A 448,739-nucleotide genomic window follows, 5' to 3' on the forward strand; every position below is an offset into this window, starting at 1 on the left:
GTGATGGTTTTGATGACGAAGAAACGCCAGCAGGCCGGCCGCGGTTGCGGGCGATTTTCATTTCAGACTTGCACATTGGTACGCCAGGTTTTCAGGCCGAGGCTTTGCTCGATTTTTTGAAACACCACCCGAGCGACATGCTGTATCTGGTGGGCGATATTGTGGATGGTTGGCAGTTGCGCAGACGTTGGTTTTGGCCGCAAAGCCACAACGATGTGGTGCAAAAACTGTTGCGCCGAGCGCGCAAAGGTTGCCGCGTGATCTACGTGCCGGGCAACCACGATGAATTTGCCCGGCATTTTGTGGGGCACGCGTTTGGCGGTGTCGAGGTGGTACACGACACCGCACACACCACGGCCACGGGACGCAAGCTCTGGGTGGTGCATGGCGACCATTTTGATGGTGTGATCCAGTGCGCCAAGTGGCTGGCGCATGTGGGGGACTGGTTGTACGAGTTGACCCTCAAGATCAACCGGCACCTGAACAGCTTCAGGGCCCGCATCGGGCTGGAGTACTGGTCTTTGTCGGCCTATCTCAAGCTCAAGGTCAAAAAGGCGGTCAACTTCATCAGCGACTTTGAAGTGGCCGTCGCGCACGAGGCAAAGCGCCGTGGTTTTGATGGCGTGGTGTGCGGGCACATTCACCACGCCGAAATCCGCGATGTGAACGGCATTTTGTATTGCAACGACGGCGATTGGGTGGAAAGCCGAACGGCCTTGGTCGAGCATGCGGACGGACGGCTGGAGATCATTCACTGGGGTGCCCAGGCGCTGGTCGTGAACCGTGCGCCAGAGACTGAGGCGGTGGTTGCATGAAACTGGCACTGATCACCGATGCTTGGCATCCGCAAATCAATGGCGTGGTCACGACCTTGCACGAATTGGTGCAAGCGCTGGGGCCTTTGGGGGTGGATGTTTCGGTGCTGCACCCTGGCTTGTTCAAAAGCCGCAGTTGTCCAGGTTATGCCGGCATCGACTTGGCGGTGCGTCCCTACAAGGCCTTGGCTGCGATGCTCGATGACCTGCAACCCGACGCGGTCCACATTGCCACCGAAGGCCCTTTGGGTTGGGCCGCGCGCAAACATTGCCTGAAAAAGGGGTGGAAATTCACCACCGCGTTTCATACCAAGTTTCCTGAAATTCTCAAGGCCGCGCTGCGTGTGCCCTTGTTTTTGGGTTACGGCTTGTTTCGCCACTTTCACCGGCCGTCATCGGGTGTGATGGTGCCCACGCAAGGCGTTCTGAATATGTTGCAAAGCCGTGGCTTCAAGTCGCTCAAGCCCTGGACGCACGGTGTCGATCTGGGTTTGTTTGAGCACCGTGCTGTGCCTCTGGAAATCCCAAGTTTGCAAGGCCGGAATCGCCCTTATGCGCTGTTCGTTGGCCGTGTTTCGTACGAAAAAAACATCGATGCCTTTCTGGACTTGCCACTGCAGGGCACCCGCATCGTGTGTGGCGTGGGCCCGCTGGAGGCGCAACTCAAGGCGCGATATCCGGATGTGGTTTGGATGGGCGTGCTGCCACGCCAGCAGTTGGCCGATGTGTATGCCGCTGCCGATGTGTTTGTGTTCCCTTCGCGCAACGAAACATTCGGTTTGGTCATGCTCGAAGCCATGGCCTGCGGCACACCTGTGGCGGCCTTTCCGGTGGACGGGCCCTTGCAGGTTTTAGGCGATGGCAATGGCAAGGCCACGGGTGGCGTGTTGTCTGAAGATCTGAGTGCCGCGTTTCAACAGTGTCTGCAAGTGCCGCGCAGCGAAGCGCGACAACGCGCCGAGGCTTTTGGCTGGCCGAGGACGGTAGAGATGTTCAAGTCGAATCTGGTTTCTGTTGGCAGTGACGCCAACCCTTATCCCTGATTCACTGACTTGTCATCAAATTGACACGGCAAATTCCTAGAATAAATTTTTGATTCCTTCAAGCAACGCCATGGCCCATTCAAAAGTCGAGACTTCAGCAGCAGACGATCGGCAAGCCCTGTTGGACCGAGATCTGAGCATTTTGGCCTTCAACGAGCGTGTGCTCGATTGGGCGCATCGCCCAGAAGTGCCGGTGTTGGAGCGCCTGCGCTACCTGTGCATCGTGTCGTCGAATCTAGATGAGTTTTTTGAGGTGCGCGCCGAGCCGCATGTGATGGGCAGTTTGCAGGGTTTGAAAACGGGGCCCTACACACAAAAAAGTCTGGCCGTCATTGCCGAAAGAACCGGTGCCATGGTGGCGCGCCAATACGCGCTGTACAACGAGGATTTGTTGCCCACCTTGCAGCGCAAGGGCTATCGCATCTTGTCGCATGGTGAGCGCAATGCCGCCCAGCGCCAGTGGGTGCGCAGCTACTTTCAGCGCGAAGTCCAGCCTTTGCTGGTGCCTGTGAGCTTGGACCCTGCGCACCCCTTTCCCCAAGTGGCCAACAAGTCGTTGAATTTCATTGTTCAGTTGTCCGGCAAAGACGCGTTTGGTCGGTCCAATGAAATTGCGATTGTCAAAGTCCCACGCGTGCTGCCGCGCTTGATTTCTTTGCCGGCCAGGGTGTGTGATGGCACCACCGCTTATGTCATGTTGTCCAGCGTGATCCGGGCGCACTTGGCCGAATTGTTTCCGGGTCGCGAGGTCGGGCAGTTCTCGCAGTTTCGGGTCACCCGCAACTCCGAATTGGCGGTGGACGAAGACGAAATCGCCAATTTGCGCATGGCCTTGCGCCAAGGTCTGCAGCACCGGCACTACGGTCAGGCGGTGCGTTTGGAGGTTTCTGCCAACTGCGCACCGCGGTTGGCGGAATTTTTGCGCAAAGAATTCCAGTTGCCAGAGGAGGCCGTTTTCCGGGTCAATGGACCGGTGAATTTGGTCCGCTTGATGCAGTTGATTGATCTGGTCAATGCGCCGGAATTGCTCTTTCCGCCTTACGCCGCCAGTTTTCCTGCGCAGGTGCCGCAACACGGTTCGGTATTTGCACGTCTCAAAGCGGGCGATGTGATGATTCACCAGCCGTTTGAGAGTTTCGACGGCGTGCTCGCGTTTTTGCGCGAAGCCGTCATGGACCCGAATGTGCTGGCGATCAAGCAGACGATTTACCGGGCGGGTAGCGACCCGACCATGATGGATTTGCTGCGCGAGGCCGTTCGCCGTGGCAAGGAAGTCACGGCCGTGGTGGAGTTGAAAGCGCGTTTTGACGAAGAGGCCAACATCAACTGGGCCGAACAGCTTGAATCGATTGGTGTGCAGGTGGTGTACGGCATTGTCGGGCTCAAGACGCACGCCAAAATGCTGTTGGTCACACGTCGTGAAGGGCGATTTTTGCGGCGATATGGGCACTTGTCGACAGGCAATTACAACCGCCGCACGGCCGCGCTCTATACAGACATCAGCTACCTGACGGCCGATGCCGAGATCACGTCGGACATGGATCAGCTGTTTGGCCACTTGGCCAGCCAGAGCCGGTTGCCGAAAATGAAGCGTCTTTTGGTGGCCCCTTTTCAGCTGCATGCCGACATGCAGGCGCGCATTGCCGCCGTGGGTGAAGCGGCTGCGCGGGGCGCTAAAGGGCGCATTGTCATCAAAATGAATGCGCTGACCGACATGCCCTTGATCGAGGCTTTGCTAGAGGCGGGCCAAAAAGGGGCCCACATTGATTTGATCGTTCGGGGCGCTTGCATGCTGCCTGCCCGCGTTGCAGGTTTGAGTGAAAACATCCGGGTGCGCTCGGTCATCGGCCGTTTTTTAGAGCATTCCCGTGTGTTTTATTTTTGCGCCGACCAGGACGAGTCGCTGTATTTGTCGAGCGCCGACTGGATGAGCCGCAACATGACGCGCAGGATCGAATTGGCCTGGCCCGTGACAGACCCGTTTTTGCGTCAACGCATCATCGACGAATGCCTGATGGCCTATCTGCACGACGGTCTTGATGCCTGGGACTTGGCACCCGACGGTCACTACCACCGGGTGGGATTGACCGCGCCGGGCCATGGTGCTCAAAACGCCTTGATGCAGCGCTACAGCGCCGCGGCCCGCGAGGAGTGAGTGCGATGGATTTGATTGTTTGGCGTCATGCCGAAGCCCATGATGCAGAGCCCGGTGACGACGACATGCAAAGGGCCTTGACACCCCGTGGGCGCAAACAAGCCGAACGCATGGCGGCTTGGCTTGAAAGCCAATTGCCGCAAGGCACGCGCATCCTGAGCAGCCCCGCCGTCAGGGCCGAGCAAACAGTGCGTGCCTTGGCGCGTAAATACAAAGTGCGCGATGCCTTGTCACCCGGTGCGTCGGTGCAGGATGTGCTCGAAACCTCAGGTTGGCCCGATGCCAAGTACCCGGTGCTGCTCGTGGGGCATCAGCCCGCATTGGGCGGCGTGATTGCTCAGTTGCTGCGCATGCCGGATGACGCTTGCACCATCCGCAAAGGGGCTGTTTGGTGGTTGCGTCGACGCAGCCGAGAAGGCCTAGACCAAACAGTGCTTTTGGCCGTGACCTCTCCGGAAAAACTCTAGCCTGCGTCAGTCTTTGGCGGGGCGACCGGTCTTGATGGTCGGAACGCTGGCCAGGGCCTTTTTGAAGGCGACGTCGGTCATGCCGCTGAGTGCGCTCAAGCCCGCACGAATCAACTCGCTTTTCTTGACACCAACGCCCAGCGTCAAAGCACGCTTTTTCATCTCGCCGATTTGCAGCAGCTCGGTTTTGGGGATGGTGAAGCTGTCACGCACCACTTTGACTTTTTTGTCTTTCAAGGGCTTGGCGGGGCTTGTTGCTGGTTTGTTCACCGTGGGCTTGGTGTTTGGCTTGGGCGGCACTGTTTTGGCCGATTTTGCAGGCGATTTTGTGGGCGCTGTTGCTGCCGATTGGGCGACAGGCTTGGCCTTTTTGACGGCCTTTGGCTTGACGGCAGGTTTCACATTGGACTTGACCTTGGGCTTGACTGCTGGCTTCACGGACGCGGACTGCATGCGCCCGGTTTTGGGGGCTGCCTTGGTGGGCGCAGCGCTCGCCGGGACGGCGGTTTTCTTGCTTGCTGGCGCCGTGGCTTTGCTGGTCACGGGGGTGTTGGCGGCGTTGGCCGAAGTTGTGGCCTGGGCGGATGTGGCGGAAGGTGTGTTCATGGTCAATGAGGTTTTGAAATTAACGGTGTATACAGTTTATACCGTTGATTAAAAAATCACAAGCCAGCCGTTCAATCTGTATGAACCTGAAACGCCCAGTCTGTTTTTTGCCAAGCGGTTTTTTCTTCGCGCAAAAGGTGGGCTGATTGAGGCCACAGTTCGGCCCAGCTTTGGCTGATGCGCAGACGGGCGCTGCGGCGCAGGGGGTCGCAGTCGAGGGTCAGACCCGACAAGTCCGGGTCCCTTCGTGCATGGCACAAGATGACCGCCAGTCGCAGGGCCATGAGCTGTTGCACAAAGCTGGCGTCCACCATATTGACTTCGAGTTTGCGCAATTTTCCCCGGTGGCCCAGCACCAATTGGCTCAGTCGGTGCAGCTCGTCCAGGGTGAAGCCGGGCAGGTCGGTGTTGTCCAGAATGTAAGCACCATGCTTGTGGTAGTCGCTGTGCGAGATGCGCAGCCCGGTTTCGTGCAGCTGGCAAGCCCAGTGCAGTTTTTGCAAATAGCGCTGACGCTCGCCGGCGGGTGTGTCCGCTGTGTCTGGAATCAGGGCGGCCAGCACATGTTGGGCGGTTCGGGACACCCGTTCTGCTTGCAGTTTGTCGGTGCCAAAGCGCTGTGCCAGCCAATCGACCATCGAAGAGCGCACGTCTTGTGTGCTTTCTCGGTCGATCAGGTCGTACAGCGCACCATGCCTGAGCGCGCCTTGGGCGGCTTGCATTTCATCGATTTGCAGCAAGTCAAATACCGCTTGCAAGACGGCCAGCCCACCGCCAATGACGGGCTTGCGGTCTTCTTTGACGCCTTCGAGCCGAAGGTTGTCTGGCTTGTGGGCTTTGATCAAACGGTCTTTTAGCCAGGCCAGACCTTCGCGGGTGATTTTGCCCTCAGGCCAGCCTGAAGCGGTCAAAACATCAGACACCGCCCCCACCGTGCCCGACGAGCCGTAGCACTTGTCCCAGTGGCTGCGGTTGAAAAAGGTGAAGGCTTCGTCCAGCACCGCTTTGGCTGCGATTTCGGCAGCCTTGAAGGCCGATGCGGTCCACACACTCTCTGGAAAAAACTTCATCGACCACGCCACACTGCCTACGCGGTAAGACTCCAGGGTGTTGGCGCTTTCGTTTTGGCCCAAAATCATTTCGGTGGATCGACCCCCAATGTCCACCACCAAGCGCCGTTCAGGCGACTGTGGCAGCAAATGTGAGACGCCCAGATAGATCAGACGTGCTTCTTCTTTGCCTGCAATCACCTCAATTGGAAAGCCCAGTATGCGTTTGGCCTTGGCCAAAAATACATCGCGGTTACGCGCTTCGCGCAGGGTTTGGGTGGCCACTGCACGCACCTGGCTGGGCCTGAAACCCGCAATGCGTTCGCCGAAACGGGCCAGGCAGTCCCAGCCCCTTTCCATGGCTTCATCGGTCAGGTTGCGATCGGCATCCAGACCGTTGCCTTGCCGAACGGTCTCTTTGATGTACTCCACGCGCCGCAACTGACCCGCATCCATTTGGCCGATTTCGAGCCGAAAACTGTTGGAGCCCAGATCAATGGCAGCAAAGAGAGACTTGGTTTGCATGGAAAGCGACGTGGGCAAAAGAAGCTTCAGATTATGTGACGAACGTGTGTCGACTTGATGACAAGGCGGCCGGAGCCGAAGCCGAATCCCAAGTCGATAAGGGCCGCAGGCACCAAGGAGGTTTGCTGCGCTTCGTCCAATTTTTAGCCCTTGCGCTGTCCACAAGCCGCCAGCGGCATCTCGGCACAGGGCACACCTTGGCAGCAGTGGTCGGTCAAAAAACCGACCAAGCTTTGCATGGCAGGCATGTTGGCGCAATAACGCAAAAATCGCCCTTCGCGTTGCACGCTGGCCAAGCCAGCGTGGTGCAGTTCTTTGAGGTGAAAGGACAAGGTGTTGGCCGGTATGTCCAGCGTTTGCGACAACTGGCCTGGCTGCATGCCTTCAAGGCCCGCCCCCACGATGGCCCGGAACACGCGCAGGCGCGATGTTTGTGCCAAAGCCGCCAGCGCCTTGACGGCCAGTTCTTCGTCCATGGTGCTCCATGCCGGGTTGGCGTTCATGGCGCACCCGATGGCTCAGAAGAGGCACTGTGCACCAGCAAGCCCACAGGCAAGCGCAAGGTGGCAAGCCAGCACACCAGCAGCATGAGTGCCGAGCCCAACAAGGCATACAGCAGGCCACCCCATTGGTACAGCAGGCCCGACAGCAAGGTGCCCATAAAGCGTCCGAGCGCATTGGCGGCGTAATAAAAGCCCACATCTTCGGCGGCTTTTTCTGAGCCCGCATAGGCCAAGATCAGGTAACTGTGGACAGACGAGTTGATGGCAAAAGCAAAACCGAACAGGCTCAGACCCCCCACCACCCACCACTGCAAATAGGGGGCCTGCCACCACAAGGCGGCGGCAATGCCGAGTGGAATGAGCGTGATCACCGCCGACCACCAACGCGCTGCGGGCACCTCACGGCTCAGACCATCGGCGCTGCGCCTCACCAGTTGTGGCGCCAGCGCCTGCACCAGGCCGTAGCCAATGGTCCAGGCCGCCAAAAAGCCACCCACCATGGTGAAGGTCCAGCCCATCGAGTACAAAAACACGGGCACACCCACCACAAACCACACATCGCGTGCGCCAAACAAGACCACCCGCGCAGCGGCCAGCGCGTTGATGCCGTCATTTTTGGCAAACAGTTCACGCGCCGAACTGGACGGCTTGCTCTTGCCCATCATGGGTGGCAAGCTGCTCACCACGCCGATCAGCACCAGCCCGAGCAAGGCCGACATGGCCCAGAGCGAGCCTTGAAAACCCAGCGTTTCCAGCAGCAGGCCGCCCAGAAAAAAGCCCAAACCTTTCATGGCATTTTTGCTGCCGGTGAACCAGGCCACCCATTTGAACAACTGGCCGTTGCCAGTGTCTTTGGCTTGCGCTTGCGTGATCTTGATGGCCGATTTGCTGGCGGTCTTGGTCAGGTCTTTGGCCACACCGCACACCCCTTGCGACAACACGACCCATGCCACCGACATGCTGGCTGTCCAGTCGGGTTGCAGTGCCGACAGCAAGCCAAAGCCGATGATTTGTGTGACCAAGCCCACCGTGAGCATGCGGGCAATGCCATAGCGTGTGGCCAACCAGCCGCCGATCAGGTTGGCCAACACGCCCGCTGCTTCGTACAGCAAGAACAAAAAAGCCAGCGTGAAAGGCGAGTAGCCCAGCTTGTAAAAGTGCAGCAGCACCAGCATGCGCAAAGCGCCATCGGTCAGGGTGAAGCCCCAATAGGCTGCGGTGACGATGCCGTAGTTTCGTTCAGCGGTGTTCATCTCAGATGCCGACTTCGTTCATGTGGCAAGCCAAGTCCACCATGCGGCAGGCGTAGCCCATTTCGTTGTCGTACCAAGCGTAAATTTTCAGCAGCGTGCCGTCGGTCACCAGGGTGGACAGCGCGTCCACGATGGCGCTGCGTGTGTCGCGGGCGTAATCTGCGCTGACCAAGGGGCGGGTTTCGTAACCGAGGATGCCAGCCAGCGGGCCTTGGGCTGCGGCGGCAAAGAAGGCGTTGACTTCTTCGGCGCTGGTCTCGCGCTTCATCTCGAAAACGCAATCGGTCAGTGAAGCGTTGAGCACTGGGGCACGCACCGCATGGCCGTTGAGCTTGCCCTTGAGTTCGGGGTAGATCAGGGCAATGGCCGTGGCGCTGCCGGTGGTGGTGGGGGCCAGACTGGTCATGGCGCTGCGGGCGCGACGCAGGTCTTTGTGCGGCGCATCGACCACCAAGTTGGTGTTGGTGGGGTCGTGGATGGTGGTGATCTGCCCGTGCCGAATGCCAATGGCTTCGTGCACCACTTTGACCACTGGAGCCAGGCAGTTGGTGGTGCAAGAGGCGGCCGTGACGATGCGGTCTTTGGCGGGGTTGTATTGGGTGTGGTTGATGCCCACCACGATGTTCAACACATCGCCCACCTTCACGGGGGCGGCCACGATGACACGTTTGGCACCCCGGTCCAGGTGGCCTTGAATGGTTTCCGGGCTGAGGAACTTGCCTGTGCATTCGAGCACCAGGTCCACACCCATATCGCCCCAGGGAATGTCGGCCGGGTTCGCGTGTGATGAAAAGCCCAGGGTGCGCTCGCCGATGCGGATTTGGTTGTCGCCCTCAGCTTCGATGCGCTCGCGCCACTTGCCCTGCACGCTGTCAAAGGCCAGCAAATGCGCTGTGGCCGCTGCGCCGCCTTTGAGTTCGTTCAGATGCACCACCTCCAGGCGATTGCCTGCGCGGGGGTCCTCTGGCTGGCGCTCGGCGGCGCCCATGGCCGCACGCAATGCCAAACGGCCAATGCGGCCCATGCCGTTGATACCGACTCTCATGTTTTATCTTTCGATGATTCTGGAAATGTAGTCTTTGAATTTTGTCATGAATTTATGACGACGCCATGACACACCCGTTCGCTACTTGTTCGGCGCCATTTCAGCGCCTTTGCGCTTTGGGTGTCTTCAAGTTGTCAAAAAAAAGCCATGAAGCCGTCACAGTAAAACCATGAAATCAAGCTTTTCTAACTGGAGCTTTTCATGTCCAACCACGACTTTGACCCTGTTTGCAACACCTCTGACAACCCTCACTTTCAGGACGTATTGGCCCAGTCCTTGCAAAACCCCCAGCGCCGTGGCCTGTTGCGCGGCGGTTTGGGCTTGGCCGGCCTGGCCATGTTGCCCGGCTGCGCAACCCTGACTTCTGGCATGGCCGCTGCGCCCAGCGCCTTGGGTTTTGCAGCGGTCGAAAAAAGCCTGCTCGACAACGTGATGCTGCCTCCGGGCTACCAGTACAGCGTGTTGCACGCCACAGGTGATGCACTGGATTCGGCGTTGGCCGCTTACTCCAACCGAGGCCTCGAATCGGACGACTGGTCACGCCGTGTTGGCGATCACCATGACGGCATGGACATTTATTACATCGATTCGAATGGCCGATATTCCGACAAAGAAACGGGCCGCGCCGTGTTGTGTGTCAACCACGAAAGCTCGGCCGACGCGCATTTTCTGCACCCCAATGGCCAGACGTCCAACAACGTCAGTGGTAAAAAATTCGACCAGTTTGGCGAATGGGATTTGGGCACTCGCCCTGAGTTGGAAGTGCTCAAAGAAATTAACCTGCATGGCGTTTCGCTGTTCGAAATAGTCAAGACCCCGCAAGGCTGGCGCGTCAAGCAAGACTCGGCGCTGAACCGCCGCATCACAGCGCAAACTCCCGTGCGCGTCAGCGGTCCCCGTGCGCACATCGAAGACGTTCGCAACTTCATGGTCAGCCGCTGGGACACAGCAGGGGCCATGGCCCGTGGCACGCTCAATAACTGCGGTCACGGCAAGACCCCATGGGGCACTTATTTGACTTGCGAGGAAAACTGGGCGTTTTACTTCCAGACCACTGGCGCAGGCGCGGCATTGTCTGCCAAGGAAGTCGCCTCGCGCAAACGCTACGGCGTGGCTGCAGCGGCACCGGTTGCGGGTGCCAAAAAAGCCGCCAGCCAAGGCTGGTACACCGTGTCGGCCACAGACGACCGCTTTGCCCGTTGGAACTTGGCTGCCTCGGGAGCCAGTGCCGAGAAAGATTTCCGCAACGAAGCCAATACCTTTGGGTTCATCGTCGAGATCGACCCGCTGGCACCCAATTCCACGCCTGCCAAGCGCACGGCCATGGGCCGCTTTGCCCACGAGGCCGCTGTGTGTGGCGTGCCCAAGGCAGGTGAGCCGCTGGCGTTTTACATGGGCTGTGACTCGCGCAACGAATACATCTACAAGTTTGTGACCGCTGCCGTGTGGGACCCGCGTGATGTGGGCGGCGGCATGCTGGCCGGTGACAAATACCTGAGTGAAGGCAAGTTGTACGTCGCTCGCTTTGACGCGAGCGGGCAGGGTGAATGGCTGGAGCTGAACATCGCTGACCCGCGTGTTGCTCAGCATGCGCCTTATCAATTTTCCAATCAGGCCGATGTGTTGGTCAACGCCCGGCATGCCGCAGACGCGGTCGGGGCCACCAAGATGGACCGTCCAGAGTGGGGCGCAGTCAACCACCGCAATGGTGAGATCTATTTTTCACTGACCAACAACAGTGCCGCCAACCGGACGCCCACCAAAGTGGACTCGGCCAACCCCCGCGCTTACATGGACTTGGACGGCAAAAAAATGGCCGGAAACCCCAATGGTCACATCATCCGTTTCAAAGAGGCTGGCCACAGCAGCACCGCCAAGGCCTTTGCTTGGGACATCTTTTTGTTTGGCGCTGAAGAAGACATGGGCGATGCCAATTTGTCGGGCCTGACCGCCAAGAATTCGTTTTCGTCGCCTGATGGCTTGTGGTTCAGCAAAGCCACCGGCATTTGCTGGATTCAAACGGACGACGGCGCGTACACCGACGAAACCAACTGCATGCTGCTGGCCGCCATTCCTGGTCAGGTGGGCGACGGTGGCAAGGTCACTGTCAAAAACAAGATGGTGGTGGGTGGCGTTGAGCAAACCGGCACCCAAGAAACTTTTTTAGGCGCTGCTTTGGGTGAGGCCAAATTGCGCCGCTTCCTGGTCTCACCCAGCGGCGCAGAAGTCACGGGCATCACCGAAACCGCAGATGGCCGCACCTTGTTTGTGAACATTCAGCACCCAGGCGAGTTGTCCAAGCCCTTGTCGTCCGGTGAAGCGCCCCAGAGCACTTGGCCTGGCAATCAGGGTGTCGGTCCCCAGGGTCGTCCCCGCTCAGCCACCCTTGTCATCACCCGCCAAGATGGTGGTTTGATCGGCCTGTAAATAGGCTCATGTGCGCGTTGCCCCTTGTGGGTGCGCGCACACGAAATGCCCCCTTTCCATCGGATTGTCTGGGCTGTCGGCTGTTCTATTTCGAGATCTGTGCGCCTGGCCAGCTGGGGTAAGCCGACCAGGCGCTGGCATGTTGACCAGGCCTTTGACGTGGGCCAGAAAAAATCTGCATTTGACCTGCTGCCAACGAGGCGTTCCTGTCCGTCAATGTGATTTTTGACACGGTATTGTCACAATACACCGCTAAAGTTCAATCAGTCCTCACAAAAGCCTTGTGGGTGATGTCTAGAATTTTTCACCCCTGAACAGGAGTTGACATGATGAAATTGAAATCTTTTGTGGCCGCCATTGGCTTGAGCGCTGTTGCCGCTGCCAGTTTTGCCGCCGACATCACTGGCGCAGGTGCCACATTTCCATTCCCCATCTACGCCAAGTGGGCCGAAAGCTACAAAGCTGCCACCGGCACTGGCATGAACTACCAATCTATCGGCTCGTCCGGTGGCATCAAGCAAATCCGTGCCAAGACCGTGACTTTCGGTGCGACCGACGCGCCCGTCAAAGGCGAAGAACTCGACAAAGACGGCATGGTCCAGTTTCCGGCTGTCATTGGCGGCACTGTTCCTGTGATCAACTTGGACGGTTTTAAGCCAGGTGAACTGCGCGTGACCGGACCTGTGATGGCCGAGATGTTCATGGGCAAGATCAGCAAGTGGAACGACCCCAAGTTTGCAGCGCTGAACCCTGGCAAAAACCTGCCCAACGAAATCATCACCATCGTGCACCGCGCCGACGGTTCGGGCACCACCTTCAACTGGACCGATTACCTGAGTGCCGTCAGCAAAGACTGGGCTGACTCGGTGGGCAAGGGCGCTGCGGTCAAGTGGCCAGCCTCGACATCGGTCGGCGGCAAGGGCAACGAAGGTGTGGCTGCCAACGTGAACCGCGTCAAAGGCTCTTTGGGTTACGTGGAATACGCTTATGTCAAAAAGAACAAGATGACATTTATGCAAATTCAGAACGCCGATGGCAAATACGTCAGTCCAGACGATTTGACATTCGCCGCAGCGGCTGCCAGCGCCGACTGGTTCAGCGTGCCGGGCATGGGCGTGTCCATGGTCAATGCCAAAGGTGCTACCAGCTGGCCTGTCAGTACGGCTTCATTCATCTTGATGTACAAGAACCCCGCAGACAAAGCGGCCTCTGCCGAAGCCCTGAAATTCTTTGACTACGCCTTCAAAAATGGCAAGAAAATGGCCGCTGATCTGGACTATGTGGCATTGCCTGACAGCTTGACCGATCAGATCCGTTCCAAAGTCTGGTCGCAAATTCAGAAGTAATCCAGGCCCATGCCTGCCATCCGTCGGTTGTTATCCAGCGACCGGCGGATCATTTTTTTTAGTTGGATGAGATTTGTTTGATGGGCCAAGACATGCAAACCCCCCTTTCCGGTGCAGACAGCGCAAGCAATATGCAGGCCGTGGTCAAGCGGCAGCGGCTGCAAGACATGGTGTTTCACCGCCTGACGCAGTTGTTTTCCCTGTTGGTTCTGGTGGCTTTGGCGGGGATCATCGTGTCCTTGTTCATCAATGCGTGGCCCACATTTGCCAAGTTCGGTACCCACTTCATTTGGTACGTTGAATGGGACATCATCAACGCAGAATTTGGTGCGGCGATTGCCATCGTGGGCACACTGGCCAGTGCCGGCATTGCCATGCTGGTGGCGGTGCCCTTGGCCTTTGGCATTGCGGTTTTTCTGACCGAAACCTGCCCTGTTTGGTTGCGTCGCCCCTTAGGCACTGCCATCGAGTTGCTGGCGGCCGTGCCGTCCATCATTTATGGCATGTTCGGCCTATTCGTTTTCGCCCCCTTGTTTGCCGATTACGTTCAGGTGCCTCTGCGTGATTTGCTGGGGGGCATGCCCCTGATCGGTTTCTTGTTTGGCGGCGCCACCAACGGCATGGGCATCATGGCTGCCGGCATTGTGCTGGCCTTCATGGTCTTGCCATTTGTGGCCGCTGTGATGCGCGATGTGTTCGAAATCACACCGCCCATCCTGCGTGAGTCGGCCTACGGGCTGGGGTGCACCACTTGGGAGGTTGTGCGCAAAATCGTCCTGCCGTACACCCAAAAAGGCGTGATCGGCGGCATCATGCTGGGCTTGGGCCGTGCATTGGGTGAAACCATGGCGGTGACCTTTGTGATCGGCAACGCCAACCGCATGCCCACGTCCTTGTTCTCGCCAGGCACCTCCATCGCTTCCACACTCGCCAACGAGTTTGGTGAAGCCGATGACCTCCATATTTCTTCTCTTTTCGCGCTCGGCTTCTTGCTGTTTGTAATCACTTTCGTGGTTTTGGCGGCTGCCAAAATCATGATCAATCGGGCTGAAAAAGCCAAGGGGTTCTGACATGGCGATGAACATGAATGAAGGTTTGTACCGCCGTCGCCGTCTGGCCAATGCCTGGGGCATGGTGACTTCCATGGTCGCCATGGGCTTGGGCCTGACGGTCTTGTTGTGGATTTTGGTGGTGTTGTTCTCCAACGGTTTTGCCGCCCTGGATTTGAACTTGCTGACCCAGGACACACCAGCCCCCGGCACCGAAGGCGGTGGCTTGCGCAACGCCATTGTGGGCAGCTTGATGATGGTCGGACTCACCGTGTTGGTGGCGACACCCGTTGGCATTTTGGCGGGCATTTACCTGACCGAATACGGCGACCAGAGCAAAACAGCCGAGCTGACCCGTTTTGTCACAGACATCATGTTGTCAGCGCCCTCCATCGTGATCGGCTTGTTTGTCTACGCGATTGCGGTGGCCACTTTGGGGACTTTTTCTGGCTACGCCGGCAGCTTGGCTTTGACCCTGATTGCCGTGCCGGTGATCATGCGGACCACAGAAAATATGCTGCGTCTCGTGCCTGGTAATTTGCGCGAGGCCGCTTTTGCACTGGGTGCACCGCGCTGGAAAGTATCACTCTCTGTGACCTTGCGTGCGGCCAAGAGCGGCGTGATCACTGGCTTGTTATTGGCCGTTGCGCGCATCAGTGGCGAAACCGCACCTTTGCTGTTCACGGCGCTGAACAACCAGTTCTTCAATGCCGACATGAGCAAGCCCATGGCCAACCTGCCTGTGGTGATTTTCCAATTTGCCATGAGCCCCTACGACAACTGGATTCGTCTGGCTTGGGCGGGTGCTTTGCTGGTGACTTTGACCGTTTTGATCTTGAACATTTTGGCTCGCGCATTCTTCCGCGACAAAGCCCAAGCCTAATTTTTGAATGATGGGACCCACATGCCTGTAACTCAAGCGCTGCCTTTGAAAAGTGCGATTCAAATTCGCAATTTGAATTTTTTCTACGGAACCTTCAAAGGCCTGAAAAACGTCAACCTCGACATTGCCGAGAACAAGGTCACGGCCTTCATCGGTCCTTCGGGCTGTGGCAAATCCACTTTGCTGCGCACACTCAACCGCATGTACAGCCTGTATCCCGGTCAGCGTGCCGAAGGCGAGATCAATTTTGATGGGCAAAACATCTTGGATGCGAAGCAAGACCTGAACTTGCTGCGTGCCCGTGTTGGCATGGTGTTTCAAAAGCCGACACCCTTTCCGATGTCCATCTACGACAACATTGCCTTTGGCATTCGCTTGTATGAGAAGTTGGGCCGAGCCGACATGGATGAGCGTGTGGAATGGGCTTTGACCAAGGCGGCCATCTGGAACGAAGTCAAAGACAAGCTGGGCCAAAGCGGTTTGTCGCTGTCGGGTGGTCAGCAGCAACGCCTGTGCATTGCCCGCAGCGTGGCCGTTAAGCCTGCTGTGATTTTGCTGGACGAGCCCACTTCTGCACTTGACCCCATCTCGACGGCCAAGGTCGAAGAACTGGTCAGTGAGTTGAAGAAAGACCATACCGTGGCCATCGTCACGCACAACATGCAACAAGCGGCCCGTGTGTCTGATTTCACGGCGTACATGTATTTGGGCGAGTTGGTCGAGTTCGGTCAAACCGAACAGATTTTCATGAAGCCCGCCCGTCAAGAGACCGAAGACTACATCACTGGCCGTTTTGGCTGATCAGGAGAAGCACCATGGAAAAACACATTTCTAGCCAATTCGATGCCGATTTGACCAACGTGTCATCGCGCGTTCTGGAGCTCGGTGGTTTGGTGGAGTCGCAAACGCGCCATGCCGTCTACTCCCTGGCCCAGTTCAACATGGAAGTCGCCAACCAAGTCATTGCCACTGAAAAGCAAGTCAACACCCTCGAGGTCGAAATTGACGCCGAGTTGGCTTCCATCATTGCCCGTCGCCAGCCCACCGCACGCGATTTGCGCTTGTTGATGGCGATCTCCAAGATCACAGGTAACCTCGAACGCGCGGGTGACGAAGCCGAGCGCATTGCCCGCATGGTCAAACAAATTCTTGAACAAGGCAGCCCACGCAACCTGCCTTCATCCGAGTTGCGCATCGCTTCGGATTTGGCTTCGGGCTTGCTGCGCAAAGCGCTGGACGCCTTTGCGCGTCTGGATGTCAACACCGCGCTGGTCATTTTGAAAGAAGACGATCTGATCGACGCCGAATTCAACGGCTTTGTGCGCAAGTTGATCACTTACATGATGGAAGATCCACGCACCATTTCGGCCAGTCTGGATTTGCTGTTCGTGGCCAAGGCGATCGAGCGCATTGGCGATCACGCCAAGAACATTGCCGAGTTTGTGATTTACGTGGTCAAGGGTGCCGATGTGCGCCACACCGCATTGACGGAAATTGAAAAAGCGGTCCAATGAGAAGCCTGCCCAAAATTCTGATCGTGGAGGATGAGTCCGCGATCGCCGAGTTGATTTCTGTGAACTTGCGCCACAACGGTTTTCAACCTGTGTGGGCCATGGACTCTGAATCTGCGCAGCGCGAACTGGACGACATCTTGCCCGATGTGATTTTGCTGGACTGGATGCTGCCCGGTGAAAGCGGTTTGGCATTGGCCCGACGCTGGCGCTCATCCGCGCGGACCAAGGCCGTCCCGATTCTCATGCTCACAGCGCGAGGCGACGAAGCCGATCGTGTGGCGGGCCTGGACGCTGGCGCCGACGATTACATCGTCAAGCCGTTTTCGCCGAGCGAACTGCTGGCCCGAATTCGCGCTGTGTTGCGCCGTCGGGTGCCTGAATCTGTGGGCGGTGCCGTCATGCTCGGTGATTTGCAATTGGATGCGGACACTTACCGCGTGAGCTGGCAAGACAAGCCCATCAAGGTCGGCCCCACCGAATTCAAGCTCTTGCAATACCTGATGCGGCACCCGGAGCGTGTGCACACGCGCGGTATGTTGCTGGACAAAATCTGGGGTGATCACGTTTACATCGAAGAGCGCACGGTGGATGTGCACGTCAAGCGCTTGCGCGAATCTTTGGGCGAGGCGGGCAGTATGATCGAAACCGTTCGCGGTGCCGGTTACCGCATGACCGGTTCACCTTCGACATAACTTTGTATTTGAATGCTCGTCTCATTGCTTGAGCTTTTTTTGGGGACCGCCGTCGTCGCTTTGCCGGTTTGGTGGTGGACTGGCTTGACCGAGGCCGCTATGGCGGCTTTGCTGGCTGTGTTTGTTTTTGCGGTTTTTTTGATCTGGAAAACCTACCGCATAGAACGTTGGTTGTCCCAAGCTGACCTGCATACGCCGCTCCCTTGGACAGGTGTTTGGTCTGAGATCGCCCACCGCATTCAGCGCTTGTTGAGGCAACGCGAAAAGCAGGCCGCAGCCGCAGAGCAGCGTTTGCAGTATTTCTTGCAAGCCATTCAAGCCTCACCCAACGGGGTGACTTTGCTCGACGCCCAGGGCCGCATTGAGTGGTGCAATTCCACCGCATCGAGCCACTTGGGGCTGGATGCCCGACGGGATTTGAACCAGCACATCGTTCACTTGGTGCGCGACCCGGTTTTTTCCAAGTATTTCGCCCTGGATGTGCACGACTCGGACGTGGTCATGGATGGTCGAGCCAGTTCCTTGGCACAAACCCCCAAGTTGTCGGTGCAGTTGCATGCCTATGGCGAGGGGCAGCTGTTGTTGCTGACCCGCGACATCACCTCCGTGACGCTGGCCGATGCCATGCGCCGTGATTTTGTGGCGAATGTGTCGCACGAGATTCGAACACCCTTGACGGTACTGAGCGGTTTTGTTGAAACCCTGCAATCCATTCCCTTGGCAGAAGCAGAAAAACAGCGCTATTTGCAACTGATGGCAGTGCAAGCAGAACGCATGCAAAGCCTGGTGGCCGATTTGTTGACCTTGTCCCAGCTCGAAGGCAGTTTGCCACCGGGTTTGTACGAAAAGGTGGACTTGCCTGGATTGATGAGCCGCTTGGCCGCGGATGCGGTGGCGCTGTCCAGCGTGTTGTCCGGCCACGATGGGGAGGAACGCGGGCCAGTTCACGATTTGGTGTTTGAGCCCGCACCGCGTTGGGCCTTGTTGGGTGTGCAGTCTGAATTGCTCAGTGCCATGTCTAATTTGGTGAGCAATGCCATCCGCTACACCCCGGCCGGTGGGGCGATTCATGTGGCTTGGTCCCGCACGTCGGACGGTGCCACTTTTTCGGTGAGCGACACTGGGCCAGGGATTTCACCTGAGCACTTGCCGCGCTTGTCAGAGCGGTTTTATCGCGTGGACCGCAGCCGATCACGCGAAACAGGTGGCACAGGTTTGGGGCTGGCCATTGCCAAGCATGTGGTCCAACGCCATGGCGGTGAGTTTCGCATCCAGAGCGAAGTGGGCAAAGGCTCGACGTTCATGTTGGTTTTGCCCGCGAGCCGCATCGAAGCGTTGACCGACTGAGTCGCTTGGTTTCGTATTTCAGTGCGTTCTGAAATTCGGTGGATGATTATCCGGTTCACCTTGCCTTTTGTCTGCAACGCCCACCAAACTACCTTTGCACTACACCATCTTTGGTGATGTTGGCCGCTTGTGGCCGGTGCCTTCCTTTTAAGAGCCACTTCATGTCAGGCCTTTAATCTTCAAGCTGAGATGAAAGGCTGATTTCATGTTGAATTTCAGAAGATTCCGGCGCATGGCCGTGGAAACGGGTATCGGGCTTGCTTTGATCGGGGGCGTCCCGGCCATGGCGGCCACACCTCAAACAGAATTGTTGCGTTGGCAACAAGCTGCCGGACAAGCCGGTGATGCGGTCAAGGGCCAAGTGTTTTTTGGTCAGCGGCAGGGTGGTGAATGGTCATGCGCGTCGTGCCACGGTCAGCCCCCGACCCGCGACAGTCAGCACGCGTCCACGGGCAAGAAGATCGCGGCCTTGGCACCGGCCTTCAATGCCGAGCGCTTGACCGACAGTGCCAAGGTGGACAAATGGTTCAAACGCAATTGCAAAGATGTGTTGTCGCGCGAGTGCACGGCCATTGAAAAGGCGGATGTGCTGGCTTACCTGATTGGCTTGAAATGAAGCGCCATTTTTTTGTGAAATCAGCGTCTTTGCATGGCTTGTTCTGTGCCTTGGTCTGGGCCGTGTCTGTCCCTGCTGTGGCCGATGGACGCCTCATGCCCGCGCAGGTGCTCAGCGTTTACAAGCAGGAATGTGCGGCCTGTCACATGGCCTACCCGCCGGGCATGTTGCCCGCGCCATCGTGGCGACGCATCATGACAAGGCTTGACCGTCATTACGGCACCGATGCATCGCTGGAGCCTGCGCAAGTGCAGCAAGTGTCTGCCTGGCTAGTGGCCAACGCAGGAACCTACCAGCGTGTGCGCGTAGAGCCGCCAGAAGACCGCATCACCCGTTCGGCCTGGTTTGCCCGCAAGCACCGCGAGCTGGATGCCGCTGTTTGGAAGCGCGTCAGCATCAAGAGTGCCGCCCAATGCGGCACTTGCCACACCCAAGCCGAGCAGGGGAATTTTGATGAACATCAAGTGCGTATTCCACGCTGATGTGGGGCAACGTTCACGAACACCACGAGGTTGAAATGATGTCGAATACTTCTTCGTTAGGGCATGTGCAGACCGATGCAACGACTCCCACCCGGCGGACGGTGGATGTTTTCACCCGCGTCTTGCATGCCTTGCTGGCTTTGAGTTTTGTGGGTGCTTACCTCACTGCCGAGAGTGAAATATTCAGGCTGGTGCATGTGAGTCTGGGCTACACGCTGGGCGGTTTGCTGCTTGTTCGTGTGGTGTGGGGTTTGATGGGGCCTCGCCATGCACGCCTGTCTGCGATGTGGGGCAAGTTGCGAGGTCTGGGCGCTTGGTGGAATGGCGTGCGCACAGGCCAGGCATCTTGGCGGCAGACGCAAAACCTGTACATGGCGCTGTCGGTAGTTCTTGTTTTGTCGGCCATCGCACCCGTGGTTTTGTCGGGTTATGTCACCTACCAGGAGTTCACCGGGGAATGGATGGAAGAGGTGCACGAGCTCTTTGGCAACGTCATGTTGCTGGCGGTGCTGGCGCACGTTTCGGGTGTGATCGGCCTCAGCTTGCTGCGACGTCGTAATCTGGCGACCCCCATGCTCACCGGGCGTGTGGAGGGCACAGGGCCTGACTTGATCAAGTCGAACCACTCGGTTTTGGCGCTTTTACTGCTGGCTGCTGTGCTTTTTTTCTGGGTCTGGCAGTGGCAGATTTCGCCGCACACCTCGCCTGAGCCTGGCGTCAGTGCACTGGTCGCTGCACCCGGCAAGGCACAATCTGAAGACCATGACGATTGATTTTTCATTCACCCATTCAGGATTTTCAGATGCGCGTTTTACTGGCTGAAGATGATGAATTGCTGGGCTCTGGCCTCAAGGCGGGGCTGCAACAGCAGGGTTTCCAGATCGATTGGGTGCGCGACGGCGTGGCGGCAGAGCGCGAGTTGTTGACCGGTGTCTATCAGGCCTCAGTACTGGATTTGGGCTTGCCTCGCCAGGATGGGATGCAATGCCTGTCGGCGGTGCGACGGCAAAAAATCAACACGCCGGTATTGATCTTGACCGCTCGCGATGGCGTGCCCGATCGCATTGCGGGGTTGGATGCCGGTGCCGACGATTATTTGGTCAAGCCTGTCGATCTGTTGGAGCTGGCGGCTCGTTTGCGCGCCTTGGTACGCAGGGCCCATGGGGTCGCAGAACCCAGCTTGAAGGCGGGGGCTTTGCGCCTTGACCCGGTGTCCCGTCAGGTTTGGCTCGATGAGCGACTTGTGGAGTTGTCGCTGCGCGAATACGAGTTGCTGCAAATTTTCATGTTGCATGCAGGCCGTGTTTTGACGCGTGGGCAAATTGAGCAGCACTTGTACCAGTGGGGCACCGAGGTGAGCAGTAACACGGTGGAGGTGCACATCTACAACCTGCGCAAAAAACTCCGTGCCGATGTCATCGAGACCTTGCGGGGTGTGGGCTATATGTTGCCCCAGCAGATCAAGCCGCTTGCCCTGACTGACCCTCCTTTGGGTTCCGCATGACAGCGTGGCGTACAACTTCTTTGCAGTGGCGTTTGTCGCTGAGTTTGTTGTTCGTCACCACGCTGATCTGGACGCTGGTGTTGGTGATGACCTGGCTCAAGACCGAGCACGAGCTCAGTGAGTTGCTGGACGCCCATTTGGCGCAAACGGCCGCTGTGCTGGCGGTGCAAACCAGCGATGAACACGATGACGATTTCACCACGGCAGCTGTGCTGCACAAATACCAACCGCGCGTGGCTTTTCAAATTTGGCACGAGAAGGACTTGATCTTTCGTTCAAACGAAGCCCCTTTGGTGCCCTTGGCGCCCTTGGGGCAAAGCGGTATTTCCAATCAATGGCAAGCACAGCAAGCTTGGCGCGTTTTTGCCACGCCTGGACGTGAAAGCGATGTTTGGGTGCTGGTGGCTGAATTGCAAACGGCGCGCAAAGACATTTTGAACGCAGGATTGCAGTCGGCCATCGTGCCCATGTTGTTGGCTTTACCGGTGTTGGCTTTGTTGATCTGGGGCACCATTTTTCAGTCTTTGGGTACTTTGCGCCAACTGAGCCAAACCGTCGCGCAGCGTCACCCCGATGCCCGTCAGCCTTTGAGCGAGGGGGTTTCTGCCGAGGTGCAACCGCTGGTGAGGGCGCTGAACCGTTTGTTCGAACAAATGGCGCAACAAATGGACGGCGAACGCCGCTTCACAGCCGATGCCGCGCATGAATTGCGAACGCCTATTGCCGCCATTCGCATGCAGGCACAAGTGGCCCGTGGCACCGACACGGGCAGTGAGCGCCAAACCGCGCTGGACGCTGTGCTGCAAGGCTGCGACCGCGCCACTCGGCTGGTCGCCCAGTTGTTGCAATTGGCCCGGCTGGATGCCGATGGCGTGGCACCGGGGGCTGTGGCGTGTGACGCCGTGGCTGAAACCCGCGCGACCTTGGCCGACCTGGGGCCGCAGGCTGTTGCCAAGCAACAAATCCTGAGTCTGGACGCCCCGCAAACATTGCCCTTGCCAATGCCGCCCGGTTTGGTGGGGGTGCTGGTGGGCAATTTGGTGGACAACGCCCAGCGCTATAGCCCAGCAGGTGCCCGCATTCAGGTGGCATGGGATGCATTGCCCTTGCCGCGTCTGGTGGTGCAAGACAGTGGTCCGGGATTGAGCGATGCAGATCTGTCACGTCTGGGGGACCGGTTTTTCCGGGTGCCCGGCAATGGTGCCGACGGCAGTGGCTTGGGCTGGTCGATCGTGCGTCGCTTGGCGCAGCGTTATCACCTGCACGTCCTGGTGGAGCGCAGCGCCGAACTGGGCGGCTTGAGGGTGGTGTTGACTTGGCCTGCGCGCTAGCAACGTCCTGTTCGTGCCAGAGCAGGCCCTGCAGCGGCCACCCATTGCAGCAGCGACACGCTGACCCCACTGAGCAAGCCGGATCCTGTCGCGATGAGCGTCGGCCAGAGGGGCAAAGGCTCAAACTTCAACGGCTCAGCCAGCCAAGGCCAATGGATGGCTAGGGCCAGAAAAACCCAAGCGAGTCCGATCACCCCATAAGCCACGGAATTGGGCTTGCGCAAGTGGTGCCAGAAATGGCCGCCGCCCGCACGGTTGGACAAGATCAGGGCGGCATTGCCCGCGATCAAGGTGATGAAGACCATGGCGCGTATTTGTGCTTCACTCAGCAAGCTCAGGTGCAGTTGGGCCGGCCAGTTGTTCCTCAAGGCGGTGGGCCAGGCCCCCGAGTCCACTTGTGCCAAAGCGAAGGTCAGTGCCACACTGGCCAGCACGCACAGGCCTTGGCCTAAGGCCAAGAGGATGGCTTGGGCGCCGAACAGCGGTGCATGGGTGTCGCGCGGTGGGCGCTGCATCACATCGGCTTCTTCGGGCTCGCTTTCAAAGGCCAAAGAGCAGGCCGGGTCAATCACCAGTTCCAGCAAGGCGACATGCAGCGGCAGCATCAGGGCAGGCCAGCCCATGACCATGGGGATCAGCGCGATACCGGCAATCGGGATGTGGATGGCAAAGATGTAGTGCATCGACTTTTGCAGATTGCCGAAGATGCGTCGGCCCAAGCGAATGCCACGCACGATGGATGCAAAGTTGTCGTCCACCAGCACCAGGTCGGCAGCTTCCCGTGCCACATCGGTACCGCGTGCGCCCATGGCGATGCCCACATGTGCGGCTTGCAGGGCCGGAGCGTCGTTCACGCCGTCGCCTGTCATGGCCACCACTTCGCCGTTGGCTTGCAGCGCTTGAACAATGCGCAGCTTTTGGTGCGGCGAGATGCGTGCACACACCGTGACGTGGCTCAGGCGCTCACGCAAGGCCGCATCGCTCAGGCGGTCGAGTTCTTCGCCGCTCAGCGTGGTGCCTTCTGGCAGCCCAGCTTGACGTGCGATTTCGCGGGCGGTGACCGGGAAGTCGCCCGTGATCACGATGACCTGGATGCCCGCCGATTGGCAGTCGGCCACGGCTTGCGGAATTTCGGGGCGCAAGGGGTCGGTCAGGCCGATCAGACCCAGCCATTCAAAGTCAAAAGCGTGCGGGCTATCTGGGTAGTCATCGCCTTCAAAGCGACTGTGCGCCACCGCCAGCACACGCAAGCCCTGCGCGGCCATCTGTGCGACGCAGGTCAGCCAACGTTGGCGCTCGCCATCACTCAGGTGGCACAGGTCCATGATGGCCTCGGGTGCGCCCTTGGCCGAGACAACGCGGTCCTCCACTTGCTCAAATTGCCAGACATGCGACATGGCTTTGAGGCTGGGGCTGAGGGCGTAGCTTTGCACCAGTTGGCCCGCGCCGAACGCCCGGTTGGTGTCATTCAGCTGGCGTTGGCCCATGGCATGGAAGGCGGTTTCCATTGGGTCAAAGGGCGTGGGGGCGCTGGCCAAAATAGCGTGTTCGATCAAGGGGTGAAAGGCCGAAGACAGAGGTGCCTCGGCAGGGGTTGTTGGGTAGGGCGTGCCCGAAGGATCGGTCCAGTGCACGATGTCGCCAGGTTCTGCCATGCCTGTCTGACTTGGCACCGCAAGCGCGGTCACGGTCATGCGGTTTTGTGTCAGGGTGCCGGTTTTGTCGGTACACAACACACTGGTTGCCCCCAGGGTTTCGATGGCATTGATGTGACGGGTGAGCACGCCTTCGCGTGTCAGTCGGCGTGCCCCCATGGCCGGAAACAGCGTGAGTACCACCGAATATTCTTCCGGCAGGATGGCCATGGCCAAGGCGATGCCTGCCAGCAAAGAAGGCAGCCATTGCCCGGTGCGCCAACCCAGGGTCAGCACCATCACAACACAGAGCACTCCCACCAGGCTGGCCAGCACTTTGACCAGCCGTGCGGTTTGTCGTTGCAAGGGGGTGTCGGCCTGCTGCACTTGGGTCAGCGCTTGGCCGATCTGGCCAATCTGGCTGTGCATGCCGGTGGCGGTGACTTGTGCACGCCCACTGCCACGAACCACAAAAGTGCCGCCATGAACGCACGAGGCTGGAAGTGGAATCTGGTCAGCCAGCCGGTCTGTGGCTGGCATTTCGGGCAGAACCTTGTCAACGGCCATGGATTCACCCGTCAGCAGGGATTCGTCAATTTGCAGGTTGTTGGCCGTCAGCAGCCTGCCATCGGCGGCCACCCTGTCGCCTTCTGACAGCAACAGCCAGTCTCCGACAACGACGTTGCTGGCAGGAATCAGCTGCGTCTGCCCGTCTCGCAGCACCCTTGCCTGGGGTTGTGTGAGTTGCCGCAGGGCCTCGATGGCCGCTTCGGATTGCCCTTCCTGATAAAAACTGAGCACCAGCACCGCCAGCACAAACACAGACAGTGTCATGCCCTCGGTCAGGTCCCCCAGCAGCATGTACAGCACTGCTGCCGTGACCAGCAAGGCAAGCATGGGTTGGCGCAACATGTCGGCCAGGCGACGCCACACGGAGCGTCGGTTGGCTTGCCCGATTTCATTGGTGCCGTCTTGTGCCAGTCGTGTGGCCGCCTGGGCTGTTGTCAGGCCCTGTGTGGTGTTATGGTGATCCGCTGCCATGGTTCAGTGTGTGAGGCCCGACGATTGCAGGCTTTGATGAAAGTCAAGCAGGCCAAGGATGTGGCCCACTTTGAACTGTTGTGTGAACCGGGTGTGTCTGCCCATGCCCGTGCTAGGAGCCCTCATGAACCCCAAAATTCAGGAATTTCTGGACCGCATTCAGCAACTGGAAGCGGCCATAGAGCAAGAGGCCAAAAGCCGACGCCAGCAGTGGCAGGCCGATTTTGAGGTGCACAAAGTGCGCTTTGAAAAAGAAGTGCTGGCCCAGCAAAAGCGTTTCAAAGCCGGTTTGTGGGGCTATGTGCTGACGGCCGAGTGGCGGCATGTGCTGTGTGTGCCCTTCATTTACCCAGTGCTTTTTCCGATGCTGTTGCTCGATGCTTTTGTCACGCTGTACCAGTGGGTTTGTTTCCCCTTGTGCGGCATTCCTCGGGTCAAGCGGGCCGACTATTTTGTGTTCGATCGCACTCACTTGGCCTATTTGAACTGGCTTGAAAAAATCAACTGTGCGTATTGTTCTTACGGCAACGGCTTGATGGCGTATGGCCGCGAGGTGGTGGGCCTGACCGAGCAATACTGGTGCCCCATCAAGCACGCGCGCCGCACAATGCAGGCCCATGCGCACTACCACGGCTTTGCCGATTACGGCGATGCCGAAAATTACCGTGTCGAGCTGGCCCGCTTGCGTGCTGATTTGCTCAAAATGCGCACGGACGCAGCCGATTCAGGGCGCTGACGGGGCACCGCCGGGCGGAGCCGAAAAACGACAGCGGCGGCAACCGGACTTGTCAGGTTCAGCAGCGTCAGTGCCGTTGGCGTGTGGTGGCAAACAGCGTAAGAGTGCGGGCGAATTCTGGCCATGCCATTGGCCAGTGTCCCAACATCGACAGCCCGGTTTTGACAAGGTGAATACAGTGGGCGCATGAAAACATTTGCAACCTTGGCCGATTTGGCCGCCTGTGTCGGCCAGGATGTGGCCGCGACCGAATGGGTGGAGATCACCCAACAGCAAGTCAACCAGTTTGCCGAGGCGACGGGCGATCACCAATGGATCCATGTCGACGTGGAGAGGGCCAAGCAAGGCCCGTTTGGTGCGCCGATCGCGCACGGCTTTTTGACCTTGTCCTTGTTGTCGCAATTTTTTGACAAAACCATCGTCGTCACTTCGGCGCGTATGGGGGTCAATTACGGCCTGAACAAGGTGCGATTCATGGCCCCAGTGCCGGTGGGCAGCCGATTGCGAGCGCATTTGCATTTGCATTCGGCCACGCCCATTGAGGGCAATGGTTTGCAATTGCAGTGGAATGTGACCTTGGAACGTGAAGGCAGCGACAAACCGGTGTGTGCAGCCGAGTCGCTGGTGCGTCTTTACGGCTGAACAGCCCCGCTCGGGTCAGCGCTGGCCCCGCCAAAGCCGTTTTGCCGCCAGGCTTCGAACACACTGACCGCCACGGCGTTGGACAGATTCAGGCTGCGCTGGCCTTCGCGCATGGGCAGGCGGATGCGCTGTGCAGCCGCAAACTGCTCGCGCAGTTCAGGGGCCAGACCCCGGGTTTCAGAGCCAAACACCAACCAGTCGCCGGGCGCAAAGGCCACACCGTGGGCAGCGCGACTGCCTCGGGTGGTCAAAGCAAACATGCGTTGGGGATCTGGCTTTTCGCTGTTCAAAAAAGAGGCCCAATCGGCATGACGGCGCAAATCCGCGTACTCGTGGTAATCCAGGCCCGCGCGTCGCATGTGTTTGTCGTCCATTGAAAAGCCCAGGGGCTCAATCAGGTGCAGCGTGCAGCCGGTGTTGGCGGCCAGCCGGATGATGTTGCCGGTGTTCGGCGGGATTTCGGGCTCAACCAAGACGATATGAAACATGGCCCGTATTGTGCCTTGGCTGTTGCGGTCACCCATGGGGGATTCAGGCATCGTGGTGTGTTTCGGTCCGTGCCAGCACCAGGGTACTGATATGGATCACGCCAGCTTGGCGCAACACGCGGGCGGCGGTGTGCAGCGAGGCGCCGCTGGTCATCACGTCGTCCACCAGGACCACCTTTTTGCCGCGCAGTTGTGCGGCACGCAAGGGCTCTACCGCAAAAGCGCCCACCAGATTGGCCAGCCGATCAGCCCGGGGCAGGCTGCGCTGTGAGGGCGTGTCGCGGGTGCGCAGCAACAAATGGGCATCCGCTTTGTGCGGACTGAGCTGACGTGCCAGCAGCCAGGCCTGGTTGTAGCCTCGCTCGGCCAGACGCTGCTTTGACAGCGGGATGGGCAGCACCCAGTCGGCCGCGTCCAGGGTGTCTTCTGCCCAATGGGCGCTCAGCATCAGGGTGGCCAAAGGCCCGACCCATCCTGGCTTTTGGTGAAATTTGAAGTCGGCAATCAGGTCGACCCAGGGCCAGGCGTAGGCCGTGGCGGTTAGGCACAAATCCAGTGGTGGCGGGGATTTCAGGCAAGTGCCGCATCGTTCGGCCAGATGGGCCAAAGGCAGGGCGCAGGTGAGGCAGCGGTGCTGCGGTTGCGCAAAGCGACTGATGCAGGCATCACACAAGGTGGCTTGCGGCCAGCTTTGGCAGACTGCGCAGCGGCTGGGCAGCCAGCCCCAAGCACGGTCCGGTCGGTGCATCGTGGGCTTTGAGCCTATTGCCTTGAACCAGTTGGGCCACATGAAATCAATATACTGCCGCCACCCCCTGATCACAAGGACCGAACCTGTTGTTCGCCTGGAACAGGCTTCCTTTTTTTATTGCCTTGGCCATGTCTGCACCCGAACGCCCCCCGTCGCTGGACCCTGTTGCTGCTGCCCGTTGGGCGGCGTACCCCGTTGGGATGAGATCGCCCTGGCTGCACGAAGAGGTGGCCTCTCGCATGCAGGACAGGCTGGACTTCATCAAACTGCAGCCGACCACTTGGGCGCATTGGGAGCCTGCGCGTGGCGGCCTGTTGGCGCACAAGGCTTTGCAAAAACGCTACCCCAAGGCCCAGGTGTGGCTGAACAGCGCGTACGCTGACCAGGCGTTGGCGGCACGATCGGCGGTGCAGGGACACTGGTGGCAAGCTGCTCGCTGGTTGGGGCCACGCATTCAGGTGGGGCTGCCACCCGAGGGCCAAGTCCATATGCTGTGGGCCAATATGCTGTTGCACACCGCTGCCCAACCTCAAAAATTGCTGAGAACCTGGCACAGTGCGTTGGCGGTGGATGGGTTTTTGATGTTTTCCTGTTTGGGTCCCGATACTTTGCGGGAATTGCGCAACGCCTATGCCCAGCAAGGCTGGCCTGAGCCCGCCCATGAATTTACCGACATGCACGATTGGGGCGACATGTTGGTCGAGGCGGGTTTTGCAGAGCCTGTGATGGACATGGAGCGCATCACCCTCACTTACGAAACACCTGAGCGCATGCTGGCCGAATTGCGTGAGTTGGGGCGAAACCTCCATGTTCAGCGTTTTGCTGGTTTGCGTGGACGCCGTTGGCGCGATCAACTGAACCAGCTTTTATTGACCCTGGCCCGCCCAGAAGAGGGCGGGCGGTTGACGCTGAGTTTCGAAATTGTGTATGGTCATGCCCTCAAACCCCGGCCGCGCGTCAGAGTGAGTGCGCAAACAGAGATTGGTCTTGAGCAGATGCGGCAAATGTTGCACAGCACAACGGGTAAAGCCGACAAAGTTTGAGTTGAATCAAAACCCTTTCGTAACTCGGGTAAAATCCGGCCGGTTTTAGCCACAATGCATGCTTGTTAGCGTGTTAGGTTATTGAAAGTTGACGCGTGTCAAATCCCACATACCAGTTCGCACAAGAGTCTGGCCCTGCCATTCATTGGCGGCTCAGGCGCAATTGCTCGGTAACACCCGCCCAGTTGGGCTGGCTTTACCTGTCTTTGTGTTTGGTGTCATTGGGAATTGGGCTGTTTTTCTGGCTGCAAGGTGCTACTTTGGTGTTGGCATTTGCAGGCTTGGAAATCACGTTGGTTGGTTTGGCTTTTTTGGCCTATGCACGGCACGCGACTGATGGTGAGTGGATTTCATTGCAAGGCACCAGCCTGGTGGTGGAATGTGAATCTGCCGGGCGCCTTGAGCGGGCAGAGTTTGCGCGTCAATGGGTCAGAGTGGAGCCAAAGTCTGGCGACCACAGCCTGATTGAATTGTCGGGTGAGGGTCGTTCGATCGAGGTGGGGCGTTTTGTGCGCCCCGAGTTGCGCCAAGTGTTGGCGCGAGAAATCAGAAGGGCGTTGCGTTCTGCGTGATGTCTGGCGGCAAACGGGGCCTAGCCTAGTTTGCCAAGGGTGTGAGTTCAACAGAGTCTTGGAAGTTAGTGAGAACCATGAAGAATATTTCCAACCAATTGGCTTCGCTGCTATCCCGCGCGGGCATTTTTGCGGGTGCATGGCTGGCCACGGCTGCTCATGCGGTCAATGACTTGCCGGGCGGCCCAGCGGTCAATCAGCTCAACTTCGCACCTGCAGCGACCAAAATCGCTGAAGAGCAACACTGGCTGCACTGGTTCATGTTGATCCTTTGCACGGTGATTTTCATTGCCGTCTTTGCGGTCATGTTCTATTCCATTTGGAAGCACCGCAAATCTGTAGGCCACAAACCCGCGACTTTCACCGAGTCCATCACCGTCGAGGTGATTTGGACCGCAGTGCCTTTCCTGATTGTGATCCTGATGGCTTTGCCCGCCACCAAAGTGTTGGTGGCTCAAAAAGACACCACCAACGCCGATCTGACCGTCAAGGCCACTGGTTACCAGTGGAAATGGGGTTATGACTACATCAAAGGCGAAGGCGAAGGTCTGAGCTACATCTCTACCTTGGACTCTGCACAGCGTGCGATGTCCGATGCGGGCAAGCCCGAGGGCGATAACTACTTGCTGAAAGTTGATAATCCGCTGGTGGTGCCCGTGGGTCAGAAAGTGCGTGTGATTACCACTGCCAACGACGTGATTCATGCCTTTGCTGTGCCTGCTTTCGGTATCAAGCAAGACGCAATTCCTGGTTTCGTGCGTGACACCTGGTTCCGCGCCGAGAAAACGGGTGATTTTTACGGTCAGTGTCAAGAGCTGTGCGGTAAAGAGCACGCTTACATGCCCATCCATGTGAAGGTGTTGTCTGCTGAAGACTACGCGGCTTGGGTTGTGGCAGAGAAGAAAAAACAAGCAGCCAAAGCCGATGATCCAGCCAAAGTCTGGGCCTTGGACGATCTGGCCAAGCGTGGTGAGAAGGTCTACGCGGCCAACTGTGCTGCTTGCCACCAAGCCAACGGCAAAGGCGCTGGCGCTATCAAGCCTTTGGATGGTTCGGCTGTCGTGTTGGATGCCGAAAAGTCCAAACAGGTGGCGGTTTTGCTGAATGGTCAAAACAACGGTGCCATGCCCGCATGGAAACAGTTGTCCGACACCGAGATCGCTGCTGTGATCACTTACACCAAGAACAACTGGTCCAATAAGACCGGGCAAATCGTGCAACCGGCTGAAGTTCTGGCCGCTCGCAAATAAGCCGTACCGTATTCAAATCAAAGGAAATCAAGATGAGTGCCGTTTTAGACCATCACGATCACGCCCATGACGATCACGGTCACGCGCCTGCGGGCTGGCGTCGTTGGGTGTATGCCACCAACCACAAAGACATCGGTACTTTGTACCTGCTGTTCAGCTTCACCATGCTCATGATCGGTGGCATCTTGGCACTGGGTATCCGTGCTGAGTTGTTCCAGCCAGGCCTGCAAGTGGTCAACCCTGAACTGTTCAATCAGTTCACTACCATGCACGGCATCATCATGGTGTTCGGCGCGATCATGCCCGCCTTCGTGGGTTTTGCAAACTGGATGCTGCCTTTGCAAATCGGCGCTTCAGACATGGCTTTTGCCCGCATGAACAACTTCAGCTTTTGGCTGATGATTCCTGCAGCTGGCATGCTGGTCGGTTCATTCTTCATGCCTGGCGGCGCACCCGCTGCTGGCTGGACCCTCTACGCGCCCCTGACTCTGCAAATGGGCCCCTCGATGGACGCTGGTATTTTTGCCATGCACATCCTGGGTGCTTCGTCCATCATGGGTTCGATCAACATCATCGTGACCATCTTGAACATGCGCGCACCTGGCATGACCTTGATGAAGATGCCCATGTTCGCATGGACCTGGCTCATCACCGCTTACCTGTTGATCGCTGTGATGCCTGTTTTGGCTGGCGCGATCACCATGACACTGACAGACCGTCATTTCGGCACCAGTTTCTTCAACCCCGCTGGTGGCGGTGACCCGGTCATGTACCAGCACATTTTCTGGTTCTTCGGTCACCCTGAGGTGTACATCATGATCTTGCCGGCTTTCGGCATCATCAGCCAGATCGTGCCCGCTTTTGCACGCAAGAAGCTGTTTGGTTACGCTTCCATGGTGTATGCCACATCGTCAATTGCCATTCTGTCGTTCATCGTGTGGGCTCACCACATGTTCACCACCGGCATGCCCGTGACTGGCCAGCTGTTCTTCATGTACGCCACGATGCTGATTGCCGTGCCAACCGCTGTGAAGATCTTCAACTGGATCGCCACCATGTGGCGTGGTTCCATGACTTTTGAAACCCCCATGCTGTTCGCTGTGGGCTTCATCTTCGTGTTCACCATGGGTGGCTTCACCGGTCTGATCCTGGCCATGGCCCCGATCGACATTCAGTTGCAAGACACTTATTACGTGGTGGCCCACTTCCACTATGTGTTGGTGGCGGGTTCATTGTTTGCGCTGTTCGCTGGTTACTACTATTGGTCGCCCAAGTGGACCGGTGTGATGTACAACGAAACACGCGGCAAGATTCACTTTTGGTGGTCGTTGATTTCCTTCAACGTCACGTTCTTCCCGATGCATTTCTTGGGTTTGGCGGGCATGCCACGTCGCTATGCCGACTACCCTATGCAGTTCACCGACTTCAACATGATCGCTTCGGTTGGCGCTTTCTTCTTCGGTTTTGCACAGGTTTACTTCTTCTTGTTCGTGGTGCTGCCAACCATGCGCGGTCAAGGCGAAAAAGCACCTCAAAAACCTTGGGAAGCTGCCGAAGGCCTTGAGTGGGAAGTGCCATCACCAGCACCTTTCCACACCTTTGAAAACCCACCTAAGCTGGACGCCACCGCGACCCGCGTGATTGGTTGATCGACATGGCCGTGACACCTGAGCAAAGAAAAAGCAATGTGCGCCTTGGCCTGATTTTGGCCACGGTAGCACTCGCCGTGTTGGTTGGGTTCGTGGCCAAGCTGCTGTTGCTGAACCGCTGAAAGACCCGAGATGAATCTGCGCGGTGAAAATCTGAAGATGGTAGGCAAGCTGGCGGTTGTGACCGCTGGCATGTTCTGCTTCGGCTACGCGCTGGTTCCTATCTACAAGGCCATCTGCGAGATGACGGGCATCAACATCCTGTCGATTTCAGAGACCCAGATTCCTGGCAATGCCAAGGCGGGTAAAGCGGCCGAAGTGCTGCGCAACAGCCAGGTCGACACCACTCGCACCATCACCGTCGAGTTCGACGCGAATGTGCGTGGCCCTTGGGAGTTCAAACCCGAAAAGCGCTCCATGCAGGTTCACCCGGGTGAACTGAGCACTGTGATGTATGAGTTCCAGAATGTGCAAAACCGCCGCATGGCGGCTCAAGCCATTCCCAGCTATGCACCGCGCGAAGCGGCCAACCACTTCAACAAGCTCGAATGTTTCTGTTTTAACCAGTACACGTTGGAGCCAGGTGAAAAGAAGTCCTGGCCAGTCGCCTTTGTGATCGACCCCAAGTTGTCCAAAGACGTCACCACCATCACGCTGTCATACACCTTCTTTGAAGTGGGCGGCAAGACACCTGCCGCACCCACAGCGCCTTTGGCTGCTGTTGTGCAGCCCGTGGCCGTCAAGTCGGGTCTGGGTTCATGAGCAACCCCAACCTGTCGCCTGAGCGCAAAACATCCTGGGTCCGTACCATTCAGGCTGTTCTGTGGTCATTTGTTGGCCTTCGCAAGAATGCCGACTGCCAGCAAGATATTGAAAAGCTCAACCCGTTCCACATCATTGGTGTGGGTATCGGGTTGGCATTTTTATTTGTCCTGGGGCTGATCGCCCTGGTCAATTGGGTTGTGCTTCAGCCAACGGGTCTGTAAGCAGCAAGATTAGAGTTCGAAAGAAGAGAGCAGGAGTCCCCATGAGTTCAGTCGCACACGGCACCACGCCTTATTACTATGTTCCGCACGAGTCGCGCCATCCCGTCATGGCGGCTATCGGCTTGTTCTTTCTGATCCTGGGTGCAGGTCAATGGATCAATGGTGCCGATTGGGGCATGTATTGCCTGTTTTTTGGCATGGCTTGGTGGTTGATCGTTTTGTACCAATGGTTCTCTGAGGCCGTTCAAGAGAGCGAAGGCGGCATGTACGGTCGCAAGATCGATTTGTCTTACCGCTGGAGCATGACCTGGTTCATCTTCTCTGAAGTCATGTTCTTCGGCGCTTTTTTCACCGCATTGTGGTGGGCCCGTTCGCATTCGGTGCCCGCACTGGGCAGCCTCGACAATGCATTGCTTTGGCCTGACTTCAAAGCGGCTTGGCCTAGCATGATGGCTGGTGCCACGACATCGCCAGCAGGCATCATTGAGCCCTTCCAGACCGTGGGTCCATTTTGGTTGCCCACCATCAACACGGCTTTGTTGTTGACTTCGGGTGTGACTTTGACTATTGCACACCATGCATTGCAGGTAGGTAACCGCAGCAAAACCATCAAGTTCATGTGGATGACGGTGTTGTTGGGTGTGATTTTCTTGGTCGTGCAGGGTTACGAATACGCCCATGCTTGGGGCGATCTGAACTTGAAGTTGTCCTCCGGCGTTTATGGCTCGACTTTTTACATGTTGACCGGCTTTCACGGCTTCCACGTTTTTGTCGGCATGTTGATGTTGTTGTTCATCACTTTGCGTTTGCAAAAAGGCCACTTCACCCAAGACCGTCACTTCGGTTTTGAGGGCGCTGCCTGGTATTGGCATTTTGTGGACGTGGTTTGGTTGGGCTTGTACATCCTGGTGTATTGGATGTAAGTCCGGTATGGCCTGTGCAAAAAAGCGCCCTTGGGCGCTTTTTTGTTGCTGGAAAGGTGGGCTTGGTTTGAGTGGGCGAAATTTGTGCCGTCCGAAGGCGGAACCAATTTAGCAATCCCCGATAAAACCCATCAAGCGCCTGGCGGAATGCCCGTGGGCTGTATCCAGCCCATCTTCCATGAAATCAGCACGCAGATGAAGAGGACAATCGAGAACCCAACGCGAAAGGCCAGCGCTGTGGCCATGTTGTTTTTTTTGGGCAGCTGCTCTTCAGGCGATGCAGGTCGGCCCCGCATCATGTGGACCAAAGCCCAGACCAGACTCGCCAAGATGGCAACAAATGCAATGGCAACCAGAATTTTCATGAGCACATTATCCAATGACTGAGAAATCCCCGATCTGGCAAAGATGGTTGGTGCTTGGCATGGCCCTATTGGGCATGAGCGTCACCTTTTCCTTGGGTCTGTGGCAACTGGGTCGCGCAGCCGAAAAAACAGCCTTCCAAGACGCCAAAACACAGCAAGCAGACAAAGTGACCTTGGATGGCCGCACCTTGGGGTCTGCGCTGGATGATCAAGCGCAACGCGCAGGGTTGATACATCGGCGCATGGTGCTGATGGGCCGCTGGTTGCCGCAGCATTCTGTGTTTCTGGAAAACCGCCAGATGAATGCCAAGCCGGGGTTTTTCGTGCTGACGCCCTTGCAAATTGAGGGCACGAATGGGGTGATTTTGGTGCAGCGCGGTTGGGCGCAGCGGTCGTTTAACGATCGGGCAGCGTTGCCAGCTATCCAGACCCCCGAGGGACAAGTCAAAGTTGAGGGGCATTTGGCCCCATGGCCATCAAGGCTCTACGATTTTGGCGGAGTTGAACAAGGCCCGATACGGCAAAATCTCGACCTGCAAGCATTTCGCCAAGAAACCGGTCTGGGTTTGCTGGAAGTTTCTTTGTTGCAGTCAGGCCCGGCTTCTGAAGGGCTGCTGCGTGAATGGCCTGTGGTGGCCAGTGGTGTCGAAAAGCACTACGGATACGCATTTCAATGGTTTGGCCTGAGTGGTCTGATCGCTTTACTTTATGTCTGGTTTCAAATTGTCCAACCCCGCCGCCAAAAAAGAACTGCCTGACAGCCCCTTGTCTATGACGGTGCATGACATGCCCTTGCCGGGCGATGTGGTGCAGGCCGATGCGCAACGCACGCGCATGGGCCGCTGGAAGATGATTGCCATGATGCTGATCTGCGCCTCGCCTGTCATGGCCTCGTATTTCACTTATTACGTGTTGCGCCCAGAGGGGCGTCGTGTTTATGGCGAACTGATTCAGCCGCAAAAAGACATGCCCCAAGCCACCGCTAAAAACCTGCAAGGTGAGCCTGTGACCTTGGACAGCCTGCGCGGTCAGTGGTTGCTGGTCACGGTGTCCTCGGGTGCTTGCGACGAGCGGTGCCAGCAAAACCTTTATTTCCAGCGCCAGTTGCGCGAAATTTTGGGTCGTGACAAAGACCGTGTGGACCGGCTCTGGCTGGTCAGCGATGACGCACCTGTGGCGCAAACGCTGTTGCCCGCACTGAGCACGGCCCATGTGCTTCGGCTGGACAAGGCCAGTGTGCAAAGCTGGATCAGCCCCGCTGCAGGGCAGCAGCTGCAAGACCATTTGTATGTGGTCGACCCGATGGGCAATTTCATGATGCGTTTCCCAGCTCACATGGACGTGCCCAGTGCTTCCAAAGCCAAGCGCGATCTGGAGCGTTTGCTCAAGGCGTCAGCTTCTTGGGACAAGGCCGGGCGATAAAACATGACCGAAGTTGACCTGTACAACCTCGCGCCGACTTTGCAGCTCATGGCTGTGGGATTGGCTGTGGCGGCATTGCCCTTGGGCTGGTGGCTCTGGCGGCAACGCAACGCCACGCCGTCTGGGCGTTTGAAGGCCCTGACCCTCATCACCTTGTTCCTGACGTTTGACCTCGTGTTGTTCGGTGCCTTTACTCGCCTGACTGATTCGGGACTGGGTTGCCCGGACTGGCCCGGTTGCTATGGCAGCGCCAGCCCGATGGGCGCCAGCACCCACATCACTGCAGCCCAAACCGCCATGCCCACTGGCCCTGTGACGCAAAGCAAAGCCTGGATCGAGATGGTGCACCGCTATGTGGCAAGTGGTGTGGGGGTGTTGATCCTGAGCTTGGCCCTCATGACTTGGTGGCAGCGCCGCCAAAGGAACAGCATCAACCCCTGGTGGCCCACCTTCACCCTGGTGTGGGTGTGTTTGCAAGGCGCCTTTGGGGCACTGACCGTCACCATGAAGTTGTTTCCGGCCATCGTCACCTTGCACCTCATGTTTGGCATTGGCTTGTTGGCCTTGCTGATGGCGCAGGCCGTGCGCTATGGCGAAGCAGGCGCAAGGCCCGTACCGGCGGGTTTGCGCGCGGGCATATGGGCTGGCTTTGTCTTGTTGTGGCTGCAAATTGCTTTGGGTGGATGGGTCAGCACCAATTACGCGGTCTTGGCTTGCCCCGATTTCCCGACCTGCAATGGGCAATGGCTCCCTGCGATGGACTGGCAGGGATTTAGCCTTTGGCGCGAGTTGGGTCACACTCCCGACGGCCAGATCCTGCCCTTCGTGTCCCTGTCGTCCATTCACTTTGTGCACCGCTCGGCCGCCTGGGTGGTGCTGGCGGTGTTGGTGTGGTTGGGTTGGCGTTTACGACAGCAACCAGGCCTCGTACCTGCTGGCCGCTGGTTGTTGCGCTTGTCGGCCCTCCAGTTCATTACTGGTCTGAGCAATGTCGTGCTGGGCTGGCCTTTGCTGGCCGCGGTGCTGCACACCGGTGGTGCAGCTGCCATGGTTGTCACCTTGACCTGGGCGCTGTGCGTCAGCCGCACCGAATTTTCTTCTCGTTCACTTACCCCATCAAGGCCCGTCGCATGACTGCAGCCACTGCCCCATTGCCAACATCTGCTTGGCGCCAGTATTACGCACTGACCAAGCCGCGCGTGGTTCAACTGATCGTTTTTTGTGCCTTGATCGGGATGGTCCTTGCCGTGCCGGGTGCACCCAGCATGGCCGAGTTGAGGTTGGGGCTGTGGGCTTGCGTCGGCATCTGGCTGGTGGCGGGTGCGGCGGCGGCTTTCAATTGCCTGGTCGAAAAAACCATCGATGCCAAGATGAAACGCACCGCCTGGCGTCCGACCGCCAAGGGCGAGTTGAGTGACCGCCAAGCCTTGTTGTTTTCAGCTGTTCTGTGCGCGTTGGGCTCGGCTGTGTTGTATTTGATGGTCAACCCACTCACCATGTGGCTGACTTTTGCTACGTTCGTGGGATATGCCATTGTCTACACCGTGATTTTGAAACCGCTCACGCCACAAAATATCGTGATCGGTGGGGCCAGCGGAGCCATGCCTCCGGTGCTGGGTTGGGCGGCCATGACGGGCCAGGTGGGGCCAGAAGCGCTGATCTTGTTCTTGATTATTTTCTTGTGGACACCGCCGCACTTCTGGGCACTGGCCTTGTATCGGGTGGAGGATTACCGCAAGTCCGGCCTGCCCATGTTGCCCGTGACGCACGGCAATGAATTCACGCGTCTGCAAATTCTGCTTTACACCGTCGTTCTGATGGCGTCTTGCCTCATGCCTTTTGTTTATGGCATGAGCTCATGGTTGTATCTGGTTGTCGCCGTGGTGCTGAGCATCGGCTTCATAGGCTATGCGGTGGCGCTGTACCGTGAATATTCGGACGAATTGGCGCGCAAAACTTTCCGTTTTTCACTGATTCATCTGAGCGCCTTGTTTGCCGCCTTGCTGTTCGATCACTATATTTTTTAAGGCTCACCATGGCGCAATTCAGAATTTTCTCCAAGTGGGCCTTGGCACTGGGCATGGTCGGCAGTGTGTCGACTTTTGTGGGTTGTGGCCAGGAAAAGCCCGCATTTCGCGGTGTGGACATCACCGGCGCTGACTATGCACAAGGCTGGGAACTGAGTGACCAGAATGGCCAGGTCCGTACCTTGAAAGACTATGCCGGCAAGGCGGTTGTGGTGTTTTTTGGCTATACCCAATGCCCTGATGTTTGCCCTACTGCTTTGCAAGAGATGGCCGAGGCCAAGCAATTATTGGGGGCCGATGGGGCGCGTTTGCAAAGCATTTTCATCACGGTCGACCCCGAGCGTGACACCCCCGAGCTTTTGCAGGCCTATATGGCCAATTTCGGGGCCGACTTTGTGGCCTTGCGTCCCACAGCCGAGCAACTGCCCAAAGTCACCAAAGACTTCAAGATCTATTACAAAAAGGTCGAAGGCAAAACCCCTACCAGCTACACCATGGACCACTCTGCAGGCAGCTTCACCTTTGATCCGCAGGGCCGCATTCGTCTGTACAACCGCCACGCCAGTGGTGCGGCAGCGCTGGCAGCCGATGTCAAAATTTTGCTCAGCGGCAAGTGATGCAGGCGGGCACCGACGGCGCTTGATTCCCCTGAGTGCCACTGCTAGAGGGACGGCACCGGCACTCGCAGGTGATCAATTCAGTTCGATTTTTTGACTGTGAATGATCTCGCCCAAAGCCTGGGTGTCTGCATCGATGCGGTTGCGCAAACCTTCGGGCGAAGAGCCCACCACTTGCCAGCCCTGCTGAAACAAGCGTGCCCGCATGTCAGAGCTGCGCACGATGTCGCTGACCACCGCCGACAATTTGCTGGCCACGGCCGCTGGCATCGAAACGGGAGCGGCTACGGCATTCCAGATCTCGAGCTGGTAGTTTTTCACGCCGATCTCGGCCAGACTGGGCACCTCGGGTGCGACTGGGCTGCGCCCAGTGCTGGTGGTGCCGATGGCTCTTAATTTGCCAGCTTTCACCTGAGCAGCCGCCATGGCCGGCGGCAGCAAGGCCAATTGCACTTGGCCGCCCAGCATGGCTGTGATGATTTGCGGGTTGCCAGGGTAGGGCACATGCACGGGGGCGATGCCTGCCTTGCTTTTCAGCAGCTCCATGCCCAAATGCGCGACTGTGCCCACCCCGGGCGAGGCATAGCTGAGCGTGTTGCCCGCTTTTTGGGCTTGGGTCAGCCACTCGGCTGCAGTCTGGCCGGGCGCATTGGCAGGCACGGTGAGGACCAAGGGGGCTTTGCCGATCAGGCTGATCGGTGCCAGATCTTTCAAGGGGTCGTACGGTACTTTGGGGTTCAGGATGCGGGCAATCGTCATGTTGCCGTTGATCATCAAACCCAAGGTGTGGCCATCGGTGGACTTGGCCACAAAATCGGCCGCGATGTTGCCACCGGCACCGACCTTGTTTTCCACCACGACGTTTTGGCCCAGTGCTTTGGCCAAAGGCTCTGCCAAAGCCCGAGCGCTCAGGTCGGGGCTGGAGCCTGCTGGAAAGCCCACCACCAAGCGCACGGTTTGGGTGGGCCAATCGGCGGCCCAAGCCGGGGCCATGACCAGTGCCAGAAATGCGCAGGTGGCACGCCGCGCCCAGCGGGGTGCAAATGGTAACCGCTTGGCGATGTTCATGGGGAATTCCTCAAGACGCAAAACAGCCGTCACTTTAGCGCACCGCGGCCACTTGTTTGGGGATCGGCCTCGGCTCTGACAGCCCAAAAAATACCCGGTCAAGACCGGGTACATGGCAAAAGGGGAGGCAAAACGTGAAGGCAAAAGCCTGCGGGTGCTCAGGCAAATTCGACCAGCGCCTTTTTCATTTTTTTCATGGCCGCCACTTCGATCTGGCGGATGCGCTCAGCGCTCACGCCGTATTCGTCGGCCAGGTCGTGCAAAGTCATGCCACCGGAACCGTTGTCGTTCACCTTGAGCCAACGCTCTTCCACGATGCGACGGCTGCGTTCGTCCAGCGCATTGAGCGCCGTGGCCAAGCCATCGCTGGCCATCACGTCACGCTGGTGCGCTTCGATCATGGCCGTGGGTTCGTGGTTGACATCGGCCAAATAGGCGATCGGGCCAAAAGCCTGTTCACCATCATCGGATGGCGCGGGGTCCAAAAGCACATCGCCGCCAGACATGCGCATTTCCATCTCGCGCACTTCTTCGCGCTTGACGTTCAGGCTGTGGGCCATCGAGTCAACCTGATCTGGTGTCAGCGTGTCGCGGTGCGTGCCTTCATCGGCGTCAGCTTTGTAGCTTTGCTTCATCGAGCGCAGATTGAAAAACAGTTTGCGCTGGGCTTTGGTCGTGGCGACTTTGACCATGCGCCAGTTTTTCAGGATGTATTCGTGAATCTCGGCCTTGATCCAGTGCAGCGCGTAGCTCACCAGTCGCACGCCTTGGTCGGGGTCAAAGCGTTTGACGGCCTTCATCAAGCCCACATTGCCCTCTTGGATCAGGTCGCCATGGGGCAGGCCATAGCCCAAGTATTGGCGCGACACCGACACCACCAAACGCAGGTGCGAGAGCACCAGCTTGCGGGCGGCTTCGATGTCGTCGTTGGCCTTGAGCTGGCGGGCGGCCTCTTGCTCTTCCTCAAGGGTGAGCATGGGCATGCGGTTGACCGCAGAAATGTAAGCGTCCAGATGGCCGAGCGAGGGCACCACAGCCCATGGATTGCTCAGCGTCATCGCAGTGGTGGGCGAACCAGTTTGAATGTTCATACCAGAACTCCTTTCAGAATACTGAGATATTAGCACTCCGCAGGGGAGAGTGCTAAGTGGTGTGGGCTGATGCCGCGAGGGCATCAGGGTTTTCCATGATTTTGCAGGGCCTTACAGTCGGCGGTCTGTGGGCTGGCTGACATTCCAGACCCTTATTTCGGCGTGATCTGTGGCTTGAATTTGGCTGGGCAATCAGCTCAAAAGGGCCTGTGCAAACTCCCGGGCATCGAAGGTTTCGAGGTCTTCCAGCTTTTCGCCCACCCCGATGAAATACACCGGAACCGGTTTTTCGCGGGCAATGGCACACAACACGCCGCCTTTGGCTGTGCCATCGAGCTTGGTCACGATCAGGCCGGTCAGGCCCAAAGTGTCGTCAAAAGCACGCACTTGGGCCAAAGCGTTTTGGCCGGTGTTGCCGTCGATCACCAACAGCACCTCGTGCGGGGCCGTGCTGTCGGCTTTTTGCACCACGCGCTTGATCTTTTTGAGCTCTTCCATCAGGTGCGTTTGTGTCGGCAAGCGGCCGGCGGTGTCCACCAGCACCACATCGCGGCCCCGGGCGCGGCCTGCGGTGACGGCATCAAAGCTGACGGCAGCCGGGTCGCCGCCTTGCTGGCTGACAATCTCGACGGTGTTGCGGTCGGCCCAAACGGCCAGTTGCTCCTTGGCCGCCGCACGGAAGGTGTCGGCCGCCGCCAGCAGCACGCTCAGGCCTTCGTCGGCCAGGTGCTTGGTCAATTTGCCAATGGAGGTGGTTTTTCCTGCGCCATTGACGCCCGCCACCATGATCACGGTGGGTTGGTGGTCGCCGATCGACAAGGGTTTTTGCAGGGGCAAAAGCAGGTCGGTGATGGCATCGGCCAGCAGGGTCTTGACCTGTGAGGCTTCGGTGGTTTTGCTCTCTTTCACGCGGCGTTTGAGGTCTTGCAGCAAATGCTCGGTGGCTTTGACGCCTGTATCGGCCATCAGCAACGCTGTTTCCAGCTCTTCATAGAGTTCGTCGTCAATCCGGGTGCCGGTGAAGACGGTGGCGATGCTAGAGCCCGTCTTGCGCAAGCCCGCCTTCAAGCGGTCCAGCCAAGCTTGGCGGGCCACAGGAGGGGCTGTCGGCGGTGCTGTCGGGGGCGATGGCGGGGTTGTCGTGTCTGAGGCCGCAGCAGATGGCTGCGACACAGGCTCAGCGTGGGCCTTTGCAGGTGCAGCGACCAAGCCGGAGACCGGGGCTGGAACGGATTGAGCCTCGGGTGAGAGGGATTTTTTTTTGAAGAAACTGAACATGGTGTGGATTTCAAGGATCATGCATTCTATGAAACCGAACTTTCTCTTGGGTATCGCTGTCGCCACCGCCTTGCTGGCCGCCGTTGGGGGCGTATCGGCCCAGGCCCCTCAGGCCAAGCAGGCAGCCACCGGACAAACCAGCGGCCCAGCCTCGGCCCAGGTGCACAGCTTCACTTTGGCCAATGGCATGGCGCTGTGGGTCAAACCCGACCGCCGAGCCCCCACTGCCGTGCACATGGTCTGGGTACGGGTGGGTTCGATGGATGAGGTCGATGGCACCAGTGGCGTGGCCCATGTGCTCGAGCACATGCTGTTCAAGGGCACGCCGAATTTGGCTGCGGGTGAATTTTCGCGCCGGGTGGCCGCTTTGGGCGGGCGCGAAAACGCCTTCACCTCCAAAGACTACACAGGCTATTACCAGCAAATTCCGTCCAGTCAGCTTGAAGCTGTGATGCGCCTGGAGGCTGACCGCTTTGCCAATAACCAGTGGCCCGATGCCGAATTTGCCAAAGAGCTGGAGGTGGTCAAAGAGGAGCGTCGCCTGCGCACCGACGACAACCCCCGTGCCCAGTTGCACGAAATGCTGGCAGCCACTGCTTTGTCGGCATCGCCGTATCGCCGCCCCATCGTGGGCTGGATGAGCGATCTGGAAGCCATGACGGCGCAAGACGCCCGAGATTTTTACCGCAAGTGGTACACACCGGCCAACGCGGTCGTGGTCGTCGCGGGCGATGTCGATCCTTTGCAGGTGAAAGCACTGGCCGAAAAATACTACGGCGTGATGCCTGCCCGGCCCTTGGCCGAGCGTAAGCCTCAACAAGAGCCCGCGCAGCAAGGCTTGCGCCGGTTCGAGTTCAAAGCGCCTGCCGAACAGTCGTATGTCGCGCTGGCCTTCAAAGTGCCGCGCCTGGCCAGTCTGGAGGTCACACCCGAGCACGACGATGCCTTGGCCTTGACGGTGCTGGCGGCGGTGCTGGATGGCTACAGCGGTGCCCGCTTGGAACGGACCTTGACGCAGGGTGAGCCGCGTTTGGCCGATAGCGTGGGCGCACACAATGGTTTGATGGGCCGTGGCCCTCAGTTCTTTTATCTGGAAGGCGTGCCTGCTCCGGGCCAAACGCCCGAAGCGCTAGAAGCAGCCTTGCGTGGCCAGATCCAGCGCGTGGCCACCGCAGGGGTGACCGATGCCGAGTTGCAGCGTGTCAAGACCCAATGGGTGGCCAGTGAAATCTACAAGCTCGACTCGGTCTTCAACCAAGCCCGCGAATTGGGCGTGGCCTGGACGCTGGGCTTGCCAGCCGATCACGGTGCCCAATTGATCCAGCGCTTGCGCCAAGTGACCCCATCCCAAGTGCAGGCAGTGGCCCAAAAATACTTTGGCGACGACAGCCTCACGGTCGCCACTTTGCGGCCGCAAGCGGTGTCGGGGCAGCCCCGTGCCAAGCGCGTTATTCCCGGTGCGCGTCATTGAGTTGGGCATCGCCATTGGCCACTGACATGAATGCACTTGCTTTGTTCTTTGCGGCTGGGTTCGGCGTCGGTTTTGACCGGTGTCTCGACATGGACCTCGATGGCTGCCCACTGCGAAACCCCGTGTGAAAGTAAACCCTCTATGTTGTTGATGTCTTCTGGTTCGCCTCGCCCGCTTCGTTCATGGGGGCGAGTGTCCCGTGTGGCCTGGCTGGGCAGTTGTTTGCTGGCCAGCACTTGGGCGCATGCCGCTTTGCCCATTCAACACTGGACACAAGCCAGTGGGGCCCGCGTGTACCTGGTCGAAAGCCACGCGATTCCTATGGTGGACGTGCAAATTGACCTGGATGCAGGCAGCCGCCGTGACCCCGCTGCGCAAGCGGGTCTGGCTTCGGTGATGGCCGGACAAATGTCCAGTGGTTTGCGTCCGGCACCTGCCAGATCGGGGGTTTATGCGCAAGCACTGGATGAGAATCAAATCGGTGAAGCCTGGGCCGATCTGGGCGCCAGTTTTGGGGCCAGTGCGGGTGCGGACCGCATGGGTTTTTCGCTGCGCAGCCTGAGTTACCCCGACCTGCTGGACAAAGCCGTCGCGCTGGCCGCCCGGCAAATGGCTCACCCGTCGTTTCCCGAGGCCGTGTGGCTGCGTGACCGCGAACGCATCAGTGCTGCCATCCGGGAATCTCTGACGAAACCCGCTACCTTGGTGCAGCAAAAATTTGCCACGGCGGTGTATGGTGTGCACCCTTACGGCTACAACACCACAGCCGAGTCCTTGTCACGCATCGGCGTGCAGGACCTGCACACTTTGCATGCCCAATCCTTGCAAACTTGCCGCGCATCGGTGAGCGTGGTGGGCGCACTCACCCGGGCGCAGACCGATGCGCTGGTCACGCGTTTGCTGGCGCTGTGGCCCAACACCTCATCGTGCAAGCCCTTGCCTACGGTGCCCGAAGTGGCCCCTTTGGCTGAAGCGCAAAACCTGAGTGTGCCTTTTGATTCGGCCCAGGCCCATGTGTTGATCGGCCAGCCAGGCTATAAGCGCGATGACCCGGATTTCTTTGCCTTGCTGGTAGGCAACCACATTTTGGGTGGCGGGGGATTCGTGTCGCGTCTGACCGAGCAGGTGCGCGAAAAGCGCGGCCTGAGCTACAGCGTGTACAGCTATTTTTCACCCGGCTTGCATGCCGGGGCGTTCACGGTGGGTTTGCAAACTCGCCCTGACCAAGCCACCCAAGCCGTGGCCGTGGCCAAAGAAGTGGTGCAAGGCTTTGTGAGCGCAGGCCCAACCGAGGCCGAATTGCTGGCCGCCAAATCCAATCTGGTGGGCGGTTTCGCGCTGCGCATCGACAGCAACCGCAAGCTACTGGACAACGTGGCCAACATCGCCTGGAACCGCTTGCCACTCAATTACCTGGACACCTGGACCCAGCAAGTCGAGCGCGTGAGCCTGGACGATGTGCGCCGCGCCATGGCCCGGGTGTTGCAGCCTCAGCGCATGGTCACCGTGGTGCTGGGCGCGCAGCCCTGAGCCGCGAATGTGGGGTCATGGCCTTTACACTTGCAGCCTATGCCCTCATCCAAATCTTCACGTCAGGCGACCAGCGGCGCAGCCCGAAAGCCCGCTGCTAAAAAGCCCCAGCACCGGGTCCCCAAAGGCCCGCCTTCGCACGAAATTCGCATCATTGGCGGGCAATGGCGACGCACTCGGCTGAAAGTCATCGACAAACCGGGTCTGCGCCCCACCCCCGACCGCGTGCGTGAAACCCTGTTCAACTGGCTGGGCCAAGACCTGAGTGGCTGGCGCTGTGTGGATGCGTTTGCGGGCACGGGTGTGTTGGGGCTGGAGGCTGCATCGCGCGGTGCGGCCCATGTGCTGATGGTCGAGCAAGACGCCGTGTTGGTGCGTGACTTGCAAGACAATGCCATGCGCCTCAAAGCCAGCATGGTCAGTGTGCAGCGCGGGGATGCTGTGACCACGTTGGCCCGTTTGCCTGCGGGCAGCGTGGATTTGGTGTTCATCGACCCTCCCTTTGACGGCCCTTTGTTTGAACCCGCCCTGAAAGCCGCAGCCAAAGCGGTGCCTGCAGGCGGTTGGATCTACCTCGAAGCGCCCGTGCAGTGGCCGGCCGAGGCCTTGGCTGCTTTGGGCTTGCAATGCGAGCGCCACCTCAAAGCGGGTGCGGTCCACGCCCACCTGTTGCAGCGCACCGCATAAATTCCCGATGTCACTTCATCTGCCCGCAAGGAGCCTGCCATGAGCCAATCCGCCCCTGTCACCGCTGTGTATTCCGGCACGTTTGACCCGCTGACCCTGGGCCACGAAGACGCGATCCGGCGTGCCGCGCAAATGTTTGACCAAGTCATCATTGCTGTGGCCCGTGCGCACCATAAAAACACCCTGTTTTCGCTGGATGAGCGCCTGGCGCTGGCGCAGGCCGCACTGGTCGATTGCCCCAACGTGAAGGCGATGCCGTTTGACGGCCTGATCGTGGAGTTTGTGCGTGCGCAAAACGCCCAGCTCATCGTGCGCGGTTTGCGCTCTGTGACCGATTACGACTACGAAACTCAAATGGCGGGCATGAACCGCCATCTGGCCCCTGAGGTGGACACCGTGTTTTTGCACACCAGTGCGGGCGTGCAACACATCAGCAGCACCTTGGTGCGCGAGATCTCCAAACTGGGTGGTGATGTGTCGGGCTTGGTCTCAGCGCCGGTGCTCAATGCTTTGCAAGCCAAGGTGGCGACCAAGCACTGAGGCTCAAAGCTCCGAGCCTTCCACCAAAAATCGCACCCGCTTTTGGCCCTGCCACTCGTCGGCGTCCAGCCGATAAGCCAGTTTCACCCGCGCTGGCAAAGGCTCGGTGCGGCCAAACCAGATGCCGTCGACCGGTTGACCCTGGTGTTTCATCTTGAGTGACAGGTGCTTTTCGCCCACCAGCCGCTGCGACACCACTTCGATCTCTTCGCAAAACACGGGCGGCGCAAAACCTTGGCCCCAGACTTCGTGGTGCAGCATCTCCACCAAGTCCACCCGGCGGTATTCGGCGGGCAAGGGGCCGTCGGTTTCCAAGCGGCGCTGCAGTGTGGCGGCGTCCAGCCATTCCAGCGCGACTTGGTTCAGCGTTTCCTCGAACAAGTCCAAGTGTTCTTCGGCAATGGTGCAACCCGCTGCCATGGCATGGCCGCCAAAGCGCAACAGCACGCCGGGGGCGCGTTTGGCCACCAGGTCGAGCGCATCGCGCAAATGGAAGCCTGCAATCGAGCGGCCCGAGCCCTTGAGTTCGTGTTCTTTGCCTGGCGCGCTGCTGGCGGCAAAGACAAAGGTGGGGCGGTGCAGCTTGTCCTTGATGCGCGAGGCCACGATGCCCACCACGCCTTCGTGAAAATCCGGATCGAACACGCAAATGGCCGGTGGCGGCTCGTCGCCTTCGTCAAACAGCGACTCGGCCATCTCCATCGCCATCTCGCGCATGTCGCCTTCGATCACGCGGCGCTCGCGGTTGATCGCGTCCAGCTGTTTGGCCAGCTCATCGGCGCGGCCTGCGTCGTCGGTCAGCAGGCACTCGATGCCCAGCGTCATGTCAGCCAGACGGCCTGCGGCGTTGATGCGCGGCCCCAAAGCGAAGCCAAAGTCAAAGGTGGTGGCCTTGGCGGTTTCGCGGCTGGCCGTGCGCATCAGCGCCGCCATGCCGGGCGGCAAAGCCCCTGCACGCACGCGGCGCAGGCCTTGCGCCACCAAGCGGCGGTTGTTGGGGTCGAGCTTGACCACGTCGGCCACGGTGCCCAAAGCCACCAGCGGCAGCAGGGCGTCTAGCCGGGGCTGGTTGCTGGCATCAAACACCCCGCGCTGGCGCAGCTCGGCCCGCAGGGCCAGCAGCACATAAAACATCACGCCCACGCCCGCGATGGATTTGCTGGTGAAACTGCAGCCGGGCTGGTTGGGGTTGACGATGACTTCGGCGCTGGGCAATTCGCTGCCCGGCAGATGGTGGTCGGTCACCAGCACCTGCAGGCCCAGCGCTTGCGCCGCTTGCACGCCAGCCACGCTGGCGATGCCGTTGTCCACTGTGATCAACACATCCGCACCTTGCGCGTGCACACGCTCGGCGATCGGCGGGGTCAGGCCGTAGCCGTCCACCACGCGGTCGGGCACCAGATAACTCACGTTTTGCGCACCCAGCATGCGCAAGCCGCGCACCGCCACGGCGCAGGCCGTGGCCCCGTCGCAGTCGTAATCGGCCACGATGCACAGGCGCTTGTTCTGGGCCATGGCGTCAGCCAGCAGTTTGGCCGCTTCGTTGGTGCCCAACATGCCGGACGGAGGCAGTAGCAAGTTCAGCGCATCGTCGAGTTCGTCTTTGGACTGCACGCCACGGGCCGCATACAGGCGGGCCAGCAGCGGGTGGATGCCCGCTTGTTCCAGCGCCCAGGCACTGCGGGGGGGCACATCTCGGGTGAGCAAATTCATGGGGTGATCAAGGCGGTCAATGCCGCCGCAGGTGAGGTTTTGTTGAAGACACGCGCGATGCGTTGGTGCCAGGCGGCAGGGGCGGGCGTGTAGGTGTGGGCGGTGTGCTCGCTGCACAGGCTGAGCGTGCCCTGACCGGTGGCTTTCAGGTGCTTCAGCAAGTCGGCCAGCGCGGTGCCGTCCAGCATTTGCCAGGCTTGTCGCCAAGCTTGCACATCGCCGTGCAAGGCGCTTGTGCGCAAGGCCGCTGTCACGGTAACGGACTGCGCCGTTGCATGGCTGCCCGCCGGCAAGCTGCCTGCGCCGTGCAGCCAAAAGGCATTGACGGTGTGTTGCCTGCGGGCCTCACGCGCGTCATTCACGGGGTGGTTGTACAGCAGCATCTGCATCTCGCTTTGCAAGCGTTGCAAAGGCCGCAAGGCGGGGTGATCGGGCATCCAGTGCTTCACGTTTTGGCCAATCACACGGTCCAGCGAGGCGGTGGGCACATCGGCCAGCAGTTGGCCCTGAGCATGCCAGCGCAAAGCGCTGTGCCAGGTGACTTGCAGACCATCCTCTTGCAAAAACGGTTGCATGGCCTGCAGAAGTTGTTGCGACTCTGTGTCAGACAGGTGCAAATGCGAAGGGTCGGCCATGACCACTTGGTCCATGCCAATTTGCCAGTGGCAGGGCGTCATCCAGGCTTGTGGGGGGGCACTGATTGCGCCTTGCTGTGATTGGTGCCAGGCGGCCCAGGGCAGGCTGTCGGCCTCGTGGGGCCAGCCCAGGGCTTGGGCTTGCAGGCGCTCGTGCGGCAGGTGCAGCGGTGTGCGTTCGGCGTCTTGCAGCACCTGCTGGCGCTGCAAAAGGGCCAGCAGCGTTTGCAAATGCGGCAAGGGCAAGCCCGCCAAAGCCTCTTGACCGTTAAAGCTGTGGCTGGCCGCGTAGGGAATGATCAAGTGCATGGGCTCAGATTGTCGCAGTAGCGCATGCCGCATTGCACAATACGGGCCTATGTCATTTTTCAAAAACATTCCCTACGAGCTGGTGCTGGGTTGGCGCTATACGCGTGCAGGCCGCGCCACCCGGCGCAATGGCTTCATTTCCTTTATCTCAGGTGTGTCCATGATGGGCATTGGCCTGGGCGTGGCGGCGCTGATCATCGTGCTGAGCGTGATGAACGGGTTTCAAAAAGAAGTGCGCGACCGCATGCTGGGCGTGGTCTCGCACATCGAGGTTTATGCCGCCGACGGCGCTGCCGTAGCCGATTTGCCTGCTTTGCTGGCCCGCCTGAAGGCCCACCCGCAGGTAGTGGGGGCGGCGCCCTTCATCACGGCGCAGGCTTTGCTGGCGCGGGGCGAGGACATGAAGGGCGTGCTGGTGCGCGGCATTGACCCAGCCCTGGAGCCTGAAGTCAGTGATTTGTCATCGGACACGCAGGCCGGGGTGTTGTCGCGTTTGCAATCGGGCGGTTTTGGTTTGGTGTTGGGGCGCGACTTGGCCAACAACCTGGGGGTGCAGTCGGGCGACCCGGTGACATTGGTTTCTCCTTCGGGCCAGATCACACCTGCGGGCGTGGTGCCGCGCATGAAACAGATGGGTGTGGTGGGCACGTTTTCTTCAGGTCACTACGAATACGACTCGGCCCTGGCGCTCATGCACGTTGATGATGCTGCCCGCATGTTCCGCCTGGAAGGCCCGAGCGGCGTGCGCCTGAAGTTGCGTGATTTGCATTTGGCGCGTGAAGTGGCGCGTGACTTGCAATTGGCTTTGGGCCCGCAGTTTTTTGTGCGCGACTGGACCCAGCAAAACAAGACCTGGTTTGCTGCCGTGCAGGTCGAAAAACGCATGATGTTCATCATCCTCACCCTCATCGTGGCGGTGGCGGCTTTCAACCTGGTCAGCACGCTGGTGATGACAGTGACCGACAAGCGCGCCGACATCGCCATCTTGCGCACGCTGGGTGCCAGCCCACGCAGCATCATGGGCATCTTTGTGGTGCAAGGTGCCACCGTGGGCGTGATCGGCACCATGAGTGGCTTGTTGTTCGGCCTGTTGGTGGCCTTCAACATTGACGTGATCGTGCCCGCGCTGGAAACGCTGTTCAATGCCAGCTTTTTGCCACGCGACATTTACCTGATCAGCCGCATGCCCAGCGAACCGCTGGCCAGCGACATTTTTCCGGTGGCGATCATTTCCTTGGTGCTGGCTTTTGTGGCCACGCTCTACCCCAGCTGGCGTGCCAGCCAGGTCAATCCGGCAGAGGCGCTGCGTTATGAATGAGATGAAAAACGAAGTGGTGCTGAAGGCCCAGGGCCTGACCAAGCGCTTCACCGAAGGGCGTTTGGACGTGACTGTGCTGCAAGGCGTCGATCTGGAGGTCCACGCTGGACAGACCTTGGCCATCGTGGGCGCTTCGGGTTCGGGCAAAAGCACCTTGCTGCATTTGCTGGGTGGGCTCGATGCCCCCACTCAGGGCACGGTGCAGCTCAAGGGGCAGTTGTTGTCGGCCTTGAGTGCCGCCGAGCAAGGCCAGTGGCGCAACCGCTACCTGGGTTTTGTCTACCAATTCCACCATTTGCTGCCCGAATTCAGCGCGCTGGACAACGTGGCCATGCCCTTGTGGATTCGCAGGCAAGACCGCGCCGAAGCCGCCGCTGTGGCCACCCAGTGGTTGCAACGTGTGGGCTTGGGCGAACGTGTCCACCACCGTCCTTCGGAGCTGTCGGGTGGCGAGCGCCAGCGCGTGGCCCTGGCCCGCGCCTTGGTGAATGACCCAGCCTGTGTGCTGGCCGACGAGCCCACCGGCAACCTGGACCGCGAAACAGCCGATGGCGTGTTTACGCTGATGCTGCAACTGGCCCGCGAGCGTGGCACCGCTTTTGTGGTGGTCACGCACGACCAGGCCTTGGCCGCGCGCTGCGACCGGCAGTTGCACCTGGTCAAGGGCGTGCTGCAAGCGCCTGTTGGCGTCCGCTAAAAAACGCTGACGCGGGATGTGGATCGACACCCATTGCCATCTGGATGCGGCCGAGTTTGACGCCGACCGTGATGCGGTTCGCCAGGCGGCCCGCCAGGCAGGCGTTGCGCGCTGTGTGATCCCGGCGGTGCACGCGAAGCACTGGGACGAAGTGGTGCAATTGGCTGAGCAGCATGGCGATGCCTATGCTTTGGGCATCCACCCTTTGTATGTGCCGCAGGCCCAAGAGGCCGATTTGCAAGCGCTTGATCGGGCTTTGCGTGAGCGCTGTGGTGACCCGCGCTTGGTGGCGGTGGGCGAGATCGGTCTGGATTTTTTTGTACCTGCGCTGTGCACAGCCGACATGCGCGCACGCCAATGGTTTTTTTATACCGCGCAACTGAAACTGGCGCAGCAGCACGGCCTGCCCGTGATCTTGCATGTGCGCCGCTCAGCCGATCTTTTGCTCAAAGGCTTGCGCCAGTGGCCGGTCACTTCGGGCATCGCGCACGCCTTCAATGGCAGCAGCCAACAAGCGCAAGCTTTTGTCGACCGGGGCTTTGCTTTGGGTTTTGGCGGCACGCTGACGTACGAAAGGTCTTTGCAGCTGCGCCGCCTGGCGTGTGATTTGCCTTTGAGCGCTATCGTGCTGGAAACCGATGCGCCCGACATGCCGCCGCAATGGCTTTACCAAACCGCAGAGCAGCGGGCGCAGGGCGCAACACAAGGGCGCAACAGTCCCGCCGAGTTGCCCCGCATCGCGCAGGTGCTGGCCGAATTGCGGGGCGCATCGCTCGCCGATGTGGCTGCAGCCACCTGTTGCAATGCGCAGCGGGTCTTGCCCAAACTGGCGGCTTTATGACGGCGTGTGTACCCGGGGTGCCCCCGGTTGCGGGCACGCCCACCCGTTTGCAAGCTCTGCCGCCCAAGGCGGGCCCTTGTACCCAGACACGGGTGCTGGCCGGTTTGGCCGAAAGAGTTGAGCTGCATCGCCTACCATCGACCCGTCCGGCGTATGCGTCGTGTCCCTTTGAACAAAAACTCACTGCCTGGCGGGCAGTGCTGACCCCATGAGCCGAAAAAAATCCTCCACTCCCAGCCTTGAGCTGCCCGAAGTCAATTTCTCCGAAGACGGCGAGATCCGTTACCTGCACCTGGGCACCGAATGGATTCAGGGCTCAATGTTCCTGGACAGGCCCTTCGACATCGAGCTGGAATATGTACAGCGCATGTTCGGCTGGTTGCTCTTTTTTCCGCACGCGGAAGTCAAGGGCGCGCATGCCATGCAGCTGGGTTTGGGCGCGGGCACCATCACCAAGTTTTGCTATAAAAAACTCAAGATGACCTGCACTGCGGTCGAGCTCAACCCCGGTGTGCTGCACGCCTGCCGGGGCTGGTTCCGCCTGCCGCCGGACGACGAACGTTTGCGTGTCGTGCTGGCCGATGCGGCCCTGGAAATTCAAAAGGACGAATGGCGTGGCACGGTCGATGCCCTGCAGGTCGATCTGTATGACGAAGAAGCGGCTGCGCCTGTGCTGGACACCCCCGACTTTTACCGTCACTGCCGTGAACTGCTGACCCAGCAAGGCTGTATGACTGTGAATCTGTTTGGCCGTTCGTCCAGTTATGGCGAAAGCGTTGAGAAGATTTGCGCGGCATTTGGCGAAGACGCGGTGTGGATCTTTAAACCCACCCGTGAAGGCAACGCCATTGTGCTGGCCCAGCGCACCGCCACTCGCCCGTCGCGCGATGCCTTGTTGTCGGCCGCCGCCGCCATGGAGACCCAATGGGGCCTGCCCGCACCGAAATGGCTCAAGGTCTTCAAACCCTTGACCAAATAAGTGCACGCCAAGCCACGCCGCAGCGTGTGCATGCATGAAGATCACCTAGGGTAAACCATGGGTTCTTTGCCCCTGGTGCATAGGTGTAAGCCACATCGCTGCAGCGGCAATGTTCACGCAGAATCTCATCAACTCAAATTAGAGGAGATATCTCGTGAACATCAAGAGTCAAAAAGACTTTTTTTCCGGACTGTTCTACACAGTCACTGGTGCAGCCTTCGCCTACGGTGCCACCAACTACACGGTTGGCAGTGGCGCCCGCATGGGGCCTGGCTACTTTCCGTTGCTGTTGGGCATTTTGCTGGCGCTGATTGGTGCCTTCGTCATGTTCAAGTCCTTGACGGTCGAGACCCAGGACGGTGACAAGATCGGTTCATGGGCCTGGAAGCCCTTGTTCTTCATCATCGCCGGCAACGTGTTGTTTGGCATCTTGCTGGGTGGCCTGCCCAGCGTGGGTCTGCCTGCCATGGGCTTGATCGCGGCGATTTTTGGCACCACCTTGGTGGTCAGCCTGGCCGGTGAGACGTTTGATCTCAAAGAAGTTCTGGTTCTGGCCACGGTCCTGTCCATCTGCAGTTACGGCGCTTTCGTGCTGTTGCTCAAACTGCAGTTCCCAGTTTGGCCCACATTCATCACCGGTTGAGGAGAAAAATTCATGGAATTGTTTGACAACCTTGCACTCGGTTTTGGGGTCGCGTTCACCTTTCAAAACCTGCTTTACGCGCTGATCGGTTGCCTGTTGGGCACCCTGATCGGTGTGCTGCCTGGCATAGGCCCAGTCGCCACCATCGCCATGTTGTTGCCAGCCACCTACGCACTGCCTCCAGTTGCGGCATTGATCATGCTGGCCGGTATTTATTACGGTGCCCAATACGGCGGCTCTACCACCGCCATCCTGGTGAACCTGCCCGGTGAAGCCTCATCGGTTGTGACCATGATCGATGGTTACCAAATGGCCCGCAAAGGCCGAGCTGGCCCTGCTTTGGCAGCGGCTGGTCTGGGTTCTTTCTTTGCCGGTTGCGTGGGTACTCTGGTTTTGGCGGCCTTTGCCGGTCCCTTGACCGAAGTGGCTTTCAAATTTGGTCCTGCCGAGTATTTCTCGCTGATGATTTTGGGCCTGATCGGTGCTGTGGTGCTGGCTTCTGGCTCTTTGGTTAAAGCGGTGGGCATGATCGTGCTGGGTTTGTTGATGGGCCTGATCGGTACCGACGTCAACTCCGGCGTGGCCCGTTTCAGCTTCGATATTCCTGAGCTGACCGACGGTGTGGGTTTCATCACCATCGCCATGGGTGTTTTTGGTTACGGCGAGATCATCTCCAACCTGTCCCAAAAAGAAGAAGACCGCGAGGTGTTCACAGCCAAAGTGACCGGTTTGATGCCCACGATGGAAGACTTCAAAAACATGGTTCCTGCTGTGTTGCGCGGTACTTTCCTGGGCGCAGCTTTGGGCATCTTGCCCGGTGGCGGTGCTTTGCTGGCCTCGTTTGCGGCTTACACCATCGAAAAGAAAACCAAGCTCAAGCCAGGCGAAGTGCCTTTCGGGCAAGGCAACATCCGCGGTGTTGCTTCGCCAGAGTCGGCCAACAACTCGGCTTCACAGACCTCTTTCATTCCTTTGCTGACTTTGGGCATCCCACCCAACGCGGTGATGGCTTTGATGGTGGGTGCCATGACCATTCACAATATTCAGCCTGGCCCTCAGGTCATGACCAGCAACCCCGAGTTGTTCTGGGGCTTGATTGCCTCGATGTGGATTGGCAACGCGATGTTGGTGATCTTGAACCTGCCTTTGATCGGCATCTGGATCAAGTTGCTGTCGGTGCCTTACCGCTGGTTGTTCCCTGCCATTGTGCTGTTCTGTGCGATCGGTGTTTACTCGACCAACAACAACACCTTCGACATTTGGCTGGTGGCTTTGTTTGGTGTGGTGGGCTACGGCTTCATCAAGTTGGGCATGGAGCCTGCACCTTTGTTGCTGGGTTTCATTCTCGGACCGATGATGGAAGAAAACCTGCGCCGCGCCATGCTGCTGTCACGTGGTGAATGGAGCGTGTTTGTCACGCGTCCTTTGTCTGCCAGCTTGTTGGCCGCTTCATTGGTTCTCTTGGTGATCGTGACCTTGCCATCGATCAAGTCCAAGCGCGAAGAGGCTTTCGTGGAAGAGTGATTTTTTCCACTTGACTCTGTACAACGGCCTCTTCGGAGGCCGTTTTCATTGGTGCTGCACGTATCGTGTGTGGTCATGTCACTTGGGTGCAGCGTGTACGCACTGGGTCTGAGAAAATCATTTTTTTTGTTGCTTGGCAAGTGCGTCTTGCAGAGGATGCTTTCATGAAAAAAAGACATTTCCTGAGTGGTTTGTGTGTCGCGGCCCTTGCCTTTGGCAGTGGCGGAATGGTGCAAGCCCAGTCACATTCCTACCCCGTCAAACCCGTGCGTTTGATCGTGCCGTTCCCGGCCGGTGGCGCCACCGATTTGTTTGCCCGAACGCTGTCTCAAAAGCTCGGCGAAAAAATGGGCACGACTCTGGTGGTCGAGAACCGCCCAGGCGCTGGCGGCACCTTGGGCTCAGACTTGGCAGCCAAGGCCAGCCCCGATGGCTACACCTTGTTGCTGTCCACCTCCAGCACGCACTCGATTGGCCCGAACCTGAACCCGCGCATGCCCTATGACGCGGTCAAAGACTTCACCCCTATCAGCCAAGTGGGCAACGCGCCCAGCATCATGCTGGTGCCCAACATCTCCCCAGCCAGGACGGTGAAGGAATGGATCGAGTACGCCCAAAAAAATCCGGGTCGCTTGAACTACGCCTCTAGCGGCAACGGCACCATCGTGCAGTTGACGGCCGAGTTGTTCAAAGCTCAGGCCAATGTGTTTGTGGTGCACATCCCCTACAAAGGCACGGCTTTGGCCATTCCCGATCTGGTCAGTGGCAAAGTGGATGTGCTGTTTGACAGCTTGCCCACCGGCTTACCGCATGTGCGCGATGGCCGTTTGCGTGCGCTGGGTGTGACATCGCTCAAAGCCACGCCGCTGGCCCCAGGTGTGCCGCCCATCGCCGATGTTTTGCCTGGCTACGAATCCACCACCTGGTTTGGCTTGTTTGGCCCCAAGGGTTTGCCGCCCGAGGTGGTTGCCCGCGTCAACACCGCTGCCAATCAAGTGCTGCAAGACCCAGAAGTCATCGACAAGTTGCAACGCTTTGGCATCGAGCCCGTGGGCGGCACGCCAGCGCAATTCACCAGCATGCTGGCCAAAGAGTCGGCCAAATGGAAAAAGACCATTACCGAACGCAAGATCACTCTGGACTGACATGCATTTTCAAAACCAATACCCCTACACCAGCACCCGCTTGCCCCTGTTTGCCCGCAACGTGGTGTCCACCTCGCACCCGTTGGCCGCGCAAGCGGGCTTGCGCATGATGCTCAAGGGCGGCAACGCGGTCGATGCCGCCATCGCCGCTGCGGCTGTCATCACCTTGACCGAGCCCGTGAGCTGCGGCCTGGGCTCGGATGCGTTTGCCATTTTGTGGGACGGCAAAGCGCTGCACGGCCTGAACTCGTCAGGCCCGGCCCCCGCCACCTGGACGCCCGATTACTTTCACCGCAAATACGGCACCGATGCACTCACGCCACCCAAACGGGGCTTTGACTCGGTCACCGTGCCCGGTGCGGTGGCCGGTTGGGTCGCTTTGAGTGAGCGCTTTGGTAAGTTGCCTTTTGCTGACCTGCTGGAGCCCGCCATCGAAGTGGCCGAGCGCGGTTATTTGATTCCCGTGGTGGTGCAGCAAAAGTGGGCAGCGGCCACGCCCGAGCTGCAGTCGCAACCCGGTTTTGCGCAGAGCTTTTTGCCTTGGGGTCGTGCGCCCGAGGTGGGTGAGCTGTTTCAGTTCAAAAACGCGGCGCGAGGCCTCAAAGCCATTGCCGCAACCAAGGGCCAGGCTTTGTACGGTGGCGAGATTGCCGAGGCCATTGAACGCTTTGCCAAAGAAAATGGCGGCAGCATCACCGCCAAAGACCTGGCCGACTTCAAGCCCGAATGGGTCAAACCCATTGCGCAAGACTACCGGGGCTACACCCTGCACGAGATTCCGCCCAACGGGCAGGGCATCGCCGCGCTGATCGCCCTCGGAATTCTGTCCCACTTTGACTTGGCCAGCCACGCTGTGGATGGTGTCGATTCGCAGCACCTGCAAATCGAAGCCATGAAGTTGGCCTTTGCCGACGTGTACCGCTACGTGGCCGATCCACGTCACATGGAAGTCACGCCCGAGCAGATGCTGGACCCGGCCTATCTGGCCAGTCGTGCCAAGCTCATCGACATGAAGAAGGCGCAAAACTTCCAGGCCGGCAACCCGGTCAAGGGCGGCACGATCTACCTGACGGCTGCCGATGAAAACGGCATGATGGTCAGCTTCATCCAGAGCAATTTCATGGGGTTTGGTTCGGGTGTGGTGGAGCCGACTTACGGCATCAGCCTGCAAAACCGGGGGCACGGTTTCAGCACCAACCCCCATGGCCCGAACATGGCCAATCTGGTCATGCCCGGTAAACGACCTTTCCAGACCATCATCCCGGCATTCCTCACCCAAGACGGCCAACCCGTCATGAGCTACGGCGTGATGGGCGGCAACATGCAGCCGCAGGGTCACATGCAAACCCTGGTGCGCATGCTCGACTACAAGCAAAACCCGCAAGCCGCTTGCGACGCACCGCGCTGGCGCTACAACACCGGCATGAACATCAACGTCGAAGCCGCGATGAATGGCCAGACCGTGCAAGGCCTGATCGCCCGTGGCCATCAGCTGGACATCATCAACGACTCGTACCAAGACTTTGGTGCAGGCCAGTTCATCTGGCGCATGGGCGATCCAGCGATAGAGGGCTACATGGCCGCCAGCGACCCACGCCGTGACGGGCAGGCTGTGGGCTTTTGATGCGCCCCTGCGCAACGCTACTGGCGCTCGTCCTTGCAGGCCCCTTGTCCGGCAGTCCGGCCTGGGCCGAGCCGGTTTCTTGCGGCGTGGTGTTGATGCATGGCAAATGGGGAATGCCCCAATCGCCCTACCTCAAGCCCGTGCTGCAAAAGCTCGAGCCCGCTTGCCAGGTCAAGTTGCTGGAGATGCCCTGGTCTCGTCTGCGTTTGTATGACAAACCCTATGCCGAAGCTGTGGCGCAAATCCGCCAGGCGGTCAGCGAGTTCAGACAAGCGGGTGTGCAATGGGTCGCCGTGGGCGGGCAAAGTTTTGGTGCCAACGCCGCGTTGGCGTACATGGCCCAAGTGGGTGATGTCGACGCGGTGCTGCCCATGGCACCGGGCCATGTGCCTGAAAACTTTTATCCGATTCCGGAAGTTCGTCGCGGCATTGATGCCGCACGTCAAGCGGTGGCATCCGGTCAAGGCGATGCTTTGGTCGAGATGACCGACATCAACCAAGGCCAGCGCCGGGAGGTCAAGGCCCCTGCGGCTGCGCTTTGGAGTTATTTTGATCCGCAGGGCTGGGCCAATATGGCACTCAGCGCCCAGAACTTTCGCAAAGCTGTACCGGTGTTCTGGGCCATTGGCACCCACGACTCGCTGTACCCTTCCATCTCTGCCGCGATCTACCAAAAATTGCCTGCGCACGCTGACAGCCAATACCTGGTGGTGCAAGCGAACCATGCCACCACACCCGAGGTCGCGTCTGAAGCGTTGTTGAACTGGGTCAAGGCCCGCACGGGCCGTTGAACCATGCCTTCTTTCAAGTCTTCCAATATGACGGCCGGTTTGCTGATGGCCATGGCCGGCTCTATCGCCTTCAGTGGCAAGGCCATCATCGTCAAGCTGGCTTACCGCCATGGCGTGGACGCGGTCACGCTGGTCATGTACCGCATGCTGTTTGCTTTGCCCCTTTTTTTGCTCATGGCCTGGTGGGCCGGGCGCGGCAAGCCCCGCATCGCCGGGCGTGACTGGCTGGGCATTTTGGGCTTGGGTTTCAGTGGTTATTACCTGGCGTCGTTTCTAGACTTTTGGGGGCTCGAATACATCAGCGCTTCGCTGGAGCGCTTGATCCTTTACCTCAACCCCACGCTGGTCTTGGTGCTGGGTTGGTTGCTTTATGGCCGCAAGATCAGTTATCGCCAAGGCGTGGGCATGCTGATCAGCTACGCCGGTGTGATGCTGGTGTTCGGACACGAAGCGGCTTTGGATGGCAAGAACGCCGTTTTGGGCGCAGCGCTGGTGCTGGGCAGCGCCATCAGTTACGCGCTTTACCTGAGCTACAGCGGCCAGATGGTGCAGCGCCTGGGTTCTTTGCGGTTGGCGGGCTGGGCCACCTCAGTGGCTTGCGTGTTTTGCATCGGCCAGTTTGTGCTGCTTCGCCCTTTGGGTGCGGCGCAGGTGGCCGAGCCCGTGCTTTGGTTGTCGTTGCTCAATGCCACAGCCTGCACGGCCGTGCCCGTGGTGCTGGTCATGATGGCCATCGAACGCATCGGCTCGGGCCTCACGGCACAGACGGGCATGATTGGCCCGATGTCCACGCTGCTCATGGGCGTGCTCATTTTGGACGAGCCCTTCAACATGTGGATTGTGGGCGGTACTGTGCTGGTACTGTCCGGCGTTTTCTGGGTGACACGCTCACCCAAAGTTTGAAATCAACAGGAGAGCAAGATGGATTTAGGCATTGCAGGCAAATGGGCTTTGGTGGGTGGCGCGAGCAAAGGCTTGGGCTGGGGTTGCGCACGGGCCTTGGCGCTGGAAGGCGTGAACGTGGTCATGGTGGCGCGAGGTGCCGAGGTGCTGAACAAGGCGGTTGAAGACTTGCGTGCCGAAACAGGCGGCCAAGTGCAATTGATTGCCGTGGCGCAAGACATCACCACCGAAGCCGGGCGCGAAGCCATCTGGAACGTGGCGGGTGGCCCTGGCAAAGACTACGACATCGTGGTGACCAATGCGGGCGGTCCACCTCCGGGCGACTTCCGTGACTGGGACCGTGAGGCCTGGCTCAAGGCCATCGACGGCAACATGCTCACGCCGATTGAGCTGATCAAAGCCACGGTCGACCGCATGGCGGCACGCGGCTTTGGCCGCATCATCAACATCACTTCCAGCGCCGTGAAAGCGCCCATTGATGTGCTGGGCTTGTCCAACGGCGCGCGCAGTGGCCTGACGGGTTTTGTGGCGGGCGCATCGCGCAGCAAGATCGCCACCCAAGGCGTGACCATCAACAACCTGCTGCCCGGCAAGTTCGACACCGACCGCATCCGCGCCACGCTGCCTGCGATGGCACAAAAACAGGGCAAGACGGTGGAAGAGATGCGTGCCATCCAGCAAGCGCAAATTCCGGCTGGGCGCTACGGCAATCCGCAAGAGTTTGGTGCGATCTGTGCCTTCTTGTGCAGCCAGCAAGCGGCGTACATGACGGGTCAAAACGTGCTGGCCGATGGCGGGGCTTACGCGGGGACGTTTTGACAGTGGCTTGGTGACTTGGCAGAAGTTTTGCAATGGCTATTGGGCCATTGCAGTGGCCCTGGTTTGTTTGTTAGCTTGAGCTCAGTGGTCTTCTTTAGGCTGGAAGCGGATATTGCAACTTGCAATTTGGTGTTCCCTGAGCTGACATTCAAATCTAGCGCCGCAAGAGCGCAGCATTGGCTGCCGAAAACACTTCGCGTGTCAACCCATCCAACAGGGATGAAGCAGCCCGGGCCTGCTGCCAGTACAAAGGCACGTCCAATGATGTGTTGGGTACCAATTCCTGCAGGGTGCCGCTCTTGAGATGCTGGCTGATTAAGGCCTCTGGATGCAGACCCCAGCCCATTCCGGCAAGCGATGCGGCGACAAAGGCTTGCGGCGAGGGTAATGTGTGGCGTGGCAACTCTACATGGCGGCGACAAAGGCGCCGCACCCAGCGAGACTGCAGTTCATCCTTGGGATTGAATACCAGGCTGGGCGCCAGGGCCAGGCTGCCTGCGCCAACTCCCCTGGCAAAGAATCGCTGCACAAAGGCAGGGCTGGCCGCCGCCAGATAGCGCATGGCGCCCAGGGGGCGGCTATTGCAACCGGTGGCCGCACGCGCAGTGCCGGTCACGGCTGCCAGCACCTTGCCGGAGCGCAACCATTCGGATGTGTAGTCTTGGTCATCCACCGCAACCTCCATCAGAACCGGCGCAGCTGCTGCGAAGGCCGTAAGCGCAGGTGCAAACCACGTGGCCAGGCTGTCGGCATTAACTGCGATGGGCAATGGCACACGGGTGTCTGCATCCTGTTCCAGGGTCGGCACTTCGCCATTGAGCTCATGCTCCAGCAATCGCACCCGGTCCACATGCTGGCAGAGTCGCCTCCCTGTCTCGGTGGCATGGCAGGGCTGTCCGCGCACTACCAAGGCACAGCCAATGCGCTCTTCCAGCAAGCGAATGCGTTGGGAGACGGCCGAAGGCGTCACGTGCAGTGCGCGCGCAGCCCTCTCGAAACTGCCCTCGCGCACCACGGCGGCCAGAGCTGAAAGCGATGCGTAGTCCAGCATGAATTTAGTTTTCCTTAATCTACTGAAGCAATGATAGTTTGTCTTCATCTGCGAAGGCTGGCAATCTCGGGGGATGTCAAACCTGCTGGACACCTTTTCCATCATCGCCCCGGCCTTTGTGCAGGGCCTGGCCTTGAGCCTGGGGCTCATCGTCGCCATTGGCGCACAAAATGCCTTTGTGCTGCGCCAGGGTTTGCGCCGCGAGCACGTGGGCAGCGTGGTACTGTTCTGCGCCTTGGCGGACGCCGTGCTGATTGCAGCCGGTGTCCTGGGAATGGCGCAGGCCCTAGGCGAGCACCAGGAATTCGCACACGCACTGGCCTTGGCTGGCGCTGTGTTTCTTGCGGTCTATGGTTGGAAGGCACTGCGCCGTGCCCGGCAATCCAACCAACTTCGTGCAGAGGAATCTGGCACGGGTTTACGCCTTGCCGGTGTCATGGCCCAGGCCGCTGCCTTTACCTTGCTCAATCCCCATGTGTACCTGGATACCGTGCTGCTGGTCGGCAGCATTGGTGCACAGCAACCTTTTGCATTGCGGCCGTGGTTTGTGGCGGGAGCGAGCTTTGCCAGCCTGCTCTGGTTTGGCATGTTGGGATTTGGTGCGCGCTGGTTGGCACCATGGTTTGCCAAGCCCAAAGCATGGCAAGTGCTTGATGGCCTGATAGGCTTGACCATGTGGGTTTTGGCACTCCTGTTGGTCAGGCATGCGCTGGCAAGTTGATAAGGAGAATTCGTGTACATCAAAAAGCATCACCAACTCAATGACCGCGACGCAGTCCTCGCCCTCATGGAAGCCCATCCACTGGGTGCTTGGGTCTGCCATGCAAAGGAAGGACTGATTGCAAACCACGTGCCGTTCTTTCTGGACAGAACGCGTGGCCCCTATGGAACGCTGCTGGGCCACGTTGCACGTGCCAACAGTGTCTGGCGAGTGCTGCCGCCTGACACGCCTTCTGTCGTGATGTTTCAAGGCGCCCAGTCTTACATCACACCCGGTTGGTATCCCGGAAAAGCTGAACATGGGAAGGTCGTACCCACCTGGAATTACGTGGTCGCTCATGCGCACGGGACGGCACGCGTGATTGAGGACCCGACCTGGATGCTGAACATGCTCAATCGGCTGACGGATTCCCAGGAGTCCGGGCAAACACTGCCTTGGCGCGTGGAAGATGCCCCGCCAGACTACATTCGCAAACTGATGCGTGGAATCGTTGGAATCGAAATTCCGATTGCCCGGGTGGATGGAAAACTGAAGGCGAGTCAGGACGAGGATATGCAGGACAGGCACGGTACGGTCAAGGGCTTGCAGTCGTACCATAGCCAGCAATCCCAAAATATGGCGGAGCTAGTGTTGGGCGCTTTGACAAGTGAGGCACCGCAAAGCTGACACCCCCGACCGGCAGCAACCGCTGCAAAAGAGTCTTTTGCTAAATTACCACCTGCAATCGCAGCATGAATCCTCTTCAGAAATTCCTGATGCCGCTGAGCAAAAACCTTGCAGCTTATTGCCTGGCCGACACCACAATCCCGCCAATGATCAGCGCAAACGCCAACGCGTGATACAGGTGCGGCAACTCACCCAAAAATGCAGCAGAAAAGATGGCCGCAAACAAGGGTGTGAGGTTGGCAAAGAATCCGGCCACAGCAGGTCCGGCTTGCTGCACGCCGATGCCCCAGCAGTGGTAGGCCAGCACCGCAGGCCCCACGGCCACAAAGGCCAGTGCGCTGATCAGTGGCCAACCCCAAGTGATGTGGGCGTCGGTCAAGGTCCATTCCAGCCCGGCAAACAGGCCTGACCAGACCAGACCAAACACCACTTGCGCCAGCAAGAAGGCGGCCCAGTCGTTGCGAATGGCATCGGGCTCGTCGCGGCGGCTGAGCAACCAGCTGTACCAGGACCAGCAAGCCACGGCCAGCAAAACGAACAGGTCGCCTGCCACCAGGCGGACCGCCATAAGCTGTGTCCAATCGCCCCGCGACATCACCACCAACACGCCGAGTATGGAGAGCGTCGCGCCATAGACTTGTGCGCGGCGCACCGGCGCCTGAAAAAACAGCGCCCCGATGGCCAGCATCCACACGGGGCCACTGGCCGCCACCAAGGTCACGTTGAGTGGGGTGGATGTTTGCAAGGCCAGGTATTGCAGCGCGTTGTAGCAACCCACGCCCAGCAAGCTGAGCAGTGCAAAGCGTCGCCAGTGTGACCACAGCCCACTGCTGCGCCGTAACACCCAAGAGGCCAGTGGCAGCAAGATGAGCAAGGCGACAGCCCAGCGTAAAAAGTTGAGTGTGATGGGCGGCACCAAGGTGCTGACCAGTCGGCCTACCACCGCATTGCCTGCCCAAAGCAAAGGAGGGACCGTCAGGAGCAGGGCGGTCATGGGCGAGAGTTTTTGAGACATGCGGCACTGTATCGGCATTCGGGTTTTCCCGCTGTCGCGAAGCTGTCCCCGCCCCGCACGCAGGCATGTGATTCGTGGCAAAGTCACGCATCGTTTGATTCCATCCATTCAGGAGAATTTCCCCATGAGCCTTGCAGTCCAGATCGACCAAAACGGCGGTCCCGAAGTCATGAAACTGGTCGATGTGACCGTGGGTGAGCCCGGCCCCGGCGAGATCCGCATCCGCCACAAGGCCATCGGCTTGAACTTCATTGACGTGTACCAGCGCGGTGGTTTGTACCCGCTGCCCATGCCGCTCAAGCTGGGTATGGAAGCTTCGGGCGTGGTCGAGGCGGTGGGCGAGGGCGTTACGCATTTGAAAGTGGGTGATCGCGCAGCCTATGCCAGCCAGCCGCCCGGCAGCTATTGCGAGGTGCGCGTGATGCCTGCCAAGTGTGTGTGCAAATTGCCCGATGCGATCTCGTTTGAGACGGGTGCGGCCATGATGCTCAAGGGCCTGACGGCGCAATATTTGCTCAAACGCACGCTGCCCCAGGGTGGCCTGAAGGCAGGAGACTTTGTGCTGTTCCATGCTGCCGCCGGTGGTGTGGGCCTGATCGCTTGCCAGTGGGCCAAGGCTTTGGGCTTGCGCTTGATTGGCACGGCGGGCAGCGATGCCAAGTGCGCATTGGCCAAAGCCAACGGCGCTGAGTTTTGCATCAATTATTCGACCGACGACTTCCAGGCTCGGGTGAAAGAAATCACGGGCGGCAAAGGTGTGAAGGTGGTTTACGACTCGGTGGGCAAAGACACTTGGGACAAATCACTCGACTGCCTGGCACCGTTTGGTCTGATGGCCAGCTTTGGCAATGCTTCTGGCGCGGTAGCCCCGTTCTCGCCGGGCATTTTGGGCCCCAAGGGTTCGGTTTATGTGACGCGCCAGACTTTGTTCAGCCACATCACCACACGTGAAAGCACGCAAGAGATGGCCGATGATTTGTTCGAGGCGGTGACCAGTGGCAAGGTCAAGATCCACATCGACCAGACCTTTCCCTTGGCCAATATCCAAGATGCGCACATCGCCCTGGAAGCCCGCAAGACAACGGGTTGCACCATCATCACGCTGTAAAACGAGTCTGAATTGAAAAGCCCGCTTCGGCGGGCTTTTTTGTGGGCGGATGCGAATCAGCGACCGCGTCTCACCCGCAAGATTTCATCCAGGATCAGCAAGGCTGCGCCCACGCTGATGCCGGCATCGGCCACGTTGAAAGCCGGGAAGTGCCAAGCACCCCAATAAAAGTCCAGAAAGTCGACCACGTAGCCGTGCAGCAAGCGGTCCACCACGTTGCCGATGGCCCCGCCCAAAATCAGCGCGATGGCCAGGCTGAACAGTTTTTGGCCCGCATGTGAGCGCAGCATCCAGACCATGAACAGTGCAGCGACGACGCCGATGCCCGTGAAGAACCAGCGCTGCCAGCCGCCTGCACCTGCCAGAAACGAGAAGGCCGCACCGTGGTTGTGTGCCCGTACCAGGTTGAAAAACGAGGTGATCGGCGTGCTGTCACCCAGCTGAAAAGCGCCTAGTACCAGCACCTTGGTGAACTGATCTAGCAAAAGCACCAAAAGGGCAATGCCTAGCCAGAGCGCCATGCCCTGGCTTTTGCTGGAGCCACCATGGCCGAATTTTTTGGAGCTGGCCATGGGCTTGCCTTGTCTTTTAGGGGGTGAAATTCAGGCGATCAAGCGGGTTTCGCCCGCGCCGTGCAGGTTGCTGACGCAGCGGCCACAAATCGTGGGGTGAGCGGCGTCGTGGCCCACGTCGTCGGCGTAGTGCCAGCAGCGTTCGCATTTGGTGGCTTGGCTGGCGGTCACTTGCACCGCCAGAGTTTCCCCTGCCTGCAAAGTCACTTTGGAGGTGATGAACACGAACTTGATGTCTTCGCCCAGGCTGGCCAGCAAGGCATGGTCAGCTGCAGGCGCTTGCAAGGTGATATCGGCTTGCAGCGACGCGCCCACTTGGCCTGCGGTGCGCAAGGTTTCGATGTCCTTGTTGACCAGATCGCGGATTTCGCGGATGCGGGCCCACTTGGCCAGCAGTTGTGTATCGACCGCACCGAAGTCGCTGAAGGTTTCCAGGAAGATGGATTCGGATGTGCCGAAAGTACCCCAGGCCTCTTCGGCCGTGAAGGACAGGAAAGGTGCCATCCAGCGCAGCATGCCGTGGGTGATGCGGTAGAGCGCTGTTTGCGCACTGCGGCGGGCCAACGATTTGGGGGCCGTGGTGTACAGGCGGTCTTTCAACACGTCAAGATAAAACGCGCCCAGGTCTTCCGAGCAATAGATTTGCAACTTGGAGACCACGGGGTGGAACTCATACGCGTCGAAGTGGGCGCGAATATCGGCTTGCAACTCGGCCGCACGGGCCAGCGCAAAACGGTCGATTTCCAACAATTGGTCATCGGGCACGGTGTCGTTGGCCGGGTCGAAGTCACTCACGTTGGCCATCAAAAAGCGCAGCGTGTTGCGGATGCGGCGGTACGCATCGACCACGCGGGCCAGGATTTTGTCGTCGATGTTGAGGTCACCCGAATAGTCGGTGCTGGCCACCCAAAGGCGCACGATTTCAGCGCCCATTTTGGAGTTGATGGTTTGCGGCTCGACGGTGTTGCCCAGCGACTTGCTCATTTTGCGGCCTTGGCCGTCGGTGGCAAAGCCGTGGGTCAACAGGCCTTTGTAGGGCGCACGGTCATACAAGGCGCAGCCCAGCAGCAGCGAGCTGTGGAACCAGCCCCGGTGCTGGTCGTGGCCTTCCAGGTACAGATCGGCCTCGGGGCTGGAATTGTCCGATGAGCTGTGGAAGGGCGGCACGCCGTACGCGTCTTTGTGGCTGCCGCGCAGCACATGCTGGAAGGTGCTGCCCGAGTCAAACCAGACCTCCAAGATGTCGGTGCTCTTGGTGTAGTGCGGTGCATCGGCTGCGCCCAGAATCTCTTCCACCGTGACGCGGCTCCAAGCTTCGATGCCGCCTTTTTCGACAATGTCAGCGGCCTGGTCCAGGATGGCCATGGTGCGCGGGTGCAGCTCGCCACTGTCTTTGTGCAAGAAGAAAGGCACGGGCACGCCCCACGAGCGCTGGCGCGAGATGCACCAGTCGGGGCGGTTGGCGATCATGTCGCGCAGGCGGGTTTTGCCGTTTTCGGGGTAGAACTGGGTGTGCTCGATCGCATCGAGCGCCAACTGGCGCAAAGTCTTGGGCGCTTTGTCTTTCGTGAAAACACCCTCGCCCTCGTCCATGCGCACAAACCACTGGGCGGCAGCGCGGTAGATAACGGGGGTTTTGTGACGCCAGCAGTGCGGGTAGCTGTGGGTGATTTCTACCGTGGCCATCAAGCGGTCGCTTTGGCTCAGCACCTCGATCACGCGGGCGCAGGCTTTCCAGATGTGCTGGCCACCGAAGAAGGGCAGCTCTTCGGCATACACGCCGTTGCCTTGAACCGGGTTGAGGATGTCGTCGTATTTCAGGCCGTGGGCCACGCAAGAGTTGAAGTCGTCCACGCCATAGGCGGGGGCCGAGTGCACGATGCCGGTGCCGTCGGTGGCGGTCACGTAGTCGGCCAGGTAGAGCGGCGATTGGCGGCGGTAGCTGTATTGGCCGCCTTCTTCGGCGGTCACGGTGTCGTGCAGTGGGTGACGAAACACCAGGCCGCGCAGCTTTTCGCCCACAGCGGTGGCGATCACGGTGCCTTGCAGCTTGTAGCGCTCCAGGCACTTCTCGACCAGGCTGGCGGCCAGCAGCAGCACGCCACGGGGCGTGTCCACCAGCGCGTATTCCAGCTCGGGGTGGGCGTTGAGCGCCTGGTTAGCTGGGATGGTCCAAGCGGTGGTGGTCCAGATCACGGCAAAGGCTTTTTTGCTGCCCTCGCCAGGCAGCTTGGGCAGGCCAAAGGCGGCAGCCAATGCAGCGGCGTCATCGGCTTCAAAGGCCACGTCCAGCGTGTCGCTCTTTTTGTCGGCGTATTCGATCTCGAATTCGGCGAGAGAAGAGCCGCAGTCAAAGCACCAGTAAACGGGCTTGAGGCCGCGGTAGACAAAGCCGCGCTCGATCACGCGTTTGAAGGCACGGATTTCACCGGCTTCGTTGGCGAAGTCCATGGTGCGGTAGGGGCGCTCCCAATCGCCCAGCACGCCCAGGCGCTTGAAGTCTTCACGCTGCTGGTTGATCTGCTCGGTGGCAAAGGCGCGGCTTTTGGCCTGCATGTCGTCGCGGCTGAGGTTGCGGCCATGCAGTTTTTCAATCGCGTTTTCGATCGGCAGGCCGTGGCAGTCCCAGCCGGGGATGTATTGCGCGTCAAAACCAGCGAGTTGCTTGGATTTGACGATCATGTCTTTCAGCACTTTGTTGAGGGCGTGGCCAATGTGCAGTTTGCCGTTGGCGTAGGGTGGACCGTCGTGCAGCACAAACAGCGGGGCGCCTTGGCGTGCTGCGCGCAGTTTTTTGTACAGACCGCCTTCGTTCCAGTCGTTCACCCAGCCTGGCTCACGTTTGGGCAGGTCACCGCGCATGGGAAAGGGCGTGTCGGCCAGATTGAGTGTGGCGCGGTAGTCGGTGCTGGCTGGGGTTGTGGCTTCGGTCATGGTGCTTCAAGTCGGGAGGGCTTCGACAAGCTCAGCCCGAGCGGCGGGCCGTTCGGAGAGATCAAAAGGAGGTGGGCCGTTGAGGTCGTTCGCCCTGAGCCTGTCGAAGGGCAGCAAACGAGGGCCGGATCGTCAAATTCGGTCGCGGGTGGTCTGGCGGCTCAAAGACTGGGCATTGTCGCCACGGCGTGTCGCAAACCACGCTTGTGCGTCTTCGCAGTCTTTGGCAATGCCCTTTGTCAGGGCGTCCAGACCGTCGTATTTGAGTTCGTCGTGTAGTTTGTGCAGCAGATCCACGCGGATGATTTTACCGTAGCCCCCCTCGGGGCCCAGATCGGCGGGCCAGTCGAAGGCGTGGGTCTCCAGCAGCACCCGGCCACCGTTCACATCGGTGGGGTCCAAAGAGGGCCTGATGCCCAGATTGGCGACGCCTTTCAATGGGCAGTGAGTCAAGCCATGCACTTGCACCACGAAGATGCCGCTGGCAGCAGGCTTCCAATGCGAAAACCGCAAATTCAGGGTCCGAAAACCATCCCCCGCGCCTTCTGCGGTGGCAGCCAGTTCGCGCCCGAGCTTGCGCCCATGCACCACGTGGCCGCTGATGCTGTAGGGGCGGCCCAGCAGGGCTTGCACATCATGCAGGCGACCCTGACCCAGGGCATCGCGCACGGCCGAGCTGGATACACGCAGGCCGTGCACTTCGTAGCTGTTCATGCGAGCCACATCAAAGCCCAGACGCTGGCCCGCAGCGTCGAGCATGGCGTAATCGCCCGCCCGCTTGGCCCCAAAGCGGAAATCGTCGCCGACTTGCACATAGCGCACGCCCAGGCCCTCGATCAGCACTTGCTGGATAAAGTTATCGGGCGATTGGCTGGCCAGTTCGGCATCGAAGGGCAAGACCACCACTTGGTCTACGCCGCAGCGCTCCAGCTCTTGCAGCTTGTCGCGCAGGGTGGCGATGCGGGCAGGGGCCAGTTCTGGCTTGTTCAGCGCCTTGGCAAAGTAATCGCGCGGGTGCGGCTCGAAGGTCATCACGCAGCTGGGCACGCCCCGATGGGCGGCTTCGCTGCGCAACAGCGCCAGCATGGCCTGATGCCCGCGGTGCACGCCATCGAAATTGCCGATGGTCAGGGCGCAGGCATGGGCCAGGTCAGGGTGATGTAAGCCGCGGAAAACCTTCATGTCGCTTGGGTGTTACCCGCCTGGCCAGCAAAGCGCCAGCATTCACGGGATTGTCAAAGTAAGAGGGTATATTGTGACTGAGCCCGATCCACCAGCCCGTGGCCTTTTGCAGCTTTGAAGTGAGACCTTTTTTCAAGCCATGCTGGACAGGATCGCGACGGAACTTTTCGTGTCAGTGGTTTTTGAACTGTTGAATGGAGGCGTCTGTGAAGGTTTTGAAACTCTCGGCCCAAGGGCTGCCGCAATCTTGGATTTCACTCGAGCAGGCGGTCACCCACTACGCCGCCGACGAGGTGCGCTGGGAAGCAGGGCAGCAAGTCGCCGTTTTTCGTGGCGGGCACAACGCGCTCACGGGGCAGCAATCCATCATCACCGTCAACAGCATCATCGGCACCCAGGGCGTGCCCCGCATCAACCCGTTTGACATGCGTTCGGGGCTGACCAATCCCAAACTGTTTGTGCGTGACCGCAATGTGTGCGCTTATTGTGGTGGGCATTTTCACGGATCGGTGCTGACGCGCGAGCACATTGTTCCCTTGTGCCAAAACGGCCCTGACCACTGGATGAACGTGGTCACGGCCTGCCGCTCTTGTAACCACCGCAAAAGCAGTCGCACCCCCGAACAGGCCCGCATGCCGCTGCTGTACGCACCTTATGTGCCCAGCCTTTGGGAAGACTTCATTTTGCGCAATCGCCGTATCTTGTCTGACCAGATGGCGTTCCTGATGGCGCATGTGCCCAAGAATTCGCGTTTGATGGTTTGAGTCTGCCGGCCCTCTGCGACCGCTTGCACAGTGCGGGTGCTTGCACTGTCAGGCCAACAGCCGCATGATGTCTTTCTGAAAACAAAAGGCCAAAAAATTAAGGCCTTCCACCCTCAGGGAGACACACCATGCAGACACCGACATTTGTACAGTCCTTCGGCACTGAACCGTTTCACTCACAAGACAATCCCCGGCATCCGGACCATGACCCAGCACATGGCCCGGGCTTGAACCGGCGGCAGACTTTGTTCGCGCTGTGGATCGGTGCATGGCTGGCCCCTGACGCTGAGGCCAAAGATGACAGTGCGTCAGAAGCCCCGGCGCAAGTTCAAGTTCAAGTGCAATTGGCCACGTCCTGGCCCCTTGGTCGATCACCGCAAGGCTTTTTGGTCAGTGAAAAATTCGACGGTGTGCGTGCCGTCTGGGACGGTCGGGTTTTGCGCTTTCGCAGCGGACGTTTACTGGCTGCCCCAAATTGGTTTGTGTCGGCCTTGCCGGCCACCCCGTTGGACGGCGAACTCTGGATGGGGCGAGGGCAGTTTGACCGCTTGTCGGGCGTGGTGCGCCAAGCTGTGCCGGATGACGATGCCTGGCGTGCAGTGAAATACCTGGTGTTTGACACCCCTCAAAATACCGCGCCGTTCAAAGACAGGGTGCGCCTTGTTCAATCTGCCGTGGGGGCTGCACGAGTGCCTTGGTTGGTGCCGGTGGGGCAAGAGCTTGTCAACGATGCTCCGGCTTTGAAGGCGCTGTTGCAAGAGACCGTGCGTAACGGTGGTGAAGGCTTGGTGTTGCACCGGACCGACGCCCTTTGGCGAGCCGGGCGATCCGATGCGCTTTACAAATTCAAGCCAGAAGCTGACGAAGAGGCTCGGCTGGTGGGATACCAAATGGGCAAGGGGCGCTTGCAGGGGCAAACCGGGGCATTGCTCTTACAAATGCCCTCAGGGCAGCGGTTTGCCTTGGGCGCAGGCTTGAGCGATGCGCTGCGGCGTGATCCGCCGCAGGTTGGCGCTTGGGTGACTTACCGCTACCGTGACCGCACCCCGTCGGGTTTGCCGCGTTTTGCCAGCTTTTTGCGAGTGCGAGATCCTGAATGAACAAGGGCTCCTTGAGGAGCCCTTGTTGAAGGTTTCAAGCCGGATCAGGCAAACACGCCTGCGGTCTCTTGCATGCGTGCCGACACCTCGCCCAGTTGGTGCAATGTGTCGCCAAAGCTCATGTCCAGTTGCGTCAGTTTCTTGAAGTAGTGGCTCACGATGTATTCGTCTGTGACCGCAATGCCGCCGTGCAATTGCACCGCTTGCTGCCCAATGAAGCGCATGGACACACCCAGCTGGTATTTGGCACGGGCCATGGCGCGACGGCGTTCTTCAGCAGGGGCATGCAATTTCAGGCTGGCGTAGTAGCTCATGGAGCGGCCCAGTTCCAGTTGCATCTTCATGTCGGCCACGCGGTGGCGCAAGGCCTGAAAACTGGCGATGTTCACACCAAATTGCTTGCGCGTGTTCATGTAGTCCACGGTGATGGCCAAGGTCTTGTCCATCACGCCCACGGCTTCGGCACAAACGCAGGCCATGCCAATGTCCACCGCTTCTTCAAGGGCCGTCAAGCCATTCAAGGTTATTAGCTGTGCCGGGGCTTGGTTCAGCAGCACTTCAGCGGCGCGTGAACCGTCTTGTGTGATATAGCCTTGGGTGCTCACACCACTGGCGCTGCGTTCGACCAAAAACAGGGCGATCTGACCGTTCACAGTGGCAGGCACCACAAAGGCATCGGCTTGGTCGCCCACGGCCACCACGCTCTTGGTGCCGCTGACCGACCATGTGCCGTTGGATTCGCTGCCTTGTGCAGCGCAGCGGCTCAGTAGGTAACGTGCGCCACGCTCTTGGTGCGCCAAGACCACGACTGCTTCGCCTGCCGCCATGCGCGGCAGCCACGCCGCTTGCAGTGCGGCAGGTGCATGGGTTTGCAGTGTGGCGCTGGTGATCAGGGTCTGGGTCAGGGGTTCGAGCACAATGCCGCGGCCGAGCTCTTCCATCGTCACCATGGCTTCGGTGGGGCCCATGCCCATACCGCCGTGTTCTTCGCTCACGTACAGGCCGGTCAGCCCCAGCTCGGCCAACTCGCCATAGGCAGCGCGGTCAAAACCGCCTGCCGCCACGATGGCGCGGCGACGGTCAAAGTCGTAACCCTTGTCCACCCATTTGCGCACCGCGTCGCGCAGTTGTTCTTGGTCGTCAGAAAAATCGAAATCCATTTTGAAATCCTTTCGGGTCAGCCGAGCACGGTTTGCGCGACGATGTTGCGTTGCACTTCATTGCTGCCGCCATAAATGGTGGTCTTGCGCATGTTGAAGTAATTGGCAGCCAATGGCGCATTAGCGACCACACCGCCGGGGAAGTCGCCTTGCCAGCCAGCGTCCATGGCTTCAAAGATGAAAGGCAGGGCAAAGGGCCCTGCGGCTTGCATCATCAGCTCGGTGTAGCGCTGCTGGATTTCACTGCCCTTGATCTTCAAGAGACCTGCGATGTCGAGTGAGTTCTTGCCCGATTTTTCGGCTGACAAGACGCGCAGCACCAGCATTTCGAGGGCGACGATGTCGACTTCGAGTTTGGCAATTTCGTCGCGAAAGCGCAGGTCGTCATACACACCCTCGGCTTTGGCAATGCGCTTGAGACGCTCCAACTCGCGCTTGGCGCGGTTGACATCGGCGATGTTGGTGCGCTCATGGGCCAGCAAGTGCTTGGCGTAGTTCCAGCCCTTGTTTTCTTCACCGACCAGGTTTTCGGCGGGCACTTCGACGTTGTCAAACCAGACTTCGTTGACCTCGCATTCACCGTCGAGCAGTTTGATGGGGCGCACGGTGATGCCGGGCGATTTCATGTCGATCAGCAAGAAAGAAATGCCGGTTTGGGGTTTGCCATCGGTGCTGGTGCGCACCAGGCAAAAAATCCATTCGCCGTACTGGCCCAGCGTGGTCCAGGTTTTCTGGCCATTCACGATGTATTTGTCGCCGACGCGTTCGGCTCGGGTTTTCAGTGACGCCAAGTCTGAGCCGGAGCCCGGCTCGCTGTAACCTTGACTCCACCAGACCTCGCCGCTGGCGATGCCCGGCAAAAAGCGTTTGTGCTGCTCGGCATTGCCAAAAGCCATGATCACGGGCGCGACCATCACGGGGCCAAAAGGCACCACGCGAGGCGCTCCGGCCAAGGCGCATTCTTCTTCGAACAGATGTTTCTGAATGGCATTCCAGCCCGGCCCACCAAATTGTGTGGGCCAGCCCCAGCCCAACCACCCCTTTTTGCCCAGAATCTTGGCCCAGCGCTGCATGTCGTCGCGCGTCAGACGCATGGCGTTGTGCACTTTGTGTGAAATGTCAGCGGGCAAGTTGTCCTTGACCCAAGTGCGAATTTCATCGCGGAAAGCGAGTTCTTCGGGTGTGAATGCCAAATCCATGGGGGACTTTCTCCGGTGGTGGGGGGGCTGCTCGGATGCGCAGCGCAAGCAAAATCAAACGGTCGTGCTTTTTATCATGCGCCTTCGTGGCCGGCCTGTCTTGGGTGCGACAAAACAGGCCGGCGCCGGCGTCTGGCTTGGGCATGGGGCTGGCGCAGGTGTGCAGGGATAATCGGGCCCAAACCATGAAAAACATTGTCATTTTGATTTCCGGCTCGGGCTCCAACATGGCCGCCATCGTGCGTGCAGCAGAGCAAGGCCGCTGGGGTGAGCGCTTGCACGCGCATGTGGCTGCGGTGGTGAGCAACCGGGCCGATGCGCAAGGGCTGGCCTTTGCCAAAGACCACGGCATCCCCACGGCGGTGTTGGACCACAAGGCGTTTGCCAGCCGTGAAGATTTCGACGCCGCGTTGATGGCGCAAATCGATCGGTTTTCCCCAGATTTGGTGGTGTTGGCAGGTTTCATGCGCATCCTCACGCCCGCTTTTGTGGCGCACTACGCGGGGCGCTTGCTCAACATTCACCCATCGCTGTTGCCCGCTTTTGCCGGACTGAACACGCACCAGCGTGCCATCGATGCCGGATGCCGTTTTGCCGGTGCCACCGTGCACCAGGTCACGGCCGAGCTGGACCATGGCCAAATTTTGGCTCAGGCGGTGGTGCCTGTGCTGCCCAATGACACCGCTCAGGCCTTGGCTGCGCGCGTGCTCACGCAAGAGCACCTGATTTACCCGCGCGCGGTGGCTGATTTTTTCAGTCGCCGATTCGGGTGAAGCGGGGCTGGACTTTTCCGTTGAACTCAGCCACATCCGCGAACATGGCCGCAGGCCTGACCCACAGGCCTTGCTCACCATAAAGGGCTTGGTACAGCGTCATGGCTTGCAGGTCTTCGCTGTGGCGCACGGTGCCCAGCACGCGGTACTGTCCGCCTTTGTAGTGCTGGTACAGGCCCTTTGGGGTTTCGATCAAGGGGGGCAGTGGCTCGGACATGGGGACTTTCTTGGGAAGAGGTCAATTGGTAAGGGTTCGGGATGGGACAATACGCCCCATGCATCCAAAAGCCCTTTTAGACGCCTGTGCCGATCTGGTCAGGCTGGTTCTCCAATTTGAACATCCCGCCGACGCTGTGGTGTCGCGTTATTTCCGTGAGCACCGCTCGCTTGGTCCCCGTGAGCGGGCCACTTTGGCTGAAACGGCCTTTGCCGTTTTGCGCAAAAAACTGCTGTTTGAGCAATTAGCCCGATCAGGCTCTGGCGGCAAAGAGCGCAAGTTGGCGATTCTGGGGTTTTTTGGCCCACGCGACTTTTTGGCCGCAGCCCTGAACGACACCGAAAAGCAGTGGTTGGCCACTTGCGATGCCATCCCGGCTGATGCCTTGATGGCCCCACACCGCCACAACCTGCCTGAGTGGATGGCGCAGGCCTTGCAAGCCCAATTGGGTGAAGATTTCTGGGCCTTGGCCGAAAATTTGCAGCAAGCGGGCACGCTCGACTTGCGGGTCAATATGTTTCAGGCCAAACGCAGCGATATCCAGAAAGAACTGGCGCAAGTGGGCATTTCGTCCACGGTCACACCCTATTCGCCTTGGGGCTTGCGCCTTGAGGGCAAACCTGCTTTGCAAAAGACCGATGCCTTCACCCGAGGTGCCATCGAGGTGCAAGACGAAGGATCCCAGTTGCTGGCCTTGCTGGTGGACGCGCACCGCGGCGAAATGGTGGTGGATTTTTGTGCCGGTGCGGGCGGTAAAACGCTGGCGCTGGGCGCGGCCATGCGCAGCACGGGCCGTTTGTATGCCTTTGACGTGTCGGGTCATCGCCTGGACGCCCTCAAACCGCGCATGGCCCGCAGCGGTTTGTCTAACGTGCATCCTGCCGCTATTGCGCATGAGCGCGACGACCGCGTTAAACGTTTGGCGGGCAAGATCGACCGTGTGCTGGTCGATGCCCCTTGCTCAGGCCTTGGCACCTTGCGCCGTAACCCTGACTTGAAATGGCGTCAGAAGCCCCAAGCTGTTCAGGAGTTGACTGAAAAGCAGCAAGCCATCTTGCAAAGCGCTTCGCGCATGGTCAAATCGGGTGGTCGGCTGGTTTATGCCACTTGCAGTGTCTTGCCAGAAGAGAATGAGCTGATCGCACAAGCTTTCAGTGCCGCCAATCCTGACTTTGTGCCCTTGAACGTCGCCCAAGAGTTGGAGCGGCTCAAGGTGCCAGACGCGGCCAGCTTGTGTTCTCCGGCACCATCGGGCGATGCCAATCCCGATGCCCTGCCAGGTGGCACGTTTTTGCGCTTGTGGCCACATCGCCATGCCACCGATGGATTTTTTGCCGCAGCTTGGGTCCGAAAGTAAATTTTAAGACTCATTATTGGCGGATTCGGTCGAAAAAGCTGTCCTTTTGAGGACGGAAAACTTAAAATCGACAAATTGCCTGAAATCAGGCGTCAGTAGAAAGACAAACTCATGTTGTTGCCTGATTGGGCCTTTTTGGATTCAGTGATTCAGTGGATGGGCCACGGCTTGTTCGACTTTTCGTGGTGGCAGATGGTGTTGATCACCTTGGGGCTGACCCACATCACCATTGCCAGTGTCACGATTTTCCTGCACCGTCACCAGGCGCACCGCGCTTTGGACTTGCATGCCATTCCTTCGCATTTCTTCCGTTTCTGGCTGTGGTTGACCACCGGCCAGGTCACCAAAGAGTGGGCGGCCATTCACCGCAAGCACCACGCCAAGTGTGAGCAAGCCGAAGACCCGCACAGCCCGCACGTGCACGGCATTAAAACCGTGCTGTTCACGGGTGCCGAGTTGTACCGCAAGGAATCCAAGAACCTGGAAACCATGAAGCGCTTTGGCCACGGCACGCCAGACGATTGGATCGAACGCAACTTGTACACCCGTTTTTCATGGCAGGGCGTGGCCTTGATGTTGATCATTGACGTGGCTTTGTTCGGTTTTCTGGGTTTGACCGTGTGGGCAGTCCAAATGGCCTGGATCCCGATCACGGCGGCCGGCATCATCAACGGTGCGGCGCACTATTGGGGTTACCGCAACTTTGAGGCGCATGACGCCAGCACCAACATTTCGCCTTGGGGCATCCTGATCGGTGGCGAAGAGTTGCACAACAACCACCATACTTACCCCACATCAGCCAAGCTGTCGGTCAAGCCCTACGAGTTCGACATTGGCTGGTTGTACATCCGCATCCTTGAAACTCTGGGCATGGCCACCGTCAAAAAGACGCCACCGCGTCTGGCTTATGGTGATATCCGCCCTGTGGCCGACGAGAAGACACTGGAAGCCCTGATTGCCAACCGTTACGAGGTCATGGCCAACTACGCTCGCAATCTGCACAGCGTGTTGCAACAAGAGGCCAGCAAACTCAAGGTGGATGCCAGCGTGATGCAAGCGGCCAATCGCTGGTTGCACCGAGACGCGGCCAAGGTGCCTGCTGATGCCCAAGCGCAGCTCAAACAAGCCCGTGCAGCCAGCCCAGTCCTCGACAAAATGGTGCAAATGCGTGAAGAACTCAGCCAGATTTGGCTCAACACCTCACATTCGCGTGAGCAACTGGCTGCCGATTTGCAAGCCTGGTGCCGCCGTGCCGAAGAAAGTGGCATTGCAGCTTTGCGTGATTTCTCAGTGAAGTTGCGAGCTGTTCGCCAAATGGCCTGATGGCTCCCGGCGTTCAATGCAAAAGGGCCTTCGGGCCCTTTTTCTATGGGGTTGATCAGGTTTAAACCCTGCCTTGGATGGTGGCGTGGGCATTTAATGCCATTCCAGCAAACTTGATGCCACCCCGGCTTGAAACAGGTCCATCTTTGGGCTTACTCAAAGTGCTGGCTCGGGCGCATGGTTCCCGGTTATTGGTCACAGGTCAGGTTTGGGATGGCCGTTGTGGGGAGGTCGCTCTCAACAGCCACCGACCGGTCAATTCGACTTTGAATCAGACAACAAAAAACCCGCCAGAGGCGGGTTTTTTGTGAGAAGGCACAAGCTGAATTACTTCAGCTTGATTTCCTTGTATTCAACGTGCTTGCGAGCTTTTGGGTCGAACTTCATGATCGACATTTTCTCGGGCATTGTTTTCTTGTTTTTGCTGGTCGTGTAGAAGTGACCAGTACCAGCTGTGGATTCCAGCTTGATTTTTTCGCGTCCGCCTTTGGTTGCCATGGTGTATGACTCCTAATGTTCTGGGTTTAGGCTTGACCGCGTTCGCGCAGGTCTGCGAGAACGGCATCAATGCCATTTTTGTCGATCAGGCGCAGAGCAGCGCTGGAAACGCGCAGACGCACCCAACGGTTTTCTGTTTCAACCCAGAAACGACGGTATTGCAGGTTCGGCAGGAACCGGCGCTTGGTTTTATTGTTGGCGTGGGAAACGTTGTTTCCCGTCATTGGGCCTTTGCCCGTTACGTCGCAAACGCGTGCCATGTGGACACTCCGATACTTTTAAAACAGCTGGTGCCGATGGGTCTCATGCAGAACTGCATGAAGCCTGGCGTTCCAGCCTCACCTCGCCAAGATGGGTGGCGGTATCCCAGATTGCTGTTTCCGTAATCCCGATCGAAGAGTCCGAGCAGAAGCAGCAAAGCCTTGGATTATAGCCAGAAAGCTGGGGCTTGAGCTCTTGGGTTGGGGTTTGTGACAAATGGACGCTTGTTTTGCCCACGGTGCTGAGGCGTTGCGGGTGCCTGCCGGGGTTCAGAGGCGCTTCGCTTTGCCACATCACCCTAGCTGGCACCCGCAACGCCTTTGCTCAGGTGCGCAGGCGGCACCCAAGCGCCTTTTCAGCCTGCTGTGCTGACCAGGGTGCAGTCGTCAACCGTTGTTTTGTTCCAGAAAGCGCTGAGCATCCAGCGCCGCCATGCAGCCCGTGCCGGCACTGGTGATGGCCTGGCGGTAAACGTGGTCTTGCACATCGCCCGCAGCGAAAACACCGGGCACCGAGGTTTGGGTGGCAAAACCTTTGAGGCCGCTTTGGGTCACGATGTAGCCGTTTTCCAGATCGAGTTGGCCCTGGAAAATTTCGGTGTTAGGGGCGTGGCCGATGGCAATGAAGCAGCCTTTGAGTTCGATGTCTTGCAAGCTGCCGTCCACCGTGCTTTTCAGGCGCACGCCCGTCACGCCCGATGCGTCACCCAGCACTTCTTCCAGGGTCTGGAAGGTTTTGAGCACGATCTTGCCTGCAGCGACCTTTTCCATCAGCTTGTCGACCAAGATCGGTTCGGCCTTGAACTTGTCGCGGCGGTGAATCAAATAGACCGTGCTGGCGATGTTGGACAGGTAGAGCGCTTCTTCGACGGCGGTGTTGCCACCCCCGACCACGCAGCACAGCTGTTCGCGGTAAAAAAAGCCGTCGCAGGTGGCGCAACCGCTTACCCCTCGTCCCATGAAGGCGGTTTCGGAAGGCAGCCCCAAGTATTTGGCCGAAGCGCCCGTGGCGATGATCAGTGAATCGCACGTGTAGGTCCCGCTGTCACCGATGAGGGTGAATGGGCGCTGGTCGAGTTTGACGGTGTGGATGTGGTCGAACACGATTTCAGTGTTGAAGCGCTCGGCGTGCTCCTGGAAGCGCTGCATCAGCTCGGGGCCCTGCACGCCATTCACGTCAGCAGGCCAGTTGTCGACTTCGGTCGTGGTCATGAGCTGGCCCCCTTGGGCCATGCCGGTGATCAACAAAGGCTTCAGGTTGGCGCGAGCGGCGTAAACGGCGGCGGTGTAACCAGCAGGGCCGGAGCCGAGGATCAGGACTTGTGCGTGTTTGGATGTGGCAGACATGGTGTGCAATCGGGTTAGGCGGGCGGTTAAAAGACAAAGTCAATGCAATGCATCGAATGGTCTTATTGTAAGAAACCACCAAAGTCAGCAGGCCGAGAGGGTTTCATGCAGGCGCGTGCGCGGTCTGAACGGGGGGCTTGATCGGGTAAGCTTGAGGCCTAATTTATGACCTATTCACTGCACACATTGATCAACCCCACGGCCCGAGCCAAGGAGGTTGAGGAACCTCAAACGTTTTGGGCGCGCTTTGCCCAAGAAATCGCTTTGTTGATGGGCGGCGCATTGCTTTTGCTGTGCATTTTGGCTTTGCTGAGTTACCAAGCCTCCGATCCGGCTTGGTCCACCTCTGGCAGCGGACAAACGGTACGCAACTGGATCGGTCGGGGAGGGGCCTTGTTGGCTGACTTGGCTTATTTTGGACTTGGCTATTCCGCTTGGTGGTGTCTGGCGGCAGCTGGGCGCGCTTGGTTGGTGGGTCTGGCTCGCTGGATGAGGGGTTCAGCGGGGGAGGATTCGGCCCCTGCGGCCCACGAGCGCCGCAGTCGTTGGACTTTCTGGATCGGCTTGCTGGTTTTGCTGTCGGCAAGCGCCAGCATCGAGTGGGCTCGTTTGTACCGCTTAGAGGCCAATTTACCCGGCCACAGTGGCGGCGCATTGGGTTATTTGGTGGGCACAGTCAGCGTGCGCTGGTTTGGCTTTACGGGTGCGGCATTGGTGGGGATCGCGCTGGTGGTCACCGGCGTTGCAATGGTGTTCCGCTTTTCTTGGGGCCAGCTGGCCGAGGTGGTGGGCGGGCGCATTGATGGCTTGATCCAGTCCCGCCACGAAAAGCGAGAAATTCAGGAAGACTTGGCATTGGGCCAGCAGGCTTTGCGCGAACGTCAACAAGCCATGCCCATGCAAGCCATTGAGCCGCAGTGGGACATGGACCCTTTGGCCCCGGCGCCTGGGGGGCAGCTGGATCTGGAGCCTTTGCCAATCCCTGTAGCGCAGCCCCCAGCGATGGTGATTGAGCCTGCCGTCATGGATGTGCCGCGCAGCGACCGGGTGGTCAAAGAGCGTCAAAAACCACTGTTCACAGAATTGCCCGACAGCAAGCTGCCGCAAGTGGATTTGCTCGACAGTCTGTCGATCCGGCAAGAAACAGTGTCGCCCGAGACGCTGGAGATGACCAGCCGCCTGATTGAGAAAAAGCTCAAGGATTTTGGTGTCGAGGTGCGCGTGGTGGCTGCGGCCCCCGGCCCGGTGATCACGCGTTACGAGATCGAGCCTGCCACGGGCGTCAAAGGCTCTCAGGTGGTGAACCTGGCCAAAGACTTGGCGCGTTCGCTCAGCCTGGTGTCGATTCGAGTGATCGAAACCATTCCTGGTAAAAATTTCATGGCTTTGGAATTGCCCAATGCCAAGCGCCAGTCGATCAAGCTCAGTGAAATTTTGGGCTCTCAGGTATACAACGAAGCCAAATCGATGCTGACCATGGGCTTGGGCAAGGACATCATTGGCAATCCGGTGGTGGCCGATCTGGCCAAGATGCCCCACGTGTTGGTGGCGGGTACCACCGGCTCGGGCAAGTCGGTCGGAATCAACGCCATGATTTTGTCGCTGCTCTACAAGGCCGAAGCCCGCGATGTGCGCTTGCTGATGATCGACCCCAAGATGCTGGAAATGTCGGTTTACGAAGGTATTCCGCACCTGCTGGCCCCGGTGGTCACCGACATGCGCCAAGCCGCACACGGCCTCAACTGGTGTGTGGCCGAGATGGAAAAGCGCTACAAGCTGATGAGCAAGATGGGCGTGCGCAATTTGGCCGGTTACAACGTCAAGATTGACGAAGCCACGGCCCGCGAAGAGTTCATCTATAACCCGTTCAGCCTGACCCCGGACGATCCCGAGCCGCTCAAGCGCTTGCCTCACATCGTGGTGGTGATCGATGAGTTGGCCGACTTGATGATGGTGGTGGGCAAGAAAATTGAAGAGCTCATTGCCCGTCTGGCCCAAAAGGCCCGCGCGGCCGGTATCCACTTGATCTTGGCCACACAGCGCCCCAGCGTGGACGTGATCACCGGCCTGATCAAGGCCAATATTCCAACCCGCATCGCGTTTCAAGTGTCGAGCAAGATTGACAGCCGCACCATCCTCGACCAAATGGGGGCTGAAGCCTTGTTGGGCATGGGCGACATGCTTTACATGCCTTCGGGCACTGGTTTTCCGATCCGCGTACACGGTGCGTTTGTCAGTGATGAAGAAGTGCACCGCGTGGTGAACTACCTCAAGAGCCAGGGTGCGCCCGATTACATCGAAGGCGTGCTCGAAGGCGGCACGGTGGACGACGATGGCGGCATGCTGGGCGAGGGCGATAACGCAGAAAAAGACCCGATGTACGACCAAGCGGTCGAGGTGGTCCTGAAGAACCGCAAAGCCAGCATCTCCTTGGTCCAGCGTCACCTCAAGATTGGCTACAACCGTGCAGCCCGCTTGGTGGAAGACATGGAAAAAGCCGGCTTGGTCAGCAGCATGAGCGGCAGCGGACAACGAGAGATTTTGGTGCCCGCCAGGGCCGAGTGACCATGATGCAAAACAAATTGGGGTCGCGCCGCACGGTGCTGGCATTCATGGGCAAGGGCTTGTTGGCCGTGTCGACAATGGCTTGGGGCGTTCATGCCCAAGCCGATGGCGTTGATCTGTTGGCCCAGTTCATGAAACAAGCCCGCAGCGGGCGTGCTCAGTTCACGCAGGTGGTCACTTCGCCCAGCAGGGCCGGGCAGGTGCCTCGCAGCAAAACATCCAGTGGCAGTTTTGAATTCCAGCGCCCAGGCAAGTTTCGCTTTGATTACCGCAAGCCTTTTGTGCAAACCTTGGTGGCCGATGGCCAAACACTTTGGCTGCACGATGTCGAGTTGAACCAGGTCACTGCGCGCAAGCAGTCGCAGGTGCTGGGCTCGACCCCGGCCGCCTTGTTGACGGCTGCATCGGACTTGCAAGCCTTGAAAGCCGATTTTCAATTCGCACCCGAGCCCGAACGGGACGGGTTGCAATGGGTGCGTGCCACGCCTCAATCGCCAGACGGGCAAATTCGCGCTGTGATGATGGGTTTGCGTTCTGCTGCTGCAGGGCCTGAATTGGCCGTGCTGGATGTGCAGGACAACCTGGGTCAGCGTTCGGTGCTGACGTTCTCGGGTTTTGAGATCAACCCGATCTTGCCTGCCCATACATTTGCATTCAAAGTCCCTGCCGGTGTTGATGTGATCAAGCCTTGATGTGTGAGCAGGTTGGATGAAAGCTGTCAATTTGTCGCCCCATGCACCGTTGGCCGAGCGCCTGCGTCCAAAGCACCTGGGTGAGGTGATTGGCCAGCAGCATTTGCTGGGCGAGGGCATGGCCTTGCGTTTGGCGTTCGAGTCTGGCCAGCCGCACAGCTGTATTTTGTGGGGCCCGCCAGGCGTGGGTAAAACCACGATTGCCCGCTTGATGGCCGATGCCTTTGACGCACAATTCCTCAGCATCAGCGCTGTTTTAGGCGGCGTCAAAGACATCCGTGAAGCGGTTGAAAAAGCCGAGGCTGCCCGCACTGGCCTGCACCCGCAGCGCACCATCATGTTTGTGGACGAGGTGCACCGCTTCAACAAAAGCCAGCAAGACGCGTTTTTGCCGCACGTTGAAAGTGGCTTGTTTACTTTCATTGGCGCCACCACCGAAAACCCTTCTTTCGAGGTGAATTCGGCCTTGCTCTCGCGAGCTGCCGTGTACGTGCTTCAGCCCTTGTCTGAAGACGATCTGCAAAAAATCGTGGTTCGGGCGCAAGGCATCAACGCGATTCCCTCAATTGAGTCCGAGGCTTTGACCCGTTTGCTGGCCTATGCCGATGGCGATGCCAGGCGCTTGCTGAACACGCTTGAAACCTTGTCCATGGCGGCCAAGCAAGAGGCCATCGACCCAGTCACGGACACCTGGTTGATGCGGGTCTTGGGTGAACGCATGCGCCGCTACGACAAAGGCGGCGAGCAGTTCTACGACACCATCAGTGCCTTGCACAAGTCCGTGCGTGGCTCAGACCCCGATGCCGCACTGTATTGGTTCGTCCGCATGCTTGATGGGGGTGCAGACCCGCGCTACATGGCCAGGCGATTGATCCGCATGGCCAGCGAGGACATTGGCTTGGCCGATCCGCGCGCGCTGCGCATGGCCTTGGATGCTGCCGATGTGTATGAACGCTTGGGCAGTCCCGAGGGTGAGTTGACGCTGGCGCAGTGCGTGATTTATTTGGCCATGGCCCCCAAATCAAATGCCGCTTACAAAGCCTTCAACGAGGCCAAGGCATTCGTCAAAAAAGACGGCACCCGCCCGGTGCCCATGCACTTGCGCAATGCCCCGACCCAGCTGATGAAAAACCTCGATTACGGCAAGGGCTATCGCTACGCGCACGACGAAGAAGGCGGCTTTGCGGCGGGCGAGCGCTATTTGCCCGACGGCATGGCCGAACCTGGCTTTTACAGGCCTGTGCGCAGGGGGTTGGAGATCAAAATTGCGGACAAACTGGAAGAACTGCGAAAGAGAAATTCAGGCACAGGGTAATTCCCGAGCAAATTGAATACTGACGCGATACTTTCTTTCACTACAATCCCGCCACCCCGCCCGATGTTGCGCAGATCTGGCGGGTTTTTTGCTAGTGGTCAGGGCTTGCCCAAAAGGTGTGCCTGACTTGATAACAACAACCGAAGCGAAGACCCACTAAGCGCGGGTCAAAACACGGAGAAATATATGGACGTCTTCTTCCAGCAGGTCATCAACGGCCTGGTCATGGGCAGCATGTACGCCTTGGTGGCCTTGGGCTACACCATGGTCTACGGCATCATCAACTTGATCAATTTTGCACACGGTGAAGTGCTGATGGTGGGGGCTTTGACGAGCTGGACAGCCATCGGCATGATGCGCGACGCCATGCCGGGCGCTCCAGGATGGGTCATCCTGATTTTGGCCACGCTGATCGCTTGTGTGGTGGCCGTGGCCTTGAATTTTTCCATTGAAAAGATCGCTTACCGACCTTTGCGCAACAGCCCCAAGTTGGCCCCCCTGATCACCGCCATCGGCATGAGTATCTTGCTGCAGACGCTGGCCATGATCATCTGGAAACCCAATTACAAGGCGTACCCCACATTGCTGTCGAGCACCCCGATCAACATGGGCGGCGTTGTTATCACACCCACGCAAATCATGATTTTGGGTGTGACCGCCGTCTCATTGGCTGTGCTGATGTGGTTGGTCAACTACACCCGCCTGGGCCGCGCCATGCGCGCCACCGCCGAGAACCCCCGCGTGGCGGGCTTGATGGGCGTGAAGCCTGACATGGTGATTTCGGCCACCTTTGTGATCGGTGCCATTTTGGCGGCCATTGCAGGCGTCATGTACGCCTCGAACTACGGCACTGCGCAACACGCCATGGGCTTTTTGCCCGGCCTGAAGGCCTTCACCGCAGCGGTGTTTGGCGGCATTGGCAACTTGTCGGGTGCGGTGATTGGCGGTATTTTGCTGGGGCTGATCGAGGCCATTGGCTCGGGTTACATCGGACACCTGACAGGCGGCGTTTTGGGTAGCCATTACACCGACATTTTTGCGTTCATTGTGTTGATCATCGTTTTGACCCTGCGCCCTTCGGGCTTGATGGGTGAACGCGTGGCCGATCGCGCTTGATGGAGGTCGACATGAAAAACAACAAAACACTTCAATTTCTGCTGATCGGTGCGGCGCTCATTGCACTGCCGCTGGTTCTGCAAATTTTTGGCAACGCCTGGGTGCGCATTGCCGACATGGCTTTGCTCTACATCTTGTTGGCCATCGGCCTGAACATCGTGGTGGGCTATGCCGGTTTGCTCGACTTGGGTTATGTGGCCTTTTTTGCGGTGGGCGCCTACATGTACGGCTTGCTGTCGTCGCCTCACCTGACCAACACGTTCGCGTGGATCGCTGCCGCGTTTCCTGCGGGCATGCACATGCCGATTTGGCTCATCGTGCCCGTCGGGGCCGCGTTGGCGGGCCTGTTTGGCATGTTGCTGGGCGCGCCCACACTCAAACTGCGCGGTGACTATTTGGCCATCGTGACCTTGGGTTTTGGCGAGATCATCCGCGTGTTCATGAACAACCTGGACCATCCCGTCAACATCACCAACGGCCCCAAAGGTCTGGACCAGATCGATCCGATCTCGATCTTTGGCTTGAACCTGGGCAAGAAGCTGGTGATTGGCGATTTTGAAATCGCTTCGGTGTCGTTGTATTACTACCTGTTCTTGAGCTTGGTGCTGTTCACCATCTTGATCTCGCACCGCTTGGAAATCTCTCGCATTGGGCGCGCTTGGATGGCCATTCGTGAAGACGAAATCGCTGCCAAGGCCATGGGTTTGAACACACGTAACCTGAAGTTGCTGGCTTTTGGCATGGGCGCCACTTTTGGCGGCGTGTCGGGTGCCATGTTTGCCGGTTTCCAGGGCTTTATTTCGCCCGAGTCCTTCAGCCTGATGGAGTCGGTGATGATTGTGGCGATGGTCGTCTTGGGCGGCTTGGGCTACTTGCCGGGGGTGATTTTGGGCGCGATTTTGTTGTCGGCATTGCCCGAAGTGCTGCGCTATGTGGCGGGCCCTTTGCAAGAAATCACAGGCGGTCGTTTGGACGCCTCGATCATGCGGCAGTTGTTGGTGGCGTTGGCCATGATCGTGATCATGTTGATGCGTCCTCGGGGGCTGTGGCCTTCGCCTGAGCATGGCAAATCGCTCAAGACGAAATGAAGGAGCAGAACATGAATCCAACAGCCAACAAAGACACCGTGCTCAACGTTTCGGGTATTTCCAAGCGATTTGGCGGTTTGCAGGCCCTCACCGATGTGGGCATGACCATTCAGCGCGGTCAGGTCTATGGCCTGATCGGCCCCAACGGCGCAGGCAAGACCACATTTTTCAATGTGATCACCGGCCTGTACACGCCCGACAGTGGCAGCTTCGAGCTGGCAGGCAAGCCTTACCAACCCACGGCGGTGCACGAAGTGGCCAAAGCCGGCATTGCCCGCACTTTCCAGAACATCCGTCTGTTCGCCGAAATGACGGCGCTGGAAAACGTGATGGTGGGCCGCCATGTGCGGACCCACTCGGGTTTGCTGGGCGCGATTTTCCGCACACCTGGCTTCAAAGCCGAAGAGGCGGCCATTGCCCAACGCTCGCAAGAGTTGCTCGACTACGTGGGCATTGGCAAATACGCCGACTACAAGGCCCGCACGCTGTCTTATGGCGATCAACGCCGCTTGGAGATCGCTCGCGCCTTGGCCACCGATCCCCAACTGATCGCCCTGGACGAACCTGCCGCTGGCATGAATGCGACCGAAAAAGTGCAGCTGCGCGAGTTGATCGACCAGATCCGCAAAGACAACCGCACCATCTTGCTGATTGAGCACGATGTGAAGCTGGTCATGGGCTTGTGTGACCGCGTCACCGTGCTCGACTACGGCAAGCAAATTGCCGAAGGCACGCCTGCCGAGGTGCAGAAAAATGAAAAAGTGATTGAAGCCTATTTGGGCACGGGAGGACACTGAGATGGCCGACATCCTTTTGAAAGTCAAAGACCTGCAAGTCGGCTACGGCGGCATTCAGGCGGTCAAAGGCGTGAGCCTCGAAGTGCGCGAAGGCGAATTGGTGTCGCTGATCGGCTCCAACGGGGCGGGCAAAACCACCACCATGAAAGCCATCACCGGCACCTTGCCCTTGCAAGCCGGTGACATCGAATATTTGGGCAAGAGCATCAAAGGCCAAGGCCCTTGGGACTTGGTCAAGCAAGGCTTGGCCATGGTGCCGGAAGGCCGCGGCGTGTTCACCCGCATGACCATCATCGAAAACCTGCAAATGGGCGCGTACATCCGCTCAGATGCCGCAGGCATCGCCGATGACATCGAGAAGATGTTCACCATCTTCCCGCGTCTGCGCGAACGCAAGGACCAGTTGGCGGGCACCATGTCCGGGGGCGAGCAGCAGATGCTGGCGATGGGCCGTGCCTTGATGAGTCGCCCCAAAGTCTTGCTGCTGGACGAGCCTTCTATGGGCTTGTCGCCCATCATGGTCGACAAGATCTTCGAGGTGGTGCGTGATGTTTATGCCCAGGGCGTCACCGTCTTGCTGGTGGAGCAAAACGCCAGCCGTGCATTGGCCATTGCCGATCGGGGTTATGTGATGGACTCCGGCCTCATCACCATGACCGGTGTGGGCAAAGACATGCTGGAAGACCCCAAAGTTCGGGCGGCTTATTTGGGCGAGTGAACTGCATTTGCCCGACGATGGGCCGTTGCCGCCTCAGGCTGTCACCCCGGACTTGATCCGGGGTCCACTTGCTTGTTTCGTTTGCAGTTTGCTCAATCCACCCGTGCGCCACTGGCCTTGACCACGTTTTCATAGCGCGCCAGCTCTTTTTTCATGAAAGCGCCAAATTGCTCGGGTGTGTTGCCCACGGGTTCGGCCAGCAGTTGTGCGAAGCGGGTTTTGGTTTCGGGCGCTTGCAGCGCGGCAACAAAAGCCCTGTTCAGCTTGTCCACCACATCGCGCGGCGTGGCCGCAGGTGCGACCAAACCCCACCAAGTGTCGATAGAAAAGTCTTTCAAGGTTTCGCTCATGGCCGGAATGTCGGGCAGTGCGCCGCTGCGTTGCGCCGTGGTCACCGCCAGGGCTTTGAGCCTGCCCGCTTTGATGTTGGCCGCTGCAGTGGCCAGGTTGTCGAAGTTGAAGTCGACCTGCCCCGACAGCAAGGCCAGTTGGGCCGGGTTGCCCCCGCTGTAGGGGATGTGCACCGCAAAAATGCCTGCGGCACGTTTGAACATTTCACCCGCCAGGTGGCCCGCACTGCCGTTGCCACCAGAGCCAAAGTTCAGCTTGGCTGGGTTGGCTTTGGCGTAGGCCACCAAATCGGCCAAGGTGTTGATGTGCAGGCGCTGCGCTGTTTCTGCGTTCATCACCAGCACGTTGGGCACGCGCAGCATTTGTGTGATGGGCGCAAAGTCGCGGCTGGCGTCATACGGCATCTTGGCGAACAGCCAGGGGTTGATGGCGTGCGTGGCGGTGGCGGCGATGCCGATGGTCAAGCCGTCGGGTGCGGCTTTGGCCACCAAGTCGGCGCCCAGATTGCCACCCGCACCGGGGCGGTTCTCGATGATCACGGTGCCCAAACTGTCTTTGACCCGCTCTGCCAGCGCCCGCGCCGAGACATCAATCGGACCACCCGGTGCATAGGGCACGATGATGCGGATCGGCTTGCCTTGCGCCCAAGCCGGGGCAGTCAAACTGGCAGTCAATGCGCTCAGGCAAAAATCACGGCGATGCATGGTGCGTCCTATTCATGTGGTTCGGTGCGTGGGCTGCGAGGCGGGCCTGAACCGTTGCCATCGTATGGTCGCAAAAACTTCGACCGACACGAAATGACAACGCCACATTCCCTTCAGCTTTTCGCCTTGTCGGCCTCAGACGTGAACGAGTCAGCGTAAAACTCTTCTTCGGGCAAACCGCCTTGCGCCACATAGTCGCGCTTGGCCGAGTCCACCACGATGGGCGCACCACAGGCATACACCTGGTGGCCCGACAGGTCTGGAAAGTCTTGCAACACGGCCTGGTGCACAAAGCCCGTGCGGCCCGTCCATGCGTCTTGTGCCTCGGCATTCGAGATCACCGGCACATAGCGCAGGTGGGGCATCTCGGCCAAGCGGGCTTCAACCCAGTCAGCCATGTACAGGTCTGACGGACGGCGACCGCCCCAATACAGCGTGGCCGGGCGGGTGATGCCGCGGTGCTGCATGTGCTCAATCAAGGCCTTGATGGGCGCAAAGCCCGTGCCCGAGGCCAGCAGCACCATGGGTTTGTCGCTGTCTTCACGCAGGAAAAAACTGCCGTACGGGCCTTCGGCACGCAAGATGTCTTTTTCCTTCATGGTGGTGAAAACCGGGTCGGTGAACTTGCCGCCGGGCATGTGGCGGATGTGCAGCTCCACCGTGGGCGGTGCCACTTCCAGCGTGTGCGGGGCGTTGGCCATGCTGTAGCTGCGGCGCGAACCGTCGCGCAGCAAAAACTCGATGTACTGGCCAGCGTGGAACTTCATCACGTCATTGGCTGGCAACTGCAGTTTCAGCACGATCACATCGTGTGATTTTTTCTCCAGGCTGACCACGCGCACCGGCATCTTCTTGACGGGCAGGCCACCCTCGGCAGTGACTTGCTTGGATTCGAGCACCACATCGCTTTGTGCTGTGGCGCAGCAAGTCAGCACCAAGCCTTGTGCTTCTTCTTCGTCGCTCAAGGCTTTGGCCTGGTGTGCGCCGTGCACCACGGTGCCCGAGATTTTTTTGCATTTGCACGAGCCACAGGCGCCGTCTTTGCAGCCGTAAGGCAGGCCGATGCCTTGGCGGATGCCAGCGGCCAACAGGGTTTCGTTGTCATCGGCAGTGAAGCTGCGGCCACTGGGCTGTACGGAAATTTGAAAGCTCATCTTTTGGGTATCCTTGAGGGGTTGCATTCGACCCGGAACCCCTGATTTTGCCTTCAAACCAAACCCCCTTGGGCGCTTTGCCTGCCCGCTTCCGCCGCCAGCGCATCTTGATCGTGGGCTGTGGCGATGTGGGCTTGCGCACAGCAGGCCAATTGGGTGCGCCTCAAAGCCAGCGTGTGCGCTTGATGGCGCTGACCTCTTCGCCCGAGCGTGTGCGTTTGCTGCGGGCCTGCGGCATCACCCCTTTGCAGGGCAATCTGGACGATGCGCGCAGTTTGAAACGCTTGGCCGGCCTTGCCCACCGAGTGATTCACTTGGCCCCTCCACCCACCGATCGCCGTGGCGAGTCTGAACGAGACCCGCGCAGCCTGGCCTTGGTGCGTGCTTTGCGTTTGCGCACGCCGCCACTGGCCCTCGTATACGGCTCCACCACGGGCGTGTATGGCGATTGCGCTGGTCAACGCGTTGGCGAAACGCGCCCTGTTAAACCGCACACACCCCGCGCTCAGCGCCGGGTCGATGCCGAGAGTTTGATGCGATTTTTAGGCCGCAGCGGCGTGCGCGTGTGCGTGCTGCGAATTCCCGGCATCTATGCGCCTGACCGCGAGGGCGGCACGCCCCGTGAGCGCTTGCTCAAGGGCACGCCCGTGCTGGTGGCCAAAGAAGATGTGTACACCAACCACATCCATGCCAACGATCTGGCGCGGGCTTGTGCCGCAGCTTTGTGGCGTGGCAAACCCCAGCGCGTGGTCAATGTGACCGACGACACCGATCTGAAAATGGGCGACTACTTTGACTTGGCCGCCAACTTGTATGGCTTGCCCAAGCCCCCTCGCATTTCACGCACCGATGCCAACGCAGCGTTGCCATTGATGTTGTTGAGCTTCATGAACGAGTCAAGGCGTCTGGACAACACCCGCATGAAGAAGGAACTGAAGATCCAGCTTCGCTATCCGCATGTGCGTGATGGCTTGAGCCCGCAAGGCGCCTTGTTTGCGAGGGCGCGATGAGCTCGTTGCGCATCGACAAATGGCTGTGGGCTGCACGTTTTTACAAAACCCGCAGCATCGCCAGCGATGAGGTGGGCAAAAATCGTGTGCAGGTCAATGGACAAGATGCCAAGCCTTCTAAAGAAATCAAGCCGGGCGATACTGTGCGCCTGCGACAAGGGGCTGTTGAGCGCACGGTCGTGGTGCAAGGCGTGAGCGCTTTGCGCGGTCCGGCCCCGGTGGCGCAGTTGTTGTACACAGAAACCCCAGAAAGCATCGAGGCCCGCCAAAAAGCCGCCGAACAAAACCACCTAGCCCGCGAGCCCGCCCACAGCATCGAGCAAGGCCGCCCCACCAAACGCGATCGGCGGCAAATCGAAAAGACGTGGGACAACCGTTGGAGTGCGGGGATCGATTGATTTGAAACGCCCAAGAAAAAAGCCGCAAATTGCGAGAACTTGCGGCTTTGGTCTGGTGCCCGGGGCCGGACTCGAACCGGCACGCCTTGCGGCGGGGGATTTTGAGTCCCCTGAGTCTACCAATTTCACCACCCGGGCGGTATTCGTGAAGACGCAAATTATGTCATATTTTTGCGCCATTCCGGAAGATGTGATGCAAAAATCAAAACTTCCTGTTCGCACCCATCGCCGTGTCAAATCGCCAAGAGCCCAAGAGCCCAAGAGCCCAAGAGCCCAAGAGCCCAAGAGCCCAAGAGCCCAAGAGCCCGCGACTCTGCCAGTCTTTTTGCTGCAACGTCGCGACCCGCACGGGTTTTGGGCTTGGCCTTTAAACCACGGCAATCTTGCCTGCGGCATCCCGTGCCCGTTGAAGTGCGTTGCTGCCTTTAGCCAAGGCCACGGCCATGCGGCGGTAGGGGCGGGTGGTGGGCTTGCCGAAAATGCGCACGTCCACGCCGGGCTCACTTAGAGCGGACTCGACACCGGTAAAGCGCGGGTCTTTGCCTTCTTTGTCGGCCAGCACCACGGCGCTGGCACCTTCCACACATTCGATCTGCGGGATAGGCAGGCCAAGAATGGCGCGCGCGTGCAGGTCGAATTCGCTCAGGTTCTGGCTGATGAGGGTGACCATGCCCGTGTCGTGCGGGCGGGGGCTTAGTTCGCTGAAGATGACTTCGTCTTTCGTTACGAAAAATTCCACGCCAAACAGGCCTGCGCCGCCCAGGTCGGTGGTGACTTTTTCGGCCATGTCTTGTGCGGCTTTCAAATAGTCGAGCTTCATGGGCTGGGGCTGCCAGCTGTATTGGTAGTCACCGCGCTCTTGAACGTGGCCGATGGGCTCGCAAAACAAGGTCTGACCGTTGCGCTGACGGACGGTGAGCAGGGTAATTTCAAATTCGAAGTTGATGAATTCCTCGACGATGACTTTTTGGCGATCACCACGCATGCCTGCGCAGGCGTAGTCCCAGCTGGCCTGCACGTCGGCGGTGGTTTTGGCGACGCTTTGGCCTTTGCCCGATGAGCTCATGACGGGTTTGATGACCACCGGGAAACCGATTTCGGTGGCGCGGGCCAGCAGCTCGGCGGCCGAATCGGCGTAGCTGAACTTGGCGGTGCGCACGCCCAGGCCCACGGCCACGTCGCGGATGCGGTCGCGGTTCATGGTCAGGTTGGCAGCGCGGGCGCTGGGGATGACTTCAAAGCCTTCTTTTTCGACATCGAGCAGCACTTCGGTGCGTATGGCTTCGATCTCGGGGACGATCATGTCGGGCTGGTATTTGGCGATGGCGGCACGCAGTGGGGCTTCGTCGAGCATGCTGAAGACACAAAATTCGTCGGCCACTTGCATGGCGGGCGCACCCGCGTAGCTGTCGCACGCAATGACGTGGCAGCCCAGACGCTTGGCGCTGATGACAAATTCTTTGCCGAGTTCACCGGAGCCAAGGAGAAGAATTTTTTTCATGTTCAGACCTTTTGGAAATCGGTGTGAATCGCTTGCATTTGCGTCGCCGTCAGGCGGTTGCCGTGTTGGCTGACCACGGCTGCTGCGGTGCGGTTGGCCAGCGCCGCAGCTTGTGCGGGCGTGTGGCCGTGGGTGATGCCGTACAAAAAGGTGCCGGCAAACATGTCGCCTGCGCCGTTGGTGTCCACCGCTTGGGTGGGCACGGCGGGCACTTCGGTCCGCTTGCCGCCTTGCACCACGATGCAGCCTTTGGGGCCACGCGTCAGGCACACGGTTTTGGCCAAGGGTGACAGCTGGCCGATGATGGCGTCGAGGTCGGTGGTGTCGCACCAGGTTTGCGCCTCTTCTTCGTTGGCAAACAAATAGTCCAGACCGTCGCCGATCATGGCCTCAAGGCCCGCTTTGCAGAAGTTGATCATGCTCACGTCACTGAGCGTGAGGGCCGTCGCGACACGGTTTTCAATCGCGATCTGGCGGCCTTTGACGGCGGCTTCCAGGCCCGTGGGCGATGCGGCCAGGTAGCCTTCCATGTAATAAATCTGGGACTTTTCAATGTCGTGCGGGTGCAGAGCGCTGGCGTCAAGCTGCGCAGTAGCACCCAAAAAGGTGCACATGCTGCGCTCGGCATCGGGGGTGACCAACACCATGCAGCTGCCGGTTTGGCCTTCGGACGGGCGCGTGTGTGTCAGGTTGGTGGCCACGCCGTTGGCTTGCAGGTCTTGTGTGTAAAAAGTGCCCAGCTCGTCGTCGGCCACGCGGCACGAATAAAACGCCTGGCCGCCCAATTGCGCCAGCGCCACCACGGTGTTTCCCGCCGAGCCACCGCCTGTGCGACGCGCGTGCAAGCCCTGTACATGGGTCAGTAATTCGGCGCGTTGGGGGGTGTCGATCAGCGTCATGTGCCGCTTGCTCACGCCCATGGCGCTCAGCAGTTCGTCAGAAACTTCGTATTCGGTATCGACCAAGGCGTTGCCAATGGCGTAGAGGTGGTAATGGGACATGGCGGCAGCGGTGAAGAAAAACAACGAGTTTAGCGGCTGCACTTGCCGGTTCTGCGGCCATGCCCGGCTTGACCGGGTGTCCACGACAGCCAGGGCGTCACATCAAGCCTTGTTCCGCCATCGAAAATGCCTGTCCTTGCCCCACGATGATGTGGTCAAGCACGCGCACGTCGACCAGAGCCAAAGATGCTTTCAATGTCTGGGTGAGGTGTTCGTCGGCCTTGCTGGGCTGCACCGAGCCGCTGGGGTGGTTGTGACTCAAGACCACGGCGGCGGCCTGGTGGTGCAGGGCACGCAGGACGACTTCACGCGGATAAACGCTGGTTTGGCTGAGGGTGCCGCGAAAAAGTTCTTCTAGGGCCAGCAGGCGGTTTTGGTTGTCCAGAAACAGCACGGCAAACACCTCGTGGTTTTTGTGGGCCAGCTGCAGCTGCAGGTAGTGTTTGACGGCATCGGGCGTATGGAAGGCTTCGCGCTCTTTCAGCCGCTGGCTCAAAGCACGGCGGGCCAGCTCGAACACGGCCAACAGTTCAGCCTGTTTGGCGGGACCCAGCCCTTTGACCAATTTGAGCGACTGTGCTGTGGCCTGCAGCAGGCCCGCGATGCCGTCAGGCCCCAGCAGTTCTTCTGACAGTTGGAACACGTTTTTACCCGCCATGCCGGTGCGCAGCAAGATGGCCAGCAGCTCCACATCGCTCAGGGCCTGGGGGCCTCGGGCAAGCAACTTCTCACGCGGCCGCGCTTCGGCGGGCAAGTCCTTGATGCTCATTCGAAGCCCCTCCCCGGAGCTGCCGTCGGTCCTTCTTGTCCCTTTTGCGGGGTGGGTCAGCCGGGCTTTTTACAATAGTGCCTTCTTTATGCCTGTTGGGCCGCGTTTGCGGCATTCCAGAAAACCCTTATGTCCATTGTCGAATCCGGTTCTTTTTTGACGCTTCACTACCGCCTGGCTGGGCCGCAGGGGGACATCATCAACACGTTCAACGAAAAACCCGCGACCTTGTCGCTGGGTTCGGGTACTTTGTCACCCGCTGTCGAGCAGCGTTTGTTGGGGCTTTCCGAAGGCACCCGGGTGGTGATGGAGATCCCGGCGGGTGAGGCTTTTGGTGAGCACATTGCCGATATGCAGCAATGGGTTGCCCGCAAGTTGCTGAATGAACTGGGTGACCCGACCGAAAAATACGCAGCGGGCGATGTGGTGCAGTTTCCGACGCCCGATGGCCTGGGGTCTTATGCTGGCACGGTGCTGGAGGTGGGCGAGGCGGGTGCGGTGTTATTTGACTTCAACCATCCGCTGGCCGGACAGCCTGTGACCTTTGAGGTTGAACTGATCGGAGTGCTGTAATGACCGAGATTTTTTTAGCCGAACCCCGCGGCTTTTGCGCCGGGGTCGACCGGGCGATCGACATCGTGGAGCACGCACTGGCCAAGTTTGGGCGACCCATTTATGTGCGCCATGAGATCGTGCACAACACCTATGTGGTCAACGACTTGAAGGCCAAGGGCGCGATTTTCATTGAAGAATTGTCAGATGTGCCGCCGGGCGCGACGTTGATTTTCAGTGCGCATGGGGTGAGCCGTGCAATTCAAGACGAGGCCCAGGCGCGGGGCTTTCGCATTTTTGATGCGACCTGCCCTCTGGTGACCAAGGTGCATGTGGAGTTGGCCAAGCTGGACAAAGAGGGTTACGAGTTCATCATGATCGGCCACAAGGGCCACCCTGAGGTGGAAGGCACCATGGGCCAGCTCGACAGCGGTATCCACTTGGTGGAAGACGTGGCCGATGTGGCCAAGGTGCAGCCGACCCAGACCGACTTGCTGGCTGTGGTGACGCAAACCACCTTGAGTGTGGACGACGCCGCCGAGATCGTGGCGGCCGTCAAGGCGCGTTTTCCGCAGGTGCGCGAGCCCAAACAACAAGACATTTGCTACGCCACCCAAAACCGCCAGGACGCCGTCAAGCTGATGAGCCCGCAGGTGGATTTGGTGATTGTGGTGGGCAGTCCCACCAGTTCCAACAGCAACCGCCTGCGCGAGTTGGCCGACCGTTTGGGCACCCCGGCCTATATGGTGGACAGCGCCGCAGACCTTGATGGCGCTTGGTTTGTGGGTGCGCAAAAAGTAGGCCTGACGGCAGGGGCCTCGGCCCCGGATGTGTTGGTGCAAGAGGTGATTGCGCGCCTGAGGGCCTTGGGTGCCGTGTCGGTGCGCACGCTGGACGGCATTCAGGAAACCATCAAGTTTCCGCTGCCCAAGGGCTTGAAGCTTTGATGTTGGAAGACCGCTGGTCTGCCTTGTCCCTTTGCCATACCCTCGAACGCGGGTCACTACAATCTCACCCATGCTTGATATTGTTCTTCTCCGCAAAGATCTCGACGCTGCCGTGGCGCGTTTGCAGACCCGTAAAAATCCCCAGGCTTTCCTGAACGTGGATGCGTTTCGCACTCTGGAGGGCGAGCGCAAAACGCTGCAAACCCGCACAGAAGAGTTGCAAAGCCAGCGCAACAACCTGTCCAAGCAAATTGGCATGCTCAAAGGCAAAGGCCAGCACGCTGAAGCCGATGCCGTGATGGCTCAGGTGGGCGCCATCAAGGAAGAGCTGGACGCTTCGGCCCAGCGCCTGGAGCTTATTCAGTCCGAATTGCAAACCCTGTTGCTGGCGGTACCCAATTTGCCGCACGAGTCCGTGCCTGTGGGGGCCGATGAGCATGGCAACGTCGAGGTGCGTCGTTGGGGCACGGTGCCGAGCTTTGACTTCGAGGTCAAGGACCATGTGGACATTGGTGAAAAGCTGGGTCTCGACTTTGCTACCGGCACCAAGCTGACGGGTTCGCGTTTCACCTTCATGCGCGGCCCTATGGCCCGCCTGCATCGCGCGTTGGCTCAGTTCATGCTGGATGTGCAGACCAACGAGCACGGTTACACCGAGTGCTATACGCCTTACATCGTGAACGGCGACACGCTGCGCGGCACAGGCCAGTTGCCCAAGTTTGAAGCCGATTTGTTTGCTGCCAATAAGGGCGGTCAAGATGGCAGCGAAGAAAACCAGGCGCTGTACCTGATCCCCACATCCGAAGTCACGCTGACCAACGTCGTGCGTGACGAGGTGCTGTCAGAGGTTGATTTGCCGATCAAGTTGACCGCGCACACGCCGTGCTTCAGGTCTGAAGCGGGCAGTGCGGGGCGCGATACCCGTGGCCTGATCCGCCAGCACCAGTTTGACAAAGTCGAGATGGTGCAGATCGTGCACCCCGAGAAAAGCTACGAAGCCCTCGAAGCCATGACCGGCCACGCCGAGGCTGTTTTGCAAAAGCTGGGCTTGCCTTACCGCGTGATGAGCTTGTGCACGGGCGACATGGGTTTTGGCGCCAGCAAGACCTATGACCTCGAGGTGTGGGTGCCTGCACAAAACACCTATCGTGAGATCAGTTCAGTGTCCAACTGCGAAGCTTTTCAGGCGCGGCGCTTGCAGGCACGTTTTAAAAACGCGCAAGGCAAGAACGAACTGGTGCACACCTTGAATGGTTCGGGCTTGGCGGTGGGTCGTGCACTGGTGGCCGTGCTCGAAAATTACCAGAACGCCGATGGCTCGGTCACCGTGCCCGAGGCGCTGCGCCCATACATGGGTGGCGTGGCCTTGCTCAGTGCTTGACCCCTTTATTTTCACCTGGAGTGTTTGAATGAAGACCTTTCATCGTTGGTTGGCGACATTCTTGGTGGCGGTTTTGGCGGGCGCAGGCTTGATCGGCTGTGCCAGTACGAACAACACGCCTGCTGTAGGTGTTGGCGCTGACGGCAAAGTTCAAAATCCCTTGCAGTTGCTGGGGCAGTTGCCTTTGCCGCCTGGCGCCGTGATTCGTGCCGATCAATCCTTGATCATTGGCGCCGGAGACAACTGGGTGGGCCGTGTGGTGTTCGATGTGGGTCGCGATTTTGACGGGGCCTACCGGTTCTTCCTTGAGACCTATCCAGCACAAGGCTGGACGGTGGTGTCGGCGGTGCGAGGCAAAAATAGCTTCATGGTCATGACGCGGCAAGAGCGAACAGCCACGTTCGAGATGGTCGATGGTGGTATGTTGGCCGGCAGTGTGGTGTCGATGACCATGGCCCCACGCAACGCAGCGGTGATGGTGCCCAAAAAGCCTTGAAACGCTCTGCTAGAATCACGGCTTCGACAAATACTCAGGAGGGGTGGCAGAGTGGTCGAATGTACCTGACTCGAAATCAGGCGTAGTGGCAACACTACCGAGGGTTCGAATCCCTCCTCCTCCGCCAGTTAAAACCCCGCATTGGTTTGCCGATGCGGGGTTTTTTTATGGCCTGCATGGCCTTTCATGTGGGCAACTGCTTTTTAAAAATTTGACCCTTTCGCCATGAAATATCTGTTTGTATTTTTGTCTTGCACCGTTCTGGTCGTGGGCCTTTCGGGCTGCACGGTATTGGCCATTGCCGATGCAGCGGGCTCTGCGGTGGTCTATGGCGTGAAGACGACTGTGAATGTGCTGGACGCAGTGACGCCCGACATCATCAACAAGAAAAAGAACTGAGCTGTGCAAGCCTGACGGTCACAAGTCTGGCGCTCGATTCGGGCCATCGCAGTCTCAATGCAAAACCGGCACAGATGTGCCGGTTGTCACGAAGAAACAGGCACAAAAAAGTGCCTGTTTTGATTTAAATGCCCAACCAGCCGTTGGTGCGTGCAAAGTGCAGCGCTTGTGTACGGCTGTTGACACCCAAGCGGCGAAACAGGCGCCAGAAGTGCACCTTGACTGTGTGCTCGCTGATGTCGAGTTTTTCGGCAATTTCGCGGTTAGACAGACCTTGGTCCAACATCAGAATCAATTGCTTTTGGCGCTTGGACAGTTTGGTCGGGCCTGCAGGCGCGGCGTCTTCACTGACCTCTTCCTCTTCCGTGATCAGCAAACTGCGCAATGCGGCAATGATTTGCGTTGGGCTGTTGGATTTTTCAATGAAAGCGTTGGCACCCGCCTCAAGGCAGCGTGCTTCGAACTCACTGGCGCTTGCGCTGGTAACCACGGCCAACGGCACATTTGGAAATTTGGCCTTCAGAACCTGAACACCTGACATGCCCAATGTGTCTGGCAGTTGCAAGTCCAGGCAGAAGAGTTCGGGGACACCATTCTTTTCGACCGTGGATTCAACCACGTTCAATTTATGGATCGGGATGATTTTCAATCCTGGCTTGACACGGTGCACGAGCATGGTCAGCGCATCGCGCATCAAGGGGTGGTCATCGATGACGTATACAGTCATGTTTTAGATCTCTGCATTAGGCTTAAAGTTTAAGGATACACCTGATTGTGATTTTTCGCAATATAAATCGTCAAATGTGTAAAAATTATTTAACTGTTTTTTGTCGAATTTGACAAATATTCCAGCGCTCGATCCAGCGTCAGGATTTGATCTGGCGTCAATGAGACCAGGACCTTGTTCAAGTCCGACAAGCTGGCAATGCCGTCTGTTTGCAATCGCGCAATGGTCTGGCCCGCTTCCTTGGGCGATGCAAAGCCCTTGCTTTGCAAAATCAGTAAGCCTTGAGCATCGACCAGTTTGAAGTAGAACTGCCCGTCTTTTTCGCGGTATTGCTTGAAACTGGGGCCCGCGATTTTGGCTTCTTTGGCCGCTGGTGTTGCGGTGCCCGATGACAGGGCGCGCAAGCCGACCGCATGACGCACTTCGCGCATGAAGGGTGTGGCGAGTTGCCGCGCTTTGTCGGCGCCGGCCAACAAAATTTTGTCCATTTGGGCCGGGTTGTTGATCAGTGCCTGGTACTGCTCGCGCATGGGCGCGATTTCGCGGTCGATGCGCTCAAACAGCATTTGCTTGGCGTCGCCCCAAGCAATACCGTCGGCATAGGCTTGGGCCATGGCGGCGGTTTCTTCGACATTGGCAAAGGCCTGGTAAATCTGGAACAGCGCAGAACCTTCTGTGGTTTTGGGTTCGCCCGGGGCTTTGGAGTCGGTCACGATGCCTGCAATTTGCTTGCGCATTTGCGCGGCAGGGGCAAACAGTGGGATGGTGTTGTCGTAGCTCTTGCTCATTTTGCGGCCATCCAGGCCGGGCAAAAGGGCCACGGATTCTTCAACCACGGCTTCGGGCAGCACAAAGTGTTCTCCATACAAGTGGTTGAAGCTGGAGGCCATGTCGCGTGCCATCTCGATGTGCTGGATCTGGTCGCGGCCAACCGGTACTTTGTGGGCCTTGAACATCAAAATGTCAGCACCCATGAGCACGGGGTACATGAAAAGGCCAGCACTCACGTCACTGTCTGGGTCATGTCCAGCGGCGTTGTTTTTGTCGACCGCCGCTTTGTAGGCGTGCGCGCGGTTGAGCACGCCTTTGCCGGTCACGCAGGTCAAAAACCACGTGAGTTCGGGAATCTCGGGGATGTCGGATTGGCGATAAAAGGTGACTTTTTCAGGGTCCAGGCCTGAGGCGATCCAGCTGGCGGCGATCTCGAGTGTCGAGCGCTGAATGCGCGCGGGTTCATCGCACTTGATGAGCGCATGGTAGTCGGCCAGAAAGTAAAAACCGTCGGTTTGGCTGTCCCGGCTGGCTTGCACGGTGGGTCGGATGGCGCCCACATAGTTGCCCAAATGGGGCGTGCCAGTGGTGGTGATGCCGGTGAGGACGCGGATACGGGGCTTGGAGGTCATGGGAAAAAGAATTCTAAGAAAAATCAGCGCAGCAGGGCGGCGAGCGGGCTGAGCGTCAGCTTGAGCAAGTCAAAGGTGACGCCCATCAAAGGTTGCATCCACCAAGCGCTGATGACGCCCGTGATGACCAGCGCCATGACGATGAAAAAGCCCCAAGGCTCGACCCGGGAGAAGAGCACAGCCTGCCGCCATGGCAGCAAGCCCACCACAATGCGTCCGCCGTCGAGCGGGGGCAGTGGGAACAGGTTGAAGGCGAACATGACCACGTTGGTCAGCATGCCGGCTTTGCACATTTCAAGAAAGAAGCGTTCGGTCATGCCGCTGCCCGCCAACACGTAGAGCAACACGCCCCAAAGCAGTGCTTGTAGCAAATTAGAAGCAGGCCCCGCCAGTGCCACCCAGACCATGTCGCGTTTGGGGTGGCGCAGCTGGTCAAAGCGCACGGGAACGGGTTTGGCGTAACCAAACAAAAATGCCCCCCCCGTGCTGAAATAAAGCAATAAGGGCAGCAAGATGGTGCCCATCGGGTCGATGTGGGGCAATGGGTTGAGCGTCACGCGCCCCATCATGGCGGCGGTGTTGTCGCCCAAACGCTGAGCGGCATAACCGTGAGCGGCCTCGTGCAGGGTGATCGCAAAGATCACCGGCAAGGCATAGATGAGGACGGTTTGGATGAGTTCAGACATGTTCACCCCTTGATTGTCTCAGACCTGGCTTTAAAGACCCAAGAGCGCTGGTTCACCTTGGCCGCGACGCAGCACTTGGGGTTCGTTGCCACTCATGTCGATCACGGTGGTGGGCTCCAGCGAGCAGGCGCCAGCATCGATGACGGCACCCACTTGATGCTCGAGGCGTTCGCGAATCTCTTCGGGGTCGTTCAGTGGCAGGTCTTCGCCGGGCATGATGAGTGTGGCCGCCAGCAGCGGCGCACCGTGCAGGGCCAGCAATTCTTGCAGCACTGTGTGATCGGGCACACGCAGGCCGATGGTCTTGCGTTGGGGGTGGCTGACCCGGCGTGGCACTTCTTTGGTGGCTTCCAGAATGAAGGTGAAAGGCCCGGGGGTGACTTGTTTGATGGCGCGAAACTGCTGGTTGTCCACCCGGGCGTAGTTGGCCAGCTCGCTCAGGTCGCGGCAGAGCAGGGTCAGGTGGTGTTTGTCGTCCACGCCTCGAATGCGGCGCAATTGGTCTGCGGCATTTTTGTCGTCCAGGTGGCAGACCAGCGCATAGCTGGAATCGGTGGGCACCGCTAAAACCTTGCCTTGGTTGAGCAGTTGCACGGCTTGCTTGAGCAGCCGGGCTTGCGGGTTTTCGGGGTGAACAGTAAAAAACTGGGCCATGGGGTCTTGCGGTCAGGTTTGGGTAATGTGCGGGTAATGTGCTCGAACCACAGATCAGGATTCTGGCGGCTGGATGGCGATGCGGGTTTCGCGCACCGTGAGCCAAGCACCCAAGGCTCCGCACAGCGCCACCATGCCCATGCCGGCAAATGTCCATTGGTCAGGCAAGTGGTCAAAGACGAGCCAACCCCCCATCACGGCAAAACCAATTTGCGCATACATATAAGGTGTGAGCGTGGCCGCAGGTGCGCGGCCATAGGCCAGGATCAGCAAGAAATGCCCGATTGAGGCCAGCACACCCATCAACAGCAGTTGCAGCCAAACCGTCCAGTCATGGGGCATTTGCCAGACAAACGGCAGGATCAATGAGGACAAGATGGTGCCGATCCAGCCGGTGTAAAAGTGCATGGTGATCGGGTCTTCGGTTTGCGCCATCTTGCTGGTCAGGATCTGGAAGCCCGCATTGGTGGCCACCAGCATCAGCGGCAAGATCACGGTCCAGTCAAAGTGTTGGCTGCCGGGCCGGATGATGACCAGCGTGCCTGCAAAGCCTCCGGCCACGAGCATCCAGCGCAGGGGGCGGATTTTTTCTTTGAGCATCCAGGCGGCCAGCAGCGTGATGACCAGTGGGGCCAAAAGCGCGATGGATGTGAATTCGCCGACCGGCATGTACTTGAGGCTGTAAAAAGCCAGGATGCTGCAGGCAAACAGCAACAGACCACGCGCCAGCTGAAAACGGGGGTGTTGGGTCAGTAGCACACTGCGGCCACGGCCTGGCCAGACCACGGCGGTGGTGATGAGTGCCTGGATGGCATACCGAAACCACAGGGCCACCAAAACAGACAAACCTGCACTGATGTGCCGAGTGGTGGTGTCCAGCGTGGCAAAGCACGCAGTGGCCAGGACAGCAAAGCCGATGCCGTGAAGCGTACGGCGGGCGTGCGCTTGGCTCACTGGATGCGGTCGGCCAGCAATTGCCAGACCGGGGTCAGTTGGCCGGGCAAGAGGGGCAGGGTGCCCAGGTCGATTCGACTTTCAGTGGGGCTGTGAAAGTCACTGCCGCGAGAGGCGGCCAGGTCAAATTCGAGGGCGGTTTCCGCGTAACGCACGGCTTCTTGCGACGAGTGGCTGCCGGTGATGACTTCCACACCACGTCCGCCGTGGGCCTTGAATTCGCTGAACAGCGCGTATTCTTCGTTGGGTGTGAAACCGTAGCGTGCCGGGTGGGCAATGACGGCAATACCGCCGGCATCGGTGATCCATTGCACCGCTTCTTGCAGACGCGCCCAGCGGTGGGGCACGTAACCGGGTTTGCCTTCGGTCAGGTATTTGCGAAACACCTCGGAAGTGTCGCTGCACACGCCTGTCTCGACCAGGTGGCGTGCAAAGTGGGTGCGTGAAATCAGTTCGGGGTTGCCTACATAGGTCAAAGCGCCTTCGTAGGCATTCAGGATGCCGACTTTGGCCAGGCCGTCTGACATTTCTTGGGCGCGTTCGCTGCGGCCACCTCGGGTGCGGTGCAAACCTTCGACCAGGGCCGTGTTGTGAGCGTCAAAGCCCAAGCCCACGATGTGCACGGTCTGGTTGGCAAATGTGACCGAAATTTCTGTACCTGTCAGGTAAGGCAGACCTTGTGAGCGCGCTGCGGCCAGTGCGCGGTCCTGCCCGCCCACTTCGTCGTGGTCGGTCAGTGCCCAGAGTTCAACGCCATTGGTTTTGGCGCGTTCGGCCAAGGCTTCGGGGGTGAGTGTGCCGTCAGAGACAACGGAGTGGCAGTGCAGGTCAGCGTTCATGATGGATTCCTGCGTCTTATTTTAGGCGTTTGAAGCCGGATGAATCTTGCCCCTAAGCAAAGCCCTGCCGACCTGAGCAGCCCTGCCGGTCCTCGGGGTGTTGTGGGTGGCCGATAATCTGGCCATGAATTTGACGCTTACTTGTGTGGAGCTTGTTGCATGGCACTGATGATCACCGATGAATGCATCAACTGCGATGTGTGTGAGCCCGAGTGCCCGAACCAGGCCATTTATCTGGGCGAAGAGATTTATGAAATCGACCCGTCCAAGTGCACTGAATGCGTTGGCCATTTCGATGAGCCCCAATGCGTGCAGGTCTGTCCAGTGGCTTGCATCCCAGTCAACCCGCAGCATGTTGAAAACCAGGAATCTCTGTGGGCCAAATACCGGCGCTTGCAGGGGCAGTGAACTGCAGGCTTTGTGTTCGATGACGTCGAGCGTTTTGGTGACCCATGCCGCCCGAATCACTCGGGTGTGCTGTCCTCTGCGGCAGGTGCTTTGACGGGTCTTGGCGGTTTGGGTCGAGGGGGCTTGCTGGTGTGAATTTGAACCATGGCCTTTTCCATGTCGCCGGCCAGCAACAGCGGCAAAGACTTGACTGAGCGGTGAATGCTTTCTTCGATGGCTTTTCGGTGCTCCAGTATCGGCTTTTTGAGTACCCAACTGATCACTTCGGCCTTGTCGCCCGGATGGCCCACGCCAATGCGCAAACGCCAATAGTCTGCGGTGCCCAGTTGGGCATGGATGTCGCGCAGGCCGTTGTGCCCCGCGTGGCTGCCGCCCAGTTTGAGTTTGGCTTCACCCGGAACAATGTCCAGTTCGTCGTGGGCCACCAGTATTTCTTGCGGCTGAATCTTGAAGAACCGGGCCAAGGCACTGACCGATTTACCCGACAGGTTCATGAAGGTCTGGGGTTCGAGCAACCACACCGTTTGGCCGTTAACGGTGGTGCGTGCCATTAGGCCATGGTAACTGCGCTCGGGCACCAGTGACACCTTGAGTTCGCGGGCGACCGCATCAATCCACCAAAAACCGGCGTTGTGGCGGGTGTCTTCGTATTCGTTGCCCGGGTTGCCCAGGCCGACTAAGAGTTTGATCATGGTGCGTGATTATCCTTGGCACTCGGTGAGCCGGCATCAGTGCCTGTGCACCAAAGCAAAAGGCCCGCAGTGCGGGCCTTTTGCAGGAAGGCGTTTCAGCCAAAGACGAGAAGATTACTTCTTGCCTTTGCCCTTGCCTTTAGCGTCTGCAGGTGCAGCGGCCACAGGAGCTGCCACAACTTCTTCCACAGGAGCCACCGCAGTCACCAAGACTGGGTTTTTCTTGCCGTGGGTCACGGGCTTGCAGCCGGCGGGCAAAGTGATGTCGTTCAGGTGCAGCGACACGCCTTTGGTCAGGCCAGCCAAGTTCACAGCAATGAACTCGGGCAGGTTGGCGGGCAAGCAAGCGACTTCGATTTCGGTCACGACGTGGTTGATCGTGCACTTGTCGGTCTTGAAGGCTTCAGACTCTTCTTCGCCGCTGAAGTGCAATGGCACTTTCATGTGCAAAGTGGTGTTGGCATCAACGCGCTGGAAGTCGATGTGTTGCACCAATTGCTTGTAGGGATGCATCTGGTAGTCACGCAGCAAAACCTGGGTGGACTTGCCGTCGAATTCCATATCCAGAATCGAAGCGTGGAAAGCTTCTTTTTTCAGGGCATGCCACAAAGCGTTGTGGTCCAGCTCGATGAGTTGAGGGGCCGATGTGGAACCGTAAACGATGCCAGGTGTGCGACCGGAATTGCGGAGACGGCGGCTCGCACCCGTGCCCTGCTTAGCGCGCTCAAAAGCGACAAATTTCATACATTTCTCCTTCTAGGGTCCACCGCGACCAGTGCGACCCTGACTCAAAAAAGCCAGCCAGTCCACAAGGACGGCTGGCCGCGGTTGGCCTTTTTCCGATCAGCTTGGATCGGAGAACAGGCTCATCACCGACTCACCGTGCGCAATCCGGTTGATCGTTTCGGCGATCAGCGGAGCCACGGAGAGTTGGCGAATCTTGGCACACGCTGCGGCTTCTGCCGACAACGGGATGGTGTTGGTGACCACGACTTCGTCGAGGGCTTCACCCTTAGCGATGCGGTCGATGGCCGGACCCGAGAAAATCGGGTGCGTGCAATAGGCGTAGACCTTTTTGGCGCCACGCTCTTTGAGCACTTCGGCCGCTTTGACCAAGGTGCCTGCCGTGTCGATCATGTCGTCCATGATGACGCAATTGCGGCCGTCGATCTCGCCAATCACGTGCATGACTTCGCTCACGTTAGCCTTGGGGCGGCGCTTGTCGATGATGGCCAAGTCGCAGCCAAGCTGCTTGGCCAAGGCGCGTGCACGCACCACACCGCCAACGTCTGGTGATACAACGATCAGGTCGTCGTAGTTTTGTTGGCGCAGGTCACCCAACAAAACAGGTGACGCATAAATATTGTCGACCGGAATGTCAAAGAAGCCCTGAATCTGGTCGGCGTGCAAGTCCATGGTCAAGACGCGGTCAACGCCAACGGCTTGCAGCATGTTCGCGACCACTTTGGCCGAAATCGGCACGCGGGTAGAGCGTGGGCGACGGTCTTGACGGGCGTAACCAAAGTAAGGAATGACGGCACTGATGCGACCTGCCGAAGCGCGTTTGAGCGCGTCGACCATGATCAGCAGTTCCATCAGGTTTTCGTTGGTCGGCGCGCAGGTGGACTGGACCACAAACACTTCGCGCGCGCGGACGTTTTGTTTGAGCTCGACAGTGACTTCACCGTCAGAGAAACGACCCACATCGACGGCACCGAGCTGTGTGCCCAAGCAACGGGCAATTTCGGCAGCCAAGACGGGATTGGCATTGCCGGTAAACAGCATGAATTCGGGGGGGAGTGAAGCAGGCTGCATGTGCATTCCAGCGATCAGAAAAAAGGGCCTGTACGAATGAACGTATTTGGCAGGGGAAGAAGGACTCGAACCTTCGCATGCTGGAATCAAAATCCAGTGCCTTAACCAACTTGGCGACTCCCCTACACGGGTTGACCGCTAAAACAGCGATCTACCGATCAACTATCGCTGGACGCCCAGCCCAATAAAGGGTGAACTTCCATATTGCTGCATTTGCGCATTTGCCAGTGGTCTGGGACCGGACTCGGCGTCATGCCTGTTGTGCAATGTGCGAACACTGCACTGCCAGAACCCGTCATCTTGCTATTCATGCCTGCTTTAGAAAGCACTTGAAGTGCTTTAGAAACATCAGGACAAATTGCTTGAGCAACAGGTTGCAGATCATTGTGACCGAAGTCATATGGCGCTGCAGCGAAGACCGAAATTATAGCAGGCTTTGTGGCGCGTTGAAGCGCTGGGTGCGTAAAAATTTGAGAAGTCTCAACACCTGAGTCGGGTTTGAGCACCCAAAACTGCGCCGGCGGCAAGGAAATCGGGGTGATTTGCTCGCCCACGCCCTCTACCCAGGCGTTGTGTCCACGCAAGAAAAAAGGCACGTCTGCACCCAGTTGCAGCCCCAGTTTTTCGAGTGCGGGAAGGCCCAGCTTCAATTCCCACAGCTGGTTGAGTGCCAGCAGGCATGTGGCTGCGTCAGAAGACCCGCCGCCCATGCCAGCTTGGGCCGGAATCTGTTTTTCGACGGCGATGTGAGCGCCCTGTGTGCAGCCCGTGTGCCGTTGCAGCAGTCTGGCGGCGCGGGTGATCAGGTCGTCGGCAGGCAGAGCGATGGTCAGGTCTTCGCGACTGATGGTGCCGTCTGAGCGTTTTTCGAAGTGAAGGGTGTCGCACCAATCAATGAGCATGAACACCGATTGAAGCAGGTGATAGCCATCAGGGCGTTGGCCTGTGATGTGCAAAAACAAATTGAGTTTGGCCGGTGCAGGCACGTCGTTCAGCTGTTTCATGGGCAAGATTGTCGTCAGCGTTTGGGCGAGACTGTTCAGCGGTCGAGCAGGACGCGCAAAACAGCTTCGGGGGCGGGCGTGCTTCTGCGCGCGGTCAAACGGCCTTCAGGGCGTGCGGAAAAGTCCACTTGCCAGCCGGGCACATCGGCGGCTTTTCCCTCCAGCCATTGAAACAGAGCGGCAATGGGCAAGTCTGTGCCCGTCAGACGTTGGCTCAGGCTTTGCAGGTTGCTGCTTTCGGTCTTGTCTTGACCTTGTTCTAACCAGGCGGCTTGGGGCGTCCAGCTGAGGCGTGCCAAGGTGGTTCCGATGGGGCTGAGCAAAGTCATTTGGCCTTGTTCGGCTGAGCCTTGCAGCTCAAAACTGGCGCTCCAACTCTGCGGTGGCGTGCTGAGCAGTTGCAGCGCCAGACGCCCGGACCAGAACGTCGTGGTGTCAGTGGCTTGGGGAGGCGGGGTGGCGCAGCCTGCCAAAGCGAGCATGCCAAAACCACACACGCACAACCATGCTCGACGCTGCAGTGCGTTTCGCTTCATGGTTTGAAGTTAAAGCGTTTGAGGGTTTCAACCAGGGTTTCGTTGTCGGCTTTGAGCAGCAGGCCTTCGCGCCAGATGGTGCCAGCTTCACGGGTTTGGCCAGTGGTCCAGAGAACTTCGCCCAGGTGGGCTGCAATCTCGGCATCGGGCCTGGATTTGTAGGCAGCTTGCAAAATAGCCAAAGCCTCTTTGTGCTTGCCCTGACGGAACGTGACCCAACCCAGGCTGTCTTGAATGTAGGCGTCCTGAGGAGATAACTGCACGGCTTTTTCGATCAACTGTTGTGCTTCGTCGAGGCGAATATTCCGGTCCGCCAGTGAGTAACCCAGTGCATTGAATGCGTGCGCGTCCTGAGGGGCTTTGGCCATGAGTTGGCGCAGCAGGGCTTCCATCTCGTCAACGCGTTTGAGTTTTTCGCAAATCAGGGCCAACTCGGAGATCATCTCGGTGTCATCGGGTGTGTTGTCCAGCGCCGCTTTGACCAGTGCGTAAGCGGCTTGGGCTTCGCGGTGTTCACGCAGCCAGAACGATTGGGTCAAAACCTTGCGTCGGGCTTGTTCCGCGTTGGCAGGTTTGATCTGTGCCAGCACGTGCCGTGCTTCGTCCAGGCGACCTTGTTGGGCCAGAAGGGCGGCTTGTCGGCTGGCCAATTTGATGGGGTCTGCGCCAGCAGGCACTCGAGCCAGCCATTGGTTGGCACGTTCCAGTTGTCCATTCTTTTGAGCGATTTGTGCCAAAGCCATCAATGCTTCGGCCAGTCCGGCTTGGTGTTCTGGTGTTTTGCTGTTGGCGACGAGGTCCACATACTTTTCCAGGCGTTTTTCTGCCTCGGGCAGTTGGCCGTTTTCCAGCAACACCAAGCCATGAATCAGCCAGCCTTCTGCGAAATCGGGGTGTTTGGCGTTGAGTTGCATCAGTTGCCCAACGGCCTCTGCAGAAAGCTGCAGGCTGAGCAAGGTCCGGGCATAGCCCAAGCGCAATTCAGGCACAACATCGGTTTTCATGGCCGCGTCGACCATCGGTTTGAGGCTGCTGTTGGCGCTGACCATCAAACTCAGGGCCAGTACCAATGGGCCTGTGGCCTTGGGATCTGCTGCGTGTCCTTTGGTGGCAGCATCGACCGCGCGGCTAATTTGACCTGCGTCACGCCGCATGCGGCCCACGGTTGTCCACGCAGAAGCAGACGTTTGGGGATGGTTGAGCGCTTGGGTCAAAGCTTTTTCGACCACATCAGAGGCTAACTGCTTGTCTTGCACCACACCAAACAAACGCGGCACTGAGGCAATGGCGCCTTGCTGCTCGTCGAGAGGTAGTTCATGAATGGATACCGCAAGGGCTTTGCCGGCTTCTTCGATGCGGTTCAAGGCAAGCAAAATTTGAAGCACATAGCGGTTAGCTTCAATCGCAGTAGGGATTTCTCTTTTCCAGCTCTGTGCCGCCTGCAACGCGGCATCGCCGGAGCGGGCTTGCAGTGCCATGTCGACGGCGCGTTGAAACAAGGCCGGGTCGCGGGTTTTACGGGCGGCGTCGAGCAGGATGGAAAAACCACTGCCTGGTGAGCCTTGGCGGACATTCAACTCACCCAGCAAGATTTGGTAAAACAAGACGGCGTCAAGGGCCGACTGTGGGGGTGGGGCCTGTGTTTGGGGTGCTGCAGGCTGCGCCCAAGCACCGACGACACACGAGGACAAGACAGCAAGTCGAAACCAGAATTTCATGTCGGCCATCATAATCCAGCCACCTTTTAATCAAGTGCGTCCAGGGCAGATTGCCCTCTTGGGCGTCTACCCTTCGCATGCCTGAACTCCCCGAAGTTGAAGTGACCCGTCGCAGTTTTGCGAACCGGATAGCCTCCGCCAAAATTTTGGCTTTGCACATGGGCAAACCCCTGCGCTGGCCTTTGGGGCTGTCACCTCAAAGCCTGGTGGGCCAGCAGGTGCTGGGTGTTCGCCGACGGGGCAAATACCTTTTGCTCGATCTGGATCAGGGGCTGTTGTTGGTGCACCTGGGCATGTCGGGCAGCTTGAATTTTGCGCCCACTCAGCCCGAAGCCGGGCCTCATGACCACATGGATCTGGTCACCGACAAAGGGGTGTTGCGCTTGCATGACCCGCGCCGTTTTGGTGCGGTGGTCTGGGCTCCCTCAGAGGCCTCCCCCGAAGCACAAAAGTTGCTGGGGCGGTTGGGTGTGGAGCCGTTGAATGGCCAGTTTGATGTTGCCGCTTTTGCCGACGCCCTGAAAAAGCGCCAGTCCGCCATCAAGCAGGTGCTGTTGGCGGGCGATGTGGTGGTGGGGGTGGGCAATATTTATGCGTCCGAAGCTTTGTTCATGGCCGGTATCCGGCCGACCACCAAGGCGGCGCGTTTGTCCAGGCCGCGTGTGGCCAAGTTGCATGCCGCCATTGTTCAGGTGCTGAACCGCGCAGTAGAGCAAGGCGGCAGTTCACTCAAAGATTTTGTCAGCGCCGAGGGCCGTACCGGCTACTTTCAGCTCGAGGCTGCCGTGTACGGCCGTGCGGGTGAGCCTTGCCGTGTCTGTGGCACCCCGATCCGGTCCATGCTGCAAGGCCAACGCACCACTTTTTATTGCCCCGTATGCCAGAAACCCTGATGCGTCCACTCCAAGATTTGCCCGAAGGTTTTGCCCGTCGCATGGTGGATTGGCAGCGCCAGCACGGCCGCCAAGGCTTGCCGTGGCAAAACACCCAAGACCCTTACCGCGTCTGGTTGTCCGAGATCATGTTGCAGCAGACCCAAGTGACGACCGTGCTCGACTATTTCCCCCGGTTCTTGACGCGTTTTCCTGATGTGTCTGCTTTGGCGGCCGCACCACAAGATGATGTGTTGGCGCTGTGGAGTGGCTTGGGCTATTACAGCCGCGCGCGCAATTTGCACAAGTGTGCGCAAGAGGTGATGGGGCGCTTTGGCGGGGCGTTTCCCCGCCTTGCCGAAGACCTGCAAACCCTGCCGGGCATTGGCCGCTCCACCGCTGCAGCGATTGCGGCGTTTTGCTTTCAGGAGCGTGCAGCGATTTTGGACGGCAATGTCAAACGCGTGCTGACCCGCGTGCTGGGCTATGGCGATGACTTGGCAGTGCTCAAAAATGAAAGGGCTTTGTGGGCTCTGGCGCAAGCATTGTTGCCAGAAAAACCAGTCGACATGCCGCGCTATACCCAGGCCCTGATGGATTTGGGTGCCACCGTTTGTTTGCCTCGCAAGGCGCAGTGCGAAGCGTGTCCGGTCAGCGGTTTGTGCCAGGCCAAAGCGCAGGGTGAGCCTCTGGCTTATCCCGTCAAGACCCGCAAACTCAAGCGTTCCAGCGCCACTTTGTGGTTGCTGTGGGCGGTCAATGCACAGGGTCAGGTTTGGCTGCAAAAACGGCCCGACAAAGGCATCTGGGCGGGCTTGTTCAGTTTGCCGGTATTTGATTCAGAAGATGAATTGCTGGCGGCCTGGGCGCAAGGGCAAAGTGCGCATTACATGGCGTCGTGGAAGCATGTGTTGACCCACCGCGATCTTTATTTGCACCCCGTGCGGATGACGGGCAGTGCCACGCATGCGCCAGTGTGCGAAGGGCAGTGGGTGGATGCCGATACTTGGCCCAATATGGGCTTGCCTGCCCCGATCAGGACTTTGTTGATGGCCTGACGCACTTGTTAACTTGGCCCTGAATGATGCTGCGGATGTGCTTTTTGGCGCGGTCGTTGAGGTGCAAGCGCCAGTCACCGGATGACACTCGACCGGTTTCAGATGGCGTCAAGTTCGCGGTGCCGTTTGAGTGTGAGCCAGCGGGCTCCAAAGTTGTATGCCAATTGCTCGACCATGAAGACCGAGCGGTGTTGGCCCCCGGTGCAACCGATGGCCACCGTGACATAGCTGCGGTGATCGCGTTCAATGGCAGGAATCCATTGCTTGAGGAAGCCTTCAATCTGCAGCTGCATTTGAACGAATTCTTCTGACTGGCGCAGGTAAGCCTGCACAGGCTCATCACGTCCGGTCAAGGGTTTCAATGCGCTTTCGTAATGCGGATTGGGCAGCATGCGCACATCAAATACATAGTCTGCATCGGTGGGAATGCCGCGTTTGAAAGCAAAGGATTCAAACACCAGCGTCAGCTGGGCCAAGGGGGCGCTGACCAGGGTTTTGATGTAGGTTTGCAGTTGAGCAGAGCGCAGCAAACTGGTGTCAATGACGTGCGCGCGCTCGCGCAAGTCGGCCAGCAATTCGCGTTCGAACTCGATGGTTTCAAAAAGCGCTTTGTCACTTTGGGGCTTGCTGCCGCCCGACAAGGGGTGTTTGCGGCGCGTTTCTGAATAGCGGCGCTGCAAGGTGTCAGAGGTCGCATCCAAAAACACAGATTTAACCGTCATGCCCATGTCGCGCAGCAGGGCCATTTGCTCGGGCATCAGGTGCAATGAGTTGGCACTGCGCACATCGATGGCAATCGCCAAGCGTTGCTCTTTTTGTTGCTCTTCGAGTTTGACAAAGGGGATCAGTAACTCGGGGGGCAGGTTGTCGACGCAGTAGTAACCAGCGTCTTCAAGCGCGTGCAAGGCGACCGATTTGCCGGAGCCGGACATGCCGGTGATCAAGATGATGTCCATGCTCAGTGGTGTGTGGCTTTTCGGCCCGTGGGTTTCAAAGTGGCATCGCCCAGCATTTCTTTGGCGTGGGCCAAGGTGGTGTCCGACAGCTTTTCGCCACCCAGCATTCGTGCGATTTCGCTCACACGCGCTTCGCTTTCGACCGCCCGCACCTGGCTGCTGACTTGTCCATGGGCAGCCGCTTTGCTGACCAGTAAATGGTGGTCAGCACAGGCGGCTACCTGGGGCAGGTGAGTGACGGCCAACACTTGGCGGTGCACACCCAGCTGTTTCATCAGTCGGCCCACAGTTTCTGCCACAGCGCCGCCCACACCCGAGTCCACTTCGTCAAAAATCAGGGTGCCGGCCTCGCCCAGCTCGCTGGTGGTCACCGCGATGGCCAGCGCGATGCGAGACAGCTCACCGCCAGAGGCCACTTTGCCCACCGGGCGCGGTGTGCTGCCCTCGTGACCGGCGACCAAAAAGCTGACTTCTTCAAGGCCATGTTGCGCAGGCGCGTCCAGCGCCTGCAGTTGCACTTCAAGGCGGCCGCCTTGCATGCCCAGTTGTTGCATGGCGCTGCTGACGGCTTGGGCCAGTGGCTTGGCCGCTTGTTGACGTTGGCGAGAGACCGCTTTGGCTTCTTTCATGCATGCGGCTTGTGCGGTTTGCTCGGCTTTTTGCAGGTTGTCCAGATCGGCTGCCGCATCGAGTTGCACCAATTCTTGGCGCCAGGCCGAGAGTGTCTGCGGCAATTCGTCGGGTGTTTTTTTGTAGCGGCGGGCCAGCGACAACCACTGGCCCATGCGTTCGTCGAGCTGGGCCAGGTGTGCTGGGTCCAGGTCGGTTTTGCGCAAATAAGCGTGCAGGCTGTGGGCCACGTCTTCGGCCTGGGCTTGGGCGGACGTCAGCACGTCGGCCAGTGCATGGAACTCAGGCTCAAATGGCCCCAGCGACTGCAGGGTTTGAATGGCGCGGGACAACTGGCGCAACGCACCGCCCTCGTCATCGCCTTCAAGCAAGAGGGTGGCTTGATTGGCCCCGTCGATCAAGGCCTGCGCGTTAGCCAAGCGGCTGTGCTGCGTGCTCAGGTCTTGCCATTCACCAATTTGGGGGTTGAGCTTTTCAAGTTCGCCGATTTGCCAGGCCAGCCGTTCGCGTTCGTTGGCCAATGTGCTTTGCGCTTGCTGGGCTTCGGCCAGGGCTTGTTGGGCTTGTCGCCAAACTTGCCACGCGGCTTTGAGTGGTCGGATATCTGTGCCCGCATAGGCGTCAAGCAGGCCACGCACCGCGTCGGGTCGGGTCAGGCTTTGCCAGGCGTGTTGGCCATGGATGTCCAGCAGTTGTTCCCCCAGTTCGCGCAATTGCGTGGCGGTGGCTGGGCTGCCATTGATCCATGCGCGGCTTTTGCCCGAGGTGTCCACCGTGCGGCGCAGCAGCAATTGAGCGTTGGCATCGAAACCGGCGGCTTCGAGCCAGGTCTGGATGGCGTGCGTGGGCTCGAATTCGGCGCAGACTTCGCAGCGGGTGGCGCCTTCGCGCACTACGCCCGATTCGGCACGCGCACCCAAGGCCAGTTGCAGGGCATCGATCAAGATGGATTTGCCCGCGCCAGTTTCGCCGGTCAGCACACTGAAGCCGCTGTCCAGATCGAGTTCGAGTTCGTGCACGATCACAAAATCGCGCAGGGTGATGTGCGTCAGTGCCACGGCTTAAACACCCTCATTCCAGTGCATTTTTTTGCGCAAGGTGTCGAAGTAGTTCCAGCCAGCGGGGTGCAAAAACCGCACTTTGTGCTCAGATCTTTGCACTGTGATGCGGTCGCCCAGCATCAGTTCGGCCAGCGATTGCATGTCAAAGTTGGCGCTGACGTAGCGCCCAGCCACGATTTCAATGCTGATCTCTGAAGATTCGGGCAGCACGATCGGGCGGTTGGACAAGGTGTGTGGCGCGATGGGCGCCATGACCCAGCCGCCAATAGACGGGTGCATCAAGGGGCCGCCGACCGACAGTGAATAAGCGGTGGAGCCCGTGGGCGTGGCGATGATCAAGCCGTCAGCACGCTGGGTGGCCACAAAGCGGCCATCGACTTCGACGCGCAGCTCCACCATGCCGGAGGTGCCGCCTCGGTTGACGACCACGTCGTTCATGGCCAAAGCGCTGAACACGCTGCGCTGGTCACGCATGACGTGAGCTTGCAGCAAGCTGCGGTCTTCGGTCTGGTAATTGCCTTGCAGCATGGGCTGCAACACATCTTGGTAGCTTTGAATCGGGATGTCTGTGATGAAGCCGAGACGCCCCTGGTTGATGCCGATCAGGGGCAGGGCGTAGCGGGCCATCTGGCGACCAATGCCCAGCATGGTGCCGTCGCCGCCAATCACCAAACCCAGATCGCACTGCGTGCCGATCTCGGCCATCTCCAACATGGGGTATTGGTTCAGCCCAGTGTGCAAGGCGGTCTCTTTGTCCAGCACCACATCGCAACCTTGCCGTGTCAGGAACTGGGCCACATCGTCCAGAACACGCCGTGAACTCTCAAGCCCCCCACCGTGGGCGGTGGTGTGGTACTTGCCAAAGAGCGCAACATGACGGAATTTGGATCTCATCCGCAAATTACATCATTAAAATGACCGGATGCTAGATGATCGTGCCAAGTTATTGCTCAAAGCGCTGGTTGAACGCTATATCGCGGACGGCCAACCTGTGGGTTCGCGCACGCTCTCCAAAGCCTCGGGCCTGGACTTGTCGCCCGCCACCATCCGAAACGTCATGTCGGACCTGGAGGAGCTGGGTCTGATTGCCAGCCCGCACACCTCTGCCGGGCGCATTCCAACGAGCCGGGGTTACCGCTTGTTTGTCGACACCATGCTCACCGTTCAGCGCGATGGTCTGGAGACACCGGCGCTGACGCCAGACCAACCGCAAAGGGTGATTGCCAGCGCAGCCAATTTGCTGTCGAACTTGTCCCACTTTGTGGGCGTGGTCATGACGCCGCGCAGACCGTCTGTGTTTCGTCACATCGAGTTTTTGCGATTGTCCGAGCGCCGTTTGTTGGTGATCATTGTTTCCCCTGAGGGCGATGTTCAAAACAGGATCTTGTTGACGGAGACGGACTACTCCCAAAGCCAGCTGCTGGAAACCTCGAATTTCCTTAATTCGCACTACGCCGGCATGGCCATTGAGCAAGTGCGCAGCCGTGTGCAGCAAGAATTGGTCAGTTTGCAAAGCGAAATCGCCACGCTCATGCAGGCGGCCGTCAAGGTCAGTACTGAGGCTCTGGCCGAAGACCAAAACGAAGTGGTCATCGCGGGCGAGCGCAACTTGCTGTCGGTGAGCGACTTTTCCAGTGACATGGGGCATTTGCGCAGGGCGTTTGATCTTTTTGAGCAAAAAACCCAGCTCATGCGCTTGTTGGATGTATCCAGCCAAGCCGAGGGTGTGCGCATCTATATAGGCGGCGAGAGCCAGATCGTGCCCATGCAGGAACTGTCGGTCGTCAGTTCCCCTTATGAGGTGGATGGCCAGATTGTGGGCACGCTGGGCGTGATTGGCCCGACCCGCATGCCCTATGACCGAATGATCCAGATCGTCAACATCACCTCGCGCTTGGTCAGCAACGCATTGAGCCAGTCTAAATAAATGGCCGAGTGGCCCGACTACAATCAGCAGCTGTAGTGGGGCGTTAGCTCAGTTGGTTAGAGCAGAGGACTCATAAAAATTGTGCACCGAGGCAGGAAACTCCTCGCGTGAATGGCGTCAAATTCGGTGAAAGCTAAGTGCAGCGATGCATACGCCAATGCCGAGCCAAGCGCAGTGAGAAATCACTGTGAAGGTGTAGAGACTAGACGGCGCCCGTCTAAGGCGAAAGCTACGATGAAGGCATAGTCCAGGGAGTGGCGAAAGTCACACAAACCAGAATCCTTTGGTCCACGGTTCAAGTCCGTGACGCCCTACCACTTCTCTCTTTGACTGTTCATAAACAGTGTCCACGCCAATCCCTCAGCCCGTATTTCTCAAGCCTGCCGCAATCCCGTTGATCGAGATGTGGATGCCGCGCTGCACCCGTTCGTCGGCCAAGCCCGCGCGGTAGCGGCGGATCAGCTCGACTTGGAGGTGGTGCAGAGGGTCAATGTACGGAAAACGGTGGCGAATCGAGCGGTCCAGTGCCGGGTTGCTGGCCAAGCGGTTCTTTTCACCGGTGATCTGGGCCAGGGCGTCCGCGGTGCGGTGCCATTCGGCTTCGATCGCGGTGAAGATTTTTTTCCGCAAACGGCTGTCGCTGACCAGCTCGGCGTAACGCGAGGCCAGTGCCAAATCGCTCTTGGCCAAGACCATGTCCATGTTGGACAGCAGGGTGCGAAAGAACGGCCATTGCCGGTACATCTTTTGCAGCAGGGCCAGCGCGGCTTTGCGTTCGGCCACTGTGGGCTTGTCCAGGTAGGCGGCCACCGCCGAACCAAAGCCCAGCCAGCCGGGCAAGGTCAGGCGGCATTGGCCCCAGCTGAAACCCCAAGGAATCGCCCGCAGGTCTTCGATTTTTTCGAGGGCTTTGCGCGAGGCGGGGCGTGAGCCGATGTTCAGCTGCGCCAGTTCTTTGAGTGGGGTTGCGCCAAAGAAGTACTCTGTGAAGCCGGGTGTTTCATAGACCAGGGCACGGTAGGCGTCCATGCTGGCTTCGGACAGTTCGGCTGCGGCGTCCAAAAAGGCCCGGGTGGCGGGCTTGGTCGGTTGCAGCAGTGTGGCTTCGAGCGTGGCGGCGACCAAGGTTTCGAGGTTGCGGCGGCCAATTTCGGGGTTGGCGTATTTGGAGCCGATGACTTCGCCTTGCTCGGTCAGGCGAATCTGGCCGCGCACGGTGCCCGGTGGCTGCGCCAAGATCGCTTGGTAGCTGGGGCCACCACCTCGGCCCACCGTGCCGCCACGGCCATGGAACATGCGCAAAGTAATGCCATGGCTGCTTTTGAGTTTGTCGAACAGTTCCACCAAAGCGATCTCGGCGCGGTAAAGCTCCCAGTTGCTGGTGAAGATGCCGCCATCTTTGTTGCTGTCTGAGTAGCCCAGCATGATGTCTTGCTCACCACCGGAGCGTTGCAGCAGCGCGGCCACACCCGGCAGGGCGTAAAAGTCGCGCATGATGGGGGCGGCATTGCGCAGGTCTTCAATCGTCTCAAACAGCGGCACCACGATCAGGTCGTTGCGAGCTTCCGCGTCGAGCGTGCCACGCAACAGCCCCGCTTCTTTTTGCAGCAACAACACTTCCAGCAAGTCGCTCACGGTTTCGGTGTGGCTGATGATGTAGTGGCGAATGGCTTGTTTGCCAAAGCTGGCCAGCATTTGCCGGGCCATTTCAAAAATCGCCAGTTCGGATGTGGCATGGGCGCTGTAGTCGGCGCCCGGCACGCGCAGCGGGCGGGCGTCGTTCAGCAGGCCCAGCAGCAGGGCTTGTTTGGCGTGTTCGTCGAGTTGGCTGTAGTTTTTTTCTACCCGCGCGGTGGTCAGCAGTTCGGCCACCACTTCTTCGTGTTTGTCCGAGCTTTGGCGCAGGTCCACGGTGGCCAGGTGAAAGCCGAACACCTCAACCGCGCGGATCAGCGGGTGCAGGCGTTGGGCCGCAACGGCTTCGGCGTGGTGGCTGCACAGTGATGCCTCGATCACGCGCAGGTCTGCCAAAAATGCTTCGGCGTTGGCATAGGGGTTTTGCGGTGCCACGGCGTGGCGTGCTGCTTCGCCCCCAGTCAAGTGGGTTAGCGTGGCGGCCAAGCGGGCATACATGCCGGTCAGTGCCCGCCGATACGGCTCGTCCTGGCGGTGTTCGTTGGTATCAGGCGACTGCGCGGCCAAGGCCTGCATGTCGGGGCCAAAGGGCACCAGCATGGCCGACAGCGACAACTCGCTGCCCAAGAAATGCACTTCGGTCAGGTAGTGGCGCAGGGCCACATCGCTTTGGCGGGTTAGGGCGTGTGCCAATGTTTGCGCGGTCACATTGGGGTTGCCATCGCGGTCACCACCAATCCATTGGCCCATCCGCAAAAAGCTGGCAATGGGCTGCCCAGGCAGGGCTTCTTCAAGCTCGGCATACAGCTTGGGGATTTCGCGCAGGAAAGTGGCTTCGTAATAGCTCAGCGCGTTTTCAATTTCGTCGGCCACCGTGAGCTTGGTAAAGCGCAGCAAGCGGGTTTGCCACAGCTGCATCACGCGGGCGCGCATTTGCAACTCATTGGCCGCCAGCTCTTTGGGGCTCAGTGCGTCTTTGGCCGCATTGACGGCTGCAGCGCGTGCCTTGATGGCGTCGCGCTCGGTCAGCAGGTGGGCGATGTCGCGCTCGGCATCCAAAATACTTTTGCGCTGGACTTCGGTGGGGTGCGCGGTCAGCACCGGGGCCACGTAGCTGGTGGCCAGCATGTCTGAGATGCTTTTGGGCGTGATGCCCGCCCAGCGCAGGCGCTGAAGTGCCACATCGATGCTGCCTTCTTGGGTGTGACCCGCGCGTTCGTGGATGGCGCGGCGGCGAATGTGGTGGCGGTCTTCGGCCAGGTTGGCCAAGTGGCTGAAATACGTGAATGCGCGGATCACGCTCACGGCTCGGTCGCCGGGCAGGCTTTTGAGCAGTTTTTTCAAGGCCTTGTCGGCCTCATGGTCGGCATCACGCCGAAATGCTACCGACAGCTTGCGTATCTGCTCGACCAGCTCATAGGCTTCAGGGCCTTCCTGCGTCCGGATCACGTCACCCAAGATGCGACCCAGTAGTCGGATGTCTTCAACCAAGGGCCGTTCGCTGTCGCGTTTTTCCGTGCGTTGGCTGGTGCGGGTTGTTTGGGTAGCGCCGAGAGTGTCTGGGGAGGCCTGTTTCATTGGAATTGTTTCAGTGAAAGTGGGTTTGGCTGAGGCGTGCCGAGGCTTGTGGTCTCGTTACCTCATGCTAGCATCGCCCGTGCTCCATTAATTACCAATTGGTTTCATCGTGATGAGGCCTATTCAACGAGAAATTCAACGTGTCTTCGACTTCTGCCCCCTCCATCGTGATTGCTACCCGTGAAAGCCGTTTGGCGCTTTGGCAAGCAGAGCATGTCAAAGCCCTGCTTGAGGGTTTGGGTTGTCGTGTCAGCCTGCTGGGCATGACCACGCAAGGTGACCAGATCCTGGACCGCAGTCTGAGCAAGGTCGGCGGCAAGGGCTTGTTTGTCAAGGAACTCGAAGTGGCCCTGCAGGAGGGGCGTGCCGACATTGCCGTGCATTCCCTGAAGGACGTGCCCATGGACATGCCCGAAGGATTTGATCTGGCCTGTGTGATGGAGCGCGAAGACCCCCGCGATGCTTGGGTGTCTGCCGCTTATGCCCGTCTGGAAGACCTGCCACAAGGCGCGGTGGTGGGCACATCGAGTTTGCGTCGCACGGTGTTACTGCGCGCTTTGCGCCCCGATTTGAAGATCGAACCCTTGCGCGGCAATCTGGACACCCGTTTGCGCAAACTCGACGAAGGCCAATACGCAGGCATTGTGTTGGCCGCTGCGGGCCTCAAGCGGCTGGGTTTGACCCAGCGCATTCGGCATATTTTTGAAACTGACCAGATGCTGCCAGCAGCCGGCCAAGGTGCTTTGGGCATTGAAATTCGCAGTGAACGTGCAGATTTGCGCGCTTTGCTGGGCCCGTTGGCCGACACGCCATCGTGGCGGCGGGTGGCAGCCGAGCGTGCCGTGAGCCGAGCCATGGGCGGCAGTTGCTCCATGCCTTTGGCGGCCCACGCCACCATCGAAGGCGGCGTGCTCAAGCTGCGTGCCGCTTGGGGCGACCCGGAGGGCGCGACCGTGTTGGTCACTGCCAATGACGAGGCGCCGGTGGCTGACCTGCCCGATGCAGAGGCTCTGGGCCTGCGCGTGGCCCAAGCTTTGCGCCAGGCTGGCGCGCATTGACCCTTCAAAAATCGCATGGCTGAAACCTCTGTGGTGATCGTCACCCGGCCAGAGCGTGAGGCCGAGTCTTGGGCAGCGGCCTTGCTCGCTTGTGGTGTTCGCACCGACATCCTTTCCCTGATTCAGATCGCCCCTTTGCCCGATGCATCGGCTTTGCGTGCCGCTTGGTCCAACGTGCCCCGGCATTTGGCAGTGATGTTTGTGAGCGCCAATGCGGTGCGGTTTTTCATGGCTGAGCGACCTGCGGGGCTCGGCCTGCAAGCTTGCCGTGCCTGGTCTACCGGGCCTGGCACCCATGCCGCCTTGTTGGCCTGCGGTTGGCCAGCAGATCAAATCGATTCGCCCGATGCCGACGCAACTCAGTTTGATTCGGAGGCCTTGTGGACGCTGGTTGCAGGGCGCGTGCAATCAACAGAGCGGGCTTCGGTGCTGATTGTTCGCGGGGCCGATTCCCAGGGTCAGTTGGCCGGGCGTGACTGGTTGGCACAAAAACTGGCAGACGCTGGCGTTCAGGTGACGCAAGCCGTGGCTTATGTGCGCCAGACCCCCGTGCTGTCGCCCAGCCAAAAGCAAAGGGCTGCGCAAGCGATGACCGATGGCAGCTGGTGGTTGTTCAGCAGCTCTGAGGCGGCGCATCACCTGTTGCAGCTTTGCCCTGATCTGCCATTGGGGCAGGCCAGAGCGTTGGCCACGCACCCCCGCATTGCCCAAAGACTGTGTGCCATGGGCTGGGGGCGGGTGGATACGGTGCCCGCAGGTCTGGAAGCACAAGCCGAGTCTATAAAATCGCTCACATGACCTCCAAGCCCGAATCCGCATCTTCCATTGTCGAGCCTGTGGCTACGACCTCCCGGCTCGTGCTTCGGGGCTGGTGGTTGGCTTTGGGCGTGGCCTGCTTGGCTTTGCTGGTGTCTGTTTTGCTGTGGCAAAAGCTGTCGCGGATTCAGGAGCAGTTGGCGCGGCAAAGCGCCGATGCCGGGCAGCAATCCATGGAAGCCAAAGCCTGGGCCAAGCAAGCACAAGAAACCGTGAAAGACAGCGCGGCTCGGCTGACGCTGTTGGAAACCCGCTTGGGCGAGGTGGCATTGCAACGCGGGCAGCTGGAGGAGTTGATCCAAAGTCTGTCGCGGTCGCGCGATGAAAATTTGGTCGTGGACATTGAAGCGGCGTTGCGCATGGCCCAGCAGCAGGCGCAGTTGACGGGCAGCATGGAGCCCCTGCTGGCTGCGCTCAAGTCGGCGCAGTTGCGTGTGCAGCGGGCCGCACAGCCCCGATTGGCGCCGGTGCTCCGCGCCCTTGAAAAAGATCAGGAACGATTGAACACCACGGCAGTGTTTGATTTGCCCGGTTTGCTCATCAAATTGGATGAAGGCGTGGCCTTGGTGGATGGCTTGGTGCTGGCCAATCAGGAATTGCCCACCGTGGCGATGAACCGGTCTGTGGCCCAAGAGGGTGCTGGCGGGCCTGCGCCCTCTTGGTGGCTGGCCGGCTTGATGCAGTTTGCCGATCAGATCAAGGGTTTGGTGCGGGTGAGTCGCATCGAGCTGCCTGAAGCCGCGCTGATGTCCCCTGAGCAAGGGTTTTTCTTGCGCGAAAACCTCAAGCTCAAATTGCTCAATGCCCGACTGGGCTTGCTGGCACGCCAAAAAGATGCGGCCCGCGCCGACCTGGCTTCTGCCGCCGTGACCGTTCGTCGCTATGCCGATGCTTCGTCGCGCAAAACCACCCAGTTGCTTCAGTTGCTGGAGCAATCCGGAACCCAATTAAAAGCCGGCGAGATGCCGCGCCTGGAAGGGTCGTTGACGGCATTGTCCACTGCGGCCGCGGGAAGGTAAGACCGCATGCGCGCAGCTCTTTGGCTCATCAGTTTGTTTTCTTTGGCTGCGGCTGCAGCGTGGCTGGCTTGGCACAACAACGGCACAGTGGCCTTGTTCTTGATGTCTTACAGGGTCGACTTTTCACTCAATTTGGTTTTGTTGGTGCTGGGCCTTGTGGTGATGGTGGTGGTGTTGGCTCAGCAGGCGTTGTCGGCCTTGCTGTCTTTGCCCAAGCACGCACACCGCTGGCGCTTGCAGCAAAAAGAAAGGGCTGCTCACGCCGCGCTGCTCGAGTCGATCAGCAGCTTCATGGCTGGGCGGTTTTTGCGAGCCCGCAAAGCAGCTCAAACGGCGCTAGAAAAGGAGGCGCATTTGAACGATGCTGGCCTTCACCTAGACCATGCGGTTTCCTTGCGCACCTTGTCGCACATCATGGCGGCCGAGTCGGCACACGCGTTGCAAGACCGCGTGTTGCGTCAATCGCATTTGCAGGCAGCCCTAGAAACGGCCAAACAAGGCGCTGTTTATGAGCGCCAGACTTTGACCGATGGGGCTCAATTGCGTGCAGCCCGTTGGTTGCTTGATGACCGAGATGCCTCCGGCAGTTTGGACCTTTTGAAGGCGTTGCCCAATGCGACCGGGCGTCGCGTGGTGGCCATGCGCATGCAGCTGAAGGCTGCTCGATTGGCAGGGCAACCCGCGCTGGCTTTGGACACCGCTGTTTTGCTCGCCAAACACCGTGCGTTCACGCCGTCAACTGCTGACAGTATGGTGCGCGGCCTGATCTTGGCATGGTTGTCGAACATGCACGATACCGACGCTCTTGAGCGTTGGTGGCTCAATTTGAGCCCCGTACAACGCGCTAGGCCGGATATTGCTGCGGAAGCCGCTTTGCGTTTTGTGGCTTTGGGTGGTTCGGGTGCGGTGGCCAGGCCATGGCTCCAGCCTTTGTGGGCACCTTTGCAGTCGCAGCAGTCCAGTTGGACGCCCGATCAGTTGGCTCGCATGGTCCAAGCCATGGAGGCCAGTTTGTCAGATGCCCAGGCGCCTGATTCCCGGCAATGGCTGGCCCGCATCGAAGCGACTCAGCAAGCCCAGCCTCAAGATGCGCGATTGCAGTATCTGGCTGGCATGGTGTGCCTGCGCCACCAGCTGTGGGGCAAGGCACAAAGTCTTTTGAGCCAAGCGGTCAAGGGTTTGCAAACCCCCGCCTTGAAGCGTCGGGCTTGGTGTGCTCTGGCTGAATTGGCCGAACAACGCCAAGAGCCTATTGCGGCAGCGCAGGCTTGGAAACAGGCTGCCTTGGTGGCCCATCCCTGAGGTTTTGTTGGGTACTTCAAGGAGGGGCATTCTCGTCCTCGGTTGCTGGCACTCCAGCAGACGGTGCTTTCATGCCTTCGATGCACATGGATACCCGGTCAAGCCGGGCATGACAAAGTTCTTAAAGCCGGCTAGCCACAGTTCAAGACGGTTAAGCCAAAGCGATTGATACGGTTTTGAGTGAACGAAAAAAAACCGGGCCATGAGCCCGGTTCTTTGTCAAGCGCTCAAGCACTTGATGGGTTGGATCAGAACGGCAAGTTCATGTCCTTCAGGTCTTTGCGTGTTTCCACCAAAACCAAGGGGCCTTCATTCAAGACAACAGCGGGTGGGCGTTCACGCGGTACGCGAACCGGCTTTGGTTCTGCTGAAATGGCGGCCTGAACGGCTGCCACTTTGCCTGCGTCAGAGTTCACCCAAACCAAACCGGAGCCTTGCGCCACTTGGTGCAGGCTGTCGATTTGCAGGGTGTAGCTGGCCACAGAAGGCAAGCCAGGGCGCGTTGCCTCTGATGCGGTTACCACTGCTGCGGGTGCAGCAGTGGGTGCAGCAGGTGGCGCGATGGCAACAGGTGCGGCCACAGGTGCGGCCACAGGTGCGGCAACAGCGGCAGGCGCTTCAACCACAGGCGCAGACACTAGCGGGGCAATGACCACGGGTGCGGCAGACACTTCGGTGTTGGCAACAGAGGTTTCGGCAACGGGTGCTGCAACTGTTGCGGCCATTGGTATGGTTGCGGCTTGCTGTGCACGCTCAAAGTAAGAGCGTGATGCAGGACGGTCTTCGCCAGTGGCTTGCGTGGCATGTGCGGCTGGCGCCGTGGCTGTGGTGTCCGTATTCAAGTTGCCTTGAGTTTCCTCGCCAGTGCTGTCCTGGCGTGGCTCGCCTGCGCGTTCGCGGCGGTCACGGCCGTAGCGGTCACGCGAGCGGCGCTCACGGCGTTCGCCGTTGTTTTCAGACCCTGCACCACCTTCTTGAGGTGCGTTGGCTTCTTGCCCTTGGGCGGCGATCACTCCGGATTCGGGGGCACTGGCATCGCTGGACGCGGTGTCTGCTTGGCGGCGTTCACCACCACGCTCGCCACGTTCACGACGGCCTTCGCCACCGCGCTCACCACGTTCACGGCGGCCTTCGCCACGGGGTGCGCGTTCATTGCGCACTTCGGTGCCATCGACGCTCAGCTCGGGCTGCGCATCGCTGCGGTCTTCGTTTCGGCTTTCATTGCGGTTGTCGCTGCGACCATCACGACGGGCTTCACGGGGCGCACGCTCGCCAGCAGGCCGCTCTGCGCGTTCACCACGCTCAGAACGTTCGCCGCGTGCGGGACGGGCTTCGCCTTCGCGCAATTCATTGCGACCCTCTGATCGGCCTTCGCTGCGTTCACCGCGGCCTTCGCCACGGCGACCGCCTTCGCGGGGTGCGCGAATCTCGCCTGCGGTGCCTTCGCTGCGCTCGCCACGGCGGCCATCGCGGCCACCACGGCGGCCATCGCGACCGCCTTCACGGCGTTCGCCATCGCGACCACCTTCGCGGCTTTCATTGCGGCGTTCACCGTTGCGGCCTTCGCGTGACTTGTCGTCTTTTTTGCCCACGGTGGCTGGCGCTGCTTCAGTGGCGCTGCCACCGAACAGGTTTTTCAGCCAGCCAAAGAAACCGCCTGTGGCTGCCGGAGCGGCCACGGGTGCTGCTGCTGCCTTACGGGCAGGTTTGGCTGCGGCCACCGGGGCTTCTGGCTTGACTGGCGCGATCGGCGCTGGCGCATCGGGCAAAACACCCTTGATGACTGGCGTTTGCTTGTTGGTCGGCTCTTGCGAACGGCGCGTCACAGTGGTGGCGTCTTCGATCTCGTCGGCCATCTTGTAGCTGGCTTCGATGCGGTCCAAGCGTGGATCGTCGTGCTTCAAACGCTCGAGTTTGTAATGCGGCGTTTCCAGCGACTTGTTGGGCACCAGCAGCACGTTGATGCGTTGCTGCAGTTCGATCTTGGCGATCTCGGAGCGCTTTTCGTTCAGCAAGAAAGACGCCACTTCGACAGGCACTTGGGCGTGCACAGCGGCGCTGTTGTCCTTCATGGACTCTTCCTGGATGATGCGCAGAATTTGCAGCGCCGAGCTTTCGGTGTCGCGGATGTGGCCAGCGCCGCCGCAACGTGGGCAGGGGATGGACGCACCTTCGGACAAGGCGGGCTTCAAGCGCTGGCGGCTCATTTCCATGAGGCCGAACTTGCTGATGGTGCCAAACTGCACGCGGGCACGGTCTTGGCGCAGGGCGTCGCGCAAGCGGTTTTCCACTTCGCGGCGGTTTTTGCTCTCTTCCATATCGATGAAGTCGATCACGATCAGGCCGCCCAAATCGCGCAGGCGCATCTGGCGGGCCACTTCATCAGCAGCTTCGAGGTTGGTGCGGGTGGCGGTTTCTTCAATGTCGCCGCCCTTGATGGCGCGGGCCGAGTTCACGTCCACCGACACCAAAGCTTCGGTGTGGTCGATCACGATGGCGCCGCCCGAAGGCAGTTGCACGGTGCGGGCATAGGCCGATTCGATCTGGTGTTCGATCTGGAAGCGGCTGAACAGCGGTGCGTCGTCGCGGTAGCGCTTCACGCGGTTCGCAAACTCAGGCATGACGTGGCTCATGAACTGCTGAGCCTGGTCATAGATGTCATCGGTGTCGATCAGGATGTCGCCGATGTCGTTGTTGAAATAGTCGCGAATCGCGCGGATGACCAGCGACGATTCTTGGTAAATCAGGAATGCACCTTTGCCGCCTTTGGAGGCGCCATCGATGGCGGTCCAGAGCTTGAGCAGGTAGTTCAGGTCCCACTGCAATTCGGGCGCGGAACGGCCAATGCCTGCGGTGCGCGCGATGATGGACATGCCTTTGGGATATTCCAGCTGGTCCATGGCTTCTTTGAGCTCGGCCCGGTCGTCACCTTCGATGCGGCGGCTGACGCCACCGCCACGCGGGTTGTTGGGCATGAGCACCACATAACGTCCAGCCAGGCTGACGAAAGTAGTGAGGGCTGCACCCTTGTTGCCGCGCTCTTCTTTTTCGACCTGCACCAAGAGGGACTGGCCTTCTTTGATGACGTCCTGGATGCGGGCTTGGCTGACGGATACGCCTTCGGCAAAGTATTGGCGGGAGATTTCCTTGAAGGGCAAAAAGCCGTGGCGGTCTTCGCCGTAGTCCACAAAGCAGGCTTCGAGCGAGGGCTCGACACGGGTCACCACCGCTTGGTAGATGTTGCCCTTGCGCTGTTCGCGGCCTTCGATTTCGATTTCGTAGTCGAGGAGTTTTTGTCCATCGACGATGGCCAGGCGGCGCTCTTCAGCTTGCGTGGCGTTGATCAGCATCCGTTTCATGATGCGTTCCTTCTCTTGTCAGCGTGGTCCAGTTGCAGAGAAATGTCTGCGGTCTGGAGCCTATTTACACAACTGGCTTTGGATTCCTAGGAACCTCAAAGCCTCCGTTGCCGGAGCTGACGCCTGAAACGAAGGGAATTGCCGAAGGTGATCGCCATTCAGCCGTGCGTGAGCACAGGAATGGGGATCGTGGCGCGTGGATGGGGCGAGGCAAAAGGCGTGTCAAGATTTGTCCACTGCCGAGGGCTTCCCCCGGTGTCCAAGACAAACTGTCGGGCACAAGGCGTGACTGTGGAGCCTGGCTTCGTGAGCCACTCCAAACACATCAGCAAAGTTCCGAACAACACAACCATCTCGCTTTGATCCGTCCAACAGCCTGAAGGGCTGTTGAACTTGGGGTATTCCGTATCTGGGTTTCTGGGCGTCGGCCCAACCTCCGGGGCGATTGGCCACTGTTGGCGTTGGCCTTCAGTCTGCAAATCGTGCCGAGGGTGGCATCGACCATCTGGTTTGGCGCGGTGGTGGTGGACTAAACTCCTGCCTTCAGGAATTCATTTCCATTTGAATCAACCACTTACAGCCATTAGCCAGTGAATCACATTATAGGGGCCCAAACCACTGCCACGGTGCCTGCCGTCAAATGGTTGTTGGTAGACGAAGAGTCTGCCGGTCAGCGATTGGACAACTTTTTGCTACGGCATCTCAAGGGCGTACCCAAAACCCATGTTTATCGAATCATTCGCAGCGGCGAGGTTCGCGTCAACAAAGGCCGAGCTTCCGCTGAAACTCGGGTTGAGACCGGGGACCAAGTGCGTTTGCCACCCGTGCGCATTTCTGAAAAAGTAGCCGAAAAGGCCGCGCATCCTGCACCTGGGCGTGAATTTCCGATGTTGCTGGAAGATGACAGCTTGATGGCGATCAACAAACCGGCGGGTGTGGCGGTGCACGGTGGCTCGGGGGTGAGCTTTGGTGTGATTGAGCAATTGCGGCAGGCGCGACCTCAGGCGAAGTTGCTGGAATTGGTGCATCGCTTGGACCGCGACACCAGCGGCATTTTGCTGGTGGCCAAAAAGCGCAGTGCCTTGAAGCAGCTGCAAGATCAGTTTCGCGAGCGCGAAACAGGCAAGACTTATCTGGCGCTCGTCAAAGGCGAGTGGCCCGCTAAATTGAAGGTGATCGACCAGCCGCTGCACAAATTTTTGCTGCCCAACGGTGAGCGCCGCGTCAAAGTCACCACACCAGAAGACCCGGAGGGCATGCGGTCGATTACCTTGGTCAAAGTATCTAAGCGTTTGCCGGGGGCATCCTTGCTGGAGGTGACCATCAAAACCGGACGCACCCACCAGATTCGGGTGCATTTGTCTTCGCAAGGTCACCCAATAGCCGGTGATGACAAATACGGCGACTTTGACTGGAATCGCCAGCTTCAAAAGCCAGGCGCCAGTCCTGGTCTTAAACGCATGTTTTTGCACGCTTGGCGCTTGCAGTTCAATCATCCCGTGACGGCCGAGCGCGTGGCCTTGCAAGCCGATTTGCCTCCTGAATTGAAAGCGTATGTTGACCATGTCAGCCCATCTGAATGAATTTCGGCCCCGTCAGTTTGACCTGATCGCATTTGATTGGGACGGCACGTTGTTCGATTCCACGGCCATCATCACCCGTTGCATCCAGCGGGCGGTGGTGGATGTGGGCGGGCAGGAGCCGACCCGTGAAGCCGCTTCTTATGTGATTGGCATGGCCCTGATGCCCGCTTTGGCCCATGCTGCGCCGGATGTGCCAAAAGACAAGTACCCGGCTTTGGGTGAGCGTTACCGCCATCATTACCTCCAGCACCAAAATGACATCAGCCTGTTTGATGGGGTGCTCGAATTGCTCGATGACTTGAAGGCGCGACAGCATTGGGTGACGGTGGCCACCGGTAAAAGCCGACAGGGTTTGAATGAAGCTTTTCAGGCGGTCGAGCTGCGTCACCGATTTGACGGTTCACGCACCGCCGACGAGACAGCAGGCAAGCCCCATCCGCTCATGTTGCACGAACTGATGCGCGAATTTGGCGTGGACCCCGAGCGCACTTTGATGATCGGGGACACCACCCATGACCTGCAAATGGCTGTGAACGCCGGTTGTGCCAGTGTGGCCGTGAGTTACGGTGCACACGAGCCCAAGGCTTTTGACGCCCTCAAGCCACGCCATGTAGCGCACAGCGTGCGTGATTTGCACGACTGGTTGCTGCAAAACGCCTGAATAAGGAGTCCTTCATGGAGCCAATAGTCCCTTTGTGCAACAGTGCAGATTTGGTCAATGGCGGCCGTGCTGTGCCGTTTGACATCGTTTATGCCGGGCAGACCTGCCGCGCATTCGCCATCCGTTACCAAGGACAGGTGCATGCCTACTTGAACCGCTGCACCCATGTGGCGATGGAAATGGATTACCAGCCCGACCGATTTTTTGACGACACCGGTCGCTGGTTGATGTGTGCCACACACGGCGCCACGTACCAGCCCGATACCGGCGCTTGCTCGGGTGGTCCTTGCCGTGGAGGCCTTGTGCAAATAGACCTTTCAGAGCGGGACGGCGTGGTTCACTGGCATACTGCCTACAACTTGAAACCCCTTGAATTTTGACCATGCAAGACCCTCTGGACAACACGTCCGCCCCGGCCTCCAATGAATCCGTGAAAGCTGCTGCCGCCGCCCTCGATGAAGGATGGGCGCGTGACACGCTGGCGCAGTTGGCCTTTGCCAATCTGAACGAGCAAAAAACCGCCCGCCGCTGGAAGGTGGGCTTGCGCATGGCGTGGTTGTTGTTGCTGGCGTTGGTGTTTTGGCAGGCGTTCAGCTTCAACTCGCCGACCAGCAACCCCAGCTTGCCGCATACGGCGATGGTGTCCATCGTCGGTGAGATCGGCTCTGAAACCCAAGCCAGTGCAGAAAATGTGATGACCTCCATGCGATTGGCACTGGAAGACTCTGGCTCGCAGGCCTTGGTCTTGTTGATCAATTCACCCGGTGGTAGCCCTGTACAAGCGGGCCTCATCAACGACGAAATCGTTCGCTTACGGGCTTTGCACAACAAGCCGATTTATGCGGTGGTCGAAGAGTCTTGTGCGTCTGCTGCGTATTACATTGCTGCCGCGGCCGACCAAATTTATGTGGACAAGGCCAGCATCGTGGGCAGCATTGGCGTGCTCATGGATGGTTTTGGCTTCACTGGCTTGATGGACAAACTGGGTGTGGAGCGCCGCCTCATGACCGCGGGTGCCAACAAGGGTTTTCTGGACCCATTCAGCCCACAAACCGAGGCGCAGCGCAAGCATGCTCAGGCCATGCTTGACCAAATCCACACCCAGTTCATTGACGTGGTCAAAAAAGGCCGAGGTGACCGCCTGAAGGAAACGCCAGAGATGTTCAGTGGCTTGTTCTGGAGCGGCCAACAGGCCGTGGACCTGGGTCTGGCCGACAGTTTGGGCAGCCTCGATGGCGTGGCGCGCGAAGTGGTCAAGGCGCCTGATGTCATTGATTACACCCAGCGAGAGAACGTGGCCGAACGCTTGGTCAAGCGCTTTGGTGCGGCAGTGGGCGAAGGTTCTGTACGCGCCGTGCGCGCGAGCACCGGACTGCGCTGAGCCGCCTGCGCTGCTCAGCGCTTTAAGGCCCGATGGCGTAGACCGCGGGCGTGTGACCGTCAGGGCCTTTCAGGCCCTTTTTCCATTGCGCCATAGTGTGGCTTTGAATGTGGGCCGAAGCCAGTGTCAGCCCGCTGGCTATCGCCAGGCGTGTGTTGGCCTGCAGGCTTTGCAGCAGGCCGCTGAGCATGGCGGCGTTGCGGTAGGGTGTTTCGATCCACAGCTGGGTTTGGCCGGTTTTCAGTGCCAGTGATTCCAGCTGTTTCAGGCGTGCCCCGCGTTCAGCGGCATCCTGCGGCAAGTAGCCCACAAATGCAAAATTTTGACCATTGAGGCCGCTGGCTGCCAAGGCCAGTAGCAAGGACACAGGCCCGACCAATGGCACCACGGTAATGCCCAGGTCGTGCGCCGCACGCACCACGGAGCTGCCAGGATCGGCTACGGCCGGCATGCCTGCTTCGCTGATCAGGCCCACATCGTGACCCTGCAAGGCGGCAGCCAGCAGCGGTTTGCCGTCAAAGCCGGATTGGTGGTCGCCTTTTTTGTGCACATGGCGCGGCAACTCGGTGATGGTTTGCTCAGGCAGGGGCGCGATCAGCGGGTGGGTTTCGCCCACGCGTTTCAAAAAGGCGCGTGTGGTTTTGGCGTTTTCGCAGACCCAATGCCGAATGCCTGCGGCCGAGGCCAAGCTGGCTTCTGGCAGCACATGGGTGATCGGAGCTTGTTCGGTGCAGCCAAAGTCCAGTGGTGTGGGCACCAGAAACAGACGGCCTTGAGGTCGGGGTGCGTTCACAGCAGTTTCACTCCAGCTTGGCGCAGCAGGCGGGCTGTGCGGATGAGGGGCAAGCCGACCAAGGCGGTCGGGTCGTCGTTGTCGATGGATTCCAGCAAGACAATGCCCAAGCCCTCGCTTTTGGCGCTGCCTGCGCAGTCGTAAGGTTTTTCGGCTTGCAAATAAGCCTCGATCTCGTCGTTGCTGAGATCGCGAAACACCACCCGAACTTCGGCCAAATCGACCTGCTCAAAGCCGGTTGCCAAGCAAACCACGGCCAGAGCGGTTTGGAAAATCACGGTTTGGCCGCGCATTTGGCGCAGTTGTTCTACGGCACGACTGTGTTCACCGGGTTTGCCCAAGGGTTGACCCGCCAGATCGGCCACTTGGTCTGAACCTATGACGACCGCCTCGGGATGCAATGTCGCCACGGCCTTGGCTTTGGCCAAAGCCAGCCGGAGGGCCAAATTTTTAGGAGTTTCGGCAGTCCGCGGGGTTTCGTCCACGTCCGGCGCGGTCACACTGAAGGGGATGCGCAAACGTTCCAGCAATTCGCGCCGATAGCGCGAGGTGGAGCCCAGCACAATCGGTCGGCTGGGTGTGTTGAGAGAAAGGGCGGGGGCAAAAGTCGTTGTCAAAGCGCAAACCCAGGTTGAAATTCGGATGGGTGATTCTCTTACACTGCAGCCATGGAAAAAAAATTGGACCCCCAACACCTGGACCTGGTGTCTTTTGCCCGTGATGCCATCAGCCTCAAGGGCGAGGGCCACTTGGCAGATTGGCTGCGTTTGGCTGATGAACGATACGGTGATGTGCTCCCTGCTGGCCCGGTAGCTTGGCATTTGCAAGGCCGATCAGTCTCTCAGCCTGATGGCGTTGACCAGATTTGGCTTGACTTGAAAGCTTCGGTGAATTTGCCCATGCAGTGCCAGCGTTGCCTGACACCAGTGCTCGAGACTGTGAAGGCAGAGCGTTCGTTCCGCTTTGTGGCCGATGAGGCGACTGCGGCGGCCATGGATGACGAGGCAGAGGAAGATATTTTGGTCATCAGCCGTGACTTCGATGCATTGGCCTTGGTCGAGGATGAGCTGATTTTGTCTTTGCCGTTGGTGCCTTTGCACGAGGTTTGCCCTGAAACAGTGTCCATGTCCGCAGTCGACCCTGAATTTGCAGTGGCCTCTGAACGTCCTAACCCGTTTGGTGTTTTGGCGAGCCTTAAAACGGGCACTTCCAAGTAAGTGCTCAATGAGGTCCTTCCAAAGGACTTCGGCTTAGGCTATAATTTATGGCTTCGCCCAGTTTTTTCTGGGTGACATTCTCATCAACCAGAAGCTGCGTCTTGATTAGCGCGGCCTCCAAGCTTCCAAGGAGCCATCATGGCTGTTCAGCAAAACAAAAAGTCGCCTTCCAAGCGTGGTATGCACCGTTCGCACAATGCCCTGAACGTGCCGGGCATCGCTGTCGAGCCAACCACAGGCGAAACCCACCTGCGTCATCACATCAGCCCCAACGGTTTTTACCGTGGCCGCCAAGTGTTGAAAAACAAGTCAGAAGCCTGATCGGCGTCAGCCCTCAAGCCTGAAGAGGCCCGGCGCTACTTTCTAAGTAGCATCGGGCTTTTGTTTTTGTGGCTTTGAATTTTTCTCTACGGTTTTGAGCTCAAGGATTCCATGACCTCGCCCACCCCGATCACCCTGGCTGTCGATTGCATGGGCGGCGACCACGGTCCCCGCGTCACGCTGGCGGCATGCCGCCGTTTCTTGTCCACTCACCCGGATGCCCGGCTGCTGCTGGTGGGGCGTGCAGAAGCGCTGGCCGGTTTTGCCGATCCCCGAGCCGTTGTGGTGGCTGCAACTGAAGTGGTCGAGATGGACGATTCGCTCGAAATCGCCCTGCGCAAGAAAAAAAACTCCTCTATGCGCATCGCCATCGAGCAAGTTCGCGATGGCCAAGCTGCGGCGGCCATTTCAGCAGGCAATACGGGTGCCTTGATGGCGATTGCCCGTTATGTGCTCAAAACCATGGACGGCATTGACCGTCCCGCCATTGCAGGTCAGATGCCCAACTTCAAAGGCGGCGGCACCACCATGCTTGATTTGGGGGCCAATGTCGATTGCACACCAGAGCATTTGTTGCAATTTGCCGTCATGGGGTCGGCGCTGGTCTCGGTGCTACAAAACAAACAAAATCCCACTGTGGGCCTGCTCAATATCGGAGAAGAGGCGATCAAGGGCAATGAAATCATCAAAAAATCGGGCGAATTGCTGCGATCTGCGGCCAGTTCGGGCGATTTGAATTTTCACGGCAATGTGGAAGGCAACGACATTTTCAAGGGCACGGTTGATATCGTGGTCTGTGATGGCTTTGTCGGTAATGTGGCCTTGAAGGCCAGCGAAGGGCTTGCAACCATGATTGGTGGTTTTTTGAAAACCGAGTTTTCACGCAATATTTTCACGAAAATTGCAGCGATCTTGGCTTATCCGGTCCTTTCTGCCTTTAAAGATCGTGTGGACCACCGTCGTTACAACGGCGCAGCCCTGCTGGGTTTGCGTGGCTTGGTGTTCAAAAGCCACGGTTCGGCTGACGAGGTGGCTTTTGAGACCGCCTTGAACCGGGCTTATGATGCAGCTCGAAATCAATTGCTGGACCGCGTTCGTGAACGCATCGCCCATGCCGCCCCTTTGTTGATGGGCGCGCAGGCCGATCGGGCTGAACCAGCGGTCACACCCGTATGAGAATTTATTCCCGCATTTTGGGCACCGGCAGCTACCTGCCGGAAAACCGCCTGACCAATGCCGATCTGGCCGACCAACTGGCGCAGCAAGGTGTTGAAACCTCCGATGACTGGATCGTGGAGCGTACGGGCATCCGTGCCCGGCACTTTGCAGCCGACAGTCAAGGCTGTAGCGATTTGGCGACCGAAGCCGCCCGTAAAGCGCTGGCCGCAGCCGGAATATCCGCCGATGAACTTGATCTGATCATCGTGGGCACATCAACACCTGACATGGTTTTTCCGTCTGTGGCGACCATGGTGCAGCACAAGTTGGGCACCGCAGGCTGCCCCGCGTTTGACGTGCAGGCCGTCTGCAGCGGCTTTATTTATGCCCTGACGATCGCCGATTCGATGATCCAGTCCGGCTCGGCCAAGCGTGCCTTGGTGATCGGTTCCGAAGTGTTCAGTCGCATCCTCGATTTCAAGGACCGCACAACCTGCGTGTTGTTCGGTGATGGCGCAGGCGCTGTGGTGCTTGAGGCTGCTGACCAGCCCGGTATTTTGGCCACCGATTTGCACGCCGACGGCAAATACAAAGACATTTTGTGTGTGCCTGGTCATGTGAACCGGGGCGGTATTTTGGGTGATCCGGTACTCAAGATGGACGGCCAAGCCGTTTTCAAGCTCGCCGTGGGCGTGCTCGAGGAAACGGCCCGTGCCAGCTTGGCAAAAGCCAACCTGACCGATGCCGACATCGACTGGCTGATCCCGCACCAAGCCAATATTCGCATCATGCAAAGCACGGCCAAGAAGCTCAAAATGAGCGCTGACAAAGTGGTGGTGACAGTCGATCAGCACGGCAACACCTCGGCCGCATCAATCCCCCTGGCACTGGACACCGCCGTGCGCGATGGCCGCATTCAGCGCGGCCAGACCCTCATGCTCGAAGGTGTGGGCGGCGGCTTCACCTGGGGCTCGGTGCTCTTGCGTTATTGACGCGCTATTGATTTGACAGGCCCGGGTCAGCGATGCGCGGCACGCTCATCCGGAATCTTTCCAGATACAGAATTTGCACATGAACACATTTGCTTTTGTTTTTCCCGGTCAGGGCTCCCAGTCGGTGGGCATGCTTGACGCTTGGGGTGACCACCCCGTGGTGCTCGAAACCCTGAAAGAAGCCTCTGAAGCCCTTGGCGAAGACGTGGCCCAACTGATCCACGAAGGCCCCAAGGAAGCGCTGGCCATGACCACCAACACCCAGCCCGTGATGCTGGTGTCGGCCGTGGCGGCCTATCGCGCCTGGCTGGCCGAGGGCGGTGCCAAGCCGTCCGTGGTGGCGGGGCACTCGTTGGGTGAATACAGCGCTTTGGTCGCTTCGGGCGTGTTGACGCTGGCACAAGCCGCGCCCTTGGTGCGCTTGCGTGCCGCCGCCATGCAAGAAGCTGTTCCCGTGGGTGTGGGTGCCATGGCCGCCATTTTGGGGCTGGCCTCAGACAAAGTCATTGCAGGCTGCAAAGAGGCGCAGGCTTCATTTGCGGCAGGCAGCGCCGAGGTGGTCGAGGCAGTGAACTTCAATGACGCAGCGCAAACGGTGATCGCAGGCAGCAAGGCCGCCGTGGACAAAGCCTGCGAAGTGCTCAAGGGCATGGGTGCCAAGCGTGCATTGCTGCTGCCGGTGTCGGCCCCTTTTCATTCGAGCCTGATGAAGCCCGCCGCCGAAAAGCTGCGCGAGAAGCTAGACACTTTGACTTTGGGTGTGCCGCAGATACCAGTGCTCAACAACATCGACGTGGCCATCGAAACCGAAGCCGATCGCATCCGCAATGCGTTGTATCGTCAGGCTTTTGGCCCGGTGCGCTGGGTCGAGTGCGTGCAGGCCATCAAGGCCCGAGGCGTGACGACATTGGTCGAATGCGGCCCCGGCAAGGTGTTGGCTGGCATGACCAAGCGCATAGATGCCGAACTGTCGGGTGTGGCTCTGTACGATCCGGCCTCTTTGGCCGAAGTAAAAGGACTCCTCGCATGAGCGAAGTACAAAAATCTGAAACTAAACAGGTCGCGCTGGTCACGGGTGCCTCTCGTGGCATCGGTGCAGCCATTGCCCTGCATTTGGCCCAAGCGGGTTATGTCGTGATCGGAACAGCCACCAGCGATGACGGTGCCGCCAAAATCAGCCAAGCCCTTGCCGCGTATCCAGCAAGTCGTGGTGCTAATCTGGATGTCAATGATGCTGCTGCAGGCGAAGCCCTGATTGACGCCATTGTCAAAGAGCACGGCGGCCTGCAGGTGCTGGTCAACAACGCGGGCATCACCCGTGACCAGCTCGCCATGCGCATGAAAGACGACGATTGGGATGCGGTGCTCGACACCAATCTCAAGGCGGTGTTCCGCATGAGCCGCGCCGTGATCCGTCCCATGATGAAGCAGCGCTATGGCCGAATCATCAGCATTACCAGCGTGGTGGGGGCCTCTGGTAACCCCGGCCAGGCCAACTACGCTGCTGCCAAGGCAGGTGTGGCAGGCATGACCCGTGCGTTGGCCCGTGAGCTGGGCAGCCGCAACATCACGGTCAACTGCGTGGCCCCCGGTTTCATCGAGACCGACATGACCGCCAGCCTGCCCGAAGAACAACAAAAAGCCTTGCTGGGCCAGATTCCTCTGGGCCATCTGGGCAAACCCGATGACATCGCTTGCGCGGTGGCCTACCTGGCCGGAAGCCACGCGGGCTATGTCACTGGACAAGAATTGCATGTCAATGGTGGCATGTTCATGGCCTGATTTTCGGAAACCCCTTCCGGACAGGTAAAATCTTCATTTTTCACAACCCTCAGAGGGACCCCATGAGCGATATCGAAGCACGTGTCAAGAAAATCATTGCTGAACAACTCGGCGTTGAAGAGTCACAAGTTACCAACGAAAAAGCCTTTGTGGCCGATCTGGGTGCCGACTCCCTGGACACGGTGGAACTGGTGATGGCACTCGAAGACGAGTTTGGCATCGAAATTCCTGACGAAGACGCAGAGAAAATCACGACAGTGCAAGCGGCGATTGACTACGCTCAAAGCAAGAAGGCCTGATCGAAGATGACCCGGCGCCGCGTTGTTGTCACGGGTTTGGGATGTATCAGCCCCGTGGGCAACACGGTCGCTGATGCATGGTCCAACTTGCTTGCCGGTCAGTCCGGCATTGGTCCCATCACACGTTTTGATGCTTCAGCCATGTCCTGCCGGATAGCGGGTGAAGTGAAAAACTTTGACCTCGAGTCCTACATGTCCTCTAAAGAGGCAAGGACCATGGACCGTTTCATCCATTACGGCGTTGCTGCTGCCGCGCAGGCCATTCAAGATTCGGGCTTGCCTACGGGCGATGCACTGGACGAAGAAGCTGCATGCCGAATGGGTGTGGTGATTGGTTCTGGTATCGGTGGCTTGCCGCTGATCGAAGACACCCACACCGAATACACGGCGCGCGGTGCGCGTCGAATCTCCCCCTTTTTCGTTCCGGCCTCGATCATCAATATGATCTCAGGCCATGTATCGATGCGCAGTGGTTTCAAAGGGCCGAACCTGGCCGTTGTGACCGCTTGCACTACGGGTTTGCATTCCATTGGCGAGGCCGGTCGTTTGATCGAATACGGCGATGCCGATGTGATGGTCGCCGGAGGCTCTGAAGGCTGCGTGTCGCCGCTGGGTGTGGGTGGCTTTGCAGCCATGCGCGCTTTGTCGACCCGCAACGACGACCCTGCGGTGGCGTCGCGCCCTTGGGACAAAGACCGTGATGGTTTTGTGCTGGGTGAAGGTGCTGGTGTGATGGTGCTCGAAGAGTACGAACACGCCAAAGCCCGTGGTGCCAAGATTTACGCCGAGCTGTCGGGCTATGGCATGAGCGCGGATGCTGGTCACATGACCGCCCCGAACATGGACGGCCCACGCCGCGCCATGATCAACGCCATGCGCAATGCCGGTGTCAACGCAGATCAGATTGACTATCTGAACGCCCACGGTACCTCGACTCCGCTGGGCGACATCAACGAAACCAGTGCCATCAAGGCGGCTTTGGGCGATCACGCGTATAAAACCGTGGTCAGCTCGACCAAGTCCATGACGGGGCATCTTTTGGGTGGCGCGGGCGGCATTGAGAGCGTGTTCACGGTGTTGGCTCTGCACCATCAAAAAGTGCCGCCAACGATCAACCTGGTCAACCCTGACCCGGAGTGTGATCTGGACTACTGTGCCAACACGGCACGCGATATGAAAATCGATGTGGCTCTGAAAAACAACTTTGGATTTGGTGGTACCAACGGTTCTCTGGTGTTCAAACGCATCTGAACTGAGTCGACATCATGCACAACGCCCCACCTGTGGTTTTCCCGGTGGGGCGTTTTGTTTGGGGGCGCTGGATTTTGGTCCTGCTGGCGTTGATCGGTGCCTTCGGCTTGTACTTTGCGCAGAGCTTGGGGGTGACCGCTTCGCTGCCATGGGCTTGGGCATGGGCCTTGTGGGCGGTTCTGGTCATGGTGTCGTTGTTTATATGGTTGAAAGAATGGTTGACTGAGGGCTCTCTGGCCTGGAGCGGAGAGGCTTGGCTCTGGCGTGATGCACGCGGGCATGAAACAGGGATCGAACTGGTGGTTCTGGCAGATGTGGGCTCAGCGCTCTGGGTGGCTGTGCGCATGCTGAATAACGCGGGGTGGCCCATCCAGCGCTTTGCCTGGATGGTGAGTCGTGAAATGCCTCAGTCGTGGCACGGATTTCGGTGCGCGGTATATTCGCGGCCAAGGCCTGAGCAAAAGCGGGTCGAGCGTGAAGTCGATGAATATTGAAGACTTGAAGTCGACGCTATTGACATTATTTGTTGTTGAATCAGCAGATGGTTGTGAAGCCCAAGGAGGCATTGGTGTTCAAAAAAATTTGTGAAAAATGCACAGTGACTGTGCTGGTTGCTGCAAGCTGCTTCGGCGTATTGAGCTTGGGCGTTTCTGGCGCAGCCATGGCGCAAAGCGCTGGTTCTTCCGTCAGGGGTTTGCCGGATTTCACTGAACTGGTGGAGCAGGTAGGTCCTTCGGTGGTGAACATTCGCACACTGGAGAAAGCACGGCCAAGTGAAGTCAGCCCGGGTGGCTCTGACGAAGAAATGCAGGAACTGTTCAGGCGTTTCTTTGGTGTACCTATTCCCAGCGTTCCGCGCCAAGCGCCACGACAAAACAGACCGCAGGAAGACGCGCAACCGAAAGGGGTGGGCTCTGGTTTTATCTTAAGCGCCGATGGTTTCATCATGACCAATGCCCACGTCGTGGAGGGCGCAGACGAAGTGCTGGTGACTCTGACCGACAAACGGGAATTCAAGGCCCGCATTGTGGGGGCTGACAAACGCACCGATGTTGCAGTGGTGAAAATCCAGGCCACTGACTTGCCTGCGGTGAAGGTGGGAGACGTGAACCGCTTGCGGGTGGGTGAGTGGGTGATGGCCATCGGCTCGCCCTTTGGCCTGGAGAACACGGTCACGGCGGGCATTGTGAGCGCCAAGCAGCGCGACACAGGCGACTACCTGTCATTTATTCAGACCGATGTGGCGATCAATCCGGGTAATTCGGGGGGCCCTTTGATCAACATGCGCGGTGAGGTGGTGGGCATCAACAGTCAAATTTATTCCCGTTCGGGTGGATTCATGGGCATCTCCTTTGCCATTCCGATGGACGAGGCGATGCGAGTCAGTGAGCAACTTCGTGCGAGTGGCCGCGTCAGCCGTGGCCGCATCGGTGTCCAGATTGCACCTGTCACCAAAGACGTTGCCGAGTCCATCGGTCTGGTCAAGGCACAAGGTGTATTGGTGCGCGGTGTTGAAGAAGGCTCGCCCGCAGAAAAGGCGGGCTTGGAAGCCGGCGACATCGTTACGCGCTTTGATGGCAAGCCGATTGAAAAGCCCGCAGATTTGCCCCGTGCTGTTGGCAATACCAAGCCGGGGAGCAAAGTGGGCATCACGGTTTTCCGTCGTGGTGGCCATAAGGAGTTGAGCATCACCGTGGCCGAAATCGAGGTCGACAAAGTGGCTGCGGCGTCGCCCGAGAAAAAAGCACCTGTCGCCACTGGCCAGCATTGGGGTTTGTCGGTCAGTGGTTTGACTGAGGCACAAAAGAAAGAGTTTCGTGTCCGTGGTGGCGTGCGCGTTGACGCGGCCAGCGAAGCGGCCGCCCGAGCGGGTATTCGCGAAGGGGATTTGATCGTGGCCATTGCCAATGCAGAAGTGACTTCGCTCAAGGAGTTTGAGCTGATCATGTCCCGTGTGGATAAAAATCGCCCCATCAGCGTCCTCATTCGCCGAGGTGATGGGGCGCAATATGTGCTGATTCGACCCGTTAAATGAAAGCGCAGACTTGTCAAAAGCCCACAGCACTCAGGAGGGCATTGGGTTCAATTCGGGGCTTTCAGTGTGCTGAGTTCAAAAAATTTGGGTTTGGTTAAAAGATTTTTAAAGTTTGCGCCAACTGACTTTGTTGGGCTCTCATAACGAATTTGGATAAAATTAGGGGTCTTGACCATTGATTGATGGCATAAAGCGCAGGGGTGAATTCACGATGCGAGATTCCACACAGGAGTCCACCGCTGATCCACAGATGACCCACAAGTTGTTCAGCAAGATGTTATGTTTGCTGTGGATAACATGTGTATAAAATCCATGTTGCAAAGCAGCAACGACCTGCCAAACGTGTTTTTGGGGCTGTGCGTGTGGGCCAATTTGCCTACAATGAAGTCCCAACTATCGCAGTTGCCATAGATTGTTGGTTCAGGGCGCGTCGACACCAGACGCGCCCTTTTTTCTTTTACGGATCCCAGATCCACAAACACTTGCAGACGTTGCTTGATGAATCACATCAGAAATTTTTCGATCATTGCCCACATTGACCACGGCAAATCCACGCTGGCCGATCGCTTGATCCAACGCTGTGGGGGTCTCGAAGCGCGAGACATGGAAGCCCAAGTTCTGGACTCGATGGACATCGAGAAAGAGCGCGGCATCACCATCAAGGCGCAAACCGCTGCGCTGCAGTACAAAGCCAGGGACGGCCAGGTTTACAACCTGAACTTGATCGACACGCCTGGCCATGTGGACTTCTCATACGAAGTGTCTCGTTCGCTTTCAGCCTGCGAAGGTGCCTTGCTGGTGGTGGATGCCAGTCAGGGTGTGGAAGCCCAGACGGTGGCCAATTGCTACACCGCGCTCGATTTGGGTGTGGAAGTGGTGCCGGTGCTCAACAAAATGGATTTGCCCAACGCCGATCCCGATAACGCCAAGTCCGAAATCGAGGACGTGATTGGCATTGATGCCGATGATGCGATCCCATGCTCGGCCAAAACCGGAATGGGCGTTGATGAGATTTTGGAGGCGGTGGTCGCTCGTATTCCGCCACCCAAAGGCAACCCCGATGCGCCCTTGCGGGCCATGATCGTTGACAGCTGGTTTGACAGTTATGTGGGTGTGGTCATGTTGGTGCGTGTGGTCGATGGCCAGTTGCTCAAGGGCGAGCGCATTCGGATGATGGCCAGCAATGCCGTCTACGAGGCGGGCAGCCTCGGCGTGTTCACCCCCGCCAACCAGCCACGCGAATCGCTCAAGGCGGGCGAGGTGGGTTACATCATTGCCGGCATCAAGGAATTGCAGGCCGCCAAGGTGGGCGACACGGTCACACTTGAAAAGAAGTTGCCCAACAACCAAGGCCCAGCCACAGAGGCGTTGCCCGGTTTCAAGGAAATCCAGCCTCAGGTGTTTGCGGGTCTGTACCCCACCGAAGCCAACCAATATGACGGGCTGCGTGATGCGCTCGAAAAGCTCAAGCTCAACGACGCATCTTTGCATTACGAACCCGAAGTCTCGCAAGCGTTGGGCTTTGGTTTCCGTTGCGGCTTTTTGGGTTTGCTGCACATGGAAATCGTGCAGGAGCGCCTTGAGCGCGAATTCGACCAGGACCTGATCACCACAGCGCCCAGCGTGGTTTACCAAGTGGTCAAGCCGGACGGCGAAGTTGTGATGGTCGAAAACCCGTCCAAGATGCCCGATCAAGGCAAGATGCAGGAAATCCGGGAGCCGATCGTCACGGTGCACTTGTACATGCCGCAAGATTACGTTGGCCCTGTCATGACGCTGGCCAATCTGAAGCGCGGTGTGCAGCTCAACATGGCCTACCACGGTCGTCAGGTCATGCTGACTTACGAAATGCCGTTGGGTGAAATCGTGCTCGACTTCTTTGACAAGCTCAAATCGGTCAGCAGAGGCTATGCGTCCATGGACTATGAGTTCAAGGAGTTCCGCGCATCGGACGTGGTGAAGGTCGATATTTTGCTCAACGGCGAAAAGGTCGATGCGTTGTCCATCATCGTGCACCGCACCCAGTCTCAGTACCGTGGTCGCGCTGTGGTGGCCAAAATGCGCGAAATCATCAGCCGCCAGATGTTCGACGTGGCCATTCAAGCGGCGATTGGTGCCAACATCATTGCCCGTGAAAGCATCAAGGCGCTGCGCAAGAACGTGCTGGCCAAGTGTTATGGCGGTGATATTTYGCGCAAGCGCAAGCTGTTGGAAAAGCAGAAAGCGGGTAAAAAGCGCATGAAACAAATTGGTTCGGTCGAGGTGCCTCAAGAGGCGTTCTTGGCCATTTTGCAGGTGGAAGATTGATGCAGTTTTTAACGTCTCTGGTGCTGGCCGCTTTTGTAGGTTATGCCGGCAGTTGGTACCTTGGGTTCATTGAGGGCAACTTCGCGCTGCTCTTGCTCTTGGCCACGGTTGTCACGGGCATTTACTGGGTGGCTGAGCGCTTTGTTTTTCTGCCCCAGCGCCAAAAGGCGGCAGCCCAGCTTGAGGTCGAAACCGCGCAGCGCCGTGCAGAACTGACCAAGATGGGCATCGACAAGGTGGACACCGATATTCAGGAGGCCCGTGAAAAACTGTTGATGCAGCCGTGGTGGCTCGATTGGACTGCAGGTCTGTTCCCGGTGATCGTGGTGGTTTTCATCTTGCGCTCGTTCCTTTTCGAGCCCTTCAAGATTCCCTCGGGCTCCATGATTCCGACCCTGCACATTGGCGACCTGATTCTGGTCAATAAGTTTCATTACGGTGTCCGTCTGCCAGTGGCCAACATCAAGCTCACCAAGGGCACGCCCGTGCAGCGCGGCGACGTGATGGTGTTCCGTTACCCGCCCAAGCCCACAGTCGACTACATCAAGCGTGTGGTGGGCGTGCCGGGTGATGAGGTGGCTTATCTGAACAAGAAGCTCACCATCAACGGCAAGCCTGTTCCAACCCAAGGTTTGCCTGATTTCTTTGATGAATCCACCATGCGGTATTTCAAGCACCGCAGTGAAACATTGGGTGACAAGCCACACCAAACGATCCAGGACGATGACCGTCCCGCCTTCATCCCCGGCGCTGATCAGTTCGCCGGGCGTGAAAACTGCAATTACACGGTCGAAGGTGTGACCTGCAAGGTGCCTGCGGGCCATTACTTCATGATGGGCGACAACCGCGACAATTCGCTGGATTCTCGCTATTGGGGTTTTGTGCCCGATGCCAATATCGTCGGCAAAGCCTTTTTTGTCTGGATGAACTTTGGCAACCTCAAGCGCATTGGCGCTTTTGATTGAGGTGAGCGTGGCCACATCCTCCGCTGTACCTCCTGCCTTGTCCGAGTTGCAAATTCGCTTGGGCTATGCCTTTCGCCAAGTGGGTTTGCTGCAGCAGGCACTGACGCACCGCAGTTTCAGCGCAGATCACTATGAGCGTTTGGAATTCCTGGGTGATTCCGTGCTCAATTTGGCTGTGTCGCACATGCTCTTTGCCCAACTGGTCGACATGCCCGAAGGTGATTTGTCGCGTGTCCGGGCCAATCTGGTCAAGCAAGACACTTTGCATCAACTGGCCAAGACGCTGGATGTTTCTGCCGTGATGCGCTTGGGTGAAGGCGAGATGCGCTCGGGCGGGCAAGGCCGGCCCTCCATATTGGCTGACATGGTCGAAGCCATCATCGGTGCGGTGTACCTCGATGGCGGTTACAAAGACGCTCAAGCCTTGGTCGAGCGCCTGTATGCCAAAGTGGACATCAAACCCGATATGCAGGCCGTGGGCAAAGACCCCAAGACCGAGCTGCAAGAGTGGTTGCAAGGGCGCAAGCTCGCGCTGCCCAAATACACGGTGGTTGGCACCTCTGGGGCGGCACACCGCCAGCAATTCGAGGTCTCTTGTGAAGTGACCGAATTGCGCCAAACACAACAAGGCTCGGGCGCGTCGCGTCGCGCTGCCGAACAAGCAGCGGCAGCCGCCATGCTGCAAACTCTGAAATCCGAAAGCGCCGCATGAGCACCGACAAAAAAACCGACCCATCCGAATCTGAACCCGAACGCATGCCGCAAGAACAAGCCATGCGCCGCCCCGTTCAAATCGCGGGGGTGACCATTCAGCCACGTGATGCCTCGGAAGATGCGGCTTTGCCCCCTGTGGTGGTCGCGCCATTGCCAGTGCCTGTGGCAGGCCAGCGCTGTGGCTTGGTGGCCATTGTGGGCAAGCCCAATGTGGGCAAGTCCACGTTGCTCAACGCCTTGGTCGGTCAAAAAATCAGCATCACCTCGCGCAAGGCCCAAACCACGCGCCACCGCATCACCGGCATCCGCACCCAGGGCGCTGCTCAGTATGTGTTTGTCGACACGCCCGGTTTCCAGACCATCCACGGCACAGCGCTTAACAAGTCACTGAACAAAACCGTGGTCGGCGCTGTGAGCGACGTGGACCTGGTGCTGTTTGTGGTCGAGGCAGGCAGCTTCACCACAGCAGACGCCAAGGTGCTGGCGCTGCTCAAGCCCGGTATCCCGGTTTTGCTGGTGGCCAACAAACTGGACAACGTGCACCGCCGTGGCGACATCGCACCTTGGTTGCAAAGCATGCAAGAGCGCCACGCCTTCACCGAATTCGTGCCCATGTCGGCCAAACAGCCCAAAGACATCGTGCGCTTGCTCGATATCTGCGAAAAATACCTGCCCGAGCAAGCTTGGTGGCATGCCGAAGATGAGCTGACCGACCGCAGCGAAAAGTTCTTGGCCAGCGAAATGGTGCGCGAAAAACTTTTTCGACTGACGGGCGACGAGCTGCCCTACACCTCCACCGTGGTCATCGACAAATTCGAGGAGGAAGCCGGTCGCACTGCCAAGCGCATGCTGCGCATTGCCGCCACCATCGTGGTCGAGCGCGAAGGCCACAAGGCCATGGTGATCGGTGACAAGGGCGAGAAACTCAAGCGCATCGGCACCGAAACGCGCGTGGAGTTGGAAAAATTGCTGGACGCCAAGGTCTTCATCGAGTTGTGGGTCAAAGTGCGATCAGGTTGGGCCGACGACGAAGCGCGCGTGCGCAGCTTCGGCTACGAGTAATTTCAGCGCCAATGGCCACCCAGCGGATCGCAGACGAGCCAGCCTATGTGCTGCACCGCTACGACTGGAGCGAAACCAGCCTGATTCTGGAGGTCTTTACCCGCCACCACGGTCGGGTGGCACTGGTGGCCAAAGGGGCCAAACGGCCCACCTCCAGCTTTCGCCCGGTGCTCTTGCCATTGCAGCCTTTGTCGCTGGCTTTTGGCGGGGACGGCGACATCCGCACCCTCAAGTCAGCCGAATGGGTGGGCGGGCACGTCATGCCCACCGGCGAGGCGCTGCTGTCGGGCTATTACCTCAATGAATTGCTCATGCGCTTGACAGCGCGAGACGACCCACACCCGGCTTTGTTTGACGTTTACGCGGCCGCTGTGCGCTTGCTCGCCAGTGGCGAGCCCGAAGCCCTGCAATGGGCCTTGCGCGGGTTTGAGCTGCTCTTGCTCAAAAGCATGGGCTTGCTGCCTGCACTCGACTCGCAAACCTTGACCCTCAAGCCACTGGAGCCGGAAGGCTTTTACACTTTGGTGCCTGAGGCCGGCTTGCAATGGGTGCCCGAAGGCAGCCGACACGCTTTGCGAGGTTCGCAGTGGCTGGCGCTGCACACGGCGCTCGACGACCCCAGTCCGTTGGCCGCCTTGCTGCGCGCGTGTGCCGACTTGCTCGGGCCGCTGCAGCGACCCTTGCGCTTGATGCTCAACTACCATTGCGGTGTCGGCGCATTGCGCACCCGCCAAATGATGCTGGACTTGCAAACCTTATGAACACAAATTCTGAACGCGTGGCCTTGTCGGTCAACGTCAACAAAGTCGCCTTGTTGCGCAACTCACGTCACCTGGGCATTCCCAGTGTGGTCCGTGCTGCCGAAATGTGCCTCCAGGCGGGTGCGCAAGGCATCACCATCCACCCTAGGCCCGACGAGCGCCACATCCGTGCCAACGACGTGGCCGAGCTGCACGCCCTGATGCAGTCCTGGCCCGAGCGCGAGTTCAACATCGAAGGCAACCCCTTTCACAACCTGATGGACCACGTGCGCGTGGTGCGTCCGCACCAAGTGACGTTTGTGCCCGACAGCGAAGGGCAGTTCACCAGCGACCATGGCTGGACTTTCCCGCAAGACGCTGAGCGCCTGAAGCCCTTGATCGACGAATGCAAGGCGCTGGGCGTGCGGGTGAGCCTGTTCATGGACCCGATCCCTGAACAAATGGCCGCCGCACGAGCCGTGGGCGCAGACCGGGTCGAGCTGTACACCGAGCCTTATGCCGCCACTTGGGGCACGCCAGAGAACGCGGTCCAGTTGCAGCGCTACGCCGATGCGGCAGCCGCTGCCATGCAAGCGGGCTTGGGCCTGAATGCAGGGCATGACCTCAACCGCGACAACCTGCCCGCCTTTGTGGCGGCGGTGAAGGGCTTGCAAGAAGTCTCGATTGGCCACGCCTTCATGGCCGACGCCCTGGAGCTGGGTTACAGCGCCACGGTACAGGCCTACTTGGCGTGCCTTGCAAAATGATCTACGGCATCGGCACCGACATCTGCGACATCCGTCGCATTCAAGCCAGTTTGGCGCGGCATGGGGAACGCTTTGCGGCCAAGGTCTTGAGCGAGGCGGAGATGGCCACCTGGAAAGCCCGCAGCGCCCGCTGGCCCGAACGTGGTGTGCGCTATCTGGCCACACGCTTTTCGGCCAAAGAGGCCTTCAGCAAAGCCATTGGCTTGGGCATGCGCATGCCCATGACTTGGCGCTTGTGCGAAATCGGCAAACTGCCCAGTGGCCAACCGGTCATCGTGTTGCACGGCGTGTTGAAAGAATGGTTTGAAGCCAAAGGCCTGAGCGCACACATCACCGTGACCGATGAGTCGGAGTACGCCGCCAGTTTTTGTGTGGTCGAGACCGCGCCCTCTGCAGCTTTACCGATTGCCGTCAGCGTTGCCCCTTGATTTGGGGGCGTTCACCCCGAACTGCCCGTAGCACTTGAAACACCCATGAACCTCCATGCTCCCCTGATTCTGGACATTGCCGGTACCTCATTGACCGACACGGATCGCCGCCGCCTAGCGCACCCGTTGGTGGGCGGCATGATCTTGTTTGGCCGCAATTGGCACAACCGTGCGCAGTTGAGCGATTTGTGTGCCGACATCAAAAACACCCGCTCTGATTTGCTGATTGCGGTGGACCACGAAGGCGGGCGCGTGCAGCGCTTTCGCACCGACGGCTTCACCCATTTGCCACCCATGCGGGCATTGGGTGAACTCTGGGGCCAAGACGACAAAGGCCAAGCCGGCTCGGGCGTGCTCAAGGCCTGCGAAGCGGCCACATCGGCGGGTTTTGTGCTGGCCAGTGAGTTGCGCGCTTGTGGGGTCGACTTCAGCTTTACCCCGGTGCTCGACCTCGATCATGGCGAGAGCGGCGTCATTGGCGACCGCGCTTTTGCCCGCGACCCGCGTGTCGTGAGCCTGCTGGCCCGCAGTCTGATGCAGGGCCTGCTGCAGGCGGGCATGGGCAATTGCGGCAAGCATTTCCCGGGGCACGGCGCCGTCAAGGCCGACTCGCATGTGGCGCTGCCCGTGGACAAACGCGGCCTCAAGGCCATCCTGGCCGACGACGCGCAGCCCTACCGCTGGCTCATCAGCGTGCTCACCGCCGTCATGCCCGCCCATGTCATCTACAGCAAGGTCGACAGCCGCCCGGCGGGTTTTTCACCGCGGTGGTTGCAAGACATCTTGCGCGGACAGTTGGGCTTTCAGGGCGTGGTCTGTACCGACGACTTGTCGATGGCGGCCGCCCGCCAGCTTGATGGGCGCACGCTCAGCTACACCGAAGCGGTGATCACCGCGCTTCACGCGGGCTGCGACTTGGCCCTGTTGTGCAACCGCTCGGCCGTCAACGAGGGCGTTGAGCTCGACGAAGTCCTTGATCAATTGGCCGAAGCCCAGCTCAAAGGCCACTGGACGCCCAGTGAAATCAGCGAGGAACGGCGTTTGAACCTCTTGCCCCGATCACCCTCACGCCCTTGGGACGAGCTGGTGCGCTCGAGCGACTACATGCAGGCGCTCGACCGCTTGCCTTGATCTGAACAGGACACGTCAATGAATTGGATTGCGCGCATCGTCATGGGCCTTGTCACGGGGCTTTTAGGTCTCGTCTTTCTGGCGGGCCTCTTGGCCGCGCTGGGCCTTTACATCGTATTTGCCACCATCCGCTGGCTGCTCACGGGCCGCAAACCCCAAGTGGTGATGGTTTGGCAGCAGTTCAATGCCATGCGCAAGGGCGCACGCTGGGGCGGCCCGCGTGGCTTTGAATCGGGTACGCCATCCGGATTCGACGCGCAAAGCCAAGGCGATATCGTCGATGTCGAAGTGCGCGAGGTGGTGGAGGATGCGCCACGCTTACCTCCCCGCCAGCAGGGCTGAGGCCTGACACGCTGAAACAAAAAACCCGGCCAAGGCCGGGTTTGTTGTTGATGTTTTCTGCGCTTATTCCTGAATGTGCCGCAGGGCCGGGAACAGAATCACGTCGCGGATGCTGGCGCTGTCGGTCAGCAGCATCATCAGTCGGTCAATGCCGATGCCGCAGCCGCCCGCTGGCGGCATGCCGTATTCGAGGGCGCGCACAAAGTCGTGGTCGTAGTACATGGCTTCGTCGTCGCCGTCGTCTTTGGCGGCCACTTGCGCATGAAAGCGTGCAGCTTGGTCTTCGGCGTCGTTCAATTCGCTAAAGCCATTGCCGAATTCGCGCCCGGTGATATAGAGCTCAAAGCGCTCGGTCACTTCGGGGCGGCTGTCGTTGGCGCGGGCCAGCGGGCTGATCTCGGTCGGGTGTTCCATGATGAAGGTCGGCTCCCAGAGCTTGTCTTCCACGGTTTCTTCGAAATAGAACACCTGCAAGCTGGCCAAGGTGCGGGTGGACAGCTTGTTCTTTTCTTCGCTCATGCCCCGCTTTTTCAGGGCGTTGATCAGCCACTCGGCGTTGTCTACGTTGTCACCGGCTTCGGTGTGCTTCACGATCGCTTCGCGGATGGTCATGCGGGCAAAAGGCTTGTTCAGGTCAACCGGCTTGCCGTTGTAGCTCAGGTCCAGCGTGCCCGCCGCGGTCATGGCGGCGTCGCGAATCAGCTCTTCAGTGAAACCCATCAGGTCCTGGTAGTTCCAATACGCCGCGTAGAACTCCATCATGGTGAACTCGGGGTTGTGGCGCACCGAAATGCCTTCGTTGCGGAAATTGCGGTTGATCTCGAACACGCGCTCAAAGCCGCCCACCAGCAAGCGCTTGAGGTACAGCTCGGGTGCGATGCGCAAGAACATCTCTTGTTCGAGCGCGTTGTGGTGCGTGACAAAGGGTTTGGCGTTGGCACCACCGGGAATGGGGTGCAGCATGGGCGTTTCAACTTCGAGGAAGCCGTGCTTGACCATGAATTCGCGGATGCCGCTGACGGCCTTACTGCGGGCCATGAAGCGCTTGCGGGCGGCTTCGTCGGTCATCAGGTCCACATAGCGCTGGCGGTATTTGACCTCTTGGTCGGCCACGCCATGGAACTTGTCGGGCATGGGGCGCAAGCTCTTGGTCAGCATGCGGATCGAGGTGGCATGGATCGACAACTCGCCCGTGCGGGTTTTGAACAAGTGGCCTTCTACGCCCACGATGTCGCCCAAGTCCCAGTGCTTGAACAGGGCGTACAGATCTTCACCCACGTCGTCGCGGGTCACATAGACCTGGATGCGGCCAGTGGCGTCTTGCAATGTGGCAAAGCTGGCCTTGCCCATCACACGCTTGAGCATCATTCGGCCAGCGACTTTGGCCGTGGTTTTGGCCACGCCTTCGCCGTTCAGTTCTTCAGCGGCTTTCTCGCCATGGGCTTGGTGCAGGTTGGCGGCGTGGTGTTCGGGCTTGAAATCGTTGGGAAAGGCCACGCCCTTGCCATCGGCCTGCGCTTGACGCATGGCCTTGAGTTTTTCGCGGCGCTCTGCGATCAGTTGGTTTTCATCCTGGGGCGCGTGGACTTGCGCGGCAGCGGCGTTGGCAGTCGTGTCAGACATGGCGAGGTGCGGTTGGGCTCGGGTGCGGCTGGCCGCCCGATCCGGGGTTGTAAAGGTGCGCGAATGCGCAAAGCCTTCTATTTTAAGAGTTTGCGGGCGGTTTCTGGTCGGCGTTGCCGCCAGAAGGGGTTGATTCCACCATGTCGCCCACCAATTCCAGGCGCATCAAGGGTTCTCGCAGCGTGAACAGGCGGTATTTCATGGCCAGAGGCAGGGGCAGCAACTCGCACCAGCGGTGAGACAGCCATGCGCAATCGTCCAGCGCCCAAGGCTGTGGCCAGTGGGGCCTGACGCTGTCCTGCGCGCTCAATGTTGCCAGCGCTGCCTGGATTTGCGGGATTAGATATTGAAGGTGATCCGGCACGGGCATGGGGGGCTCGGTTGGCCAGTCTTGCACTTGGCCGCGCCACAGACCGTCGCTGCGCTGTTGGGTGCTGTGAATCTCAAGCCGTTCTAGACCCCGGCACCACACCAGCACCACGCCTGCTTGTGGGCGTTCGATGCGCTCGATCTGGACCCGCGTACCGATGGGTTCGAACTGATCTGCCGCAGCGCCTGGGCGGTGCACTTCACGGCCTTGTGTCAACGTGACCACGCCAAAACCGGTGCCCAGGCGCTCGCATTCGCCAATCATTTGCAGGTAACGCAGTTCAAACAATTGCAAAGGCAATAAGGCACCAGGAAACAGCACGGTGCCCAGCGGAAAAAGGGGCAATTCCGTCAAGGTGGCGGGAGATGGAGCGTCGTTGTCAGGCATCTGGGTATCATCGCACGAGCAGGAGAAATTCAATGGTGTTTCAGATGGTCAGTATGGTGTTGGACATGGTTGCGGGCTTGATCGCAGGCACATGTTTGCTGCGGTTTTTGATGCAGTGGCAGCGCATTTCCTTTCATCAGCCCTTGGGCCAGTTTGTGTTTGCGGTGACCGACTGGTTGCTGTTGCCGCTGCGGCGGGTAATTCCGGCATGGTCGGCTTGGGATTTGTCGAGCCTGGTGGGGGCGTTTCTCATCAAATGGGTGCAATACACCTTGTTGTGGCTGCTCGCCGGAGGCCAAGGGGCCTTGGGCTTGTTGCCTTTGGTGAGCCTCGTCGGTTTGGCCCAGTTGGTGGTGTCTGCCCTGAGCGCGTTGGTGTTGGTGCTGGCGGTGTTGTCGTGGATCAACCCCGGCTCGCCCATGTACAGCTTGGTGGCCCGCTTGGGTCAGCCATTCTTGCGGCCTTTTCAGCGGCTGGTGCCCTTGATTGGCGGGGTGGATTTGTCGCCCATTGCTCTGTTGCTGGTGCTGCAAATTTTGGGCATGGTCTTCGCGCGTTTGCAAATGAGCTGGATGTACTGAGCCGCCGAACACGCGCCCAAAACGCGCCCAAAACGAAAGGCCCTCCGAAGAGGGCCTTTGTTTTTTTGGGGCAGAGCCGGTCAGCTCACCGCATCGGCGCTCTGGCGTTGCAGCATGGCCAGTGTGCTGGCAATGGTTTTGCGCAGTTCGCGGCGGTCACAAATGAAGTCCACCGCGCCCTTGGTTTGCAGGAACTCGGCGCGCTGGAAGCCTTCGGGCAGGGTCACGCGCACGGTGCTCTCGATCACGCGGGGGCCTGCAAAACCGATCAGGGCTTTGGGCTCGGCAATCACCACATCGCCCAAAAAGGCAAAACCGGCCGATACACCACCCATGGTCGGGTCGGTCAGCACGCTGATGTAGGGCAGGCCTTTTTTGGCCAGTCGGGTCAGGGCCGCATTGGTTTTGGCCATTTGCATAAGCGACAGCAGACCTTCTTGCATGCGGGCACCGCCTGTGGCGGTGAAGCAAACGAAGGGCACCTTTTGTTCGATGGCGGTTTCGACACCGCGCACAAAACGCTCACCCACCACGGAGCCCATGGAGCCGCCCATGAAATCGAATTCGAAGCAGGCCACCACCAGGGGAATGCTGTGCACCGCCCCACCCATGACGACCAGGGCGTCTGTTTCGCCCGTGTTGTTCATGGCTTCTTTGAGGCGTTCGGGGTATTTGCGGCTGTCCTTGAACTTCAGGGCATCGACCGGCAACACTTCCTGGCCGATTTCGTAGCGGCCTTCACCGTCCAGAAAACCGTTCAGGCGTGCACGCGCACCCATGCGCAGGTGGTGCGAGCAACCTGGGCAAACGTTTTGGTTTTCTTCGAGCGCGGTCTTGTACAGCACGGTCTCGCAGCTGGGGCATTTGATCCACAAGCCTTCAGGCACAGACCGGCGATCGGCCGGGTCGGTGTGCTGGATCTTGGGGGGGAGCAGTTTTTCAAGCCAACTCATTTGATTCTCCTGTTGGTGGGATTATCGTTGAAGCCTTCCGAGGAAGGCCGTAGTGCTGACCGACGGGTCAGCGGAGCAAGTTCAGTCGCCGTGGCAGCCTGTTGCAAGGCCGCAGGATCATTGGTCTAGCGCCTGGCGAATGCCCGAGAGAAATTCACCCGCCACGGCGTTGATGCTTGCTGCCGGTGCGGCGTCGATCAGCTGGATCAGGCGTGAGCCGATCACCACTGCATCGGCGACTTTGCCAATGGCTTTGGCGGTGGCCGCATCACGGATGCCAAAGCCCACGCCCACGGGAATGTGCACATGCTTGCGAATGCGCGGCAGCATGGCCTCGACCGCATCGGTGTCCAACGTGCCCGAGCCCGTGACGCCTTTGAGCGACACGTAATACACATAGCCGCTGGCCACTTGAGCCACTTGCTGCATGCGTTCGTCGGTGCTGGTGGGTGCCAGCAAAAAGATCAGATCCATGCTGTGGGCGCGCAGTTTGGCGGCGAATTCGACGCATTCTTCGGGCGGGTAGTCGACGATCAGCACGCCGTCAACACCCGCGGCCGAGGCGTCACGGATGAAGCTGTCTGTGCCGTGTTTCTGGTCATAACGCTCTACCGGGTTGGCGTAACCCATCAACACCACGGGGGTCGTGTTGTTGGTCTGTCGAAACTCGCGAACCATGGCCAGCACTTGCACGGTGCCAATGCCCAAAGCCAGCGCTTTGTCGCCGGCTTTTTGGATCACCGGGCCGTCGGCCGAAGGGTCAGAAAACGGCACACCCAGCTCAATGACATCAGCCCCGGCTTGGGCCATGGCGTGCATCAAGGGCACGGTGGTTGTAGCTTGAGGAAAGCCTGCCGTGACATACGGAATCAGGGCTTTGCGGCCCTGGGCTTTCAGGGCGGAGAGGGTTGAATCGATGCGGCTCATGAGTCATTCCATGTTTTTTGCAGGAGCCAGCCTTGCTGGCGATGGTGGATCGCTTGCAGGCAAGCTCCTACAGGGGGATAGGCGTTTTCGGGCAAGCCCCCGGTTTATTTGACGAAGTTCACGGGCTGCTCAGCGCCCTTGACCGACTGGCCTTGGCAGCTGGGGCGGCAGTAAAAGTCGGCATTCGACAGATCGGCCACGGTGCCAATGTCCTTGTCACCACGCCCCGACATATTGACCAAAATGCTTTGGTCTGGGCGCATGGTTTTGGCCAGCTTCATGGCGTAGGCCACAGCATGGCTCGATTCCAGCGCGGGGATGATGCCCTCGGTACGGCACAGGTAGTGGAAGGCCTCGAGCGCTTCCTTGTCGGTGATGCCCACGTACTCGGCGCGGCCGATGTCCTTCAAGAAGGCGTGCTCGGGGCCGACACCGGGGTAGTCTAGGCCCGCGCTTACGCTGTGCGTTTCGGTGATCTGGCCATTCTCGTCTTGCAAAATATAGGTGCGGTTGCCGTGCAGCACGCCGGGTGTGCCCAGTTGCAATGAGGCAGAGTGCTTGTTCGTGTCCATGCCTTCACCCGCCGCTTCCACGCCGATCAGGCGGGTTTTTTCGTGCGAAATGTACGGGTAAAAGATGCCCATCGCGTTGCTGCCACCCCCCACGCAAGCGATGACCGCATCAGGCTGCTCTTCGGCCATTTTCAAGCTCTTGAACATTTCGGGCATTTGCGTCAGGCACTCTTCGCCAATCACGCTCTGAAAGTCGCGCACCATCATCGGGTAGGGGTGTGGGCCCGCCACGGTGCCGATGATGTAGAAGGTGTTGTCCACGTTGGCCACCCAGTCGCGCATGGCTTCGTTCAGGGCGTCTTTGAGGGTTTTGCTGCCCGACTCAACGGGCACCACGGTCGCACCCAGCAGTTTCATGCGGTACACGTTGGGGCTTTGGCGTTTGACGTCTTCAGCCCCCATGTACACCACGCACTCCAGCCCGTAGCGCGCACAGATGGTGGCGGTGGCCACACCGTGTTGGCCAGCACCCGTTTCGGCGATCACACGCGGCTTGCCCATGCGCTTGGCCAGCATGGCCTGGCCGATGGTGTTGTTGATCTTGTGGGCGCCGGTGTGGTTGAGGTCTTCGCGCTTCAAGAAGATTTGTGCACCGCCCATTTCGCGGCTCATGCGCGCCGCGTGGTAGACGGGTGACGGGCGGCCCACAAAGTGGGCCAGTTCGGACTTGAATTCGGCGATGAATTCGGGGTCGTGCTGGTACTTGGCGTAGGCCGCTTTGAGTTCGTTGATGGCGTGCGTCAGGGTTTCGCTGACGAAACTGCCGCCATAAATGCCGAAATGGCCCTTGGCATCGGGTTGTTGGTAGTCGTACATGGCAGATGGTGCCGGGGTTGAAGCCGGAAAAATGTCAAAGGAGGTCAGCATCGGCGGCACGGACGGCCGCTACAAATTGCTGGATTTTTTCGGCATCTTTCAGGCCTTTGCCTGCTTCGATGCCCGAACTCACGTCAACGGCCAGAGACAGGCCGTGCGTGCGAAGCGCCCGAATGCCATCGGCCACGTTTGCAGGTGTGAGTCCACCAGACAAAACGAGGTGAGCATTGACGTTTGGTGGCAGCAGTGACCAATTGAATGTTTTTCCGCCCCCGCCGTATCCGTCGACATGGGCGTCGAGCAAGAGGGCTTGGGCTTTGGGGTGAATGAGCGCAAATTCTAGCAAGTCGAAGTGGTCCGCTTCCGACAGGGGGATTCGGGCTGCCTTCAGGTGCGGGCGGCCGGTGAGTTGGCTCATGGCTTCGCAAAATTGGGGCGTTTCGTCGCCGTGAAACTGCAGCAAAGCGCCAGGCACTGCCGCACAAGCGGTCTTGATTCGCTCGGCCGTGTCGTTGACGAACAGCAAGACGGGCGTTGCAAAGGCCGGCAGCAAGCGGGCGAGTTCGGCTGCGCGCTCGATGCTCACGTTGCGCGGGCTGGGCGGGTACAACACAAAGCCAATGGCGTCTGCCCCAGCGGCACAGGCCGCCAGCACATCGGCTTCGCGGGTGAAGCCGCACATCTTGATGCGGGTGCGTTGCTGGGGTGAGATGGCTTGCGGCTTGTTCGGCTGGGTCATGGCAACCAATCAAAAGCGGGGGTGGTGTCGGGCAAGCCCCATTCGGGGCTGTAGATCGGCCCAGCAAAGTACAGGCCATCGGGGGAAAACGTGGGGGCTGCGGCATCGCGGCTTTTGGCCAGCAACACCTCGCGGATCCAGTCTGGCGACTGGTTGCCCTGGCCAATACTGACCAGGCAGCCCATGATGTTGCGGATCATGTGGTGCAAAAAAGCGTTGCCTTCAAACTCAAAGCGCCAATAAGCACCGCGCTTCGAAATCTGGATGTGCCGCAGCGTTTTGACAGGTGACAGGGCCTGGCAACTGCTGGCCCTGAAAGAGGAAAAGTCGTGTTCACCCAATAAATGCAAGCTGGCTTGGCGCATGGCATCTTCGCTCAGGGGGCGGTAAATCCAGCCGACGCGGCCGGTCTCCAGACTGGGGCGAACCGCTGAATCCAGCAGGATGTAGACGTAACGGCGGCCAGTGGCACTGGCGCGGCAGTGAAAGCTCTCGGGCACCACTTGGGCCCATTGCACGGCGATGTCGGATGGCAAATACCGGTTGGTGCCGCGCACCCAAGAGGACGCATCGCGCTCCAGCAGGGTGTCAAAGTGCACCACCTGCATCAGGCCGTGCACACCCGCATCGGTGCGGCCTGCGCACAAGGTGCTGACCCGAGGTACATCGCAAAATTGCGCCAGGGCTTTTTCGAGCTTGTCCTGGATGGTCAAGCCCGTGCTTTGGCTTTGCCAGCCTTGGTAGGCTGTGCCTAAATAGCAGACACCCAGCGCGAGTCTCACGTTTTGGAACCCGATGGTGTGAACACTTTGGGGGCTTCTTTGGCGTCAGGCGAGGGTGTCAAGTTCAAGTCCAGATTGGCAAACTGAGGCGGCAAGCCCGAGCTAAATAGGGGAGGCGTGGGGGGCGATACCGGTGCTGTTTCGGTCGTGCCCTTGCTGCCAAACAAATCGACATTGGCTTCCCCGTTGCGCCTGACAAGCCACACCGAACCCACCATGGCCGCCAAAAGACCCACCACCCACGCCCATGTAGACGGGTTGTGGCTGACCTGTTCCAGCAAGGAGCTAGATACCGCCTCTGCGGCTGCTATTGGCAGCTTCGGTTTCAAGGCCGATGGCTCGTCAGGGTTTGTTTTTTCGGCATCCGGGCTAGCCGACAGAGACTTCAAGGTTTCAAGGTTTTTTTTCAGTGCGGCCAGTTGCTCGGTTTTGTCCTGTATTTCACGTTCAACCGCCAGACGGGCTTCGTCGCTGTCGGTGGTGACCTCCCGTTTGCTCAAGGTCAATTTGTCTTGTACGGGCTGGGTCGGTGCCGGTGTGGGTAACTCGGGGGTGATTTTGCCGGCCATTTCACGGTTGGCGCTGTCTGTGGCTTTCAGCGTGGATTGCGCCAGGCGGCGGGCATAGGCCACAAAGTCCACGGTTTGCGCGATCACCGTTTGCCGTGCTTCTTCGGCAGAAATCTGCGCCGCTTCTTGCGCGTTGGGCAATACAACTTGAGCGCCTTCGCGCAGCAGGTTCACATTGCCTTCAATGAACGCCTCAGGGTTGGCGCGCACCATGGCCAGCAGCATTTGGTCAAGTGACGCGCTTGCAGGCATTTTTTGCAAAACCAGCCTGGAGGCCGTGTCGCCAGCACGCACAGTGATGGCGTCTTCGGTGCCGCTGATTGCGCTGGGCACAACTGGCGCGGCAAGGGTGGCCAAAGCCTGGGGCGAAACCACAGGAGCAATGACATTGGCATCGCCCTTGGGTTTTTCAGCGGAGTTTTTCAGTGCACCAACAGGCGAGACCAGCAACGTGTAGTTCATGGCCAAGCGGCCTGAAGGCCATTGCGCTTCCACGATGACATCCACGAAGTGGTCGGTCACAGGCATTTGACCGGCCAAGGCGATGTAAGGCTTGCCATCGCCCCGAAACTCAAGACGCGCCTGCAAGCCGTTCAAGGCGGGATTGAACGCCATGCCCGCTTGCTCAAAACTGGCGGATTCAGCCAGCTGTACCTTGAGTTTGCGAAGGTCTTCTACTTTGTATTGCGTGATTTCAATGGCGGCCCGAAGTGGCTGGCCCAAGCCTGACTCCACCGAAAGCGGGCCCAGAGTCACCGCATTGGCCAACAAGCTGGAGCAGGCCAGCACCGACGCCACGGCCCAAGACCTGGCAAGGTGATGGGTCGTGTGGGGGTAGCAGCTCGTGCGCAGCATGTTCAGGGTGCCGTTGGACGCAAGACCATCACGCGTCCAACAAGATGCGCAACATGCGGCGCAGCGGCTCTGCCGCGCCCCACAGCAGCTGATCACCGATGGTGAACGCGCCCACATATTCAGGGCCCATGGCCAGTTTGCGCACACGGCCCACCGGGATGGTCATGGTGCCGGTCACGGCCACGGGGGTCAGGTCTTTCACCGTGGCTTCACGGGTGTTGGGCACCAGTTTCACCCACTCGTTGTCGGCTGCGATCATGGCTTCGATGTCGGCCACGGGCACGTCTTTTTTGAGCTTGAAGGTCAGCGCTTGGCTGTGGCAGCGCATGGCGCCCACACGCACGCAGAAGCCGTCCACAGGAATGGCGGCAGAGTGGAAGCCTTCGCCTAGCCCCAAAATCTTGTTGGTTTCGGCCATGCCTTTCCACTCTTCTTTAGACATGCCGTTGCCCAAATCTTTGTCAATCCAGGGGATCAACGAGCCGCCCAGTGGCACGCCAAAGTTGGCCGTTTCAGTAGCGGTCAGCGCACGTTGCTTGGCCACCACCATGCGGTCGATTTCCAGAATCGCGCTCTTGGGGTCGTCCAGCAAGGCTTTGACTTCGGCATTCAGGGTGCCGTATTGGGTCAGCAGTTCGCGCATGTGTTGTGCACCGCCACCGGATGCGGCTTGGTAAGTCTGGGTGCTCATCCACTCGACCAAACCAGCCTTGTAGAGTGCGCCTACGCCCATCAGCATGCACGAGACGGTGCAGTTGCCGCCCACCCAGTTGTTGCCACCGTGGGCCAGCGCGTTCTTGATCACGGGCATGTTGACCGGGTCCAAGATGATGACCGCGTCTTTTTCCATGCGCAGCGTCGAAGCCGCGTCGATCCAGTGCCCGTTCCAGCCGGCAGCGCGCAGCTTGGGGAAGACTTCAGAGGTGTAGTCGCCGCCTTGGGCGGTGATGATGATGTCGCAGCGCTTGAGCTGCTCGATGTTGAAGGCGTCTTGCAGCGTGGTTTCGTTCTTGGCCATCGAGGGCGCTTTGCCGCCCGCGTTCGATGTGGAGAAGAACAGGGGCTCGATCAGGTCAAAGTCTTTTTCCTGAATCATGCGGTCCATCAGAACCGAGCCGACCATGCCGCGCCAGCCGACCAAACCTACTAACTTGCTCATTTCAACGCCCTTTCAGTTTTTAAAACAGTGTTTGACCAGACTGTTTGCCCGGCTCGTCTGGCCGGGGGGCGCACGACGAACCAGGCCGGATCAGCCCTTAATGGTCGTGGTTTTTGTGGAAGTTGCACGCGCGCCAGCGACTGCCGTAGAGGCAGAAGCGAAGTTCAGGGAGAACAAGCGGGCGTGGAACATGGCCGAAATTGTAATGGATGCTGCCTGAGTCATTCCTGACAGTTGCACTGGCGGCATCCATGTGGGCAATCAGCCCAGCGCCTTGACTACCGCATCACCCATTTCACGGGTGCTGACTTTGGTGGTGCCTGCGCTGTAAATGTCGCCGGTGCGCAGGCCTTGGGCCAGCACTTTTTGCACAGCCGCTTCGATGCGCTCGGCCGCTTCGCCTTGGTTCAGGCTGAAGCGCAGCATCATGGCCGCTGACAAGATGGTGGCCAGTGGGTTGGCGATGCCTTTGCCTGCGATGTCGGGGGCGCTGCCATGGCTGGGCTCGTAAAGGCCTTGGTTCTTGGTGTTCAGGCTGGCCGAGGGCAGCATGCCGATGGAGCCTGTGAGCATGGAGGCTTCGTCGCTCAAGATGTCGCCGAACATGTTGCCGGTCACCACCACATCAAAGCGTTTGGGCTCTTTGACCAGTTGCATGGCGGCGTTGTCGACATACATGTGGTCCAGCGCAATGTCGGGGTACTCTTTGCCGACTTCGGTGACCACGTCTTTCCAGAACTGGAAGGTTTCCAGCACATTGGCTTTGTCGACGCTGGTGACGCGGCCTTCAAAGCCCGCCGCTTTGCGCTTGCGGGCCGCTTGGAAGGCCACATGCGCGATGCGCTCGATCTCGGGCTTGGAATAGCGCATGGTGTCAAACGCTTCTTCGGCACCAGGGAAGTGGCCGTCGGTCGCGATGCGGCGCCCGCGTGGCTGGCCGAAGTAGATGTCGCCCGTGAGCTCACGGATGATCAAGATGTCCAGACCTGCGATCAACTCGGGCTTGAGGCTCGATGCGCCGACCAATTGCTCGTAGCAAATGGCGGGACGGAAGTTGGCAAACAGCCCCATGTTTTTGCGCAGGCCCAAAATGGCTTGCTCGGGGCGCAGGGGCCGATCGAGCTTGTCGTATTTCCAGTCGCCCACCGCGCCAAACAGCACGGCATCACCGTCCATGGCCAGCTTGAGCGTGGCTTCGGGCAGGGGGTGGCCATAGGCGTCGTAAGCGGCACCGCCGACCAGGGCGGTTTCCATCTCAAACTTCAGGCCGAGAACGTTCAAAACTTTGACGGCTTCGGCGACGATTTCGGTGCCGATGCCATCACCGGGGAGGACTGCGATTTTCATGGGTATTCCAGGGTACTTTTATGCGTTGACAGCGGTGTGCGCCAGCCACGGCTTGGTGGCCAAGCGTTCGGCTTCAAAGGCCTTGATCTTGTCGGCGTGGCGCAGGGTCAGGCCAATGTCATCCAGGCCGTTGAGCAGGCAGTATTTGCGGAAGGCCTGCACCTCGAACGGTATTTCTTCGCCTTGGGGCTTGACGATCACCTGGCGCTCCAGGTCGACGGTGAGCTGGTAGCCCGGGAAGGCGGCGATTTCGTCGAACAACTGGGCTACCACGGCTTCGGGCAGCACGATGGGCAGCAGGCCGTTTTTGAAGCAGTTGTTGAAGAAGATGTCGGCAAAGCTGGGTGCGATCACGGCGCGAAAGCCGTATTGGTCAATGGCCCAGGGCGCATGCTCGCGCGAGGAACCGCAGCCAAAGTTTTTGCGAGCCAACAAAACGCTGGCACCTTGGTAGCGCGGTTGGTTCAGCACGAAGTCTGGGTTGGGCTTTCGGCTGGCCGGGTCCTGGCCGGGGTAGCCCACGTCCAGATAGCGCCATTCGTCGAACAGGTTAGGGCCAAAGCCGGTTTTGCGGATCGACTTCAGGAATTGTTTGGGAATGATGGCGTCGGTGTCCACGTTGGCGCGGTCCATCGGGGCCACCAGGCCTTTGAGGAGAGTGAATTTTTGCATGGCTTTATTTCTTGGCAGCGCCTTCAATGGTGGAGCCCAGTTTTTCAATATCTTGTCCGATGCCGCGCAGGGTGTTGCACGCGGCCAGGCTCAGCACAGAGGCGATCAGGATCAGGCGGATCAGGGTTTTCATGACCAGGCTCCTTGGGTTCAGGCGAATTTACGAATGTCGACAAAGTGGCCGTGAATAGCCGCAGCAGCAGCCATGGCGGGGCTCACCAAGTGGGTGCGCCCACCAGCGCCTTGACGACCTTCGAAGTTTCGGTTGCTGGTAGAGGCGCAGCGCTCGCCGGCCTCCAGGCGGTCGGCGTTCATGGCCAAGCACATCGAGCAGCCGGGCTCACGCCACTCGAAGCCTGCGGCCTTGAAGATTTCATGCAGGCCTTCTTGCTCGGCTTGCACTTTGACCAAGCCCGAGCCGGGCACCACCATGGCCAGTTTGACGTTTTTGGCGACCTTCTGGCCGAGCTTTTTGACCACGGCAGCGGCTTCGCGCATGTCTTCGATGCGGCTGTTGGTGCACGAGCCGATGAAGACCTTGTCGATGGTGATGTCGGACAGCGCCTTGCCGGGCTGCAGGCCCATGTAGGTCAGTGCACGCTCGATCGCGTCACGCTTGACATCGTCTTTTTCTTTGTCTGGGTCAGGCGTGTGGCCGTTGATGCCCAGCACCATCTCGGGCGAGGTGCCCCAAGTCACTTGGGGCACGATGGCGCTGGCGTCCAGCTCCACCACGGCGTCAAAGTGCGCACCAGCGTCGGATTGCAAGCTTTTCCAATAAGTCAATGCCTGGTCCCACTCCGCACCACCGACGAACTGGCCCGTTTTCGGATCGGTGCCTGGTGAGAGCAGTCTGCCTTTGACGTACTCGATGGTTTTCTCGTCCACAGCCACCAAACCAGCGCGCGCACCGCCTTCGATGGCCATGTTGCAGACCGTCATGCGGCCTTCCATGCTCAAGCTGCGGATGGCCGAGCCTGCGAATTCGATGGTGTAGCCGGTGCCGCCTGCGGTGCCGATTTTGCCGATGATGGCCAACACAATGTCTTTGCCGGTCACGCCTTTGGCCAATGTGCCCTCGACCTTGATGAGCATGTTTTTGGCTTTTTTGGCCAGCAGGGTTTGCGTGGCCATGACGTGCTCGACCTCGGAGGTGCCGATGCCGTGGGCCAGTGCACCAAACGCGCCGTGGGTGGAGGTGTGCGAGTCACCGCAGACCACGGTCATGCCGGGCAGGGTGGCACCGTTTTCTGGGCCAATGACGTGCACGATGCCCTGGCGCTTGGACAGGAATGGAAAAAAGGCTGCCGAGCCGTATTCCTTCATGTTCGCGTCAAGCGTGGTGATTTGTTCTTTGCTGATCGGATCGGTGATGCCGTCGTAGCCCATCTCCCAACCGGTGGTGGGGGTGTTGTGGTCTGCGGTGGCCACGATGGAGCTGACGCGCCAGACTTTGCGGCCCGCTTGGCGAATGCCTTCGAAGGCTTGCGGGCTGGTGACTTCGTGTACCAAATGACGGTCAATGTAGAGGACGGAGGTGCCGTCTTCTTCGGTGTGGACGACGTGTTCGTCCCAGATCTTGTCGTAGAGCGTGCGTGCCATGGAGCTTCCTTGCTGTGCAGCTTGCCATTTTATGCGGTTCGCATGACTTCTTTGTCGCGTTGGCTGATGCTGAGCCAAGGTTTGTGGAAACGGACAGATGAAGTGTCACCCTTGCGTGAACTTGAGTGGCCGAATCCGGGGCCTGACAGGCCTCATCAGTCGCTTCGCGCCAGCAAATCGGCCAGTCAGGCCCCAGACCCGTCCCCTCAAGTCGTGGTGATTTGCAGGTCGGTGGCTTCAGTCCCGACAGCGGGTCAATGGCACCGCGCCGGGGGCTAAATCCGCCAACCTAGCGCGTTCCATGTGAGCGCGTTGATCCATAAAAAAAGCCCGCGCAAGGCGGGCTTTGGGTTTCGGTTAAAAACCGATCAACGCTGCACGTCGCGGCGTGGGGAGCCGGTGAACAACTGGCGTGGGCGGCCGATTTTGTATTCGGGATCGCTGATCATTTCGTTCAACTGGGCGATCCAGCCGACGGTGCGGGCCAGGGCGAAGATGCCGGTGAACAGGTTCACTGGAATGCCGATGGCGCGTTGCACGATGCCGGAGTAGAAGTCCACGTTGGGGTAGAGCTTGCGGCTGACGAAGTATTCGTCTTCCAGAGCGATTTTTTCCAACTCTTTGGCCAGCTTGAACAAGGGGTCGTTTTCCAGTCCCAGTTCTTTGAGCACTTCGTCACAAGTTTCTTGCATCAACTTGGCGCGTGGGTCGTAGTTTTTGTAGACGCGGTGACCGAAGCCCATCAGCTTGACGCCGGAGTTCTTGTCTTTTACCTGGTTCATGAATTCACCGACCTTGGAGACGCCGCCCATTTTCTGGATGTCTTCCAGCATGTTCAGGCAAGCCTCGTTGGCGCCGCCGTGTGCGGGGCCCCACAAGCAGGCTACGCCCGCTGCAATGGCTGCAAACGGGTTGGTGCCGGACGAGCCGCACAGGCGCACGGTCGAGGTCGACGCGTTTTGCTCGTGGTCTGCGTGCAGGGTGAAGATGCGGTCCATGGCGCGTTCGAGCACAGGGTTGACCTTGTACTCTTCGCAAGGCGTGCCAAACATCATGCGCAGGAAGTTGCCTGCGTAAGACAGGTCGTTGCGTGGGTACATGAAGGGCTGGCCGACGCCGTATTTGTAGGCCATGGACACGAGCGTGGGCATCTTGGCGATCAAGCGGATCGCAGCGATGTGGCGGTGTTCAGGGTTGTTGATGTCGGTGCTGTCATGGTAGAAGGCCGACAAAGCGCCCACCAGACCGGTCAACACGGCCATGGGGTGAGCATCACGACGGAAACCGCGCAGGAAAAACTGCATCTGCTCGTTCACCATGGTGTGGTTGTTCACCAGCTTGTGGAAGTCCTTGCTTTGCTGGCCGACAGGCAACTCGCCGTTCAGCAACAAGTAGCAGGTGTCCAGGTAGTCGGCTTTGTTGGCCAGCTGTTCGATGGGGTAGCCACGGTACAGCAACTCGCCTTTGTCACCATCAATGTAGGTGATCGCCGATTGGCAAGATGCCGTCGACAAGAAGCCAGGATCGTAGGTGAACATGCCGCTTTGTGCGTACAGCTTGCGGATGTCGATCACGTCAGGACCGATGTTGCCCGAGTAAACGGGCATGTCGATGCTGGGGCTGCCATTGGAGAACGACAGGGTGGCTTTGTTATCGGCGAGTTTCATGGTGGGTTTCCTCTAAATTTCCAGGTGTGAACCATTTCGGGTTCACGCTCTCAGCATGTCCAGGACTTCACGCACCTCTTCGGTGCTGATCTCGGGCTGCAATGCCTTGCGGCGCAACAGCAAGTCCATGAGATCGTTGTCTGACAGGTCCATCAGCACGTACATGCCCCGGGCCTGACCAACCGTCAAGCAAGCAGCATGCCGGTTGAAGAAGCGCTCGATGAACAAATCGTTTTCGAGCAATCCGCGACGGCTGCGCCAGCGCAGCTTGCTCAGCGACCGCTCACTCAAAGGCGCGAGGCGGTCAGCGCCGACCAGAGACGCGTCTTCCAGGATGGGGGTGACGGTCATCAGACAGCGCGGCGAACCATCATCTCTTTGATCTTGCCAATTGCCTTGGTGGGGTTGAGACCCTTGGGGCAAACATCGACGCAGTTCATGATGGTGTGGCAGCGGAACAGACGATAAGGGTCTTCCAGGTTGTCCAAGCGCTCGGCGGTGGCTTCGTCGCGGCTGTCGGCAATGAAGCGATAGGCTTGCAGCAAGCCAGCGGGGCCCACGAACTTGTCGGGGTTCCACCAGAAGCTGGGGCAGCTGGTCGAGCAGCTGGCGCACAAGATGCACTCGTACAAACCGTTCAGCTCGTCACGCTCTTCCGGGCTTTGCAGGCGCTCGGTTTCGGGTGGGATGTTGCTGTTGATCAAGTAAGGCTTGATCGAGTGGTACTGCTTGAAGAACTGGGTCATGTCCACGATCACGTCGCGGATCACGGGCAGACCTGGCAGCGGCTTCAACACGATCGTACCGGGCAGGGTGTTCATGTTGGTCAGGCAAGCCAGACCGTTTTTGCCGTTGATGTTCATCGCGTCCGAACCGCACACGCCTTCGCGGCAAGAGCGGCGGAAAGAAATAGTGGGGTCAACCGCCTTGAGTTTCATCAGGGCGTCCAGCAACATGCGTTCGTTGCCGTCCAGTTCGACCTGGATGGTTTGCATGTAAGGCTTGGCGTCCTTATCGGGGTCGTAGCGGTAGATCTGAAAAGTGCGTAGGGTCATGGAAGAACTCCTGTTGGATTCTGGTGGTGGACCGCAGGCCTTGGGCGAGCGGTCCAGACAATCTTTAGAACGTGCGAACCTTGGGTGGCACAGAGTCCACGGTCAGGGGTTTGAGTTTCACAGGCTTGTAAGTCAGGCTGTTCGATTCGCTGTGCCACAGGGTGTGTTTCATCCAGTTGGCATCATCGCGGCCCAACGGTGCGATTGGATCGTCCACTGCACGCTCGTAGTCGCTCACGGTGTGGGCACCACGGCATTCGCGGCGCGCTGCAGCCGAGACCATCGTGGCCTGTGCGCTTTCGATCAGGTTTTCCACTTCCAGCGCTTCGATGCGGGCGGTGTTGAACACTTTGGAAGTGTCTTTCAGGCCGATCGCATTGACGCGCTCGCGGATGGCAGCGATCTTTTGCACGCCTTCGTCCATGCTGGCTTGGGTGCGGAACACGCCAGCGTGCTGCTGCATGACTGCACGCATGTCGTTGGCCACGTCCTGAGCGTATTCGCCGCCACGGCCTTCGAGTTTGTTCAGGCGTTCCAGGGTGAGGTCGGTGGCATCGGCCGGCAATGGCTTGTGCGATTTGGTCTTGGAGGCGAAGTCGACAATGTGGTTGCCTGCAGCGCGGCCAAACACCAGCAAGTCGAGCAGCGAGTTGGTGCCCAGGCGGTTGGCGCCGTGCACCGACACGCAAGAGCATTCGCCCACAGCGTACAAGCCGTTGACGACCGCGTTGTTGTCGGTGGCGTTTTGTGTGACCACTTGACCGTTGATGTTGGTCGGGATGCCGCCCATTTGGTAGTGAATGGTCGGCACAACGGGAATCGGCTCTTTGGTGATGTCGACGTTGGCGAAGTTGACGCCGATTTCGTACACCGAAGGCAGGCGTTTGTGGATGGTGTCGGCGCCCAGGTGATCCAGCTTGAGCAACACGTGGTCTTTGTTCGGACCACAGCCACGGCCTTCTTTGATCTCTTGGTCCATGCAGCGGGACACGAAGTCGCGTGGGGCCAGATCTTTCAGGGTGGGCGCATAGCGCTCCATGAATCGTTCGCCATTGCTGTTGAGCAAGATCGCGCCTTCGCCCCGGCAGCCTTCGGTCAACAACACGCCAGCACCGGCCACCCCGGTGGGGTGGAATTGCCAGAACTCCATGTCTTCGAGCGGAATGCCTGCGCGAGCCGCCATGCCCAAGCCGTCACCGGTGTTGATGAAGGCGTTGGTCGATGCGGCATAAATGCGGCCTGCGCCACCCGTAGCCATCAGCACGGTTTTGGCGTGCAAGACGTGCAGGTCACCGGTTTCCATTTCGAGTGCGGTCACGCCGACCACGTCGCCTTCGGCGTCACGGATCAGGTCAAGGGCCATCCATTCCACGAAGAAGCTGGTTTTGGCCGCGACGTTTTGCTGGTAAAGAGTGTGCAGCATGGCGTGACCGGTGCGGTCAGCGGCAGCGCAAGCGCGTTGCACAGGCTTTTCGCCGTAGTTGGCGGTGTGGCCACCAAAGGGGCGCTGGTAAATGGTGCCGTCTGGGTTGCGGTCAAAAGGCATGCCCATGTGCTCTAGGTCGTATACGACCTTGGGCGCTTCGCGGCACATGAATTCGATGGCATCTTGGTCGCCGAGCCAGTCGGAGCCCTTGATGGTGTCGTAGAAGTGGTAGTGCCAGTTGTCGTCGGACATATTGCCCAGCGATGCACCGATGCCGCCTTGGGCTGCCACGGTGTGCGAGCGGGTGGGGAACACTTTGGACAGCACGGCCACGTTCAGGCCAGCGCGGGCCAGTTGCAGCGAGGCACGCATGCCCGAACCACCGGCGCCGATGATCACGACGTCAAACTTGCGGGTGGTGATTTGATCTTTGGTATAGCTCATGGTTTCTCAGTCTTGTTATGAGTTCAGCTCAATCGCGGGCGATCACAGACGCCAGAGGGCTTGCACCGCCCAGCCGGCACAGCCGATCAGCCAGACCAGTGTGAAAACGTGCAAAACCAGGCGCACAGCCAGGGGTTTCACATAGTCCATCCAGATGTCGCGCATGCCCACCCAGACGTGGTACAGCAAGGAGAGGATGACGCAGAAGGTCAGAACCTTCATCCACTGGGAGGCGAAGATGCCAGCCCATTCTTCGTAGCCGATAGGGCCTGAGGTGAAGATCACCTGGGCCAACAAGATCACTGTGAAAAGGGCCATCAGGGTGCCGGTCACGCGTTGTGCGAGCCAGTCACGAAAGCCGTAGCCTGCACCAGTGACGATGCGTTTGGAGCCGTAGTTGACGGACGACATAGGTCAGTTTCCTTTTGTTGTTCTGTGGGGCTGGTCAGTACAGGCCAAACATCTTGGCACCCAGCACCACGGTCAGGCCGATGCTGAGAGCCAAAGTGAAGATGGCCGAAGATTTGCCGAATTCTTTGGTTACCGCATGGCACACGTCCATATTCAGGTGGCGCAAACCGGCAATAAAGTGGTGCAAATAGGCCCAGATCAAGGCCAAAGCCACCAGTTTCATGAACCAGCCCGGCACAAAGCCAATGCCGATGTTAAAAGCGGCTGAGAATTTCGCGAAAGAAATCTCCGACGTGATGGAGTTGTCAAACATCCAGATGATGAGTGGCATCAACAAGAACATCAGGAAACCGCTGATGCGGTGCAGGATGGACACGATGCCAGCGACTGGGAGTCGGTAAGACGGAAGGTCTTTCAGCGCGTTGATGTTGCGGAATTCGGGCCGCTTTCGAGCGAGTTCAGTCATGTGGGTACTTTCTGGGTGTAACGCGTTCGCAATTGGGGTAACAAACCGGTGGATTCTATTGCAACGCAACAAACTGACATGAGCATTGCACACGGGTAGCAGTGGGAGATTTTTTCGATCAAGTCGCTCGGGTCAGCTCAAAGCATTGCGGTAGTGGTGGCTTTCGGTGCGGTAAAAGCCGCGCCGCAGTTCCATGGGGGTGTCGTTGTAGGTATAAGCAATGCGTTCGACGCTCAATAAGGGGGTTCCTGGGGCAATTTGCAGCAATTGGCTTTGGGCTTCGTCAGGCAGAACAGCGCGAATTTTTTCATCGGCACGGACCATGCGCACGCCAAATTCGGTTTCAAAAAGGGCGTACATGGGACCGTGGTATTCGGCCAGGCGCTCGGCTGTCAGGCCTTTGAAAGGGCCGCCGGGCAACCACAAGTCTTCAAGAATGGTGGGGACGCCCCCAAAAGACAGCACACGCCGAACCTGCAACACAGCATCGCCAGCCCTCATGGCCAGTGCGCGAGCGATGTCTGCGTTGGCACGCAAGCGTTTGCAATCGACGATCTCGCGCTGGGCGGGACCTTCAGAGTCGAGGTTCCCATCGTCAGGGACCAATTTCAAAAAACGGTATTGGACATGGTGCTCGGCATGCGTGGCGACAAATGTGCCTTTGCCTTGGCGACGCACCAGCAGGTTGTCGCCAGCCAGCTCGTCGATGGCTTTGCGCACAGTGCCTTGACTGACCCGATAGCGCGCGGCCAACTCCATTTCACTGGGAATCGACTCGCCGGGTTTCCACTCGCCAGACTGCAGGTTTTGCAGGATCAAGCCCTTGATTTGCTGGTACAGCGGGCTGAAAGCGGGTGTCAGCGCTGAGGTCTCGCCCTCTGAAAAGCTGCTGTCTGCCGATGGGGATGTGTTGTTCATGGGGCTTGAATTTGGCGTGCAGGTCAGTTGCACGTCAGGAGGTGCATCATATCTTATATAAGACATAAGACAAATTGACGAATCAGGGTTTTCGCGGGTACACTCCCCAGCTGTTTGCTTGCGGTCATCTCAACTAGGGTCGGGATTGATGCGCGGGTCCGGTGCGCCGGACAGACCTGCCGACAAATGGTGTTGGCCAGGGCTGCGACCCTTGTTTTCAACACTTCTGGAGTTTCCACCATGAGCAAAAAGCCCGTCCGCGTTGCCGTTACCGGCGCAGCAGGTCAAATCGGTTACGCATTGTTGTTCCGCATCGCCTCTGGCGAAATGCTGGGCAAAGACCAGCCCGTCATCCTGCAATTGCTGGAAGTGCCGGTCGAAGGCCCCCAAAAAGCCCTGCGCGGCGTGATGATGGAGTTGGAAGACTGCGCATTCCCGTTGTTGGTGGGCATGGAAGCCCATGGCGACCCGATGACGGCTTTCAAAGACGTCGACTATGCTTTGTTGGTCGGTTCGCGCCCACGCGGTCCAGGCATGGAGCGTGCCGAGTTGCTCGCCATCAACGGCGCCATCTTCACTGCACAGGGCAAGGCCCTGAACGCCGTGGCTTCGCGTGATGTGAAAGTGCTGGTCGTGGGCAACCCCGCCAATACCAACGCTTATATCGCCATGAAGGCTGCGCCTGATCTGAAGCCGGGCAACTTCACTGCCATGCTGCGTTTGGACCACAACCGCGCTGCTTCGCAAATCGCTGCCAAGACCGGCAAAGCTGTGGCCGATATCGAAAAATTGTGCGTGTGGGGCAACCACTCGCCCACCATGTACGCTGATTACCGCTTCGCCACCATCAAGGGCGAGTCGGTCAAGACCATGATCAACGACCAGGAATGGAACGCCAACGTGTTCTTGCCCACCGTGGGCAAGCGCGGCGCGGCCATCATTGAAGCGCGTGGCCTGTCTTCGGCAGCCTCAGCGGCCAACGCGGCCATCGACCACATGCGTGATTGGGCTTTGGGCACCAATGGCAAGTGGGTCACCATGGGCATCCCATCGCAAGGCTGGTACGGCATTCCTAAAGATGTCATGTTCGGTTTCCCAGTCACCTGCGAAAACGGCGAATACAAAGTCGTTGAAGGTCTGGAAATCGACGCGTTCAGCCAAGGCTGCATCGACAAGACTCTGAAAGAGCTGACCGACGAGCAAGCTGGCGTTGCTCACTTGATCTGATTCTCAGCAGAGAAACAGAGTGACCCATCCGCGCGATATTTTGCTGGGGGCGCAAGCCGGTAGCGTTCAGCTGCCGGTGTGTGACCATTACAGCGGGGTAGAGGCGCGGATGCGCAAAAGCCTGCAATTGCAGTCTGAAATGACCCAAGAGTTTGGCACTTGCGTTTTTGATGTCACCCTGGACTGCGAAGACGGTGCGCCCATCGGTGGCGAAGCCGAACACGCGGCACTGGTCACAGAAATGGCGCTGAGCACGACCGCTGTCAGCACGAACGCCCGTATTGCTGTTCGCGTTCATCCTGTCGATCACCCCAGTTTTGACGCCGACATGGCCCATGTTGCAGGTCGCGCGGGGCGGGTTTTGACGCACATCATGGTGCCCAAGGTCGAGTGCATGGCCGATGTGGACCGCGCGCAAGCCGCCCTGAACGCCGCCGGTGCCGCAGATTTGCCTTTGCATGTGCTGATCGAGTCGCCTGCCGCCGTGCACCGCGCTTTTGACATCGCCGCCCATCCCCGCGTGCAGTCGATCAGCTTTGGCCTGATGGACTTTGTCTCGGCCCATGGGGGCGCGATTCCCGCTGATGGCATGGGTATCCAAGGCCAGTTCACCCACCCCTTGGTGCTGCGAGCCAAGCTCGAGATTGCCAGCGCCTGCCACGCCCACGGCAAGGTGCCTTCGCACTGCGTGGTCACTGAATTCAAAAACGCCGATGCTGTTCGCATGGCGGCCCAAAAAGCGGCGCAAGAGCTGGGTTACACCCGCATGTGGAGCATCCACCCTGATCAAATTCGCCCGATTCTGGAGGCCATGGCCCCCAGCGAAGCGCAAATCGACCAAGCCAGCGAGATCATTTTGGCCGCACAGGCCGTCCAATGGGCCCCTATTAGCCATGCGGGGCAATTGCACGACCGGGCCAGCTACCGGTTTTTCTGGCAACTGCTGGAGCGCGCACACCAAACCGGTCGCCCCTTGCCAGGGGCCATCCAAGCATTCTTTGCCGCGACAGCCAAGCGATGATGGGCTATTCGATGAAAGTGCTGCTCATGTTCAAAACCTTCCTGCTCGCTTTTGTGGTTTGGTCTGGCGTTTGCCTGGCCGAGACCGCCGTGGTCAAAAAACAGGCCGCTCATCCCGTTGCAAAGGCGCGCACAGCCTCGGCCACCACCCGCGCCACGACCGCAGTGCAGGCCCGTTTGGCAGCCGAAGCCACAGCCGCTTTGCAAGCCCAAGCGATTTCAGACGCGGCCACCAACCTTCGCACCCCAGACAGTCAGGCGGCGTCGTTGCCCCCAGCGCCGGCGGTTTCTGGGTTGGCACCTTCAGTTCGCCCAGGTGCGCAAACCGACCTGAACCTTGAAGAGTTGGCCATTGCCGAGCGCATTCATCAAGGTGTGATGCCCTGCGAACTGGGGGCCAGCGTCCGACTCGAAGCCGATGCCGCCAAGCCCGGCTACTTTTATGTACTGGGCAAAGGTTTTCGTTATCACATGCAACCGGTACGTACCAGTTCCGGGGCCATCCGCCTTGAAGACAAGAAAGCCGGTGCAGTTTGGCTGCAACTGGCCAATAAATCCATGCTCATGGACCAGACCAAAGGCCGTCGCATGGCCGATGAGTGTGCGAATCCCGAGCAAGTGGCCTTTGCCGAAACCATGAAAACCAATCCCCCGCCCAGCCTGATCGATACGACAGGCATGGGGCGATAAATCTTGAAACCTTGACTGACAGGAGAAAAACCATGTTGAAAGCCTACCGTGACCATGTAACCGAGCGCGCAGCGCTGGGTATCCCGCCATTGCCTTTGGACGCCAAGCAAACGGCTGAATTGATCGAACTGATCAAAGCACCCGCCGCAGGCGAAGAGGCGTTCTTGATGGACTTGCTGACGCACCGCGTGCCACCGGGCGTGGACGATGCCGCCAAAGTCAAGGCGTCCTTTTTGGCCGCTGTGGCGCACGGCGAGATCCAAGTGGCTTTGATCTCCAAATCCAAGGCTGCCGAGTTGCTCGGCACCATGGTGGGTGGCTACAACGTGCACCCCCTGATTGAGTTGCTCGACGACGCAGAAGTGGCCGCCGTGGCTGCGCAAGCCTTGAAGAAAACTTTGTTGATGTTCGATTTTTTCAACGACGTCGCTGAAAAAGCCAAGGCTGGCAACGCCAAAGCCAAAGAAGTCATGCAAAGCTGGGCCGATGCCGAGTGGTTCACCACACGCCCTGAAGTCGAGAAAAAAATCACCATCACCGTGTTCAAGGTGCCTGGCGAAACCAACACCGACGACTTGTCTCCGGCACCTGACGCTTGGAGCCGTCCAGACATCCCATTGCACTACTTGGCAATGTTGAAGAACACCCGCGAAGGTGCCGCGTTCAAGCCCGAAGAAGACGGCAAGCGCGGCCCCATGGCCATGATTGAAGAGCTGAAGAAAAAAGGCAATCTGGTGTCTTACGTCGGCGACGTGGTCGGCACTGGCTCTTCACGCAAGTCGGCCACCAACAGCATCATCTGGGGCTTTGGTGAAGACATTCCCTTTGTGCCCAACAAGCGTTTCGGTGGTGTCACTTTGGGCGGCAAAATTGCGCCTATCTTCTTCAACACGCAAGAAGATTCAGGCGCGCTGCCGATCGAAGTGGACGTGACCGCACTCAACATGGGTGACGTGGTCGACGTGTTGCCCTACGAAGGCAAGATCGTGCGCAACGGTGAAACCGTGACCACCTTCCAGCTCAAGAGCGATGTGCTGTTTGACGAAGTGCGAGCCGGTGGCCGTATCAACCTGATCATTGGCCGCAGCTTGACCGCCAAGGCCCGCGAGTTCTTGGGCCTGCCTGCCTCGACCGTGTTCCGTTTGCCGACTGCGCCGATCAGTACCCAGGCCGGTTTCACATTGGCGCAAAAGATGGTCGGTCGCGCCGTGGGCTTGCCAGAAGGCCAAGGCGTTCGCCCCGGCACTTACTGCGAACCCAAAATGACCACCGTGGGTTCACAAGACACCACAGGCCCCATGACCCGCGACGAGTTGAAAGACTTGGCTTGCTTGGGCTTTTCAGCCGACATGGTCATGCAATCGTTCTGCCACACAGCGGCTTACCCCAAGTCTGTTGACGTGAAAACGCACCGCGAACTGCCTGCGTTCATCAGCAACCGCGGCGGCGTGTCCCTGCGTCCCGGTGACGGCGTGATTCACTCTTGGCTCAACCGTTTGTTGTTGCCTGACACCGTCGGCACCGGTGGCGACTCGCACACCCGTTTCCCCATCGGTATCAGCTTCCCCGCCGGTTCTGGCTTGGTGGCTTTCGGTGCGGCCACTGGCGTGATGCCTTTGGACATGCCCGAGTCCATCCTGGTTCGCTTTAAAGGTGAAATGCAACCCGGCGTGACCTTGCGCGACTTGGTTCATGCCATTCCTTTGTACGCGATCAAGCAGGGTTTGTTGACTGTGGCCAAGGCAGGCAAGATCAACGAATTCTCTGGACGTATTCTGGAAATCGAAGGCCTGCCTAACCTCAAGGTCGAGCAAGCGTTTGAATTGTCTGACGCGTCTGCCGAGCGTTCTGCTGCCGGTTGCTCGATCAAGCTCAACAAAGAGCCTGTGGCCGAGTACCTGAAGTCCAACATCGTTCTGATGAAGAACATGATCGCCGACGGTTACAAAGACGCACGCACCTTGGCGCGTCGCATTGAGAAAGTCGAAGCCTGGTTGGCCGCACCCGAATTGCTCGAAGCCGACAAAAACGCAGAATACGCGCATGTCATTGAAATCGATTTGGCCGATATCAAAGAGCCTATCGTTTGCTGCCCGAACGATCCGGACGACGCCAAGTTCTTGTCTGAAGTGTCTGGTACCAAGATCGACGAAGCGTTCATCGGTTCTTGCATGACCAATATTGGCCACTTCCGTGCAGCCGCTACGCTGCTCGGTGGCCAGCGCGACATCCCCGTCAAGCTGTGGGTGGCACCGCCCACCAAGATGGACGAGAGCGAGCTGATCAAAGAAGGCCACTACGCCGCATTCGGCACCGCCGGTGCGCGCACCGAAATGCCAGGCTGCTCTTTGTGCATGGGCAACCAAGCACAAGTGCGCGAAGGCGCGACGGTGGTCTCCACTTCCACACGCAACTTCCCCAACCGTTTGGGCAAGAACACCAATGTGTACTTGGCATCTGCCGAGTTGGCGGCCATCACTTCCAAGATGGGCAAGTTCCCAACGGTGGCCGAATACCATGAAGCCATGGGCGTGGTGAACAAAGACGGCGCAGCCATTTACAAGTACCTGAACTTCAACCAGATCGAAGAGTACGTGGAAAACGCCAAAGGTGTGACCGCCTGATCGGTTTAGATCTGAATAAAGGCCCTGTTGGTTTGCGCTGACAGGGCCTTTTTGTTTTGAGGGCGGTTGGCAAGCTTCAACTTTTACAAGGCCCCCCTTAATGCGTGCTGGCTTTGCTGGCAAAGTTTGTTCATGAGGTTTAAATCTCGTTTTGATCTGAGTCGTTTCTTCTTGGGGGGCAGTACGGCACCGTGCACAATTGATGCATGACAAGAAGCATGGCAAAAGATGGTCCGCATCGGGTGTTGGTCGCCGGTGGCGGTATGGGTGGCTTGGCTGCTGCCGTGGCCTGTGCGCGGCAGGGCGTGCCGGTGCAGCTGCTGGAGCGGGCAACGCAGCTGAGCGAGGTGGGCGCTGGCATCCAAATGGGGCCGAACGTGACGCGCATTTTGCAGGCCTGGGGTTTGGGCGACGCGCTGGCGCAGGTGGCGGCTTTTCCGAAGTGTTTGCAAGCCCGCGATGCCCAATCCGGGCGGGTGCTGGGCCGCTTGCGTTTGGGCGAGCGGGCTCAGGCACTTTATGGTGCGCCCTACGCCACCATCCATCGGGCCGACTTGCAGGGCCTGTTGCAAGCGGCTGCCCAGGCCGCAGGGGTGGATGTGCAACTGGGGCAAACGGTGCAGGGCTGGCAAGTCGGCGCCCAAGGCTTGGATGTGCACAGCGCACAGGGGCAGCACTGGCAGGCCGATGCCTTGATCGGTGCCGATGGCGTGTGGAGCGCGGTGCGTCAGCAACTGCTGGGCGATGCGCCTGCCCGCTTCACGGGGCAGCTGGCGTACCGGGCCTTGGTGGCGCAAGCCGATTTGCCGGCGCATCTGCGCTCGGATGAGGTCACGGTGTGGATGGGGCCGCGCCTGCATGTGGTGCATTACCCGGTGCGCGGCGGCGCATGGTTGAATTTGGTGGCCATCGTGCACGGCGACAAACCCGCGCACGCCGAGGCTTGGGACGCAGCAGGCCACACCCAAGCGCTGATGCAAGCGATGGGCGCCGTGTCAGGTGCAGTGGGCCGCGATTTGCAGGAACGTCTGGCCTCGGTTTTGGTCTGGCGGCAATGGGCGCTGCACGACCGCGCTCCCTTGGCTTGCGCGCATGAAATGGCCCAAGGCCCGGTGGCCTTGCTGGGCGATGCCGCGCACCCGATGCGGCCCTTTTTGGCGCAAGGCGCGGGCATGGCGATTGAAGACGCGCAGGTGCTGGCGCGGTGTTTGGCCCACGGTGGGGGCCGCGTGCCCGACCGTTTGCAGGCCTATGCCGAGCAGCGCTGGGCGCGCAACGCCCGTGTGCAGGCACGCGCCATCCGCAATGGTCAGATTTTTCACGCCCAAGGCGCATTGGCCTTGGCCCGCAACTGGGGCCTGCGCTTGGGGGGCGAACGCTTGATGGATTTGCCGTGGCTTTACGGCGGCAGCTTGTAGGTAGGTCCTCGAAGCGTCTGATTCGGGACTTTTAAACCACCAAGGGCAAAGCCCGCAGCCGCTTGCCCGTGAGCGCAAACAGGGCATTGCCCACAGCCGGGGCCACGGGAGGCACTGCCGGCTCGCCCACGCCTGCAGGCGCTCGGGTGCTGGGCACGATGTGGGTGTCCACCTGCGGGGCCTGCGCCAAGGTGAGCAGCGGGTAAGCCGGAAAGTTGCTTTGCTGGACCACCCCGCCCACGATCTCGATCTTGCCAAACAAGGCCGCACTCAGGCCATACAGCACGCTGCTTTCGACTTGCTGGGCCACGGTGTCCGGGTTGACCACGGTGCCGCAGTCGATGGCGCAGACCACACGGTGCACACGGATCTGACCTTGCTCGAGTGACACTTGGGCCACTTGCGCGGTGATGGAGCCAAACGACTCGTGCAGGGCCAGGCCCTGCGCATGGCCCTCAGGCAAGGCTTTGCCCCAACCCGCTTTGTCAGCAGCCAACTGGAGCACGGCGGCATAGCGCGGCGCTTCTTGGAGCCAGTGCAGGCGAAAAGCCAAGGGGTCTTGTCGGCAGGCAAGGGCCAGTTCGTCGATGAAGCTTTCGGAGAAAAAAGCGTTGTGCGAATGGCCGACCGAGCGCCAAAAACCGACCGGTACGCCTGATCGGGTGGCCACATGGCTCATGTGCTGGCTGGCAAATCCGTAGGGCAGGTCAAACAGGCCTTCCGATGCGGTTTTGTCCGGCATGTCGATGGGGCCAGACAGGTGGGGCGCTGCACGCGCCATCCAGCGTGGGGTGATGGCGTCGCCCGCCGATTTGATGCGCAGGCTGGTGACCGTGCCTTGGGCATCGAGCGAGGCCTGGAACTTGGCCAGGTGCATGGGCCGGTAAAAGTCGTGCGTCATGTCTTCTTCGCGCGACCAGCTCAGTTGCACAGGGACGCCGTTGCAGGCCATGGCCACTTGCACGGCTTGGCCCACAAAATCGACTTCGAGCCTGCGGCCAAAACCGCCGCCCAAAAAAGTCACATGCACAGTGACTTGCTCTTCTTTGACGCCCGCCACTTTGGCCGCCATGGCGCGGGCCATTTGGGGCACTTGGGTGGGCACCCAAATTTCGACCCGCCCGTCTTTGACCTGCGCGGTGCAGTTCATGGGCTCCATGGTGGCGTGGGCCAAATAGGGCGCTTGGTACAAGGCATCGATGCGGCTGGCTGCGGCTTTTTCGGCTTGGTGGGGCACGCCTTGCTCGTGGAAGGTGAAGCCGCTTTCGGTGTTCAAGGCTTTGAGCAAATCAACTTGGATGCGCGTGGTGTCTGCAGCGCCAGTGGCGGGCGGCTGCCACTGCACTTTGACGGCTTGTGCGCCTTGTAACGCATGCCAAGTGGTTCGGCCCACCACGGCCAGACCCGCGGTGCCGCCACCCCAGGCGTCGAGCGGAACCACCTTGGACACGCCGGGCAGTGCCAATGCCGCTTGGCTGTCCATGGACGTGGCTGACCCACCCAGCATGGGGCACATTTGCACGGCAGCAAACAGCATGCCCGGCAGGCGCACATCGGCCCCAAAACGGGCCTCGCCTGTCACTTTGGCAGGAATGTCGGTGCGGGGCGCTGCTTGGCCAATGAGCTGCCACTGCGCACGTGGTTTGGTGGTGATGCCGGTGGGCGTGGCACCCGCAGCACCTGCGGCCATCTGACCGAAATGGGCCGACTTTCCCGAGGTGTGTTGCATCAGGCCATGGGCCACGGTGATGTCTTGGGCAGACACTTGCCAGGCCAGTGCCGCCGTTTGCACCAGGCTGGCCCGCGCTGTGGCCGCTGCCATGCGCAAAGGTGCCCACAGGTCAGCGATGCTGGACGAGCCTCCCGTGGCGTTGATGCCCAGCTCGCGGGCGATCTTGCCCACCAGCCATTCCCCCATCTTGATCTTGACGGGTTTGTGTTCGCCTTCGCTGTCCAGTGGGTGAAAAGGCAGGCTGGCCACCAGCATGGCCACGTTGCCATAAATGCTGTCGGCGCCCGCTTGTTCCAAGCGCACGCGGCTCAGCGGCACATCGAGCTCTTCGGCCACCAGCATGGCCAGCGCAGTGTGCACGCCTTGGCCCATTTCGCTGCGGGGCATGGCCAAGATGACGCCGCCGTCTGCAGCGATCTTGATCCAGCCGTTCAGGGCCACATCGCCTTCGGTTTGGAGCATCAGCTCGGGCGAGCCCAGGCGCGAGCGGGCAGGCATCACGCCCCAGCCCACCACCAAAGCCCCGGTCGCGCCCAAGGCGCTCAAGATCCAGGTGCGGCGTTTCATGCGGCACCGCCTTTCAAGGCGTTTGGCGACTGCATGGTTTTTGCCGCGCGGTGAATGGCCGCACGCACGCGTTGGTAAGTGCCGCAGCGGCACAAATTGGTCATGGCCGCGTCAATTTGGGCATCGCTGGGCTGGGGTGTTTTTTCCAGCAAGGCGGCGGCGGCCATCAACATGCCGCTTTGGCAATACCCGCATTGCGGCACTTGCTCTGCGATCCAGGCCGCTTGCAGCGGGTGGGGTTTTTCAGGGGTACCCAATGATTCGATGGTGCGGATTTTTTGATTCGCCACTGCAGACACCGGCATCACGCAAGAGCGCACAGGCTGACCGTCGACATGGACGGTGCAGGCCCCGCAGGCGGCGATGCCGCAGCCGAACTTGGTGCCCGTGAGCTGAAGTTCATCGCGCAGTACCCACAACAAGGGCATGCCGGGCTCGGCTTGGGTGGTGCGGCTTTTGCCGTTGATGTTCAGTTGCACAGGGTCTCTCCAGTGATGCGAGCAGGCATCGTAGTGCAAATGAACGCACTTGTTTGGGACTGGTTGATTTGCACTGGGTGCGCCACTTCACAGTTGCGTGCGCAGCGTCCAGATTTCGGGGAAGAGCACCACATCGAGCATTTTGCGCAGGTAGCTCACGCCGCCGGTGCCCCCTGTGCCGCGCTTGAAACCGATCACGCGCTCGACGGTGGTCACATGGCGAAAGCGCCACAAACGAAAAGCGTCTTCCAAATCGGTCAGCTCTTCGCCCAATTGGTACAAGTCCCAGTGCTGCTGGGGGTCGCGGTAGACCTGCAGCCAAGCGCTTTCTACGCCCTCGCTGGCCAGATAGGGCTGGCGCCAGTCGCGCTGAGTGTGGCTGTCGGGCACAGCCAGGCCGCGCCGCTTCAACAGGCGCAAACATTCGTCATACAGCGAAGGCGCATCGTAGGCCGCTTGCACCATGGCCGACAGGTCAGGGCGGTGCGCGTGTGGTTGCAGCATGGCCGCGTTTTTGTTGCCCATGGCGAATTCGACACAGCGGTATTGCCAACTTTGGAAACCGCTGGACTGCACCAAGTAAGGCCGAATGGCGCTGTATTCGGGCGGTGTCATGGTGGCCAGCACGTCCCATGCGTGCACGAGCTGCTCCATGATCTTGCTGACCCTTGCCAGCTTCTTGAACGCATCGGGCAGTTGGTCTGTCGCGATGCTGGCCACAGCCGCGTGCAACTCGTGCAGCATCAGCTTCATCCACAGTTCGCTGGTTTGGTGCTGCACGATGAACAGCATCTCGTTGTGGTCGGGCGACAGCGGTGTTTGCGCGTTCAAGATGGCGTCAAGCTGCAGGTAGTCGCCGTAGCTCATGCGGCCACCGAAGTCGAGTTGCGCTTTTTCTTCGTGCACGATGCGCTCGCCTGCGGCGGTGCCTGCAGGGGCGTTGCCGCTGACAGAGGCGGCGCTCTCGCTGGGGGCGTGGAATGGACAGGCGCTCATGGTCGGGCTTTCAAGTGACAGCGTGTTTTTGGGCAAAGCGGGCGTCTTGCCATTCGCCGCTGACCATGACTTGGCACAGCTGTTCGGCAGCGTTCCACACATCGACAAATCCGATGTACAAGGGCGTGAAGCCAAAGCGCAAAATGTCCGCGTGCTGGCCCCCATCACCGGCCCGGAAGTCGCCGATCACGCCGCGCGCGATCAGGGCTTGCACGATGGCGTAAGCGCCTTCGGCGCGGGTCAGGCTCACTTGCGAGCCGCGCAGGGCTTCTTGTGTGGGGGTGGCGATGCCAAAGCCGTGGCCATGCAAGCGCGTGCGCACCAATTGCATGAACAAGCCCGTCAATGCCAGCGACTTTTGGCGCAAGGCCGCCATGCCACCCAGCGGTTCAGCGGCCAGCATCGTGTCCAGACCACAGTCCAGCGCCGACAAGCTCAAGATGGGTTGTGTGCCGCACTGGTAACGCGTGATGCCCTTGGCGGGTTGGTAGTCGGGTGTGAACGCAAATGGCGCAGCATGGCCCCACCAGCCAGCCAGTGGCTGCCAGAAGCGGTCGGTGTGTTGCGGATGGACCCATACAAAGGCCGGTGCACCGGGGCCGCCGTTGAGGTATTTGTAGCCGCAACCGACGGCAAAGTCGGCGCCCGAGCCATTCAGGTCGACCGGCACGGCACCGGCACTGTGGGCCAAGTCCCAGACCGTCAAAATGCCTTGCGCATGGGCTTGCGCCGTCACGGCTTTCATGTCGTGCATGGCCCCGGTGCGGTAGTTGACGTGCGTGAGCATCAGCACCGCCACGTCGGCCTGCAGCGCGGCGGGAATGTCTGCCGCTTCGACCAGTTGCAAGGTGAAACCGCGCTCTTTGCACAGGGCTTCGGCGATGTAGAGGTCGGTCGGGAAGTTGCTGCGTTCGCTGACGATTTTGGTTTTGTGGGGATGGTCGGCTTGGGCCATGTGCAGCGCGGCAGCCAGCACTTTGAACAGGTTGATGGAGGTGCTGTCGGCGGCCACCACTTCGCCCGCTTGTGCGCCAATGACACGGGCGATTTTGTCGCCCACGCGCTGGGGCAAGGTGAACCAGCCCGCGCTGTTCCAGCTTTGGATCAGGTCGTGCCCCCATTCTTGGGTGACGGCCTTGGCCACACGGGCTGGGGCGGTTTTGGGCATCACGCCCAGCGAATTGCCGTCGAGGTAAATCACGCCAGTCGGTAAATCGAATTGATCGCACAGGCTGCGCAATGGGTCTTGCTGGTCCAGCAGTTCGCAGTCTTGCAAGGTGGGGGTGAGGTTCATCATGAGGGGGCTTTCAAAAAGGCTTCAAAGTTCGCGCAAAACCGCACGCACCGGGCTGGCGTCGGCGGTCATCAGTTTCAGGGGCAGGGCGATCAACTCGTAATCGCCTTCGGGCACATCGTCCAGCAGCAGGTTTTCCAGCACACGCAGTCCGCGTTGGCGAATGACTTGGTGGCTGGGCAGCGGCTTGCTGTCGGCCGGGTCGATGCTCGCGCTGTCGATGCCGATCAGTTGCACGCCCAAGTCGGCCAAGTGCTGCACGGTGTCTGGGTGGAAGGCGGTGAGTTGGGGGTCGAACTGCGTGAGTGGAAATTGACGGCATGTGCGCACCAGCACCCGTGGCGGCACATCGGCTAGCGCGTGTTGCAGGTGGACGACTGTGATCAGCGGGGCTGCGTCGATGGCATGAATGACGCGGCAATGGCCCAGAAAGGGCGTCAGGTCCAAAGCGCCCACAGCGGCACCTTGCGCGTCGTAATGCAGTGGGGCATCGGCGTGCGCGCCCACATGCGGCGACAAAGTGATGGCGCTCACATTGACAGGGCAAGCCTCAGACAGCGTGGCCGCCCATTGCTGGGTGTAGGGCGTGTCGCCCGGAAAGACCGGGCTGCTGGCATCGACAGGCGGGGAAATGTCCCAAAGTTTTTTCATGGTGAGCGAAGGTAGCACCCCATAAAAAACCATGGTGTCGGTTATTTCCAACACCTATCAAAAAGACTTCAGAGCGGCAGTGGGGGCAAGCCATGACGGCGTCGCGCGTGTTCGCAAGCGGGGCTGCCTTCTTCAAATTCACGGCAAGGCGAGGGCCGCCATTCGTAAATCCCACAAACGGCTTTTTCGCCGGTTTTGCCATACAGCGCCGCGCAGCGCGGCGGGCTGTGGTCGGTGCCGCGCATGCGGCAGGTGTGCTCGGTGATGGGCGAGGCGAGACCTGCAGGCACATCGCCGCCGCCTTCTTCGTATTCGAAGACCGAGAAATCCACGCGAAAGCTCACGCAGCAAGCGCCGCAGGTGGTGCAGTGGGACATGGTGCGAAGAGGGGGTGGACCCCGGATCAAGTCCGGGGTGACAGACAAAAGGAAGTCCGGGGTGACCGACAAAAGGAAGTCGGGGGTGACCGATCAGGCCGTCACGCGGCCCAGCAACAAAAATTCCATCAGCGCTTTTTGTACATGCATGCGGTTTTCGGCTTCGTCCCACACGACCGATTGCGGGCCATCGATGACTTCGGCGCTGACCTCTTCGCCGCGGTGGGCAGGCAGGCAGTGCATGAACAGGGCATCGGGCTTGGCGACTTGCATCATGGCTTCGTCCACGCACCAGTCGGCAAAGGCTTTTTTGCGGGCTTCGTTCTCGGCTTCGTAGCCCATGCTGGTCCACACGTCGGTGGTGACCAGGTCAGCACCCCGGCAGGCTTCGAGCGGATCTTTGAAGACTTTGTAGCTGGCGTTGCTGCGCAAACCGGCCACGGCTTGGTCCACTTCGTAGCCACTGGGCGTACTCAGGTGCACCGTGAACCCGAGCAACTCGGCGGCCTGCAACCAGGTGTTGGCCATGTTGTTGCCGTCGCCCACCCAGGCCACCACTTTGCCTTTGAGGTAGGCAGGGTCTGGCTTGCCTTGGGCGTCCAAGCCCCGGTGCTCCAACAAAGTAAACAGGTCCGCCAAGATTTGGCAGGGGTGAAATTCATTGGTCAGGCCATTGATCACAGGCACGCGTGAGTGCGAGGCAAAGCGCTCGATCTTGTCTTGGCCATAGGTGCGAATCATCACCAAGTCGGTCATGCGGCTGATGACGCGGGCGCTGTCTTCAATGGGCTCCGAGCGGCCGAGCTGGCTGTCGCCCGTGGTCAGGTGCACCACCGAGCCGCCCAGTTGGTACATCCCCGCTTCAAAACTCACGCGGGTGCGGGTGCTGGCTTTCTCGAAAATCATGGCCAGCGTGCGGTCGGCCAGTGGGTGGTATTTTTCGTAGGCCTTGAACTTGCGTTTGATCTCGGCGGCACGCGCGAACAGGTGAGCGTATTCATCCGCACTCAGGTCGGTGAACTGCAGGTAGTGCCGAACCGGCACAGCTTGGGCGAGGCTCATGCGGACTCCGTTAAAAAGGTTTTGATCAAGGGCACCAAAATGGCCACCACTTCGTCGGCCTCGGTCTCAGTCATGATCAGGGGCGGCACTAGGCGAATCACGCTGTCGGCGGTCACGCTCAGCAGGAGTCCGGCTTCGGCCGCACGGCTCCAAACGGGGCCGCAGGGGCGGTCGAGCTCGATGCCCAACATCAGGCCTTGGCCACGGATTTCCTTGACGCCTTGAACGCCTGCAAGGGCTTTTTCAAGGGCGCCGCGCAAATGCGCACCGACCCGTGCGGCGTTGGCCATCAAGCCGTCTTTTTCCATGATGCGGATGGTCTCGACCCCGGCACGCATGGCCAGCGGGTTGCCGCCAAAAGTGGTGCCGTGGTTGCCGGGCTGGAAAATGTGGGCGGCTTTGGGGCCAGCGACCACCGCACCAATCGGCACGCCCGAGCCCAAACCTTTGGCCAGCGGCATCACGTCGGGCACGATGCCCGCCCACTGGTAGGCAAACCATTTGCCGGTGCGGCCCATGCCGCACTGCACTTCGTCGATCATCATCAACCAGTCCTTCTGGTCACACAAAGCGCGCACTTGTTGCAGGTATTCAGCACGCATGGGGTTGACGCCGCCTTCGCCCTGAATGGTCTCCATGAACACCGCCACCACGTTCGGGTTGCCTTCGGTTGCTTTTTTCAGCGCCTCGATGTCGTTGACTGGCACGCGCACAAAGCCTTCGAGCATCGGGCCAAAGCCGGTTTTGAGTTTTTCATTCGCGGTGGCGCTCAGGGTGGCGATGCTGCGGCCATGGAAGGCCTTTTCGTAGACCACGATTTCGGGTTTCTCGATGCCCTTGTCGTGACCAAACTTGCGTGCTAGTTTGATGGCCGCTTCGTTGGCTTCGAGGCCTGTGCAGCAGAAAAACACATTGGTCATGCCTGACAACTCGACCAATTTGGCCGCCAGCACTTCGGCGTTGGGCACGTGAAAGTAATTGCAGCTGTGGATCATCTTGCCGATCTGGTCTTGCAGCGCAGGCACCAAGTCGGGGTGGTTGTGGCCCAAGGTGTTCACCGCAATGCCGGCCAGCGCGTCCAGATAAGACTTGCCATTGATGTCCCAGACTCGGCATCCTTGACCATGGCTGAGTGCGATCGGCAGTCGGCCATAGGTGTTCATGGTGTGCGGTGAGGCGGCTTCAATGAAAGCGGGCATGCGTGAACTCCTGAAATAAAAATCGGCCCAACGAAGAGGGCCGCTGAAACCAGATTTTAGAGGCAGAAATACCGGGCCAACTTGAAGGGCGTCACGGCTGTCTTGCCAAGTTACAAGCGGGTTTCAAGTCTTATATAAGATACAATACCCGGGTAAACCAGAGGGCGGCGATCCCGAACTCTGTGCTCCCTTGACTAACCCCTCTATCCGATGGTCTCCAACTCTGCCAAAGAAGTCTTTATCCTGGGTCTGACCTTGGACGGAAAGACATTCCGCCCCAGCGACTGGGCTGAGCGTTTGGCAGGCGTGATGAGCCAGTTTCGCCCCGGTGGCGCGGTGCCCGGTAGCCACCTAAGCTATTCGCCTTGGTGCATTCCCACCACCATGGGCAACGTCAAATGTGTGGTGGTCCACCATGACCTGCGCGATTACGATGTCATGGCTTGGGACTTTGTGATGAACTTCGCACGTGACAATGGCTTGCAAGTCGCGGAAGCCTGTTTGCTGCCCGACCCACCGCCCCAAAAATAAGTCAATGTGACCAACCGCCTTTGGGCGGTTTTTTTGTGCCCCTGAGCTGCCGTTGTTTTTAACAGGTGTTCAGACGAGTCTCGCTGAGTTGGGGGTATCGCCGGGTGACGATTTTGCGAGCGAAGCGAGCCATGAGGAACCCGGCGATACCCCCAACTCAGCCTGCGCGCGCCCCAACAAAGCCTTTGCTGCCCCCCAGACTAAGCCTGCGCCAAAGCCCCGTAGCTTAGCCTGCGCCTTGCCGGAAATTGGTCATGAAAAAACCGCCGAGGTTTGCACCTGGGCGGTTCAGTTTTCGCGGACAGCGCACCCGTTTCAAACGGCAGCGAGGACAAAGCCTCGCCGGGCTGTTGATCTGGTGGAGCGGATCAGGCTGCGGCGAGAGCCAAAGTCTTGACTTTGGCGCTCAGGCGGCTCTTGTCACGAGCAGCCTTGTTTTTGTGGAAGATGCCCTTGTCGGCAATGATGTCCACCACGGTTTGCATTTTGGCAAACAACTCTGTGGCTTTGGTCTTGTCGCCCGCTGCAACGGCTTTTTCGACGTTTTTCACAGCAGTGCGGTATTTGGAGCGCAGCGAAGAGTTCGCAGCGTTGATTTTGACGTCTTGGCGGACGCGTTTACGGCCGGAAGCAAGACGGGGGTTTTTCTTTTTTGGTTTAGCGGATGCCATAGATAAGTTCTTTCAATGTCTGAGGATGATGTCCAGCGAACCCAGCATTCTAGCAGACGCATGGTCATTTGCGGGCAGTCGGCCCACTCAACCCGAAAGTGACCCCTTGCAAGGCCGCTACACTCGCCCACTGTGAGCCTCCTCCGTTCTGCCTCTGTTGTGTCGATTTTCACCCTGGCCTCCCGGGTCACGGGGCTCGTGCGCGAGTTGCTGATCGCCTCGGCTTTCGGGGCCAGTGCTTTGACCGATGCCTTCAATGTGGCTTTTCGGATTCCGAATTTGTTCCGTCGCCTGTTTGCCGAAGGGGCCTTCAGTCAGGCTTTTGTGCCTGTTTTGGCGGCCAACCGAGCCCAGCATGGTGACGAAGCCACCAAAGATGTGATCGACAGCGTGGCCACAGCCTTGGCCTGGTCGGTTTTGGTGCTGTCGGTTTTAGGGGTGCTGGCCTCGCCCTGGCTGGTTTGGGCATTGGCCAGTGGTTTGCAACAAGACCCCCGGGGTTTTGCCTCGGCCGTCAACATGACGCGCTGGATGTTTCCTTACATCGCCTTCATGTCGATGGTGGCTTTGTCAGCTGGGATTTTGAACACCTGGAAACGCTTTGCTGTGCCAGCCGCTACGCCGGTTCTGTTGAACGTGAGCGTGATTGCCGCAGCCTGGCTTTTGTCACCTTGGCTAGCCCGGCAAGGGTTTGAAGCCATCTATGCGCTGCCCGCGGGCGTCATGGTGGGTGGCTTTTTGCAACTGGCTGTGCAAATTCCGGCATTGCATCGTCTGGGTTTGCTGCCCCGGTTGGGTATGGGCCCCGCTGCTGTCAAAAAAGCCTGGACCAACCCGGCCACCCGCAACATCTTGCGCCTCATGGCACCGGCTTTGCTGGGCGTGGGCGTGGCTCAGATTTCCTTGCTCATCAACACGCAGATTGCTTCGCACTTGGCTCCGGGCAGTGTCAGTTGGCTGACCTATGCCGACCGGCTGATGGAGTTCCCGACGGCCATGCTGGGCGTTGCGTTGGGTGTGGTGCTGATGCCGCAATTGGCCGCCGCCAGAGCCACAGGCGACAGCGAGCGCTACGCCGCCATGCTCGATTGGGGTTTGCGTCTGGTGGTGTTGTTAACTCTGCCTTGCGCGGCAGCTTTGCTGGTGTTCTCGCAACCGCTGGTGTCAGTGCTTTACCACTACGGCGCGTTCACTGACCGCGATGTCCAGCAGACCACTTTGGCCTTGACCGGCTATGGCGTGGGTTTGCTGGGTCTGGTGGCCATCAAGGTGCTGGCCCCTGGTTATTACGCCAGTCAGGACATCCGAACCCCGGTGCGCATTGCGGTGGTGGTGCTGGTGCTGACCCAGCTGTTCAATCTGCTGCTGGTTCCTTTTTTGGCGCATGCGGGCTTGGCGCTGTCCATTGGTTTGGGGGCTTTGGTGAATGCGCTTTGGCTGTTGGTCGGCTTGTTGCGCCGGGGCAGCTACAAGCCGCAAGCCGGCTGGCTGCGCTTTGTGTTGCAAGTGCTTTTGGCCACGGGCTTGCTTACCGGTCTGCTGGGATACGCCGCGCACCACCTGCCTTGGGTGGCCATGCGCCAAGACGCTTGGCAGCGCATCGGTTGGATGGTCTTGACCCTGTTTGCCTCTGCGCTTTTGTATTTTGGTGTTTTGTGGATGACCGGCTTGCGGCTGAAGGCCTTTTTGAAGCGTTGAACGGCACATTCATGAACCTCAACTTCGCCACACCGTCGCCCCTAGATTACTTTGCCAGTTTGGTGCAAAGTGATGCGGATTTTCCTGTTTTGGAGGCCGCTGCCAGTTTGGCCCAAGACGAGGAGCCCACACTGGATGTGCAGCAGGTGTTGGACGATGTGGCCCGTCTGCTCAAAAGAATCACAGCCCGTGTGCCCAACGAGGCCGACGACTTGACGCGGTTGGCCATCTTGACCCAAGTGTTTTACAAAGAAATGGGTTTTGGCGTCAATGCCAACGATTACTACGCCCCAGAAAACAGTTATCTGAACGAAGTCTTGCGCACGCGGCGTGGTTTGCCGATTTCACTGGCCGTGATCTGGTTGGAGTTGGCCCAAGGTTTGGGTTTGTACGCGCAGGGCGTTTCGTTTCCGGGTCATTTTTTGGTCAAAGTCACGCTGCAAGGCGGCTTGGTGGTGCTGGACCCGTTGACGGGTGAGTCTTTGGGCATCGACAACCTGGCCGAACGCCTGGGGCCTTATCGCAGCCCAGAAGACAAGTCTTCTGCCGCTGATCTGGACGATGGCGAAACCCCCATGGGCCTGTATTTGCAGCCCTGTCCATCGCGTGATTTGCTGGCCCGCATGCTGCGCAATCTCAAAGAGGTTTTCCGTTCTCAACAAGACTGGCCACGCATGCTGAATGTGTTGGACAGGCTGATCGTGCTCTTGCCTGCCATTTGGTCTGAGCGGCGTGACCGGGGTTTGGTGTTGGCCGAACTGGGCCGCAAGCACGAAGCTTTGCAAGACCTGCAGATGTATTTGCAAGCCGAGCCTTCGGCCCCAGATCAGGATGCGCTGAGAGACCGCATCAGCGCGCTCTCAAGCACCTGAGTTGTCGCCCTCTCAGGCCACCACGACCTGAGCGCCACTGCCTTGGGGCGCGATTTGGCCGATGACGTGCACCTGCTCACCCGCTGCACGCAGGGTTTGGGCGCAGGCTTGGGCGTCTGCGGCCGCCACCACCACCACCATGCCGATGCCATTGTTGAAGGTGCGGTTCATCTCGGTGTCGTCGATGCCCGCTGTTTGTTGTAACCAAGCAAACAGTTCGGTCTGAGGCCAGCTGCCTTTTTGCAGGTGAGCGGCCAGGCCTTCGGGCAGAACACGGGGAATGTTTTCCAGCAAGCCGCCACCGGTGATGTGGGCCAGCGCCTTGATGCCCGAAGACGACTCGGAGTTTGTGGGATGGGCCGCCAACGCGGCCAACACGTTCAACACGTAGATGCGGGTCGGCTCCATCAAGGCTTGCTTGAAGGGCTTGCCATCCAGCGTGGCCGGGGTGTTGTTGCCTGCGCGCTCGATGCACTTGCGCACCAAGCTAAAGCCGTTGGAGTGCACGCCACTCGAAGCCAGCCCCAGCACCACATCGCCTGCTTGGACGTTTTGGCCTGTCAGGATTTTGGATTTTTCGACCGCCCCGACCGCAAAACCAGCCAAGTCGTATTCGCCGGCGGGGTACATGCCGGGCATCTCTGCCGTTTCGCCGCCGATCAGGGCGCAGCCCGACAGCTCGCAGCCTTTGGCAATGCCGCCCACCACCGCAGCGGCGGTGTCCACATCCAGCTTGCCGCAGGCAAAGTAGTCAAGGAAAAACAAGGGCTCGGCCCCTTGCACCAGCACGTCGTTCACGCTCATGGCCACCAGGTCGATGCCCACGGTGTCGTGCATATGCCATTCAAAGGCCAACTTGAGCTTGGTGCCCACACCATCAGTGCCGCTCACGAGCACAGGTTCTTTGTAGCGCTTGGGCACTTCAAACAGAGCGCCAAAACCGCCGATGCCCGCCAGCACGCCATCGCGCATGGTTTTTTTGGCCAAAGGCTTGATGCGCTCGACCAAGGCGTCGCCCGCAACGATGTCGACACCGGCGTCTTTGTAGGAAAGTGGAGTTTGACTCATGGTTTTGGCCCGAAAGGGGCAGTAAATAAGGAACGGGGGGCCAATAAACGGGCTGGCAGACTAAAATCAGCGCTTATTTTAAGGGTTGACCCTGACCGATTTGGACAGCCCGCCGCAAAAGACGAGACCCCCTTGCAAGCACCCCTTCCATTTTTGATGACCCGTCTGGCCGCTTGGCTGGGCGTGGCCTTGGTCGTGGCCCTGGTTTTTTGGTTGCTGGCACCGGTGTTGGCCCCCTTTGTGGTGGCCGCCGTCATGGCCTACGTCTTGCACCCCTTGGTCCTTCGGTTAGAGGGTTTGTCCAAAGGCCGTTTGCCCCGCGCCTTGGCTGTGGTGTTGGTCGAAGCTCTGGCCATTTTGTCGCTGCTGGGCATCTTGCTGCTGTTGGTGCCCATCTTGGCCAGAGAGTGGCCCTTGCTGCATCAGCAACTGCCCGTCTTGTTGGACCGTTTGGGCGACGCCATTAACCCCGTCTTGACCCAGCTGGGTTTGAATGTGTCGCTTGATTTGCGTGACTTGAAAACCCAATTGGTGGCTTACCTGAGTGCCAACCGTGAAGACTGGTGGGCACCGCTGATGTCTTCGCTCAAGCTCGGGGGCAGCGCGGCCTTGGCATTGATGGGCTACGCCGTGCTGGTGCCGGTGGCCTTGTTTTATCTGTTGCACGACTGGACACGCTTGGTGAACAGCGTGACCGAGTTGGTGCCGCCCGCCTGGCGTGCCACGTTTGACAGCTTCATGCAGGAAAGCGACTCTGTGCTGGGTGAATATCTGCGTGGGCAATTGGGGGTCATGCTGGCCTTGGCGGTGTTTTACGCCGTGGGCTTGCGGCTGTTTGGTTTGGATTTGGCCCTGCCGATTGGCGTGTTCACGGGCTTGGCCGTGTTTGTGCCTTATTTGGGTTTTGGTGTGGGGCTGGTGCTGGCTTTGTTGGCGGGCCTGCTGCAATTTGCATCTGCCCAAGCGCTGGTCATGGTGGCCGTGGTGTTTGGTTTGGGGCAGTTGATCGAGAGTTTTGTGCTCACGCCTCGCCTGGTGGGTGAGCGAATTGGTCTGCACCCCTTGGCCGTCATTTTGGCCTTGATGGCCTTTGGTCAAGTGTTGGGCTTTGTGGGTGTCTTGATTGCGTTACCCGCCAGCGCTGTGTTGCTGGTGGCTCTGCGCCGCCTGCGCGTGCGCTATCTGCAAAGTGATCTGTACCAAAAAAGTGGTTCACTTGATGCGGATCAGGGGCCTGACTCGGCATGAAGCAACTGGCTTTGGACATCGGTCTGGCATCCACCCCCACGCTGGACAATTTTTTCGCCGGACCCAACGAAGCGGCTTTGGCGCACCTGCGTTTGTGGACCGCCTCCAACAGCCGTTCACCCGTGCCCAGTTACCTCTGGGGCGAGAGCGGTTCGGGCAAAACCCATTTGTTGCACGCGGTTCACCACGCCCTTAAAGAGCAGGGTGCGCAAGTGGGTTGGCTCGATGCACACACGCTGAACCCGCCCGAATTCAACGACGACTGGACGGCGGTGCTGATGGACGATGTGCATTTGTACAACACCGAACAGCAGCACACCGCCTTCAACTGGTTTGTGAATGCCCTGACACCGCGTACAGGTTCGCCGCGTTGGGTGTTGGCTGCAGGCGCTTTGCCGCCAGCCGATCTGAAACTGCGCGACGATCTGCGTTCGCGCCTGGGCTGGGGCCACATCGATGCCCTTCAGGTGCTGGATGAACCTGAGCGCCGAGCCGTGTTGCGCCAAGAGGCTGATGCCCGAGGCCTTTTTTTGAGCGATGAGGTCATGTCTTACATGCTCAATCGCTTTTCGCGTGATCTGGGCAGTTTGATGCAATTGCTCGACAACCTTGACCAATACGCCTTGCAAACGCAGCGCGCCCTGACCATTCCCTTGGTGCGCGCCATGCTGGAGAACGAATGAAACTCGCCTTGTTCGACCTGGACCACACTTTGCTGCCGCTGGACTCGGACCACACTTGGGGCGTTTTCACGACCGAGATGGGCTGGAACGACCCCGCTGTGTTCAGCCAGCGCAATGACGAGTTTTATGCCCACTACCAGGCCGGTACGCTCGATATCCATGATTACGTGCGATTTGCCACCCGTGCCGCCCGCGAGCGCGGGGCGACCGCCGCAGCGCAAGCCCACGCACGCTACATGGACGATGTGATCCGGCCACGCATCACGCCCAAGGCGCTGGCGCTGGTACGATCGCACCAGCACGCAGGCGACACGGTCATGATCGTGACGGCCACCAACGAGTTTGTGACCCGCCCGATTGCCCAGGCTTTCGGGGTGAGTGAGCTGATTGCGGTTGAGCTTGAGCGCGATGCCTCAGGCTGGATCACCGGCGAAATCCAGGGAACCCCTTCATTTCGCGAAGGTAAAGTCACCCGGGTCGCGCAGTGGCTAAGCCAGCAAGGCTTGGATTGGGGCGATGTAGAGATGACTTTCTACTCGGACTCCATGAACGACCTGCCGCTGCTGGAAAAAGCCCACCATCCGGTGGCAACGAACCCTGACGCTCGGTTGCGTCAACTGGCCACAGAACGTGGCTGGCGCATCCTCGAACTCTTTCAAGAATGATCAAACAATTCATCGACAAGCTGATGGGCAAAGCCCCCAAAAGCAACAAGCCCCACTTTGGCCGCCGCACGGAAGTGCCCGCATCGGTGCATGGCATCGACCCCAATTTGGTTGACGAGCGCGCCATCCACGTCACGCGCACCCTGCAGCAAGCCGGTTTTGAGGCTTACATTGTGGGAGGCGCGGTGCGCGATTTGCTGCTGGGCTTGCGCCCCAAAGACTTTGATGTGGCCACTGATGCCACGCCTGAGCAGGTCAAGGGCCTGTTTCGCCGCGCTTTCATCATCGGACGCCGCTTTCGCATCGTGCACGTGGTGTACGGCCGGGGGCGTGACAACGAGGTGATCGAGGTCTCGACCTTTCGAGCGCACTTGGACAATGCTGCGGCCGAACAGGTCAAGGGCAATGAGCGCACCAGCAAGCGCCAACTCGAAGGCATGCACCACGCGGTGGACTCGTCAGGCCGTGTGCTGCGCGACAACGTTTGGGGCCCGCAAGACGAAGACGCCACCCGCCGTGATTTCACCGTCAACGCCATGTATTACGACCCCGAGTCGCAGATTGTGGTGGATTACCACGGCGGTATTCCGGATGCCAAAAAGCGCGTTTTGCGCATGATCGGTGACCCTGTGGCGCGCTACCGGGAAGACCCAGTTCGCATCATCCGTGCGGTGCGTTTTGCCGCCAAGCTCAGCCCTTTGGGTTTCAAGCTCGAAGCCAAAACCGCCAAACCCCTGACGCAGTCGGCCACCTTGCTGGCCGATGTGCCGCAAAGCCGCTTGTTCGATGAGATGCTCAAGCTGCTGCAAACCGGGCATGCCTTGGCCTCTATTGAGCAACTGAAAAAACTGGGGCTGGCCACTGGCATTTACCCCTTGCTCGACGTCGTGGTCGAGCGCGCGCAAAGTGCCTTTGTGCAAGTGGCATTGGCCGATACCGACCGCCGCGTGGGCGAGGGCAAACCTGTTGCGCCGAGCTTTTTGCTGGCCTGTGTGTTGTGGGCCGATGTGCGCGAAGGTTGGGCCAAACGCCTGGCCCGCAAAGAGCACCCGTATCCGGCTTTGCAAGACGCGATTGACGAGGTGTTTGATGCCCGCATTGGCGATGTGTCCGGTCGCGGCAAATTGGCCGCTGACATGCGCGAAATCTGGATGATGCAACCGCGCTTTGAAAAGCGCGTGGGCAGCACGCCGTTTGGCTTGGTCGAGCAGCCGCGCTTTCGGGCTGGCTTTGACTTTTTGCGCTTGCGAGCCGACATCGAAGAGATTGATTTGCGCTTGGCCGACTGGTGGCAAGAATTCAGCATGGCCAGTGACGCCGAGCGCGAAGACCTGGTGCAAGCGGCCAAAGCCGAGCAAGCGGTTTCGCAAGCAGCCAAACCCCGTGTGCGCCGAGCGCCCAGGCCCGAAGGTGCTGCGGCACCACGACCCTCGGCCGTCCCAAGTGATGCGAGCCCTGCAGCACCTTCATCCGATGTGGGTGATGACGACGCGCCCAAAAAACGGCGTCGCCGTCGTCGCAAGCCCGGTGCAGCCGGTGAGCAAGCTGGGGATTCGGGCAGCGCTGAATAAGCCTGCGCCTTCTTGTTCATACCTGCCAACATGCGAGATCCCGTGACCGCTTACGTGGCACTTGGGGCCAATTTGGGCGATGCCCTGCAGTCGGTGTTGCATGCGCTGGATGCGCTGGCGCTGTTGCCCGGCACGCGCGTCACAGGGCGCTCCCGGCTTTACCGAACGGCCCCCTATGAAGCCCAGGGACCTGATTTCATCAACGCGGTGGCGCAGATCGAGACCCGTTTGAGCGCCCCTGCTTTGCTCGATGCCTTGCAGGCACTCGAACGGCTGGCCGGGCGTGAGCGGCCTTACGTCAATGCACCACGCACGCTGGATTTGGACCTGCTCTTCTATGGCCACGCCAGCATGAGCAGCCCGCGCTTGACTTTGCCGCACCCGCGCTGGCGTGAGCGCGCATTTGTGCTGCGGCCCTTGGCCGACCTAGCGCCTGGCTGGGTGACAGCCGAAGATTGGGCACGTGTGGCAGATCAGACCATTGGTGTTTTGCCGGAGCCACCAGCATGACGATCTTCACCAATTTGCCGATTTCGTTGCAGACGATTTTGCTTTTGCTGGCCAGCAACGTTTTCATGACTTTTGCCTGGTACGGCCACTTGCGCAATATGGCCACCGCGCCTTGGTATGCGGCTGCATTGGTGAGCTGGGGCATTGCTTCAATGGAGTACATGTTCCAGGTCCCCGCCAACCGCATTGGCCATACGCAATTCAGCGTGGGCCAGCTCAAGATCATGCAAGAGGTCATTACCTTGAGTGTTTTCGTACCTTTTGCGATTTTTTACCTCAAAGAGCCGTTCAAGCTGGATTACCTCTGGGCGGCCTTGTGCATGGTGGGTGCGGTTTATTTTATTTTCCGCAACGCATAAGTATTTCTGCGCATTCCAGTGCAAACCGAGCGGTTAAACTCGCCGCTGTCACAAAACCGTCACGTCAGATTCTTTTCCTTATCAGGAGCTTCCCATGCTGTTTGGCAAATTGCTGCCCAAAGAAGGCAACTTCTTCGAACTGTTCAATCAACACGCGGAGCGCATTGTTGAAGCGGCTCGGGCTTTCTCGAATCTGGTGGCCAATTACAACGATGTGCACCTGCGTGAAAAGTACAACCGCGATGTGGACAACGCCGAGCATGCTGCAGACCGCGTGACACAAGAAGTCAACCGCCTGATCCACACCACGTTCATCACCCCCATCGACCGTGAACAAATCCACGCCCTCATCAACTTGATGGACGACGTGGCCGACTTGATTCAGGACTCGGCTGAAACCATGGCGCTGTATGACGTGCGTCACATGACCGAAGAAATTTCGCGTCTGACCGATTTGTCGGTGCGTTGCTGTGAACGTGTGCAAGATGCGGTCAAATTGTTGGCCCGCATTGGTGAGCCCGCGGTGGCCGAATCGGCGCTCAAAACTTGCGAAGAAATCGACCGTTTGGAGTCTGACGCCGATCGCGTGATGCGCAGCGCCATGAGCAAGCTGTTTCGTGACGAACCCGATGTGCGCGAAATCATCAAGCTCAAGGCCATTTACGAACTGTTGGAAACGATCACCGACAAGTGCGAAGACGTGGCCAATCAGATCGAGGGCATCGTCCTCGAGAATTCCTGATCTTCAACCGGACTCCTGACTATGGAAACCGTACAAGCCGCCTTGTGGGTGGTGATCTTGCTGGTCGCCCTGGCGTTGGTCTTTGACTTCATGAACGGGTTTCATGATGCCGCCAATTCGATTGCAACCGTGGTGTCCACGGGTGTTCTCAAACCGGCCCAGGCAGTGGTGTTCGCTGCCTTTTTCAACTTCATCGCTATTTTCATCTTCCACCTCAGTGTGGCGGCCACTGTGGGTAAAGGCATTGTCCAGCCGGGCATTGTGGACACCCATGTGGTGTTTGGCGCCTTGGTGGGTGCCATCACCTGGAACATCATCACCTGGTACTACGGTATACCCAGCAGTTCTTCGCATGCCCTGATTGGTGGCATTGTGGGCGCGGTCATTGCCAAAGCAGGGGCAGGCGCCTTGGTGTCCACGGGCATCATGAAAACGGTGGCCTTCATCTTTGTCTCGCCCTTGTTGGGGTTTTTGCTGGGCTCGTTGATGATGGTGGCGGTGGCGCATATTTTCAGACGTGCCAGACCTTCAAAGGTGGATAAATGGTTCCGCCGTTTACAGCTCATTTCTGCTGGCGCCTACAGCTTGGGACATGGCGGTAACGACGCCCAAAAAACCATTGGCATCATCTGGATGATGTTGATTGCCACAGGCTACGCCACCGCAGCCGATACCTCGCCGCCAGGTTGGGTCATTGTCTGTTGCTACTTGGCGATTGGACTGGGCACCATGTTTGGGGGATGGCGCATTGTCAAAACGATGGGTCAAAAAATCACCAAACTCAAACCAGTGGGTGGTTTTTGCGCCGAGACGGGTGGCGCCATGACCTTGTTCTTGGCCACGGCCTTGGGCATTCCAGTGTCGACCACTCACACCATCACGGGTGCGATTGTGGGTGTGGGCTCTACCCAACGCGCCAGCGCTGTGCGCTGGGGTGTTGCAGGCAACATTGTCTGGGCTTGGGTCTTGACCATTCCTGCCAGCGCTTTTGTGGCCGCAGTCGCTTATTGGGTCAGTTTCAAGGTTTTCGATTGAAAACCTGAGCAGTTGATGCTGGTGATGTCAACCCGCATGGGCTAATCCACAAAACCGCCTGAAGTTATTCAGGCGGTTTTTTTATTGGCTGATTTGCCGGGCCGCTTCAATTTGGTATTCGAAATACCGTTGGAATGTAAAGGCCAGGCTCGACATCAGAACCGCAGTGCCGATGAGCAAGGCAATGGCAATGCCAATAACCGTGCCCCAGTTGGTTTGCCCAGTCGCGGCCAGCGCATCGGCTTCGGGGTTGAATTTGGTATTCCATTTTTCGGTGGACATCAGGCCGTACACGATGGCATTCAAGGCACAGCCCGCCATCGTGAAGCCCAGCAGCGGAATCAACAACCAGCTCAACTTGTCGTCTTGGCCCAGTTGCTGGACCCGTTCCACCCCGTAAATCCCGAGTGCGGTTGGTATCGGCAGGAGCCACGCCAGCATGTCGGTAAAGCCGTACAAATAAAAGCGGTGCAGGCCCAAAGGCCCTCCCCAAAATGCCAACCAAGTCGCGTTTGTTTTGTTTTTCATGGTGTCGATTATTGCGGAGTGGTGCTGTCACCAGCGCCCAAAGGCTTTTCCATCATCACAACGTCAAGCCAGCGGTCGAATTTCCAGCCGCATGACTTGAGCACGCCCACATGGCTGAAGCCCAAAGCCGAGTGCACGCCAATCGATCCAGCATTGGCCGAGTCGCCGATGACGGCCAGAAACTTTCGCACGCCAACGCGTTCGGCCTGAGTGCACAACTCTGCCAGCAGAGCGCGGCCCATGCCTTTGCGGTGAGCGTCTGGGGCCATGTAAATGGAATCCTCGGCTGAAAACCGGTAGGCCGGACGGGGCTTGAACCAGTTGCAATAGGCAAAGCCCATCACAAGACCTTCATCTTCGACCACCAAATAGGGCAATCCCTTGGCCAGCACATCGGCGCGTCGACTGGCCATGTCGGCCTCGGTTGGGGGATCGATCTCAAAGGTTCCGGTCCCCGTGAGCACATGGTGACGGTAAATGGCGGTGATGGCGGCGATATCTTCGTCGCGGGCAGGGCGGATCAGAGGCAAGGCAAGGCTCCCGTTGTATAATGGTGGGCTTTTCAGTGTGTCACTGGCCGGGTGGCCAGTTGCGTGTCTCAAACGCTGAAGGATACCGGGCGTCTCGGCATTTGTTCCGAAGATACCCAACCACCCAAGGATAAATCATGGTTGTTATTCGTTTGAACCGCGGCGGCTCTAAAGCACGTCCATTCTTCAACATCGTCGTTGCTGACAAGCGCGTGCGTCGCGATGGTCGCTTCCTCGAGCGCATCGGTTTCTACAACCCCACAGCCAAAGGTGGCGAAGAAGGTCTGCGCATTGCACAAGACCGCCTGACCTACTGGAAGAGCGTTGGCGCTCAGGCTTCCCCCACTGTGGAACGTCTGATTCGTCAAGCTGGCAAAGCAGCCGCCTGATCGGCTCGCCTTGGCCATGCGTCCCCCTTTGGAAACAGCCGCACTGCCGGCTGACGCCATCGAAATCGGGCGCATAGCCGATGCTTGGGGCATCAAAGGCTGGTTCAAGGTCTTGCCCCACAGCGCCTCGCCAGAGGCGCTTTTTTCTTCCAAGCGCTGGTTTTTATTGCCGCCCGATCGGCCCATGAAACCCAAACGCGCAAGCGAGGCCGCAGCCGCTGCCTCTTTGCTGCAGGCTTGGACGGAGCCCTTGCTCCTGAATATCAAAGAAGTCAAAGACCATTCCAACACGGTGGTCGCCTGTGCCCACGATCTCAATGACCGCAATGCGGCCGAGGCCCTGCGTGGTGCGCGCATCTTTGTGCCCCGTTCAAGTTTTCCTACCGCGGCTGATGGCGAGTATTACTGGGTCGACCTGATCGGCTTGCAGGTGTTCAACCGCGAAGGCGTTGACCTCGGCCAAGTGCGGGACCTCATGTCCACCGGACCTCAAACCGTGTTGGTCATTGAAGCTGCCCCTGAAATCGAAGGTGGCAAGCCTGTCGAGCGCATGATCCCCTTCGTGGCGGCGTTTGTGGATGGTGTCGACTTGCCGGGCAAGCGCATCACTGTTGATTGGCAGCCCGACTACTGAGCGGCTCCCGGCCGTGGAGGGCCATCCCCATGCGCTTTGACATCATCACCCTGTTTCCCGAACTGTTCGCGCCGCTGTTGATCAGCGGTATCACACGCCGTGCCTACGAAAGTGGCTTGGTGGATGTGCATTTGTGGAATCCCCGCGACCACGCCGAAGGCAATTACCGCAGGGTGGACGACCGTTCTTTTGGCGGCGGACCTGGCATGGTCATGCTGGCCGAGCCCCTGTTCAAGTGCCTCACGGCCATTCGCGCAGAACGTCAAGAGGCCAATCCTGCCCCTCTGGTGCTGTTTTCTCCCATTGGGCAGGCCCTGAACCATTCTGCGGTCGAGCAGTGGTCGCACAGCGCGGGGGCCGTGTTGTTGTGTGGCCGCTACGAAGGCGTCGACCAGCGTTTCATTGACCAATATGTGGACCAGCAAATCAGCTTGGGAGACTTTGTGCTGTCGGGCGGTGAAATCGCGGCCATGGCTTTACTGGACGCGGTGGCCCGACTGCAGCCGGGTGTGCTCAACGATGAAGGCAGCCACCAGTTGGACAGCTTCAACCCAGCACTGGATGGTTTGCTGGACAGTCCTCATTACACGAGGCCTGAGGTTTGGCAAAACCACGCTGTTCCGGCTGAGTTGATGTCAGGCCATCACGCACACATCGCACGTTGGCGACGCGAGCAAAGTCTTCGTTTGACGTCGTTGCATCGTCCTGAATTGCTGGAACAAGCCCGTTTGTTGGGCAAGTTGAGCCGCCAGGATGAGGCTTACCTGAAAACGAGCCAGAGCCGCGCGGATATCAAAAATCCCAGTCACGGTTCTAAAAAGCTATAATCAAAGGCTTTTCGATCCTCTACCCGCCGCGATTTGGCTCAGTCATGCATTTAGCATGGCCTTTACAGCACAGAACGCCCCTTGTGTAGCGAGGCATGATCGGACGGAGTTCAAAAATGAATTTGATTCAAACTCTTGAGCAGGAAGAAATTGCCCGTTTGGGTAAAGTGCTTCCTGAATTTGCCCCCGGCGACACCGTGATCGTCAGCGTCAACGTGGTTGAGGGCGCGCGCAAGCGTGTCCAGGCCTACGAAGGTGTTGTGATCGCCAAGCGTAACCGTGGTCTGAACAGCGGCTTCACCGTGCGCAAGATCTCCAGTGGCGAAGGCGTGGAACGTACGTTCCAGACCTACAGCCCTGTGATCGCCAGCATCGAAGTCAAGCGTCGTGGTGATGTTCGCCGCGCCAAGCTGTACTACCTGCGTGACCGCAGCGGCAAGTCGGCACGTATCAAAGAAAAGTTGCCACAGCGCAAAGCAGCTCCTGCTGTCAAAGCGTAAAGCCTTTTCGGCCATGCGAAAAAACCGCCCGGGTTTGCACCCAGGGCGGTTTTTTTATGGCCGGTTCTAAACCACGAGCCATGAAACCGGCAGGCCATGAAAAAAGGCCTTGCCGGTGAAGGCAAGACCTTTTCAAGGACCTTGAAGTCCAGGGCTTAGCCCCAGAACAGGATGATTAACCGCGTGTGATTTTCAGCACGCGAGTGCCGCCACGTTTGCCCGCAGGGCCTTCGCCCGCTGCCGCGTGGGGTTTGAAGTTGCTGGCACCAAATTGCTTGGGGCCACGACCAAACTTGTCACCCGCAGCGCCAGCGCCGCGAGGTGCTGGGCGAGCTGCGTTGCGGTTGTCACCGCCGCGTTCTTCCCAACGACCACCTTGACGCGGACCATCCTGGCGAGCGTCTTGACGTGGCGCAGGGCGGCTGTCACCGCGATCCCAAGGGTGGGCTGGGGCAGCACGCTGCTCGAAGCGGTCACCACCACGGTTGTCATTGCGGTTGTCACCGCGGGGCGCGTCAAAACGGCCACCTTCTTTGCGCTGGTCGAAGCGGGGTTCGCTGCGCTGCTCAAAACGGGGCTGTTCATCGCGGAAGTTGCCACGGGGTGCGCGGTTGTCGAAACCACCGCCATCGCGGTCACGGTTGCCGCCAAAGTCACGACCACCAGCGGGTGGACGACCACCGCGGAAGCCACCACCTGCGTTGGCGTAGTTGCGTTCGCCACCAAAGCGGTCACCGCCACGGCCCATGGGCTTGCGTGCTTCGGGCATGCGCACTTTGGGCTCCAGACCTGGAATCACTTCGGCCTTAAATGGCTGGCGTGTGTAGGACTCGATGTCACCGATTTTGCGACGGTCACGGATCTCGGCAAAAGTCACGGCCAAGCCATCGCGGCCAGCGCGGCCTGTGCGGCCGATGCGGTGGGTGTAATCTTCGGCCTTCATCGGCAAGCCGAAGTTGAAGACGTGGGTGATGGTGGGCACGTCGATGCCGCGAGCTGCGACGTCGGTAGCGACCAAAATCTGGACCTGGCCATTGCGCAGCGCCATCAGGCGGCGGTTGCGCATGCCTTGGCTCAAAGCACCGTGCAGGGCCACAGCCGAGAAGCCGTCTTGCTGCAGGTCGGCGGCCAGGCCGTCGCACTCGATTTGTGTGCTGGAGAACACGATGGCTTGGTCAATGGTGGCGTCACGCAACCAGTGGTCGAGCATCTGGCGCTTGTGTTGCGCGTTGTCGGCCCAGAAGAGCACTTGTTTGATGTTGTTGTGCTTTTCTTGCGGGTTGTCGATCTGGATTTTCTGGACCGAAGAACCACCGTCGTGCATCACGCGCATGGCCAGTTGCTGAATGCGCGGGGCAAACGTCGCACTGAACATCATGGTCTGGCGACGCTGGCTGGTCATGTCGTTGATGTCGGCCAGGTCGTCCGAGAAGCCCAGGTCGAGCATGCGGTCGGCTTCGTCCACCACCAAGAACTGGACTTGGTCCAGCTTGATTTGCATGGAGCGTTGCAGGTCGAGCAAACGGCCTGGGGTGGCCACGACCAGATTGGCGTTTTGCAGCTTGGCAATTTGCAATTGGTAAGGAATGCCGCCGACCACGTTGGCCACGCGCAGGCCGCGTGTGTGCTTGACCAGCTCGATGGCGTCTTGTGCCACCTGTTGGGCCAATTCACGGGTAGGGCACAGGATCAGGGCGCCAGGGGTTGGGGCCTTGAAGTTGCGAGGGTTGGTCGGGTCTTTGCGCTTGGAACGCTTGGGGGCTGGCTCGCCCTTGGCTGCGGCATCGGCGCAGGCTTGGTCAAAGTCGGCGCGCTCGGCAGCTTCTTGTTCGGCCATCTGCTGAATCAAGGTGTGCAAAACGGGCAGCAAGAAGGCCGCGGTTTTGCCGCTGCCGGTCTGACTGGAGACCATCAGGTCGGTGTAGCCATTCGATTTGCCGTCTTTGGAGCCGCCCGCCGTGGGCAAAGCCAAAGGAATGGCGCGCAGTTGCACGGCGGTGGGCTGTGTGTAGCCCAGGTCAGCCACGGCTTGCACCAGTTCTGGGGCCAAGCCCAGTTCGACGAAACCATTGGGCACGTCGGCGGCGACTTCAAGCTCGGTCGTTGCATCGGCGAAAGCCTCTGCAGCAGGGGCCTCTGCAGTTGTGATTTCGGCAGCAGCAGCGACCATGATTTCAGTGGCCAGGTTGGCTGCTGGCGTCACGGATGCGGACTCGGCAGAGATGGAAATGTTTTCGGCAGGCGACAAGTCGTCCTGCACTGTGTTCAAAGTGTCAGTCATGTGTGTAAAAAAACTCGCACGGAACAGCGGCCGCAAGGTATTGCTTAGGCCGCAGGCACCGCAAGGTTGAAAAAACATCAACCATCAAACGGTGCTCGCGAGAGGCGCTGGGCGTGGAGCCTGGCCGCTGTGAGTGACCCTATCGTTGGGTCAAGGCGTGAAGGGAGATGTATGAAACGCTGCTCTCATGTGCAGCGCAGCCTCAAATTATGGCATGGATCAGAAAAAAACGCTAGGGTTTTCCCTGAAAAATTCACAACTTGATGAAATGCTCGCGGTAATGCGCCAATTCATCGATGGATTCGTGCACATCGGCCAGCGCAGTGTGCTTTTGTTGCTTCTTGAACCCCGAATACACCTCCGGCTTCCAGCGGCGTGACAGCTCCTTGAGGGTGCTGACGTCGAGGTTTCGGTAATGAAAAAAGGCTTCCAGCTTGGGCATGAACTTGACCAGAAAGCGGCGGTCCTGGCTGATGGTGTTGCCACACAAGGGCGATGCGCTCTTGGGCAGGTACTTTTTAAGGAACGTGAGAATTTGCGCTTCGGCATCGGCCTCGCTGGTGGTGGAGGCTTTGACTTTGTCGATCAAGCCGCTCTTGCCATGCGTGCCCTTGTTCCAGGCGTCCATCTTGTTCAACAGTTCATCGCTTTGGTGGATGACCAAAACCGGGCCTTCGATGCGGGGCGTCAAGTGGGGACCGGTCACGATGACGGCAATCTCCAGCAGGCGTTCTTTTTCTGGATCGAGGCCGGTCATTTCGCAATCGATCCAGACCAAATTTTGGTCTGATTTGGGCAATTCAATCGCTTCGGCAGTGGTGGAGGGGGTGTTGACTTGAGACATGCCGTGATTGTCGCTGAAGCCAATGGCGCGAAGCGTGATTTCAATCTGCCCTACACTTTGCGCCCATGAATGCATCCCTCACTTTGACCCTGACGCTCGTGTTGGCCTTGCTCGCGCATGTGGCGCTCAAGTTCTGGCTCAATGCTCGCCAGGTTAGGCATGTGGCCCGGCATCGCAGTGCTGTGCCTGCCACCTATGCCGATTCGGTATCGCTGGCTGACCATCAAAAGGCGGCCGATTACACCCTTGCCAAAGCCCGCTTGTCGCAAATAGACATTGCATTGGATGCCGCAGTGCTGTTGGGCTGGACATTGCTGGGTGGGCTGGATGCCCTGAACCAGGTGTTGCTGGACTGGATGGGGCCGGGCATGGCACAGCAAATCGCTTTGGTGTTGGGTTTCAGCTTGCTGGGTGGTCTGATCGGCTTGCCTTTGTCGCTGATGCAAACCTTTGGCGTTGAGCAGCGTTTTGGCTTCAACAAAATCACGCCCAAACTCTGGCTGGCGGACATGGTTAAAGGCCTGGTTTTGGGCCTGGCACTGGGCATGCCGCTGCTGTGGGTGGTGCTTTGGTTGATGCAGGCGGGCGGGGCCTGGTGGTGGCTTTGGGCCTGGGGCGTTTTGGTGGGGTGGCAGCTGTTTTTGATGGCCATTGCACCCAATGTCATCATGCCGCTGTTCAACAAGTTCACCCCGCTGGACGATGAATCGCTCAAGACCCGTGTGCAGGCTCTGATGCAGCGCGCAGGCTTCACAGCCAAAGGCTTTTTTGTGATGGACGGCAGCCGCCGTTCTGCTCATTCGAATGCATTTTTTACTGGCTTTGGTGCCAGCAAGCGGGTGGTGTTTTTTGACACCTTGCTCAAGCAACTGAGCCCATCCGAAATGGAGGCGGTGCTGGCCCACGAATTGGGGCACTTCAAGCACAAGCACATCGTCAAGATGATGGCGACGAGCTTTGCGTTGACCTTGGCTGGCCTGGCACTCTTGGGCTGGTTGGCCCAGCAGGTCTGGTTCTACACGGGCCTCGGCGTCATGCCCAGTTTGTCAGACAGCAACAACGCGCTGGCGCTGGTGCTGTTCATGCTGGTGACCCCTGTGTTCACTTTGTTCTTTGCCCCTGTTGCGTCCTGGCGCTCACGTCAGCAAGAGTTCGAGGCCGATGCTTATGCGGTTTCTCAAACCCCTGGCCAGGATTTGGCGTCTGCCTTGCTCAAGCTGTATCAGGACAACGCATCGACTTTGACGCCTGATCCTGTGTATGTGAAGTTTTACTATTCGCACCCTCCGGCCAGTGAGCGTCTGTTGAGGATGAAAACGGCATGACCCAGCCAGAAGTCCGCGCCCTCAAACCCACCGAAGTCGTCATGGCGCTCAGCCAAGTAACTGGCTGGACTTTGTCGGGCGATGGTGAGCACATCGCCATAGAAAAAACCTTTGTGTTTGACCAGCACAGCCATGCACTGCTTTTCGTCAACAGCGTGGGTTGGTTGTCTGAAAAGCTCAATCACCACCCTGAGCTCGTGCTGAATTACCGCCGCTGTATCGTGCGTTGGCGCACCCACGATGTGCGAGGCCTGAGTCGTCTTGACTTTGAGGCCGCCACCCAAACCGATACCTTGTTACCGACATGAAACTGCATGAGTAAACCCAAACAACACCCGATCACGCCACTGGCTGTCGATCTGGAGCCCGGTCTGGTGGTGGCCACTTACGGTCGGCATTGTCTGGTGGAGACACCCGAAGGCAGGCGCCTGATTTGTCACCCTCGTGGCAAGAAGAACCAAGTGGTGGTGGGCGACCAAGTCCTGTGGCAAATTGCGGGTGACGAAGGCAGCATCGAAAAGCTGCAAGACCGTCGTAATCTGTTTTACCGCCAAGATGAAATTCGTACCAAATCTTTTGCGGCCAACTTGGACCGTGTGCTGATCTTGATCGCTGCCGATCCAGAGTATTCGGAAAGCCAACTGTCGCGGGCCTTGGTGGCCGCTGAGGCCGAGCGCATCACGCCCATCATTGCGCTCAACAAAAGCGATCTGGCGCAGCCCTTTGCCCAAGCCTGGGAACGCTTGGCCCCTTACCGCGCCATGGGTTACAAGGTGATGCCCATCAGCCTGAGCCCGCGCAGCCCAGTGGCCGATGACGGTGTGCAGGCTTTGTGCGCACTTTTACAAGGTCTGACGACCTTGGTGCTGGGGCCATCCGGCAGTGGCAAAAGTACACTCATCAACCGCTTGGTGCCCGATGCGCAGGTGGAAACGGGTGAAATCTCGCTGGCACTCAATTCGGGCAAGCACACCACCACCAGCACGCGCTGGTACTGGGTGCCCGCACTCGACACACCCAACGCAGCACATGCCGCCAGAACGGCTTTGATCGATTCACCCGGATTTCAGGAATTTGGCTTGCACCACATCGAGCCGACCCGACTGGCCGACTGCATGCCCGATTTACGCGCCCATGTGGGAGGCTGCAAGTTTTACAACTGCACGCACTTGCATGAGCCCGGTTGCGCCGTGCTCGCACAGGTTGAAAACGAAGAGCAAAACGGCACCATCAGCGTCCGGCGTCACCGCATCTATGCGCAGTTGTTTGACGAGTTGAGCCAACAGCGCTGGTGAAGACGCTGGGTCACCCCACCAGATTGGCCATGGTGAGCAAGGCCACCAGCACCAACCACATGATCACTGTGCGCCAGACCAAGCCGACCACTTGGGCAAAGTGAGCCACCTCGGGCGTTCGGCCAGGGGTGCTGTTCCCGCCTGAGGTGTTGTCGCTTTCTTCGTCTTCATTACTCGCTTGCAAGGGCGCTCCGCCGAGGCGGATGTTGATGGCGCCCGCTGTCGCAGCCAGGATCACCCCATCGTTGTCGTCTGGAAAGTTTTGTGCGTGGTTGCGCCAGCCGTCCATGGCATCTTCAAAGCTGCCCACAATCGCAAAACCCATGGCAGTCATGCGCGAAGGCAGCCAATCCATGGCCTGCCATGCCCGCGAGGCCACGGATTGCAGCGCCTCACTCATCACGGAGCCGTCGTCTTCTGTGGGTTTTTGCCAGCGGCGTTGCGCCAACTCGGTCAGGCGATACACCACGGCACCGACAGGCCCCAAGCCAATGATGGACAGTGCTGCATACCAAAAGAAAACACCAAACACGTGCCTGTGCGCAGCGATCATGGAGTATTCGATGACATGACGCACGATTTCGCTGCGCGGTATTTGGCCGACTTGCACTTGTTGCCACTCGGCTAGCAGTTCGCGGGCTTGGGTTTCATTGCCGTCCTCCAGGGCTTCGCGGATGGCCGTGAAGTGGTGGCTGAACTGCCTGAACCCCAAGGTGAGATAAAGCAGTGCGACATGCCAGATCACGGCAAACAACCAGCCCAATCCCCATTCAAGCGACCAGTTCACCAGCATCGCCACAAGCGCCGGGCCAATCACCGTGATGCCCCAAGTGATCCAGGCCTGGTGACGCACCCCTGCGTCAAATGTGCGGGCCACCCAGGCGACCCAGCGTTCCACGGTGGTGTAGATCACATTGACGGCATTGAGTGGGCGCGCTTGCTCCAGTACCAAAGCCAACAGGATTGCAAAAAAACTCATGGCATTCTCATTCCACTGGGTTAACCACTAAGAATCGATAGAAGTTACGAAGCATAGCGGCTGTAGCACCCCAAATGAAGCGCTCGACAAGGTCGATCTGACCATCTGCTGCACACCGTGGTTCTTGGTAGGGCATTGAAAACCATTGCCTGCGGGCACCTTGCCATTCAAAGGTATGGCGACGGTGGTGTGCCGGATTCATCAAGAAAGCCAAGGGCACCTCAAAAATATCCTGTACTTCGTCTGCGTTGGGTGCTGGCTCAAATTCGGGGGACACCAAAGCAATGACGGGGGTGACCCAAAAAGCAGTTCCGGTCACATAAACCGGCAATTCGCCAATGACCTGAACATGCTTGGGGTGCAGGCCCACTTCTTCGTGGGCTTCGCGCAGCGCGGTCGCATGTCGGCTGGTGTCTTGCGGATCGACTTTGCCGCCCGGAAAAGCGATCTGCCCTGAGTGCGTCGACATGTGGTGGGCCCGTTGGGTGAGCAAAACCGTGGATTCCGAGAATTCAGGCCCACGCAGCACGATGGGCACCAAAACCGCTGCATGGGCGGGCGATCTGTCGGTGAAAGAAGTTTCCCGTTCGACTTCAGGCTGCCAGATGGGGGGCTGCGCGAAGCGGGCTTTCAGTGCGGCAGGCAACAAGTGCGCAGACGGCACCGCTGGCATATCGTGATCGATGCGCCAAATCGGAACATTGCGGGGGTCAAAAGACAAAGGTTTTGGCACAGGCTGTATTTATAACCGACAGGGAAACGGCCAGCTTTAAAATAGCTGACGCTGCACTTTTTAGCAGCGCTATTTTTATTGATTTAGGTTGACACCATGAAGCGTGATTATTTTTCTCCTGGCACCTCATCCGATCGCCGTTTTGGCGAACACCGCTCCGGCACCTGCATGGCGCTGATCGATGGCCGGTTCCTGATCTGGATGGCGCAACAAGGCGCTGTGGGTGCCACGGGCGAGTCGGTGAATCGCCAAGGCTTGCTCAGCTTGCTGTCGCAAGCACTTTTGCATGCCGGACTCGATGTCGACTTGCGCCGTATTTATTGGTACAGCGACCGATCGGATGGTTTGATCATCGACGACCAGATCGTGCGCCTGGTGCAAACCCACGATGCCGACGGCGGCGCTTCCTTGCTCCGTTCCTTGGGCCATGACCTCAAGCAACTGGCTGAGCACCATGCCTGTGACCATGTGTTGGTGGCCAGCGACGATGAGCGGTTTTTGGCCACCATCGACGAAGCCCAGTTGAGCGGTGTGAGCGTGCATCTGCTGGCCGATGAATCGGCGCGCAACATGCCCCAAATGGTGCGCACCGATCCGGGTTGGGCCCGCTTGTTGGCCCAAGGTGACCGCCGTGTGGTGGTCAACTCGCAAGCCCTGGCCGACATGCTGCAAGGCAAACTGCCCACAGGCATGGGCTTGGCACTGGAAGATGTCGAAGAGCTGCGCAAGTCGATGCATGAAGTCATCACCGCTTGGTGGGCCGATGAGCCTGAAGACCTGCGTGAAGACCTGCGCGATGCGCTGCAGATCAGCCGAGGCATTCCGCAAGAAGTGGACCGCCAACTCTTGCTGCGCATGCGCCAGCGCCTGGCCCGCGCCTTGAGCTTGCCGGAGAAAAAGATGTTGCGTGAAACACTGCGTTCGGTGGTGGCTGAACCCTCCGTGCCCTCTTCAGCTGCCGCTGGATCGCCATCTGGATCGACGCCTGCAACGATATTGCCAGGCCCCGACTTTCCCCCTGACAGTGACGCGTAAATCAACGCTGCGGGCCGCAGGGTCTGCCGCACCCAAGCAAAAAAGCCCTGACTCGCGAAAGTCAGGGCTTTTTGTTGGGGGTACTGAGCAGGTGAAAGCCTAGCCCCTATTTTTGTTTTGACGCAGTCGCACTCAAAAAGGGCGTGGCATCGGCTGTTCGCTGCACCTTAGGGTTTGGCGTGGTACCGCGTCAATCGCTCGACTTCATTTTTGGAGCCCAGCACCACGCTCACGCGTTCGTGCAGTTGGCTGGGTAGCAAGTCGAGAATGCGTTCCTTGCCGTTGGTGGATGCGCCTCCTGCTTGCTCAATCAGCCAGCTCATGGGGTTGGCTTCGTACAGCAGGCGCAGTTTGCCGGGCTTGTGCGGTTCGCGTTTGTCCCAGGGGTACATGAACACGCCGCCACGGGTCAGGATGCGGTGCACATCGGCCACCATGCTGGCGATCCAGCGCATGTTGAAGTCTTTGCCGCGCGGACCTTCTTTGCCTTGCAGGCATTCGTCAATGTAGCGGCGCACGGGCTCGTCCCAATGGCGCATGTTGCTCATGTTGATGGCGAACTCTTTGGTGTCGGCGGGCACTTGCACGTTTTCCTGTGTCAGTACGAAGGAGCCTTGTTCGCGGTCCAGCGTGAACATGGCCACGCCATCGCCCACAGTGAGCACCAGAGTGGTTTGTGGGCCATAGACGCAGTAGCCTGCAGCCACTTGCTGCTTGCCTGGCTGCAGGAAGTCCTGTTCCGTCACGCCTTGGCTTCCTTCGGCTTTTTTGAGCACGCTGAAGATGGTGCCGATGCTGACGTTGACGTCGATGTTGGACGAGCCGTCCAGGGGGTCAAATAGCAAAAGGTATTCGCCTTGCGGGTAGCGGTTGGGCACCAGGTAAATGCTGTCCATTTCTTCGGAGGCCATGGCCGCGAGGTGCCCGCCCCATTCGTTGGCTTCGAGCAGCACTTCGTTGGCGATGATGTCCAGTTTCTTTTGCACCTCGCCTTGCACGTTTTCGCTTTCGGCACTGCCCAAAACACCGCCCAAAGCGCCTTTGTTAACGGCGTGGCTGATGCTTTTGCAGGCGCGAGCGACCACTTCGAGCAACAAGCGCAGGTCAGCCGGGATGTGGCCTTTGTCGCGTTGTTGCTCCACCAAGTAGCGGGATAGGGAGACTTTGCTGCTCATGTTCATTCCTCGGGTTCAGTGGGCTGTCGGATGCAGTCAGTGGCTACTCAGGGCGCGGCTGATCACCTCGCGCACATCGTTGGAGAGGTCGGCTTTGGCCGCCACACGCTCGATCGCCACGCGGGCGGCGCTGCGGTAGGGCTCGGCCAGTCGGCTCCAGCGGTCCATGGCGCGGGCCAGGCGGGCGGCCACTTGCGGGTTGATGGCATCCAAAGCGAGCACTTGTTCGCTCCAGTACACATAACCTGCTGCATCGGCACGGTGGAAACCGGCGGGGTTGGCGCTGCAATAGCTGAAGATCAAACTGCGTGCGCGGTTGGGGTTGCGCAGGCTGAAGTCGGCGTGCTGCATGAGCTGGCGCACGCGGGGCAAAACATCGCCAGCGCGATCGGGTGCTCCGGCTTGCAAGGCAAACCACTTGTCGATCACCAAAGCTTCGTGCTGGAACAGCTTGTGGAATAAGGCCAAGGCGTCTTGCGCCAAGACATTGCCGCTGACCACCAACGCCGACAAGGCGTTGAAGCGGTCGGTCATGTTGCTGGCGTCCTTGAACTGCTGGTATACACGGCCGGGTGTGACGGCGTCACCGCTGTGCACGGCTGCCACGCACAGCATGCCCATGGACAGCCCGGCCAATGCGCGGCGACCACTCGACTGGGCATCGGGTGAGTAAGCGCCGTTGTTCTTGTGTGCGTCCCAAGCCCATTGCCAGTCGGCTTGCAAGGCCGTGGCCAATTGCAGGCGCATGTTCTCGCGCAGGGCGTGCACGCGTTGCGGGTCCACGACGTCCAGCTGGTCGGCGATGTAGTTCTCTGACGGCAGTGTGAGCGCCAGGTCTTTGAACGCAGCATCCAGTGTGGGGTGGCGCAGCACGTTGCGCAAGGCCGCGACCAGGGCTTCGGACAGCACAGGCTGACCCGTCAGGTCCTTGTTCTGCTGGATGGCATCGGTGGCGCTTTGCAGCATCAGGCGTTGACCAGCTTCCCATTGGTTGAAGGGGTCGTTGTCATGGGCCAGCAAGATCAGCAGATCGGCCGCCGACAAGCCGTCTTCCAGCACCACGGGGGCACTGAAACCGCGCAGCAGCGAGGGCACAGGTTCGCTGTCAATGTTGACAAAGCTGTAGCTGGCGCTGGCTTCGGTCAGCACCAAGGTCTGCTGCAGCACCACATCAGCTGCACCGGCCATTTGCAAGGGCAGGGCCTGACCATCGCGGCTGAGCAGGCCCAGCGTGACCGGGACGACGAAGGGCGCTTTGCGGTCTTGGTCTGGCGTGGCGTGGCAACTTTGACTGAGGGTGAGCGTGTAAGTGCGCTCGGCAGCGTTGTAGGCCCCTGAGGCCTGAAGGCGTGGCGTGCCCGCTTGGCTGTACCAGTGTTTGAACGCGGCCAGATGCAGCGCCAGTGCCGAGCCGGGGTTGGCATCGGCAATGGCTTGCGCAAAGTCATCACAAGTCACAGCTTGGCCATCGTGGCGCTCAAAGTAGAGCTTCATGCCTTTGGCAAAGCCGTCGCGCCCTAGGCTGTCAATGGGCGTGGCCACCAAGGTCTGCATCATGCGAACGACTTCAGAGCCCTTTTCGTAGATGGTGACGGTGTAGAAGTTGTTGATTTCCACATAGCTGTCAGGGCGCACTGGGTGGGCCATGGGACCGGCGTCTTCGGCAAATTGCACGGTGCGAAGCACGCGCACGTCTTCGATGCGCTTGACGGCGCGGGCGCTGGTGTCGCCGGCCATGTCCTGGCTGAATTCCTGGTCGCGGAAAACCGTGAGGCCCTCTTTGAGTGACAGCTGGAACCAGTCGCGGCAGGTGATGCGGTTGCCCGTCCAGTTGTGGAAATACTCGTGGCCCACCACGCTTTCGATGTTGCCGAAATCCATGTCGGTAGCGGTGGCCGGATTCGCCAACACGTACTTGGTGTTGAAGATGTTCAGGCCCTTGTTCTCCATCGCGCCCATGTTGAAGTCGCTGGTGGCGACGATCATGAAGCGTTCCAGGTCCAGCGGCAAACCAAAACGGGCTTCGTCCCAGGCCACGCTGGCCATGAGCGAGTTCATGGCGTGTTCGGTTTTGTCCAAGTCGCCGGGGCGCACAAAGACCTGCAAGAGGTGCTCGGTGCCGCTGCGGCTGATGATGCGCTGTTCGCGTGCGACCAGTTGGCCCGCCACCAGTGCGAACAAATAGCAAGGCTTTTTGTGCGGGTCGACCCACTTGGCAAAGTGGCGTCCGTCGTCCAATGTGCCTTGCTCAAGCAAGTTGCCGTTGGACAGCAGCACCGGGTATTTGGCCTTGTCGGCACGCAAAGTGACGGTGTAGCTGGCCATCACATCGGGGCGGTCCAGAAAGTAGGTGATGCGCCGAAACCCCTCGGCCTCGCACTGCGTGAAGAACGAGTCGTTGCTGACGTACAAACCCATCAGTTGGGTGTTTTTCTCGGGGTTGCAGGTGGTGAAGATTTCCAGATCGAAGCCCTCTTGGCCTCCATCTTCCAAGCTCGGCAGGTTTTCCAGCACCAGCTGGCCACCGTCCATCTTGAACGAAGTGCCCGCGCCATTCACCAGCACGCGTGCCAGGTTCAGGTCTTCGCCGTCCAGGCGCAGCGGCTGGGCCGCCACATCCGGGTTGCGGCGCAAGCGCATTTTGTTCAGTACGCGGGTCTTGGCCGGGTCGAGGTCGAACGTCAGATCGACCGTGTCGATCCAGAAAGCCGGTGCGGCATAAGCCTCCCGGTGAATCGCGGTGGGTTGTCCTTCACGCATCACTAACTCCGTTTTGGTTGAGGTCTGACCGGGTCAGAGGCCTTGTTTCAGTGAGGCTTCGATGAATGCATCCAGGTCGCCATCGAGCACTTTTTGGGTGGCCGAAATCTCGACGTTGGTGCGCAAATCCTTGATGCGGCTGTTGTCCAGCACATAGCTGCGAATCTGGTGACCCCAGCCCACATCGGTCTTGGTGTCTTCCAGCTTTTGCTGCTCTTCCATGCGCTTGCGCATTTCAAAGTCGTACAGGCGCGAACGCAAGCGTTGCCATGCCACGTCGCGGTTGCTGTGCTGGCTTCGGCCGTCTTGGCACTGCACCACGATGCCGGTGGGGATGTGCGTCAATCGCACCGCCGAGTCGGTTTTGTTGATGTGCTGACCACCCGCACCGCTGGCACGGAAAGTGTCGGTACGCACGTCAGACGGGTTGATGTTGATCTCGATTGAGTCGTCGATTTCGGGATACACAAACAGCGAAGCGAACGAGGTGTGGCGGCCGCCCGACGAGTCGAATGGGCTTTTGCGCACCAAGCGGTGCACGCCGGTTTCTGTGCGCAGCAGGCCAAAGGCATATTCGCCCTCAATCTTGATGGTCGCGCCTTTGATGCCCGCGGTGTCGCCCGGTGTTTCGTCTTCCACGGTGGCTTTGAAGCCTTTGCGCTCGGCGTATTTGACGTACTGGCGCAGCAGCATGCTGGCCCAGTCGCAGGCTTCGGTGCCGCCTGCGCCTGCCTGGATGTCGACAAAGCAGTTCAGCGGGTCGGCCTCGTGGCGGAACATGCGGCGGAATTCGAGGTCTTCGACCAAGCTGGCCAATTTGGCGGTTTCTGCCTCAATGGTCTTCAAGCCATCCTCATCGCCTTCTTCCTTGCTCATCTCGAAGAGTTCAAGGTTGTCGGCCAGCTCGCTGGTCAGGTTGGTGATGGTCACCACCACGCCATCCAAGGCTTTCTTTTCTTTGCCCAGCTCTTGGGCTTTTTTCGGGTCGTTCCAGACCGAGGGATCTTCGAGGGATGCGTTGACGGTTCTCAGCCGTTCAGATTTGGCATCGTAGTCAAAGATACCCCCGTAACTCGTGGGTACGAGCGGTCAGGTCTGTGAGGGATGCGCCGATTTGGTTGATGTGTTCTGCGTCCATGGGGAATGTGTCCGGTTCGGTAAACCGGTCATTTTCTCATGAGTTGGTTGGGCAAGGCCTCGGGCAGTCGGTTAAAACTGCCGTCCGTAAGAGAACATCACTGCGGCGGTGCCCAAGAACTTGACCTGAAGCGAGTCGTGCTGGGTCAGTTTGTAGCCCACGGCCGGGATGATGGCTGGCGAGAACCCGTGGTAATTGAGGGGCACTTTGTTTTCATAAGGCGCCACGTAACCGTACATCAGGCCCCCCGTGACTTTGGCAAACAGTTGCGGCATGCCCAGCAAATTGTTGAACTGACGCCCGGCGTACACATACACCGAGGGTTGGCCGAAGGAGTTGCTGAAAAAGCTGATGCCGCACAAACGATCACCGGGCAATTGCTCGTCGATGGCGACCAGAACCACATTTTTGTGTTCAGGGTTGTTACTGAAGTGGTAGGTGTAAGGTGAAAACGTGAATTCGCCCCGGTGTGTGGGTTCGGGTGCACCTTTGACGGCCAACAGGTCGGGGCAATAGCGCGTGGAGCTGTCTGCGTGTGCCAGTGAGAATAAGCCTGACAAGGCCACCGGCAGTATGAAACGCAGAATGTGTAAGGGGTGCATGGCAAACGATGATCAATATTAAAACGGTTTGATTCTAGGGCTTGTCAGGCCAAGAACTTTTGCAGCAGTGCTGCCAGTGTTTGTGGCTGATCATGGTGCAGCATGTGGCCCGCGTCGGGGATGACGGCTTTTTCCAGCACCGGCACGGCTTTTAAACGCTCATGGAATTCGGCCAATGTGTAGCGGCCCTTCCACCATTGGCCCAGCGAGTCGTCTGAGGCCTCTACCGCCAGCACCGGTGCAGTGATGCGGCGGTACATCTCCAGCGCTTCTTCGACGTGGAACAAATACGGGTTGATCACCTTGTGCGCCGCATCGCCCAGAATGCGCCACAGCCCATCGCTGCCCGCTCGCGCCCAATGCTGGGCCAGCCATTGGGCTTTGTCTGCGCTCAGGCGGTGGTTGGTCTTCATCAAGCGCGCCGCCACACCCGCGGCATCGGCATAGGGTTTCAAGGCGTTCGCCCCCTCGCGCTGCGCTTTGAGCTCATCGAGCCATTGGCCCATGCGGGTCGGGGCTTGGGCGGGCCGGGTGGCGGGCATGCCAAAACCTTCGACGTTGACCAGCCGGCGAATGCGCTCAGGCCGTGTGCCTGCGTACATCATCACCACGTTGCCGCCCATGCTGTGGCCGACCAAGTCAATCGCTTGCCCCGGGTACAGCTGGTCCAGCAAGGCGTCCAGATCGGCCAAGTAATCGGGAAACCAATAACTGTCGGTGGGCGGGGCCTCGGTCAGGCCGTAGCCTCGCCAGTCCATGGCGATGATGGGGCGTTGTTGAGCAAAGGCTTGGCTGAACGCATCCACCATAAATTGCCAGGACGCGGCCACGTCCATCCAGCCGTGCGCCAGAACCAAGGGGGTGGCACCCGGCGTGGGTGTGCCCCATTGACGGACGTGGTAACGGCAGCCGCGCAGTGGCACCCACAGGCTTTGAGATTCGCGTTGAACTTGGTACATACTTTCGATCATAAGGAGACCCAACATGAGCGTCAGTCGCAAGCAGGACCGCCAAAGTCAAGCCACCCCCCAAGCCAACCCTCGAGCTGTCACTGACCCTTACCAAGTCATTCACCAAGGCTTTGGCTGGAAGGTGCCCAAGCACTTCAACATGGCCCAAGCTTGCTGCACGCAGTGGGCCGCGCAGGCTGCGACGGCCCAACGCCAAGCGGTGCGTGAGCATGTGGCAGGGCAAGGCTTGGGCCGCAGCTGGACTTTTGGGCAGTTGCAGCAAGACGCCAATCGCCTGAGTCAGGTCTTGCGTGCGCAAGGCGTGCGGCGCGGCGACCGGGTGGCCATCGTGATGCCCCAGCGCTTTGAGACCGCTGTGGCCTACATGGCGGTGCTGCAAATGGGGGCAGTGGCCATTCCACTGTCCATGCTGTTCGGGCCTGAGGCGCTGTCTTTTCGCATCAACGACAGCCAAGCCCGAGTGGCGGTGTGTGACGAATCGACCCTTGACGCCTTGCTGCAAGCCCGCCCCGATTGCCCTGGCTTGCAAACCCTGATCGGCTTGGGGGAGGCGGGTGCCTTGGCCGACCTGGATGGCCACCGCGCCATGGCCGCCAGCCCAAGCACTTTCAAACCCGTGCGCACCTTGGCCGAAGACCCTGCGGTGCTGATCTACACCAGCGGCACCACCGGCAACCCCAAAGGCGCGCTCATTCCGCATCGGGCGCTGATCGGGAACCTCACCGGATTTGTGTGCAGCCAGAACTGGTTTGGCTTTGACCCTTTTGACGCCACCCAAGCGTCCCAAGCGGTGTTTTGGTCGCCCGCCGATTGGGCCTGGACAGGGGGCTTGATGGACGCCTTGCTGCCCAGCTTGTATTTCGGACGACCCATCGTGGCCTTCAATGGGCGCTTTTCGCCAGAGGCGGCTTTCGAGATTTTGCAAAGCCATGCGGTCACGCACAGCTTTTTGTTCCCCACGGCGCTCAAGGCCATGATGAAAGCCGTGCCCGATGTGAAACCCCATTACAAACTGCAGCTGCAAGCCATGATGAGCGCGGGCGAAGCGGTGGGCGATGCGGTGTTCGACTATTGCCAAAAGCAGCTGGGCGTCACCGTGAACGAGATGTTTGGCCAGACCGAAATCAATTATGTGGTGGGCAACTGCACCCGTTTGTGGCCCGCCAAACCAGGCAGCATGGGCAAGGGCTATCCCGGCCACCGGGTGGCGGTGATCGACGATGCGGGCCGCGTGTGTCCTGCGGGCACGCCCGGTGAGGTGGCGGTCCATCGTTGTGATGTGCACGGCCAGCCGGACCCGGTGTTCTTTTTGGGCTACTGGAACAACGAGCAAGCCACCCAAGCCAAATACACCGGTGATTGGTGCCGCACCGGCGACATGGCGGTGGCCGACGAGGACGGTTACCTGTGGTACCAAGGGCGCACCGACGACATGTTCAAGGCCGCGGGCTACCGCATTGGCCCAGGCGAGATCGAAAACTGCTTGGTCAAACACGCGGCGGTGGCCAACGCCGCTGTGGTGCCTAAGCCCGACAAAGACCGGGGTGCGTTGGTCAAGGCCTATGTGGTCATGTCGCCCGACTGGCAAAGCCGCAGGCCCGTAGGCGCAGGGCGAGCCGCGTTTGAAGAACAGCTCAGACGTGAACTGCAAGCCCATGTGAAGGGCTTGCTGGCCCCCTACGAATACCCCAAAGAGATCGAGTTCATCGCGCAACTGCCCATGACCACCACAGGCAAAGTGCAGCGGCGGGTGTTGCGTCTGCAGGAAGAAGCACGCGCGACAGCGGTGCAGGCCCAAGCACGTTGAGGCGTGACAAAATCAACCCAACACCGTTTTCCCCTGCTCAGGGAAATCAGGACGACTTGAATTCAACACAGGAAACACCATGAAACTCGTTCAACTCGGCCAATCCGACTTGCATGTCACGCCCATTTGCCTGGGCACCATGACTTTTGGCGAACAAGTCAACGAGGCCGATTCGCATGCCATCTTGGACCGATCGCTCGAAGCGGGCATCAACTTCATTGACACGGCTGAGATGTATGCCGTGCCCGCCACCGCAGCCACCTGTGGCTTCACCGAAACCTACATCGGCAACTGGTTTGCCAAAAACCCCGGTGCCCGCCAGAAGTTGGTGCTGGCCACCAAGGTGGCCGGCCCTTCGCGCGGCATGCCCTGGATTCGTGAGGGCTCGGGCATGAGCGGGCAGGATATTTTGAATTCGTGTGATGCCAGCTTGCGTCGCCTGCAAACCGAGGTGATCGATCTGTACCAAATTCATTGGCCCGAGCGCCATGTGCCTGCGTTTGGCATGGCGTATTTCGACCCGAGCAAAGACAAGCCGCTCACCTCGATTCACGAGCAACTCGAAGCCTTGTCCAAATTGGTCAAAGCCGGCAAGGTGCGTTATGTGGGCCTGTCGAACGAAACACCTTACGGCGTTCACGAATTCGTGCGCCTGGCCGAGCAACATGGCCTGCCCCGTGTGGCCACGGTGCAAAACCCTTACTGCCTGGTCAACCGCACCTATGACAACGCGCTGGATGAAACTTGCCACCGCCTGAACGTGTCGATGCTGGCTTATTCACCGCTGGGCTTTGGCCTGCTGACGGGCAAATACGACCACATCGATTTGACTGGCCCACTGCTGCCCGAAGGTGGCCGCATTGCCCGCTACGACTCGATGCGCAAACAGCGTTGGGGCCGCCCCGAAGCGCTGGTGGCTGCACGCCGCTACAACCAGTTGGCCCGCGACAATGGCATGACACCGACCCAAATGGCCTTGGCGTTTTGCTACCACCGCTGGAGCGTGGCCAGCACCATCATTGGCGTGACATCGCTCGCACAATTGAACGAAGACTTGGCCGCCTGGTCGACCGAGTTGTCGCCTGAAGTGCTCAAGGCCATTGATGCGATCCGGTGGGACATGCGCGACCCGGCTTTGTGATCCTGGCCCATGGCCAAAAAAGACAAAGTCAGTGAAACCCCGGCCACGGCGCTCTTGCGCCAGCACGGGGTTAGCTTCACCGAACACCCCTACGAATACTTGGAACACGGTGGTGCCCAGCACAGCGCACAGGTCTTGGGCATGGACCCGTTTGCCGTGGTCAAGACCCTGATCATGCAAGACCAGGATGCTAAACCGCTGGTGGTGCTGATGCATGGCAACCGCAAGGTATCGACCAAAAACCTCGCGCGGCAAGTGGGCCTCAAGGCCATTGAGCCCTGTGCGCCCGAAGTGGCCAACCGGCACAGCGGTTATCTGGTGGGCGGTACCTCGCCGTTTGCCACGCGTCGGCAAATGCCGGTCTTCATCGAGCAAACCATTTTGGCTTTGCCTCGCATCTGCATCAACGGTGGGCGGCGCGGTTACCTGGTGGGCATCGACCCCCAAGTGTGCGTGCAGTTGTTGGGCGCGCAGCCCGTCCAATGCGCACTGGCAGAATGACGCCCGTATAAGAACAAGGGAGCTTTCGATGGATGTGTTGATTCCGGTGGCCGTGGTGTTGGCCAGTTATTTGGTGGGCTCGCTCAGCTTTGCCGTCATTGTGAGCCGCTTGATGGGGTTGAACGACCCGCGCAGCTACGGCAGTAAAAACCCCGGTGCCACCAATGTGCTGCGCTCGGGCAGCAAAAAAGCCGCCATCCTGACCTTGCTGCTTGACGCGGTAAAGGGCTGGCTGCCGGTGGCGCTGGTGCTGGCCTTTGGCCCGCCACACGGTTTGGGACCAGGCGTGGCCGCGCTGGCGGGCTTGGCCGCATTTCTGGGGCACTTGTACCCGGTGTTCTTTGGCTTTGTGGGCGGCAAAGGCGTGGCCACGGCGGTGGGTGTGCTGGTGGGCGTCAATGGCTTGCTGGCGCTGACGACCGTGCTCACGTTTGCCATCGTGGTGTATTTCAGTCGCTATGTGTCGCTGGCGTCGATGGTGGCTGCGGTGTTTGCGCCAGTGTTTTATGTGTTTGGCGACGGCGTGGCCTGGGATGTGAATGCGGCGGAGGTGTTCAGCCTGGCGGTGATGTCTTTGCTGCTGGTCTGGCGTCACCGTGAAAACATCAATCGCCTGTTGGCAGGTACCGAATCCAAACTGGGACAGAAAAAAGCATGAGCCAAGACCTGCAAAGACTGCATGTGGCAGCCCGCTACAGCGAGGCGGCCATCTTTAATGGGGTGGTCTATTTGGCGGGCATGGTGCCTGAATGCGAAGCCATCGACATCCGCAGCCAGACCGCCGATGTGCTGCGCCAAATCGAGCAACGCTTGACCGAGGCGGGCAGCGACAAGACGCGCATCCTGCGCACCCAGATCTACCTGAAAGACATCACCGACATCGCGGCCATGAACGAGGTGTGGGATGCTTGGGTGGTGGCCGGCTGCGCACCGCCTCGGGCCACCGTGCAAGCCGCGCTGGCCGACCCGGCCTATCGGATTGAGGTGGTGGTGACTGCGGCGGTGAAGGCAGTGGTCATGGCCGCGGTCCCGGCAGCGGGCACCGCATTGTGAGATCGCACGCGAAATTTTCCACTGTTTAGCCAGACCGTCTCTGATTTGTCATGCCCGCGAATGCGGGTATCCATGGCCGCCAAAGGCATGGCCCCCCGGTCAAGCCGGGGGTGACAAACAGGAGAGCCCGTCAGGCCGGGGGTGACAAACTGAGGAATCTGTCATGCCGGCGGGTGACAAACAGGGGAATCTGTCATGCCCGCGAATGCGGGTATCCATGGCCGCCAAAGGCATGGACCCCCGGTCAAGCCGGGGGTGACAAACAGAGGAGCCCGTCATGCCCGCGAATGCGGGTATCCATGGACGCCAAAGGCATGGACCCCCGGTCAGGCCGGGGGTGACAAACAGGAGAGCCCGTCATGCCGGGGGCCACAAAGCAGGATCACATGCGCTCGAAAATCGCTGCAATGCCTTGGCCACCGCCGATGCACATGGTCACCAGCGCATAGCGGCCATTCACGCGTTGCAGTTCGTACAGCGCTTTGACGGTGATGAGTGCACCGGTCGCGCCAATGGGGTGGCCCAGCGAGATGCCCGAGCCGTTGGGGTTGACCTTGGCTGGGTCCAGACCCAGTTCGCGGGTCACGGCGCAGGCCTGCGCGGCAAAGGCTTCGTTGGCTTCGATCACGTCCAGATCGTTCACGCTCAGACCGGTTTTCTTGAGCACCGCTTGTGTGGCCGAGATCGGCCCCACGCCCATGATCTTGGGGTCCAGACCCGTGTGGGCATAGCCCACCAAGCGGGCCATTGGCTTGGCACCACGGGCTTTGGCGGCACCGGCTTCCATCAGCACCACAGCCGCAGCCGCGTCGTTGATGCCCGAGGCGTTGCCAGCCGTCACGGTGCCGTTTTCTTTGACGAACACAGGCTTGAGCTTGGCCATGTCTTCGAGCTTGCAGCCGGGGCGGAAATGTTCGTCTGTGGCGTAGGCCACTTCGCCTTTTTTGCTTTTCAGCATGACCGGCATGATCTGATCTTTGAAGTAACCGGCCAGCGTGGCGCGTTCGGCGCGGTTGTGGCTTTCAACGGCCAGTGCGTCTTGCATCTCGCGGGTGATGCCGTATTGGGCCGCCACGTTCTCGGCGGTCACGCCCATGTGGATGGTGTGGAAGGGGTCGTGCAGCGCGCCGACCACCATGTCGACCATTTTGGTGTCACCCATGCGGGCACCCCAACGGGCGCTCAGGCTGGCGTAGGGTCCACGGCTCATGTTTTCGGCACCGCCGCCAATCGCAATGTCGGCATCGCCCAGCAGAATGGACTGGCTGGCCGAAATGATGGCCTGCAAGCCCGAGCCGCACAGGCGGTTGACGTTGAAGGCAGGGGTGCCTTCGGCGCAGCCACCGTTGATGGCTGCAACACGCGACAAATACATGTCTTTGGGTTCGGTGTTGACCACATGGCCGAACACCACATGGCCGACATCCTTGCCTTCGGTGCCTGCGCGGGACAGGGCTTCGCGCACCACTTGCGCGGCCAGCTCGGTGGGGGCAATGTCCTTCAGGCTGCCGCCATAGGTACCAATGGCGGTGCGCACACCGCTGACAACAACAACTTCACGGCTCATGGGATGTCTCCAGAATTTAAAAATAGGAATTAGATAACCCACACAGTGTCAAGGTCAATCACTACATTGACCTGACAGCATTCGCCCGAAAAATGGGGTGGAATCAGCCCCGCACGTCGGCGACCGCTTGCTCGCCAAAGTCGGGCCTGGCCAGATAGGCCAGCACTTGGCTGGCCGCTTGGGGGGCCGAGCTGAGCAGGCCTTGTTGCTGAAGTTGGGCAAAACGGGCTTGGTCAGGAAAGGCGGCGGCAGGGGCTGCACGCAGCTGCACCTGCATGTCGGTGTCGATGACGCCGGGGGCCAAAGCGCAGACTTTGGCGCCATGGGGTTTGAGTGCTTCGTCCAAAGCCATGCAGCGGGTGAAATGGTCCATGCCCGCCTTGGCCGCGCAGTAGCCCGCTTGCGAAGCCATGGCATTGCGCCCCAAGCCCGAAGAAATATTGAGCACCTTGCGTGGAATGCCCCAGTGTTCGGTGGCCCCCAAAAAAGCGGCGCACAGCTGCATGGGCGCTTCCAGGCCCACGCGCAGGGCTTGTGCCAAGTCGGCGGCATCGGCTTGGCTCAGGGGGCCAATGCGTGGGATGACGCCCGCGTTGTTGATCAGGGTGACGCCGGCATAAGCCGACGTGTCCAAGTCCTGAAGCCAGTCGCGTAGCCGCTGGCTCGCACCTTGCCCATCGCACAGGTCATGCGTCCATTGGGTCAGGGCAACATGCTGTTGCTGGGCAGTGGTGGCCAGTCCATCGTGGGTGTGGCGCGAGATGCACAGCAGGCTGTTGCCGGGGGTGAGCAGTTGCTGCGCCATGGCCAAGCCCATGCCCCGCGAGGCCCCCGTCAGGATGTAGAGGTGTTGTGTCATGCCCGAAATGGTATCGGCCTGAACCTGTCCGAGGGGTGCCGCACATGACAGCTCGTCATGACCGCTCAGTGGCCTTGTGCGGCGCGGATGCGGTTGACTTGCAAGGGCGTGACGTCGCTGGCTTGGTTGCCCCATTGGGTGCGCAGGTGGGTGAGCACCGCGGCGATGTCACGGTCGTCCAGTTCGAGCACCGCTGGCGGCATGCCAAAGGGGCGTGGGTGCAAGGCGGTGGCCGGGCCATAGCCGCCATACAAGACCATTTGCACCAAATTGGTTGGGTCGCTGAGCAGCACGGCGCGGTTGCCTGCCAGCGCCGGGTAGGCCGTTGCACCTGCTGCCGTGGCAATGCCTTGGCCTTGTTCTCCGTGGCATTGCGCGCAATGCCGGTCATAGATTTGCAGGCCTTTTGCAGCCACAGCCAGGCTCACTTTGGCTTGTAAGGGTGGTTTCGGGGGGGCAGCTGTGGCAGCCGCTTTTTGTGCGCGAGACTTCAGATACACGGCCATGGCCAGCAAATCGGCTTCGCTCATGTATTGGGTGCCGTGTTGCACCACTTCGGCCATCGGGCCGCTGGTCTGGGCTTGCGCTGACTCACCCGTGCGCAGCAGTTGCACGATGCTGGACAAAGCGCTTGTGGCCAGCCCGGTTTCGTGGTCGCTGGTCAGGTCGGGTGCATACCAGTTGACCACGGGCATCAGCCCACCAGACAAATCATCGACAGCGCCGCTGGCCCCCAAAGCGTTGCGTGGGCTGTGGCAAGCGGCGCAATGGCCTAGGCCTTGCACCAGGTAAGCGCCCCGGTTCCAATCGGCCGTTTGTGCTGGGTCGGGTTTGAACGGCGTGGGGCTGAAAAACAGGCTGCGCCAAATCGCCAAGGCAGGCTGTGTGCCCAAAGGCCACATGAGGGTGTGGGCTGGGGTGGGCTGGTTCACGGGTGCCAGGCTTTGCAGCCAGGCCAACAGGTCGTCACTGTCAGCGCGGGTGATCACGCTGGTGTGGTTGTAGGGAAAGGCGGGGGTCAAGAGGCGGCCATCTTGGGATCGGCCGTGGTGCAGTGCACGCCAAAAATCCTCGGGGCTCCAGCGGCCAATGCCGGTGTGGGTGTCGGGCGTCAGGTTGCTGCTGTAGACGGCTCCAAAGGGCGTATCGATGCGTCGGCCCCCGGCCATGGGGGCAGAGCCGCGTGCGCTGTGGCAAGCCACGCAGTTGCCTGCGCGGGCCAAGTATTGGCCGCGTTCAATTTGCGCGCTCTGGGGCTGCGCGTGGCTTGCGGTGTTGGGGGCTTGACTCGTGGCTGGGGTCGCCGGTGTCGTCCAAGCGTCGCCCCAGTTGTCCACCACAACATAGGCGGTCAATGCCAAAAGTGCGCAGGCGAGAAGCCCGCCGATGTGGGCAGTGCGTGTGAAGCGTGGGGCTTTCATGGCTGTCCTCCAGCTGTGCGTGACAGCTCGGGGGCGCTGCCGCAGCGCAAGGCCGCAGGCAGGGCTGGGCCTTCGGGCGGGCGCGGCGCGGGGTGCGTGTCGTTGGGCAAAGCCTGGCGGGCCAGCCAGCTGGACACCGCAATCAGCTCATCGGCCGGGATGCGCTTGACCACTTCGGCCATGCAATCGGGCGCGTGGGCCTTGCGCTGGCCGGTTTGCCAAGCGCCCAGTTGTGCGTTCAGGTAATCCAGTGGCAGGCCCAGCAAGCCGGGTACGTTGGGTTGCACCCCCGTCAAGCGCACGCCGTGGCATTGCGTGCAAGCGGGCAAGCCCCGCGACGCATCGCCCTGGGTGACCAGTTGCTGGCCTTTGGCCAAACGTTCGGCCGAAATGGCATTGCTGGCGCTGGGTTTCGGGTAGGGCAATTCGAGAGATGAAAAATAGTGCGCCATCTCGCCCAAGTAGGCGTCCGACAACGGGTCGATCAGGCGGGTCATCAGCTCGTAATGGCGTCGCCCTTGTGAAAAGTTGCGCAGCTGGTTGTGCAAATAGCCTGCGGGTTTGCCAGCCAGTCGTGGGTAATAACCATCTGGCCCAGCCCGGCCTTGCTCGCCGTGGCAGGCGGTGCAGGCCCGGGTGCGCTCGGCCATGTTGTCTTGAAAACGGGCGGTGGCTGCAGGCGAAGGTGCCGGTGCAGGAGTGGTTGCAGGAGTGGTTGCAGGAGTGGTTGCAGGAGCGGTTGCGGTTGCCGTTGCCGTGGAACCAGGCAGTGCCTGTTTTTGGGCTTGGGCGGCAGCGCAGATGAGCAATGCGATACCCACAGTCCAGGCTTTGTGCAATTTCAATAAGTTCAATGTCATCCTCATGCCTTGAAGATAACCGAAGCGGCGACAATACCGGGTTTGGCGCTGGGCATACCCGCCTGGCCAGCCCTTGTTTTTGAGTCTTTTTTTTCATTCCCATTCAAGCCATGTCCGATATCCAAGTCCGATTTGCCACCCTCCAAGATGCCCCCGCTGTGGCCGCATTGCATGCGAGCGCCTGCCGCGCTGCCTACGCAGGCCAAGTGCCCGATGCCCATTGGGACGCCACGCCCATGCCCAAACGCGTCTCCTTCTGGAAAGAAGCCGTCGAATACGGCGAACCCCAAGTCATGGTGGCCACAGACGGCAAAGAGGTCGTTGGTTTTGTGGGCTTTGACCGTTCACGCGACCCCAAGTCCAAAAACACCACCGGCGAAATCTGGGCCATTTATGCAGCGCCCGACCGTTTGGGCCAAGGCATTGGCTTGGCGCTGTGGGACGCGGCCCGCGAAGGTCTGGAAGACGAAGGCTGCACCGATGTCACGGTCTGGTTGCCCTTGTTGCATGAAAAAACGCTGCGTTTCCACGACCTGGCGGGCTTCAAGCGCGAGATGAACACCGCTCGCACCGTGCCTTTGGGCGGCGTGAAAGTCGAAGAAGTGCGCCTCAAGCGCAAATTGGCCTGACGTTTTGAGCGCATGCCCATGAGCCATTTGGGGGCGCGTGTCTTGTTGGCCCCGATGGAGGGCTTGCTGGACCACACCTTGCGCGACGTGCTCACCCGCGTGGGCGGGGTTGATTTGTGCGTGTCCGAATTCATCCGCGTCACCAACACCGTGTTGCCGCGCCGCGCCTTCATTCGGGTGGCCCCTGAGTTGCTCAACAACAGCTGCACCGTGGCAGGCGTGCCCGTCAGGGTGCAATTATTGGGGTCTGACCCCGATTATTTGGCGGCCAACGCGGCGGCTTTGGCCGAGCTGCAGCCTGCGGGGATTGATTTGAATTTTGGGTGCCCCGCCAAAACCGTGAACCAGCACCGTGGTGGCGCTGTCTTGCTCGACGAACCCGAGCTGGTGGGCCAGATCGTGGCGGCGGTGCGGCGGGCGGTGCCTGCACACATTCCTGTCTCGGCCAAGATGCGCCTGGGCTTCAATGACGACAGCCGCGCCGAAGACTGCGCTTTGGCCATCGAGGCCGCAGGAGCCAGCGACTTGGTGGTGCACGCCCGCACCAAGGCCCATGGTTACAGGCCGCCCGCTTACTGGGACCGCATCGCTGATTTGAGGCAGCGTGTGCGCCTGCCCATGGTGGCCAATGGCGAAATCTGGACATTGGCAGACGCTTTGCGTTGCCGCGAAGTGACGGGCTGCGATCGGTTGATGATTGGGCGGGGCATGGTCGCCGACCCTGGTCTGGCTTTGGCCATCACGCAACACGATGCCTTGACCCAAGGCGGCGCCATGCAAAGCGCCGTGGCCTGGACTCAGATATTGGGTTTGATGCGCCTGTTCTGGCAGGGCATTGCCTTGCGGGTGGCACCCCGGCACCGGGCAGGTCGGCTCAAGCAGTGGCTCAATTATTTGCGCCGGGTTTATCCGGAGGCGCAAGAGGCCTTTGACCAACTGCGCTTGCTGCACGACCCCGAAAAGATTGACCAGTGGCTGGCCGCTCAGGCCGTCGGATGAAGCGTCAGGTGAGTGGCCACTTCGGTGCGCAGCGCTTCCAGCTGAGGGGCTAAGCGGTTGTAGGCCACGCGGACTTGTGACGATTCACCGTGCTTGCTCAGGTGTTCGACGCTCACCACCAGCTCAACCAGACTGTCCACACAAAACACGGGTGTGAAACCCTTGAGTTGGTGCAGCAAGCGGTTCACGCCATGCATGTCGTCTTGTTGCAGCAGCGCCTCAATGCGCGGCAGGTCTTCGCCGAGGGTCTGGTGCAGTGTTTTGAGCAGCGACAACACCCCACCGGCATCACCAATGAACTCCATGGCCCTTGCAATGGACAGGTAAATCGGGGCAGATGGTTGGCTCATAAAAGCAGGGGCGACTCCGTAAAGGTTACAAATTGTAATTGCCCCGATTTTAATCAAGCAAAGCGGCCAAACCCAATTCCGGCTCAAAGCGCTTGTTTTTAAACATCAAGCGGGTCGGGCCAGGAAACGCAGGCTGCTGCACCGAGTGACGAGGGTCGCCCGGGTAGCAAATGGTTCGGATACCGTCTTGGTCAAAGGGCTCGGGCTCGACCACGGGGGGGCGGCGGCTCTGGGCTTCGGTCAGCGCACTCTGGGTGTCTGTGTGCCGGGCCAGCTGAACCAAGCCCATGATTTGGGGAGGCGCCAACTCAATTTGGTGGTCCCAATAGCGGATCAAGGCCTCGCGCGGGGTGGTCCACAGGGTTTCGGTGGCCTCAAAGTTGTCGTGCGCGGCGGTTTGGCCTTCGGGCACTCGGGTGATGAAAAAACGGGTGTCAAAGCGTTTGCTGGTCACCGATGCCTGGCGTGGCGTGATCCACCGGGTCCAGGGCACCAAATGGTCGGTCGACAGCTGAAGCGACAGGTTTTGAAGCGCCTCAGACCAGCTTTGTCCGCTGGCCAAGGCGCTTTGCAGTGCTTGCAGGTCGAGGGGGCATTTTGTGGCTTGGCCCAGCAAGATGCGGCATTCTTCAAACGCCTCGCGAATGGCCGCCACAAACAGGCCCGCAGCCCGTTCGGTGCTCAGTTCGGGCTCTGCCAGTCGTTGCTTCAAGGTGGCGGCATCTTGGCTGAGTTTGGCAAGCAAGGCGGGGCTTTGGTCTGCCTGATCGAGCTTGCCGCCCGGAAACACAAAGGCCCCGCCCAGCACATTGGACGCTTGGTGACGCTTGAGCAGCAGCACTTGCATGCCTTGCGCACTGTCGCGCAGCAAGACCACCGAAGCAGAGTCCAGCGGCGGGGTGGTGATGATGTCGGTGTTCAGTTCCATTGCGAGGTGTCAATCGTGCAACACAGCCAAAGAGCTGGCTGTTTTAAAGTAGGGCATGCTTTTAATCGGCAGCCAGATTAGCAGATGGTGCCGAAACGCCCTGTCACCCATTCACACGCATTCAAGCAAGGAAAACACATGAGCATCGAATTCAAAGGCCGCGTTGCCATCGTCACGGGCGCAGGCGGTGGTTTGGGCAAACAACATGCCTTGGCCTTGGCCGCGCGGGGCGCCAAAGTGCTGGTCAATGACTTGGGCGGCGATGTGCATGGCGTGGGCGGATCGGTGTCGGCAGCACAGGCCGTGGTCGATGAGATCCGTGCAGCGGGCGGCGAAGCCATGGCCAACGGCGCATCGGTCACCGATGCTGAGGCTGTCAAAGCCATGGTGCAGCAAGCCATGGACGCCTGGGGACGGGTGGACATTTTGGTGAACAACGCGGGCATCTTGCGCGACAAGAGCTTTGGCAAGATGGCACTGGCCGATTTCAAGCTGGTCATGGACGTTCACGTCATGGGCGCTTTCCATTGCACCCAGGCCGTTTGGCCCATCATGCAGGCGCAAAACTATGGCCGCATCGTCATGACCACATCGTCCAGTGGGCTGTATGGCAACTTTGGCCAGGCCAACTACGGCGCGGCCAAGATGGCGCTGGCGGGCTTGATGCAAACCCTCTCGATCGAAGGCGAAAAACACCACATCCGCGTCAACTGTCTGGCCCCCACCGCCGCCACCCGCATGACCGAAGGCCTGATGCCTGAGGCCGTTTTGAAGGCACTGGAACCCATCGCGGTGGTGCCCGCCATGCTGGTCATGGCCAGTGAAGACGCGCCCAACCGCACCATCATGTGCGCGGGTGCGGGCAGCTTTGAAGTGGCCCACATCACCCTGACACAGGGCGTGCACTTGGGTGTGGGCCCCGATATTCCGGAGCGCCTGGCTGCCGTACTGGCGCAGGTCACCGACCGCCAAGGCGAGACCGTGCCGCGTTCGGGTTCAGAGCAAGGGGCGCTGGAAGTGGGCAAGGCCATGAAGGCGCACCGGGCTTGACGCGCGAAAATCGGATGTCGGTGCGAGGGACCGGCAAAGAGATCGCTGCGTTTTCATAAAGCAGATCGCCAACACACACAGAAGCCCATAAAAAGTCAGTTGCGTCAGCTTGATGTCAATCAAGTCTTCACACACTGTGAAAACACAGGAGATGACATGGCGTTGCGACAAATTGAGGCAGCTGTTTTGATATTTTTATCGGCGGTTCTGTATTGGTTAGGTTACGAATTTCAGGGATGGCTTTTTCAGTTCACCGAGCACGTGCCAGGTGTCAATTGGTTTTATTTGCCAGCAGGGTTGCGAGTGGTGTTTGTGTTGGTGGCAGGACTTCATGGCGCTTTGGGAATCTTTGCGGCGACCGTTGTCATTGACTTGCTGCACATGAAAGACCTCAGTGGCATGGCCCTGTTGCTGACTGCCTTCGCATCAGGATTTGGGGCGTGGTTTGCTTTGTTGTTCATGCGCTGGCGCGGGAAGATTGACGCAGGTCTGACGGTTTTAACCAGCGCTGTGTTGATTCAATATGCACTGATTTACGCGCTGTTTAATGCCGTTTTCCACCAAGCAGTTTGGTGGGGATTCCAAAGAGACGGTGCCCTTTTCATGGTGGATGTCTGGCCCATGTTTGTGGGCGATTTGCTGGGTGCGCTGTTCTTTTTGTATGCGTTGAAAGTGGCGCTCAAGTTCAGGTCGTAGGTTTGCAACTCTTGCAACTCTTACACCATTCAAATTCAGCAAGCAGGCGCAAAAAGCCAAATGGGTTGAGCACTGTAGGAGCGCCGCAGACAAGGGCGTGTTGGCTTTGACAGGTGACTGCCCGAATGCCTAGATTGTTTGAGTTTTTTTTTTGTGGAATGCTAGGATATTTATCAAAGCAATTCCTCAAAGACTTATGAAATACCTCAAGTTGTTATGGGTGTGTGGATTTTCCCTTTGGTGCACAGCTTGGGCGCAAACTGATTGCAGTCCGTTCAATCCAGAAAATACAAAAGTCGTGGATCGCGGTCCGGTTAAAACTGTCACTGGGCCGTTGGCTAATTTTGACCCTTGCCATCAATCTGTTCGGCTGGATGCACCTTCGTTTTTTGCTAAAAAGCGAGGCGACAAACCACCGCTCGTTCTGATTGCCCACGGCGGTGGTGGTTTGGGTGGCTATGAGCGTGATTTTGCAAAACTGATGAATCAGCAGGGATATGCCACCCTGATTTTTGATGCGTTTGAGATGAACGGACTCACGCCTGGATCGGACCTGCTGCTCTACCACATGAGCAATGGTGGTCGGCAGAGAATGATCTACAAAGCCACTTGGGGTGCTTATCGTTGGGCCCTCCAAAGTGACAAGGTGGACACCGGCAAAATCTTCATTCAAGGTTTATCGAATGGCGCTGCTGTTGCTATCAATATGGCTGCAGCAGTTGATGGTGCCAATGTCCGTGGTGTCATTGCGGAAGGGGGGCCATCAGCTGGCATTGGGTTTCCAGATGACATCAAGGTTCCACTGTTGTTGATTTACGGCTTGGCGGACAACTATGGCGGCGTGCAACAAGACGATTTGATGTATCTGAGAGCGATGCCTTGTAGCTATAACGACAACTATCAACTGGCACCTGCAGGCTTTACCCAGCGCTGTAGCCGCATGTCAAATCCGACCCATTCCATGCCATCGCCGCAAATTTGGTATGAGTCGATTAAAGCCAAGGGACAGGAAATTCGACTTGAGTTGGTTGAGGGTGGAGGTCACGGAATGATGTTTGCAGATTTCGTTTCGTCCTCTAAGCAGCTGGGAGCGGGGCGATCGTTCTACCGATCTCACGGCGCATCGGCAGATACAAGGCAGAAGCTGCAAAAGCTGACACTGGATTTCATTGAATCCAAACTCTGATCGGCCTCGCAGCTGTCGTGTGATACGACCAGTTAGCGGATGCCGGCCAACTGTCTGATCGATCACACCCAACCTTGCTTCCACACGCTGTCGTCTTGCAGCTCACGCCAAGCAATGACTTGCGTGGCTTTGGAGAAAACCGATTCAATTTCCACCAATTCAATCGGGTCCGTAGGCTGCTCGGGTTGAATGACTCGGCTGACCAAAAAGTGCTTTTGCTTGGCCACAGGTTTTAACGCAGTCCATTTGGTCAGCAGCAGTTTTTTGGGGTTCAGTGGATTCATCGGTGTGTAGTCAATTTGTGGGATTGCCTGGCGACTTGGCAACCTTAGCCAAGGCGGTTGCAGGTGAGTTTTAAGTCGCAGGAAATCAGGCTGGGTTATTGAGAACCCCAAACGCTTTTGAGCAGCTTGGTCATGAATTCGATGGCATCTCAATCAGCTTTTTCAGATAACGACCGGCACCATCGGCTGCACCCAAATCAGGGTGATTCAAGCAAAAGTCATCAATGCCGATGATGGCCGCTTCATGCGCCTTGGGGTCGTCGTTGTATTTATCTTCTTTGCTTTTTTGAAGACCCTTGAGGGTCAAACTGAGCGGGGCCAGAAAGGCATTTGTCCACGTACGCTTTTCGGCATAACCAAGCTTATGCCAAGACGCGCAGGAATGGTCGCCAAACAGGCTGGCCCCAAAGCCTGTTTGTGCGGACAAAGCCATGACCATCCATCCCAGCTTCATCACGCAGCGGAATGTGGCCGTTGTCAATGGGAAGCGCATGATGCCGCTTGGTTTCGTCATCAAGTTGTGAAGCTTCAGTTGATCAGCGCTTATTTTGCACTTCCCGCGCCACCGCCTCGGCCAGCTCGATCACCGCCATCGCGTAATAGCTACTCCAGTTGTATCTGGTGATCGCATAGAAATTTTCGGTACCGGCCACATAACTGGGTGGGTTGCTGCCGTTGCGCAGTTCAATCAGTGCGAGTGGTCCAGCATGGCTGAGTGCCGCACCTTCCAGTGCTGCGCCTTTGCCCACAAAACTGGCCACGCTGAAGGTGGGCAGGATGTCCGGGGCCAACAGACTGTCCATGTCGGTTTGGCCTGGGCTCAAGGTCACGGGGTAGTGGGTGGGCATGCCGGTGCGCCACTGAAAGGCCTTGAAGTAGTTGGCCACCGAGCCGATCGCATCGGCAGGGCTGCCAAACAGGTCGATGCGGCCATCGCCATCAAAGTCAACCGCAAATTTGACCCAGCTTGAAGGCATGAATTGCGGCAAACCCAAAGCGCCTGCGTAGCTGCCCCAAATGGCCAAGGGGTCTGCACCGCTGCGTGAGGTCAGCAGTAAAAATTGCTCTAACTCGCTGCGAAAGAAGGCTTGGCGTTCTGCGGCTCTGGGGTGGGCCTGCGGAAAATGAAAGGCCAAGGTGCCTAAAGCATCCACCACACGGAAGTTGCCGGTGTTTTGGCCATACAGCGTTTCGACACCGATGATGCCAACGATGATGGCGGCGGGCACGCCGTACTCGCGCTCGGCTTTTTCCAGCGTGTCCCGGTGTTTCTGCCAAAAGCGCAGGCCGGCCTGAATGCGCACGGGCTCAATGAAGCGTGCACGGTAAGCGCTCCAGTCTTTGGCTACGGGGCTGGTGGGGGGCAGCACCCATTTTTCGATCACCGGCAAGCGCTGGGTTTGCGCGATGGTTTTTTGCACCCAATCGGCATCGAGCTGCAGGCGCCGGGCGGCATCTTGTGCCCAAATTGATACTTCGGGGTTTTGGTTCAAGGACGTGCCCGGTGCCGGAGCGGTTTTTTTGCCGGGGTGCTTGCGTGTCGAGGCGGAAGAATGGGCCGGTTTTTTCTTGGATTTCTGCGGGGCTTGCGCTTGCGCCGCATCCAGCCAAGCCAGCGACAAAGTCAGGCCAAGCATTAAGACGCAAAAGGTGTTCAGGCGGCGCGGGGCCTGCCAACTTAAGGGGTGAAGAAGAAAATTCATGCGGCTGTCAGTTTAATCGCCTGAGTGCGTGCATACGGGGGCGAGTGGGCTTGGCGTGATAAGCTAAAAACAGTTAATCAATGTCAGTCATTTAAGAAATTCAACAACATTGTCAAGATGTTGAGCATGCAGGAAGACAAACCGTATGGGCGCGACAGGTTATTTCACACACCCCACATGCTGGAAGCACGAAATGGGCGCGGGGCACCCGGAGTGTCCGGAGCGGCTCGGTGCCATCGAAGACCGTTTGCTGATCACCGGTCTCGACATGGCTTTGCAGCGCCGAGAGGCTGCGCCTGCGGCTTTGGCCGATATTGAGTTGGCCCACGGGCGCATGCATGTGGCGGCTTTGCGCGGTTTGGGCGATGCCTTGCGCGAAGACATGGCGGCGGGCGGGCCCCGCCACACATCGCTGGACCCAGACACGATGATCAACGCCCATACGTGGGATGCGGCTTTGTTGTCAGCGGGTGCCGCGATCGAGGCCACCGATGCCGTGCTGGCGGGGGAACTGGAAAACGCTTTTTGTGCCATTCGCCCACCCGGACATCACGCGTGTCGCGACAAGGCCATGGGGTTTTGCTTTTTCAACAATGTGGCCATTGCGGCCAAGCATGCGGTGGAGCGCCATGGCCTGAAAAGGGTGGCGATTGTTGACTTTGATGTGCACCACGGCAATGGCACTGAAGACATCGTGGCGGGCGACGAGCGCATTTTGATGGTGAGTTTTTTCCAGCATCCGTTTTACCCGGAAGGTGGTTCGCAGTCGAACGCGTCCAACCTGGTCAACTTGCCTGTGCCTGCCTACACCAAGGGCATGGACATCCGCGAGTTGATTGACATGATGTGGATACCGAGGCTGGATGCGCACAAGCCCGAGCTGATTTTCATCAGCGCAGGCTTTGATGCGCACCGTGAAGACGATATGGGGCAGATGGGTTTGGTTGAGCAGGATTACGCCTGGATCACCCAGCGCATCAAGGATGTGGCGCTGCGCCACGCCAAAGGCCGCATCGTCAGTTGCCTAGAGGGTGGCTACAACCTGAGTGCCTTGGGGCGCAGTGTAGAAGCGCACTTGCGTGTGCTGGCCGATGTTTGAAAAGGTCGACGGGGTTGGCGCATGACTGATTCAACTTTACCCATCGCTGCAGACCTGTTGTTGTACCAACGCGATGCGCGTGGCGTGCACCGCCTGACCTTGAACAGCCCCGCCAGCTTCAACACCCTGAGCGAGGCCATGCTCGAGGCCTTGCAAACAGCCCTGAACGCCATTGCACAAGACGAACAGGCGCGTGTGGTGGTGTTGGCTGCGACAGGCAAAGCTTTTTGCGCCGGGCACAACCTCAAAGAAATGCGGGCGCAGCCCGAGCAGACTTACTACCAAAAGCTGTTTGCCCAATGCAGCCGCATGATGCTGTCGATTCAGAATTTGCCGGTGCCTGTGATTGCCCGTGTGCAGGGTTTGGCCACGGCCGCTGGTTGCCAGTTGGTGGCGCAATGTGATTTGGCCGTGTCGGTGGACAGCGCCACCTTTGGCGTCAATGGCATTGATGTGGGTTTGTTTTGCGCGACGCCCAGCGTGCCATTGGTGCGCAACATGCACGCCAAACAGGCCATGGAAATGTTGCTGACCGGTGGCTTTATTTCGGCCGATGAGGCCCGCAGTCGGGGGCTGCTCAACCGGGTGTGTGCGGCCGCTGAGCTGGATGCACAGGTCGATGCTTTGGTGAGTGCTATCTTGGGCAAGCCACGCGAAGCGGTGCGCATGGGCAAGGCCTTGTTTTACAAGCAGCGCGAAATGGGCATTGAAGCCGCTTACCAACTGGCCGGTCAAACCATGGCCTGCAACATGATGGACGATGTGGCCCAAGAGGGCGTTCAGGCCTTCATCGATAAAAGGAAACCGACATGGCGAATTTGAAATCCCTGCACATTGCCGACCCGCTGGCCTGGCTCGACACCTTGGCCCGCGCCGAGTCGCTTCAGGTGCTGGGAGCGTTCGCGGTTTGTGTGGCGCTGGCTTGGCTTCTCGTCTGGGGTGTGCGCCGTGTTTTTGCCGCGCAAGATTTGTCGGTCTTGCTGGGCAAGCGCCTGATTGATGGGGTCTTGTTTCCAACAGTGTTGCTGGGCTTGACTTTCGCTGCCCGTACGCTGTTGACGGTTGACCACCCAGTGGCCTTGTTTGGCATTTTGTTGCCGGTGTGCATCTCGCTGGCCTTGATCCGTTTTGGCGTCAAAGTTTTGCAAGTGGCTTTTGGCGAAGCCCCTTTTGTGCGGGTTTTAGAACGCACGATCTCGTGGATCGCCTGGTTGGCTGTGGTGCTGTGGGTCACGGGCATCTTGCCGCTGGTCCTGGATGAGCTGGACCAGATTCGCTGGAAGGTCGGCGGCTCCATGCTGTCGGTGCGCACGCTGATCGAGGGGGCGCTCACGGCGGGTGCGGTGTTGATCTTCACGCTCTGGATTTCTGCAGCGCTGGAGTCACGTTTGCTCAAATCGGCCACGGGCAGTGACTTGTCGTTGCGCAAGGTCATCAGCAACACGGTGCGGGCCTTGCTCATGTTTGTGGGCTTGCTGTTGGCCCTGTCCTCGGTGGGTATCGACTTGACGGCTTTGTCGGTGCTGGGCGGTGCGGTGGGCGTTGGCATTGGCTTTGGTTTGCAAAAACTGGCGGCCAACTATGTCAGTGGCTTCGTCATCCTGGCCGAGCGCAGCATGCGCATCGGAGACTTGGTGAAGGTGGACAACTTTGAGGGCCGCATCACCGACATCAAGGCCCGTTACACCTTGATCCGATCACCCACAGGCCGAGAGTCCATCGTGCCCAATGAAATATTGATCACGCAACGCGTCGAAAATTTGTCGCTGGCCGATGCCAAGGTGGCCCAAAGCACGGTGGTCTCGGTGGCCTACGACGCACCGGTTGACCAGGTGATGTTGCTTTTGCAACAAGCTTGCCAAGCGCAGCCGCGCGTGCTGACCGACCCGGCCCCTTTGGTGGCCTTGTCGGCCTTTGGCGCTGATGGCTTGGAGTTCACCGTGAGCTATTGGTTTGAAGACCCCGCCAGTGGCCAGCTCAACCTCAAGTCAGACATCAACCGGGCCATTTTGAGCACCTTGCGTCAACACGGCATCGAGATCCCGTTTCCGCAGCGTGTGGTGCACATGCCTACCAAGGCCTGACCAAGTTCGCAGCCGGTGCACAGCCGGTGCATAGCCAGTGTCATGAGGCGCACGGCTTGGGTGCATGAATGGCTCGCATGAAAAAAGGCACACCACTGGGTGTGCCTTTTTCGTGCAAGCGTGCAGTGCTCAGTCCATCAGGGACGGCAGCCACAGACTCAAGCCTGGAAAGGCCAGCAACAGCCCCAGCGTGACGATGAGCACCAACACCAGCGGCCATACGCCACGGAAGATGGTGCCCAGCCCCACTTTGGGCAGCAAGGTGTTGAGGACAAACAGGTTCATGCCCACGGGGGGCGAGATCAAGCCGATTTGAATGACCATCACGATCAGCACACCAAACCAAACCGGGTCGAAACCCAGCTGGATCACGATGGGAAAGAACAAGGGAATGGTCAGCAACACCATCGTGAGCTCTTCCATCACGGTGCCCAGCAAGATGTAAACCAACATCATGGCGGCCACGACCATGATGGGGGACAGGCCCAAGCCGGTGATCCATTCTTTGAGCTCAAAGGGCATGCTGGTGAAGTTGACGAAGTTGGCGAAGATGGTCGCTGCAATCAACAAAGTGAACAGCATGGCCGTGGTGCGAGCCGACTCGACCAAAACATCGAACAAGGCTTTCCAGCCCAGAGCACGGCGTGCCAGCGCAAACAAAAATGCCCCCATCGCTCCCATGCCAGCGCCTTCGGTGGCGGTGAAGAAACCACCGTAAATGCCGCCCAGCACAATGACCACCAACAACAAAACGCCCCAGATGCCACGCAGTGCCGCCCAGCGCTGAGCCCATGTGAATTTTTCACCAGCAGGCGCGTGCTCAGGATCACGCGCGGTCATGATGACCACGGCCACCATCATCAAGATGGCCGTCAAGATTCCGGGAATCACGCCTGCGGCAAACAGTTTGCCGATGTGTGTCTCGGTGATGATGCCGTAAATGACCATGATGGTGGAGGGCGGAATCATGATGCCCAGGGTGCCACCCGCAGCGATCACGCCCGTGGACAAGGCATCGCTGTAGCCGAGCTTTTTCATGGACGGGTAGGCGACCTTGCTCATGGTGGCGGCCGTCGCGATGGACGAACCGCAGATGGCACCAAAGCCTGCACAAGCCGCAATCGTGGCATGCGCCAAGCCACCACGACGGTGGCCAATGAAGGTGTACGCCGCATGAAAAAGCTCGTGTGCCAAGCCTGCGCGGGCCACGAAATTACCCATCAAGATGAACAAGGGAATGACCGACAAGGTGTAGGCAAAACCGGTGTCATAGACCACTTGCGCGGTACTGGCCATGGCGGGCATCCAGCCGCGTGTCAGGCCAATGCCGACCAAGCCGACCAGTCCCATCGAGAAAGCCAAGGGCATGCGCAACAGCGCCAGGCCAAAGATGGCCGCAAATCCAATCAGTGCTTCGATCACAGTGCGCCTCCTTCGGCTTCTTCGTGGTCCAAAGGCTTGAACATCATGCTCAGATGGATCAGGCCGGTGAAACCACACAGCAAGCCCATGCCATGAATGAAAGGGGCTTTCAGGATTTTCAGTTGTGCCGTGGTCTCGCCGCTGGTCACAAAATCATTGCCGGTTTGCCACATGAGCCAAGCCAAGCCGATCAAGGCCGCTGCGCACAGCAAATGCACCAGTGCCCGCTGAATTCTTTTCAAGGCATCGGGCAAGATGGCATCGAGCGAGTCAAACACGACGTGTTCACCCCGTTCGGACACCAAAGGCAGTGCGCCAAAAATAACCACCACCATCAACAATTCGGTGAGTTCCAAAGACCCTGTGATCGAGTGGTCCAGCAGTTTTCGGCCGCTAACATCCAAAAAGGTCAACACCATGATGGCAAAAAGCGCCAAGCCGGCCAGGATGCCGCAGGCTGTTTCCAAGAGTTTTTTCAAAATCATTCCTTGATAAGAAAAAGCGGTATCTGCCGGTCAGGGCGGATACCGCTGTGAGCTGAGATGTGCTCAGCCTACCCGCTGTGGTTTTGCTGAGGCTTACTTCTCGAGTTTGGCGATTTCTGCGCGGAACTCGCCCAACACTTTGGCCGCATTTTTCAGGCCTTTGTCTTCAGCGGCCTTGACCCAGCCTTGCTCTAGGGGGGCTGTTTTGGCTTTGATGTCGGCCACAAATTTGGCATCGGCTTTGGTGACTTGAACGCCGTTGGCTTGCATCAGGCCAAATGCGCGGCGGTCCACTTTGTCCCAGCCACGGCCAAAGATGCGGGCAGCGGTTTCGCCCGAAATTTCATCCACGGCTTTTTTGTCTTCTGCAGACAATTTTTCGTATTTGGCTTGGTTCATCATGAACACAAAGCTCGTGTTGTACAGGCCGCCTGGGAATGTGGTGGCGTGCTTGATGATCTTGTCGATTTTGAACGACTCGGTCGATTCGGCCGGGAACAAAGTGCCATCCATCACGCCGCTGGACAGCAGCTCATAAGAATCAGGCGCTGGCTTTAGGGTCACGTTCATGCCAAGGGCTTTGGACATTTCATTGACCATGCCGCCGCCGACGCGGAACTTCAAACCACTCAGGTCGTCTGTCTTGGCAATGGCGCGCTTGGTGTTGAACACAATGCCGGGGCCATGCGAGAACAAGGTGATGACCTTGACGCCTTGGTGCTCGGCAGCAAATTCAGGGTGTTTGCCAGTCACGCGGCTCAGTGCCACCGAGATGGTTTCTGCGCTGTTGCCCAAGAAAGGCAATTCGGTCATTTGTGTCATGACAAAACGGCCGGGGGTGTAGCCATGCACGGTGTAAGACAGATCGGCCAAGCCGTTTTTGATGGCGTCATAGGTGCCGGGTGCGGGGGACACGCCGCGGGGCAAGATGTTGCACTTGATGCGGCCTTTGGTGTTGTCGGTCAGCAAGTCGCACCATTCTTTTTGCGCCATGCTGGCCGTGTGCGTGGGCGGGAGCCAGCTGGAGACGGTCAACACCGTCTGCGCTTGCGCTACACCAGTCAAGCATGTCAGTGTGACTACCGCCATGGAAATCAGGGTTTTTTTCATCAGGATGCTCCGTCAAATTGGTTACAAAACATAATCTAATCCAGATTCGGCCAGAACGCACCCCATGCTAACCCTGATTCGCCAACCGACTGGTCTGTGAATTCCCGGGGTTAGGATGCTAAAAAATACCAAAATGCGTTGTAAAAAATACGAACGATCGTGCTTTTTTGTCGATAATTCACTGTTTTAAAAGTGTTTTGATGCACAATTGACGTTTACGTTAACGTCAATTGGTTTCCCTCAAGGGCGTGTTTCAAAACATCGCTGGTTCTGACTATCAATGGAGATGCTTTCATGAAAATTCTGGTTCCCGTGAAGCGGGTCGTGGACTACAACGTCAAGGTGCGCGTCAAGTCCGATGGTTCGGGTGTAGACATTGCCAACGTCAAGATGAGCATGAATCCCTTTGACGAAATCGCCATCGAAGAAGCTGTCCGCCTGAAAGAAAAAGGGTTTGCCACCGAAGTGATCGCCGTTTCTTGTGGCGTGACCCAGTGCCAAGAAACGCTGCGCACCGCCATGGCCATCGGTGCAGACCGCGGCATCTTGGTTGAAACCCCTGCCGATCTGGACTTGCAACCCTTGGCCGTGGCCAAACTGCTCAAGGCCTTGTTCGACAAAGAGCAACCGGGCCTGATTATTTTGGGCAAGCAAGCGATTGACGACGACTGCAATCAGACCGGCCAGATGCTGGCTGCTTTGGCCGACTTGCCGCAAGCCACGTTTGCGTCCAAAGTGGAAATCGTGGACGGCAAAGCCCAAGTGACGCGTGAGATCGACGGTGGCCTCGAAGTGCTGTCCATCAGCTTGCCTGCCGTGGTGACCACTGATTTGCGCCTGAACGAGCCGCGCTATGTGACCTTGCCCAACATCATGAAGGCCAAGAAAAAACAGCTCGACACCTTCAAGCCCGAAGACCTGGGGGTCGACGTGACCCCCCGCATCAAGACCCTCAAAGTGGCCGAGCCTGCCAAGCGCAGCGCTGGCATCAAGGTGCCCGATGTGGCTACGCTGGTGGATAAATTGAAAAACGTGGCCAAAGTGATCTAAGGACAAAAGAACATGACTTCTCTCGTTATCGCAGAACACGACAGCGCCTCCATCAAAGGCGCCACCTTGAATACCATTACCGCAGCGATTGCTTGCGGCGGTGATGTGCATGTGCTGGTGGCAGGGCACAACGCCGCTGCGGCTGCACAAGCGGCCTCCAAAATTGCTGGCGTCGCCAAAGTCATCCACGCTGACAGCGAATCGCTGGCCCACGGACTGGCCGAAAACGTGGCGGCTCAGGTGCTCGCTATTGCTGGCGATTACAGCCACATCTTGTTTCCTGCCACTGCGGGCGGCAAAAACGTAGCCCCCCGCGTGGCGGCCAAGCTGAATGTGGGGCAAATCAGCGACGTGACGCAAGTCATCTCGGCCGACACCTTCGAGCGTCCGATCTACGCCGGCAACGCCATGGCCACCGTACAAAGCACCGACGCGACCAAAGTGATCACTGTGCGCACGACCGGCTTTGACGCCGCAGCCGTAACGGGTGGCAGCGCAGAGGTAGAAATCGCTGCAGCGCAAGCTGACAGCGGCAAGAGCAGCTTCAAGGGCAGCGAGATCGCCAAGAACGACCGCCCCGAGTTGACGGCAGCCAAGATCATTGTCTCGGGTGGTCGTGCTTTGGGCAGTGCTGAAAAGTTCAACGAAGTGATGACGCCGCTGGCCGACAAGCTGGGTGCGGCCATTGGTGCCAGCCGTGCGGCCGTCGATGCCGGTTACGCCGCCAACGACTTGCAGGTGGGCCAGACGGGCAAGATCGTCGCGCCGCAGTTGTACGTCGCGTGCGGCATTTCGGGTGCGATCCAGCACTTGGCAGGCATGAAGGATTCGAAGGTGATCGTGGCGATCAACAAGGACCCTGAGGCCCCGATTTTCAGCGTGGCCGACTTTGGCCTCGAAGCCGATTTGTTTGCGGCAGTGCCCGAGTTGACACAGGCACTTTGAGCCATTGGCGCACAAAAAAGGCATCGCACGCGATGCCTTTTTTGTAGCCCTTGAGCACAGCTACCGGTTTTTTGGATTTCCGTTTTCAATCTGTTGCAGGAGACAAAAATGAGCTACATCGCCCCCTTGAAGGACATGCTTTTCAATATCGAACATCTGGCTCGCATCGACCAGATCGCGCAAATTCCGGGTTTTGAAGATGCAGGTCTGGAAACCGCGCAAGCCGTTCTCGAGGAGTGCGCCAAGCTCAACCAAGATGTGATCTCGCCGCTGAACTGGGAAGGTGACAAGAACCCGTCTTTTCACAATGGCAGTGGCGTGACCACCACGCCCGGTTTCAAAGAGGCCTATCAGCAATACGCCCAAGGCGGCTGGCAAGGCTTGCAGCACCCGACTGAGTTTGGTGGTCAAGGCCTGCCCAAAACCATTGGCGCGGCTTGCGGCGAAATGCTCAATTCGGCCAACATGGCGTTTGCGCTGTGCCCCTTGCTCACCGACGGTGCGATCGAAGCGTTGATCACCGCTGGCTCTGATGAGCTCAAAGCCATCTACCTCGAAAAACTGATTTCCGGCCAGTGGACAGGCACCATGAACCTGACCGAGCCGCAGGCTGGATCGGACTTGGCCGCTGTGCGCACCCGCGCCGAGCCACAGCCCGATGGCTCTTTTAAAATTTTCGGTACCAAGATCTACATCACCTACGGTGAGCACGACATGGCCGAGAACATCGTGCACCTGGTGCTGGCCCGCGTGGCGGGTGCGCCTGAGGGCGTCAAAGGCATCAGCCTGTTCGTGGTGCCTAAATTCAGGGTCAACGCCGATGGTTCTTTGGGCGATCGCAACGACGTGCATTGCGTGAGCATCGAACACAAAATGGGCATCAAGGCCAGCCCGACTGCCGTGCTGCAGTTTGGCGACAACGGTGGGGGCGTGGGTTATTTGGTCGGTCAAGAAAACCGGGGCCTTGAATACATGTTCATCATGATGAACGCAGCCCGTTATGCGGTCGGCGTGCAGGGCATTGCGATTGCTGAGCGCTCTTACCAGCGTGCCGTGCAATACGCCCGCGACCGCGTGCAAGGCCGACCGGTGGATGGCAGCTTGCCTGCAGCGGGTCCCATCATTCACCACCCCGATGTGCGTCGCATGCTGATGACCATGCGCGCCTACACCGAGGGATGCCGCGCCATGGCTTCTACCGCTGCCGCCGCTTACGACGCCTCGCACCATCACCCCGATGCCGAGGTGCGCAAGCAAAATCTGGCTTTTTACGAATTCATGGTGCCGCTGGTCAAGGGCTACAGCACCGAAATGAGTCTGGAAGTCACCAGCCTCGGCGTGCAGGTGCACGGCGGCATGGGCTTCATCGAAGAAACCGGTGCGGCGCAGTATTACCGCGATGCCAAGATTTTGACCATCTACGAAGGCACGACCGCGATCCAGGCCAACGACTTGGTGGGCCGCAAGACTGCGCGCGATGGTGGCCAAACCGCCAAGGCACTGGCCGCGCAAGTGGCTCAGACCGAAAGCGAACTCACCGCCTCCGGCAACGCCGATGCGCAAGCCGTGGCCCGTCGCCTCAAGGCCGCGCGTGAAGCGTTTGTAGATGTGGTTGATTTTGTGGCGGGCAACACCAAGGCCCACCCCAACGACGTGTTTGCAGGCAGCGTGCCGTACCTCATGTTGGCAGGCAACCTGATGGCGGGCTGGCAAATGGGCCGCGCTTTGCTGGTGGCACTCAGCCCGCAAGCGCAAGCGCAAGACGCCGCCTTCATGCTGGCCAAGGTCACCACCGCCCGTTTTTACGCGGACCACATTCTGTCTAAGGCCCCCGGCCTGCGCGACAGCATCGTGGAAGGTGCTGGCAGCGTGACAGCGATGGCGCTTGAAGCTTTCTGACTTTTCCTGACCGCGGCTGAAGACCATCAGGCCCAACCTTCGGGCGGAGCTTGTTGGTTTTTGGTTTCTGGTTTTTTCATAGGGGCTGGCGTGTCCCCGCGCCGAAAGCCATCCCTGTTTCGGTCTTAGACAATTCGTCCACTATTTGAGGAGACCCCATGTCCAAGTTGCCACCCGTTCTGGCGAAGCTGCCATTTCCTGTCATCGCATCTCCCTTGTTCATCATCAGCAACCCCAAGCTGGTCATTGAGCAGTGCAAAGCCGGCGTTGTGGGCTCAATGCCCGCTCTGAACGCCCGGCCTGCCGCGCAATTGGAAGATTGGCTGATCGAAATCACCGAAGCCCTGGCCGCCTACAACGCAGCCAACCCGGACAAGCCCGCTGCACCGTTTGCGATCAACCAAATCGTGCACAAGAGCAATGACCGCCTTGAGCACGACATGGCCATGTGCGTGAAATACAAGGTGCCGATCATCATCACCTCGCTGGGTGCGCGTGAAGAGATCAACCAAGCCGCTCACAGCTACGGTGGTGTGGTGCTGCACGACATCATCAACAACAAGCATGCACACAAGGCGATCGAAAAGGGCGCTGACGGCCTGATTGCTGTGGCCGCTGGTGCGGGAGGTCATGCGGGCGTCAAAAGCCCGTTCGCCTTGGTCCAAGAAATTCGACAGTGGTTCGATGGCCCAGTGGCCTTGTCGGGCTCGATCGCCTCGGGAGATGCCATTTTGGCGGCGCAGGCCTGCGGGGCAGACTTTGCCTACATTGGCTCGGCCTTTATCGCGACCCACGAGGCGCGTGCCGCTGATGACTACAAGCAAGCCATCGTCGACAGCAACTCGGACGACATCGTGTACAGCAACCTTTTTACAGGTGTGCACGGCAATTACCTGGCCCCATCGATCCGCGCTGCAGGCCTGGACCCAGAGAACCTGCCTGAGTCCGATCCGACCAAGATGAACTTTGGCGGCGATGCCAAAAAAGCCTGGAAAGACATCTGGGGTTGCGGCCAAGGTATTGGTGCCATTCAGGCGGTGGTGAGCACGGCCGAACTGGTGGACAAGTTCAAGCGAGAATATGCAGCCGCCCGCGCCCGACTGGCGCTTTGATGGACTCTGTTGAAAGTTTGTTTGGATTCGATTCGCGATTTCCCCCCTGCAACGGCCTCCAGCGATGGAGGCCGTTGGTTTTTACTGGATGTGATCAAAGCCATCGGCTGTGTGCTCATCGTCTGGCATCACCTTGCGGTGTACAGCCCGATGTTCGATCGGGCCATGTGGCTGGCGCCTGATCCGCTTGCTGCGCTGTACAACCACGGACAACTGGCCGTTCAAGCTTTTTTGGTGGTGGCGGGTTTCCTCAGTGCCGCTCAGCTTTTGCGATTTGTGCCGGAGAACGCACAAGGCCTGCCTACCGGCTTTTCGGTGCCGCGCTTGTTGGCAAAAAGGTATTTGCGCTTGGCCATTCCTTTGATGGCGGCGCTCACCTTGACCGTGTGCGTGACGGCACTGGTTCGGCCTTGGTATCCGCATGACTCTTTGTCCGATGCCCCTCGCGTGTGGACGCTGGTGGTGCATGCCTTGATGCTGCAAGACCTGATTGGGGTGCCTGCCTTGTCGGCCGGCATCTGGTATGTGGCCATTGATTTGCAGTTGTTCACCATTGCTTTGGGGTGTGTCTGGTTGGCCGGTCTGATTCAACTTCGGCAGCCCCGGTTTAATCTGCGAGGGGTGACGGTGTTGTTGTGGCTGGTCCTGTCAGCGCTGTCGTTGAACTGGTGGAATCGTCAAGAGAATCTGGATGTTCAGGGCCTGTATTTCTTTGGCTCTTATGGCTTGGGCATGCTGGCTTACCGGGTTCGACTCAGTCGCATCACAGCCAAGGGGTGGGCCATCATCTTTGTTTTGGGACTGTTCGCTTTGTGGCTGGAACCTCGGATGCGTTTGGGCCTGGCTTGGGGCATGGCCTTGCTGCTGGCGGCCTGGCCATCGACCGGTTCGTCAGTTGTTGCGGCATCGAGGCGCACACGCTGGCAACGGGGCATTTCAAGCCTGGCACAGACCTCTTATTCGGTCTTTTTAGTGCACTTTGCGGTGAGCTTGCTTGTGAGCGCTGCATGGTTCCATGCCGATTGGCAAGACCCATGGGCCAATTTGGCGGGCATGTGTCTTTCGTTCGTCTTGTCGCTGTTTGCTGGCACCATGCTTTACCGTGCGGTGGAGCACCGAACCGCTACTTGGGGCCATTTGCTTCAGTGGCAGGTGGCGTTTGGTTTGAGCGGCGGGCTAGCGCTTGCGCTGACCTGAGCAGGGGCTTCGCTGAAAGCGCCGTGTTGGCAACGCAGTCAGCGACGGGCCTCATTCGTCAGTTGGCGGATGCGACCTTTTGACCAATGTAGGCCAAAGCCTCTTCCACTTGGTCGATCAAAATCAGGCACAGGTCACCGGCAGACAGGCGGCTCAAGGCCGTGTCAATCGCGTTGAACTCGCCCTGAATGTCTTGCACATAAGTGGTCCGCGCAGCACCTTGCAAACCTTCGCGCAGCAAGGCAATGACTTCACCGTCTTCACGCCCGCGCTGGCAGGCGTCTTGGTACAGCAAGACTTCGTCAAAAGCTTGGCCCAAAATTTTCGTTTGGTCGCGGATGTCTTGGTCGCGTCGGTCGCCTGCGCCGCTGATGACCACCATGCGCTTTTGGGCAGGCATGTTGTCTACCGCTTGGACCAGCGCCTGAATGGCATCCGGGTTGTGGCCGTAGTCGGCGATCAGAGTGGCACCACGGTAGTCAAACACGTTGAATCGGCCAGGCACGCCCTGAATGTCGCTGATGAAAGTGGCCACGCCTTGGGCAATAGCATCCCACGGCACACCCACAGCCCAGGCAGCGCCAATGGAGGCCATGACGTTTTCGGTCTGGAACCCGATCTGGCCTTGTCGGGTAAGCGGCACTTGGGACAGCGGAATACGGAAAACCTGCTTGCCCTTTTGGGCCACGATGTGGCCGTCTTCGGTGAATACCACACGCTTGCCTTGAGCGCGGTGCGTGGCCAGCACGGGCTGGTTGGCATCCAGCGCGAAAAAGGTCACATCACCAGGGCAGTGCGGGGCCATCGAGGCCACAGCCGGGTCGGCTGCGTTGAGCACGGCCATGCCGTTTTGCTCGACGTTGAGCACAATCACACGCTTCAAAACAGACAGGTCTTCGAGCGTGGTGATGTAGTTCAGACCCAGGTGATCGCCACCGCCCATGTTGGTCACGATGGCCACATTGCAGCGGTCAAAGGCCAGACCTTCGCGCAACAGGCCACCGCGCGCGGTCTCGAACACAGCAGCGTCCACATCGGGGTGCATCAGCACGTTGCGGGCGCTGCGTGGACCGCTGCAATCGCCCGAGTCGGTTTGCCGGCCATTGACGTAAACGCCATCGGTGTTGGTCATGCCCACGCGCAGGCCTTGCGCCTTGAGCAAGTGCGCCGTCAAGCGCACTGTGGTGGTCTTGCCATTGGTGCCCGTGACCGCGATCACCGGAATGCGGCCTGTTGCACCGCCCGGGAACATCTGGTCGATCACGGCGTTGCCCACGTCTCGGCCCTTGCCGTAAGACGGGCTGATGTGCATGCGCAAGCCTGGCGCGGCATTGACTTCGACAATGCCGCCGTTTTGTTCTTCGAGTGGGCGCAAAACAGATTCGCACACCACGTCCACCCCGCAAATGTCCAGGCCCACCATCTGGGCCGCTTCGACCACGCGGGCGGCCACTTCGGGGTGCACATCGTCGGTCACGTCGGTGGCGCTGCCACCGGTCGACAGGTTGGCGTTGTTGCGCAAAATGACCCTGCGGCCTTTTTCGGGCACCGACTCGGGCTCCAGATCTTGGGCGTGCAAACGGCCAATCGCGATGTCGTCAAACCGGATTTTGGTGAGCGAGGTCGAGTGACCGGTGCCGCGACGCGGATCGGCGTTAACCAAATCGACCAATTGGCGCACGGTGTGCTTGCCGTCACCGACCACCAAAGGCGGTTCGCGGCGTGCGGCAGCGATGAGCTTGTTGCCCACCACCAGCAGGCGGTAATCATGGCCGGGCAAAAATTTCTCGACCATCACGGTGCCATAGCGCTCGGCGGTGGCATAAGCGTTGTCAAAGGCGCTGCGCTCAGTGATGTTGACCGTGACGCCTTTGCCCTGGTTGCCGTCTTGCGGCTTGACCACCACGGGCAAGCCCACTTCCATGGCGATGGCCCAGGCTTCGTCAGGCGTTTGGGCCGGGCGGCCCAAGGGCACAGGCACACCGGCTGCGTGCAGGAGTTTTTTGGTCAGGTCTTTGTCTTGCGCAATCGATTCGGCAATCGCGCTGGTCGAGTCAATCTCGGCCGCTTGAATGCGGCGTTGCTGCGAACCCCAGCCAAATTGAACCAAGCTGCCATCGGTCAGGCGGCGGAAGGGAACACCCCGCGCCACTGCGGCATCGACGATCGAGCCGGTGGATGGCCCCAAACGCACATCTTCGTCCAATTCGTGGAGCTGGGCCAAAGCGCTTTCAAGGTCAAACCCGTGACTTTGCATGGCGGACTGGCAAAGCTTTTCGGCCAATTCCAGCGCCAGGCGGCCCACAGCTTCTTCAGAATATTGGACCACCACTTGGTAAACGCCGGCCTCTTGGGTGGCCGTGGTGCGGCTGAAAGTGACTGGGCAGCCCGCCTGCGCTTGCAGAGCCAGCGTGACTTTTTCGAGCGCATGAGCCATCGAAGGTGCTTGGCCTGAGCGGCTGCCCTCTATGGGGCCTACCTCGGGAAAGATGCGGCGCAAACGTTGCTCGATCGGGTGGTTGGCCGACAGGCTGCGTTCGGCCTCCGGGCAGGTCACGATGGCTTCGATGGCCGTGTGACGGCTCCACAAATTGGGACCGCGCAGCGCGCGAATTCTTGACACTTCCATGAACCAGGATTCCTGTGATGCGGTAAGGCCGAAGGGCTCGTCGGGTGTTAATGAGAGGTGTTCTGGCCGAAGCTTTTGACGCCAGCCCGGATCAGATCCGTGCTGATGTCCAGCGCCCAAGCCACGCAGGAGGCAATCAACATGTCGTCGGTGCTGAGTTTGCCGTTTTGCAACAAGCGTGACACCGCAGGTCGTTTGGCGGACAACACGAGCGACTCGCGCGGGCCTTCACTCAAAACCAGCTGTCCGTCACGCCAGAAAGCCACGCGGCCCCCTGCGGCGAGATGGGCCAAAAGGCGAGGGTTGTTTTCGTCATCCGCGTAAAAAATTACATTGCCATCGCAATGGCGTGCCAGATCGACCGCTTGTTCGTCAGCCGCATTCAGCACGGCCGTGCCTTGCGGCAAGATCACATCGATTTGTGTGCGCACGTAGCTCGGCATTTTCTCGTCGTTGCCCGCGTACAAGTCGTCCAGACCTTGGGACTTGGGCATGCGTGTGACGACGCCCACTTGGCAACGGTCATAGGGCAAGCCCTCGGCCAGCAAATGGCGCACATCGCTTTCAAACACAGCGACTTCAACAGATCGGTTGATTAAAAGTCGCTGGGCATTGTCCCAGTCCATGCCGCCGTGGCTTTGCAGCTGGCGCTGGTTCATGTACAAGCCGTCCGCGCAGGCCAATCCGGTGTACAGGCCTTTCAGGTGCAACAGCCAAGCCACCAATTGCGCTGGGCGGGTCGTGTCGCCATCGCCCATGAGGCCAATCACCGGAATGCGGCCGGTATCAGCAGGTTTGAACAAGTGATTGGCGATGGCCAGACCGACGGGGCGAGGCTGGCCGACGGCGGGTTTCAGGTGCATCAACAAGCCGGGGCCGGCATTGACCTCGACAATGGCGCCACCTTGTGCAGACAGTGGCTGTGAAATGTCTTGTGCAACCAGATCAACGCCCGCGATGTCCAGGCCCACGACGCGTGCGGCCAGCACGGCTTGCGCGGCCACATCGGGGTGAACTTCGTCGGTCACATCCAGCGCCATGTTGCCGGTGCGCATGATGAGCACACTGCGGCCTTGTTCGGGCACGCTGTCAGCTGTCAAGCCTTGGCGTTTGAGTTCCAGCACCGAGGTGGTGTGTTCGTCTAGGCGGATGGTGTCGAGCGGAAAATCTTCTTCTTCGCCCCGGCGGGGATCGGAGTTGATCTGCAACTCGATCAGTTCGGACACGGTGTGCACACCATCGCCCACCACACTGGCTGTTTCGCCTTTGTTGGCCGCGGCCACATGGTCGCCGACCACGAGCAGGCGGTGTTCTTCGCCCCGGATAAAACTTTCAACGATGACTTCACTGCCTTCGGCCAGGGCAATGTCGTAGGCGGCTTCGATGTCTTCTTGTTTGGACAGTTCGAGTGACACGCCACGGGCATGGTTGCCATCGGTCGGTTTCAAGCACACGGGCAAGCCAATGTCTTGCGCTGCTTCCCAGGCCTCTGCGGGGCTGCCCACGATTTGACCTTGCGGCACAGGCACACCGCACATGCTGAGCAATTGCTTGGTCAGGTCTTTGTCTTTGGAGATGCCCTCGGCAATCGCGCTGGTGCGGTCGGTTTCGGCGGTCCAGATGCGACGCTGCTGGGCACCGTAGCCCAGTTGCACCAGGTTGCCATCGTTCAAGCGAATGGCAGGAATACCCCGGTCGCTGGCTGCATTCACGATGCTGGCCGTGCTCGGGCCGATGCACAGGCTATCGACCATCTGCTTGAGGCGGTTGACTTCGGTCTTGACATCAAAAGGGCGGTCTTCGATGGCGGCCAGGATCAGCTCACGCGCTGTCTCCAGTGCACTTCGGCTGACGTCTTCATGGCGTGTGCGGATCACCACTTTGTAGATGCCTCGTGGCCCTGCCTCGCGGGCTTTGCCAAAACCGGTTTGCATGCCAGCCTGGGTTTGCAGTTCCAGTGCAACGTGTTCCAGGACGTGGCCAGCCCAAGTGCCTTCTTCCAGGCGTTGCAAGAAGCCGCCACGTTCACCCACACTGCAGCGGTGTTCAATCAATCCGGGCAGCCAGTTTGTCAGACGTTGGTTGAAGCCAGGCAAGGTGTTCGAAGGGAAGTCTTCCAGCGCGCCAATGTCAATCAGCGCCTCCATGACAGGACGGTAAGTCCAGATGTTGGGACCGCGCAAATGGGTCATGCGCAGAAATTGGATGTTTTTGGCGTTCATGAATGAAAAGGGCGGCTATACAATGACCGGCCCGTCACGGCGCTGGGAGATTGCTCTGGATTCAAAAGAGTCATGGACAGTTCATGTGCAGTCGTGTGCGACATCAATGGTTGTTTTTTGTCTCGTCGGCCGCCGTGGTCGTTCGAGTCGCTTCCGGTTCATCCTTCAATGACATCAACTCCTACTTTGGCCGCTGCATCTCGTCAGGTTCTTCCCGACGCTTGGCAGGTTGAAGTCCATTCTTGTCTGCAACCCGATGAAAACGCAACAGCCTGGCTGGAGGTTGACCTGGACGGCAGCTTGCGATTTGCCAAAAGTGCCGTCATTTTGACCGATCAGCGGGTCTTATCCCGCCTTGAAGGTGAAAAAAACTGGTCCAGCTGGGCTTTGCAGGCGGGTTTGTCTTTGAAACTCACTGACCATGCGGGTGTGGGGTGTCTGGCCTTGACCAGCCCAGAGGGGCAATTGGCGGTTTGGCGCTTCACGCTGGGCCTGCAGGCCGCAGTCGCCCGCTGGACCGCACAATTTGAGAGTCAGTTGGCGCAGCAGCTGATGACATCGGGCAGTCCATCGGAAGGCCGTCCCTTGCAGGCGGTGTTGTCCGGCTCGGTGTGCCCGGTTTGCCAGACCGTCATGAGCGACGAGGACGAAGAGTGTCCGAGTTGCGGTCGGGAAGACCTGGCACCGCCTTCGACCTGGACGCTTTTCAAACTGTGGCGCTTTGCGCGGCCTTACCAGCGTTCTTTGCTCGCGGGTTTCTCGCTCACCTTGGCTGCGACGGCCGCCACTTTGGTACCGCCATACCTGACCATGCCGCTGATGGACGACATTCTGATTCCCTATCAGAACGGCAAAGAAATCGATCCCACGTTGGTGTCCATGTATTTGCTGGGCTTGCTGGCTTCTGCTTTGCTGGCTTGGGGTTTGGGCTGGGCCAAAACCTACATCTTGGCGCTGGTGTCCGAGCGCATCGGTGCTGACTTGCGCACCACCACTTATGAACATTTGCTCAAACTCTCTTTGGAGTACTTTGGCGGGCGGCGCACGGGCGATTTGATTGCCCGGATCGGCAGCGAGACCGACCGCATCAACGTCTTCTTGTCGCTGCACCTGCTCGACTTTGCCACCGATGTGCTGATGATCTTGATGACGGCGGTCATCTTGTTCACCATCAACCCGACCTTGGCGCTGGTCACCTTGTTGCCCTTGCCTTTTATCGCTTGGTTGATCCATGTGGTGCGCGAAAAACTGCGCACCGGCTTTGAAAAGATCGACCGTGTCTGGGCCGAAGTGACCAACGTGCTGACCGACACCATTCCCGGCATCCGTGTGGTCAAAGCGTTTGCGCAAGAAGACCGTGAGGCCCAGCGCTTCAAGGACGCCAACAAACACAACCTGTTGGTCAATGACCGATTGAACCGAGTGTGGTCTTTGTTCTCGCCCACGGTCACCTTGATGACCGAGATCGGCCTTTTGGTGGTCTGGGGTTTTGGCATCTGGTTGGTCTCGGACGACCAGATCACCGTCGGTGTGTTGACCGCATTTTTGGCCTACATCGGCCGCTTTTACAGCCGCCTTGATTCGATGAGCCGGATCGTCTCGAACACGCAAAAGGCGGCTTCGGGGGCCAAGCGCATTTTTGACATCCTTGACCATGTGTCCAGCGTGCCCGAGCCCCTGAACCCGGTGGCTTTGCCGCCCCAGGTGCAAGGCCGCATTACCGTGCGCGATGCGGGGTTCCGCTATGGCAACCGCGCAGTTATTCGCCAACTCAACCTCGATATCCAGCCCGGCCAGATGATCGGTTTGGTGGGCCACAGCGGCTCGGGCAAGAGCACCTTGGTCAACCTGATTTGCCGTTTTTACGACTTGACCGATGGCGCGATTGAGCTGGACGGCACCGACATTCGTCAGCTGAAAGTCGCCGACTACCGCCGTCAAATCGGCTTGGTGTTGCAAGAGCCCTTCTTGTTCTTTGGCACCATCGCCGACAACATTGCCTATGGCAAGCCCGAAGCCACCCGCGAAGAAATCGTCGCGGCGGCCCGTGCGGCGCATGCCCACGAGTTCATCTTGCGCATGCCGCAGGGCTATGACTCGCTGGTGGGTGAACGCGGTCAGGGTTTGTCAGGCGGCGAGCGCCAGCGCATTTCGATTGCCCGCGCCTTGCTCATCAACCCGCGCATTTTGATTTTGGACGAGGCCACGTCCGCCGTGGACACCGAGACCGAAAAAGAGATTCAAAAAGCCCTGGACAACTTGGTGCGTGGTCGCACCACCATCGCCATTGCCCACCGTTTGTCGACCTTGCGCAAGGCCGACCGTCTGGTGGTGATGGACAAAGGCGTGGTGGTGGAAGAGGGCACGCACGATGTGTTGATAGAGGCCCAAGGCGCTTATTGGCGTTTGTACGAAGCCCAGCAGCGCCAGGCCGAAACCGAAGCGGTTTTGGGTGGCAGCCTGGAAGTCACAGAACAAAAGGTGAGCGCATGAGCCCGTTTGACTTGCAACGCGATGCGTTTGGCCGTTGGGTGTTGACGATGCCAGACGGTACGCAGTTTGTGCCTGTGACGGCTTTGCGTGCCTATCCCGTGTCGGCCCCTGACGCGGGCGTGGCGCTGATGGACGCGGACGGGCGTGAGATCGTCTGGATCGATGCGCTGGCGCAACTCGACATGTCACTGCATGACAAGGTGGTGCAGGCCCTGAACGAGCGCGAGTTCTTGCCCGAAATCCTGCAACTGACGGACGTCAGCAGCTTTGCCACGCCCAGCACCTGGTCGGTATTGACTGACCGGGGTGTCACCCAGTTTTTGCTTAAAGGCGAAGAAGACATCCGCCGCCTGACCGGCACGGTGCTGCTCATCAACGACGCCAATGGCGTGCAATTCATGATCCGTGACTTGGCGGCCATGGACAAGCACTCGCGCAAACTGCTCGACCGTTTTTTGTAGATCGCGCTTCGGCGTCGACCATGACAGCTTCTACCGCGAAGCTGGAACTTGTCCTGGACCCTGAAGTGCCTGTGCAGAGCAGGGTAGGTCAGAGCAAAAAAACAAAGCAAAACGAAGAGACGTCAATCACCCGTTTGGCTACAAAGGCCAGACAGAGCCGTGTTCAGGCACCATGGCACGCCACTTGACTTCATGTTCGATGCGTTGGCGCAGCATGTCGGATGCCTCGCGTTCACCGTGCACCACATACACCTGACCTGGCGCACTGGGCATTTTGTGCAGCCAACTCAAGAGTTGGTTCGCGTCGGCGTGGGCCGAGGCCGATTCGATCTGTGCCACTTCAGCACGCACCGCGACTTCCTGCGCATGGATGCGCACGCTGGATTGCCCGCTGGCCAGCGCCGCGCCACGGGTGCCAGGGGCCTGATAGCCCGTCAGGATGATCAAGTTGCGGTGATCGCCCAGGTACTGCGCCAAGTGGTGCAAGACCCGCCCGCCCGTGGCCATGCCGCTGGCAGCCAGGATCACCATGGGCCCGTGTCGGCGTGCCAGTGATTTTGATTGCTCGGGGGTTTCCAGCATGGTGGCCGCATGGTCCATGTTGCGCACTTCTTGTGCGTTCAGTCGGTGCTCATCCGGGTGGCGTTCAAACAAAGCAGTGGTGTGGATGGCCATGGGGCTGTCCAGAAAAATTGGCAAACCTCTCGGTATTTCCCCTGCCGCCTTGAGCTGCGCGATGGTGTGCAACACAGCTTGCGCCCGCCCCACCGCAAACACAGGCACCACGGCCACACCGCCACGAGCAGCCAATTTTTTCAACAGAGGCCCGAGTTCTTCGAACAGTTTTTCTTTGGGGTGCTGGCGGTTGCCGTAGGTCGATTCGATCAAGACGGTGTCGGCCTGCGGCGGTGGCTCGGGCGGCTTCATCAAGGGGTCATCGGGACGGCCCAGATCGCCTGAAAATAAAATGCGCCGACCGCCCACATCCAACAACAAACTGGCGGCGCCCAAAATGTGGCCGGCCGGCTGAAAGCGGGCCTTCCAGCCGCGGATGGGCTCAAACCACTGCCCCTGATGCTCTGCGTGCAACTGTTTGAGGCAGTGGATGGCCTCTTGTTGGGTGTAAAGCGGCAGGGCGGGCGCGTGTTTGGAAAAGCCATGTCGGTTGGCAAAAAAAGCATCTTCTTCCTGAATGTGCCCGCTGTCAGGCAACAAGATGCTGACCAGATCGCAAGTGGCTGAGGTGGCATGTACCCGACCCCGAAAACCGTTTTTGACCAGCAAGGGCAAATACCCGCTGTGGTCGAGGTGTGCATGGGTCAGCACCACCGCATCGATGTTCGTGGGGTTAGCAGGCAGAGGGTTCCAGTTGCGCAAGCGCAGCTGTTTGTAACCCTGAAACAAGCCGCAATCGACCAGCAGACGCTTCTGGTTGTGCTCAATCAGGTATTTGGAGCCGGTGACGGTGTCGGCCCCTCCAAGGAAGGTGATGGTGGCGCTCATGCTGGCATGCTGCGCTCAAAATAAACAAGGGCGTTTGAGGCAAGTCATGCTGACGCTTGTTTTGCCAAACCGACGCACTGATTGCTATACCCGAGCACTAACTGTCATACCCGCCCACTAACTGTCGTACCCGCGCACTAACTGTCACACCCCCCCACTAACTGTCATACCCGCGCACTAACTGTCATACCCGCGCACTAACTGTCATACCCGCGCACTAACTGTCATACCCGCGCATGCGGGTATCCATGGCGGCCGAAGGCATGGACCCCCGATCCAGTCGGGGGTGACCATTCACGTGTCATGCCTGGACCCTATTTGTCATACCCGCACCCTATTTGTCGTACCCGCGCACCAACTGTCATACCCGCGCATGCGGGTATCCATGGCGGCCGAAGGCATGGACCCCCGATCCAGTCGGGGGTGACCATTCACGTGTCATGCCCGCACCCTATTTGTCATACCCGCGCATGCGGGTATCCATGCAATTCGAAGGCCTAGACCCCCGATCGCGTCGGGAGTGACAAAGGTAAGGCAGGTCGCAGCTGACAAACGCAGCTCAACCGCCGAAAAAGCCTTTCAGCTTGTCGGTCCAGCTCTCGCCACTGGGCTGGTGTTTGCCGCCACCTTTGGACAGCGACTCGTCAAACTCTTTGAGCAGCTTGCGCTGGTGCTCGGTCAGTTTGACGGGGGTCTCCACCGTGATGTGGCAATACAGATCGCCGGGGTAGCTGCCGCGCACACCCTTGATGCCCTTGCCGCGCAGGCGGAACTGTTTGCCGGTCTGGGTGCCTTCGGGGATGTCGATGGCCGCTTTTCCACCCAAAGTGGGTACATCGATTTCGCCACCCAAAGCCGCTTTGGTGAAGCTGATCGGCACGGCGCAGTGCAAGTCGTCGCCATCGCGCTCAAAAATAGAATGCTTCTTGAGTCGGATCTCGATGAACAGATCGCCTGGAGGCCCACCGTTGGTGCCGGGTTCGCCATTGCCCGCGCTGCGAATGCGCATGCCGTCGTCGATGCCTGCCGGGATTTTGACTTCCAGTGTCTTTTGTTTTTTGACTTTGCCTTGTCCGTGACAAGTGCCGCAGGGCTCGGGGATGATTTTTCCGGTCCCTCGGCATTGCGGGCAGGTTTGTTGCACGCTGAAAAAGCCCTGACGCATTTGCACTTGGCCTTGGCCATGGCAAGTCGAGCAGGTTTTGGCGCTGGTGCCTGGCTTGGCTCCGGTGCCGCTACAGGTGTCGCAGGCGTCCCAGCTTGGGATGCGCAGTTGCGAGTCTTTGCCGTTGGCCGCTTCTTCGAGCGTGATTTCCATCGCGTAGCTCAGGTCTGCGCCACGGAAAACTTGACGGCCACCGCCTCGCCCGCCCCGGCCTTGGCCACCAAAAATGTCACCAAAGATGTCGCCAAACGCATCACCAAAACCACCAAAGCCCTCGGCACCGCCGCGCATGTTCGGGTCGACGCCGGCGTGGCCGTGCTGGTCATAGGCCGCGCGTTTTTGCGCGTCCGACAGCATTTCGTAGGCCTCTTTGACTTCTTTGAATTTGGCCTCGGCTTCTTTGGCTTTGGCGTCTTCGCCCTGGTTGCGATCAGGGTGGTACTTCATCGCCAGCTTGCGATAAGCCTTTTTGATGTCTTCGTCCGAGGCGTTTTTGGCAACGCCCAGCACTTCGTAAAAATCTCGTTTTGTCGCCATGACTTTGGACCCTGGCCTTCAGGCCGTTTCATGCAAAAAGCGTCCCGAGCCATGCTCGGGACGCTGCAGCTTGTGGGTGGGAGGCCGATCCTGCGGCCGAATGTATTCGCGAGCGGGGGCTCGCTCCCACAACATCACAGAGGGCAATCAGCCCTTTTTGACTTCCTTGACTTCAGCGTCCACGACGTTGTCGTCTTGGGGCTTGGCATCGGCAGCACCGGCCGCGCCAGCGCCTGCAGCGGCTTGCTGCGCTTGCATTTCAGCGTAGACCTTTTCGCCCAGCTTCTGGCTGGCTGTCATCAGGGCTTCGGTTTTGGCTTCGATGGCGTCTTTGTCTTCGCCCTTCAAAACTTCTTCCAATTCCTTGGTTGCCACCTCGATGGCTTCCTTTTCAACTGCTTCGATCTTGTCGCCATGCTCAGCCAGGCTCTTTTTGACGCTGTGGGCAGCGGCTTCGCCTGCGTTGCGCGCTTGCACCAGCGCCAGTTTTTTCTTGTCTTCTTCGGCGTTCAGCTCGGCGTCTTTCACCATTTGCTGAATTTCGGCTTCGGACAAACCGGAGTTGGCCTTGATCGTGATCTTGTTCTCTTTGCCGGTGCCTTTGTCTTTGGCGCCCACATGCAAGATGCCGTTGGCGTCAATGTCAAAAGACACTTCAATTTGGGGCGTGCCGCGCGATGCTGGCGGGATGCCTTCGAGGTTGAACTCACCCAGTGCTTTGTTGCCGCTGGCGATTTCGCGCTCACCCTGGAACACCTTGATCGTCACTGCCGGCTGATTGTCTTCAGCGGTCGAGAAAGTTTGTGCAAACTTGGTCGGAATGGTGGTGTTCTTGGTGATCATCTTGGTCATGACGCCGCCCATGGTCTCGATGCCCAAAGACAAAGGGGTCACGTCGAGCAGCAACACGTCGGTGCGGTCACCCGACAAAACTTGGCCCTGAATCGCAGCGCCCACGGCCACGGCTTCGTCGGGGTTCACGTCTTTGCGTGGCTCTTTGCCAAAGAATTCTTTGACCTTTTCTTGCACCTTGGGCATGCGCGACATGCCGCCCACCAAGATGATGTCGTCGATGTCACCGACCGACACGCCAGCGTCTTTGATGGCCATGCGGCAAGGGGCGATGGTGCGCTCGATCAGCTCTTCGACCAACTGCTCCAGCTTGGCGCGGGTCAGCTTGACGTTCAAGTGTTTAGGGCCTGTTGCGTCTGCGGTGATGTAAGGCAAGTTCACGTCGGTCGAGGCCGAGCTGGACAGCTCAATCTTGGCTTTTTCAGCGGCTTCTTTCAGGCGCTGCAAGGCCAACACGTCTTTGGCCAAATCAACGCCGGATTCTTTCTTGAACTCGGTGATGATGAAGTCGATGATGCGCTGGTCGAAGTCTTCGCCGCCCAGGAAGGTGTCGCCGTTGGTGGACAACACTTCGAATTGTTTTTCGCCATCGACATCGGCGATTTCGATGATGGACACGTCGAATGTGCCGCCGCCCAAGTCATACACAGCGATCTTGCGGTCGCCCTTTTCGGTCTTGTCCAAGCCAAAGGCCAAAGCCGCAGCGGTGGGCTCGTTGATGATGCGTTTGACGTCCAAGCCCGCGATGCGGCCTGCGTCTTTGGTGGCCTGACGTTGTGCATCGTTGAAGTAAGCGGGCACGGTGATGACGGCCTCGGTCACTTCTTCGCCGAGGTAGTCTTCGGCGGTTTTCTTCATCTTGCGCAGGATTTCAGCGCTGATTTGCGGCGGGGCCAGCTTGTTGCCGCGCACTTCCACCCAAGCGTCTCCGTTGTCGGCTTTGGCGATGGTGTAAGGCATCAAGTCGATGTCTTTTTGGACTTCTTTTTCGGCGAACTTGCGACCGATCAGGCGCTTGACCGCGTACAAAGTGTTGCGGGGGTTGGTGACCGCTTGGCGCTTGGCCGATGCGCCGACCAGAATTTCGCCGTCTTCTTGGTACGCAATGATCGACGGGGTGGTGCGAGCGCCTTCGGCGTTTTCGATCACTTTGGTCGTGTTGCCTTCCATGATGGCCACGCACGAGTTGGTGGTGCCCAGGTCAATACCGATGATTCTTCCCATTTTGATGCTCCGAAATTAAGTAAGAGTGCAGATGTTTTGCAGTTGAGGCGGGTGGGGCGCTTTTCAAGTCCCCTTACGCCAAAAAAGGTTTTTGTTTATTTGGGGGCGGTGACCGTGACCAAAGCGGGGCGCAACACGCGGTCAGCGATGGAGTAGCCCTTTTGCAGCACCGTGACCACGGTGTTGGCTTCCTGCTCGGCAGGCACCACGCTGATGGCTTGGTGGTGGTGCGGGTCGAACTTGGTGCCAGCAGGCGGGGCAATCTCGATCACTTTGTTGCGCTCCAAGGCGCTTTTGAGTTGGCGCAGCGTGGCCTCAGAGCCTTCGCGGATTTGCTCGATCGTCACGTTCGGGATGGCCAAACCGGCTTCCAGGCTGTCCAGCACAGGCAGCAGGCTGTCGGCAAAACCTTCTACGGCGAACTTGCGGGCTTTGGCGATTTCGTCGTCGGCACGGCGGCGGGCGTTTTGCACATCGGCTTGGGCACGCAAAAACTGGTCGGCCAGATCGGCGTTTTGGGCCTTCAGGTTGACCAGCTCAGCTTGGGCATCGGCCAACGGGTCGGTCGAGGTGGCGGTCTGCGCGCTGACAGTTGCAGCAGACTCTTCGTCGCTCGGTGCTTGGGGAATGGGGTTTTGAGTGGTGTCTGACATGAACAATGTCCGCAAAAAATGAATACCCCTTTTAAATAGGGGCAATGTTTCAGGCTTCAAGAGGGGTTTTGCGTGCGGAATCCGACAGCGCAGGGCAAGAAAAAACCCGCCAAACGGCGGGTCCGGCTGATCCAAGCACTGATCGGGATCAGTTCAGTGCCAGCAATTCCACGTCAAATTTGAGCGTTGCATTGGCCGGGATCACTCCGCCAGCGCCGCGTGCGCCGTAGCCTAATTCGGAGGGGATGATCAGGGTGCGCTGGCCGCCGACTTTCATGCCGGCCACGCCTTCGTCCCAGCCCTTGATGACCATGCCCGCACCCAAACCAAACACAAAGGGGTCGCGACGGTCGCGGCTGGAGTCAAATTTGGCACCCTGCTGGCCATCTTTGTAGAGCCAGCCGGTGTAGTGCACGGTGACGTCTTGGCCCGGGGTGGCTTCGGCGCCTTCGCCCACGACAGTGTCTTCATATTGCAGGCCGGAGGGGGTGGTGTTCATGGTGTTCTTTCTGGAAAACGGGCCAGATGCAGCCCTGTTGCAAGCCGAAATTATGCCAGCAGGCCTCGCCGGGCCAGATCGCGCATGAGTGCGCTGACGCCATAGCGCCATGGCTGGGCTTGGTCGGAGGTGGTGACCCGGTTGACCAAGCTGCCCAAGTGAGGGGTGGAGACGCTCACCACATCCCCCACGACATGGGTGAAACCTTGGCCGGGGCCGTGGCGGTCTTGCGTTGGGGCAAACATGGTGCCCAGAAACAGCATCATGCCGTCGGGGTATTGGTGGTATTTGCCCATGGCCTGGTTGACCAGATCCAGTGGGTCGCGGCTGATCTGGGACAGGGCGCTGCTGCCTTGCAGAACAAAGCCTTCGGGGCCTTCCACTTTCAGGCTGAGGTCGCACTGACGCACATCGTCCATGCCAAAGTGGGCGTCGAACAGGCGAATGAAAGGTCCTATGGCGCAACTGGCGTTGTTGTCCTTGGCCTTGCCCAGCAGCAATGCGCTGCGACCTTCAAAGTCGCGCAGGTTCACGTCGTTACCCAGTGTGGCCCCCACGACCTCGCCGCGCGAGTTGGCCGCGAGCACGATCTCGGGTTCGGGGTTGTTCCATTGGCTGGCAGGGTGAATCCCGACCATGGCACCCGTGCCGACCGCGCTCATGGGTTGCGCTTTGGTGAATATTTCGGCATCCGGACCGATGCCCACTTCCAGGTATTGCGACCACATGCCTTGGGCCAGCAGCACCTCTTTGAGCTTGACCGATTCGGGTGAGCCGGGTTTCACGCTGCGCAGGTTGTCACCAATGACGGCCACCACCGCCTGGCGCACGGCATCGGCTCGGCTGGCATCGCCTCGGGCTTGCTCTTCGATCACCCGCTCCAACATGCTGGCCACAAAGGTCACGCCTGCGGCCTTGATGGCTTGCAAATCACAAGGTGCCATGAACCACGGCAAGGCTGGGTCACGAACTGCCTCGTCGCTGATGGCCAAAACCGCTGCCGTATCGGCCAGCCGTGTGGCTTGCTCGGTGGCCATCAATTGCCTGACCCGCTGCGCGGGCTGTTCTTGGTCCAGCAAGGCACTGCAGGTGGGAGCCAATTTGGACAGGTCCAGCACGCTTTGAGGCGTGACCGCGACCAAAACGGGGCCGGTGTCGGGCAGCCAAAGGCGACCGATCAACAAGGCATGTTCACAGGACTGGGGCAAAGAGGTGGTGTTCATGGCGGGTGGTGTTCATGAGATGTTTGTGCAAAGCAGTGTGGAATATCTTGACAGATCAAAAGGCGGCAAGCTGTCACGCATGGGTTTTCTCAAATTGGGGTGCGCGCTGATTTCAGAAGCAATTTGTTGCAAGCTTGTGCGGTGCGGCACCGAGACTTTGCGCAATTGAACCTAGAGTGGCTCACTTGGATTGAAAGGATCTTCCTGATGAACACGATGACTGCATTCAAAAGCGCTGGTGCGTTGACCTGTGCCTTGGCCATTTTGCTGACGGGTTGCGCGACGGCCACCCCCGAGCAAAAGGGCGCGGGAACCGGTGCCGTGATTGGCGCTGTGGCGGGGMAAATTTTGGGGCGCGACAGCAAGGCAACCGCCATTGGCGCGGGCTTGGGCGCCCTGGGCGGTTATATCTGGTCTAAAAACATGGAAGACAAAAAGCGCGCCATGGAGCAAGCCACGGCCGGTACCGGTACGGTGGTCACGCAAACGGCAGACAACCAGCTCAAGCTGAGTATTCCGAACGACATTTCGTTTGACACGGGCCGAGCCGACATCAAACCGAATTTGCGCCCGATCTTGGACCAGTTTGCCCAAGGCTTGGGCCAACAGCCCAGCATGGAAGTGCGCATTGTGGGCCACACCGACAACACCGGCAGCGATGCCATCAACAACCCGCTGTCGGTGAACCGTGCGCAAAGTGCGCGGGATTACCTGGTGGCACGGGGTGTGAGCAGCAGCCGCATTGCGATTGATGGACGCGGTTCGCGCGAACCGATTGCCGACAACGCCACAGAGGCGGGTCGCGCACGCAACCGCCGCATTGACATTTTTCTGGCCGAACGAGGTCAGAGGTAAATTTTTTGCAGCAACGCCAGCAGCGTTTTGCGCTGCGTTGGCGTGAGCTTGGCGGTTTTTTCGATTTCCAGGTCGCTCGCGGTTTGCTCGGCTTGCACCATCAGGGCTTGGCCCTTGGGTGTGGCGTGCAGGCCCACGGCGCGGCCATCGTGCGGATGCGGTTTGCGCTCGATCAGGCCGCGTGACTCCAGTGACTGGATCAAGCCGACCAAGTTAGGCGGCAACAAGTTGAGCGTGGTGCACAACTGGCGCGAGGTCACGCCCGGGTTGTGCTGGATGGTGGACATGACCGAAAAATCCACTGGCTTGAGGCCGTAAGGGGCCAGCCGCTCTAAAAACAATTCGATGATGCTCAGCGCTGCGCGACGGGCGTTGTAGCCCATCAGGGTTTGCAGATAAGTGGTGTCGACTTGGTCCACCGCTGCGGCGGGCGTTGCGGTCGACCGGCTGCGCGTTTGCGGTGCATCTGCCGTGTGCGCGGTTTTTCGGGTTCGTTTGGCGCTGCTGCTGCCCGGCTTTGGGGGGGTAGCCTTGGCTGGCTTGCGCGTGGGGCTTGGGGTCTTGGTGTCGGTTTGGGGCATGGTGTGCGCGATCAGTGGGCCACGGCGCTGCATTGTTGTTCGATGATGGCGCTGCGCATGGAGAACTCGGGCAGCACCCAACTGCGCAGGGCCTTGGCCGGGCTGAGCCAGCGTGTATCGGCTTGGGGCGTGTCGGCGTCCACACCGGTTTCGATGCGCAACCAGGCCCAGTCCATCAGCACCAATGCCACTGCACGCAGATAGTCGTCGGCCACTCGAAATGCCAAGGCCGCGTCTTTCGGTGCGGCTTGGGCGATGCGCTCGGTCAAGCTGCGCAGGGTTTGGATGCGGCTTTGCGCGGCGGCGCTGGCGTGGGCTGCTGGCGGCAGGTCCGATGCGAGTGTGTCCAGCAGGGCATTCATGCTTTGGCCGCCATCGGCCAGCACCTTGCGCACCAGCAGGTCAATCGCCTGGATTTCGTTGGTGCCTTCGTAGATCATGGCCACGCGGGCATCGCGCACGATTTGCTCAATGCCCCATTCGCGCACATAGCCGTGGCCGCCAAACACCTGCAGGCAGTCGCTGCCGCCATGAAAGGCCTGGTGCGTGAAGACCGATTTCATGACCGGCGTGACCAAGGCGCACCAGCACTGGGCAGCCGCTTGAGTGGCGGCATCTTGGCTGTGCTTGATCAGGTCGAGTTCGAGTGCGGTGCGGTAGGCCAGCACGCGACCGGCGTCGACCCAGGCCCGTTGCGTGTCCAGAATGCGGCGCATGGCGGGGTGTTCGCCAATCAGGTCGGCTTCGCCAGCGCTCCTGCCTTTGCCCGGCGCGCGCATCTGGCGGCGCTCTTGCGCGTAGGCATCGGCTTTTTGCCAAGCGGCGTCCAGCAGGCCAATGCCTTGCAGGGCCACATGCAATCGGGCGGCGTTCATCATCACAAACATCGCATTCAAGCCCTTGCCGGGTTCGCCCACGATGTCGCACACCGCTTCGTCAAAACGCATCACGCAAGTGGGGCTGCCGTGCAGGCCCATTTTTTCTTCGATGCGGTCACAGTGCACGCGGCTGCGTGAGCCGTCGGGGTAAAACTTGGGCACCAAAAACAGCGACAGGCCTTTGGGGCCAGGGGGCGCATCGGGCAAGCGGGCCAGCACCAGGTGCACGATGTTGTCGGTCAGGTCGTGTTCGCCGCCTGAGATGAAAATTTTGGTCCCGCTGACGGCGTATTGGCCATCGGGCAGGGGCACGGCTTTGGTGCGGGCCAGGCCCAAATCAGAACCGGCATGGGGCTCGGTCAGGCACATGGTGGCCAGCCATTCGCCGGTGGCGACTTTGTCCAAATACAGCGCTTTGAGCTCGTCGCTGGCGTGGTGTTTGATGCACTCGTAAGCGCCGTGCAGCAAGCCAGGGGCCATGGTCCAGCCGTGGTTGGCGGCGCTCAGCATTTCATACAGCATGGCTTCGAGCACGCTGGGCAGACCCTGACCTCCGTCTTCGGTGCTGGCCGACAAGGCAGGCCAGCCCGATTGCCAAAAGGTTTGGTACGCGTGTTTGAAGCCCGGCGGCATGGTGACCACGCCGTCTTTCCATTGCGCACCGATCTCGTCGCCATCGCGTTTGAGCGGGGCGATCACCTCGCCCACGAACTTGCCTGCTTCATCGAGCACTTGTTGCATGAGTTCCGGGTCCACCTCGGCAAAGGCGGGCAGGGCTTGCAGTTGTGCGGGCGCGTTCAGCACGCGGGACAACACAAACTGCATGTCGTCGGTGCGGGGTTGGTAGGCGTTCATGGTCTATTTCAAAAAAATCAGGGTCAAGGGGCCCGTTTATTGGCAGGTAAAGTTTTCGGCATTTTCCAGGGAACCGTGGCCGATGTATTTGGCGACCTTGGGGTAGGCGCACAAAGGTCGTGTGCGCTGTGCGCTCCAGTTTGCGGGCAATTCGGCATTCACACCCCCAGCATTGCCGGCCCCTCGCACTTGGGCAGTGATGCGGTCAGGGGCAAGGCCTTGTTCCACCCAAGCCACCAATGGCGTGAGGGCGTCAAACTGGTCCGTCGCGGGGCCTGCGCTGCAATGGTTCATGCCTGGAATGGGGAAGTGGCGTACAAAGTTGGCGCTGTTGGGAACTTCTTTGGCCACACGATCCACCCAAGCACGGGTATCGGTTTCTGAAAAAACCGGGTCACTCACACCGTGGTAAAGCAATATTTTGGCGCCGCGCTGTTGAACCTGTTTCAGGTTGGCAGGTTTTGCGTGGTTTAAGGGCGTGATGGTTTCGTCCGCGCTTTCAGTGAACCCGGGAGGTTTGGAAAATATACCGGCATACAAGTTGTCGTAATCCGTATCCAGTGCCTTGACGTCACGTTTGGGGCTGGTGAACACATGGCTCAAGGCGCCTGGGTCCAGGGCTTGCGAGAACACAAATTTCCAAGTGGCCCAGTTGGCGCCAGACACGCCTGTGTCGTATGGAAACGGGCTGTAGAAAGGCGCGCCATCCGCGGTTTGAGCCCCTTTGAAAACTTGGGCGATGACATTTTTTTGCGTCTCGCTCAAGCATTTGCCGTCCCGCCCCGCCGTGCAACTGGGGATGTCCTTTTGCACGTCAAACGTTTTTTGGCAAGCCGACACGTCTTGAACGATGCCGTCGTTTGCGCCATCAATGGCATCGCATTTGGCCAAAACTGCACGGGCCAAAACCTGTCGGTCATCGGCGTTGAAGCCAGCGCCGATGTCCGGAAACTTCAAATTGGGATTAAACGGGTGGTTCACCGTGGGGCCTGCGGGTGCCAAGCTGTTCCACAAGGAAGATCCCCATAGTTGGGCCAATGCGGCGTTAGGCAAACGGTAGCCCGGAGCACCAGCCAAGTAGCCGTCAAACTGCTGTGCATAACGGGAAGCGGCTACCAAAGTATGCCGGCCGCCGTTGGAGCAACCTGCGATGTAGGAACGGTCCGGCAATTTGCCATAAGCCGTTCTGATCAGTTCCTTGGCCATGGGCGTGAGTTTGCCCACGGCGGTGTATCCATAGTCTTGTCGAGCCTGCGGCTCTGAGCCAAAGTAAGGGTTTTGTGTGGGGTTGTGTCCTGCGTCTGAGCTGATCACAGCGAAACCTTGCGCGAGTGCGCCCGTCAAAGGCCCTCCACCCAAGGCACCCAGAGCGGGTTGAACGACGCCGTCGAGGCCCCCATTGGCCTGGTAGAAAAAGCGTCCGTTCCATTCTTTTGGCAGGCGCATTTCAAAGCCAATCGCATAAGGCCGGCCATCGGCACCTTGACGTTCATGCATCTTGCCCCTGATCAAGCAGTGGCTGCCTGTTTTGTAAGACGTGATTGCAGTGGGCTGTGGACCGGTGCGCACCACCCCTGCAGAAACCAGTTCGGCCGACTCAATGCGTGTCGCTGCATATTTGAACTGATCGCGAAGTTCATCGCATTGCAACAAAGAACCGCTTTGTGCGGGTGCCAAGCTGGCGGGTGCTTGGGTCGTCAAACCGTCGGCGCAGCCTGTCAGCCACACAAAACTTGCCAAAGCCATCAGTCGAATTGTCATGTATGCCCCTCGTATGTGGTGTTTGAAAGTGCGTCGTGGGGGCACTGTCTGAAGCATTGAAAATCACAAGACCAGTTTGAACCTCTGGCAGGCAGTGTTGGATGTCACAGAAAACACCTCGATGGCCATGGTGTCGCTTTTAGCGCATGGGCCATCAAGGTGTTTCGTTCAGCATTGGCTGCGAGTTCAGGAGTCCACGCTGAAGCCGATGCGCTTGATCAGCGGGCCCCAACGTTCGAGTTCAACTTGCGAACTCTTGAGCTGGTCTGCCGGTGTGCCGCCGAAGGGGATCAGGCCGACCACAGTCAAGGCGTCTTGCACGCCTTTGTCCTTGAGGGCGGCATTGATGGCCGCATTGGCCGCTTGGATCACGGTTGCAGGTGTTTTGGCAGGGGCGTAAAAACCAAACCACTCTTCCACGGTCAGTTCGGGAAAGCCTTGTTCGGCAAAAGTGGCCACATCGGGCACAAAGGGCGAACGTGTTTTGCCCGAGGTGGCAAGGATGCGCATCTTGCCGGCCTTGTGGTTGGCAATGAAGTCACCGTGCGGGGTGAACATGCAGGCGATCTGGCCGCCCACCACATCGGTCACGCCGGGCACCGAGCCACGGTAGGGCACGTGCTTGAACTCGAAGTTTTGGTTCAGGCCCAGCAAAGCGCCAATGAAGTGGGGCGTGGAGCCTGCGGCGGGTGAGCCATAGCTGGCTTGTGCGGGGTTGGCCTTGGCCCAGGCGATGAAGTCTTTCACGTTTTTGACGCTGGCAGGCACCATGGGGCCCACCGCAAAGCCGTGGTGAATCATGGAGGCTGTGCCCACGGGCGTGAAGTCTTCAAAAGGCTTGTACTGCAGATTTTTGAAGATGTGGGGGTAGAGCGAAATAGCCGAGAAAGGGGTCATGGCCAGCGCCGAGCCATCGGCCGGTGCGCTTTTGAGCAGGTTCAGGGCAATTTGACCGCCAGCCCCTGGGCGGCTGTCGATGATGCCGGCGTTTTTGCTGTAAGGCGTGCCGCCAAATTTTTCGGCCACGCGGCGGGCGCAGATGTCGCCCGAGCTGCCCGGTGGGAAGCCGTAGAGCACTTTGACTTGCTCAATGGGCAGGCCGCTTTGTGCCCAGGCTTGCTGGAAGGCGGTGCTGCCCAGAATGGCCGCTCCGATGGTGGATTGAATGAATTCGCGTCGGTTGCTCATGGTTGTCTCCTCTAGGGGGTGGTTGGAAAACGGGGAAGAAAATTTTTCGAATGTGGGGACTTTGGTCCGGTTAAGGCTTGACTGAAGACTGTGCGGCTTTGTCCGCAGAACCTTCCAAACCCGCCAGCAAGGCTTGGCTGTTGCCGGGGATGATCATTTGAAATTGATGGTCCACAAAGGTGTAGTCGTAGTAACCCATGCGTGCCAGCGGTTGGATCTTGAGCGCGTCGATCAGGCCTTGACCATTGATCACTTCGTCATCAATGTGGATGGCCACAACACGGCCAAACACCACGTCAGCTGTGCCCATGGGCGGTTTGCCTGGAAAGCGCAGGCTGTTCAGGTAGACACACTCAAACTGGATGGGCGAGCCCTTGACTCGCATGGGCTTGACCAGGCGGCTGGGCAGTTTTTCGAGGCCTGCGCGTTCGAACTCGTCCACACCATGCGGCACTTCTTCGGCAGAAATATTGACCGCATCGCGCAGTGCGTATGTGGCCATGTTCCAGACGAACTCACCGGTTTGTTCTGCGTTGCGAACCGAATCCTTGCGTTCGCCTTGGGTGGTTTGGTTGGCGCTGAACATGACGATGGGCGGGTCAAAGGTCACGTTCTGGAACTGGCTGTAGGGTGCCAGGTTGTGCCGGCCTTGCGCATCTACCGTAGAAATCCAGCCAATGGGACGCGGAATCACACAGGACTTGAAAGGGTCATGAGGCAGACCGTGCGGCGTGACACCGGGTTCGTAGTACATGGCTGAGTCTCCTGTGGTCAGCTGCACAAAGCCTTGATGTCTTCGGGCACCGGGATGGCTTTGATGCGGTCTGGGTCTTCGGGGTGCTTGATGCAAAAGGCGCGCACTTCGGTGCCCTCGCACAGCACGGTGTCGCCACGCATCACGACATGCTTGTGCACGATGACTTTTTCACGCCACTCCTGCACGCTGGTGTGCACCTGGATGGTTTCGCCATAAGTGGCGGGACGGATGAACTTGGTGTTGATCTCTAGCAGCGGCGTGCCGATGATGCCGCGCGTCTTGACCAGTTCGCGCCAAGGCGGTACGCCGCACTTCACGAAAAAGTTCAAGGATGAAGCGTCCATCCACTTGGAGAAATTCGGAAAGAAGACGATGCCTGCGGGGTCGCAGTCACCGAACATCACTTGCACTTCGTAAACAACGGTTTTGCTCATGGGTGTTCTTTCAACGGGGGGCCATGCGCAGAGCGCCGTCCAAGCGGATGACTTCTCCGTTCAGGTGGTCGTTGCTGACGATGTGGCAGGCCAGTTCGGCAAATTCGCTGGGCTTGCCCAAACGTGCGGGAAAGGGGATGCTGGCGGCCAGCGATTGCTGCACCGGCTCGGGCAAGCTTTTGAGCAAAGGGGTGGCAAACAAACCAGGGGCGATGGTGCACACGCGGATGCCGTGTTGTGCCAAGTCGCGGGCCATGGGCAAGGTCATACCCGCAACACCGGCCTTGGATGCGCTGTAGGCCTGCTGGCCCACTTGACCGTCGAAGGCGGCCACTGAGGCGGTGAAAACCATCACGCCACGGGCGCCATCGCTCTGGCCATCTTGCGCCAAGGGGGCGAGCTTGGCGCAGGCGGCGGCAAACAGGCGAGCGGCGTTGTAGGTGCCGATCAGGTTGACGTTGATGACTTTGGCGAAATCTTCGAGCGGGGCGGCGTTGCCGTCTTTGCCGACCACGCGCTTGGCGCTGCCGATGCCAGCGATCTGCATCAGAATGCGGGCCGGGCCATGCGCTGCCGCAGCCGTCTCGATGGCCTGCTGCATGCTGTCCGGGTCGCTCACGTTGCAAGGCACTGCAATGCCACCGATGTCTTGGGCCACGCGTTGCGCGTTGTCCATGTTGAGGTCGAGCACCGCGACCTTGGCCCCCAGACGGGCCAGTTCGCGCGCTGTGGCTTCGCCCAGGCCCGAGCCACCGCCGGTGACCAGAGCTGCTTGTCCTTGGATGTTCATGTTGGTTCCTTTAAGTTGGCGTCGTTCAGGTATTTGTCATGCCCGACTTGATCGGGCATCCAGGCTCAGCGAAGGCATGGATTCCCGCATTCGCGGGAATGACAAAAAATTGAGAATGACATGGGTATGGGAAGTCAAAGTCAATCGCATCCATTCAAACGCCTTCTGGGTTTTCGATCAAGAGCGCAATGCCTTGACCGCCACCTACGCAGGCGCTGGAAATGCCGTAGCGCAGCCCTGAGCGCTTGAGCTCACGAGCCAGCGTAATGGTCAAACGCACACCAGTTGCGGCCAGCGGATGGCCCAGCGCAATCGCCCCGCCGTTGACGTTGAGCTTGGACAAATCGAGGCCGAGCTCACGGCCCACAGCCAGGGTTTGTGCGCCTTGGGCCTCGTTGATTTCAAAGCGTCCGATGTCGGACAGCTTCAAGCCCGTGCGCTCGAGCAACAAACGGATGGCCGGCGCTGGACCGATGCCCATGATCTCGGGTGGCACACCCACCGCTGCCGCAGCGACCACGCGCGCCAAAGGCTTTTTGCCGTGGGCAGAGGCATACGCGCCGGATGTGACCACGCAAGCCGCAGCAGCGTCGACCAATGCCGCGCTGTTGCCACCGGTTTGTACGCCGCCTTCATAGACTGGCCTGAGCTTGGCCAGCACTTCCACAGGCGAAATGCGGGCGTGGGTGTCCGCGCTGATTTCGGTGACTTTGCCTTGCAGCTTGATGCCACGGGCCTTGTAGCATTCGAGCTCAAATTTTTCGGTGATCACCGGCACGATCTCGCCGGCAAGAAATCCGGCTTCTTGCGCAGCCACCGCTTTGGCGAACGAGTCGGATGCAAACTGGTCCACCTCTTCGCGGGTGATTTTGTATTTTTTGGCCAAGTTTTCGGCGGTCTGGATCATGTTGATGCCAGCGGCCGGGTCTTTCAGTGCTTCCCACATGTAGTCCTTGAAGCCCACGGGCGCACCCAGCTTGAAGCCGGTGCGGTGGTCAAAGGCGGCAATCGGATTGCGCGTCATGCTCTCGGTGCCGACCACCAGCGCGGCTTCACAGGCGCCTGCTTCGATCTGTTCGCCGGCTTGGCGGAACAACTCGAAGCCCGTGCCGCAAATGCGCTGGGTCATGATGGCGGGCACTTCTTGCGGCACACCTGCGTAAAGCCCGATGTGGCGTGGCAAAAAAAACTGGTCAAAGTCGCCAGGGGCCATGTTGCCGGTGATGACCGAACCGATCTCAGTGGCGGCGATGCCCGCGCGCTTTAGTGCCTCGCGAGCGGCTTTGATGCCCAGGTCGGTGGGTGAGATGTGGCCCAATGCGCCGCAGTAATCGACCATGGGTGTGCGCACGCCTTCGTGCATCCACACATCGGCAAACGCGTTGAAGAATCCTTTGGCTGTCATTATTTTTCCTGGGGTTTCTTCATGCCCGACTTGATCGGGCAACCATGTTCATCGAAGGCATGGATGCCCGTGTTCGCGGAGCATGACAAGTGAATGGTTTACGTTTGGGGCTTGACGATGCAGTGCAGCGTGTCGCCATGCAAGGCGGCCACGGTGTCGGCCCGGTGCGTCAGCACTGAGCGCTGGTTGATCGAGCCTTTGTCGGTGATTTCGCCTTTGTCGATGGTGGGCGGTTCAGACAGCAGACACAGGCGGGCGATGCGGTTGGCACTGCCAGTGCCGGATTTGGCCAATTCATTGACGATGACCTGAAATTTGGCCAGCACCGGGGCTGACGCCAGCACGTCTGCCATCGGCACCTCTGCGCCCAAGCCGCTCAACGCTCTGACGGCAGGCGTTGGGAAGATCATGGCGCCGACTTCCTTCATGTTGATGCCGGTGAGCACCGCGTCTTGAATGTAGGGCGCACCGGCGGCAATGATCTTGCCGCGCAGTGGGCCAACGCTGACAAAAGTGCCGGTGGCCAGCTTGAAGTCTTCGGCAATGCGGCCATCAAATTTCAGGCCCAGGTGCACATCGGTTTCGTCGATCCATTTGACCGCGTCGCCGGTTTTGAAGAAGCCCTCTTCGTCAAAAGCGCCTGCGGTTTCTTCGGCGTTGCGCCAGTAGCCGGGTGTGATGTTGGGGCCACGGTAGCGCACCTCGGTTTTGCCTTGCATGTCCACCAGCTTGAGTTCCAAACCGGGGGTGGGTACACCCAGATCACCTGCTTGAACAAAGGGGTTGGTCACAAAGATGCCAAAAGGGCCCGATTCGGTCATGCCCAAACCTGTGCCCATGACAATGCGCTCACCGATTTCGCGCTCTTGTGATTCGTACAGGCTGTCCCAGATCGGCTGCGCCAGGGCAGCACCGGCGTAGAAAAACATTTGCACCCGCGACAACAGCGTTTTGCGCAGGGCATCGTCGGTCTTCATGGCATTGGCAATGGCTTCAAAGCCCGTGGGCACGTTGAAGTACACCGTGGGAGCGATCTCGCGCAAATTACGCAGCGTTTCATTGATGAGCGCGGGCGTGGGCTTGCCGTCGTCAATGTACAAAGTGCCCCCGTGGTAAATCACCATGCCCACGTTGTGATTGCCGCCAAAGGTGTGGTTCCAAGGCAGCCAGTCGACCAGGACCAGCTCTTTCTCAGCCAGCACCGGCATGGACTGCGCCATTTGCTGTTGGTTGGCGCACCACAAGCGCTGGGTGTTGATGACGGCTTTGGGCAGCTTGGTCGAGCCGCTGGTGAACAAAAATTTGACGATGGTGTCGGGGCCAGTGGCCGCCATTGCGCTGTCAACGTCGTTTGTGGCAACGGTGGCGCACAGGCTCTCGAATGTTGTCACCTCGCGGCCTGCTACGCCGCCTTCGACCATCACCACTTCCATGTCATCGCTGACGGTGGCCGCAATGGCTTTGGCATAGCGGGCATCTGATGCGAACACCAGACCCGGTGTGACCGTGCGCAGCACATGCTTGAGCTTGTCGTAGTCCACGCTCACCAAAGAGTAGGGCGGCGAGGTGGGCACATAAGGCACGCCCGCCACCATGGCACCCAAGGCCAGCAGGGCGTGTTCCAGGCTGTTTTCGCTCAGGATGACGATGGGTCGTTCGGCATTCAGCCCTCGGTTGATCAGGCCTTGTGCAATGCGCCTGGCCGTGTCCCAGGCTTGGGCGTAGCTGATGTGTTTCCAGTCGCCCAGTGCGCCGTCGGCTTGCTTGATGCGCCGCGCCATGAAGGAGCGCTCGGGTTTGGTTTGTGCCCAGTGCTGCAGCCGGTCAGTCATGCGTTGTGCAAAGGGCTGCAAAGGCTGTTCTGCTGTCAGGTAATGCGTGCCAGGCACGCCGTCACGCAGATTGACGCGGGTGACGCCGAACTTCAGGGGGCGGAATTGGGGGGCGCTCATATTTGTCTCCTGCGACCGCTGTTCAGTCGGCTTTTTTAACTTTGGCGGCCTTGCCTTCTAAAAACGCACGCACGCGCGCTTTGGCTTCTGGTGCGGCTTGAGCGATCGACGAGATCAAGGCCTCGGTAAAAAAGCCATGGTCGGCGGGTTGCTCGGCAATGCGGGGCAGGGCGTGCATCAGGGCGAAATTGGTCAGCGGTGCATTGGTGGCGATGCGTGTGGCCAGTTCCAACGCTTTGGCCAGGCTGGTGCCAGCGGGCACCAGGTATTGCGACAAGCCCACGCGCTCACCGTCTTGCGCGTTGTAGACACGGCCCGTCAACATCATGTCGGTCATTCGTGCAGCGCCAATGAGCTTGGGAATGCGCACCGAGCCGCCACCGCCTACAAAAATGCCGCGCGTGCCTTCGGGCAATGCAAAGAAGGTGCTGTCATCGGCCACGCGAATGTGGCAAGCACTGGCCAGCTCAAGACCGCCACCCACCACAGCGCCGTGCAGGGCTGCGACCACAGGCACGCGGCCTTGCTCGACCGCGTTCAAAGCCACATGCCAGCTGCGCGAGTGGTGAATGCCTTCGCCCGCATCACGCTCTTTGAGCTCTGACAAATCGAGCCCGGCGCAAAAGTGATCGCCTTCACCGTGGATCACGGCAGCACCGGCTTCGGCGGGCAGATTTTGAAACACATCACGCAGCGCTTCAATCAGGCCGTCGTTCAAGGCGTTGCGCTTGGCGGGACGGCACAAACGCACCACGGCAACAGCACCTTGCATCTCCAAAGTGACGCCATGGGCTGCGGCGCGGTCGTAAATAGGTGTGTTCAAGTCAGTCATGTGCGTTGTATCCGGTCAGGGCTCGGGTGAATCCGAGTGTGCTTAAAAGGTTATTGTTAATAACGATTATTGTGCGTGTTTCGTGTGCTTTATGAGCTTGGTGGTTTCCCTAGGTTGGGCGCACTTCCTTTTTGCAATAGCCCACTTTGAAGTACCTCTCAGCAGCTTGCCCACGGTGCGCGCGTCTGCCTTTTCCTTGTCTCAAAGGCGGCTACTTTGGCGACCGTGCTGTCTATACTTGCCGTCGTTAGAACTTAATGCACACCCGGCGCGGATGGGTGATGAGTGGTGGGTGATGTGTCACACCCCAATGTGAACTTTTTGACCATGGCGACGGGCTTGTCCGCGGCCCACTGTTCCACCCTCTTGAAATTTTGGAGTGACCTTATGAAACACGAAGATCTGATCGCCATCGACATTCACACCCATGCTGAAGTGAGTTGCTGGAACCCCTTTGACAACTACGGTGAGGAATACGACCGCGCCGCCGATAAGTTTTTTGGCAGTAACCGCCGCCCCACCATTGACGAGACCGTGGCTTATTACCGTCAGCACAACATGGGGTTGGTCATGTTCACAGTGGACAGCGAATCTCAGTTGGGTCGCCGCCGCATACCGAACGAAGAGATCGCCAAGGCCGCACGCGAGAACAGCGACATGATGATTGCCTTTGCCAGCATTGACCCCCACAAAGGCAAGATGGGCGCACGCGAAGCCGAGCGCTTGATCAAGGAAGAAGGTATTCGGGGCTTCAAGTTTCACCCCACCGTGCAGGGCTACCACCCTTACGACAAGATGGCTTGGCCGATCTACGAAGTGATCAATGCGCACAAAATGCCAGCCATTTTTCACACGGGTCACAGTGGCATCGGGTCGGGTATGCGCTGCGGCGGCGGCCTGCGCCTGGCCTACAGCAACCCCATGCACCTGGACGATGTGGCGATTGACTTCCCCGACATGCAGATCGTCATGGCGCACCCCAGCTTTCCATGGCAGGACGAGGCGCTGAGTGTGGCGACACACAAGCCCAATGTCTGGATCGACCTGTCGGGCTGGAGTCCCAAATACTTTCCCAAGCAACTGATTCAGTACGCCAACACGCTCTTGAAAGACCGGATTTTGTTTGGCAGCGATTACCCACTCATCACCCCGGAGCGCTGGATCAAGGACTTTGAAGTAGCAGGTTTCAAACCCGAAGTGATGCCCGGCATCTTGAAGGGCAACGCCGTGCGTTTGCTGGGCTTGGACAAGGCAATTTGATGGCCACTTAGCGCGATACCCCCCATGGCGTGATCTTCACTGCAGCGGCTGTGACCACGCCATAAAGCACCATGGCCACGGCCACCAAGACGTAAAAATGGCCTGCAGTGGCCTGTTGTTGTGCCAGCCAGTAGCCTGCCCCGGCCACCAAAATCAGACGCACCGTGCCCGCCAGCACCGGCCCGATGACCTGTCCTGCGCCTTGCGATGCAAAGTAGAGCGTCAGGCCCAAGCCAAAAAATGCAAAGGCCGGACCGGTCGTTACCAGGTATTGACGCGCATAGCTCAATACGGCTTCGTCTTGTGTGAACAAGCGCGCCCAGGCATCAGGGGCCAGCGTGACCACTGCACCGATCAGCCCCAAGTTAAAAGTCGACACGGCTCCTGCCACCCAGGCGACGCGCCTTGCCCGTGCCACTTGGCCCGCACCGATGGCCATGCCCACCATGGGCACCGAAGCCACGCCAATGCCGAAGGCAATGGGGATCAACAAAAATTCCAGCCGCTGACCGATGCCGTAACCGGCCAGTGCTTCCGTGCCCTTTTGGGCCAGCAGACCCGTGAAAATCAAAATCGCCAACACCGATTGCACGGGCGACAGGCAGGCCACAGCGCCCACTCTGAGGATGTCGGCAAACATGCTTCCTTGCAGCTGCAAGCTGTCCAGTTTGAGCGTCAGACGGCCTTGGCCGCTGACCAGGTACCAGAGGAAATACACCACCCCCGCCGCAGTGGCGATGATGTGCCCAAGCGCCACACCCACCATGCCCATGGCTGGCACGGGGCCCGCACCCAACGCAAGCACCCCACCCAATGCGATTTGCAAAACCGCTGTGGCAACCAGTGCCACAGACGGCGCACGCATATTGCCCGTGCCCCGAACAATGGACGCCAGCGTGTTGATGAGCCAGACCAGCAAAGCGCCTGCAAACAAGACCTGGCCGTAGCGCACGGCTTCTGTGAGCACTTGGCCTTGGCCGCCCAGCAGGGCATAAAAAGACGGGCCCCAGATCAAAAAGATGGCGCTGTACAACGCGCCCGCGCCCAAACCAATCACCAAGGCATGCAGCAGCAAGGTGTGTGCTCGCGGCAAGTCCGATGCGCCCAAGGCGCGGCTGATGGCCGCCGACACACCACCGCCCATGGCTCCGGCCGACATCATTTGCGTGAGCATGGCAAACGGAAACACCAAGGCCATGGCCGCCAGTGGGGCGGTGCCCAGACGGCCTACGTAGTAGGTTTCTGCAATGCCCACCAGCACGGTCATGACCATGGCCATCACATTGGGCGCGGCCAAGCGCAGCAAGGTGGGCAAGATCGGGGCGGTCAGCAGGCGCTGCAGGTCATGGTGCGGAACAGTCATGCCCGCATCTTGGCAGCTTGCGATGCCAACGCGTTAGCTTAGGTGACAGACTTGATCGGCTCTTTGGGGATTGGCGACTGCAGTAACTGGGCCATCGGCCAGTTGAGCAACTCCGCGAGGCGACACACCACCCAGCGTGCTTCGGCGGGCGAGACCACGATGGGCTCGGCCAGCAGCCCCAGCTCGCATTGCTGCAGCACCAGCTCTTCAGTGATGCCCAGGGTGAATTGCATGGTGGCCGCTTTTTCGGTCAGCAGGTTGGCCAGGTCTTCACACAGCTCATAGCGTTCGACCATCTCGTGTTGGCCGATGCGCGGTTTGATTTTGCCGGGCAGCACATACAAGGCCGTGAAGCTCTGCGGCATGTCAATCTGGTTGTCTTCGCTCATGCCGATGGTCAGACTTTTTTCACAAACTCGGTTTTGAGTTGCATTGGGCCAAAGCCGTCAATCTTGCAATCAATGTCGTGGTCACCTTCGATCAGGCGGATGTTTTTGACCTTGGTGCCCACTTTCACGACCGAGGACGAGCCTTTGATCTTCAGGTCTTTGACCAAGGTCACGGTGTCGCCGTCTTGCAGCACATTGCCGTTGGCATCTTTCCAGATTTTGGCGGTTTCTGCAGCGGGCGCTTCAGCGGGGTTCCATTCATGGCCGCAACTGGGACAGATCAGCAGCTCGCCATCGGGGTAACTGAATTCGTCGTGGCATTGGGGGCAAGGGGGTAAATTGTTCATGGTGGTCTGGTCAGGCGAAACCCAGATTGTCCTCTGCAAACACCCTGAAATCAGGTGGACGTTTTTGCCGGTATGCTTGCAGCGACCACTTTTCGATGACTGCTGCCCATGTCCGCCTCTCCCAAATCGCTATCGGGCCTAGTCCCTTTTTTGAAGCCTTACCGTCTGGCCTTGGTTTTGGCCGCCTTGTTTTTGTTGCTGGCAGCAGGCACGACCCTGGCTTTCCCTTGGGTCTTGCGTCAGCTCATCGACCAAGGCCTGTCCACCGGGGCGTCGGTCGAACAGTTGTCGGGTAACTTTTTGCGGCTTTTTGCGGTAGCGGCGGCTTTGGCGGTGTTTTCTGCTGGGCGTTATTACACCGTGAGCTGGCTGGGCGAGCGCATCACGGGCGACCTGCGCAATGCGGTGTACAGCCACGTGCTCCGGCAAAGCCCTGCCTTTTTTGAAACCACGCAATCGGGCGAAGTGCTGTCACGCTTGACCAGCGACACCACCCTGGTGCAAACCGTGGTGGGCTCGTCTTTTTCAATGGGCTTGCGCAACCTGGTCATGGGCGCTGGGGCCTTGGGCATGTTGGTCTGGACCAACCCCATGCTCATGCTGCAGGTGGTCGCGGTGCTGGTGGCGGTTATTTTTCCCAGCGTGTACCTTGGCCGCCGGGTACGCCGTTTGTCGCGCGCCAGCCAAGACAGGGTGGCCGACTCGAGTGCCATCGCCTCCGAGGTGCTGAACGCCATCACCGTGGTGCAAAGCTACACCGCTGAGGGACGCGAAACCCGCCGCTTCATCGATTCAACCGCCCGCGCCTTGGGCACGGCGCTGGGCCGCATTCGTGCACGGGCGGTGCTGGTGGGCTTCATCATCATGGCCTCCAGCGCGGTCTTGCTGTGGGGTTTGTACATGGGCACGTTGGCTGTGCGGGCAGGTACCAGCACGGCGGGGCAGCTGGGCGAGACGGTTTTTTATGTCATCTTGCTGGCCAGCGCCTTTGCGGTGCTGGGTGAAGTTTATGGCGACATGCTGCGGGCCGCCGGCGCGACCGAACGCTTGATGGAATTGCTGCACACCGAGTCGAACCTGAAGATCGCCGCACAGCCGCAACAGCCCGCTTGGCCGCAGGGCGGATCGTCTTTGCAGTTGGAGTCGGTTCGGTTTCACTACCCCTCACGCCCAGACACGTGGGCGCTGGACCAGCTCAATGGGCAAGTTCACCCGGGTCAAACGGTGGCGGTGGTCGGCCCCAGTGGTGCGGGCAAAACCACCGTGTTCGATTTGTTGATGCGCTTTCACGACCCTCAGTTCGGCCGCATCGTGCTCGACGGCGTGCCGATTGACCAGATGGATCTGCACGATCTGCGCCAGCGCATGGCCATCGTGCCGCAGGAGCCGGTGATTTTTTCGGGCTCGGTGATCGAGAACATCCGATACGGCAGGCCCGATGCAAGCCTGGCAGAAGTGCAGGCCGCAGCCGAAGCAGCCTATGCGCAGGAGTTCATTCGCGATCTGCCCGAGGGCTTTGACACTTACCTGGGTGATCGGGGCGTGCGCTTGTCGGGCGGCCAGCGTCAGCGCATCGCGATTGCGCGGGCGATTCTCAAAAACCCACCGCTCTTGTTGCTGGACGAAGCCACCAGCGCGCTGGATGCGCAAAGCGAAAAAATGGTACAGGCCGCGTTGGACAAAGCCATGGTGGGCCGCACCACGCTGGTGATTGCACACCGCCTGGCCACGGTGCAACGCGCCGACGTGATCTGGGTGCTGGAGCGTGGTCGCCTGATGGAGCAGGGCACCCATGCCGAGTTGCAAGCCAAAGGCGGGCTGTACGCGAGCCTGGCGGCGCTGCAATTCAATGCCGCGAGTTGAGCGAATTTGTGCAAGCCGCAGGGCTTACAGCAAGGCAGACCTCAGTAAACCCAGCACGACACAGGCGGCCAGCACGCGCACCACGCCATAGCCTTTCTTGACCAAGGCCCATGTTGCCAGCAAGGTCAGCAACAGTGCACTCAAGTCGGGCAGCATGTGCCAGCCGCCAGGCAGCCAGGTCTGGCGCGCAAATACACCAGCCAGATGCACGATCACGCCGATCACGGCCGCCGTGATGCCTTGCAGTGGCCCGGTCAGCGAAGGCATGTGACGTGTCGATTCGACCAGCGGCCCGCCTGCCAGGATGAACACGAACGAAGGCAAAAACGTGAACCAGGTCACCACGCAAGCGGCCACAAAGCCGCCCAGCAGTGGATAGCCCAGCAAGGCTTGGCTGTGCCCACCCAAAAATCCCACGAATGCGACCACTATGATCAACGGTCCGGGTGTGGTCTCGCCCAGCGCCAGGCCGTCCATCATTTGCGCTGCCGTCAGCCAACCGTATTGCACCACCGCTGCCTGTGTCACAAAAGGCAGGACGGCGTAGGCGCCACCAAAAGTCAGCAACGCCGCTTGTGTAAAAAAGCCACCCATCTGCGTGAGGGTGTGGCCTGCGCCGAACAGCAGGGCAATCAGCCCCAGACTCAGTGCCCACAAACCCACACCCAGGGCCAGTGCGCGCCACAAACGGTGCGGACTGAAATGGGTGTGTGGCTGTTGGGGCGAGTGGTCATTCAGCCAAGCGGCGGTCTCTGCGGCAAAAGACGACACCTGCGCCGAAGGGGGTGTGCGCTGCTTTGAATGCGTGCGTGACATGTAATAACCCACGCCTGCCGATCCCAAAATGATCAGGGGGAATGGCAAACCCCACAACATGCCCAGCAGAGACAAACTGGCCAGAACCCAAAGCCAGCGGGCTTTCAGGGTGCGTTGGGCCATGCGGTGAGCGGCGTGCAGCACCAGCGCCGTCACGGCGGGCTTGAGGCCCCAAAGCAGTGCCTCAGCCCAGGGGTGGTTGCCCCAAGCGGTGTAGGCCCAGCTCAACACCACCAACAACAGCAAAGACGGCAGCACAAACAAGGCCCCCGCAGCGATACCGCCTCGGGTGCCGTGCATCAGCCAGCCGATGTAGGTGGCCAGTTGCTGCGCCTCGGGGCCGGGCAGCAGCATGCAGTAATGAAGTGCATGCAGGTAGCGCTTTTCCGATAGCCAGCGGCGGCGCACCACCAGCTCTTCGTGCATCAGGGCGATCTGTCCGGCGGGCCCGCCAAAACTGATGCAGCCCAGCCGGAACCAGAATGGAAGTGCCTGCTTGAAGCTGACGGGCGAAGGTGTGTGTGGCGTCATGACGCACCAAAATGGTCGCGAAAGGCCTGTGCAAAGCCGGGCGTGCCGCTCAGGCTCAAGCTCAGTTCGATGCGCTGGTCTGAGGCCGGGGGCGTGATGGTGATGTCCCGGGTGACCGGACTGAACGTAATGACCGCAGTCACTGGTGGCTGGCCGCTCGGGTGCAGCGTGGCTTGCAAGTCAAAGTCCCAGTTCGCGCCGTCTTCCAGCGAACCGGGACCTTGCACGTCAAAACAGAAGGCCCAGGCCAACACCTGCGACACCTCTTGCAGCAGCGTACGGTTGTGATGGGTTTGTGGCTGCGCCAAGGCGTCCCAGCAGACCACGCCATCGGCGTCTTCGCTGCAGTCAAAGTCCAGTAATCGCAAATCCATCAGGGCGCTCCTCGCATGAGGGCTTGATTGTCGCCGCCTTGAATCGCTACACGAGGCATCTTGATGAATACATAAACCAAGGTAAATGCTTAAAAATTGGGCAATAATTGAAAATTAAGGGATTTTCTGTATACAGGATTGGCCTTCTTGGTGGTTTAATCTCATTTTTACCAACTCGTCTATGTCTGTACTATCCGTTCGCATCCAAGAGTCTGAAGCTGCCGAAGAAGGCGGCTCGCAAGCCGTCAAGGCACAGCAACGACTGCGCGAATTGATTTTGGCGGGCGACTTGCCCGGTGGGAGCCGGATCGCCGAATTGGCCTTGGTGGAGCGATTGGGCATGTCGCGCACCCCCATCCGTGCGGCCTTGATGCGCTTGGGCCAAGAGGGCTTGCTTGAAGCCTTGAGCAGCGGCGGTTATGCGGTGCGTACCTTTTCGGAGCGCGAAGTGGCCGATGCGATCGAGTTGCGCGGGACGTTGGAAGGCTTGGCCGCTCGCTTGGCTGCAGAGCGCGGCGTGCGCCCGGCGGTGCTCAAGCTAGCCACCGAATGCCTCGACCAGATTGACCTGCTGCTGCGTCAAGGCACCCTGGACGACGACAGCTTTTCTGCTTATGTGCGTCTGAACGGTCAGTTTCACAAGTTGTTGTCCGGCATGGCCGACAGCGCGGTGCTGGCACGCGAGATCGAACGTGCATCGAGTTTGCCTTTCGCCTCCGCCTCGGGCTTTGTCGGGGTACAAGCCCACAATCCTGATGCCCGCGACATGCTGATGGTGGCGCAGCACCAGCACCGGCAAGTGCTGGATGCCATTGCGCAGCGCGAAGCCGGTCGCGCAGAAGCCTTGATGCGAGAGCACTCGCGCCTGGCCAGGCACAACCTGGGCCTGGCCATGCAAAACCCGCAGCAAGGGGGCATGCCGGGTGTGCAGCTCATTCGCACGCAAAAGAACACACCGCTTTCTCAACGCTGATTTTTTAATTCTGCTTTCAACAACTGGAGACCTGCATGCAAAAACGATTTTTCCTCCGTGCCATCGCCTGCGCCGCTGTCGCGGCCAGTGCCACGACTGCCATGGCGCAAGACAAGTTCAAGATCGGACTCATCTTGCCCATGACGGGCCCCTTTGCCTCGACCGGCAAGCAGATCGAAGCCGCAGCGCGCCTGTACATGGCGCAAAACGGCGACATGGTGGCGGGTAAAAAGGTGGAGCTGATCGTGAAAGACGACACCAGCGCCCCCGACGTGACCAAGCGCATTGCGCAAGAAATGGTCGTTAATGACAAAGTCAGCGTGTTGGCCGGTTTTGGGTTGACACCGTTGGCGTTTGCCACGGCACCGATCGCCACCCAATCCCAAACCCCTTTGGTGGTGATGGCAGCAGCGACTTCGAGCATCACGCAAGCCTCGCCGTTCATCGTGCGCACCAGCTTTACTTTGCCCCAAGCCGCCGTGGCGATTGCCGATTGGGCACCCAACAATGGCATCAAGAAAGTCGTGACTCTGGTGGCCGATTACGGCCCAGGCATCGATGCAGAAAAGTACTTCAAGGACCGCCTGATCTTCAATGGCGGCCAGGTGCTCGACACCCTGCGCGTGCCCATGCGCAACCCCGACTTTGCCCCTTTCCTGCAAAAAGTACGTGATTTGAAGCCCGATGCGGTCTATGTGTTCGTGCCCTCGGGCGCAGGTGCCGCGCTGATGAAGCAATTTGCCGAGCGCGGCATGGACAAAGCGGGCATCAAGCTGATCGGCACCGGTGACATCACCGATGACGATATTTTGAACAGCATGGGCGATGTGGCCAATGGCGTGGTCACTTCGCACCACTACTCGGCATCGCACAACTCGCCCTTGAACAAGAAGTTTGTGGCTGCTTTCGAGAAAGCCAACAACGGCCTGCGTCCCAACTTCATGGCCGTGGGCGGTTACGACGGCATGCGCGTGATTTATGAAGCGGCCAAAGCCACCAAAGGTGCGGGCGGCCAGGCCTTGCTTGACGCGATGAAAGGCCAAGTGTTTGAAAGCCCCCGTGGCCCGATGTTCATCGACGCGCAAACCCGCGACGTGGTGCACAACATCTACATCCGCAAGGTGGAAAAGGTCGGCGGCCAGCTTTACAACCAAGAGTTTGCGACCATCAAGGACGTGAAAGATCCGGGCAAGGCCCGCTGATCTGGCAGATGAAGTCATGCCCGATGCGATCGGGCATCCATCTCTTGCAGGCTCGCGCTGCGTGTGCGTAGCGCGAGCCGCAACCAACTTCAAAACACATGTTGACCATTCTTTTCGACGGCATTGCCTACGGCATGCTGCTTTTCATCCTGGCGGTCGGCCTGTCTGTGACCATGGGCTTGATGAACTTCATCAACCTGGCGCACGGGGCTTTTGCCATGGCGGGTGGGTATTTGACGGTGGTGCTGATGCAACGCTGGGATGTGCCCTTTTTGTGGTGTTTGCCCCTGGCATTTGCGGGCGCTGCCTTGTTGGGCGCGGTGCTCGAGCGCACGCTTTACCGCCGCATGTACCGCAAGCCACACCTGGACCAAGTGTTGTTTTCGATTGGTTTGGCCTTCATGTCGGTGGCCAGCATGGATTACTTCATGGGCTCGCAGCAACAGATCATGCAGCTGCCCGAATGGCTGCGCGGTCGCACCGAGCTGTGGGATGGCGCTTTGGGCATGGGCCACTACCGGTTGTTCATCATCGCCGTGTGCGCGGCGCTCACGGTGGGCCTGCAATTCATTCTGGCCAAGACCCGTTTTGGCAGTCGCTTGCGTGCCAGCGTGGACGATGCCCGTGTGGCCTCAGGGCTGGGCATTCGGGTGAACCTGGTGTTTGCCGCCACCTTTGCCGTGGGCTCTGGCCTGGCTGGTTTGGGCGGGGCTTTGGGCGCCGAAGTGCTGGGACTGGACCCCACCTTTCCGCTCAAGTTCATGGTGTACTTTTTGATCGTGGTGGCCGTGGGCGGCACCTCGTCGATCACTGGGCCGCTGTGGGCGGCGCTGTTGCTGGGCGTTGCCGATGTGGCGGGCAAGTACTACATGCCCAAACTCGGTTCGTTCATCGTTTACTTGCTCATGATCGCAATCCTGATCTGGCGTCCGCAAGGGCTGTTTGTGCGCAAAGGAGGCCGCTGAAATGGAGGCTCGTCAACAACTTTTATCCAGCGCCCGCATTCGGGGCTGGGAGCCATTGGTCTGGCTGGTGGCTTTTGTCTTGCCTTTCGCATTGCCCGGTCATGCCCTGATCGTCAACGAGGTGGCCATCGTTGCTTTGTTTGCGGTGTCGCTTGACCTCGTGCTGGGCTATACCGGCATCGTGTCGCTGGGCCATGCGGCGTTTCTGGGTTTTGGCGCTTATGCTGCGGCCCTGTTTGCCAAGCATGTGATGCCCGACCCTTTGGCCGGACTGATTTTTGGCACTTTTTGTGCCACGCTGCTGGGCGCGGTCTGCTCGTTCACCATTTTGCGCGGCACCGATCTGACGCGGCTCATGGTCACGCTGGGCATGGCTCTGATCTTGATGGAGCTGGCCAACAAGCTCGATTGGCTCACGGGCGGCTCGGACGGTTTGCAAGGTGTGGTGATGGGCCCGGTGCTGGGTCGTTTCGAGTTTGACCTGTATGGCCAAACCGCAGCTTGGTACTCGCTGACCGTCTTGCTGGCGCTTTTTGTGCTGGCGCGGCGCTTTGTGCATTCGCCCTGGGGCGCCACGTTGATGGCGGTGCGCGACAACCCGTTGCGGGCCATGGCCATTGGCATCCCGGTGCACAACCGTCTGGCTGTGGTCTATACCGTGGCGGCGGCTTTGGCTGGCGCAGCGGGTGCTTTGATGGCGCAGACCACTGGTTTTGCTTCGCTCGATGTGTTTGCGCTGGAGCGCTCGGCCGACGTGATGCTGATGCTGGTCATCGGCGGCGTGGGCTGGCTGTACGGCGGGGTGGTGGGTGCGGTGGTGTTCAAGCTCATGCACGACGTGATTTCTGGCATCACGCCGCAATACTGGACCTTCTGGATTGGCCTGTTTTTGGTGGTGCTGGTCATGGTCGGGCGTGAACGCCTGATCCGCCCATGGCTGTGGTTTGGCCGTGCGGCTGACCAGAAAGGCGGTGCGCAATGAATTCATCAGTTGTTAACCCACCCATCGTGTTGAAGGCCCAAGGTCTGGTCAAGCAGTTTGGGGGCATCACGGCCACGGACAAGGTGGATCTGTCCTTGCGTCTGGGCGCACGCCATGCGCTGATCGGCCCGAACGGGGCGGGCAAGACCACGCTCATCAACTTGTTTACTGGCGTTTTGCCGCCCACTTCGGGCCGCATTGAGTTGCTGGGCGAAGACATTAGCCAGTTGGCCCCTTACCAGCGCGTGCGCCGAGGCCTGGTGCGCACCTTTCAGATCAACCAGTTGTTTGCCAGCATGACGCCTTTGGAAACGCTGGCCATGGTGGTCTCGCAGCAGCGCGGCCTGGGCGGGCGCTGGTGGCAGGTCTTGGGCCAAGACACGGCGGTGGTTGAGCGCTGCGAAGCGCTGCTCGAATTGTTTCGCCTGACCGAAGTCATGCACCAGCGCACCGAGTTTTTGGCTTATGGCAAGCGCCGTTTGCTGGAGATGGCGATCGCGCTGGCCTGTGAGCCCAAGGTCTTGTTGCTCGATGAACCGGTGGCGGGCGTGCCCGCAGGCGAGCGCGAAGAGCTGCTGCAGACCGTGGCGGCCTTGCCTGCCGAGGTGTCGGTTTTGTTGATCGAACACGACATGGATCTGGTGTTTGAATTTGCCGACCGCATCACGGTGCTGGTCAATGGCGCTGTGTTGACCGAAGGCACACCCGAAGCGATTGCGGCCGATCCGCAAGTCAAAGCGGTGTACCTGGGGCATGGCGAGGAGGTGGCCCATGGCTGAATTGTTGAAAGTTGAAAACCTGCGTGCAGGTTATGGCGAAGCGGTGGTGTTAAACGACATCAGCCTGTCGCTGGGTGAGGGTGAAACCCTGGCCTTGCTGGGCCGCAACGGCACAGGCAAAACCACCCTGATGGACACGCTGGCCGGGGCCACGCGCCAACATGGCGGGCAGATTTTTTTGGGTGGCCAGCCGCTGCACACACTGCCTTCGCACGAGCGTGCTGCGGCGGGCATTGGTTGGGTACCGCAAGAGCGCAATATTTTTAAATCGCTCACCGTGCACGAGAACCTGACGGCGGTGCAGCGGCCTGGGCGCAAAGGGCCAGGTGGTCGCGAGAGCCGACCCTGGACACCCGAGCGCGTGTACGAGATGTTCCCGCGCCTGGCCGAGCGCAAGACCAACTTGGGCACGCAACTGTCGGGTGGCGAGCAACAAATGCTGGCCGTGGGCCGTGCGCTGGTACTCAACCCGCGTTTGCTGCTGCTCGATGAGCCGTTGGAAGGGCTGGCCCCGATCATCGTGGAAGAGCTGCTGCGTGCGATTGCCCGCATCACCCGTGAAGAGGGCTTGTCGGCCATCATCGTGGAGCAGCACCCGCAAGCGATTTTGCGCATCAGCCACCGCGCTGTGGTGCTGGACCACGGCAACGTGGTGCACGCCAGCGCTGCTGACACCTTGCAGCAAGACCCCGAATTGCTGGACCGCTTGCTGGGCGTGGCCCGCAAGCTTTGAAGTTTTTTGATCATCAAGAGGTGAAACATGTTCATTAAAAACACCTGGTACGTGGCCTGCGCCATGACCGAACTCGACGCCTTGGGCAGCAAGCCCCTGGGTCGCACCATTTGCAACGAAAAGATGGTCTTCTTTAAAGGCCCTGAGGGTCGGGTCGCGGCGGTGGAAGATTTTTGCCCGCACCGTGGTGCGCCCTTGTCTTTGGGCAATGTCTGTAACGGCAAGCTGGTGTGCGGCTACCACGGCCTTGAGATGGGCTGCGAGGGCAAAACCGTGCACATGCCCGGTCAGCGTGTACGGGGTTTTCCGGCGGTCAAGAGCTATGCCGTGGTCGAGCGTTATGGCTTTGTCTGGGTCTGGCCCGGCGATCAAGCCCAAGCGGATGAGGCGCAAATGCCGGTGTTCGAATTTTTTGACAACCCGGCCTGGGCTTATGGCGGGGGGCTGTACCACGTGCAGGCCGACTACCGCCTGATGGTTGACAACCTGATGGACCTGACGCACGAGACTTATGTGCATGCCACCAGCATCGGCCAGCCCGAAATCGACGAGACGCCTTGCACCACCACGGTTGAGGGCGACAAAGTCATCTTGCAGCGCCACATGCAAGGCATTCAGGCCCCTCCGTTTTGGCAAATGGCCATGAGCGCCAACGGCCTTGACCCGCAGGCCAAGGTGGACCGCTGGCAAATTTGCCGGTTCAGCCCGCCCAGCCACATCATGATTGACGTGGGCGTGGCCCTTGCAGGCAAAGGTGGCTTTGACGCCGCGCCCGAGCACAAGGCCTACAGCGTGGTGGTGGACTTCATCACCCCCGAGAGCGAAACCTCGCACTGGTACCACTGGGGCATGGCCCGCCAGTTCAAGCCCGAAGACACGGCCTTGACCGACAAGATTCGTGCGGGTCAGGGCGGCATTTTTGGCGAAGACATGGAAATGCTGCAACTGCAGCAAAAGAACATCACGGCTTGGCCGGACCGTAAGTTGTTGATGCTCAACATCGACTCAGGCGGCGTGCAATCGCGCCGCATCATTGACCGTTTGCTGGCCCAAGAAAACAAGCCCGGAGTGACCGCATGAATACCACAGACCTGACCCAAATCCCCCTCACTGACGAGGGCAGTTTTGAGGTGCAACTTGAAAAGAGCGGGCAAATTCTGCGGGTCACCAAAGACCAGTCGATTCTGAAGGTGCTGCAAGACGCGGGGCACGACGTGCCGTTTTCGTGCTCAGAAGGCATTTGCGGCACCTGCTTGACCAAGGTGGTCGCGGGCACACCTGACCACTGGGACATGTTTCTGACGCCCGAAGAACAAGAGGCCAATGACCAGATGCTGATTTGCTGCTCACGCAGCCAGACAGCGAGGCTGGTGCTTGATTTGTAAATTAGGCCAAGCGCTTGCCTGATCGCGTTCACACACACCACGATGAATTCAACTCTGGAAATTCTGGGCATCACCGGCCCCATTTACCTGGCCATTGCGCTGGGCTATGTGTTCACCCGACAAGGTGTTTTCGCCAAAGCCGACATGCAGGTGTTTGGCAAGTTCACCCTCAATTTGGCTTTGCCTGCGCTGCTGTTCAATGCGCTTTCTCAGCGCAGCATCGGCGAGATCCTCAATGCCCACTACCTGCTGGCCTATGCGCTGGGCTCGATGGCGGTGATTCTGGGCGGGCTGTTCTGGGCTCGCAAAGTCAAGGGCCACAGCCTGAGCTACAGCAGCATGATGGCCATGGGCATGTCTTGCCCCAACAGCGGCTTTGTGGGTTATCCGATCATGTTGCTCACTTTCGGTCCGGTGGCCGGGGTGGCGCTGGCGCTGAACATGGTGGTCGAGAACCTGCTGATGATTCCCTTGTTGTTGGCGGTGGCTGACGCAGACGGCGGCCATCCCGGTCAGTGGAAGCAGGTGCTGTGGCAAACCCTGAAGAACCTGGCCAAGAACCCCATGATCTGGGGCATCGTGGGCGGGTTTTTGTTCTCACTGTCAGGCTGGGCGATGCCCGCACCCCTGGGCCGCACGGTCAATTTGTTTGCGCAGGCCAGCGCGGCCTTGTCGCTGTTTGTGATCGGCGGGTCGCTGGTGGGATTGAAGGCCGAGGGCCTGCGGGGCACGGTGTCGCAAATCGCCTTCGGCAAATTGTTCTTGCATCCACTGGCCATGTGGGTGGTGTTGGTGTGGCTGGTGCCGATCGCCGATCCGGCTTTGCGCTCAGCCGCTTTACTGACTGGGGCCTTGCCCATGCTGGGCATCTACACCATCTTGAGCCAGCGCCATGGGCACGGTGCCATCAGTGCCGCCGCTTTGCTGGTGACCACCGTGGTGTCGTTTTTCACGCTCAGTGCTTTGTTGTGGGTGATGCGGCTCTACCCCTTCTGAGCCGGTTTCAGTGCGGGGTGAGCCATTCACTGGCCATCTCGTCAAGCAAGGTCAATGTGGCCTGCTGGGTCAAGGTGGTGGGCCGCAAAGAGCTGACAGCCGTGGTCAGTTGAATGGTCAGCGCTGGCGCTGACACCTGCCGCACCGAAAACGCCGAGGGCCGCACCGATCTCATGACGGCGTTGCGCGACAAGATGGCGTAGCCTGCGCCATCGGCCACCAAGTCCAGGATGGCGCTCACGCCGTCAATTTCCAATGCGATCTGCGGGCGGCAGCCAATGGCGGCCATTTCAGACTCGACATGCATGCGGATCGCGTTGGGCCGGGTGGGAATCACCAATGGCAGTCCGGCAACGTCTTGCAAACGTATGGGCGGTGGAGGCGGGTCTTCTTGCAGGCCTGGTGGGCGTGGTTGTACCAGCAGCAATTCTTCTTGCACCAAGGGCCTGTGTTCGATGCCGGGCACTTGGCTCGGGTTGTAGAGCACGGCGATGTCCAGTCGTCCGTTTTGCAGGTTTTCTTGCATCGCACTCGACAGGCCCTCGCTGATGGACAGTTGGGCTTCGGGCATCTTTTGGCGGAACGCCCGCGTCAATGGCACGGTGAGCACCCGCGCCACACTGGGCGGCAGGCCCAAGGCCACACGGCCCGTCAGGCCGGTGCGCACCCGACCCAACTCTTCGCGGGCACGCTCGACTTGGTGCAAGATGCCTCGCCCGTGCTCCAGCAGCAACTGCCCGGCTTGTGTGGGTGTGGCACCCCGGCCATTGCGCACCAGCAGGTTTTGCCGCAGCTCCACCTCCAGCAGCCGCACCTGGCGGCTGAGCGCGGGCTGGGCGACGTTCAAGGCCTGCGCGGCGCGGGTGAAACTGCCCAGTTCGGCCACGCGCACAAAGTATTCAAGTTGTTTGAGGTCCATGGGCATCCTTTCGGTTGCCATTATTTTGTCATATCCATGGCTTTGTTATGCTAATTTGTTCTAGCTGGTAGTGGGGACGCGTGCTGGGTTTTGACGGAGTGTGCCTGCACAATCAGCGCTTGAAATCTTGCAGATCGCTGGCTCGAGTCCCGACGATCTGTACCCCGAAAAACAGGTCAAGACTCAAGCCCGCGAACTGCAGCCGTCGACCCGAAAAATGCCATCTAATGAGGAATCCGACATGAGCCAAACCAAGCCCTTGATCATCGACGTGCACGGTCACTACACCACCGCGCCCAAGGCGCTCGAAGACTGGCGCAACCGCCAGATCGCGGGCATCAAAGACCCCAGCATCAGCCCCAAAGTGTCCGAGCTGAAAATCAGCGACGACGAACTTCGCGAAACCATCGAAACCAACCAGCTGGCCAAGATGAAAGAGCGCGGCTCGGACATCACCATCTTCAGCCCCCGCGCCAGCTTCATGGCCCACCACATTGGCGACTTCAATGTCTCGTCCACCTGGGCGGCGATTTGCAACGAGCTGTGCTATCGCGTAGCGCAACTCTTCCCCGACCACTTTGTGCCTGCGGCCATGCTGCCCCAGTCGCCCGGTGTGGACCCAGCCACCTGCATCCCCGAGCTGGTCAAGTGCGTGGAGCAATACGGCAATGTCGGCATCAACCTCAACCCCGATCCATCGGGCGGCCACTGGACATCGCCACCCTTGTCCGACAAAGCTTGGTACCCCATTTATGAAAAGATGGTCGAGTACGACATCCCCGCAATGATCCACGTGAGCACCAGTTGCAACAGCTGCTTTCACACCACGGGCGCGCACTACCTGAACGCCGACACCACCGCCTTCATGCAGTGCCTGACCAGCGACTTGTTCAAAGATTTTCCGACGCTGAAGTTCTTGATCCCGCACGGCGGCGGCGCAGTGCCTTACCACTGGGGCCGCTTCCGCGGTTTGGCGCAAGAACTCAAAAAACCTTTGCTGTCTGAGCACCTGCTGAACAACATCTTTTTTGACACCTGCGTCTATCACCAGCCGGGCATCGATTTGCTGACCAAGGTGATCCCGGTCAAGAACATTTTGTTCGCGTCTGAAATGATCGGCGCGGTACGCGGCATCGACCCCGAAACCGGCCACTACTTTGACGACACCAAGCGCTATGTGCAAGCCACGGGCAACCTGAACGACCAAGAGCGTTACATGGTGTTTGAGGGCAACGCCCGCCGCGTGTTCAAGCGCTTGGACGACCAGTTGACGGCCAAGGGCCAGTGAGCAAGAGTTTGTCAGGCACCTCGTTTTGTCGCTTTGCTGCCCTGTTGTCATGCCGACTTGATCGGGCGTCCATGCCTCTCGGTCCCCGTCTTCGTGGAGACGACAAACACAGGATGCGTGCCCAATGCGCGTTTTTTGGCGTGATCGCCTTTATTTGAATCAGGAGAAAACCATGTACGAACTCGGCGTTGTTTACCGCAACATCACCCGCGCGGACCGCGCAGCCGCTGATGGCTTGGCCGCTTTGGGCTCGGCCACTGTGCACGAAGCCATGGGCCGTGTCGGTCTCATGAAACCCTATATGCGCCCCATCTATCCGGGCGTGCAAGTGTCGGGCACCGCCGTCACGGTGCTGCTGCAACCGGGCGACAACTGGATGATGCATGTGGCCGCTGAGCAGATTCAGCCGGGTGACATCGTGGTGGCGGCAGTGACTGCCGAATGCACCGATGGCTATTTTGGTGACCTGCTGGCCACCTCGTTTCAGGCTCGGGGTGCTCGCGCCTTGATCATCGATGCCGGTGTGCGCGATGTGAAAGAGCTGCAAAAAATGAATTTCCCGGTCTGGAGCAAAGCCATCTCCAGCAAAGGCACGATCAAGGCCACCTTGGGCTCGGTCAACATCCCGGTGGTGTGCGCCGGCATGATCGTGCAGCCCGGCGATGTGATTGTGGCCGACGACGACGGCGTGGTCTGCGTGCCTGCTGCACGCGCCGCACAAACCTTGGATGCCGCCCAAAAGCGCGAAAGCTTTGAAGGCGAAAAACGCGCCAAGCTCGCCTCTGGCGTGCTGGGCCTGGACATGTACAAGATGCGCGAGCCCTTGGCGGCAGCGGGTCTGAAGTACATCGATTGATCAACCGTTTGTGGTGGTGCGATGTGCGGCTGCGGCCGTGTCGGGGCTCATCAGTCCTTCGGCCAGCAAATCGCCCCAACACGGCCACAGCCGCGCATCGCAGTCAGCGACTGCGCTTGGCATGATGAGGAGAAGAAGATGACTAAACCGACAACAGGTGATTTCACCAAAACCGCAGGCTGGATGGACTGGTACACCGGTCCGAGCCAACCCACCTTCAAAGTGCCCGCAGGTGCGGTAGACGCGCACTGCCACGTCTTTGGACCCGGTGCCGAGTTTCCCTATGCGCCCGAGCGCAAATACACGCCTTGCGATGCCAGCAAGCACCAGCTGTACGAACTGCGTGACCACTTGGGGTTTGAGCGCAACGTGGTGGTGCAAGCCACCTGCCACGGCGCTGACAACCGCGCCATGGTCGATGCACTGCGCAACTCAGGCGGCAAAGCGCGTGGCGTGGCCACGGTCAAGCGCAGCGTGACGGACCAAGAAATCCAGGCCATGCACGATACCGGTGTGCGCGGTGTGCGCTTCAACTTCGTTAAGCGTCTGGTGGACTTCACGCCCAAGGACGAACTGATGGAGATTGCAGGCCGCATTGCCAAATGGGGCTGGCATGTGGTGATTTACTTCGAAGCCGTGGACTTGCCCGAGCTGTGGGACTTTTTCACCGCTTTGCCCACCACCGTGGTGGTAGACCACATGGGCCGCCCCGATGTGTCGCTGCCCGTGGACGGCCCGCAGTTTGCGTTGTTTCAAAAGTTCATGCGCGAGCACAAAAACGTGTGGAGCAAAGTGTCTTGCCCCGAGCGTTTGTCGGTCACTGGCCCCAAGGCTTTGAATGGTGAGCAAAATGCCTACCAAGACGTGATCCCGTTTGCCAAACGCATCGTTGAAGAGTTCCCTGATCGCGTGCTCTGGGGCACCGACTGGCCACACCCCAACCTGAAAGACCACATGCCCGATGACGGCCTGTTGGTGGACTTTATTCCGCACATCGCGCCAACGGCCGAGCTGCAAAAGAAGCTGCTGGTGGACAACCCGATGCGCTTGTATTGGCCCGAAGAGGTGGGCTGAGTCTTTATCCCTTATCTCCGAGCAAGCGGGTATCTACTGCGTGGTGGGCCATTCTTGTAAAAACAGGCAGCCATTGCCTTGGGGCTGTCCTCCTTGCGAAGGCGTGGGTCTTGGGTTTTAAAGACATGAATTTCCGCACTCTCGGACATGACAGAGAGACGAAACGATGACACAGACAACAGCGTTGCTTTGCTGAACAGAAACTGAAAGGAACTCGATATGGCTTTAGACAAACCTTACAAAGATGTGCCCGGCACCATCATTTTTGATGCCGAGCAATCTCGCAAAGGCTACTGGATCAACCAGTTTTGCATGTCCCTCATGAAAGCCGAAAACCGCGAACGGTTCAAGGCCGACGAACGCGCTTATGTGGATGAGTGGCAAATGACCGAAGAGCAAAAGCAGGCTGTGCTGGCCCGCGACCTGAACTGGTGCATGCGAACGGGTGGCAACATTTACTTTCTCGCCAAAATTGGTTCAACCGACGGCAAGAGTTTCCAGCAGATGGCGGGCTCGATGACCGGCATGACCGAGGAGGAATACCGCAACATGATGATCAACGGTGGTCGCAGTGCAGAAGGCAATCGCTACATTGGCGAAAACGGCGATGCGCAGGCGCACAACCAGCCCCAAGGTGCCGCCGGTCAGCAGATTCACGCAGCGGCTCAAGCGGCCCTCGCAGCCGCCAAGAAAGGAAACTGAACATGGCCAAAATCACCGCCTCTGTTTTCACCTCGCATGTGCCCGCCATTGGCGCCGCCATGGATTTGGGTAAAACGCAAGAAGACTACTGGAAACCCGTTTTTGCGGGCTATGACTTCTCCAAGCAATGGATGAAGGACAACAAGCCCGATGTCATTTTTTTGGTCTTCAACGACCACGCCACGGCGTTCAGTCTGGACATGATCCCGACTTTTGCCATCGGCACCGCCGCCGAGTTCACGCCCGCCGATGAAGGCTGGGGCCCACGCCCAGTGCCCGTGGTCAAAGGCCATCCAGAGTTGGCTTCGCACATCGCGCAGTCGGTCATTCAGCAAGACTTTGACTTGACCATCGTCAACAAGATGGACGTCGACCACGGCCTGACGGTGCCGCTGTCTTTGATGTGCGGCGAGCTGGATCCGGTCAAAGGCGCCTGGCCTTGCCCGGTAATTCCCTTTGCGGTCAACGTGGTGCAGTACCCCGTGCCCAGCGGTCAGCGCTGCTTCAACTTAGGGCAAGCCATCCGCAAGGCGGTTGAGAGTTACGACGAAGACATCAACGTGCACATTTGGGGCACGGGCGGCATGAGCCACCAGCTGCAAGGTGCGCGTGCGGGCCTGATCAACCGCGAGTGGGACAACGCTTGGTTGGACCAGTTGATCAATGATCCGGTGGCGGCTGCAGCCACACCGCACATCGACTACGTGCGCGAAGCCGGCAGTGAGGGCATCGAGCTGGTCATGTGGCTGATCGCCCGTGGCGCGATGAGCGACATCCAAGATGGCAAAGTGACAGGCCCTGCGCCCAAGTTGCGCCACCGCTTTTATCATGTGCCCGCCAGCAACACGGCGGTGGGGCACGCGATTCTGGAAAACAGTTGAACTGAATGGTCATCCCCGCGAATCCGGTCATCCATCAATGCATGGACGCTGGATCAAGTCCGGGGTGCCACGCCATTGTCAAACCCCCAATTGGAGAAATACATGAGCAAAACCATCAAAGTCGCCCTGGCGGGCGCGGGTGCCTTTGGCATCAAACACCTGGACGGCATCAAGAACATCGATGGCGTAGAGGTGGTCTCGCTGATCAGCCGGGACATTGAAAAAACCAAGGAAGTCGCTGCGCAATATGGCATTGCGCACGCCACTACCGATCTTGAAGAGTCGCTGGCTTTGAAAGAAGTTGACGCCGTGATTCTGTGCACGCCCACCCAGATGCACGCCAGCCAGACCCTGGCTTGCCTGAAGGCGGGCAAGCATGTGCAGGTGGAAATCCCGCTGTGCGATGTCTATAAGGAAGGCCAAGAAGTCCTGCGTGTGCAAAAAGAATCCGGCCTGGTGGCCATGGTGGGCCACACCCGCCGCTTCAACCCCAGCCACCAGTGGGTGAACCACAAGATCAAGGCCGGTGAATTCAACATCCAGCAGATGGATGTGCAAACATATTTCTTTCGCCGCACCAACATGAACGCGCTGGGCCAGGCCCGCAGCTGGACAGACCACCTGCTGTGGCACCACGCTGCCCACACGGTGGACCTGTTTGCTTACCAGTGCGGCAGTCCTATCGTCAAAGCCAATGCGGTGCAAGGCCCGATCCACCCCGCTTTGGGCATCGCCATGGACATGAGCATCCAGCTCCAGGCCGCCAATGGCGCGATCTGCACTTTGTCGCTCAGCTTCAACAACGAGGGTCCACTGGGCACCTACTTCCGCTACATCGGCGATACCGGCACTTATTTGGCCCGCTATGACGACTTGTTTACCGGCAAGGAAGAAAAGATCGATGTGTCACAAGTGGCCGTGTCGATGAACGGCATCGAGCTGCAAGACCGTGAATTTTTTGCCGCGATCAAGGAAGGCCGCGAGCCCAATTCGAGCATTGCACAGGTCTTGCCTTGCTACCAGGTCTTGCACGATCTGGAGCAACAGCTGAACAGCTGAACAGCTGATCGATGACCCCAGCGCAAACTGAGCGCAGCAGCTTGCGCGTGATGGGCTTGGCAGGTTTTGCCAGCATGGCTTCGATGCGCTTGTGCGATCCGATGCTGGTGGTGCTGGGCCAGGAGTTTCAGGTCACCACGGGCGAGGCCTCGCGCGTGGTGTCGTCCTTTGCCGTGGCTTATGGCGTGCTGCAGTTGTTTTATGGTCCGCTGGGCGACCGATTTGGCAAGTTGCGCGTCATTGCTTTGGCCGTTCTCGCGTGCGCCGTGTTCAGTGCCATCACCAGCATGGCTTCAGACTTGACGCTGCTGGTGGTCATGCGCGGTTTCATGGGCGCAGCAGCGGCGGGCATCATCCCCTTGTCGATGGCCTGGATTGGCGATCAGGTGGCCTATGACCGCCGGCAAGAAACCTTGGCCAAGCTGATGGGCTACACCGTCAGCGGCATGATGGTGGGTCTGTTGTTTGGCGGCTTTGCGGCCGAGCACCTGGGCTGGCGCAACGCCTTTGCGGTGGTGTCGGCACTTTTTGCCACGGTCGCGTTCATGTTGTGGCGCAAGTTGCGCAGCACCCCTTCACCCGTCTTGCTTGCCCCAGCGCCCAGTTTCATGGCGTCTTTTGCCCACACTTTTCAGATGCTGCGCGGGGCGCGGGTGCGCCATGTCTTGGCCGTCACGGCCATCGAGGGGGCCTTGGTGTTTGGTTCGATGGCTTTCATTCCCACCCACTTGCACCAGCAGTTCGACATGAGCGTGGTCTTTGCGGGCTCGGTCATGATGCTGTACGGCGTGGGTGGTTTGCTCTACAGCCAGCTGGCGCGCCGTTGGCTGGGCTGGCTGGGCGGTGAGCGCGGGCTGGTCAGAGCCGGGGCTGCCAGCATCGTGCTGGGTTTGCTCACACTGGCTTGGGCGCACCAGCCCGCTTTAGGCATGTTGGGCTGTTTTGCAGCCGGTTTTGGCTTTTACATGCTGCACAACACCTTGCAAGTTCAGGCCACCCAAATGGCCCCCGCATCGCGTGGCACCGCAGTCACGTTGTTCGCCTGCCTGCTGTTCTTTGGCCAGTCCAGCGGTGTGCTGCTCATGGCCGAGAGCGTCGATCGGGGCTGGCTACCGTATGCCTTCAGTCTGGCTGCGGCGGGAGTGGCGGTATTGGGGTTTTTTGTACACCGGCTGGTGGGGCGGCACTGAACTAGACCATTGATTGCTGCGCGTCAGGCCCTGGCAGAGACACCAATTTGACGGTGGGCGCAGCGCCCCAAGTCAAGTGTGGCATCGGTCAGGCCCGTCAGTTTGTCTGCATGCCGAGGCGATAAGATCGCACTCCAGTTAGCCGGAACCTTTTTTCATGACAGACCGTTACGCCGTCATCGGCAACCCCATTGAGCAGAGCAAATCGCCGCTCATCCACACCGCTTTCGCCCAAGTGACCGGGCAAGACATTGAATACACCAAGCTATTGGCTCCATTGGGCGGCTTTGCCATGGTGGTGGACGCGTTTCGCACCTCGGGTGGTCGTGGCATGAATGTGACGGCGCCTTTCAAGTTAGACGCCTTTGCCTATGCCACCGATCTCGCGCCCAGCGCGCAGATGGCCGGTGCCGTCAATGCCATGAAGTTCGAAGGTGGCAAGGTCTATGCCGAAAACTTTGATGGCGTGGGCTTGGTGCGCGATCTGCTGCACAACCTGGCGTGTCCGCTGAAAGGTCGGCGGGTGTTGATTTTGGGTGCGGGCGGTGCCACACGTGGCGCTTTGCTGCCTTTGTTGGCCGAAGCGCCGGCCGAGCTGGTGATTGTCAACCGCACGGTCGTCAAGGCCGAGACCTTGGCCACTTTGGCCCAGAAGCACCAGATGGCCTCGGTGCCCGTGCAAGGTCTGGGCTACGCCGCTTTGCAAGGGCAGGCTTTTGACGTGGTGCTCAACGCCACATCGTCGAGCTTAACTGCCGAGTTGCCGCCCCTGCCTGTCAGTGTGTTTGCGCCAGGGTGTCTTGCTTATGACCTGACTTATGGAAAAGGTCTCACGCCATTTCTGAAGCTGGCCAGCGAGTCGGGCGTGACGCGCCTGGCCGATGGGGTGGGCATGTTGGCCGAGCAAGCTGCAGAGGCGTTTGCCTGGTGGCGAGGTGTGCGCCCTGACACCACGTCAGTGATCCAGCAACTCACGATTCCTTTGCGCTGACGGTCATGCCCCCGGGGGGGCGTGGTCAAGTCTGTGTGATGCCGTCTTGCGCATGCAGCTCGATGTACCTGCCCGCCAGGAATGCCGTGAAAAACCCATTGAACCAATCCATGTTGATGGGTTTGGCCATGAAGATCGTGCCTTCTGGCAAGCCGCCTCTGGCTTCAATTTCTTTGGGCGTCAATGCTGACAGTACCAGGGTGGTCATTCGGCTGAACTGCGAATTTTGACGCAAGGTGCGCAGCAATTCGAAACCGTCTACACCGGGCATGTCGAGATCGGTGATCAGAACGTCAGGTTTGATGCTGGAGATATCGATCAGTGCTTCCAGACCGGAAGACATGGCCATGCAATCAACAGGCATGCTGGATCGGTTGCAGTAACCACGCAGCATCTCGCGGGTAACGGCATCGTCCTCGACCAACAAAACACGCAGCCGGTTGTCACGCGGTTCGCTCTGGGTGGTCAGCATGTTGTGCTTTCGCTGGTATTCGCGAATGGAGGGCATCGAAATCCGACGATGGCCTCCTTGCGTTTTCCAGGCTTGTAGCTCGTTTTTTTCGACCAAAGTCTGGATCGTACCGACCGACAGCCCCAATAATTTGGCTGCATAAGTGGTGCCGCAATAGTCTTCGGGCGTGTCAGGTGTGGTGTTTGTTTGCATGGTTGCTCATTTTAGTAATAAAAACGCAAAAAATAACCTTTAAACATTCTTAATATTTGTCAAATAGCACACTAAAAAATAAAAAAACATTAAATAGTGGGTGTTTTCCCTTAAAGCCACCTTATTGCTTTCGTGTTCAGTGGCCAGGTTTGGTCCCCCCAGTGACAAACCCACGCCAGCCTCAAGTGCGAGTGGCGATTAACATGCAGCTCAAGAACATTAAAGGAGACGGCTGATGCCCGCACATGCTGCTGTTTGGCCCGCGCGTTTGCCAACCAAGATCACCGCGCCCGCGACATCGCTTTGGATGAATCTGGCCATCAGCGCGATGCGGTATCCAGATAAAGCCGCCTTGGTGTTCATGGGGCGTGTGTGGACGTTTCAAGACTTGGTGTTCAGTGCCGAACAAATGGCCAGGCAGTTGGCCGCAATCGGCGTCAAAACGGGTGACCGTGTGGTGCTCGACATGCAAAATTGCCCGCAGCTGGTGATCACCCATTTCGCAATTTTGCGGCTGGATGCGGTGGTTGTACCGGTCAACCCGATGAACCGTGCCGAAGAGTTGAAGCACTACATCACCGACCCTGACACCCGAGTGGCCGTGACCACCGCAGATTTGGCCCCAGATTTGGCACAAGCCAGCGATGCGCTGCCGCCAGAGCAACGCTTGCAGCATCTGGTCGTGACGCAATTCACCGATGCGTTTGATCCCGCCGCCGTTGGCCCCGAGGATCTGCCTGAGGCCTGGCGTGCCTGGCTGTTGCCTGTGCGTGCGTTGCCGATCATGGCGTCGGGCCAAGCCCATGCCTGGCATGCGCTGATGGCGGCGCCCTCAACAGCGCAGTTGCCCGCGGTCATGGCGGGCCCGGATGATTTGGCGGTGCTGCCCTACACCAGTGGCACCACGGGTCTGCCCAAAGGCTGTATGCACACCCACGGCACCCTCATGCACAACGCGATGGCCAGTGGCCTGTGGGGCAGTGGCACACCCGAAAACGTGACGCTGTGCGTGGTGCCGATGTTCCACATCACCGGCATGGTGAGCGTGATGCACACCAACATCTTGTTGGGCTCCAGTTTGGTGATCATGCCGCGATGGGACCGCGATGTGGCCGGGTATTTGATCTCTAAATGGCGTGTGACGCACTGGACCAACATCCCGACGATGGTGATCGACTTGCTGGGCAGCCCCCACATGGGGCGTTATGACCTGAGCAGTCTGGTTTACATCGGCGGTGGCGGTGCGGCCATGCCCGAAGCTGTAGCGCAGCGCTTGCTTGACCAGTTTGGGCTGCGGTATGTCGAGGGCTATGGCCTGACCGAAACGGCGGCGCCTTCCCATACCAATCCGCCCGATGCCCCTAAAAAGCAGTGTTTGGGCATCCCTTTCATGAGCGTCGAGTCCCGCATCGTGGACCCCGAGACCTTGGCTGAGTTGCCTGTGGGGGAGTCGGGCGAGATCGTGATCAGTGGTCCGCAGGTGTTCAAGGGCTACTGGAAGCGCCCCGAGGCCACGGCGGCCGCTTTCTTTGAACGTGATGGCCAGCGCTTTTTTCGCTCGGGCGACATGGGCCGAGTCGACGAAGAGGGGTACTTCTTCATGACCGACCGGCTCAAACGCATGATCAACGCCAGTGGCTTCAAGGTCTGGCCTGCCGAGGTCGAGGCTTTGATGTTCCGCCACCCGGCCATTCAAGAAGCCTGCATCATCGCCACGCGCGATGCCTACCGGGGCGAATCAGTCAAAGCGGTGGTGGTTTTGCGGCAGGACCACAAAGGCCAAGTCAGCGCGAAAGACATCATCGACTGGTGCCGCGAGAACATGGCGGTTTATAAAATGCCTCGCGCTGTGAGCTTTGTCGATGCTTTGCCCAAGAGTGGCAGCGGCAAAGTGATGTGGCGGGCGCTGCAAGAGGCTGAAATGGCAGCCTTGGACACCCATACAAAACCTGAATGAGCCTGAAACTTTCCATCCTTGACCAATCCGCTGCAGCCTCCGGGCGCGGGCAAGACGCGACCATTCGCCAGACGCTGGCGTTGGCCCAACAAGCTGAGGCCTGGGGCTACCACCGCTTTTGGGTGAGCGAACACCATAGCCATCCCAGCATCGTGGGTTCAGCCCCTGAGGTCTTGATGGCCGCGATCGCCGCACGCACGCAACGCATTCGCTTGGGCAGCGCGGGCGTCATGCTGCCGCATTATTCGGCCCTTAAGGTGGCCGAACAGTTTCGCGTACTCGACGCGCTGGCGCCCGGGCGCATCGATCTGGGGGTGGGGCGAGCGCCCGGCAGTGACGGCCGTACAGCGCAACTGCTCAACCCCGACCGCAATGCCTCCGAGCGTTTTCCGCAGCAGGTGATGGAATTGCAAGCTTGGGTGAATGGGCAAAACCTGCCTGCAAACCACCCCGGCCACAATGTGTATGCCTACCCCCAGTCGGACACCGCGCCCGCGGTATGGATGCTGGGCAGCTCTGACTATGGCGCCCAATTGGCTGGCCATTTGGGCTTGCCGTATGCGTTTGCCTACTTCATCACCGACGGGCAGGGCGCTGGCGAAGCACTGCAGATTTACCGCGACACCTTTCGTCCCAGTGCGTCACTGCAAAAACCAGCCGCCACCGTGTGCGTGTGGGCGCTGGCCGCTGACACTGACGAAGAGGCGCTGCGCCTGTTTGAAAGCCGTGCCCGCTGGAAGATGGACCGCAACCTGGGCCGTATCGGGCCTCTGTTGCCCCCCGAAGAGGCGGCGCGCGATTACGGCCCCGCCGAGCAGTTCGCACTCGATCGTCTGCGCGACTCGGCCCTGATCGGTTCGGCCGCCACCTTAGGGCACAAGTTGCGCCAACTGGCGGCGCGGCTGCAGGTCGAAGAACTGGTGGTCATCACCTGGACGCATGACCCTGCGGCCCAAATGCGTTCTTACGAGCTACTCGCCCAAGAATTTGCCCTTGCGGCAAACTGCTGAGCATTGATTTTTTAACCCAAGGATTTTTGACATGTTTACCACCGCGATTGCTGGCAGCTTGCCCAAACCCGCCTGGCTGGCCGAGACCGAAAAACTCTGGCCCCAGTGGACCACCCAAGGCCCCGAGCTGCAACAAGCCAAGGCCGACGCCACGCTGCTGTGGATCAAGGCGCAAGAAGACGCCGGGCTGGATGTGATTGGTGATGGCGAGCAGGCCCGCCAACACTTTGTGCACGGCTTTGTCGAGCAGGTCGAGGGCATCGACTTTGTCAACAAGGTCACCATGGGCATCCGCAACAACCGTTACGACGCGCAGGTGCCGCAAGTCATCGCACCGCTGCGCCTCAAGGGCCGTGTGCACGCCTTCGAGGCCCAGCTGGCCCGTGCCCACACGAAAAAGAAACTCAAATTCACCTTGCCCGGTCCGATGACGATCGTGGACACCGTGGCCGACCGCTTTTATGGTGACAAGGTCAAGATGGCCATGGCCTTTGCCGAGCTGCTCAACCAGGAAGCACTGGCCTTGCAGGCCGATGGCGTCGACATCATCCAGTTCGACGAACCCGCCTTCAATGTCTACATGGACGAGGCTGCCGACTGGGGTGTGAAGGCGCTTGAGGTGGCCGCGCGAGGTCTGACCTGCACCACTGCGGTCCACATTTGCTATGGCTACGGCATCGAAGCCAACAACAAATGGAAAGAGACCCTGGGCCAAGAGTGGCGTCAGTATGAAAAGGTGTTCCCGGCCTTGGCCAAGAGCAGCATCCAGCAAGTCAGCCTCGAGTGCATGCACTCGCATGTGCCGATGGAGATGATGAAACTGCTGGAAGGCAAAGACGTGATGGTGGGGGTGATCGATGTGGCCAACCCGGCCATCGAAACGCCCGAAGAAATCGCCGACACCATTGGCCGCGCCTTGCAGTTCGTGCCGAAGAACCGGTTGATCGCTTGCACCAACTGCGGCCTGGCCCCGATGAGCCGCGCCGTGGCCGAAGCCAAGCTCAAGGCCCTGGCTGAAGGTGCCAAGCTGGCCAGCCAGCGTTACGCTTAAACCCGAGTCCCTTCATGCCCCAACAGTTATTGCCGCCCCCGTTGACATCACCCGACCTGCTGAGTGCTACTTTGGCCGATCAGGGTTTTGCGGTCTTGGGTTCTGCCAGTGTGTGTGCTTTGTCTGGCGTTTCGACAGAGGCCTTGCAAGCACTGGAACCAAGCTGGAACGATTTGCCGCCCGACCAGTACCTCAAGGACGGTGGGCGCTACCGCCGCCGTCGCCATGCCAGTTTTGAGGTCACGGCCGACAAGGCCCTGGCCATGCCGCACCGCGCTCATTGGCAGCCCGTGTCGTACAACGCCTTGCACGGCGGCATGCAGCGCTGGTTTGACCCCATGGCACCCGAGGTGGCGCAACAAGATGCCTGGCAAAAATTGTTGGCTTGGTTGGCCCGTGTGGCCTCGGCGGCACAGGGCGATCAAACCTGGTTCACTGAGGCGCACCAGTTTCGCATCGACACCACCGACGGCATTGGCCGCCCCACGCCCGAAGGCGCGCACCGCGATGGTGTGAACTGGGTGGCGGTGTTTTTGGTGGGCCGCCACGGTATCAAAGGCGGCGAAACGCGGGTGTTTGACATGGACAGCCCAAGGGGCCAGCGCTTCACATTGACCGAGCCTTGGTCACTGCTGCTGCTGGACGACAGCCGCGTGATTCACGAAACCACCCCGATCCAGCCGGAGCAACAAGGGGGCTGGCGCGATACCTTGGTGATCACCTTGCGCGCGGGCGGCTTTCTGGACGACCCTGCCTGAGCTCTTGTTGGGGCGTCCTGGCAAAGTTCTGGCGCATGGGGACGCAGAGTCGTTGTGGTGTGATGGTGTGATGGTGTGATGGTGTGATGGTGGTGGTGGTGGTGGTGGTGGTGGTGGTGGTGGTGGTGGTGTTTGATGCTGTGGGTGTGTCATACCCGGCTTGACCGGGTATCCACGACGATCCCAGGCTCAACCCCATCAAGTCAGGTTGAGAGCAGGGGCTGTGTCCCCTTGATCTGCTCGATAGCCACCAGCCAGGGCAGGGTGCCCCGCGCCATCAATCCCTGAAGTTGTCGAACGACAGGGGCAGATCGGGCATGTCTTTGCGCAACACGGCCATGGCCGCTTGCAGATCGTCCCGCTTGGTGCCAGTCACACGCACCGCATCGCCCTGAATGGACGCCTGCACTTTGATTTTGCTTTCCTTGATCAGCTTGGTGATCTTCTTGGCGTCTTCGGTCTCGATGCCGTTTTTCACCTTGATGACTTGCTTGACCTTGTCGCCGCCGATTTTTTCGACTTTGCCAATGTCCAGAAAACGCACATCCACGTTGCGCTTGGTCAGCTTGTTGCGCAGGATGTCTTCGACCTGCGTCAGTTGAAACTCGGCATCGCCGAACATCGTGATCTCTTTGTCCTTGAGTTCAATGTTGGCAGACGTGCCTTTGAAGTCAAAGCGGGTGCCGATTTCTTTGGCAGAAGTGTCAACGGCGTTGCGCACTTCGACCATGTTGGGTTCGCAAACGGTATCAAACGAGGGCATGGCAGAAAAAATCCGAGGTTGAGAATGCGACAATTCTCCCATGAACCTGGAGAAAAATGTCCCCCTGCAGCCGTACAACACGTTCGGTATCGCCGCCAAGGCCCAGGCTTTGGTGCGGGTACGCTCCGAAGCCGACCTGCTGGCCGTGCTGGCCGACCCGCAATTGGCCACCTTGTCCCGCCAAGTGCTGGGCGGCGGCAGCAACATTGTTTTGACGGGCGACGTCAAGGCGCTGGTGCTCAAAGTGGAGGTGCCGGGCTTGCGCTTGGCGTCTGAGACCGACAAACACTGGATCGTTGAAGCCGGCGCTGGCGTGGATTGGCACGACTTGGTGGCGTGGTCACTCGACCACGGCTACCCGGGCCTCGAAAACATGGCCCTGATCCCCGGCACCGTGGGCGCATCGCCCGTGCAAAACATCGGTGCCTATGGCGTGGAGCTGCAAGACCGCTTCGACTCGCTCGACGCGATGGACATGTTCACGGGCGAGTTGTTCAGCCTGAATGCCGCGCAGTGCGGCTTCAGCTACCGCGACTCGGTGTTCAAGCACGCATCGGGCGGCCCTGACGGTTTGGGGCTGGCGGGCCGGGCCGTCATTTTGCGGGTGCGCTTTGCGCTGGCCAAACGCTGGAAACCCGAGCTGGGCTATCTGGATTTGGAACGCAAGATGACCGAAACAGGCGTCCACCACCCCGATGCACGGCAGATTTTTGACTGGGTGGTGGCGATCCGCCGCGCCAAACTGCCCGACCCGCAGGTGATCGGCAACGCGGGTAGCTTTTTCAAGAACCCCACCGTCACCCCCGAGCAATGCGCCGACATCATCGCCCGCGACCCGAAAGTGGTGCACTACCCCATGCCTGACGGCACCATCAAGCTGGCGGCAGGCTGGCTGATCGACGCTTGCGGATGGAAAGGCAAGACCGTGGGCCACGCCGGGGTTTATGAAAAGCAGGCTCTGGTGCTGGTCAACCTCGGTGGGCGCGAGAACCCTTGCACGGGGGGCGAGGTGATGACCTTGGCCAAGGCCATTCAGACCAGTGTGTATGAGCGGTTTGGGATTCGGCTGGAGCCTGAACCTGTGGTGATTTGAACTTTTTGGCGGATGTTTACGTTTTGTGTCATGGGTACTTCGCTCCGGTTCCGCGCCGGGTTGGGGCCTGAGCGGTCGTCCTCATAACTCGCTTCGCTCGCCAAATCGGCCGATCCGCTCAGGCCCCAACCCGGCGCTGCTTTCTTGGTCAATCAATTGTCTTTTGGGTATTCATCCGGCGTAGCCCTGGCGATCCGGCCAGCCGGATCAGCCGATTTGGCGAGCGAAGCGAGTTATGAGGCTGACCGGCTGGCCGCATCGCCAAGGCGGAAAAAACCAAAGAATCAAGCGAGACAACAAAAAACGGCCCGAAGGCCGTTTCTCATTGAAGCATCAAGAGCATCACTTCTTGCCGCTGCCGTCCAGCTTGTAGATGTGGGGGCCTTCGCCTACCGACAGCAAGCCAGCGTGCGCGTAGATGCCCAGTTTGGCGCGGGTGTCGGTGATGTCGAGGTTGCGCATGGTCAGCTGGCCGATGCGGTCCAGCGGGCTGAACGGGGCGTCTTCCACCTTTTCCATCGACAGACGTTCTGGCTGATAGGTCAGGTTGGGGCTGTCGGTGTTCAGGATGCTGTAGTCGTTGCCGCGGCGCAGCTCTAGCGTCACGGTGCCGGTCACGGCGCGGGCCACCCAGCGCTGGGCGGTTTCGCGCAGCATGATGGACTGTGGATCGAACCATCTGCCTTGGTACAACAATCGGCCCAGGCGCAGGCCGTTGATGCGGTACTGCTCGATGGTGTCTTCGTTGTGGATGCCGGTGACCAGGCGCTCGTAGGCGATGTGCAGCAGCGCCATGCCGGGGGCTTCGTAAATGCCGCGGCTCTTGGCTTCGATGATGCGGTTTTCGATCTGGTCGCTCATGCCCAGGCCGTGGCGACCGCCGATTTCGTTGGCTTTGAGGAACAGCTCGACCGGGTCGGCGTATTCCACGCCGTTCAGGGCCACGGGCATGCCTTCTTCAAAGCGCACGCTCACTTCTTCGGCCTTCACGTCCACTTCGGGCTTCCAGAACGCCACGCCCATGATGGGGTTGACGATCTTCATGCCGCTTTGCAGGCTTTCCAAGTCTTTGGCTTCGTGGGTCGCGCCCAGCATGTTGCTGTCGGTGGAGTAGGCCTTTTCGGCGCTCATCTTGTAGCCAAAGCCGTTGGCGGTCATGAAAGCGCTCATTTCGGCGCGGCCACCCAACTCGTCGATGAACAGCTGGTCGAGCCAGGGTTTGTAGATTTTCAGGCTGGGGTTGGTCAACAAACCGTAGCGGTAAAAGCGCTCGATGTCGTTGCCCTTGAAGGTGCTGCCGTCGCCCCAGATGTTGACGTCGTCTTCCTTCATGGCGGCCACAAGCATGGTGCCGGTCACGGCGCGGCCCAGCGGGGTGGTGTTGAAGTAGGTGATGCCGCCGGTGCTGATGTGGAAGGCACCGCACTGGATGGCGGCAATGCCTTCGTGGGCCAGTTGGGTGCGGCAGTCGACCAAGCGGGCTTTTTCGGCGCCGTATTCCATCGCTTTGCGGGGAATTTCGTTGTAGTCGGCTTCGTCAGGCTGGCCCAGATTGGCGGTGTAGGCGTAGGGCAGGGCGCCCTTTTGCTTCATCCACAGCAGGGCAGCAGAGGTGTCCAGGCCGCCCGAGAAGGCGATGCCGACTTTTTGCCCTTTGGGCAGGTTTTGCAAGATGGTGCTCATGTTCTGAATCCGATCAACCGAAGTGGCAGATGTAGTGGTAAGGCTCGGTCACGCGAATGTCGAATTTGGAGTTGCCCGGCACGCTGAACTCTTCGCCCGCGCTGGACTTGACCCATTCGCTGCTGCCGTCGAGTTTGTATTCGCAATAACCTGCCACGCATTCCATGATTTCGGGTGCGCCGGTGTTGAAGGTCAGGGTGGCCGGCAGGATCACGCCGACCGACAGCTTGGTGCCGTCGGCCAGGGTCAGGCCGTGGCTGACGCATTTGCCGTCAAAGTAAACATTGGCTTGGGTATTGACGGAGACGCCGTCGATTTTTTCGGTGGTCATGGGTGGTGCTTCCTGGGGCGGGCAGGGCCCGCGTCTATAGAAAAGGGCGCCGTGAGACGCCCTTTGTGTCAAATCAAGCCCGCATTTTAGGCCAGACGGCCAGTCGGCCCCGAGACCGGTTGTGCAGTGCTTTCAGCGCCAGTGACCGTGGCGTAGGCCGCTGTTCCAGCCCCAGCCCAAGTCGATGTGGGTGTAAACCGGAGGGTAGCTGCGGTAAACCGGGGTGGTCACATAGACCACACGGGATTCGTTGATCGCGTTGGTGGGAACTGCGGCAGCGGCCACCACCACATCGGCTGCTGCTCCCGATCGGGGGGCGCTCATGGGCGTGACTTGCAGCGGGATGGTGGGGCCGGGGTCTTGTGGCAATTGCACGTTGTACTGCTTGCCCGCATATTCATAGACCACGTTGTAGCCAATCAAGCGGTTTTCGTAGACCGTTTGCGTGGTGCATGTGGTTTGGGGCGGCGGTGGGTTGCCTTGTCCCTCGACTTTGTTGCCCAACACGGCACCTCCAATCACCCCAGCCATGGTGGCGATGCCTTGGCTGTCGCGGCCACCCAACTGGCTGCCGATCAATCCCCCTGCGATCGCACCCACGATGGCGCCACCCCCTGATGTTTGCGTGGGGGGCTGCGGTGCGTTTTGCGTGCAGGTCTGGCGTGGCACCGCCACTTGTTGGTAAACGGCGGTGCGCGAGATCACTTGCCCCACTTCTTGCGCTTGTGCCCAAACGGCTGTGAAGCACAACAAAGTGGCTGTGGCGAATGTTTTCATGGATGAAATCGGGTGATGTTGGCAAGCTTGCAGTTTATGCCGGGGAATCTGCTGGTGTGCACGTGCTTGGGTAAAGTTTTGTGACAGGCGGCTTAGCCCGGTATATCCCGGCACAACCTCCCGGCACAACCCGATTTAGATAGCGAGCCGTTCAAGCAGGCCATTGCTCAGGCGAAAAACCCACGGTGACTTGGCCAGAGGGCCAGGTGATGACGGGCCGCTTGATGGTGCTGGCGTGTTCAAGCATCACCTTTTTGGCGCTGGCGCTGTCCGTCACGCTGGCTTGCACGGCGGCGTCCAGCTTGCGCCAGGTGGTGCCTTTGCGGTTGAGCAGGGTTTCCCAGCCCACAGCAGCCAGCCAGATGTCGACTTCGGCCGAGGGCACGCCTTGCTTTTTGAAGTCATGAAAAGTGGCATCCAGTCCGTGGTCAGCCAACCAGGTGCGGGCTTTTTTGACAGTGTCGCAATTGGGAATGCCGTAAACAATGGGGTGCATGGGGTTTGCTGAAGGTGAAGGGGACAAGACTGGGCGACAATCGCCGCCTATGAAGACTCTACAGGAATGGCTCGACTGGTGCGAGCAGCTACACCCCGTGGCCATTGACATGGGGCTTGACCGTGTCAAAACCGTGGCCGACCGCATGGATCTGCGGTTTGACTGTCCGGTGATCACTGTGGCGGGCACCAATGGCAAGGGCTCGACTTGCGCCATGCTCGAGGCGGTGTTGTTGCAGGCCGGGTACCGCACGGGCGTGTACACATCGCCGCACCTGGTTCATTTTGAAGAACGCTGCCGTTTGCACGGGGAATCGGCCTCTGCTGAGGCGTTTGCCGAGGCTTTTGCGGCGGTTGAGGCCGCGCGCGGCGATGTCAGCTTGACCTATTTTGAGTTCAGCACCTTGGCCATCCTGCACTTGATGGCCCGATCCCATCTGGATGTGGCCATATTGGAAGTGGGCTTGGGCGGGCGTCTGGACGCAGTCAACATCATCGATGCCGATTGCGCCGTGATCACCAGCATCGACATCGACCACACCGCCATTTTGGGCAAAGACCGCGAAAGCATTGGTTTGGAGAAGGCGGGCATCATGCGCAGCGGGCGTCCGGTGATCGTAAGCGACCCCGTGCCTCCGCAAAGCGTGACCGACCATGCAGCCGCCGTCGGGGCCGAATTGTGGCAATTTGGCAAAGATTTCAATTTTTCGGGCGACAAGCTGCAATGGGCTTGGGCAGGGCGCGGCCGCCGTTACAGCGGCATGGCTTACCCGGCCTTGCGCGGCGCGAACCAGTTGATCAACGCATCGGGCGTGCTGGCGGCGCTGGATGCCTTGCGTCAGCGCATCCCCGTGACCGCGCAAGCCGTGCGCAACGGTCTGGCCATGGTGGAGTTGCCCGGCCGCTTCCAGATCGTGCCGGGTCAGCCGGTGCTGGTGCTGGATGTGGCGCACAACCCGCACTCGGTGGCGGCATTGGCCGTCAATCTGGATGCGATGGGCTTCTACCCGACCACGCACGCGGTGCTGGGGGCCATGGCCGACAAAGACCTTTTGCCCATGCTGCAGCGTGTCAATCCGATGGTGGACAAGTGGTATTTCACCGATTTGCCTTTGTCGCGGGCCGCCAAGGCGGTTGATTTGCAGCAGGCCTGGCAAGCCCAAAACACCCGCACCGACACCCAATCCAGCGTCCACGCCGACCCCATGCTGGCCCTGCAGGCGGCCATCGATGCCGCTGACCCGGCTGATAGAATCGTTGTCTTTGGCTCCTTCTATACCGTGGGTGGTGTTTTGAAAGACGGCATCCCGCGTCTACAAGCCAAACACCTCACCCCGTGAGCACCCGTCATGGCCTTTTTCAAGTTTCGATTTCCTGGTCAAACCGCTTCAGTTGAGGCGGTGAGTTCTGGCCCCAACGAAAACATCGAAGTTGTACGCCGCCGTGCGCGTCACCGCTTAATGGGGGCTGTCGTGCTGGTCTTGTTGGCCGTTGTGGGTTTTCCGCTGCTTTTTGACACCCAGCCCCGCCCTGTGGCTGTCGATACCCCTATCGTGATTCCAGATCGGCAAAGCACATCGCCTTTGTCCAGTGCGTCGCCTGTGCCCGCCGGACAAGCGCCAGCCAAACCCTTGCTTCCCGCATCAGAGGCCGTATCGCCACAAGCCAGTCTGGACGCTCGCGAAGAGGTGGTGCCGCCCGCAGCGCCCGTGGTAGCTGCGCCCGTGCCAGAGACACCCAAAGCGATCCCGTCTGGAGACAAAGTCAAAGAAAAAGAAACGGTGGCTCAAAAAACACCGACTACGCCTGTCAAGCCAGAAAAGCCAGCACCTGCAGCCAAGCCCAAAGACGATGGCGGGAAAGCCCAATCTTTGCTGGATGGCAAGCCAGCCAAGGCCAGTGCCGGCCGCGCAGCCATTCAGGTTGGGGCGTTCAGCGATGCCGGCAAAGTGCGAGACGTCCGGCAGAAGCTGGAGCAAGCCGGTCTGAAAACCTACACCCAGGTGGTTGAAAAAGACGGCAAGAGCACCACACGAATTCGTGTGGGCCCCTATGAAACACGGGAAGAGGCCGAAAAAGTCGCCGCGCGTATCCGCAAGCTCGATTTGCCGGCATCGGTTTTGAAGCTCTGACATGGCGATTGCCCTGACCGATTGGATATTGCTGGGGGTGTTGCTCGCCTCCATGGTGATCGGTCTTTGGCGTGGGCTGGTTTATGAGGTTTTGTCATTGGCCGGATGGGTCGCGGCTTTTGTCGTGGCCCAGTGGCTGGCTTCTGACGTCGTTGGGTGGTTGCCTTTTATCAAGGGTGCACCTGCTTCGGTGCAATACGCGGTGGCTTTTGCTGGGGTCTTTGTGGTCACCGTGTTCGTAGCGGGTCTGGTGTCTTGGTTGATCAAGAAACTGGTGGAAACCGTGGGCTTGCGTCCTGTTGACCGTACTTTGGGTGGTGTGTTTGGCTTGGCCCGTGGGCTTGTGCTGCTGCTCGCTTTGACGGTGGTGTTGCAGTTGACAGGGCTTTCGCGTGACGCATGGTGGACCACGGCACAAGGGCCGGTCTGGTTAGAGCTTGTCCTGACCGGATTGAAGCCACTTTTGCCCCAAACCTTTGTGGAATATTTGCCCTGAATTTTTCGGGGTGGTTCGATTTTTGAACGGATAAAAGTATGTGTGGAATTGTCGGCGTTGTCAGCAGCGCACCGGTCAATCAGTTGATTTATGACGCCTTGTTGCTGTTGCAACACCGTGGCCAGGACGCTGCGGGCATCGTCACGCAGTTGGACCGCAAATTTTTCATGCACAAGGCCAAGGGCATGGTGCGTGATGTGTTTCGCACCCGCAATATGCGCAGCCTGCCTGGCAACTGCGGCTTGGGTCAAGTGCGCTACCCCACGGCGGGCAATGCATTCAGCGAAGAAGAAGCACAGCCGTTTTATGTCAATGCCCCCTTTGGCCTGGTCTTGGTGCACAACGGCAACCTGACCAACGCCCATGCGCTGAAGGCCGAGTTGTTTTCCAACGACCATCGCCATATCAATACCGAAAGCGATTCCGAGGTTTTGCTCAACGTGTTGGCCCACGAACTGGAGAAAACCACGCGCGGTTTGCCGCTCAAGCCCATCGATGTGTTTGAGGCGGTGCGCGGCGTCAACCGCCGTGTCAAAGGCTCTTATGCGGTGATCGCCTTGATCGCTGGCCATGGTCTGGTGGCCTTTCGCGATCCGCACGGCATTCGGCCTTTGTGCATGGGCCGCAGTGAAGATGGTTCCATCATGTTGGCCAGCGAGTCGGTGGCGCTGGATGGCACAGCCCATCAATTTGAACGTGATGTGGCCCCCGGCGAGGCCATTTTTGTGGACTTGGAAGGCCAGATGCACACCCAGCACTGCGCTGAAAAGTCGCAGCTCAGTCCGTGCATTTTTGAATACGTTTACTTGGCGCGTCCGGACTCCACCATGGATGGCATATCGGTCTACCAAGCCCGCTTGAATTTGGGTGAGACTCTGGCCAAGCGCGTGATCTCGACCGTGCCGCCCAGCGACATCGACGTGGTGATTCCGATTCCGGAGTCCAGCCGCCCCAGCGCCACGCAGTTGGCCCATTTGTTGGGCATTCCTTACCGCGAAGGTTTTGTGAAAAACCGCTACGTGGGCCGCACCTTCATCATGCCTGGCCAAGCTGTTCGCAAAAAATCGGTGCGCCAAAAGCTCAACACCATCGTGAGCGAATTCAAGGGTCGTAACGTGTTGCTGGTGGATGACTCCATCGTGCGCGGCACCACCAGCCGCGAGATTGTGCAGATGGCCCGAGATGCGGGCGCCCGCAAGGTCTACATGGCCAGCGCCGCGCCGCCGGTGCGCTACCCCAACGTGTATGGCATCGACATGCCCACCAAAGAAGAGCTGGTGGCCCATGGCCGCAGCATCGAAGAAATTCGCGAAATCATCGGGTGTGACGCGCTGATTTACCAAGACGTCGACGCCATGAAAACAGCGGTGGCCCAAGCGCGTGTCAACGCCGCAGGAGCACTGTCGGACTTTGATGCCTCTTGTTTTGACGGTGTCTATGTCACCGGCGATATTTCGGCCGATGACATTAGCCGCTTGAACGAAACCCGACTCCATGTGGAAGAGGGTGACGATGACCATTCGCGTTTGGCTCTGCCCAACGCCAGCGTGTGAGAGCCCGCCATGACCGAAGCCAACCGATTTGACGATTTGCACATCGAAACCCTGGCGGTTCGTGCCGCTGTTGAGCGAAGCCAGTATGGCGAAAACTCTGAAGCGCTGTATCTGACGAGTGGGTATGTTCAGCCCACAGCCGAAGCGGCGGCACGGCGTTTTGCCGGTGACGAAGAAGGCTTTACCTACGGCCGCTACGGTAACCCCACGGTCAGCAGCATGGAGATGCGCCTGGCTGCTTTGGAGGGTACCGAAGCAGCCATGGGCACAGCGTCGGGCATGTCGGCCATCTTGATGATGTGCATGGGCTTGCTCAAGGCGGGCGACCATGTGGTGTGTTCGCGCTCCATGTTTGGCTCGACCATCAAACTCATAGGCTCTGATTTGGCCAAATTCGGGGTTGAGTCGAGCTTTGTGTCGCAGACCGACTTGAAAGAATGGCAAGCGGCGATCCGGCCCAACACACGCTTGTTGTTTGCCGAAACGCCCACCAACCCTTTGACCGAGGTGTGCGACATCCAGGCCTTGGCCGACATGGCGCACAACGCGGGTGCTTTGTTTGCGGTGGACAACTGCTTTGCCACGCCCGCCTTGCAACGCCCGGCCGCGATGGGTGCCGACATCATCATGCATTCGGGCACCAAATACCTTGATGGCCAAGGCCGTGTGATGGCGGGCGCTTTGTGTGCTTCGCAGCAAATGATCACCGAAAAGTTTTTGCCGGTGCTCAAAAGCGGTGGCATGACGCTGGCGCCTTTCAATGCCTGGGTGGTGCTCAAAGGCCTGGAAACGCTGGACTTGCGCATGCGTGCGCAGACCGCCCGTGCACAAATTCTGGCCGAGTGGTTGGAAAAGCACCCATCGGTTGCGCGCGTTCACTACCCCGGTTTGGCAAGCCACCCCCAGCACGATCTGGCCATGCGCCAGATGTCGGGTTTGGGTGGCGCGGTTTTGTCGTTCGAGGTCAAAGCCGATGGCCCCGAGCAATCACGCGCACGTGCTTTTCACGTGCTCGATTCGATGCAAATGCTGTCCTTGTCCACCAATCTGGGCGATACCAAAACCTTGGTGGCCCACCCCGCCAGCACCTCGCATGGCCGCCTGACCGAGGCCCAGCGCCAAGCCGCAGGCATTGGCCAGGGGCTGGTTCGCGTGGCGGTTGGCCTCGAATACCCGCAAGACATCCAAAAAGACCTCTCCCGTGGTCTCGATACCCTTTGATATGACAACCACTGCACGCACGCGTACCCGCTTTGCCCCATCGCCCACCGGCTTCATTCATCTGGGCAACATCCGCTCGGCTTTGTACCCTTGGGCTTTTGCCCGCGCCACCGGTGGCGACTTCATTTTGCGCATCGAAGACACCGATTTGGACCGCTCCACACAAGCTTCGGTCGATGTGATCATCGAAGGCATGGCCTGGCTGGGCCTGGATCACGACGAAGGCCCGTTCTACCAAATGCAGCGCATGGACCGCTACAAAGCGGTGTTGGCTGACCTGATCGATGCGGGCCATGTTTATCCTTGTTTCATGAGCATGGCCGAACTTGACGCTTTGCGTGAGCGCCAAATGGCCAATAAGGAAAAGCCCCGTTACGACGGCACATGGCGGCCCATGCCGGGTAAAACTTTGCCTGCGATCCCTGAGGGGGTGAAGCCGGTGCTGCGTTTCAAGAACCCGATCGGTGGTGTGGTGGCTTGGGACGACAAGGTCAAAGGCCGCATCGAGATCAGCAACGACGAGTTGGACGATCTGGTCATTGCCCGCCCGGATGGCACCCCCACCTACAACTTCTGCGTGGTGGTGGATGACATCGACATGCAGATCACCCATGTGATCCGTGGCGACGACCATGTGAACAACACCCCCCGCCAGATCAACATCTTCCAAGCCTTGGGCAAGGAGACGCCGATCTATGCCCATCTGCCTACCGTGCTCAATGAGCAAGGCGAGAAGATGAGCAAGCGCAACGGTGCCAAGGCCGTCACGGCTTACCGTGATGAAGGCTATTTGCCCGATGCCATGGTCAACTATCTGGCGCGTTTGGGTTGGAGTCACGGTGACGACGAAATCTTCAGCCGTGCACAGTTTTTGGAGTGGTTCAATCTCGACCATCTGGGCCGAAGTGCCGCGCAGTTTGACGAGGCCAAACTCAAGTGGGTCAACGCCCAGCACCTCAAGGCCATGGACGATGCGGAACTGGCTGAATGCGTGCAGCCATTCTTGGTCAAGCTGGGTGTGGTGGCTGATCAGCGCTTGTCCAGTATTTGCGGCTTGTTCAAAGACCGTTGCGATACCTTGGTGGTTTTGGCCCAGTGGGTCTCGGCCTTTTATCTGGACGTGGTGCCCAACGCTGACGAGAGAGCCCAGCATGTGACTGAAGCCGTCAAGCCTGCCTTGGCTTTGTTGTCAGGCAAGTTGACTGCATGTGCGTGGGACAAGCCATCCATTGCCGCTGCGATCAAGGAAACCTTGACCGAAACCGGCCTCAAGATGCCGCAAATCGCGATGCCTGTGCGGGTCTTGGTAATGGGCACGGCACAGACCCCATCGCTGGATGCGGTGCTCGCGTTAAGTCAAAGAGAAAAAATTATTGGCTGCTTGAAAAACGCCTAAATTTCTGTCTATAATTCAAGTCTCGACACCAACGAGGCATAACGAAAAAGCAGCAATGCTCAACGTTGTACCAAAGGGGGTATAGCTCAGCTGGGAGAGCGCTTGCATGGCATGCAAGAGGTCAGCGGTTCGATCCCGCTTACCTCCACCAAAGTGTCGAAAATGTTCGCAAGAACAAGATTCGAAAGAATCAGTCCAGGTTATGACCCTATCGTCTAGAGGCCTAGGACATCACCCTTTCACGGTGAGTACCGGGGTTCGAATCCCCGTAGGGTCGCCAAGTTTTGTAGCACTTGGTCAGTTTGCATCAGCACTCTGACAAAAGTTACAGCTACCAGGAGTGGTAGTTCAGTTGGTTAGAATACCGGCCTGTCACGCCGGGGGTCGCGGGTTCGAGTCCCGTCCACTCCGCCAAAACAAAAAACCCTTGTAAGTCTGACTTGCAAGGGTTTTTTCTTTCCGGGCCACATCTTCACCCCCATTTGCATTTGATCCACAGGCTTGCATCCCCGAGATGCGAGAAGCCTGTGGCCATTCGAATCGCTGTTGAGGGCTGGGACAGCGGTTGTGGACAACTCAAATTGCTTGTCGTTTGACCAATAAGCTGATCAGCTCAGGCACCAGTGATTGGGGGTTGCCTTCTTGGCAGGCTGTTTCCAATGTGTTTTTCACTGCTTGCGCTACGGTGTGATCGGCGTGGGTGTCTATGGCCATTTGGTTGTAGTAACTCAGGTCTTTCAATGCGTTGCTCATTGAAAATCTCAGCCCTGAGGTGTCGCCGTTGGCCAGCGTCGGTTTGAGGCGCTCCAATGCCGCGCCCCAGCCGCCGCCCATCGCCAGCACGTCGACAAAGGTTTGCGCGTTCACGCCCGAAAGCTGGGCACAGGCAGCGGCCTCGGCCAACAAAGTCACGGTGCCCAGTGACACGTAGTTGTGCAAGAGTTTCATGCGGTGGCCTGAGCCGATCGGGCCGGTGTGCACGATGTTTTCTGCAAAGCAAGCCAAGATGGGTTTGCAGGTTTCGAACAAGGCCGCATCGCCACCGACCAGCAAATTCAGACGCCCTTCGGCTGCTTCTTTGGGTGTGCGTGTCATCGGTGCATCCAGAAACTGACCGCCTTGTGCGATCACCAGGGCGGCGACTTTTTCGGTGGAAGCGGGCACGGCCGTGGAGCAGTCGATGACGATGGTGCCGGGCCGCAGTCCCTGGAGCACACCATCGTCGCCTAAGAGCACAGCCTCGACCTGCGGCGTTCCCGTGACGCACAGAATGATGACGTCGGATTGTTGCGCCAATGCTTGCGGTGTTTGGAACGTGCGTGCCCCAGCTGACAGCAGGGCGTCGAGTGGCTGGTTGCCCGGGTGTTCCAGTACCGACAGACTTTGCCCGTGCTTGAGCAAATTGCTGGCGATGCCGTGACCCATCATGCCGATGCCGATCATGCCGATTGTTTTCATAGGTGCTTTCAAAAATGGAAACGTCTCTGCGGCAAATATAACCACAGTGAAGGGGTCTACCGCATCAGCAAAAGTCTTGGTCTAGCGGATGTCGTCGATTTACTTTTTGGCGGAGGAGCCGGCCGAGCCGGTGATCGCTCTCTGCACGTTGGCCAAAGCGCGAGTGTCGGTCGACATGGTTCGTCAAAACAAGTCAAGCGATGCGCAGTTGACCTTACCCTTGGTTTGACCGGCGCAGGGGCTGTGATGCAGGCTCATGGACGGGACCAAGGGCTATCGACTTTCTCAGGGCTTGCCCTGATAAGGCCTGGTCACAGGGCCGCATATACTTGCACAATGAACCAATTGGTACATTTTGAAGAACCCAAATCATTGACACCTGAGGTAGCCAAGGAAACCGGGCGTACGAACGACCCGGCTCGCACCATGGCCGAGATCCTTCAGGTTGCCACGCACGAGTTTGCCGACAAAGGTTTGACTGGTGCCCGAATTGATGAGATTGCAGCGGCCACGCGCACCAGCAAGCGCATGATTTATTACTATTTCGGTAGCAAAGACGGACTGTACCTTGCCGTGCTGGAAGACGCTTACAGGCGCATGCGGGCCATTGAGGCAGATTTGCATCTGGACGATTTGCCTCCCTTGGAGGCTCTCCAAAAGCTGGTGGAGTTCACCTACGATCACCACCGGGACAACGAAGACTTCATTCGTCTGGTGATGAACGAGAACATCCAGCGGGGCGATTATTTGCGCCAAAGTCACAGCATTCAACAACTCAACAGCAACGCCATCCAGTCTGTTCGAGCGGTGTACGAACGGGGTTTGCTGGAGGGTGTGTTTAGAACTGGGCTAGATCCGGTAGACATCCATTCAGCAATTTCCGCTTTCACATTTTTCAACGTCTCGAATCGGCATACCTTTGGAGTGATTTTTCAAGAGCGTGGCAGCAAAGACAAGGCAGACACTCTCAAACGCGAACATGTGGTGGAGTTGATCTTGCGTTTTGTGAGTCATCACATTTCGGCATAGCAGGTAGCGTTCCTAGGATTTCTTCGACTAGGGAAACTACTGATCTAAAAAAACTAACCAGTTCGTACATTAACTGCAGTCTAATTTGAGGAGATACTAGGTGATCCAGAAATTCATTGCAGGTTACTGCCGAATCATCGGCTATCTGATTGCAGCCGCGATGGCCGTGATGGTGGCCTTGGTGTTTGGCAACGTGGTGATGCGCTACGGTTTCAATTCGGGTTTTACCGTCTCAGAGGAGTTGTCACGCTGGTTGTTTGTCTGGCTGACCTTTTTGGGTGCCGTGGTGGCTTTGCGCGAAAACGCGCACTTGGGTACCGACATGCTGGTCGGCAGACTTAGCCCTTTGGGTAAGCGCATCTGCATGGGCTTGTCGTTGGGCTTGATGCTGTATTGCCTCTGGTTGCTGTTCAGTGGCGCTTACGAGCAGTTCAAGGTCAATGTGGATTCGCACAGCCCGGTGATGGAAGCCTCAATGGGCTGGTTTTATGCCAGCGCGATGGCTTTTTCGGTCCTGGGCGCGCCCATCTTGCTGATGGACCTCTACCGTTTGGTCACGGGTCAGATCGACGATGAGCACCTTGTGCTGATCCAGGAGTCGGAAGAAGCGCCGCATGGCGATGTCGCCGCATCTTCTTCCAAATAATTAGAGCGAGACACATCATGACCGTTATTGTTTTTCTGAGCTCGTTGATGGCCGCCATGGCTTTGGGTGTCCCTATCGCTTTCTCTTTGTTGCTGTGTGGCGTTGCCTTGATGGTGCACCTGGGCAACTTCGATGCCCAGATCCTCGCGCAAAACCTGCTTGAAGGTGCTAACAGCTTTTCCCTGCTGGCTGTGCCCTTCTTCATGCTGGCTGGTGAAATCATGAATGCGGGGGGCTTGTCCCGCCGCATCGTGCACTTTGCAATGGCCTTGGTGGGCCATGTCAAAGGTGGTTTGGGCTATGTGACCATCGTAGCTGCCGTCATCATGGCGTCGTTGTCTGGTTCAGCCGTGGCGGATGCTGCCGCTCTCACGGCATTGCTGTTGCCCATGATGGTGGCAGCCGGTCACGACAAATCGCGCTCTGCAGGTCTTATCGCTGCGGGTGGCATTATTGCGCCCATCATTCCACCAAGCATCGGCTTTGTGGTTTTCGGTGTGGCCGGTGGCGTGTCGATTTCCAAGTTGTTCATGGCCGGGATTTTCCCTGGCGTTTGGTTGGCCCTTGCATTGGTGGCGACTTGGTGGTGGCTGGTGCGCAGCGAGCAAATCACGCCGCCACCTCGCAAGACATTTCGTGAAATCCTCGAAGCCTTGCGCCTGGCGGCTTGGGCGCTGGTCTTGCCATTCATCATCGTGTTCGGCTTGAAATTCGGTATCTTCACGCCCACGGAAGCGGCTGTGGTGGCCGCTGTGTATTCGTTGTTTGTGTCGACCGTCATCTACGGTGAACTGAATCTCAGGAAGCTGGTGCCGTTGTTCATCACCGCTTCCAAGACCAGTGCAGTGGTGATGTTTTTGGTGGCTGCAGCCATGGTCTCGGCTTGGTTGATTACTGTAGCCAATTTGCCAGGCCAGATCGTCGAGCTGCTTACCCCTGTGCTGGACAGCCCGCGTCTGTTGATGCTTTGCATCATGTTGCTGACTATGGTCGTGGGCACGGCGCTCGACATGACACCGACCATCTTGCTGTTAACCCCCGTGTTGATGCCCGTGGTCAAGGCGGCAGGCATTGATCCGGTTTACTTTGGGGTGCTGTTCATCATCAACAATGCGATTGGCTTGATCACTCCGCCTGTGGGCACTGTGCTCAATGCCGTGGCAGGTGCAGGCAAGATCAGCATGGACGAGGTGACCAAGGGTGTTGTGCCGTTCATGATTGCGCAGTTCGTCATCATGTTCTTGATGGTGGCATTCCCTCAATTGGTCATGGTCCCTGCACGCTGGTTCTACTGATTTTTTTCATCCCGAATCTGACTGGGTACGCCAGTTTCGGGAACCTTCAACGCGTACATCCAAAATTTCCCCTTTCATTCAGGAGACAACTCATGAAACGTTTGTTCATCAAATCTGTTCTGGCTTCTTTGGCTGTGGCTGCCATGGGCATGGCTTCGGCACAAGACATCAAAGAGCGCACGCTCAAGTTCGGCTTGAATGGCCCAGAAGGCCACCCCGCAGTTGCGGGCATGAAGAAGTTCAAGGAAACCGTCGAAGCCAAATCTGGCGGAAAAATCAAGGTTCAGTTGTTTCTGAACGGTACCCTGGGCAGCGATCAGGCCACTTTGTCGTCCATCAAAGGGGGCACTGTTGAAATGGCTGTGATGAACTCGGGTATCTTGTCGAGCGAAGTTAAAGCGCTTGAAGTGTTTGACTTTCCTTTCATGTTCGCTAACGAAAAAGAAGCCGATGCGATTGCTGACGGCCCTATTGGCCATAAGATGCACGCTGCGCTGGCTGACAAAGGCATCATCGGTTTGTCCTATTGGGAATTGGGTTTCCGCAACATCACCACCAGCAAGAAAGCCATCACCAAGGTGGAAGACATTGCCGGCCTGAAGCTGCGCGTGATCCCCAGCCCGATCAACGTGGACTGGGTCAAGGCTTTGGGTGCCAACCCGACGCCTCTGCCATTCCCTGAGGTGTACGCAGCTCTGGAGCAAGGCGCTATTGACGGTCAGGAAAACCCTGTGGCCGTGATCGCTGCCAACAAGTTCTGGGAAGTTCAAAAGAACATCGCGCTGACCAACCACCAGTACAACCCTCAGTCCGTGATCTTCAGCAAGAAGGTCTGGGATGGCATGAGCGCTGCTGAAAAGAAAATCATTGACGACGCTGCTGATGATGCCGTCAAGGTGCAGCGTACGGCCAACCGTGCGGCTTTGGCTGCCAATCTTGAACTGCTCAAGAAAAATGGCATGAATGTGACCAACTTGAACGCATCTGAAATTGCCAAGCTGCGCGAGAAGATGAAGCCCGTGATTGACAAGCACAGCGCCGCCTTGGGCTCGACAGTGGCTGAGGTACAGGCTGAACTGGCCAAACTGCGCAAGTAAAACCACATTCCCTGCCTGTATTCGTTGGATTTCAGGCAGGGACTTTTACTTCACATGCACCGAAGAATGCTTTTGCAATGAATAAAACCCGTATTGCAGTTGCTGGTGCCGGTTACATCGGTCTGGCCCACATTGGTGTGGTCCAGACCGATGTGTCTTGCGTGTTGTCCGCCATCGTGGACCCTTCTCCCGCGGCTGTGGCTGTGGCGGCGCAAGCCGGGGTGCCGCTGTACGCGTCGATTGAAGAATTGCTGTCGAAAGACCGTCCGGATGGCTTGGTACTGGCCACACCCAATGCCTTGCATGTGCCCCAGGCGCTGCAATGTATCGATGCCCGCCTGCCGATTCTGCTTGAAAAACCCATTGCCACCACGGTGGCCGAAGGGCAAAAGCTGGTGGATGCCGTGGAGCGTACGGGTGCCAAAGTGTTGATTGGTCACCACCGTGCCCATAGCCCCATCATGGCCAAAGCCAAACAGGTGATCGGGTCGGGCCAGTTGGGCCGTTTGGTCACAGTCATGGGCAGTGCGACCTTTCTCAAGCCCGACCGTTACTTTGATGAAGGCCCATGGCGCCGCGAAGTTGGCGGCGGGCCGATCCTGCTCAACATGATCCATGAGGTGCATAACCTGCGCATGTTGTGCGGCGACATTGTGGCCGTGCAGGCCTTTTCATCCAACGGCACGCGTGGTTTTGCTGTGGAAGACACGGTAGCCATCAACCTGCGGTTTGCCAATGGCGTGCTGGGCAGCTTCATGCTGAGCGACACCGCAGCCTGCCCGCGCAGCTGGGAACAGACCAGCCAGGAAAACAAGGCCTATCCGAGCTACGACGACGAAGATTGCTATGTGATTGCGGGCACCAACGGCAGCTTGTCGGTGCCGACCATGCGACTGAAGACTTATCCACGGCCTGAAGATCGTTCCTGGTGGAAGCCGTTTGAAGTGGGCACGGTGGGCTTGGTGCGTGATGATCCTCTCAAGCATCAGATGGCGAACTTTGTTGCCATGGTGCGTGGCGAATCTGATCCGCTGGTCACTGCTCGCGACGGTCTGATAAATTTGAAAATCACCGAAGCCATTGCGCAAGCCGCTCAAAGCGGCTGCGTTGTCGAATTGACTTGAACACTCTTTAGAAAATCACAAAGGAATCCCCATGAAAGTCTTGATGCTGCACGGCGTGAACCACAACATGTTCGGCAAACGCGATCCCAAGCAATACGGCACCATCACCTTGGATGAGATCAACGCCAATTTGCAAGTGCTGGGCAAAGAGCTCGGTGCGCAAGTCGAGTGCTATCAGACCAACCATGAAGGTGACATGTGCGAGCGCATTCACCAAGCTTATTTCGACCAGGTCGATGCCGTGCTGATCAACGCCGGTGCCTGGACGCATTACAGCTATGCGATTCGTGATGCGCTGGCGGTGCTGACTTGCCCCGTTGTGGAGCTGCACATGTCCAACATCCATGCGCGCGAAGAATTCCGACACAAATCGGTGTTCGCCGAGATCGTCAAAGGCCAGATCTGTGGCTTTGGCGCTGACAGCTATTTGCTGGCTTTGCGTGCAGGCGTGTCTGCCGCCCAAGCCGTTTGATGTGACAGGCCGGGGCTGGCCAATGTCCCGCGCAATCGCAGTCTGAATGACCGAAATTTTTATCCCATGATCAACGGCAACACAGAAATCATCGCCCACATCGGCTACCCCACGCACACCTTCAAGTCGCCGATGATCTACAACCCGTACTTCGAAGAAGCGGGCATCAATGCGGTGGTGGTGCCTATGGGCTGCAAGCCCGAGAACTACTCGACCTTCCTCAAAGCGGTTTTCACCCTGGAGAATATTCGGGGTGCCCTGATCACCATGCCGCACAAAGTCACCACCGTGGGCTTGCTCGACGAAGTGACCGCCACCGTGCGTGTGGCGGGCGCTTGCAACGCGGTCAAGCGTCTGCCCGATGGCCGCTTGGTGGGTGACATGTTTGATGGCGCTGGTTTTGTGCGCGGCGTGCAGCGCAAAGGTTTTGATCTGACCGGCAAACGCGTGCTGGTGGTGGGCACAGGCGGTGTGGGTTGCGCCATTGCGGCCTCGCTGGCGGGCGCGGGCATCGCCGCCATCAGCTTGTTCGATGTGAACACCGCTGGCTGCGAGGCCTTGGCGCAACGCCTGAAAGACAATTACCCCCACATCGATGTGCGCACCGGCTCGAATGACCCGGTCGATCACGATCTGGTGGTCAACGCCACACCCATGGGCATGAACGAAGGCGACCCGCTGCCCATGGACGTGTCGCGCCTGTCGCCCGACACCTTTGTGGGCGAGGTGGTGATGAAGGCCGAAACCACCGCATTTTTGGCCGCTGCGCAAGCGGGTGGCTGCCGCACGCAGGTGGGCACCGACATGTTGTATGAGCAAATTCCAGCGTATCTGGAATATTTTGGCTTGCCCACCACCACAGCAGAAGTGCTGCGCCGTGGTGCCAAGCTGAGCTACTGAACCCCTTGCGTTTGAATTTCCCAGATGGAGTGCACAGATGAGCCTGAACAAAGTTGACCGCGAAGCCGTTCCCGAAATGCCCAACCGCTTGGGGCTGTCGGGCATTGAGTTCATCGAATACGCCACCAGCCGCCCGCAAGCGCTGGGCCAGGTGCTCGAAAACATGGGTTTTCGCCCCGTGGCTCGCCACCGTTCGCGAGAGGTGACCTTGTACCGTCAGGGCGACATGAACTTGGTGGTCAATGCCAACCCCGACGACGCTCGCGTGAGCGGCACTGTCGATGGCCAGCCGGTTATATCTGCAGTTGCTTTTCGCGTGCAAGACGCACTGAAAGCGCACAACCGTTGCATGGATCTGGGGGCTTGGAGCGTGGGCAGTCACGCGCAGGCCATGGAGCTGCACATCCCCGCGATCCATGGTCCGGGTGGCAGCCGTTTTTACTTTGTCGACCGCTGGCAAGAATTTTCGATCTACGACATCGACTTCAAGCCGATTCCGACCGTTGACCCCAACCCACCTGCACTGGCGGGCATGGGCTATTTTGGCGTCGTGCAATACATCGGCGCGGCCCGCAGCGCCGAATGGCAAACCTATTACGAACACATGTTCGATTTCAGCAGCATCCCTGACGAAGAGCGCTTTGGCATCTTGCCCAAGGGCAAGTTGATGAAAAGCCCTTGCGGCACTTTCTTGTGGCAATTGGTGGAGCCCGACATCTGGATGGATGGCGACGAAACCCCCGAATGCCTGCAGCGCATTGGCTTTGGCGTGCCGAACGTGGCAGAGGCTGTGGCCGCGCTCAAGGCGCGAGGCGTTGAATTCGTTGAATCGACCCAGCTGCACCCCGAAGACCGCGGGGCCTTGACGCGCAATGCGCTGGGTTCTGTCGCGTTTGAACTCGTCCACAAATAAGCCAGGAGCTGTTATGAACTTGCTCGACGGCTACGGCATGGACACCATCACCATGGCCGGCACCCTGGAGGCCAAGCTGGCCGCCATGAAGGGCGCAGGCTTTTCTCAGGTGATGTTGATGGCCCGTGATCTGGTCACGCACCCTGGCGGCGTCAAGGCCGCTGTGGCCGCTGTGCACGCCAGCGGTATGCGGCCCACAGGCTTTCAGGTGCTGCGCGACTTTGAAGGGCTTTCGGGCCACCTTCACAGCTACAAGCTGGACATCGCCAAGTCGATGCTGGAGATGTGCGCGGCCACCGGCAGCAAGGTCTTACTGGCTTGTTCGTCCACCTCGCGCCATGCCACACAAGACCTGGACCTGATTGCCGCCGATCTGAAAAAGCTGGCCATGCTGGCGGTGCCAATGGGCATCAAAGTGGCCTACGAGGCGCTGTCGTGGGGCCGCACAGTCAATGAATTCCCCACCAGCTGGGATGTGGTTTGCCGCGCTGACTGCCCCAATCTGGGCATTGGTATCGACTCCTTCCACATCTTTGCAGCCAAGACGCCGTTGGATGCGATCGAGGAACTGGACCCGTCCAAAATCTTTTTGGTGCAGCTGTCGGACTTCATGTGGCAAGAAACGCCGACCTTTGAAGAGCGCATGACCACGGCCCGCACTTTCCGTGTGTTTCCGGGAGAGGGCGTGCACAGTGAGCAGCTGGCCGATCTGGTGCTGCGCTTGGACCGCATTGGCTACCGGGGTGACTACAGCTTCGAGGTCTTCAACGACGACTACCAGCAACTGCCTTTGGAAACCGTGGCCGAACGCGCCCGCAAGAGCGCGACTTGGTTGCACCAAGACGTGCTGCACAAGTCGGCACCGCTGCCTGACTGGGCTCGCCAGCGGTCTTAAATTGGCACCATTCGGGCAGGCAGTGACTGCTTGTCTAGCGGAACAGGCTGGGCGGTGAGACTGCGCCAAAGTCAGGACCGATGCCGCCTGACGGGGGCTGTGGGCACTGCGTGCTCAACTGAATGGTGATGGTTTTGTCTTTTTTCGAGGCGTCAACAATGCGCGCGCAGGCAAAGCTTGAAATGGGCAGGGCTGCATGTGCTGCGATGCTGGTGACCATGGGCAAAGTCACATATTCACATGACTTGTCGTTGGCAGCACTGCAGTTGTCCACTGTATCGAACAAGGTGGATTTGGAGCCGGGCTCGATCCAGATTTTGTCGCCCATACTCAACTCGACAGGGTTTCTCTCCTCGACCAAATCCCTGAAGGTGTTGACGTCGTTTTTATCGGTCAGCAGCGATGACCATTGGAACGTTTTGCAGGGGTCAACAGGTTTGTCATCAAAGGCCTGCAGCACCAGCAAATAGGCTTGTCCCGTGAATGGGTTGATTTTGGGTGTGGGCGGTTGGGCGGTGCTGTTCCAGTACGTGTCATAAACGCATTGACTGGCAACCAGCGGAAACAAGCCGCCACGTTCAATGGTGCCCGGACTGGTCATGCCGGCGACGGCCGTGACGGACACTGGGGTGGAAACAATGTTCCAAAGGCGTGCAAAAAAGGTGGCCACCTCGCCGCCGTTTTGCCCAGAGCCTTTGGTGAGCGTGACCTGAACGGCCGGCACATCGTTGGTTGTCGGTGTCATCGGCAGCAGTTGCAATGCCGCATTGACTTCCTTGGGGTTCCAGTAGCCCGATTGCACGGTGCCGGTTGACAGCATTTTTCCATCTGCGGCATTGAACGCGATGGCATTGAATGCCATCGTTTCAGCGGTGGACCACTGAGGTGTGGTCGACGTTGTGCCGCGCAAATGCTGGGCACCCGCGAGCGCGGCGGCATCAGCGTCGTTTTGCAGTTCATTGCGAACGATCTGCACATAGGCCACGTCGATCACCAGCGCTGCAATGCCGAGAAACACCGGGATCATGAAGGCCACCAACACGGTGACTGCACCTCGTTCGGCGCGTGGATGTGTTTTCATCATTCCCTCACCATGACTGTGGTGGATGTCAATACCAGGGGTGAACCCATGGCACTCAGTAAATTGCCCAACGCCAAACCCCTGAAGGTGTAGCTCACGCGGACGGCCAGATGCTCGGGGTTGGTTTGAACAGGAAAGTCAACCGTGATCGGGCTGGCCGCACCCAAAGTCGACAAGGCGTTGCCCGTGTAGTTCAACACGCGTGTCGAGATCTCGTTGGTGCTGACGGGGGGCACCCGCAACACAATGCCTGCACGCGCCCCTTCACGGCTGGCGTTGGTGATCACGGCTTTGTCATAGAGCGCCATGCCGAATTCAACAATGCCCGAGACGATCAACAGCAGCAAGGGCAATAACAAACCGAATTCAACTGTGGCCGTGCCCCTTTGGCTTTGTGCCCGTTTGTTGATAGGCAACAGGGCGCGCATGCAGGTGTTCCCCCGAACATCAACCAAGTTTTGCGTCATTGGTGAACTCCTTTTGTCATCGACATGATGGTTTTGGGGACACCGGACGATTGGTGTTCCCCAATGCAAACCATATGAAAAAAGCAGATCGAGCACCGTGGTCTGTCACACCAAAAATCTAAAAATATGAGCACGGCACGCCAAAACGGTGCTCTGTGCAACAGACGGTGGCGTCAGCCGCTCATAAATTCATGACAACACAGATGCAGCAAGTGTCTGTGTGGGAGGGGCAATCTGCTCGACCATCTGTGCCGTTCAAGGGCAATCACGAAGAGCTGAATTGGCACCCTTTTTTTTAAATCAACAAGGAGTCTTGTCATGAAGCACGTCATGGTTTTATTTGGGAATTTCACACACGACGAGGGCGGGGCGACGGCCATTGAATATGGCTTGCTTGCGGCACTGGTGGCTTTGGGAATTGTGGTCGGTGCAAGCGCATTAGGCGCTGAGTTGGGTTTGTTTTTTGGGCGCATTGCCACACGGCTTTCTACGGCCGCATGAAATAAGAGCTTCGCCGATGTGCGTGAGCCTGACCTTCTTGGCCAATGGGTATGGTGGCTAACAGACGCGAAGCTTTCTTGTTTTTAAAGTTCAAGCACGGTGATCGAAAAAGAAAACACCGTTGCAAAGAGGGCGTCTTTGTTTTTGATGAGCGCAGAGCGCCATCGCGGGCAAATGGACGTCACTTGAAGTTCATCAACCTTGATCTGGAGTGAGTCAATATGAAAACGCAAATCCAAAACTTTATCAACGACGAGTCGGGTGCAACTGCTATCGAATACGGCTTGCTGGCCGCTTTGGTCGCCTTGGGCATTGCGGCCGGTGCCACAGCGTTGGGTACGCAATTGGGAGCATTGTTCACGCGCATCTCGACACGCCTGGCTGCTGCCGTTTTTCCGGCTTGAAGCGCATCAACAGAACCCAGGAACCAATCATGCCAACCCTGCCATTGGAGTTTGTCAGCTTGTTGGCCTTGACCACATTGCTGGTGCTGGCCGGCTGGCACGACTTGCGGATGCGACTGATCCCAAACACCTTGGTGCTCTGGGGTTTGATCACTGCGCTGGTCTTGTCGATGACCCCTCGGGGCATCGGACTGACATCCGCAATGCTGGGTGGCATGACCGGTTTTCTGGTGTTTTTGTTTTTGCACTTGTTCAAGATGGTCGGTGCCGGCGACGTCAAATTGGTGGCGGTTGTCGGCATGTTCGTCGGTTGGCCAGACATGGCGAAAGTCTGCCTGGCCATCTTGAGCGCTGGCGGTCTGTTGTCCGTGGCCTGGGCCCTCTGGGCATCGCGGTGGCAGACGGTTTTGAAAAATTTGCAGACTGGTTTGATGAACCAGATCCGGTCTGGGCTCTTACCGCAAATCGGTCAGCCCCTGATCGCTCAGGTCTCCCCCGAGCGTGTGCCCTATGCCTTGGCGGTTGGTATGGGAACCGTAGCTCATTACGCCATGCCATGGTGATGGCGTTGTCACGGAATTTGGAACAGGAACAACAACATGAACAAACGTCCGGTTTTGATGATGGTTGCGGCGACCACCGCGGCCTTGGCCACCGTTTCTATGGCAGCCATCTGGCTGAAGCAAAAGGACGACAACAACACCATCAAGGTGGTGGTCGCGACCCGGGATCTGCAAATCGGCACCCGCTTGCAGCCGGCCATGCTCGAGACGGTGAGTTGGCCTATCGCCGCGCCCATTAAATCGCCTTTGCAATCGACCGAGCAAGCGTATGACCGCGTGATCAACATGCCCATCTTGAAAGGTGAGCCGATACAGGAAACCAAATTGGCGGCCCTGGGGCAACAAGGCGGTCTGTCCTCGGTCTTGAAAGACGGCAAGCGGGCTGTGACTGTGAAAGTCAATGAAATTGTGGGTGTGGCCGGATTTGCGTTGCCCGGTAATTTTGTGGATGTGATGGCCAACATTCCGGACAAAGACAACAACCCGGTTTCCAAAATTGTGCTGGAGCGGATTCAGGTATTGGCTGTTGCCCAAGATGTGGCCAGCACTGAAAACAAGCCGCGTGTGGTGAGTGCAGTCACTTTAGAAGTGACCCCACAAGAAGCTGAAATCATTGATTTGGCCCGAAGTGTCGGTGCCTTGTCTTTGGTCTTGCGCAGCCAGGTGGATGTTGCCAGTGTCGAAACATTGGGCTCACGCAAGGCAGATTTGTTGCAACGGGCTGGGCAACTTCAACCCAAGTTGGCCGATGCGTCTTCGCCGGCATTGCTAGACGCCGCTTCGCGTTCAGCGCCCGTGCGTGTGGTCAGACGTGTGAGCACGACTGCGCCGTCCAAAGTGACGGAAAAAATGGAAGTGATTCGTGGGGTTAAAAAATCCCAAGAGTCGGCCGAATAAAACCGCTTTTTTGTCTGTGGATCACATCAGTATGAAAAAAATCATCTCAACATTTTCGGCGCATGGGTTGGCCATCGCATTGAGTTTCTCTTTTCCCTTATTGGCCGCTGAAATCGAAACAGCACCGCCTAAAAAAATAAGCAAGCCTGTGGCTACTGCCCCGTCAGAAAAGGCGCTCGCGTCGCAAGGGCCCGTCGAGTTGTTGCCTGGCGTCGATCTGAGCACGGGAAAGTCCACCCTGCTCAAGCTGTCAGAACCGGCGCTGCGCATCTCGATTGGTAACCCGGATGTGGCCGATGTCACCTTGATCAACGCCAAAGAGGTTTATCTGCTGGGTAAAAAATCCGGCGTCACCAATTTGATCGTCTGGTCTGCCAACGGCAAAACCACTTTGCGCGATGTCAATGTCGGGCTGGACACTGCCATGCTGGAGTCCAGACTGGCCAAGTGGGTGCCTACCAAAGAGCCCTTGATGGTCGATGTGATGGCCGATACGGTGGTGTTGCGCGGGCGCGTTCCCGATTCCACCAAAGTGCACCGGATTGTGAGCTTGGCCGAGGCCTACACAGGGGGCAAAAAAGTCATCAACATGCTGCGTGTGGAGGGCTCTCAGCAGGTCATGCTGGAAGTTAAGGTGGCCGAGGTGTCGCGTACGCTTCTCGATGAATTGGGGGTGGACATCAACCTCACCCGAACAGCGGGCAGCACCTCGGTGTCCTTGCTGTCGCAATTTTTGTCCAATGGCGCAACGGCCTTGACCACGGCACGGGCCAATGGCAATACCACCATCACACTCACGGCAGAAATGAAAAAGGGTTTGGTCAAAATCCTGGCCGAACCCACCATCACCGCCATCAGTGGGCAGGAAGGCTCGTTTCTGGCGGGCGGCAAGATCTTCATCCCTGTGCCTCAGGGGGGCTCCAGCAACAGCATCACCCTCGAAGAAAAAGAGTTCGGTGTCGGCTTGAGTTTCACGCCCACCGTGTTGGAGGAAGGACTGATCAATCTGAAAGTGACGCCCGAAGTGTCTGAGCTGTCCCAGTTGGGGGCAACGGTCAAGGCGCTCAATGGTCAGGTCAGTGTCTTGCCTTCTATCACCACCCGGCGAGCCTCTACCACCGTGCAGCTGAGAGATGGTGAAAGTTTTGCCATTGGTGGCTTGATCAAAAGCAATGTGACCGAGGCGATTCGCGCATTGCCCTTGTTGGGGGAGCTGCCCGTGCTGGGGGCCTTATTCCGCAGCAATGCGTTCCAAACTGAAAAATCCGAATTGCTGTTCGTGATCACGCCTCGATTGGCCAAAACAGCTGAGCAGACCTTGGCCTTGCCCACGGACCATTTCAAGCCGCCCACCCGAGCCGAATTCATGGTCGAGGGCTTGATGGAACCTGCACCTTCGACATCCGCAGACAAGCCAACCGCTGCCCCAGCCCCAGCCCCAGCCCCAGCCCCAGCCCCAGCAGATGAGGCTCTTGCAGTACCCCCACAAACCTCGACTCTAGGAGAGATGAAATGACAGCCATCACGATCGGCAAAGTCCAAAACCTGTGCGCGTGTCTGCTGGTGAGTTTGACCGCAGCGGGTTGTGCCAACACGCCTTATGCGGACGCACCGCAAGCAGGGCAATCGGTTCGCCAAGCGTGGGCTGCGCAAACACTGAATGCGGATGCAGGACAAAAAAAATGGCCACTGGCTGACAGCGATGGCGTTGCCATGAAGTCTGCCGTTGACCACTACCAAGGCTCCTTTGAAAAGCCACCCGCCCCGGTGAATGTCATGAACATTGGAATCGGTGGCTCGACCGGCACTGCTGGTCGTTGAAAGGACTGACATGAACACTTATTTATTGGCACCGGATGCCGCCACGCTCGAAATGTTGCGCAACACAGCGCAGTCGCAGAGTTTGACGGTCAAGTCCGCAAATGTTCGCGCTGCAGGACAGGCTTTGCGGCCTCTACTCCAAACTATTGAGTCTGGTATTTTGTTGCTGTGCAGTAGCCAAGCGCAATTGGCCGAAGACCTCGAAGTACTGGAATCTATGACTTGGTCTAACCCGCAGGTCAGTGTGGTCCTGATCAGTGACAGTGATACCAAAGAGGATTTGATGCGTGCCATGCGCGCGGGCGTTCGCGAGGTGGTGGCATCACCACCCGCACAGACTGAGCTGATTGACGCTTTGCGCCGCGTTGTGGGGCATCACGGGAAAACCCGAAATACCGATGACAGTTTCGTTGGGACCGGAAAAATTGTGGCCTTCATTTCGTGCAAAGGCGGCAGCGGATCTACTTTTTTAGCCACCAACATGGCCTATTTGATCGCTGACACCTTCAATCGCCGGTGTGTTCTTGTTGATCTGGATCTGCAGTATGGCGATGCCTCGTATTACATGAGTCAAGACGATGCCAAAAACAACATCAGCGACTTAACGCAACAAATCGATCGTCTTGACGCACAGTTGTTGAGCAGTTGCATGCAGCGCATTACCCCAAGGTTGAATTTGCTGGCAGCCCCCAATGAGCCCGGTGTGGCCTTGGCCATCACCTCCAACCAACTTGAGCAGGTCTTGACATTGGCCAAACGCATGCACGAGTTTGTGGTGCTCGATTTGGACTGTTCCATTGATGCGGTCACGCTCAAAGCATTGGACATGGCAGATGTTGTCTATGTGACGATGGAGTGCAACTTGCCCGTGGTGCGCAACGCCAAACGACTGGTCAAGCTTTTCCACTCTTTGGGATATGGCGACGACAAGCTGAAGTTGCTGGTGAACAAATTCCAGTCTGATGGTGCGCTGGATGTCAAAAGCATCGAGCAAGCCGTGGCCATCAAAGTTCACCACACCGTTCCCAATCAGGTCGAGGCAGTGACCGAAGCATTTAATTTGGGTCGACCGCTGGAACTGTTGCACCCACAAAACGGCGTGCTCAAAGCCTTGCGCGACATCACCGCGTCGCTGTTGCAAACCCCTTTGCCAAAAAACCGCGGCTGGATGGATCGTTTGATGGGTAAAGCCGCCTGAATGGCGACCCGCAACAAAAGGAGATTGCTTTGAAAGTGGACATCCGCCAGCATTTTGAGTCGCAAGCATCCATTCCGATCGCTCTGGCGACTGCACAGTCTCCCAACAGGGTGACCGCGGTTCGGCTTGAATCGATCAAGTCACAGATACACCGAGAAATTCTGGCGCAGGTGGATCTGCGGCGCATGGAGACGATATCGCCTGAAGCCCTGCGTCAGGAGCTCAAGGGACTGACCCAAAGACTGCTCGATGAAAGTGGCTTGGCCATCAACGAGTCAGAGCGTCGGCAGATTGTCCAGGGCATCCAGGATGAAATGTTGGGCTTGGGCCCTATTGAGCCCTTGTTGGCAGACCCCACCGTGTCCGACATCTTGGTCAATGGTCCGCACAGTGTGTATGTCGAGCGCAAAGGCAAGATCGAGTCGACCCCCATTGAATTTGACAGTGAGGCGCATCTGATGCGCGTGATTGACCGCATTGTTTCGCGCATAGGCCGCCGTGTGGATGAGATGAACCCCATGGTCGATGCCCGACTGCCGGATGGTTCACGCGTCAATGCGGTGATACCTCCTTTGGCCATTGATGGCCCCTTGCTGTCGATTCGCCGTTTTTCGGTGGTGCCTTACACCATGATGGATTTGCTGGCATTTCACACCCTCACTGCAGAGATGTCTGAACTCATCAATGGTTTGGTCAAGGCCAAGATCAATTTGTTGGTGTCGGGTGGGACAGGCAGTGGCAAAACCACATTTTTGAATGTGATTTCGGCCAGCATTCCCCACGATGAGCGGATTGTCACCATCGAAGATGCGGCTGAATTGCAATTGCAGCAACCGCATGTCGTGCGCATGGAAACCCGACCTCAAAACATCGAGGGCAAGGGAGAAATCAGCCAGCGTGCCTTGTTGCGAAACAGTCTGCGCATGCGACCAGACCGCATCATTTTGGGCGAGGTTCGTGGTGCTGAAGTGCTGGACATGTTGCAGGCCATGAACACCGGACACGATGGCTCTATGACCACCATCCATGCCAATTCGCCGCGCGATGCCATCACCCGTCTCGAGCACATGTTGGGCATGGCCGGACTGAACGTAGATGCGCGCTCGATGCGACAACAAATCAGTGCTGCATTGACCGTGATCGTGCAGGTTTCCCGCTTGTCAGATGGTCGGCGCAAGGTGACCAGTCTGCAAGAAATCACGGGCATGGAAGGGGATGTGCTCAGCATGCAGGAAATATTTAAATTTGACCAAACAGGCATCTCGCCTGAAGGCCAGGTGTTGGGCCGCTTTGTGGCCACGGGGATTCGCCCCAAGTTTGTGCAGCGCCTGAAAACACGCGGCATTCAATTGCGAGAAGACTTGTTTGATCCTTTGAACTTTCGAGGTGCATGATGGACTTGGTCTATTGGTTCATTTTGGGATCGTGCGGCATCGCCAGTTTTTTGATGCTGTTGGGCTTGTACGAGGCTTGGCGCATTCACTGGAGTCCCCGTCAAAAATTACTCGACCACAGGATGCACCAGATGTTCAGGCACGAGCAGCAGCATTCTCATACGCCCCTTGTCCACAGACGCACACTGAGTCGTTTCGACACACTGGATCGTTGGTTGAGCCAAGTGCCCGGCATAGATGGTTTTGACCGCTTCCTTCGTCAAACCGATTTGCCCTTGGATGTTTCGCAGAGCCTGATGATGGGTTTGCTGTTGGTTGTGGCAGCTGGCCTTGTGGGTGTGGGGCTGCACTTGCCGGTGCTTGTCACCGGCCTGATGGTGCTGGGTGCTTTGGGGAGCGCCCTGTATTTCCTCAAGTACCGGGGTGTGCAAAGGATCATCGCCATCGAGAAACAACTGCCCGATGCGCTCGACCTCATGGTTCGGGCTCAGCAATCGGGCCATGCTTTTATCAGCGCCCTGCAGATCACCGCAAGCGAGTCTCGCCCGCCCATTTCGCTGGAGCTGCGCAAGGTGTTTGATGAGATCAATCTCGGCATGAGTGTTCAGTCGGCCATGAACCATTTGGCCGAACGCATCGACAGCAAGGAAATTCGCTACTTTGTGGTGGCTGTGCTGATTCAAAACGAGACGGGCGGCAATCTGGCCGATGTCTTGCGCAAGACAGCCACTTTGATCCGTGAGCGTCAAAAAATTGCGGGTGTGGTTCGTGTCTTGTCCGCCGAGGGCCGTATCTCTGCTTGGATCTTGTCGGTCATGCCATTTTTGCTGGCATTTTTGTTGCATCTCATCAATCCCGAGTTTGTTTCGGCTCTTTGGAAAGACCCGATGGGTCTGGCCATGCTGGGTGTTTCTTTGGGCTTGATGTTGGTGGGCGTTTTCTGGATGTCCCGACTGGTTCAAATCAAAGTCTGAAAGCGTGTCATGTCCACCTTGAATTTTCTTTTTCTGGGTTTTTTGTTCCTGCTTGTAGCCTCTTTGGTTTATCTCGCCTTGAACCAATGGACCTCCGATGATTTCGAAAAGCGCCGATTGGGCTTGGTTCAGCCCAGCCGACCTGCAGAACATGCTTGGCTCAAGCGCATGCAATCGAAGATGATGGCCTTGCTTTTAAGGATCAGCCCCTGGGCTGGCACGGCGGCACCAGAAGATGCTTTGCAGCCAAGCACTTTGCAGATACGGCTTTTGAATGCGGGCATTCGGTCAGGTCTGGCGGTACCGATTTTTCTCGGCTTGAAAACATTTTTGACTTTTTTTCTGCCCGCGTGTTTCGTGATGCTGACGTGGTTGTTGCAGTTGACGTGGTCTGAGCTGATGTTTTGGACCGGCGTCATGGCTGCGGCTGCGCTGGGGTACTACACGCCCAATGTGGTTTTGCACCAGTTGGTCAAGAAACAGCAAATGATCTTGTTTCATGCCGTGCCGGATGCATTGGATTTGATGCGTTTGTGCGTGCAGGCCGGCTTGGGCCTGGATGCCGCCATTGAAAGGGTGGGGCGTGAAATGCGTTTGTCCTATCCGCAGTTGTCGGACGAGTTTGCCTTGACGGGGCTTGAGCTGCGAGCCGGGTCTTCACGCGCAGAAGCACTGCGCCATCTTTCACAGCGCATGGGCTTGCCCGACATCGAAGGTTTGGTGGCGATGCTCATCCAGGCAGACCGGTTTGGCACCAGCATTGCCGAGTCACTCGAGGTGCATTCTGATGCGCTCAGAACCAAACGCCGGCTGATTGCCGAAGAGGCCGCGGCCAAGTTGCCCATCAAACTGTTGATCCCCTTGATTTTTTGTGTTTTCCCTGCCTTGATGACGGTCCTTTTGGGGCCGGTCGTGATCAGCATCACGCAGCACTTGTTTCCTTTGGTGAATGGGTAAGCCTTGCGCGATGCGAGTGGGATCGTATGAGGGGGGGCATTGCCCCCCCTTTTTTTTGTTGTCCCTCAACAAGCCAATGCTGGGATGGCATCAGGCGATTCGGTTTCTGACTCGCCTGAGGTCTAAAAGTTTCAAACCACAAAGTGCTCGATGTCCAGGCTGGCCGCGTCAACGCCCATCAAAAGGATGGACAGCTCGGCGGGGTTGCCGCCTGAGACCTGGCCGTCGGTGTCCAGGTAGAGCATCGCACCGTCCGTGTGCTGTACCGCCCAGATGGCGTGCGCTTGCGGACCGTCTGCCATCTGGAGTTCCAGACCCAAGGCACTGAAGTCGATGTGGTCGTTGGCCATGTCGAAGTCGGTGATGGTTTCCATGCGGCCGGCGTGTTCAGTGCCACGGTCACCAGCTTGTTCATCTCCACCGTCCGATTCACCTCGTGAGGGCGCATCGCTGGTGGCCTTGTAGACAAACACATCGGCACCCCGACCACCGGTGAGCTGGTCTGGGCCTGCGCCGCCGATCAGCACGTCTTTGCCATTGCCCCCCATCAGCACATCGGGGCCGCCTTCGCCCATGAGCAGGTCTTTGCCGTTACCAGCGTCCACCCAATCCGCCCCGCCGCCAGCCCAGACCTCGTCTTGGCCGTTGCCAGTGTGGATGATTTGGCTGCCGCCGCCCGCTTCGATCAGGTCGTTAAATTGTGTGCCGGTGATGACCGTAGCTTCATCGCCAAGATCGCCGCCATGATCGCTGTCTTGGCCGTCGCCTTGCGCTTCGTCACCATCGGCTCCGCCGTCGTCATCGCCGCTGGTCAAGGCCAATTCGTCCGCGCCGAGGGCCAACACAGGCTCGTCTATCTGCACCTCTGGCGTTGCGATTTGAAAGGCCCCTGTTTCGTGCATGAAGTTGATCACTGCGCGGGCGTCATCGGCCGCTTGCGCAAAGTCATTAACACCCGACGCCGTTGCAGCTTGGGACTCGAATGTCTTGCCATCGCCACTCAGGCTCAGATAGGAGTCGGTCCATTCGGCATTTTTAAACACGGCTTCGAGCAGGCTCATCTGCACCTGTTCCAAGTCTGTGGTGTCGCCGTCGGTATCGGCATACCACTGCAGCCAAACCCCTTCAAAGCGGGCCTCGCGGTTGTAGTTGTAGGTTTCTTGGGCACCGTTGTTGAAATCAAAATAGTCCACCTGCGGCTGGCTACCCACTTGGGTGACTGTGTTCACACCCAGCACCGTGTTTTGGTAGAGCACAGCATCCAAGCTGATGGGTGCTGATTTTGAAAATGCGGCCCCCAGCAAACTGGAAGGATCCCAGTCGGGCGATGCCGCATTCTGACCCAGCAGGACTTGCAGCGATTCGGGCCAAAATTCGGTGACCGCTGGCCATGATGACTTGCCGCCTGCGGTCATCAGAAACTGGTAAAGCGCCAGGTTTTCCAGGGGCGAATCGATGGTCACGCCGTCGCAAACGATGCGACCCGCCGGATCGACACTGAGTACGGAGGCTGCGTCGATTTTGGTCATGGCTGCTTCGAGTGATTTTTCCATCACTTTGTCGGGGGCGCGGGCCACGTTGGCACGTTCGAGGTCAACCGTCTGGGTCAGGGCCACTTGATCGGCCGGGATTTCATAGTCGCCATCGATGTTGGCCACAAAGTAAATAGGCAAGCCGTTGGAGCCAACCAAGATGGGCTGCCCGTTGGCATCCAGAACCGGCTCACCGTTGCCGCCGCCGTCAGTGGGGTTTACATCGCGCAGCAGCACGTATTGGTCACCGTACAAGTCGCCTTTTTTGCTGCCAGCGCCTTCCGGTTTTCCGCCGCCTGAGCCGCCGCCCTCACCGTCGCCGCCGCCGCCGCCGCCGCCGCCAGAGCCTCCTCCACTACCAGAGCCTCCGCCGCTGCCGCTGCCTCCGCCACCGCTACCGCTACTGCTACCTCCACCGCCAGAGCCGCTCCCGCCGCGTGCAGCGGCCGCCAACCAATCGCTGGGCGTGGCTTCGTTCATCATGGATGTGTCTGTGATTTTTTTCATGGTCTTTGCCTTTGAAGTTTCAGTTTGGAAAGAAGGTGCTCAGCCTGAATGCCGAGCACCGGTGCAGCCATACGAGGATGGCGATAGGTGCTCAGCGCGTGCGCAGTTGGTCGCGCAGTTGTTGTTGTGTTTGGTCCTGCAGTTGCAGTTGGTCGCGCACCTGTGTTTGAACCTGCTCTTGCGCACGCAGTTGCTCCAGCGTTCGAAGTTGTTGCTGTTCCTGGCTGCGCAGTTGTTGCTGAATGGCCGGGGTGTCTTCTACATGCGTTTGGATTTGTGCGCGGGTTCGGGCGAGCATTTGCTCTTGCACTTGCAGCTGACTGCTGGTTTGGTTCATCAACTGTTCTTGGCTGCGCATTTGCGTTTGCGTTTGTGCCAAGGTTTGCTCTTGCGTGCGTTGCTGGTTTTGCAACTGACCGGCGTTGCCACGCGACGCGTTGGGCCCGGCCACCCAAGCAGCACCCGAAGGACTCCCCGGTGCACCCGCACCTGATCCCGTGCCGGAGCCTGCGCTTCCCCCTGTGCCACCTCCTGAACCATCACCCGCCCCACCTGCGGCTTGCAAGCTGGCGCAAGCGAGCAAAGTGAGCATGGCCCCGAGTTGTTTTAAATGCTTTGTGTTCATGGATCGTTCCTTGGTTGATTTCAGAAAATTCGCGCAGTCCATCCGTTTGTGTGCCGGTTGTTGCGCCTTGAAACGCTGCTTGCAGCGTTCACTTCAGTCCAGTGCGAGGGCACAGCGAAGTGGCTTCATTCTGAAAAAAAGGAAGCAATTTTTGAATTGATCTTCGGGTCTGTTTGGCTATGCAGTTCGGCCTAAATCGGGTCTGGATCAAAGGGTGTGCAGACCGTCAAAATGCCTCAACTGTGCAACTGGTGCGTGACGCCATGGGGGTGCGCGTGCACTTCCAGCACTTGTCCATCTGGCCAGGCGGGCAAAGCTTGCAGACCCGCAGGCAAAGCTGCCGGGTGGCTAGACCAAGCGAGCAAACCGGGACTGGCCGCTGCATGCAAATCAACTTCGCGCCGCACAGCAAACACGCGCTCAGGGTGGTCGTGGAACAGCACGCCCACGCACACCTGGCCTTGTACCAAGCCCAGCGCACGGTGCAGGGCTTGCACCGGATCGCTCTGGCAGGAGACGTCGATCAGGTGCGCCAAAAGTTCGGCATCGCAGTTGCTTTTGAAGTGGTAGTCCCGTTCGATCAAGGCTTCGCGCAGCGCGGGGCTGGCTTGCAGCGTGCCGTGCAACACCACCGCCACGCGGGTGGGGCTGTTGAGGTGGGCCTTGGGGCCGTGGCTCAGTTGGGGCAAGGCTTGTTGCAAGGCTTGCGGGCCGGTGCCGCCAGAGGGCCCGGTGTGGCCCAGGGCCACGCAGCCATGCAAGCCGTTCAACCCGTTCAACCCGTTCAACCCGTTCAACCCGTTCAACCCGTTCAACCCGTTCAGGCGTTGCGGGCTGTCGGCGTTCAAGGGCGACTCTTTGAAGGGCTGTGCCAGATGACTTTCGCGCAGTTGTTGCAGCCAAGCGGCCGCGCCTTGCGCACGGCGGTGACGGTGCAGGCGCGGTGGGCTGGGTGTGTGGCCTTGGCGACCGTGCACCACCAGACCGCAATGATGGTGGCCGGTTTGTGCCAGTTGCTGCAAGCCTTGCAACACGCTGTGCAGTGCGTTGCCCGTGGATGCGATGCCGATGATGCCGCTCATGGGGCTTTCCTCTTGCGTTGGGCTGAGGTTTGGTTGAGTGGGCCTGGGCCTTGGGAAGAGCGGGTTCAACCGAAAAAATTCAACGCTCGCGCAGTGCCTGCGTGAGGGCTTGCACCGGGCGCAGCAGGTATTCCAGAACGGTCTTTTGGCCGGTCTTGATTTCCACCAACGCCGACATGCCGGGGCTGGCGCGCATGTCCATGCCATGGCGGTGCAGCTGGGTGTCGGTGATGCGCACCAAAATCCGATAGTGACCTTCTTCGAGGTTCACAGGCGGGCTGCCAGGCGCTCTGCCCTTGCCGTCGCCGGTCAAGGTGTCTGGGCTGATGTGCTCGAGAACACCTTGCAGTCCGCCGTATTTGTTGAAGTCAAAGGCGCTCAGCTTCACAACGGCGGGCTGGTTGACTTTAAGGAAGGCCACTTCTGAGGGTTTGACATAGGCCTCCACCACCATCTCGTCTTGCACCGGCACGATTTCCAGAATACTTTGCCCGCTCTGGATGACGGCGCCCAAGGTGGTGTGTTGCACGTTTTTCACAATGCCATCCATGGGGGTGCGGATCACCGTTTTTCGCAGCGCGTCTTCGCGCGCCAAGGTGTTTTCACGCGTTTGTGCCAACTCGGATTCGACGCGCACCAGTTCATTGCTGGCCTCGGTCAGGTAGCGGTTTCGCCGCTCTGCCATGGTCGACTGCAAGTCGGCTTGCTGGCGCTTTAGGCGCAGCAATTCGACTTGCGACATCACGCCTTGCTTTACCAGTGGGGCGACCAGCTCCAGCTCGGCGCTCAGTTGTACCAGCGACTGCTGCATGGCGGCCATTTGCTCGTTCAGGGCTTGCCTGCGGGCCCGAAAGGCCTGGGTCTCGCGCTTGACGATGTCGGTCTGGTTTTGCACTTGGAGCGGAAAGCGCAGCGGCATGCCATAGGCCTCGGCTTGCAGCCGTGCGGCTTGAGCTGACAGCGCCAGCCATTTTTCGCGCGCTTCGCGGAACATCGGGCCGGTCCGCGCATCGTCGATGCGCAGCAGCACTTGGCCTTTGACCACCGCATCGCCTTCGTGCACCAGCATTTCGGCCAAAACGCCCGTGTCCAGGCTTTGGATCACTTGCTCGCGGCTGGAGGGGATGACCTTGCCCGTGCCCCGCGTGATCTCGTCGAGCTGAAAGCTGGCGGCCCAGAGCAATGCAACGGCCAGCACCAGGGCCATGGTGCGGATGAGATAGCGGCTGGTGCGCCGCTCGTCGTCTTCGATGCTGCGCCCGGACAGCGCTGCAGCGGCTGAGGGTTTGCGTGAAAAAAGGGACATGTGAACTCCTGGGGCTTCAAGCGGCGGCTTGGGCGGGGGCTGTCTGTGCTGGCAACTGCTTTGGTACCTTCTCTGGCACCATCTCTGGCGCATGACCCGCAGAAGGTGGGCTGCTGCCCGCCTTGGCCGGGGGCGTTCTGGCCTTGCGGGGTGACGGTGCTGCGCTGATCTTTTTCACCATCTCGTCGCGCGGGCCTTCTGCCAGCAAGCGACCATGTTCGATCACGGCGATTCGGTCGACCCAGGCGAGCAACTGCAGGCGGTGGGTGCTCAGAACGAGGGTGCGCCCTTTCAACCAATGGCCCAGCACCTCGATCACCCGCGCTTCGCTGGTCTGGTCCATCATCGAGGTGGGCTCGTCTAAGAACACCAGGGCCGGATCGCGCAGCATGAGTCGGGCCACTGCCAGCATTTGCCGCTGCCCGCCCGACAGACCACCACCGGCCTCGGTCAGGGGCATGTCCAGGCCTCGGGGGTGCTGTGCCACCAAGCTGTAAAGGTCCAGCTTCTGCAGCACCTCGGTCACGCGGGCATCGCTGATCCAGCTGTCCGACAGCACCAGGTTGTCCCGCAGCGTGCCCAGAAACAATTGCGCCTCTTGACCCACATAGCCGATGCGGCCACGCAGCTCGGCCGGTTCGATTTGTTGCAGGTCGATGCCGTCGATCAGTACTTGGCCGCTTTGTGGGGTGTAGAGCCCAGCCAGCAAACGCAGCAGCGTGCTTTTACCACTGCCGATCTTGCCCAGCATCGCCAGGTGTTGGCCCGCGGGCAGCGTCAGTGATATGTCTCGGATGACCTGAATGGGTTGTTCGGCGGGGTAAGCAAAGGACAGCGCTTGCGCTCGCAGTTCACCGGTGATGTGCTGGGGCACGACATAGCGGCGCGAGCCGTCGCGGTCACGCGGGCGTTTCATGAGTGCGTCCAGCGTGTCCAGCGCGGTGCGCGCTTGCTGGTAGCGTGCTGCCAGCGACATGACGCTTCCTAGCGGCGTGATGGCGCGGCCGGCCAAAATCACGCAGGCGATCAGGCCGCCCAAGGTGAGCGTGTTGTCACCGATCATGTAAACGCCAAAGACCACCATGCCCACTGTCACCAGCTGCTGCATGCTGGTCGTCAGGCCCAGCATCAGGTTGCTCAGGGCGCGAATTTTTTTGTATGAATCGGTGGTGGCCAAGTTGGCTTTTTCCCAGCGCCGTTGCAGGTAGCTTTCGGCGTTGTGGGCCTTGAGCAGTTCCAGATTGAGTAAAGACTCCACCAGCACGCTTTGCTTGTCGCCGCTTTCTTTCATGTTCTCGCGCATGGCCCGCATCAGGGGCCGCTGTGCCCACACGCCCACCAGCACGAGCAAGGGCACGGCCAACACCGCGATCCAGGCCAGGGGCCCACCGATCAGGCCTATCAGGGCCAGGAACAGCAAAATAAAGGGCATGTCTACCAGCATCACCATGGAGGCCGAGGACATGAAGTCGCGCAGCGATTCGAAGTCGCGCATGGAGCTGGCAAAGATGCCAATCGACTGGGGCCGGTGCTCTAGCCGGATGGCCATGATTTCGCGCAGCAGTGTGGCGTTCAGGCTCAGGTCGGCCTTGCGCCCGGCCAGATCGACCAAGCGTGCTTTGAGCCAGCGGATGCCGAACTCCAGCACGATGGCCAGCGTGGTGCCCAGAGCCAGGGTCCACAGCGAGGTGTAGGCCTGGCTGGGTACTACTTTGTCGTAGACCGTCATGGCAAAAAACACGGCGGCGAGGGTCAACACATTGGCCACAGCAGAGGCCAGCATGGCTTCGATGTAGAAGCCTTTGTGCCGCCATACCGTGCTCCAGAACCAGGCCAGCGCTTCGCTTTGGTAGGGCACCATTTGCTGGGCCGAGCTTTGTGCGGTGGGCTTGACCACCAAGACTTCGCTGTGTGCCAGCGCTTGCAGCTCTGGTAGGGGCATTTCAATCTCGGTCATGCCCGATTCGGCCATCAGCACGCGTGCGGTTTGTCCGCTTTGCGCCAGTAGCACAGCGGCGCGGCCGTCGAGCAGAGGCACGATGACGGGCAGCACATAGGGCGGCAAGGTCGCCAGCGTGGTGCGTGACCACAGCGCCACCATGCCGTGCAGTCTCGCCAGGTCGGGGTAGGCGCTCCAGGGGATGCGGCCTTCGTCGTCCACCGCAAAACCCGCACGCAGTGTTGACAGGTGCACCTCGCGGTCGATGCGTTTGGCCGTGAGCGCCAGGCACACCAGCAGTGGGTCGCGCTCGGGTGGCGCCACGCGGTGCGGTGCGTTGGCTTTGTGCAGAAGCGACGCGGCAGTGGGGGGTGAGCTTGGCATGTCCATGGTGTTACCGGGGTGTGGTGGGTGTATCGGGGCTGACTGCAAAGGCGTCGGCCAGCTGGCCGAGCGTGGCCAGCACGCGGGCCTGTGCGGTGCGTGCTTCGTGGCTGGCCGTGAGCGCGGCGCTTTGGTAGGTGTAGAGGTCGCTCTGGATGTTGAGCAGGTCCAGCAAGGCACGACGGCCCACCCTGAACTGCTGCGCGTAGCCAGTGGCCAGTTGCTGGGCGGTCAGGGTTTGCTGCTGGCCCAGTTCGGCTCGGGTGATCGCTGATTGCCAGTCGCTCCAAGCGGTGGCCAGTTGTTCTTGCAGCTCCAGTCGGGCTTCTTGCAGCTGTGATTCGATGACTTGCACCCGCGCCAAGGCGGACTCTTCGGCCCCTTGGGCGCTGCCACCGTCCAGCAGTGGCAGGTTCAGTTGGAGCTGCGTGACAAAGCGGCCCTCGTCCACGCCGTTGGTGGCTAACTTGCTGTGTGTAAGGTTGAGCGTGGGCGCACTTTGGGCACGGGCATAGCGAACGCTGGCCAGCGCTGCGTCGCGCTGGGCCAGCCACTGCGCCAATACCGGGTGCTGGTCGTGAAGGTCTTGCAGCGCTTGCGCCAGATCGGCGTGGCGTGTGGGCAGCGCAAAGTCAAGGCCCACGGGCTCGGCTGGCAGCGGGGCCATCAGCAGGCGGGTCAGGCGCTGGGCGGCGGCGTCCAGTTCGGTCTGGGTTTTGAGTCGGATCAGTCGGGCGTTGTCGTGGCGCACGCGGGCCTGGTCCAGGTCGATGCGGCGGCCGGTGTCGACTTGGGCAATTTTTTCGAAATCGTTCAGGATGCTCGCGTGCTGGTCCAAGTTGTCTTGCGCCAGTGTCAGCATGCCTTGCTGATGGGCCCATTGCAAATAGGCTTCGGTGCTCAGCAGGGCCACTTCGTCGCGGGTGACTTGCTGCTGCTTCTGGCTGGCCAAGGCCAGCGCTTGGGCGCGGTCCACATCCGACTGGATGCGGCCGCCGGACCACAGGTTCAGACTGAGGTTGGGGGTCTGGAACCAGCGCTCGGTACTGCCTGCAAGAGGGTGGCTGGCGTATCGAGCCGACCACGACAGCTGAGGCCAGTGTGCGGCACGGGCGCGAGCGATGTCGGCCTGTGCGGCCTCGCTTTGGTAGCGCGCTGCGCTCACGCTGGGGTAGTCGGTTAGGGCTTTTTGGACGGCTTGCTGCAGGCTTTGCGCGGCGCCATTGCTGGGTAGGCTGGCCAGCAGTCCCGCCGCCAGCAGGCTGAAAACGCGTCTACAGGGCAGCAGCCACAAGGGTGTGCAGTGGTGGGGCAGGGTGAGGGTCATGAAAAAAGAATGGGGCTGGTCAGAACAAATCCGTGACCTTCAGCGTAGGTGTGCACATGGCTTGTGGGCATCCCGAAAAATGACTAGGGGGCTTACCGGCAAAGCGGTAAACCCCCTGTCAAACGGGTAAGCCCAGGCGATGGGCTTTGACTCAGGCTTTGTTCGCGTGCAAATGCAAACCTTTCGGCCAGATCGCCCCACAGCCAATCGCTGCCATCGGCACCGCCCTTGAGATCAAAGGCCTCATCGCTCAACGTCTAGTTATTCCGGGTGTGTTGCTCGGGTAGCAGTTGTAGATCACGTTGAACGAGTAGGTCTGCCCGTTGATCAAGGGTGTGTTTTGACTGAACCGAGGTTGTCAGCCCGTGCTTATGTACTGGTCGCTACAAGGCGGTATGCCAAATGAAACACTTCATGCGTGATCTTGATTTTTGAGGGGTATCCGATGTTGAATCGGAGCACCTTTTCCGCTTATTAAAAACAATGATGTGTATGCCTTTTTAAATCGAGACATTACCTTTTTTTGATTATCTTTTTCGGGTAGTAAGTGCGTCCGAAAGCCTTTTGATCTTTGGATATATGTCTGCATACATACGCGATCAAATCAATTGATCAGTGGTGATTCATTTTCAATTGAACCAACATGGAGTCAAGCCATAGGAGATGTATTCATCCTGTGCCAAATCTGCCCAAGTTAATGACTGGATTGACCATGTTTTCAAAAACTTTGCCACCAACAGCATCATGGCCAAAAGCCATTGTTAGCCCTGAGGAAATCGATGCTCTGTTGCACGGCATATTTCCCTTGAGTACATCCCCGCTGATTGCAAAACCATGCAGGCCTGAAGGCTTGGCGAGCGTGTCATGGCCCGATTCTGGCGAACTGCGCCCGAGTGCTTCAGAAATTTCAGTTGGTTTGATGTTGTGAATGGAAGCGCATTTGCGCGAGAAAGGATTGTTATGTCTTACCCCATCGCTGACAGTGCCCGTCAAAACCGAATTTTGGCTGGCATTCCCTTAAGTCACTATGCCCGCTTGTCTGAGCAACTCAAACCCGTCCATCTGGCGGCAGGGCAGGTGATTTGCGAGTCTGGAGAATCGTTGGAATTTGTTTATTTTCCAACCACCTGCACCGCCTCATTGGTTTCACATACCGCCGATGGCGACAGTTCAGAGTTGGCCATGACCGGTCGGGATGGCATGGTGGGTGTTTCCTTGGTGTTGGGCAGCGGCTCTATGAACCACCGAGCCGTGGTCCAGTGTGCGGGTCAGGCTTACAGAATGCCGGCAGACGTCTTCCAGGCAGAACTCAGCCGGTGCCGTGAGTTACAACAACTGGCCCTTTGTTATGTTCAGTCCCTGATCATGCAAATGTCCCAGAGTATTGTTTGCGTAACCCACCACTCGGTCATCGAGCGTCTTTCTTATTGGCTCTTGTTCAATCAGGATGCTGTTGGCAGTGACCAATTGAACGTGACCCATGAAACGATTGCCAATATGTTGGGTGTGCGCCGTGAGTCGATTACGCAGGCCTTGGGCAAATTGCAGACGGCAGGGCTGGTGTCCAGTGGTCGCGGCAAAATCCATATTCGGGATCGGGATGGCTTGAGCGACTCGGTTTGTGAGTGTTTCTCATTGATTTGTGCAGAGACCCGGCGTTTGTATGAGCGTCAGTCGCGTTCACAGGAAGTCGCCGAGGAATTGCAATTGCAAGGCCCTGAATTCGATGGGCAAGACCATGCGCTTTTGCATAAATACCAAGATGCCTACGATTTTGCCCCGGTTGGTTTTGTCAGCCTCGATCGACAAGGTTGTGTGGTTCAAACCAATTTAGCCGGCGCGATCATGCTGGACATCCAGCGTTCGCAGCGCACGCTGAGCCCATTGGTGGACTTCGTGGTGCCATCCGATCGGGCCACGTTGATGGATTTCCATCAGGAAGTTCTGAGTGGCAAGTGCCGTCGCTATTGCGAGGTGACCCTGTGTGCCACCGCGCACCGTCCAGAGGTGGTCGTCAGAGTCGATGCCACGCTCGACGAATTGGGCGATGAGTGCCGTCTGGTGATGATCGATGTCACCGAAGAGAAAAAGACCATGGCCCAAGAATTGGCGATGGAGCGTCAGCAGCAAGAGTTGTTGGCCACACAGCCGTTCATGCTGTGGTTCAAAGACCCTCAGGGGCGTTTGATCTCGGCCAATGCGACCTTGGTGCAAGACTGGCGGCACTTTGCACAAGATGCTGCACTGGAAAAAATTGATTTTCAGAGCAGGTCGACGCCGTTTTTTCATCCTTCCGGTCAGGGCTTTTCTGCAGAAGCCGGTAAATCAACCTGAGACCATGAGCGGCATTGGTCGCAGTCTTGAAGAGGACGCGGGCTGTTTCGGTCGATTTGTATCTCTGGCGTTACATCTGTGCCGTCTGATCATCGAAAATCGCGCGTGTTGTTCTTTACCAAGAGTCGATCATGAATGTGGGTCTCCTCCAGCGCTGGCAGCGTCGGGTTTTGTTTGTCGTACTCGGCGTGTGGGTGTTGTGGGCGATCAGCTGGGCGACAGTGCCGGCACTGGTTCAGTGGCAAATTGAAAAGCAAGGCACCCAGATGCTGGGGCGTGTGGTCACGGTTGATCAAGTGGTTTTCCGGCCTTGGTCAATGCGCTTGATCGTGCGCGGTTTGCGCGTGGCTTCAGCCGGTGCTCCAGATCCGTTGCACCAAGCCCAGTTGAGCGTCGACGAGGCCGAGGTCAATGTCTCTTTGCAGTCGCTGTTCTTGTGGGCACCCGTGGCCGATGCTGTGCTGCTGCGCAATCCGCAGCTCCAGCTGGCGTACCTGGGGCAAGGCCGTTTTGACATCGACGATGTGTTGGCCGTTTTTGCGGCTTCTAAAACCCAAGGCGCGGGTGTTCCCCGTTTTTCCCTGTTCAATATTCAGATTGCGGGCGGAGGCGTGCAGTTTCGTGATGAGCCCAAATCTGTCACCCACACACTGAGCGACGTGCATCTGGCCATCCCCTTTTTGAGCAACATCGGCGGGCGGCGCGAGGTGTCCATCCACCCGAGGCTGGCCTTCCTGTTCAATGGCTCTGCCTTTGACACGGATGCAGAAACAACCCCCTTTGTTCCGGACAGGCACACGCAAGCCCGCTTTCAGGTCAAGGGGTTCGATGTCAAGCCCTATCTGCCCTATTGGCCGGCAGCCTGGCCCGTCCGGCTGGCAGACGGGCAGCTGGAGTTGGACATTCGCCTTGATTTCCGGCAACAAACTGCCCCTGAGTTGTCTGTGTCGGGCCATCTGGCTTTACAAAACCTGCAACTCCATGAGACGTTGAAGAGCACCGATTTGCCATTGCTGCAGTTGGGCAGGATGGATTTGAAAATCGATGAGTGGCGTCCTTTGGAAAGTGTCTTCAAACTGGACACCCTGAGCCTGGACAAGCCGGTGTTGAGCCTTCGGCGTGATCCTGATGGTGAATTCAACTGGGTCCGCTTGCAGCGGTTTTTTGTGCCGCAAACGCCGATTTCGCAGGCCTCCGCAAGCAAGGGGGCTGACTTCGCCCTCAAGCACCTTCAGATCAGTTCAGGGCAACTCAATTGGCAAGACGCTGCAGTCGCCATGCCGGCCAGTCTGGCACTGACTGAGCTGGCGATTGAAGGCCAGGACTTCAGTTGGCCGAGCCGGCAGGTGGCCTCCTTCCGTGGTCAGGCTCTGTTGCAGGGGGCGAATGTGTTTTGGGAGGGAACGACCGACCTGAGCAGTGCCCAGACACGCATGACGTGGCGCGATGTTCCTTTGATGAGCGTTGCGCCCTATTGGTCCACATTGTTTCGCCCGGGCTTGTCTGGCCAATCTTCTGCCGAGCTGAGCCTGGACTGGCGAGCCGCAGCAGGCCCTTTACCGGCTTCTTTGCTGCTCAAGGCGCCCCAGATCCGCATGACCGACGTGTTGCTGGGCACGCCCGAGCAGCCCGAGGCCGGGTGGGCCGAATTGGCCCTCGAACAGGTCGAGGTGGATGTCTTTGCGCAGCAGGCGCGTGTGGGGCGCGTGGCCTGGAGTCGGCCGTTGTTGAATGCCCGCCGTACCCCCCAGGGTCGCTGGATGGTCGAGGACTGGCGGGTCGAAACCCCCTTGGGCCCCTCGCAAGAGGCGATCGCCAAGCCCTGGCAACTGGCGTTGGGGCCGTTGCAAGTCTCGGGCGGCGTACTGAATCTGGATGACCGTTTTGTGCCCGGTGGTGCCAAGCTGGATGCGCGTGAATTCAACCTCAGTGTGGGTGCTTGGCAGCCCTTGGCGACATCGCCGCAAATGACCACAGTCAAAGTTGATTTCACCACCGGAACCCAGCGCCGTCAGTCCGGCAAGCTGGGTTTTGACGGGGCTTTTCGATTGCCGTCTGTGGCAGCCGGGCAGGCCAAAGCCACGCCGCTGCAGCTGAAAGGGCGTTTGGAGCTGGGCCGTTTCCCCTTGCACAGGCTGCAGGCTTATTGGGCAGATCGGGTTCATTTCGATCTGCGAAGGGCTGAGTTGAGTTACTCGGGTGGGCTGAATCTGGCGCTGCCCGATGCAGGGCTGGGGCTGGATGTGCAGGGCAATCTGACGCTTGATCAGCTGCATGCGCTGGACCGATCAGACGGGGAAACCTTGCTCGACACCCAGGCCTTGAGCCTGCGCGGGGTTGAGCTGAAGGTGGACGGCGGTGCGATGAAGCGGCTGAAAATTGCAGAAACGGTCTTGAGCGATTTCTTTGCCCGCGTGGCCATCGATGACCAGGGCCACCTCAACTGGCAAAACCTGGTCAAGGCCGAGCCGTCTACTGCGGCGCAGACACCCGATGTGCCGGCTTTGATCGAGTTGGGGCCGATCGGCGTGCTCAAAGGCCGGGTTATGTTTTCTGACCAGTTCATTCGGCCCAACTATTCAGCGGACATCACCGAGCTGGCTGGCAGTTTGGGTGCCGTTTCCAGCCAGGTAAAGGGTTCCGATGTGGCCTTGGCCGACTTGAGTTTGCGCGGGCGGGTGGCCGGCTCAGGCAGCCTGGATGTCACGGGGCGCATCAACCCGCTCACGCCTCATGTGGCTTTGGATGTGCGTGGCCTGGTGCGCGATCTCGATCTGCCCCAACTCTCGCCCTACAGCAGCAAATATGCGGGCTACGGCATTGAGCGAGGCAAGCTTTCGGCCGAAGTCCATTACCAGATCGATGCCGCAGGTCAACTCGAAGCAAAGCATCAGATTGTGTTGAACCAGTTGCGTTTCGGTGAGCGGTCGGGCGGTGCGGATGCCCCCAACTTGCCGGTCAAACTGGCGGTCGCCTTGCTGGCCGACCGCAATGGGGTGATTGACATCAACCTGCCGGTCAGCGGCTCCATCAATGACCCCGATTTCCGTGTGGGGCCCATCGTCTGGAAAATGGTGCTTAGCCTGATTGGCAAAACCGTCATCGCGCCCTTTAGTTTGATTTCGGGTGCTTTTGCGAGCGAAGACAGGTTGCAGCAAATGAACTTTGCACCCGGCCGTGCCGAGTTGGACGATGTGACCCAGCAGAAACTGAAGACAGTGGCGCAGTTGTTGCTTGACAAACCTGCGCTGCGCCTGACCATCGTGGGTGAGGCCCATCTGGACAAAGAGCGCGAGGCTTTGCGTAAGTTGCTGCTGCACGAATCGGTGCTGGCAGAAAAACAGCGACGCATGACCCGGGATGGTCAGGACGTCACGGCGGTGACCGACGTGAGCCCAGAGGAATATCCGGCCTTGCTCAAATGGGTTTACAGGCGCTCGCCGATTCCGAAGCCGCGCAATCTGCTGGGCCTGGTCAAGGATTTGCCGTCAGCCGACATGGAAGCCTTGTTGTTGGCGGCCATATCGGTAGACGACGCGAACATGCGCGAGCTGGCACAAGCCCGCGCCAGCCATGTTCGGTCGGTTTTGCTCGCGTTGAAGGTGCCCGCAGAGCAGTTGTTTCTGGGCGCTCCGGTGCTTGCATCCACGTTGGCCCCTCGGGTGACATTGGTGGTTTCAAGCGATTGAGTTGACCGCTCTCGCACAAGGTGAATTCAGGCCTTGAAGTGTGCGCAGTCCATCACCTTCAGGTGTCAGGCTTGTACAAATGGGCGGCTTTTGGCCAGGCATTCGGCGGCCCAATCCTGGACTGATGTGTTCGCCTCGCGGCGAAAATTCACCACCTCTACGCTCACCGGAAGGTCTGCGGGCAGGGCATCAAAAAGGCCTTGCATATCGATGTTGCCGTCGCCGGGCAGCAAACGCTCGCAGCGGGCGGTGTGGATCATTTGCTCGGTGCTGAAGTTCAGCCCAGCCTGGGCGTCGCAAATTTGTGCGTAGTGCAGCAGCTCTCGCGGGATGGCGCGGATGTCATTGAGCGTGGTGGTGGACCGGCCAAAGTGCAGCGCGTCGACCAAAATGCCGGCGTTGGCAGGCATGCCCGCACCTTGCACGATGCGCAGCGCCGACTTGGCGTCTTTCACCGCAGTCCAGGGCATGAACTCCAGATCGGCGCTCATGCCAAAGGGTTTCATCACTTCGCACAGGCGGGCGTAGTGGTCGGTTAGCCGGGCCTCATCGGGGTCATCGCCCGCCACCAATATGGCCTTGGCTTGGAGGGCGGCACCGGCGTCGTAAAGCGCGTCCCAGGTGTGGGGGTCAAATGTTTCGCCGATGCGGATGATCTCCAGATCAAACACGCCCACGCCGGTGTCGCGTTGCGCCGCCAGGGTTTCGCGCAAAGCCTCAGGCTGGCCGAGCAACTGTTGCTGTGGGGCGCCCGCTGCGTTGGGCCACAGGCGCAGGCCCACAAAGTGGTAGCCGGTTTGCGCGGCGACCCCGATCGCTTGTGCAGGCGTGCAGCGGTGCGAACTTAGGTAGGCCAGTGAGTAAATGCGTTGGCTCATGAGGTTGCTTTGTGGGGGCCTTTGAATCAGCGGGGCGCTCAGGGATCTACAGAGCCATGGTCATTTCAAGGGTGACACGGCTGTGGGCATGGCGATGGTGGAGACCATGTGCGTGGTCAGGTGGGCCGGACCGCCTTTGGGTGGCCAGATGCCTTGGGCCACCGCCTCCGCGCGAATCTGGCTGCGGGCGTTCAGGCTGTCGTAGGCCCAAATGTTGGTAAAGCGCAGTGGGCCGTCGAGCGCCACCATGGCCACCACGCAGGCCGAGAGCTTGTCGCGTGCAGGCACGTATTGCTCCCACAGGTCGATGGTGGGCTGAACACCACCCGTCTTGATGCCGTAGGTGCGGATTTCGTAGACCGGGCCGGTGATGCCCGACTCGGCGCTGGGGCGCACGGGTTTCATCCAGGGGAAGCCTTTGTAGCTGTGTTGTTCCAGTGTTTGGAAAATGTCACCGCAGCCAAAGGGGTTGCTGTGTTTTTGGGTGCGTTCGCGTTCGGTCTGCAAAGCGTCGAGCGTGGCAAAGCCGCGCAGCACGATCATCTGGTTGAGCTGGCCGATGTCGGTGAACCAGCAGCCCAGCAGTTCGCCTTGGGCCTCAGTGCTGGTGGCATAGGCCTGCACATTCGTGGCAGCCTGGCCTGCGGTGCCAAAGGGCAGGGTCATGGTGGCGAGTTCGTAGTACATGGTGTGGTCTTTCGGGGTGTTGGTGGTTGTATTTGAAATCGGGAATTCACAAGTGGCCGCCGGGTCGCGCCCGGCGGCGTGGTGCGCGGCGATGAAGCCAAAGGTCATGGCGGGGCCCAGTGTGATGCCGCCCGCCGGGTAGTGGCCGCCCATCATGCTGTTCAGGTCGTTGCCACCGGCGTACAGACCGGGGATGGCCTGGCCATGGGCATCGATGACTTGTGCGTGGTCGTTCACGCGCAAACCGGCGAAGGTGCCCAGGCTGCCCATGACGACTTTGACCGCATAGAACGGGCCGCTTTCGATGGGGCCCATGCAGGGGTTGCGCAGGCCGCGCCGGGTGGCGTTGATCGCGTCGCCCTGGATGCGGTTGTAGGGTGTTTCGCCTTTGCCAAAGTCGCGGTCTTTGCCGTCTTGCGCCAGCGCGTTGTAGCGCTGCACAGTGGCTTGAAAGGCTTGGGCGTTGATGCCGCAGTTCTTGGCCAATTCGGCCAGGCTATGGCCGCGTTTCAGATAACCGTTTTTCAGCCAGGGGCTCAGCATCATGGGAGCGGGCTTGACCGCACCCAGTCCGTAATAGCGGATGAAAGCGTGGTCGCAGACCAACCAGGCTTCAGGCGCTTGGCCAGCAGGCGTGGCGGCCAGCAGGCCTTGCATGAAGTCGTGGTACGAGTTGGCTTCGTTGGTGAAGCGCTGGCCTTGCAAAGTGACCGCGATCAGGCCGGGTTTGGCGCGCTCGATCAGGTGCGGGAAGTGGGCCACGCTGCCTTGGTTGCTCTTGCTGCCCGGGTTCGCGCGGGGCACCAGCGAAACAGGGGCCAGCGCGGCGGCTTGCACCAGATCGTTCGCCACCACGCCGCCAGCGCTTTCGCCCATTCGCAGGCCATCGCCGGTGTTGCTCCAGCTGCCCGCCGACCAGTGCTCGTGGCCCGTGGGGGCGTGCGGCAGCAGTTGTTGTTTGCGCAAGGGATCGTGTGGAAATCCCCCCGTGGCCAGCACCACACCGCATCGGGCGTGGATGCTTTGTTCTCCATGCGGTGTTTGAACCACAGCCCCGTTCACGCGGCCTTCGCTTTGCAGCAGGCGCACAGCCGGGCTGTTCACGCGGATGTCAATGCCCAGATCAAAGGCGGACTTGGCCAGGCCTCCGACCAAGGCATTGCCGTTGACCAAGCGCGTGCCACGGTGGTGCACCAGCAGATCACGCCAGTGGCGCAGTACCAGCTTGGTGACATACCAGAAGGAGGCGGGTTTGTGCAGGGCGTTCAAGAAATGGCGCAGCTCCGCACCCGAAGCGATGCCCATGCCCCAGAGCGTCGTCTCCTTCAGTGGGGGGTTGAGGTCGTGCAGCCGCGCACCCAGTTGGCGAGCGTCAAAAGGTGCTGCGCAAATCGAGCGGCCACCCAGGGCCGCGTCAGGCGTGTGGCCGTGAAAGTCGGGAATGGCGTTGCCATCGATGAACTGCAGCGCGGTGTGGCGGCGGAAGAACTCGACCATGCGCGGGCCGTTGTTCAAGAAGGCCAGGGCGCGTGACTCGTCAAACTTCTCGCCCAGCTCGCGGCGCAGGTAAGACAGGGGTTTTTCAATGCGCTCCAGCAGGCCAGCTTCAACGGCCAAGGGATTGCGCGGCACCCACATCCAGCCGCCCGACCAGGCCGTGGTGCCGCCGAATTGCGTGTCTTTTTCGACCACGATGACTTTCAGGCCCAAGTGCGCGGCAGTCACGGCGGTCGACAATGCGCCCGCGCCCGAGCCCACCACCAGCAGGTCGCAGGTGTCATCGGGTGGGGTGGTCGAAGGCATGGGCAATTCGCTGAGGTCAGACCGCGTAAATCGGCTTGCGTCCATCGGCGGATGCGGCGCTTCCGGTTTCGGCGGTGAGGCTGAAGAAGGGCGACGCGCCACTGGATGCGGCCAGTTGCTGCGCAATGCCCATCAGCTCGGCTGCAAGGGTTTGCATTTTTTCGGGTGTGAAACGCACAGTGGGGCCTGCGATGGTCACCACACCGAAAGCGGGTTGACCGGCAAAACGCACCGGGGCCGACATGGCCGACAGGCCGATGCTGTAGGTGTCGGTGGTCATGCTGTAACCACGTTCGCGGGTTTGGGCCACGGCCTGCATCACCGCTTGCAAGCTGGTCGGGGCGGCAGGGCCGAATTGTTCGGGCAGCCCCAAGCCTTGTTTGGCGACCAAGGCCAAAGCCGCGTCATCGCTCAACGTGGACAGCAAAGCCCAGCCCGAGGACGAGCAAGACAGCCGCGCATCGCTGCCCATGTCGGGGTCATAGCGCAGACCCTGCCGGGCACCTTGTGCACGCGCCACCCAGGTCAGGCGCTCGCCGTCGACCACCGACAGGCGCGCCAGCTCGCCCGAGACTTCGGCCAGGCGGTTGAGCAGTGGCTGAGCAATGTCCACGATGCCGCTGTTGCTCAGGTAAGACAGGCCCATTGACACCAGTTTGGTGGTCAGCAGGTAGTCGCCGTGGCCGCGTGTCTGGCGCACATAACCCAGGCGCACCAGGTCGGTCAACAGGCGGTGCGTGCCGCTGCGGGGGATGTCGAGTTGATCGGCAATGGCGGCCAGCTCCAGGCCGTCGCCGTGCTGCGACAGCAATTCCAGAATGCCCAGGGTTCGTTCGAGGACGCCGCTCATGTGTGTTGGGGTGAAGTGTTTGGGCCCTCAGTATATTGATTTTTGGAAATAAATTCAAAAATGGAATAAAATTCCGTTTTTATGTATCATCCCGGCCATGAACTTAAGCCATTCTTTGAATCTTGACGGCGCATTGCGCATCCATTTCATCGTGGGCGACCCGATCGCCCAAGTCAAATCGCCCGCAGGTGTGAGCCAAGCCTTTCAGGCTGCAGGGCTGAATGCCTTGTGCATTCCGGCCCATGTGGCCTCGGCCGATTTGGCGGCTTGGACGGCGGGGGTGTCTTTGTGCCAAAACGTGGACGGCATCATCGTCACGGTGCCGCACAAATTTGCTTTTTTTGACATGTGCGCCACCACCTCGGACAGAGGGGCCTTTTTGAAATCCATCAACACCTTGCGCCGCAACGCCGATGGCAGCTGGCATGGCGACATGTTTGACGGCATGGGCTATGTCAAGGCGCTGGCGCTCAATGGCTGCACCTTGCAAGGGCAAAAGGCTTTGCTGGTGGGCGCTGGCGGGGCAGGTTCGGCGATTGCGTATTCGCTGGCCACAGGCGGCGTGCGCGAGTTGGCCATTCACGATGAAGATACGGCCCGGCGCGACGTGCTGGTGCAACGCCTGGCTTCTCTGGGTGCATGCCGTGTGGTGGCGGGCAGCCGTGACCCCTCCGGTTTTGACATCGCCATCAATGCCACACCGGTGGGCATGAAAGCAGGTGATCCGCACCCCATCAATTCAAGCCAATTCACGCCCAGCATGTTTGTCGGCTGTGTGATCACCGCGCCCGCCGTGCCGCCCATGATCGCAGCGGCTCGGGCTGTGGGTTGCAACACCCTCACGGGCGCTGACATGTTCGCGCAGGTGAAAGATCTGATGGTCGAATTCTTGATGGGGTCTTGAAATGCAAGTCCTGAAGAACGGGCTCAACTGTCTGGCTGGTGGTTTGCAGGAGGGTGCCGAATTTGACCTTGTGGTCATCGGTGCGGGCGGTGCGGGCCTGTCGGCCGCAGTGTTTGCTGCCATCGACGGTGCCAAGGTGCTGGTCGTCGAGCGCACCGAGTTGGTGGGCGGCACCACCGCTTGGTCGGCGGGCACCACTTGGGTGCCGGGCACGCACCACAGCGCCACAGTCAATCCGGCAGACACATTGGCCGAGGCAGAAAAATACCTGAACCACGCCGTGGGCGAACAAGCTCCGGCTGCTTTGCGTGAAGCCTTTTTGAAGCACGGTGCCCAAGCCGTGGCCAAAATCGAAGCGCAGTCATCGGTGCACTACCGGCCTTATGCCAAACACCCTGACTACATCAGCGATTTACCGGGTGCCACTTTGAGTGGCCGTGCCTTGGAACCGGTGCCTTTTGATGGCCGTTTGCTCGGTGAGTTGTTCCCTTTGCTGCGTCCGCCCATCCCCGAATTCACCGTGCTCGGCGGCATGATGGTGGACCGCACTGACATCAACCATTTGTTGGCGATGACCCAGTCCTGGGCTTCGCTCAAGCACTCGGTGCGGATTGTCTTGCGCCACCTGAGTGACCGTTTGAGCCACGCACGCGGCACGCGCCTGGTCATGGGCAACGCGCTGGTGGGCCGCTTGCTGCATTCCTTGTCGCAGCATGCCCACGCCACGCTGGCGCTGAACACTTCGGTGGATGCGCTGGAGCGCGATGCCAGTGGCCGCGTGGTGGCTGTGCGCTTGAGCAGCGCCACAGGCCAGGCCCGTGTGTGGGCCAAAAAAGGGGTGGTGCTGGCCAGTGGCGGGTTCAACCGCGACCCGGTTTTGCGCTCACAAAAATTGCCCGGCATTCCCGCCGAGTGGTGCCCGGCAGCGCCCGGCCACACGGGCGAGGCGCTGGCCTTGGCGCGCAGTCTGGGCGCGGTAGAAGGGCAGGGCGCACAGAGTCCCGCGTTTTGGGCCCCCGTGTCTTTGCGCCGACGTGCCGATGGCAGCACCGCCGTCTTCCCTCACTTTGTGATGGACCGCGCCAAGCCCGGCATGATCACCGTCAACCAGGCCGGCGAGCGCTTTGTCAATGAAAGTACTTCGTACCACCTGTTTGCGCTGGGCATGCAGGCGGCCTCGCAAGCGGTGCCCGCTTACTTGGTGGCTGACGCCAAAGCCCTGCGCCAATACGGCATGGGCATGGTGCGCCCCGGCGGCAAAGGACTGAAGCCGTTTTTGGCCGATGGCTACCTGACCGAAGGCGCGAGCCTGGCCGAGCTGGCAAACAAGCTGGGCATCTCGGCAGAGGGCTTAGCCCGATCGGTGGCGGACAACAACGCCTTTGCACAAACGGGTGTGGACACGCAGTTCGGGCGCGGCGTGACCGCTTACCAGCAGAACATTGGCGACGCCACGGCCGGTGGTCGCAACCCCAATCTGGGCGAGCTGAGCCAAGGGCCTTACTATGCCGTCAAGCTCTACCCCGGCGACATTGGCGCGGCGCAGGGCTTGCAGACCAATGCCCACGCGCAAGTGCTGAACGCACAAGGTCAGGCCATCGCTGGTTTGTACGCTGTGGGCAACGACATGAACGCCATCATGGGCGGCGTGTACCCGGCTCCGGGCATCACGATTGGGCCGGGTCTGGTGTTTGCCTACGCAGCGGCGCGGCACGCTTTGGCGTCCCCAGCGACCCTCGGGTTTAACCCCTAATACGTACGATCATTGATCGTATTTGAGCGATTATCGAACGCTTTGAGTCTTTAAATTGACAGGATTATTGAAATTCCCCCTACATTCATTGCACCTTGGCACGTCCGCTAGGAAAAGTTTTTTAACCCCCATGGCCATGCCTATTGGCCTGATTCCACCCACGAGGAGACCTTTGTGAAAGCAACCCTGAAAACCCTGGCCGTTTGTGCTGCTTTGTCTGTGTCTGGACTGGTTCATGCACAAGACATCAAAATCGCCAACATCGTTGAAATGTCCGGCCCAGGCACCACATCTGGCGTGATGTTCAAACAAGGCGTTGAGATGGCCATCAAGGAAATCAACGCAGCGGGCGGTATCTCGGGTCGCAAAATTAGTTACACCTCCGAAGACACTCAAACCAACCCAGGTGTGGCCAAAGGCTTGACACAAAAAGCGGTTGACAACGATGTCTTCGCCATCATGGGCCCTGTTTACTCAGGCTCCATCATGGTTTCCATGACCGAAAGCAAGCGCGGTGAGATTCCCAACTTCACGGGGGGTGAAGCGGCTGCAATTACACAGCAAGGCAACCCATGGGTGTTTCGTACGGCATTTGGGCAAAGCATTTCATTCCCTAAATTGGCCCGTTACATTCAAGGCAAATCTAAGAAGCTGGCTGTCTTGTACGTGAACAACGACTTCGGCAAAGGGGGTCAATCCACCATCAAAGGTTTGCTGGCCACAGGTCCTACACAAATCGTGGCTGAAATTTCTACGGAATCCGGGCAAGTTGACTTCTCTGCTGCCGTGATTCAAGCCAAGCAATCTGGCGCTGACGCTTTGTTCGCATACACCAACGAAGAAGAATCCGCACGTCTGTTGCGTGAATTGCGCAAGCAAGGCTGGAACAAGCCCATCATTGGTGAAACCGTGTTGACCAGCGCTAAGGTGGTTGAGTTGGCAGGCGAAGCCGCCAATGGTGCAGTCGCACACGTGGGTTTGACGGTTGAAGCCCCTCAGCTGCAGGCTTGGGGCAAGAAGTACCAAGCCATGTACAACACGGCCTCTGATCACAATGGCGTGAAAGGCTACACAGCGGTTTACATTTTGAAAGCCGCCATCGAAAAATCTGGCAAGGTGGACCGCAAGGCTGCTGCTGCTGCGATTCGCAACAGCTGTTTCTCGGCCAAACAACATCCTGGAATTTTGATGGACGTTTGCTTTGACGACAAAGGCGACATTGATCGCGAAAGCTTTATCACTGAAATTCGCAATGGCAAAACAGTGGTGGCAGAAACCTTGCCGCCTTTGAGCAAGAAGTGATTTTGCGGCGTTAACTTTGTACAGGTTCTTTAAATGTCTAACGAGCGATTTGTTTTAGCGGGGGTCATGGGTTGGCCTGTGGCCCATACCAGGTCTCCCGCCATTCATAACCACTGGATAGCCAAGCACGAGCTCAAAGGCGCGTATGTGCAGTTGCCAGTGCAACCCGAGAAATTAGAAGCCGCCATTCGCGGACTGTCTGCTCTTGGCTTCGCTGGTTGCAACGTTACAGTGCCCCACAAAGTTAACGCCATGAAACTCATGGATGAATTGACGCCTGCAGCGCGTCACATTGCAGCCATCAACACCATTGTGGTTCGCCCCGACGGCAGTTTGCTGGGCGCCAACAACGATGGGAATGGCTACATTCAAAGCCTCCGAGACGCCAATCCTGCTTGGCGAGGTGATGCTGGTGCCGCTTTGGTCTTGGGTGCAGGCGGTGCAGCACGAGCCATCGTTGTGGGATTGCTTGAACAAGGTGTGCCCGAAGTACGCATTGCGAACAGAACCAAAGAACGTGCACAAGCTTTGGCGGACGCATTTGGCCCTCGCGTGAAAGTTGTTTCATGGGCAGAACGCAACGAAGCCATGGCCGATGTCAAGTTACTGGTGAACACCACCACACAAGGCATGCATGGCCAACCCGCACTCGATGTGCAATTGGATGCACTGCCCGCCAACGCCATGGTGTCAGATGCCATCTACATTCCACTAGAAACGCCTCTGCTGGAACAAGCTCGTCATCGCGGCCATGTCACAGTCAACGGTCTGGGCATGTTGCTCAATCAAGCTGTGCCTGCTTTTGAAGCCTGGTTTGGTGTGCGGCCCGAAGTTACGGCCGAATTGCGGGCCATGGTTCAAGCCACTTTTTAATTGCAGCTTGACCGATGAATATCTTCGATCGACCTAAGATCGATGGACATTGTCATGTCCTCGATCCAGTCCGTTTTCCATACCCTGCAGAGGTTTCTTATCACCCACAGGGCCAGGAAATAGGCACGGCCGACTATTACAAGCATGTCATGGACGCGTATGGCACGCGACATGCCTTGCTGGTAGGCCCTAACTCTGGCTATGGCTTGGACAACCGTTGTTTGCTGGACGCCATCGCGCAAGGCGGCAATCGGTTTAAAGGCATCGCCGTGGTTCGTGCCGACATCAGTAAACAAGCGCTGAAAGATTTACAGGCACAAGGTATTGTTGGCATAGCCTTCAACACCTCATTTCATGGCCTGGACTATTACGCCGACATCGACCCCTTGCTTGCGCATTTGCGCGAACTGGACATGTGGGCGCAGTTTCAAGTGTCTGCCAATCAACTGGAGGCCTTGTGGCCCCGCATTCAACGCATTGGCGTCAAAACCATGATTGACCATTGCGGCAGACCGCATTTGGCCGACGGCCCCCATGCGACTGGGCTGCAAGCACTCTGGAAACTGGCCGACAGTGGCCTGGGCGTGATCAAAATTTCTGGCTTTGGCAAATTTTCTGCAACAGGTTTCCCATTTGACGACACGCATGAGCACGTCATGAAAGTGTGGAGCGCTTTTGGACCTGATCGTTGTATTTGGGCTTCTGATTGGCCGCACCTTCGAGGCACCTATCGCCTCGATTACGGAACCCTACTCAAATTGACGGAGCGTTGGTTCACGCCCGCGCAACTTCAAGCCATGATGTGGGATACCCCCGCAAAAATTTTAGGATGGTGAAAAGACGATGACCGATTTTCTACAACTCTTTTTTAGCGGCCTGGCAACAGGCAGCATCTATGCGCTTGCTGCGCTCGGTTTTACTTTGCTGTGGCAAGCCTCAGGCACCATCAACTTTGCCCAAGGTGAATTTGTGATGCTGCCGGCCTTCATCATGGTCATCATGCTGCACAATGGCATGGCCCTGTCTGCCAGTTTTGCCATCAGCGTGATGGTGTCTGTCTTGGTGTTGGGCTGGTTGTTCAAGCGCGGCTTGGTGGATCCTCTCTTCAAGTACGGCATGATGCCGATTGTGGTGGCCACCATTGGTTTGTCCATTGCCATGCGCAATGGTGTGCGCGCGGGCTACAGCTCCGAGCCTCAACCCTTTCCCATGATCTTCCCTGACCAGGTCTATAACTTGGCGGGTGTCAACATTTCAGCGTCGGACATTGGAACCTTCATCATGGCGCTGGGTTTGGTGCTGTTGACCCAAGCCTTCTTGGCCAGAACGGTCACTGGCCGGGCCATGCAAGCGGTGGCTCAGAACACAGAAAGTGCATCGGTACTCGGCATCAATGTGCCTCGAATGATTTTTTATACCTTTGCCATCAACGCCATTTTGGCAGCGGCAGCGGCACTGTTGGTTACGCCTATTTATTTGGCGAAGTTCGACATGGGCGAGTCATTGGGCACCAAGGCTTTCTTTGCCGCCATCATTGGTGGTTTCAACAACACGCGCGGTGCCTTGCTCGGCGGTTTGATTGTGGGTGTCTCTGAAAATTTGGCAGCGGCATACATTTCGTCGGCCTACAAAGATGCGGTGGCCTTGGTTATTTTCATGGTGGTGATTTTGTTTAAACCACAAGGCCTCTTGGGTCGCAAAGAGGAGCGCAAAGTATGAAAAAGTTGAATCTGTTTCTAGGCTTGGCTTTGTTGGTTGTGCTGGCCATCGTGCCAGCCTATTTTAAAAATTATGGCATTCACATTTTCACAACATGGCTGGTGTTCATCATCGCCACCATGGGTTTGAATTTGACGGTCGGGTACGCCGGTCAAAAATCTTTGGGTCATGCGGCGTTCTTTGGTATTGGCGCTTACACAGTAGCCATTTGCTTGAAGGCCGGAATTAGCTTCTGGTTGGCCTTGCCCGCTGGTGGCTTGTTGTGTTTCTTTACCGGCCTAATTGTGGGCTTTCCGGCACTGCGTGTGCAAACCATTTACCTGGCATTTGCCACCTTGGGATTCAACACTGCAGCTTGGTTGGTGATGCGCAACGAAGAGTGGCTCACAGGCGGCACCTTTGGTATCAATAACATTGCACGGCCCAGCTTGGGCAGCATCAGTTTTGATGGTAATTTGGCTTATTACCGCATGGTCTTGGTGTTTACTCTTGTACTGGCTGTGATTTTGTGGGCGCTTTTGAGATCGCCTTGGGGCAAGGCATTTACGGCCCTTCGTGACAACCCCATTCGAGCGGAGAGTTTGGGCATCGACACACGCAGCTACACACTTCTGAGCTTTGCCATTGGCGCCACCTTTGCTGGCCTTGCGGGCGGTCTATATGCATCGCAAGTCGGCTTCATTGATCCAGCACTTTTCACCGTCGGCGCGTCCATCATGATGTATCTGATGGTGGTGGTCGGGGGGCCTGGTTATTTTCTTGGCCCTGTGCTGGGCTCGGCGGTGGGTGTGGTGTTGCCCGAATGGTTGCGTTTTGCACAAGCTTGGTATTTGTTTGTCTTTGGCGCCGCTGTGGTGGTGCTCATGATCTGGCTGCCCGATGGTTTGCTCAGCATCCCCGACCGCATCAAGGCGCGTCGCCAATCACGCGCAGCCTCGGCAGCTCGTGCTGCCCAAGGAGTCAAAGCATGATCCAGTCTGTTCTCAAAGTCACCAACATGAAGAAGGCCTACGGTGCGATCCAGGCCGTGGGCGGTGTGTCGTTTGAAGTGCGACCTGGCGAAATCTTCGGCGTGATCGGTCCCAACGGTTCGGGTAAAACCACCTTGTTCAACAGCATGTTGGGCCAGATTACCCCTGACGAGGGCAAGATCGAACTCAACGGGGAAGACGTGACCACATTGGGTCCGCTCGAATTGAACCGCCGGGGCGTGGGTCGCACTTTTCAGACGCTGCAGGTGTTTGGCAAGATGACCGTGCGCGACAACCTGATCGTGGCCGCGCAAGAGCACCAGGGCAGCATGTTCAGTCGCATGTTCGCGCCCACCGATTCGGGTCTGGGTGACAAAGCCGATGCGCTCATTGACCAGTTCCACATCCGCCATGTGGCCGACAAAAAGGCCGGTGAGCTGAGCTACGGTCAGCAAAAACTGGTGGACATCGCCATGGCCTTCATGAGCGAGCCCGATCTGGTTTTGCTCGACGAGCCATGCGCCGGTGTAAACCCGTCGTTGGTGGGCGGCATCAGCACCTTGCTGAAAGAATTGAACCGAAGCCGAGGAGCAGACGGCAAGTCCAGCAGCTTCGTCGTGATTGAACACAATATGGACTTTGTGATGGACCTTTGCCACCGCATCATGGTCATGGTGGAGGGTCAGGTCTTGGCCATAGGCACGCCCGATGAAATCCGTGCCAACAAGCAAGTGCTCGACGCCTATTTGGGGAACTGAAATGACAGCACACACCACCGTAGACACCTGCATCGAGTTCGACGATGTGGTCGCAGGTTACAAGGATTTCATGATCCTGAACAACCTGTCCTTCAAAGTGCCTAAAGGCTCCATCACTTTGTTGATCGGCCCTAATGGCGCAGGCAAATCCACTGTGCTCAAAACCTTGTTTGGTTTGCTCAAGCCCCGCCAGGGCAAGGTTTATCTCAATGGCAAAGACATCACGGGTGCTTCGCAAAAGTCTTTGCTGGCCGATGGCATCGCTTTTGTGCCCCAGGGCCGAAATCTCTTTGGGCAGCTCAGCGTGTATGAAAACCTGGAGCTGGGCGGCATCACGCTGGGCATGAAGACCACGCATGAACGAATTCCAGAAGTACTGGCCTTTTTTCCGCGTGTGAAAGAACGCATGAATTCGCGTGCATCGGCTTTGTCGGGTGGTGAACAAAAGCAACTCGAGATTGGTCGTGCTTTATTGCTGCGCCCCAAGGTCTTGCTGATCGACGAGCCCTCTATTGGCCTGTCGCCCATGGTGGTGCAAGACGTGTTCAAGTTGCTGCGCAAATTGGCCGACCAAGGCACCACGGTGTTGATGGTCGAGCAAAACGTCAAGAGCGCACTCAAGTACTCGGACAACGCCATTGCGCTGGAGTCGGGTCGTTTGGTGTTGTACAAATCGGCGGCAGAAATTTTGGCCGATCCCCAGATGGAGCGACTGTTCTTGGGGGGTGCCCACACCACGGCAGCTGCTGCTCCGGCCTGAGCGCCGTTCAAAGTTCGGCGGATGTGCTGACCCGTTGCCCGAGCCCCTGAGCTGGTTGAGCGCGAGCTCAGAGCAAGGGGCGCAGGCTGTGCGCTGCCTCTTGCAAGACGGGCAGTACACGGTTCAGGGCATGGTCTGACTCTTCGCGGTTGATGGGCATGGTGATGCTGATCGCACCGAGCACGTTGCTTTGCCGGTCTAGCAGGGGCACGGCAATCCCTCGGTAGTTCAACTCCAGTTGCTCTTCGGACACGGCCCAGCCTTGGCGCTTGAATGCAAGCAGGGTTTTTTTCAAGACGGCTTTGCTGGACAACGTGAACGACGTGAAGGCTCTCAAATCGTAAGACTTGAGCCATTCATCAATGAAAGCCTCGTCACTGTAGGCCAGCATGATCATTCCTGCTGCCGTCACTTGGGTGGGAACACGTGTGCCCGTCATGTAGCCGCTGGCCATGTGCCGTTGCAGTCCACTGCGTGCAATGAAAATGGTGTCGCCCCCGTCAAGCACGCCCAAGTAGGCAATTTCTTCAGTGCCTGCGGTGATGCGTTGCAAAAACGGCTGAACCAAGCGCGGCAGTCGGGCCGACTCCAAATAGGCGTGACCCAATCGCAAGATCCGAGGCATCAGCCAATACAGCTTGCCATCGGTGCCAACATAGCCCAAATGGGTCAGGGTTTTCAAATAGCGCCGGGCTGCGGTTCGCGTCATGCCGCAGCGTGCTCCCATTTCGGTGGCGGTCAAGCGCGGGTGTTCGGCGTCAAAGGCTTCGATGATGTGGAGGCCTTTTTCGAGCCCAGCAATCCAGTCGCGTGCGTCGAGGGTCTCGGATTGGGGGTTGAGAGGGTGGGGTTCAAGCATCTTGCGATCGATTGTCGCTCATACGCGTGCGTTTGTGGACCAAGTCAAGCTCACACAATACCCGTTTGAGCGTCTAAGATAAGGGCCATGAAAATTCGAAAAATTGCTTCTTTCAACGTCAGCGCCATTGGGCTGGGCTGCATGAACTTAAGCCACGCCTATGGCACGCCTGTTTCGGCCAAACAAGGCGAACGGGTGCTGCTTACGGCCCTTGACCAAGGGGTGGACTTTTTTGACACGGCAGCCCTCTACGGCTTCGGGGCCAATGAAACCCTGGTGGGTCAAGTCATGAAACCGCATCGCCGAAAATTCACCCTGGCCAGCAAATGCGGCATGCAAGGGGTTGAGCAAAGTGATGGCAGCAAAGTGCGCGTGATTGACGGCCGTCCCGAGACCCTCAAAAAGACCTGCGAAGACGCGCTGCGCCGTTTGCAGACCGATGTGATCGACCTGTATTACCTGCACCGATGGGACAAGAAAGTGCCGATCGAAGACAGCGTGGGCGCACTGAGCGACTTGGTGCGTGAGGGCAAGATCCAGACCATTGGTTTGTCCGAAGTGTCTGCCAGCACACTGCGCAAAGCCCACGCCGTGCACCCGATCGCCGCCGTGCAGACCGAGTATTCGCTGTGGACGCGCAACCCCGAGATCGCCGTGTTGCAAGCCTGCCGTGAACTGGGTGTGGCGTTTGTGGCCTTCAGTCCTGTGGCGCGGGGCTTCTTGTGCGGCCCGCTCGATGTCGCGGGTTTCGATGCCAAAGACATCCGCCGCAGCATGCCGCGTTTTGCGCCCGATCATTACGCGGCCAACCTGAAGCTCTTGCCCGCTTACAACGCACTGGCTCAAGAAGTGGGCTGCAGCCCTTCGCAGCTGGCGCTGGCCTGGTTGCTGCAGCAAGGTGAAGACATCATCCCAATCCCAGGCACCACGTCAGTCGATCACCTGCTCGACGATCTGGGTGCTGTCCTGGTGCAGCTCGATGCCGGGTTGATGGCACGTCTGAACGCCCTCATCAACGAGCGCACCGTGGCGGGTGACCGCTACAACGCCCAGGCCAACAGCGAAGTCGATACCGAGGTCTTTGACGGCCTTTGAAGCAGGCCGGGCATGTGTGCTGTGTGCGCTCAGGCGTCGGGTTGCGCCATCGGCGCTGCGAGCTTGAACGCATCCAGCTCGCCACAAGCTTTGTCAATCGCACTGATCAGCGGCCACCGGGCCATGTCCACTTTGAATCGGCGAGCGCTTTCGACTTGGGGAATCAAATAAACATCTGCGATGGTGGGCGCGTCACCGAAGCTGAAACGGCCACGTTGGCTGTCTGTTGCCATCAAAGCTTCGTAGGCGTCAAATCCGGCGCTGATCCAGGTGCCGCACCAGGCGTTGATCGCGTCTTCGTTGGCACCGAATTGTTTGCGCAGGGTTTCGAGAATGCGGCGGTTGTTGATCGGGTGAATGTCGCAACCCACGATGGCGGCCAGCGCTCGCACATGCGCGCGTGCCTCAGCCCCTGCAGGCAGCAAGGTGGGCGTGGGGTATTTTTCTTCTAACCATTCGATGATGGCGGGCGACTGGATCAGCACTTGCTCTCCGGTGTCGAGCGCGGGAACGAGTTGTTGCGGGTTGACCGATTTGAAGGCGTCTTTGAGGTGTTCTTCGACACGCAAGTCCACCGCCACGTAATCGGTGGCAATGCCTTTGAGATTGAGCGCAATGCGCAGGCGGTGCGAGGTGCCGCTGCGGAAAAAGTTGTAAAGCTTCATGGTTGAGTTTCCTGTTCAGGGGCTTGCACACACACAGGCCCTGTCTTTGGCGGGTGTGTGTGCGTGTGGATGGGCGTGTGGACGGGCATATGGCTTGATGCCATCATGGGCCAAGCTGCATTATTCGGCAGCGCCAATCATCAGGGCCACTTCGGCCACACCTTCGACCCGGCCGGAGATCTTGTCGCCTGTGACTACAGCGCCCACGCCTTCGGGCGTACCGGTGTAGATCAGATCGCCGGGCTGCAGGTGGTAGTAGGTAGACAGGTCCGCGATGATTTCGCGGATGTTCCAGATCAGCTTGTTCACGTCGGACGACTGCTGGGTGGCGCCGTTGACTTCCAGCGCAATGGCACCGCGCTCGATCACCACGCCAGGCATGGGCACGATCTCGGAGCAGACCGAGCCTTGTTCGATGTCTTTGCCTGTGTCCCAGGGGCGGCCTTTGTCACGCGCGACCAACTGCAAGTCGCGGCGCGTCATGTCTAGGCCTGCGGCGTAGCCATAGACCAGCTCATGCGCGTTGGCTTCGCTCACGCGAAAGCCCGCTTTGCCAATGGCCAGTACCAGCTCCATCTCGAAGTGGTAGTTGCTGGTGCGGGGCGGGTAGGCCACCACGGCAACATGGTCCACGCCGCTTTCCACCAGGGTCTGGGGCGACTTGGTGAAGTAAAAGGCCTGCTCGACGCTCTTGTCGACCGGGCGGCCCATCTCGACGGCATGTGCGTGGTAGTTGCGGCCCACGCAAAAGATGCGGTTGATCGGGAAGCGCTCGGCTTGGCCGCGGATGGGCAGGGATGGGACGGCAGGGGGATTGAAGAGGTATTGGGTCATAAGTTCGTTCAATGAAAAGGCAGTCATGCCGGCGAGTGCAGTCGTGCCGGAAAAAATTAAGCTGTCATGCCCGACTTGATCGGGCATCTATGGCTCCTCTGGTCAAGCCCGAGGATGACAGCTTGCGCTTTAGCCGCGGTTTTCGTACACACCCAGCTTGCGGTGAAGGGGCGACTCGTCGGCGATGAAGATGAAGGCGGCTTGATCCGCGTTCAGATTGGTCAGCGTCACGGCTTCGTAGCCTGGGGCGCAGCAGGTGTCGGCCTCGGCCAGCGTGAAGGTGCTGGCCACGATTTGCGCCTCCACCGCGCCTTCGATCACATGGAACACCTGCGCGGGTGAACGTGCAGGCAAACGCAGCGTTTGGCCGGGGCGCAGCATCAGGGCGTAAAAGCCCAAGATGTTTTCCGCATCCGCGCCGGTCTCGGGGTTGGTGTAAGTCACTTGCACTTGCTCGGGCGCGGATTCGTCGGCAGCCAAGGCTTCAAGCGCCGCCTTGGCATCGGCCCAGGCATAGCGCAGCATGGGGTAGGCCTTGGGGTTGCGACCAAACACATGCGAGGGCACCACGCCGCCACGGGCGTATTGCTGGTCGCCTTGGCCGGGCACCACGGTTTGGCGCTCGCCATTGATGTGGTAGCTGGCTTCCATGTAATAAACCAGCGGCAGGTCCAGCACATCGAGCCAGATGACCGGCTCGGTACCGTCGTGGCCATGCTCGTGCCAAAGGCCGGTGGGCGTGAGGATGAGGTCGCCCCGGCTCATGGGGCATTTTTCGCCATCGACGGTGGTCCAAGCGCCTTCGCCTTCGACGACCATGCGCACCGCATTGGGCGTGTGGCGGTGGCTGGGCGCCCACTCGCCGGGCATGAGCAGTTGCATGCCCAAATACATGGCGGCAGAGGCCTGCATTTTTTCAAGGCCGTGGCCTGGGTTGGCGAGCACCAACACGCGCCGCTCGGCTTTTTCGATCGGGGTCAGCTCGCCGGCTTTGAGCAGCAGGGGCTTGATGTCACGATAGGCCCAGCAGGTGGGCTGGGTCTGGCGGGTGGGCACTTTGGGGGGCAGCACGCCACGCAAGCTGGGCCACAGGGGCACCAGGTTCAGGTCGCGCAAATCTTGCACGTAGTCCTTGGGCAGGTCTTCGATTCGTCCGAGTTCGTTCATGGGGTATCTCCGTGCAATCAAGTGTTTTTGGCGGCGTCGAGGCAGTTGGCCACGTTCCAGCCGTACAGCCATTCCATCGCATCATAAAAGCGCTCGGCGCTGCGGCCACGCCACAGGTCATTGCGCACCAAGCGTTCGACGCCTTTGGCGTGGTAGATGCGGCCCATCTCGCGGCTGGACAGCACGATGCGTGCGGTGCGGGCCACGCGGGCACGTTGGTACATGTCCAGCGCTTGGGGCCAATCGTTGTGGTGGGTGCGCAGGGCTTCGCCCAGCGTCACAGCGTCTTCCATGGCCATGCAAGCGCCTTGTGCCATGTATTGCGTGGTGGGGTGGGCTGCGTCGCCCAGCAAGGTCACGCGGCCATAAGTCCATTGGCCAATGGGCTCGCGGTCGGCGGTGGCCCAGCGCTTCCAGGTCTTGGGCAAGTCAATCAATTGCCGCGCTCTGGGGCAAATGCCCTGGAAGTAGCTTTGCACTTCTTCCTTGCTGCCATCGGTCACGCCCCATTGTTCTTGCTGACGGCTGTGAAAGGTCACGACCACGTTGTATTGCTCGCCACCACGCAGCGGGTAGTGGACCAGGTGGCAATTGGGGCCAACCCAGATGGCTGCGGCGTTCCATTGAAGGTCGGCTGGAAAGTCTTTTTTGTCGACCACCGCGCGGTACACCACATGGCCGGTCACGCGGGCCAGATCGCCTACAAACTGTTCGCGCACCACCGACTTCACGCCATCGGCACCAATCAGTGCGCAGCCGTGGAAGGCTTTGCCGTTTTGGTCCCACACGGTCACGCTGCTGTCGTCTTGCTCGATGCGCACCACGCGGGTGTGGGTGTGAAATTCGACCTGTCCGGTTTCCTGGGCGCCTTCGAGCAAAGACAAATGCACGTCGGCTCTGTGGATCACGGCGTAGGGGTTGCCAAAGCGTTGGCGGAATTTTTCGTCGGTTGGGATCTTGCCCACCTGGTATTCGTCAATCGCGTCGTGCATGACCATGTAGTCGGTGTAAACCGCACGGCTCCGTGCCTTGTCGCCAATGCCCAAGGCGTCAAACGCGTGGAAGGCGTTGGGCCCCAACTGAATGCCTGCGCCGATCTCGCCGATCTCGGGGGCTTGTTCCAGCACGGTGACTTGAAAGCCCTGGCGCACCAAGGCGAGCGCGGCGGCCAAGCCACCAATGCCACCGCCAGCGACGATGACGGGAAGTTGAGAAGGGGCAGTATTCATGGGGGGCTCCAACAGGTGAACATGAAGAAAGTGTGGAGATTATATGCATGCTTATTAATTTGAAAAGTCCCCAAAGGATTCCCTTCGCTCATCGAAAACCCTAGGAGGCTTCCCGGATGGGCATGCGCTCAAACCGACTAGAATTTCCCGACCGCCCGGTTGGTTAATTCAAGCTGACCGGGTTTGAACTTCACAGAAAGCGCATTCCCATGTCCCAAGTCCTGCAAAGTTTCATCGGTGGCCAGTGGATCGGCCAGCAAGGCGCACAAGCCCTGCGCAGCGCCATCAACGGCCAAACGGTGTACCAAACCCATGCCGAGGCCATCGACTTTGCTGATGCCGTTCACCACGCACGCACGGTGGGCCTGCCCAATTTGCTCAAGCTCGATTTCCAAGAGCGTGCCCAGCGCCTCAAAGCCCTGGCCAAGTACTTGGGGGAGCACAAAGAATCGCTGTACGCCATCTCGGCCCACACTGGTGCCACCCGAGCCGACAGCTGGGTCGATATCGAGGGCGGTGCGGGCACCTTGTTTGCCTATGCCGGCATGGGCAGCAATGAGTTGCCCAGCGGTAACCTGATCCACGAAGGCCCAGCTTTTGCGCTGGGCAAAAAGGGTGGATTTGCGGGCACGCACATTTTGGTGCCGCGTGGTGGCATTGCAGTGCACATCAACGCCTTCAACTTCCCCATTTGGGGCCTCTTGGAAAAATTTGCGCCCAGCTTTTTGGCAGGCATGCCCTGCATCGGCAAACCCGCATCGTCCACCAGCTACCTGACCGAGGCCATGGTGCGTTTGGTGGCGCAATCGGGCATCTTGCCCGAGGGCAGTTTGCAATTGGTGATTGGCTCGACCGGCGATCTGCTTGAGCGCCTGAACGGCCAGGATGTGGTGACCTTCACCGGCTCGGCCGACACCGCCGCCATGCTGCGCGTGCACCCCAATGTGGTCAAGCACAGCATCCCCTTCAACGCCGAGGCCGACTCGCTCAACTGCGCCATCCTCGCGCCCGATGTCTCGCCTGACGACGAAGAGTTTGACCTGTTCGTGAAAGAAGTCGCCCGCGAGATGACGGTCAAAGCGGGCCAAAAATGCACGGCGATTCGCCGCGCCATCGTGCCGCGTCAGCACCTTGATGCGGTGGCCGAAAAGCTCAAGGCCCGTCTGGCCAAAGTGCGGGTGGGCGATCCGTCGGTCGAAGGCGTGAAGATGGGCGCATTGGCCTCGCATGCACAGCAAGCCGACGTGGCCGAGCGCGTGGCCTTGCTGCGCCAAAGCGCTGAACTGGTGTTTGGCGGCGGAGCCGATTTCAGCCCCGTGGGGCAGGGTGTCGAAGGCGGCGCTTTCTTTCAGCCCACGCTGCTGCTGTGCCAGAAACCTTTGCACACCGACAGCGTGCACGACATCGAGGCCTTCGGCCCGGTCAGTACCCTCATGCCTTACGACGGCATCGACGAAGCCCTGCAACTGGCCGCACGCGGTCAGGGCAGCTTGGTCGGCACCTTGGTTACCAAAGACCCACAAATCGCTGCCCGCATCATCCCGGTGGCCGCCGCCTTGCATGGCCGCCTGCACATCCTGGACCGCGAATCGGCGGTCGAATCCACCGGGCACGGCTCGCCGTTGCCGCCGCTCAAGCACGGCGGCCCGGGTCGCGCAGGCGGTGGTGAAGAGCTCGGTGGCATCCGCGCCGTCAAGCACCTGATGCAGCGCACTGCGTTGCAGGGTTCGCCCACCATGATCGCTGCCGTCACGGGCGAGTACATGCGGGGTGCCAAGTTGATCGAGACCGAGGTCCACCCCTTCCGTCGTTACTTTGAAGAGTTGCAAATTGGCGAGAGCCTGCTGACCCACCGACGCACCGTGGGCGAGGCCGATATCGTGGCCTTTGGGGGCTTGTCGGGCGACTATTTCTACATGCACTTTGACGAAATCGCGGCCAAGGATTCGCCCTTTGGCAAACGCATCGCGCATGGTTACTTTGTGCTGTCTGCCGCTGCAGGCTTGTTTGTCTCGCCCGCGCCCGGCCCGGTGCTGGCCAACTACGGCTTGGACACCCTGCGCTTCGTCAAGCCTGTGGGCATTGGCGACACCATTCAGGCCCGCCTGACGGCCAAACGCAAGATCGACCGCAACAAGAAAGACGCCAACGGTGTGGGCCAAGGCGTGGTGGCGTGGGATGTGGAAGTCACCAACCAGTTGGGCGAAGTTGTGGCCAGCTACGACATCCTGACCTTGGTGGCCAAGCGGGGCTGACAGGGGTTGTTCCCGTCGATCAGCTTGTCCTGAGCTCGGTGACAATATCTGCATGAATTGGTACGACCGTCACCTGCTGCCCTATTTGATCGACTTCGCCTGCGGCTTGCCCATGGTTCAGCAGCAGCGCCGCCAGTTGGTGCCCAAAGCCCATGGCCGGGTGTTGGAAATCGGCATGGGCACCGGGCGCAACTTGCCGTTTTATGACCGCAGCCGCGTTACCCGTCTGGTGGGCGTAGACCCGGCCATGCAAATGCACCACTTGGCTCAAAAGCGAAGCCAAAAGGCGGGCATCGATGTCGAGCTGATGGGTCTTTCGGCTGAACAATTGCCCACCGCCGACGCCAGTTTTGACACAGTGGTCTGCACCTATACCTTGTGCAGTATTCCCGACGCAGTTCAGGCCCTGCGCGAGATGCGCCGGGTGCTGGTGCCGGGCGGCCAGCTGCTGTTTTGCGAGCATGGCCGGGCGCCTGATCTGGGTGTGCGGCGCTGGCAAGAACGGCTGCAGCCGCTGTGGGGGCCTTTGGCCGGTGGCTGCCAGTTGGGCCGTGACATTCCCGATTTGCTCGCCGAAGCAGGTTTTTCGGCCAACACGCAATCGGCTTATTTGGCCGGCCCGCGCCCAATGACTTTTCATTATTGGGGTGAGGCGCAGGCCGATTGAATGTCGTGTTGTTGGGCAATTTGGCCGCGCACATCCGGGGATAATCAGCCCCATGAGATCACCCATTGCCGTCGTTGACGTTGACCGCTGCGAAACTTGGACCCGTTACAAAAACGGCTTGTGCGACACCTGTGCGGCCAACTGCTGCACCATGCCGGTCGAGGTCAAGTTGGCCGATCTGGTGCGGCTGGAGCTGGTTGACCCTTTTGAGGCCGAGCACGAAGACCCCAAGCAGATTGCCAAACGCCTGAGCAAAGCCGGACTGATCGAGCACTTCAATTTCAAGAACAGCATTTTCAGCCTGGCCCGCCGCGCCAGTGGCGACTGCCAGTTTCTCGATGCCAAGACCCGCCGCTGCACGGTGTACGACAAGCGGCCCAACACCTGCCGCTTGCACCCTCAAGTGGGGCCACGCCCCAACCACTGCCCCTACGGCAACAAAGCACAGTCGCGTTGAGCGCTCACCGGTGAGAGGGCGGCCCACGCTGCCAAGCTCATTCATGTCATGCAACGATGACTTGGTGTTTATCTGAATTTTCAGGCAGAGACTTTTGTTGATAATCATTGCATGACAGAAATCACAGGGCACTACGCTGAGCTCATCTCGCCAGACAAGCACCGATTCCGGGCGTTTGTTGCACATCCGTCAAAGCCGGTACGAGGGGCTTTGGTCTTGTTGCACGAGATGGATGCACGGTCGGTCAATCGCGATCCAAGTGCCCACCAAAACCCCATGCCCGGACTGAGCCAACGCATCCGGGCTTTGGTCACCGAACATGCGGCCAGGGGCTACCTTGTGGTTGCGCCATCGCTGTTTGGCCGTGGCAGGGCAGGGCAGCATCATGGGTACAAATACCAAATGGCTTCCATGGGCGAGCAGCTGTTGAAGCCTTTGGAGCCCGTTGATTCAAGCCTTGCGATGATGGACGTCGAAACTGTCGTGACTTGGGCCCAAGCCCAGATCCCGCAGGGCAGAGTGGGCATCATGGGCTTTTGCTGGGGGGGCTTGCTTGCTTGGCAAGTGGCGTGCACTTTGCCGCAAGTATTTGCGGCGACTTCATTTTATGGAGGGGGTATGACCAACCCGGAGGTGCGCAGTTGGCGGCCCATGTGTCCAGTTTTGATCCATCTGCCCTCAAATGGCGCATGGATGACGCAAGAATCCATGCATGAATTCATCGCTGTCCAGCGTGAGCATTTTTCGGCGCATGGCGAGACCCGCCCTGGTCAAAAAAAGGCCATGGTGCAAATTGAGCAGTACAACGCTGCCTATGGGTTTGATCATGCTGGCAGCCGACAGCACGATCCGCATGCATCGCAATCGGCCAGAGTGAAGACCCGTCACTTCTTTGACCGTTACCTGAACGGCTAAGCGTTTCAGAAAGCGGCTTCACACGCTTTCGCTGGAACCAAATGGGTCGGTAAGGCGATCAGTTGCTGGAGCTTTAATGGCTTTGAATAAAAATAGCCCTGTGCTTGTTGGCAACCCAGGCTGATCAGAGTGTCTTTCTGGAATTGGTTTTCTACGCCTTCTGCTGTCGTCTCCAGCTGCAGAGATCGGGCCAACGCCAAAATACCGGAAATGATTTTGATGTTTTCTTCGCGCTGCATTCCGGCAGTGAAAGACATGTCAATTTTTAATTTTTGAATGGGCATGCTTGCAAGGCGGGAAAGAGACGAATAGGACTTGCCGAAATCGTCAATGGCAATTCGCACACCTAAACCCATGATGGCCTGAAGTTGACTCGCCAGCTCTGCCGGGCTGATAGAAAAGTCCGTTTCCGTGATTTCCAGAACAAACCCCTCCAATCCGTTTTCATGCTCCGCCGCCAGATGAGAAAGTAGCGTCAAGAGACGCTTTCCGGACAGCAACTGAGGTGATGAATTCAAGGCGATCTTCGCGTCAGGAAAATACTCGCGGATCGTGTGACTGTCTTTGACGACTTGGGCAAACAGGCTCTGTGTCAGCGGGTCTATGGCCCCAGACTGCTCAGCCAATGGGATGAACTCAGCAGGACTGACCATGCCCAGTTCTTCGTCGTGCCAACGTGCCAAGGCCTCAAACCCAATGATTTTGCCGGTCAGCAAATCCACCTCAGCTTGGTAATGCGGATGGATTCGACCTTCGCGAATGGCCACGGCCAGCTTGCTATCGACTTTGGTTTTTCGGGAAGTGGCCGTCAGCATTTGGGCATTGAGCCATTTGATTTGATTGCGCCCGGATTCCTTGGCGCTCAGCAGGGCTGTATCCGCGTAAATGAGGAGCTCATGGACCGATTGAGAGTGATCTGGAAAAAACGCAGCCCCAGCACTGAAGGTGGCTGTGATGTGCACGGTACCCATGTGATTGACCGTGAACACAGCGGAGTTGAATACATGTTTCAACTTTTCCTGGAAATCAGTGATGGGTTCATGAACATCCAGAACGGCAATGAATTCATCTCCTGAACGTCGGCATAAAAAATTCCCAGCAGGCAATTTGGCCTTGAGATGTCGTGCAATTTGTCGAATCACCTCATCGCCTTGATCGTGACCAAAGGTGTCGTTGATGTTTTTGAAATGATCCAGATCAATGAACAATATCGCAAAGTTGGCGTCAGCCCCTTTGCGCTGGATGTATTCCAGAAACCCCCTGTAGTTGGGTAGGCCCGTCAGCTGGTCTTCATTGAGAAGATCCTTGAGCCTTTTCTCAGCTTCACGAATCGCCCTGATGTCCGAGAAAACAGAGACATGGCCTTGGCTCATGCCATTGGCATCCAGCAAAGTGGACACTGCAAGCAGAACAGGCAACTGCATTTTTTGCTTGCTTAAAAAATAGGTTTCACCGCGCCATGTACCGTGTTTGCGAACGGATTCAGCGATGGTGGGCAAATCAATGCCAATCTCATCCTTGATGTAGAGCCGACCAGCGGGTTGGTTGACCAACTCCTCTTTGGTGTAGCCGGTCATGTCGGTCAATGCCGCATTGACATCCATCACCAGCCCCTGTTTGTTCGTGATCAAAATGGCCTCGGCAGCGGTCTCGAACACCCTGGAAAAAACAGCCTGCTTCTGCGTTGCAATTCTTTGCTTTTGCAGCATGCTCTGCAGGGCGTTTGAAACTTTTGAAATTTCATCACCCGAGTTGTCCATCAACCTTTCACTGCCGCGCCCTTGGACGGTATCGGACGCCAGCTGAACAAGGTCATCGAGCCGTTGAGTGGTGCGTTCTGAAAATTGGCGTGTCCAACGCCTGAGCCTGATGAACAGCAAGCCACCAAATGCCAATGAGATCGCCAGACCGGTCATGACGAACAGAAAGGCCGATAAATAGCTTTGTTGGAGTTGAATATGGATGGCGTAGTCATGGCCGGTATCTGCCCATTTAAATTTGAATGCTTCACTGTGTTTGGAAAGATCGGACGCATCATCAACAAATGGGATCAGGCTGTAATTGACTTTCAGGTCATCAGGAAAGTTCAAAGTCGCCATGATCCTGTCCAGATCAAGCTGGAGCAAAACGATGCCGATGGTGCTGTCCGTGAAATTGGCTGAAACAGGGACGCTGACCGCCAGGTAATCGGACTGGTCGATGGTCACCAACTCCAAATGGGTCTGGCTGTCTTCGATGGTTTTTTGGATGTTGGCAGGCGTGTCCAGAAGCAAGCCCGCTGTGTTGTCGCTCTGAATAAAAAATCTGCCGAGGTAATCCAGAAGGTCAAACTTGAAATTTGGATGTTGATTGGCTTTTTCCAAAAGAGGCAGGAGATACGATCCCCGTCCTGACGAGTCAGTCAGCCCAGTCCAGACCTCGGGCGAATGGGCTAAATCGTTGGCTTGTTTGAAGGATGCACTGATTTCAGAGTCCAGTCGGGTCGATAGCAGCGCTTTGTAGTGTTTGAATTCTTCTTGTTGGTAGAAAAAAATGCCATACACGGCCAATAACATGCTGATGGATGTGACACCAAAGATGTAGGTTCCAAACAAGCTGAAAACGTCATGACTGATCTGGGCTTTGAGCGTTTTCAAGCGGGCCATGTCAGTCTTGCGGAATCAATTGACCAGAAGGGGTTAATTTCACAAAAAGAACTTGCGATTTGTCCAGGGCATCGTGTCGCTGGCTTGTGAAGGGCTTGGCGTAGTGCCTGACAGCTCCATTGAATGCAGGCAATTTTTCTAATGCATCCCTGACTTTCTGGGGCGATGTGGTTTGTGCGATCTCAATGGCTTTGGCCAGCAGATGGACCGTGTCATAGGCGTGAGCGGCTCCAACGGGACTGGGAATCTCGAGCGTGTTTTTAAGACTGTTATTTTTCAAGATCCACTCAGCCAGAAAAACGGCACGAGGGCGCTTGTTGTTGATGAACGTGAAAGTCTGAATGAAATCAATGCGGACCATTGACAGTTCCTCTTTCACCAGATCGTGCAATGTGCCACCCACTGCGCCCCAATGGGCCACCACGGGCAAGCGCATAGACGGAGATTGCGCCGCAATTTCCTTGATCAAAATCGCACCTTCTTTTTCATTGCCTACAAAAAGAAGGCCTTGTGTGCGTGAATCCAAGCAAGCCTTGTAGTGTTCCTTTAAGGATGCGTCGCCCCAGTTGTACCAACGCACCACCGGGAATCTGGTGGTGTTTTGCGCGGACTTTTCCTGAATCACGTTTTCTGCTGAACGGCCCCAGGCCGTATTGGGCAGGATCGCGCAGGCTTGTCGCACCCCATATTTCGTGGACAGCCGCTTCATCATTGCCTCGACGCCCCAATCATCTTTGAGTGAAACACGAAACGAGAAAGAGGGCTTATGGTCGTGGTCTGTGATGAGGTCTGCTGAACCCCAGACGCTGATCAATGGAACGCTCAGTCGATGGGCCTCGGGCAACATTTCAACGCTGATCGGACTGTATTTGCCACTCAAAACAGCGACCAGATCCTTGGTGCCAGCCAGTTGGACAAAATTGTCCTTGCCTCTGGCGGAGACGCCTTTGTTGTCCGTGGTCATCAGTTTCAGGGGCCGCCCATTGAGCACGCCTCCGTTGCTGTTGATCTCTTCCATGGCCGCTTTGATGCCCCATTCGCTGGCCATGGCGGATGTGTTGGTTTTTACGCCGTAGGCATCGTCAAAACCGATCCATACTGGCGGGTTTTGTGATAGGACCGGACTCTGTGCCAATGCCTGAGCTGCCCATGTGCAGGCAAGAACAGCAAGAAGCACTGCCTTGCCTTTCTGGCCAACACATGGGCCAGGCAACGGTGTTGAAAAATGCTTAGCCATTGAACGTTTTCTCCCATAAAGACGATATGAGCTGCCTGGTAGAGCTGTCCGCTGGGCTTACCGTGGTGTAGCGCCCTGAAAAAAGTTTGCAGATCATGGCGTTGCGCTGTGCCTTGCTGTTGTATTCAAAAGTGGCCGCCAGCAGGGCTTGGTTTTGACGCACGGGTTGGATCATCACGCGACCCACGTTTTGCACTGTCAGGCTGGCCGTTCCTTTTTTGAACAGGGCACTGTCCGCCTGTGAAATGGCCAATTTGCACCCATCGACACTGGCATCGATGATTTGGACGGGGTAGTTGGACTCGCCATCGTGGACGACCCCCGCTTCAGCCAACAAGAACCGCTCTTCTTTTCGCAGGCGTGGGCCCTCAAAACAAAGTAGCGCAGCCAAGCCGAGGCTGATGACATTCAGCATCGACCAAAACATCGCGATGGGGAAGAATTCATCGTGTGACACCACCGCCAATTCTGGAACTACGTTCAGCAACAAGCCCATCAGTGTCAGACCCATGCACGCCAAAATCATGCCGAGGCTGAACAAATCCACTTGCCGACCACTGGATGCACCCGATCCCTTTGGGGTCACCTTAAACGGTTTGCCAAAGGGTTTGATAAGGGAGGCCACCACTGTTGGCCCTAATCTGAAACTTGAAAATAAACCGACAGGCCCCGAGACCAACGGAGAAAAATGTCCCCCGATCAGCCAGCGCATGGCGAGAAAAAATGACAGGAAAACGGGCAGTTGATAAAACACCATGTCTGCTGTGTCCGTGAAATGAAATGGCAGCCAACCCAAGAGCAAATAAGCCAGGGGAATGGCGATCAACATCAGACGAACGGTGTATTGCGTCAACCAGCTGGTAGGGAAGAACAAGATGCGTTGCATGGTGCTCAGGCCCGGACCCAAGGGCCCTGCGTTCAGGAACAAGGACTGAATAGCGCCACGACACCAGCGCTCGCGTTGGACAAAGAAGCCTTCGATCGATTCAGCGGCCAGTCCCACACTCAATCGTTCGTTGAGGTAAATCGTTTGGTATCCCTTGCGCAACATCACCAAGGTGGTCAGTAGATCCTCTGTGATGCTTTGCGTGGGGATGCCCCCAATGGCATCGACGGCCTGGCGACGCATGATGCTGCATGATCCGCAGCAAAACGCTGCCTGCCATGCATCTCGCGAAGCGGCCATGTGGTCAAAAAACAAGCGTTGCTCGTCAGGGTAGATTTGCATCAAACCCAAGTTGGTCTGGATCGGATCCTTGTTGTAAAAATGTTGCGGCGTTTGCACGATGCCCACTGACGGGTCGCTGAAAAAGCCCAATGTGCGCCGGATGAAGTTCTGAGACGGCACAAAGTCCGCATCAAACACAGCAATGAATTGCCCCTGAGCATGTGTCAACGCGTGGTTCATGTTGCCGGCTTTGGCATGCTGATTGTCTGCTCGGGTCAGATAGCAAACGCCTAACTCTTTGCAAAACGTGCGCAACCAATCGCGCTTTCCATCGTCTAGAACCCAGATGGTTTTATGAGGGTAATCCACAGCGGTAGCGGCCACGATGGTTTTTTCCAAAACATCCAGGGGTTCGTTGTATGTCGGAATGAATATGTCCACCGCAGGCAGGGGGCTGGGCATCTGGTGTTGATCGGCTTGCTTGCTGCGGGTGTTGGTTCGGCTCATGATCAACAAGAAGACGGCCACTTCGATGCAGGCCAAAACTTCAATGCTCCAAACGCCCCATATCCAAGATTGCGCCAAGAGGCTGTCGTCGCTTTCAGTCCACACCGTGTTGATCAAACGCCAGCTCATGTATTGGATGCAGAGCAAGACGGGCAACAAACACACCATTTGTCTGAGCTTGTGATGGGTTCGAGGGGCGTCCCACACCCACAGGAAAAATCCGGAGACCAACAACAAGGGGATGTAGTCCATGGTCAGGTTCACATCAGGAATGCACTGATTCGGCTGAACCAGACCGATGGACGCCATTCACGGGGAACTTTGACATCCACTTTGCGGCCAGCAAAACACAAATTCTCCTCAGGCTGATCAAGGTCAGAAGACTGGATCTTCACAAAAATCCTGGCATCCTTTTTTTCCCGTTGCAGTTGTGCGACCAAGGTCACATCCGGCAAGTTGTTGCCGCTGCCCGTGACCGCTTGGATGTGACCCAGCAGCCACTTGGCGCTTCCTATCAGGCGGTATTGCACGGGTTTACCGATTTCAAAAGATTCGAGGGATGATTCCGGGACCGCCACATCTAGAAACAGGTTGTCGCAGGTGATCACATGCGCCAAGTCTGTGCCAATGACGACCTCGGTGCCGTTGCTACCGAATTTGCGCCACAAGACCCCGTTGCTTGGCGAATGTATGAGTACCTCTCGGGACGCGGCCATGTTGTCCCGCTCCTTGCGGATCTGCAATTGGACATCCGAGCTGCGTTGCTCGTTCTCGCGCAAGCGCGCGGTGACATCGGTGATTTGCAAGCGCACGTCATCAAGGCGCTGCTGTGTGTACGGAACATCGTTGCGACCCTCACCAAGGTAGACAAATTGCTTGACCGCTTGCTTCTCGGTTTCAAGCAGCCGGATTCGGGCCTGGTAGATTTCCAGACGGCTTCGAGTGACCTCGAGTGCGTATTGCGCAGCCTCGTTTTGGGCTGAAGAGATGAAGTTTTCTTTCAAGAGCAAGGTGTTGCGTTGTGCGAGCACTTGCTGTTCACGGATCAGGCTTTCTTGTGCTTTTTTCTCGGCTTGTGCTTGCGCCAGTTGTTCTTCAAGGCGAAGAAATTCGTGCGTTCGGTGGACATAGACCCGGTTGTCCAAATCTTTTTGCAATTGCTGAAGATTTTTGAGGTGGCGCTGCAGGCCTAGGCTTCTTTTAGCCAAGGTTTTTTGTTCCACCTCCATTTCATTGACCGCACTTTCCTTGAATCGTGGGTTGCTGATCCTGACCAATTCCTCACTTTGTTTTATGGGCTGGCCTGGCATTTTTGAAAAATCGTACAGAACCCCTTCGATGGGCGTTTTGATCACCACATAGTGTGTATTCACGATGGCGTTGATGCTTTGAAAACTGGCCATAGCCGGCACCAGCACCACTGCCGCAATCAAGGCAATGCCCAAGCCCATGGCGCGTTTTGAGTTTTTCAAAGAGGTGAACATGCCCATGATTCGAAGTGCTTGTTTGTTGCTTTTTAATGCTGCATGGCCGGGTGCATGACCCGATAGCATTCACAGGCTTTTGCCTCCAGTCCCGGTCGGTCCAGAACCTCCAATTGGCCACGAGTGACTTCGATCAGTCCCTCTTGGCTCAATTTGCCAGCCGCCAGAGTGACTGATTCCCTGCGAATGCCCAGCGTGTCTGCGATCTCTTGATGGGTGATTTGAAGCGTGTGCCCCTGGGTCTTGTCTAGGGTGTTCATGATCCAACGAACAATCTGTTGTTCGTTGCTGTGTTTGCTGCTGCAGACCGTGGGCATGGCAATCTGCAAAATCATTTGCCGTGTGGTGGCCATCCAAATTTTGAGAAACGCGCGGTCTTGGCCCAGTTCATTTTGGAATACACCCAACGGTAATTTGTAGGCAAAACCTGGAAATCTGACACGCGCCCGGCTGAAGTTTTGGTTGCCGCCCATGACGCCACTGCCAACCATGCCTTCTTTGCCGATCAACACAATGTCGGCTGACGAACCATCCGAGATGTCGATTTGCATAGCGATGATGGCGCTGACCGGAAAGATGACAAATTGAATGGCTTCATGGGGCCGGAAGATCAACTGGTCCGTAGACAAGCAAACCAATTGAAAAGATGGAAGCAATTTTTCATACTTTTCAGCAGCTAATTGCTCGATCATTGAATTACTTGCTGGACTTAACATTTGATGTCGTTTTTACAATTGTTGACATTAATTCTAGTGAAAATCACATTTTTTAGTGTGCGTTGACGAACATAAAAACGGCATGTTTAGAGATCGAAAATAAAAAAGTAGTTCTTATTAATGCCTGTCACTGCACATTGCAAGCCAGCGCCCTGCGCGAACTGTGTTTTGCAGCCAGATGCTGCCCTGGACCATGGCCGTGTGTTGTCGCACCGACACCCCGCAAAGGCAGGCGACATGATCGACTCGTGACGCACTGCCTTTTGCTTCGCTTTGACGGCCTTCGCCAGCGTGTAAAGCACCCAAGTTCGTTGTTGATTGATCAAGGAGCCATGATGGGCAAACTACTGACAGCAGGGGGAATTTGCAAACGCAAAGTCAGCGTGGGCTACCGGCAAACCAGTTTGGTGGCCGCCGCACAGCTCATGCGCGAAGACCATGTGGGTTGTTTGGTGGTGGTGGATGACGCAAACGGCAGCCGCCAAGTGTGTGGCCTGGTCACGGACCGCGACATGGTGATGGCGGTGGTGGCCACGGGGCTAGACCCCGAACCGCTGTGCCTAGAGGACATCATGGCGCAGCGGGTGGTGACGGCCAACGAAGCCGACTCCTTGCTGGACTTGATGCGTGCCATGCGCGAGCACGGTGTGCGCCGTGTGCCTGTGGTCGGTGTGCAGGATGAGTTGATGGGCATGGTCACGATGGACGATGTGCTCAAACTACTCGCTCAGGAAATGAACATGCTCGTCGGAGCTATGGGAGCGGGCATCCAAATGGAGCGCATGCGCCGTCAGTGACCTCGGTGGGTAGCCATCTGCAATCAGCAACCTGAAATCTGTAATAGGCCTTGTTGCATGGTTGCCGCGAGCATGGACCCCTGCAAGGCGCTTGACTGGCTGAGCTTGGTTTTGCCTCTGCCTTTGCCGCTGTTTCGCCAATGCCGTACGCGCAGTGTGTGCGTCATTTGCCCGCTTCGGTTTTGGTGCTGACTCTCTGCCCTTCGGTGATGGTGCCAGGGTAGAGCAGCACCGAATCGCCAGCACGCACGCCCCCTTTTTCATCGAGTTCAACCCAGGCCACGTCGGCGTTGCGTTCTTTGACGGTCACATTTTGGGCATGTGCACGGCCGTTTTGGACCACCAAAACTCGCCAGCCCGTGCCTTCGCGCAACAGTGCGGCACTGGGCACCAGCAGGGCGTTGTCTTGCGCGAACAGCGTGATGTGCGCGTCTACCCGAAAGCCCTCACCCAAGCGTTGCGTACTGTCCGGCAAGCGGTCTATGTCGATGATGACATTGACCCGTTGTTCTTCGATGCCCAGTGCCGATACTTTGGTGAAGGCCACGGGTTCAATCCGGGTGACCTGGCCAGAAAAGGGCGGTGCGCCAACGCCTGCTGAAATGCGCACGGTGGCTCCCCTTGTCATCTGCCGTGCATCCGATGACAGAACATCCACAACAGCCTCCATGTCACGGACATCACCGATCTCCAGCAAAGCTTGCCCTGCCAAAACCGGCGCACTGCTGCTCAGGTGCAGTTTGACCACCTGACCATCGACCGGGCTTTTGAGCGACAAGGTGTTTGTGGGCGCCAGGCTCGAAGGGTGTGATTGGGTCAACGCCGCTTGAGACTCGGCCAACGTGAATTCTGCGGCGCGCAATTGGGCCTGCCCCGCGGCCAAGGCCTGCGCTGCGGCACGTTGGGCCAACAAAGCCTGATCCAGCGCTGCAGTGGCAATGAAGTTCTCGTTGGCGAGTTTTTGGGCCCGTTGTGCTTCCAGTTCAGTTTGCGCCAAAGTGGTTTGCAGGCGTTGCAGTTGCGCTGCGGCGGCCATGCGTGAGGCATCGTCTCGGCCTACACGCTGTTGCAACACCTGTCGGTTGCGCTCGTCGATCATGTTGGGCGGCAGTGGTGTCAGTCTGGCCACAGCATCCCCTGCACGGACGCTGTCACCGACTTTGAGCGTGGGCCGGACCAGTTCGGCAGGCATGGGGGCTGAAATGACATAACGGTTTTTCACGCGCAACTGGCCGTCTTCGTCAATGGCTTGCTCAAAGCGCCCGATGCGGACCGCGCCGACCTCTGCGACCAAGGGGCGCGGCATCAGTGCCCAGAACATCAGGGCGATGACGCCCAATGCAGCCAAGCCCCAAGGCCCCCAGCGTTTCAGAAAACCAGGTGAGTTGTTCGGGTTCATTCGCGTACTTTCAAAACAGCGACCAGATTCAGCTGGTCAATTTTTCGGCGCACCAGCAAGGCGCTGACCAGGCCTGCCGCCAACACAATCAGCGCTGCCCAGGCATAGGTGGGCGGCGCGATGATGACGGGAAAATCGATGTTGTCGGAAGACATCAAGCGCATCAGGACTGTGGCCAATCCCCAACCCGCTGCCGCGCCCAGGGGCAGGGCCAGCAAGAGTTCGGCAGCCAGTTGGCCCAGTAACAAGACCGAGACTTCGGCGCGTGTCATGCCCAGCACCCGCAGACTGGCCAATTCCCAGGCACGTTCTGACAGGCTGATGCGTGCGGCGTTGTAGACAATGCCTACCGCCATGGCGACAGCAAACAGCGTGAGAATGTTGCTGAAAACCCCCATGCTCCTTGATGTGGTTTCCTGGAAACTGGCCAGTGATGCGGCCTTGTCGAACACGGCGGTGATGAGCGGGGCTTGTTTGACGGCTTGCCAAAATTCACCCATGGCCAAAGGGTCGACTTGCAAGGAGGCCTCGCTCGCGACCGAGCCATCGCGCGACAAAGTGTTCATGGTGGCAAAGTCCATGAAGGCCTGCTTGCCCATCAGGGTGTGCACGATCTCGACCACCTCGACCGTGGCGCGGGCTTGATGCCACATGCGGAACTCCACCTCGACCCGATCGCCCACCTGCAAGCCCAGTCGTTTGGCCAACAGCCATGAGACCGCGAGGCCTTGAGACGGGATCCGGACAGGGCCGCGCTGTTCGTCCACCGGCCGCAGCAGCCGCGTGGTGCCCACCAGCCCCAGCAGATTTCCGTCTTCGGCCATGCCACGCCAGTGCAGACGCACCGCTTCGCTTCGGTAGGGCTCAGCGTGGATTACACCCGGCAGACGTTTCAGGTCTTGTACCACCGAGGGGTCTACGGGGCGTTGAAAGTTCACCACCGCATTGCCGCGCTGGGTTTGGCGAAACTGGATGTCCACGATGTGTGCGATGGCATCCAGCCAGAAGGCCCCCGAAATTTGCAAGGCGATTGCCAAGGCAATCCCCGTGACGGTGAACACCGAACGCCACGGGCGTCGCTCAAAGTTGCGCAGCACCATGAGGGTGCCTGCACCGACGTGTCTGCTGAGGCCCATTCTTTCGATCAGTGTTTGCTGGTAAGTTGGGGGCGATGGGGGCTGCATGGCCACGGCGGGTTTGAGGCGTACCACGGTGCGAATGGCCCCCCAGGTGCCCAGGATGGCGGTGGTCAGGGCAACGCCTGCGGCTGCCATAACCAGCCAGGGCGTGGTGCCATACGCCAACCGGTTGAAGCGAAAAATGGCGTCGTACATGTCCAGAACGAGCAGTCCGATCCACCGACTGAGCAGCAAGCCAGCGATCAGTCCGAGGCCGGTGATGGCCATGGCCAGGCCCAGGTAATGCCGGACGATCGCGCTGTCGTCATAACCCAAGGCCTTGAGTGCCGCGATCTGGCTGCGTTGCGTCGCCACCTGGCGGCTCACCACCCCATTCAGGATGAACATGGAGACGGCCAAAAAAATCGAGGGCAGCACCGTGCCCATGACTTTCAGTTGCGAGAGTTCGTCGCTGACGATGCGTGCCGAGATTTGTTTGTCGCGCCCCACCGCACCCCGAGTGCCATAGGCGTCCAGCAGGCGGTCTGTCTGCGCAATCACCGCTGGCTGCCAAGCGGGATCAAGCAGGCGCAATGAAGCCTGGTTGAATGCGCCTTGCATGTCAAACACTTGGGTCGTGCGTTCTTGGTCAACCCACCAGATGCCAAATGTCCGGTCGTCTGGCGCACCCCCGCGCGACGCAAACACATATTCGGGTGACACGGCGGTGCCCACCAAGTGGATGTTTTGCAGCCGACCGTTCAGGATGGCCTGCACGCGGTCGCCAGGTTTCAGGTGCCTGGCGACAGCGAAGCGGTCGCTCACCACGGCTTCCATCTCGCGCCCTTGTTCTGGCCAGCGACCACTGCGCAGGCTCAGGGCGTTCAGGCCTTGCCGTTGTGCGTGCACCCGTGCCAGGTCGAGCCCTATGAAGCGCCCTGTGACGGGTGCTTGTGCATCGGGCAGGGCAATTTGTGCGTCCATCACCACACTGAGCTGGACTTCGGCGACGCCTTCGATGGCTGCAAGGTGATCACGCAAGACCACCGGTGCCCGTTTGAGGTGAATGAACACATCGGCCAGGCGGTTGTCACGGTAAAAGCTGTCGCGAGAGCCTTTGAGCAATTCGTGCACTGAGAACATGCCCACAAAACCGGCCACGCCAATGGCCACCACGACGGCGATGGTGAGCACTTGCGCCCACAGTCGGTGCAAGTCGCGCCACAGTTTGGTGTGCAGAGCGGTCATGGCCAGATCACCATCGCAGCGTGGCTGCGGCCACTTTGTGGGGGTTCACCTGGATGTCCACAATGCGGCCATCGGCCATGCGCATCACGCGGTCGGCCATGTCGGCAATGGGCGCGTTGTGGGTGATGACCACGGTGGTCGTACCCAGTTCACGGTTGACTTTTTCGATGGCCTGCAACACCACGATGCCGGTGGCACAGTCGAGCGCACCCGTGGGTTCGTCGCAAAGCAGCACCTGAGGCCTTTTGGCGATGGCGCGGGCAATGGCCACGCGTTGCTGTTCACCACCGGAGAGCTGAGACACAAAGTGGTTCACGCGGTCCGTCAAGCCCACCAAAGCCAAAGCGTCTTCAGGGCGCATGGGGTCTTGTGCAATGTCGGTGACCAGCGCCACGTTCTCCAGCGCTGTAAGGCTGGGTATCAGGTTGTAGAACTGGAACACAAAGCCCACATGCTCGCGTCGGTAACGGGTCAGTTCGGCATCGCTGGCACCGGTCAGGTCATGTGTCTCGCCCTGATGGACCCATTGGGCGGTTCCGGCTGTGGCGCTGTCCAAGCCACCCAGAATGTTGAGCAAGGTCGATTTGCCGCTGCCAGAAGCCCCCAGCAAGACCACAAACTCGCCAGGCGTGATGCGCAGATCCACCCCGCGCAAAGCCTGGACCGCAGCAGCGCCTTCGCCATAGACCTTGGTGAGGTTTTGGGCCATGAAAACGCATTCGGTTGACGTGGGCAATTGAGACATTTCAGGGGAGTGGACGTTGCTTGCGTAACGGGCATAAAGCAGCTCGGGAATGCACAAGGGCAGGCGGCGCAGCACCGTTTGCCAAGTCTTTGGATTGGCGCATGCACCCGTTTGCAAGGGCTTGATGCCGATCAACCCAAGGCCAGACCTGACCGAGAGGTGATGGTGGCGATACCCAAAGCGCTATGCCGACAGATCAATTGACCCCAGAGTGGTCATCCCAAAAAATCAACACACTATTCACCCGCAAAAAAAAGGATCAGGTCATGCCTCAAAAACATTGGATCTTGGTGGCCAACGCTTCGCATGCAAGGGTTTTTGAGCGCACATCGTTCACCGCGCCTTTGGTGGAGCTGACCGACTGGCTTCACCCAGAAAGTCGCATGCCCGCCAGAGACACCGAGCGCACGCCATTGGGGCATTCGGAGGCGGGGCGAGCGGGTCTGGCGCCCCGGTCAGACCTCAAGCATTTGCACCGCAGCGAGTTTGCAACAACGCTGGCCAAGTATTTTCATAAAGCGGTTCTGAACCACCGCGTCAATGCCTTGGCCTTGTTCGTCTCCAGCCCATTGATGGGGGAGTTGTTGTCGCACCTGGACGCTTCAGTGCAACACACCCTTGTGGCCAAACACGTGCTGGATTTGACGTCCTTGAACGTGACCGAGCTGGACAAACGCCTACGCAGTGAATTTCGTTTGTAGCAACGCCAACACCTCTTTAATGCGGGCCGTTTCGGCGATGCCCAACTTGAACGAAAAAAAGCCGCTCAACGGCTGCTGAGCGGCTCTTGCTGGCCCCTGATCTCGTTTGGGGCTTGGCGTTTGCTTGGGGCTTACAGACCCGCAGCCGCTTTCAGTGCAGCAGCGCGGTCGGTGCGCTCCCAAGTGAAGTCGGGCTCATCGCGGCCAAAGTGGCCGTATGCGGCGGTTTTGCTGTAGATCGGGCGCAGCAGGTCCAGCATCTGGATGATGCCTTTGGGGCGCAGGTCAAAGTGCTCAGCCACCAGTGCCGACAACTTGTCGTCCGAAATCACGCCTGTACCGGCCGTGTTCACGGTGATGTTCATCGGGCGTGCCACGCCAATCGCGTAAGCCACTTGCACTTGGCACTGGGTGGCCAGACCGGCAGCCACGATGTTTTTGGCCACGTAGCGTGCAGCGTATGCAGCCGAACGATCGACCTTGGAAGGGTCTTTGCCGCTGAACGCCCCGCCACCGTGCGGGCATGCGCCGCCGTAGGTGTCGACAATGATTTTGCGACCGGTCAAGCCGCAATCGCCCTGCGGGCCGCCGATGACGAAACGGCCTGTCGGGTTGATCAGGTATTTCGTGTCTTGCAGCCACTCTTTGGGCAGCACGGGCTTGATGATCTCTTCGATGATGGCTTCGGTGAAGCTGGCCTTCATCTTGGTGGAGGTCTCTGACTGGTCGGGGCTGTGTTGGGTGGACAGCACCACGGTGTCAATGCTGTGCGGCTTGCCATCGACATAGCGCATGGTCACCTGGCTCTTGGCGTCGGGGCGCAAAAAGGGCAGACGGCCGTCTTTGCGCAGCTGGGCCTGACGCTCGACCAAGCGGTGTGCGTAGTAAATGGGGGCGGGCATGAGCTCAGGCGTTTCGCTGCAGGCGTAGCCGAACATCAGGCCTTGGTCGCCCGCGCCGATGTTCAGGTGGTCATCCGAGGCGTGGTCCACGCCCTGGGCGATGTCATTGCTTTGCTTGTCATAGCAAACCATCACCGCGCAGCCTTTGTAGTCGATGCCGTATTCGGTGTTGTCGTAGCCGATGCGCTTGATGGTGTCGCGCGCCACCTGGATGTAGTCCACATGCGCGTTGGTGGTGATTTCACCGGCCAGCACCACCAGACCGGTGTTGGTCAGGGTTTCGGCAGCCACGCGGCTGCGGGGGTCTTCCTCGAAGATGGCGTCCAAAATCGCGTCAGAGATTTGGTCGGCGACCTTGTCGGGGTGGCCTTCGGAGACGGATTCCGAGGTGAAGAGGTAGTTGCTGGACATGAAAAAGGCTCCTTTGTTTCAGTGGTTTGTCGGCGTTGCCGACCCTGAAAACCCGGAGCCTGGCGAACGCTTTAGCAGGATTTGTGAATCGCCCTGCAAGTAGTTCAGATAACTCGGCGATGGGAGAATTATAAAAGATGTCAGAACCCCTGCAGAAATCATGTCCAATACAGCCCATGGACATTCCAACCCCTATTGAAAACCGCCTGGTCGACTTGGAAATCAAGGCAGGATTTACCGAGGACTTGCTGGACCAGCTCAACGCGCAGGTCTACCGCCAGCAGCAGCAAATTGACGCGCTCATTCAAGAGCTGCGCCAGATGCGTGATCGCTTGCCCGAGTCGGGCGGTGGTGCTGAAATGCGCAATTTGCGCGATGAAATTCCGCCGCATTACTGAGCGCCTTGGGGTTGAAGTCGATGCACAGCGTTCAGGACATCCGCGACCACTTGCGCGCCTTGGGAGCCAATGAGCGCCACGAGCAACGTGTGCTGCGTCTGTGGGCGCAAGCCAAACCGCAAGACAGCGGGCGTCGAGCGCTGGAGAGCTTCATGCCCGCCGCAGTGCGCGATGCGCTGCCTGATTTGAGCCATGCTTTGTCAGGCTTGGCCACGCTGCGCGAGCAGCATCCGGGGCAAGACGGTTCGGCCCGTTTGCTGGTGGGTTTGCGCGACGGTCAAACCGTGGAAAGCGTGTTGTTGCCCCGCGACGGCGTGTGTGTGTCGTCGCAAGTGGGCTGTGCAGTGGGCTGTGTGTTTTGCATGACCGGGCGAGAAGGCCTGATCCGGCAGGTGGGCAGCGCCGAGATCGTGGCGCAAGTGGTGCTGGCCCGCACACTGCGGCCGGTCAAAAAAGTCGTGTTCATGGGCATGGGCGAGCCCTCGCACAACCTGGACGCAGCGATGGATGCCATCGATTTGCTCGGCACCGTCGGCAACGTGGGGCACAAAAATTTGGTGTTTTCTACCGTGGGCGATGCGCGGGTGTTTGAGCGTTTGCCGCAAGGCCGAGTCAAGCCCGCATTGGCTTTGTCATTGCACACCACCCGGGCCGATTTGCGGGCGCAGTTGCTGCCACGAGCCCCGCGCTTTGATCCGAAAGATTTGGTTGAGGCGGGCGAGGTTTACGCCCGTGCCACTGGCTATCCAATTCAATACCAGTGGACGCTGATCGAAGGTGTGAACGACAGCGCCGAAGAAATCGAGGGCATCGTGCGTTTGTTGAAGGGCAAATACGCGCTGATGAACATGATCCCCTACAACGCGGTGCCCGATTTGCCTTATGCCCGGCCCACATGGGAACGCGCCGCCGAGATCGCTCGCACGTTGCACCAACGCGGCGTATTGACCAAGTTGCGCCAATCAGCGGGGCAGGATGTTGATGGCGGATGTGGACAGCTCAGGGCGCGCGATGTCGTTCAGCGCGAGCATCGGGTGCAGATTCACGCCAAGCTCAACGCCCCGGCAGCTTGACCAGACCACTGGACAGGGCGGTGCCCACCAAGATCACCGCGCCGCACAACAACATCCAGGCGGTCACGGCTTCGCCCAAAAACAGCACACCGTAGGCGATGGCAAAAACCGGCACCAAAAAGGTGACGGTAAGGGCCCGTGCAGGCCCTGATTTTTCGATCAACTTGAAGTACAAAATGTAGGCCACGCCAGTGCACATGACGCCCACCACCAGCAATGACCACCATGCTGATGCGCTGGGCCAATGGTCGGGGCGAAACCACAGCGCAGGCAAGGCCAAAGCCAAAGTGGCGCCGATTTGACTGCCTGTGGCAGTGACCAGTGGCGGCAGGCTGGGGATGTGTTTTTTGGTGAAACTGGCCGACAGCGCATAGCAGGTCGTGGCCCCCAGACAGGCCAGCACCGCCCAAGCCGGCGCAATGCCCGATGCGTTGGGCTTGAAGCTCGCTTGTCCACCCGCCAACAGCACCACGCCGCCAAAGCCGATGGCCAGACCCACTGTGCGCGACAGGCTGGGCTTGTCACCCAGCCAAATCCAGGCCACGACCGCGCCAAACAGGGGCACGGTGGCGTTCAAAATGGACGAAAACCCCGTAGTGATGTGCATCACCGCAAACGAATACAGCGCGAACGGCACGCCGCTGTTGAGCACGCCCACAAACAGCACAGGCTTCCAGTGTTGACGCAACTCAGCCCAATGGCCTTTGGCCAACATCAGGGGCAACAGGAAGGCCGAGGCAATGGCCACCCGAATGGCAGCCGTCGGCAAAGCGCCCAGCTCTAGCGCCGCCACACGCATGAACAAAAATGAAGAGCCCCAGATGGCGGCCAAGATCAAGAAATCGGCCAGCCAGCCTTTGGCATGTGAAGTGGTCATTGAGGGGAGTTATTCAGACAGCCGTGTGGCCTTCGAGTTTCAGCAGCGCTTGTTTGCGCCATACCCCACCTGCATACCCGGTGAGTTGGCCGCCTGCCCCCAAAATGCGGTGGCAGGGCACGATGATACTCACCGGATTGCGTCCCACCGCGCCGCCCACGGCGCGCACTGCCTTGGGCTTGTCCAGTTGCTTGGCCAGATCGCCATAGCTCCGGGTCTGGCTTGCAGGAACGGACAGCAAGGCCTGCCAAACCGATTGCTGAAACGGGGTGCCCGCAGACAAATCCAGCGGCAAATCGAACCGGCTCAGTTGGCCAGCGAAATAGGCCAGCAATTGATTTTTAGTCTCTTGCAACAGGGGGTTGGCGGCGTTGCTCGTCCAGTTTTGCATGTCTACCTCGCTGGGCTCATGGCGCTGGCCTTCGAACCAGACACCGCTCACACCCTGGGGCGTGGCCGTCAGAATCATCGGCCCTATAGGGCTGTCGAGGCGGAGGGTGTCGGTGGGTTTCATGGGCTGGCGTCTCGGTGTGAAGGCAAACGGGGCAGGTGGCAGCTGCGAAAGTGTTCATGTTAGCCACAAATACTGGCCATGCTCGAGTGGCCGGGTCGGTTTCAAGCCTGTGCTTTCGGGCCGGTTTTGAACCGCTTGCCGCCTACAATGCAGGGACAACCCCAAGGTCGGCCTCAGTGGCCTTTTTTATTGGTTCATCCATGCAAGTGACTCCCTCGATTTTTAAAGCCTATGACATCCGTGGCGTTGTGCCGTCCACCTTGAACGAGGCCGTGGCCGAAGGATTGGGCAAAGCCTTTGGCACCCGGGCGCTGGCCGAGGGGCAAACCACAGTGGCGGTGGGGCGCGATGGCCGATTGAGCGGGCCAAGCCTTTCGGCCGCCTTGATTCGCGGCTTGGTGGCGGCGGGTGTGCAGGTCATCGACATTGGTCTGGCCACCACACCCATGCTGTACTTTGCAGCCAACACCGCCTGCCAAAGTGGCATTCAGGTGACGGGCAGCCACAACCCCAAGGACTACAACGGCTTCAAGATGGTGTTGGCGGGCCGTGCGATTTATGGCGATGAAATCCAGGCCCTGCGCCAGATGATGGAAACCGAAACCTGGCAATTGCAAACGGGCGGCAGCGTCGCGCAGATGGATGTGCTGGCCGATTACACACAGCGCATCGTGGGCGACATCAAGTTGTCTCGCCCCATGAAAATCGTGATCGATTCTGGCAACGGCATTGCTGGGGCCTCGGCCCCCGGCATCTTCCGGGCGCTGGGCTGCGAGGTGATCGAGCTGTTCAGCGAGGTGGACGGCGAATTCCCCAATCACCACCCCGACCCCAGCAAACCCGAAAACCTGCAAGACCTCATGCGGGCCCTGAAAACCACAGGCGCTGAATTGGGCTTGGCCTTTGACGGCGATGGCGACCGCTTGGGCATCGTGACCGCCGAGGGCCACAACATCTACCCTGACCGTCAGATGCAATTGTTTGCGCAAGACGTGCTCAGCCGCGTGCCGGGCGGCACCATTTTGTTTGACGTGAAGTGTTCGCAACGCTTGGCTCCGGCCATCGAAGCCGCAGGCGGCAAGCCCCTGATGTACAAAACAGGCCACTCGCTGATCAAGGCCAAGATGCGCGCCATCGAGGCCTCAGGCGGGCAAGCCCCTTTGGGCGGCGAGATGAGCGGGCACATCTTCTTCAAGGAGCGTTGGTACGGCTTTGACGATGGCACTTACGCAGGCTGCCGTTTGCTTGAGATCGTGAGCCAATCCCCCGATGCCAATGCAGTACTCAATGCCCTGCCTACCAGCTTCAGCACGCCCGAGCTGAATGTGGCTTGCGCCGAAGGCGAGCCGCACAGCGTGACCCGCGCCTTGCAAGCCCAAGCCGCCGGTGCCTTCAGCGCACCAGCCCGGGTCTGCGACATCGATGGTTTGCGCGTGGACTGGCCCGATGGTTTTGGTTTGATCCGTGCTTCGAACACCACGCCGGTGTTGGTGTTGCGCTTTGAGGGCCAAACCGAAGCCGCACTGCATCGCATTGAGGCCGACATGCTGGCGCTGTTGCGCACGGTCAAGCCCGATGCGAAGATTCAGGCTTCGGCGCATTGAGCGGGCAGGGTAGGAAAACCATCCATGAACACACCTGATTCTTTGTTGAGCAATGACCCGGAGGTCATCGTTTTCAACCTGAAGCAGCGCTACACCGGCGTGTCCGCCACCATCAACGCGCTGGTGCCTTTGCAGGCCAAGCAGTGGCGATTGGGCTTTTGTGGCACGCGCATGTCCAATGGCATCGATGGCATGACGCTGTGCCAGGCGATGGCCTTGTCGCGCAAACCGCCAGCAGGGCGGCCTTTTCGCATCTGGCATGTGCGGCGCGACCCTGAAATGATGGCGGCGATTTTTGCCCGTGATGTGTTGCGTCTGCCGATCAAGCTGGTGTTCACTTCGGCAGCTCAGCATTTGCATGGGCGCTTTCCGCGTTGGTTGATTTCAAAAATGGATGCGGTCATCTCGACCACGCCCTTGGCTGCCAGCTTTGTGCCCAACACCACCGCCGTGGTGCCGCATGGCATCGATCTGTCTCGCTTCAGCCCGCCACCGGACAAACTGACAGCCTGGGCCGATTCGGGCTTGCCCGGTCAATACGGCATCGGTGTATTTGGTCGGGTTCGCCCCGACAAAGGCAGCGATGTTTTCGTGCACGCCATGATCCAGGCCTTGCCTCAGTTACCGGGTGCGACAGCCGTGATTGCGGGCTTGGCCCAAGCCCAGCATCAGGCCTATCAGCAAGACCTGCAGCGACAGATCGACGAAGCCGGTCTGCACGATCGCATTGTCTTTCTGGGCGAAGTGCCCGCAGGCGATGTGCACCTTTGGTACCAGCGGTGCTTGCTGTGCGTGGCTTGTCCGCGCTACGAGCCTTTTGGTCTGACGCCGTTTGAGGCGGCAGCGACGGGATGTGCGCTGGTCTGTTCACGCACCGGGGCTTTTGACCAGTTGGCCATACCCCATGTGACTGGTGAAATGGTGGACACCGACGACGTGCAAGGATTGGCCCAGGCGGTGTTGTCTGTACTGCGCGATCCACAGCATGCGGTCCAAATGGGTGAGGCTGCGCGAGCCAGGGTGACCGAGCACTTTTCGCTGGCCCGAGAGGCCGAGGGCATTGCCCGCGTGTACCACGGGCTCTTTGATCAGGCGTCCGTTTGATGGCGGGGGCTTCGTCCGAATTGGGTCGGGTCGAGCGACTGGTGTTGGCGGCCTACGATTGTCTGATGCGGGCTTTGCAACCTTTGCTCCGGCGCAAGTTGCACCGCCGTGCGCAGCACGAGCCCGAATACGGCTTGAATGTGGCGCAACGCTTTGGACACTACGAGGGTGAATCGCCTGAAGGTGGTTTTGTCTGGCTTCATGCGGTGTCTTTGGGGGAAACCCGCGCTGCGGCCCTGCTTTTACCGGCTTTGCGCAATGCCTTGCCAGGCATGCGTCTTCTGCTGACCCACAGCACTGCCACCGGTTTGGCGCAGGGCAGGACGCTGATGCAAGCGGGTGATGTGCAGGCGTGGTTGCCTTGGGATACCGCACAGGCAACACGTCAATTTTTGATGCACTTCAAGCCCCGTATAGGGTTGCTGATGGAAACCGAAGTCTGGCCTAACCTGGTACGGGCTTGTCGCCATGCAGGAGTGCCACTGTGTTTGCTCAATGCCCGCATGAGTGAGAAATCCGCTGTTCAGGCACTGCGCTGGCCAACGCTTTCTGGTCCTGCTTACCGTGGCTTGAGCCTGGTGCTGGCGCAATCTGCATCCGATGCGCAGCGCTTGCAGCGTTTGGGTTGCCTGGACGTGCGTGTTGTCGGGAATATCAAATTCGATGTGGCGGTTTCAGAGCAAGCCCGAATGCAGGCAGCGCTTTGGCAAGGCAGTCTTGCCGCAAGACCTGTCGTGATGCTGGCCAGTACACGGGAGGGCGAAGAAGCTTTGTGGTTGCAGGCTTTGCAGTCCGACGCTGTCCGCTTGAAGCAGCTCAAGTTGCTGGGTGTCTTGTGGCTTTTGGTGCCTCGCCATCCTCAGCGCTTTGATGAGGTGCATGCATTGATAGAGCAAGCGGGCTGGCGTTGCGAACGCAGAAGCGCATGGCGCGACCAAGAACCCGATGCCGTTCGCTTGGCCCATGTCGATGTGGTGTTGGGCGACAGCTTGGGCGAAATGCAGACGTACTACCTTGTCAGTCGCATGGCCCTGCTGGGGGGTAGTTTTGCGCCCTTGGGCGGGCAAAATCTCATCGAGGCGGCTGCTTGTGCATGCCCGATAGTCATGGGGCCGCACACTTTCAATTTTTCAGATGCTGCTGCTTTGGCTGCCGAGCAAGGCGCTGCTTTGCAGGTGCAGGACATGCAGGCCGCTTTGGAGCATGTTGTGTTGGCATTGACCCATCCGCAATGGCTTGATCAGGCACGGACTGCAACAGTCAAGATGTTGGACAAAGGACAAGGGGCAGTGGCTCGCCACATCGGAGCCTTGCAGTCGACGGCGCCATTGAACATGAAGGGGAGCGCTGCATGAACCATGAGGCTTTTTCACAGGTCACCATCGTGGTGGTGACCTACAACAGCGCGCATTGTTTGCCGATGCTGGCGCCCCTTTTGTCAATTTGTCCGAATGTGGTGATATCGGACAACGGCAGTGATGACAATACTGCGATCAAGGCGAAGACACTCTTGCCGCATGCCAAGGTGTTGGCACATGGACGCAATCTTGGCTTTGGAGCTGCCAACAATCGGGCGCTTGATCAGGTGGAAACGCCGTTTGCATTGCTCTTGAACCCCGATTGCGAAATGACACCGCAAGCCTTGCAAGAATTGCTGGCAGCTGCCGAGGATTTCAATGACGCGGCGGTTCTGGCGCCCCAACTCATGGCGTCAGAGGTCAAGGCAGAGGTCAATTACCGTTGGCCGACTGCTTATTGGCACAGCCGTGGCCCTGCAGCGGAAGGGCCTTTGTGCGTTGGCTTTGTTTGCGGTGCCGTCATGTTGTTGCGCATGCAGCGCATGGCCATGACCGGGTTTTTTGATGAGCAGTTCTTTCTGTATTACGAAGACGATGATTTGTGCTTGAGGCTTTTTCAAGCCAAACTGCCCATGGTGTTGTGCCCTCAAGTGAGGGTGCTGCATCGATCGCGAGGCTCGGTTCGCGGCAAGTCGCCTTGGCGCAGCGAATACCTGCGTGGTTACCACCATGCACAATCAAAGCTTATTTTCTTGAATAAGCACGAGTCTTTGCAGGCTGCCAAACGCTTGCAAAGACAACTGATCTGGACGACCACTCTGGCATTGCCACTGCGGGTCATCCTGTTTTCACCCAAGCTGGTGGCCCGAATGTGGGGCCGCTTGCGTGGGTTGTTGGAATGGACCAAACCATGAAGTTTTATGAAGACTGAGGTTCTGATAATAACGCTCGCCAGTGCAACTTCGCGCAGGGCCTTCCAACAGTTGCAAGCTGATCGTCTCGGCTTTACACCGACCTGGCACCAAGCGATGGGGATCAACGATTTTGGCGATGACATTTTTCTAAAAAATGCCTTCTGTTGGCAGCGGCCACTCAAAAAAACAGAAGTTGGTTGCTTTTTAAGCCATTTGCAAGTTTGGCAAAAGGTTGCTCTTAACTCGGGTCCGGTAGTCATTCTTGAAGACGATGTGATTTTGTCTGAGGGTTGGGGGGAAAAAATCGACGATTTGGCGACTCTCAAAGATTTGGACTGTGTCAACTTCGAGGCTGTTGGAAAAAAACAGGTGGGTCAGTCCAGGTTGGTTAGAGGCGTGCTTATTCAGCGATTGCATCTCAACAGTTCCGGTGCGGGTGCTTATCTGTTGTGGCCAAAGGGTGCACAAAAACTCTTGGCACGGTATGAAAAGGAAGGTGCTGCCCTTGCAGATGTCTTCATGAACGAGGCAAAAGAACTCAATGTTTGGCAACTGGTTCCAGCTGTTGCTATTCAAATGTGCATTCTTCCGTACTATGGCTTGCCAAGCATGGAGGAGGGGCTCTCGCAGATCGCACGTGAGAAACATTCAAGTCCGAAGCCAGCCTCTTTAGCTCTTCAAGCAAAAATGAAGTGGCGGCGTATTCGCGGTGAGATTCGCAAGGGTTTTCGACGTTTGGGTATTCTTGTAGGTCATCGGCGGCATTACATTCCTTACCTGCACCATTCAAGAAAATTGCGATAAATATTGAAATTATTTCGGTTTAAAAGTAAATTTTATGCCAAAATAATTTAAAGATAAATTCTTTTATTGAAGTTTTAAAATTTCAATAGACCGACTGGGAGATTTTTTATGCTGAAAACCAGCAGAAACATACTATTTCCGTGGGTAACGGGCTTGTTGATGGCCGGTGTTCTCGTCGTCCCAGGTTGTTATGCTTTGCTTACTTATTGGCTTGCAATTTATGGTCTTATCTATGCCAAATCTTTTCTCAAAGATGTTTGGCGGCCAAGTCTGAGTATAGGGGCTTGCCCCATTTGGATCGGTTTGATTGTCTATCTTTTTATAGGCATCGGCTTGGGCTTGTGGCATGGCTACAAGGGTGCTTATTTTGAAGCATATTTACCCATGGTGTTGGCTCCTTTTATTCTCAACGCTGTCGTAGCAGCTCGACCTCCCTTGGCTATGCTCTGGCTGGCTTCAGCAACGGCGGCTATTCTGGCTGGTCTATTGGCCTGCTACCAGTCTTTGTATCTCCATGCAGGACGTGCTATTGGTGCAATGAATAATCAAATTATGTTTGGTGATTTGTCTGTCGTATTGGCTATGTTTTGTGCATTTGGTTGGATTTTTGGCAGTAAAGATCGGCATCCCTTGTGGCTGAGACTTTATTTGTCCTTTGGTGTGGTCATGGGTTTGTTGGCCTCTTTACTCAGTGGGACCAAGGGCGGTTGGATGTCTGTGCTCATGGTGTCATTATTGTTAATTTCTTTTGCACTGTCTAATTGGCACTGGTCCAAGAGATTTTTTGTGGCTGCTGCTATTTTGGTTGCGATTGTGGTTTTGGTTTGGCTTATGCCCGCTGAACTCGTGATGGATCGAGTAGTCGGAGGATTCAAGGCAGCCCATATTTGGTTTCTGTCTGGACAGATCACAGATGGTTCTGTCAGTATTCGGCTTGAAATGTGGCGGCAGGCTTTGAATATGATTGCCGATGAGCCTTGGGCAGGCTGGAATACATCGGGAGCCCAATTGGAATTAGCAAGTCGACTCAATTCGATCGGCGCTGGTAACCACTGGACACAGGTGGAAAACGACTTATTACAAACAGGAATTGTTCACGGTATTCCTGGGTCATTTTCATACCTTGTTTTTTATGGGGGACTAATTTTTGGATTTTCTCGCATTAAAATGAGGCAAGCACATCCGGGTTTTCATGTGGTTGCATTGTCAATGTTGGGTGTTTTACTCGCGATTGTGATGATAGAGTTTGGATTTTCGGTTGTTGTACTTGGTAGAAATGCTTTTAGACATACTTGGATCGTTTGGAGTATGTTGCTGCTCGGTTACTTAATTACCAGCTGCTCTTTCAAACACAAAAATCGGAATTAATTATGGAGCTTATTTATTTTTGCCCAGATGTAAAAAAGCCAGTTGGTGGAATAAAGGTTATTTACCGTCAAGCCGAGGTTGTCCAGGAAATAATCCGTCATAAAGGCGTTGCTGTCTCAGTGATGCATCCCAACACATGGTTTTTTAAAATTAAATGGTTTGAATCAAAGATAAAAATACGACGTGGTTTCTTTAAATGGCATTGGGCTGCTGGAAAGCCGTCTTGTTCAAAGATTATAGGCAGTTTCGATTCTAAGAAGCACATGATCGTTTTGCCGGAGTTGTGGGCTCGTAAATATGGTCATCAACTTGCAGATATGGGAGTCCCGTATGCCATTTTTGTCCAGAATGGTTATTACATAAGCAAGGGAAATCTTGATGTTTTGAACAAAGCTTACCAATCGGCACGTTGTATTATGACGATTTCCGAGGATGCCACACAGTGCGTTGCGTTGGCATTCCCCGGTTGTGAGTCGAAAATATTACGTGTGCATTGTTCTGTCGATGGAACGCGATTTCGTACTGTTGGGCTGAAGGAAAATATTATTACTTACATGCCACGTAAATTGGCTGACCATTCTTCCAAGGTTCTTTTTTTCCTGCGCAATAACTTGCCTGCGCACTGGAGAATTGTCCCTATTCAAGGTTTAAGCGAAGAAGCTGTAGCGAAATTGCTGCAGCGTTCCAAAATCTTCATGTCATTTAGCCATTTTGAGGGGCTTGGTTTACCCCCGATTGAAGCTGCATTGGCAGGCAATCAAGTCATTGGATATACCGGGCAAGGTGGCAAGGAGTATTGGGTTCCTGAGATTTTCGATGAAATCAATTCGGGCGATGTAATGGGGTTCGCCAAGCATGTGCTCTTAAAAGTAAGGGAGATGGACCAACGAAATAGTTTCCTTTTAAACGCCGGAGCCATTCAAAAACTGTCTGGAACATACAGTGTTGAACAAGAAAAGTCAGATATGCGGCGGTTTATTGAAATTATGAGTTTGTAGCCTATTTGTATTCCTTTGCTTCTCGCATCATTTCTGATGGCTAAATTTCCAGTTGTTTAGGTTATTCGAGAAGCAAAATGGCCAGTACCTGGAAAAATAAAGCGGAGCCTAAACTCCGCCATTTGTCAGTGCAGTGAAGTGTTGATGGGATCGAGGTCTTTTTCTTTCAACACCCCAGCCGCCTGCTTTAGCTTCAACTGCCCCAGCAGCACGTCATACCGGGCTTTGGCCAAATCGCGTTTGGTCTGGAAGAGTTGGCTTTGGCTGTTGAGCACATCGATGTTGATGCGCACGCCCACTTGATAACCCAGTTTGTTGGCATCGAGCGCGCTTTGGCTAGAGGCTTCGGCCGCTTCCAGGGCTTTGACTTGACCGAGGCCCGACTGCACGCCAAAGAAAGCGGTGCGGGTGGCTTGGGTGACGGTGCGTTGCGCCGCGTCGAGGTCGTTGCGGGCTTTTTCTTCCAGCGATACGGTTTCTTGAATGCGGTTTTGCGTGGCGTGGCCCGCGTACAAAGGCAGGTTAAACGCCAAGCCGATCGTGCCGGTGTTGTTGTTGACCCTGGACGTGGATGCATCACCGCGGAACCGTGTGCCGCCATAAGAGGCGTTCAAGTCCAATGTCGGCATGTGTCCGGCTTTGGCTTTTTCAGTTTCGAGTTGGGCTACTTCCAAGCCGACGCGGGCTTGCTCAATGGCCGGGCTTTGCGCGGTGGCTTGCTGAACCCAAGTTTCTGCATCTCCGCCAGCAGCCGTGTTGAGGGCTGCGCCGGGTTTGAGGGCCAGGGGCTGTGCGTTGCTTGTCCCGACAGATTGGTCGAGTGCCAGTTTTTTGACCCGCAATTCGTTTTCGGCTGCAATTTCTTGGGCCGTCACCAAGTCAAAGCGTGCTTGCGCTTCACGGGTGTCGGTGATGGTGGATGTGCCCACTTCAAAGTTGCGCTTGGCTGCAGCCAATTGCTCGGAAACCGCTGACTTTTGGGCTTTCACGAAAGCCAGGCTTTCCTGGGCTGTGAGCACCTCAAAGTAAGCCTGGCTAACGCGCACGATCAAATCTTGTTCGGCTGCTTTGAGTTGTGCCTGGGCCAAGTCTGCTTGTTTTAGACCTTGTTTGTAGCCTGCCAAATTCGCAGGGCGAAACAGCGGTTGGCTGGCGCTGAGCGTGGCCGTGCGTGTGCCGTAACGGGCATCTACATTGGTGCTGGTTCGGTTATCGAAGTCGGTTTCACTCACCGTAGCGCCCAGTCCAGCGGTCGGGCGCATCAGGGCTTTGGCCTGTTCGGCTTTGGCCAGATTGGCCTGGTATTGCGATTGCGCCGCCTTGTACGTGGCGTCGTAGCCCTTGGCGGTTTCGTAAAGCTGGACCAGACTTTGGGCTTGGGCGGTGCCTGTCAAAACAGCCGTCAGGGCAATAGTCAGGGGCAAGATGCGCAGTTTCATGGTGAATTCTTTCAAAACTCGGTGTGACCAGCCGATTCAATAAACCGGAATGTTGGGGTCGACTTGCACAGACCAGGCATGGATGCCGCCCGATACGTTGGCCACCTGGTAGCCATGTTGGGCCAAGAAAGCCGCCACTTGCATGCTTCGGCTACCGTGGTGGCACAGACAGGCGATGGGGCGTGATTTGTCCAGCTCGTGCAGCCGAGCCGGAATGGTTTGCATGGGCATGTGCACCAGATCCAAGCCTTCGGGCTTGGCACTGGCTGTTTGCAATTCCCAGCCTTCACGCACATCCAGCAGGACGGGGCGCTGTGTCTGGCCTTTGGCCCAATCGGCGATGTGTGCGGGGGTGATTTGTTCCATGGCCTTGTGGTGTCAGAACTGGAAGCGTGAGGGCTCGGCAAAACCGCTCAGCCGTGGGGCGTTGCAGTCCCAAGGCTCGGTGGTGGTCCAGCTGCTTTCGCTGGTGCGGGTGATCAGTGTGGCGCGCATCATGGGCTCGTCGCCCACGATGGCGGCCAGACGACCACCCACCGCGAGTTGCTGCAACAGGGCGGCAGGCACTTCGGCCACAGAGCCGCTGATCACAATCGCATCAAATGGGCCATCTGTGGCCGCACCTTGGCTGCCATCGGTATTGCGCACAGTCACGTTGCTCACGCCTGCCTTTTGCAGGTTGGCTTGGGCTTGTACAGCCAGATTGGCGTCGATCTCCAGGCTCAGCACATGCGCCGCTTGGTGGGCCAGCAGGGCGGCCATGAAGCCTGAACCCGTGCCAATGTCGAGCACTTTGTCGGTTTTTTGCACAGCCAAGTCTTGCAGCAAGCGAGCCTGAACCCGGGGTGCCAGCATGACCTGGTTGGGCGCTGCGCCCAGGGGGATTTCCATGTCCACAAAGGCCAGTGCTTTGTGTGCCAAGGGCACAAAGTCTTCACGGCGCACGACCGAGAGCAGGGCCAGCACTTGGGGGTCCAGCACTTCCCAAGGGCGGATTTGCTGTTCGATCATGTTGAATCGGGCTTGATTCAGATCCATGGGTACTCCTGAAAGGGTTATCTCTAAATGGGATGATTTTAAGGGGCGGGCGTGTCATGTCCCTGACGGCTGGGGGCAAAGCCGGCTTTGCGGCGAATCCATTGCGCCAAGTCATCCATGTAGCAATACACCACAGGGACCACCACCAGGGTCAGCAGCGACGAGGTGATGACCCCGCCGATCACGGCCTGGCCCATGGGCGCGCGTTGTTCCGAGCCCTCGGTCATGGCAAAAGCCAAGGGCACCATGCCGAAAATCATAGCCAAAGTGGTCATCAAAATCGGACGCAAACGCACTTTGGCGGCCATCAAGAGCGCAGCGCTGCGCTCCATGCCAGGGATGCGGTGGCCATCGGCATCCGTCTGATCCTCTCGGGCGCGAATGGCAAAGTCCACCAACAAAATGGCGTTTTTGGTGACCAAGCCCATCAGCATGATCACGCCAATGATGGAGAACATCGACAAGGTCGAGCGAAAAGCCATCAGGGCCAGCACCACGCCGATCAAGGTGAGCGGCAGGGCTGTCATCAAGGCCAAGGGTTGCAAAAAGCTCTTGAACTGGCTGGCCAAGATCATGTAGATGAAGATCACCGCCATCGCCAAGGCCGACACGGCATAGCCAAACGACTCGGCCATGTTTTTGGTGGAGCCCCCAAACTGGAAGCGGTAACCCGGCGGCAGGTTCACGCCTTCCATGACCTTGCGGATGTCTGCAGACACTTCCCCGGTGGCCCGGCCATAGGTGTTGGCGTTGATGGCCACTTCGCGCGTCAGGTCGCGGCGGTTGATTTGGTTGGAGCCGGTCGATTCGGTGATTTTGGCCACTTGGCCCAAGCGCACCACACGCGGGTTGCCATCGGCCCCAGCAGCCACGGCAAAGGGCAGGCGTTCCAGGTCTTGTGGGGCATTGCGGCTTTCGGGTGACAGACGCACATTCACGTCATAGGTTTGGTCATCAGGTGCGCGCCAGTTGCCCACGGTTTGGCCTGCGACCAAGGTGCGCAAAGGCCCGGCCAGTTGCCCGGTGCCCAGCCCCAAGTCGGCCGCCGAGTCGCGCAGCACCTCCACACGGATGGTGGGTTTGTTGGCCTTGACGCTGGAGTCCAAGTCCACCAAGCCGGGAATGTGGCGCACTTTGTCCATCACGCCCAGAGCCAATCGCTCCAGCTCGCGCTGGTCTGGCCCTTGCAGCGAAAATTCGACTTGCTTGTTGCCGCCCACCGAGTCCAGCAGGCCCACGTGCGTGACCGTGATGCCCGGAATGCGTTGGAGCCGGTCGCGCAAGACGCCCGACATCTCGTCCACATTGCGCTGACGGCTCTTGCGATCGACCAATCGGACATAAATGCTGGCGTTGTTTTTGCCCAGAGCGTTGCCGGTGTTGAGTGTGGCCAAGGTGTAGCGCACCTCGGGCAACTCGCGGATGATGGCTTCGACTTGGCGGGCTTTGGCTTCGGTGGCTTGCAGTGAGCTGCCCACGGGCGTCTGAAAACTCACGGTGGTTTCAGAAAAATCGGCCTTGGGCACAAACTCGGTGCCGACAAAACGGATCATGAAAATGCTCAGCGCAAAAACACCGACCGCCATCAGCACGGTTTTGCGTTTGTGCACCAGCGACCAAGCCAAGATGGTTTGATAACCGTCGGCCAAGCGGTCGGTGCCACGATCAAACCAGCCCGTGACCCGGCCAATGGTTTTGTCGTAAAGGGTCACGGCCGCATGCGGTTTGCCGTGCGCTTCGATGCTGGGGTCGTGCCAGATGCTTGACAGCATGGGGTCGAGTGTGAAGCTCACAAACATCGAGATCATCACCGCCGCCACGATGGTGATGCCGAACTCGTGGAAGAACTTGCCGATGATGCCTTCCATGAAGCCGATCGGTAAAAACACCGCCACGATGGACAGTGTGGTGGCCAGCACGGCCAAGCCAATTTCTTGGGTGCCGTCAAGCGAGGCATTCCAGGCATTTTTGCCCATTTGCACATGGCGCACGATGTTCTCGCGCACCACGATGGCATCGTCAATCAACAAGCCCACGCACAGCGACAAAGCCATCAGCGTGATCATGTTGATGGTGAAGCCAAACATCTGCATGAACATGAAGGTGCCGATCAGCGAGATCGGCAAGGTCAAGCCCGTGATGACGGTGGAGCGCCAAGAATTCAAAAACAGGAAAACAATCAGCACCGTCAGGATGGCCCCTTCGATCAAGGTGCGCCGAACGTTGTCGACCGCCACGCGGATGGGGCGCGAACTGTCCGCGATGGGTTCCAGCCGAATGCCCGCAGGCGTTTGGCTTTTCATCTCGGCCACGGTCTTGATCAAGCCATCAATCACGTCGATGGTGTTTTCGTCCTGGGCTTTTTGCACCGTCATCAGCAGCGTGCGCTGGCCGTTGTACAAAGCCAAGGTCTCCAACTCTTGGGCACCGTCTTGTACCCGAGCCACCTGAGACAGTCGAACCGATGTGCTGCCTTTGCGAGCCACGATGATGCGTTCGAAGTCCTCGGGGCGCTTCATGCGCGATTCGATTTGAACCATGCGCTCTTGCTCCAGCGAGCGGATCGCGCCCACAGGCAAGTCTTGGTTCTCGTTGCGCACTGCATTGACCACTTGTTCGGCGGTCACGCCCAAAGCCTCCATGGCAGTCGGCTGCAAATACAAATTGATTTCGCGCCGGGTGCCGCCCACCAAGGACACCGAGCCCACGCCGCGCACGTTCTCTAGGCGTTTTTTGAGTACTTGTTCAGACCAATTGGTCAGCTCCACCGCACTCAGCGCAGGGCTTTTGGCCGTGTCGGTACTGGCCTCAGGCACCACGGCCAGCGACCAGATAGCGCGGGCCGACGGGTCAAAGCGCAGCACTTTGGGCTCTTTGACTTCGCTGCGCAGATTGGGGCGGATGGCGGCGACTTTTTCGCGCACATCTTCAGCGGCTTTGCGGCCATTGATGTTCAGTTGAAACTCGATCACCACCACCGATTGGTTTTCGTAGCTGCGCGAGGTGAGGGCGTTGATGCCCGCGATCGAGTTGACGCCTTCTTCGATTTTTTTCGAGACTTCGCTCTCGACAATTTCAGGCGATGCGCCGGGGTACTCGGTGCTGACCACCACCACCGGAAAGTCGATGTTAGGAAACTGGTCGACCTTGAGCCGTTGGTAAGAGAACAGGCCCAGCACCACCAAGGCCAGCATGACCATGGTGGCGAAAACGGGGTTTTTTAGGCTGACGCGGGTGAACCACATGGATGAATCCTTCTCAGCGCACGCCAGCGGTGAACTTCACCTGGGTGCCTTCGCGAACCGCGCCTGCGCTGGCCGTGAGCACTGGGGTGCCTTCGGCCAGTCCTTGCACTTCAACCCAGGTCAAGGTGATGTTGTTCAGGGTCTTTTCGGCACGGGTGCCGGTTTGCACCGTCACGTGGCGCACTTGCTCGCCATCGATCACCTGCACATAAGGCTGCGGCTTGTCGGTGCGCACGCTTGAAAGCGGCACGGCCAGGGCCTGCACCGTGCGGGTGCCCAAAGTGCCTTCACTAAACAGGCCTTGCCGCAAACCCTCTTGACCGGCCACACCCAGATAGACCAGCACACTGCGGCTACCCGCTTGGGCAGCGGGGCTGATGCGCAAGACCTTGGCGGGGACGGGTTCGTCCATGCCTTCGACCTTCAATTGCGCCTTCATGCCGGGGCGCACCAAGCTGGCGTCGGCTGCGGGCATGGCCGCTTCGAGTTCGAGCTGGCTGAGGTTGACCACCTCCACAATGCGGGCGTCCAGCGCCATGCGCTCACCGGGTTGGGCCAGGCGCTGGGCAATCTGACCGCTGATGGGTGAGCGGATGCTGGCATCGTCCAAAGCCTTGCGGGCCACATCAAGCGCTGCCACGGCCGCCATGTGGGTGGCCTTGGCGCCATTCAGGCTGGCGACTGAGTTTTGCAAAGCGGTTTGCGAGATGAAGCCTTGGTCCACCAGTGCTTTGTTGTTGTCAAACTGCTTCTGTGCGATCTCGACTTGGGCCTGTGCCGCATCGGCTTGCTGCTTGGCCTGGCGCTCACGCGCTTGGTATTCGGTCGGGTCGATGCGGGCAATCGATTGCCCCGCTTTGACCACATCGCCTTCACGCACCACCAAATCCATCAACTCACCTGCCACGCGGGCTTTGACCATGGCGCTTTGGCTGGCCTTGAGCGTGCCCGAAACCGGCAGTCCCATCACCATGTCTATTTTCTGCACAGGCGTGACATCGCTGGCACTGAGCTCGATCTGGTTGGCCACCGGCGCGGTGGGCGCCGCATTGACCGCGGGCTTGCGTTGGCTGGCCCAACGGGCACCGCCCGCGAGCAAGACGGCGACAGCCACACCAGAGAGGATCCAAAGGGTAGAGCGTTTCATAGAGATTCAGACAATGAAAGACCACGCACCAGCAATCGGGCGTGTTGGGTGATGAATTTTTCGGGCTGGATTTGCTCTGACACCGGGCAGCATGGGCCCATGGAATGTTTCCACATCACCAAAAATAGCAAGGGTGCCATGACCGAATGCAGGGCCAACTCGACATCCACCGGGCTGAATTCGCCTTGGTCGATGCCGCGTTGCAAGGCGTTGCGCACCAGCGTATGACCGGGCTCAATCACTTCTGTACGGTAAAACTGGGCCAGTTCCGGGAAGTTGCTGGCCTCGCTCATCACCAGCTTGGAAATGCCCGAGGCCTTGGTGGCGCCATAGCGGTGCCACCATTGCAGCATCATCCACTCCAGCAGTTCGCCTGTCGTGCCTTTGAAGTTCGCCACTTCAGCGGCACCTTGGCTCACCGGCTCGATGACATTGGCACGCACCACGGCTTTGAACAGGTCTTCTTTGCTGGGAAAGTACAAAAACAGCGTGCCTTTGGACACGCCAGCGCGAGCGGCCACTTCTTCTACCCGGGTTGCGGCAAAGCCTTTTTCGACAAACAAGTCCAAAGCGGCATCGAGCAACTCGCCGGGGCGGTCTTGCTTGCGACGTTCGCGCTTGTGCGCGACTGGGTGGTCTGAGGGGTTCACAAAGTTCTATTAATGACTGACTGGTTAGTAATGTAAGCCTTGGCGGGCACTTCGTCAAGCCGTCAGCGCACACGGCAGGGTGAAACGCAGAGCAAAAAAAAGGGGCCGTAGCCCCTGGGAGTTGCCGCTGAATGCTTGTCAATAGAAAGCCTGCAAGCCGGTTTGGGCTCGACCCAAAATCAGTGCGTGCACATCGTGTGTGCCTTCATAGGTGTTGACAGTCTCCAGGTTGATCATGTGGCGGATGACGTGGTATTCGTCGTGGATGCCGTTGCCGCCGTGCATGTCGCGTGACATACGGGCGATGTCCAGCGCTTTGCCGCAGCTGTTGCGCTTGATCATGCTGATCATCTCGGGCACCGCTTTGCCCTCGTCCATCAGGCGGCCCACACGCAGGCAGGCTTGCAGGCCGAGTGTGATTTCGGTCTGCATGTCGGCCAGTTTTTTCTGGATCAACTGGTTTTGCGCCAATGGGCGACCAAACTGCACGCGGTCCAAGGTGTACTGGCGGGCACGGTGCCAGCAGTCTTCGGCCGCCCCCAGTGCGCCCCAAGCGATGCCATAGCGGGCCTTGTTCAGGCAACCGAACGGGCCTTTGAGACCGTTCACGTTGGGCATCAGGTTTTCGGACGGCACAAACACATCGTCCATCACGATCTCGCCGGTGATGCTGGCGCGCAGGCTCATCTTGCCTTCGATCTTGGGCGCGCTCAGGCCCTTCATGCCTTTTTCAAGGATGAAGCCGTGAATGGCTTCTTGGCCGCCCACGCTGCCGTCTTCGTTTTCCAATTTGGCCCAAACCACAAACACGTCGGCGATCGGCGAGTTGGTGATCCACATCTTGGCGCCCTTCAAAATGAAGCCACCATCGACAGGCTTGGCTCGGGTCAGCATGCTGGCCGGGTCGGAGCCGTGGTTGGGTTCGGTCAGACCAAAGCATCCCACCCATTCGCCCGTCGCCAGCTTGGGTAGGTATTTTTGGCGCTGCGCTTCGCTGCCGTATTCGTTGATCGGGTGCATGACCAGTGAGCTTTGCACGCTGATGGCGCTGCGATAGCCGCTGTCCACGCGCTCGACTTCGCGTGCGATCAGGCCATAGGCCACATAGCTCAGGCCCGCACAGCCATAGCCTTCGATGGTGGAGCCCAAAAAGCCCATGGCCCCGGCCTCGTTCATGATCTCGCGATCGAATTTTTCATGGCGGGCCGCTTGCAGCACGCGGGKTTGCAGGCGTTCCTGGCAAAAGGTGTGGGCGGCTTCGACGATGGCGCGTTCGTCATCGGAGAGTTGTTCGCTCAGCAAAAAGGGATCATTCCATTGGAAAGTAGGCTTCATTTTGGGTCTCCTGGGTCAGTGCTTAACTATTCAATCAGTGTGTCATGCCCGTCACTGCGGGGATCCATGACTTTCTAACGATGCCATTGTTGGTACTTCATGAATAGTTGTCTAATATTGATTATCGATGCAGCAATACATTTTTTAAATCTATGGAATTCCGTCACCTGCGATATTTCCTCATGCTGGCCGAAGAGCTGCATTTTGGCCGCGCCGCCCAGCGCCTGTCGATTTCGCAGCCGCCTTTGAGCTTGAACATTCAACAGCTTGAAGCCTCGGTCGGGGCGCAATTGTTCAACCGCAACAGCCGAGGTGTCCAGCTCACCGCAGCGGGTTTGGCCTTTGTGCCTGCGGCGCGGGCCTTGTTGGCACAAGCCGGTGCGGCGGCCCGCGAGGCACGCGATGTTGCCGAGGGCCAATCGGGCCAGTTGCTCATTGGCTTTCCCGGCACCATGCTGTATTGCGGTTTACCGCAAGTCCTGAGCCGCTTTCAGGCCAGTCACCCGCGTTTGCGACTGGTCTTGCGCGAGCTCAGTTCGTCAGAGCAATTGTCCGAGTTGCTGCGCGACCGACTGGATGTGGGTTTTGTCCACACGCCCCGTGTGCCGCCCGGGTTTGAGCACATTTTGGTGGCCAGCCAGCCCTTGGTTGCCTGTTTGCCTGCCAGCCACCCATTGGCCAGCGCGTCCAGTCTGAGCCTGAATGCGCTGTCAGGGCAAGACTTGGTGGTGGTGTCCCGCACGGTATCGCCGGATTACCACGAGCGCATTGTGATGTTGTGCGAGCAAGCCGGCTGGATGCCGCCCGTTGTGCACGAGTTGCGCCATTGGCTGAGCGTGGTGTCCTTGGTTTCGCAAGGTTTGGGTGTGGCGCTGGTGCCGCAGGCGTTGCAGCAATCGGCGCTGGCGGGCGCGGTGTTTGTGCCGCTGCGCGAAGTGGAGGTGCGTTATGACACGCGATGCCTGTGGCGCAGCGACCGAGACCAGACGGCGCTGGGGGACTTTGTTCAGGCGGTGCAGGCAGGGCTTGTGGGCGACCGATAATTCAAATGGCTTTAGGTGGGCTCGGGGTGCCTTGGGGGGCATTGGGCAGGGGATGGATCCCGCATCCAGTGCGGGATGACAAGCTTCAAAATCGCAATAGGAACAAACATGACAGAAACTTTGGTTTTGGGCGGCGGGTGCTTTTGGTGTACCGAGGCGGTGTACGTCAAGGTGCAGGGCGTGACCGACGTGGAGTCGGGCTATTGCAACGGCCAAACCACAGCGCCCACTTACGAAGCAGTGTGCACAGGCCGCACGGGGCACAACGAGGTGGTCAAGCTGGCTTACGACCCGTCACAGATCAGCACCCGTGAGTTGCTGGAGATTTTCTTTGTCATCCACGACCCGACCACCCTCAACCGCCAGGGCAACGACACAGGCACACAGTACCGCAGCGGCATTTACTTCACCACGCCCGAACAGTCCGAGGTGGCGCAGGCGCTGATCGCCGAGTTGACGGCTGCCAACGCATTCGGTCAGCCCATCGTGACCGAGGTGCTGGCGCTGGACAACTACAGCGCGGCCGAGGATTACCACCAAGACTTTTTTGAGCGCAACCCTGACCAAGGTTATTGCATGGCCGTGGCTGCGCCCAAGGTGGCCAAGTTCAAGAAGACGTTTGCGCGTCTGGTGCGTGAGTGACAATACTGTCCCCGTATTGGCTTCGCATTGGCTTGGGTCCGTGTTTTCACTGCGCTCAACAGCAGTCACCTTGAGTCGCAGTTCACTTTTATCGCCCATGTCTCTTGACCATCCCGTTCTTTCTTCCCTCTTGCCGGTCGTTTTCTTGATCTTCATTGGTTTTGTAGCGGGCAAAGCCAAACTGGTGCGCGGTGAGTCGGTGCGTGATTTGTCCAATTTGGTGTTTCTGGTACTGACCCAAGCCTTGCTGTTTCGCACCATGAGCAGTGTGCACATCGAGCAACTCGATTTCAAACCCGTGATGCAGTACTTCCTGGTGGCGGGGTCTTTGTTTGTTGCCATGCTCTGGATCTACGGCAGCAACAGCCGTGCTTCGGTATTGGCACTGGCCAGCATTTTCAGCAATACCTTGATGATCGGCGTGCCGCTGATCGGTTTGGCTTATGGGCAAGAAGGGCAGGTGCTGCTGTTCACCCTGATTTCATTGCACGCCTTGGTGTTGTTGAGCGCGGCCACACTGGTGCTTGAGTTGCAAGTCGCACAAGAACAGACGGCCTTGTCAGGTGAGCGGCGGTCCATCTGGCGCACCGTGGCGTCGGCCATCCGCAACGCCATCATTCACCCTGTGCCACTGCCGATTTTGGTGGGGCTGGCTTATGCGCAAACCGGCTGGGGCTTACACCCCATCGTGGACCGTCCATTGGCTTTGTTGGGCAGTGCTTTTGGGCCCGTGGCCCTGGTGCTGGTGGGCATCACTTTGGCGCTCACGCCCATCGGACGGCAGTTCGGTCTGGCGCTGCGTTTGTCCTTGGTGAAAACCGTGTTGCACCCGATGCTCATGTTGGCGGCGGGCTGGCTGTTGGGCCTGCGCGGGCTGCATTTGGCAGTGATGACGGTGGCTGCGGCACTGCCGATTGGGGCTAATGTCTTTTTGTTTTCGCAGCGTTACCGCAAGGAAGAGGATGCCGTGACAGCCGGCGTGGCCGTATCCACCGCCATGGCGGTGTTGAGCGTGTCGGCGGTCATGGCGGTGCTGCCCTTATTACCCGCCTGAAACCTGTTCGATGGCCCGCCTGATGCGGCCAGTCTGGGTCAGGGTGCCAGGCGCTCGCGCAACCAATGGCTGCCATCCTGGGTGTAACGCAAACGGTCATGCAAACGGCTTTTGCGTCCTTGCCAGAACTGCCATTGGTCGGGCACCAAGCGGTAACCGCCCCAGTGAGGCGGGCGAGGTGGTTGCAGCATGAACTGCGCTGCGTATTTGGCGGCGTTGGTCACCAGCACGGTGCGACCGTCGATCACCTGGCTTTGAGGGGAAGCCCAAGCCCCGATGCGCGAGTCCAGTGGGCGGCTGTGAAAGTAAGCATCGCTTTCTTCGGCGCTGACTTTTTCCACGCGGCCTTCAATGCGTACCACGCGCTCTAACTCGACCCAGTGGAACTGCAGAGCAGCAAACGGATTGCCCGCCAGTTCCTGGCCTTTTTGGCTGTCGTAATTGGTGTACCAGACGATGCCGCGTTCGTCGTAGCCCTTGATCAACACCACCCGTGTGCTGGGTCGCAAGTTGTTGGCCACGGTGGCCAGCGTCATGGCGTTGGGTTCGGGCACTTCGGATGCGATGGCTTCTTGCAGCCATTGCTCAAATTGCTTCAAGGGGTCGGCTTGTGAGGCGTTTTCGTTGAGCTCGGCTTTTTCGTAGCTCTTGCGCAGGTCGGCGATGTTCATGGCTTGAGTATAGGCAGAGCTTGTGTGTGCAGACCGACTTGGGGCGGGTGGGCTTGGGGTTGGAGGGGGCTTGGTGAGCGCACGGGCCACGGGTGCTTCAGTCGGCGTGGCGCAGCAAGGCGGCCAAAGCCCGGTCTTCAATGCCGTGGGCCCGCAGGCTTTCATGGGTTTGGCGGGCATAGTCCAGCGTGGTGCCAAATCTGCCACAGGCTTGCTGAAAGATCTGCCGGTAAGTTTGAGCGGGTAAATGCCCCGTGAAGCTGGCGCTGCTGCGGGGGAGGGTAAAGGCCAGCGCTTTGACCTGGCCATGTGGTGTCGCGCAAGACAGCCAGTTGGGGGTGTAAACGTCCATGGGCATCTCGCGTTCCCAGAGTCGCACCAATACCTCGTCTGCTTGATCTTGGGCCACCCGGTAAACCACGCCTTGGCAACTGCCGCCAGCCAACAAGGCAAACACCAAGCCCGGACATTCCGGGCTGCCCCGGTTCAGTCGGCTCCACATTTTCAGGGCGCGGTGCCAGCCCCAAACGCGGGTGATGTGTTGCTCTGTTGCCTCGAATTCGGGCCGCCAAAGCAGCGAGGCATAGCCGAACACCCACAAATCCTGACCTGCTGCTTGTGTTCGAAAGCGGTCGAGCAAGTCAACCTGAAACCCCGCACAGGCAGTCGCGGGAGCGGGCTGAACTAGGGTATCCAGGTCTGTGTCAGTCATGTGCAAAGAGGCCCCATTACAATCTGGCCACTATTTTCGGAGAAAACAAACATGTCGACCCCTCAAGATGACAACCAACCCGTAGTTTGGGCCGTTCTGGTGGCCGTGATCGTGCTGACCATTGGTTTGGCCGTCGGTTTTGGCATTGCCAAAAGCAAAAAAGCGGCCCCTGCAGCGCCCGCTGCTGTCACTGCGCCAGTTGCCGAAGCCTCTGCGCCAGCCACTGATGCGTCTGCACCCGCCGCTGCCGCACCCGCGGCCGATGCTTCTGCTGCCAAGTAATTCGGCAGGTGACGCTACAAAAAACCCGCTTCGGCGGGTTTTTTAATGCCTGATCGGTTTCACTCACGACTTGTACCCAGTCTGTAACCGCCCAAACGCACCAAAACAGGGGAACACGGTTACCATCGGTCATGTAATTTAGTTACCACGTCTGACCCGACGTCAAAACATGACACTCCACCCCATACTGGTCGCTGTGACCGCCCGCATCACTGAGCGCAGCCGTCCGACCCGGCAGGCCTATTTGCAACAGGTCGATGCCGCCGCCAGCAAAGACCCTGGCGCGCAGCGCCTCGGCTGCGCCAACGTGGCCCACGCCTTTGCCGCCATGCCCGAAGGCGACAAAAACCGCGCCACCGCACTCGACAAAATCAAGGTGGTGGCCCCGCGTGCCCCGAATATCGGCATCGTCAACGCCTACAACGACCTGCTGTCTGCCCACGCGCCGCTGCAGCACTACCCCGACCTCATCAAGGACGAAGCCCGCAAGCTGGGTGCCACCGCCCAAGTGGCGGGTGGCGTGCCCGCCATGTGCGACGGCGTGACCCAAGGCACCCCCGGCATGGAACTGAGCCTGTTCAGCCGCGACGTGATCGCCATGGCCACGGCGGTGTCGCTCAGCCACGATGTGTTTGACGCCGCCCTGATGCTGGGCGTGTGCGACAAGATCGTGCCCGGCCTCTTGATTGGCGCGTTGCAGTTCGGCCATTTGCCCACGGTGTTTGTGCCCGCAGGACCGATGACCAGCGGCTTGTCGAACAGTGAAAAATCCAAGGTGCGCGAGCAAGCCGCGCTGGGGCAGGTGGGCCGCGCCGAGTTGTTGGAAGCCGAATCCAAGGCTTACCACGGCGAAGGCACTTGCACTTTCTATGGCACGGCCAACAGCAACCAAATGCTGCTCGAAGCCATGGGCCTGCATGTGCCGGGCACGGCCTTCATCAACCCCGCCGAGGGCGTGCGTGCCGAGCTGACCCGCGAGGCGGCCCGCACCGTGCTGGCGCTGGTTAAGGGGCAAAATTTCACGCCCATTGGCCGCTTGGTCGACGAGCGTTGCATCGTCAACGCCATGGTCGCCTTGTTGGCCACAGGCGGCTCGACCAACCACTTGATCCACTGGGTGGCGGTGGCCCGTGCCGCGGGCATCGTGATCGACTGGGACGATTTTTCGGCCCTGTCAGACGTGGTGCCCTTGTTGACCCGCGTCTACCCCAACGGCAGCGCCGATGTGAACCAGTTCCAGGCTGCAGGCGGCCCCGGCTATGTGATCCGCGAGTTGCTCGACGCCGGGCTGATGCACGCCGATGTGCTCACGGTGCGCCCCGGTGGCCTGCGTGAGTTCACACGCATCCCTTCGGCGCCAAACGGCCAATTGGTTTGGCACGATGCCGGTGCCAGCAAAGACGACACCGTGGTGCGCCCCGCCAGCAGCCCCTTCAGCGACACGGGCGGCCTCAAGCTTTTGCAAGGCAATCTGGGTCGCAGCGTGATCAAAATCTCGGCGGTGCCTGAGGCCCTGCACATCATTGAAGCGCCCGCCCGCGTGTTCAGCTCACAAGACGAGTTGCATGCCGCTTTCAAGGCGGGCGAGTTGGAGCGTGACATCGTCTGCGTGGTGCGCTGGCAAGGGCCACAAGCCAACGGCATGCCTGAGCTGCACAAACTCACACCGCCGCTGGCCGTGCTGCAAGGCAAAGGCTTCAAGGTGGCACTGGTCACCGATGGCCGGATGAGCGGTGCCTCGGGCAAAGTGCCTGCGGCCATCCACATCTCGCCCGAAGCCGCTGCCGGTGGCCCGCTGGCCAAGGTCCAAGACGGTGACCTGATCCGCCTCGACGGCGTGGCGGGCACCTTGCAAGTGCTGGTGAGCGAGGCCGAATGGGCCGCTCGCCCCTTGGCCCAAATGCCCGCCGAACTGTCCGCCGCCAATGGCGTGGGCATGGGCCGTGAACTGTTTGCCAACCTGCGCCGCAACGCGCTCAAAGCCGAAGAAGGAGCCTGCACATGGCTGTGAATCTGAATGGTCCCTTGACCGCCCTGCAAGTGATGCAGGACGCCCCCGTGATCCCCGTGATCGTGCTCAGCGACGTGGCCCACGCCGTGCCCATGGCCCGCGCCCTGGTGGCGGGCGGCATCCGCATGTTGGAAGTCACCCTGCGCACCCCGCAGGCGCTGGCCTGCATGGAAGCCATTGCCAAAGAAGTGCCCGGCGCTGTGGTCGGGGCAGGCACGGTGCGCAGCCCCGCTGACGCGGCAGCGGCGGCCAAAGCCGGTGCGCGTTTTGCGGTCAGCCCCGGCTACACCAAACTGGTGGGCCAAGCTTGCCGCGACAACGGCCTGTCATTGTTGCCCGGTGTCGCCACCGGCAGCGAAATCATGATGGCCCAAGAAGACGGCTACACCGAACTCAAATTTTTCCCGGCCATGCAAGCGGGCGGCCCGAACATGCTCAAGGCCTGGAGCGGCCCGTTCTTTGATGTGAAGTTTTGCCCCACGGGCGGCGTCACGCAGCAAAACGCCAACGACCTTCTGAGCTTGCCCAACGTGGCTTGCGTGGGCGGTTCGTGGCTGGTGCCTGCCGATGCGCTGGCAAAAGGCGACTGGGCTCGCATCGAAGCGCTGGCGCGCGAAGCCAGCCAATTGCCGCGCTGATTCTCGGTTTGTCGTACCCGGCTCGAGCGGGAATCCCTGTTTCAGTTTGTCATACCCGGCTTGACCGGGTATCCATGATGGTCGAAGGCATGGACCCCCGATCGAGTCGGGGGTGACGGTGTTTGGGGCATGGACCCCCGATCGAGTCGGGGGTGACAGGGTTGGGTCGGGGGTGACAGGGGGTCTGGGTTCAGCGCAGACCTTGTCCACCTGCAAACTCGGTTCGCTGAATCAGCTCGATCTTGTAACCATCGGGGTCGGTCACAAAGGCGATCACGGTGCTGCCGCCTTTGACCGGGCCAGGCTCACGCGTCACGTTGCCGCCGTTGGCCTTGATTTTTTCGCAGGCGGCATACGCGTCGGGCACGCCCAAAGCGATGTGCCCGTAGGCGGTGCCCAACTCATAGCTTTCAACGCCCCAGTTCCAGGTCAGTTCCAACTCGGCGTGGTCGGGGTTGCTGCCGTAACCCACAAACGCCAGCGAGTATTTGTACTCAGGATTTTCGGAGGTGCGCAGCAGTTTCATGCCCAGCACCTGCGTGTAAAAGTCAATCGAGCGTTGCAGGTTGCCCACGCGCAGCATGGTGTGAAGAAGTCTCATTTTTGAGTTCCGGTGGTGACTGAAGTGGGCATGTCAAACACCAAGCAGGCGGTGCTGGCATGGGCATAGAGTGTGCCATCCGGCCCGACCAATCGCGCTTCGGCGGTGGCCAGTTGACGGCCGCAGTGCACCACTTGGCCAATGGCCCGTACGCGCTGCACTTTCGGGGTCAGGGCTTTGACCAGTTTCACGCTCAGATCGGCCGTGGTGTAGCCGCGTCCCGGCGGCATCATGGTGTGCACGGCGCAGCCCAGAGCCGAGTCAAGCAAGGTGGCAAACCAGCCCCCATGCACCGTGCCCAGCGGGTTCATGTGCTGCAGGCCGGGCGTGCCCTGATAAATCGCCTGGCCCGGGCTGACCTCGATCAACACAAAGTCCAGTGTTTTGGCGATGCTGGCGTAGGGCAGCTCGCCCGAGAGCAAGCCTTGCATGACCTCCAAGCCAGTTTTGCCCGCGATTTGGTCGGGGCGGGCCACGCCGGGGCCTGCGCCCGCATTCAGGCGGGTTCGTATTTCTTGTTCTTGCGCCATCCAAGCGTCGAGCAAATTGACCGGTGTGTTCATGGTGTTGTCGAGATCAAAAAGGAAGGATGTTCAATGCCCGAGGGCAGCTGTTTGTGCTGACGATTTCATCAAAGACTCAGCTTGCCTCTGTTCAGGCCCCCAAAGCAACCACATTGGCGACTTGTCGGGGCCTGTTCACGGTCTTTCTCACGTGTCGCTTCAAGTACCATTACCCGAATTCAATTCGCCCGATGCCGGGTATCAACGGAGAAAGCCATGTTCAGCCATGTGATGTTGGGTGTGAATGACCTTGAGGTCTCCAAAAAGTTTTATGACGCCGTGCTCGGCACCCTGGGCCACGGGCCCGGCGTGGCCAACAAGAACCGCTATTTTTACCGCAGCCCCACGGGCACCTTCGCCATCACCACGCCCATCAACGGCGAACCCGCCTGCCACGGCAACGGCAGCACCATTGGGTTTACCGTGGCATCGGCCGAGCAGGGCGATGCCTTTCATGCGGCGGGCGTGGCCAACGGCGGCACCACTTGCGAAGACCCACCCGGTTTCCGTGAAACACCAGCGGGCAAGCTGTACCTGGCTTATTTGCGCGACCCGGACGGCAACAAGCTCTGCGCCTTGCATCGCCCTGGATGAAGGCGCCCCCCAGACTGCAGACCCTCGTCGACGAGGGGCTGATCGACACCGTGGTGCGCCAGCTCATGAGCGGCAAAGAGGCCATGGTGTTCGTGGTGCGCTGCGGTGACGAAACCCGCTGCGCAAAGATTTACAAAGAAGCCACCCACCGCAGCTTTCGGCAAGCGGTGGACTACACCGAAAACCGCAAGGTTAAAAATTCGCGCTCCGCCCGTGCCATGGCCAAGGGCAGCAAGTTTGGTCGGCAAGAACAGGAAGCCGCCTGGCAAAGCGCCGAGGTCGATGCGCTTTACCGCTTGGCTGCAGCTGGGGTACGGGTGCCCAAGCCCTTTAACTTTTTTGATGGCGTGCTGCTGATGGAGCTGGTGACCGACGCTCATGGCGACGCCGCACCGCGTCTGAACGATGTGGCCTTCACGCCCGAGCAAGCGCTGCAGCACCACGCCACCCTGATCGCCGAAGTGGTGCGCATGCTGTGTGCGGGGGTGGTGCACGGTGACTTGTCCGAGTTCAACATCTTGTTGGCGCACTTGCCGGGTGAAGGCGACCAGCCTGGGGTGGACGAGCCGGTCATCATCGACCTGCCGCAGGCGGTGGATGCTGCGGGTAACAACCACGCTCAACGCATGCTGCTGCGCGATGTGGGCAACCTGCGGGATTTCTTCGGTCAGTTCGCGCCTGATCTGCTCCAGACCGAATACGGCCCCGAAATCTGGAGCCTGTACCAGGCCGGACTGTTGAGCAACGAGACACCGCTGACAGGGCACTACGAGCGGTCGACAGCCGATGTGGACATGCAGGCCGTGTTGCGCGAAATCGACGACGCCCGTGACGAAGAGGCTGCACGTCGTTTGCGCATGGCCACGCCTGCAGCTTGAGGATCGGTTGTTTTCCCATGCCTGCATCACGTTCTGCGCTGGAACCCCATGCCGTTTCGCGCCTGCGCACCGCGCGCCTGGCCCGCAGCGCCAAACCCTTCATGGCCCGTGGTGGCATCAAGGGCGAGCGCTGCCCCGGTTGTCGTTTGGTGCCCAGCCATTGCTTGTGTGATGTGCGTCCCGAAGTGCCGACGCAGTCAGGCATGTGTTTGTTGATGGCCGACATCGAACCGCTCAAGCCCAGCAACACCGGCTGGCTGATTGCCGATGTGGTGCACGACACCTTTGCTTTTGGCTGGGCACGCACCGAGGTTGAGCCGGCCTTGCTGGCGCTGCTGGCCGATCCGCAGTGGCAACCTTATGTGGTGTTTCCGGGTGAGTTTGTTGAACCCGAACGGGTCGTGAACGACGTGCAGCTTGCGCCATCAGGCAAACGGCCCTTGTTCATCTTGCTGGACGCCACTTGGCCTGAGGCCCGCAAGATGTTCCGCAAAAGCCCGTACCTGAATGCCTTGCCTGTGCTCAGCCTGAACGCTGAACAGGTCTCGCGCTACCAGCTGCGCCGCTCGCGCCGTGATGACCATTTTTGCACCAGCGAAGTCGCTTCGCTTTGCCTGGAGCTGGCGGGCGAAGCCCATGCGGCACAGACCTTGCAGGCCTATCTGGATGTGTACACCCACCATTACCTGCAGGCCAAACACCAGCTGCCGCCTGACTTGAACGGGCCTGCGCATTTACAGTTACGGGCACTGAAGCTGGCGTGAGCCGCCCCGTTAAGTTGAAAGGAGACCTTTGTGTCCAACAATGCATCCACTCACCCAGTCGTCACTTCCCGCACGGTCGAGCGCCTGGTCATTGGCCAGGCCACATCCGATGGCGCAGGCGTCAAGCTCAGCCGCATCCTCACGCAAGATTTGCAGCACCGGCTCGACCCATTTTTGATGCTCGATGCCTTTGGCAGCGACAAGCCCGATGACTACATCGCCGGTTTTCCTGACCACCCGCACCGGGGCTTTGAAACCGTGACCTACATGATCGCCGGGCGCATGCTGCACCGCGACAGCGCGGGCCACGAAGGCCTGTTGCAAAACGGCGGCGTGCAATGGATGACCGCAGGCCAAGGCGTGATCCATTCCGAAATTCCGCAGCAAGCCGATGGCGTGATGGAGGGCTTTCAGTTGTGGCTGAACTTGCACAGCTCAGAAAAGATGAACGCCCCTTGGTACCGTGATTTCCAAAACGACCAGCTGCCACAGTTCCAAACCCCAGCGGGCGTGGCGGTCACGGTGATCGCTGGGGCCAGCCATGGTGTGCAAGGCGCGGTCAGCCGCGAGATCACCCAACCGGTCTATCTGGACGTGCACATGCCTCAAGGCACGCGCTTTGAGCAGACGCTGCCCGCTGGGCACAACGCCTTTGTGTACGTGTACCGGGGCGAAGTCAGCATCGCAGGGCAAACCGTGCCCGTGCAGCGCATGGCCATTTTGGCCAACACGGCGCCATCCGACGGCGTGGTCATCGAGGCCAGCGCCGATGCAAAGTTCATCTTGGTGGCGGGCCAACCGCTCAAGGAGCCCATCGTTCAATACGGCCCGTTTGTGATGAACACCAAAGAAGAGATCTACCAGGCTTTGGCCGATTTTCGGGATGGACGCTTGGGCGAAAAGGCCTGAGGTTTGGCGTGTCAGGCGTCAGGCCTTGAACGCGCGTACGAATTCGGCGGCGTTGTCGCCGACCTGCTGCGCGGAACGCCCCGGCGCGTACAAGGCCGAGCCAAGGCCAAACCCGCTGGCCCCAGCGCTTCGGTAAGCGGCCATGTTGCCGGGCGTGATGCCGCCGACTGGCATCAAGTCGGCTTCTGGGGGCAGCACGGCCCGCAGGGCTTTGACGGTGGCCGGTGAAATCATTTCGGCTGGGAACAGTTTGAGCCCGTGTGCCCCCGCATCGAGCGCCGCAAAGGCTTCGCTGGGTGTGGCCACACCAGGCAGCACCACCATGTTGAGGGCCAGGGCTTGCGCCACGACCGCAGGGTTGAAGTTGGGGGCCACGATCAAGCGGCCTCCGGCTGCGTGCACGTCTTTGACTTGCTGCGCGTTCAGCACGGTGCCTGCGCCAATCAGAGTTTGCGGAAATTGCTGCGCCAGCGCGGCGATGCTTTGCAAAGGCTCGGGCGAGTTGAGCGGCACTTCGATAATGGCGAAGCCGCTGGTCACCAATGCTTCGCCGATGGCCGGTGCCTCTGCGGGCGTGAGGCCGCGCAGGATGGCGATCAGGGGCAGTTGGGTCATGGCTTGTGCCAAGAGCGCATGCGGCGTGGATGTGGGGTTAGAGGTGTTCATGTCGTGCGCGTTAAATTGACGGCCAAGGCATGCAAACCTGCCCAAGTGGCTTCGGCCCCCCAACGCTGGCAGGTCAAGCCCAAGTGTTGCAGGGCGAGGGTGTAACGCCGCGTGAGGGCATCGCTGCCGATCAAAATCAATGGGGCTGCATTGGCCTTGTGGGCTGTATCGACCTGTGTGCGCAGCTCTTCGCCAATCAGCAAGCCCGACAAATAGCCAGGCAGAACAGCTGCGCTCATGCATTCAAACAAGCCCAGCGTGCGCACCGCAAACAGTTTGTTGAGCATGCTGCCCGATTGCTGGCTTTGGTCTACGCCGCGCAAGAACGCCGATTCATCAAAAGCACCATTCAAGTCCAGCGTCTTGCCCAAAATTGAATGCTGGGTCATCAGGGCAAACACCTCACCTGTCATGAAGGTCTGGAAACGCGTGACGCGGCCGCCTTGCACTTGCGCCCACTTGCTGTGAGTGCCGGGCAGCACCAGTGTGGCGCTGTCTTGGCCTGCCAGTTGCAGTGCCCCAAAAATTTGCACTTCTTCGCCACGCATCACGTCGGGAATGTTCAAAAGGTCACCCGACATGCAGCTCAAGCCCGGCACCAAGGCGATGCGATCGCGCTGCAGCCACAAAAGGTGCTGACTCAGTTCGTCAAAGCCAGCGGGGCAGGGGCAGTAGGGCGCTTCTTGCCAGCCCTGTCGGCTGCCTGCCATGCCCGATATCAGGCACAGCGCATGGGGCGAGTCCATCCAGTCGCCAAAGAGTTCATTAAAAACGGATTCAAACTGGCCGGGTGGCACGCTCAGGATGCCGCGTGCAAATTCACGCGATTCAAGCACCTGGCCGGCGGGCCCAAGGCGTGCACCGCGCAGTGAAGTGGTGCCCCAGTCAATGGCGATCAAGACGCGCTGGGCGAGGTTCATGCTTGGGAGGCTTTCGCCGAGCTCAGCACCTTCAGCACGGCTTCACGTTGCGGCAAGGGCGCGACCGCGCCGTAACCTTGCACAGACAAAGACGCCGCGACGTTGGCGTAAGCGGTGGCGTCCCACAAGGATTCGCCACACGACAAACGCGCCAGCAAGTTGCCCGCAAAACAATCACCTGCACCTGTGGCGTCCACGGCCTGAACGGCATGGCCGGGCACCAAGCGTTGCTGATGCCCGTCGCTGGCCAGGGCACCGTCGGCACCCAGCTTGAGCACCACTTGCGCTGCGCCTTGGGCGTGGCTCCAGCCGATGATGTCTTGCGCTTGCGTGAGGCCGGTGAGCGCCGTCATGTCTTCCATGCTGGGCAAAAACAGATCGCACAGGCTGACTGCGTGGCGCATGCAGGCTTGAGCGCGGTCGAGTGGCCAGAGCGACAAACGCAAATTGGAGTCGAGTGCCACTTGCGTGCCAGCGGAGCGGGCATGCTGCATGCCTGCAAAGGCCGCGTCGCAGGCCGATGCCGAAATGGCCAATGAAATCCCTGACAGGTGCAGCCACTGACTTTGAGCAATGGCTTCGCCCCAATGCTGCGCCACATCTTGCGCTTGCATGCGGCTGGCGGCCGATCCGGCGCGGGCGTAGCTGAAGTGGTGGCCCTGCGCATCGTGACTCACAAAGTACATGCCCGTGGGCGCATGGGCATCGCGCACCACGGTGGAGGCGTCGACGTTTTCGCGCTGCCACAAATCCATCAGGCGGTCACCCCAGCGGTCTGTGCCCAAGCGGCTGAGGTAAGCCACGCGGGCACCCGCACGGGCGGCGGCAATGGCGGCGTTGCTGGTGTCGCCGCCGAAGCCTTGCAGGTAAGTGGGCGGCGCGTCAACTGGCTGGTTCTTGGTCTGGTTGAACTCGACCATGGCTTCACCCAAGGCGACGATGTCGAGCGCTTTGATGGGCTTTGTCACTTCAAACCGTTCAAGGCTTCAGCAGGGTAAGCTGGCCGCGTTTTGCAGTCAGAGATGTACTGTTCGATGATGGCCTCGAAGCTGGCATCGGCTTTCAGGCCCAGGGCATTGGCGCGGTCAAAGGTCGAACCCTTGGCCCAGTTGGCCACAATGCCCGCAACGCGTTCATCGCGTTCAAACTTTACGCGTGCGCGAACGGTCGGGCCCGCTACTTTTTCAAGCGCAGCCAGCATGTCGCTCACCTTCACGTTCAGTCCCGGCAGATTGAGTGCCATGCGCCCACCCAGAGCGTCGCGGCTGGCTTCGAATACGGTGATCAGGCCGTGGATGGTGTTGCCCGGTGATGACACAGGGTGCGATACATCCGGGTCCACGGGGCAGGTGGTATGGGTGCCCGCCAGAGGCTCGCGGATGATGCCGCTGAAAAACGAGGACGCTGCGCCATTGGGTTTGCCGGGGCGCACTGTCACTGTCATCAGGCGTGCAGCACGGCCATCGATGAAGCCTTTGCGGGTGTAGTCGGCCACCATGTACTCGATCATCAGCTTGTGCGTGCCGTAAGAGGTTTGCGGCGTGGGCAAGGTGGTGTCGGTCACGCGTTCTGGCATCGGGTTGCCTGCGTCCGGTCCGAACACCGCAACCGAGCTGGCAAATACAAATCGCGATGCTTTGCCCGATGCCCGAATGCTGTCCAGTAGCAAGCGGCTGCTGTCTAGGTTGGAGCGCAGGCCCAGATCAAAGTCGAGTTCGCATTCGCCCGACACGGCCGATGCCAAATGAAACACGCCGTCAAAGCCGCTCTTGAACAAATCGCCTTGTTCCAGCATGGGGCCAGCGTGGCCCTTCACGCGCGGATCGGCCAGCAGGTCGGCAGGGGCCGGGAAAAGGTCGGCAATGACCAGTTCGCTCACACTTTGGCCATTCAATTGACCCCGTTGCAAAATTTCACGGGCCAGGCGGGCCCCTAAAAATCCGGCACCGCCGGTGATCAAAATTCGCATGAATGTCTCCTTTGAAATCAGTGGTTGTCTTTGGGCACAGCTGCACCGCGTTGGCCCACCAGAAAGTCCATGTCGGCGCCTTCGTCGGCTTGCAGCACATGGTCGATGTAGAGCTTCCAATAGCCCGACTGCATGGCAGGTGCTGGCTTTTCCCACAAAGCCAATCGGCGCGCCAACTCTTCGTCACTGATGAGCAGTTGCAGCTTGCGCTCGGGTACGTTGAGTTCAATCATGTCGCCGTTTTGCACCACGGCCAGCGGGCCACCGGCAGCGGCTTCGGGTGTGGTGTGCAGCACCACGGTGCCATAGGCGGTGCCGCTCATGCGGGCATCACTGATGCGCACCATGTCGGTGATGCCTTTGCGCAGCACCTTGGGTGGCAGCGGCATGTTGCCCACTTCGGCCATGCCGGGGTAGCCCTTTGGGCCGCAATTCTTGAGCACCAAAATGCAGTTTTCGTCCACATCCAGGCTCTCGTCGTCGATGCGTTTGTGGAAGTCATGGCTGTCCTCAAACACCACGGCACGCCCGGTATGCACCATAAGCGCAGGCGTGGCCGCGCTGGGCTTGATGACTGCGCCACGCGGGGCCAGGTTGCCACGCAAGATGGCGATGCCCGCTTTTTCCTTGAAGGGTTCGTCGAATTTTTTGATCACGCGCGGGTCGTAGTTCACGGCGCTGGCAATGTTCTCGCTGACGGTCTTGCCGCTCACGGTCACGATGTTTTTGTGCAGCAGGTGTTCGATCTCTTTCATCACCACCGGCAGACCGCCGGCATAGCAGAAGTCTTCCATCAGGTGCTCGCCAGACGGCTGCAGGTTCAACAGGCATGGCAACTCGCTGCCCAGTCGTTCAAAGTCGTCCACAGTCAGCTTGAGGCCCAAGCGGCCGGCAATGGCGATCAAGTGGATGACCGCGTTGGTCGACCCGCCAATGGCCGCCAGTGTGCGGATGGCGTTTTCAAAGGCCTCGCGGGTCAGCACTTGGCTGATGGTCTGGTCGGTGTGCACCATCTCGACGATGCGGCGACCCGATTCTCGGGCCAGCACATTGCGGCGGCCATCGACTGCTGGGAAGGTGGCGTTGCCCGGCAAACCGATGCCCAAGGCCTCGACCATGCTGGCCATGGTGCTGGCGGTGCCCATGGTCATGCAATGGCCGTGGCTGCGGTGCATGCAGCTTTCGGCTTCAAAAAAGTCGGTCAGTTTGAGTGTGCCTGCACGCACCTGCTCGCTCATGCTCCACACGCCAGTACCCGATCCGAGTTCTTGCCCGCGCCACTTGCCATTCAGCATGGGGCCGCCCGAGACGCCAATGGTGGGCAAGCCCGCGCTCGATGCCCCCATCAGCAAGCTGGGTGTGGTCTTGTCGCAGCCCATGAGCAGCACCACGCCGTCAATCGGGTTGCCACGGATGGACTCTTCGACGTCCATGCTGGCCAGGTTGCGGTACAGCATGGCGGTGGGGCGCAGCAGCGTTTCGCCGAGCGACATGACCGGGAATTCGAGCGGAAAACCACCCGCCTCGTATACGCCGATCTTGACCTGCTCGGCCAGCGTGCGGAAGTGCGAATTGCAAGGGGTGAGTTCGCTGAAAGTGTTGCAAATACCAATCACGGGGCGACCGTCAAACTGGTCGTGCGGTACGCCCTTGCCCTTGACCCAACTGCGGTAGGCAAAGCCATCGCGGTCTTGACGGCCAAACCATTGCTGGCTGCGCAGGTCTTCGGGTTTTTTGCGGGGCAGATCGCCAGTTTTTTGACTCATGGTGTTGTCTCAATCTTGTTTTTGGTGTGTAAAGTAAGAGGGTGTTATTGCTGTGTGCAGTGTGTCAATTACCACTCGGCAAAACTGCCATCGGCATGCCGCCAGACAGGGTTGCGCCAGCGGTGTCCTTGTTGTGCGCGCTCACGCACGAAGTCTTCGTTGACTTCAATGCCCAGACCCGGACCGCTCGGAATGGCCACCATGCCATCCTTGTAAGCGAAGACTTCCCTGTTGGTCACGTAATCGAGCAGATCGTTCGAGCCGTTGTAATGAATGCCCAAGCTTTGTTCTTGAATGAAGGCGTTGTAGCAAACCGCGTCGAGCTGTAAATTGGCCGCCAGTGCAATCGGTCCTAACGGGCAGTGCAAGGCCAATGCAACGTCATAGGCTTCGGCCATGCTGGCAATTTTGCGTGTTTCTGTAATGCCTCCTGCGTGCGACGGATCGGGCTGCACGATGTCCACATAGCCTTCGGACAGCACCCGTTTGAAATCCCAGCGTGAATAAAGTCGTTCACCCAATGCTATGGGTGTGGAGGTCAGTGGGGCGATTTCCTTGAGGGCTTCGTAATGCTCGCTGAGTACGGGTTCTTCGATGAACATCAGGCGGTAAGGTGCGAGTTCTTTGACCAGAATTTTGGCCATTGGTTTGTGTACGCGCCCATGAAAATCAACGCCGATGCCCACGTTGGGTCCAACGGCCTCGCGCACGGCCGCCACGTTTTGCAGGCAACGTTCCACCTTGTCGAAAGTGTCCACATATTGCAACTCTTCGGTGCCGTTCATTTTTACGGCCGTAAAGCCGCGTGCTACAGCAGCTTGGGCTGCCGCCGCCGTTTCGCTGGGGCGATCGCCGCCAATCCAGCTGTACACACGGATGCGGTCGCGTACCGGGCCACCCAGCAGATCGGCTACGGGGACACCTAAGGCTTTGCCTTTGATGTCCCACAATGCTTGATCAATGCCTGCAATGGCGCTCATGTGCACACCGCCACCCCGGTAAAAACCGCCCCGGTACATGACTGTCCAATGGTCTTCAATGTGGCGGGGGTCTTTGCCGATTAAGTAATCCGAGAGTTCTTCTACTGCTGCAGCCACGGTATGGGCTCGACCTTCGAGCACGGGTTCACCCCAGCCGGTGAGGCCTTCGTCGGTTTCAATTTTCAGGAAACACCATCGCGGTGGAACTAAAAAGGTGGTGAGTTTCGTGATTTTCATGACAAGTTTTGTCAGGCCAGCACGGGCATGGTGTCCGGGGCACCGTTACGCGGACCTGTCGCACGCGCAGGCACAAGTTCGCGCAGGTCTTCTTCGGCACCAGCGATCAGAATCAGCGCGGCCTGTTCAGCGGCATCGGCATCGCCTCGTTCAATCGCTTCGCACAGGGCCTCATGCAGAGGCAAGGAGTGTGCAGGCCCACCGGGTTTGGTTGTAATAACATCAAAATTTACGCGCAACAAGGCGGCCATGGCGTCTTGCATCTGACGCACAAACTGGTTTCCACAGGCCGACAAAATGATGGTGTGAAAACTCAGGTCGGCTTTTACATAGTCGCCCTTGCCTGCAACAGCGCGGGCCATGGCCATGTAGGCTGATCGCAGATTGCGACGGTCTTCGTCACTGGCGCGTAGTGCCGTCATGCGCACAGCGGCGGGCTCGATGATGCGTCGTATTTCCATCAGGTCGCGTGAGAGGGTAGGGTCAAACACCGCCGATTGCGCCCTCCAACCGATGATGTCCGGGTCAAACAGGTTCCATCGCGTGGGCTCTAGCACCAAGGTGCCCACGCGACGCGTGACTTCGATCAGGCCTTTGGCGGCCAGTGATTTGATGGCCTCACGAATCACGATGCGGCTAAAGCCAAAGCGGCTGCACAGCTCCGGTTCTGGTGGCAACAACTGGCCCGGGCGAATTTTGCCGCTGCAAATGTCCCGACCCAATGCTTCTAAAACTTGCTCTTGGAAAGTGGCTCGGGGGGAAGATGATTTGAGGTTCATGTCAGGCAATAAAGGTATGACCAACGAAATATCAGAAATACCGTCGTGGTACACAGTATCTGTCATAAGTGCCGCCAGTCAAAGTCAGGGTTTTCGATAGGTTATCAAACGTCATACGTCATATACATTTGCGGCCATGAAATCGATATCAGCTACCGCCTTGTTTGATCTGAAGGGTCGCACGGCCTTGATCACAGGCTCTACGCGCGGCATTGGCCTGGCCTTGGCGAAAGGTCTTGCCGAGTCGGGGGCACGCGTCATCCTCAACAGTCGCCAACAAACTGCCGTGCACGCCGCAGTGGCCCAACTTCAGGCCTTGGGCCTGGATGCCCGTGGTGCGGCTTTTGACGTGGCCGATCAGGCTTCGATTGAGGCGGCATTTGCAGACTTTGACCGTGCAGGACTGTCCATCGACATCTTGATCAACAACGCCGGCATCCAACACCGCCAGCCCATGCTGGACGTTTCTTTGGAAGACTGGAATCGCGTCATCAACACCAACCTCACGGCGGCATTTTTGGTGGGTCGTGCCGCTGCGCGCCGCATGATCGAGCGAGGGCAGGGCGGCAAGATTATCAACATTGGTTCGCTCACCAGTGAGGCAGCACGCGCTACGGTGGCGCCTTACACGGTAGCCAAGGGTGGCATCAAAATGCTCTCCAAAGCGATGGCGGCTGAGTGGGCGCAGCACAACATTCAGGCCAATTCGATTGGCCCGGGCTACATCCTCACCGACATGAACGAGGCGCTGGTGAACAACCCTTCGTTTGATGCCTGGGTCAAAAACAGCAACCCCGCGCAGCGCTGGGGTCGCCCCGAAGAGCTCGTGGGCACCGCCATTTACTTGGCTTCGGGCGCCTCCAACTACGTCAACGGCCAAATCATCTATGTGGATGGTGGCTGGCTGTCGGTGCTCTGATTTCTGGTCACGTATTTCATCAAAGATAAATTCATGAGCACGCTGATCACCGACGTCAAAGTCATCCTGACCGCTCCCGAAGGCATCAACCTGCTGGTGGTCAAAGTCGAAACCAACCAGCCCGGTCTGTATGGCTTGGGCTGCGGTACTTTTGCTTATCGCCATCTGGCGGTCAAGTGCCTGATTGAAGAGTATTTGCGGCCTTTGGTGGTGGGGCGTGATGTGCACGCCATCGAAGAACTCTGGCAGCTGATGCACCAGAACGCCTATTGGCGTAACGGCCCGATCGAGAACAACGCGATCTCGGGCATCGACATGGCCTTATGGGACATCAAGGGCAAGCTGGCCAACATGCCGCTGTACCAGTTGTTTGGCGGCAAGGTGCGCCAAGGCGTGCCGATCTACCGACACGCCGACGGCAAAGACCTGAGCGAGCTGTGCGACAACATCCAAAAGTACCGCGATCAGGGCATCACCCACATCCGCTGCCAAAGCGGTGGTTATGGCGGTGGTGGCTACGGCGCAGCACCGGCCCACGCCGCAAGCCATGCGCCGGATGGGGTGTACCTCGATTCGCGCAAATACATGCGCGAAACCGTCAAGATGTTTGACGGCATCCGCAGCCGCGTGGGTTTTGATGTGGCGCTGTGCCATGACGTGCACGAACGCCTCAAGCCCATCGATTCGATCCGTTTTGCGCAAGCCCTTGAACCGTTTGACTTGTTCTTCTTGGAGGACGCTATTCCGCTCGAAGAGGGCGAGTGGATTCGACAGTTGCGGGACAAGACCAACATCCCGCTGGCGCAGGGCGAGCTGTTCAACCATCCTTTCGAGTGGCGCAACCTGATCGCCGAGCGCTTGATTGATTTCATACGCGTGCATCTGAGCCAGGTGGGTGGCATTACGCCTGCCCGCAAGCTCCAATTGTTTGCCGAGCAATACGGCGTGCGCACCGCCTGGCATGGCCCGGGTGACATGTCGCCACTGGCCCATGCAGCCAATATCCACATCGATCTGGCGTCCCGCAACTTCGGGGTGCAAGAGTGGTCGGGCACCGAGCCACCGAACTTCGTGATCCAGGAACTCAAGGGGCCCCGCGAGGCCTTGCTTGAAGTGTTTCCGGGCTTGCCTGAGTTCCGTCAGGGCTTCGTCTATGCCAATGACTTGCCGGGCTTGGGCGTGGACATAGACGAGGTGCAAGCGGCTAAATACGCGTGTGACAGCGGTGTGACCACTTGGACGCAAACGCGTTTGATGGATGGCAGTTTGAACACGCCTTGATTTTTCAGTCACAGCAGTGTGAGCGCTTGGGCCACAGTTGCTGATTCATTCCAACCACCAAGACGGAGACAACTTTCATGATCACAAAAACTTCCTCCCTGCGCCGCGCTACGCTGCTGGCTGTTGCTTGTCTGGCCCTTTGCTCGGGTGCGGCTTTTGCCGAGGTCAAAGCCAAAATCGGCCATGCTATGCCCGATACACATCCGCAAGCGATGGCCATGAATAAGTTCGCCGAACTGGCCGCCCAGTACACAGGCAACAACGTGAAGATTCAAGTCTTCCATGGTGCTGTTTTGGGCAGCGACGAAAAGCAGCTGCAGGCCGTGCAGGCTGGCACTCAAGAGATGTACATCGGCACGCTTGCTCCGTTGTCCTCTAAGGTCAAGGAAGTACAAATCTGGGATTTGCCCTTCATGTTCGCGAATGAAAAAGAGGTTTATGCCGTGCTCGATGGGGCATCCTCCAAAACAATTTTTCAGAAAATCGAACCCAGTGGTTTGGTGGGCCTGACCTGGACCGGCATGGGCTTTCGCAACCTGTCCAACAGCAAGCGCCCTGTGACCAAACTCGAAGACGTCAATGGCTTGAAGGTGCGCGTGATGGCAAACCCCGTGGCGCTGGAAACCTGGAAAAGTATTGGTGCCAATGCCGTGCCTATGGCGTTCTCTGAAGTGTTTCCCGCACTGGAGACAAAAGCCCTCGACGGCCAAGAAAATCCATTGGTGCACATGTACGCCAACAAGATGCAGGAAGTACAGAAGTTCATTTCTTTGACCAATCACGTCTACACCCCCGTGGCCTTGGTTGCTTCCAAAAAATTCTGGGATACCTTGTCGGCAAATGACAAGGCTGGAGTCCAAAAAGCCGCTACAGAGGCCGGTTTGCTGCAACGCAAATATCTGGAAGAGGGTGACAAGGACGTGGTTGGAAAATTTGCCAAAGCCGGTGTGACCGTGAGTTCTGTGCCCGCCGCTGAACTCGCCCGAATTCAGGACAAAGTCAAATCGGTCGTAACCAAGTTTGCGCCGATCATTGGTGAAGACTTTGTCAAGCAGTTCTATGCCGAAATTGAAAAAGCACGCTCGGCCAAGTAAAGCCTGATCTCTGATCGCCCCAAGGAGGACTCCATGATTAAAGCAATCCAACCCGTCATTGACGGCGTTTTCAAAATTTTTGAAACCGTCATGGTGATCTGTATCGCCTTGATGCTGGTGATGGTGTTTGGTAACGTGATGTTGCGCATTTTCTTCAACACCGGCATTGACCTGTCGGAGGAGATTCCGCGCTTTGCATTCGTCTGGATGACCTTCATTGGTGCGATTGTGGGCATGCGCAAGCATGCCCACTTGGGGGTGGATGTCATCACCCAGTTGCTGCCCTTGGCAGGTAAGAAATTCTGCTGGGGCATCAGCCAATTCATCATGGCTGTGTGCTGTGGCTACATCGTTTATGGCACCTGGTTGCAACACGGGATTCTGGAAGGCAATGCCTCTCCAGTAGCCCAAATCAGCATGATTTGGGTGTTTGGTGTCAGCTATTTGACCGGTACTTTTATCGGCATCATGTGCTTGTTCAACCTGTACCGCCTTTTCACGGGACAAGTGGAGGAGTCTGAGCTTTCTGATGTGATGGAAGAGGGCATGTCAGAGATCGATGAATTGAGCGCTCAATCCACAAAATAACAACAAGAAGAAATTCACCATGACTATCCTCGTTTTTATTGGCTCCTTGTTGGGTCTGATGGCCTTGGGCATGCCCATCGCGTTTGCCTTGATCGGTTGCGGCTTGGCCATGATGTACCACATGGGCGTCACCGATCCGCAGATCGTGATTCAGAACATGTGGGACGGCTCCAACAGCTTCCCTCTTCTCGCTGTGCCTTTTTTCATGTTGGCTGGTGAGTTCATGAATGCAGGCGGCATGACCCGCCGCATCATCAACATGGCCATGGCCTGGATTGGACACATTCCCGGTGGCCTGGGTTACGTGGCGGTGGCGGCTGCGGTGATCATGGCGTCACTGTCGGGTTCTGCTGTAGCCGACACGGCTGCACTGGCTTCGGTCTTGGTGCCCATGATGCGCAAGGCGGGCTATGACGTAAACCGTTCATGTGGCCTGATCGCTTGCGGCGGCATCATCGCCCCAGTGATTCCACCGTCGATCGGCATGATCATTTTTGGTGTGGCGGGTGGTGTGAGCATCACCAAGTTGTTCATCGCGGGCATCGTGCCCGGTATCTTGATGGGCGTGGCGATCATGATCGCCTGGCGCTGGTCGATCAAGCGTGACAAGATCAAGATCGAGCCCAAACGCACGATGGAAGTGCGCTGGTCTGAAACACGTAAATCCTTGTGGGCGCTGACGTTGCCTCTGGTCATCATCGGTGGCCTGAAGATCGGTTTCTTCACACCGACCGAAGCCGCCGTGATAGCTGCGGTCTATTCGCTGGTGGTGGGCTTGTTTGTTTACCGCGAGATTCAATATAAAGAGCTGTTTCACCTGTTCTACCGTGCTGCCGAGACCACGGCCATCGTGATGTTCCTTGTGGCCGCTGCCGGTGTGTCTGCCTGGCTGATCACCACGGCCAGCATTCCTCAGCAAGTGGCCGACCTGGTTCAGCCCTTCATGGACAACAAAATGCTTTTGATGTTTGTGTTGATGGTGATGGTGTTCATCATCGGTACGGCTTTGGACTTCACGCCCACGGTGTTGATCATGACGCCTGTGTTGATGCCGGTGGTCAAGCAGGCCGGTATTGATCCGGTCTATTTCGGTGTTCTGTTCATCATCAACAATGCCATTGGTCTGGTGACACCGCCTGTGGGCACTGTTCTCAACGTGGTGTGCAGCATTGCCAAGATTCCAATGTCTGGCGCCATCAAGGGTGTGATGCCTTTCATGATTGCGCAGACCATTGTCATGCTGTTGTTGATTGTGTTTCCCGAGATCGTCATGTGGCCTTTGCACATGATGACGCGTTGAGCCTGAAATTTCCTCTGCCCCACTAACCCAGGAGGCATTATGAAAAAACCATCTCGCAGACTGCTCTCTCAATCCTTGCTGGCTTTGGCCAGTGCCACTTTGCTTTGGAGTGTTGCGCCCTCGGCTGGTGCGCAAGAGGTTAAAAAGGCCAAACTTGGCCATTCGTTTACCGACGCGCATCCACGTGCGGTAGCGATGAAGCAATTCGCTGCATCAGTGCTCAAGGCGACCCAAGGAAAAGTGGTTGTTGAAGTATTTGGAAACGCCACGCTTGGCTCTGAAGACAAAATGCTGATCGCTACCCAAAGCGGTGTTCAGGACCTGTATATGGGGGCTATGGCGCCGATTGCCGCTCGTAAAAAGGAAATGCAAATTTTCGATTTTCCGTTCATTTTCGGCAGCGATGCCGAGGCAGCTTTTGTACTTGACGGCCCTGTCGGTCGCAAGATGCTGGATGGTCTTAACGACATGAGCATGCATGGTTTGGTCTGGGCGGGCGGTGCTTTTAGGAATCTTTCCAACAGCAAGCGCCCGATAGGTACCGTGGCCGAAATGAAGGGCCTTAAAGTTCGTGTGATGCCCAGCCCCATGGCGCTGGCGAGTTTCAATGCCATGGGTTTGAATGCCGTACCCATGGCGTTTACTGAGGTGTATCCCGCACTGGAAACCAAAGCCTTGGATGGCTATGAGCATCCCTTTGTGGACATGTACGCCAATAAAATGTACGAGGTGCAGAAATACCTGACTGTTACCAATCATGTGTACACCCCTGTTGCGCTCGTGGCTTCCTCAAAGTGGTGGGCAGGCCTGACGCCCGATCAGCAAACAGCGGTGCAAAAAGCGGCAGAGGAAACACGCACTTTTCAGCGCAAGGCCGAATTGGCTGATGCAAGCAACGTGGTGAGTCAGCTCAAAGCCAAAGGCATGAGCGTGACAGATATGCCTGCTGCCGAACTCGACAAGATCCGGGTGGCGGTGCAGCCGGTGCTTGATAAGAACAGCGAGGCAATTGGTTCGGAGTTTGTTCAGTCCTTTTACGCTGAGCTCAAAAAATTCAGGGCACTCAAGTAAAAAAGAGCTTATTTAACTGTTCTTTTGTAGCAAACCCCGCCAAGACGTAAGTCTTGGCGGGGTTTTTTATGTGGACATCATTGCAAGGATGTTCAGTCGCTCCAGCGCGTGTGGAACTTGCCTGGACGGTCTACCCGTTGGTAAGTGTGCGCGCCAAAGTAATCGCGCTGTGCTTGCAGCAAATTGGCGGGTAAGCGGGCGGAGCGGTAGGCGTCGTAGTAGCTTAGCGCACTCATGAACGAGGGCACCGCAACGCCATGCAAGGCACCCATCGCCACGACTTCTCTCAGGTCTTGTTGGCAGCGTGCCATCACGCCCGAAAAGTGGCTGTCCATCAGCAGGTTGTCCAGTGCGGGAGAGCGCTCGTGTGCGTTACGAATGTCTTCGAGCAAGCGCGCGCGAATGATGCAGCCCGCTCGCCAGACCGAGGCCACCGTGCCCATGGGCAGTGCCCATTGGTGCTCTTTGTCTGCGGCTTTGAGCAGGCTGAAGCCTTGGGCATAAGCGCAAATCTTGGCGGCCAACAAGGCTTTCTGAATGCGGCCCAGCACCGTTTGCCGATCACCCGCGGTCGGGGCAATGGGCCCGGCCAACACCTTGGATGCTTTGACGCGTTCGGGCTGCAAGGCACTGATGGTGCGTGCGAACACGGCATTGGCAATCGTGGGCGCGGTCACGCCCAGGTCGAGTGCGACCTGACTGGCCCATTTGCCCGTCCCTTTTTGTTCGGCGGTGTCGAGGATCAGGTTGACCAGAGCGTCGCCTGTTTCAGGATCGGTGTGCGCCAGAATGTCGGCTGTGATGCCCATCAAGTAACTGGCCAGCTCACCCTTATTCCACTCCCGGAACACGTCACTCATCTCGGCCGGGCTCATGCCCAGCACGTTGTGCATCAGCCAATAGGCCTCACAGATGGTTTGCATGTCGGCGTATTCAATGCCGTTGTGCACCATCTTCACGAAGTGGCCCGAGCCACCGGGACCCATCCATTCGCAGCAGGGCTGGCCATCATCTGCTTGGGCTGAAATGGCTTGCAGCATGGGTTTGAGCAGCGGCCACGCTTGTGTCGACCCACCCGGCATCAGGGCCGGGCCGCGCAGTGCACCTTCTTCGCCACCGCTGACACCTGCACCCACAAACAAAATGCCGGTGCCCTCCAGCGACTGGATGCGGCGTTGTGTGTCTGTGTAGAGTGTGTTGCCACCGTCCATGACCACGTCGCCAGGGCTCAGCAGTGGGCGCAACTCGGCCAATACGGCATCGACCGCAGCGCCTGCAGGCACCATCAGCCAGATGTGGCGTGGCTGTTGCAGGCTGTTCACCAGTTCGGCCAGTGACTGGACTGCTTGTGCATTCAGGCCTTGTGTGCGCTGGTCAAAGCTGTTGCGTTTGCCTGAATCGAGGTCAAAGCCGCTGACAGAAAAACCGTTGCGCTCCAGATTGAGCGCCAGGTTTTCGCCCATGACGCCCAGGCCCACCAGGCCGATGTCCATCTTCTGCATAGGCTTGGTTTAACCCCGACCCACAAACGGCATGTTGGTCGCCATCACGGTGGTGAACAAGATGTTGGCAGACAGTGGCAAGCGAGACATGGAGAGGAAAGTCTCGACCACGGCCGACATGTCCATGCGCGGTTCGGCCTTGATGCTGCCATCGGCTTGGGGCACGCCTTTGGCCATTTTTTCAGTCATGTCGGAGGCCACGTTGCCAATGTCGATCTGACCCACGGCGATGCTGAAAGCCCGGCCATCCAGCGAAGCGGCACGGGTCAGACCCGAAATGGCGTGCTTGGTGGCGGTGTAAGCAATGGAGCCATAGCGCGGCACATGGGCCGAGATGGAGCCGTTGTTGATGATGCGGCCCCCTTGCGGGCTTTGCTCTTGCATCAGCTTGAAGGCATGTGAGAGGCAATAAAAAGCACCGTTCAGGTTGACATCGACCATGCGGCGCCAGTCGTCACCCGACACATCACCGGGCAAGGTGGTAGGCAGCGAGATACCGGCGTTGTTGAACAACAAGTCGAGGCGACCGAACTGGGCGCGGACCTTTTCGAACAGGGCCTTCACCTGGGTTTCGTCAGAGACGTCTGCTGGCATCGCCACGCCATTGGCGGCGTTGGCACCGGCTTTGGCGATGGTTTCTTGCAAGGCCTCGGTGCGGCGACCGACCAGCACCACCTGCCAGCCTTCTTGAAGTAAACCGAGCGCGCAGGCCTGACCAATGCCAGAACTGGCGCCTGTGACAAGAGCCACTTTTTTCATGAAAAATTCCTCGTTTGAAATTTAAAAAATCAAGCCACGGTGTCGGCAAAGGCAATTTGCACTTTGAGCGACTGGCTCTTGTCGGCTGCCAGATCAAAAGCTTCGATGGCTCGGTCCACAGGCAAGATACCGGTGATGACCGGCTTGCCGTTGACCAGACCTTCGTTTAAAAAACGCACAGCGGTGGCAAATTCGGCATGGAAGCGGAAGGTGCCACGCATGTCGATTTCTTTGGCCACGATTTGTGTCATGGGCAGACTGATGTCGCCACCCATGCCCACGGTGATCAGCACACCGCGAGGTGCAATGGTGTCCAGGCCCACGCGCAAGGCCGCTTCGCTGCCCGAGGCCTCGAACACGGCGTCGAACTGGCCCTTGTCCACTTTGTATTTGTCGAGTGCTTCGGCTTGGCTCTTGAGGTTGATGATCTCGTCTGCGCCCATTTCCTTGGCGCATTTCAAAGGCAAATCGGCAATGTCCGCAGCCACGATGCGGGCTGCACCGGCACGGCGCAAGGCGCCGATCAAGAGGGAGCCAATCGGCCCGCAACCGGTCACCAACACCTGCTTGCCCAGCACGCTGCCTGCGCGCTGAATGGCATGCAGGCCTACCGACAAAGGTTCTGCCAAAGCGGCTTCAGACAGGCTCAGGTGGTCGGCAATCGGGTGGGCTTGGTAGCCCTCGATGATGAGTTGTTCGCTGAACGCCCCCTGGATGTGAGGGAAGGGCATGGCGCTGCCGTAAAAACGCATGCTCAGACAGTGGTTGTGCTGGCCTGCTTGGCAAAAGCGACAGTGGCCGCAAGGGCGCGAGGGCGAGATGGCGATGCGCTGGCCTTTTTGGATGCCGGTGACCGCAGCGCCGAAACCATCCACAACGCCCGAAATTTCGTGCCCCAGAGCGATGGGCTGTTTGATGCGCACCGTGCCAAAGCCGCCATGCTGGTAGTAATGCAAATCAGAGCCGCAAATGCCGCCAAAGGCCACATTCACGCGCAACTGGTGCTCGCCCAAAGCGGGCAGTTCGGTGTGTTCAACGCGAAGGTCTTTGGCCGAGTGACAGACAACGGATTTCATGGTGGTTTCTTTGAAAAGTGTGGAGTAGATTTTAGAGTGTGGCGGTCACGCCACCATCGACATAAAGGACATGGCCGTTCACGAAACGTGAGGCGTCAGAGGCCAAAAAGACCGCCGCACCGCCTAGGTCTTGCACATCGCCCCAGCGGCGGCTGGGTGTGCGGCCTACCAGCCAACCGCTGAAGGCAGGGTCATCGACCAGTTTCTGGTTGAGTTCGGTTTTGAAGTAACCCGGGCCGATGCCGTTGACGTTGATGCCGAACTGGCCCCAGTCAATCGCCATGCCTTTGGTCAGCATCTTCACCGCGCCTTTGGTGGCTGTGTAAGGCGCAATGCCGGGGCGGCCCAGCTCGCTTTGCACCGAGCAAATGTTGATGATCTTGCCGCGACCGCGTGGGATCATCTTTTTGGCCACCGCCTGACCCACGTAATACACGCTGTCCAGGTTGGTCTTCATGATGGTGTGCCAGTCGTCATCTTGGTACTCGTGCAGTGGTCCACGAATTTGCATGCCCGCGTTGTTGATCAGGATGTCGATCGGGCCTTGTGCTTCAATTTGATCCACGGCGGCACGCACACTGTCGGCATCCGTCACGTCAAATACCGAGGTGCTGACAGACAAGCCTTGCGCATTCAGAGTCTGGGCTGCGGCTGCGACCTTGCTGGCCGTGCGGCCATTCAGGATGACGTGGGCGCCTGCTTGTGCCAGGGCCTCGGCCAAGGCCAATCCGATACCAGCTGAAGAGCCCGTGATCAGCGCGCGACGGCCAGTTAGTTGAAAAGTGTCGAGAACATTCATCTCATCAGCAACCATTTGAGGGGCATCATCACCAGGCTTGGGAAGGCAATCAAGGCCCCCATGACGACCACTTGGGAGTACAGGAAAGGCATAACGCCACGGATGACATCGTGCATCGGAATTCGGCCCACGCCGCACACCACATTGAGCACGGTGCCCACAGGCGGCGTGAGCAAACCGATGGCGTTGTTGATGATGAACAGAACGCCAAAGTAAACCGGGTCAATGCCTGCTTCGCGCACCAAAGGCATCAGAACCGGCGTGAGGATCAGCACGGTGGGCGCAAAGTCGAGCGCCGTGCCCACAATCATCACCAACAGCATCAACATGACCATCAACAAAGTCTGGTTGTCGATGAAGGGGCGCAGGATTTCGACAATCTGTGCGGGAATGTTGGCCACAGTGATCAGCCAGGCCGAGACCAGCGCAGCAGCCACCAGAAACATCACGACGGAAGATGTTTTGGCCGCAGCCAGGATGATGCCGTAGAGGTCTTTGAACTTGATTTCGCGGTAAATGAACAAGCCCACGACCAGCGAATAGACCACAGCCACCACAGCCGCTTCGGTGGGTGTGAAGATGCCCATCTTCATGCCGCCGATGATGGTAATGGCCAGCAAGTAAGACCAAAACGCGTTGATGGTCACTGTGATGCGTTCTTTGAACGGCACCTTTTCGGCCACCACCACTTTGTCTTTGCGGGCCACGACCCACCAGGTCACGATCAGGGCCAAGCCCATCAGGATGCCCGGAAAAATGCCGGCCATAAACAGTTTGGAGATCGACACGCCGCCGATTACACCGAACAGGATAAAACCGATTGACGGTGGAATGACGGGTGCGATGATGCCGCCTGCGGCAATCAGACCGGCCGAGCGGTCCATGCGGTAACCGGCCTCCCGCATCATGGGCATCAACACGGCCGCCAATGCGGCTGTATCGGCCACGGCCGAGCCCGACAAGCTGGCCATGACGATGGCGGCAAACACTGCCACATAACCCAGACCACCTCTAAAGTGGCCAACCCAGACCATGGCCGAGTTGACGATGCGGCGGCTCATGCCGCCCGCGTTCATCAGCTCACCGGCCAGCATAAAAAACGGCACGGCCATGAGCGGAAAATTGTCGGCACCATTGATCAGGTTTTGCGACACGATTTGCGTGTCGAAGTTGTCCAGGTGGAGCATGAGCGCCACACCCGAGACCAGCAATGAAAAGGCCAAGGGCATGCCCAGCGCCATGGCCGCCAGTAGCGAAACAATGAAAACAAGAACGGTCATTTGGCAGCCTCTTGGGTATGGACAGTCACGACTTCTTCAGAGTCTTGCACCTGAATCAGATCGGCCTCGTTGAAGTTGCCTTTGGCCAGCTGAACCAGCTTGCCGATGATCATCAAACCCATGGCCACGCTGGTGATGTAGCCCACACCGTAGACCCAGCTCATGGGTATTTCGGTGACTGCGGAGGTCGTGCTGGCGTTGATACCGTGTTGCTTTAGGGTGCCGTAAAACATCAGGCCGCAGCAACCGAGCATGAGCACGTTGGACACAGCAAAGGCTATTTTTTTGCCGCCCAAGCTGAGTTTTCGTACGATCGAATCCAGCCCGAGGTGACCGTTTTCACGCATCGTGACGATGGCCCCCAAGAAGGTGATCCAGATGAATAAAAATCGCGACAACTCTTCCGAGCTGATGATGCCGTCGTTGAAGCCGTAACGCAAAACCACATTGCCAAACACCATGATGACCATGGTTGACAACATGATGACCAGCGTGAACTCCGCCAGCCGAAAGAAAAGGTCGTTGATTTTTTTCATACATCCATCAAAAAAGCCCCCTCCGGAGAGGGGGCGTGATCACACTAAAACCATCACTTGGTGTCTTCAATGGCTTTCAGCAAAGCGGTACCGCTTTTCTCGCCAAAGGTTTTGGCGATCTCGCCCGACACAATCTTCTGGAACGGGGCCATGTCCACGTTTTCGATCACTTGCATGCCTGACTTCTTCAGGTCGGCAATCACCTTGCCGGCGTTTTGTGCGTTCAGGTTGCGCTGGTAAGTGGCGGCTTCACGGGCGGCATCAACCACAACTTTTTGATAGTTGGCAGGCAGTGTGTCGAACTTGGCCTTGTTCATGGCTACAACCAGCGGCGAGTAAACGTGGTTGCTCACGGTCAGGTACTTTTGAACCTCATAGAACTTGGACGACCAGGTCACGTTGATCGGGTGCTCTTGGGCATCAAAGGTGCCGGTTTCCAAGGCGGTGTACAGCTCGGCGATCGGCATGGGCGATGGGTTCATGCCCAGCAGCTTGAAGGCCTGGATGTGGTACGGGTTGGGTGTTGAGCGGATCTTCAGCCCTTTGAGGTCGTCGGGCTTGTTGACCGGACGTTTGTTGTTGGTGAAAGCGCGCCAGCCGTTTTCCCAATAAGCCAGACCCTTCATGCCGTGGGGGGCCAGTTCGTTCAGAACGCCAGTGCCCACAGCACCGTCGAGCACGTTGTAGGCATGCTGTGCGTTGCGGAACACAAAGGGCAATTCCATCGCGGCCGTGTTGGGCACGATGCCGTTGTAGTTGGATGCACCGCTGGAGACGATGTCGATCGTTCCACCGCGCACGCCGTTGATCATGGCCGCGTCATTGCCCAGCTGGTTGGCTGGGAAGATGGTGATTTCAACATCGCCGTTGGTGCGTTGCTTGACCAACTCGGCCAGCTTCATGGCGGCGGCATGTTGGCCGTCAGTGGTGTTGACCGCGTGGCCCATTTTCAGGTTGAACTTGGCGGCGTAAGCGCTGGAGCCGACGGCAGCCACGAGGCAGGCAAGAAGGATGCGGGAAATTTTCATGGTTTTGTCTCCTGGTTAAAAAAGGGGCTGTCGAAAAAACTCAATCGGTGGGCAGCGCATATTCGTCTGCGCTGAAGACGGTGTGAAACACGGTGCCATCGAACATGGCGATCAGGTCTTTGGACACTTCGCGGCTTTCCATGCGCACAGCCGAGGCCAATGCGATCTCGATCGATTCGCGGCTCGGGTAGCGTACCGACAGCACCATGCCAAAGTGCGGATCTGCCACATCGCTTTCGACCTGGCGCAGCACGCGCACTTCCTGTGCGCCAGGAAAGCGGGTCCACAGGGGCACGAGTTTTTCTCGGATGTAGCGGTTGAACGCGTCTTCCATGCCGGGTTTGACCTTGCCTTGGAAGAATGCACAGCGGATGAACATGAAAAGTCCTTTTAAAAATCAGAGGGCAGGGTGCACTCTTGAAAACGTTCTTGCCTGCAAGGCGGCCAGCGCTTGCATGACCATGTCCTGCACCGGTTCTGTGATGGGCAGATGGATCACGTCGGTCTCATCGGCTTCGGGTTTTTCGAGGGTGCGAAACTGGCTGTCCAGCAAGCCTGGCTGCATGTAGTGGCCGACGCGCTGCTGCATGCGTTTTTGAATCAGCTCAAAGCCGCCGTCAAGGAAGACAAAGCACACATCGCCCGCTTGCTCGCGGATGCGGTCGCGGTAAACACGCTTGAGCGCCGAGCAGGCCACCACACGGCCTTGCGCATGGGGCTGTGACAGGTACTCGCCAATGCGGTCCAGCCAGGGCCAACGGTCATCATCCTGCAAGGCGATGCCGGCACGCATTTTTGCCACGCTCGCGCTCAGGTGCAGGTCGTCGCCGTCCACCATGTCCAGGCCCAGTCGTTCGCCCAAAGCGGCAGCCATGGTCGATTTGCCGCAACCGGATACACCCATGACGATGAGGCGCAAAGGCACTTGGTTCATAGGGGCTCGCAGCCTGTCACTTCACCAGCGCCGCGCACTCGGGCACGGGCGTGCGCAAGGCTTGCCCTGATGTGCCTGCCTGCATGTTGGCAAATGCCAGATCGGCCATGGCTTGGCGGGTTTCGGTGGTGGCACTGGCCATGTGCGGCGTCAGCACCACGTTGTTCAGGGTCCAGAGCACATCGGGCACGTTGGGCTCGTTGGCAAACACGTCAAGGCCTGCGCCTGCGATGGTGCCGTTTTGCAGGGCTTCGATCAGCGCTTGTTCATCGACCACACTGCCCCGCGCTACGTTGATCAAAAAGCCGCGAGCGCCCAGTGCCTTGAGCACCTCGGCGTTGATCAGGTGTTTGGTGCCTGCACCACCGGGGGTGATGACGACCAGAAAGTCCACATTCGCGGCCAGTTCAGCAGGCGTTGTAAAAAACTTGAAACCCGAATCCGGCTTTTCGGTGCGTGCGGTGTAGGCAATTGACATGCCAAAGCCGCTTGCGCGTCGCGCGATGGCCTTGCCAATGCGACCCAGGCCTACGATGCCCAAGCGGGCACCCGACACCTTGCGGCCTAAAGCCATCGGGCCACTGGGCCATTGGCCGGCACGCACAAATTTGTCGGCTTGCGGGATGGTGCGGCCCACCGACAGCACCAAGCCCATGGCCAGATCAGCCACGTCGTCGGTCAGCACATCGGGTGTGTGCGTGACGGGAATGCCGTGCTCGATGGCTGCAGCCACATCCACGCCGTCGTAGCCCACGCCAAATACAGAGACCACTTTGGCGTTCGTCACCTGGGCCAAAAGGCTGCGCGGCACGCTGGCCTCGCCGGTGCCGGCAACGCCCACAATGCGCTGAGCCAATGCCGCAAATGCGGCAGGGTCGGTGATGTGGGTGCGGTCGTGCACCGTGTAGACCGACTCCAGTGCTTTTTGATAAAAGGGGTGGAGTTTGGCGACAGCCAGTACATCGGGTTTGGACACGTCAATCACTCCAGTGAAAACAGCTTGCTTGGACAGCGCTGTCCAATGCATTCAAAAAAAATGGCCAGTGGAATTCGAGATTTTTGAGGGCAAATCAGGGTTTTCCACGAATCTTCAAAATTTCCACTGAAAACTTTGGGATAGCGCTATCCTATCGGCAGCTGAATTGAATTTTCCTCCGGATTAACCCTTGCCCAACACTGTTTCTTCACCTCCCAAGTCCGTCAAAAGCCAACGAGCCACAGGCCGCGTCACCCTGAGTGATGTGGCCCAAGCCGCGGGCGTCAGCCCCAGCACGGTGTCGCGGGCTTTGCGGGGTGAGCGTGCGGTCGATCCCGCCTTGATTGAGCGCGTCCAGGCGGTCTCCAGCAAGCTCGGCTATGTGCCCGACCCTGCCGCGCGTGCCTTGGCTTCGCAGCGCAGCAACCATGTGGCCATTTTGATTCCCTTGCTGTCGAATGCCCTGTTTGTCGACCTGCTGGATGCGGCACAAAAAACTTTGCGTGCAGCCGGCTTCCAGACGCTGATGGGTGTGACCCACTACGACGCCAGCGAAGAGGAGCAATTGCTGCGCGAGCAATTGCTGCACCGCCCGGCGGGTCTTTTGGTCACCGGGCTAGACCATAACCCGGTCACGCGCAAACTCATGGACAGCAGCCAGGTTCCGTGTGTGCACTTGATGGATCTGCCCACCAGCAACAGCAACAGCACTGGCACCAACGACGCAGCCCCTTATTGCGTTGGCTTTCGTCAAACCGAGGCGGGCGCTGCACTGACGCGGCATTTGTTGGCGAGCGGTCGCCAGCGGATTGCGTTTGCGGCAGCACAGCTGGACCCGCGCGTGATGCAGCGGCTGTATGGCTGGCGCAGTGCATTGCAAGAAGCTGGGGTTTATGAGCCCACCCTGGAGTTCCTCAACCCCGCCCCCTCGTCCCTCGCTTTGGGCGGCGTGATGTTTGAGCAAATCATGCAGCAGCGCCCGGCGGTCGATGCCATCTTTTTTTGCAACGACGACTTAGCCCAGGGCGCTTTGATGGCGGCGTTGCGAATGGGTATTTCGGTGCCCTCACAAGTGGCGATTGCGGGCTTCAACGACCTGACGGGCAGCGATCAAATGTTGCCTGCACTGACCACGGTGCGCACGCCACGCGCCCGAATCGGCGAGGCGGCAGCACAAATGTTGCTCACGCTCATGCGGGGTGAGGCACCTGAATTGCCGCAACTTGACTTGGGCTTTGAAATCATTCAACGCCAAAGCACCTGAGCTATTTTGGGGAGAGAAATCCCCTCTCGCGACGGCTGGTTCAGCGCGGACCGTGCAGCACGTTGATCAGTGCCTCGCCCCGGCTCAGCCGAGCAATGTTGTCGGCCAAAGTTTCTTGACGACGGCGCACCGTGCCCGAGGTCCAGCCTGACATGTGCGGCGTCATCAGCACATTGTCCAGCGCCGCAAAGTCGTATTGCGAAGGTGCGCATTCGGTCTGTGTGGGCGTGGGGTATTGGTACCAGGTGTCGATCACGGCCCCGCCGATTTGACGCGAGGCGAGTGCGTCGTAAAGTGCTTTTTCGTCAATCACCGCGCCGCGGCCTACGTTCATCAGCACCGCATCGGGTCGCATGGCGGCGATGGCCAGCGCATCCACCAAGCCTTTGGTGTTGTCGGTCAGCGGCAAGCTCACCACCACAGCGTCGACCGATCCCATGAAGTCGTGCAGCGCGTCGAGCGTCCAGCTTTGGTCAACGCTGGGGTGTTGAATGGGGCTGCGGTTGGCCACATGCACCCGCATGCCCATGGCTTTGGCGCGTTGTGCCACGGTTTGGGCAATGTGGCCGAAACCGAGCAGGCCAATCGTTTGCGCACCCAGCTCGGTGCGCAAAGCGGTTGGACGGCCTGCCCAGTAGGTCCAGCGTTGCTGGCGCAAGTCCTGGTCAGCCCGTGCCAGCGGCACATGGCGCATCAGCAGGGCGGCGATCACGTATTCGGCAATGGCGTTTTCGTGGCCAAAGCAATTGGCCAGGGTGCACTGCGCGGGCAGCAGTGCGGTGTTGACCGCATCCGTGCCTGCGGCTGGGGCATGAAACAGGCGGGCCTTGAGCGGCACGGGCATGCCGCTTTGTAGCTTGATGCCCACCACCACATCGGCGCTTTCGTAGTGCGCCTGTTCGCCGGGCAGGTCGAGGGCATCGCTCAAGTCGAGAATCTGGTGCTCAGCGGCGATCAGTTGTTGAAAGCCTTGGCGAAAATTGGCGGCGTTTTGGCCGTGGAAAACGATTTTCATGGGAAATGTGGTCCTGTTGTCTCGTGTCGGTATTTGTGTTGCATGGGACGTCAACTGAGCAAGACTATGCCAGATGCACTGCGCACGTCGTCAGGCCCGGTGACGGCTCGGCGACAATCGTGCTTTCCTATTTCTCACGAGACACACCGTCATGACGCAGCTGAAAAAAGTCATTCTCTTTACCGATACCGATGGACGCGCACGCTTTCGCGACGAATTTGTGGCCCTGACCGAAGGCACGCCACAAAGCCAGTTATCGGCCTTGATGCCGGCGGCTGCGTGCCAGTTGCGACAAAGCCCGGTGGGTTTTCGCAGCACGTTTCATTGCTCGGGAAATCCGCAGTGGCTGTTCGTGCTGGGCGGGCAGATGGAGATTTTTTTGCAAGACGGCAGCTCGCGCATTTTTGGGCCTGGCGAGTTTTTCTATTCAGCCGACACCTTGCCTGAAGGTGCCACGTTTGACGCCACGGTGCATGGCCACTGGAGCCGTCAAGTCGGCCCCGATCCGCTGGTGACCTTGTTCGTGCGCGACTGATTGACCCTAGGCTGAAGCGCTCGATTTGGGCATCCCGCGCTCGACCTGGAATGACAAATAAAAAGAGCCCACATGTTGCGGGCTCTGTTCATGGGGCAAGGCGCTGATCAGCGACCGAATCCACGGCCACCGCCGCCACCGCCAAAGCCGCGGTTGCCACCGCCGTTGCCGCCGCCATAACCACCACCGCCACCACCGCCACCGCCACGGCGGCGGTTGCCGCTGGCCAGGCTGTCAATGCTGGTGCGTGTCGGGTCAGGTTGGCCGCTGGTGCGAACAGGGTTGCGGTTGGGCAAATCCAGACGCGCAAACTGCGTGGTTTTTAAGGGGTCGATGTGGCGTGGCAACTCGTCGCCATCGTTGCGACGGCGGTCTTGACCGCCTTGGCCGCCTTGACCACCACGGCCGGGACCGCGGCCCTCAGGACGTGGACCACGCGGTGCGGGACGGCCTTGGCCATCGCCACGGTTGTCAAAACGCGGGTCGCCACGTTGTTCTTGACCGCGCCCACCTTCACGACCGCCTTCACGGCGACCATCGCCTTGGCCTTCAAAGCGCGGCGCGCCTTGTGGGCCATTGCGGCGTGATGGAGGAGGACCATTGCGCGATGGACGGGCAGGGCCCTGGCCTTCGCCGCGGGCTTGACGGGGACCACCGCCGCCGCCACCGTTACCACCGCCCACAGCGACTTTGTTGTCTCGGATGCGTTGCATCATGTCTTGGCGTGCGGCCTTGGCGGCTGCGGCCATCACATCACGGCTTGGTGGCTTGCCTGCGCCGCCCCACAGGGTCTGACGCCCCATGGCGATGGGCTCGGCCACTTCACCGGCGTCGGGGCCAAAGCCTTCGAGCAGTTGCACTGGAATCTCTTGCTTGGTGAAGCGCTCGATGTCCATCATGAAGCCTTCTTCGTCCAGACAGACCAGGCTCACGGCCTCGCCGCTGGCACCCGCACGGCCTGTGCGGCCAATGCGGTGCACGTAGTCTTCCGACACGTTCGGGATTTCAAAGTTCACGACGTGCGGCAAGTCTTCGATGTCGATGCCGCGGGCTGCAATGTCGGTGGCCACCAGTGCGCGGATCTCGCCACTCTTGAAACCGGCCAGCGCTTGGGTGCGGGCGGTCTGGCTTTTGTTGCCGTGCAAAGCCATGGACTTGACGCCATTTTTGGTCAAGAAGTCGGCCACATTGTTGGCACCAAACTTGGTGCGCGTGAACACCAGCACCTGGCTCCAGTCGTGCTTTTGGATGATGTGCAGCAGCACGTCTTTTTTCTTGTTGCGGCCCACGGGGTGGATCACTTGCGTGATGCGCTGCACCGTGGTGTTGCTGGGCGTGACCTGAATGCTTTGCGGGTTCTTGAGCAAGTTGCCCGCCAGCTCGCGGATTTCGTCGCTGAAGGTGGCCGAGAACAACAAGCTCTGCTTGTCTTTCGGTACCAAAGCCAGCACTTTTTTCACGTCATGGATGAAGCCCATGTCCAGCATGCGGTCAGCTTCGTCGAGCACCAGAATTTCGATGCTGGACAAGTCCAGGAAGCCCTGGCCTTGCAGATCAAGTAAACGGCCCGGTGTGGCCACCAAAATGTCCACGCCTTTTTTGATCTTGCTGATTTGTGGGTTCATGCCCACGCCACCAAAAATCACGGTGGAGTCGAGTTGCAGGTATTTGCCATAGTCGCGTACCGACTCTTCAACCTGAGCGGCCAATTCGCGGGTGGGCGTGAGCACCAAAGCGCGGATGGCTTTGCCGCCGAAGCGGTTTTTGCCCGGCTCGCTCAAGCTCAGCTTGTGCAGCAGGGGCAATGTGAACGCGGCGGTTTTGCCGGTGCCGGTTTGCGCACCGGCCAACAAGTCTTGTCCGGCCAGAACGGCAGGAATCGCTTGCGCCTGAATAGGGGTGGGGGTTTCGTAACCGAGCTCGCGCACGGCTTGCATGATGGCCGGAGCCAGATTCAATTCATCAAAGTTCATTTTTCACAGAGCGCCACGTCCGGCGCAGGTATCGGCTCATTCAACTGCGTTTGGCAGTTACCAGAGTTGGCCGATAAGTCTTAAGGTGGGCATGGAAACCGCAGGCGCTTGTTTTGAGCGTTGCCCGGGTCAGGCCCCAGCAGAAGTGCTGATGTTGTAGCAACTGGAGGCCACAACGGCGTGCATTGTCGCACAAAGCCCGGCAAGGCCGCGATGTGTTCACTTGTCGGTGAGCCTGTCGCCTTCGGGTCATGGGTTCAAACCCCAATTCAAAGATGCATGAGGTGGCCATAGACTGCAATGTTTATTCTTCTGTTTTCATACCGGTCAATCCCTATGCCCATGCAACAAAACAAGCCACGTCGACATTTCCTGAAAGCCGCCACAGCGGTGGCGACCACCGCCTTGGGCAGCAGTGCCTTGCTGAGCGCCGCTTGGGCGCAAGCCAAGTGGCCCGCCAAACCCATTCGGATCATCGTGGCCTTTCCGCCCGGCGGCCTGACCGACGCCTTGGCCCGCAGTTATGGCGAGCACCTTTCCGGCAAGCTGGGGGTGCCGGTGGTGATCGACAACAAACCCGGCGCTGGAGCCATCATCGGCATCGATGCGGCCGCCAAATCACCCGCCGACGGCTACACCTTGGTCATGAGCACCTCGGGCACCTTTTGGCAAAACCGCATTTTGTATTCCAAGCTGCCCTACAACCTCGACAAAGACCTGACGCCCGTCACCGTGTTCCCCTCAGGCCCTTTGGTGGTGGGCATCAACGACAAAATTCCGGCCAACAACATGGCCGAATTTGTGGCTTGGGCCAAAAAGAACCCCACCTCGATGGGCACCTATGCGCCGGGCTCTTACCCGCACATGGTGGCCGACCAAACCAACCGCATCCACGGCACCCAAATCCAGTCGGTGCATTACCGGGGCGAAGCGCCCATGTGGCTCGACGTGGCCTCGGGCCAATCGCAAATTGCGGTGGGCAGCTACCTGGCCTTCAATGCCGTAGCCAGCCGAGGCGTGCGTGCCATTGGCGTGACTGGCAGCTACCGCTCGCCCAAGCTGCCCAATGTGCCCACCCTCATGGAACAAGGCGACACCGCCAAGCTCGTCACGCTGGAAGGCGGACTGCCCCTGGTGGCCCCAGCGGGCACGCCCGAGGCTGTGCTCAAACTCTTGGCCGATGAAGCCGTGGCTTGGTCCAATACCGACAAAGCGGCCAAATTGCGCGAAACCTTCGCCATCCCCAATAAGCCCAAAAACCTGGCAGACACCCGTAAAGACTGGGAAGGCGAAGTGCCCGTCTGGATCAAGCTGGCGGTCGATCTGGGGATCAAGCTGGACTGATTGCAGCGCCTGTGCAAGAGAAGCGCCTCCATGGGGTGCTGATCTTGCTAAATGTGGGTGGTTTTGGCCTCTACAGAGGGTCAACCTTGCGGTTTAATCTCGACCTATGAACAAAACCGACCAACTGAGTTTTTTCGACTTTGATGCTGCACCCGTTGCCGCGAAATCCGTCAAATCGTCCAAGCCTGTTAAAGCTGTTGTGTCTTCCAGCGCGTCTGAGCCCGTGGTCACGACGGTGGACATGCTCGCAGAAATGCCTGCAAAAGTGCCCGCAGGAGTGCCCGCCGAGGTACCTGAGTCGGAAGTGCCTGAACGGGTATCTGACAAGCAGACTGAGCGGACTCAGCCGAAGGTCGCTGAGGCCCTTGCTGTTCCCCCATCCGAGCGTTCGGTTGACGCTGATGCCGACCCCGAAGCCATGGCCCAAACCTTGGCGCAGCACCCGGACTTTCGCGTGCTTCGGCGCTTGGTGCCTTGCACAGACTATGGCGGTCTGCATGGCCAGCCCACCCAGCGCGTGATCGTGCTGGACACCGAAACCACCGGGCTGGACAGCAAGAGCGAAAAGGTCATCGAGCTGGCCATGTTGTCGGTGTTGATTGACGCCAACACGGGTTTGCCGGTGGGGCCGGTGACCATTTACGAATCGTTTGAAGACCCCGGCAAGCCGATTCCACCGCAGATCACCGAGATCACCGGCATCGACGACAGCATGGTGCAGGGGCAGCGCATCGACGATGCCGCTGTGACGGCGATGGTGGCGCAGGCCGACTTGATCGTGGCGCACAACGCCGGGTTTGACAGGCCATTTGTTGAAGGCCGCTGGCCGGTGTTTGCGGGCAAGGCCTGGGGCTGTTCTTTTCAGGGCATCGACTGGAAGAAAGAGGGCAGTGGCTCGGCCAAGTTGGAGTTTTTGGCGTCCGAGCGCGGTTGGTTTTACGACGCGCACCGGGCACAGGTCGATTGCCATGCCTTGTTGCAGGTGCTGGCTTCGCCGCTGGCCGATGGTCAAACCGGTTTGTCGCGCCTTTTAGCGGGTGCCGGACAGACGCGCTACAAACTGCGTGCCACGGGTGCGCCGTTTGAGGCCAAAGACAAGCTCAAGTCGCGTGGTTACCGCTGGGACGGCGAAGGCCGGGTTTGGTGGTGCAGTCTGGCCTCAGACGAGTCGCTGGACGCCGAATGTGCCTGGCTGCGGGCCGAGGTCTATGGCACGCGCAGCGCCCGGGTGCAGCTCGAAGCGTTGAACAGCTTGGTGCAGTTTTCCAGCCGTTCAGGCAAGTTGTCCGAGCGCTCGGTCTGATTTTTCTCTGTTCAGCCTGGCAAGCTGGGATAATGCCGGGTTGCATACACCGCAACTGAGCCCATATGCAGGGCTGCGGTGCAGAGCTGACACCCTTGGGGTGATGGGTCTCTGCCCTTTTTAATTCAGGTTTACACATGGCTCAATACGTATTTTCGATGAACCGGGTTGGCAAGATCGTGCCGCCCAAGCGTCACATTCTCAAAGACATTTCGCTGTCTTTCTTCCCGGGTGCCAAGATTGGCGTGCTGGGCACCAACGGCTCGGGCAAGTCCACTTTGCTCAAGATCATGGCCGGCATCGACAAGGAAATCGAAGGCGAAGCCATTCCGATGGCGGGTCTGAAAATCGGGTATTTGCCCCAAGAGCCCGTGATGGACCCCGAGCAGACCGTGCGTGAAGCCGTTGAAAGCGGCATGGGCGAAGTCAAAGCCGCACAAGCCCGCCTCGAAGAGGTTTACGCGGCTTACGCCGAAGAAGACGCCGACTTTGATGCCTTGGCCGCCGAGCAGGCAAAGCTCGAAGCCATCATTTCGACCGCAGGCGACGCCTCCGAGCACCAATTGGAAATCGCCGCTGACGCGCTGCGCTTGCCCGCTTGGGACGCCATCATCGGCAAACTGTCTGGTGGTGAAAAACGCCGCGTGGCCCTGTGCCGCTTGCTGCTGTCACGCCCCGACATGCTGCTGCTCGACGAACCCACCAACCACTTGGATGCCGAATCGGTGGACTGGCTCGAGCTCTTCTTGCAGCGTTTTTCGGGCACTGTGGTGGCCATCACCCACG

Annotated in this window: 436 protein-coding genes and 6 tRNA genes (2 of these 442 running past the window's edge); 249 read left to right on the forward strand and 193 right to left on the reverse strand. The window is 58.8% G+C overall.

What is annotated here, in order from left to right; all coding sequences use genetic code 11:
* The 4 genes from BN3544_RS08040 to sixA form a co-directional block, all read left to right on the forward strand.
* On the forward strand, positions 1-815 hold the 3' portion of the coding sequence (locus BN3544_RS08040; protein ID WP_036075337.1) for a UDP-2,3-diacylglucosamine diphosphatase. The gene continues 19 nt to the left of window position 1, outside the view; only the last 815 of its 834 coding nucleotides appear in the window; its start codon lies off the left edge, out of view; it ends in the stop codon at positions 813-815.
* Positions 812-1,858 (forward strand): glycosyltransferase family 4 protein, encoded by a 1,047-nt coding sequence (locus BN3544_RS08045; protein ID WP_019430581.1) that lies wholly within the window; start codon positions 812-814, stop codon positions 1,856-1,858. The genes BN3544_RS08040 and BN3544_RS08045 overlap by 4 nt, the downstream gene beginning before the upstream one ends.
* Before the next feature lie 70 nt (positions 1,859-1,928).
* Positions 1,929-4,013, forward strand: a complete 2,085-nt coding sequence (gene ppk1, locus BN3544_RS08050) for a polyphosphate kinase 1 (protein WP_019430580.1) — start codon at positions 1,929-1,931, stop codon at positions 4,011-4,013.
* Between the two features lie 5 nt (positions 4,014-4,018).
* Positions 4,019-4,480 (forward strand): phosphohistidine phosphatase SixA, encoded by a 462-nt coding sequence (sixA, locus tag BN3544_RS08055; protein ID WP_026036762.1) that lies wholly within the window; start codon positions 4,019-4,021, stop codon positions 4,478-4,480.
* A 6-nt stretch (positions 4,481-4,486) separates the two neighbouring features.
* On the opposite strand, the gene BN3544_RS14440 is transcribed toward sixA, so the two are convergent.
* Positions 4,487-4,717 carry a hypothetical protein gene (locus BN3544_RS14440; protein WP_231733932.1) on the reverse strand — a complete coding sequence of 77 codons (231 nt, stop codon included), beginning with the start codon at positions 4,715-4,717 and terminating at the stop codon, positions 4,487-4,489.
* On the opposite strand from BN3544_RS14440, the gene BN3544_RS14445 reads away from it, so the two are divergent.
* Positions 4,698-5,138: a hypothetical protein gene (locus tag BN3544_RS14445; RefSeq protein ID WP_231733933.1), complete on the forward strand. Its 441-nt coding sequence runs from the start codon at positions 4,698-4,700 to the stop codon at positions 5,136-5,138. The two genes, BN3544_RS14440 and BN3544_RS14445, sit on opposite strands and share 20 nt — an antisense overlap.
* Positions 5,139-5,157: 19 nt before the next feature.
* On the opposite strand, the gene ppx is transcribed toward BN3544_RS14445, so the two are convergent.
* The 4 genes from ppx to BN3544_RS08085 form a co-directional block, all read right to left on the reverse strand.
* The gene (ppx, locus tag BN3544_RS08070) at positions 5,158-6,660 is read right to left on the reverse strand and encodes an exopolyphosphatase (RefSeq protein WP_019430576.1); all 1,503 of its coding nucleotides are present in this window, start codon (positions 6,658-6,660) and stop codon (positions 5,158-5,160) included.
* 143 nt (positions 6,661-6,803) lie between these two features.
* A complete protein-coding gene (locus BN3544_RS08075; RefSeq protein WP_019430575.1) occupies positions 6,804-7,163 on the reverse strand; it encodes an ArsR/SmtB family transcription factor in 360 nt (119 codons plus the stop codon).
* Positions 7,160-8,416: an organoarsenical effux MFS transporter ArsJ gene (arsJ, locus tag BN3544_RS08080; RefSeq protein WP_019430574.1), complete on the reverse strand. Its 1,257-nt coding sequence runs from the start codon at positions 8,414-8,416 to the stop codon at positions 7,160-7,162. Before arsJ ends, BN3544_RS08075 begins: the two co-directional genes overlap by 4 nt.
* Position 8,417: 1 nt before the next feature.
* Entirely contained in the window at positions 8,418-9,461 is a 1,044-nt protein-coding gene (locus BN3544_RS08085; RefSeq protein WP_019430573.1) for an ArsJ-associated glyceraldehyde-3-phosphate dehydrogenase, read from the reverse strand.
* 201 nt (positions 9,462-9,662) lie between these two features.
* Between BN3544_RS08085 and BN3544_RS08090 the strand changes: the two genes are divergently transcribed.
* The 13 genes from BN3544_RS08090 to BN3544_RS08150 all read left to right on the forward strand — a co-directional run bounded on the left by BN3544_RS08090 (position 9,663) and on the right by BN3544_RS08150 (position 22,652).
* On the forward strand, positions 9,663-11,888 hold the full coding sequence (locus tag BN3544_RS08090) for a PhoX family protein (RefSeq protein ID WP_019430572.1): 2,226 nt from the start codon (positions 9,663-9,665) through the stop codon (positions 11,886-11,888).
* A 326-nt stretch (positions 11,889-12,214) separates the two neighbouring features.
* Positions 12,215-13,234 carry a phosphate ABC transporter substrate-binding protein PstS gene (gene pstS / locus BN3544_RS08095; protein WP_019430571.1) on the forward strand — a complete coding sequence of 340 codons (1,020 nt, stop codon included), beginning with the start codon at positions 12,215-12,217 and terminating at the stop codon, positions 13,232-13,234.
* A gap of 92 nt (positions 13,235-13,326) precedes the next feature.
* A complete protein-coding gene (pstC, locus tag BN3544_RS08100; protein WP_231733934.1) occupies positions 13,327-14,304 on the forward strand; it encodes a phosphate ABC transporter permease subunit PstC in 978 nt (325 codons plus the stop codon).
* A gap of 7 nt (positions 14,305-14,311) precedes the next feature.
* Complete coding sequence (pstA, locus tag BN3544_RS08105; RefSeq protein WP_155820528.1) at positions 14,312-15,166, forward strand: phosphate ABC transporter permease PstA; 855 nt, start codon at positions 14,312-14,314, stop codon at positions 15,164-15,166.
* 21 nt (positions 15,167-15,187) lie between these two features.
* Positions 15,188-15,967 (forward strand): phosphate ABC transporter ATP-binding protein PstB, encoded by a 780-nt coding sequence (gene pstB / locus BN3544_RS08110; RefSeq protein ID WP_019430568.1) that lies wholly within the window; start codon positions 15,188-15,190, stop codon positions 15,965-15,967.
* Between the two features lie 14 nt (positions 15,968-15,981).
* Positions 15,982-16,680, forward strand: a complete 699-nt coding sequence (gene phoU, locus BN3544_RS08115; protein WP_019430567.1) for a phosphate signaling complex protein PhoU — start codon at positions 15,982-15,984, stop codon at positions 16,678-16,680.
* Positions 16,677-17,372 (forward strand): phosphate regulon transcriptional regulator PhoB, encoded by a 696-nt coding sequence (gene phoB / locus BN3544_RS08120; RefSeq protein ID WP_019430566.1) that lies wholly within the window; start codon positions 16,677-16,679, stop codon positions 17,370-17,372. Before phoU ends, phoB begins: the two co-directional genes overlap by 4 nt.
* A gap of 39 nt (positions 17,373-17,411) precedes the next feature.
* A complete protein-coding gene (phoR, locus tag BN3544_RS08125; protein ID WP_231733935.1) occupies positions 17,412-18,719 on the forward strand; it encodes a phosphate regulon sensor histidine kinase PhoR in 1,308 nt (435 codons plus the stop codon).
* Positions 18,720-18,924: 205 nt separating this feature from the next.
* A complete protein-coding gene (locus BN3544_RS08130; protein ID WP_036075264.1) occupies positions 18,925-19,335 on the forward strand; it encodes a DUF1924 domain-containing protein in 411 nt (136 codons plus the stop codon).
* Complete coding sequence (locus BN3544_RS08135; RefSeq protein WP_019430563.1) at positions 19,332-19,817, forward strand: diheme cytochrome c; 486 nt, start codon at positions 19,332-19,334, stop codon at positions 19,815-19,817. Before BN3544_RS08130 ends, BN3544_RS08135 begins: the two co-directional genes overlap by 4 nt.
* A gap of 38 nt (positions 19,818-19,855) precedes the next feature.
* Positions 19,856-20,590, forward strand: coding sequence for a cytochrome b/b6 domain-containing protein (locus BN3544_RS08140; RefSeq protein ID WP_231733936.1), 735 nt, complete (start codon positions 19,856-19,858; stop codon positions 20,588-20,590).
* Between the two features lie 29 nt (positions 20,591-20,619).
* Positions 20,620-21,321, forward strand: coding sequence for a response regulator (locus tag BN3544_RS08145; RefSeq protein ID WP_019430561.1), 702 nt, complete (start codon positions 20,620-20,622; stop codon positions 21,319-21,321).
* The gene (locus tag BN3544_RS08150; protein WP_019430560.1) at positions 21,318-22,652 is read left to right on the forward strand and encodes a histidine kinase dimerization/phospho-acceptor domain-containing protein; all 1,335 of its coding nucleotides are present in this window, start codon (positions 21,318-21,320) and stop codon (positions 22,650-22,652) included. Before BN3544_RS08145 ends, BN3544_RS08150 begins: the two co-directional genes overlap by 4 nt.
* Here BN3544_RS08150 and BN3544_RS08155 read toward each other — a convergent pair.
* Positions 22,649-25,327 carry a cation-translocating P-type ATPase gene (locus BN3544_RS08155; protein WP_019430559.1) on the reverse strand — a complete coding sequence of 893 codons (2,679 nt, stop codon included), beginning with the start codon at positions 25,325-25,327 and terminating at the stop codon, positions 22,649-22,651. The two genes, BN3544_RS08150 and BN3544_RS08155, sit on opposite strands and share 4 nt — an antisense overlap.
* 124 nt (positions 25,328-25,451) lie before the next feature.
* On the opposite strand from BN3544_RS08155, the gene BN3544_RS08160 reads away from it, so the two are divergent.
* Positions 25,452-26,063: a hypothetical protein gene (locus BN3544_RS08160; RefSeq protein WP_036075325.1), complete on the forward strand. Its 612-nt coding sequence runs from the start codon at positions 25,452-25,454 to the stop codon at positions 26,061-26,063.
* Positions 26,064-26,249: 186 nt separating this feature from the next.
* Complete coding sequence (locus tag BN3544_RS08165; protein ID WP_019430556.1) at positions 26,250-26,705, forward strand: MaoC family dehydratase; 456 nt, start codon at positions 26,250-26,252, stop codon at positions 26,703-26,705.
* Here the strand turns inward: BN3544_RS08165 and trmL are convergent.
* Both trmL and BN3544_RS08175 read right to left on the reverse strand, forming a co-directional pair.
* A complete protein-coding gene (gene trmL / locus BN3544_RS08170; protein ID WP_036075322.1) occupies positions 26,696-27,193 on the reverse strand; it encodes a tRNA (uridine(34)/cytosine(34)/5-carboxymethylaminomethyluridine(34)-2'-O)-methyltransferase TrmL in 498 nt (165 codons plus the stop codon). The two genes, BN3544_RS08165 and trmL, sit on opposite strands and share 10 nt — an antisense overlap.
* 43 nt (positions 27,194-27,236) lie before the next feature.
* Positions 27,237-27,941 carry a ComF family protein gene (locus BN3544_RS08175; RefSeq protein ID WP_026036758.1) on the reverse strand — a complete coding sequence of 235 codons (705 nt, stop codon included), beginning with the start codon at positions 27,939-27,941 and terminating at the stop codon, positions 27,237-27,239.
* Positions 27,942-28,072: 131 nt separating this feature from the next.
* On the opposite strand from BN3544_RS08175, the gene BN3544_RS08180 reads away from it, so the two are divergent.
* From BN3544_RS08180 to BN3544_RS08210, 8 genes are all read left to right on the forward strand, one after another.
* Positions 28,073-28,987, forward strand: coding sequence for a hypothetical protein (locus tag BN3544_RS08180; RefSeq protein WP_019430553.1), 915 nt, complete (start codon positions 28,073-28,075; stop codon positions 28,985-28,987).
* Positions 28,988-29,082: 95 nt separating this feature from the next.
* Positions 29,083-29,559, forward strand: coding sequence for a DUF2244 domain-containing protein (locus BN3544_RS08185; RefSeq protein WP_026036757.1), 477 nt, complete (start codon positions 29,083-29,085; stop codon positions 29,557-29,559).
* A 77-nt stretch (positions 29,560-29,636) separates the two neighbouring features.
* On the forward strand, positions 29,637-30,809 hold the full coding sequence (gene coxB, locus BN3544_RS08190) for a cytochrome c oxidase subunit II (RefSeq protein WP_019430551.1): 1,173 nt from the start codon (positions 29,637-29,639) through the stop codon (positions 30,807-30,809).
* A gap of 32 nt (positions 30,810-30,841) precedes the next feature.
* On the forward strand, positions 30,842-32,458 hold the full coding sequence (gene ctaD / locus BN3544_RS08195) for a cytochrome c oxidase subunit I (protein WP_019430550.1): 1,617 nt from the start codon (positions 30,842-30,844) through the stop codon (positions 32,456-32,458).
* Positions 32,459-32,463: 5 nt separating this feature from the next.
* A complete protein-coding gene (locus tag BN3544_RS14450; RefSeq protein ID WP_231733937.1) occupies positions 32,464-32,580 on the forward strand; it encodes a cytochrome oxidase small assembly protein in 117 nt (38 codons plus the stop codon).
* Positions 32,581-32,590: 10 nt separating this feature from the next.
* Positions 32,591-33,220, forward strand: a complete 630-nt coding sequence (locus BN3544_RS08200) for a cytochrome c oxidase assembly protein (protein WP_019430548.1) — start codon at positions 32,591-32,593, stop codon at positions 33,218-33,220.
* Complete coding sequence (locus BN3544_RS08205; RefSeq protein WP_019430547.1) at positions 33,217-33,444, forward strand: DUF2970 domain-containing protein; 228 nt, start codon at positions 33,217-33,219, stop codon at positions 33,442-33,444. The genes BN3544_RS08200 and BN3544_RS08205 overlap by 4 nt, the downstream gene beginning before the upstream one ends.
* Positions 33,445-33,485: 41 nt before the next feature.
* Complete coding sequence (locus BN3544_RS08210) at positions 33,486-34,367, forward strand: cytochrome c oxidase subunit 3 (protein ID WP_026036756.1); 882 nt, start codon at positions 33,486-33,488, stop codon at positions 34,365-34,367.
* Between the two features lie 131 nt (positions 34,368-34,498).
* Here BN3544_RS08210 and BN3544_RS08215 read toward each other — a convergent pair whose 3' ends face one another.
* Positions 34,499-34,732 (reverse strand): twin transmembrane helix small protein, encoded by a 234-nt coding sequence (locus tag BN3544_RS08215; protein ID WP_019430545.1) that lies wholly within the window; start codon positions 34,730-34,732, stop codon positions 34,499-34,501.
* A 14-nt stretch (positions 34,733-34,746) separates the two neighbouring features.
* Here BN3544_RS08215 and BN3544_RS08220 point away from each other — a divergent pair, with 14 nt between their 5' ends.
* Genes BN3544_RS08220 through BN3544_RS08240 form a run of 5 tightly spaced genes read left to right on the forward strand, consistent with a single transcriptional unit; the run spans position 34,747 to position 38,798 of the window.
* The gene (locus tag BN3544_RS08220; protein ID WP_019430544.1) at positions 34,747-35,490 is read left to right on the forward strand and encodes an SURF1 family protein; all 744 of its coding nucleotides are present in this window, start codon (positions 34,747-34,749) and stop codon (positions 35,488-35,490) included.
* Positions 35,441-36,154, forward strand: coding sequence for an SCO family protein (locus BN3544_RS08225; RefSeq protein WP_019430543.1), 714 nt, complete (start codon positions 35,441-35,443; stop codon positions 36,152-36,154). The genes BN3544_RS08220 and BN3544_RS08225 overlap by 50 nt, the downstream gene beginning before the upstream one ends.
* Positions 36,155-36,157: 3 nt before the next feature.
* Positions 36,158-37,288 carry a COX15/CtaA family protein gene (locus tag BN3544_RS08230; protein ID WP_019430542.1) on the forward strand — a complete coding sequence of 377 codons (1,131 nt, stop codon included), beginning with the start codon at positions 36,158-36,160 and terminating at the stop codon, positions 37,286-37,288.
* On the forward strand, positions 37,285-38,181 hold the full coding sequence (gene cyoE, locus BN3544_RS08235) for a heme o synthase (RefSeq protein WP_019430541.1): 897 nt from the start codon (positions 37,285-37,287) through the stop codon (positions 38,179-38,181). The genes BN3544_RS08230 and cyoE overlap by 4 nt, the downstream gene beginning before the upstream one ends.
* An 8-nt stretch (positions 38,182-38,189) precedes the next feature.
* The gene (locus BN3544_RS08240; protein WP_019430540.1) at positions 38,190-38,798 is read left to right on the forward strand and encodes an SCO family protein; all 609 of its coding nucleotides are present in this window, start codon (positions 38,190-38,192) and stop codon (positions 38,796-38,798) included.
* A 75-nt stretch (positions 38,799-38,873) separates the two neighbouring features.
* On the opposite strand, the gene BN3544_RS08245 is transcribed toward BN3544_RS08240, so the two are convergent.
* The 3 genes from BN3544_RS08245 to ftsY form a co-directional block, all read right to left on the reverse strand.
* Entirely contained in the window at positions 38,874-39,866 is a 993-nt protein-coding gene (locus BN3544_RS08245) for a Bug family tripartite tricarboxylate transporter substrate binding protein (protein WP_019430539.1), read from the reverse strand.
* 158 nt (positions 39,867-40,024) lie between these two features.
* Positions 40,025-40,957, reverse strand: coding sequence for an RNA polymerase sigma factor RpoH (gene rpoH, locus BN3544_RS08250; protein WP_019430538.1), 933 nt, complete (start codon positions 40,955-40,957; stop codon positions 40,025-40,027).
* A gap of 192 nt (positions 40,958-41,149) precedes the next feature.
* Complete coding sequence (gene ftsY, locus BN3544_RS08255) at positions 41,150-42,235, reverse strand: signal recognition particle-docking protein FtsY (protein WP_026036754.1); 1,086 nt, start codon at positions 42,233-42,235, stop codon at positions 41,150-41,152.
* Positions 42,236-42,263: 28 nt separating this feature from the next.
* Here ftsY and BN3544_RS08260 point away from each other — a divergent pair, with 28 nt between their 5' ends.
* The 4 genes from BN3544_RS08260 to coaD all read left to right on the forward strand — a co-directional run bounded on the left by BN3544_RS08260 (position 42,264) and on the right by coaD (position 46,463).
* A complete protein-coding gene (locus tag BN3544_RS08260; protein ID WP_019430536.1) occupies positions 42,264-43,706 on the forward strand; it encodes a M16 family metallopeptidase in 1,443 nt (480 codons plus the stop codon).
* Between the two features lie 150 nt (positions 43,707-43,856).
* Positions 43,857-45,236 carry a M16 family metallopeptidase gene (locus BN3544_RS08265; RefSeq protein ID WP_026036753.1) on the forward strand — a complete coding sequence of 460 codons (1,380 nt, stop codon included), beginning with the start codon at positions 43,857-43,859 and terminating at the stop codon, positions 45,234-45,236.
* A 39-nt stretch (positions 45,237-45,275) separates the two neighbouring features.
* Complete coding sequence (rsmD, locus tag BN3544_RS08270; RefSeq protein ID WP_019430534.1) at positions 45,276-45,923, forward strand: 16S rRNA (guanine(966)-N(2))-methyltransferase RsmD; 648 nt, start codon at positions 45,276-45,278, stop codon at positions 45,921-45,923.
* Positions 45,924-45,962: 39 nt separating this feature from the next.
* On the forward strand, positions 45,963-46,463 hold the full coding sequence (coaD, locus tag BN3544_RS08275; RefSeq protein WP_019430533.1) for a pantetheine-phosphate adenylyltransferase: 501 nt from the start codon (positions 45,963-45,965) through the stop codon (positions 46,461-46,463).
* Between the two features lie 3 nt (positions 46,464-46,466).
* On the opposite strand, the gene recJ is transcribed toward coaD, so the two are convergent.
* Together recJ and BN3544_RS08285 are read right to left on the reverse strand one after the other, a co-directional pair.
* Positions 46,467-48,176: a single-stranded-DNA-specific exonuclease RecJ gene (gene recJ, locus BN3544_RS08280; protein ID WP_019430532.1), complete on the reverse strand. Its 1,710-nt coding sequence runs from the start codon at positions 48,174-48,176 to the stop codon at positions 46,467-46,469.
* Entirely contained in the window at positions 48,173-49,120 is a 948-nt protein-coding gene (locus BN3544_RS08285) for a hypothetical protein (protein WP_155820524.1), read from the reverse strand. Before BN3544_RS08285 ends, recJ begins: the two co-directional genes overlap by 4 nt.
* A 49-nt stretch (positions 49,121-49,169) precedes the next feature.
* Between BN3544_RS08285 and BN3544_RS08290 the strand changes: the two genes are divergently transcribed.
* The 11 genes from BN3544_RS08290 (at position 49,170) to BN3544_RS08340 (ending at position 60,404) form a co-directional block, all read left to right on the forward strand.
* Positions 49,170-50,438, forward strand: a complete 1,269-nt coding sequence (locus BN3544_RS08290) for a lipoprotein-releasing ABC transporter permease subunit (RefSeq protein WP_019430530.1) — start codon at positions 49,170-49,172, stop codon at positions 50,436-50,438.
* Positions 50,431-51,135 carry a lipoprotein-releasing ABC transporter ATP-binding protein LolD gene (lolD, locus tag BN3544_RS08295; RefSeq protein WP_193364664.1) on the forward strand — a complete coding sequence of 235 codons (705 nt, stop codon included), beginning with the start codon at positions 50,431-50,433 and terminating at the stop codon, positions 51,133-51,135. Before BN3544_RS08290 ends, lolD begins: the two co-directional genes overlap by 8 nt.
* Positions 51,136-51,151: 16 nt before the next feature.
* Positions 51,152-51,976, forward strand: coding sequence for a TatD family hydrolase (locus tag BN3544_RS08300; protein ID WP_019430528.1), 825 nt, complete (start codon positions 51,152-51,154; stop codon positions 51,974-51,976).
* Positions 51,977-52,184: 208 nt separating this feature from the next.
* Positions 52,185-52,955 carry a class I SAM-dependent methyltransferase gene (locus BN3544_RS08305; RefSeq protein ID WP_019430527.1) on the forward strand — a complete coding sequence of 257 codons (771 nt, stop codon included), beginning with the start codon at positions 52,185-52,187 and terminating at the stop codon, positions 52,953-52,955.
* Positions 52,956-53,109: 154 nt separating this feature from the next.
* Complete coding sequence (locus tag BN3544_RS08310) at positions 53,110-53,598, forward strand: tripartite tricarboxylate transporter TctB family protein (protein WP_019430526.1); 489 nt, start codon at positions 53,110-53,112, stop codon at positions 53,596-53,598.
* 12 nt (positions 53,599-53,610) lie between these two features.
* Positions 53,611-55,122 carry a tripartite tricarboxylate transporter permease gene (locus tag BN3544_RS08315; RefSeq protein WP_019430525.1) on the forward strand — a complete coding sequence of 504 codons (1,512 nt, stop codon included), beginning with the start codon at positions 53,611-53,613 and terminating at the stop codon, positions 55,120-55,122.
* 164 nt (positions 55,123-55,286) lie between these two features.
* Positions 55,287-56,267, forward strand: a complete 981-nt coding sequence (locus BN3544_RS08320) for a Bug family tripartite tricarboxylate transporter substrate binding protein (RefSeq protein ID WP_026036752.1) — start codon at positions 55,287-55,289, stop codon at positions 56,265-56,267.
* A gap of 1 nt (position 56,268) precedes the next feature.
* Complete coding sequence (locus BN3544_RS08325; protein ID WP_019430523.1) at positions 56,269-57,891, forward strand: gamma-glutamyltransferase family protein; 1,623 nt, start codon at positions 56,269-56,271, stop codon at positions 57,889-57,891.
* Positions 57,891-58,682, forward strand: coding sequence for an alpha/beta fold hydrolase (locus BN3544_RS08330; protein ID WP_019430522.1), 792 nt, complete (start codon positions 57,891-57,893; stop codon positions 58,680-58,682). Before BN3544_RS08325 ends, BN3544_RS08330 begins: the two co-directional genes overlap by 1 nt.
* A gap of 3 nt (positions 58,683-58,685) precedes the next feature.
* Positions 58,686-59,585, forward strand: a complete 900-nt coding sequence (locus tag BN3544_RS08335) for a DMT family transporter (RefSeq protein WP_036075259.1) — start codon at positions 58,686-58,688, stop codon at positions 59,583-59,585.
* Positions 59,586-59,603: 18 nt separating this feature from the next.
* A complete protein-coding gene (locus BN3544_RS08340) occupies positions 59,604-60,404 on the forward strand; it encodes an SDR family oxidoreductase (protein WP_019430520.1) in 801 nt (266 codons plus the stop codon).
* 154 nt (positions 60,405-60,558) lie between these two features.
* Here BN3544_RS08340 and BN3544_RS08345 read toward each other — a convergent pair whose 3' ends face one another.
* Positions 60,559-61,455: a LysR family transcriptional regulator ArgP gene (locus tag BN3544_RS08345; RefSeq protein WP_019430519.1), complete on the reverse strand. Its 897-nt coding sequence runs from the start codon at positions 61,453-61,455 to the stop codon at positions 60,559-60,561.
* Between the two features lie 73 nt (positions 61,456-61,528).
* On the opposite strand from BN3544_RS08345, the gene BN3544_RS08350 reads away from it, so the two are divergent.
* Together BN3544_RS08350 and BN3544_RS08355 are read left to right on the forward strand one after the other, a co-directional pair.
* Positions 61,529-62,176, forward strand: a complete 648-nt coding sequence (locus tag BN3544_RS08350) for a LysE/ArgO family amino acid transporter (protein WP_019430518.1) — start codon at positions 61,529-61,531, stop codon at positions 62,174-62,176.
* Positions 62,177-62,188: 12 nt separating this feature from the next.
* Positions 62,189-62,842, forward strand: coding sequence for an FMN-binding negative transcriptional regulator (locus BN3544_RS08355; protein ID WP_019430517.1), 654 nt, complete (start codon positions 62,189-62,191; stop codon positions 62,840-62,842).
* Positions 62,843-62,957: 115 nt separating this feature from the next.
* On the opposite strand, the gene BN3544_RS08360 is transcribed toward BN3544_RS08355, so the two are convergent.
* Positions 62,958-63,857: a DMT family transporter gene (locus tag BN3544_RS08360; protein WP_026036751.1), complete on the reverse strand. Its 900-nt coding sequence runs from the start codon at positions 63,855-63,857 to the stop codon at positions 62,958-62,960.
* 124 nt (positions 63,858-63,981) lie between these two features.
* Here BN3544_RS08360 and BN3544_RS08365 point away from each other — a divergent pair, with 124 nt between their 5' ends.
* On the forward strand, positions 63,982-64,965 hold the full coding sequence (locus BN3544_RS08365; protein ID WP_019430515.1) for a quinone oxidoreductase family protein: 984 nt from the start codon (positions 63,982-63,984) through the stop codon (positions 64,963-64,965).
* Positions 64,966-65,021: 56 nt separating this feature from the next.
* On the opposite strand, the gene lspA is transcribed toward BN3544_RS08365, so the two are convergent.
* From lspA to BN3544_RS08380, 3 genes are all read right to left on the reverse strand, one after another.
* Entirely contained in the window at positions 65,022-65,537 is a 516-nt protein-coding gene (lspA, locus tag BN3544_RS08370) for a signal peptidase II (RefSeq protein WP_019430514.1), read from the reverse strand.
* Positions 65,538-65,567: 30 nt separating this feature from the next.
* On the reverse strand, positions 65,568-68,471 hold the full coding sequence (gene ileS, locus BN3544_RS08375) for an isoleucine--tRNA ligase (RefSeq protein WP_019430513.1): 2,904 nt from the start codon (positions 68,469-68,471) through the stop codon (positions 65,568-65,570).
* A gap of 132 nt (positions 68,472-68,603) precedes the next feature.
* A complete protein-coding gene (locus BN3544_RS08380) occupies positions 68,604-69,653 on the reverse strand; it encodes a bifunctional riboflavin kinase/FAD synthetase (RefSeq protein WP_019430512.1) in 1,050 nt (349 codons plus the stop codon).
* 206 nt (positions 69,654-69,859) lie between these two features.
* Between BN3544_RS08380 and BN3544_RS08385 the strand changes: the two genes are divergently transcribed.
* Together BN3544_RS08385 and BN3544_RS08390 are read left to right on the forward strand one after the other, a co-directional pair.
* Positions 69,860-70,417 carry an HNH endonuclease gene (locus BN3544_RS08385; RefSeq protein WP_026036750.1) on the forward strand — a complete coding sequence of 186 codons (558 nt, stop codon included), beginning with the start codon at positions 69,860-69,862 and terminating at the stop codon, positions 70,415-70,417.
* 128 nt (positions 70,418-70,545) lie between these two features.
* Positions 70,546-71,517 carry a DNA ligase gene (locus tag BN3544_RS08390; RefSeq protein WP_081499389.1) on the forward strand — a complete coding sequence of 324 codons (972 nt, stop codon included), beginning with the start codon at positions 70,546-70,548 and terminating at the stop codon, positions 71,515-71,517.
* A gap of 44 nt (positions 71,518-71,561) precedes the next feature.
* Here the strand turns inward: BN3544_RS08390 and BN3544_RS08395 are convergent, their stop codons facing one another.
* Positions 71,562-72,677, reverse strand: a complete 1,116-nt coding sequence (locus BN3544_RS08395; protein WP_019430509.1) for an acyl-CoA dehydrogenase family protein — start codon at positions 72,675-72,677, stop codon at positions 71,562-71,564.
* Between the two features lie 17 nt (positions 72,678-72,694).
* A complete protein-coding gene (locus BN3544_RS08400; protein ID WP_019430508.1) occupies positions 72,695-73,876 on the reverse strand; it encodes an acyl-CoA dehydrogenase family protein in 1,182 nt (393 codons plus the stop codon).
* Between the two features lie 185 nt (positions 73,877-74,061).
* Between BN3544_RS08400 and purN the strand changes: the two genes are divergently transcribed.
* On the forward strand, positions 74,062-74,649 hold the full coding sequence (gene purN / locus BN3544_RS08405; RefSeq protein ID WP_026036748.1) for a phosphoribosylglycinamide formyltransferase: 588 nt from the start codon (positions 74,062-74,064) through the stop codon (positions 74,647-74,649).
* On the opposite strand, the gene BN3544_RS08410 is transcribed toward purN, so the two are convergent.
* Complete coding sequence (locus BN3544_RS08410) at positions 74,630-74,866, reverse strand: DUF1653 domain-containing protein (RefSeq protein ID WP_019430506.1); 237 nt, start codon at positions 74,864-74,866, stop codon at positions 74,630-74,632. The two genes, purN and BN3544_RS08410, sit on opposite strands and share 20 nt — an antisense overlap.
* 58 nt (positions 74,867-74,924) lie before the next feature.
* On the opposite strand from BN3544_RS08410, the gene BN3544_RS08415 reads away from it, so the two are divergent.
* Positions 74,925-76,223, forward strand: a complete 1,299-nt coding sequence (locus tag BN3544_RS08415; protein WP_019430505.1) for an RsmB/NOP family class I SAM-dependent RNA methyltransferase — start codon at positions 74,925-74,927, stop codon at positions 76,221-76,223.
* Between the two features lie 111 nt (positions 76,224-76,334).
* Positions 76,335-77,546: a DesA family fatty acid desaturase gene (locus tag BN3544_RS08420; protein ID WP_019430504.1), complete on the forward strand. Its 1,212-nt coding sequence runs from the start codon at positions 76,335-76,337 to the stop codon at positions 77,544-77,546.
* Positions 77,547-77,873: 327 nt separating this feature from the next.
* Here the strand turns inward: BN3544_RS08420 and rpmG are convergent, their stop codons facing one another.
* The 3 genes from rpmG to trxB all read right to left on the reverse strand — a co-directional run bounded on the left by rpmG (position 77,874) and on the right by trxB (position 79,651).
* The gene (gene rpmG / locus BN3544_RS08425; RefSeq protein WP_006298735.1) at positions 77,874-78,044 is read right to left on the reverse strand and encodes a 50S ribosomal protein L33; all 171 of its coding nucleotides are present in this window, start codon (positions 78,042-78,044) and stop codon (positions 77,874-77,876) included.
* 26 nt (positions 78,045-78,070) lie between these two features.
* Complete coding sequence (gene rpmB / locus BN3544_RS08430) at positions 78,071-78,304, reverse strand: 50S ribosomal protein L28 (RefSeq protein WP_019430503.1); 234 nt, start codon at positions 78,302-78,304, stop codon at positions 78,071-78,073.
* A 387-nt stretch (positions 78,305-78,691) separates the two neighbouring features.
* Complete coding sequence (trxB, locus tag BN3544_RS08435; protein ID WP_019430502.1) at positions 78,692-79,651, reverse strand: thioredoxin-disulfide reductase; 960 nt, start codon at positions 79,649-79,651, stop codon at positions 78,692-78,694.
* 165 nt (positions 79,652-79,816) lie between these two features.
* Here trxB and BN3544_RS08440 point away from each other — a divergent pair, with 165 nt between their 5' ends.
* The 7 genes from BN3544_RS08440 to BN3544_RS08470 all read left to right on the forward strand — a co-directional run bounded on the left by BN3544_RS08440 (position 79,817) and on the right by BN3544_RS08470 (position 87,942).
* Entirely contained in the window at positions 79,817-82,216 is a 2,400-nt protein-coding gene (locus BN3544_RS08440) for a DNA translocase FtsK (RefSeq protein WP_019430501.1), read from the forward strand.
* Positions 82,217-82,263: 47 nt separating this feature from the next.
* Complete coding sequence (locus BN3544_RS08445; protein ID WP_026036747.1) at positions 82,264-82,908, forward strand: outer membrane lipoprotein periplasmic chaperone LolA; 645 nt, start codon at positions 82,264-82,266, stop codon at positions 82,906-82,908.
* Positions 82,909-82,924: 16 nt separating this feature from the next.
* Positions 82,925-84,223: a replication-associated recombination protein A gene (locus BN3544_RS08450; RefSeq protein ID WP_019430499.1), complete on the forward strand. Its 1,299-nt coding sequence runs from the start codon at positions 82,925-82,927 to the stop codon at positions 84,221-84,223.
* 186 nt (positions 84,224-84,409) lie between these two features.
* Complete coding sequence (locus tag BN3544_RS08455; protein WP_019430498.1) at positions 84,410-85,339, forward strand: branched-chain amino acid ABC transporter permease; 930 nt, start codon at positions 84,410-84,412, stop codon at positions 85,337-85,339.
* 11 nt (positions 85,340-85,350) lie between these two features.
* A complete protein-coding gene (locus BN3544_RS08460; RefSeq protein WP_026036746.1) occupies positions 85,351-86,427 on the forward strand; it encodes an ABC transporter permease subunit in 1,077 nt (358 codons plus the stop codon).
* 11 nt (positions 86,428-86,438) lie between these two features.
* Entirely contained in the window at positions 86,439-87,224 is a 786-nt protein-coding gene (locus BN3544_RS08465) for an ABC transporter ATP-binding protein (protein WP_026036745.1), read from the forward strand.
* A 1-nt stretch (position 87,225) separates the two neighbouring features.
* A complete protein-coding gene (locus BN3544_RS08470) occupies positions 87,226-87,942 on the forward strand; it encodes an ABC transporter ATP-binding protein (protein ID WP_019430495.1) in 717 nt (238 codons plus the stop codon).
* Positions 87,943-88,034: 92 nt separating this feature from the next.
* Here BN3544_RS08470 and BN3544_RS08475 read toward each other — a convergent pair whose 3' ends face one another.
* Together BN3544_RS08475 and BN3544_RS08480 are read right to left on the reverse strand one after the other, a co-directional pair.
* Positions 88,035-88,997, reverse strand: a complete 963-nt coding sequence (locus BN3544_RS08475) for a Bug family tripartite tricarboxylate transporter substrate binding protein (RefSeq protein ID WP_019430494.1) — start codon at positions 88,995-88,997, stop codon at positions 88,035-88,037.
* Between the two features lie 113 nt (positions 88,998-89,110).
* Positions 89,111-90,151, reverse strand: coding sequence for a CDP-6-deoxy-delta-3,4-glucoseen reductase (locus BN3544_RS08480; RefSeq protein WP_026036744.1), 1,041 nt, complete (start codon positions 90,149-90,151; stop codon positions 89,111-89,113).
* Between the two features lie 47 nt (positions 90,152-90,198).
* Between BN3544_RS08480 and BN3544_RS08485 the strand changes: the two genes are divergently transcribed.
* Both BN3544_RS08485 and BN3544_RS08490 read left to right on the forward strand, forming a co-directional pair.
* Complete coding sequence (locus BN3544_RS08485; protein ID WP_019430492.1) at positions 90,199-91,161, forward strand: SDR family oxidoreductase; 963 nt, start codon at positions 90,199-90,201, stop codon at positions 91,159-91,161.
* The gene (locus tag BN3544_RS08490) at positions 91,158-91,559 is read left to right on the forward strand and encodes an RNA-binding S4 domain-containing protein (RefSeq protein WP_019430491.1); all 402 of its coding nucleotides are present in this window, start codon (positions 91,158-91,160) and stop codon (positions 91,557-91,559) included. The genes BN3544_RS08485 and BN3544_RS08490 overlap by 4 nt, the downstream gene beginning before the upstream one ends.
* A 53-nt stretch (positions 91,560-91,612) precedes the next feature.
* Here the strand turns inward: BN3544_RS08490 and BN3544_RS08495 are convergent.
* The 4 genes from BN3544_RS08495 to radC all read right to left on the reverse strand — a co-directional run bounded on the left by BN3544_RS08495 (position 91,613) and on the right by radC (position 94,830).
* A tRNA-Leu gene (locus BN3544_RS08495) sits at positions 91,613-91,697 on the reverse strand.
* A 229-nt stretch (positions 91,698-91,926) separates the two neighbouring features.
* A complete protein-coding gene (gene purT / locus BN3544_RS08500; RefSeq protein ID WP_019430490.1) occupies positions 91,927-93,060 on the reverse strand; it encodes a formate-dependent phosphoribosylglycinamide formyltransferase in 1,134 nt (377 codons plus the stop codon).
* Positions 93,061-93,062: 2 nt separating this feature from the next.
* A complete protein-coding gene (locus BN3544_RS08505) occupies positions 93,063-94,061 on the reverse strand; it encodes an adenosine kinase (RefSeq protein ID WP_019430489.1) in 999 nt (332 codons plus the stop codon).
* Positions 94,062-94,158: 97 nt separating this feature from the next.
* Positions 94,159-94,830: a RadC family protein gene (gene radC / locus BN3544_RS08510; RefSeq protein ID WP_019430488.1), complete on the reverse strand. Its 672-nt coding sequence runs from the start codon at positions 94,828-94,830 to the stop codon at positions 94,159-94,161.
* 129 nt (positions 94,831-94,959) lie between these two features.
* Here radC and BN3544_RS08515 point away from each other — a divergent pair, with 129 nt between their 5' ends.
* From BN3544_RS08515 to BN3544_RS14365, 6 genes are all read left to right on the forward strand, one after another.
* On the forward strand, positions 94,960-95,403 hold the full coding sequence (locus BN3544_RS08515) for an FKBP-type peptidyl-prolyl cis-trans isomerase (RefSeq protein WP_019430487.1): 444 nt from the start codon (positions 94,960-94,962) through the stop codon (positions 95,401-95,403).
* Positions 95,403-96,329 (forward strand): 4-hydroxy-3-methylbut-2-enyl diphosphate reductase, encoded by a 927-nt coding sequence (ispH, locus tag BN3544_RS08520; RefSeq protein ID WP_019430486.1) that lies wholly within the window; start codon positions 95,403-95,405, stop codon positions 96,327-96,329. The genes BN3544_RS08515 and ispH overlap by 1 nt, the downstream gene beginning before the upstream one ends.
* Before the next feature lie 70 nt (positions 96,330-96,399).
* The gene (gene serS, locus BN3544_RS08525; protein WP_019430485.1) at positions 96,400-97,710 is read left to right on the forward strand and encodes a serine--tRNA ligase; all 1,311 of its coding nucleotides are present in this window, start codon (positions 96,400-96,402) and stop codon (positions 97,708-97,710) included.
* A 28-nt stretch (positions 97,711-97,738) separates the two neighbouring features.
* Complete coding sequence (locus BN3544_RS08530) at positions 97,739-98,206, forward strand: hypothetical protein (protein ID WP_019430484.1); 468 nt, start codon at positions 97,739-97,741, stop codon at positions 98,204-98,206.
* Between the two features lie 37 nt (positions 98,207-98,243).
* A tRNA-Ser gene (locus BN3544_RS08535) sits at positions 98,244-98,333 on the forward strand.
* A 98-nt stretch (positions 98,334-98,431) separates the two neighbouring features.
* Positions 98,432-98,605 (forward strand): hypothetical protein, encoded by a 174-nt coding sequence (locus tag BN3544_RS14365; RefSeq protein WP_019430483.1) that lies wholly within the window; start codon positions 98,432-98,434, stop codon positions 98,603-98,605.
* A 124-nt stretch (positions 98,606-98,729) separates the two neighbouring features.
* Here the strand turns inward: BN3544_RS14365 and BN3544_RS08540 are convergent, their stop codons facing one another.
* The 6 genes from BN3544_RS08540 to BN3544_RS08565 form a co-directional block, all read right to left on the reverse strand.
* Positions 98,730-99,332: a LuxR C-terminal-related transcriptional regulator gene (locus tag BN3544_RS08540; protein ID WP_019430482.1), complete on the reverse strand. Its 603-nt coding sequence runs from the start codon at positions 99,330-99,332 to the stop codon at positions 98,730-98,732.
* Between the two features lie 89 nt (positions 99,333-99,421).
* Positions 99,422-100,735, reverse strand: coding sequence for a tryptophan--tRNA ligase (locus BN3544_RS08545; RefSeq protein WP_019430481.1), 1,314 nt, complete (start codon positions 100,733-100,735; stop codon positions 99,422-99,424).
* A 23-nt stretch (positions 100,736-100,758) separates the two neighbouring features.
* Positions 100,759-101,421, reverse strand: coding sequence for a site-2 protease family protein (locus BN3544_RS08550; RefSeq protein WP_019430480.1), 663 nt, complete (start codon positions 101,419-101,421; stop codon positions 100,759-100,761).
* A gap of 30 nt (positions 101,422-101,451) precedes the next feature.
* A complete protein-coding gene (locus BN3544_RS08555; protein ID WP_019430479.1) occupies positions 101,452-102,075 on the reverse strand; it encodes an L-threonylcarbamoyladenylate synthase in 624 nt (207 codons plus the stop codon).
* 54 nt (positions 102,076-102,129) lie between these two features.
* On the reverse strand, positions 102,130-103,029 hold the full coding sequence (locus tag BN3544_RS08560) for a DMT family transporter (RefSeq protein WP_019430478.1): 900 nt from the start codon (positions 103,027-103,029) through the stop codon (positions 102,130-102,132).
* Positions 103,026-103,868, reverse strand: coding sequence for a 3',5'-nucleoside bisphosphate phosphatase (locus BN3544_RS08565; RefSeq protein ID WP_019430477.1), 843 nt, complete (start codon positions 103,866-103,868; stop codon positions 103,026-103,028). The genes BN3544_RS08560 and BN3544_RS08565 overlap by 4 nt, the downstream gene beginning before the upstream one ends.
* A 159-nt stretch (positions 103,869-104,027) precedes the next feature.
* Between BN3544_RS08565 and BN3544_RS08570 the strand changes: the two genes are divergently transcribed.
* Positions 104,028-104,276, forward strand: a complete 249-nt coding sequence (locus BN3544_RS08570; protein ID WP_019430476.1) for a YfhL family 4Fe-4S dicluster ferredoxin — start codon at positions 104,028-104,030, stop codon at positions 104,274-104,276.
* 56 nt (positions 104,277-104,332) lie between these two features.
* On the opposite strand, the gene pth is transcribed toward BN3544_RS08570, so the two are convergent.
* From pth to BN3544_RS08605, 7 genes are all read right to left on the reverse strand, one after another.
* Positions 104,333-104,968: an aminoacyl-tRNA hydrolase gene (gene pth / locus BN3544_RS08575; protein WP_019430475.1), complete on the reverse strand. Its 636-nt coding sequence runs from the start codon at positions 104,966-104,968 to the stop codon at positions 104,333-104,335.
* A gap of 114 nt (positions 104,969-105,082) precedes the next feature.
* Complete coding sequence (locus tag BN3544_RS08580) at positions 105,083-105,712, reverse strand: 50S ribosomal protein L25/general stress protein Ctc (RefSeq protein WP_019430474.1); 630 nt, start codon at positions 105,710-105,712, stop codon at positions 105,083-105,085.
* 99 nt (positions 105,713-105,811) lie between these two features.
* On the reverse strand, positions 105,812-106,789 hold the full coding sequence (locus BN3544_RS08585) for a ribose-phosphate pyrophosphokinase (RefSeq protein ID WP_019430473.1): 978 nt from the start codon (positions 106,787-106,789) through the stop codon (positions 105,812-105,814).
* A 41-nt stretch (positions 106,790-106,830) separates the two neighbouring features.
* A tRNA-Gln gene (locus tag BN3544_RS08590) sits at positions 106,831-106,907 on the reverse strand.
* Between the two features lie 34 nt (positions 106,908-106,941).
* Positions 106,942-107,787 carry a 4-(cytidine 5'-diphospho)-2-C-methyl-D-erythritol kinase gene (gene ispE, locus BN3544_RS08595; RefSeq protein ID WP_019430472.1) on the reverse strand — a complete coding sequence of 282 codons (846 nt, stop codon included), beginning with the start codon at positions 107,785-107,787 and terminating at the stop codon, positions 106,942-106,944.
* A 35-nt stretch (positions 107,788-107,822) separates the two neighbouring features.
* A complete protein-coding gene (locus tag BN3544_RS08600) occupies positions 107,823-108,323 on the reverse strand; it encodes an outer membrane lipoprotein LolB (protein WP_019430471.1) in 501 nt (166 codons plus the stop codon).
* Positions 108,320-110,041 carry a tetratricopeptide repeat protein gene (locus tag BN3544_RS08605; protein WP_231733938.1) on the reverse strand — a complete coding sequence of 574 codons (1,722 nt, stop codon included), beginning with the start codon at positions 110,039-110,041 and terminating at the stop codon, positions 108,320-108,322. The genes BN3544_RS08600 and BN3544_RS08605 overlap by 4 nt, the downstream gene beginning before the upstream one ends.
* Before the next feature lie 77 nt (positions 110,042-110,118).
* Between BN3544_RS08605 and mutM the strand changes: the two genes are divergently transcribed.
* Entirely contained in the window at positions 110,119-110,934 is an 816-nt protein-coding gene (gene mutM, locus BN3544_RS08610; RefSeq protein WP_019430469.1) for a bifunctional DNA-formamidopyrimidine glycosylase/DNA-(apurinic or apyrimidinic site) lyase, read from the forward strand.
* A complete protein-coding gene (gene mutY / locus BN3544_RS08615) occupies positions 110,919-111,971 on the forward strand; it encodes an A/G-specific adenine glycosylase (protein ID WP_019430468.1) in 1,053 nt (350 codons plus the stop codon). The genes mutM and mutY overlap by 16 nt, the downstream gene beginning before the upstream one ends.
* A 98-nt stretch (positions 111,972-112,069) precedes the next feature.
* On the opposite strand, the gene rapZ is transcribed toward mutY, so the two are convergent.
* Genes rapZ through BN3544_RS08630 form a run of 3 tightly spaced genes read right to left on the reverse strand, consistent with a single transcriptional unit; the run spans position 112,070 to position 115,512 of the window.
* On the reverse strand, positions 112,070-112,933 hold the full coding sequence (gene rapZ / locus BN3544_RS08620; RefSeq protein WP_026036739.1) for an RNase adapter RapZ: 864 nt from the start codon (positions 112,931-112,933) through the stop codon (positions 112,070-112,072).
* Entirely contained in the window at positions 112,930-114,615 is a 1,686-nt protein-coding gene (recN, locus tag BN3544_RS08625; RefSeq protein WP_019430466.1) for a DNA repair protein RecN, read from the reverse strand. The genes rapZ and recN overlap by 4 nt, the downstream gene beginning before the upstream one ends.
* A 3-nt stretch (positions 114,616-114,618) precedes the next feature.
* Positions 114,619-115,512, reverse strand: coding sequence for an NAD kinase (locus BN3544_RS08630; RefSeq protein ID WP_019430465.1), 894 nt, complete (start codon positions 115,510-115,512; stop codon positions 114,619-114,621).
* Positions 115,513-115,540: 28 nt separating this feature from the next.
* On the opposite strand from BN3544_RS08630, the gene hrcA reads away from it, so the two are divergent.
* Positions 115,541-116,545 carry a heat-inducible transcriptional repressor HrcA gene (gene hrcA, locus BN3544_RS08635; protein WP_019430464.1) on the forward strand — a complete coding sequence of 335 codons (1,005 nt, stop codon included), beginning with the start codon at positions 115,541-115,543 and terminating at the stop codon, positions 116,543-116,545.
* A gap of 360 nt (positions 116,546-116,905) precedes the next feature.
* On the opposite strand, the gene ppc is transcribed toward hrcA, so the two are convergent.
* A complete protein-coding gene (gene ppc / locus BN3544_RS08640) occupies positions 116,906-119,758 on the reverse strand; it encodes a phosphoenolpyruvate carboxylase (protein WP_019430463.1) in 2,853 nt (950 codons plus the stop codon).
* Between the two features lie 140 nt (positions 119,759-119,898).
* Here ppc and hemC point away from each other — a divergent pair, with 140 nt between their 5' ends.
* Genes hemC through BN3544_RS08660 form a run of 4 tightly spaced genes read left to right on the forward strand, consistent with a single transcriptional unit; the run spans position 119,899 to position 123,953 of the window.
* Positions 119,899-120,816 carry a hydroxymethylbilane synthase gene (hemC, locus tag BN3544_RS08645; RefSeq protein ID WP_026036737.1) on the forward strand — a complete coding sequence of 306 codons (918 nt, stop codon included), beginning with the start codon at positions 119,899-119,901 and terminating at the stop codon, positions 120,814-120,816.
* Positions 120,817-120,831: 15 nt separating this feature from the next.
* Complete coding sequence (locus BN3544_RS08650) at positions 120,832-121,614, forward strand: uroporphyrinogen-III synthase (RefSeq protein WP_019430461.1); 783 nt, start codon at positions 120,832-120,834, stop codon at positions 121,612-121,614.
* A complete protein-coding gene (locus tag BN3544_RS08655) occupies positions 121,611-122,651 on the forward strand; it encodes a uroporphyrinogen-III C-methyltransferase (protein ID WP_019430460.1) in 1,041 nt (346 codons plus the stop codon). The genes BN3544_RS08650 and BN3544_RS08655 overlap by 4 nt, the downstream gene beginning before the upstream one ends.
* Positions 122,652-122,657: 6 nt before the next feature.
* Positions 122,658-123,953, forward strand: a complete 1,296-nt coding sequence (locus BN3544_RS08660; RefSeq protein WP_019430459.1) for a heme biosynthesis protein HemY — start codon at positions 122,658-122,660, stop codon at positions 123,951-123,953.
* 248 nt (positions 123,954-124,201) lie between these two features.
* On the opposite strand, the gene BN3544_RS08665 is transcribed toward BN3544_RS08660, so the two are convergent.
* Positions 124,202-127,312, reverse strand: a complete 3,111-nt coding sequence (locus BN3544_RS08665; protein ID WP_026036736.1) for an Rne/Rng family ribonuclease — start codon at positions 127,310-127,312, stop codon at positions 124,202-124,204.
* 590 nt (positions 127,313-127,902) lie between these two features.
* Here BN3544_RS08665 and BN3544_RS08670 point away from each other — a divergent pair.
* The 4 genes from BN3544_RS08670 to BN3544_RS08685 are packed head-to-tail and all read left to right on the forward strand — an operon-like array spanning position 127,903 to position 130,937.
* The gene (locus tag BN3544_RS08670; RefSeq protein WP_019430457.1) at positions 127,903-128,895 is read left to right on the forward strand and encodes an RluA family pseudouridine synthase; all 993 of its coding nucleotides are present in this window, start codon (positions 127,903-127,905) and stop codon (positions 128,893-128,895) included.
* The gene (locus BN3544_RS08675) at positions 128,867-129,556 is read left to right on the forward strand and encodes an HAD family hydrolase (RefSeq protein WP_019430456.1); all 690 of its coding nucleotides are present in this window, start codon (positions 128,867-128,869) and stop codon (positions 129,554-129,556) included. The genes BN3544_RS08670 and BN3544_RS08675 overlap by 29 nt, the downstream gene beginning before the upstream one ends.
* A 14-nt stretch (positions 129,557-129,570) precedes the next feature.
* Positions 129,571-129,936, forward strand: coding sequence for a Rieske (2Fe-2S) protein (locus BN3544_RS08680; protein ID WP_026036733.1), 366 nt, complete (start codon positions 129,571-129,573; stop codon positions 129,934-129,936).
* A 2-nt stretch (positions 129,937-129,938) separates the two neighbouring features.
* A complete protein-coding gene (locus BN3544_RS08685; protein ID WP_019430454.1) occupies positions 129,939-130,937 on the forward strand; it encodes a S49 family peptidase in 999 nt (332 codons plus the stop codon).
* A gap of 22 nt (positions 130,938-130,959) precedes the next feature.
* Here the strand turns inward: BN3544_RS08685 and BN3544_RS08690 are convergent, their stop codons facing one another.
* On the reverse strand, positions 130,960-131,730 hold the full coding sequence (locus tag BN3544_RS08690; RefSeq protein ID WP_026036732.1) for an SAM-dependent methyltransferase: 771 nt from the start codon (positions 131,728-131,730) through the stop codon (positions 130,960-130,962).
* A complete protein-coding gene (locus tag BN3544_RS08695) occupies positions 131,727-132,293 on the reverse strand; it encodes a Maf family nucleotide pyrophosphatase (protein ID WP_019430452.1) in 567 nt (188 codons plus the stop codon). The genes BN3544_RS08690 and BN3544_RS08695 overlap by 4 nt, the downstream gene beginning before the upstream one ends.
* A 105-nt stretch (positions 132,294-132,398) precedes the next feature.
* Here BN3544_RS08695 and BN3544_RS08700 point away from each other — a divergent pair, with 105 nt between their 5' ends.
* The 9 genes from BN3544_RS08700 (at position 132,399) to BN3544_RS08740 (ending at position 139,244) form a co-directional block, all read left to right on the forward strand.
* Positions 132,399-132,947 (forward strand): YceD family protein, encoded by a 549-nt coding sequence (locus tag BN3544_RS08700; RefSeq protein WP_019430451.1) that lies wholly within the window; start codon positions 132,399-132,401, stop codon positions 132,945-132,947.
* Between the two features lie 138 nt (positions 132,948-133,085).
* Positions 133,086-133,268 (forward strand): 50S ribosomal protein L32, encoded by a 183-nt coding sequence (gene rpmF, locus BN3544_RS08705; protein WP_005794249.1) that lies wholly within the window; start codon positions 133,086-133,088, stop codon positions 133,266-133,268.
* A gap of 111 nt (positions 133,269-133,379) precedes the next feature.
* Positions 133,380-134,444 (forward strand): phosphate acyltransferase PlsX, encoded by a 1,065-nt coding sequence (gene plsX, locus BN3544_RS08710; RefSeq protein ID WP_019430450.1) that lies wholly within the window; start codon positions 133,380-133,382, stop codon positions 134,442-134,444.
* On the forward strand, positions 134,441-135,418 hold the full coding sequence (locus BN3544_RS08715; RefSeq protein ID WP_026036731.1) for a beta-ketoacyl-ACP synthase III: 978 nt from the start codon (positions 134,441-134,443) through the stop codon (positions 135,416-135,418). Before plsX ends, BN3544_RS08715 begins: the two co-directional genes overlap by 4 nt.
* Before the next feature lie 79 nt (positions 135,419-135,497).
* Entirely contained in the window at positions 135,498-136,448 is a 951-nt protein-coding gene (fabD, locus tag BN3544_RS08720; RefSeq protein WP_019430448.1) for an ACP S-malonyltransferase, read from the forward strand.
* The gene (gene fabG / locus BN3544_RS08725) at positions 136,445-137,200 is read left to right on the forward strand and encodes a 3-oxoacyl-ACP reductase FabG (protein WP_019430447.1); all 756 of its coding nucleotides are present in this window, start codon (positions 136,445-136,447) and stop codon (positions 137,198-137,200) included. Before fabD ends, fabG begins: the two co-directional genes overlap by 4 nt.
* Before the next feature lie 62 nt (positions 137,201-137,262).
* Positions 137,263-137,499: an acyl carrier protein gene (gene acpP, locus BN3544_RS08730; protein WP_019427049.1), complete on the forward strand. Its 237-nt coding sequence runs from the start codon at positions 137,263-137,265 to the stop codon at positions 137,497-137,499.
* A gap of 6 nt (positions 137,500-137,505) precedes the next feature.
* Positions 137,506-138,750: a beta-ketoacyl-ACP synthase II gene (fabF, locus tag BN3544_RS08735; RefSeq protein ID WP_019430446.1), complete on the forward strand. Its 1,245-nt coding sequence runs from the start codon at positions 137,506-137,508 to the stop codon at positions 138,748-138,750.
* 14 nt (positions 138,751-138,764) lie between these two features.
* On the forward strand, positions 138,765-139,244 hold the full coding sequence (locus BN3544_RS08740) for a hypothetical protein (RefSeq protein ID WP_019430445.1): 480 nt from the start codon (positions 138,765-138,767) through the stop codon (positions 139,242-139,244).
* 40 nt (positions 139,245-139,284) lie between these two features.
* Here BN3544_RS08740 and BN3544_RS14550 read toward each other — a convergent pair whose 3' ends face one another.
* On the reverse strand, positions 139,285-139,497 hold the full coding sequence (locus tag BN3544_RS14550) for a hypothetical protein (RefSeq protein ID WP_369814604.1): 213 nt from the start codon (positions 139,495-139,497) through the stop codon (positions 139,285-139,287).
* On the opposite strand from BN3544_RS14550, the gene BN3544_RS08745 reads away from it, so the two are divergent.
* From BN3544_RS08745 to BN3544_RS08790, 10 genes are all read left to right on the forward strand, one after another.
* The gene (locus BN3544_RS08745) at positions 139,412-140,785 is read left to right on the forward strand and encodes a DegQ family serine endoprotease (RefSeq protein WP_369814603.1); all 1,374 of its coding nucleotides are present in this window, start codon (positions 139,412-139,414) and stop codon (positions 140,783-140,785) included. The two genes, BN3544_RS14550 and BN3544_RS08745, sit on opposite strands and share 86 nt — an antisense overlap.
* A gap of 498 nt (positions 140,786-141,283) precedes the next feature.
* Positions 141,284-143,092 (forward strand): translation elongation factor 4, encoded by a 1,809-nt coding sequence (gene lepA, locus BN3544_RS08750; protein ID WP_059355990.1) that lies wholly within the window; start codon positions 141,284-141,286, stop codon positions 143,090-143,092.
* Entirely contained in the window at positions 143,092-144,057 is a 966-nt protein-coding gene (gene lepB / locus BN3544_RS08755; RefSeq protein ID WP_019430441.1) for a signal peptidase I, read from the forward strand. The genes lepA and lepB overlap by 1 nt, the downstream gene beginning before the upstream one ends.
* Before the next feature lies 1 nt (position 144,058).
* Positions 144,059-144,769 carry a ribonuclease III gene (gene rnc / locus BN3544_RS08760; protein WP_026036730.1) on the forward strand — a complete coding sequence of 237 codons (711 nt, stop codon included), beginning with the start codon at positions 144,059-144,061 and terminating at the stop codon, positions 144,767-144,769.
* Positions 144,766-145,833 carry a GTPase Era gene (era, locus tag BN3544_RS08765; RefSeq protein WP_019430439.1) on the forward strand — a complete coding sequence of 356 codons (1,068 nt, stop codon included), beginning with the start codon at positions 144,766-144,768 and terminating at the stop codon, positions 145,831-145,833. Before rnc ends, era begins: the two co-directional genes overlap by 4 nt.
* 11 nt (positions 145,834-145,844) lie before the next feature.
* Positions 145,845-146,594 (forward strand): DNA repair protein RecO, encoded by a 750-nt coding sequence (recO, locus tag BN3544_RS08770; protein WP_019430438.1) that lies wholly within the window; start codon positions 145,845-145,847, stop codon positions 146,592-146,594.
* On the forward strand, positions 146,591-147,340 hold the full coding sequence (locus BN3544_RS08775; RefSeq protein WP_019430437.1) for a pyridoxine 5'-phosphate synthase: 750 nt from the start codon (positions 146,591-146,593) through the stop codon (positions 147,338-147,340). Before recO ends, BN3544_RS08775 begins: the two co-directional genes overlap by 4 nt.
* On the forward strand, positions 147,337-147,768 hold the full coding sequence (gene acpS, locus BN3544_RS08780; protein WP_019430436.1) for a holo-ACP synthase: 432 nt from the start codon (positions 147,337-147,339) through the stop codon (positions 147,766-147,768). The genes BN3544_RS08775 and acpS overlap by 4 nt, the downstream gene beginning before the upstream one ends.
* Before the next feature lie 45 nt (positions 147,769-147,813).
* Positions 147,814-148,899: a beta-N-acetylhexosaminidase gene (gene nagZ / locus BN3544_RS08785; protein ID WP_019430435.1), complete on the forward strand. Its 1,086-nt coding sequence runs from the start codon at positions 147,814-147,816 to the stop codon at positions 148,897-148,899.
* Between the two features lie 18 nt (positions 148,900-148,917).
* The gene (locus tag BN3544_RS08790; protein ID WP_019430434.1) at positions 148,918-149,241 is read left to right on the forward strand and encodes a hypothetical protein; all 324 of its coding nucleotides are present in this window, start codon (positions 148,918-148,920) and stop codon (positions 149,239-149,241) included.
* 63 nt (positions 149,242-149,304) lie between these two features.
* Here BN3544_RS08790 and lysS read toward each other — a convergent pair whose 3' ends face one another.
* Positions 149,305-150,864 (reverse strand): lysine--tRNA ligase, encoded by a 1,560-nt coding sequence (gene lysS, locus BN3544_RS08795; protein ID WP_019430433.1) that lies wholly within the window; start codon positions 150,862-150,864, stop codon positions 149,305-149,307.
* A gap of 82 nt (positions 150,865-150,946) precedes the next feature.
* A complete protein-coding gene (locus BN3544_RS08800) occupies positions 150,947-151,621 on the reverse strand; it encodes an LON peptidase substrate-binding domain-containing protein (protein WP_019430432.1) in 675 nt (224 codons plus the stop codon).
* A 32-nt stretch (positions 151,622-151,653) separates the two neighbouring features.
* Between BN3544_RS08800 and BN3544_RS08805 the strand changes: the two genes are divergently transcribed.
* A complete protein-coding gene (locus BN3544_RS08805; protein WP_019430431.1) occupies positions 151,654-152,202 on the forward strand; it encodes a YggT family protein in 549 nt (182 codons plus the stop codon).
* Positions 152,203-152,282: 80 nt separating this feature from the next.
* Here the strand turns inward: BN3544_RS08805 and accD are convergent, their stop codons facing one another.
* The 18 genes from accD to BN3544_RS08900 all read right to left on the reverse strand — a co-directional run bounded on the left by accD (position 152,283) and on the right by BN3544_RS08900 (position 169,582).
* Complete coding sequence (gene accD, locus BN3544_RS08810; RefSeq protein WP_019430430.1) at positions 152,283-153,155, reverse strand: acetyl-CoA carboxylase, carboxyltransferase subunit beta; 873 nt, start codon at positions 153,153-153,155, stop codon at positions 152,283-152,285.
* A 117-nt stretch (positions 153,156-153,272) separates the two neighbouring features.
* Entirely contained in the window at positions 153,273-154,082 is an 810-nt protein-coding gene (trpA, locus tag BN3544_RS08815) for a tryptophan synthase subunit alpha (RefSeq protein WP_019430429.1), read from the reverse strand.
* Between the two features lie 104 nt (positions 154,083-154,186).
* A complete protein-coding gene (trpB, locus tag BN3544_RS08820) occupies positions 154,187-155,470 on the reverse strand; it encodes a tryptophan synthase subunit beta (RefSeq protein WP_026036729.1) in 1,284 nt (427 codons plus the stop codon).
* A gap of 34 nt (positions 155,471-155,504) precedes the next feature.
* The gene (locus tag BN3544_RS08825; RefSeq protein ID WP_019430427.1) at positions 155,505-156,209 is read right to left on the reverse strand and encodes a phosphoribosylanthranilate isomerase; all 705 of its coding nucleotides are present in this window, start codon (positions 156,207-156,209) and stop codon (positions 155,505-155,507) included.
* Entirely contained in the window at positions 156,206-156,991 is a 786-nt protein-coding gene (truA, locus tag BN3544_RS08830; RefSeq protein WP_019430426.1) for a tRNA pseudouridine(38-40) synthase TruA, read from the reverse strand. The genes BN3544_RS08825 and truA overlap by 4 nt, the downstream gene beginning before the upstream one ends.
* Positions 156,988-158,415, reverse strand: coding sequence for a type IV pilus assembly protein FimV (locus BN3544_RS08835; RefSeq protein ID WP_019430425.1), 1,428 nt, complete (start codon positions 158,413-158,415; stop codon positions 156,988-156,990). Before BN3544_RS08835 ends, truA begins: the two co-directional genes overlap by 4 nt.
* A 28-nt stretch (positions 158,416-158,443) precedes the next feature.
* Positions 158,444-159,574: an aspartate-semialdehyde dehydrogenase gene (gene asd, locus BN3544_RS08840; protein ID WP_019430424.1), complete on the reverse strand. Its 1,131-nt coding sequence runs from the start codon at positions 159,572-159,574 to the stop codon at positions 158,444-158,446.
* Between the two features lie 261 nt (positions 159,575-159,835).
* Complete coding sequence (gene leuB, locus BN3544_RS08850; RefSeq protein ID WP_019430422.1) at positions 159,836-160,921, reverse strand: 3-isopropylmalate dehydrogenase; 1,086 nt, start codon at positions 160,919-160,921, stop codon at positions 159,836-159,838.
* An 18-nt stretch (positions 160,922-160,939) separates the two neighbouring features.
* Positions 160,940-161,593 (reverse strand): 3-isopropylmalate dehydratase small subunit, encoded by a 654-nt coding sequence (leuD, locus tag BN3544_RS08855; RefSeq protein WP_019430421.1) that lies wholly within the window; start codon positions 161,591-161,593, stop codon positions 160,940-160,942.
* Between the two features lie 4 nt (positions 161,594-161,597).
* The gene (locus tag BN3544_RS08860; protein ID WP_019430420.1) at positions 161,598-161,726 is read right to left on the reverse strand and encodes an entericidin A/B family lipoprotein; all 129 of its coding nucleotides are present in this window, start codon (positions 161,724-161,726) and stop codon (positions 161,598-161,600) included.
* Between the two features lie 17 nt (positions 161,727-161,743).
* Entirely contained in the window at positions 161,744-163,195 is a 1,452-nt protein-coding gene (gene leuC, locus BN3544_RS08865) for a 3-isopropylmalate dehydratase large subunit (RefSeq protein WP_019430419.1), read from the reverse strand.
* A gap of 368 nt (positions 163,196-163,563) precedes the next feature.
* The gene (gltA, locus tag BN3544_RS08870) at positions 163,564-164,862 is read right to left on the reverse strand and encodes a citrate synthase (RefSeq protein WP_019430418.1); all 1,299 of its coding nucleotides are present in this window, start codon (positions 164,860-164,862) and stop codon (positions 163,564-163,566) included.
* A 42-nt stretch (positions 164,863-164,904) separates the two neighbouring features.
* Complete coding sequence (locus tag BN3544_RS08875) at positions 164,905-165,213, reverse strand: FAD assembly factor SdhE (RefSeq protein ID WP_019430417.1); 309 nt, start codon at positions 165,211-165,213, stop codon at positions 164,905-164,907.
* Positions 165,213-165,917: a succinate dehydrogenase iron-sulfur subunit gene (locus BN3544_RS08880; protein WP_019430416.1), complete on the reverse strand. Its 705-nt coding sequence runs from the start codon at positions 165,915-165,917 to the stop codon at positions 165,213-165,215. Before BN3544_RS08880 ends, BN3544_RS08875 begins: the two co-directional genes overlap by 1 nt.
* A gap of 64 nt (positions 165,918-165,981) precedes the next feature.
* A complete protein-coding gene (sdhA, locus tag BN3544_RS08885; RefSeq protein WP_019430415.1) occupies positions 165,982-167,787 on the reverse strand; it encodes a succinate dehydrogenase flavoprotein subunit in 1,806 nt (601 codons plus the stop codon).
* 42 nt (positions 167,788-167,829) lie between these two features.
* Complete coding sequence (sdhD, locus tag BN3544_RS08890) at positions 167,830-168,198, reverse strand: succinate dehydrogenase, hydrophobic membrane anchor protein (RefSeq protein WP_019430414.1); 369 nt, start codon at positions 168,196-168,198, stop codon at positions 167,830-167,832.
* A gap of 34 nt (positions 168,199-168,232) precedes the next feature.
* Positions 168,233-168,664 (reverse strand): succinate dehydrogenase, cytochrome b556 subunit, encoded by a 432-nt coding sequence (sdhC, locus tag BN3544_RS08895; protein ID WP_019430413.1) that lies wholly within the window; start codon positions 168,662-168,664, stop codon positions 168,233-168,235.
* A gap of 132 nt (positions 168,665-168,796) precedes the next feature.
* Positions 168,797-169,582, reverse strand: a complete 786-nt coding sequence (locus BN3544_RS08900; protein WP_019430412.1) for a GntR family transcriptional regulator — start codon at positions 169,580-169,582, stop codon at positions 168,797-168,799.
* A 240-nt stretch (positions 169,583-169,822) separates the two neighbouring features.
* Between BN3544_RS08900 and BN3544_RS08905 the strand changes: the two genes are divergently transcribed.
* From BN3544_RS08905 to BN3544_RS08925, 5 genes are all read left to right on the forward strand, one after another.
* A complete protein-coding gene (locus tag BN3544_RS08905; protein ID WP_019430411.1) occupies positions 169,823-170,809 on the forward strand; it encodes a malate dehydrogenase in 987 nt (328 codons plus the stop codon).
* Between the two features lie 109 nt (positions 170,810-170,918).
* A complete protein-coding gene (locus BN3544_RS08910) occupies positions 170,919-171,830 on the forward strand; it encodes an HpcH/HpaI aldolase/citrate lyase family protein (protein WP_019430410.1) in 912 nt (303 codons plus the stop codon).
* A gap of 26 nt (positions 171,831-171,856) precedes the next feature.
* Positions 171,857-172,519, forward strand: a complete 663-nt coding sequence (locus BN3544_RS08915) for a hypothetical protein (protein WP_231733940.1) — start codon at positions 171,857-171,859, stop codon at positions 172,517-172,519.
* A 32-nt stretch (positions 172,520-172,551) separates the two neighbouring features.
* Positions 172,552-175,143 (forward strand): bifunctional aconitate hydratase 2/2-methylisocitrate dehydratase, encoded by a 2,592-nt coding sequence (gene acnB / locus BN3544_RS08920; protein ID WP_019430408.1) that lies wholly within the window; start codon positions 172,552-172,554, stop codon positions 175,141-175,143.
* A 218-nt stretch (positions 175,144-175,361) separates the two neighbouring features.
* Positions 175,362-176,561 carry an FAD-dependent monooxygenase gene (locus tag BN3544_RS08925; protein WP_019430407.1) on the forward strand — a complete coding sequence of 400 codons (1,200 nt, stop codon included), beginning with the start codon at positions 175,362-175,364 and terminating at the stop codon, positions 176,559-176,561.
* Between the two features lie 31 nt (positions 176,562-176,592).
* Here the strand turns inward: BN3544_RS08925 and BN3544_RS08930 are convergent, their stop codons facing one another.
* From BN3544_RS08930 to BN3544_RS08965, 8 genes are all read right to left on the reverse strand, one after another.
* Positions 176,593-178,860 (reverse strand): xanthine dehydrogenase family protein molybdopterin-binding subunit, encoded by a 2,268-nt coding sequence (locus tag BN3544_RS08930; protein ID WP_019430406.1) that lies wholly within the window; start codon positions 178,858-178,860, stop codon positions 176,593-176,595.
* Positions 178,857-179,339: a (2Fe-2S)-binding protein gene (locus BN3544_RS08935; RefSeq protein ID WP_019430405.1), complete on the reverse strand. Its 483-nt coding sequence runs from the start codon at positions 179,337-179,339 to the stop codon at positions 178,857-178,859. The genes BN3544_RS08930 and BN3544_RS08935 overlap by 4 nt, the downstream gene beginning before the upstream one ends.
* Before the next feature lie 87 nt (positions 179,340-179,426).
* On the reverse strand, positions 179,427-180,335 hold the full coding sequence (kynA, locus tag BN3544_RS08940; protein ID WP_019430404.1) for a tryptophan 2,3-dioxygenase: 909 nt from the start codon (positions 180,333-180,335) through the stop codon (positions 179,427-179,429).
* A 10-nt stretch (positions 180,336-180,345) separates the two neighbouring features.
* Entirely contained in the window at positions 180,346-181,632 is a 1,287-nt protein-coding gene (gene kynU, locus BN3544_RS08945; RefSeq protein ID WP_019430403.1) for a kynureninase, read from the reverse strand.
* A 21-nt stretch (positions 181,633-181,653) separates the two neighbouring features.
* The gene (gene kynB, locus BN3544_RS08950) at positions 181,654-182,280 is read right to left on the reverse strand and encodes an arylformamidase (protein ID WP_026036726.1); all 627 of its coding nucleotides are present in this window, start codon (positions 182,278-182,280) and stop codon (positions 181,654-181,656) included.
* A gap of 68 nt (positions 182,281-182,348) precedes the next feature.
* Entirely contained in the window at positions 182,349-182,657 is a 309-nt protein-coding gene (locus BN3544_RS08955; protein WP_019430401.1) for a YkgJ family cysteine cluster protein, read from the reverse strand.
* Positions 182,658-182,750: 93 nt separating this feature from the next.
* Positions 182,751-183,719, reverse strand: coding sequence for an ornithine carbamoyltransferase (gene argF / locus BN3544_RS08960; protein WP_019430400.1), 969 nt, complete (start codon positions 183,717-183,719; stop codon positions 182,751-182,753).
* Positions 183,716-184,918: an aspartate aminotransferase family protein gene (locus BN3544_RS08965; protein ID WP_019430399.1), complete on the reverse strand. Its 1,203-nt coding sequence runs from the start codon at positions 184,916-184,918 to the stop codon at positions 183,716-183,718. Before BN3544_RS08965 ends, argF begins: the two co-directional genes overlap by 4 nt.
* A gap of 210 nt (positions 184,919-185,128) precedes the next feature.
* Here BN3544_RS08965 and BN3544_RS08970 point away from each other — a divergent pair, with 210 nt between their 5' ends.
* Positions 185,129-185,449: a DUF3579 domain-containing protein gene (locus BN3544_RS08970; RefSeq protein WP_019430398.1), complete on the forward strand. Its 321-nt coding sequence runs from the start codon at positions 185,129-185,131 to the stop codon at positions 185,447-185,449.
* Positions 185,450-185,817: 368 nt separating this feature from the next.
* Here BN3544_RS08970 and rpsT read toward each other — a convergent pair whose 3' ends face one another.
* On the reverse strand, positions 185,818-186,120 hold the full coding sequence (gene rpsT, locus BN3544_RS08975) for a 30S ribosomal protein S20 (protein WP_019430397.1): 303 nt from the start codon (positions 186,118-186,120) through the stop codon (positions 185,818-185,820).
* A gap of 132 nt (positions 186,121-186,252) precedes the next feature.
* Between rpsT and murJ the strand changes: the two genes are divergently transcribed.
* Together murJ and BN3544_RS08985 are read left to right on the forward strand one after the other, a co-directional pair.
* The gene (murJ, locus tag BN3544_RS08980; protein ID WP_026036725.1) at positions 186,253-187,818 is read left to right on the forward strand and encodes a murein biosynthesis integral membrane protein MurJ; all 1,566 of its coding nucleotides are present in this window, start codon (positions 186,253-186,255) and stop codon (positions 187,816-187,818) included.
* Positions 187,819-187,829: 11 nt separating this feature from the next.
* Entirely contained in the window at positions 187,830-188,690 is an 861-nt protein-coding gene (locus tag BN3544_RS08985) for a SirB1 family protein (RefSeq protein WP_019430395.1), read from the forward strand.
* A 12-nt stretch (positions 188,691-188,702) separates the two neighbouring features.
* Here the strand turns inward: BN3544_RS08985 and purM are convergent, their stop codons facing one another.
* Positions 188,703-189,758, reverse strand: coding sequence for a phosphoribosylformylglycinamidine cyclo-ligase (gene purM / locus BN3544_RS08990; RefSeq protein ID WP_019430394.1), 1,056 nt, complete (start codon positions 189,756-189,758; stop codon positions 188,703-188,705).
* A 156-nt stretch (positions 189,759-189,914) separates the two neighbouring features.
* Between purM and BN3544_RS08995 the strand changes: the two genes are divergently transcribed.
* The 8 genes from BN3544_RS08995 to BN3544_RS09030 all read left to right on the forward strand — a co-directional run bounded on the left by BN3544_RS08995 (position 189,915) and on the right by BN3544_RS09030 (position 196,571).
* On the forward strand, positions 189,915-191,006 hold the full coding sequence (locus tag BN3544_RS08995) for an AI-2E family transporter (protein ID WP_019430393.1): 1,092 nt from the start codon (positions 189,915-189,917) through the stop codon (positions 191,004-191,006).
* Positions 191,003-191,689, forward strand: a complete 687-nt coding sequence (gene hda / locus BN3544_RS09000) for a DnaA regulatory inactivator Hda (protein WP_019430392.1) — start codon at positions 191,003-191,005, stop codon at positions 191,687-191,689. The genes BN3544_RS08995 and hda overlap by 4 nt, the downstream gene beginning before the upstream one ends.
* The gene (locus BN3544_RS09005; protein ID WP_019430391.1) at positions 191,686-192,354 is read left to right on the forward strand and encodes a histidinol-phosphatase; all 669 of its coding nucleotides are present in this window, start codon (positions 191,686-191,688) and stop codon (positions 192,352-192,354) included. Before hda ends, BN3544_RS09005 begins: the two co-directional genes overlap by 4 nt.
* Entirely contained in the window at positions 192,351-193,925 is a 1,575-nt protein-coding gene (gene pcnB, locus BN3544_RS09010) for a polynucleotide adenylyltransferase PcnB (protein WP_019430390.1), read from the forward strand. Before BN3544_RS09005 ends, pcnB begins: the two co-directional genes overlap by 4 nt.
* A gap of 30 nt (positions 193,926-193,955) precedes the next feature.
* The gene (gene folK, locus BN3544_RS09015) at positions 193,956-194,435 is read left to right on the forward strand and encodes a 2-amino-4-hydroxy-6-hydroxymethyldihydropteridine diphosphokinase (protein WP_019430389.1); all 480 of its coding nucleotides are present in this window, start codon (positions 193,956-193,958) and stop codon (positions 194,433-194,435) included.
* Positions 194,432-194,794 (forward strand): DMT family protein, encoded by a 363-nt coding sequence (locus BN3544_RS09020; protein WP_019430388.1) that lies wholly within the window; start codon positions 194,432-194,434, stop codon positions 194,792-194,794. Before folK ends, BN3544_RS09020 begins: the two co-directional genes overlap by 4 nt.
* Before the next feature lie 94 nt (positions 194,795-194,888).
* The gene (locus BN3544_RS09025) at positions 194,889-195,536 is read left to right on the forward strand and encodes a DUF47 domain-containing protein (RefSeq protein WP_019430387.1); all 648 of its coding nucleotides are present in this window, start codon (positions 194,889-194,891) and stop codon (positions 195,534-195,536) included.
* Positions 195,537-195,557: 21 nt separating this feature from the next.
* The gene (locus tag BN3544_RS09030; RefSeq protein WP_019430386.1) at positions 195,558-196,571 is read left to right on the forward strand and encodes an inorganic phosphate transporter; all 1,014 of its coding nucleotides are present in this window, start codon (positions 195,558-195,560) and stop codon (positions 196,569-196,571) included.
* Between the two features lie 81 nt (positions 196,572-196,652).
* Here the strand turns inward: BN3544_RS09030 and BN3544_RS09035 are convergent, their stop codons facing one another.
* Positions 196,653-197,099 (reverse strand): TM2 domain-containing protein, encoded by a 447-nt coding sequence (locus BN3544_RS09035; protein WP_019430385.1) that lies wholly within the window; start codon positions 197,097-197,099, stop codon positions 196,653-196,655.
* 8 nt (positions 197,100-197,107) lie between these two features.
* On the reverse strand, positions 197,108-197,629 hold the full coding sequence (locus BN3544_RS09040) for a GNAT family N-acetyltransferase (RefSeq protein ID WP_019430384.1): 522 nt from the start codon (positions 197,627-197,629) through the stop codon (positions 197,108-197,110).
* A gap of 137 nt (positions 197,630-197,766) precedes the next feature.
* Between BN3544_RS09040 and rpsP the strand changes: the two genes are divergently transcribed.
* The 4 genes from rpsP to rplS all read left to right on the forward strand — a co-directional run bounded on the left by rpsP (position 197,767) and on the right by rplS (position 199,979).
* Positions 197,767-198,018 (forward strand): 30S ribosomal protein S16, encoded by a 252-nt coding sequence (rpsP, locus tag BN3544_RS09045; protein WP_019430383.1) that lies wholly within the window; start codon positions 197,767-197,769, stop codon positions 198,016-198,018.
* A 16-nt stretch (positions 198,019-198,034) separates the two neighbouring features.
* Complete coding sequence (gene rimM / locus BN3544_RS09050; protein ID WP_059355991.1) at positions 198,035-198,652, forward strand: ribosome maturation factor RimM; 618 nt, start codon at positions 198,035-198,037, stop codon at positions 198,650-198,652.
* Between the two features lie 29 nt (positions 198,653-198,681).
* Complete coding sequence (gene trmD, locus BN3544_RS09055; protein ID WP_019430382.1) at positions 198,682-199,479, forward strand: tRNA (guanosine(37)-N1)-methyltransferase TrmD; 798 nt, start codon at positions 198,682-198,684, stop codon at positions 199,477-199,479.
* 116 nt (positions 199,480-199,595) lie between these two features.
* Positions 199,596-199,979, forward strand: coding sequence for a 50S ribosomal protein L19 (gene rplS / locus BN3544_RS09060; RefSeq protein ID WP_019430381.1), 384 nt, complete (start codon positions 199,596-199,598; stop codon positions 199,977-199,979).
* A 175-nt stretch (positions 199,980-200,154) separates the two neighbouring features.
* On the opposite strand, the gene BN3544_RS09065 is transcribed toward rplS, so the two are convergent.
* Both BN3544_RS09065 and orn read right to left on the reverse strand, forming a co-directional pair.
* Positions 200,155-202,260, reverse strand: coding sequence for a DEAD/DEAH box helicase (locus BN3544_RS09065; protein ID WP_019430380.1), 2,106 nt, complete (start codon positions 202,258-202,260; stop codon positions 200,155-200,157).
* A 253-nt stretch (positions 202,261-202,513) separates the two neighbouring features.
* Positions 202,514-203,104 carry an oligoribonuclease gene (gene orn, locus BN3544_RS09070; protein WP_019430379.1) on the reverse strand — a complete coding sequence of 197 codons (591 nt, stop codon included), beginning with the start codon at positions 203,102-203,104 and terminating at the stop codon, positions 202,514-202,516.
* A gap of 65 nt (positions 203,105-203,169) precedes the next feature.
* Between orn and BN3544_RS09075 the strand changes: the two genes are divergently transcribed.
* From BN3544_RS09075 to rsgA, 3 genes are read left to right on the forward strand one after another with little or no spacing between them, the layout of a single operon-like run.
* Positions 203,170-204,429, forward strand: a complete 1,260-nt coding sequence (locus tag BN3544_RS09075) for a M48 family metallopeptidase (RefSeq protein WP_019430378.1) — start codon at positions 203,170-203,172, stop codon at positions 204,427-204,429.
* A complete protein-coding gene (locus tag BN3544_RS09080; protein WP_019430377.1) occupies positions 204,426-204,737 on the forward strand; it encodes a 4a-hydroxytetrahydrobiopterin dehydratase in 312 nt (103 codons plus the stop codon). The genes BN3544_RS09075 and BN3544_RS09080 overlap by 4 nt, the downstream gene beginning before the upstream one ends.
* Before the next feature lie 6 nt (positions 204,738-204,743).
* The gene (gene rsgA, locus BN3544_RS09085) at positions 204,744-205,724 is read left to right on the forward strand and encodes a ribosome small subunit-dependent GTPase A (RefSeq protein WP_019430376.1); all 981 of its coding nucleotides are present in this window, start codon (positions 204,744-204,746) and stop codon (positions 205,722-205,724) included.
* Positions 205,725-205,734: 10 nt separating this feature from the next.
* On the opposite strand, the gene BN3544_RS09090 is transcribed toward rsgA, so the two are convergent.
* The gene (locus BN3544_RS09090; RefSeq protein WP_019430375.1) at positions 205,735-206,703 is read right to left on the reverse strand and encodes a CobD/CbiB family protein; all 969 of its coding nucleotides are present in this window, start codon (positions 206,701-206,703) and stop codon (positions 205,735-205,737) included.
* Between the two features lie 7 nt (positions 206,704-206,710).
* On the reverse strand, positions 206,711-207,376 hold the full coding sequence (locus tag BN3544_RS09095) for a CoA pyrophosphatase (protein WP_081499392.1): 666 nt from the start codon (positions 207,374-207,376) through the stop codon (positions 206,711-206,713).
* A 156-nt stretch (positions 207,377-207,532) separates the two neighbouring features.
* On the opposite strand from BN3544_RS09095, the gene BN3544_RS09100 reads away from it, so the two are divergent.
* Entirely contained in the window at positions 207,533-208,471 is a 939-nt protein-coding gene (locus tag BN3544_RS09100; protein WP_019430373.1) for a hypothetical protein, read from the forward strand.
* Positions 208,472-208,638: 167 nt separating this feature from the next.
* Here BN3544_RS09100 and BN3544_RS09105 read toward each other — a convergent pair whose 3' ends face one another.
* The 5 genes from BN3544_RS09105 to BN3544_RS09125 all read right to left on the reverse strand — a co-directional run bounded on the left by BN3544_RS09105 (position 208,639) and on the right by BN3544_RS09125 (position 215,132).
* On the reverse strand, positions 208,639-209,646 hold the full coding sequence (locus tag BN3544_RS09105; RefSeq protein ID WP_026036724.1) for a class 1 fructose-bisphosphatase: 1,008 nt from the start codon (positions 209,644-209,646) through the stop codon (positions 208,639-208,641).
* A gap of 36 nt (positions 209,647-209,682) precedes the next feature.
* Positions 209,683-212,406 (reverse strand): aminopeptidase N, encoded by a 2,724-nt coding sequence (pepN, locus tag BN3544_RS09110; protein ID WP_019430371.1) that lies wholly within the window; start codon positions 212,404-212,406, stop codon positions 209,683-209,685.
* A 33-nt stretch (positions 212,407-212,439) separates the two neighbouring features.
* Positions 212,440-213,544 (reverse strand): peptide chain release factor 2 gene (gene prfB / locus BN3544_RS09115; RefSeq protein ID WP_155820518.1). Its coding sequence is split into 2 segments (ribosomal slippage): positions 212,440-213,462 and positions 213,464-213,544, totalling 1,104 coding nucleotides; the frame shifts between segments, so codons are not numbered across the junction.
* Between the two features lie 71 nt (positions 213,545-213,615).
* Positions 213,616-214,146, reverse strand: coding sequence for a hypothetical protein (locus BN3544_RS09120; RefSeq protein WP_019430369.1), 531 nt, complete (start codon positions 214,144-214,146; stop codon positions 213,616-213,618).
* 44 nt (positions 214,147-214,190) lie between these two features.
* Complete coding sequence (locus tag BN3544_RS09125) at positions 214,191-215,132, reverse strand: alpha/beta fold hydrolase (RefSeq protein ID WP_019430368.1); 942 nt, start codon at positions 215,130-215,132, stop codon at positions 214,191-214,193.
* On the opposite strand from BN3544_RS09125, the gene BN3544_RS09130 reads away from it, so the two are divergent.
* The 5 genes from BN3544_RS09130 to BN3544_RS09150 all read left to right on the forward strand — a co-directional run bounded on the left by BN3544_RS09130 (position 215,131) and on the right by BN3544_RS09150 (position 219,619).
* Positions 215,131-216,924, forward strand: coding sequence for an acyl-CoA synthetase (locus tag BN3544_RS09130; RefSeq protein WP_019430367.1), 1,794 nt, complete (start codon positions 215,131-215,133; stop codon positions 216,922-216,924). The genes BN3544_RS09125 and BN3544_RS09130 overlap by 2 nt on opposite strands.
* A 79-nt stretch (positions 216,925-217,003) precedes the next feature.
* Entirely contained in the window at positions 217,004-218,065 is a 1,062-nt protein-coding gene (locus BN3544_RS09135) for an aldo/keto reductase (RefSeq protein WP_019430366.1), read from the forward strand.
* 9 nt (positions 218,066-218,074) lie between these two features.
* Positions 218,075-218,566 (forward strand): aminoacyl-tRNA deacylase, encoded by a 492-nt coding sequence (locus BN3544_RS09140; RefSeq protein WP_019430365.1) that lies wholly within the window; start codon positions 218,075-218,077, stop codon positions 218,564-218,566.
* Between the two features lie 28 nt (positions 218,567-218,594).
* Positions 218,595-219,224 carry a glycerol-3-phosphate 1-O-acyltransferase PlsY gene (gene plsY / locus BN3544_RS09145; RefSeq protein WP_019430364.1) on the forward strand — a complete coding sequence of 210 codons (630 nt, stop codon included), beginning with the start codon at positions 218,595-218,597 and terminating at the stop codon, positions 219,222-219,224.
* Complete coding sequence (locus BN3544_RS09150; RefSeq protein ID WP_019430363.1) at positions 219,221-219,619, forward strand: RidA family protein; 399 nt, start codon at positions 219,221-219,223, stop codon at positions 219,617-219,619. The genes plsY and BN3544_RS09150 overlap by 4 nt, the downstream gene beginning before the upstream one ends.
* 382 nt (positions 219,620-220,001) lie before the next feature.
* Here BN3544_RS09150 and bktB read toward each other — a convergent pair whose 3' ends face one another.
* The 4 genes from bktB to BN3544_RS09170 form a co-directional block, all read right to left on the reverse strand.
* The gene (gene bktB / locus BN3544_RS09155) at positions 220,002-221,186 is read right to left on the reverse strand and encodes a beta-ketothiolase BktB (protein ID WP_019430362.1); all 1,185 of its coding nucleotides are present in this window, start codon (positions 221,184-221,186) and stop codon (positions 220,002-220,004) included.
* A 103-nt stretch (positions 221,187-221,289) separates the two neighbouring features.
* Positions 221,290-222,045 (reverse strand): SDR family NAD(P)-dependent oxidoreductase, encoded by a 756-nt coding sequence (locus BN3544_RS09160; RefSeq protein ID WP_019430361.1) that lies wholly within the window; start codon positions 222,043-222,045, stop codon positions 221,290-221,292.
* A 65-nt stretch (positions 222,046-222,110) separates the two neighbouring features.
* Complete coding sequence (locus BN3544_RS09165; RefSeq protein WP_019430360.1) at positions 222,111-223,466, reverse strand: cytochrome c; 1,356 nt, start codon at positions 223,464-223,466, stop codon at positions 222,111-222,113.
* Complete coding sequence (locus BN3544_RS09170; RefSeq protein WP_019430359.1) at positions 223,463-224,326, reverse strand: c-type cytochrome; 864 nt, start codon at positions 224,324-224,326, stop codon at positions 223,463-223,465. Before BN3544_RS09170 ends, BN3544_RS09165 begins: the two co-directional genes overlap by 4 nt.
* 110 nt (positions 224,327-224,436) lie before the next feature.
* Here BN3544_RS09170 and BN3544_RS09175 point away from each other — a divergent pair, with 110 nt between their 5' ends.
* Together BN3544_RS09175 and BN3544_RS09180 are read left to right on the forward strand one after the other, a co-directional pair.
* Positions 224,437-224,955 (forward strand): GNAT family N-acetyltransferase, encoded by a 519-nt coding sequence (locus BN3544_RS09175; protein ID WP_019430358.1) that lies wholly within the window; start codon positions 224,437-224,439, stop codon positions 224,953-224,955.
* A gap of 12 nt (positions 224,956-224,967) precedes the next feature.
* On the forward strand, positions 224,968-225,954 hold the full coding sequence (locus BN3544_RS09180) for a tRNA dihydrouridine synthase (RefSeq protein ID WP_019430357.1): 987 nt from the start codon (positions 224,968-224,970) through the stop codon (positions 225,952-225,954).
* Here BN3544_RS09180 and BN3544_RS09185 read toward each other — a convergent pair.
* Complete coding sequence (locus tag BN3544_RS09185; RefSeq protein ID WP_036075233.1) at positions 225,939-226,304, reverse strand: Hpt domain-containing protein; 366 nt, start codon at positions 226,302-226,304, stop codon at positions 225,939-225,941. The two genes, BN3544_RS09180 and BN3544_RS09185, sit on opposite strands and share 16 nt — an antisense overlap.
* 49 nt (positions 226,305-226,353) lie before the next feature.
* Positions 226,354-227,232 (reverse strand): NUDIX hydrolase, encoded by an 879-nt coding sequence (locus BN3544_RS09190; protein ID WP_019430355.1) that lies wholly within the window; start codon positions 227,230-227,232, stop codon positions 226,354-226,356.
* A gap of 138 nt (positions 227,233-227,370) precedes the next feature.
* Between BN3544_RS09190 and BN3544_RS09195 the strand changes: the two genes are divergently transcribed.
* From BN3544_RS09195 to BN3544_RS09205, 3 genes are all read left to right on the forward strand, one after another.
* On the forward strand, positions 227,371-228,282 hold the full coding sequence (locus BN3544_RS09195; protein WP_026036722.1) for an SDR family NAD(P)-dependent oxidoreductase: 912 nt from the start codon (positions 227,371-227,373) through the stop codon (positions 228,280-228,282).
* A gap of 99 nt (positions 228,283-228,381) precedes the next feature.
* Positions 228,382-228,978 carry a hypothetical protein gene (locus tag BN3544_RS09200; protein ID WP_155820514.1) on the forward strand — a complete coding sequence of 199 codons (597 nt, stop codon included), beginning with the start codon at positions 228,382-228,384 and terminating at the stop codon, positions 228,976-228,978.
* 196 nt (positions 228,979-229,174) lie between these two features.
* A complete protein-coding gene (locus tag BN3544_RS09205; RefSeq protein WP_155820512.1) occupies positions 229,175-230,164 on the forward strand; it encodes a dienelactone hydrolase family protein in 990 nt (329 codons plus the stop codon).
* Positions 230,165-230,226: 62 nt separating this feature from the next.
* On the opposite strand, the gene BN3544_RS09210 is transcribed toward BN3544_RS09205, so the two are convergent.
* The 3 genes from BN3544_RS09210 to mltB all read right to left on the reverse strand — a co-directional run bounded on the left by BN3544_RS09210 (position 230,227) and on the right by mltB (position 232,085).
* Positions 230,227-230,448: a TIGR02450 family Trp-rich protein gene (locus tag BN3544_RS09210; RefSeq protein WP_019430351.1), complete on the reverse strand. Its 222-nt coding sequence runs from the start codon at positions 230,446-230,448 to the stop codon at positions 230,227-230,229.
* A gap of 130 nt (positions 230,449-230,578) precedes the next feature.
* Positions 230,579-230,962: a hypothetical protein gene (locus tag BN3544_RS09215; RefSeq protein ID WP_156417352.1), complete on the reverse strand. Its 384-nt coding sequence runs from the start codon at positions 230,960-230,962 to the stop codon at positions 230,579-230,581.
* 22 nt (positions 230,963-230,984) lie between these two features.
* A complete protein-coding gene (mltB, locus tag BN3544_RS09220) occupies positions 230,985-232,085 on the reverse strand; it encodes a lytic murein transglycosylase B (RefSeq protein ID WP_019430348.1) in 1,101 nt (366 codons plus the stop codon).
* 211 nt (positions 232,086-232,296) lie between these two features.
* Here mltB and BN3544_RS09225 point away from each other — a divergent pair, with 211 nt between their 5' ends.
* The 3 genes from BN3544_RS09225 to BN3544_RS09235 are packed head-to-tail and all read left to right on the forward strand — an operon-like array spanning position 232,297 to position 235,334.
* Complete coding sequence (locus BN3544_RS09225) at positions 232,297-233,250, forward strand: histone deacetylase family protein (protein ID WP_026036721.1); 954 nt, start codon at positions 232,297-232,299, stop codon at positions 233,248-233,250.
* 21 nt (positions 233,251-233,271) lie between these two features.
* Positions 233,272-234,072 (forward strand): enoyl-CoA hydratase, encoded by an 801-nt coding sequence (locus tag BN3544_RS09230; protein ID WP_019430346.1) that lies wholly within the window; start codon positions 233,272-233,274, stop codon positions 234,070-234,072.
* Positions 234,060-235,334 (forward strand): mechanosensitive ion channel family protein, encoded by a 1,275-nt coding sequence (locus BN3544_RS09235; protein ID WP_019430345.1) that lies wholly within the window; start codon positions 234,060-234,062, stop codon positions 235,332-235,334. Before BN3544_RS09230 ends, BN3544_RS09235 begins: the two co-directional genes overlap by 13 nt.
* Positions 235,335-235,463: 129 nt before the next feature.
* Here the strand turns inward: BN3544_RS09235 and BN3544_RS09240 are convergent, their stop codons facing one another.
* From BN3544_RS09240 to BN3544_RS09250, 3 genes are all read right to left on the reverse strand, one after another.
* Complete coding sequence (locus BN3544_RS09240) at positions 235,464-236,756, reverse strand: TRAP transporter large permease (protein ID WP_019430344.1); 1,293 nt, start codon at positions 236,754-236,756, stop codon at positions 235,464-235,466.
* Complete coding sequence (locus tag BN3544_RS09245) at positions 236,753-237,241, reverse strand: TRAP transporter small permease (protein ID WP_019430343.1); 489 nt, start codon at positions 237,239-237,241, stop codon at positions 236,753-236,755. Before BN3544_RS09245 ends, BN3544_RS09240 begins: the two co-directional genes overlap by 4 nt.
* Positions 237,242-237,334: 93 nt before the next feature.
* Entirely contained in the window at positions 237,335-238,351 is a 1,017-nt protein-coding gene (locus BN3544_RS09250) for a TRAP transporter substrate-binding protein (protein WP_019430342.1), read from the reverse strand.
* A 294-nt stretch (positions 238,352-238,645) separates the two neighbouring features.
* Here BN3544_RS09250 and BN3544_RS09255 point away from each other — a divergent pair, with 294 nt between their 5' ends.
* The 5 genes from BN3544_RS09255 to BN3544_RS09275 all read left to right on the forward strand — a co-directional run bounded on the left by BN3544_RS09255 (position 238,646) and on the right by BN3544_RS09275 (position 244,554).
* A complete protein-coding gene (locus BN3544_RS09255; protein WP_019430341.1) occupies positions 238,646-239,401 on the forward strand; it encodes an electron transfer flavoprotein subunit beta/FixA family protein in 756 nt (251 codons plus the stop codon).
* Positions 239,402-239,413: 12 nt separating this feature from the next.
* Positions 239,414-240,346 (forward strand): electron transfer flavoprotein subunit alpha/FixB family protein, encoded by a 933-nt coding sequence (locus BN3544_RS09260; RefSeq protein WP_019430340.1) that lies wholly within the window; start codon positions 239,414-239,416, stop codon positions 240,344-240,346.
* A gap of 108 nt (positions 240,347-240,454) precedes the next feature.
* The gene (locus tag BN3544_RS09265; RefSeq protein WP_019430339.1) at positions 240,455-242,245 is read left to right on the forward strand and encodes an acyl-CoA dehydrogenase; all 1,791 of its coding nucleotides are present in this window, start codon (positions 240,455-240,457) and stop codon (positions 242,243-242,245) included.
* 158 nt (positions 242,246-242,403) lie between these two features.
* A complete protein-coding gene (locus BN3544_RS09270) occupies positions 242,404-243,357 on the forward strand; it encodes an NAD(P)H-dependent flavin oxidoreductase (RefSeq protein WP_019430338.1) in 954 nt (317 codons plus the stop codon).
* 21 nt (positions 243,358-243,378) lie between these two features.
* Entirely contained in the window at positions 243,379-244,554 is a 1,176-nt protein-coding gene (locus BN3544_RS09275) for an acyltransferase family protein (protein WP_019430337.1), read from the forward strand.
* Positions 244,555-244,612: 58 nt separating this feature from the next.
* Here the strand turns inward: BN3544_RS09275 and cphA (BN3544_RS09280) are convergent, their stop codons facing one another.
* Together cphA (BN3544_RS09280) and cphA (BN3544_RS09285) are read right to left on the reverse strand one after the other, a co-directional pair.
* Positions 244,613-247,183 (reverse strand): cyanophycin synthetase, encoded by a 2,571-nt coding sequence (gene cphA, locus BN3544_RS09280; protein WP_019430336.1) that lies wholly within the window; start codon positions 247,181-247,183, stop codon positions 244,613-244,615.
* 47 nt (positions 247,184-247,230) lie between these two features.
* On the reverse strand, positions 247,231-249,405 hold the full coding sequence (gene cphA / locus BN3544_RS09285) for a cyanophycin synthetase (RefSeq protein ID WP_019430335.1): 2,175 nt from the start codon (positions 249,403-249,405) through the stop codon (positions 247,231-247,233).
* A 168-nt stretch (positions 249,406-249,573) separates the two neighbouring features.
* Here cphA (BN3544_RS09285) and BN3544_RS09290 point away from each other — a divergent pair, with 168 nt between their 5' ends.
* Entirely contained in the window at positions 249,574-251,898 is a 2,325-nt protein-coding gene (locus tag BN3544_RS09290) for a cyanophycin metabolism-associated ABC transporter (protein ID WP_081499385.1), read from the forward strand.
* Positions 251,895-252,359 (forward strand): cyanophycin metabolism-associated DUF1854 family protein, encoded by a 465-nt coding sequence (locus BN3544_RS09295; protein WP_019430333.1) that lies wholly within the window; start codon positions 251,895-251,897, stop codon positions 252,357-252,359. The genes BN3544_RS09290 and BN3544_RS09295 overlap by 4 nt, the downstream gene beginning before the upstream one ends.
* Before the next feature lie 138 nt (positions 252,360-252,497).
* On the opposite strand, the gene BN3544_RS09300 is transcribed toward BN3544_RS09295, so the two are convergent.
* The 6 genes from BN3544_RS09300 to BN3544_RS09325 all read right to left on the reverse strand — a co-directional run bounded on the left by BN3544_RS09300 (position 252,498) and on the right by BN3544_RS09325 (position 260,015).
* Positions 252,498-253,862 carry an MBL fold metallo-hydrolase RNA specificity domain-containing protein gene (locus BN3544_RS09300; protein ID WP_019430332.1) on the reverse strand — a complete coding sequence of 455 codons (1,365 nt, stop codon included), beginning with the start codon at positions 253,860-253,862 and terminating at the stop codon, positions 252,498-252,500.
* Positions 253,863-254,421: 559 nt separating this feature from the next.
* Positions 254,422-255,564, reverse strand: a complete 1,143-nt coding sequence (dnaJ, locus tag BN3544_RS09305) for a molecular chaperone DnaJ (RefSeq protein ID WP_019430331.1) — start codon at positions 255,562-255,564, stop codon at positions 254,422-254,424.
* Between the two features lie 147 nt (positions 255,565-255,711).
* Positions 255,712-257,640 (reverse strand): molecular chaperone DnaK, encoded by a 1,929-nt coding sequence (gene dnaK, locus BN3544_RS09310; protein WP_019430330.1) that lies wholly within the window; start codon positions 257,638-257,640, stop codon positions 255,712-255,714.
* A 95-nt stretch (positions 257,641-257,735) separates the two neighbouring features.
* Entirely contained in the window at positions 257,736-258,293 is a 558-nt protein-coding gene (grpE, locus tag BN3544_RS09315) for a nucleotide exchange factor GrpE (RefSeq protein ID WP_019430329.1), read from the reverse strand.
* A 148-nt stretch (positions 258,294-258,441) separates the two neighbouring features.
* The gene (locus tag BN3544_RS09320) at positions 258,442-258,792 is read right to left on the reverse strand and encodes an FKBP-type peptidyl-prolyl cis-trans isomerase (RefSeq protein WP_019430328.1); all 351 of its coding nucleotides are present in this window, start codon (positions 258,790-258,792) and stop codon (positions 258,442-258,444) included.
* A 50-nt stretch (positions 258,793-258,842) separates the two neighbouring features.
* Entirely contained in the window at positions 258,843-260,015 is a 1,173-nt protein-coding gene (locus BN3544_RS09325) for a fumarylacetoacetate hydrolase family protein (protein ID WP_019430327.1), read from the reverse strand.
* Between the two features lie 207 nt (positions 260,016-260,222).
* Here BN3544_RS09325 and BN3544_RS09330 point away from each other — a divergent pair, with 207 nt between their 5' ends.
* Positions 260,223-260,870, forward strand: a complete 648-nt coding sequence (locus tag BN3544_RS09330; protein WP_059355993.1) for a YiaD family glycine zipper/OmpA-like lipoprotein — start codon at positions 260,223-260,225, stop codon at positions 260,868-260,870.
* Here the strand turns inward: BN3544_RS09330 and BN3544_RS09335 are convergent.
* The 10 genes from BN3544_RS09335 to BN3544_RS09380 all read right to left on the reverse strand — a co-directional run bounded on the left by BN3544_RS09335 (position 260,861) and on the right by BN3544_RS09380 (position 272,303).
* Entirely contained in the window at positions 260,861-261,451 is a 591-nt protein-coding gene (locus tag BN3544_RS09335; protein ID WP_193364663.1) for a MarR family winged helix-turn-helix transcriptional regulator, read from the reverse strand. The two genes, BN3544_RS09330 and BN3544_RS09335, sit on opposite strands and share 10 nt — an antisense overlap.
* Before the next feature lie 11 nt (positions 261,452-261,462).
* A complete protein-coding gene (locus tag BN3544_RS09340; protein ID WP_019430323.1) occupies positions 261,463-263,184 on the reverse strand; it encodes an acyl-CoA dehydrogenase family protein in 1,722 nt (573 codons plus the stop codon).
* Between the two features lie 36 nt (positions 263,185-263,220).
* Positions 263,221-264,945, reverse strand: coding sequence for a tannase/feruloyl esterase family alpha/beta hydrolase (locus BN3544_RS09345; RefSeq protein ID WP_019430322.1), 1,725 nt, complete (start codon positions 264,943-264,945; stop codon positions 263,221-263,223).
* 186 nt (positions 264,946-265,131) lie between these two features.
* Positions 265,132-266,133 (reverse strand): tripartite tricarboxylate transporter substrate-binding protein, encoded by a 1,002-nt coding sequence (locus BN3544_RS09350; protein ID WP_019430321.1) that lies wholly within the window; start codon positions 266,131-266,133, stop codon positions 265,132-265,134.
* Positions 266,134-266,203: 70 nt separating this feature from the next.
* Complete coding sequence (locus BN3544_RS09355) at positions 266,204-266,887, reverse strand: flavin reductase family protein (RefSeq protein WP_019430320.1); 684 nt, start codon at positions 266,885-266,887, stop codon at positions 266,204-266,206.
* Between the two features lie 17 nt (positions 266,888-266,904).
* Complete coding sequence (locus BN3544_RS09360) at positions 266,905-267,324, reverse strand: acyl-CoA thioesterase (RefSeq protein ID WP_019430319.1); 420 nt, start codon at positions 267,322-267,324, stop codon at positions 266,905-266,907.
* Positions 267,325-267,334: 10 nt separating this feature from the next.
* The gene (locus BN3544_RS09365; protein ID WP_019430318.1) at positions 267,335-268,114 is read right to left on the reverse strand and encodes an SDR family NAD(P)-dependent oxidoreductase; all 780 of its coding nucleotides are present in this window, start codon (positions 268,112-268,114) and stop codon (positions 267,335-267,337) included.
* Between the two features lie 154 nt (positions 268,115-268,268).
* Complete coding sequence (locus BN3544_RS09370; RefSeq protein ID WP_019430317.1) at positions 268,269-269,519, reverse strand: thiolase family protein; 1,251 nt, start codon at positions 269,517-269,519, stop codon at positions 268,269-268,271.
* Between the two features lie 98 nt (positions 269,520-269,617).
* Entirely contained in the window at positions 269,618-271,471 is a 1,854-nt protein-coding gene (locus BN3544_RS09375; RefSeq protein WP_019430316.1) for a feruloyl-CoA synthase, read from the reverse strand.
* Positions 271,472-271,493: 22 nt separating this feature from the next.
* Positions 271,494-272,303: a crotonase/enoyl-CoA hydratase family protein gene (locus tag BN3544_RS09380; protein WP_019430315.1), complete on the reverse strand. Its 810-nt coding sequence runs from the start codon at positions 272,301-272,303 to the stop codon at positions 271,494-271,496.
* A gap of 387 nt (positions 272,304-272,690) precedes the next feature.
* On the opposite strand from BN3544_RS09380, the gene BN3544_RS09385 reads away from it, so the two are divergent.
* The gene (locus BN3544_RS09385; RefSeq protein WP_026036716.1) at positions 272,691-273,563 is read left to right on the forward strand and encodes an amidohydrolase family protein; all 873 of its coding nucleotides are present in this window, start codon (positions 272,691-272,693) and stop codon (positions 273,561-273,563) included.
* Positions 273,564-273,570: 7 nt separating this feature from the next.
* Here BN3544_RS09385 and BN3544_RS09390 read toward each other — a convergent pair whose 3' ends face one another.
* The 3 genes from BN3544_RS09390 to BN3544_RS09400 are packed head-to-tail and all read right to left on the reverse strand — an operon-like array spanning position 273,571 to position 275,662.
* Positions 273,571-274,926, reverse strand: a complete 1,356-nt coding sequence (locus BN3544_RS09390; RefSeq protein ID WP_019430313.1) for an MATE family efflux transporter — start codon at positions 274,924-274,926, stop codon at positions 273,571-273,573.
* Positions 274,927-274,964: 38 nt separating this feature from the next.
* A complete protein-coding gene (locus BN3544_RS09395) occupies positions 274,965-275,315 on the reverse strand; it encodes a hypothetical protein (protein WP_019430312.1) in 351 nt (116 codons plus the stop codon).
* Positions 275,316-275,323: 8 nt separating this feature from the next.
* Positions 275,324-275,662 (reverse strand): zinc ribbon domain-containing protein YjdM, encoded by a 339-nt coding sequence (locus tag BN3544_RS09400; RefSeq protein WP_019430311.1) that lies wholly within the window; start codon positions 275,660-275,662, stop codon positions 275,324-275,326.
* A 108-nt stretch (positions 275,663-275,770) separates the two neighbouring features.
* Here BN3544_RS09400 and BN3544_RS09405 point away from each other — a divergent pair, with 108 nt between their 5' ends.
* Positions 275,771-277,525: an ABC transporter transmembrane domain-containing protein gene (locus BN3544_RS09405; protein WP_019430310.1), complete on the forward strand. Its 1,755-nt coding sequence runs from the start codon at positions 275,771-275,773 to the stop codon at positions 277,523-277,525.
* Positions 277,526-277,549: 24 nt separating this feature from the next.
* Here BN3544_RS09405 and chrA read toward each other — a convergent pair whose 3' ends face one another.
* A complete protein-coding gene (gene chrA / locus BN3544_RS09410; RefSeq protein ID WP_019430309.1) occupies positions 277,550-278,872 on the reverse strand; it encodes a chromate efflux transporter in 1,323 nt (440 codons plus the stop codon).
* Positions 278,869-279,246, reverse strand: a complete 378-nt coding sequence (locus tag BN3544_RS09415) for a hypothetical protein (RefSeq protein WP_019430308.1) — start codon at positions 279,244-279,246, stop codon at positions 278,869-278,871. Before BN3544_RS09415 ends, chrA begins: the two co-directional genes overlap by 4 nt.
* A gap of 181 nt (positions 279,247-279,427) precedes the next feature.
* Between BN3544_RS09415 and BN3544_RS09420 the strand changes: the two genes are divergently transcribed.
* The 9 genes from BN3544_RS09420 to BN3544_RS09460 all read left to right on the forward strand — a co-directional run bounded on the left by BN3544_RS09420 (position 279,428) and on the right by BN3544_RS09460 (position 287,261).
* On the forward strand, positions 279,428-280,219 hold the full coding sequence (locus tag BN3544_RS09420) for a GntR family transcriptional regulator (protein ID WP_019430307.1): 792 nt from the start codon (positions 279,428-279,430) through the stop codon (positions 280,217-280,219).
* 35 nt (positions 280,220-280,254) lie between these two features.
* The gene (locus BN3544_RS09425; RefSeq protein ID WP_019430306.1) at positions 280,255-281,421 is read left to right on the forward strand and encodes an ABC transporter substrate-binding protein; all 1,167 of its coding nucleotides are present in this window, start codon (positions 280,255-280,257) and stop codon (positions 281,419-281,421) included.
* Positions 281,422-281,519: 98 nt separating this feature from the next.
* Positions 281,520-282,386, forward strand: coding sequence for a branched-chain amino acid ABC transporter permease (locus BN3544_RS09430; protein WP_019430305.1), 867 nt, complete (start codon positions 281,520-281,522; stop codon positions 282,384-282,386).
* Between the two features lies 1 nt (position 282,387).
* Entirely contained in the window at positions 282,388-283,368 is a 981-nt protein-coding gene (locus tag BN3544_RS09435) for a branched-chain amino acid ABC transporter permease (protein ID WP_026036715.1), read from the forward strand.
* Positions 283,365-284,147 carry an ABC transporter ATP-binding protein gene (locus tag BN3544_RS09440; protein WP_026036714.1) on the forward strand — a complete coding sequence of 261 codons (783 nt, stop codon included), beginning with the start codon at positions 283,365-283,367 and terminating at the stop codon, positions 284,145-284,147. Before BN3544_RS09435 ends, BN3544_RS09440 begins: the two co-directional genes overlap by 4 nt.
* Entirely contained in the window at positions 284,140-284,880 is a 741-nt protein-coding gene (locus tag BN3544_RS09445) for an ABC transporter ATP-binding protein (protein ID WP_019430302.1), read from the forward strand. Before BN3544_RS09440 ends, BN3544_RS09445 begins: the two co-directional genes overlap by 8 nt.
* 27 nt (positions 284,881-284,907) lie before the next feature.
* Positions 284,908-285,960, forward strand: a complete 1,053-nt coding sequence (locus BN3544_RS09450) for an aromatic ring-hydroxylating oxygenase subunit alpha (protein ID WP_019430301.1) — start codon at positions 284,908-284,910, stop codon at positions 285,958-285,960.
* On the forward strand, positions 285,957-286,265 hold the full coding sequence (locus BN3544_RS09455; protein ID WP_019430300.1) for a 2Fe-2S iron-sulfur cluster-binding protein: 309 nt from the start codon (positions 285,957-285,959) through the stop codon (positions 286,263-286,265). The genes BN3544_RS09450 and BN3544_RS09455 overlap by 4 nt, the downstream gene beginning before the upstream one ends.
* A gap of 42 nt (positions 286,266-286,307) precedes the next feature.
* Positions 286,308-287,261: an AEC family transporter gene (locus BN3544_RS09460; protein WP_019430299.1), complete on the forward strand. Its 954-nt coding sequence runs from the start codon at positions 286,308-286,310 to the stop codon at positions 287,259-287,261.
* 7 nt (positions 287,262-287,268) lie between these two features.
* On the opposite strand, the gene BN3544_RS09465 is transcribed toward BN3544_RS09460, so the two are convergent.
* Entirely contained in the window at positions 287,269-288,180 is a 912-nt protein-coding gene (locus BN3544_RS09465) for a LysR substrate-binding domain-containing protein (RefSeq protein ID WP_026036713.1), read from the reverse strand.
* A gap of 259 nt (positions 288,181-288,439) precedes the next feature.
* Here BN3544_RS09465 and BN3544_RS09470 point away from each other — a divergent pair, with 259 nt between their 5' ends.
* The 8 genes from BN3544_RS09470 to aroE all read left to right on the forward strand — a co-directional run bounded on the left by BN3544_RS09470 (position 288,440) and on the right by aroE (position 296,221).
* A complete protein-coding gene (locus BN3544_RS09470) occupies positions 288,440-289,468 on the forward strand; it encodes an amidohydrolase family protein (RefSeq protein WP_026036712.1) in 1,029 nt (342 codons plus the stop codon).
* A 172-nt stretch (positions 289,469-289,640) separates the two neighbouring features.
* Complete coding sequence (ligK, locus tag BN3544_RS09475; protein ID WP_026036711.1) at positions 289,641-290,324, forward strand: 4-carboxy-4-hydroxy-2-oxoadipate aldolase/oxaloacetate decarboxylase; 684 nt, start codon at positions 289,641-289,643, stop codon at positions 290,322-290,324.
* Between the two features lie 138 nt (positions 290,325-290,462).
* Positions 290,463-291,398 (forward strand): amidohydrolase family protein, encoded by a 936-nt coding sequence (locus BN3544_RS09480; RefSeq protein WP_026036710.1) that lies wholly within the window; start codon positions 290,463-290,465, stop codon positions 291,396-291,398.
* A 219-nt stretch (positions 291,399-291,617) separates the two neighbouring features.
* Positions 291,618-292,100 (forward strand): protocatechuate 4,5-dioxygenase subunit alpha, encoded by a 483-nt coding sequence (gene ligA, locus BN3544_RS09485; protein WP_019430293.1) that lies wholly within the window; start codon positions 291,618-291,620, stop codon positions 292,098-292,100.
* 2 nt (positions 292,101-292,102) lie between these two features.
* Complete coding sequence (locus BN3544_RS09490) at positions 292,103-292,981, forward strand: class III extradiol dioxygenase subunit beta (protein ID WP_019430292.1); 879 nt, start codon at positions 292,103-292,105, stop codon at positions 292,979-292,981.
* Between the two features lie 102 nt (positions 292,982-293,083).
* Positions 293,084-294,040, forward strand: coding sequence for a Gfo/Idh/MocA family oxidoreductase (locus tag BN3544_RS09495; protein WP_019430291.1), 957 nt, complete (start codon positions 293,084-293,086; stop codon positions 294,038-294,040).
* 11 nt (positions 294,041-294,051) lie between these two features.
* Positions 294,052-295,230 carry an MFS transporter gene (locus BN3544_RS09500; RefSeq protein ID WP_019430290.1) on the forward strand — a complete coding sequence of 393 codons (1,179 nt, stop codon included), beginning with the start codon at positions 294,052-294,054 and terminating at the stop codon, positions 295,228-295,230.
* Positions 295,231-295,387: 157 nt separating this feature from the next.
* Positions 295,388-296,221 carry a shikimate dehydrogenase gene (gene aroE / locus BN3544_RS09505; protein ID WP_019430289.1) on the forward strand — a complete coding sequence of 278 codons (834 nt, stop codon included), beginning with the start codon at positions 295,388-295,390 and terminating at the stop codon, positions 296,219-296,221.
* 25 nt (positions 296,222-296,246) lie between these two features.
* Here the strand turns inward: aroE and BN3544_RS09510 are convergent, their stop codons facing one another.
* Positions 296,247-296,885 (reverse strand): response regulator, encoded by a 639-nt coding sequence (locus BN3544_RS09510; protein WP_019430288.1) that lies wholly within the window; start codon positions 296,883-296,885, stop codon positions 296,247-296,249.
* A gap of 235 nt (positions 296,886-297,120) precedes the next feature.
* Here BN3544_RS09510 and BN3544_RS09515 point away from each other — a divergent pair, with 235 nt between their 5' ends.
* From BN3544_RS09515 to BN3544_RS09530, 4 genes are read left to right on the forward strand one after another with little or no spacing between them, the layout of a single operon-like run.
* A complete protein-coding gene (locus BN3544_RS09515) occupies positions 297,121-298,842 on the forward strand; it encodes a long-chain fatty acid--CoA ligase (RefSeq protein ID WP_036075226.1) in 1,722 nt (573 codons plus the stop codon).
* Positions 298,839-299,852 carry an MsnO8 family LLM class oxidoreductase gene (locus BN3544_RS09520; RefSeq protein WP_019430285.1) on the forward strand — a complete coding sequence of 338 codons (1,014 nt, stop codon included), beginning with the start codon at positions 298,839-298,841 and terminating at the stop codon, positions 299,850-299,852. Before BN3544_RS09515 ends, BN3544_RS09520 begins: the two co-directional genes overlap by 4 nt.
* A 31-nt stretch (positions 299,853-299,883) precedes the next feature.
* Entirely contained in the window at positions 299,884-300,903 is a 1,020-nt protein-coding gene (locus BN3544_RS09525) for a methionine synthase (protein WP_019430284.1), read from the forward strand.
* 14 nt (positions 300,904-300,917) lie between these two features.
* Positions 300,918-301,661, forward strand: coding sequence for a 2OG-Fe dioxygenase family protein (locus tag BN3544_RS09530; RefSeq protein ID WP_036075224.1), 744 nt, complete (start codon positions 300,918-300,920; stop codon positions 301,659-301,661).
* A 277-nt stretch (positions 301,662-301,938) separates the two neighbouring features.
* Here BN3544_RS09530 and BN3544_RS09535 read toward each other — a convergent pair whose 3' ends face one another.
* A complete protein-coding gene (locus BN3544_RS09535; protein WP_019430282.1) occupies positions 301,939-302,424 on the reverse strand; it encodes a YajQ family cyclic di-GMP-binding protein in 486 nt (161 codons plus the stop codon).
* Between the two features lie 40 nt (positions 302,425-302,464).
* On the opposite strand from BN3544_RS09535, the gene murB reads away from it, so the two are divergent.
* Positions 302,465-303,517 (forward strand): UDP-N-acetylmuramate dehydrogenase, encoded by a 1,053-nt coding sequence (murB, locus tag BN3544_RS09540; protein WP_019430281.1) that lies wholly within the window; start codon positions 302,465-302,467, stop codon positions 303,515-303,517.
* Between the two features lie 342 nt (positions 303,518-303,859).
* Here the strand turns inward: murB and argG are convergent, their stop codons facing one another.
* The 4 genes from argG to BN3544_RS09560 form a co-directional block, all read right to left on the reverse strand.
* Positions 303,860-305,200, reverse strand: a complete 1,341-nt coding sequence (gene argG / locus BN3544_RS09545) for an argininosuccinate synthase (RefSeq protein ID WP_019430755.1) — start codon at positions 305,198-305,200, stop codon at positions 303,860-303,862.
* 13 nt (positions 305,201-305,213) lie between these two features.
* The gene (locus BN3544_RS09550; RefSeq protein ID WP_019430754.1) at positions 305,214-305,531 is read right to left on the reverse strand and encodes a pyrimidine/purine nucleoside phosphorylase; all 318 of its coding nucleotides are present in this window, start codon (positions 305,529-305,531) and stop codon (positions 305,214-305,216) included.
* Positions 305,532-305,663: 132 nt separating this feature from the next.
* Positions 305,664-306,308, reverse strand: a complete 645-nt coding sequence (locus tag BN3544_RS09555) for a glycine zipper 2TM domain-containing protein (protein ID WP_019430753.1) — start codon at positions 306,306-306,308, stop codon at positions 305,664-305,666.
* 151 nt (positions 306,309-306,459) lie between these two features.
* The gene (locus BN3544_RS09560) at positions 306,460-306,804 is read right to left on the reverse strand and encodes an arsenate reductase (protein WP_019430752.1); all 345 of its coding nucleotides are present in this window, start codon (positions 306,802-306,804) and stop codon (positions 306,460-306,462) included.
* Positions 306,805-306,853: 49 nt separating this feature from the next.
* On the opposite strand from BN3544_RS09560, the gene folC reads away from it, so the two are divergent.
* From folC to BN3544_RS09605, 9 genes are all read left to right on the forward strand, one after another.
* Positions 306,854-308,143 (forward strand): bifunctional tetrahydrofolate synthase/dihydrofolate synthase, encoded by a 1,290-nt coding sequence (gene folC, locus BN3544_RS09565; protein WP_026036790.1) that lies wholly within the window; start codon positions 306,854-306,856, stop codon positions 308,141-308,143.
* A gap of 9 nt (positions 308,144-308,152) precedes the next feature.
* Positions 308,153-308,935: an SPOR domain-containing protein gene (locus BN3544_RS09570; protein ID WP_019430750.1), complete on the forward strand. Its 783-nt coding sequence runs from the start codon at positions 308,153-308,155 to the stop codon at positions 308,933-308,935.
* A gap of 1 nt (position 308,936) precedes the next feature.
* Positions 308,937-309,431 carry a CvpA family protein gene (locus tag BN3544_RS09575; protein WP_019430749.1) on the forward strand — a complete coding sequence of 165 codons (495 nt, stop codon included), beginning with the start codon at positions 308,937-308,939 and terminating at the stop codon, positions 309,429-309,431.
* A gap of 38 nt (positions 309,432-309,469) precedes the next feature.
* A complete protein-coding gene (gene purF / locus BN3544_RS09580) occupies positions 309,470-310,984 on the forward strand; it encodes an amidophosphoribosyltransferase (protein WP_019430748.1) in 1,515 nt (504 codons plus the stop codon).
* Between the two features lie 9 nt (positions 310,985-310,993).
* Positions 310,994-312,205 carry an O-succinylhomoserine sulfhydrylase gene (locus tag BN3544_RS09585; protein WP_019430747.1) on the forward strand — a complete coding sequence of 404 codons (1,212 nt, stop codon included), beginning with the start codon at positions 310,994-310,996 and terminating at the stop codon, positions 312,203-312,205.
* Position 312,206: 1 nt separating this feature from the next.
* Positions 312,207-313,601, forward strand: a complete 1,395-nt coding sequence (gene gltX / locus BN3544_RS09590; RefSeq protein ID WP_019430746.1) for a glutamate--tRNA ligase — start codon at positions 312,207-312,209, stop codon at positions 313,599-313,601.
* Positions 313,602-313,676: 75 nt separating this feature from the next.
* A tRNA-Ala gene (locus tag BN3544_RS09595) sits at positions 313,677-313,752 on the forward strand.
* Positions 313,753-313,805: 53 nt separating this feature from the next.
* Positions 313,806-313,881: transfer RNA gene (locus BN3544_RS09600), tRNA-Glu, on the forward strand.
* 57 nt (positions 313,882-313,938) lie between these two features.
* A tRNA-Asp gene (locus tag BN3544_RS09605) sits at positions 313,939-314,015 on the forward strand.
* A 162-nt stretch (positions 314,016-314,177) separates the two neighbouring features.
* Here the strand turns inward: BN3544_RS09605 and BN3544_RS09610 are convergent.
* Entirely contained in the window at positions 314,178-315,059 is an 882-nt protein-coding gene (locus tag BN3544_RS09610) for an NAD(P)-dependent oxidoreductase (protein ID WP_019430745.1), read from the reverse strand.
* A gap of 336 nt (positions 315,060-315,395) precedes the next feature.
* On the opposite strand from BN3544_RS09610, the gene BN3544_RS09615 reads away from it, so the two are divergent.
* From BN3544_RS09615 to BN3544_RS09655, 9 genes are all read left to right on the forward strand, one after another.
* Positions 315,396-316,088, forward strand: coding sequence for a TetR/AcrR family transcriptional regulator (locus BN3544_RS09615; RefSeq protein ID WP_019430743.1), 693 nt, complete (start codon positions 315,396-315,398; stop codon positions 316,086-316,088).
* A gap of 100 nt (positions 316,089-316,188) precedes the next feature.
* Entirely contained in the window at positions 316,189-316,734 is a 546-nt protein-coding gene (locus BN3544_RS09620; protein ID WP_019430742.1) for a TRAP transporter small permease, read from the forward strand.
* A gap of 17 nt (positions 316,735-316,751) precedes the next feature.
* The gene (locus BN3544_RS09625; protein WP_019430741.1) at positions 316,752-318,029 is read left to right on the forward strand and encodes a TRAP transporter large permease subunit; all 1,278 of its coding nucleotides are present in this window, start codon (positions 316,752-316,754) and stop codon (positions 318,027-318,029) included.
* A gap of 92 nt (positions 318,030-318,121) precedes the next feature.
* Positions 318,122-319,126, forward strand: a complete 1,005-nt coding sequence (locus BN3544_RS09630) for a DctP family TRAP transporter solute-binding subunit (RefSeq protein ID WP_019430740.1) — start codon at positions 318,122-318,124, stop codon at positions 319,124-319,126.
* A 77-nt stretch (positions 319,127-319,203) separates the two neighbouring features.
* The gene (locus tag BN3544_RS09635) at positions 319,204-320,250 is read left to right on the forward strand and encodes a Gfo/Idh/MocA family protein (RefSeq protein WP_019430739.1); all 1,047 of its coding nucleotides are present in this window, start codon (positions 319,204-319,206) and stop codon (positions 320,248-320,250) included.
* A 31-nt stretch (positions 320,251-320,281) separates the two neighbouring features.
* Positions 320,282-320,722: a type II 3-dehydroquinate dehydratase gene (aroQ, locus tag BN3544_RS09640; protein WP_019430738.1), complete on the forward strand. Its 441-nt coding sequence runs from the start codon at positions 320,282-320,284 to the stop codon at positions 320,720-320,722.
* Between the two features lie 66 nt (positions 320,723-320,788).
* Complete coding sequence (locus BN3544_RS09645; protein WP_019430737.1) at positions 320,789-321,622, forward strand: shikimate dehydrogenase family protein; 834 nt, start codon at positions 320,789-320,791, stop codon at positions 321,620-321,622.
* A 37-nt stretch (positions 321,623-321,659) separates the two neighbouring features.
* Positions 321,660-322,535 (forward strand): hypothetical protein, encoded by an 876-nt coding sequence (locus BN3544_RS09650; RefSeq protein ID WP_019430736.1) that lies wholly within the window; start codon positions 321,660-321,662, stop codon positions 322,533-322,535.
* Between the two features lie 13 nt (positions 322,536-322,548).
* Positions 322,549-323,430, forward strand: a complete 882-nt coding sequence (locus tag BN3544_RS09655; RefSeq protein ID WP_019430735.1) for a sugar phosphate isomerase/epimerase family protein — start codon at positions 322,549-322,551, stop codon at positions 323,428-323,430.
* 34 nt (positions 323,431-323,464) lie between these two features.
* Here the strand turns inward: BN3544_RS09655 and BN3544_RS09660 are convergent, their stop codons facing one another.
* Entirely contained in the window at positions 323,465-324,511 is a 1,047-nt protein-coding gene (locus BN3544_RS09660; protein ID WP_019430734.1) for a pilus assembly protein TadG-related protein, read from the reverse strand.
* Positions 324,511-324,978 (reverse strand): TadE/TadG family type IV pilus assembly protein, encoded by a 468-nt coding sequence (locus BN3544_RS09665; protein WP_019430733.1) that lies wholly within the window; start codon positions 324,976-324,978, stop codon positions 324,511-324,513. Before BN3544_RS09665 ends, BN3544_RS09660 begins: the two co-directional genes overlap by 1 nt.
* A gap of 318 nt (positions 324,979-325,296) precedes the next feature.
* On the opposite strand from BN3544_RS09665, the gene BN3544_RS09670 reads away from it, so the two are divergent.
* The 10 genes from BN3544_RS09670 to BN3544_RS09715 all read left to right on the forward strand — a co-directional run bounded on the left by BN3544_RS09670 (position 325,297) and on the right by BN3544_RS09715 (position 333,687).
* Positions 325,297-325,479: a Flp family type IVb pilin gene (locus BN3544_RS09670; protein WP_019430731.1), complete on the forward strand. Its 183-nt coding sequence runs from the start codon at positions 325,297-325,299 to the stop codon at positions 325,477-325,479.
* A gap of 221 nt (positions 325,480-325,700) precedes the next feature.
* Positions 325,701-325,883, forward strand: a complete 183-nt coding sequence (locus tag BN3544_RS09675; RefSeq protein ID WP_019430729.1) for a Flp family type IVb pilin — start codon at positions 325,701-325,703, stop codon at positions 325,881-325,883.
* 29 nt (positions 325,884-325,912) lie between these two features.
* Positions 325,913-326,446 carry a prepilin peptidase gene (locus BN3544_RS09680; RefSeq protein WP_019430728.1) on the forward strand — a complete coding sequence of 178 codons (534 nt, stop codon included), beginning with the start codon at positions 325,913-325,915 and terminating at the stop codon, positions 326,444-326,446.
* A gap of 36 nt (positions 326,447-326,482) precedes the next feature.
* On the forward strand, positions 326,483-327,343 hold the full coding sequence (gene cpaB / locus BN3544_RS09685) for a Flp pilus assembly protein CpaB (RefSeq protein WP_036075369.1): 861 nt from the start codon (positions 326,483-326,485) through the stop codon (positions 327,341-327,343).
* Positions 327,344-327,374: 31 nt separating this feature from the next.
* Positions 327,375-328,859, forward strand: coding sequence for a type II and III secretion system protein family protein (locus tag BN3544_RS09690; RefSeq protein ID WP_019430725.1), 1,485 nt, complete (start codon positions 327,375-327,377; stop codon positions 328,857-328,859).
* Positions 328,856-329,164 carry a hypothetical protein gene (locus tag BN3544_RS09695; RefSeq protein WP_019430724.1) on the forward strand — a complete coding sequence of 103 codons (309 nt, stop codon included), beginning with the start codon at positions 328,856-328,858 and terminating at the stop codon, positions 329,162-329,164. Before BN3544_RS09690 ends, BN3544_RS09695 begins: the two co-directional genes overlap by 4 nt.
* A 10-nt stretch (positions 329,165-329,174) precedes the next feature.
* Entirely contained in the window at positions 329,175-330,362 is a 1,188-nt protein-coding gene (locus tag BN3544_RS09700; RefSeq protein WP_019430723.1) for an AAA family ATPase, read from the forward strand.
* Between the two features lie 35 nt (positions 330,363-330,397).
* Complete coding sequence (locus BN3544_RS09705) at positions 330,398-331,756, forward strand: CpaF family protein (protein ID WP_019430722.1); 1,359 nt, start codon at positions 330,398-330,400, stop codon at positions 331,754-331,756.
* A complete protein-coding gene (locus BN3544_RS09710) occupies positions 331,756-332,730 on the forward strand; it encodes a type II secretion system F family protein (protein ID WP_019430721.1) in 975 nt (324 codons plus the stop codon). Before BN3544_RS09705 ends, BN3544_RS09710 begins: the two co-directional genes overlap by 1 nt.
* A 9-nt stretch (positions 332,731-332,739) precedes the next feature.
* The gene (locus BN3544_RS09715) at positions 332,740-333,687 is read left to right on the forward strand and encodes a type II secretion system F family protein (RefSeq protein ID WP_019430720.1); all 948 of its coding nucleotides are present in this window, start codon (positions 332,740-332,742) and stop codon (positions 333,685-333,687) included.
* 131 nt (positions 333,688-333,818) lie between these two features.
* Here the strand turns inward: BN3544_RS09715 and BN3544_RS14540 are convergent, their stop codons facing one another.
* From BN3544_RS14540 to BN3544_RS09745, 6 genes are all read right to left on the reverse strand, one after another.
* Positions 333,819-335,726, reverse strand: coding sequence for a calcium-binding protein (locus BN3544_RS14540; protein ID WP_019430719.1), 1,908 nt, complete (start codon positions 335,724-335,726; stop codon positions 333,819-333,821).
* Between the two features lie 91 nt (positions 335,727-335,817).
* Positions 335,818-336,351: a hypothetical protein gene (locus tag BN3544_RS14275; RefSeq protein WP_155820550.1), complete on the reverse strand. Its 534-nt coding sequence runs from the start codon at positions 336,349-336,351 to the stop codon at positions 335,818-335,820.
* A gap of 236 nt (positions 336,352-336,587) precedes the next feature.
* Positions 336,588-337,433 (reverse strand): class II glutamine amidotransferase domain-containing protein, encoded by an 846-nt coding sequence (locus tag BN3544_RS09730; RefSeq protein ID WP_019430718.1) that lies wholly within the window; start codon positions 337,431-337,433, stop codon positions 336,588-336,590.
* A gap of 79 nt (positions 337,434-337,512) precedes the next feature.
* Positions 337,513-338,739: a putative HlyD family type I secretion protein gene (locus BN3544_RS09735; RefSeq protein ID WP_019430717.1), complete on the reverse strand. Its 1,227-nt coding sequence runs from the start codon at positions 338,737-338,739 to the stop codon at positions 337,513-337,515.
* A gap of 16 nt (positions 338,740-338,755) precedes the next feature.
* Positions 338,756-341,068 (reverse strand): type I secretion system permease/ATPase, encoded by a 2,313-nt coding sequence (locus tag BN3544_RS09740; RefSeq protein ID WP_019430716.1) that lies wholly within the window; start codon positions 341,066-341,068, stop codon positions 338,756-338,758.
* 4 nt (positions 341,069-341,072) lie between these two features.
* On the reverse strand, positions 341,073-342,389 hold the full coding sequence (locus BN3544_RS09745) for a TolC family protein (RefSeq protein WP_019430715.1): 1,317 nt from the start codon (positions 342,387-342,389) through the stop codon (positions 341,073-341,075).
* A gap of 712 nt (positions 342,390-343,101) precedes the next feature.
* Here BN3544_RS09745 and BN3544_RS14370 point away from each other — a divergent pair.
* From BN3544_RS14370 to BN3544_RS09755, 3 genes are all read left to right on the forward strand, one after another.
* The gene (locus BN3544_RS14370) at positions 343,102-343,317 is read left to right on the forward strand and encodes a hypothetical protein (protein WP_162131429.1); all 216 of its coding nucleotides are present in this window, start codon (positions 343,102-343,104) and stop codon (positions 343,315-343,317) included.
* Positions 343,318-343,349: 32 nt separating this feature from the next.
* Entirely contained in the window at positions 343,350-344,723 is a 1,374-nt protein-coding gene (locus BN3544_RS09750) for a helix-turn-helix domain-containing protein (RefSeq protein ID WP_019430713.1), read from the forward strand.
* A 131-nt stretch (positions 344,724-344,854) separates the two neighbouring features.
* A complete protein-coding gene (locus BN3544_RS09755) occupies positions 344,855-348,412 on the forward strand; it encodes a DUF748 domain-containing protein (RefSeq protein ID WP_019430712.1) in 3,558 nt (1,185 codons plus the stop codon).
* A 65-nt stretch (positions 348,413-348,477) separates the two neighbouring features.
* Here the strand turns inward: BN3544_RS09755 and BN3544_RS09760 are convergent, their stop codons facing one another.
* From BN3544_RS09760 to BN3544_RS09770, 3 genes are read right to left on the reverse strand one after another with little or no spacing between them, the layout of a single operon-like run.
* On the reverse strand, positions 348,478-349,290 hold the full coding sequence (locus tag BN3544_RS09760; protein WP_019430711.1) for a sugar phosphate isomerase/epimerase family protein: 813 nt from the start codon (positions 349,288-349,290) through the stop codon (positions 348,478-348,480).
* 60 nt (positions 349,291-349,350) lie between these two features.
* A complete protein-coding gene (locus BN3544_RS09765) occupies positions 349,351-351,780 on the reverse strand; it encodes an FAD-dependent oxidoreductase (RefSeq protein WP_019430710.1) in 2,430 nt (809 codons plus the stop codon).
* Positions 351,781-351,796: 16 nt separating this feature from the next.
* On the reverse strand, positions 351,797-352,630 hold the full coding sequence (locus BN3544_RS09770; RefSeq protein WP_019430709.1) for an IclR family transcriptional regulator: 834 nt from the start codon (positions 352,628-352,630) through the stop codon (positions 351,797-351,799).
* Positions 352,631-352,727: 97 nt separating this feature from the next.
* Between BN3544_RS09770 and BN3544_RS09775 the strand changes: the two genes are divergently transcribed.
* The 9 genes from BN3544_RS09775 to BN3544_RS09815 all read left to right on the forward strand — a co-directional run bounded on the left by BN3544_RS09775 (position 352,728) and on the right by BN3544_RS09815 (position 361,670).
* Positions 352,728-353,534 carry a shikimate dehydrogenase family protein gene (locus BN3544_RS09775; RefSeq protein WP_019430708.1) on the forward strand — a complete coding sequence of 269 codons (807 nt, stop codon included), beginning with the start codon at positions 352,728-352,730 and terminating at the stop codon, positions 353,532-353,534.
* A 1-nt stretch (position 353,535) separates the two neighbouring features.
* Positions 353,536-355,287, forward strand: coding sequence for an FAD-dependent oxidoreductase (locus tag BN3544_RS09780; RefSeq protein ID WP_019430707.1), 1,752 nt, complete (start codon positions 353,536-353,538; stop codon positions 355,285-355,287).
* A gap of 174 nt (positions 355,288-355,461) precedes the next feature.
* Positions 355,462-356,589: an ABC transporter substrate-binding protein gene (locus BN3544_RS09785; protein WP_019430706.1), complete on the forward strand. Its 1,128-nt coding sequence runs from the start codon at positions 355,462-355,464 to the stop codon at positions 356,587-356,589.
* 33 nt (positions 356,590-356,622) lie between these two features.
* Positions 356,623-357,462, forward strand: a complete 840-nt coding sequence (locus tag BN3544_RS09790; RefSeq protein ID WP_026036784.1) for a shikimate dehydrogenase — start codon at positions 356,623-356,625, stop codon at positions 357,460-357,462.
* Positions 357,463-357,476: 14 nt separating this feature from the next.
* Positions 357,477-358,298, forward strand: coding sequence for an amidohydrolase family protein (locus BN3544_RS09795; RefSeq protein WP_026036783.1), 822 nt, complete (start codon positions 357,477-357,479; stop codon positions 358,296-358,298).
* A gap of 7 nt (positions 358,299-358,305) precedes the next feature.
* A complete protein-coding gene (locus BN3544_RS09800; RefSeq protein WP_019430703.1) occupies positions 358,306-359,181 on the forward strand; it encodes a branched-chain amino acid ABC transporter permease in 876 nt (291 codons plus the stop codon).
* Positions 359,178-360,152: a branched-chain amino acid ABC transporter permease gene (locus tag BN3544_RS09805; RefSeq protein WP_019430702.1), complete on the forward strand. Its 975-nt coding sequence runs from the start codon at positions 359,178-359,180 to the stop codon at positions 360,150-360,152. The genes BN3544_RS09800 and BN3544_RS09805 overlap by 4 nt, the downstream gene beginning before the upstream one ends.
* Entirely contained in the window at positions 360,149-360,910 is a 762-nt protein-coding gene (locus BN3544_RS09810) for an ABC transporter ATP-binding protein (RefSeq protein WP_019430701.1), read from the forward strand. The genes BN3544_RS09805 and BN3544_RS09810 overlap by 4 nt, the downstream gene beginning before the upstream one ends.
* A gap of 1 nt (position 360,911) precedes the next feature.
* A complete protein-coding gene (locus tag BN3544_RS09815) occupies positions 360,912-361,670 on the forward strand; it encodes an ABC transporter ATP-binding protein (RefSeq protein WP_019430700.1) in 759 nt (252 codons plus the stop codon).
* A 67-nt stretch (positions 361,671-361,737) separates the two neighbouring features.
* Here the strand turns inward: BN3544_RS09815 and BN3544_RS09820 are convergent, their stop codons facing one another.
* Positions 361,738-362,529: an IclR family transcriptional regulator domain-containing protein gene (locus BN3544_RS09820; protein ID WP_019430699.1), complete on the reverse strand. Its 792-nt coding sequence runs from the start codon at positions 362,527-362,529 to the stop codon at positions 361,738-361,740.
* A gap of 87 nt (positions 362,530-362,616) precedes the next feature.
* On the opposite strand from BN3544_RS09820, the gene BN3544_RS09825 reads away from it, so the two are divergent.
* The gene (locus BN3544_RS09825; protein WP_019430698.1) at positions 362,617-363,624 is read left to right on the forward strand and encodes an aldo/keto reductase; all 1,008 of its coding nucleotides are present in this window, start codon (positions 362,617-362,619) and stop codon (positions 363,622-363,624) included.
* A gap of 29 nt (positions 363,625-363,653) precedes the next feature.
* On the opposite strand, the gene maiA is transcribed toward BN3544_RS09825, so the two are convergent.
* From maiA to BN3544_RS09845, 4 genes are all read right to left on the reverse strand, one after another.
* On the reverse strand, positions 363,654-364,289 hold the full coding sequence (maiA, locus tag BN3544_RS09830) for a maleylacetoacetate isomerase (RefSeq protein ID WP_019430697.1): 636 nt from the start codon (positions 364,287-364,289) through the stop codon (positions 363,654-363,656).
* A gap of 120 nt (positions 364,290-364,409) precedes the next feature.
* The gene (locus BN3544_RS09835) at positions 364,410-365,123 is read right to left on the reverse strand and encodes a fumarylacetoacetate hydrolase family protein (RefSeq protein WP_019430696.1); all 714 of its coding nucleotides are present in this window, start codon (positions 365,121-365,123) and stop codon (positions 364,410-364,412) included.
* A gap of 129 nt (positions 365,124-365,252) precedes the next feature.
* Positions 365,253-366,290, reverse strand: coding sequence for a cupin domain-containing protein (locus tag BN3544_RS09840; protein WP_019430695.1), 1,038 nt, complete (start codon positions 366,288-366,290; stop codon positions 365,253-365,255).
* Between the two features lie 17 nt (positions 366,291-366,307).
* Positions 366,308-367,519 (reverse strand): 3-hydroxybenzoate 6-monooxygenase, encoded by a 1,212-nt coding sequence (locus tag BN3544_RS09845; RefSeq protein WP_019430694.1) that lies wholly within the window; start codon positions 367,517-367,519, stop codon positions 366,308-366,310.
* 209 nt (positions 367,520-367,728) lie between these two features.
* Between BN3544_RS09845 and paaZ the strand changes: the two genes are divergently transcribed.
* The 4 genes from paaZ (at position 367,729) to BN3544_RS09865 (ending at position 371,813) form a co-directional block, all read left to right on the forward strand.
* Positions 367,729-369,774: a phenylacetic acid degradation bifunctional protein PaaZ gene (paaZ, locus tag BN3544_RS09850; protein ID WP_019430693.1), complete on the forward strand. Its 2,046-nt coding sequence runs from the start codon at positions 367,729-367,731 to the stop codon at positions 369,772-369,774.
* A 52-nt stretch (positions 369,775-369,826) separates the two neighbouring features.
* Complete coding sequence (locus BN3544_RS09855) at positions 369,827-370,441, forward strand: class I SAM-dependent methyltransferase (protein ID WP_019430692.1); 615 nt, start codon at positions 369,827-369,829, stop codon at positions 370,439-370,441.
* Positions 370,442-370,493: 52 nt separating this feature from the next.
* The gene (locus tag BN3544_RS09860) at positions 370,494-370,898 is read left to right on the forward strand and encodes a YkgJ family cysteine cluster protein (protein ID WP_019430691.1); all 405 of its coding nucleotides are present in this window, start codon (positions 370,494-370,496) and stop codon (positions 370,896-370,898) included.
* Between the two features lie 111 nt (positions 370,899-371,009).
* Positions 371,010-371,813, forward strand: coding sequence for a dienelactone hydrolase family protein (locus BN3544_RS09865; RefSeq protein ID WP_019430690.1), 804 nt, complete (start codon positions 371,010-371,012; stop codon positions 371,811-371,813).
* Positions 371,814-371,818: 5 nt separating this feature from the next.
* Here the strand turns inward: BN3544_RS09865 and BN3544_RS09870 are convergent, their stop codons facing one another.
* Genes BN3544_RS09870 through BN3544_RS09890 form a run of 5 tightly spaced genes read right to left on the reverse strand, consistent with a single transcriptional unit; the run spans position 371,819 to position 379,483 of the window.
* Positions 371,819-374,458: a putative bifunctional diguanylate cyclase/phosphodiesterase gene (locus tag BN3544_RS09870; RefSeq protein WP_019430689.1), complete on the reverse strand. Its 2,640-nt coding sequence runs from the start codon at positions 374,456-374,458 to the stop codon at positions 371,819-371,821.
* A 1-nt stretch (position 374,459) separates the two neighbouring features.
* Positions 374,460-375,695: an ABC transporter substrate-binding protein gene (locus tag BN3544_RS09875; protein ID WP_050999112.1), complete on the reverse strand. Its 1,236-nt coding sequence runs from the start codon at positions 375,693-375,695 to the stop codon at positions 374,460-374,462.
* Positions 375,688-377,622, reverse strand: a complete 1,935-nt coding sequence (locus BN3544_RS09880; protein WP_036075379.1) for a glycosyltransferase family 2 protein — start codon at positions 377,620-377,622, stop codon at positions 375,688-375,690. The genes BN3544_RS09875 and BN3544_RS09880 overlap by 8 nt, the downstream gene beginning before the upstream one ends.
* Positions 377,623-377,630: 8 nt before the next feature.
* Complete coding sequence (locus BN3544_RS09885) at positions 377,631-378,854, reverse strand: HlyD family secretion protein (RefSeq protein WP_155820548.1); 1,224 nt, start codon at positions 378,852-378,854, stop codon at positions 377,631-377,633.
* Between the two features lie 32 nt (positions 378,855-378,886).
* Complete coding sequence (locus tag BN3544_RS09890; RefSeq protein WP_231733941.1) at positions 378,887-379,483, reverse strand: Crp/Fnr family transcriptional regulator; 597 nt, start codon at positions 379,481-379,483, stop codon at positions 378,887-378,889.
* Between the two features lie 422 nt (positions 379,484-379,905).
* Between BN3544_RS09890 and BN3544_RS09895 the strand changes: the two genes are divergently transcribed.
* Positions 379,906-380,367 carry a CBS domain-containing protein gene (locus BN3544_RS09895; protein ID WP_026036782.1) on the forward strand — a complete coding sequence of 154 codons (462 nt, stop codon included), beginning with the start codon at positions 379,906-379,908 and terminating at the stop codon, positions 380,365-380,367.
* 163 nt (positions 380,368-380,530) lie between these two features.
* On the opposite strand, the gene BN3544_RS09900 is transcribed toward BN3544_RS09895, so the two are convergent.
* The 3 genes from BN3544_RS09900 to BN3544_RS09910 are packed head-to-tail and all read right to left on the reverse strand — an operon-like array spanning position 380,531 to position 384,841.
* On the reverse strand, positions 380,531-381,766 hold the full coding sequence (locus tag BN3544_RS09900) for an efflux RND transporter periplasmic adaptor subunit (protein WP_019430682.1): 1,236 nt from the start codon (positions 381,764-381,766) through the stop codon (positions 380,531-380,533).
* Positions 381,763-384,132, reverse strand: a complete 2,370-nt coding sequence (locus tag BN3544_RS09905) for an ABC transporter permease (RefSeq protein ID WP_019430681.1) — start codon at positions 384,130-384,132, stop codon at positions 381,763-381,765. The genes BN3544_RS09900 and BN3544_RS09905 overlap by 4 nt, the downstream gene beginning before the upstream one ends.
* 7 nt (positions 384,133-384,139) lie before the next feature.
* Positions 384,140-384,841, reverse strand: coding sequence for an ABC transporter ATP-binding protein (locus tag BN3544_RS09910; protein ID WP_197409908.1), 702 nt, complete (start codon positions 384,839-384,841; stop codon positions 384,140-384,142).
* Between the two features lie 302 nt (positions 384,842-385,143).
* Here BN3544_RS09910 and BN3544_RS09915 point away from each other — a divergent pair, with 302 nt between their 5' ends.
* The gene (locus BN3544_RS09915; protein ID WP_162131428.1) at positions 385,144-385,578 is read left to right on the forward strand and encodes a host attachment protein; all 435 of its coding nucleotides are present in this window, start codon (positions 385,144-385,146) and stop codon (positions 385,576-385,578) included.
* 131 nt (positions 385,579-385,709) lie between these two features.
* Here BN3544_RS09915 and metK read toward each other — a convergent pair whose 3' ends face one another.
* Positions 385,710-386,891 carry a methionine adenosyltransferase gene (gene metK, locus BN3544_RS09920; RefSeq protein WP_019430678.1) on the reverse strand — a complete coding sequence of 394 codons (1,182 nt, stop codon included), beginning with the start codon at positions 386,889-386,891 and terminating at the stop codon, positions 385,710-385,712.
* 176 nt (positions 386,892-387,067) lie between these two features.
* On the opposite strand from metK, the gene BN3544_RS09925 reads away from it, so the two are divergent.
* Positions 387,068-387,289, forward strand: a complete 222-nt coding sequence (locus BN3544_RS09925; RefSeq protein ID WP_019430677.1) for a SlyX family protein — start codon at positions 387,068-387,070, stop codon at positions 387,287-387,289.
* A 20-nt stretch (positions 387,290-387,309) separates the two neighbouring features.
* Positions 387,310-388,362, forward strand: a complete 1,053-nt coding sequence (locus BN3544_RS09930; RefSeq protein ID WP_019430676.1) for an RNA methyltransferase — start codon at positions 387,310-387,312, stop codon at positions 388,360-388,362.
* Here BN3544_RS09930 and BN3544_RS09935 read toward each other — a convergent pair.
* The gene (locus tag BN3544_RS09935) at positions 388,343-389,239 is read right to left on the reverse strand and encodes a DMT family transporter (protein WP_019430675.1); all 897 of its coding nucleotides are present in this window, start codon (positions 389,237-389,239) and stop codon (positions 388,343-388,345) included. The genes BN3544_RS09930 and BN3544_RS09935 overlap by 20 nt on opposite strands.
* 13 nt (positions 389,240-389,252) lie before the next feature.
* Complete coding sequence (locus BN3544_RS09940; protein WP_019430674.1) at positions 389,253-389,753, reverse strand: methylated-DNA--[protein]-cysteine S-methyltransferase; 501 nt, start codon at positions 389,751-389,753, stop codon at positions 389,253-389,255.
* 200 nt (positions 389,754-389,953) lie between these two features.
* On the opposite strand from BN3544_RS09940, the gene BN3544_RS09945 reads away from it, so the two are divergent.
* The 7 genes from BN3544_RS09945 to BN3544_RS09975 all read left to right on the forward strand — a co-directional run bounded on the left by BN3544_RS09945 (position 389,954) and on the right by BN3544_RS09975 (position 397,843).
* Entirely contained in the window at positions 389,954-391,357 is a 1,404-nt protein-coding gene (locus BN3544_RS09945; RefSeq protein ID WP_019430673.1) for a phosphomannomutase/phosphoglucomutase, read from the forward strand.
* Positions 391,358-391,381: 24 nt separating this feature from the next.
* Positions 391,382-392,461: a glycosyltransferase family 4 protein gene (locus BN3544_RS09950; protein WP_019430672.1), complete on the forward strand. Its 1,080-nt coding sequence runs from the start codon at positions 391,382-391,384 to the stop codon at positions 392,459-392,461.
* Positions 392,461-393,816 (forward strand): 3-deoxy-D-manno-octulosonic acid transferase, encoded by a 1,356-nt coding sequence (locus BN3544_RS09955; RefSeq protein ID WP_019430671.1) that lies wholly within the window; start codon positions 392,461-392,463, stop codon positions 393,814-393,816. Before BN3544_RS09950 ends, BN3544_RS09955 begins: the two co-directional genes overlap by 1 nt.
* The gene (locus BN3544_RS09960) at positions 393,813-394,673 is read left to right on the forward strand and encodes a glycosyltransferase family 2 protein (protein ID WP_019430670.1); all 861 of its coding nucleotides are present in this window, start codon (positions 393,813-393,815) and stop codon (positions 394,671-394,673) included. The genes BN3544_RS09955 and BN3544_RS09960 overlap by 4 nt, the downstream gene beginning before the upstream one ends.
* Positions 394,674-394,679: 6 nt before the next feature.
* Positions 394,680-395,477 carry a glycosyltransferase family 25 protein gene (locus BN3544_RS09965; protein WP_019430669.1) on the forward strand — a complete coding sequence of 266 codons (798 nt, stop codon included), beginning with the start codon at positions 394,680-394,682 and terminating at the stop codon, positions 395,475-395,477.
* A gap of 108 nt (positions 395,478-395,585) precedes the next feature.
* Positions 395,586-396,845: an O-antigen ligase family protein gene (locus tag BN3544_RS09970; RefSeq protein WP_019430668.1), complete on the forward strand. Its 1,260-nt coding sequence runs from the start codon at positions 395,586-395,588 to the stop codon at positions 396,843-396,845.
* 2 nt (positions 396,846-396,847) lie between these two features.
* Positions 396,848-397,843 (forward strand): glycosyltransferase family protein, encoded by a 996-nt coding sequence (locus BN3544_RS09975; RefSeq protein WP_019430667.1) that lies wholly within the window; start codon positions 396,848-396,850, stop codon positions 397,841-397,843.
* Positions 397,844-397,968: 125 nt separating this feature from the next.
* On the opposite strand, the gene BN3544_RS09980 is transcribed toward BN3544_RS09975, so the two are convergent.
* The 7 genes from BN3544_RS09980 to BN3544_RS10010 form a co-directional block, all read right to left on the reverse strand.
* Entirely contained in the window at positions 397,969-399,282 is a 1,314-nt protein-coding gene (locus tag BN3544_RS09980) for a TolC family outer membrane protein (protein WP_036075374.1), read from the reverse strand.
* A gap of 36 nt (positions 399,283-399,318) precedes the next feature.
* On the reverse strand, positions 399,319-399,648 hold the full coding sequence (locus BN3544_RS09985) for a rhodanese-like domain-containing protein (protein WP_019430665.1): 330 nt from the start codon (positions 399,646-399,648) through the stop codon (positions 399,319-399,321).
* Positions 399,649-399,660: 12 nt separating this feature from the next.
* Entirely contained in the window at positions 399,661-400,320 is a 660-nt protein-coding gene (locus BN3544_RS09990; protein ID WP_019430664.1) for a protein-L-isoaspartate O-methyltransferase family protein, read from the reverse strand.
* A gap of 38 nt (positions 400,321-400,358) precedes the next feature.
* The gene (locus tag BN3544_RS09995) at positions 400,359-403,565 is read right to left on the reverse strand and encodes an efflux RND transporter permease subunit (RefSeq protein WP_019430663.1); all 3,207 of its coding nucleotides are present in this window, start codon (positions 403,563-403,565) and stop codon (positions 400,359-400,361) included.
* 13 nt (positions 403,566-403,578) lie between these two features.
* Entirely contained in the window at positions 403,579-404,712 is a 1,134-nt protein-coding gene (locus BN3544_RS10000) for an efflux RND transporter periplasmic adaptor subunit (RefSeq protein WP_019430662.1), read from the reverse strand.
* Positions 404,709-405,362, reverse strand: coding sequence for a TetR/AcrR family transcriptional regulator (locus BN3544_RS10005; protein WP_019430661.1), 654 nt, complete (start codon positions 405,360-405,362; stop codon positions 404,709-404,711). Before BN3544_RS10005 ends, BN3544_RS10000 begins: the two co-directional genes overlap by 4 nt.
* A gap of 138 nt (positions 405,363-405,500) precedes the next feature.
* Positions 405,501-406,697: an acyl-CoA dehydrogenase gene (locus BN3544_RS10010; RefSeq protein WP_059355994.1), complete on the reverse strand. Its 1,197-nt coding sequence runs from the start codon at positions 406,695-406,697 to the stop codon at positions 405,501-405,503.
* Between the two features lie 152 nt (positions 406,698-406,849).
* Between BN3544_RS10010 and BN3544_RS10015 the strand changes: the two genes are divergently transcribed.
* The 3 genes from BN3544_RS10015 to BN3544_RS10025 all read left to right on the forward strand — a co-directional run bounded on the left by BN3544_RS10015 (position 406,850) and on the right by BN3544_RS10025 (position 409,436).
* On the forward strand, positions 406,850-407,740 hold the full coding sequence (locus BN3544_RS10015) for a LysR family transcriptional regulator (protein WP_019430659.1): 891 nt from the start codon (positions 406,850-406,852) through the stop codon (positions 407,738-407,740).
* A gap of 108 nt (positions 407,741-407,848) precedes the next feature.
* Positions 407,849-408,382 carry a peptide-methionine (S)-S-oxide reductase MsrA gene (msrA, locus tag BN3544_RS10020; protein ID WP_019430658.1) on the forward strand — a complete coding sequence of 178 codons (534 nt, stop codon included), beginning with the start codon at positions 407,849-407,851 and terminating at the stop codon, positions 408,380-408,382.
* A 97-nt stretch (positions 408,383-408,479) separates the two neighbouring features.
* A complete protein-coding gene (locus BN3544_RS10025) occupies positions 408,480-409,436 on the forward strand; it encodes an AEC family transporter (protein ID WP_036075362.1) in 957 nt (318 codons plus the stop codon).
* 38 nt (positions 409,437-409,474) lie between these two features.
* Here BN3544_RS10025 and pdxH read toward each other — a convergent pair whose 3' ends face one another.
* Positions 409,475-410,107, reverse strand: coding sequence for a pyridoxamine 5'-phosphate oxidase (gene pdxH, locus BN3544_RS10030; RefSeq protein ID WP_019430656.1), 633 nt, complete (start codon positions 410,105-410,107; stop codon positions 409,475-409,477).
* A 97-nt stretch (positions 410,108-410,204) separates the two neighbouring features.
* Positions 410,205-410,819 (reverse strand): gamma-glutamylcyclotransferase, encoded by a 615-nt coding sequence (locus BN3544_RS10035; protein WP_155820546.1) that lies wholly within the window; start codon positions 410,817-410,819, stop codon positions 410,205-410,207.
* A 51-nt stretch (positions 410,820-410,870) separates the two neighbouring features.
* On the opposite strand from BN3544_RS10035, the gene BN3544_RS10040 reads away from it, so the two are divergent.
* The 3 genes from BN3544_RS10040 to eda all read left to right on the forward strand — a co-directional run bounded on the left by BN3544_RS10040 (position 410,871) and on the right by eda (position 413,750).
* The gene (locus tag BN3544_RS10040) at positions 410,871-411,101 is read left to right on the forward strand and encodes a hypothetical protein (RefSeq protein WP_019430654.1); all 231 of its coding nucleotides are present in this window, start codon (positions 410,871-410,873) and stop codon (positions 411,099-411,101) included.
* Between the two features lie 169 nt (positions 411,102-411,270).
* Complete coding sequence (edd, locus tag BN3544_RS10045; RefSeq protein ID WP_019430653.1) at positions 411,271-413,112, forward strand: phosphogluconate dehydratase; 1,842 nt, start codon at positions 411,271-411,273, stop codon at positions 413,110-413,112.
* Complete coding sequence (gene eda / locus BN3544_RS10050) at positions 413,103-413,750, forward strand: bifunctional 4-hydroxy-2-oxoglutarate aldolase/2-dehydro-3-deoxy-phosphogluconate aldolase (protein WP_019430652.1); 648 nt, start codon at positions 413,103-413,105, stop codon at positions 413,748-413,750. The genes edd and eda overlap by 10 nt, the downstream gene beginning before the upstream one ends.
* A gap of 190 nt (positions 413,751-413,940) precedes the next feature.
* Here the strand turns inward: eda and gloA are convergent, their stop codons facing one another.
* Positions 413,941-414,351, reverse strand: coding sequence for a lactoylglutathione lyase (gene gloA / locus BN3544_RS10055; protein WP_026036777.1), 411 nt, complete (start codon positions 414,349-414,351; stop codon positions 413,941-413,943).
* Complete coding sequence (locus BN3544_RS10060) at positions 414,348-414,914, reverse strand: PaaI family thioesterase (protein WP_019430650.1); 567 nt, start codon at positions 414,912-414,914, stop codon at positions 414,348-414,350. The genes gloA and BN3544_RS10060 overlap by 4 nt, the downstream gene beginning before the upstream one ends.
* A 216-nt stretch (positions 414,915-415,130) precedes the next feature.
* Between BN3544_RS10060 and BN3544_RS10065 the strand changes: the two genes are divergently transcribed.
* Genes BN3544_RS10065 through BN3544_RS10080 form a run of 4 tightly spaced genes read left to right on the forward strand, consistent with a single transcriptional unit; the run spans position 415,131 to position 418,059 of the window.
* Positions 415,131-415,508, forward strand: coding sequence for a VOC family protein (locus tag BN3544_RS10065; protein ID WP_019430649.1), 378 nt, complete (start codon positions 415,131-415,133; stop codon positions 415,506-415,508).
* Entirely contained in the window at positions 415,505-416,386 is an 882-nt protein-coding gene (locus BN3544_RS10070; protein WP_019430648.1) for a PA4780 family RIO1-like protein kinase, read from the forward strand. Before BN3544_RS10065 ends, BN3544_RS10070 begins: the two co-directional genes overlap by 4 nt.
* 17 nt (positions 416,387-416,403) lie before the next feature.
* On the forward strand, positions 416,404-417,150 hold the full coding sequence (locus BN3544_RS10075; protein WP_019430647.1) for a tRNA-uridine aminocarboxypropyltransferase: 747 nt from the start codon (positions 416,404-416,406) through the stop codon (positions 417,148-417,150).
* Between the two features lie 30 nt (positions 417,151-417,180).
* Positions 417,181-418,059, forward strand: a complete 879-nt coding sequence (locus BN3544_RS10080) for a pirin family protein (protein ID WP_019430646.1) — start codon at positions 417,181-417,183, stop codon at positions 418,057-418,059.
* Positions 418,060-418,077: 18 nt separating this feature from the next.
* On the opposite strand, the gene BN3544_RS10085 is transcribed toward BN3544_RS10080, so the two are convergent.
* The 7 genes from BN3544_RS10085 to BN3544_RS10115 all read right to left on the reverse strand — a co-directional run bounded on the left by BN3544_RS10085 (position 418,078) and on the right by BN3544_RS10115 (position 425,376).
* On the reverse strand, positions 418,078-418,725 hold the full coding sequence (locus BN3544_RS10085) for a 2-dehydro-3-deoxy-6-phosphogalactonate aldolase (RefSeq protein WP_019430645.1): 648 nt from the start codon (positions 418,723-418,725) through the stop codon (positions 418,078-418,080).
* Complete coding sequence (locus tag BN3544_RS10090) at positions 418,722-419,645, reverse strand: 2-dehydro-3-deoxygalactonokinase (protein ID WP_019430644.1); 924 nt, start codon at positions 419,643-419,645, stop codon at positions 418,722-418,724. Before BN3544_RS10090 ends, BN3544_RS10085 begins: the two co-directional genes overlap by 4 nt.
* The gene (locus BN3544_RS10095; RefSeq protein WP_019430643.1) at positions 419,642-420,613 is read right to left on the reverse strand and encodes a sugar kinase; all 972 of its coding nucleotides are present in this window, start codon (positions 420,611-420,613) and stop codon (positions 419,642-419,644) included. Before BN3544_RS10095 ends, BN3544_RS10090 begins: the two co-directional genes overlap by 4 nt.
* A complete protein-coding gene (gene denD / locus BN3544_RS10100; RefSeq protein ID WP_019430642.1) occupies positions 420,610-421,614 on the reverse strand; it encodes a D-erythronate dehydrogenase in 1,005 nt (334 codons plus the stop codon). The genes BN3544_RS10095 and denD overlap by 4 nt, the downstream gene beginning before the upstream one ends.
* Before the next feature lie 17 nt (positions 421,615-421,631).
* Positions 421,632-423,380: an IlvD/Edd family dehydratase gene (locus tag BN3544_RS10105; RefSeq protein WP_019430641.1), complete on the reverse strand. Its 1,749-nt coding sequence runs from the start codon at positions 423,378-423,380 to the stop codon at positions 421,632-421,634.
* Between the two features lie 68 nt (positions 423,381-423,448).
* Entirely contained in the window at positions 423,449-424,597 is a 1,149-nt protein-coding gene (dgoD, locus tag BN3544_RS10110; RefSeq protein WP_019430640.1) for a galactonate dehydratase, read from the reverse strand.
* An 11-nt stretch (positions 424,598-424,608) separates the two neighbouring features.
* Positions 424,609-425,376, reverse strand: coding sequence for a FadR/GntR family transcriptional regulator (locus BN3544_RS10115; protein WP_019430639.1), 768 nt, complete (start codon positions 425,374-425,376; stop codon positions 424,609-424,611).
* A gap of 136 nt (positions 425,377-425,512) precedes the next feature.
* On the opposite strand from BN3544_RS10115, the gene BN3544_RS10120 reads away from it, so the two are divergent.
* From BN3544_RS10120 to BN3544_RS10145, 6 genes are all read left to right on the forward strand, one after another.
* Positions 425,513-426,295, forward strand: coding sequence for an SDR family oxidoreductase (locus BN3544_RS10120; RefSeq protein WP_019430638.1), 783 nt, complete (start codon positions 425,513-425,515; stop codon positions 426,293-426,295).
* A gap of 33 nt (positions 426,296-426,328) precedes the next feature.
* Complete coding sequence (locus BN3544_RS10125) at positions 426,329-427,576, forward strand: enolase C-terminal domain-like protein (protein ID WP_019430637.1); 1,248 nt, start codon at positions 426,329-426,331, stop codon at positions 427,574-427,576.
* 77 nt (positions 427,577-427,653) lie between these two features.
* Positions 427,654-428,670: a TRAP transporter substrate-binding protein gene (locus tag BN3544_RS10130; protein WP_019430636.1), complete on the forward strand. Its 1,017-nt coding sequence runs from the start codon at positions 427,654-427,656 to the stop codon at positions 428,668-428,670.
* Between the two features lie 33 nt (positions 428,671-428,703).
* Complete coding sequence (locus BN3544_RS10135) at positions 428,704-429,258, forward strand: TRAP transporter small permease (protein WP_019430635.1); 555 nt, start codon at positions 428,704-428,706, stop codon at positions 429,256-429,258.
* Between the two features lie 19 nt (positions 429,259-429,277).
* Positions 429,278-430,558: a TRAP transporter large permease gene (locus BN3544_RS10140; RefSeq protein ID WP_026036775.1), complete on the forward strand. Its 1,281-nt coding sequence runs from the start codon at positions 429,278-429,280 to the stop codon at positions 430,556-430,558.
* A 39-nt stretch (positions 430,559-430,597) separates the two neighbouring features.
* A complete protein-coding gene (locus BN3544_RS10145) occupies positions 430,598-431,629 on the forward strand; it encodes a DctP family TRAP transporter solute-binding subunit (RefSeq protein WP_019430633.1) in 1,032 nt (343 codons plus the stop codon).
* Positions 431,630-431,721: 92 nt separating this feature from the next.
* On the opposite strand, the gene gndA is transcribed toward BN3544_RS10145, so the two are convergent.
* The 10 genes from gndA to BN3544_RS10195 are packed head-to-tail and all read right to left on the reverse strand — an operon-like array spanning position 431,722 to position 440,570.
* Positions 431,722-433,131, reverse strand: coding sequence for an NADP-dependent phosphogluconate dehydrogenase (gene gndA / locus BN3544_RS10150; protein ID WP_019431082.1), 1,410 nt, complete (start codon positions 433,129-433,131; stop codon positions 431,722-431,724).
* A 9-nt stretch (positions 433,132-433,140) separates the two neighbouring features.
* On the reverse strand, positions 433,141-433,890 hold the full coding sequence (locus tag BN3544_RS10155) for an SDR family oxidoreductase (protein WP_019431083.1): 750 nt from the start codon (positions 433,888-433,890) through the stop codon (positions 433,141-433,143).
* A gap of 29 nt (positions 433,891-433,919) precedes the next feature.
* The gene (locus BN3544_RS10160; protein ID WP_019431084.1) at positions 433,920-434,966 is read right to left on the reverse strand and encodes an L-idonate 5-dehydrogenase; all 1,047 of its coding nucleotides are present in this window, start codon (positions 434,964-434,966) and stop codon (positions 433,920-433,922) included.
* 31 nt (positions 434,967-434,997) lie between these two features.
* The gene (locus tag BN3544_RS10165) at positions 434,998-435,780 is read right to left on the reverse strand and encodes a glucose 1-dehydrogenase (protein WP_019431085.1); all 783 of its coding nucleotides are present in this window, start codon (positions 435,778-435,780) and stop codon (positions 434,998-435,000) included.
* Positions 435,762-437,045: a TRAP transporter large permease subunit gene (locus tag BN3544_RS10170; RefSeq protein WP_026036848.1), complete on the reverse strand. Its 1,284-nt coding sequence runs from the start codon at positions 437,043-437,045 to the stop codon at positions 435,762-435,764. The genes BN3544_RS10165 and BN3544_RS10170 overlap by 19 nt, the downstream gene beginning before the upstream one ends.
* Complete coding sequence (locus BN3544_RS10175; protein ID WP_019431087.1) at positions 437,042-437,581, reverse strand: TRAP transporter small permease; 540 nt, start codon at positions 437,579-437,581, stop codon at positions 437,042-437,044. The genes BN3544_RS10170 and BN3544_RS10175 overlap by 4 nt, the downstream gene beginning before the upstream one ends.
* A gap of 53 nt (positions 437,582-437,634) precedes the next feature.
* On the reverse strand, positions 437,635-438,609 hold the full coding sequence (locus tag BN3544_RS10180) for a TRAP transporter substrate-binding protein (RefSeq protein WP_019431088.1): 975 nt from the start codon (positions 438,607-438,609) through the stop codon (positions 437,635-437,637).
* A 40-nt stretch (positions 438,610-438,649) separates the two neighbouring features.
* Complete coding sequence (locus tag BN3544_RS10185; protein WP_019431089.1) at positions 438,650-438,988, reverse strand: putative antibiotic biosynthesis monooxygenase; 339 nt, start codon at positions 438,986-438,988, stop codon at positions 438,650-438,652.
* Between the two features lie 18 nt (positions 438,989-439,006).
* The gene (locus BN3544_RS10190) at positions 439,007-439,543 is read right to left on the reverse strand and encodes a gluconokinase (RefSeq protein WP_019431090.1); all 537 of its coding nucleotides are present in this window, start codon (positions 439,541-439,543) and stop codon (positions 439,007-439,009) included.
* Positions 439,544-439,559: 16 nt separating this feature from the next.
* The gene (locus BN3544_RS10195) at positions 439,560-440,570 is read right to left on the reverse strand and encodes a 2-hydroxyacid dehydrogenase (RefSeq protein WP_019431091.1); all 1,011 of its coding nucleotides are present in this window, start codon (positions 440,568-440,570) and stop codon (positions 439,560-439,562) included.
* 139 nt (positions 440,571-440,709) lie between these two features.
* On the opposite strand from BN3544_RS10195, the gene BN3544_RS10200 reads away from it, so the two are divergent.
* On the forward strand, positions 440,710-441,783 hold the full coding sequence (locus BN3544_RS10200; RefSeq protein WP_019431092.1) for an HTH-type transcriptional regulator GntR: 1,074 nt from the start codon (positions 440,710-440,712) through the stop codon (positions 441,781-441,783).
* Between the two features lie 40 nt (positions 441,784-441,823).
* On the opposite strand, the gene BN3544_RS10205 is transcribed toward BN3544_RS10200, so the two are convergent.
* On the reverse strand, positions 441,824-442,798 hold the full coding sequence (locus tag BN3544_RS10205; protein ID WP_019431093.1) for a 2-hydroxyacid dehydrogenase: 975 nt from the start codon (positions 442,796-442,798) through the stop codon (positions 441,824-441,826).
* Positions 442,799-442,949: 151 nt separating this feature from the next.
* On the opposite strand from BN3544_RS10205, the gene BN3544_RS10210 reads away from it, so the two are divergent.
* Complete coding sequence (locus BN3544_RS10210; protein WP_019431094.1) at positions 442,950-443,333, forward strand: cupin domain-containing protein; 384 nt, start codon at positions 442,950-442,952, stop codon at positions 443,331-443,333.
* Positions 443,334-443,440: 107 nt separating this feature from the next.
* On the opposite strand, the gene BN3544_RS10215 is transcribed toward BN3544_RS10210, so the two are convergent.
* Positions 443,441-445,306 (reverse strand): DEAD/DEAH box helicase, encoded by a 1,866-nt coding sequence (locus tag BN3544_RS10215; protein ID WP_019431095.1) that lies wholly within the window; start codon positions 445,304-445,306, stop codon positions 443,441-443,443.
* Positions 445,307-445,642: 336 nt separating this feature from the next.
* Between BN3544_RS10215 and BN3544_RS10220 the strand changes: the two genes are divergently transcribed.
* The 3 genes from BN3544_RS10220 to ettA form a co-directional block, all read left to right on the forward strand.
* Positions 445,643-446,650 (forward strand): Bug family tripartite tricarboxylate transporter substrate binding protein, encoded by a 1,008-nt coding sequence (locus BN3544_RS10220; RefSeq protein WP_019431096.1) that lies wholly within the window; start codon positions 445,643-445,645, stop codon positions 446,648-446,650.
* 106 nt (positions 446,651-446,756) lie between these two features.
* The gene (locus tag BN3544_RS10225) at positions 446,757-447,953 is read left to right on the forward strand and encodes a 3'-5' exonuclease (protein WP_019431097.1); all 1,197 of its coding nucleotides are present in this window, start codon (positions 446,757-446,759) and stop codon (positions 447,951-447,953) included.
* A 137-nt stretch (positions 447,954-448,090) separates the two neighbouring features.
* Positions 448,091-448,739, forward strand: the 5' end (the start) of a protein-coding gene (ettA, locus tag BN3544_RS10230; RefSeq protein ID WP_019431098.1) for an energy-dependent translational throttle protein EttA. The gene runs 1,013 nt beyond the window's last position; only the first 649 of its 1,662 coding nucleotides appear in the window; its start codon is at positions 448,091-448,093; the stop codon falls past the right edge of the window.

The organism is Limnohabitans sp. Rim47 (genome assembly GCF_001517545.1).
GTDB lineage: Bacteria > Pseudomonadota > Gammaproteobacteria > Burkholderiales > Burkholderiaceae_C > Limnohabitans_A.

Excerpts from the sequence above, each read along its gene's own strand:
- BN3544_RS08045 (WP_019430581.1), top strand. The coding sequence starts at position 812 with ATGAAACTGGCACTGATCACCGATGCTTGGCATCCGCAAATCAATGGC.
- ppk1 (WP_019430580.1), top strand. The coding sequence starts at position 1,929 with ATGGCCCATTCAAAAGTCGAGACTTCAGCAGCAGACGATCGGCAAGCC.
- sixA (WP_026036762.1), top strand. The coding sequence starts at position 4,019 with ATGGATTTGATTGTTTGGCGTCATGCCGAAGCCCATGATGCAGAGCCC.
- ppx (WP_019430576.1), bottom strand. The coding sequence starts at position 6,660 with ATGCAAACCAAGTCTCTCTTTGCTGCCATTGATCTGGGCTCCAACAGT.
- BN3544_RS08075 (WP_019430575.1), bottom strand. The coding sequence starts at position 7,163 with ATGAACGCCAACCCGGCATGGAGCACCATGGACGAAGAACTGGCCGTC.
- arsJ (WP_019430574.1), bottom strand. The coding sequence starts at position 8,416 with ATGAACACCGCTGAACGAAACTACGGCATCGTCACCGCAGCCTATTGG.
- BN3544_RS08085 (WP_019430573.1), bottom strand. The coding sequence starts at position 9,461 with ATGAGAGTCGGTATCAACGGCATGGGCCGCATTGGCCGTTTGGCATTG.
- BN3544_RS08090 (WP_019430572.1), top strand. The coding sequence starts at position 9,663 with ATGTCCAACCACGACTTTGACCCTGTTTGCAACACCTCTGACAACCCT.
- pstS (WP_019430571.1), top strand. The coding sequence starts at position 12,215 with ATGATGAAATTGAAATCTTTTGTGGCCGCCATTGGCTTGAGCGCTGTT.
- pstC (WP_231733934.1), top strand. The coding sequence starts at position 13,327 with ATGCAAACCCCCCTTTCCGGTGCAGACAGCGCAAGCAATATGCAGGCC.
- pstA (WP_155820528.1), top strand. The coding sequence starts at position 14,312 with ATGAACATGAATGAAGGTTTGTACCGCCGTCGCCGTCTGGCCAATGCC.
- pstB (WP_019430568.1), top strand. The coding sequence starts at position 15,188 with ATGCCTGTAACTCAAGCGCTGCCTTTGAAAAGTGCGATTCAAATTCGC.
- phoU (WP_019430567.1), top strand. The coding sequence starts at position 15,982 with ATGGAAAAACACATTTCTAGCCAATTCGATGCCGATTTGACCAACGTG.
- phoB (WP_019430566.1), top strand. The coding sequence starts at position 16,677 with ATGAGAAGCCTGCCCAAAATTCTGATCGTGGAGGATGAGTCCGCGATC.
- BN3544_RS08130 (WP_036075264.1), top strand. The coding sequence starts at position 18,925 with ATGTTGAATTTCAGAAGATTCCGGCGCATGGCCGTGGAAACGGGTATC.
- BN3544_RS08135 (WP_019430563.1), top strand. The coding sequence starts at position 19,332 with ATGAAGCGCCATTTTTTTGTGAAATCAGCGTCTTTGCATGGCTTGTTC.
- BN3544_RS08140 (WP_231733936.1), top strand. The coding sequence starts at position 19,856 with ATGTCGAATACTTCTTCGTTAGGGCATGTGCAGACCGATGCAACGACT.
- BN3544_RS08145 (WP_019430561.1), top strand. The coding sequence starts at position 20,620 with ATGCGCGTTTTACTGGCTGAAGATGATGAATTGCTGGGCTCTGGCCTC.
- BN3544_RS08150 (WP_019430560.1), top strand. The coding sequence starts at position 21,318 with ATGACAGCGTGGCGTACAACTTCTTTGCAGTGGCGTTTGTCGCTGAGT.
- BN3544_RS08155 (WP_019430559.1), bottom strand. The coding sequence starts at position 25,327 with ATGGCAGCGGATCACCATAACACCACACAGGGCCTGACAACAGCCCAG.
- BN3544_RS08160 (WP_036075325.1), top strand. The coding sequence starts at position 25,452 with ATGAACCCCAAAATTCAGGAATTTCTGGACCGCATTCAGCAACTGGAA.
- BN3544_RS08165 (WP_019430556.1), top strand. The coding sequence starts at position 26,250 with ATGAAAACATTTGCAACCTTGGCCGATTTGGCCGCCTGTGTCGGCCAG.
- trmL (WP_036075322.1), bottom strand. The coding sequence starts at position 27,193 with ATGTTTCATATCGTCTTGGTTGAGCCCGAAATCCCGCCGAACACCGGC.
- BN3544_RS08175 (WP_026036758.1), bottom strand. The coding sequence starts at position 27,941 with ATGCACCGACCGGACCGTGCTTGGGGCTGGCTGCCCAGCCGCTGCGCA.
- BN3544_RS08180 (WP_019430553.1), top strand. The coding sequence starts at position 28,073 with ATGTCTGCACCCGAACGCCCCCCGTCGCTGGACCCTGTTGCTGCTGCC.
- coxB (WP_019430551.1), top strand. The coding sequence starts at position 29,637 with ATGAAGAATATTTCCAACCAATTGGCTTCGCTGCTATCCCGCGCGGGC.
- ctaD (WP_019430550.1), top strand. The coding sequence starts at position 30,842 with ATGAGTGCCGTTTTAGACCATCACGATCACGCCCATGACGATCACGGT.
- BN3544_RS14450 (WP_231733937.1), top strand. The coding sequence starts at position 32,464 with ATGGCCGTGACACCTGAGCAAAGAAAAAGCAATGTGCGCCTTGGCCTG.
- BN3544_RS08200 (WP_019430548.1), top strand. The coding sequence starts at position 32,591 with ATGAATCTGCGCGGTGAAAATCTGAAGATGGTAGGCAAGCTGGCGGTT.
- BN3544_RS08205 (WP_019430547.1), top strand. The coding sequence starts at position 33,217 with ATGAGCAACCCCAACCTGTCGCCTGAGCGCAAAACATCCTGGGTCCGT.
- BN3544_RS08210 (WP_026036756.1), top strand. The coding sequence starts at position 33,486 with ATGAGTTCAGTCGCACACGGCACCACGCCTTATTACTATGTTCCGCAC.
- BN3544_RS08215 (WP_019430545.1), bottom strand. The coding sequence starts at position 34,732 with ATGAAAATTCTGGTTGCCATTGCATTTGTTGCCATCTTGGCGAGTCTG.
- BN3544_RS08220 (WP_019430544.1), top strand. The coding sequence starts at position 34,747 with ATGACTGAGAAATCCCCGATCTGGCAAAGATGGTTGGTGCTTGGCATG.
- BN3544_RS08225 (WP_019430543.1), top strand. The coding sequence starts at position 35,441 with ATGTCTGGTTTCAAATTGTCCAACCCCGCCGCCAAAAAAGAACTGCCT.
- BN3544_RS08230 (WP_019430542.1), top strand. The coding sequence starts at position 36,158 with ATGACCGAAGTTGACCTGTACAACCTCGCGCCGACTTTGCAGCTCATG.
- cyoE (WP_019430541.1), top strand. The coding sequence starts at position 37,285 with ATGACTGCAGCCACTGCCCCATTGCCAACATCTGCTTGGCGCCAGTAT.
- BN3544_RS08240 (WP_019430540.1), top strand. The coding sequence starts at position 38,190 with ATGGCGCAATTCAGAATTTTCTCCAAGTGGGCCTTGGCACTGGGCATG.
- BN3544_RS08245 (WP_019430539.1), bottom strand. The coding sequence starts at position 39,866 with ATGAACATCGCCAAGCGGTTACCATTTGCACCCCGCTGGGCGCGGCGT.
- rpoH (WP_019430538.1), bottom strand. The coding sequence starts at position 40,957 with ATGAACATTCAAACTGGTTCGCCCACCACTGCGATGACGCTGAGCAAT.
- ftsY (WP_026036754.1), bottom strand. The coding sequence starts at position 42,235 with ATGTTCAGTTTCTTCAAAAAAAAATCCCTCTCACCCGAGGCTCAATCC.
- BN3544_RS08260 (WP_019430536.1), top strand. The coding sequence starts at position 42,264 with ATGAAACCGAACTTTCTCTTGGGTATCGCTGTCGCCACCGCCTTGCTG.
- BN3544_RS08265 (WP_026036753.1), top strand. The coding sequence starts at position 43,857 with ATGTCTTCTGGTTCGCCTCGCCCGCTTCGTTCATGGGGGCGAGTGTCC.
- rsmD (WP_019430534.1), top strand. The coding sequence starts at position 45,276 with ATGCCCTCATCCAAATCTTCACGTCAGGCGACCAGCGGCGCAGCCCGA.
- coaD (WP_019430533.1), top strand. The coding sequence starts at position 45,963 with ATGAGCCAATCCGCCCCTGTCACCGCTGTGTATTCCGGCACGTTTGAC.
- recJ (WP_019430532.1), bottom strand. The coding sequence starts at position 48,176 with ATGAATTTGCTCACCCGAGATGTGCCCCCCCGCAGTGCCTGGGCGCTG.
- BN3544_RS08285 (WP_155820524.1), bottom strand. The coding sequence starts at position 49,120 with ATGCACTTGATCATTCCCTACGCGGCCAGCCACAGCTTTAACGGTCAA.
- BN3544_RS08290 (WP_019430530.1), top strand. The coding sequence starts at position 49,170 with ATGTCATTTTTCAAAAACATTCCCTACGAGCTGGTGCTGGGTTGGCGC.
- lolD (WP_193364664.1), top strand. The coding sequence starts at position 50,431 with ATGAATGAGATGAAAAACGAAGTGGTGCTGAAGGCCCAGGGCCTGACC.
- BN3544_RS08300 (WP_019430528.1), top strand. The coding sequence starts at position 51,152 with ATGTGGATCGACACCCATTGCCATCTGGATGCGGCCGAGTTTGACGCC.
- BN3544_RS08305 (WP_019430527.1), top strand. The coding sequence starts at position 52,185 with ATGAGCCGAAAAAAATCCTCCACTCCCAGCCTTGAGCTGCCCGAAGTC.
- BN3544_RS08315 (WP_019430525.1), top strand. The coding sequence starts at position 53,611 with ATGGAATTGTTTGACAACCTTGCACTCGGTTTTGGGGTCGCGTTCACC.
- BN3544_RS08320 (WP_026036752.1), top strand. The coding sequence starts at position 55,287 with ATGAAAAAAAGACATTTCCTGAGTGGTTTGTGTGTCGCGGCCCTTGCC.
- BN3544_RS08325 (WP_019430523.1), top strand. The coding sequence starts at position 56,269 with ATGCATTTTCAAAACCAATACCCCTACACCAGCACCCGCTTGCCCCTG.
- BN3544_RS08330 (WP_019430522.1), top strand. The coding sequence starts at position 57,891 with ATGCGCCCCTGCGCAACGCTACTGGCGCTCGTCCTTGCAGGCCCCTTG.
- BN3544_RS08335 (WP_036075259.1), top strand. The coding sequence starts at position 58,686 with ATGCCTTCTTTCAAGTCTTCCAATATGACGGCCGGTTTGCTGATGGCC.
- BN3544_RS08340 (WP_019430520.1), top strand. The coding sequence starts at position 59,604 with ATGGATTTAGGCATTGCAGGCAAATGGGCTTTGGTGGGTGGCGCGAGC.
- BN3544_RS08345 (WP_019430519.1), bottom strand. The coding sequence starts at position 61,455 with ATGCTGGACTACGCATCGCTTTCAGCTCTGGCCGCCGTGGTGCGCGAG.
- BN3544_RS08350 (WP_019430518.1), top strand. The coding sequence starts at position 61,529 with ATGTCAAACCTGCTGGACACCTTTTCCATCATCGCCCCGGCCTTTGTG.
- BN3544_RS08360 (WP_026036751.1), bottom strand. The coding sequence starts at position 63,857 with ATGTCTCAAAAACTCTCGCCCATGACCGCCCTGCTCCTGACGGTCCCT.
- BN3544_RS08365 (WP_019430515.1), top strand. The coding sequence starts at position 63,982 with ATGAGCCTTGCAGTCCAGATCGACCAAAACGGCGGTCCCGAAGTCATG.
- lspA (WP_019430514.1), bottom strand. The coding sequence starts at position 65,537 with ATGGCCAGCTCCAAAAAATTCGGCCATGGTGGCTCCAGCAAAAGCCAG.
- ileS (WP_019430513.1), bottom strand. The coding sequence starts at position 68,471 with ATGACCGAAGCCACAACCCCAGCCAGCACCGACTACCGCGCCACACTC.
- BN3544_RS08380 (WP_019430512.1), bottom strand. The coding sequence starts at position 69,653 with ATGAAGGTTTTCCGCGGCTTACATCACCCTGACCTGGCCCATGCCTGC.
- BN3544_RS08390 (WP_081499389.1), top strand. The coding sequence starts at position 70,546 with ATGCAGACACCGACATTTGTACAGTCCTTCGGCACTGAACCGTTTCAC.
- BN3544_RS08395 (WP_019430509.1), bottom strand. The coding sequence starts at position 72,677 with ATGGATTTCGATTTTTCTGACGACCAAGAACAACTGCGCGACGCGGTG.
- BN3544_RS08400 (WP_019430508.1), bottom strand. The coding sequence starts at position 73,876 with ATGGATTTGGCATTCACACCCGAAGAACTCGCTTTCCGCGATGAAATT.
- purN (WP_026036748.1), top strand. The coding sequence starts at position 74,062 with ATGAAAAACATTGTCATTTTGATTTCCGGCTCGGGCTCCAACATGGCC.
- BN3544_RS08410 (WP_019430506.1), bottom strand. The coding sequence starts at position 74,866 with ATGTCCGAGCCACTGCCCCCCTTGATCGAAACCCCAAAGGGCCTGTAC.
- BN3544_RS08415 (WP_019430505.1), top strand. The coding sequence starts at position 74,925 with ATGCATCCAAAAGCCCTTTTAGACGCCTGTGCCGATCTGGTCAGGCTG.
- BN3544_RS08420 (WP_019430504.1), top strand. The coding sequence starts at position 76,335 with ATGTTGTTGCCTGATTGGGCCTTTTTGGATTCAGTGATTCAGTGGATG.
- rpmG (WP_006298735.1), bottom strand. The coding sequence starts at position 78,044 with ATGGCAACCAAAGGCGGACGCGAAAAAATCAAGCTGGAATCCACAGCT.
- rpmB (WP_019430503.1), bottom strand. The coding sequence starts at position 78,304 with ATGGCACGCGTTTGCGACGTAACGGGCAAAGGCCCAATGACGGGAAAC.
- trxB (WP_019430502.1), bottom strand. The coding sequence starts at position 79,651 with ATGTCTGCCACATCCAAACACGCACAAGTCCTGATCCTCGGCTCCGGC.
- BN3544_RS08440 (WP_019430501.1), top strand. The coding sequence starts at position 79,817 with ATGACCTATTCACTGCACACATTGATCAACCCCACGGCCCGAGCCAAG.
- BN3544_RS08445 (WP_026036747.1), top strand. The coding sequence starts at position 82,264 with ATGGGCAAGGGCTTGTTGGCCGTGTCGACAATGGCTTGGGGCGTTCAT.
- BN3544_RS08450 (WP_019430499.1), top strand. The coding sequence starts at position 82,925 with ATGAAAGCTGTCAATTTGTCGCCCCATGCACCGTTGGCCGAGCGCCTG.
- BN3544_RS08455 (WP_019430498.1), top strand. The coding sequence starts at position 84,410 with ATGGACGTCTTCTTCCAGCAGGTCATCAACGGCCTGGTCATGGGCAGC.
- BN3544_RS08460 (WP_026036746.1), top strand. The coding sequence starts at position 85,351 with ATGAAAAACAACAAAACACTTCAATTTCTGCTGATCGGTGCGGCGCTC.
- BN3544_RS08465 (WP_026036745.1), top strand. The coding sequence starts at position 86,439 with ATGAATCCAACAGCCAACAAAGACACCGTGCTCAACGTTTCGGGTATT.
- BN3544_RS08470 (WP_019430495.1), top strand. The coding sequence starts at position 87,226 with ATGGCCGACATCCTTTTGAAAGTCAAAGACCTGCAAGTCGGCTACGGC.
- BN3544_RS08475 (WP_019430494.1), bottom strand. The coding sequence starts at position 88,997 with ATGCATCGCCGTGATTTTTGCCTGAGCGCATTGACTGCCAGTTTGACT.
- BN3544_RS08480 (WP_026036744.1), bottom strand. The coding sequence starts at position 90,151 with ATGAGCTTTCAAATTTCCGTACAGCCCAGTGGCCGCAGCTTCACTGCC.
- BN3544_RS08490 (WP_019430491.1), top strand. The coding sequence starts at position 91,158 with ATGAGCTCGTTGCGCATCGACAAATGGCTGTGGGCTGCACGTTTTTAC.
- purT (WP_019430490.1), bottom strand. The coding sequence starts at position 93,060 with ATGAAAAAAATTCTTCTCCTTGGCTCCGGTGAACTCGGCAAAGAATTT.
- BN3544_RS08505 (WP_019430489.1), bottom strand. The coding sequence starts at position 94,061 with ATGTCCCATTACCACCTCTACGCCATTGGCAACGCCTTGGTCGATACC.
- radC (WP_019430488.1), bottom strand. The coding sequence starts at position 94,830 with ATGAGCATCAAGGACTTGCCCGCCGAAGCGCGGCCGCGTGAGAAGTTG.
- BN3544_RS08515 (WP_019430487.1), top strand. The coding sequence starts at position 94,960 with ATGTCCATTGTCGAATCCGGTTCTTTTTTGACGCTTCACTACCGCCTG.
- ispH (WP_019430486.1), top strand. The coding sequence starts at position 95,403 with ATGACCGAGATTTTTTTAGCCGAACCCCGCGGCTTTTGCGCCGGGGTC.
- serS (WP_019430485.1), top strand. The coding sequence starts at position 96,400 with ATGCTTGATATTGTTCTTCTCCGCAAAGATCTCGACGCTGCCGTGGCG.
- BN3544_RS08530 (WP_019430484.1), top strand. The coding sequence starts at position 97,739 with ATGAAGACCTTTCATCGTTGGTTGGCGACATTCTTGGTGGCGGTTTTG.
- BN3544_RS14365 (WP_019430483.1), top strand. The coding sequence starts at position 98,432 with ATGAAATATCTGTTTGTATTTTTGTCTTGCACCGTTCTGGTCGTGGGC.
- BN3544_RS08540 (WP_019430482.1), bottom strand. The coding sequence starts at position 99,332 with ATGACTGTATACGTCATCGATGACCACCCCTTGATGCGCGATGCGCTG.
- BN3544_RS08545 (WP_019430481.1), bottom strand. The coding sequence starts at position 100,735 with ATGACCTCCAAGCCCCGTATCCGCGTCCTCACCGGCATCACCACCACT.
- BN3544_RS08550 (WP_019430480.1), bottom strand. The coding sequence starts at position 101,421 with ATGTCTGAACTCATCCAAACCGTCCTCATCTATGCCTTGCCGGTGATC.
- BN3544_RS08555 (WP_019430479.1), bottom strand. The coding sequence starts at position 102,075 with ATGGCCCAGTTTTTTACTGTTCACCCCGAAAACCCGCAAGCCCGGCTG.
- BN3544_RS08565 (WP_019430477.1), bottom strand. The coding sequence starts at position 103,868 with ATGAACGCTGACCTGCACTGCCACTCCGTTGTCTCTGACGGCACACTC.
- BN3544_RS08570 (WP_019430476.1), top strand. The coding sequence starts at position 104,028 with ATGGCACTGATGATCACCGATGAATGCATCAACTGCGATGTGTGTGAG.
- pth (WP_019430475.1), bottom strand. The coding sequence starts at position 104,968 with ATGATCAAACTCTTAGTCGGCCTGGGCAACCCGGGCAACGAATACGAA.
- BN3544_RS08580 (WP_019430474.1), bottom strand. The coding sequence starts at position 105,712 with ATGAAATTTGTCGCTTTTGAGCGCGCTAAGCAGGGCACGGGTGCGAGC.
- BN3544_RS08585 (WP_019430473.1), bottom strand. The coding sequence starts at position 106,789 with ATGCACATGCAGCCTGCTTCACTCCCCCCCGAATTCATGCTGTTTACC.
- ispE (WP_019430472.1), bottom strand. The coding sequence starts at position 107,787 with ATGAAACAGCTGAACGACGTGCCTGCACCGGCCAAACTCAATTTGTTT.
- BN3544_RS08600 (WP_019430471.1), bottom strand. The coding sequence starts at position 108,323 with ATGAAGCGAAACGCACTGCAGCGTCGAGCATGGTTGTGCGTGTGTGGT.
- BN3544_RS08605 (WP_231733938.1), bottom strand. The coding sequence starts at position 110,041 with ATGAAATTCTGGTTTCGACTTGCTGTCTTGTCCTCGTGTGTCGTCGGT.
- mutM (WP_019430469.1), top strand. The coding sequence starts at position 110,119 with ATGCCTGAACTCCCCGAAGTTGAAGTGACCCGTCGCAGTTTTGCGAAC.
- mutY (WP_019430468.1), top strand. The coding sequence starts at position 110,919 with ATGCCAGAAACCCTGATGCGTCCACTCCAAGATTTGCCCGAAGGTTTT.
- BN3544_RS08630 (WP_019430465.1), bottom strand. The coding sequence starts at position 115,512 with ATGAGATCCAAATTCCGTCATGTTGCGCTCTTTGGCAAGTACCACACC.
- hrcA (WP_019430464.1), top strand. The coding sequence starts at position 115,541 with ATGCTAGATGATCGTGCCAAGTTATTGCTCAAAGCGCTGGTTGAACGC.
- ppc (WP_019430463.1), bottom strand. The coding sequence starts at position 119,758 with ATGAAACAGGCCTCCCCAGACACTCTCGGCGCTACCCAAACAACCCGC.
- BN3544_RS08650 (WP_019430461.1), top strand. The coding sequence starts at position 120,832 with ATGGCTGAAACCTCTGTGGTGATCGTCACCCGGCCAGAGCGTGAGGCC.
- BN3544_RS08655 (WP_019430460.1), top strand. The coding sequence starts at position 121,611 with ATGACCTCCAAGCCCGAATCCGCATCTTCCATTGTCGAGCCTGTGGCT.
- BN3544_RS08660 (WP_019430459.1), top strand. The coding sequence starts at position 122,658 with ATGCGCGCAGCTCTTTGGCTCATCAGTTTGTTTTCTTTGGCTGCGGCT.
- BN3544_RS08665 (WP_026036736.1), bottom strand. The coding sequence starts at position 127,312 with ATGAAACGGATGCTGATCAACGCCACGCAAGCTGAAGAGCGCCGCCTG.
- BN3544_RS08675 (WP_019430456.1), top strand. The coding sequence starts at position 128,867 with ATGTTGACCATGTCAGCCCATCTGAATGAATTTCGGCCCCGTCAGTTT.
- BN3544_RS08680 (WP_026036733.1), top strand. The coding sequence starts at position 129,571 with ATGGAGCCAATAGTCCCTTTGTGCAACAGTGCAGATTTGGTCAATGGC.
- BN3544_RS08685 (WP_019430454.1), top strand. The coding sequence starts at position 129,939 with ATGCAAGACCCTCTGGACAACACGTCCGCCCCGGCCTCCAATGAATCC.
- BN3544_RS08700 (WP_019430451.1), top strand. The coding sequence starts at position 132,399 with ATGGAAAAAAAATTGGACCCCCAACACCTGGACCTGGTGTCTTTTGCC.
- rpmF (WP_005794249.1), top strand. The coding sequence starts at position 133,086 with ATGGCTGTTCAGCAAAACAAAAAGTCGCCTTCCAAGCGTGGTATGCAC.
- plsX (WP_019430450.1), top strand. The coding sequence starts at position 133,380 with ATGACCTCGCCCACCCCGATCACCCTGGCTGTCGATTGCATGGGCGGC.
- BN3544_RS08715 (WP_026036731.1), top strand. The coding sequence starts at position 134,441 with ATGAGAATTTATTCCCGCATTTTGGGCACCGGCAGCTACCTGCCGGAA.
- fabD (WP_019430448.1), top strand. The coding sequence starts at position 135,498 with ATGAACACATTTGCTTTTGTTTTTCCCGGTCAGGGCTCCCAGTCGGTG.
- fabG (WP_019430447.1), top strand. The coding sequence starts at position 136,445 with ATGAGCGAAGTACAAAAATCTGAAACTAAACAGGTCGCGCTGGTCACG.
- acpP (WP_019427049.1), top strand. The coding sequence starts at position 137,263 with ATGAGCGATATCGAAGCACGTGTCAAGAAAATCATTGCTGAACAACTC.
- fabF (WP_019430446.1), top strand. The coding sequence starts at position 137,506 with ATGACCCGGCGCCGCGTTGTTGTCACGGGTTTGGGATGTATCAGCCCC.
- BN3544_RS08740 (WP_019430445.1), top strand. The coding sequence starts at position 138,765 with ATGCACAACGCCCCACCTGTGGTTTTCCCGGTGGGGCGTTTTGTTTGG.
- BN3544_RS08745 (WP_369814603.1), top strand. The coding sequence starts at position 139,412 with ATGGCGCAAAGCGCTGGTTCTTCCGTCAGGGGTTTGCCGGATTTCACT.
- BN3544_RS14550 (WP_369814604.1), bottom strand. The coding sequence starts at position 139,497 with ATGTTCACCACCGAAGGACCTACCTGCTCCACCAGTTCAGTGAAATCC.
- lepB (WP_019430441.1), top strand. The coding sequence starts at position 143,092 with ATGCAGTTTTTAACGTCTCTGGTGCTGGCCGCTTTTGTAGGTTATGCC.
- era (WP_019430439.1), top strand. The coding sequence starts at position 144,766 with ATGAGCACCGACAAAAAAACCGACCCATCCGAATCTGAACCCGAACGC.
- recO (WP_019430438.1), top strand. The coding sequence starts at position 145,845 with ATGGCCACCCAGCGGATCGCAGACGAGCCAGCCTATGTGCTGCACCGC.
- BN3544_RS08775 (WP_019430437.1), top strand. The coding sequence starts at position 146,591 with ATGAACACAAATTCTGAACGCGTGGCCTTGTCGGTCAACGTCAACAAA.
- acpS (WP_019430436.1), top strand. The coding sequence starts at position 147,337 with ATGATCTACGGCATCGGCACCGACATCTGCGACATCCGTCGCATTCAA.
- nagZ (WP_019430435.1), top strand. The coding sequence starts at position 147,814 with ATGAACCTCCATGCTCCCCTGATTCTGGACATTGCCGGTACCTCATTG.
- BN3544_RS08790 (WP_019430434.1), top strand. The coding sequence starts at position 148,918 with ATGAATTGGATTGCGCGCATCGTCATGGGCCTTGTCACGGGGCTTTTA.
- lysS (WP_019430433.1), bottom strand. The coding sequence starts at position 150,864 with ATGTCTGACACGACTGCCAACGCCGCTGCCGCGCAAGTCCACGCGCCC.
- BN3544_RS08800 (WP_019430432.1), bottom strand. The coding sequence starts at position 151,621 with ATGCCTGACAACGACGCTCCATCTCCCGCCACCTTGACGGAATTGCCC.
- BN3544_RS08805 (WP_019430431.1), top strand. The coding sequence starts at position 151,654 with ATGGTGTTTCAGATGGTCAGTATGGTGTTGGACATGGTTGCGGGCTTG.
- accD (WP_019430430.1), bottom strand. The coding sequence starts at position 153,155 with ATGAGTTGGCTTGAAAAACTGCTCCCCCCCAAGATCCAGCACACCGAC.
- trpA (WP_019430429.1), bottom strand. The coding sequence starts at position 154,082 with ATGAGCCGCATCGATTCAACCCTCTCCGCCCTGAAAGCCCAGGGCCGC.
- trpB (WP_026036729.1), bottom strand. The coding sequence starts at position 155,470 with ATGTACGACTACCAACAACCCGATGCCAAGGGCCATTTCGGCATTTAT.
- BN3544_RS08825 (WP_019430427.1), bottom strand. The coding sequence starts at position 156,209 with ATGACCCAGCCGAACAAGCCGCAAGCCATCTCACCCCAGCAACGCACC.
- BN3544_RS08835 (WP_019430425.1), bottom strand. The coding sequence starts at position 158,415 with ATGCTGCGCACGAGCTGCTACCCCCACACGACCCATCACCTTGCCAGG.
- asd (WP_019430424.1), bottom strand. The coding sequence starts at position 159,574 with ATGAGCAAGTTAGTAGGTTTGGTCGGCTGGCGCGGCATGGTCGGCTCG.
- leuB (WP_019430422.1), bottom strand. The coding sequence starts at position 160,921 with ATGAAAATCGCAGTCCTCCCCGGTGATGGCATCGGCACCGAAATCGTC.
- leuD (WP_019430421.1), bottom strand. The coding sequence starts at position 161,593 with ATGCAAAAATTCACTCTCCTCAAAGGCCTGGTGGCCCCGATGGACCGC.
- BN3544_RS08860 (WP_019430420.1), bottom strand. The coding sequence starts at position 161,726 with ATGAAAACCCTGATCCGCCTGATCCTGATCGCCTCTGTGCTGAGCCTG.
- leuC (WP_019430419.1), bottom strand. The coding sequence starts at position 163,195 with ATGGCACGCACGCTCTACGACAAGATCTGGGACGAACACGTCGTCCAC.
- gltA (WP_019430418.1), bottom strand. The coding sequence starts at position 164,862 with ATGAAACTCGCCGATAACAAAGCCACCCTGTCGTTCTCCAATGGCAGC.
- BN3544_RS08875 (WP_019430417.1), bottom strand. The coding sequence starts at position 165,213 with ATGACCGTCACCCCCATCCTGGAAGACGCGTCTCTGGTCGGCGCTGAC.
- BN3544_RS08880 (WP_019430416.1), bottom strand. The coding sequence starts at position 165,917 with ATGACCCTACGCACTTTTCAGATCTACCGCTACGACCCCGATAAGGAC.
- sdhA (WP_019430415.1), bottom strand. The coding sequence starts at position 167,787 with ATGAGCTATACCAAAGATCAAATCACCACCCGCAAGTTTGACGTCGTG.
- sdhD (WP_019430414.1), bottom strand. The coding sequence starts at position 168,198 with ATGTCGTCCGTCAACTACGGCTCCAAACGCATCGTCACTGGTGCAGGC.
- sdhC (WP_019430413.1), bottom strand. The coding sequence starts at position 168,664 with ATGACTGAACTCGCTCGAAAGCGGCCCGAATTCCGCAACATCAACGCG.
- BN3544_RS08900 (WP_019430412.1), bottom strand. The coding sequence starts at position 169,582 with ATGAACAACACATCCCCATCGGCAGACAGCAGCTTTTCAGAGGGCGAG.
- BN3544_RS08905 (WP_019430411.1), top strand. The coding sequence starts at position 169,823 with ATGAGCAAAAAGCCCGTCCGCGTTGCCGTTACCGGCGCAGCAGGTCAA.
- BN3544_RS08910 (WP_019430410.1), top strand. The coding sequence starts at position 170,919 with ATGCGCAAAAGCCTGCAATTGCAGTCTGAAATGACCCAAGAGTTTGGC.
- BN3544_RS08915 (WP_231733940.1), top strand. The coding sequence starts at position 171,857 with ATGTTCAAAACCTTCCTGCTCGCTTTTGTGGTTTGGTCTGGCGTTTGC.
- acnB (WP_019430408.1), top strand. The coding sequence starts at position 172,552 with ATGTTGAAAGCCTACCGTGACCATGTAACCGAGCGCGCAGCGCTGGGT.
- BN3544_RS08925 (WP_019430407.1), top strand. The coding sequence starts at position 175,362 with ATGGCAAAAGATGGTCCGCATCGGGTGTTGGTCGCCGGTGGCGGTATG.
- BN3544_RS08930 (WP_019430406.1), bottom strand. The coding sequence starts at position 178,860 with ATGAAACGCCGCACCTGGATCTTGAGCGCCTTGGGCGCGACCGGGGCT.
- kynA (WP_019430404.1), bottom strand. The coding sequence starts at position 180,335 with ATGAGCGCCTGTCCATTCCACGCCCCCAGCGAGAGCGCCGCCTCTGTC.
- kynU (WP_019430403.1), bottom strand. The coding sequence starts at position 181,632 with ATGATGAACCTCACCCCCACCTTGCAAGACTGCGAACTGCTGGACCAG.
- kynB (WP_026036726.1), bottom strand. The coding sequence starts at position 182,280 with ATGAAAAAACTTTGGGACATTTCCCCGCCTGTCGATGCCAGCAGCCCG.
- BN3544_RS08955 (WP_019430401.1), bottom strand. The coding sequence starts at position 182,657 with ATGTCCCACTGCACCACCTGCGGCGCTTGCTGCGTGAGCTTTCGCGTG.
- argF (WP_019430400.1), bottom strand. The coding sequence starts at position 183,719 with ATGAGCCTCGCCCAAGCTGTGCCGGTTCGGCACTACCTGCAGTTCACC.
- BN3544_RS08965 (WP_019430399.1), bottom strand. The coding sequence starts at position 184,918 with ATGCCCGCTTTCATTGAAGCCGCCTCACCGCACACCATGAACACCTAT.
- BN3544_RS08970 (WP_019430398.1), top strand. The coding sequence starts at position 185,129 with ATGGTCTCCAACTCTGCCAAAGAAGTCTTTATCCTGGGTCTGACCTTG.
- rpsT (WP_019430397.1), bottom strand. The coding sequence starts at position 186,120 with ATGGCATCCGCTAAACCAAAAAAGAAAAACCCCCGTCTTGCTTCCGGC.
- BN3544_RS08985 (WP_019430395.1), top strand. The coding sequence starts at position 187,830 with ATGAACCTCAACTTCGCCACACCGTCGCCCCTAGATTACTTTGCCAGT.
- purM (WP_019430394.1), bottom strand. The coding sequence starts at position 189,758 with ATGAGTCAAACTCCACTTTCCTACAAAGACGCCGGTGTCGACATCGTT.
- BN3544_RS08995 (WP_019430393.1), top strand. The coding sequence starts at position 189,915 with ATGACCCGTCTGGCCGCTTGGCTGGGCGTGGCCTTGGTCGTGGCCCTG.
- hda (WP_019430392.1), top strand. The coding sequence starts at position 191,003 with ATGAAGCAACTGGCTTTGGACATCGGTCTGGCATCCACCCCCACGCTG.
- BN3544_RS09005 (WP_019430391.1), top strand. The coding sequence starts at position 191,686 with ATGAAACTCGCCTTGTTCGACCTGGACCACACTTTGCTGCCGCTGGAC.
- pcnB (WP_019430390.1), top strand. The coding sequence starts at position 192,351 with ATGATCAAACAATTCATCGACAAGCTGATGGGCAAAGCCCCCAAAAGC.
- folK (WP_019430389.1), top strand. The coding sequence starts at position 193,956 with ATGCGAGATCCCGTGACCGCTTACGTGGCACTTGGGGCCAATTTGGGC.
- BN3544_RS09020 (WP_019430388.1), top strand. The coding sequence starts at position 194,432 with ATGACGATCTTCACCAATTTGCCGATTTCGTTGCAGACGATTTTGCTT.
- BN3544_RS09025 (WP_019430387.1), top strand. The coding sequence starts at position 194,889 with ATGCTGTTTGGCAAATTGCTGCCCAAAGAAGGCAACTTCTTCGAACTG.
- BN3544_RS09030 (WP_019430386.1), top strand. The coding sequence starts at position 195,558 with ATGGAAACCGTACAAGCCGCCTTGTGGGTGGTGATCTTGCTGGTCGCC.
- BN3544_RS09035 (WP_019430385.1), bottom strand. The coding sequence starts at position 197,099 with ATGAAAAACAAAACAAACGCGACTTGGTTGGCATTTTGGGGAGGGCCT.
- rpsP (WP_019430383.1), top strand. The coding sequence starts at position 197,767 with ATGGTTGTTATTCGTTTGAACCGCGGCGGCTCTAAAGCACGTCCATTC.
- rimM (WP_059355991.1), top strand. The coding sequence starts at position 198,035 with ATGCGTCCCCCTTTGGAAACAGCCGCACTGCCGGCTGACGCCATCGAA.
- trmD (WP_019430382.1), top strand. The coding sequence starts at position 198,682 with ATGCGCTTTGACATCATCACCCTGTTTCCCGAACTGTTCGCGCCGCTG.
- rplS (WP_019430381.1), top strand. The coding sequence starts at position 199,596 with ATGAATTTGATTCAAACTCTTGAGCAGGAAGAAATTGCCCGTTTGGGT.
- BN3544_RS09065 (WP_019430380.1), bottom strand. The coding sequence starts at position 202,260 with ATGACTGACACTTTGAACACAGTGCAGGACGACTTGTCGCCTGCCGAA.
- orn (WP_019430379.1), bottom strand. The coding sequence starts at position 203,104 with ATGTCTCAAGTCAACACCCCCTCCACCACTGCCGAAGCGATTGAATTG.
- BN3544_RS09075 (WP_019430378.1), top strand. The coding sequence starts at position 203,170 with ATGAATGCATCCCTCACTTTGACCCTGACGCTCGTGTTGGCCTTGCTC.
- BN3544_RS09080 (WP_019430377.1), top strand. The coding sequence starts at position 204,426 with ATGACCCAGCCAGAAGTCCGCGCCCTCAAACCCACCGAAGTCGTCATG.
- rsgA (WP_019430376.1), top strand. The coding sequence starts at position 204,744 with ATGAGTAAACCCAAACAACACCCGATCACGCCACTGGCTGTCGATCTG.
- BN3544_RS09090 (WP_019430375.1), bottom strand. The coding sequence starts at position 206,703 with ATGAGTTTTTTTGCAATCCTGTTGGCTTTGGTACTGGAGCAAGCGCGC.
- BN3544_RS09095 (WP_081499392.1), bottom strand. The coding sequence starts at position 207,376 with ATGCCAGCGGTGCCGTCTGCGCACTTGTTGCCTGCCGCACTGAAAGCC.
- BN3544_RS09100 (WP_019430373.1), top strand. The coding sequence starts at position 207,533 with ATGAAGCGTGATTATTTTTCTCCTGGCACCTCATCCGATCGCCGTTTT.
- BN3544_RS09105 (WP_026036724.1), bottom strand. The coding sequence starts at position 209,646 with ATGAGCAGCAAAGTCTCCCTATCCCGCTACTTGGTGGAGCAACAACGC.
- pepN (WP_019430371.1), bottom strand. The coding sequence starts at position 212,406 with ATGCGTGAAGGACAACCCACCGCGATTCACCGGGAGGCTTATGCCGCA.
- BN3544_RS09120 (WP_019430369.1), bottom strand. The coding sequence starts at position 214,146 with ATGCACCCCTTACACATTCTGCGTTTCATACTGCCGGTGGCCTTGTCA.
- BN3544_RS09130 (WP_019430367.1), top strand. The coding sequence starts at position 215,131 with ATGAGCGTCAGTCGCAAGCAGGACCGCCAAAGTCAAGCCACCCCCCAA.
- BN3544_RS09125 (WP_019430368.1), bottom strand. The coding sequence starts at position 215,132 with ATGTTGGGTCTCCTTATGATCGAAAGTATGTACCAAGTTCAACGCGAA.
- BN3544_RS09135 (WP_019430366.1), top strand. The coding sequence starts at position 217,004 with ATGAAACTCGTTCAACTCGGCCAATCCGACTTGCATGTCACGCCCATT.
- BN3544_RS09140 (WP_019430365.1), top strand. The coding sequence starts at position 218,075 with ATGGCCAAAAAAGACAAAGTCAGTGAAACCCCGGCCACGGCGCTCTTG.
- plsY (WP_019430364.1), top strand. The coding sequence starts at position 218,595 with ATGGATGTGTTGATTCCGGTGGCCGTGGTGTTGGCCAGTTATTTGGTG.
- BN3544_RS09150 (WP_019430363.1), top strand. The coding sequence starts at position 219,221 with ATGAGCCAAGACCTGCAAAGACTGCATGTGGCAGCCCGCTACAGCGAG.
- bktB (WP_019430362.1), bottom strand. The coding sequence starts at position 221,186 with ATGAGCCGTGAAGTTGTTGTTGTCAGCGGTGTGCGCACCGCCATTGGT.
- BN3544_RS09160 (WP_019430361.1), bottom strand. The coding sequence starts at position 222,045 with ATGACACAACACCTCTACATCCTGACGGGGGCCTCGCGGGGCATGGGC.
- BN3544_RS09165 (WP_019430360.1), bottom strand. The coding sequence starts at position 223,466 with ATGAAAGCCCCACGCTTCACACGCACTGCCCACATCGGCGGGCTTCTC.
- BN3544_RS09170 (WP_019430359.1), bottom strand. The coding sequence starts at position 224,326 with ATGACATTGAACTTATTGAAATTGCACAAAGCCTGGACTGTGGGTATC.
- BN3544_RS09175 (WP_019430358.1), top strand. The coding sequence starts at position 224,437 with ATGTCCGATATCCAAGTCCGATTTGCCACCCTCCAAGATGCCCCCGCT.
- BN3544_RS09180 (WP_019430357.1), top strand. The coding sequence starts at position 224,968 with ATGCCCATGAGCCATTTGGGGGCGCGTGTCTTGTTGGCCCCGATGGAG.
- BN3544_RS09185 (WP_036075233.1), bottom strand. The coding sequence starts at position 226,304 with ATGAGCCAACCATCTGCCCCGATTTACCTGTCCATTGCAAGGGCCATG.
- BN3544_RS09190 (WP_019430355.1), bottom strand. The coding sequence starts at position 227,232 with ATGGAACTGAACACCGACATCATCACCACCCCGCCGCTGGACTCTGCT.
- BN3544_RS09195 (WP_026036722.1), top strand. The coding sequence starts at position 227,371 with ATGAGCATCGAATTCAAAGGCCGCGTTGCCATCGTCACGGGCGCAGGC.
- BN3544_RS09205 (WP_155820512.1), top strand. The coding sequence starts at position 229,175 with ATGAAATACCTCAAGTTGTTATGGGTGTGTGGATTTTCCCTTTGGTGC.
- BN3544_RS09210 (WP_019430351.1), bottom strand. The coding sequence starts at position 230,448 with ATGAATCCACTGAACCCCAAAAAACTGCTGCTGACCAAATGGACTGCG.
- BN3544_RS09215 (WP_156417352.1), bottom strand. The coding sequence starts at position 230,962 with ATGACGAAACCAAGCGGCATCATGCGCTTCCCATTGACAACGGCCACA.
- mltB (WP_019430348.1), bottom strand. The coding sequence starts at position 232,085 with ATGCTTGGCCTGACTTTGTCGCTGGCTTGGCTGGATGCGGCGCAAGCG.
- BN3544_RS09225 (WP_026036721.1), top strand. The coding sequence starts at position 232,297 with ATGGGCGCGACAGGTTATTTCACACACCCCACATGCTGGAAGCACGAA.
- BN3544_RS09230 (WP_019430346.1), top strand. The coding sequence starts at position 233,272 with ATGACTGATTCAACTTTACCCATCGCTGCAGACCTGTTGTTGTACCAA.
- BN3544_RS09235 (WP_019430345.1), top strand. The coding sequence starts at position 234,060 with ATGGCGAATTTGAAATCCCTGCACATTGCCGACCCGCTGGCCTGGCTC.
- BN3544_RS09245 (WP_019430343.1), bottom strand. The coding sequence starts at position 237,241 with ATGATTTTGAAAAAACTCTTGGAAACAGCCTGCGGCATCCTGGCCGGC.
- BN3544_RS09250 (WP_019430342.1), bottom strand. The coding sequence starts at position 238,351 with ATGAAAAAAACCCTGATTTCCATGGCGGTAGTCACACTGACATGCTTG.
- BN3544_RS09255 (WP_019430341.1), top strand. The coding sequence starts at position 238,646 with ATGAAAATTCTGGTTCCCGTGAAGCGGGTCGTGGACTACAACGTCAAG.
- BN3544_RS09260 (WP_019430340.1), top strand. The coding sequence starts at position 239,414 with ATGACTTCTCTCGTTATCGCAGAACACGACAGCGCCTCCATCAAAGGC.
- BN3544_RS09265 (WP_019430339.1), top strand. The coding sequence starts at position 240,455 with ATGAGCTACATCGCCCCCTTGAAGGACATGCTTTTCAATATCGAACAT.
- BN3544_RS09270 (WP_019430338.1), top strand. The coding sequence starts at position 242,404 with ATGTCCAAGTTGCCACCCGTTCTGGCGAAGCTGCCATTTCCTGTCATC.
- cphA (WP_019430336.1), bottom strand. The coding sequence starts at position 247,183 with ATGGAAGTGTCAAGAATTCGCGCGCTGCGCGGTCCCAATTTGTGGAGC.
- cphA (WP_019430335.1), bottom strand. The coding sequence starts at position 249,405 with ATGAACGCCAAAAACATCCAATTTCTGCGCATGACCCATTTGCGCGGT.
- BN3544_RS09290 (WP_081499385.1), top strand. The coding sequence starts at position 249,574 with ATGACATCAACTCCTACTTTGGCCGCTGCATCTCGTCAGGTTCTTCCC.
- BN3544_RS09295 (WP_019430333.1), top strand. The coding sequence starts at position 251,895 with ATGAGCCCGTTTGACTTGCAACGCGATGCGTTTGGCCGTTGGGTGTTG.
- BN3544_RS09300 (WP_019430332.1), bottom strand. The coding sequence starts at position 253,862 with ATGAGCGCCACCATCACCTTCCTTGGAGGGGCCGACACCGTCACCGGC.
- dnaJ (WP_019430331.1), bottom strand. The coding sequence starts at position 255,564 with ATGGCGACAAAACGAGATTTTTACGAAGTGCTGGGCGTTGCCAAAAAC.
- dnaK (WP_019430330.1), bottom strand. The coding sequence starts at position 257,640 with ATGGGAAGAATCATCGGTATTGACCTGGGCACCACCAACTCGTGCGTG.
- grpE (WP_019430329.1), bottom strand. The coding sequence starts at position 258,293 with ATGTCAGACACCACTCAAAACCCCATTCCCCAAGCACCGAGCGACGAA.
- BN3544_RS09320 (WP_019430328.1), bottom strand. The coding sequence starts at position 258,792 with ATGAACACCACCCCCTCCGGCCTGCAATATGAAGACACTGTCGTGGGC.
- BN3544_RS09325 (WP_019430327.1), bottom strand. The coding sequence starts at position 260,015 with ATGAACACCACCTCTTTGCCCCAGTCCTGTGAACATGCCTTGTTGATC.
- BN3544_RS09335 (WP_193364663.1), bottom strand. The coding sequence starts at position 261,451 with ATGCCCCAAACCGACACCAAGACCCCAAGCCCCACGCGCAAGCCAGCC.
- BN3544_RS09340 (WP_019430323.1), bottom strand. The coding sequence starts at position 263,184 with ATGAACGCCTACCAACCCCGCACCGACGACATGCAGTTTGTGTTGTCC.
- BN3544_RS09345 (WP_019430322.1), bottom strand. The coding sequence starts at position 264,945 with ATGACAATTCGACTGATGGCTTTGGCAAGTTTTGTGTGGCTGACAGGC.
- BN3544_RS09350 (WP_019430321.1), bottom strand. The coding sequence starts at position 266,133 with ATGAGCAACCGACGCGAATTCATTCAATCCACCATCGGAGCGGCCATT.
- BN3544_RS09355 (WP_019430320.1), bottom strand. The coding sequence starts at position 266,887 with ATGTACTACGAACCCGGTGTCACGCCGCACGGTCTGCCTCATGACCCT.
- BN3544_RS09360 (WP_019430319.1), bottom strand. The coding sequence starts at position 267,324 with ATGAGCAAAACCGTTGTTTACGAAGTGCAAGTGATGTTCGGTGACTGC.
- BN3544_RS09365 (WP_019430318.1), bottom strand. The coding sequence starts at position 268,114 with ATGAACATCCAAGGACAAGCAGCTCTGGTCACCGGCGGTGGCTCGGGC.
- BN3544_RS09370 (WP_019430317.1), bottom strand. The coding sequence starts at position 269,519 with ATGACAGCCAAAGGATTCTTCAACGCGTTTGCCGATGTGTGGATGCAC.
- BN3544_RS09375 (WP_019430316.1), bottom strand. The coding sequence starts at position 271,471 with ATGAGCGCCCCCCAATTCCGCCCCCTGAAGTTCGGCGTCACCCGCGTC.
- BN3544_RS09380 (WP_019430315.1), bottom strand. The coding sequence starts at position 272,303 with ATGACTGACTTGAACACACCTATTTACGACCGCGCCGCAGCCCATGGC.
- BN3544_RS09385 (WP_026036716.1), top strand. The coding sequence starts at position 272,691 with ATGAAACACGAAGATCTGATCGCCATCGACATTCACACCCATGCTGAA.
- BN3544_RS09390 (WP_019430313.1), bottom strand. The coding sequence starts at position 274,926 with ATGACTGTTCCGCACCATGACCTGCAGCGCCTGCTGACCGCCCCGATC.
- BN3544_RS09395 (WP_019430312.1), bottom strand. The coding sequence starts at position 275,315 with ATGAGCGAAGACAACCAGATTGACATGCCGCAGAGCTTCACGGCCTTG.
- BN3544_RS09400 (WP_019430311.1), bottom strand. The coding sequence starts at position 275,662 with ATGAACAATTTACCCCCTTGCCCCCAATGCCACGACGAATTCAGTTAC.
- BN3544_RS09405 (WP_019430310.1), top strand. The coding sequence starts at position 275,771 with ATGTCCGCCTCTCCCAAATCGCTATCGGGCCTAGTCCCTTTTTTGAAG.
- chrA (WP_019430309.1), bottom strand. The coding sequence starts at position 278,872 with ATGACGCCACACACACCTTCGCCCGTCAGCTTCAAGCAGGCACTTCCA.
- BN3544_RS09415 (WP_019430308.1), bottom strand. The coding sequence starts at position 279,246 with ATGGATTTGCGATTACTGGACTTTGACTGCAGCGAAGACGCCGATGGC.
- BN3544_RS09420 (WP_019430307.1), top strand. The coding sequence starts at position 279,428 with ATGTCTGTACTATCCGTTCGCATCCAAGAGTCTGAAGCTGCCGAAGAA.
- BN3544_RS09425 (WP_019430306.1), top strand. The coding sequence starts at position 280,255 with ATGCAAAAACGATTTTTCCTCCGTGCCATCGCCTGCGCCGCTGTCGCG.
- BN3544_RS09430 (WP_019430305.1), top strand. The coding sequence starts at position 281,520 with ATGTTGACCATTCTTTTCGACGGCATTGCCTACGGCATGCTGCTTTTC.
- BN3544_RS09435 (WP_026036715.1), top strand. The coding sequence starts at position 282,388 with ATGGAGGCTCGTCAACAACTTTTATCCAGCGCCCGCATTCGGGGCTGG.
- BN3544_RS09440 (WP_026036714.1), top strand. The coding sequence starts at position 283,365 with ATGAATTCATCAGTTGTTAACCCACCCATCGTGTTGAAGGCCCAAGGT.
- BN3544_RS09445 (WP_019430302.1), top strand. The coding sequence starts at position 284,140 with ATGGCTGAATTGTTGAAAGTTGAAAACCTGCGTGCAGGTTATGGCGAA.
- BN3544_RS09450 (WP_019430301.1), top strand. The coding sequence starts at position 284,908 with ATGTTCATTAAAAACACCTGGTACGTGGCCTGCGCCATGACCGAACTC.
- BN3544_RS09455 (WP_019430300.1), top strand. The coding sequence starts at position 285,957 with ATGAATACCACAGACCTGACCCAAATCCCCCTCACTGACGAGGGCAGT.
- BN3544_RS09460 (WP_019430299.1), top strand. The coding sequence starts at position 286,308 with ATGAATTCAACTCTGGAAATTCTGGGCATCACCGGCCCCATTTACCTG.
- BN3544_RS09465 (WP_026036713.1), bottom strand. The coding sequence starts at position 288,180 with ATGGACCTCAAACAACTTGAATACTTTGTGCGCGTGGCCGAACTGGGC.
- ligK (WP_026036711.1), top strand. The coding sequence starts at position 289,641 with ATGTACGAACTCGGCGTTGTTTACCGCAACATCACCCGCGCGGACCGC.
- BN3544_RS09480 (WP_026036710.1), top strand. The coding sequence starts at position 290,463 with ATGACTAAACCGACAACAGGTGATTTCACCAAAACCGCAGGCTGGATG.
- ligA (WP_019430293.1), top strand. The coding sequence starts at position 291,618 with ATGGCTTTAGACAAACCTTACAAAGATGTGCCCGGCACCATCATTTTT.
- BN3544_RS09490 (WP_019430292.1), top strand. The coding sequence starts at position 292,103 with ATGGCCAAAATCACCGCCTCTGTTTTCACCTCGCATGTGCCCGCCATT.
- BN3544_RS09495 (WP_019430291.1), top strand. The coding sequence starts at position 293,084 with ATGAGCAAAACCATCAAAGTCGCCCTGGCGGGCGCGGGTGCCTTTGGC.
- BN3544_RS09500 (WP_019430290.1), top strand. The coding sequence starts at position 294,052 with ATGACCCCAGCGCAAACTGAGCGCAGCAGCTTGCGCGTGATGGGCTTG.
- aroE (WP_019430289.1), top strand. The coding sequence starts at position 295,388 with ATGACAGACCGTTACGCCGTCATCGGCAACCCCATTGAGCAGAGCAAA.
- BN3544_RS09510 (WP_019430288.1), bottom strand. The coding sequence starts at position 296,885 with ATGCAAACAAACACCACACCTGACACGCCCGAAGACTATTGCGGCACC.
- BN3544_RS09515 (WP_036075226.1), top strand. The coding sequence starts at position 297,121 with ATGCCCGCACATGCTGCTGTTTGGCCCGCGCGTTTGCCAACCAAGATC.
- BN3544_RS09520 (WP_019430285.1), top strand. The coding sequence starts at position 298,839 with ATGAGCCTGAAACTTTCCATCCTTGACCAATCCGCTGCAGCCTCCGGG.
- BN3544_RS09525 (WP_019430284.1), top strand. The coding sequence starts at position 299,884 with ATGTTTACCACCGCGATTGCTGGCAGCTTGCCCAAACCCGCCTGGCTG.
- BN3544_RS09530 (WP_036075224.1), top strand. The coding sequence starts at position 300,918 with ATGCCCCAACAGTTATTGCCGCCCCCGTTGACATCACCCGACCTGCTG.
- BN3544_RS09535 (WP_019430282.1), bottom strand. The coding sequence starts at position 302,424 with ATGCCCTCGTTTGATACCGTTTGCGAACCCAACATGGTCGAAGTGCGC.
- murB (WP_019430281.1), top strand. The coding sequence starts at position 302,465 with ATGAACCTGGAGAAAAATGTCCCCCTGCAGCCGTACAACACGTTCGGT.
- argG (WP_019430755.1), bottom strand. The coding sequence starts at position 305,200 with ATGAGCACCATCTTGCAAAACCTGCCCAAAGGGCAAAAAGTCGGCATC.
- BN3544_RS09550 (WP_019430754.1), bottom strand. The coding sequence starts at position 305,531 with ATGACCACCGAAAAAATCGACGGCGTCTCCGTCAATACCCAAGCCAAT.
- BN3544_RS09555 (WP_019430753.1), bottom strand. The coding sequence starts at position 306,308 with ATGAAAACATTCGCCACAGCCACTTTGTTGTGCTTCACAGCCGTTTGG.
- BN3544_RS09560 (WP_019430752.1), bottom strand. The coding sequence starts at position 306,804 with ATGCACCCCATTGTTTACGGCATTCCCAATTGCGACACTGTCAAAAAA.
- folC (WP_026036790.1), top strand. The coding sequence starts at position 306,854 with ATGAAGACTCTACAGGAATGGCTCGACTGGTGCGAGCAGCTACACCCC.
- BN3544_RS09570 (WP_019430750.1), top strand. The coding sequence starts at position 308,153 with ATGGCCTTTTTCAAGTTTCGATTTCCTGGTCAAACCGCTTCAGTTGAG.
- BN3544_RS09575 (WP_019430749.1), top strand. The coding sequence starts at position 308,937 with ATGGCGATTGCCCTGACCGATTGGATATTGCTGGGGGTGTTGCTCGCC.
- purF (WP_019430748.1), top strand. The coding sequence starts at position 309,470 with ATGTGTGGAATTGTCGGCGTTGTCAGCAGCGCACCGGTCAATCAGTTG.
- BN3544_RS09585 (WP_019430747.1), top strand. The coding sequence starts at position 310,994 with ATGACCGAAGCCAACCGATTTGACGATTTGCACATCGAAACCCTGGCG.
- gltX (WP_019430746.1), top strand. The coding sequence starts at position 312,207 with ATGACAACCACTGCACGCACGCGTACCCGCTTTGCCCCATCGCCCACC.
- BN3544_RS09610 (WP_019430745.1), bottom strand. The coding sequence starts at position 315,059 with ATGAAAACAATCGGCATGATCGGCATCGGCATGATGGGTCACGGCATC.
- BN3544_RS09615 (WP_019430743.1), top strand. The coding sequence starts at position 315,396 with ATGAACCAATTGGTACATTTTGAAGAACCCAAATCATTGACACCTGAG.
- BN3544_RS09625 (WP_019430741.1), top strand. The coding sequence starts at position 316,752 with ATGACCGTTATTGTTTTTCTGAGCTCGTTGATGGCCGCCATGGCTTTG.
- BN3544_RS09630 (WP_019430740.1), top strand. The coding sequence starts at position 318,122 with ATGAAACGTTTGTTCATCAAATCTGTTCTGGCTTCTTTGGCTGTGGCT.
- BN3544_RS09635 (WP_019430739.1), top strand. The coding sequence starts at position 319,204 with ATGAATAAAACCCGTATTGCAGTTGCTGGTGCCGGTTACATCGGTCTG.
- aroQ (WP_019430738.1), top strand. The coding sequence starts at position 320,282 with ATGAAAGTCTTGATGCTGCACGGCGTGAACCACAACATGTTCGGCAAA.
- BN3544_RS09645 (WP_019430737.1), top strand. The coding sequence starts at position 320,789 with ATGATCAACGGCAACACAGAAATCATCGCCCACATCGGCTACCCCACG.
- BN3544_RS09650 (WP_019430736.1), top strand. The coding sequence starts at position 321,660 with ATGAGCCTGAACAAAGTTGACCGCGAAGCCGTTCCCGAAATGCCCAAC.
- BN3544_RS09655 (WP_019430735.1), top strand. The coding sequence starts at position 322,549 with ATGAACTTGCTCGACGGCTACGGCATGGACACCATCACCATGGCCGGC.
- BN3544_RS09660 (WP_019430734.1), bottom strand. The coding sequence starts at position 324,511 with ATGAAAACACATCCACGCGCCGAACGAGGTGCAGTCACCGTGTTGGTG.
- BN3544_RS09665 (WP_019430733.1), bottom strand. The coding sequence starts at position 324,978 with ATGACGCAAAACTTGGTTGATGTTCGGGGGAACACCTGCATGCGCGCC.
- BN3544_RS09670 (WP_019430731.1), top strand. The coding sequence starts at position 325,297 with ATGAAGCACGTCATGGTTTTATTTGGGAATTTCACACACGACGAGGGC.
- BN3544_RS09675 (WP_019430729.1), top strand. The coding sequence starts at position 325,701 with ATGAAAACGCAAATCCAAAACTTTATCAACGACGAGTCGGGTGCAACT.
- BN3544_RS09680 (WP_019430728.1), top strand. The coding sequence starts at position 325,913 with ATGCCAACCCTGCCATTGGAGTTTGTCAGCTTGTTGGCCTTGACCACA.
- cpaB (WP_036075369.1), top strand. The coding sequence starts at position 326,483 with ATGAACAAACGTCCGGTTTTGATGATGGTTGCGGCGACCACCGCGGCC.
- BN3544_RS09690 (WP_019430725.1), top strand. The coding sequence starts at position 327,375 with ATGAAAAAAATCATCTCAACATTTTCGGCGCATGGGTTGGCCATCGCA.
- BN3544_RS09695 (WP_019430724.1), top strand. The coding sequence starts at position 328,856 with ATGACAGCCATCACGATCGGCAAAGTCCAAAACCTGTGCGCGTGTCTG.
- BN3544_RS09700 (WP_019430723.1), top strand. The coding sequence starts at position 329,175 with ATGAACACTTATTTATTGGCACCGGATGCCGCCACGCTCGAAATGTTG.
- BN3544_RS09710 (WP_019430721.1), top strand. The coding sequence starts at position 331,756 with ATGGACTTGGTCTATTGGTTCATTTTGGGATCGTGCGGCATCGCCAGT.
- BN3544_RS09715 (WP_019430720.1), top strand. The coding sequence starts at position 332,740 with ATGTCCACCTTGAATTTTCTTTTTCTGGGTTTTTTGTTCCTGCTTGTA.
- BN3544_RS14540 (WP_019430719.1), bottom strand. The coding sequence starts at position 335,726 with ATGAAAAAAATCACAGACACATCCATGATGAACGAAGCCACGCCCAGC.
- BN3544_RS14275 (WP_155820550.1), bottom strand. The coding sequence starts at position 336,351 with ATGAACACAAAGCATTTAAAACAACTCGGGGCCATGCTCACTTTGCTC.
- BN3544_RS09730 (WP_019430718.1), bottom strand. The coding sequence starts at position 337,433 with ATGAGCGGCATCATCGGCATCGCATCCACGGGCAACGCACTGCACAGC.
- BN3544_RS09735 (WP_019430717.1), bottom strand. The coding sequence starts at position 338,739 with ATGTCCCTTTTTTCACGCAAACCCTCAGCCGCTGCAGCGCTGTCCGGG.
- BN3544_RS09740 (WP_019430716.1), bottom strand. The coding sequence starts at position 341,068 with ATGGACATGCCAAGCTCACCCCCCACTGCCGCGTCGCTTCTGCACAAA.
- BN3544_RS09745 (WP_019430715.1), bottom strand. The coding sequence starts at position 342,389 with ATGACCCTCACCCTGCCCCACCACTGCACACCCTTGTGGCTGCTGCCC.
- BN3544_RS14370 (WP_162131429.1), top strand. The coding sequence starts at position 343,102 with ATGTTTTCAAAAACTTTGCCACCAACAGCATCATGGCCAAAAGCCATT.
- BN3544_RS09750 (WP_019430713.1), top strand. The coding sequence starts at position 343,350 with ATGTCTTACCCCATCGCTGACAGTGCCCGTCAAAACCGAATTTTGGCT.
- BN3544_RS09755 (WP_019430712.1), top strand. The coding sequence starts at position 344,855 with ATGAATGTGGGTCTCCTCCAGCGCTGGCAGCGTCGGGTTTTGTTTGTC.
- BN3544_RS09760 (WP_019430711.1), bottom strand. The coding sequence starts at position 349,290 with ATGAGCCAACGCATTTACTCACTGGCCTACCTAAGTTCGCACCGCTGC.
- BN3544_RS09765 (WP_019430710.1), bottom strand. The coding sequence starts at position 351,780 with ATGCCTTCGACCACCCCACCCGATGACACCTGCGACCTGCTGGTGGTG.
- BN3544_RS09770 (WP_019430709.1), bottom strand. The coding sequence starts at position 352,630 with ATGAGCGGCGTCCTCGAACGAACCCTGGGCATTCTGGAATTGCTGTCG.
- BN3544_RS09775 (WP_019430708.1), top strand. The coding sequence starts at position 352,728 with ATGAACTTAAGCCATTCTTTGAATCTTGACGGCGCATTGCGCATCCAT.
- BN3544_RS09780 (WP_019430707.1), top strand. The coding sequence starts at position 353,536 with ATGCAAGTCCTGAAGAACGGGCTCAACTGTCTGGCTGGTGGTTTGCAG.
- BN3544_RS09790 (WP_026036784.1), top strand. The coding sequence starts at position 356,623 with ATGTCTAACGAGCGATTTGTTTTAGCGGGGGTCATGGGTTGGCCTGTG.
- BN3544_RS09795 (WP_026036783.1), top strand. The coding sequence starts at position 357,477 with ATGAATATCTTCGATCGACCTAAGATCGATGGACATTGTCATGTCCTC.
- BN3544_RS09800 (WP_019430703.1), top strand. The coding sequence starts at position 358,306 with ATGACCGATTTTCTACAACTCTTTTTTAGCGGCCTGGCAACAGGCAGC.
- BN3544_RS09805 (WP_019430702.1), top strand. The coding sequence starts at position 359,178 with ATGAAAAAGTTGAATCTGTTTCTAGGCTTGGCTTTGTTGGTTGTGCTG.
- BN3544_RS09810 (WP_019430701.1), top strand. The coding sequence starts at position 360,149 with ATGATCCAGTCTGTTCTCAAAGTCACCAACATGAAGAAGGCCTACGGT.
- BN3544_RS09815 (WP_019430700.1), top strand. The coding sequence starts at position 360,912 with ATGACAGCACACACCACCGTAGACACCTGCATCGAGTTCGACGATGTG.
- BN3544_RS09820 (WP_019430699.1), bottom strand. The coding sequence starts at position 362,529 with ATGCTTGAACCCCACCCTCTCAACCCCCAATCCGAGACCCTCGACGCA.
- BN3544_RS09825 (WP_019430698.1), top strand. The coding sequence starts at position 362,617 with ATGAAAATTCGAAAAATTGCTTCTTTCAACGTCAGCGCCATTGGGCTG.
- maiA (WP_019430697.1), bottom strand. The coding sequence starts at position 364,289 with ATGAAGCTTTACAACTTTTTCCGCAGCGGCACCTCGCACCGCCTGCGC.
- BN3544_RS09835 (WP_019430696.1), bottom strand. The coding sequence starts at position 365,123 with ATGACCCAATACCTCTTCAATCCCCCTGCCGTCCCATCCCTGCCCATC.
- BN3544_RS09840 (WP_019430695.1), bottom strand. The coding sequence starts at position 366,290 with ATGAACGAACTCGGACGAATCGAAGACCTGCCCAAGGACTACGTGCAA.
- BN3544_RS09845 (WP_019430694.1), bottom strand. The coding sequence starts at position 367,519 with ATGAATACTGCCCCTTCTCAACTTCCCGTCATCGTCGCTGGCGGTGGC.
- paaZ (WP_019430693.1), top strand. The coding sequence starts at position 367,729 with ATGTCCCAAGTCCTGCAAAGTTTCATCGGTGGCCAGTGGATCGGCCAG.
- BN3544_RS09855 (WP_019430692.1), top strand. The coding sequence starts at position 369,827 with ATGAATTGGTACGACCGTCACCTGCTGCCCTATTTGATCGACTTCGCC.
- BN3544_RS09860 (WP_019430691.1), top strand. The coding sequence starts at position 370,494 with ATGAGATCACCCATTGCCGTCGTTGACGTTGACCGCTGCGAAACTTGG.
- BN3544_RS09865 (WP_019430690.1), top strand. The coding sequence starts at position 371,010 with ATGACAGAAATCACAGGGCACTACGCTGAGCTCATCTCGCCAGACAAG.
- BN3544_RS09870 (WP_019430689.1), bottom strand. The coding sequence starts at position 374,458 with ATGGCCCGCTTGAAAACGCTCAAAGCCCAGATCAGTCATGACGTTTTC.
- BN3544_RS09875 (WP_050999112.1), bottom strand. The coding sequence starts at position 375,695 with ATGGCTAAGCATTTTTCAACACCGTTGCCTGGCCCATGTGTTGGCCAG.
- BN3544_RS09880 (WP_036075379.1), bottom strand. The coding sequence starts at position 377,622 with ATGGACTACATCCCCTTGTTGTTGGTCTCCGGATTTTTCCTGTGGGTG.
- BN3544_RS09885 (WP_155820548.1), bottom strand. The coding sequence starts at position 378,854 with ATGTTCACCTCTTTGAAAAACTCAAAACGCGCCATGGGCTTGGGCATT.
- BN3544_RS09895 (WP_026036782.1), top strand. The coding sequence starts at position 379,906 with ATGGGCAAACTACTGACAGCAGGGGGAATTTGCAAACGCAAAGTCAGC.
- BN3544_RS09900 (WP_019430682.1), bottom strand. The coding sequence starts at position 381,766 with ATGAACCCGAACAACTCACCTGGTTTTCTGAAACGCTGGGGGCCTTGG.
- BN3544_RS09905 (WP_019430681.1), bottom strand. The coding sequence starts at position 384,132 with ATGACCGCTCTGCACACCAAACTGTGGCGCGACTTGCACCGACTGTGG.
- BN3544_RS09910 (WP_197409908.1), bottom strand. The coding sequence starts at position 384,841 with ATGGCCCAAAACCTCACCAAGGTCTATGGCGAAGGCGCTGCTGCGGTC.
- BN3544_RS09915 (WP_162131428.1), top strand. The coding sequence starts at position 385,144 with ATGCCTCAAAAACATTGGATCTTGGTGGCCAACGCTTCGCATGCAAGG.
- metK (WP_019430678.1), bottom strand. The coding sequence starts at position 386,891 with ATGTCCAGCAACTACCTCTTCACCTCGGAATCCGTCTCCGAAGGCCAC.
- BN3544_RS09925 (WP_019430677.1), top strand. The coding sequence starts at position 387,068 with ATGGACATTCCAACCCCTATTGAAAACCGCCTGGTCGACTTGGAAATC.
- BN3544_RS09930 (WP_019430676.1), top strand. The coding sequence starts at position 387,310 with ATGCACAGCGTTCAGGACATCCGCGACCACTTGCGCGCCTTGGGAGCC.
- BN3544_RS09935 (WP_019430675.1), bottom strand. The coding sequence starts at position 389,239 with ATGACCACTTCACATGCCAAAGGCTGGCTGGCCGATTTCTTGATCTTG.
- BN3544_RS09940 (WP_019430674.1), bottom strand. The coding sequence starts at position 389,753 with ATGAAACCCACCGACACCCTCCGCCTCGACAGCCCTATAGGGCCGATG.
- BN3544_RS09945 (WP_019430673.1), top strand. The coding sequence starts at position 389,954 with ATGCAAGTGACTCCCTCGATTTTTAAAGCCTATGACATCCGTGGCGTT.
- BN3544_RS09950 (WP_019430672.1), top strand. The coding sequence starts at position 391,382 with ATGAACACACCTGATTCTTTGTTGAGCAATGACCCGGAGGTCATCGTT.
- BN3544_RS09955 (WP_019430671.1), top strand. The coding sequence starts at position 392,461 with ATGGCGGGGGCTTCGTCCGAATTGGGTCGGGTCGAGCGACTGGTGTTG.
- BN3544_RS09960 (WP_019430670.1), top strand. The coding sequence starts at position 393,813 with ATGAACCATGAGGCTTTTTCACAGGTCACCATCGTGGTGGTGACCTAC.
- BN3544_RS09965 (WP_019430669.1), top strand. The coding sequence starts at position 394,680 with ATGAAGACTGAGGTTCTGATAATAACGCTCGCCAGTGCAACTTCGCGC.
- BN3544_RS09970 (WP_019430668.1), top strand. The coding sequence starts at position 395,586 with ATGCTGAAAACCAGCAGAAACATACTATTTCCGTGGGTAACGGGCTTG.
- BN3544_RS09975 (WP_019430667.1), top strand. The coding sequence starts at position 396,848 with ATGGAGCTTATTTATTTTTGCCCAGATGTAAAAAAGCCAGTTGGTGGA.
- BN3544_RS09980 (WP_036075374.1), bottom strand. The coding sequence starts at position 399,282 with ATGAAACTGCGCATCTTGCCCCTGACTATTGCCCTGACGGCTGTTTTG.
- BN3544_RS09985 (WP_019430665.1), bottom strand. The coding sequence starts at position 399,648 with ATGGAACAAATCACCCCCGCACACATCGCCGATTGGGCCAAAGGCCAG.
- BN3544_RS09990 (WP_019430664.1), bottom strand. The coding sequence starts at position 400,320 with ATGGATCTGAATCAAGCCCGATTCAACATGATCGAACAGCAAATCCGC.
- BN3544_RS09995 (WP_019430663.1), bottom strand. The coding sequence starts at position 403,565 with ATGTGGTTCACCCGCGTCAGCCTAAAAAACCCCGTTTTCGCCACCATG.
- BN3544_RS10000 (WP_019430662.1), bottom strand. The coding sequence starts at position 404,712 with ATGAAACGCTCTACCCTTTGGATCCTCTCTGGTGTGGCTGTCGCCGTC.
- BN3544_RS10015 (WP_019430659.1), top strand. The coding sequence starts at position 406,850 with ATGGAATTCCGTCACCTGCGATATTTCCTCATGCTGGCCGAAGAGCTG.
- msrA (WP_019430658.1), top strand. The coding sequence starts at position 407,849 with ATGACAGAAACTTTGGTTTTGGGCGGCGGGTGCTTTTGGTGTACCGAG.
- BN3544_RS10025 (WP_036075362.1), top strand. The coding sequence starts at position 408,480 with ATGTCTCTTGACCATCCCGTTCTTTCTTCCCTCTTGCCGGTCGTTTTC.
- pdxH (WP_019430656.1), bottom strand. The coding sequence starts at position 410,107 with ATGAACATCGCCGACCTGCGCAAGAGCTACGAAAAAGCCGAGCTCAAC.
- BN3544_RS10035 (WP_155820546.1), bottom strand. The coding sequence starts at position 410,819 with ATGACTGACACAGACCTGGATACCCTAGTTCAGCCCGCTCCCGCGACT.
- BN3544_RS10040 (WP_019430654.1), top strand. The coding sequence starts at position 410,871 with ATGTCGACCCCTCAAGATGACAACCAACCCGTAGTTTGGGCCGTTCTG.
- edd (WP_019430653.1), top strand. The coding sequence starts at position 411,271 with ATGACACTCCACCCCATACTGGTCGCTGTGACCGCCCGCATCACTGAG.
- eda (WP_019430652.1), top strand. The coding sequence starts at position 413,103 with ATGGCTGTGAATCTGAATGGTCCCTTGACCGCCCTGCAAGTGATGCAG.
- gloA (WP_026036777.1), bottom strand. The coding sequence starts at position 414,351 with ATGAGACTTCTTCACACCATGCTGCGCGTGGGCAACCTGCAACGCTCG.
- BN3544_RS10060 (WP_019430650.1), bottom strand. The coding sequence starts at position 414,914 with ATGAACACACCGGTCAATTTGCTCGACGCTTGGATGGCGCAAGAACAA.
- BN3544_RS10065 (WP_019430649.1), top strand. The coding sequence starts at position 415,131 with ATGTTCAGCCATGTGATGTTGGGTGTGAATGACCTTGAGGTCTCCAAA.
- BN3544_RS10070 (WP_019430648.1), top strand. The coding sequence starts at position 415,505 with ATGAAGGCGCCCCCCAGACTGCAGACCCTCGTCGACGAGGGGCTGATC.
- BN3544_RS10075 (WP_019430647.1), top strand. The coding sequence starts at position 416,404 with ATGCCTGCATCACGTTCTGCGCTGGAACCCCATGCCGTTTCGCGCCTG.
- BN3544_RS10085 (WP_019430645.1), bottom strand. The coding sequence starts at position 418,725 with ATGAACACCTCTAACCCCACATCCACGCCGCATGCGCTCTTGGCACAA.
- BN3544_RS10090 (WP_019430644.1), bottom strand. The coding sequence starts at position 419,645 with ATGAACCTCGCCCAGCGCGTCTTGATCGCCATTGACTGGGGCACCACT.
- denD (WP_019430642.1), bottom strand. The coding sequence starts at position 421,614 with ATGCGAATTTTGATCACCGGCGGTGCCGGATTTTTAGGGGCCCGCCTG.
- BN3544_RS10105 (WP_019430641.1), bottom strand. The coding sequence starts at position 423,380 with ATGAGTCAAAAAACTGGCGATCTGCCCCGCAAAAAACCCGAAGACCTG.
- dgoD (WP_019430640.1), bottom strand. The coding sequence starts at position 424,597 with ATGAAAATCACGAAACTCACCACCTTTTTAGTTCCACCGCGATGGTGT.
- BN3544_RS10115 (WP_019430639.1), bottom strand. The coding sequence starts at position 425,376 with ATGAACCTCAAATCATCTTCCCCCCGAGCCACTTTCCAAGAGCAAGTT.
- BN3544_RS10120 (WP_019430638.1), top strand. The coding sequence starts at position 425,513 with ATGAAATCGATATCAGCTACCGCCTTGTTTGATCTGAAGGGTCGCACG.
- BN3544_RS10125 (WP_019430637.1), top strand. The coding sequence starts at position 426,329 with ATGAGCACGCTGATCACCGACGTCAAAGTCATCCTGACCGCTCCCGAA.
- BN3544_RS10130 (WP_019430636.1), top strand. The coding sequence starts at position 427,654 with ATGATCACAAAAACTTCCTCCCTGCGCCGCGCTACGCTGCTGGCTGTT.
- BN3544_RS10135 (WP_019430635.1), top strand. The coding sequence starts at position 428,704 with ATGATTAAAGCAATCCAACCCGTCATTGACGGCGTTTTCAAAATTTTT.
- BN3544_RS10140 (WP_026036775.1), top strand. The coding sequence starts at position 429,278 with ATGACTATCCTCGTTTTTATTGGCTCCTTGTTGGGTCTGATGGCCTTG.
- BN3544_RS10145 (WP_019430633.1), top strand. The coding sequence starts at position 430,598 with ATGAAAAAACCATCTCGCAGACTGCTCTCTCAATCCTTGCTGGCTTTG.
- gndA (WP_019431082.1), bottom strand. The coding sequence starts at position 433,131 with ATGCAGAAGATGGACATCGGCCTGGTGGGCCTGGGCGTCATGGGCGAA.
- BN3544_RS10155 (WP_019431083.1), bottom strand. The coding sequence starts at position 433,890 with ATGAAAAAAGTGGCTCTTGTCACAGGCGCCAGTTCTGGCATTGGTCAG.
- BN3544_RS10160 (WP_019431084.1), bottom strand. The coding sequence starts at position 434,966 with ATGAAATCCGTTGTCTGTCACTCGGCCAAAGACCTTCGCGTTGAACAC.
- BN3544_RS10165 (WP_019431085.1), bottom strand. The coding sequence starts at position 435,780 with ATGGTTGCTGATGAGATGAATGTTCTCGACACTTTTCAACTAACTGGC.
- BN3544_RS10170 (WP_026036848.1), bottom strand. The coding sequence starts at position 437,045 with ATGACCGTTCTTGTTTTCATTGTTTCGCTACTGGCGGCCATGGCGCTG.
- BN3544_RS10175 (WP_019431087.1), bottom strand. The coding sequence starts at position 437,581 with ATGAAAAAAATCAACGACCTTTTCTTTCGGCTGGCGGAGTTCACGCTG.
- BN3544_RS10180 (WP_019431088.1), bottom strand. The coding sequence starts at position 438,609 with ATGAAAATTTCCCGCATCCTTCTTGCCTGCCTCGTGGCTGCCGTCGGC.
- BN3544_RS10185 (WP_019431089.1), bottom strand. The coding sequence starts at position 438,988 with ATGTTCATCCGCTGTGCATTCTTCCAAGGCAAGGTCAAACCCGGCATG.
- BN3544_RS10190 (WP_019431090.1), bottom strand. The coding sequence starts at position 439,543 with ATGAACCAAGTGCCTTTGCGCCTCATCGTCATGGGTGTATCCGGTTGC.
- BN3544_RS10195 (WP_019431091.1), bottom strand. The coding sequence starts at position 440,570 with ATGCATTGGACAGCGCTGTCCAAGCAAGCTGTTTTCACTGGAGTGATT.
- BN3544_RS10205 (WP_019431093.1), bottom strand. The coding sequence starts at position 442,798 with ATGAAAATCGTTTTCCACGGCCAAAACGCCGCCAATTTTCGCCAAGGC.
- BN3544_RS10210 (WP_019431094.1), top strand. The coding sequence starts at position 442,950 with ATGACGCAGCTGAAAAAAGTCATTCTCTTTACCGATACCGATGGACGC.
- BN3544_RS10215 (WP_019431095.1), bottom strand. The coding sequence starts at position 445,306 with ATGAACTTTGATGAATTGAATCTGGCTCCGGCCATCATGCAAGCCGTG.
- BN3544_RS10220 (WP_019431096.1), top strand. The coding sequence starts at position 445,643 with ATGCCCATGCAACAAAACAAGCCACGTCGACATTTCCTGAAAGCCGCC.
- BN3544_RS10225 (WP_019431097.1), top strand. The coding sequence starts at position 446,757 with ATGAACAAAACCGACCAACTGAGTTTTTTCGACTTTGATGCTGCACCC.